Consider the following 335802-nt stretch of genomic DNA (forward strand, 5'->3'; position numbering starts at 1 on the left):
GGCAATATTCTCGGATTCCAGTTCCTCACCGAGGAACCGGACACCGATTCGGGCTCCGGCAGCACCGTACTCCGCTTCTTCCGCTGCACCGGAGTGGGCCGCTCACTGGTGACCGGGCTGCACGAAGTGACCTCGCTGGACGGCGGCCCGACGGCCCATGTCCTTCTGATGTCGGGCACCAGCTGGGCGGGTACCGCAGCGGGCGCACACGTACTGGCACCGGTCCGGGCGATCCTGAAGTCCTCCCCCAAAGAGCGCGCCGCACTGAGCAAGACCTCCTTCCGCAAGATTTTCGTTCCCGGCCCCGACGGAAAACCGCTTCATCTGTCCGGCATGCGGCCGGACCGGCGGCCGAAGGTTCTGGAGCTGATGCTCGACGGTCTCGCCAGACCACGGGACGGTCAGCTCCAGAGCGACTTCGAGCAGGAGCTGAACCTGATCGGCAACGCCGGGCGGAAACGTCTGCTGGTCCTCGTCGGTTCGTACGAGGAGGCCCGCCGGGCCTTTCAATTCCTCAATGCCATACCCCGCTGGAAGGGGAAAGCGTGCCGGCTGATCGCGGACGACGCGGAACTGGAGATCTCCTTCGGCGGTGCCACGCCGGGAGACCCGCTGGCGGCCGCCGAGTCCGGAACCCTGCGGCGCGGTGATGTGGCCGCTTTCGGGGTCATGGACGCCGAGATCCTCATCGCTCCGCTCATGTCGGTGGAACGCGGGCACAACATCCTGAACGACGCAGGCAAGGCGGCGATCGGCTCGGTCTTCTTCCTGGCCCGGCCCCACCCGCGTCCGCACGACATCGGCCTGGCGGTCCAGAGCATCAACAGCTGGGTGACACGGCTGATGGACGACGGAGGATTCGACGAACTGGTCTCCTCATCCCCCGACCTCAACTCAGCCGGCCGTGCCTTCCGGCAGGCCGCGCGCGCCCGATGGCGGCACCTGCTCACCCGGAGAATGGCCTGGCGGCATCTGAACGACGAGGACAAGGCGACCTTCACCTGGGACCGGCTGGTCGTGATGTGGCAGGTGATCGGGCGCCTGGTACGGGGCGGGGTCCCGGCCCGGGTGGTCTTCGTGGACTCCCGGTTCGCCGAACGCGAAGCCGCCGGCCGAGGGCCCGACACCTTCCGCACCGGCCTGCTCGCCAGCATGGTCCATGTCCTCGCTCCCTACTTCGACGACGACGGACCGATTCCCCCGGCCCAGCGGCAGCTGGTGCAGACCCTCTATGAGCCCCTCTATCTGGCGCTGAAGACCATTCCCCCGCACCGGCCGGACGCGCAGCGCCGCTCGGCCCGAGGAGTCGCGTGATCCGCTATGACGCCATCAGGCTCGCCGGCTACACACCCGCGCCGGACGCCGACTGGACTGTTTCCTACTACACGTTGGTCTTCCCGCAGCCCCATCGGGAACGCCTCCTCGACCTGTACCGCAGGGGACTGAAACGGCCGGACGACTGCCTCGGCGTTCCGGTCGGACGCCTCAACTCGCTCATCCAGGCTCTGGCTCCCGAGGTGGTCTCGGTGGCGAAATGGCTCGACGTCTCCCGTGACGAGCCGTGGCTGTACGCCCGCAGACCAGTGCCTGAGGATGTCTTCTCGACGCTGATCCACACATGGGTGCGCGATCTGCGCCCCGAGCCGGAACACCGGGAGGCCGTCCGCGAGGCGCTCCGGGAACTGCGCCTCGGTGAACTCCGCTGGGAGCAGCGCGACATCCCCATGCTGTCCCGGACATCGACACCGGGTGGTACGGCGGAACCGGACGGGCGGCTCTACCAGCTGCTCCCCGATGCTCTCGCCGACCTGGTGCTGGGGCTGGAACCATTCTCCTACGCCGGCGGGACTCTGAGGTTCCGCGGTGTAGCCCGTCGTCCCTCCGACCGGGGTGCCGAGCTGCTCTCCTGGCCGCCCGACCGCCACGAGGACCGAGACGGACGGACGTGGTGGTTCTCGGCGCTGCTGACAGTGACCCTCCAGTCCGTCCCGTTCTCCTCGGAGCCCCGGGTCCATCTGCGCTGCGGCGTCCGGCGGTGGGCCACCCGGACCGGACCGAGCGGCCTGTATCTCCCGCACCGCCGTGCCGCCTCCGTCTACCTGCTGGCGGACGCGCCATGGATCGCGGACTCCCCGGAGAGCTGGGCCTCCCCCCGCTTCTCCGTGGGGCGTCTCAGGTACGACCGCGAGCTCCGCGCCCGGCGCTGGGAGGCGGGCGGCCCCGACGGAATGCTCTCCCGGCTGCGGCTCCGCCAGTCTCTCCCCCTGCCGCACGACCTCATCAGCAGGCCGGCCGACTGGCTCACTGGTACGGGCGGGGTCACCGCCGCCGTGGTGCACAGCGCCCCGATGGGCTCACACGGTGTGAAGGCCGGGCTGATGCCCGGCGATCGGGTGCCGCTCACGGAGTGGTTCGAGGGCGCGCTGCCCGAAGGACTGACACGGGCCCCGGACCCGATACGCGCCGACCGCTACCTGAAGCGGCGGCCGGGCGGGCGACGCGAAAGCGGCGGGGAAACCCTCGCCCCGGAGTTGCGGAAAGCCATCGCGCAACGCCAGGAGATGGCTGAACTACTGGAAGGCGAAGCTTTACGGGTGGAGTTCCTCTGGCTCACCGAGCCCATCCGGGACGCGGGCATACAGGCGCTCGCCACCTTGCTCGGGCTCACCGGGGAGCCCGAGCGGAAACCGGCTGGAGAAGCCACCGCGCCGGGTGGGGAAACGCTCTCGTGGTGGACACCCGAGCTGGCGGTGGAACTGCGCCTGACACGGATCGGGGGCCTCGCCGACAGCCTCGCTCTCTCCACCGAGAACATCTGGAGAACGAGCGCCCTGCACACCGCCATCGCAGGCCGCCGTGAGCAGGTCGTAAAGCAGCTGCCCGACGCTGCGGCGAACGGGCGTGTCTCGCTCGCCCTGGTGGAGATCCACCACCAGGGCGCCTATGTCCCGCGCTCCGCCGACCCCAAGTTCTCCCTGCGGCTGGGTTTCCGGGACGCGGGCCGGGTGACCCAGTTCGTGGTGAAGCCCCGCAGGGTGACCGGTAAACCCTCGGACGTCGAAAAAGCCAGGGCCAGAAAACTCGAAGCGTGCTGGACGGACGGCTTCCGCCAGCTCGGCCACCGCCCCGTGCCCGACCACGGCCTCGGCCCGGCAATCCCCGCGGACATCCAGTACACCGGCCTGTGGCTGGTGAAACGGCGTCGGGACGGTCCGACCCGTCAGGCGGACCTCGTACCGATCGCCATTCGCGTCCGCCCCGGCGAGCCTGTTCCGGAGCGGATCACCGGTTGGGACATCAGGACCGGTGAGTGGGTTCCCTATCCGGCGCTCCTGATACGCCTGGCCGAATCGGCCGAGCTGCCCACGGCGGAAGACCTCGAGGGCGATTCCCTCGAAGAGGACACGGAGCACACGGAGGGCGCGGAGGGGACGGACGGTCCCGAACCGGGCCGGAGCTGGGACAGCCGTACCGAACAGCACAGGAGGGTCGTGGCGGACGCCGTCCAGGAGATCCTGTTCAACCTGCGTGACCGTCCGACCCTGCTGCTGGTCCACGCGCAAAACGCCCGCCGACTGTGGCCATGGCTACAGAACGGCCACATCCGGCCGGACATGATCCAGCTCCACGGCCGACAAGCCCAGCGGCTCGTCATTCAAGGCCCCGGGCTCCGACTGGTCCGAGTCCGCGACCACACCGGCACCGAAACCCCCCAGTGGTGGGGCCGTGCGGAGCGGCCCGCCGACGACAGCGGAGAGAAGGAGAGGTTCGGCATCGCCACCGGTCTGTGGAAACCTCCCGGCACCAATCAGCGGAACCGGGTGTTCAGCAGCACCAGTGAGAAGGCGGGGCCGGGCACGAGCCTGTCCGTCATGGCATCACGCTGGGCCTTCCGCCCCTACACCAAGGACGGGAAGACGGGCTTCACCATCGACACCGACAAGCCCGCGTGGAACCCCGGACTGCTGGAGATCACCGTCGCGGGGTGCCGTCCGGACGACGACCCCGAGCTGTGGGCCGCCCTCACCCACCGACTGCGGCAGTCCCCCGGCAGAGCGCCCCTGCTCGCCCTGCCGCTCCCGCTCCACCTGGCTCGCAAAGCCGCCGAGTACGTCCTGCCCACCACACAGGACCAGCTGGCAGAGCCGGATGAAGACGACGGAGCCGTACAGCTCTGCTTCGACCTAGGAGTAATCGATCCATGAGCAATCCCGACCCCCACGAGATGTGGGCCGACGCACATGTCTCCTACTCGTTGCCCGCAGGGCCGGGAAGCACCCGCCGCTCCGACCCGCTCTCCGAACAGACGGCGGCGTGGAACACCCGGCTGACCGAAACGGCCCCCCATGGGGGGCTGCTCGCGGACAACGCCATGTTCCAATCGCTGCGCGACGGGAACACCCTGCACCTGCTCCACGTCACCCAGTCCTTCGACCGCATCGCGCGGCACGGCTCCCTCCGGCCGTCGGGCGGCTGCCTGGTGGGGAGCCTCTACTGCGCACCGCTCACCCCCACCTCGGGCGGCCTGCGCATGCACAACCTCGCCGAGTACGTACTCACGAGAGAAGCGCCCGCGGCCGCGACCCGCTCCCCGCTTCCCGGCCGGGTCACGACCCCGCTGGTCCTGGAGGTGGCCATGCCGCGCCACGGCTACCGCGGTCTGACCGGCATCGACTACCTGAGGCTGGGATCGATCCATCTGCGGAACTACCGTGAGCGGGAGAACCTCCTGGGCCCCAAGGAGCGGTGCGAACTCCAAGAGACCGTGGTCAGCCGTGTGAGGAACTCCATGGACTTTCTCAGTCTGGCGGCCGCCATCGCCCACAGCCCGGAACCGGCGGAGCACAAAGCATTCCCCCGGCTGCTGTCCGAGACGATCCCCCGGCTCCCGATCCTGGGCTACGTCTATTTCGAGGCCCTCTCGGAGTACCTCATGCTGTACTCCCGCTCACGCCACACTCAGCGACTGGCGGACCTCGGTGAGTTCAACAACTGGCTCTACAAGAAATTCCTCTTCCAAGGCTTCTCTGACACCGCGGGCCATTTCGACCTGGCTGGGTTCCGACCCGGCTTCGCTCGTCTGGAACAGCTCCTCAACCAAGTGGACCCCAGTATCGAGGCGACGCACGCCCGAGCCCACCTGACGGCGCGCATCAGCTACCTGGCAACCGTGCGGTTCCTCGAACCGGAACAGATCACGGGTCAGTGGCATCACATCCGATGGGACTTCAACCATGTCGCGGAGTCCTTCGGCCCACTCCTGGGACATCTCATCCACCGCGAGCTGCGCCGCTTCCACCGGTACCCGGACTTCTACCACTTCTTCGACGCTCACAAGGCCGCCCAGGCATGGAACTACTGGAACCACATGGGCATCGCGCTGCCCTTCAACGGGACCATCCCCAAGGGGGAGATCGGCGTCAATCCCGCCTACTCCGAGCTGGAATACCGCGTCTGGAGGGCAGAACTCGGCGACGACGGCCTTCTTCACCCTGCGGAGGAGGTCGCCCTGCGGCTAACGCCCCGTCTGGTCGACACACGACACACGGTGATGCGCGACAGACAGGCGCGGGGCAGGAACGATACCCCGATGGGAGACCGGCGACTCGCCGACACTCTACTCTGACGACAGAGCACCATGGCAGGTCCCGGATCGGAGTGCCGTCTCAGGCGCGCTGGGCCCGGTCGTAGACCTTCTTGGCCGTGGTGCCCAGGATCTCGCCGTACATCTTGGTCGGGGGCAGGGTGTCGAGCGCGGAGTTGACCGAGATCAGGGTGCCTTTGCCGGTGGTGGTGTTGAGGCCGGCGAGCCAGGGGCCGCCGCTGGCGCCGCCGCTCAGGCTGCAGGGGATGACCTGGGTGCCGTGTTCTTTCTTGGCGGTGCCGGAGCAGAGGAGGAGTTCTTCGCCGCGTTGGGGGTTGGTGGCGGGGTAGCCGAGGGCGGTGACGGGGCCGCCGACGGGGCGGTTGAAGGCGATGTCCTGGGAGCCGACGACGTCGGTGAGTTCGCGGCTCTTCTTGTCGAGGTCGACGGTCAGGGCGGCGATGTCGTTGACGGAGTCGTTCTGCCAGGTGCGCGGGGTGGCGGCGGCGCGGACGGCGAAGGTGCCGTGGGGCTGCTTGCCCTTGTGGTAGCCGGGGACGAAGACCATGTCGGTGTTGGTGTTGTAAGGGGAGGAGCCGCGGCGCACGCAGTGGGCGGCGGTCATCACGGCGGATTTGTTGGCGCTCTTCACGGCGGTGGCGGAGCACCAGGTGTCGGCGCCGTTGGCGTTGACGAAGAAGAGACGTCCCACGGTCTTGAGGGGGGTGCCCCGGTACGGCTTGGCCTTCGGTCCGGTCGGGCCGAGGTCGACGGACTTGCCGACAGCCTTGATACGGGCGGGTGTCCAGTAGGCGAGGGCGGCCTTGCGCTCCTTGGCGGTGTACTTCAGGACGGAGACCGGATCGGGCGCGGCGTGAGCGGGCGTGGCCATGACCGGGGCGGCGAGGGCGAGGACCGTACCTGCGGCGAAGAGTCCCGCGGTCCGGCCACGGAGACGCCGGGTCAGGGAGGTTGAGGTCTCGGGCATGGCAGGTGGCTCCTCGGGCGGCGCGGGCATCGGACGGGCTGTCCGTGTCGTACCGCAGGAGCGGGGAAACCGCCTGTTCGGTTGTCGCTGTCGATGTCCTGTGACACGCGCGTGCGGATACGCGAACACGCGCCCGGTCGACTCGCTACAAGGCGAGAGGCTCGAAAATGCACCATATGATGATGAAATGACGCGATTGATCGTGGCAGCCGGCGGAGGTGGCGACGCTGTCGCCGCCGTGATGGTCGATGGGGCCCTGTACGGGGACGAGGGGCCGGGGGTGGTGCTGACGTATGCGTGGGATCGGCTGGTGGTTGATCCGGTGGCGGGGCCTCGGGGGGCGGGGGGTTTCAGGGGGCTGGGGGTGGTGACGCCGCATGTGTATGAGGTGGGGGCGGGGAGTGAGGTGGTGGGGGCGGGTGGGTCGGTTCTGCCGCGGTTGGCGGGGGAGGTGGGGCAGATGTTGGTGTTGATGGACCCTGGGCAGGGGGTGTTGGGGATGACGCGGCAGCTTGAGGAGTTGGTGGAGCGTCTGGGGCCCGAATCCGTGGATCTGCTGGATGTGGGGGGTGATGTGCTGGCGCGGGGGGACGAGCCGGGGCTTCGGAGTCCGTTGGGGGACGCGCTCGCGTTGGCCGCGTGTCGGCGGGTGAACGCGGAGGTGCGGCTTCTGGTCGCGGGGCCGGGGCTGGACGGGGAGTTGTCGGCGGGGGAGCTTCGGGGGGTGCTGGGGCGGAATGTGGTCACGTTGACGGAGGAGGATGTGGGGAGGGTCGGCGGGGTGCTGGAGTGGCATCCGTCGGAGGCGACGGGGATGCTGGCGGCCACGGCGCGGGGGATCCGGGGGCTCTGTGAGATCAGGGACGCCGGGTTGGCGGTGCCGCTCACGGATGAGGGGCCCACGGTGCACGAGGTGGATCTGGAGGAGGCGTTCGCGCGTAATCAGCTCGCGCGGGCGGTGGCGGAGACCGCGACGCTCGCCGAGGCGGAGGAGCGGAGCAGGGAGGTCTGCGGGTTCTCCGAGATCGACTACGAGCGGGCCAAGGCGGCGCGGCTCGGGGCCGAACCCCTGGTGGGTTTCGACCCCGAGGACGTGCTGCGGCGGGTCGCCCGCTTCGAGCGGCGGGCCCGGGAGCGCCGGATCAGCTACACCACCTTTCGGCATCTGGCCGAGGTGGTGGGTGTCCGTGGTGGACGGCGGGAAGAGTTCAGGGCGTTGTTGCTGGAGAGGCATCCGGAGCAGTACGCGGCACCGCTCTGGCGGATCCCCTTGTGACGGGGGCGATGTCCGCGGGGAGGGCTTCGGCGACGAGCGCGAACGCTTTCTCCAGGGTGCGGGTCTCGGCGATATGGCCTCCGCCCGGGGCGCCCATGGCGAGGAAGGTGCCGCCGCGCTGGCGGTAGACGGTGCCGCCGACGCGGGTGTGGGGCAGCTCGGTGGTGGTGCTGAAGAAGAGCGTGCCGTGGCTGACCGCGGGGAAGAGGGTCCTCAGGCGTTTCTGGGCGTGGGCGGCGCGGACCACATCGGGGTGGATCAGCGCGGTGCCGGTGTCGAGGCCGGTGTCGAGGCCGGTGCCGGTGCCCAGGCTGGTGTCGAGGAGATGATTCCACTGCGCCGTCACGATCTCCTCGACGGTGCGGTTGTCGTCGTCGGTCATGGTGATCACCTGTTTCTGCTCGCGGGCGGGTCGGGGAGGCAGTGGTGGGTCACAGGCGCTTCGCGCTGCGCAGCGTCTTGGCGTAATAGCCGTTGCCGTCGAGACGGGAGACGCCGCCGATGTCGCCGATGGTGGGGCCGTTGATCTCTTCGCGGCTGGAGATGAAGATGAGATGGCCCTCGGTGTCGTGGCCGAGGACGATGCCGACGTGGTCGAGGCGCTGATCGGTGCGCTGGTCGAGTTTGAAGAAGACGAGGTCGCCCGGCTGGAGCTGGTCGATGGCGGAGGGGCGGTCCTGGGCCGAGACGCCGGTCAGGGGCAGGATGTCGGCGCCCCGGGGGGAGCGGGCCATGCCGTTGGCGGTACGGGGGAGGCCGTCGCCGGACTTGTCGGAGGACATGAGGGGGTAGCGGGCGCGGTACCCCAGGACTATGCGGATGTAGCCGGAGCAGTCCAGGGAGCGGGCGCGCATGGATTCCGGGGTGCCGGTGGTGCCGTCCCGGAAGGGGTAGGGGGTGCCGAGGTAGTCGTAGAAGTCGGACTGTTCGAGGCGGAGATCGCCGTTCTTGTCACCGGCGGTGTTCAGGGGGCCGAAGTTCGCGTCGCCCGCGTAGGCGAGGCCGTTCGCGTCCTTGCGCTGGGGAGCGCCGGCCACGTACTCGAAGGCGAAGGCGAAGAGGTCGGCCTCTTTGCTGCCCGCGTGTTTCGCGTACCACTCCTTGAACCATTTCTTCTTCTCCGCGCCCTCCGTCCAGGGCTGCGGCATGATCCGTACCCAGTCCGTGGTGGAGACCTTGGAGGCCGTCGAGGCGGGTTCGGCGAAGGTGCGGGCGGGGCCGGTGAGTTTGGCGGTCTGCGCGCCGTCGGTGAGGACCGCCTCGACGCGGCCGTCGGAGCCGCGGAGGACGCTGCGGGCGGGGTTCTCCAGCCGGGACCACTTTCCCCCGGTCTTGTCCGAGGCGGGGTCGGCGGAGGCCCGGCCGCCGCTCAGTATGCCGACGTCGCGTATCTCGGTGACTCCCCGGTCCTCCCGCTCGCGCAGTTCCAGGGTCAGATAGCCGGACGTGGCGACGAGCCCGAGGACCACGAGGCCCGACAGGGCACGGCGGGACTTCTTCTTGGACGCCAAGGCTCTTCCTCGATTCTCGGAGATTTCAGACGGTGGGCATGACGCCGAGCAGCAGGCCCGCGGCGACGACGATGTAGGCCATGAGGGAGACGGAGGCCGTCGCCAGCAGGGTGGGGCCCTTGGGCTGGCGCACCAGCTGGTAGGCGATGAGGCCGGGGACGATGAATCCGAGGGTCTCGTTGCCGTACAGCAGGGGGAATTCGATGGAGAGGACGATCATCACGGTGGCCTGGAGCAGCACCCCCAGAAGGACGACGGCGGCGAAGAGCCGCTTGCCGTAAAGGATCATCAGCCGCTGCATGATCCTGGTGCCCGCGTAGGTCAGGGCGGTGACGCCGACGACCATGGCCGCCCGCTGGAGATCCTCGATGAGGGTCAGGGCGAGCCAGCCCGGCGTGATCATCCCGCCGGGGGAGAGATTGGTGGTGAGGTAGCACAGCAGGGAGAAGAACAGGCCTATGGCGATGCCCAGGGCTGCCATCTCGGGGGTCAGGGCGGCGGTCGTCAACGGGGGCTCTCCGGGCGGTAGTACGAGTGCGGAGGCGGCTGATCGCCCTCATGAACCTCGTGGACCTCATGAACCTCATGGACCTCGTAGGCCTGGTGAACCTCGTAGGCCTGGTGAACCTCGTAGGTCTCATGGGTCCGTCGGTGATCGGGCCCGGGCCACGGGTCCCCCGGCGGGAGCCGCACCACCCGGAGCTCCTGGGTCTGGGAGGCCTGGTAGCGCTCCTCGTACGCCTGGGGGTACGAGGCGTACGGGTCCAGCCGGACCGGCTGGGCGGGTACGGGAGGCATCTCCGGGCCAGGGCCCGGGCCCGGGCCCGGGGCGCTCTCGTCGGCGGGCAGTTCGGCGAGGTGTTCCAGCAGCTCCTCGCCCTGGCCGTGGATATTGCCGATGGCGACGAGCGAGGAGCCGTCGGGCATCCGGCCGAGCACCTCCGGCATGAAATCCTCGGCGGGACGCCGGTCGCCGCCCAGGTCCACGGCCCGGTCCCGCCACTCGGCGGGGATGGCGTCGATGGCGCTCCTGGCGGGGTGGCCGATGACGAAGACGTTGTCCGGCCGGAGATCGGGGACGATCTCGCCCATCTGGCCGTTCCGTTCGACGCGGTCCGGCCGGCAGTTGATCACCACGTTCAGCGGGCGGCTGATGGCTCCCAGGTCGAGGAGCTGGTTGACGTTCATCAGCGTCGACTCTGGGTCGTTCGCCGCGAAGACGTTGGCGAAGGCGAGGCGCTTGCCCTCGGGCGTCACATAGCGCTCCACGGAGAGGACGCCCGGGTCCGGCGGGGCGTCGTACATGCCGCGCAGGGCGACCTCCCGTTCGACGCCGAGCAGCTCGGCGACGGTGAGGGCGATCGCGACGTTCTCCTTGAAGGTGAACCAGCTGAAGCCGCGCAGCTCCGCGTCGGTGACGGTCTCGGGGTCGGCATAGACGAGCCGGCAGCCGCGGGCGTCCGCCTCCTCCTGGAGGATGTGGAAACGCTCCTGCTCGGCGGTGACGCAGACGCCGTTCTCCGGCATCGAGCGGCACAGCGACCGGGCCACGTCGTCCAGGGTGGGGCCCATCTCGGCGAGGTGGTCCTCGCGCACATTGCACAGGACTCCGATGGTGGAGCGGATCAGCTTGCTCTGGTTCACCTCCTGGAGGGCGGGCATGACGGCCATGCACTCGATGACCAGGGCGTGGGGGCGGTAGGCGGCGGCCCGGCGGACGATGCCGATCTGTTCCACCACATTGGCGATGCCGAACTTGCGGTAGACCGGCTCCTCGGTCGCGTCGGGGTGGATGAAGCGCGCGGCCGTCCCGGTCGTCTTGGCCACGGTGACGAGATCACCGCCGCGCAGGGCTCCCGCGCAGAGCCGGGTGATGGAGGACTTGCCCCGGATGCCGTTGACGAGCACCCGGGCGGGGATGGTGTGCAGGGCGGCGTAGTGCCTGCGCTGCTCCACGATGCCCGCGATCAGCAGGAACACCGATCCGGTCAGCAGGACGAGATAGAGGTAGAGCACGGCCTGTCACCTTCCGTCGGTGTCGGTGTCGGTGTTGATGTCGGTGTTGATGCCGAAGTCGAAGTCGCCGATGAACCCCGGATCCGGATCCGGATCCAGATCTGGTTCCGGATCCGAGATCCGGCGCGCACGGCCCTGTCTGTGGGCCTGCGCCTGCTGCCGCAGCAGTTCGAGGCTGCGTACGACAGCGCCCACCTCGTCCTGATAGCGCGGATAGAGCACGGACTTGAGGTCGCCGTCCACGAGCTTCTCGGCGCCGGCGGCCAGCGCCCTCAGGGGGCGTACGACCACCAGATGGATCCAGCCGAGGCAGAGGATGATCGCGGCCAGTCCCAGCATCCCGGCGAGGACGCTCCGGTCCTCACGCTCGTACGGGGTGATCTGGAAGCGCTCGGCGTTCTGCCGGCTGACGACGGTCCAGCCGATGTCGGCGGTGACGCCGCCGCCGGAGAAGGGGGCCGCGGCGGCGACGGTGACGCCGTCCCCCTTCCGGATGAGCAGGCCGTTGGCGACCGGGCCCGCGCCGGTGCGGACGGCGGCCGCGCGGGCGAGGTCGTTCAGGGCCTGGCCGGGCAGTTTCTCGAACGCCAGGTATCCGCCGTTGGCGGAGATGGTCAGACCGTCGGGGCCGACCACCCGGATCTCGCCGAGGCCGGGCCGGGCCAGGAGTGAGTTGAGGAACTCCACCCGGATCTCGCCGACGAGGGTGGCGCCCTCGCGGCCCGGTACGGGGGCTCCGGCCTGGATCACCGGCTTCCTGTCCCCCTTGCCGGAGACCCGGACCGGCGGCAGGGCCTTGTCGCGGTCCCAGGCGTGGGGGGAGCCGCCGGCCCGGGCGGCGGGGTCGCCGTCGCCGTCGCCGTCGACGAGGTACAGGGCCTGATAGCGCGGGTGCGTCCGCAGGGTCTCCTTGAGCAGACGGCCGGTGGCGTCCCCGCCGTCCGCGCCGCCCCCGCCCCGGCCGCCGTCCGCGCCGATCAGCCGGGCGGTGGAGACGAGGTCGGCGTGCGCCTCGTTGAGCGCTCTGCGGAGCCGGTCGGCGATCAGATCCGTACGGTCGCGCTGGTCGTTGACCATGGTCGTCGGCACGCTGACCGAGCCGTCCGTACGGTTCAGCAGCAGGCCGACGGGCAGGCACCACAGCAGGAGCAGGGCGGCCGTCAGCGCGAGCGATCCGCGTCCGCCGACCCGGCTTCTGCGGCGGGAGACGGGGCCGCGCCCCTCCCCGCCGAGCTGCTGGCGCAGCCGCTCCAGGGCGGAGCCGATCCGGGCGGCCTCTCCCCTGCGGGGCACCGAGACCGGCCGGGTCAGATTGCCCCGGGCGATTCTGCGGGACTCCAGGAACAGCCGCAGCAGGGGCCGCTGGACGGTCGCCCAGAGCACGGCCACCGCCAGCAGCCCGAGCAGGACGAGGACGCCGGAGACCGCCAGTCCGTACAGCCCCCGTCCACGGTCCTGCTCCCCGTCGCTCTGCTGGACCACGGGCAGCAGGGCCACGACCGTGAGCCCGAGACCGGCGGCGGCGCTCTTCTTCTCCTCGGGGTTCGCGGAGGCGAGCGAGGCGTATCCGGCGAGGGCCGTACGGCCGTTGTACTCGCCGCCGACGAGGGTGCCGCTGACGCCGGGGTAGCCCCGGGAACCGGGCTCCTTGGTACGGACGGGGTGGCGCTCGGCCCGCGCCGCCGCCTGGCCGGACAGCCGGCTCATCTGCTTCTGGAGGAAGGCGAGTTCCTTGCGCTCCTGGTCGGAGTTGAGCCCCTCGGCCCGCTCGAAACCGGCGGTGGCGAGGATCTCGCCGTCCTTGGCGGCGACCGCCATGGTGCGGAACGGGCCGAGGCTGATGGCGGGCACGGAGAGACCGCTGGAGGCGATCAGCAGCTGCTGCGGGCGGTCGTCCCAGTCCAGGACGGCCATGGTCATCAGGCGTACGTCGCCCGTCTCCAGCCGCACCATGCGGGGGGTCAGCGCCCGGTCGCCGGTGAGGACGCCCTTGTCCAGCCAGCCGAGAGGGATCGATTCGCCTCGTGCGGCGAGCACGTCCCCGCTCTTCAGGTCGACCACGGTGGTGCCGGTCCACTTCTGGTACGCCCGTCCCAGGTCCGCCAGGACGCGTTCGGGCTTCACCGGGGAGCCCTCGCTCAGCGCCCTGGCGGTGCGGTTCAGATCGGTGACCCGCTCGTCGATCGAGGCGCGCATGGCTATGGCGCCGTCCTCGGCGAAATACTGCTGCGAGGAGAGCACCGCCCGCGGGGCGGCCGTCTCCTTCCCGGGGCCGAGCACCTTCGCGGTCAGGGCGGCCAGGGCGAGGATCAGCACGCACAGCAGCGCGATCGGCGGTCGTATCCCGCCGAGGAGGGGCATGTCCGCGCGTCTGCGGCTCCGCCGCCGCCCCCCGCGTACGGCGTACGCGCCCTTGCTTGATTTCACTGGTGCTCTTTCCTGGTTCCCCCGGCCACGGCACCGCACGGGCAGGACCTCCCCGTACTCCCCGTGCTCCCCCGTACTCCCCGCGCTCCCCCGCGCGGGCCTCGCGCTCCTCCCGCGCTCCCCGCACTCCCCGTGTAGGACGCGCGGCGCCATCACTCAGTTCTTCAGGGCCAGTTCGGCCAGACCGTCGCCTCCCGGGGCCCCTCGGTTGTACAGAAAGCCATGGGTACGGTCGAGGGCGAGGCGGTAGCGGGCGAGGCGGGCCTCGGGCAGGTCGCCCGGGTTGTCGAGCACCTGCCGGACGTCGACGAGCCGGTGGTCGCCCACGGCGCCCTCGGGGGGCTTCTCCCCCACCTCCACCTCGGGCGGGATGTCCACCAGCGTGGTGCGGTGACGGGCGGCGACGTCCCACCCGGAGTCCGTCTCGCGGAACTCGAACCAGCCGATCACCCCCTCCTCGGTGAGCCCCGTGGGCGAGGAGTGCCGGGCCACCTGATTGCCGAGGCCGTAGGCGACCCAGGTGCCGTTCAGCTTCTGGATCGGCTGCACCACATGCGCGTGGTGGCCGACCACCAGATCGATCCCGGTCTCGCCGGTGATCCGCTCGGCCAGCTCCAGCTGGGGGACGCTCGGCTCGTTGTAGTGCTCCAGACCCCAGTGGAGCGAGAGGATCACGACCTCGGCACCCTGTTTCCGGGCCCGCTCCTCGGACTCCTTGATCTTCTCCGTGCTCATTCGGTTGAACGCCCAACGCTCCTTCTCAGGGGTCGGGTTGAGGAAGGATTCCCACGAGTAGGAGAGATGGGCGACCTTGACGCCCCTGACCTCGCGGATGTTGATCTTCTTCGCTTCCTCGCGGGTGCGCGCCGAGCCGCTGTGGCCGAGGCCGATCCCGTCCATGGTGTTCAGGGTGCGCCGGAGGGCCTTCAGACCGTGGTCGTACGTGTGGTTCGAGGCGGTCGAGCACGTGTCGTACCCCACCTCCTTCAGAGCCGTCAGGATCTGCGGCGGCACCAGGAACTCCGGGTACCCCTCGAAGGGGCCCGTGGGCTTTCCGACGGGGGTCTCCATGTGGCAGATGGCCAGATCGGCCTTGCTGATGACGGGCTTCACCCCGGCGAGCAGCGGGCCGAAGTCCAGCCCCGCCGCGCCTTCTCCGGACTTCTCGGCGTCCTTGGCCGCCTGCTCCACCAGCTCGGGATGGATGAGGACATCGCCCGCGGCGGCGACGGTGAACGCGCGCCCTCCCGGCTTGCTCCGCACCTCCGACGAGGACGAGGAAGACGACGAGGACGAGGAAGACGGCGACGCGCACCCGGCCGTGAGCACGGCGGCCGCCGCCGTCAGTGCCAGCGCGCGACCCGGGGGGAGACAATCCCAGAATGTCACCGGCCGATTTTCGCATGAGCCCAAAGATTCGACACTCGCGCGACATCACAAGGTCATCACTCTCCCTTCATGTTTTCATCACCTTTGGCCTGATAGTGGCGCTGCTCGGCTGCGGACCGGGCCCGCGCGGCGACGGAGAGTACGAGGCCACCCGGGCAAGGGAGTTGGTGAATCTCGGCGACCGGATCACCGAGTACGCGAAGCGGCCCGGAGCGCGGGAGCCCTACCGACCGCCCGGCGAAGCGCGGCGGGAACGTCTCGCCCGTGGCACGGGACTTCTCCTGGACGGCGACACGAAGGCGGCCGAACAGCTCCTGAAAAGCGCCGGGTTCAGGATCACCAGGCTCACCGACACCGCGTCCGGCAGGCGTTACGACGAGATCGCGGCGCTCGACCCCGGAAGAGGGGCGCGGTGGGGGCGGCTGTATCTCAGCGCCGGCTCCGGGATCCGCTGGAATGTGCAGGTGCCCCATCCGGTCTCCGACCGCGACACCGAATCCCTCGGCGCGCGGCTGCTGGAGAGCGCGCCCGGCGGGGCGCTCGTCCTCGCCGGGGCTCACCGCGACGCGGGCCGAAACGGTTCGGCGGATGTGGCGCACCGTACGGACAGCGTCTTTCACACAATCGTCGCCGAACTCCAGAAACGCGGTGTCCCCGGAGTGCAGTTGCACGGCTTCGCGGAGAGGTCGACCCGCCCCTACGAGGCCGTGATCTCCACCGGGGCGGTGCGGACGGCCCCCGAGGAGGCCGCCGCGCTCGCCGATCGCCTGGAGAGCCGGGGGCTCCGGGTCTGCCGGGGCTGGTCCGGCCGGTGCCCGCTGGAGGGCATCGCGAATGTGCAGGGGGAGGCCGCCGAGCGCCACCGGGCGACCTTCGTGCATGTCGAACTCGCCCCGGCGGCGCGGGGGGACGGCCGTGAGGCGGCCACTGCGCTGGCGGCGCTGACGCGGCTCCTCACGACCTGGTCCCGTCACCCGGTCAGCGGATGACCATGAACTCCAGCGTGGCCGCCTGCTCGCCCGTCCTCCCGTAGGCGTCGGCGGCGAACACGGTGGCCATGCAGGGGCCGTTGTAGGGCGGGGTCCACGAGATGACGGCGTCCTTCGTACGGACCACTCCGCTGGCGCCGCACGCCCCGGAGATGTCCCAGACGTAGCCGCTCAGCAGCCTTCCCTCGTCGCCCGCTCCGGGCTTCATCCCGATAGTGATGGGAGACCGGGTGGTCCCCGCCGAGACCAGCGTCAGCCTCGGCGGGAGCGGTCCGGTGGCGGTGGCCGGTGTGCGGCGGTCGACGGTCGACTGCGCCGAGGGGACCGACTCGGCTGCGTCGGGGGCGAGCGCCGCGACGTAGTAGTACGCCTTGCCCTTCGGGGCGGTGCGGTCCTCGTACGACGTCTCCGCCGCGCCGACGGCGCCCACCGGGGCCCAGGCGCCGGTGGGCGCGGTACGGCGGTAGACACGGAACCCGGTGGCCGCCGTTTCGGGGCCGTCCGCCCGGGTCCAGGTGAGACGGGTGAAGGCGTCGGCGGGCTCGCCCCGGAGCGCCGCCGGGGCGGGCGCGGTGGAGGCGGTGGGGCGGGTGACCGTGGTGGGCGAGGACACCGGGGAGATGTTCCCGGCGGTGTCGACCGCGTGCAGGGTGTACGCGTAGGGCCTGCCCGCGTCCGCGAAGGGGTCCGTGTACGAGGTGCCGAAGACGGTCGCGGGACCGTCCTGGTCCTTCCCGCCCACGGGCGCGGCCCACACCTCGTAGTGGTGGACGTCCTTCGAGGACGCCCGCCAGGTGAGGGCGTTGCCCGCCGTGGTGCCCAGCCCGGTCACCCCGGCGACCCGGTCCGGGGCCGTACGGTCGGCGGTGGTGACGCCCTTGTCGGCCGAGCCCGCCGACTTGTTGCCCGCCTTGTCGTGGGCGCGCACCTCGTAGTAGTAGACGTCCCCGGTCTTCGGGAGGGTGGCGTCCGTGTACGAGGTGGTGGCGGCGGCGGTCGTCGCGAGCGGCTTGGCCCCGAACTCCGCTCCCTTGAGGCGGCGGAAGACTCCGTACCCCGCGAGGTCCATCTCCTTGTTCTTCGCCCAGGTCAGCTTGGCCTTGCCGGTCGTGGCGGTGTACGAGAGCGCCACCCCCGCGGGTACGAGGGGTTTGACCTTGTCGACCGAGGCCGAGGTGCGGGGCTGGTAGGCGAACTTCACGTCCGCCTTCCCGGTCCAGTTGACGTAGTCGATCCGGAGGGTGTGCTTCCCGGAGGGGATGCTGATGTTGACGGTCTTCTTCCGGGTCGCGGAGACATTCTTCCAGAGGTCGACCTCGCGCTTTTTGTCCAGATAGACGCGGATACCGTCCTGCGCGGCGACGTCCAGGGCGAACTGTCCACCCGATCCGAAGTCGCGGGTGACGGTCCAGCGGACCCCGAAATCGTCCTTCGGCAGACCGGTGGCGGGAGCGCCCGCACCCCAGTTGTGGCTGATCCTGTCGGCGCAGTCCTTCTTCTTGGGCTTGCCCGAGAAGGATGTGTTCGCGAAGAACTGCCGCTCGAAGGAGGGGGACACACAGGGCTTGGCCGCGGCCGCGGCCCCGTGGGGGGAAACGGCGAGCAGGCCGCCCGCCGTGGCGAGGACCACGGTGGTGGCCAGCGCGGGCGGCGCGAAGCGCCGGACAGGTCTCATACGGTCCCCTTGGTGCCGATCGTGGACGCCTTGACAGCGGGCGTTGGAGATCAAGACACCTGACGGCGGGGGTTGGTTGTACGGAACGACCCGCCCCGAGCGCCGGGGCCCCGGAGCCGTCCCTACCGGCCGCCGCCGTCGTCGTCGTCCGGCTGCGGGAACTGCTCGTCGAGCGTCGCGTCCAGCAGTGCCTTCACATCCTCCCGCTCCAGGCCCGCCGCGCGCGCCCCGGTCATCCAGGTGACCAGTTCGGCCGTCAGCCGCTCGCTGTCCTGGGACGGCGGACGGTCGAAGGACCGGCTGACGAAGGTGCCGACGCCGGGGCGGGGCACGACCAGCCCCTCGCGTTCCAGCTCGCGATAGGCCTTGAGGGTGGTGTTGGGGTTCACCCGGGTGGAGGCCGCCACCTGGGCCGCGGTCGGCAGACGGTCGCCCTCGACCAGGATGCCGAGGCGCAGCGCCTGTTTGACCTGCTGCACGATCTGGAGGTACGTGGCCATACCGCTGCGCCGGTCGATCCGGAACTCGACCACGTTCTATCTCCCCGTCCTTACCGCTCCGCGGTGCCTCACAGCGACCTGCGGTGTGTCCACCACACCGTACTGACGATCGCGACGGCCGCCATCACCAGCAGGATCCCGGAGATCGTCCACTGAAGCCCGGGCATCTGGGCAAGCGTCACATAGTCGATGGCGTCGTTCACGATCCCCAGCTCCGCCCTGCACTCCTCGGACTTCTTCTCCGAGAACTTCACACAGGTCCCCCACCCGTGCACCTGGCCGTCGGCGGTGGCGACCCAGTTGTCGATCTGGACCTCGCCCGGCTTCAGCTCCGGAGAGTCGGCGCCCGCCGGATAGAGGAGCCGGTGCGGTTCGGCGAGCCAGGTGCGCAGGCGCTCCAGCGCCACCACGCCCGTCCCGGCCGGGCCGACGAAGGTGATCGCCATGGCGGCGACCGACCGGCGCAGGACCGCTCCCGCGAGGATGCCGGCGGAGACGGTGAAGACACTGAACGCCACCGGCAGCGGGCCGGTCGCGAAGAAGATCCCGCTGTCCCACCAGTTTCCGCGGTTGTAGACGCCCCGGGCCGGATGCCACAGCGAGGTGAGGGCCGCCGAGAGCACACTGGTGCAGAGCACCACCACGACCAGCGGCACGGCCACGGAGGTCATGACGACCCGCAGCCGGCCGACGGACTGGGTCGACGTGAGCCTGAGCGTGCGGTTCTCGTACTCGGAGGCCAGGAGCGGCGCGCCGATGAAGACCCCCAGGGCGGCCGGCAGGAACTGGACCACAGGGATCAGCTTGCTGATCGTCTCCTCGTCGGCGTGGCGCAGACCGCCCAGCTCGGCGAGTCTCGGGGAGTTCAGGAACTCCACCACCCCGAAGCGGTGGTAGACGCAGTACGCGGTGACCCCGGCGGTGAAGGCGATCAGCAGCAGCAGCGCGGTGCGGTTGCCGCGCCAGGCCACCCAGCTCATTCCGCGCAGGCTCAGGAAGGCGCGGGGTGCGGGGGTCTCGATCTTTTTGGTCGTGGCGGTGGCGGCGTTCACGCGGCCTTCCCTTCTGCGTGCGGGGCGGCGGCGGTAGCCTCGGCGGAGAGCCGCGAAGCGGGACTGATCAGCGGAGGCGCCTCGGCGGAGCGCAGATAGGCGAGCAGCACCTCTTCCAGGGACGGCTCCACGCTCTCGTACGCGCCACCGGGATCCCTGTCCGTACGGAGCAGAGCGGTGAACTGACGTCCGCTGAACCGGGACTCGATCACCGTGTGGTGCCCCGCGACCCCGGCCGGCAGCACTCCGGCCCCCTCCCCGGGCCCCGGGTCCGCGAGCCCGGTCACCAGCCGGTGCGCGGGGACCAGCTCATCGACCTGCCCGATCATGCGCAGCCGCGCCCCGGCCAGAACGACCAGGTGATCGCACATCTCCTCCAGCTCGGAGAGAAGGTGCGAGGACATGAGAACGGTCAGCCCCCGCTCGACCGCCTCGGAGAGCAGCAGCGAGGACAGCTCATGCCTGGCCAGCGGATCCAGATCGGCCATCGGCTCGTCCAGCAAGAGCAGTTCCGCCCGCTTGGCGAATGCCAGCGCCAGCGCCACCCGCGTCCGCTGCCCCGACGAGAGGCTCCCCACCCTCGCCCCGAACGGCACCTTCCCCGCCTCCACGATCCGCTCCGCGGCGGCCTGGTCCCACCTCGGGTTCAGCTCCCGGCCCATCCGCAGCGTCTCGGCGACCGTGAACCGCTTGTACAGCGGCCTCTCCTGATCCACGAACGCGACATGCCGCATCGCCTCCGGGTCGCCCACCTCCTTCCCGAACAGCCGGAGACTGCCGGTCGTCGGCCTCAGCAGCCGCGCGGCGATGCTCAACAGCGTCGACTTCCCCGCGCCGTTGGGCCCCACGAGCGCACTGACACAGCCGGTGGGCAGCCGGAAGGAGCACTCGCGCAGCGCCCAGCCGCGCAGATACTTCCGGCCGAGATCCTCCGCCTCGATGGCGTAGGGGTGGGAGGTGCCACTCATTCAGATCCCCCGATTCACTAGTTAGTTAGTGGAATGGTGTGGACGTGAGTATGCGCAACGGCCCGCGCGGAAGTCAAAGAACCCACCCACCGGGCGCGCCAGGGCAAGGGGCTGAATCCGGCCAGGGTTTATGGAGGTGGTGAGGGTGAAGCCGGTGTTAATGTCACCGGTCATACGCGCGTGGGGGCGCGGTCGGGGGCCAGGAGAGATGCCAGGGCGCTGGCGTGTGCCTGCCATGTCTTCTCTTGCCTTCAGGAGGAACGGTGGCCAGATCCGGCCGACGCCGACACATGCTCGCCCCTGCTTCGGGATCGTCGATTCCCAGCCTGAGGGCCGTGCGCACCACGGCCGTGCTGGTGGCGGCGGTGAGTCTGAGTCTCCCGCTGCTGGGCACGCCGGCCGTCGCGGTGCCGGGGTCGGCCGGGACGGCGGTGAGGGGCGGGGAGCTGGTGCTGCCGGCCGGGGCAAGGGCGGTACCGAGGGCGACGCAGATCCTGAACGCGGGGACGACGGGGTTTCTGTGGGCGCAGGAGGGGGATTTCCGGCTGCTGTGGACGGATTACGCCACCGGGACCGCGACCGCGCTGTCGGAGGAACTGCCCGGCCTGGTCGAGTACAACCCCGACGAGGGCTTCTTCCGCAACGCCGCCCATGACGAGCCGGGCTGGTACGGCGACGGCTCCGACACCGTCGCGCTCCACTCCAGCCCGTCCCACGTCACCCTTCTGAAGGGCTCGGGAGCGGACGGGACCAGCACCGTGGTGCCGCTGCCTGAGGCGCACTCGTACCGGGGCACCTTCGGCGACACCGTCATCACCCGCAGCGACAGATACGACCGCCCGACCGCGTACCACCTGTGGCGCGCCGGGACCGGAAGCGTCACCGAGACGCCGGTGACCGGGCTCCCGGAGCGGGCGTACGGCGTCGTGATCGAGGACGGCGACGCGCGGTCCGTCGTGCTCCGTTACCGGGTCGATTCCTCGGAGGAACCGGAACCCTCCTGGCACTGGAGCATCCTCGATCTCGCCACCGGCGCGGCCACTCCGCTGCCCGACCGGGTTCCCCAGGGGGGCAACCGGGAGGTGACCGGCTTCCGGCTCGGCGAGGGCTCGGTGCTGCGGCTGCGTTCCGAACGCGGCGAGGTGGATGTGTTCGACCGGGGCGACCTGGCGGCTCCGCACCGTACGCTCGACACGGGCGGGCTCGGCGGCGAGGCCGCGTACGGCATCGTCGGCTCCGCACTCCTCGGTGTCGATCCGGTGCGGGAGGGCGGCGGCGAGTACCGTGGCCGACCGCTGCTGGCGCTGGTGTCCAACGGCGGGAGAACGGCCCGGAGCACGGTCATGGAGCCGGCCGGACAGCAGATCGTCCAGGCCCCGGACGGCTCGGTGCTGGTGGCGGGCGCGGAGCGGTACATCGAGCGGGGTGACCTCGACTGGGGAGTCCACCGGATTACCCAGACCGACGACAAGTCGATCGTCCGCAGCCGGCTGACCACGGTTCAGCCGGTGCCCGCGCAGATCCACGGGCTCTCCCTCGGCAGCGGGGTGCTCACCGTGGCGGACAACAGCACGATGTACGAGACGGGCAGGGTCCTGGGCGCGTACCGCAGCCGCTGGCTCGGCACACCCGCCGCGGGCGGTGCCCCGAGCGTCACGAAGACCACCGTGGACGGGCCGCTCAGCGAATGGGACGGGTACTGCCACAGGAGCGCGCCCCGCTGCGTCCGGATGCTCGACGACGGCGCCGGCAGACACGGCCGGCGTGAAGACACCGAGTCCGGCCTGACCATGCTGCGCGTCAACGGCGTGACCGGCTGGGGTCCGGCCCTCGACACACGCGCCGGCACCACCCAGCTGGCCGGGCTCTCCGGACGGTACGCGATCATCGACATCCCCTACTCCCGCAGGCAGTTCATCGCCGAGTTCCCCGCCGAGGGCCCGGCGAAGGTGCTGCACAGGCGCGACCGGGTCGCCTCGGCGGTCTGGGGCTCCACCCTGTGGAGCGGCGCGGCCAAGGGCGGCAAGGTCACCGCCACCAGGCTCCCCGGCACCGGCGCGGTGGAGAGCTTCACCACGAGGAACGGCTGCACCCCGTCCGACCTCCAGGCCGTGGGCCGCTGGGTGTACTGGGACTGCGGGAGCCCTCAGGGCGGGTCGCTGGGCTCGGGCGTCTACGACCGCGCCACCAAGCGCACCGTCACCGCCCCGGCGGGCAGAAGCGTCCTTCTCGGCGACGGCTACCTCGCCCATCGGATCGCCGAAGCCCAAGGGGACGTCGAACTCAGCCTCATCGATCTGCACGGCGGACTGCCGTCCAGCGGCTTGTACACCGATCTGCCGAGCCGCGAGCTCGCCGACTGGACCGACAGCGACTTCGAGAACACCGACGCGGGCACGAGCTGGACCGTGGACCGCTTCGGCGGCGGTGTCGCGTACGCCGACGACGAGCAGCGGATCCGGATCGTGCCGACCGGGGTGCCGGCCTCCGCGCTGAGCGCGATCGACTCCACGGTGACCGCGGGGGCGGCGAGCTGGTCCGGGGCCTGGTGGCTGTCGAAGCCCGCAGCGGAGTGGAAGGTCACCGTCCGGCACAAGGCGTCCGGTGCCACGGTCCGTACGCTGTCCGGCTCCGCCGCCCGGGGTGTGCTGAAGGCCGCGTGGAACGGCAAGGACTCGGCGGGCCGTCCCGTCGTCAACGGCCAGTACACCTGGACGCTGAGCGCCCGGCCCGCCGACGGGAAGGGGGCCGCCCTGGCTCTCTCCGGCACGGTCGGGGTCACCGCCGGAACGGCCGCCCCGCGCGACCATGCGGGCGACGACGGCGTCGGCGACGTCCTCACCCTCGACTCCTCCGGCACCCTCGCCGTCCACCGGGGCACCGGCAAGGGCACGCTCGGCGGCAAGGTCTCCGGCTCCGGCTGGCCCGCCGGCTCGCTGGTCGTGCCCTTCGGCGACCTCGGCGACGGCAGGTGCAACGACGTGCTGGTGCGGACGAAGGCGGGCGCGCTCCGCGCCCACCACCCGGCCTGCGGCAAGGCGGCGACGCCCAAGACGCCGTACACCTCGCTCGGGACCTCCGGCTGGAACCAGTACGACATCCTGACCTCCCCGGGCGACGTCAACGGCGACCGCAGGCCCGATCTGGTGGGCCGCCACTCCCCCACCGGGGACGTCTACCTCTTCAAGGGCACGAGCGCCGGAAAGCTCTCGGCCCGTACGAAGATCGCCTCCCGCTGGACCGGCCACAAGAAGATCGTCGGGGCCGGTGACCTCAACGGCGACGGCCGGGGCGATCTCCTCGTCCAGGACAAGTCCGACAAGCTCTGGCGCCACGAGGCCGACGGCACGAGCACGGGCGGCCTCAAGCCCCGGGTCAAGGTCTTCGACGGCTGGGGGACCTCGTACAACGCGACGGTCGGCGTGGGCGACTTCACCGGCGACGGCCGCGCGGACCTCGTGTCCCGGGACACCTCCGGGAATGTGTGGCGCGAGAACGGGAACGGCAAGGGCTCCTTCGGCAAGCGCGTGAAGATCGCCTCGGGCTGGAAGAGCTACAAGTCCGTCTCGTAGCGGTATGGATCGGCGGGACCTGCGGGAGGGGCGCGGCATGGGCATCTCGGTGTACGACGCGATCGTGCTGAAGAGACGGAACAAGGAGCGGTACGAGCGGCTGCACGCCCGGGGGAAACGGCTCAACCGGCACAGCGGGTGGGAGGGCGCGGCCCAGGAGGAGCGCCGGCGGGCCGTCTACGACCGTGCGCTGGTGCCGTTCCGGGAGCACTTCGGGCGGCTCAGACACATCGATCTGGCGGCGCTGGCCCCGACCGGCCCGGCCCGCCGGCACGCCGTACCCGACATCGAGCTGCGGGAGCTGCGGGAGCTGGCGGTGGGCGGCGTCGGCTCGCTGCTCGGCGGGGCGGCGGCCGGGACGGCGGTCTCCACCGCCGCGTACATGGCCGTCGGCGCTTTCGCCACGGCGTCCACGGGAACGGCGATCTCCACCCTGTCCGGCGCGGCCGCGAGCAGCGCCACCCTCGCCTGGCTGGGCGGCGGTTCGCTCGCCGCCGGGGGCGGCGGGGTGGCCGCCGGGACGACCGTGCTGATGGCCGCGTTCGCGCTGCCCGCGCTGCTGGTCGCCGGAGGTCTCATCGAGTGGCGGGGCCGCGCGGCCAGGCGCGGCCAGCAGGAGCAGGCCGAGGAGCTGACCGCGAAGGAGGCGCACATGGACGAGGAGCGGCGCGCCTTCTCTGAGGTGCTCCGGCGCAGCCGCGAGATCCGGCTGGTGCTGCTGGATCTCGGTCTGGCCATGGAGAAGCGGCTGCCCGCCCTCGCCGCGCTCGTCGACGCGAACGACGACTACGCGGCCTGCACCGCGCCCCAGCGGGCCCTGGTCAAAGAGGTCTTCGACGTGGCCTGCACAATCGTCACCGTGATGGCCGCCCCGCCCGCCGACGGGAACGGCCGGGTCACCGAGGTCTCCGGCCGGGTCCTGGCGGACGCTCGGGCGCGGCTGCGCGAGTGGACGATCACCCCGTAATCCACCGGCGGAGGGAGTTCGGGCCCGTCGTTCGGGCAGTGGCGGACGGCCGGGCCCGTGATCTGTCCGGGCTGGCGCCCGCCCATATCGTCACCGCCGAGTACGACCCGCTGCGGGACGAGGGCATCGGCTACGGCCTGCGGCTGCTGCGGGCCGGGGTGCCCGCCGGGATCAACCAGTGGGCGGGCACGTTCCATGTCTTCGACTCCTTCGGCACCCCGCTGTGGGACCGCGTGATGGTGGACCTCGTCGAGGCGCTGCGCGACGCGATGGAATGGAGGTGACGGCCACGGCACTCGCGCGCCGCGCGCGACGGTTCCGTCCCTCCCCAGGAACAAAGCGGAATGTGCGTTCTCAGGGATGCCGACCCGGCGTACTGAGCACCCACAGAACGGACTTGACCTTCTCGGCCACTCCCCGGCACCGACCCCCGCCCGCGATTACCTGGGCTGCGGTAATCCGCGCGGCGGACGGCCCGCGCGGCCCCAAGGTCGAGGGGACCGGGAAACCGGGAACGGAATCGGCGCGATGAGGGAGAGAAACCGTGGTGGGTGGAGTGTGCTCGCTGGAGGAGCTGGTCGGGGCGGTCGCCGGGGTGCGGGGGCGGCTGGAGGAGGTGAGCCGGGCGATTCACGTCAGGCCGGAGCTGAAGTTCGCGGAGGTGTACGCGCGGGATGTGCTCACCGGGTGGCTGGTGGACGAGGGGTTCGCGGTGGGCAGGCGGGCCGGGGGGCTGGAGACGGCGTTCGTGGCGGTGCACCGGGGGCGGGAGCCGGGGCCGTGTGTGGCGGTGCTCGCGGAGTACGACGCGCTGCCGGGGATCGGGCACGGCTGCGGGCACAATCTGATCGCGGCGGGGGCGGTGGCGGCGGCGGTCGCCGCCGTGCGGGCGGTGCCGGGACACCCGGGGACGATCGCGGTGATCGGCACGCCCGGTGAGGAGATGGGCGGCGCGGGAAAGGTCCGACTGGCGGACGCGGGGGTCTTCGACGGGGTGGACGCGGCGGTGATGTTCCATCCGGCGGACCGCTCGGTGACCGCGCAGCACGGACTGGCGGCGGCCCATCTGCGGGCGCGTTTCACCGGGGTGAGCGCGCACGCCGCGAAGTCCCCGTGGGAGGGGCGCAGCGCGCTGGCGGCGGCGCAGCTCTTCCTCAACGCGCTGGATTCCATGCGGCAGTTCATGCCGCCGACGGCCCGGGTGCACGGCATCGTCTCCAACGGCGGCCAGGCCCCGAACGTGGTGCCGGCCGTCGCCGCCGTGGACTTCTATGTACGGGACCGTACGACGGCGTCGGTGCGGGAGCTGGTGGAGCGGGTGCGCAGGGCGGCGCTGGGCGCGGCGCTGGCCACGGAGACGGAGGCGGAGGTGTCGGAGACGGGGCCGCTGTACGCGGAGCGGCGCAACAACATGGTGCTGGCGGCCCGGTTCGGGGCGGTGGTGCGTGCGCTGGGGCTGGAGATCGGGCCCGGTGACGCGGATGAACCGGCGGGCTCGTCGGACATCGGCAATCTCTCGCAGCTGCTGCCGGTCATCCATCCGTACATCCAGACGGCCGCGCCGGGCACGCCGAGCCACTCGGACGCCATGCGGGAGGCGTCGGCGACCGCGTTCGCGCACGACCGGACCGAGATCGCGGCGACCGGGCTGGCCCGGGTGGTGCTGGATCTGGTGACCGATCCGGAGCTGATGGCGGCGGCGCGGGCGGAGTTCACGGCCGGGAGGGAGCCGGCGGGCACCGCTCGTACACTCCGGCCATGACGGTGGTGATAGTGCTGGAGGGGGCGCTGCCCAGCCACTTCACGGTGGCGGTGTCCCCGCTGGCGGAACTCGCCGCGAGTCTGCACGTACTGACCGAGTACGGGCATCACGCGGATCGCGCGCCGTGGGCGGAGGCGGTCGTCCGGGACGCGCCGGAGGCCTTCCGGGACGGGCTGCGGCGGTTCTCGCCGCTGTGGGCGGCGCTGCGGTGGCGGGGTTTCTACGCCGGGCTCGACCCGGCGGTCCCGGGCGGCGCCACGGCCGCGCCGGGGACGGCCGCCGCGCGGACGCCCGCCCCGGCACGGCTCTCGCTGGACGCGTTCGCCGAGCTGACCGCGTACTCCTGCGCCAGCGGCTATCTCGGCTTCGCCTTCGACCGGCTCCTCCACGAGCCCCGGCAGGCCGCCGCGCTCCGGCGCGCGGCCTCCGGGCTGCCGGAACCCCATCTGGCGCTGGCGGAGGATCTGTTACGGGACGCCCGGCGGCTGCGCTCGGAGGTGCTGGGCTTCCTCGATCTGTGCCGGCCGGTCTTCTTCGGCGCGCTGTGGGCCGAGACGGGTCCGCTGCTCGCGGGGGCCGCGCACCGCATCCGGCAGCGGCTCGCCGACGAGGGCCCGGCCCTCGCGCTGGGCGCGCTCAGCCCCTCGGGCCCGCCCGGCGGGGGCGGCCCGCCGCGCGTCGTCTTCGACAAGGTCCATCACGCGGTGATCACTCCGGTCCGGACGCCGGTGCTGCTCATCCCCACGCTGTACGGGGCTCCGCATCTGATCGTGAAGAACGAGCCGGGGCTGCCGCCGGTGGTGCACTTCCCGGTCGGCGCGCCGGTGGTGGGCGTCACCCTGGCGCGCCGCCGCATGCTGGCGCTCACCGATCCGCGCCGGGTGCGGCTGTGCCGGCTGATCGCCCGGCAGTCGATGACCACCGCCGACCTGGCGCACCGGCTGTCGATGACCCGTCCGCAGGTCTCCCGCCATCTGCGGGCGCTGCGCGATCTGGGGCTGGTGCGCACCGAGCGCCAGGGGCGCTATGTGCTCTACGGGCTCGATGTGCACGCCGTGGAGCGCATCGGCCAGGACGTGGCGACCGCGCTCCAGTTCTGATCAGGGCCCCTCCTCATGGGATACCGTCCTGCGGCATGGCGATACGGAAGACGAGAAACCCTCTGACGATTCTGCTGGTCCTGGCGGCGCTGGTGGTGGTGGCCGCACCGGCGGGGTATTTCGTCCTCGTCTACGGCTGCGGGGAGCGCGAGGACCGGCTCGCCGCCGCGCTGGCGGAGGATCCGGCGCTGAACGCCGCGCCGGACGGGGCGAGGAAGGGCGAGTCGTACCGGGAGTGCGACGACGACGATCTGTTCGTCTCCGTCGGTGCGGAGTTCTCGCACGAAGGCTCCTCGAAGGATCCGCTGGCCCGCCACCGGGAGGCCGCGCGCGCCGGGGGCTGGCGGCCGTCGGGCGGCGATCCCGACTGCTACACCAAGCGGCTGGACGGCACGACCGCCTATCTCAGCGTGGACGCCCCGAGCGCCGCCAAGGTCGAGCTGTCGATCACCGCTGACCGGCAGGGCAGTGAGTGGTGCTGACACACGGCACCAACCCCCTTTGAGACGTTGGCAGTTGACTCGTGGGCCGCCGTACGCTCGAAGGCATGATCAAGACCGACCGGCTGATCCTGCGCCCGCTGACGACCTCGTACCTCGATGCCTTCGTCGATCTCCACGCCGACCCCCGGGTGAACCGGTTCGTCGGCGCGTACTCCCGCGAGCGGGCAGCCGAGCGGCTGACCGCCGTGGAGCTCCAGTGGGAGACCCGGGGGCACGGGCTCTGCGCCGTGGAGCTGAGATCCACGGGTGAGTTCATCGGCCGGAGCGGGCTTCAGTACTGGGAGCGGTACGACGAGGTCGAGCTGGGCTGGACGCTGCGGGCCCGGGCATGGGGGCAGGGGTACGCGACCGAGGCCGGGCGGGCCTGTCTCGACTGGGGTTTCGCGAATCTGGACGCGGAGTACTTCACCGCCCTGATGCGCCCCGGCAACGACGCGTCGATCCGGGTCGCCGAACGCCTCGGATTCGCCCCGCGCCGGCAGGACACGCTGTCCGGCGATCCGGTCACGGTCTACGCGATCGACCGGCCGACGGGCTGACCGGGCCCCTCCCGCTCCTCCAGCCCCTCCGACCCGGAAGCCGGTGATCACGCCGTACCGGGGAACTTCTCCGTATCGCGCCGCGACCAACTCAGCACAACGCGGCTCGCGTTGTTCCACCGACGACGGAGGTCCCCGCCATGACATCGATCAATCGCAGAAGCGCCCTGGTGACGGCGGCCGGAGCCGGGGCGGCGGTCACCCTCGGCGCGGGCGCGGGCACGGCAGCCGCCGATCCGGCCGGCCGCCGCCACCGGAGCCGGTGGAGCAAGGAACGCCCCCTGCGGGTGGACATCGTGGTCTTCGACGGCGTGGAGGAACTCGACCTCTTCGGGCCGCTCGAAGTCTTCGGCCTGGCCGCCGCCCTCGGCCACCCCATCGCCGTGCGGCTGGTCACCAGCGGTCAGCCGGGCACCGCCAAGCTCTCCTTCGGCACGGAGGTGACGGTGCCCGGGGCCTGGGACGCGCGGTCGGCGGATGTGATCGTGGTGCCCGGCGGCGCTTTCCGCCGGAAGGACAAGCCCGGGATCTGGACCGAGATCGAGAAGGGCGTGCTCACCCGTGAGCTGCGCCGCGCGGTCCGGCCTTCGCTGACCCTGATGGGAGTCTGCACCGGAGTGGTGGTGCTGCACGCCGCCGGGGTGATCGGCAACCGGCCCTGCACCACCCATGAGGGCGCGAAGAAGTATCTGCGGGACGCGGGGGCGGACGTCCGCGACGCCCGGGTGGTCGACGACGGGAATCTGGTCTGCGCGGGCGGCATCAGCTCGGGCATCGACGGGGCGCTGTGGGTCGTGGAGCGGGAGCTGGGCTCGCAGGCGGCCGTGACCGTCGAGTCCGTGATGGAGTACGACCGCCGGGGCACGGTCCTGCGCACCTGAGAGCGGGCCGGGCCCGGACCCGGCAGAGGCAGGGTCAGACCCGCCGGGCCATGCCCACCGAGGCGGGCGCGGTCTCGGTGAAGCCGAACTTCGCGTAGAGGTGGCGGGCGTCGCCGTCGGCGATGAGGGAGACATACGCGCCGGCGGGGGCCCTGCGCTCCAGCTCGCCCACCAGCTCGGCCATGATCAGCTTCCCCAGGCCCTGCCCCTGGTGCTCGGGGAGCACACAGATGTCGACGATCTGGAAGAAGCAGCCGCCGTCGCCGACGATCCGGCCCATGCCGACGGTCTCCCCGCCGTGGTGGACGAGGACTCCGTGCCAGGTGTTCGGCAGTCCGGCCTCGGCGGCGGCGAGCGGCCACACGGTGAGGCCGGTGGCGCCCCGCAGTCGGCGGTAGGTCTCGACGGAGGGCACACCGGCCCGGACTTCGTAATGACCGCTGAGCGTATTCATGTGTTACACACTAGAACACTGTCCGGTCCGAGCAGCTCGGGGGCGCTCGGAGCGGATCGGGGCCTTACGGGTCCGGGTCGGGTGCGCCGGTGTGCCGGGTGTATCGGCGTGCCGGGTGTATCGGGTGGGCTCAGTGGCTGTCGCCCGCTGCGGCGAGCGCGCGGTCGACGCCCTGGCCGCGCAGGCGGTAACTGTCGCCCTTGAGCGTGATGATGTCGGCGTGGTGCGCGAGCCGGTCGATCATGGCGTAGGTGACCGGGCTGTCGCCGAACACATCGCTCCAGCGGGCGAAGGGCTTGTCGCTGGTGACGACGACGGAGGCCCGCTCGTAGCGGTGGGAGACGAGCCGGAAGAGCAGATTGGTCTCCTCCGGCCCGAAGGAGAGATAGCCGATCTCGTCCACGATGATCAGCGCGTACCGGTCGAGCGCGGCCAGCTCCTCGGTCAGCCGCCCGGCGGCCTGGGCGGCGGTGAGCCGGGAGACCCACTCGGAGCCGGTGGCGAAGAGCACCTCGTGACCGGCCCGGCAGGCCCGCATCCCGAGCGCGATGGCCAGATGCGTCTTACCGGTGCCGGGCGGGCCGAGGAAGACCGCGTTCTCGTGCGCGTCCACGAAGTCCAGCGTGCCGAGCCGGGTGATGGTCTCCCAGTCCAGGAAGCGCTGATGGTCGTCGTCGAACTCCTCCAGCAGCTTGCGCGCGGGGAACCCGGCGGCGCGGATCCTCGATTCGGCGCCGCCCGCGTCCTTGAGCTCCCGGGGGCCGCTCTTGCCCTGGGCGGGGATGTACTCCCGCAGGACGACGGGGGCGGCGGGGTCCCGTTCCGCCGAGACCGGGCGGCCCGTCTCGCGCTCGGCGCGCTGGGAGCGGTCCGAGCGGTCCGGCAGCTCCGGGAGTTCGCCCAGCTCCGGCAGGTTCAGATCCCCGGACGGCAGGGTGGCCCGCCGCCGGCCCGGGACCGGGTCGCCGGACATCGGCTGGCTGTGCCCCTCCATCGGTCCCGACATGTACGCGAGGATCGCGGCCGAGAGGATGAAGGCCATGTGGATGATGGTTCCCCACATCAGCGAGTGGTGCGAGGTGTGGTCGACGTCGACGAACATCTGGAGCAGATGCACCGAGGAGATGCCCACGATCGCCGTGGCCAGCTTCACCTTCAGCACATTGGAGTTGACGTGCGAGAGCCATTCGGGCTGATCGCGGTGGCCCTGGAGACCGATGCGCGAGACGAAGGTCTCGTACCCGCCGACGATGACCATGATCAGCAGATTCGCGATCATCACCACGTCGACGAGCTTGAGCACGGCGAGCATCACATGGGTCTCGTTCACCTGGCCGCTCAGAACATGCAGTACCAGGTGCCACAGTTCATTGAAGAATTTGTAGACATAGACGCCCTGCGCCGCCACCAGGCCGAAGTAGAGCGGGGCCTGGAGCCAGCGGGTGGCGAACAGCGCGTATCCGAGTGAGGGAGCCGCGTAACTCCTGAAGTCGGGTTTGGGTGCGGGGGTGGGGGCGGACATGGCGTGGCCGAGCAACGGCATCTCCAAGGTGCATGGCGAAGAACGGGCGCAGCGCCCGCTTACACGCCTCCAACGACCCAGCGCGGCCAGGCGTCACGGACGCCACGCCGATGACCGGGCCGGTAAACCGCCGCGCAAGAGAGATCATCAGGACTCGCGAAGCTCCGTTCCGGCCATTCTCCGGCTTGTATCGAGCAAGCGGCCGGAGATCATTTACGTTGTGTGGGCACCCGACTCCCCAGGGTGACTCCCTTCGGGGAGCCCTCCGGAGCCGAGCGCCGGAGCCCGGGAGCGAGCCGGATCCGCCGGGCGGGGGCCGCCGACGCGCCGCCGCGACCCGGCCCCTTCCCGTGACGGGCCCCGCTGGCGTACACCGGTTTCCTACGATCACTGAAGGGCGGTGACCGTGATGCTCATGGAAGCGTTGCGCGATCTCCCGCCGCATCTGCGGCTGCTGGCCTGGCCCGCGCTCAATCTCCGGGGTGAACTCCCCGGAGTGCGGGTGACGGTGCCCGTCGAACTGACGACGAGCCCGGCTTCCCTGCTCAGCTACAGCCGGGGCACGAGCGTCGAACTGTCCCCGGAGGCCGAGGCGGACCCGGGGGCGCTGCTCACGGCGGAGAAGCCGGCCCGGCTGCTGGCCGAGCCGCTGCGGCTGGTGACCACACTGGCGCTGTGGGACGAGGTGGTCCGCGAGAGCGGCGTCCACGCGGGCAGCATCTATCTCGCCTCGGAGGCGGCCGTCGCCCGGCTGCTGACCACCGCGCACGACTGCGCGCCGCCCTCGTCGGTGGAACTCCCCGAGCTGCTGGAGCAGTTGCACGCGCTGGAGCTGCTCTACCGCTTCCCGGTCCCCTGCAAGTTCCGGGGCGGGCACGGGCGGGAGCGGCAGTGCCGGATCAACGGCTGGGGACGGCTGCTCTTCCGGCTGCTGTGCGAGGCGGACACCGATCCGTACGGCATCGGCGCGGCCCGCGAGCGGCTGACCGAGCATCTCGCCACGCACCGGGAGGCCTATCTGCGCGGGGTACGGGCGGCGACCGCCGCCACGGACGGCGCGGGGGCCGGGGTGTGGGAGTCCATCCACGCCGAGCAGCCCATTCCGGTACTGATCTGAACGGCCGTACAGGGCAGGCAGATTGACGCCGCACGCCGGATTCCCACCCCCCGCGTCCACGGCTGCGGCCGAAGAAGCCGAAGACCGAAGACGCCGAAGACGAAGGAGACATACGTGATAAGCGCTGTACGCAACCCCGCCGGGCTCTCCGCGATCGGCTTCGGGGTCCGGGAGCCGGGCGGCTCCGGGGGCCGCCGTCCCTCGTCCGGCGAGCCCGCCGAGGCGATCCGGGCCGCGCTGGACGGCGGGGTCAACTGGATCGACACCGCGGAAGTCCGGGGCGGGGGCGGCTTGGAACGGATCGTGGGCGAGGTGATCGCCGGGCGGCCCGGTGTCGGGGTGTGTACGAGGGTCGATCCCGAGCGGGACGACCACCTCGGCGGCAAGGGCATCCGGGCCGCCCTGGAGGAGTCCCTCACCCGGCTGGGCCGGGACCGGGCCGAGGTCGCCCTGCTGCACCGGCCCGCCGACGACGTCCCGGCGGGGGAGGCCTGGGAGGCGCTGATCCGGCTCAAGGCGGAGGGGCTCGTCGGGGCGATCGGGCTCGCGGGCTTCCCCGCCGCCGAGGTGAAGGCGTGCGCCGCCACCGGTGAGCTGGACTATCTCCAGGTCCGGGCCTCACTGCTGCACCGGAGCGAGCTGACCCTGCTGGGGCCGCTGTGCGAGCGCTACGACGTCGGTCTGCTGGTCGCCGGTCCGCTCGCCCACGGTCTGCTCGCCGGAGGGCCGCCGCCGGGAGCCATGGATCCCGGGCCGGAGGACTTCCGCCGGGCCGGGGTCCACGCCCGCTACTTCGCGCCCGGCGTCCTCCCCGGCCACGAGCGCACGGTGGCCGCCCTGCGCGCGCACGCCGCCAACACCCGGCAGTCGCTCCCCCGGCTGGCCCTGCGCTGGCTGCTCGCCCGGGGCGAGGTGACCTGTGCCCTGGTGGGGGCCGGGACCGCCGGGCACGCGGCCGACAGCGCGGCCGCCGCCGGGCCCCTGCTCACGGCCGACGAGTTCGACGAGATCAACGCCGTACTCGCTCTCGCCGAGGATCACTGATCCGGGGCCCGGACGGCCGGTGCCGGGGCCGGGGCCGGGGTCTTGGCGGCCCGCAGACGCTCGACGGCTCGGGCGGTCTCCTCGTCCACCAGATCGTGGTGGAGCGCGATCGCGGCGGCCGAGCCCGCGCCGGCGGCGGTGATCAGCTGGGCGCGCCGGTCGGCGACATTGCCCACCGCCCACACGCCGGGCACACTCGTCCGGCCCGTGGGGTCGACGCGTACCCAGCCGGTCTCGTCCACGGCGCAGCCGAGGCCGGTGAGCAGGGTGTCGCCCGGCACCGGGCGCGGGAGGACGAAGACGGCCTCCCGGGGGGTCTCCCGGCCGTCGGCCAGCTCGACGCCGCGCAGTCGGCCGTCCGCCGTCGACAGCCGCTTGACTCGGCCCTCGACGGTACGGACGCCTCGCGCGTCCAGCCGTTCGCGCTCCTCGTCCGTCACCTCGGCGGTGTGCGCGAAGAGGGTCACATCGGGCGACCACTGGCGCAGCAGCAGGGCCTGCTCCACCGCGCCCGGCCGGCCGCCGAGTACGCCGAGGGGCCGGTCGCGGACCTCGTGGCCGTGGCAGTACGGGCAGTGCAGGACGTCCTTGCCCCACTGCTCGCGCACTCCGGGGAGGTCGGGGAGTTCGTCGCGCAGCCCGGTGGCCACCAGGACCCGGCGGGCGGTGAGGGCCGGGCCGCCCGCGAGCCGTACGGAGAAGCCGTCCGGAGCGGGGGCGATGTGGTCGGCGCGGGCGTCGACGAGGTGCGCGCCGTATCCGGCGACCTCGGCGCGTCCGGCGGCGAGCAGGGCGGCGGGGGCCATGCCGTCCCGGGAGAGAAAGCCCTGGAGGTGTGCGGCGGGGGCGTTGCGGGGCTCCCCGGCGTCGATGACGGCGACCCGGCAGCGGGCCCGGGTCAGCACCAGCGCGGCGCTCAGCCCGGCCGCTCCCGCGCCGACGACCACCACGTCGTACTGAGGATCTTCCGTGGTTCCGTTCCTCGTCTCGTTCATGGGGGCAGCGTGCGCCGGGCTTCCCGGTGGCGGCAACTGTTGTTGCTGTTTCCGGGACGGCCGGGGTCCAATGGGCGGCATGGACCACGCACCCGCCATCGCCCACGCGCTCGCCGGGGTCGGCCCCCGGCTCAAGCGCCTCCGTACCGAGCGCGGTGTCACGCTCACCGCGCTGGCGGAGGCCACCGGCATCTCCAAGAGCACCCTGTCCCGGCTGGAGTCCGGCGGCCGGCGGCCCAGCCTGGAGCTGCTGCTGCCGATCTCCCAGGCCCATCAGGTCCCGCTGGACGAGCTGGTGGGCGCCCCCGAGGTGGGCGACCCCCGGGTCCGGCTCACGCCCCGGAAGGGGAACAACGCCACCGTGCTGCCGCTGACCCGGCAGCCCGGACCGCTCCAGTCGTTCAAGATGATCCTCCCGGCGACCCGGAGCACCCCCGAGCTGTGCACACACGAGGGGTACGAGTGGATGTACGTCCTGGCCGGGCGGCTGCGGCTGGTGCTGGCCGACCACGATGTGGTGCTGGGGCCCGGCGAGGTCGCCGAGTTCGACACCCGGCTCCCGCACTGGTTCGGCTCCACCGGCGAGGCCCCGGTGGAGGTGCTGAGCATCTTCGGGCGACAGGGCGAGCGCATGCACGTCCGGGCCAAGCCCGCCGCCCGCCGGGAGAGCGCGGGGTGATGCCGTCTTCGATCCCCCTGTCGCCCGGGCGACCGGGGTCCGTCGCCCGGGCGGCCGTCCCCGGATGCCGTCCGCCCGGCGACCCGGCAGGGTGATCCCCAGCAGGGAGTTCCCGTACAGACAAGGACCGCCCATGTCCGTGACCCATCGCCGGTGTCTCGCCCCGGCCGCCGGGGCGGTGTTCCTGGCCCTCACCCTCGCGGGCTGCTCCGGCCTCGGCCGTACCGCGCCGGGGACCGTCTCCTACGACACCCCGGGCCATCGCCATGTGACCTTCTCGAATCCGCTGGTCACCGGGTGCCACAAGCTGGAGGACGCCGGGGCGCTGAAGCTGGAGAACAACACCCTCGTGGACATGCAGATGTATCCGACCGAGGACTGCTCCGGCGAATCCTCGGCGTACATCGCGACCACGACCTCCAATGTCGTCGCCCCCGGGGCGGTGCCCTGGCGGGCGTTCAGCCTGATCCACTGAACCCCGGCGGGGTCCGGATTCCGTACCTCCGAAATTGTTTCCCGTGAAACCGATGAGTTCCGCACGGCCCTCCGGTCCTACCTTTCGTACCTGCTGTATTCGCTTTGAACAGCACCACCACGAAAGGGCGCACCACCATGAGGAAGCTTGTCGAGACCACGTTCGTCACCCTGGACGGCGTGATCGGTTCCCCGGAGAAGTGGAGCGCGCCCTACTGGGACGAGGAGTACTCCGCGCACTCCCGCGATCTCCTCTTCGCGGCGGACTCGCTGCTGCTCGGGCGGGAGACCTATGAGGGATTCGCCGAGGTCTGGCCCAGGATGGAGGAGGTCGAAGGGGAGTACGCGGTGCGGATCAACAGCATGCCCAAGCATGTGGCGTCGCGGACCCTGACCGAGGCGAAGTGGAACGCGACGGTCATAGCGGGGGACGTGGCGGAGGAGGTGGCCGCGCTGAAGGCGCTGCCGGGTCGGGGGATTCTGAAGTTCGGCACCGGCGAGCTGGACCGGACCCTGTTGGAGCACCGGTTGGTGGACGAGTACCACTTCTGGATGTTCCCCGTCATCGCCGGAGGCGGCGACCGCCTTCTCGACGGCATCGACACCGCGCATCTGAAGCTCGTCGAGTCGAAGCCGCTCGCCTCCGGTGTGGTGCTGCTGACCTACACCCCCCGGTAGCCCCCGCGCGGCGTACTTGGCCGGATCCCGCCCGGCCCGGCGCGGGAGCGCCGGGTGCGGGCGGGAGGGGTGGGGGCGCGCGGTCAGGAGGCGAGGGAGGCGTCCGAGTGGACGGCTATCAGGGCGAGTTGGACGCGGTCGCGTGCGCCCAATTTGGCCATCAGGCGGCTGACGTACTTCTTGGCGGTGAGAGGGCTCAGACTGAGCCGCTCGGCGATCTCGTGATTGGTGCAGCCCTGCCCGATCAGCGCGGTCACCTCGCGCTCCCGGGCGCTCAGCAGGGCGGTGAGGGAGCGGACGCCGCGCGCCGCGAGGTGCGGGCGGGGGCCGGCGCGCAAGACGTACTCGGTGATGAGCCGGCGGGTGTGCCGGGGGCCCAGCCAGGAATCCCCCCTGGCCAGCACCCTGATCGCGGAGAGCACCACCTCGGGCTCGGTCTCCACGGCGAGGAAACCGCTCGCGCCCGAGGCGAGCGCGGGAAACAGGAACTCCTCCTCGTCCTCACGGTAGTTGCTGTAGGCGAGAACTCTGGTGTGGCCGGGGCCGGATCGCGCGGTGATACGGGAAATGGCCTCCAGGCCGCTCATTCCCGCGAGCCGGACCTCCAGCAGGGCGATGTCGGGGCGGGTCGCCGCGACCAGGGCCACCGTCTCGTCACCGCTGGCCGCGTCGCCGATGACCTCAATGCCCGGGTCCGACGCGAGAAGCAGCGAGAAGGCGGCGCGCACCGCGGCCCTCGGCTCGGCGATCACAACTCGGATGGGCACGTACGTTCCTCTCACAAAGATGAGTCAAATGACAGTGGCAGTACGGTCCAGCGGATCGTAAAGAGATCGCAACGGACTGCTCAACCACGTGTCAATGAAACGAGTCGGCAAACGTCAACGACGCATATGAATCGGCCAGATGTGCCGGTCTCCCCCGAGTGCGCCCACTCCACCCACATCGGCGGAGATCGCACCCCTGCTTGTCCTCCCCGGAGGACATGGCTGGTCACTGCGACGGCCGGTGAGTGAAGGAAGTGTCTCCCGTGGCGTCTGGTGACGGCCGCTCATTGCTGCCTAACGTGCACATGCCATGACGACCGGTGCCCCTGGACACCGCGCCCGGTCCACAGGTACCCCCGGCCTCGCCCGGGGCATCGGGAGGGGGATACGGACATGACCACGGCCTTGCCAGGACAGCTCTCGCCCTGTCCCCGCGCCCACGCTCCCGCCCGCCGGACCGCCGGCCGCTCCCCGGCCCGGGCGGTCCGTACGGGGCTGACCTGAGGGTCACCCGTACCCCTGGCACACATGGACGGGAGCGCGAGCGCGCCGGTGCGCGAATGCGCGCCCCGGTCCGGAGCACCGGGCCCCGAGGCCCGGCGAGCACCCCCAAGGCGTACCCGTCCCGTACCCGTCCCATGGCGAGCCCCGGACCCCGGCCACCGAAGCCCGGGCCCCGCCGGCCCCACCGCCCTCAGGCCCCCGCCGACTCCACCGGAGCCGGCCCGTTCGCAGGAGACCGTCGGTGCTCACCCTTCTCATTGACAACTACGACTCGTTCACCTACAACCTGGGCGATCTGATGCACCGTGTGTACGGGGTCGCGCCGCACGTCGTCACCCATGACACCCCCTGGCGGGAGATCGACCTCGACGCCTACGACGCCGTCGTGGTCTCCCCCGGCCCCGGCCGCCCACAGCGCGAGGCCGACCTCGGGATCTCGGCCCACGCGCTCCGCCAGGACCGGGTCCCGGTGCTGGGGATCTGCCTGGGCCACCAGGGCATCGCGCACTTCGCCGGGGCCAGGATCGGCCACGCCCCCGAGGCGACGCACGGCCGGACCTCGGAGGTCTTCCACCGGGAGGGGGACGGGCTCTTCGACGGCATCCCCTCGCCGTTCACCGTCGTCCGCTACCACTCGCTCGCGGTCACCGAACTGCCCGACCGGATAGCGCCCCTCGCCTGGACCGCCGACGGGGTCGTGATGGGCGTGCGCCATCTCGAAGCGCCGCAGTGGGGCGTGCAGTTCCACCCCGAGTCCGTACTCACCGAGTACGGCGCGGAGCTGCTGCGCAACTTCCGCCGCCTCGCCCTCGACACCACCCGCGAGGGCGCGCGCACCCACCCTCCGGATCCGGCCCCGGACCCCGCGCCGGACGGCGGCGGCGGAGGGCGGCGCGTCGAGAGCCGGGAGCTCGACTGCCACCCGGACGCGCCCGCGCTCTTCCACGAGCTGTACGGGAAGTCCGAGCACTCCTTCTGGCTGGACAGCTCCCGTCACTCCCTCCCCACCAGCCGCTTCAGCATCATGGGCGACGACTCGGGACCGCTCGCGGAGTCCCTGTCGTACTCGGTGCCCGAGCGCGCCTGGACCGTCGAGCACGACGGGCGCGTCACCACCGTCTCCGCCGGTTTCTTCGACTACCTCGGCGAGCGGCTCGCCGAGCGCCGCACCCCGCCGCCCGCGTCCGGGCCGCCGATCGACTTCAACCTCGGCTATGTGGGGGCGCTGGGGTACGAGCTGAAGGCCGAGACCGGCGGCAGCGCCGCCCATGTCTCACCGCGCCCGGACGGCCGGCTGATCTTCGCCGACCGGGCCGTGGTCATCGACCACCAGGAGCGCCGCACCCATCTCCTCGCCCTCACCGACCCGGCACTCCCGCACACCGTCCGGGCGAACTCCGAATGGTTCGCCCGTACCGCCGAGGCGATCCGGCGGCACCCGGACAGCGGCCCGAAGCGGCCGACGGAACCAACCCCCGGGGAGCCCGTACGCACCTTCCGCTTCGACCAGCCCAGGACCGCCTATCTGGGCAGCGTGAAGTCCTGCCTCGACGCGATCAACGACGGCGAGTCGTACGAGATCTGCCTCACCAACACCGCCGAGTCCGAGCCGCTCGACGCGCCCCTGGCGAGCTATCTGCGGCTGCGCGCCACCAGCCCCGTCCCGTTCGGGGCGTATCTGCGCTTCGGCGCCGACTCGGTCCTCAGCGCCTCCCCCGAACGCTTCCTCCAGGTGCGCGGCGACGGCCGGGTGCAGGCCAAACCCATCAAGGGCACCCGCCCGCGCGGCACCACCCCCGAGGCCGACGAGGAGATCCGCCGCGCACTGGCGGCCCACCCCAAGGACCGCGCCGAGAATCTGATGATCGTGGACCTGCTGCGCAACGACCTCAACCGGGTCTGCGCCACCGGCTCCGTCCATGTCCCCACACTCTTCGACGTCGAGACCTACTCCCATGTCCATCAGCTCGTCAGCACCGTCGAGGGCCGTCTCGCCCCCGGCCGCTCCGCCGTGGACTGCGTACGCTCCGCCTTCCCCGGCGGCTCGATGACCGGCGCGCCCAAGATCCGCACCATGGAGATCATCGACCAGTTGGAGCGACGGGCGCGCGGCTACTACTCGGGAGCCATCGGCTGGTTCTCCCTGAGCGGGGCCGCCGACCTCAGCATCGTGATCCGCACCGTCGTCAGCGGCGAGCGGTCCGCGACCTTCGGCGTCGGCGGGGCCGTCGTCTCCCTCTCCGACCCGGTGGAGGAGTACCAGGAGACGCTGGTCAAGGCCGAGGTCATGCTCTCCGCGCTCAACGCGACGGTCGACGAGCCCTGAGCGAGCCCTGAGCGGGGGTGGGCCAGGAGAGGGACGGGGGCAGGGGCGGGGCGGCCCCCGGTGCACCGCCGACCGGTCCGCGCATCCTCCGATCGGCCGACCCCCGTGTCGGCCGATCGACCCGGCCCGCCCTCCGGAAGGGGGAGCAACGGCTTCCGGTCCTTGGCGGAGGATGGAGGGGACCTTCTCCGCCTTCGTTGGGAGCCGCCCGTGACCACCGCTGACCGCATACTGCTGGAGGCCGCCGGACGCGGTGACGACGCCGGGGTGCGCGGCGCGCTCGCCGCGGGGGCCGGGATCGAGTCGCGGGACGCGAATCTGCGCACCCCGCTGCTGCTGGCCGCGCTCGGCGACCATGTGCCGGTCGCCCGGACGCTGATCGAGGCGGGTGCCGACCCCGACGCGCAGGACAGCAGACACGACAGCCCCTGGCTGGTCACCGGGGTGACCGGCAGCGTCGCGATGATGCGGGTCCTGCTGCGCGGCGACCCGGACGTACGGCTGCGGAATCGTTTCGGCGGGGTCTCGGTCATCCCGGCGAGCGAGCGCGGGCATGTCGCCTATGTCCGCGCCGTACTGGCGGAGACCGACATCGAGGTGAACCACGTCAACGACCTCGGATGGACCGCCCTGCTGGAGGCGGTGATCCTCGGCGACGGCGGCCCGGCCCACCAGGAGATCGTGGAAGCACTGCTCGCGGCGGGCGCGCGCCCGGAGCTCGCGGACGCCGACGGGGTCACCGCCCTGCTGCACGCCGAGCGCCGCGGGTACGAGGAGATCGCGACCCTGCTGCGAGCGGCCCGGTGAACCGCCGTTCGCGCGCGGCCCTGGTCCTCGCCCCCGTGGTGGCCGCGCTGCTCGCCGGATGCGCCGCGGCGGACCCGAACCCGGCCCCGGACCCCGCGCCCGACCGGCCCGCCGCGACCGCCACCGGGACCGCCACCCCGGCCCCGGCCCCGGTCCCGGCCCCGGTGCCCAAGGACGAGAGCCCCGGCCGCGCCACCCCGCCGGGCACCCTCCTCGTCGCCGACTTCGGCGGCGACACCGTCACCTTCCTCGACCCGGAGCGCGGCCCCTTCGCCTCCGTCCGGGTGGGCACCGCCCCCTACGGCCTCGCCGTCGGCGCGGACGGCCGCGCCTGGGTCGCCACCGCCGAGGGCGTCGCGATCGTGGACACCCGTACCCGTACCGGCCTGGGCCGGATTCCGTACCGTACGGACTCCGGCCCCGTCACCACCGGGGAGTACCGGGGCGGCGGCATGGGCATCGCCCTCTCCCCCGACGGCCGGCGGCTCTACGTCGGTGTGAATGTGCCGGACGGCCCGGGCGTACTGGAGGTCGTGGACACCGCGACCCGGAAGGTCACCGCGACCGTCCCCGTCGGCCGCCGCCCCTTCGACGTCGACGTCTCCCGGGACGGCCGCGAGGTGTACGCGACCAACCACGACTCCTTCGACGTGACCGCCGTCCGCACGGACGACCTGCGCCCCCGCCGCCACGAGGTCGCCCCCTACGGCACCGAGGGCGGCCTCGGCTCCTGGCTCAAGCCCCACTACGCCGCGGTCCGCGCCGACGGCCGGCTGCTGCTCCCCTTCGAGGGCGAGCGCCTCGCCGTACTCGACCCCCGTACCGGCCGGGTCACGATCGAGCGCATGACCGCCGACACCCACCAGCACGGCGCGGCCCTCACCCCGGACGGCACCCTGCTCGCCGTCGGCACCGGCCCGATCGGCTCCGGCGACCGCGACGCCTCGCTGACGGTCCGCACCGAGGACGGCACCGAGCGCGTGATCCCCCTCGACGGCCCCCACGAGGACGTCGCGGTCTCGGCGGACGGGCGCACCGCCTATGTGACCGGCGGTTTCACCCGCGACGGGTACTGGGACGGCATCACCGTGGTCGACCTCGAAGAGGAGACCACCCGCAGGCTGCCCGGCGGGGTGCGTCCGCTGGGGATCGCGGTGCTCGGCGGGTGATCCGCCCCGGGCGCGCAGCGCGCGGATCGACGCGCAGCACATCCGCGGGGACAACCGCGTGGACGTGGTGCATGTGCAGACCGTCAACGACTTCCCGTACTGGAAGGAGCGGGGCCTGCTCCGGCCGTTCCGGCCCGAGGGTCTGGACCGGGTCGACCCGGACTTCGTGGACCCGGACGGGACCTACTACGCGCTGTTCGTGTTCGCGTTCTCCAATGTCGTCGACACCACTGTCATCCCCGAGGCTGGCACTGAGACACCGCGATCTTCCGGTGTATGGCATTCCGCGCGTAACCCGTGCGGCCTCTGTTACACAGCAGCAGGAGAGCTGTGAGGACAGCCCCGTAGTTTTCGATGTGTGCCGCCAACCGGGGGGAACCGGGGGAAGCGGCGGCACACCAAAACGAGGGGAATCTTCACCATGCGTACGCGCAACATCGTCATCGCCGCCGTGACGTCCGTCTGCCTGACCATGGGCGTCGGCGTGGTGGGAGCCGTCACGACGGCCCAGGCCAACGCCAAGCCCGCGTCGGTGTCCGCCGAGGCCGCGCGCGCCACACACGCCGTGCACGCCGCGCCCACCGCGCCGCCCTCCAAGAGGAAGTCCAAGACCAAGAAGATCGTCGGACAGGTCGAGTACCTCGCCCCCGGCAAGATCATCGTTACCCCGAACGGCAAGACGGGGCAGGCGCTGTGGCTCGCCATCGACACCAAGATCAAGGACCGGATGGGCGACCTCTGCTTCAAGGACGAGCCCCTCCCGTACACCTGCACGCCCGACGAGTTCGAGGAGACGCTGAAGAAGCTCTCGTACGCCCCCTGGGTCACCGTCACCCACAAGGACGGCGTCGCCCTGACCATCACCAGCGTCGTCCCGGTCTGAGCGAACCGGCTCTCCCGGCCCGTGTGAACGGGTCCGCGCACAAAGGCCGTGCCACCGCCCCGACCAGGCGGCGGCACGGCCTTTCGGCGTTCCGGGCTTGTCACCGAGCCTGCCACCGGGCCTGTCACCGGGAGCCGTCGTTCTCCTCGAACAGTTCCCGGGCGCGGCACAGCAGCGTCTCCCGGACGGTGTCCGGGGACAGTACGCGCAGGGGGGTGCCCAGGCCGAGGAGGTACGCGGCGAGCTGGTCGGCGTCGTTGCCGCCGATCTCGACGACGGTGGCGTCGGGGCCGTCCGGGCGGTGGGCGCCGATCGTCGGCGGGACGATCCGCAGGGCCCGGTCCATGGGGTGCGGGAGCCGGACCGTGGCGTAGAGCGGGTAGACGACACCGGCGATGCCCTGGGCGACGAGAAGGGCCGGGTCGGGCGGGTCGCCCAGTTCGGCCGGTCGCCCGGTCGGCAGCGCCCGCAGCACCCGGTCGGCGCGGAAGGTCCGCCACTGGTCCCGCGCCACGTCCCGGGCGACGAAGTACCAGCGGTGGCCCGTGCGCACCAGCCGGTGGGGGTCGACCTCCCGGACGGTGGTCCTCCCCGCGTGGTCGCGGTACGACAGCCGGGTCCGCTCGCCCCGGCGGCAGACGGCGGCCAGTTCCAGCAGCTTGCCGGGCCCGATCTGCGGCTCCTCGGGCCTGGGGGTGTGCACGAAGGTCGCGTCCATCTCGCCCAGCCGGTCCGCGATCCGCGGCGGCAGGACCTGCCGCAGTTTCAGCAGCGCCGACAGCGCGGCCTGGTCACCGCCGAGTACGCCGCTGCGCGCGGCCTCCCGCAGCGCGACGGCCACGGCCAGCGCCTCCTCGTCGTCGAGGACCAGCGGCGGCACCCGGGTGCCGCCCCCGAGGCGGTAGCCGCCCCACGGCCCCGGGTCGGACTCGACGCCGTACCCCAGCTCCCGCAGCCGGGCGACGTCCCGCCGGACCGTGCGCTCGGTGACCGCCATCCGCCCGGCCAGCTCGCGACAGGTCCAGGCGGGCCGCGCGGACAGCAGCGAGACCAGGCGCAGCAGGCGGGCGGAGGTGCTGATCACGTCCCGCAGTGTGCCCCACGACCAGGACCGGATCTGTCCTGGTCCCGTCCTAACGTCCCTCCCATGAGCACCGATCCCGTCACCGAACCCGTACCCGTCACCGCACCGGCCACCGCACCGGCGATCCGCGTCCTGTCCGTCGATTTCGACTGCCCGGACCCCGCCGAGCTGGCCCGCTTCTACGGCGAGGCCCTCGGCCTGCCCGTCGCCCTCTCCAGCGACGATTTCGTCCTCCTCGGCCGGGAGGGCTCCCCCGGACTGGGCTTCATCCGCGTCGCCGACCACCGGCCCCCGACCTGGCCGGACCCTTCCCAGGGCAAGCAAGCCCACCTCGAACTCGGCGTCGACGCCGCCGAACTGGACGCCGCCCACGCCCGCATGCTCGCCCTGGGGGCCGTGGAGCCCGCCTTCCAGCCGCACCCCGAGCAGCGAAGGGTCCTGCTGGACCCCGCCGGCCACCCGTTCTGCCTCTCCACGCTGGGCTGAGCACCCCGACCGACAGGGGGCGGGGCCGTCGAGGGGCTCCCCGCCCCCCTTCCCATTCACTTGCCCAACCAGGTATCTTGCATCGCATGGAACCAGGCGATCCGACCAAGCAGGCCCGCGCGGCCACCCAGCTGCGCAAAGGGGTCCTGGAGTACTGCGTACTCGCCCTGATGCGGGACCGCCCCCGCTACGGCGTGGAACTCCTCCACGCCCTGGAGGACTCCGGCGCCCTGGCCACCAGCCAGGGCACGGTCTACCCCCTGCTCTCCCGGCTCCGCCGCGACGACCTGGTCACCACCACCTGGCAGGAGTCCGCCTCCGGCCCGCCCCGGCGCTACTACGCGCTCACCGAGAGCGGCCGGGCCGCGCTCGACGAGTTCACCCGCGTCTGGCCCGGCTTCCGCGACGCGGTCGACACCTTCCTGACCGCCCCGCCGTCCCCGTCCCCCTCCCCGTCCCCCTCCCCCTCCACCGGAGACCTCGCATGAAGACTTCCGCCGACCCCGTACGCGACTACCTCTCCGCCGTCGAACGCGAGGCCTCCGCACTCCCCGCCGACCGCCGCCAAGAACTCCTCGCCGACCTCGCCGAACACATAGAGGTGACGCGCGCCGAACGCCCGGGCGTCGCGACGGGCGAGATCCTCGCGGAGCTGGGAGACCCCCGTACGATCGCGGCGACCGCCCTGTCCGAGGCGGGCGGCGAGACCGCCATGACCGAAGGCGGTGCCGCCGCTCCCGCTCGTCGCGGCAAGGTGCACCCCCTGGTCCCGCTCCTGATGCTCACCCTCTCCCTCCCCTTCACGATGGTCTTCTCCATCGGCCCCGACGCGGCATTCGACCCCGGCCCCGTCTTCGGCGTCCTGTTCCGCCTCATCGGCGCGGTCCTCCTCTGCACCTCCGTCCACTGGACCGCCGTCCAGAAGACCACCGGCGTCCTGCTCACCGTCGTCGTCCCGACCGTCCTCTTCGTCACCTGGAACCTGATCAGCGGCTGGGCGGCACCCGAAACCCAGGCCCTCCTGGGCAGCCTGGGCGCACTCACCCTGATCACCGGCACATCGGTCTGGCTCTGGCGTACCCGCCGCGTCTGAGCCCCTCCGGCGACACCGGTAGGTTCTCCGCGGTGACTTCGATGACGACCCAAGGTCTCGTATCGACAACCGACGGAGCGCGGCTCCACTGGACCGCCCTGGGCGACACCACCCGACGCCCCGCCGTGATCCTGCTCCACGGCGGCCCCGGCCTGCCCGACTACCTCAGCCCCCTCGCCCCCATGACCGCCGACCTCGCCCCCACCTACCGATACGACCAACGCGGCACCGGCCAATCCCCCTGGCCTGGCCCCCACACCCTCACCCGCCACACCGACGACCTCGCCGAACTCCTCGACGCCCGGGACCTACCCAGCGCCATCCTCATCGGCCACTCCTACGGCACCGACCTCGCCGTCCGCTTCTGCCTGCGCCACCCCACCCGCGTCGCCGCGACCCTCCTGATGTGCGGCCCCTTCACCGGCGCCTGGCACACCGCATACCGCGCCGAACGCCTCCGCCGCATGTCCCCCGCACAGCGCGACCGCCTCCGCACCCTGAAAGACCTCCCCCACCGCACCGAGGACCAGGAAGTCGAACTCCTCACCCTCTCCTGGTTCACCGACCACGCCGACCCCGAACACGGCCTGCACCAAGCAGCCATTGCCGCCCGCGACCGCCGCCCCGTCAACTGGTCCATGAACCGCGAACTCAACGCGGAAGCCCTGACGGATCCCCTAGACGACCACCTGACCGACCTCCGCGCCCACCTGCCCGAACACACCGAACTCCTCGCCGGCACCGAAGACCCCCGGCCTCTCGCGGCACTCGAATCACTCTCACTCCGGCTCGGGCTTCCCTTGACCCGTATCGAGGGCGCGGGGCACGAGCCTTGGGTGGAGCGGCCTGAGGTGGTGCGTAGTCACCTTCGGCGCTTTGTGCGGGGGGTTGTGGGTAGGTAGGGCTTTGCCGGGGCGGGGGGAAGCTCTGGAGCAGATGAAGGAAAACAGCATGGTCATGTGAGAACGTCCCGGGTCGGGAAGTGTTGGCCCCGCGCGCGCGGGGGTGGCCCCTACCAGCTCCGAGTCCGCGCGGCCGCCACGCCGTTGGCCCCGCGCGCGGGGGTGGCCCCCCGGGCTTCGGCGCGCAGCTTGCTGATGACTGGTTGGCCCCGCGTGCGCGGGGGTAGCCCGACCGCGCTGGGCACCTCGTACCAGTGGGGTGGGTCGGCCCCGCACTGGCGCGCGGGGATCCCTCCCGTACGGGCCCAGCCGCCTACTTCCCAAAGAAGGCGTTGTAGACGGTCACCTGTGCGCGCTACCGCCCTACTTGTCCGTCACCTTCACCCACAAAGCCACCGCCTTCCCCGGCCGCAGGGCCGATCACGTCGATACCGTGGATTCGATCCTGGCCCTCGCAAGGAGCGGAAGCATGGACCGTCGCAGCTTCTTCACCGCCTCGGGCGGCGGAGCCCTCGCCTTCCTCGGTATCTCCGACGCCGAAGCCGTCACCCGGCGCGTTCACGCGGCGAACGGAGGTGTCAGGGTCGGCTACGGCGAGGTCGAGGCCGTCTGGCAGATGGCACAGGTCCTGGGTGCGAACTCCGCCGAGTACGGCGGCGGTCACATCCGCCATCTCGCGGTCAGCTATCTCACCCACAACGTCGGCCCCTGGCTCAGGGGCCGCTACACCGAAGCCACCGGCCGGGCTCTGTACGCGGCAAGCTCCAGGCTCGCTCACCTCATCGGCTGGATGAGCCAGGACGAGGATGACGAATCCGCCGCCCACGACTACTACGTCCACGCCTACCGGCTCGCCGACGAAGCCGGTGAGGAAGAACTCGCCGCCACCGCCCTGCGCGGGCTGACCGCACAGACCATGGAAGCCGGCCCACGCCACCGAGGGCGGGCCCTGGCACTGGCGGAGGGATGTGTCGCACGGGCAAAAGGGATCAACGACCTGCGGGCACGGGCCTACTACGAGGTCACCCTCGCCGAGGCAGCCGCTCTGGACGGCGACCACCGCCTCGCCACCCGCACCCTGGCCTTGTCCCAGACCCACATCGAGCACGACTGGGACGCCCCCTCGACCACCTCATGGGCGTCCCACTTCACCATCGGCCGCTGGTCCCACGTCTCCGGTCTGATCCTCGCCCAGATGGGCGACCTCACCGGTGCCCAGGCCCAGCTCCACCAGGCCCTGACCGTCCACGGCCTCGACAGCCGCCGCAGCCGCGCCAACGTCCTCGGCCAGCTCGGCGCCCTCCACCTCCGCCAGGGCGACCTGGACGGCGCCCTCAGCACCTGGACCCGGTTCCTGGACGCCGCCGAAGGCGTCCAGTCCGCCCGCGTACGCGACTCCGCCCAAGACCTGAGCACCCGCCTTGCCCGGTACCCCCACGACCCCGACGCCCGTAACCTCACCGACCGGGCAGCCGCTTACCTGACCGCGTAGCCCCGTCCGCAGGCCGTCCGTCTTCTCAGCAGACGAGTTCCAAGCCGGATCAACCATGAATGATCTTGACCGCTGTGACGACGAAGGCGGGCGGACCGGCGATAGTCGCCGACCGTCGGTCCGGCTCCCTCCCGGGGTCGGCCGGGGCAGAGCCGTGCCCGTAGGGGTCCTTCGCCAGGGTCGTCTGCATCGCGGCGTCGAACTGAGCCCTGAACCGGGGTTCCATCTGCCGGTAGACCTTCTCCCCCTCGCCCGCGTAGGTGATCCGGTAACAGCTCACCGTCCCTCCCCCTGCCCCTGGTAGGCCGCCCTCAGCTCGGCGACAAGGGCGTCCTCCTCCGCCAAATCCTCCGGCGGATATCCCCAGCGCAGTGCGGCATAGGTCAACTCATGCCCCGGAGTACGGGAGATCTCCGCCTCGAACTCCGCCCGCCGGTCCTCGTCAAGCGCCTGCCGAATGCCCTCGATCGTCGCCGGGAACGTCTTCGCACCCACAGGGAAGCCGGTGGACCACACCGTGGGCGCGGTCTCCCCCTCCACCTCGTCCAGCGGCGGATGCGTCGGAGCGACCGGTTTCCCGTCGCCGTCCCTCACCCCCGAGAAGTCCCCGCTGCGGAGCCGCCCCACCGTCGTCGCATCCGACTCCGCCGCGCCCGGTGGCAGGGTCCAGTCGAGGATCACGTAGACGAGATGCTTCGCCGGAGTCCGGGCGACCACGGCGTCGAACTCCGCCGCTTTCTCCGGCTCCAGCTCCGCGCGGACGCCCCCGATACTCGACGGCACCTCAACACGCGCCCCTGCCAGGGGGATGCTCCACACCGGCCCCATGCCCGGCCCTCACCTTCGTTCGCGAAGCCTTCGAAGCGGCCACGCTAGAGCCCGGCCGGGACAGAGAAACGGATACCAGGCGCTCTCAACACGATCGGGTGACCGACCCCACCGCGCCTCTGGGCGCAAGGTCAAGCACGTCGGCCCCGGGCCTGTGGTCCGGCTACTGGGTCCAGTTGAACTCGCCGTTGGCGTTGGTCTTCCGCCGCTGGGGCTTGCTCTGGGAGTAGGTGTCCCATGCGGTGCTGCGGGTGTCAGTCACTGCCTGTCCGTTTCGGCTGGAGTGTGCGAGGAACGGCAGCGCGGTAGCCGTGATGGCGGGTACGGTGCTGCAAGGTGGCCCTGTGGCGGTGGACAGCGCTTGGGGCTGCCTCCGGAGCAGGTAAAGAAAAACAGCATGGTCACGTGACAACACCGCAGGTCAGAAAGTGTCGGCCCCGCACGCGCGGGGGTAGCCCGTCGCGAGTGTCGGCGGCGAGGCGCTCGGCGACGTCGGCCCCGCACGCGCGGGGGGTAGCCCTCCGAGCGAGACGTATGCGCCGCCGCTCCGGGTGTCCGCCCCGCGCGTGCGGGGATACCTCCCGTGCGGGGCCCAGCCGCCCACTTCCCGAAGAAGGTGTTGTAGACGGTCACCTGCGCGCTACCACCCTGCTTGGCCGGGTTCTTCAAAGCCGCCCTGTCCTTCACGACCTTCAACCTGGCCCAAGTCTTGCCGCCGTCATAGAAAGCGTGCGCGGTCAGCGCCTTGACGTTGCCCTTGGCCGCCGCCGCGCCGTGAACCTGGAGCGGGGCGGCCTGGGTGGCACACGCCAGGGCGGTGCGTCCGGGCGGCCTGGGTGCTAGCGGCTGAGCCGCAGGTTCCAGCCCGCGCCGTCCGGTCCGCTGGTGGGGATGAGGGTGGGGGAGTAGTCGGCGCGGCCGGGCTGTCCGGCGGCGTTCCAGCCGGTGATCCAGTCTCGGACGACGGCGAGGGACGGGGAACCGGGGCTGTCCGCGACGATCTTGCCGTCCTGCGTGAGGGCGGCGGCGGAGGTGGGGGTGGAGTGTCCGAACAGCATTCCGTCGGGGAGGCGGACAAGTGTCAGGCCGGGGTCGGCCGTGGAGGCGGCCCAGTACTGGAGCGGCTTCCAGGGGGCGTCGGCGGCCGGGTCCTCGGCGTGGCCGGGGTTGCTCAGGCGTTCCAGGGTGGCGCGGGCACCGGAGCTGTGCCAGTCGTCGTTCTCGCGCCAGGCGATGGACACCCAGGAATGCTCGGGTGCCCGGGTCTCCCAGTCGATCCAGCGTCCGGGCAGGTCGAGATCGGGCTTCGGGGAAGGGGTGGCATCGATGTAGTTGCCGCCGGTGACGGTCTCGATCTCGGGTCGGCCGTGGTTGACGCGGATGACCGCGAGCACGGTCAGGTCCGGGATCGCCGCGACCGGCAGGGTGGAGACGATCCGGCCGCAGTCGGCGGTCTGATCCACCCACGCCTTCGGGAGCAGGGGCGGCGCGCACCAGGCCCCGATGCGGTCGTACGGGGCGGAGCCGGGATAGCCGGCGACTCCGTCGGCGGTGTGGCAGCGGATGTGGGTCAGCCCGCGCCGGTGGTGGATGAGATTGGCCCAGCGGATGAGATACCCGTTGATGTCCAGGCTGGTCACCGAGCCGGTGGGGCCGGTGAGGTGGGCGAGCAGCGCGCCCGAGTAGCCGGACCCGGTCCCGATCTCCAGCACCCTCGCGCCTTCGACCACGTCCAGGTAGGAGATGTCGCGGTGAACGAAGACCGCGTTGGTGCGGTGGACGGTGGGTCCGCGTCCGTCGTGATGGGTGTAGTGCCGCTCCGGTACTGACTCGGCGGACTTGGCGACTGCGGGGGACACCGGGGCGTCGACGGCGGGTGCGCTCAACGCTGTTCACTCCTCAGGAGGGTGGGGAACTCGCGTGCTCAACCGCCCCGATCGGGTGAAAGTCACGGCGTCGGGGCTGGTGGGATTCAGATGGACGGAGTGGTGTGGTACTCCGCCGGCGGGGGCGCGAACCGTACGCCGAAGCACCAGGTGACCTTCCGGCCCGTGATCGCGGCTGCCCCGGACGAACAGCGTGCCCGTGCGCCGACTCCCTGGGGGCGGGGAGATCACGGAGGCCGACACGTCCGCGTAGCCCTGCTCCTTGAGGATCAACTCCCAGGCGGCGGGCTCATAGTCCCACCGCTTGACGACGGCCGGGTCCTCGTCGGGCCCACGCGGGATGTACGAGGCCTGGCAGCCGTAGCACCCTTCGACCGGGGGCCGCTGGGAGAAGGCGAACACTCCCCCCGGCTTGAGGTTCGCGTGAACGGCCGGCAGCAGCAGTCCGGGGTCGGTGAACCAGGCCGCGCCGAACACGCTGTAGACCGCGTCGAAGACCGTGACCGCGTCTTTGAGATGGGCGAGGGCATCGGCCTGGTGGAGTTCCATCCCGTCCATGCCCGGCCATCGCTCACGCGCCTTGTCGAGCTGCCTGGCGGAGAGGTCGACCCCCACGGCCCGCATACCGATCGCCGCGAGGTGAGCAGCGTTCCCTCCGGACCCGCACCCGAGGTCCAGCACGCTGTCTCCAGGCGCGAGTCTGAGCACATCGACCCCGGGGCCGTGATCCGGGTACTGGGTCCAGTTGAACCATGTGGTCTCACCGTTGGCGTTGGTCTTCCGCCGCTGGGGCTTGCTCTGGGAGTAGGTGTCCCATGCGGTGCTGCGGGTGTCAGTCACTGCCTACTGTCCGTTTCGGCTGGAGTGGACGAGGAACGGCAGTGCGGTAGCCGTGATGGCGGGTACGGTGCTGCAAGGTGGCCCTGTGGCGGTGAACAGCGCCTGGGCGACCCTTGAAGCAGGTAAAGCAAAACAGCATGATCACGCGACAACGCCCCCGGTCAGAAAGTGTCGGCCCCGCACGCGCGGGGGTAGCCCGTCACCATCAACGTCCAAAGGGGAACCCACACCGTCGGCCCCGCACGCGCGGGGGTAGCCCCGATCTTCAAGAGGCCGTCCCGGTATCGTCCGGGTCGGCCTTCCCTGCTCAGCGGGGTACTCGCGATCGTCTCGTGGTGGCGGATGGCCTCGGCGATGATGAAGTTCACCGAAAATCACGGACATGATGACTGGCCCCGCCCTGTCTACGACGGGGGACAGGCCGGGGCGGTTCGGGTTCAGTCAGGGTGCCGGGCGGGTTGGGTGCGGAGGACGGCAAGCCTTCGCTGATAGATCTGGCCCGAGTAGTACGAGGTCTCGGCCGGGCTGTCCGCGCTGGTCTCGATCACATGCTGGGCGGCGGCCTTCAGGGCTGCCGCCCAGGCGAGGGTGTGGTGCCGACCGTCACGTCCACACTCCTGGGGCTCCCCGGCGAGGCAGAGAGGAAGAGTAGGGCCGACCTTGTTCGCAGCGTGCCTCACGTACATGGCGATCCGGTGCCACTGTTCCTCCGCACGCTCCACTGCCGGTCTGTGGCCCTCGATCCACGCGGTGAAGTCGTCGCCGTGATCGTCCATGGTGCCTGCCTCCGGCTCGATCGGTTGGGTGAGCGATGAGCGATCGTAGACAGCGTTCGGGAGTCGGGCGGGGCCTTTGGGGGCACGGTCCCCCTCACGGGATCACGGGAGGCAGGGCCCGCACGCGGGGAGGCAGACCGGCCCGGCCGCGCACGCCTGGTTGGTGGCCTGCTCAATCTGAGTCCTTGCCGTTGCCATCTCGGCGCCGTTCCAGATGGCCGTCAGGGACGCCTCACGGACGTTGCCGACATTGATGCCGCGTCTCCAGACGCCAGGCGGTGTGCTTGAACTCCCTGAACAGGTTGGCGATCGACGGGAACGGTTGCAGCTCCGGCGCGGGGAGGCGCGGCGCATAGCGGACGAGGAGATCTCGCGGCACTCGGACGAACGTCTCGGAGTCCTTAACGTCCCGCAGTTGGACGAGATGGCCCGGGTCGGTCTCTCGGTCGCCCTGGACGAGGATCTGATCGGTGCCCTCGATCTCGTAGAGGGTGGGGCAGTCGCCATCGCCGCTGGTCGTGCCGATGAACCTGAGTGTCATGTGGGCGTCCTCCGTTGAAGTGTGGCTCAGGAACAGGATGCTCGGAACAGCTCCCGCGCACCGCGAAGTTGCAGCAGATTGCTCAATGGGTCGACTGGCGAGTAGTTGCGCGCAACAGCGATGGGACGATCCTGAGACGACTGCCGAGGAGGAACGGCAGCGCGGCGGCCGTGATGGCGGGTACGGTGCTGCAAGGTGGCCCTGTGGCGGTGAACAGCGCTTGGGCAGCGAAGCAGGTAAAGAAAAACAGCATGATCACGCGACAACGCCCCAGGTCAGGAAGTGTCGGCCCCGCACGCGCGGGGGTAGCCCCTGGAGCCCCTGCCGGGCGGGCTGGGGCAGGACGTCGGCCCCGCACGCGCGGGGGTAGCCCACCGGTTGCCGGTGATGTCGACATCGGCCTGGGGTCCGCCCCGCACGCGCGGGGGTAGCCCTTTGATTGGGGAGGGCGCGCTTGTCGGGGTCGCGTCCGCCCCGCACGCGCGGGGGTAGCTCGGGTCGCCGGCTGGTCGCCGAGGGGTGCGGCAGTCGGCCCCGCACGTGCGGGGAACCTCTCGGGCGGGGCACGGTCGGCTACTTACCGAAGAACAACCCCTCCCACCACCCCCTCACCCCGAAGCCGAACCAGCACCCCGCCCACACCGAACATCCGGGCAGCGAATCGCCGTTACGGCCCCGGTCTCGGCGTCCCTGAGTACGTGAGTGTGTGAGGTCGCGTGCGCGTGCGTACGAACCCGGACGCCCCAGCGGGTGAGACGGGCGGCCAGCCACGGCGCGTGGACGTCGTACGTCCGGGCGATGGCTTTCAGGGAATCGCCATGGGTGTAGCGGTTGATGACGGTGGTGCGGTCGGAGATGAGGCGGTTGCGGGCGGCGGCTTTCTCCGCTGGGGTGCGGCGTGGCACTGGGGGCTCCTGTTCTGGGGTGGGTGGCCCCGGCCGTGGCGGGGGAATGGACGGCCGGGGCCGGGAGGGTGCGGGGCGCACTCTCCCCTCCCCTGGTGTGCGGCCAGGGGGGATTGGGGGGGGACGGGTCAGGGGTGGTCGGTGGGGGTGGCGGGGCGGACTTTGGTCTTGGGGGTGTCCCATTCGCGGCCGCCGCCGAGGGGGCGGAGGAAGTAGAGGGTGCCGTATTCGGCCATGAGGACGCCGAGGGATTTGGACTGGGTGTCGTAGGCGATGTCGCCGACCGCGAGAACGTTGTTTGGTACAGGGAATTCGGAAGCGTCAGGCATCGCCATTCCCCACTCCTCTCCGTAGCGCTTCCACTACTCTGGGCGGCCCAGCGTGGCGGGGAGTTGGGAACTCTTCAACAGGCCAGAGGCGAAGGAAGGATTGATTCCCATCGTAAATATCAAGGAACTCGACCCTGAAGAAGGGCCACTGGCGGCCTACGGAGCCCGTCTACGGGCGGCGAGGGAAGCGCGGGGGTGGACGCAGGAGCAGTTGGCCGACCGGATGAAATATTCCGGGCAGCATATTTCGGCGCTTGAAACTGCTCGGAAGCCGCCAACTCTGCGAAGCTCAGTGAGCGCCGACATGGCCTTCGGAATCGCAGGGAAGGTCGAATCCTTCAAACGGGCGTACTACGAGATCAAGCGTGGTTCGCTGATGGAGGGCTTCCCGGAGTACCTGATGCGCGAGTCCCAGGCGGCGGAGATCCGGCTGTTCGACGCAGGGCTGGTCCCAGGACTGCTCCAGACACACGCGTACGCACAGGAACTTGCCAATGGCGCGGTGCAGCGAGACGAGATCACGCCGGAGCAGGCCGCCGAGCGGGTGGAGTTCCTGATAGAGCGACAGGCCGCCCTCGTTCAGACGCCACCGCCACTGATCTTCGCGGTGCTGGACGAAAGCTGCATCCGCCGCCCCATCGGCGATCAGAGCGTCATGGACGAACAGCTCGCACGACTGATCGAGTTCTCACAACTGTCGAACACCTCGCTTCAGATCGCCCCGTACTCCATGGGGGCACTCAGGCCGTTCGACCGATTGGTGAACCTTCTGACGATGCACGACAGATCTCTGATGGCCTACACCGAATCGCAGAGCCAAGGGTATCTGGACCGCGAACTCACCTCTGTGGTACCGCTGATGAAGAGATATCATCAGCTCCAGACCCATGCGGCTTCCCAAGCTGAATCCGTCGCCATGATCGAACAGCTACGAAAGGGCACCCCGTGACGACCACGACCGACTCCCCCCTCCGTTGGGTCAAGTCGAGCTACAGCAACAACGGTGGTTCCTGCGTCGAATGGGCCCCGTCGCACGTGTCCGTCACCGGTACTGTCCCCATCCGGGACAGCAAGAACCCGGCCGGCCCGGTCCTTCTCCTGTCCAGCACCGCGTTCGCCGGACTGGTCACCCTCGCCCGCGCCGCCGCCTGAGTCGGCGCGCGCACCTAAGGACGTCCGTCGGTCCGGCGGGCGTCCTTCAGGTTCCGCCGAGTGTCGGCGGCTCACCATGTTCCAGATAGACGGTCGAGCCGTCCGCCCGAGCCCGAATACCGGCGGTGATCCGGCGTACGAGCCGGGGAATGGTCAGCTCCGGCAGCCGTTCGGCGGGGTGGAAGTCGTAGCCGCGAAGCTCGTCGGCCTGGATCCTGACCCGCCGACGCTGCTCCGCGCCGAGGAGGCCGCCGTCGAAGAGGTAGAGGACCTTGTCCCCCTCTCCCGGATTCGGTGCCCAGTCCACGACGAGCAGTCGGCCGATCCGAGGCGCAATGCCCAGCTCCTCCTGGACCTCTCGCGCGCAGGCCCGCAGGGGTGACTCGCCGCGCTCGACGTATCCACCCGGGATATCGCGGTAGTCCTTGTAGGACGGCTCGACGAGCAGGACGCGATCGACCTCGTCGAAGAAGAGAACACCAGCTGCCATGCGGGGGTGGGCCATCTTCGCCTCGTGCTCGTTCACAAGGTGGACTCTAACTGCTGTCGATGATGTGCAACCTGTGGGCCAGGCCAGCTACGGACTGGGACGGGCGGCCTCTCGTACCGCGAATCCAGCCGATGACCAGTTCCCGGCTCAGGTAGTGGTGACGTACCTGTTCAGGAGCGGCCTGTTCGGCGTCCAGCAGAATGGACAAAGCTTCGTCGGTCCGGTTCCAGGCACTGAGCGCTCGGGCGACCTCAAGGCTGTGTCGCACTCGCCGCTCCACCGGCATGGCACTGGTGTCGATTCGGGGTCCGAGGTCCGCTGCTACCTGTAAATCCCCGAGCTCTCTGGCTGTTGCCACGCGATGGATGGCCACGTTGGTTGGGCCGAAGGCTGTCCACAGATGGTTGGCGTCGGAGCCTAACCTGCGCGCGGATTCGTCCGCTTCCCTGAGGAAGCTCTGAACTGTCGCTCGGTCCTCTGCTCTTGCGGCTGCCATGGCCCCGGCGAGGAAGAGTGTGCCGTACACCGAAAGGTATTCGTCGTCTGCGTCGCCCAGTTCTGGCTGCATCACGGCTGCTGCGTCGTTCACCAGCTGGACCGCCGCAGTGAAGCGTCCAGTGGCCAGAAGGCAGTGCGCGACCGACCGGATGAGCGAGCCCGATACCGCGCTCTGACCGCTGAGCTGTGCGGCTCCCAGCCCTCGGTCGGCGGCGATCCAAGCCAGCTCCGGCTCCCCGACCTTGCCCAGTACCAATGCCGCACCCTGGTAGGTCAGGGCAAGCAGGGCATGAACCTCTTCCCGTTCGCGCCCTGAGTACGCACGGGATGCGGCGAGGGCATCGGCAAGAACGAAGGGAAGGCGTCGAGTGGCGAAGCTGTAGCGCGATGCCTGGTACGCATCGAGAATCTCCCTCACGTCAGCCTGGAGATCCTTCAAGGTGGGAGGTTCGCCATCGGAAGGAGGTCCCAGCAAGGGCGTGAGTTGTCTGTAATCCATGAGCGCTTCGTGCAACGCGGGGGCTGTCCGCTTGCCGCCATTACCTGGCCAATCCATGAGGGTTGGCTCTGCAAGCAACTCTCCAAGGGAAACATCGAGGGCCTTGGCGAGCGAGGTGATCACCGAGAGGCGATCGAGTTCGATCCGGTTGTTCTCCGCTTTACTCAACCAGTCTGCGGTGCGTCCGACAAGGCCGGCCAAGACCTCCTGCGAGAGGCCGCGTCGACGCCGGTACCAAGCGATGCGCTCGCCGGTGGTCAGATTCTCTGTCATCCCTCGCATGTCCTGACTGTCACCTCGTGGCTAAAAGAAACCCCCGGAAGGTTTTTCCGGGGCACTGCGGGGTGCTTTGCCTACTCTCGCAGCAGATCGAGAAGGTCGCCGGGAAACGCAGGCAACGCCCTGGGAGGCGCAGTGAGCACCACACGATCCGTAGCCGGTGCACCAGCGGTCGACTGGACTGCATTACACAACTTCGCCGCTCTGCGGGGGCAGCTAAGAGTGTCCTTGACGCCTCGCTGCAACATCGCGTGCTTCTTCTGCCACAACGAGGATGACATCCCACCGCCGCTGACCCGTGCGGACCGCAGCCGACAGCCTCGTGCGCGTGTCTACCAGGCGGGAGATTTCCTGACTGTCATCGCCTCGATGATGGCGGCAGGCCTCAAGCGCGTGTACTTCACGGGCGGGGAGCCCTTGAACTCGCCCGTGGCCCGCGACGTGCTGACGGCTCTGCCGCCTTCCGGCCTTGACAGCTCGTACACGCTGATCACGAACGGCACTCAGGTCCGGACCCATCAGGAGTGGCTCACCCAGACGCCTCTGGACAAGATCAAGGTGTCGCTTCACTACTTCTCCGACGAGTCTCTGCGTGCCATCGCGGGCACTCACATCGGCATCGGCACGGTGCTGGACGGTATTGCCGCATCGCAGGAGATGTTCGAGCGGGTCGAACTGAACTGCCTGCTGCTCAAGCAGAACACACATGAGGTGCAATCGATCCTTGAGTTCGCGCTGAATCGGCGGATGCCGGTTCAGTTCATCGAACTGGTTCCGACGGATTTCAACGATGGCCGCGCCGATACCGCTGTCTCCGCCGAGGGAATCATCGGGCATCTGAGGACCCTCACCCAGGACGAGCACATCGAGGTGACCGGGGTCGGTCAGGGGCGGCGGATCTTCCGCGTCGACGGGGTGGAGATCGATGTCATCCACCGCGATCTGGGCCGCCACCATGTCGGCCAGTGCGGTACCTGTCCTGTCCGGGCCAAGTGCGTCGAGGGGTTCTGGGCCCTGCGCGTCGACCACGCTGGTGGCATCCAGCCCTGCCTGCTCCGCGGTGACCTGCGCCTGGACGTCAAGGACCTGGTCAAGGAGTCCGGACGGCTCGCCTCTGCCGTTGCCGGACACATCTCGCAGTTCACCGAGGGGACCTTGTGATATTGCCCGCCGCCTATCGGCCCGTCCCGCGCACCGAGAGCCGCCAAGGCCCGTTCGTCGTTCTGGAAGGCGTATCCGGCATTGGCAAGTCCACTCTGACCGCTCTGCTGGCTCACCGCATGAACGCGACCAGCCTGCACACCTTGGCCGACCCGCACACCGGATGGAGTCCGGAAGCGAACGAACAGCTCCGGTCCCTGCCCCAGTTCGCGTTCTACCTTTCCGGCTTGCTGCACGCCTCCGATCTCGTTCGTCAGGCCGTGACCGTCGGCCCGGTAGTCGCCGATCGCTATGCCTCCTCGGTGGCGGCTTGCCATGCCGCCGTCCACGGCCTCGACCCTGCCGAAGTAGGCGTACTGATCGATCCCTTCCGTCCCTATCTGATCGTCCCCGATGCCACGTTTTACCTGACCTGCTCCGAGGCGACCCTGCGTAGCCGAATGACCGGCAAGCTCGACATCAAGCAGGACGACACCGACCTCTTCGACGTGGCCGACCGCTACAAGCAGCTCTTGGAGAACTTCGAGCAGGTCGCCACCAGTGACTCCACGGCCGTGATCCTTCCCACCGATGACCAGAGCCCCGACCAGCTCGCCGACACGATCGCGGCACACCTGGAGGAAGCCCGTGCTTAATCCCATCGACGCCGAGACCGTTGTCCGCGACGGCGGGGCACACGGCCGGTTCCCCGGCCAGATCCACGCCGGAGTCGCCTGGTGGATGGCGGCTTGCTTCGTCGTCACCGCACGGGCTTGCCGCCTGGTGGTCGCCCACGACGGCAAACCGTCCTCAAGCGAGTTCTTCGACCGACTCTGCCAGGGTGCCGTCAACGCTCAGCATTACGCCTGCCAGGTCCTGAACCGTGGCCAAGCCGACGAGGTCGCGCTACTGGCCGCCATGCGCCAGGCCGGAGACGCACCCGGCATCCTCGTCACCACCAAGGAGACCGGCGGCGACACCGTGCAGGTCACAATCACCCTGTACGGCCGCGACGGCAAACCACTCGATGAGACAGACGGGCTCGCCGCGATCCGGCGGATGATCGCCGAAGACCGGGTGCCGATCCCTGTCAACGAAGCCTCCAAGGGCAGAGTCCAGCCCTTCACAGCGGCGGCCGGTGAGGGCAAGAGCAAATGATCAATACAGCTGATGTCGTCCTCACCGGCACGGACATTCTGTTCGTCACCCTCGACTCGCTGCGCTACGACGTCGCCCGTACAGCCCTGGCCGAGGGCCGCGCTCCCCACCTCGCCCGGCTGCTGCCCGGCGGAGTATGGGAGCTCCGGCAGACTCCCGGCACATTCACTCTCCCCGCCCACATGGCCTTCTTCTCGGGATTCCTGCCCAAGCTTCCACAGCCCGAACAGCCCCCTCGCCTGTGGGAATGCCGCCCGCCGTCGTTCAAGACCGTGCCGTCCCAGACGTTTCTGTTCGAGGCCCCGAACCTCCTCGAAGGACTGAAACAGCACGGCTACCGCACGGTGTGTGTCGGCGGTGTCACCTACTTCTCCCGCGAGACCCCACTCGGCGGTGTACTGCCAGACATGTTCGACGAAGATCACTGGCGACCGGAGTTCTGCTCACCCGAACCGGACTCCACCCGTCACCAGGTCGACCAGGCCCTCGCTCTGGCCAACCAGCACTCCGGGCGCCCGCTGTTCCTGTTCGTCAACATCTCGGCCACCCATGTACCCCACGGCTTCTACATCGGGGACAGCACCGACAGCATCCGCTCCCAGATCGCTGCCCTCGCCTATGCCGACACACATCTCGGACGGCTGATCGACACACTGACCCACGACCGCCACTGGCTGATCATCATGTGCGCCGATCACGGCGATGCCTTCGGGGAGGGCGGATACCGGGGGCGGGGAATCGTACGCCCGGAAGTCACCAACGTCCCGTTCGCGGCCTGGCTGTCCTGACACACCGCTACTCTCGCGTCGCATGAGCGACGACAGCAACAGCGCCCCTGCCCGCGACGCATCCGTGGTCGTAGCCGTGGACGAGAAGGGACAGGCGGCGATCCTGTCCGCCCACTTCCCCGACCACGGCGGCGAATATCTGTTCCTGCCGGGCGGGCGCAGGGAGGACGGCGAGACCCCTGAGCAGTGCGCCCGGCGAGAACTCGCCGAGGAGGCGGGGATCACCGCCGAAGCGTGGAGCCCACTGGGCTCTTATGCCATCACCCTCGCTTCACCCGCCCGTGTCCACCTCTTCGAGGCGCGCCGGCTCTCTCTGGGCCCGCAGCAGCTAACCCCCAGCGAACTGGATTTCAAGCTGACGTGGTGGCCGATCGACGAAGCCGTACAAGCCGCCGTCGAGGGCCGCTTCCTCCTCCCAGCCGGCCCTCTCGCACTCATGCTGGCTGCTCGCTGGAATAACCACAGGTCAACATGTGTCGTCCCCGCGTAGCGGGGGTGGTCCCTCCGTGGCCCCGGGGACCGGGGCCACAAGGACTTCCGGCGTCCGGGTGAGCCCTGAGGGAACCCCCTGATCCCGTCTGCCGTTCTCCCGGTGTACCGCCGGGGCGGCACCCAGCCGCTCTTGGGCCACCCCACCGCAAGGACCGCGCATGTTCCTGTTCTCCCAGCCCATTGAGACCGCTCGGCTGACTCTTCGCCCGTTCAGCTTGGACGACGAGGCGGACATGCTGGAGTTCGAGTCGCGGCCGGATGTGGCGCGCTATCTCTACAACGAGCCGCGTACCCCTGAGAACAACGCCAAGGAGCTGGCGGCGCGGACGACGCAGACGGTTCTGCTGGCCGAGAAGGACGCGCTGACGCTGGCGGTCGATCTGGACGGCAAGGTCATCGGGTATGTGCTGCTGGTGTGGCTGAGTGAGGAGAACCGGCAGGGGGAGTTCGGGTTTGTCTTCAACCCGGAGTTCCAGGGCCGAGGGTATGCCACGGAGGCGGCGGCGGAGATGCTGCGGATCGGGTTCGAGAAGCTGGGGCTGCACCGGATCATCGGGCGGTGCGATGTGCGGAACACCGGGTCGGCGCGGGTGATGGAGCGGTTGGGGCTGCGCAAGGAGGCGCATTTCGTGGAGTCGGAGATCTTCAAGGGGGAGTGGGGCGGGGAGCTGCACTTCGCGATGCTGGCGTCGGAGTGGCGCGCCTCGCCGCTCAGCAAGGCCGAGGACGCGACGGCCTGACACGATCCCGCGAGCCCCGGCCGCCCCCATCGGGCCGGGGCTCGCGTGTGTCCGGGTGAATTCAATGAACTCGCCATTCGGCGAGTGGCATTGGCATCTGCGATGCGGAATCCGCTACGATCACGGCATGATTACGGAGCGGCCACCCTTCGGTGCGCTGCGGGCCCGGGAATACCGGGGCCCGCTGCGCATCCTGTGGCTCGCCCTGTTGGTGATCAGCCTGATGTACGCGCATGGGCTGTACGGCGAGAATCCCGCCCATCACCTCTCCAGCACCGCTTTCTCCACCGCGAATTCCGGCCATTCATCGGCCGAATCCCATGGGGGCCCGGGCGCCGGGACCGGGTCGTCGCCGGGCCACGCCCCCCATGGGAGCGATCTGGCGCACCCCGATGAGCAGTGCATGCCGGGGCAGCCCCAACTTACCGTCAGCCAGCAGGTTTCCGGCTCGGACGGGCTGGGGCAGAGCACGCTGCGCGACCGGACGGCTGAGCGGGCGCAGCCCGTCGAGGGCAGCGGTGTCGGATCCTCCCCCGCCTGCCCGCGCACCTCCGGCATTCTGCGCATTTAGGCCGCGACGGCTTTCCGACGGCCGATCGAAACACATTCACTCGCTTTCGACGGCACTTTCCGTGACCTCAATCTGTCTTTCAACCGGTGAATGCCGCACAGGGATTCGCGCTGCCTGAAAACAAAGCGCCATTCCCTTATTTCGTGCTGCCCGTAAACCGGTTCGAGGCATCATCACGAAACGAGAGCCCAGCGATGTCATCTTCCACGTCGTCTTCCGCGCCCGCGATCCGTACGAGTCTGTCCGGGCTGGTCGGCAATACCCCGCTGCTGCGGGTCGCCGAGCCCTTCACCCCGGACGACCGGGGGTTCTGGGCCAAGCTGGAGGGCTTCAACCCCGGCGGGATCAAGGACCGGCCCGCCCTGCACATGGTCGAGCGGGCACGCGCCCGGGGCGAACTGCTCCCCGGGGCCAGGATCATCGAGTCCACCAGCGGCACCCTGGGACTCGGTCTGGCGCTCGCCGGGATGGTCTACGGCCACCCCGTCACCCTGGTCACCGACCCGGGCCTGGAGGGGTCCATGACCCGGCTGCTCAGCGCGTACGGGGCACAGGTGAACGTGGTCTCCGAGCCGCACCCCACCGGCGGCTGGCAGGAGGCCAGGCGCGAGCGGGTGGCCCACCTCATGGCGCGGCACCCGGACTCCTGGTGCCCCGACCAGTACAACAACCCGGACAACACGACCGCGTACACCCCGCTCGCGCTCGAAATCGCCGCCGAGCTGGGGCATGTGGACGTCCTGGTGTGCAGCGTGGGCACCGGCGGCCACTCCGCCGGGGTGTCCAGGGTGCTGCGCGGGCTCTATCCACGGCTGCGGATGGTCGGCGTCGACACCATCGGCTCCACGATCTTCGGGCAGCCCGCCCGGCCCCGGCTGATGCGGGGCCTCGGCTCCAGCATCTATCCGCGCAATGTGGCGTACGACAGCTTCGACGAGGTCCACTGGGTCGCCCCCGCCGAGGCCGTGTGGGCCTGCCGCGCGCTCGCCGCCTCGCACTACGCCACCGGCGGCTGGAGCGTCGGATCGGTCGCCCTGGTCGCGGGCTGGCTCGCCCGCACCCTGGGCCCGGACGCCCGGATCGCGGCGATCTTCCCCGACGGGCCGCAGCGCTATCTCGGGACGGTGTACGACGACGACTACTGCGCCGCCCACGGGCTGCTGGACGGCCCGCCCGCCTCCGAGCCCGAAGTCGTCGGCCGGCCCGACGAGAAGGAGGTGACCCGCTGGACGCGGTGCACCGACGTCGCCGACCCGCTCACTCTCGCCCGTACGGCGGAGAACGACACCAGCGGCGAGGAGCGGTGACGGCGGGCACGCTCGCGCAGTTCCGCTCCCACCGGCCCAGTGTCCAACTGCTGATGATGAATCAGTTCACCATCAATCTGGGCTTCTACATGCTGATGCCGTATCTGGCCGCCCATCTCTCCGGCGGCCTCGGACTCGCGGGCTGGACCATCGGGCTCATCCTCGGCATGCGCAACTTCAGCCAGCAGGGCATGTTCCTGGTCGGCGGCACCCTCGCCGACCGGCTCGGCTACAAACCGCTGATCGTCGCGGGCTGTCTGCTGCGGACCGTCGGTTTCGCCGCCCTCGGGCTGGTGGACTCGCTGCCCGCGCTGCTGGCGGCCTCGGCGGCGACCGGGCTGGCCGGGGCGCTCTTCAACCCGGCGGTGCGCGCCTATCTGGCGGCGGACGCGGGTGAGCGGCGGGTGGAGGCGTTCGCGCTGTTCAACGTCTTCTATCAGGCGGGGATTCTGCTGGGGCCGCTGGTGGGTATGGTGCTGACCGGGGTCGACTTCCGGCTCACCTGTCTGGTGTCGGCGGCGGTCTTCGCCGTACTGAGCGCCGTCCAGATCCGCGCGCTGCCCGCGGCGCGCGGGTCCGGGAAGACGGCACAAGACGACGGCGGGAGCGGGGAGAGCGTCCTCGCGCAGTGGCGGAGCGTGGTCCGCAACCGGCCGTTCCTGCTGTTCTCCGCCGCCATGATCGGCTCGTACGTGCTGACCTTCCAGGTCTATCTGGCGCTGCCGCTGGAGATACGGCGGGCGGGCGGCGACGGCGGCTTCGGCACGGCGGCGGTGGCGCTGCTCTTCGCCGTCTCCGGGCTCTCCACCATCCTCTTCCAGACCCGGGTCACGGCCTGGTGCCGGGCGCGCCTCGCCCCGGGGCAGGCGGTGACCCGGGGCGTGCTGATCATGGGGCTGGCCTTCGTGCCGCTGCTCGCCGCGACGGCACTGCCGGTGCCGGACGGCGGTGGGTACGGCGGCGGCGCGGCGCGCTGGCTGCTCGCGGCCGGGCCGCCGGTGCTCGCCGCGCTGCTCCTCGCGCTGGGGACGATGATCGCGTACCCCTTCGAGATGGACACCATCGTCCGGCTCTCGGGCGACCGGCTGGTGGCCACGCACTACGGGCTCTACAACACCATCTGCGGAGTCGGCATCACCCTGGGCAATCTCCTCACCGGCGCGGCCCTGGACACCGCCCGCGCGGCGGGCCTCGCCGCACTGCCCTGGCTGGCGCTGCTCGCGCTCGGCCTGCTCTCGGCGGCGGCGCTCCGGGCGCTGCACCGGACAGGCCGGCTGGAAGCCGCGCCGGAACCGGGCTGATTCTCACTCGGGCTCACACCGGGATGTCGGCCGGAGGACGTGGGGAGAGGAGGAGGTCCTCGTAGGCGTGGTGACGGCGGGTGGTGGTGCGGTGGTGCAGCAGACCGGCCGCGCGGGCGGGCTCGCCCGCGTCGACGAGGGCGCGGGCGAGGGTGTCCTGGATGATCTCGCGCTCGACCCGTACCCCGCCGATCCGTTCCGCCTTGTCGCCCAGGCCGGTCAGCAGCTCCACCGCCGCGCGGGGGCGGCCCGCGGTGATCTCCGCCAGCGCCCGCACCACGGGGGCCAGGACATCGCGGTAGTCGGGGCGTTCGTCGGCGGCGGCCCGGCGGGCGAGGATGCGCAGGTCGTCGGTGGCGGCCTCCACGGCGAGGGCGAGGGCGAGATTGAAGGTGTGGAAGATCTCGGCCGTCCCGCCGGGCGCGGCGAGGAGTTCCCGGATGTGGTCCGGGTCGCTTCGCCCGGCCGGTGTCTGTCCGGCGAGGAGCAGACGCCAGTTGGTCGCGGCCCGCATGCCGACATCCGTACGCGCCAGTGCCGTGTCCGCGCGCCGGCGTGCGTCGGGGAAGTCGCCGCAGGCGATGGAGTGCAGTGCGGCATGCCAGTTCAGATGCCGTGACTGCACTGCCCGCGGGTCCGCCCGGAGCCACTCGTCCAGGAAGTCGATCGAGTCCCGCCCGGCTCCCAACTCGTGTTCGGCGTGCGCGAGGGCGTGCGCGGCCACGCCCGAGCGGGGATACAGGGCCAGGGCCCGCCCGGCCAGCGTGTGCGCCTCCCGGGCCCGGCCCTGTTCCGCCCGGGTCACGGCCAGCCAGCTCGTCCACGGCCAGCTCTCCGGGCCGGCCAGCGCCGCCTGACGCTCCGTCAGTGCTTCGCCGTGCGCGCGGTAGGCGGCGTCCCCGCACTCGGAGAACGCGCCCAGCATGAGTCCGGCCTGCTCGTCGGCGGGCCAGCGGTCGAAGTGGCCCATCAGATGGTCGGCCGTCAGCCGGTACTGCCGGTGGGTGTGGAGGAACACCCCGTACACGAGACTCGCCTCGCGCTCACCGGCGGCCAGTGCGTCCCGGTGGGCGATCACCAGTTGCTCCTTCAGCACGGTGTCGTCCCACCGGTCACCGGTCGCCAGCGCCAGCAGCGCCCGCGCCACACCGCAGCCCGGGTCCGAGCCGACCCACTGGCGCAGCAGCGGCAGCGCCCGCCCGCTCAGGGAGAGCAGCCCGGTCACGGCCCGCTCCCCCACCGGCGTACCCGCGGTCGTCAGGCCGGTCATACGCTGGACATGAAAAGGGCGGTGCAGACGATGCCGCTGTTGCCGCAGTGGTTGCGCGGCAGGTCCAGGGGCAGACCGGCCTGGTTGGCGCTGCCCAGCCCGCTCCCGGCCACCGTGGCGCCCTCGGCGCGGGCACTGCCCTGGTTGACGCAGGTGTTGCCGAAGACCGCGTTCCCGATGCCGATGATGCCCGCGTGAGCCGCGCCGGCCGGGAGCAGCGCCGCCCCGGCCACCGCGCCCAGTACCGCTGCCCGCACACCCACGCGTCCCGCGCTGCCGCCCGTACCCGTGCCGCCCGTACCCCGTGTCTCCACGCCCATCACGCTTCTCCCTCACCCGGGACCGCGTCCCGGCGTCCGCACGGATCACACGGCCGGAGGAGCCCGGACCGCACTCCCGTCAACGAGGGAGCGCCGCTTCCGACACGAACGCCGGTCAGTGGAAGGTGCGGAGGAAGATGTCCGTCTTGCCGTTGGTGTCGCCGGGCACGATGTCGTCGGCGGCGGACTGGAAGACGACATGGCGTCCACCGCTGCTGACGGCGTCGACCTCGGCCGATGCGGGCCGGTCGGTGACGGTCTCGTCGGTGCCGGTCACCAGGTCGCGCAGGGTGAGCGGGGCCGGGCCGGTCGTGCCGGAGGGGGTGTGGAGGAGGTAGCGGCCGGTGGGATCGATGGCCACGCCCTTGACGTTGGGCACGTGTTGGGCGGTGCCGGAGGCGGTGTCGTGGACGTAGGTGTCGGAGCCCGAGAGATAGACGGCCTTGCCGCCCTCGTCGCTGAGCTGGACCAGCTCCGCCGCCTTGCCGGGGCCCTCGATCGGGCCGGTGACGGCGTTGCCGGACCAGTCCCACAGGAAGACGTCCTTCTCGCCGCCGTCCTGGTAGGCGAGACGGGTGCCGTCCTTGCTGATGGACGGCCGGATCGGGGCCCGGTTGTGGACGACGTCGATGGTCTGCAAGCCGCCGGTGTCCGGTCTGCGGATCTCGACGCGCTGGTTGGTCTCCGGATGCCTGAAGCTGACGCTGAACGCCTGCTGGCCCTGGCCCTCGCCCATGGCCGCATCGCAGGTGTGGATCGAGCACGTGTAGGCCGTCCACCACCCCATGCTCCCCAGGCTGTACTGGTAGAGGGCCATGTGGTTGTACCTGTACCCCAGATGGGCGACGATCTCCCCGTCGCTGCTGAGCATCGGCGGCCCCACCGGGTACCCGCTGCCGAACTTCCTGTTCTGCCCCGTTGCCAGCTCGCGGACGAACGCTTCCTCGTTCCTCCCCGTGTCACCGGGGCTGAGGTTGTTCGCGTACGACGTGAAGACGACGCGATGGCCGGCGGGCGCGATCGACGCGCCGGAGGAATCGTCGTTGGCCTGAGTGCCGTCGGCCGCGACGCTGACCCTCTCGACAGCGGTCGGCCGGACGCTCCCCGCGTCCGCCGACGGCTCGGCCGAGGCGGCTCCGGGCAGGACCGCGGTGATCGCGCCGCAGATCATGGCCGCGCTCAGGGCGGCCCGTAGACGTCTGGTGGCGCTGGTGCTGGTGCTGGTACTCCGGTTCGCGTTCGTGTTCTCGTTCGCGTTCACCGTCATTTTTCTCCCAGGAAGAGACAGCACACGGTTTCTCCTCCGGTTCCCCACCGGAGGAACACATGCATGCAACCACGGCGGCGCGGTGGGGTCGAGACGCGGTTTCGGTCAGACGGAGTTCGGGCGGGCTCAGGCCGAGTCCCGCTCCGCCGCCTTCCAGCCCTGGCGGCGCAGCACCTCGGCGATGTCCGGGGCGCGGTAGTGGTCGCCCTTGAGGACCTTGCCGTCCGCGCGGAGTACGGGGGCGCCGTCCGGGCCGAGCTTCGACATATTGGCGCGGTGCACCTCGGCGAGGACCGCGTCGAGGTCGATGCCGTGGACCAGGGCCGTGCCGTAGGCGACATAGACGACGTCGGCCAGTTCGTGGGCGAGGCTGTCCAGCGGTCCGGCGACGGAGACCTCCTCGACCTCGGCGACCTCCTCCGCGAGCAGCTCGTGGCGGTGGGCGGCCAGCTCCGGCGGGATCTCGGACGGGGTGGTCCGGGCGTCGAGCCCGAAGGCGTGGTGGAACTCCTGGACCAGGACGGCGGGCGACTGCGCGGGCTGCTGCTTCATCCGGCCGACTCTACGTGCGGGGTCGCTCCCGCGTACCGGGTCGCTCCCGCGTACGGGGTCACCTCTGCGTACGGGGTCGCCCTCCGCCGCCACGCCCTGGGCCCGGCGGCAGAAGGTGACGCCGACGGCGACCAGGGCCACGGCCAGCAGCACCGCGCTGAGCGTGTGGCCGAGGCCGGTGTCGGAGAGTATGGGCTGTACGCCGCCGTCCGGGCCGCCGTACGAGGACCCGCCCGGGCCGACGGCCCGCGGCGAGGCCGGGGCCGCGACCGCCGGGGCCGTACCCCCGGCGATGACCGCCGCGAGGCAGGCCGCGCACAGCAGCAGCGCGCTGTGCCATCCGACGCCACCGCCTGTGCCACCGTCCCTGCCGCCGCCTCCGCGTACGAGAACCGTCCGGCCGATGTGTCCCACTCGCGAGGAATCCACGAGCACTGTCGCCGCCACCGCCCCACCCTTCACCGCGTCCGCCCCACTCTCGGCGCTCTCGCCATGTCCCAAGACGGCGAACACCATCGCCCTGGTTGTTCAGCTATCGCAGGAAATTTCGCGAACCGTTCCTCTGCTCGTCGGACAGGCGGCTGAGCAGCGGCGACGCATGGACCTCACTCGTACGGTCGGTGTTTTCACTCTCCCGCGCCGTGCGGCGCGCGCTCCGGGGCCGGGGCGCGAACGCTGATGAGCGACAGCCCTCCGTCAGAAAAGAGAGCGCCATGGCTGTGTCGTCGTCCCCCGGTCCGCTGAACCGCCGCCGGATATCCCTCATATCCCTTATACCCAGGACAACCGCCTTGTCCCGGACCGGTGCCCTCCCGCTGGCTCTCGCCATGACGGCGCTCTGTGCCGCGCCCGCCGTGGCCGCCGCGCCCATCGCCTCCGCCCCGGGCGCGGGCGACGGCGACCGGGTCCGGCCGACGGTGGTCCTGGTGCACGGCGCGTTCGCCGACGCCTCCGGCTGGAACGACGTGGTCGAGCGGCTCCAGCACCGCGGCTACAAGGTGGTGGCCCCGCCGAACCCGCTGCGGGGCGTCAGCAACGACTCAACCTACGTGGCCTCGGTCCTGAAGTCGATCGAGGGCCCGATCGTGCTCGCCGGGCACTCCTACGGCGGCGCGGTCATCAGCCAGGCCGCCGCCGGGAACCCCAACGTCAAGGCACTGGTGTACGTCTCCGCCTTCATGCCGGACGTGGGCGAGTCCCCCGAGGGGCTGTCGTCCAAGTTCGCGGGCAGCGAGCTGGGCCCCGCCCTGAACCCCGTCCCGTACACGGACGCGCACGGCGGCGGCACCGACCTCTACATCAAGAACGACAAGTTCCACTCGGTCTTCGCCGCCGATCTGTCCACCGCGCAGACGAAGGTGATGGCGGTCGAACAGCGGCCCGTCGCGGCGGCCGGATTCGCCGAGAAGGCGACGGCGGCGGCCTGGAAGACCATCCCGTCCTGGTTCGTCGTCGCGAAGAACGACAAGGCCATCGCCCCCGACCTGGAGCGCTTCGAGGCCGAGCGGGCCAAGTCGCGCACCATCGAGGTCAACTCCTCGCACGTGGCGATGATGTCCCACCCCGACGCCGTCACCAAGGTGCTCCGCGAGGCGGTCTCCGCCGCGGGCGGCGGGTCCGAGCGGCCCGTACTCGCCGCGACGGGCTCCAAGGCCAAGACCCTCGCGGGCATCGGCGGCCTGGCGGGCGCGGCCCTGCTCGCGGGCACGGCACTGGTGGTGAGAGCCCACAGGCGCGGCGGCGACGCCCGCGACTGAGCGGGGGCGCCCCGTACGGAGACACGTACGAAGGCGCGTACGGCGAAGGCGGTGGGCCCGGCACCCAAACATGCCGGGCCCACCGCCGCTCAGTGCCCCCCGATGAAGTCGAGCACCGCGCCGTTCAGCGCGGGAGCGTTCTCCTCGTGCATGAGGTGGGACGCGTGCAGGATCTCGATCCGCTCGCTGTCGGGGAGGAGCTCCTCCAGCCGGTCGACGAGCCGGTGGAACAGCGGCGCGCTGTGGATGCCGGTCACCAGCAGGGTGGGCACATGCAGCGCGCGGACCTCGCCGGGGTCGAGCGGGGGCGTCCCCGCGTCGAAGAGCCCGGCCTTGAGCGCGGAGAGGTTCTCGCGCATCTGCGGCAGCCGTTCGGGCACGAGATGCGCGTACGCGTGCTCGTCCAGCACCCCCCGCAGAAAGATCCGCATCGCCCGCTCGTCCTCACCGGCGCGGAAGGCCCGCCCGGCGGGGAGCACGGTCCCGAGCTGGAAGCCGAGAAGCGCGCGCAGCGCGCCGGGCCTGCGCAGCAGCAGCCTCAGCTCCGCCGCCCGGGGCCGGTCGCTCAGATAGAGCGGCACCACCGGCGGCTCCTCCAGCACCAGGCTGCGCACCGCCTCCGGCCGCCGGATCGCCGCGAGGAGGCAGATGAACGCGCCCCAGGAGTTGCCGACGAGATGCGCGGGGGCGGCCCCGGTCCGCTCCAGGAACGCGAGCAGATCGTCGACATGCGGGCCCATCGGGTTGGCGACCCCGGGCGGGATGTCGGGGTTCGGGCGCGCGTACCGCCTGCTGTAGGCGATGGCGCGGTACGAGGCGCCCACGGCCGGAAGCTGCGCCTCCCAGGTGCGGAGATCGCTCAGATCGCCGTGGACGAAGACGACGGGGGTGCCCTCGCCGGTCTCCTCGTAGGCGAGGGAGACGCCGTTGACGTCGGCGGTCCTCATGTCCTGGGACCTCTCTCGGGGCTTCCCGTCCGGCCCCGGGCACGCGCACCGGCTCCCATGAGAGCCACCTCCGTTCCGCTCCGCCCCCAGGGGGCTCTCCCCGCTCGGCCCGGCCGCGTAACGGTCCCTCGGGCCGGTGGCCCATCCGGCGTACACCGGCGTGCGCCCGGCGGCACGCGCTCCTTGACTGGAGCCCGGTACTGGAGTCCCAACGATGCAAGGAGGCGGACGGCTTGATCGCGCGCTGGCAGCGGGGAATGGCGGGAGCGGGGCTCGCGATGGCGGTGGCCTTCGCGGGGGCGGGGTGCGCCGAGGTGGGGAACACCGCCTCGGACATCGCGTCGAGGGCGGTGGCGTCGGCGACCGCCGCCGTCGACAGGAAGCTCGACGACATCAAGAACGGGGTCGACTCCAAGGACGAGGTCACCCTCGGCACCCCGGGCAAGGACAGCGACGGCCGGACCACCGTCAAGGTGACGGCGGCGAACACCGCCGACAGCGCCAAGTCCTTCGCCGTACAGGTCGACTTCCGCGACAGCGGCGGGAATCTGCTGGACACGACGCTGGTCACCGTCTCCGACGTGCCCGCCAAAGGTTCCAAGGACGGCACCGCGCGCAGCAACCGGAAGCTCTCGGGCAACGAGGTGAAGACCGAGGTGGGCAGGGCACTGCGGTACTGAGAGGCCCGGGCCCCCGGCGCGCCCGCTCGTCAGGAGCGGCCGGGCCGGGTCGCCCAGAGGCCCGCCGCCGAGCCGAGCAGCAGGACGCCGGCCCCGGCCCGGACCCCGATGGTCACCGCCGTGGAGTCGAAGTCGGCGACATTGCTCGTGTAGAGCGCGGCGACGAGGGCGAGTGCGAACAGCAGCCACAGGGCGGGCCTCATGGGTGGATCTCCTGGCGATCGGGGGAAGCGGTCGGGTGTCGCTCCCCATGATGGCGAGGGGGCGGTGTCCGGCGCGGCGGGGCGGACTCCCCGGTTCGAGGTGTAGTCCGCTCCACCAGGAAGAAACCCGTCGGTCACCTAATATGACCGATGTGCGTAAGACGGTCCGCCAGGCGTGGAAGGCATCGCTCCACCTGCTGACGGGGGCCGGGGTGAGTCTGCTCTGCCATCTGATGGTCGGGGTCGTCCTCTTCACCGCCGTGCTGACCGCCACCGTCATCGGCGCGGGCGTGCTCCCCGAGGCCGTCCTCACCCTGCGGAGACTGGCGGGCCTGGAGCGCCGCCGTACCGCCGCGTGGACGGGCGAGCCGGTGCCCGAGGCGTACGAACCGCTGACCGGGACGCTCACCGAGCGGGTCCGCGCGGCGGTGGGCGACCCCGGCACCCACCGTGATCTGATCTGGGGCGCGGCGCAGCTCCTCTACGGGATGGTGCTGCTCTACGCGGCGATGATCCTGTGGGCGCCCGCGCTGCTCGTCGACGGATTCTGGTACGGGATGGCGGGCCGCGAGCCCGTCGCGCTGCCGCTGATCACCCGGCTCGCCGACCTCCAGGCGCGCCTCTCGCGCACCCTGCTGCTGCCCTCGCCCAGGGCCCGGCTGGCGGAGCGGATCGAGCAGCTCACCGTGACCCGCGCCGACGCGGTCGCCGCGCAGGGGGCCGAGCTGCGCCGGATAGAGCGGGATCTCCACGACGGGGCGCAGGCGCATCTGGTGGCGCTCTCGATGCGGCTCGGGCTGGCCAGACGGGCGTACGACAAGGATCCGACGACCGCGCTGCGGCTGCTGGAGCAGGCCCAGGACCAGGCCGAGTCGGCGCTCACCGAACTCCGTCACGTGGTGCGGGGGATCCATCCGCCGATCCTCACCGACCGGGGTCTCGCGGGCGCGGTGCGGGCGCTCGCGGCCGGCAGCGGGCTCGATGTCACCGTCGACACCGGCGGGGCCGAGGACGGGCCGCGCGCACCCGCCGCCGTGGAGGCCGCCGCGTACTTCGTCGTCGCCGAGACCCTGACCAACGCGGCCAAGCACAGCGGCTCCGACCGGGCCGAGGTGCGGCTGCGCCGGGGTCCTGGGCGGCTGTGGATCTCCGTACGGGACGAGGGCCGGGGCGGCGCTACGGAGAGCGGCGCGGGTGCGAAAACCGGCTCGGCCGGCGGCGGGTCCGGGATGCTCGGGATGCGCCGCCGGGTGGCCGCGCTCGACGGAACAGTGCAAGTGACCAGCCCCTCCGGGGGCCCGACCGTGATCGAAGTGGAGCTGCCGTGCGCGTGGTGATGGCCGAGGACAACGCCCTGTTGCGGGAGGGGCTGATCCTGCTGATGACCTCGGCGGGCCACGAGGTGGCGGGGGTCGCCGCCACCGGCCCCGAGGTGCTGCCCCTCCTCCTGGAGCACCGCCCCGACATCGCGATACTCGACGTCCGGATGCCTCCCGGCTTCCGGGACGAGGGTCTGCGCGCCGCGCTGGAGGCGCGCAAGGAGCTGCCGGAGCTGCCGGTGCTGGTGCTCTCGCAGTACGTGGAGGAGACGTACGCCGCCGAGCTGCTGGCGGGCGGCGCGCGCGGGGTCGGCTATCTGCTGAAGGACCGCATCGGCCGGGTCGACGAGTTCCTCGACGCGCTGGAGCGGGTGGCCGCCGGGGGCACCGCGCTCGACCCGGAGGTCGTCACCGAGCTGATGGCCCGCCGCCGCGACGATCCGCTGGACGCGCTGACACCGCGCGAGCGGGAGGTGCTGGAGCTGATGGCGCAGGGGCTCGACAACGCGACCATCGCCACCTCGCTGGTGATCACCGAACGGTCCGTGCACAAGCACATCGGCAATGTCTTCGCGAAGCTCGGCCTCCCGCCGAGCGACAGCGGCCACCGCCGGGTCCTCGCGGTCCTGGCGTACCTCAACGCCTGAGGATCACCAGGGTCAGCGTTTGAGGGCGCGGCGGGCCGGGGCCAGGGATCCGGCGTACGCCACCGCCACCGTCGCCAGCGCGATCGCGCCCGCGTGGGCCGCCGGGAGATGCGGCAGGGTCCCCGCCGCCGTGGCGGCGAAGGCGAGCAGCGGCACGGCGGCCACCGCCGCGCCCACCGCCAGACCGGTGACGATCACGACGACGGCCTCCGCCCTGAGCATCCGGCGCAGCTGGGCGCGGCCCGCGCCCACCCGGCGCAGCAGGGCCAGTTCGGGGCGGCGGCCCGTGGTGATCAGCGCCAGGGTGGTCAGTACGGCGACGGCGGTCAGCGCGCCGATCGACGCGACCGCCGCGAGCGAGAGGGCCGCACCCGCCCGCTGCTCCTCCGAGACCGGCCGCTCGGGCGCGGGAGCGGTGTCCAGACGGGCCCCGGGGATCTCGCCGACGGCCGCCCGCAGTGCCGCCGGGTCCGCGCCGGGAGCGGGCGCGATCAGCACCCGGGCCGGGAGGGGCGAGGACAGGTGCCGGGACAGCTCGGCGGCGGAGAACAGGAAGTCGCCCAGGCCCAGCGAGTCGCGGTAGACCGCCGCGACCGTCAGCCGGCGCTCCGCCCCGTCCCCCATCCGTACCGTGACCTGCGAACCGGGGCGTACCTCCAGCGACTTCGCCCGGCGCTCGCCGACGGCGACCGTGCCCGCGCGGCCCAGCCCGGCCGGGTCACCGGCGGTCCACCCCGGGTCCAGGGTGCGGCTCAGCCCGGCGGGGGTGACGCCGAGCACCGGCAGCCGCTCCAGCCGGGGGCTGCCCGCCTCCGTACCGGCGAGCACGACCGTGCTCCGCAGCACCTCGGTCGCCGTGGCCACGCCCGGGAGCGCCCGCAGCCGCGCGGCGTCCGCGCCGGTCACCGCGTACTGCGCGCGCAGCGCCCGCTCCGCCTCCAGGTCGCCCGCGCGCTGCATCGTCGCGCCCGCCGAGAGCTGCACCGAGGCGAACGCGGCCATCAGCACCAGCGGGGTGATCGCCGCGCCGAGCCGGGCCGCTTCGGCGGTGCACGCGGCGGCGGCGAGCTTTCCGGCCGGGCCGCCGAGGCGGCGCAGCGGAGCGCCGAGGAGCCGCAGCGCGCCGCGCGCGATCCACGGTCCGAGCACGGCGCAGCCCGCGACCATCGTCACCACCGCCGTGCTCACCAGCGCGGCCGCCGTGCCCCCGCTCTGGAGTGTCGCGGTGACCGAGGTGCTCACCCCGGCGATGAGCAGCACCAGGCCGGTGATCCGCCGGGCGTCGCCCGGGGGCTTGTCCCGGGAGGGTGCGCCGGGGCGGGCGAAGAGGACGGCGAGCCGGGCCGCGCCGACGGTGAGTCCGGCGGTGAGCAGCACGGCGGGGCAGAGCCACCAGGGGGTGGGGAGTTCGAGTCCGGCGGGGAGCACGCCCCGGCCGCGCAGCCACTCCTGGAGCGCGAGGTGCGCGGGGATCGCGGCCAGGGCGCCGACGAGCGCGGCGGCGGTGGCGACCGCGCCCACCTCGCGGCCGACGGCGGCCCGGATCTGGGCGGCGCCCGCGCCGACCGAGCGGAGCAGGGCCAGTTCGGCGGAGCGCTGGCGCAGCGCCTGCGCGACCAGGGAGCCGAGCACCAGCACGACGACGAGCAGGACGGTGCCGCTGACGGCGGCGACCATCGCGATCAGCCCGTCCCGGGCGGGGGCCGCGTCCAGGTGCTCGGGCGCGCCCCTGCCGTCCCCGGTGAGGAGGCGGGGTTTCTTGCCCGCCGCCGTGTCCCGGGTCTCCGCGCGGTCCAGTGCGCCGCGTATCCGCGCGTGCAACTCTTCGACGGGTACGCCGGGTTCGGCGAGTACGCCGACCGCGTCCACGGTCGTGGGGTTCCCGGCGAGCAGCCGGGCGCGGGCGGGGGTGAAGTAGAGCGCGGCGGGTCCGTCGGCGACGCCGACGACCTGGTGCGTACGCGCGTGTCCCGCCGCGCGTACGACGATCCGCTCGCCCGTGCGTACGCCGAGTCCGGCTCCGGCGACGGTCTCCGCCGCGTGCCGGGGCGGCCTGCCCTCGCGGAGCGCGTACGGGGCGAGGCTCGCCGCCGCCCAGGGGCGGCCCTCGGCGGTGCGCGCGCGTCCGGGGCCGGGTCCGGTCTCCAGTGTCAGCGGGAAGAGGCGGTCGGCGATCGCGGCCCGTACGCCGTCGACCTCGTGGACCACTCCCACCGTGTGCTCCGGGAGGCGGACGCGTTCGGTGAGGGCGGCGCTGGTGTGCTGGCGCTCGCCGCCCCAGGGCTTGGCGCTGTGGCGGGTGGTCTGGTCGCCGGCGACGACCAGGTCGGCGGCGGCGTAGCGGTCCGCCCGGCCGTGGCCGAGGGCGGCGGAGCCGATGGTGAGGGCGCTCGCGCCGAGCAGCGCCGAGGCGAGGAGCACGGCGGCGAAGACGGCGGCCCAGGCCGCTCGGTGGGCGCGCAGCCCCCGGCGGGCCAGCAGTTTCACGGCGTTCACCGGGCCACCGCCGTGGGGGTGTCGGCGGTGCCGAGGACGCGCAGCGTCCGCCGGATCAGCTCGGCGTCCGGGCGGGCGAGCACGCCCGCGACCCCGCCCCGGTCCAGGAAGAGGACCTCGTCGGCCCATGCGGCCGCCGCCGGGTCGTGGGTGACCAGCACCACCGCGCGCCCGGAGTCGTCGGCGGCGCGGCGCAGCAGCGCGAGGACCGTCTCGGCGGTCTCCGGGTCGAGCGCGGCGGTCGGCTCGTCGGCGAAGACGACGTCGGGGCGGGTGATGAGGGCGCGGGCCACCGCGACCCGCTGGCGCTGTCCGCCGGAGAGTTCGGCGGGGCTGTCGTCGGCCCGGTCGGCCATCCCGACGGCCGCGAGGGCCGCGTCGGCCCGGCCGTCCTCGGGGACGCCTGCCAGCAGCAGCGGCAGGGCGGCGTTCTCCCGTACGGTCAGCGAGGGCACCAGGTTGAGCGACTGGAAGACGAAGCCGATCCGGTCGCGGCGCAGCCGGGTCAGCTCCCGCTCTCCGAGCCCCGCGAGCGCGGTGCCCCCGATCCGCACGGTCCCGGCGGTGGGCCGGTCGAGCCCGGCGGCGCACTTCAGCAGCGTCGACTTGCCCGATCCGGAGCGCCCCATCACCGCGAGGAAGCGTCCGCGCGGCACGGTGAGGCTCACCCCGTCGAGCGCGGTGCGCGCGGCCTGGCCCCTGCCGTACACCCGGCGCACGCCGTCGAGGGTCAGCGCGGGGAACGCCGGGACGGACCCGGCAGCAGGTCCCTGTGTCGCTCTGTCGCGCCGCTTCAACCTGAACATCCCGCTCGCTCCCCCTCGGTGGCCCGCGGCGTCGGCCGCTCGCCCCCCACGCTAGGAAGTTCCGGTTCCGGGCCACAGACAGCGCGCTACCGTCCCGGCGGTGTAGCGGGCTCCACCACCGCGGCTCTCCCGGCCCGGGGAAACCCGGTGGAGGCGGGCGGCGCGGGCGATCAGGATGGCGGCCATGGAGAGAGTCGACAGAGAAGCGTTCCTGCCGGAAGCCCTGCTCGTGGTGGACATCCAGAAGGCCTCCGTCGCCGGTCCCGGGGCCGTCCCGGGCGCGGCCGTGCTCCTGGAGCGGACGGCGGAGCTGATCGGGCGGGCCCGGCGGAGCGGAGCGCTCGTGATCCACGTACAGAACGACGGCGCGCCCGGCGCGGGCGACGAGCCGCACACACCCGGCTGGGAGCTGCACCACCCGGTCGTGGACGGCCCCTTGGAGTCCGTGGTCCGCAAGCGGCGGGCCGACGCCTTCGACGGGACGCCGCTGGGCGCCCTGTTGACCGGCTCGGGGGTCCGGGCGCTCGCCGTCTGCGGGGTGATGTCGGACATCTGCGTGCAGGCGACGGCGCGGACGGCGCTGGAGCGGGGGTACGGGGTCGTCCTGCCGTACGACGCCCACGCGACCCAGGACATCCCGGCGGCCCCGGGCATCAGCGACACGGTCCCGGCCGCCACGGCCTCCCGGGCCGCCGCCTGGGCCCTGGGTCAACGGGCCGACATCACCGCGCACTCCGCCGACGTGATCTTCGCCGCTCCTGGGGGACGGACGGGTCGGGACAAGGCCGGTCCATCTACACTTAGCCAAGCCTAACCAAACCTGCACCGGTCTCCCTCGCGTGAACCCGCGTGAACCCGCCTGACCTCGTACGAAAGCAGAACGTCCATGAACAGCAGCACCGCTTCGCGACGCCGCAACCTCGCTCTGGCCGCCGCTCTCGCGGGAGCGCTGACGCTCACCGCGTGCGGTTCCGGCTCGGACGCCGGCTCGGACGCCAAGGACAAGGGCGGGGAGAAGGCGGGCGCGCAGACCCGGGTGGTCAAGACGGCCATGGGCGACGTCAAGGTCCCCGCGGAGCCGAAGCGGGTCGTCGTGCTCGACACCGCCGAGTTGGACTCCGTGATCACCCTCGGGGTGAAGCCGGTGGGCGCGACCCGCACCGACACCGCCTCCGGCTTCCCGGCGCACCTGCCCGCCGGGACGGTGGAGGGCGTGAAGATCGTCGGCGAGATGCCCGAGCCCAACCTGGAGACCATCGCGGCGCTCAAGCCGGACCTGATCCTCACCAACAAGGTCCGCCACGCCGACAAGTACGAGCAGCTGAAGGCCATCGCCGCCACGGTGATGACGGAGTCCACCGGGCTCCCCTGGAAGGAGAACTTCCTTGTTCACGCGGACGCGCTGAACAAGAAGGACGAGGCCCAGAAGGCGATCGACGGCTACAAGAAGCAGACCGCCGCGGTCACCGAGGCGCTGGGCGGCAAGGAGAAGGCCGCCGCCACCAAGGTGAACCTGGTGCGCTTCGTCGAGGGTGCGGACATCCGCATCTACGGCAAGGAGAACTACCTCGGCACCCTGTTCTCCGATGTCGGCCTGGGCCGCCCGGCCATCACCGACAAGGCCGAGGACGGCTTCATGCTCAATGTGAGCCCCGAGAAGATCGACCTCGCCGACACCGACGTCATCTTCCACTCGACCATCGGCGACCCGAAGAAGGCCAAGGCCACCCAGGTCCTGGGCGGTCCGCTGTGGAAGAACATGGACGCCGTGAAGAAGGGCAGGGCCTTCCAGATCAAGGACGAGCTGTGGATCCAGGGCATCGGCTACACCGCCGCCGGCAAGATCCTCGTCGAGATGCAGAACGCGCTCACCAAGTGACCCGCTGACACACCCCAGTACCGCGCATCACCGCGTATCACCATCCCGAGCGGGACCTCGCGACCAACCGAGGTCCCGCTCAGGCGTTTCCGGACACCGGGCGGCCCCTTCTTACGTCGCCACCGTCGTACTCGGCACCCAACCGGGGTCCCAACTCTCGTCGTCGTCGGACCGGCTCCACGGCAGGGGCACGGCCACGGACATAATTTTGGTCACCTTCATAGCACTTACTCCATTCATCGCTTTCATTGCCTTCACCGGATTTATGCCTTTGATTCTTTCTGTCCCCGCGTTCGCGATCAAGCTATTTCGAGGAGGCACGCGAGCGCGGGATGCCCGAGTCCCGGCCGGACGACCGGTCGGGTGAGGTTCTGAGATCCGTCGGGCAGGGCGGACGAGCACGGCGGCGCACGGGTCGCCGCTCAGTCCACTGGGTCTACTGGTCCGTTCTCTCCGCCGTCCGGGATTCGGGGCGGTGCCACCGTCGGAGCGAGATGTCCGGACGGGGGAGGGGTACGCCCGGGAAGGGGCGTACGACGGTGTATCGGGTGTCTCTCACACGGCCCGGGCGAGCGTGTCACCGGGGTCACCGGGCGGGTGCGAGGTCCGCCTCTCCATCTGTCATACCGAGGATCGTGGCAGGCCGTACGGGCATCCGCAACGCGGTTTTTCCAGTGATCGACGGCGTCCGGCGGGGCTCCGGACCAGCACTTCGACTCCCTTGGCCGGTAGGAGAGTTGGAGGCTCTCCGTCCGCCACGGGGGCCGCTCCGGACGGATCCGGCGGGCCGTCGCGTAACACCGCGTGATCGGTGCGGGGGGCACGCGGACCCTTGTGAAACAACGGCAAGAAGCCGGCCCGGTCCCGCTGGTGCGGGAGCCGGGCCGGGCATATCGGCAGCGGGTGATGAGGGACGGATCAGCCCGCCCAGACGTCTTCCACATAACGGCCCTCGGCCATGAGGCCGGAGAGCCACGCCGAAGCCTCCTCGGGCGACGCGCCGGTGTGGGCGGCGCAGATCGCGCGGAAGGCGTCGCGGACCGCGGGGGCCATGGCGCGGCCGTCGCCGCAGACACGGATGTGCGCACCGGCGGCGAGCAGGGACCAGACCTCCTCGGACTCGGCGAGGAGGCGGTCCTGCACATATCGCGCACCGTTCTCCGGGGCCTTGGAGAAGACGGGCCGCAGGGCGGCGGCCCCGCTCGCGGCGGCCTCCTCCAGCTCGGCGCGGTGAAGGTAGTCGACCTCGGGGTGGTCGCAGCCGAAGTAGCAGAGCAGCGGGGCCCGGTCCCGGTCGGCGGTCCCGGGAGCCGCCGTGGGGTTGGCGACGGCGACACGGTCGGCGACTGCGGCGCGGAAGGGCGCGAGGCCCGTGCCCGCCGAGATCAGCAGGACCGGCACGGCGGGGTCGGCCGGGAGCCGGAAGTCGTCACGGCAGGGGGAGACCCGGCCGTGGACGGTGTCCCCCGGCTCCAGACCCGCCAGATACGCCGCGCCCGCGCCGAGGAAGACGCCCTCGCCGTCACGGTGCGGGACCGGGGACGCGGCGACCATCAGATCGGCGGTGTCCGGGGCGAGCGCGGGCGAGGAGGAGACGGAGTAGTGGCGGAGCCTCATCGGCGGCAGTACGTCGAGCAGTTCGGCGAGACCCGGCCGGCAGGAGGCGTACCGCTCCAGCAGCTCGGGCACGGTCGCGCCGTCTGGCTCCGCCGCCAGCCGCTCCAGGGCGACACGCTCCGGCGGGCAGGGGGTGTGCGCGGCGAGGGCGGCGGCCTGCCGGGCGGTGGCGGGACGGCCCAGCTCGGTGAAGCGCGTCAGAAGCGTGCGCACGGTCATCGGCCGGTCCACCGGAAGCCGTTCCGCGCCGGGCGCGGTCGCGCCCAGGACGACGACCCGGTCGGGGGCCAGGGCCAGGGCGCCGATCACCCGGTCGACCAGCGCCGCCGGGTTGGCGGGCCGGATCAGCAGATGGTCGGCGCTGCGATAGGTCGTCCCCTCGGGGAGCCGCAGCCGCAGAAAACGCTTGGAGCGGCCCAGCGGGCTCTCCATGTCCACGAGTTCGGCGGTCTCGGCGACCGTGAGCGGCAGCAGACCCTCATGGTCCGCCGCCGCGCCGTCGCGACCGGGAGCGCTCTCATCGGCCGGGGCGTCCATGACCGTGTGGCGGGGGCCCGCGGCCGTCTCCCCGGCGGTGTCGTCGGCGTCGGCGTCGGCGGGCACCCCGTACCGGTCGAGGAGCGCGGTCCACACGCCCGCGCTCCACCGCTCGACCTCCGCGCCCACGTCCATCGAGACGTCCACGGCGGCCCGCTCGGCCAGCGCGACACCCCCGGCGGCGGCCAGCTCCCGGTCGATGAGCGTGGGAACGCGCTGATAGGTGGCCGACCAGTTGCGATCACCGATGCCCAGCACGGCGTACGGCAGCGCGGCCGGGGCCCCGCCCGCCTCCAGCCACGCCACGAACCGGGCGGCGTCGTCGGTGGGCCGCCCGTTGTACGAGGAGGCCACGATCAGTACGGGGTGCTCCGGGTCGAGCGCGTCCACCGCCTCGTCCAGCGGGGCGAGGGACGTCGTGAAGCCGTACCGGGCGCCCTGGGCGGCGAGTTCGGCGGCGAGCCCCCGGGAGGTGCCGAGGTTGGAGCCGTGCAGCACGGTGAGGGTGGTGCCGGGGGCGCGCAGCCCGGCCCGGGGCTCGACGCCTTCCGTCTCGGCTTTCCCGGCGATCGCCGCCGCCACCGCCACCGCCGGGCGGCGCTCGTCGGCGGTCCGGCGCACCGGGGTGAGCGTGAAGCCGTCCGGCTTGAGGGTGAGGGTCTCCTTGATCCGCAGCCGGTAGTCCTCGTGGTCGAGCAGCCGGTAGCGGTGCACGATCAGCCCGAGCAGCAGCGTCGCCTCGTGCAGCGCGAACTGGCGGCCTATGCAGGAGCGCTCTCCGTTGCCGAAGGGCTTGTAGAGATGGCCGGGGCGGCGCTCCATGTTCTCGGGGGTGAATCGGTCGGGGTCGAACAGCTCGGTGTTGTCGCCCCAGCCCGGATCGCGGTGCAGCGCGGGCGTGATGATGGTGATCGCCTGGCCCTTGCGCACCGGGTGCCGGCCGCCGATGACGGTGTCCTCCAGCGGCTCGACGGCGAAGGCGGGCGCGGTGGGCCACAGCCGCATGCTCTCGTTGAGCACCCGCCGCAGCAGGGCGAGCCGCCCGACATCCTCGTACGAGGGGTCCGGATCCGGGTCGTCCCCCCACAGCGCGTCGGTCTCGGCCCGGGCCTCGGCGAGCACGGCGGGGTTCTTGAGCAGGTAGTAGAGGGCGAAGGAGAGCGAGCCGCTGGTGGTCTCGTGTCCGGCTATCAGGAAAGTGAGCAGCTGGTAGCGGATGTTGGTGTCGTCGAGAGGCTCGCCGGTCTCCTTGTCCACGGCGTTCAGCATCAGATCGAGGAGGTCGCCGCCCTCGGGGTCGGCTGCCCCGGGGCCCGCAGCCTTGGCGCCCGCCGCCTCGGAGCCCGCCGCCCGGCGGGCGCGCACGATGTCGTCGGCCAGCCGGTTCATGGCGAGGATATTGGCCTGCTGACGGCTCTCCGCCCTGGCGTAGAGGAAGTCCAGACCGGGGATGAATCCGGTCTTCCGCTGTGCGTGGTCCAGCGCGCGGACCATCGAGGCGATGAAGGGGTGCTGCTCCCCCCGGTCGAAGCTCCCGAAGTCGTGGCCGAAGCCGCAGAGCCCGATGGTGTCGAGCGTGAGCCGCGTCATGTCCTCGGCGACCTCCACCGGGGTCCCCGCCTGTGCGTCCCACTTGGCGAGCAGCCGGCGCGCGACCGTCATCATCGTCGGGTGGTAGGCCCGCAGCGCGTTGAAGGAGAACGCGGGCATCAGGATGTTGTGCGCCTTCCGCCAGTTCGGCTCGTCCCCGAAGGCGGTGAAGAGCCCGTCCCCCGCGAACTCCCTGACGGTGGCCAGCGGCTCGGCCGATTTACGGAAGCGGCTCTCGTCGCACAGCTCCGCGACCAGATCACCGCCCGAGACCATCAGCGCGTCCTCCCCGAAGAACCGCAGATTGAAGATCGGGCCCAGCGCCCGCGCCTCACGCAGCGCGTACTGGGTGAAGGCGTCGGTCGGCACGCTCAGCGCGTGCCCGAAGAAGGGCAGCGGGGTGCGCTCGGGAACCGTGCCGTTCGGACCTGTGCTGCTCGGGCCCGTACGCGGGCTCGTGCTCGGGCTCGCGTCTCGGCGGATGGTCGTCGTGGAGTCCATTGATCCTGCCCTCCGGTGCTCCGGTGGTCATCGGGTGGGGCGAGGCCGTCGTGCGCCCCGCTTCCCGATTCACTGTACAAGCGACATTGTCAGGTGACAATGTCGATCGACAGGGGCGCTTGACTATGTCGCTATAGTGGCCATATGGCCCATGTAACCGCCGCCGAGCGCCGCCCCCAGCTCATCGCAGCCGCCATCGAGCTGATGGCCCGCGAAGGCGTCACGGCCGGCTCCACCAGAGCGATCGCCGCCGAACTCGGAGTCGCCCAGGCGACCGTGCACTACACCTTCGGCACCAAGGCCGACCTCTACCGCGCCGTACTGGAATTCCTCACCGAGGAACTCCTCACCGGCGTCCAGCTGTCCGTGGCCCGCGCCACCAGCCTGGAAGAGGCGCTCCGGGCCACCGCCGACGCCTTCTGGGCCGATCTCGCCGAGCGGCCCGAACTCCATCTGCTCTGGTTCGAACTGATCACCTTCTCCCTCCGCAGCCCCGACCTCCGCGAAGTCGTCGAGCGCTACCACTCCGGCATCACCGACCTCGCCGTCACCGTCCTCACCGAGACCGAACGCCGCACCGCCCGCCCCTTCTCCCTCCCCCCCGCCGAACTCGCCGACTTCTTCCTCTCCGGCCTCGACGGCATCGGCATGCACCTCCTCATCACCGGCGGCGACCTCCCCGACGAGAGCACCCGGCGCGCGCTGGACCGGCTGGTGACGGCGGCGGTGGGGCTGGCGTACGCGGACTCCCCCGGCGCGGAGTAGGCCCGGCGGCCGGACCGACCCGCCCCAGCCGGAGCGGGTTGGTTCATTGAGTTCAGCAGTTGCTTGGAGGGTGTCTCACGTGGCAGTTTCGCGAGCTTCTGGTAGCAGGTCGGGGCAGCCTTCTAAGGCCTGGTCGATGCGGCCGCCCTGGCGGCCTGCTCGATCTTCGCGAAGTGGGCCGCACGGGCTTCCTCGTCGATCGGCTGCTCGTTTTCGGCGCGCACCCCGGTCCGGCCGTCGACGCCCTCACGCAGGATGTCGGCGTGCCCGGCATGCCGAACGGTCTCACCGAGGACATGGACCATGACGGCGAACAGGTTCGTGTTCGGACAAGGCTCCGACCACCAGGGCACATGGCCGGAGGCATCGAGGGCAAGCTCGTTGATCGTCGCGTCCGAGTGTTCCCACGTGCGCCGGTAGAACCCGATGATCTGGTCGCGCGTCTCGTCCCCGGCCACCCATTGATCGCTGCCGTCGGAGTCCTGCCACCGGTACAGAGCTTCCGGAGAAGGGCGGTCGAAGACCTCACCGAAGTACCTGGCCTCGACCGTGGCCACGTGTTTGACCAGGCCAAGGAGGTTGGTCCCGGTCACCGTCAGAGGCCGGCGCGCGTCATATTCGGATAAACCGTCGAGCTTCCAGAGCAGCGCCTCACGGTCCCGCCGCAGTCTCTTGTGCAGGCTGTCTTTCGCGAACTCGTCGATCATGCGGCACGAGCCTGCCACGGGCTGCTCATGGCCTCAAGATCCCGTACACGGTCCCCGGTCCGCGGTCCCCGGTCCGCGGTGACAGGACGGGCCGTGGTCAGCGATGGTCACCGCACCGGCCTGCTGCAAGGAGCTGCTGCGGCGCGTTCCGGGGGAGAACGGCGGACCGACTGGCCCTCTGGTCCGCCAAGGCGCGCTCGGAAGACTCACACTGATCGAAGCGGAGCACAGCGGGCGGCCCTGGGTGACCGGTACGCCGTCTCCCTCGCCGACCTTGAGGAGCAGGGGAGAGAGACGGCGCAGCGGCTCCGCAGCCGCCTGGGGCGGCTCGGGTACGGCTGAACTCACCCGGGAGGCCGGGTGGCCGGGCGGGTCACTTCACGGGCTGGGGCACCGCCGGGCGGCGCGGCGGGCGGACCGCTGTGACGGTGACGATCAGGCCGGCGGCGAAGAGGGCGGCGGCGACGGTGAAGGCCGTGGTGTAGCCGTGGGTGAGGGCTTCGGCGGCCTGGCCGAGGAGGGCGGGGTCGCTCTCGGCGGCGGCGCGGTAGAAGGTGCCGGCGGCGTCGCCGAGGCGGTCGTTGGCGGCGGTGGCGGAGACGGTGGTGAGGACGGCGAGGCCGAGGGCGCCGCCGACCTGCTGGGCGGTGTTCAGGAGGGCGGAGGCGATGCCGGTGTCCTGGGGGCGTACGCCGCTGACGGCGGCCAGGGTCATCGGGACGAAGCCGGAGCCGAGGCCGAGGCCGGTGAGGAACATCGCGGGGGCGAGCTGGGTCGCGTACGGCGAGCCCGTGTCCAGGGTGCTGAACCAGAGCATGCCCAGCGCGGCCAGCAGCAGCCCGGGGCCCGCGATACGGCGCGGTGAGAAGCGGGCGACGAGCTTGGATCCGGCGGCGGCCGCGAGGGCCATGCCGATGCTGAAGGCGAGGTAGGCGAAGCCCGTGCGCACCGGGCTGTAGCCCAGGATCTGCTGCATGTAGAGGGTCAGGAAGTAGAAGGTCGCGAACATTCCCGACCCCATGAACAGCATGGTCGCGTACGCGCCCGAGCGGCTGCGGTCCCGGAACAGACGCAGCGGCATCATCGGGTTGGCGGTCCTGGCCTGGAGGACGAGGAAGAGCGCGAGCAGGACGACGGCGGCGGCGAGCGAGCCGAGGGTGAGGGAGTCGGTCCAGCCGTGCTCGCCGCCCCGGGTGATCGCGTAGACGAGGGCGATCAGTCCGCCGGTGCCGGTGATCGCGCCGGGGACGTCGAGCCGGCCGGAGCGCCGGTCGGCCTCGGCCTCGGCGAGGACACGGGTGCCCGCCAGGATCGCCACTCCGATGGGGATGTTGACGAAGAAGACCCAGCGCCAGTCGAGGTAGTCGGTCAGCACCCCGCCGAGCAGCAGCCCGACGGTGGAGCCGAGACCGGCCATGGCCGCGTACACGCCCATCGCCTTGTTGCGCGGCGCGCCCTCGGGGAAGTTCGTGGCGATCAGCGAGAGCGCGGTGGGCGCGGCGATCGCGGCTCCGACGCCCTGGAGGACCCGGGAGGCGATCAGTACTTCCTCACCGCTCGCCAGGCCGCCGAGCAGCGAGGCGAGGGTGAAGACGACTATGCCGACCCGGAACATCCGGCGGCGGCCGAAGAGATCCCCGGCCCGGCCGCCGAGCAGCAGCAGACCGCCGAAGGCGAGGGCGTAGGAGTTGACGATCCAGGCCAGACCGGAGGCGGAGACGCCCAGGTCGGACTGGATGCTGGGGAGGGCGATGTTGGTGATGGTGCCGTCGAGGACGACCATCAGCTGCGCCGCCGCGATGACGAGCAGGGCGAGGCCGGCGTGGCGGCCCGGCGGGGTGGGGCTGGACATGTGGGGGTTCTCCCGGTGCGGTGCGGGCCGCGCGGTGGCGCGGGCCACCCACAAAAATATACAAGTGTTGAGTTTTATTTCTCACCGGGCGTTGAGAAATGCGTCACGCGGGCGGGCGCGCGATGCCCGCGCTCGCTCCCACCTGGAGGTTTAAACGACATCGTTCACCCGTTCGAGTGGATCAGGGTGCGGGGATTCCTCAAGATGATCTTGATGGGGAGATCATTTCTTCGACCACTTCATCAGCACTTCTGCCACGAAAGGCGGGCACAACCATGGCGGTTGACACCCCGGGGAACCCGTTCACACTCAGCACCGACGCACTCGCCCAGCTGGAAGCGATCCGCGAGGCGCTGCTGGATCCGTCGCCGCGCCGGATCGGCCGCCTGGACCAGTGGGGGCTGGCCGACACCTACGAGACGTACGCGGAGACCTCCACGTACTCGGAGGTCTCGATCGCCATGGACGACGGGACCGTGCTCGACGCGTCGCTGAGCGTCCCGCGCGATCTCGCACCCGGCCAGAGCCTCCCCACGGTCGTCATGCCCGCGCCGCTGATCGGGATCGGCCACCGGGCCTACCTCGGCATGATCCCGCGCCTGACCCTCGGCGGCTACGCCGTCCTCGCCTACAGCCAGCGCGGTCTGGCCGCCTCCAAGGGCGAGATCCACGTCGCCGGACCGCTGGACGTCACCGACGCCACCACCGTCATCAACTGGCTGTCCCAGCACGACGCCGTCGACTCGGAGCGGATCGGATTCTTCGGCTCTTCCTACGGCGCCGGAACGAGCCTGCTGGCGGCCGCGCGGGACCGCCGGATCAAGGCCGTGGTCGGCACCAGCGCGTGGGGGGACCTGTTCACCTCGCTGTACGAGAACGGCACCCGCCATCTGAAGGCCTTCGAGGCGCTCGTGGAGCTGTTCGGCGAGGACCGGTGCTCGGAGGAGTTCCGGGGCATCATCCAGAAGATCCGCGCCAACACCGTCGACGACGAGGTACGGGAGTTCGCCCGGGCCCGGTCGCCCAAGCACCAGCTGGCCGCGTACAACGAGAACCGGACGCCGATCCTGCTGACCACCGCCTGGCACGAGACGATCTTCTCGGTGCCCGGCGTCGTCGACCTGTTCACCGGCCTGACGGGCCCCAAGTCGCTGCTCGTCCAGGTCGGCGACCACGGCAACGGCGAGCTTCCCGGTCTGGCCGGTCTCCTCTCCAAGCCGACCGAGATGGCCTACCGCTGGCTGGACCACCACCTCGGCGGCCACGCCGGCGACGGGCGCGAGCCCCGCTTCGGCGTCCGCTCGGAGTACATGCACAACCTGCTGTCCGACCTCCACCACCCCGACTGGGAGAGCTACACCCTGCCCCAGGAGCGCTTCCACCTCGCCGACGCCGCCGCCGGAGAGCGCGACGCGCGGCTGGTCCGGAGCGAGCCGCAGGCGGACTGGACCCGCTCCGTCAAGGCCACCGGCCAGGGCACCGAGGTCGTCGTGGCCCCGAAGCTGGTCCAGACCGGTCTGGCCGAGCGCATGGGCCTGCCCCACGTCTACAAGACCGCCGAGGTCGACCGCGGCCTCGCCGCGATCTGGACCACCGATCCGCTGGAGCGCGCCATGCGCGTCCAGGGCGAACCGGCGGTGCGGGTGACCGTGAAGCCGGAGGAGAAGGACGCCACGATCGTGGCCTATCTGCTGGACTGCGACCCGGCCACCGGCAAGGCCGCCATCATCACCCACGCCCCCTACACCCTCACCGGAGAGCAGCCCGGCCAGGCGGCCACCGTGACCTTCTCCCTCCAGCCCGCCCACTACGTCCTGGCCGCCGGCCGCCAACTCCAGCTGGTCATCGACACCCACGACGATTTCTTCGCCGACGCCAACACCACACCGTCCGCCATCGAGATCAGCTCCCCGCAGGGCGCCGAGTCCTACCTCGACATCCCGCTCGACGCCCAGGACTGATCCCCGGCACCGGCACCGGCACGCGAAAGCCCGCGCGGACGGCGGTCCGCGCGGGCCTCTCGACAGCTTCCGGAGAGTGTCCGGCTCACTCCGCCGGGGCGATCAGGGAGCGCAGCAGCGGTACGGAGAGCCGCAGGATGTCCTCCAGATCCGCTTCGGCGAGATCCGGCATCCTCAGCAGATGGCGCTGGGTCGCGATCCCCATCATCATCGCGCCCACCAGCGCCGAGCGGAGCCGGGCGTCCGGCCCGTCGATGGCCGCCGCGATCGGGTCGACCGCCTGCTCGGTGATCCGCCTCCGCAGCAGCTCGGCGGCCTCCTCGCCGGTCATGCTCGCCCGTACCAGCGCGGTCATCGGGCTGTCCGGGTCCCTGGACCAGCCGCTCAGCATCGTGCGGAGATAGTTCTCCACCGACTCGCCCGGGTCGTCCGTCGTCAGCTCGGCGATCGGGATCTCCCACCGCACCGCCTCGCGGAACAGATCCTGCTTGGTCCCGAAGTACTGGATGACCGACGCCTTGTCGACCTCCGCCTCCGCCGCGATGGCCCTGATCGTGGCCCGCTCGAACCCCACCCGCGCGAACTGCCTCCGGGCGGCCTCCAGAATCCGCCGCCGAGTCCGCTCCCCCTTGCTCTCGGGGGCGTCCTCCCTGGTCACACCGGCCGCCGTGCGGGTGCGGGCCGTCTTCGCCTCGTGCTCGTCCACACGATGGACCCTAACCGCCCGCGCGAAACCGCTACAGCGAGTCGCCCTCGATCTCCGTGTACTCCTTGCGCAGCGCGTCGATGATCGCGTGGGATCCGGGCAGCTCCACCCCGTCGACACCGCTGATCGCCCGGACCCCGATCGCCGCATTGGTCGCGAAGGCCGCCCGCATCGCCGACAGCTCCCCGAGCCGGACCGGCCTCGTGTCATGGTCATGGACCCCCCTGAGGAGTTCCATCGTCACCCCGGGCAGACAGTCCCCCTCCGGCCAGATCACCCGCTCCCCGTCGAAGAAGCCGACGTTCCACGTCGCCCCCTCCGACACCACCCGGTCCCGGTCGACGAAGAGCGCGTCGTCGAATCCACCCAGCTGAGCCTGGCGACGCTGGTACAGCCCGCCGAAGAGACCAACACTCTTCACCCCCGGGACATCCCGCACATACACCGCCGACCGCACCCGCAACGGCGGCAGCGGCAGCACGCCCGCCGGCCGCGAGGTCACCAGCACCTGAGGGTCGTCCGCCGCGCTCGGACGCCCCAGATCCAGCCCGGGATCGAAAACCGTGACCCGAACCGTGGCGGAACCCGCCCCCGGCACGGCCCGCCGCGCCAGCTCACGAACGCGCGGCAGATCCAGCTCGACACCGAAGAGAGTCCGGCAGTCACGCCGCAGTCGGTCCAGATGCAGCGACAGCCCGCGCACCCGGCCGTCATCAACCCTCATCGTCGTGAAATGGCCGTAGTTCGTCAGCGCCAGGGCCTGGAGTCGCCCCGGCTCGACCGGCGCGCCGTTGAGTTCTGCCATACGGCTCAGGATGCCATCGGGCAGGCTCTCCGGGGCCGGTGTTACGGAAACATCGGCAGTCGTCTCGGGTCACCGCCGAAGACGCCGTCAGCATCGACGCCGACGCCGCGATTCCGCGCTACTGGCGGCTGGAGTTCGGCCCGCCTCCCCGACTGAATCATCAGCGAGCTGGACAACAGTCGCTGCACCGAGAGAGCGATCGCGCTCCCCGGAACCGTCACCCGGATCGACGCCCCCTTCCCCATGGGAATCGACCCCGCCGGGATCGCGCGCCGGTGAGAGGACACCCGTCCCGGCGGTCAGGTGGGCAGATCCCAGGTCGGCCCACCCTCAGTGTCGAGCTGAACCCGCTGTCCGTTGGGGGTGACAGTGAGGGTGAAGGCGGTCTGCGGTGGTGATCCGGCCGCTCGCCACGCATCGACAGCGGCCTCGATGTTGTCCCAGAGACGGACGGGGCCACCCTGACGGACGAGGAATCCGTCGCCGCTGTCGTCGGGGGTCAGGGTGGCGAAGGAGCCGTCGCGGACATCGATGGCATGAACCAGCTTGGGTCCCCCAGCGACCCTGGTGGTGAGGTCCTGGGCTCCGGGGGCGGCGAGTTGGGCGAGGAAGAGCGGGATCCAGTCCCGGAAGACCTCCGGGCCGTGGCGGGCGGAGCGTTCCTCGGCCGGCTGCCGCAGCAGGCCGGAGAAGTCGCCGAGACCGGGCGCTGCCTGAGGACGGGCGATCATGAAGGACACCGTGCCGGGCAGGAAGCGGCCCTCGGCGGTGCCGTCCTCTTTGACGGTGAGGCGGACGAGGCCGGAGCCGTAGAGCCAGCCGGACACCGTCGTGAGGATCGTGCCACCCGGTTTGACCTGGCGCAGCCAGGCCGACGGGATGGTCCGCACCGAGCAGGTGGCGATCAGATGGTCGTACGGTGCACCCTCGGGGTCCCCTTGGAGGCCGTCGCCCCGGATCAGCCGGGGCGTGTACCCGGCCGTAGTGATCGCGGTACGGGCGCGGGCGGCGGCGGCCGGGTCGTACTCGATCGAGGTGACGTTGTCGCTGCCGAGACGGTGACACATCAGCGCGGTGGAGTAGCCGGTGCCGGTGCCGATCTCCAGGACGCGGGCAGCGTCCTTCGGGTCCAGGTCCTCCAGCATTCGTACGACGAGGCCGGGGAGAGTGGAGGAGGACGTGGGCTCCCCGCCGACCGGGCCGTCGACGTCGTTGGGGTGCACATGGCCGTCGAGCTGGGTGACCAGGGTTTCGTCCGCGTACACCTCCTCCAGCCAGACGTCGGCGCTCCCGGTGCCGGGGGCCGCCGGAGTCCACATGGTGCCCTGCGGACCGTCGCTGCGGCGGAAGAACTCCGGGACGAAGACCTCCCGGGGGACCGTCGTGACGGCCGCCCGCCAGGCGGCCGAGCGCAGCCGTCCGGTGTCCTCCAGCTCATCGGCCAGTTGTGTGCGCAGCCGGGCCGCGAGCCCGTCGGGGTCGGGGTCGGTCATGCGGAGAGTCCCTTCTCCAGTACGTCGACGAGCGCGGTGACAACGGCAACCCTGACATCCGCCGTCTTGTCCACCGGCCTTCAGGACAGACCTCCGTCGTGGGCGGTGAGTGCGGCCGTGTCCCTGTGGGCGTCTGTTCGTTGCCAGGCCGTGGGATTCACGGGGAGGGGAAAGGCACGGTGGGTGCCGTGGGCTGCGCTGCTCACGGCGGCTGTGACCGTGCTGGGTATGAACGAGGCTGTCGCTCTGGCGGCGGCTCCGGCGTCCTGCGTCGGCGGGGATCGGGATTCGCGGGGGCGGTCATCGGTCGATGGCGGCGAAGTCTCATGGGAGGACGAGACCGTATATGACGACGCGCGGCGGCACGCGATGTCCGCGTGGAGCGGCCGGGGCCTGGAGAAGATCCGGTTCCCCGAGGACGACGCCTCCCGGGTCGCTGATCTGGAGTGGGCGGATGTCGATCGCACGGACGGCGAGTGGCGCAACGTGGGCGGCGCGTGGATCGGCCTGCCGGGTACGGACACTCTTGCTCTGAATCGTGCGTACGTGGGCCGGGGTAAGACGCACGGCAACAAGGCGGACCGTCGACAGATCGCCGCGCACGAGCTCGGGCACGCCTTGGGGTTCTGCCACAAGGACCCGGGGCGGGGCGGAGCGACGCTCATGGCACCGCGTCTGCGGGACGGTGCCGCAGACGGCCGGCCGACGGCCCGCGACCGTCGCGACTACCAGGCGCTGTGGGGCTGACATGAGGATTCGTCTGGTCGCGGTCGTGGCTGCCGCCGTTGTCGTCCTGGGGACGGTGGCCACGACCGTGTACGACCGGTTGACCGAGCCCACGGCGGCGTTCGACGCCGTCACACTCCACGACCCGGACGATGACCATCAGGTCGCTGCCGCCGCCGACGATGTCTGGCACGGTACCGTGCGGCGCCGACTGGGCATGCGCACGATCGCGGGAATCCCGTCCCAGCTGTACGAGGTGAAGGTCGGCCGCGTCTTCAAAGGCGGTTTGACCGGAGTGGTCACCGTTACCCAGACGGCGGACGATCCGCCGCTGGACGACGAGCACTCCTACGTCTTCGCAACAGTGCCTTGGCGGGAAGCCCGGGACGGACACGCCGTCCTCGCGGAAGCCCGACCCCGGTCCGCCGAAGATCTGGCCGCCCCTGCCCCGGACCGAGCCGCCGGAGAACCGGCCGACAGCACGGTGGGCGACCACTGGACATGGGTGAGCAGCCACCTGCCCTCCTCGCGCCCCTGACTTGTTCCGCGTCGGCGGAGACATTTACCTTCGACTGGCCCGTTCGAAATACCGTCGGCCCAAGTGTCGGTCGGGCTCAGGATTCTTCTCCAGCTGCCTTCTTGGGGCGTTGCCTGACGGGTACTGTCGGGCGGCCGAGCGGCCCGGCACACGGCAGCATGCAAGGGTGCCCGCCTGTCTTCACTACCGGCCGATCCCGGCCCATCGGGCCAGGGATGTGAGTGTCGGGTTGGACCGGTAGTGCAGGGACAGAAGGACCCGCATCGTCTCCCGCGACATCGGGTGGACACGGAGCAGTTCAGGGGCGACTTCCCTGCCGCGTTGCAGGGACTTGAGCGAGGCTTCGCGGTCGCCGGCCGCGAGGTGGGCGCGCGCGGAGTCGATGTGGAAGTGGCCGATGCGGGTCGGTGTGAGTCCTGGGAGTTCCGCGTCGCCGATTTCGGTGGCCATTTTGGCCGCCTTGCGGGGCTTGTCCAGCTCGACCCAGGCGGCCAACTCGTGAAGTGTGGTGTTCGCCGGACCGAAGGTCAGGTTGTGGACCAGTGTGTCCTGTCGCCCCAGGCGCTCGGCCAGGCGCTGGGCGTGGCGTGCGTGGTCCTCGGTGGCTCGCGCGTCTCTGGCACGGGAGGCCATCACCACTCCGCGAAGATGGAGGCTTCCCAGGGCCACGAGCGGTGCGGGGCTGTCGTCGGTCTGGGAGCCGCGTGACATTTTTCTGATCGCTTCCTCCACGACCGTCATGCCTCCGGAGTAGTCACCGGCGGATTGGTACGCACCGGCTTTGCCCCAGTCGGCGACTGCGGTTCCGACGGGTGACCAGGTCCGGGACGCCGCCCATTCCTGACGGGCGACGACCAGCTCGGCGAGGTCCGCGTGGCCGAGGCGTCCGGCCAGGGTGTAGGCGCAGCCGTAGACCTCAATGAGCCGCATCCATGCTGTTGGGTCCTGGGCATGATGGGCGTGCGCAGTCACGCGGTTGATCAGGTCCGGCAGCCTGTCCAGCAGAGCCCGGTACTTCGTATGCGCGCGGAGGTCGCACGCTTCTCTGATGTCGTGTTCGAGCTGGGGGACGCTGATCAGCATGTCCTCCGGTTGGTCGTACCGGCGGATTGCCGTGCGCAGTTCGGCGACCTGCTCGGCCGTATCCGTGTTCACGAGCGATGTGCCGTACAGCACGGACAGGGGCACGCCCATCGCGTGGGCGAGCGAGGCGGCCGTTGGCGGTGTGCAGGGGCGGTCGCCGATCTCGATCTTTGAGAGAAGGGACAGGGACACGCTCGCCCGATGGGCGAGCTTGGACTGAGTCCACCCGAGTGTCTTACGGAGCGTGGCGACATTGTCGCCGACGGCACCCTTCGCGTTGGCAGCGTGCATGGCACCAGTGTCGGGCACCAACGCTCGCATGCGGCTATCAAGTCCCCCTCCGCGCAAAGCCTTTGTGCAACACGCGTGATAGCCACCCCCACTTCCGCGTAGTTATCTGATTACACACTGTCGGCACCTGGTGAGCCCGATACGCGGGGCATGCACTGTGCCGACAGCCTCAGCGGAGTTCCCCCCTCCCGGTCATGATGGAGGCACCCTCATGCCGCTCAGCACGGTTTCGCCCTGTCCGTCTCAGCTCCCGGCTTTGGAGCGCGCGTTCGAGTGCTCTTACTCGCGTACGGCACTTCCTGGCCGTCCGCTCAGCGCGGACGACGCGCGCAGTCCGGGGCGGATACGGCGGATCGTGCGCGCATTGCTCCGGAAATGGGGCCTGGAGGAGCTGATCGACGCGGCGGAACTCGTGGTCACCGAGCTGATCACCAACGCGCTGGCACACGGCCGAGGCCCGGACGTCGTGGTGCGGGTCGAGGTCGGAAGCCGGCTGGTGATCGAGGTCATCGGCAGCGGGCCGGTCACCCTCGAAGGCGAATCGCCGCCCGGCGACCTGGCGGAGAGCGGCCGGGGCGTGTTCCTTGTGCGGGCGGTCGCGGCCGATGTCCGACTCACGGCCGGAGGTCGGGGTGTCCGGTGTGAACTGGATCTGGAGAAACCCGAGGACGCGCCGTGACCGCCTTATGCGCAGAGGCCTGCACCGATAGGTGCCGGCCTCTCTGCTGGACGGCGATGTCGTGGTCACGACGGCCGGCGAGGCCGCGTACGTCACCCTGGAACCCTTGGAACAGCTGCACCCCCAGCGTTCCTCGGGCCCGGTCTGGACGGACGGTGCCTGGCTGTACTGGCTGGTCCCGCCCGGGGCCCACACCTGCTTGGGCACCACACATCTACGGCCTCTGTGTCGAGGGGGCGAGGGTCCCGAGACCGCCGATCGGCCGTCGGCGGGCGGACCCCGCCTCTCCGGGCCGTGGTGGGTCCGCCTTCCGTGTACCGGGGGAACATCAAGGACGAGCCGTACCGGGTCCACCGCTCCTACGCCAGCCCGGACGGCAAGCGGCGGATGGACACCCGCCCGGACGTGACCCTGAGGGCGGCCGGGCTGGAGGAGACGCGCGCCACTGGGCCCTGACGCGGGGCGCCATGACCGTCGTCGCGCCGACCGTCGGCCAGTCGGAAACCCGCGGTCCGGATGCGCCGAGGCACGCGTCGGCAGCCCGAGATTCCCCGCCTCCCGTCCAGGACCGTCGGGGCGGGGAGAACCAGGCACCACCGGGTTCTTCACGTGGAGAGGAGGAGAGATGGATCAGTCGAAGTCCCAGATCGCCGCTCAGGCGGGATCGGTCAACACGGACTCCGAGGAGCTGATCGACCCGTCCGTGGTCGTGCGCTCCGAGGACGTCGAGGAGGAAGGCCCGTTCACGATCTAGCAGTTCACCGGGGGTGCCCCGCCCCGCGCGGGGCGGGGCACCCCCGGTGCTCCGACTTGAAGGACAGCCGTCGATGATCCACGTATTCACCGGACCCACCCTCGCGCGGGAAGACCCCGTGCTCGATGACCACCGGGTCGCCGTCCGGCCACCGGCCCGCCACGGCGACTTCTTCCGCACGCGGATCGCGGACACGGACACCGCCGTGATCATCGACGGTGCCTACCACCACGCTCCGGCGCTCCGGCACAAGGAGATCATCGCCGCGATGGCCCGCGGGGTACGCGTCATCGGGGCGTCCAGCATCGGCGCGCTGCGCGCCGCCGAGCTGGCCTCCTGCGGCATGGTGGGTGTCGGATCGGTGTTCATGGCCTACGCAGCAGGGGCGATCGACGGAGACGACGAGGTCGCCGTCGCGCAGTCCGCCGGCAGCGACCACCGCTCCTGCACCTGGCCCCTGGTCAACCTGCGGCACTGCGCACAGCTCGCCGTGGAGGCCGAGGTGATCGACAGCACGACCTCGGCGATGATGCTGGAGAAGCTCAGGAGCGTCTACTACGCGCACCGGTCGATGACAGCCGTGGAACTCGTCGGCCGCGTCAGCGGAGCCCACCGGTTCACCGACTGGCTCAGGGCCCGCCGGGAGGAAGACCCTCACTTCGGTGATCTGAAGAGGACAGACGCGCTCCTGGCTCTGAAAGCGGCTTTGCTGCTGGACGGTGTCCATTCCGCCCCGGTAAAGGGGCTGGTGTGGCGGACGCCCAACTACCGGCGGTGGGCGAACGCCTCTGTCACCAGCGTGGTGGATGGCGTCAGGATGCCGATCCGGGACCGGGTCGTCTACCAGCAGGTGTTCGACCCCGAGTTCAAGGGCGTGTGGTGGCGGCACCTCAACGCCGTCGGGATAGGAACACTGCCGTACACGCTGGCCAGTGCGGTCATCCGCCCTGCCGTCGACCTCACTGATGAGGCCACCGCGCGTCGACTGCTGGCCCACGAGACCCCGGCCGACCGGGCCGCCATTCGCCAGTACCTCGCTCTCAACGAGCAGCGAGCGCACGCCGAACGGTTCTTCCCCGAAGCGATCAGGAAGAGCGTTGCCCGTCAGGTCCTGGCTGCCGCCTGGGCCCTTTCCCCGGACGATCTCGACGTGGAGGCGTGGGCCCGGGGCTTCCACGGCGAACAGGGAGCCATCGAGGCGGTCAAGCCGTTCGTCCTGGGCTTCCTCGATGAACAGGAGGCGTCATGAGCGAACGGATCGTCCTTGACGGGACCGTGCGGACCAGGTCGCCGGAAACGACCTGGAAGGCGCTGGAGCCCGAGCTGCCGACACTGGGAATCACCCGCGTCGCCCGGCTGACGGACCTGGACTATTTGAGGATTCCAGTGTGGACGGCGATCCGCCCCCAGTCCCACAGCCTGGTCACCACCCAGGGCAAGGGCGCCGACGACACCCTGGCCAAGATCTCCGCCGTGCTCGAAGGCGCGGAACTGTGGCTGATCGAGCAGCCGCCGACGTACGTCGAGCACGGCACCCACCATGCCCTCGGCGTCCCGTACCCGATGAGCGCCCTGCCGGTGAAGCGCGACCACCCCGAACTCGCGCATGTTCCGCTCGACTGGACCGCTGGCACCGGGCTGGTCAGCGGCCGGTCTTTGCTCGTCCCGGCCGACCTCGTCCACCGACGCAGGGACCGGGCTGACTCACAGCCGGAACCCTTCGACATCACCAGCAACGGCCTCGCCGCCGGAAACTCGTACCACGAGGCCGCTCTCCACGGCCTGTTCGAAGTCGTCGAGCGGGACGCCCTCCAGCGCGACGACGCCCGCGGCGGCTCGAACCGGGCCCTGCTCGACCTGGCCACCGTGAAGGACCGGTACTGCCGGGACCTGATCAACCGCTTCCTGAACGTCGGAATGTTCCTGGAGATCGCCCTGGTGGACAGCCCGTGCGGTCTTCCCGTGTGCGCGGCCTACATCTGGTCGGAGGACTACCCGATCCTCTTCGGCGGATCCGGCTGCCACCGGGACCCGCACATCGCCCTGTCCCGGGCGCTCACCGAGGCCGCGCAGTCCCGTCTGACCTGCATCGCCGGGACACGGGACGACCTCGACTCCCACGAGGCCGTCTTCACGGCCGACCCGCCGCGCCCCGCCCCCGCAGGGCCGTACACCGGCGACTGGGCCACCCTGATCAGCCGCTACGACACCAGTGCCGACGACCTGGCCGCGGAGACCGTTGCGGTCGCCCGGTCGATCACCGCCGTCACCGGGCACGAGCCGGTCGCCGTCACCCTCTACGAGAGCCCGGCCTTCGCCGGGGTGAAGATCATCAGCCCCGGCATGGCGATGCGGACCACCCGTTCCATCCCCCGGCCCGGAGGGCACCCCCGTGGATGACACCTCTGAGTACGAGAACACGGACCATCTGTGGCAGCTCGCCCGCGTGTACGACGACTTCCACCGGGCCAGAGCCTCGTCACCGCTGGTCAGCCGGCTCTACGCACAGGCCATGGGCGATGCCTACCCCGAGGAGGTGGCCCCGTACAGCTCCTGCGACTGGCCCCTCCTCGGAACCCTCCTCGGCCGCCTCCGGCTCCGCCCCGACGAACACCTCATCGACCTCGGCTGCGGCACTGGCGGCGTCGGCCTCTGGCTCGCCCGCGCCCTGGCCGCCCGCCTCACCGGCATCGACATCTCTCAGCAAGCCCTCGGCCTGGCCAAGGAACGGACCACCTGCTTCGTCCCCCGGGGCCGAGCGGAGTTCCGGCACGCCAGCATGGAGTCCACCCGCCTCCCGAAGGAGAACGCTGATGGGATCATCTGCATCGACGCCCTGTTCAAAGCCCCCAGGCGGGTGGCCGCCCTGAACGAGATCCGGCGACTGCTGCGGCCCGGTGGCCGGGCCGTCGTCACCGCCGGCGGCAAATGGGACCGCGACGGACTGCCCTTCTGGCTGGCTCAAGCCGAGAGGGCCGGTCTGAAGGTGGAGGCGGTGGACGAACGACCGGACGAGCCCGCCATGTGGGAACGTCTCTACCGGCTCTGGCTCCGACACGAAGACGAACTGCGGCATCAGCTCGGCGAAACGCAAACGGACAGCATGATCGAGGAGGCCCGGCGGACCTACCCCCGACTTGCCGAACGCCGAGCCATCGGCGCCACGCTTCGACGGCCACCGGGTCCGGCCAACGCCTCGTACGCTACGCGGTGACGGACGCTACCGGGGAGCGGGAAAGGACGGTCGAGGGCGAAGTGGCGCGGGTCGCGGTCTATGGTGCGGGGTCCTGGGGAACGGCGACGGCGGTGGTGCTCGCCGACGCCGGGGGCGAGGTGGCTCTGTGGGGGCGGCGTCCCGAGCTCGTCCGGGCGATCAACGTGACCCGAACCAACCCCGACTACCTCCCCGGGGTGGTTCTGCCCGATGGGATCACAGCGACGGCAGACCCGGCCGAGGCGGCCGACGGCGCGGAGTTCGCCTTTCTCGGCGTCTCCGCCCAGCAGCTTCGCGGAGCCCTCACCGGCTGGGCTCCGGTCATTCGGGACGACACGGTGCTGGTGTCCCTGATGAAGGGCGTCGAGCTGGGCACCGATCTGCTGATGAGCCAGGTGATAGCCGAGGTGACCGGGGCGGGCCCGGACCGGATCGCCGTCGTCTCGGGCCCCAACCTCGCGAAGGAGATCACCGCCCGGCAGCCCGCCGCCAGTGTCGTCGCCTGCCGGGACATCACCGTCGCCGAACGGCTCCAGCAGGTCCTCCACACGCCCTGCTTCCGCCCGTACACCAACACTGATGTGATCGGGTGCGAGCTGGGCGGCGCGGTGAAGAACGTCATCGCTCTGGCGGTGGGCATGGCGGACGGCATGGAGTTCGGCGACAACACCAAGGCCGCCCTCATGACCCGGGGCCTCGCCGAGACCACCCGCCTCGCCGTGGCCATGGGCGCCGATCCGCAGACCCTCGCCGGGCTGGCCGGCATGGGCGACCTGATCGCCACCTGCGCCTCGCCCCTCTCGCGGAACCACACCTTCGGTGCGAATCTCGGCCGCGGGCTGTCCGTCACGCAGGCGTCAGCCGTGATGACACAGACCGCGGAGGGTGTGGCCTCCTGCGTATCCGTTCTGGACCTCGCCCGTCGGCACGCCGTCGAGATGCCCATCGCCGAGGCGGTCGTCGGCGTGGTCAAGGACGGGGTGCACCCCCGGACCGCGGTCAAGGGCCTGATGGAACGGGCCGCGAAGCCCGAGTGAGTACCCCGCCGGGATCGCCCGCCGGTGGCCCGCGGCCGGGACGGGCCTCAGTCGTGATTGTGGGTGGACGAGGTGTCCGCCGGGGGCTCGGCGCGGCCGCCGTCGCGGCCCGTGGCCAGGACGGCGAGGAGGATGGCGAGGGTGGCTCCGGCGAGGATGCGGCCGGTGAGGCGGAGGGTCCAGCCGGCTTGGGAGCCGGGGTGGGCGCTGGGGGCGGTCAGGCGTTGGGAGCGGCGGGCGGGGCGGAGGAGGCGGAGGAGGAAGAGGGCGGCGATGGGGAGTTGGAGGAGCCAGATGGAGGTGCGGAACCAGCCGTCGTACCAGACGTTGGTGCCGTAGAGCAGGGTGTGCCAGACGCTCAGGATGTAGACGGCGATGACGAAGCGGTGCAGCACTCGCCAGGTGGTGGGGCCGATGCGGTGGCGTATGTAGAAGAGCAGCCCGAGCGGGATCGCGAGATAGAGGGCGGCCTGGCCGATCGGGATGGCGATGCGGCCGGTGCCGGAGGCGTAGCCGCCGGGGACGAAGGACTCGACGAAGGCCGTCCAGGCGGCGGCGTACCAGGCGTCGGTGTCGTGGTTGATCAGCTCGGCGGCGAAGAGCAGCGCGTGGGCGGCGATCAGCGAGATGGTGTTGAGGCTGGTGGTGCGGTGGAGCCGTTCCAGCCGGGGGACGGACATCGGGAGCCAGGCCGGGCGGGGGCCGGAGAGCAGCAGACCGAGGACGACCGTGACCCAGGCCCAGAGCAGGGCGGACCAGCCGAAGGCCTGGCTGAGGAAGTACATCCAGAAGCCGCCGGGGTCGTCCGCCATGAAGGGCATGACGGTGGCGGTAGAGGAGGCGCGGGAACGGATCCGCGCGTAGAGGAGTACGAAGATCGCGGCGGTGATGACGAGCGCGACCGCTCCGTCGAGGACCCCGGCGCGCAGATCGGACCGCAGGGTGACCCGGGGGCGCGCGGACGCGGGCGCGGGCGCGGGCGCGGACGCCGGTGTGTCCCCGCCCGACTGCTGCGGCACTCGGGCGGCCGGGGTCTGGGCCTGAGCTTGGGCCTCGGCCTCGGCCGCGTCCCCGGCGGTCGGCTCCGGATCCGGCGCGGTCCGGTCCGTGTTCGGCTGCATCGGCTGCGCTCCTTCGCTCGGAACCCGCGCGGGCCCGGAGCGCGTGCGGGGCGTCTCGTCTCAGAAGTCGGGCGGGTCGCCCGGAAAGTTCCCCGCGCCGCGAAGTGACGCGCATCACATGATTTCCTGTCCGCTCATACCCCCCGATCGGGCGAACTGTCGGCATCAGCCGGTCTTTCCCAGTCCCTGGGTCCCACTGGCACCATGACCACCATGGGAGCCGGATCCGTACTCCGCCTCGCCCACACCGCGGTGCTCGCCGCGGTGGGCGTCGTGGTGTCCGGACTCGGCCACGATCTCTCCTCCGGGGCGTCCGTCTCGGTCTGGGGATATCTGTTAGCCCTGCCGCTGGCGGGTGCGGCGGCCTGGCGGCTCACCCGTACGGAGCGTTCCGCGCGGGTCGTGGTCGGCACGAGCGCCGTCGGGCAGCTCGCGCTGCATGTGCTGTTCGGGCTGGTGTCACCGCACGGCGCGCACGGCGGCCCACACAGCGGCGCGCACGGCGCGGGACACTCCGGCGCGCACGCCCTGTCCCATCCGCCCGACCCGCCCGTCGGGGCGCTCGACATCACCGCGCTCGCCTCCCCGGGGGCCGCCATGGCCGGGGCGCACCTGCTGGCCGGGGCCGTGTGCGGCTGGTGGCTCTGGCGCGGGGAACGCGCCCTGGTCCAGCTCGCGCGCGCCCTCGACCTCTTCGCCGGGGGCCGGCTGCGGCTCGCCCTCGCGGTCCTCGGCGGCGGATGCGCCGCACTGCCCGCAGGCCCCGCGCCCGCCCCCACCCGGGCGGCCCCGGCCGGGCCGCCGGCCTCCCTCGTACTCCTGCGCGCCCTCTCCCGGCGCGGGCCGCCGCTCCTTCCGTCCTGATCTCTCGTCACCTCGTCATCCCTCACCACCCTGACGGGTTTCACCCGGACATGAAGGACGTTTTGTGATGCTTTCTTCCACTGAGCGCGATACCGAGATCACCGGCTGGGCACTCGCCGCCGGGCTCGGGGACGAGCGGGCCGCCGAACTCTTCGTCGGCGCGACCTACGACGACGTACGGCGGTTCGTCGCGCATCTCACCGCCGACACGCGCGGCGCGGAGGACCTCACCCAGGAGACCTATCTGCGCGCGCTGCCCAGCCTGCGCCGGTTCGCCGGGCGCTCCTGCGCCCGGTCCTGGCTGCTGGCCATCGCCCGCCGGGTCGTCGTCGACCGCTACCGCCGGGCCTCCGCCAGACCTCGCATCGCCGACACCGCCGACTGGCTCGGCGCGGCGGACCGCGCCCAGCCGCGCCAGCTCCCCGGCTTCGAGGAGTCGGTCGCCCTCGCCGACGCGCTGCGCGCGCTGGAGCCGGGGCGGCGGCAGGCCTTCGTCCTCACCTGTGTGATGGGGGTGCCCTACGCGGAGGCCGCCGACATCCTCGGCTGCCCCGTCGGGACCATACGGTCCCGGGTGGCGCGGGCTCGGCGGGACCTGGCCGCGATCTGGGAAGGGGGGTCGGAGGGGGTGGACGGGCGGGAGCCCGTCGGTTCGCGGGCGACTGTCGCGGCCTGAGGGGTTGCCTCTTGGGGCGACGGTCCTGAATTGACGGCCATGCCCAGTGCAGGCCGCTGAGGTGCGGGGTCCGTCCTCAAACGCCGGACGGGCTTAATTTGACGCCCTTGTCCAGTACAGGCCCCGCACCTCGTCAGGTGGCTCAGGCCGGGTGGGCCGCCTGGCGTTCGACCTTGGCGGCGAATTCGGCCCAGATTTTGGCGTGGTCGCGGGCGAGTTGGGCGACGACTCTGCCCCAGTGCGGGGGAACGTTGTCAACCAGGTGGTCCCAGCCGGCGGCCTCCAGGGTGTGGACGTTGAGGAGGCGGAGCAGGGTGCGACCGCTTTCGCTGAGGCGGAGGGAGGGGTCCGCGCGGAGGCGGGCCACGAGGACGGCGCGGTCCTGGACGGCGGCGCGGGCGACACGGGCGGGCGGGGGTGGCGCGGCGCGGCCCCCGCGACCGCGCGCGCTCTGGCCGCGCCGCTCGGGAGCCGTTTGGCCTCGCTGCCCCGGAACCGGGTCCTCGCCGCGGCTGAGCCGGTTGCGGACATCGCGGGCCGTCTCCGGTGAGATCCCCGCGGCCTGCGCGATCTGGCGCAGGGAGAGCTGGGGGTTCCGGGTCATCAGATCACTCGCCAGCCGCCGGCCCACCGCGCGGTTGACCGGGCGGACCCGGCCGTCCTGGCCGATGCGGGCGCCGCCGAGAAGTCCCGCGCCGGGCAGCCGTTTTCGCATTCCGGCGACGGTCCTCGCGGCGATGCCGGTGACCGAGGCGACCATCCGGTCCGACCACTGCGGATGGGAGGTCATGATGCGTTCGGCCGCCTGTTTGCGGTCGGCCAGGGAGAGCGGCAGACCGTGGGCGATGTTCATGCTGACGGCGATCACGAAGGCGTCGGCCTCGTCGCCGTCGAAGAAGCGGACGCCGATCGTGGGCAGCCCGCGGAGTCTGGCGGCCTTGAGGCGGTGCATGCCGTCGATGACCCGAAGGGTGGGCCGGTGCACGATGATGGGAGGAAGTTCCTCGTGCGCGGTGGCGAGTATCTCGACATGGTCGGCGTTCTCTCCGAGGATTCGCGGCGAGTCCGCGGAGAGCAGTGAGCCGACATCGACTTGGACGACTGGTTCATGGACGAACTGAACGTGCTTGGTCCCCGATTCCACTGAGACTCCTCACGATGTGATCCCACCCGGGAGCGAACACCCCGTACCCGTTCGCGAAGCGACCCGCGCACGAACCGACCCGACCGGGACCGCGCAGCGCTGGGCGGTGTCGCGTCGATCAGGATTTGCCGGAGTGGTCGTGGTCTGCTGAAGAAGACGTAGTGGCGGAAAACTTCCCCCGTCGCGCACCCTCCCCGACGCACGATCTCCAAGGTGGAAGCCCCCGCTTCACCCCTTTGCCAGGAGTCCGGGTCCCCCTGACCCTCGCACCGGCTTTGCGCAAATGCGACTATAACAATCCGTGTTCTCGTGCGTACCCATACAGATCCCCTAAACCACAGGCCGCCATCCCCTACCGCTCTTTGACGCTCCCTCAGGCATTGCGGAAGGCAACGCGAAGGGGGGTACGGACCACCACCCCACGAGTGGTCCATACCCCCTCGGCCCCTGCGGACGGCCCCCAATGCCGTCCGCCTGAGGCGGTCACGCGGTCATACGGCATGCGGTCGTGCGGCATGCGGTCATACGGTCACGCGGTCACACGGTGCGCAGCGCCTCGGTCGGAGAGAGCCGCGCCGCCCGGATGGCGGGCAGCAGTCCGGCGAGCGCGCCGATCAGGATCGCGGAGGCGATGCCTCCGACCCAGGACTCGACCGGGATCACCACGGCCCAGCCCTGGGTCTTGGCGTAGACGGCGGTGGCGGCGACGCCTGCGGTGACGCCGACCGCGCCGCCGATCAGGGCCAGGGCGACGGCCTCCGCCAGGAACTGCGTTCTGATCTGCCGCCGGGTCGCGCCGAGCGCGCGCCGCAGACCGATCTCCGAGCGGCGCTCAAGCACCGAGATGATCATGATGTTGGCGACGCCGACCGCGCCGACGATCAGCGCGACCGCGCCCAGCCCCAGGAAGAGGCTGTTGAACGCGCCCTCGGCCGCGGCGCGGGCGGTCAGCGCGTCGGAGGGCTGGCTGACGTCGACCTCGCCGGCGGCCTTGGGGTTCGCGGTGCGTGCCAGTACCGACTGGACCGCGCCCACCCGCTCGGTGACGGCCCGGACATAGACCGTGCTGGGGTGGCCGTCGGCGGGTTTCCCGTTCGAGACACCGGTGTGGTTGAGGTACTGGCGGGCGGCCGGGTAGCCGATCAGCGCGCTGGTGTCGATCTCCGTGGTGAGCACGGCGGGCCGCAGGATGCCCGCGACATAGAACCACTGGCCGCCGAGCCAGACGCGCTGGCCCGGGTAGACGCGGTCGATGCCCATCCGCTGGGCGGCGGTCGCGCCGAGCACCGTGACGGGCTTGGTGGCAGAGGCCTCGTTCAGCCAGCGGCCGTGGGCGATTCCGGTGGCGATCACCGAGGGCAGATTGAGGCTGGCGGCCCTGATCTGGAGCCCGTTGGTGTGGGTGGCGGGGACCAGCGGGCTGCGGTACGCCTTGGCGTCGGCGACCGTCCCCACATGGGCCACCTGCTCGACCGGGTCCAGCATCGAGAGCCGGGCCGGGGCCTCGCGCGGAAGCTGTGCCTCCTTCCCGCTGAGCGTCTGGCCGTTGGTGGCCTTGAGCAGATTGGTGCCCAGCCGGTCGATCTCGGCGAGCAGCCCGGCCTGCGAGGACGAGGACAGTCCGAGTACGGCGACGATCGCGGCCACGCCGATGGCGATGCCGAGCGCCGACAGCGCGGCGCGCAGCGGCCTGGAGCGGATGCCGACGCTCGCGAGCCTGGCCTGGTCGCCGAGGCGCAGCCGGGCGGGGGCGGTGATGGCCTCGGTGTTCACCGGCGTCCCCCCACAGTGGCGTCCGCCGCGCTGTCGGAGACGATCCGGCCGTCCAGGACATGCACCTGGCGCGGCAGCCGGGCGGCCAGCTCGCTGTCATGGGTGATCACGAGGATCGTCGCGCCCTCCGCGTTGAGCCGGTGCAGCAGCGCGACGATGGACGCGCCGTTGGTGCTGTCGAGATTGCCGGTCGGCTCGTCGGCGAGGAGGATCGCCGGGCGTCCCACCAGCGCGCGGGCGATCGCGACCCGCTGGCGCTCGCCGCCGGACATCTTCCCGGGCCGAAACCGCCGCCGGTGCGCCAGGCCGACCTGTTCGAGGGCTTCGGCGGCCCGCCGCCTGCGCTCGCCGACCTCGACCCCCGCGTACAGCAGTCCGTCGGCGACGTTCTCCAGCGCGGTGGTGTGCGCCGCGAGGAAGAACTGCTGGAAGACGAAGCCGATGCTGCGGGCGCGCACGGCGGCGAGCTGCTGATCGTCCAGGTCGGCGATGTCGATGCCGTTGATCCGTACGACGCCGTCGGTGGGCCGCTCCAGGGTGCCCATCACATGCAGCAGGGTCGTCTTGCCCGAGCCGGACGGCCCGACGACGGCGACGAGTTCGCCCTGCCGGACGGTGAGGGAGACACCGCGCAGCGCGGACACGGGGGGCTGCTCGCCGTAGGTCTTGGTGACGGCGGCCAGTTCCAGCACCGGCCGGGCCGCGGGGAAGGGGAAGGCGGGCTGCTCGGTCATGTGGCGGGCACCGCCACCCGGTCGCCCGGGGCGAGCTTGCCCATGATCTGGACCTGGCCGCCCGCGTCGTCGAAGAGGCCGAGGGTGACGGGCACGGTGTGGCGCTTGCCGGCCGTGTCGACGCGTTCGACCGCGAATCCACCGCCCGCGAGACCGGCGAGCGCGGTCACCGGCACGGTCAGTGCCTTCTTCACCCCGTCGGTGGTGATCTGGACCTGGACGGGGGCCTGGTCCAGGGTTCCCGCGTCCTTCGGGTTCTTCAGCGTGATGTAGACGGGGAGGGTGGCGGTGGACGCGCCCGAGGCGGACGCCTCGTCCTTCCCCCCGGCGGAGCTGGCGATGGCGCCGATCCGGCTGACCTTCCCGAGGGCGGTGCGGTTGTCCGGCAGGGTGACCCGCGCCGGGTCGCCGACGTTCACCCCGGTCTGCTGGGAGGCGTTCAGCTCGACCCGCACCTGACGGGCGGTGGTCCCGGCCTCCAGCACCGGGGCCCCGGGCGCGGCCCGGGTGCCGGGGGCGGCGACCACCTTGGTGATCCGCAGCGGACCGGGCAGCAGCACCGCGTCCCCCAGCTTGAGACGGCCGGTCTCCTCCGCGCCGATGGCGTCCTGGAGGTTGATCAGCGCCTCCTCGGTCTCGGCGGTGAAGTCGTCGAAGTCGTCGGAGTCGGCGTCGAGTTCGGAGGAGGTGGCGTGCCCGAGGGCGAGCAGATTCCGGTTGAGTTCCTTGACGTCCCGGCCGGAGTCGCCCTGTTCGAGGTCGCGGTAGAAGGGCCGGGATCCGCAGAGCAGCGGTACGGGGTTGTCGGCCACGCCGTAGAGGGTCCGGCCGCACTTGATCACGTCGCCCACGCCCGGCAGCGAGGTGTAGATCCCCCTGGCCTGGTTGACCGCCGTGTACGCGCTGCCGTCGGGGCGGGCCGCGTACGACAGGGTGCCGACCTGGTTGATCTGCGCGGAGAGCGGGCCCTGCCGTACGGTCGCGACCGCGCCCACGCCGTCGCTCTCCCGGGCGGGGGTGGCGGGGCTCCCCCCGAAGGGGTCGGTCATCACGATCGCCGCCGCCGTCGCGGCCACCAGGGCCACGGCGGCGGCGACGAGCAGCGGACCGCGCCGCCGGGGCCCGGGCGGACGCGGGCGGTCCTTCTGCGGGCGTCTCGGCCAGGGGGAGCCGGCCGCCGCCACTTCCGCCGCCTCCTCCTCGAAAACCTCCGGCGCGGTCTCCGGCGCGGTCGCCTGCCTGGTCCCCTGCCTGGCCTCCGGCGCGGTCGCCTGCCTGGTCTCCGGTGCGGTCTCCGGTGTCCCGGAGTTCATCGCGGCCACCGCCGGGCTCAGTTGCCGCCGGGCGCGGCGCCGCCCGGCATGAGCTGGCGGCAGGCTTCCTCGGCCTTCTTGAACTCGGCCGACTCGGGGTCGAGCCCCGGTCCCCGGTTGAGCTGGATCCGGCCGTCGACCGGGTCGGGGAACTCCTTGACGCCGTTCTTCCGCATGCAGGAGACGAACTCCAGCAGCGCCTTCTCCCGGTCGCCGCCCTGGCCCGAACCGGCGGCGAGACCGGGCGGCTCCTGGTCCTTGCACGCGGCCAGCGCCGACTTGTAGGTGGCGTTCTCCGGGTCGAGCGGGCCGCCGCGCTGCACCTGGAGCCGGAGCCTGCCGTCGACCGGGTCGGGGAACTCGGCGACGCCGTTGTCCCGCATGCACTGGGAGTACTTCACCAGAGCGGCGGCCCGGTCGCCCCCGGCGGCGCTGTTCCCCTGCTGTTCCGTCTTCCCGCCGCCGTCGCCGCCCGACTTCGATTCCCCGCAGGCGACGGCGGTCAGACTCAGAACCGTGATCGCGGCGAACACCAGGCCCGCCCTTCGGCCGGCGCGGGCCCTCGTGCCCGGTCCATACATTCCGCTCATGTGCTGGTCCCTCCGTGTGCGTGTGCCGACGGCGCCGTGCCCGGCCCGACGGGCCGGTCCCCCCGGTGCCGCCGGGGCGTTCCGGTGTGACGCACTCCGTTCTACGAGGCGTCCGGTCACACGGCGGTCCGAACATCTGGAACCCGTCTGTGACCGCGCGGCGGCGGGTACGTTGAGGGCGAACGCGCTGTGACCGGTGTGCGACCGGCGGCCCGGCAAGATCCTGCGAGACACGACCGAGGGGCGGGCGATGAGGGTTCTGGTGGTGGAGGATCAGACCGAGCTGGCCGCGTCGGTGGCGCGGGTGCTGCGGCGGGCGGGGATGGCGGTCGATGTCGTCCACGACGGCTCGGAGGCGCTGGAGCGGTGCTCCCTCGTCGAGTACGACGTGGTGGTCCTGGACCGGGACATCCCCGGCGTCCACGGCGACGAGGTGTGCCGGACGCTGGTGGCCGACGCGACCTCGCGGGTGCTGATGCTCACCGCGTCCGGCACCATCGCCGACCGGGTGGAGGGGCTCAGCCTCGGCGCGGACGACTATCTGCCCAAGCCCTTCGCGTACGCCGAACTGATCGCGCGGATCCGGGCGATCGGACGGCGCTCGCAGCCCGCGCTGCCGCCGATCCTGGTCCACGGCGATCTCAGCCTGGACCCGGGCAAGCGGATCGCGACCCGGGGCGGCGAGGATCTCGCGCTCAGCCCCAAGGAGCTGGCGGTGCTGGAGTACCTCCTCACCGCCCGGGGCCGCGCGGTCTCCGCCGAGGAGCTGTTGGAGCGGGTGTGGGACGAGGCCGCCGACCCGTTCACCACCACCGTCAAGGCCACGGTCAGCAGGCTGCGCTCCAAGCTCGGCAGCCCCGCCCTGATCGACACCGTCCCCCGCGGCGGCTACCGCATCTGAGAGGCCGATGCCATGTTCCGAGCGCTGCCGAAGCCCCGATCGCTGCCGAACGCCCGGTTACGGCCCAGCCGGGTCCGCACCCGGCTGACGCTGCTCTACGGCGCGCTGTTCACGCTCTCCGGGATCGTGCTGCTGGGAATCCTCTTCCTGCTGGTCAGCCAGTCGCCCAAGAGCGTCTTCCACGAGATCAAACGGGGCCCGGGCCCGGCGGTGACCGTCGATCCCGGGCCGGGGCCCGCCTCCGGGCCGCTGACCGATCTGGGGAAGGAGATGCGGGAGCAGGCCGACCGGCAGCGCCACGCCGAGTTGCGGAACCTGCTGGTCCACTCGGGGATCGCGCTCGCCATCATGACGCTGATCTCCCTCGCACTGGGCTGGCTGCTCGCCAACCGGGTGCTGCGCCCGCTCTCCACGATGAACACCACCATCCAGCGGATCAGCGCCCGCAATCTCCATGAACGGCTGGCCGCCGAGGGCCCGCCGGACGAGATGAAGGCGCTCTCCGACACCGTCGACGGGCTGCTGGAGCGGCTGGAGACGGCACTCGCCGCGCACAAGCGCTTCGTCGCCAACGCGGCGCACGAGCTGCGCACCCCGCTCACCCTCGAACACGCGCTGATCGAGGAGATGCTGATCGACCGGGAAGCGGGCCGGGACGAGCTGCGGAAGACCTTCCAGCGCGTCCTGGAGATCTGCCAGCAGCAGGGCAGGCTGCTGGAGTCGCTGCTGACGCTCACCACCGGCGAACGCGGCCTCGACCGCAGGGAGCCGCTGGACCTCTCCGAGCTGACCGGACAGGTGCTCGACGCCGCCCGCGCCGAACTGGACGTACGGGGGCTGAGTCTGGCGACCCGGATCGGCCCCGCGCCCGCCGCCGTTCTCGGCGACCCGGCCCTGGTGGAGCGGCTCATCGCCAATCTCCTGGACAACGCCACCGACTACAACGTGCCCGGCGGCAGTGTGGAGATCGAGTGCGGGGTACGGGAGGGGCGGGCCGTGGTCTCGGTCGTCAACACCGGCAGAGAGGTCCCCGCCGAGCAACTGGAGCGGCTCTTCGAACCCTTCCACCGGCTCGACCGCACCGCCGGGCGCGACGGCCACCACGGCCTCGGCCTCTCCATCGTGCGGGCCATCGCCCTCGCCCACGACGCCTCCCTCGCCGTGAGCGCCCGCCCCGGCGGCGGTCTCTCGGTGCAGGTCTCCTTCCCCGTACCGGCGGACCCCGTACCGGCCGAGCCCGGCAGACAGCCCGAGCGCCCCGCCCTGAACCGGACCTGAACCGACCTGAACCGGCCTGAACCGCGCCTGAACCGCGCCTGCCCCACCCCGCCCGACCCACCGCGCCGACACGCCCGACCCCGCCCACCGGCGGGCCAATGCCGCCGTGCCGGGCCGGCCCTGTCATTGGATGGAACGTCAGCATCCCCCCATCCAGGGAGACCCCATGTCCTTCCGTTCCGCCGCCACGGCCGCCGTACTCGCCGCCGGCCTCCTCCTGGGCGGCTCGGGCGCCGCCTTCGCCAACAGCGACGCCGACGGCGTCGCGGCCGAGTCCCCCGGCGTCATCTCGGGCAATGTGATCCAGGTGCCCGTCCACATCCCGCTCAACGTCTGCGGCAACACCGTCGACGTCCTCATCGCCGCGCTCAACCCTGCCTTCGGCAACGTCTGCGCCAACACCGACACCCCGGCCTGAAACCGGCCGGAGCACACCTGAGGCCCGGGGGCCGCACTCCCCCGGGCCCCGGACCGCGGCACACTACGAGGCGGACACCTCCTCGCCCGCCGCGCGCGCCGCGAAGTTCGCCTCAAACTCCTCGATGTCGTCCTGGCCCAGCGAGATCAGGGAGAAGTCGGACGGCGTATGGCCGCCGCCGGTCCCCTCGGCGACATGGGCGACCAGCCCCTTCAGCACCTCGACCCAGCCGGTCAGCAGCTCTTCGAGCACCGCAGTGCCCAGCAGCCCCACCGGGCTCTCCAGCGTCACTGTCAGCTCCGGCCCGCCCGGCAGATCCCGGACCGCGCCGCCCGCCTCCAGAATGTGCCGGGCCGCCATCCCCGGATCGATGGTGCCGCCCATCGCCCGCTCCCCGGCCGGCCGCCAGCCGCCCTCGCCGGACGGCTCGCCGTCACCGGCCGCCGCGCCGAAGCGGCCCATGTAGTTGAACGCGACCTGCGGCACCGGGAGCGCGGCCAGCGTCGGCGCGGTCGCCGGGTTGAGATGGCGGAGCATCCCGTACCCCAGACCGTCCCCCGGCACGCTTCTCAGCTGCTCCTTGATCCGCTTGACCAGCCGGCCGGCCGCCGCGCCGCCGGAGCGGACCTCGGCGAAGTCGAGCACCCCGGGGTCGAGGCGTACCGGGTGGACGCCGGTGAACCAGCCGACCGTACGGGTGAGGTCCATCGCCCCGGTCAGCGGCTCGCGGCCGTGGCCCTCCAGCGCGACCAGCATCCCGCCGTCGAAGCCCTCGCCCCGGCCGCGCCGCCACGAGCCGACGGCGGCGACGAGAGAGGCCAGCAGAACATCGTCCACCCCGGCGTGGAAGGCGGCCGGAACGCTGGTCAGCAGCTCGGACGTGATCTCCGCCGGGAGGGTCAGCGGCACCCGCTCGAAGCCGAGCGCGAGCTTGTCCTCCGCCGGATTCAGCGGGCGATCGCCGAGGACCTGTTCGGAGCCCGCGAGCATCGCGGTCCACAACGGCAGCTCGCTCACCCGCGCCTGTCCGCGCGCCTGCTCGGCCAGCTCCCCGGACCAGCGCCGGAAGGAGGTGCCGACCGGTTCCAGGACCGGCTGAGCACCGGACTCCAGGGTCAGATACGCGAGTGCCAGATCGGGTACGAGGATCCGCCAGGACACCCCGTCCACGACGATGTGGTGCGCCGCGACCAGCAGCCGTCCGGGCGTGTCCGGGCCCAGATCGAACCAGACGGCCTGGACCATCACCCCCGTATACGGGTCGAGACGGTCGGCCGCCGCCCGCGACTCGGCGTTGACCAGGGCGGACAGCTCCTCGTCCGTGAGCCCCCGGGCGTCCGCGCGGCGTATGCACTCCGCCGCCCGGACCCCGTCGGCCGCCTCGGGCACGAAGAGCCGCTCAACGGCTTCCGGGCCCTCGTCGGGGGAGTCGGGGGCGATCAGCCGGGCCCGCAGCAGATCGTGGTGGTCCAGCACCGCCTGGAGCGCCGTCGCCAGCCGCCCGGTGTCCAGCCCGGCGGGGACGGCCAGCAGCATCGACTGCGTACCCGCGCGGGCCACCGAGCCGGACTGCTCGGCCAGTTCGCGCATCACCGGGGTGAGCGGCACCTCGCCGGTCGCCACGTCGTCGGCCTCGCCGGAGCGCTCACCGGCGGCCACCGTGCCCGCGACCCGCGCCAGTTCGGCCGGGGTCTTCAGCTCGAACACCTGCCGGGGAGTGATCACCACCCCGGCCCGGCGCGCCCTGGACACCACCAGCATCGACATGATCGAGTCGCCGCCGAGGCCGAAGAAGGAGTCCTCGGCCCCCACCTTCTCCAGGCTCAGCACCTCGGCGAAGAGCGTGCACAGCAGCTCCTCCACCGGGGTCGCGGCGGCCCGGCCGACGACCCGTCCGGCGAAGTCCGGCGCGGGCAGCGCCTCCCGGTGCAGCTTGCCGTTGACCGTCACCGGCAGCCCGTCCAGGGCGATCACGGCGACGGGCACCATGTACTCGGGCAGCCGCTCGGCGACGTACTCCCGCAGCGCCTCCTGGTCGAGCGGCTCCGCCGTCGCGGGTACGACATAGGCGACCAGGCGCTTGACGCCCGGCTGGTCCTCGCGGGCGATCACGGCGTTCTGTTTCACCGCCGGGTGCGCGGCGAGGACCGCCTCGATCTCCCCGGGCTCGATCCGATACCCCCGGATCTTCACCTGGTCGTCGGCGCGCCCGGCGAAGAGCAGCTCCCCGGCGGGGCTCCAGCGCGCCAGATCGCCGGTCCGGTACATCCGCCGGCCGGGGCGGCGGGAGCCGTCGGGGCCGGGGAAGGGGCAGGCCACGAAGCGTTCGGCGGTCATCGCCGGGCGGCCGACATAGCCGCGCGCGAGCCCGGCGCCCGCGATGTACAGCTCGCCGGTCACCCCCGGGGGCACCGGCCGGAACGCCTCGTCGAGGACATAGGCGAAGGAGTTGTCCATGGGGCGGCCGATGGGCACCAGGTCGGGCACCTCGTCGCCCGTGACGAAGGGGACCTGGGTGGTGAAGGCCGTGGTCTCGGTGGGTCCGTAGGTGGAGCGCACCACCATCCGGGGGTGGGCCTTGAGTAGGATCCGGATCGCGTTGGCGGAGACCACGTCACCGCCGGTCGACACCTCGCGCACCCCGGTGAAGATCTCCGGGTGCTGCTCGGCGAGGACGCCGAACAGCCCCGCCGTGGCATGCACATTGGTGACCTTGTGCTCGGCGATGAGCCGGCCGCGCGCCACCGCGTCGACCTCGCCGGGGGGCACGATCACCAGATGGCCGCCCCGGAGCAGGGGCGTCCACAGCTCGTAGGTGGAGGCGTCGAAGGCGTGGTTGGCCTGGACGAGGACCCTCTCCACGGTCTTGTCGTCCCAGCTGCCGTCCAGGCAGAAGCCGAGGACATTGCCGTGGGTCGCGCCGACGCCCTTGGGCTCGCCGGTGGAGCCGGAGGTGTAGAGGACGTACGCGAGGTTCTCGGCGGTCACGGGGACGCCGGGGTCGCCCGCGTCCGGACCGTCCGGACCGTCCGGTCCGTCCGGTCCGTCCGGCCCCTCGGCGAGGGCCTCGAAGTCGACCGGGAAAAGCTCGGCGGTGAAGACCCGTTCGCCCTCGAAGCGGTCGGCGGTGGCCCGGTCCAGCAGGACGAGGGAGACCTCCGCGTCGGCGGAGCGCCCGTGCAGCGGCACATACGCGCCGCCCGCCTTGACCACCGCGAGGAGGGCGGTCACCAGGGCGTCGGAGCGGTCCAGCACCACCCCGACGCGCGACTCGGGGCCCACCCCGGCGGCGATCAGCCGGTGTGCGAGGCGGTTGGCGCGGGCGTTCAGCTCCGCATACGTCAGGGTCCGCCCGCCGAAGGTGACGGCGGGGGCGTCGGGCGCGGCCCGGACCCGGCTCTCGAAGCGGGTGGCGAGGGAGCCCTCGGGCAGCGGGCGGTCGGTGTCGTTCCAGCGCTCCAGGATCAGCCGCCGCTCACTCTCCTCCAGCGTCTCGATCCGGCCGACGAGGGTGCCGGGGTCGTCGGCGATCTGTCCGAGCAGCCGGATCAGCCGGGCCATCAGGGCCTGGACGGCGCTCTCCTCGAAGACGTCGGGGCGGTAGTCGAAGCGGAGTTCCATCGCGTCGGCGGGGGTGACGACGAGGGTGAGCGGATAGTGGGCCGCCTCCTCGCCGCCCGCGCCGGTGATCCGTATCTCGCCGCGCCGGGGGGCCCGCTCGCCCGCGCCCTCGCCGGGGGGCGGGCCGCCGTGCAGCGGACCGGCCTCGCCGGGCGGGCGCGCTCCGTTCGGGCCGCCGCCGCCGAGCGGGGGGCCCTGCCGGGGGCCCTGCCGGGGGCCCTGCCGGGGACCTTGCCGCGGGCCCTGGGGCAGACCCTGGGGCGGACCCTGGGGCGGGCCGTCCCCGCGGGGGCCGCCGCCGGTGCGGGGCTGTTCCACGGGCCCGCGCGGATAGTTCTGGTAGACGACGAGCGCGTCGAAGGTCGCCCCGGGGCCCGCCGCCCGCTGGATCTCGGTCAGTCCGAGGTGCTGGTGCTCCAGCATCGCCGAGTGCTGGCCCTGGAGCCGCTCCAGGACCGCGCTGAACGGCAGCGAGGGATCGAGCACGACCCGTACCGGCACCGTGTTGATGAACAGCCCCAGCATCTTCTCCACGCCCGGCAGATCCGCCGGCCGCCCGGAGACCGTCGCGCCGAACACCACGTCGGAGCGCCCGGACACCATCCCCACCAGCACCGACCAGGCGCTCTGCACCACGGTGTTGAGGGTGACGCCCTGGCTCCGCGCGAGCCCGCGCAGCCGCTCGGCCAGCTCGGTCCCGGCCCGGGAGACCACGTGCCGGAGCATCACCGGGGGGCCGCCCCGGTCGGCCGGGCCGACCAGCGTCGGTTCGGCGAGGTCGCCGAGCAGCCCGCGCCAGGCCTCCCGGGCGACGTCCTTGTCCTGCCGGGACAGCCACTCCAGATAGGTGCGGTACGGGGTGACCGGCGGGAGCGACCGGGTGTCGCCGCCCGCGCGGTAGGCCTGCCACATCTCGCCGAAGAGGATCGGCAGCGACCAGCCGTCCATCAGGATGTGATGGATCGTCACCACGAGCCGGTGCCGCTCCGGGCCCAGCTTCACCAGCAGCACCCTCAGCAGCGGCGGCACCGCGAGATCGAACCGCGCCCGGTCCACCTCGGCCGCGCGGGCCTCCGCCTCCCGCGCCTCCGTCTCGCCCAGCCCGCTCAGATCCACCAGCCGCCACGGCAGCGGGGCCTTCTTCGCGATCACCTGGACCGCGTCGCCGCTGCCCCGGGCCTGGAATCCGGCGCGCAGACTGGCGTGCCGGTCGAGCAGCGCCTGCCAGGCGGCCCGCAGGGTCTCCGGCTCCACCTCCCCTTCCAGGGTCAGCACCCGCTGCCCGACATACACGTCGCGCGGCGCGTCCTCGTCGTAGGCGGCGTGGAACAGCAGCCCTTCCTGAAGTGGCGCGAGCGGCCACACATCCTCGACCTGCATCTGGCTCAACGTCTTCTCCTTCTCGCCGCCGGGAGTCACCGGCATGGGACGTGGTGCGGTACGGGAGGGGCACGGGAGGGGTACGGGAGGCTCAGCCGGGCGGCCGGCGACCGCCCGGGTGCCCCGGGCCGCCCGGGGGCGGGAGCAGATGGGGGCGTCCGCCACCGCCGCCGGGCGGCGGGAGCAGATGCGGCCGGCCTCCGCCGCCGCCGGGCGGGGGCAGCAGCCGCGGCGCTCCGGCGGGCTCCGGCACGGGAGCGGGCTCCGCGGGGCCGGGCGGGGCCGGGGGCCGGGAGAACTGGGTGCGGTACAGCTCCGCGTAGAGCCCCCCGGCGGCGAGGAGTTCGTCGTGGACCCCGCGTTCCACGATCCGTCCGCCGTCGACCACCAGGATCTGGTCGGCCTCCCGGACGGTGGAGAGCCGGTGGGCGATCACCAGCGAGGTGCGGCCCTTCAGGGCGGTCGACAGCGCGCGCTGCACCGCCGCCTCGGACTCGGAGTCCAGATGGGCGGTGGCCTCGTCGAGTACGACGACGGCGGGGGCCTTGAGCAGCAGCCGGGCGATCGCGATGCGCTGCTTCTCGCCGCCGGAGAAGCGGTGTCCCCGGTCGCCGACGACGGTGTCCAGACCGTCGGGGAGCGTCCGGATCAGCCCCCAGATCCGGGCCGCCTCACAGGCCTCGATCAGCTCGCGTTCCGTCGCCCCGGGCCGGGCGTACTCCAGATTGGCGCGGAGCGTCTCGTGGAAGAGGTGCGCGTCCTGGGTGACCACGCCGACCGTCTCCCGCAGTGAGTCCAGGGACAGTTCGCGCAGATCGTGCCCGCCGATCCGGACGGCGCCCTCGTCCGGGTCGTACAGCCGGGGCACGAGCTGGGTCAGGGTGGTCTTGCCCGCGCCGGACGGGCCGACCAGGGCGGTGAGCTTTCCGGCGGGCGCGTGGAAGGTGATCCCGTCGAGCACCCGGGAGTCGTCGGCGCGCTCCGGCGCGGGGGCCGTGAACGACTCCAGCGAGGCGAGCGAGACCTCGGCGGCGGCCGGATAGCGGAAGGAGACTCCGGCGAACTCGATCCCGGGGGCCGGGGCGGTGCCGGGCGCGGGCAGTGCGCGGGCCCCGGGGCGTTCGGTGATCAGCGGCTTCAGATCGAGGACTTCGAAGAGCCGGTCGAAGCTGACGAGCGCCGTCATCACCTGGGCCTGCGCGTTGGAGAGCTGGTTGATCGGCCCGAAGAGCCGGGTGAGCAGGGTGGCCAGGGCGACGAGGGTGCCTATCTGGAAGGCCCCGTCGATGACCAGGGAGCCGCCGAGACCGTAGGTGACCGCCGTGGCCAGCGAGGCGAGCAGGGTCACCGAGAGCAGCAGCAGCCGGGAGTACACCCCGGTGGTCACCCCGAGGTCGCGGACCCTGCCCGCGCGCCCGGAGAAGAGGCGGGTCTCGTCGGCGGGGCGGCCGTAGAGCTTGGTGAGCAGTGCCCCCGCGACATTGAACCGCTCATTGAGCATGCTGCCCATCTCGGCGTCCACCTGCATGGACTCCCGCAGCAGCCGCTGGAGTCTGCGTCCGACGACCCGGCCGGGGAGGATGAAGAAGGGCATGATCAGCAGGGCCAGCAGTCCGACGGCCCAGGAGAGATAGAAGATGGTGCCGAGGACGAGCACCAGCACCAGCGAGCTGGACATCACCATCGACAGCAGCGAGGTCATCGCCTGCTGCGCGGCGACCACGTCCGTATTGAGCCGGCTGACCAGCGATCCGGTCTGGGCCCGGGTGAAGAAGGCCAGCGGCTGCCGCTGGACATGGGCGAACACGGCGGTGCGCAGATCGTAGACGAGCCCCTCGCTGACCCGGCCCGACAGCCGGCTCTCAGCGAGCCCGGCGGCGGCCTGGAGGATCGCGAGCCCGCCGACGAGCAGGGCGACCTGGACGACGACGGCGGTGTCCCGGGGGAGGATGCCCTCGTCGATGAGGACTTTGAAGAGCAGCGGAGTGGTGACGATCATGAGCGCGTCGAGCGCGGTGATGACCATCAGGACGGCCACGGTCCCGCGATAGGCCCGCAGATACGGCAGGACGCGCTTGAGGGTGCCGGGGGTGATCCGCTGAGCGCCCTCCGGGGATTCGGGGCCCATTCCGCCCCGGATCTGGATGAGGGGTCCGCCTCCGCCGATCATGAGACGGGGACCTCCGCCGTGTTCTCCGTGCCGTTCTCCTCCATGGCGGCGACCAGGCTCAGCGGGCGCATGTCCGTCCAGTTCCGCTCGGTGAATTCCAGGCAGTCCGCCCGGGTTCCTGGGCCGTGCGCGACGATCCAGCCGTCGGGCACGTCCGCGAAGGCGGGCCACAGGGAGTGCTGGCCCTCGTCGTTGACGAGGGCCAGAAAGGTGCCGTCCTCGTTGTCGAAGGGGTTGGCCACCGCACATCCTTTCCTTGAGAAACCGGATTTCCCGGAGTTTTAATCCAAGGAATCCATGGTGAAGCCGGCCGGGTGTGAAAGGAATTGATTCCCGTGACCAAGCGTCACACGCTCCGCGCCGGCCGGACAAGGGATTTCGGGGCTGTCCGAGTGCGGATCCGAAAGGCGCTGAATTTCACCGTGTCCAAATGCTGTTCATCCGCACTTGGACGAGGAAAGGGATTACTTCTCCCCGGCGGGAGTGCCGACCTAGACTTGGTACCCCTCCAGGGGGAGCATGAGATGGAGCGGCAGATCATTTCTGCGTGACACATCGAGCTTGCGGTAGACGCGGGTCAGATGCTGTTCCACCGTGCTCATGGTGATGTGCAGCCGCTGGGCGATCTGCCGGTTGGTGTAGCCGCCGGCCGCGAGTCCGGCGACCCGCCGTTCGGCCTCGCTCAGGCCGGCCACCCGGCGCTCCGCCTCGCTGAGCCCGGCGAGCGGGTCGCTCTCCTCGTACGGGGCGGGCGGCAGCGGCTCGCGGGGCATCGGCAGCGGGGTGCGCAGGGGTACGAGGTCCTCGGCCCCGCACTCGGCGGCGAGCAGCCGGGCCCGCCGGCCCATGGCGCGGGCGGGCCCGTCGTGGCCCTGGGCCTGGTAGACCGCGCCGAGGTCGGTGAGGGCCCTGGCCAGCTCCAGCCGGTCGCCGGACTTCTCCAGCAGCCGCACGGCCGCGCCGAGCGCCTTGGCCCGGGCGTGGGGTTCGCAGGCGGCGGCGAGCACCCGCAGTGTCATGCCGCGCGTCCGGAACTGGCCGGGCTTCAGCCGCTTGAGCTGTTCGCCCGCGAGCCGTCCGGCGGTCGCGGCGTCGCCGAGGGCGAGATGGGCCTCGGCGAGATCGGTGCGCCAGGGAATGAATCCGGGTACGTCGATTTCCCATCGGGTCATCAGTTCGCCGCACGCCTGAAAATCGGCGACGGCCGCCTGCGGGCGGTCGATCACCAGATAGTAGCGACCGCGCGCCTGAAGATAGGGAAGGCAACTCGGGGTGTGGAACATGGCGTCCGGGACCGGGGTGGCGAAGTACTCCTCGAACTCCTCGTGCCGGCCCCGGGCGGTCAGCGTCGCCAGCATGACCGAGAGCGGAATGCCCAGGGCGACGCCCCACCCCTGCGGGGTGATCAGCCCGAGTGCCTCGTGGGCGAATTTCTCCGCCCTTTCCAGTTCGCCCCGGCGCAGATGGATCGCGGCGCGCAGGGACATGAAGAGGGCATTGCCGAGCGGCAGTCCATGGGCGACCGAGCGCGCGACGCGGTCGCAGGCGCGTTCCGCCCGGTCCAGTTCGTCGGTGTACATCAGCGCCGCGATCGCCGCCAGGGGCTTGAGGGTACGGGTGCTGTGGCCGGGCTGGCGGAGGATGTGCTCGGCGCGGTCGATCGTCTCCCCGGGGTCGCCCGGCGGGAGCACTCCGGCCAGCAGGGCGGCGGTCTCGCGGGAGCGGGCCAGCGGTGACGGGAGCGCCCCGGGAGCGGTCCCACCGGCCGTCGCGGCGGGGACGCCGGACGCGGCGGATGCGGCCGGTTCCCCGTCGGCGGCGGCGGGCGGCGCGGGGCGGGCCAGCCCGGGGTAGCCGTACCGCAGCCACCACAGCGGGCCGCCGGGACCGCAGGAGCGGGCGGCCGGATCCGGCGGGCCGTCCATCAGGCCGACCGCCTCGTCGACCCGGCCGAGCCAGAGCAGCCAGGAGACGGGCCGGATCGCGCTCGCCGCCGGGAGTCTGCCCTCGCCGATGGCCCGGATCAGTCCGGGGAGCCGGCGGGCGGCGATCGCGGGGTCGAGCTGCCACTCGGCGCGGGCCAGGTCCAGCAGCACGGCGGGCCGCTGCTCGTCCGCGCACTCCTGGAGGGCGAGCCGCAGACAGGCGATGGCGTGCGCGGGCTCTCCGTCGGACCAGGCCTGCCGGGCCGCGTCCCGCAGCACCTCGACGGCCCAGGGCTCGCCCGCCCGGTCGGCCGCGAGGAGTCTGCGCGCGACGACCCGCGCGGGCGCGCCGTGCTCGTGCAGCACCCGGGCCACCCGTATGTACAGCGCGGTACGGGCCTGGGGGCGCATTCCGCCGAGCACGGCGGCGGGGACGGCGGGGTGGGCGAAGCCCTCGTCCCCGAGGAGTCCGGTGGCCCGGAGCGCGCCCCGGGCCAGGGAGATCGACTCGGCGTCGTACTCAACGAGTTCGCCCAGGGCCGCGTCCGAGACGTCCTCGCCGAGGACCGCCGCCGCCCGGGCGAAGGCGCTGGCCTCGGAGTGGAAGAGGCAGGTGAGGACGGCCTGCCGGAACGCCTCACCGAAGACGAGCGAGGAGACGGGGGCGGGAGGCTCGGTCCCCGGGGGGCCGGTCTCCGGCAGTCCGGTCTCCGGGGGGCCGTCCTGGAGTCCGGCGGCGTCCGGTACGGATAGCGGTACGGATACGGGTACGGATACGGGCGGGGGTAAGAGCCCGGGGCGCGGGGCGAGGGTGTCCTCGATCAGGGCGTGCGCCAGCAGCGGGTTGCCTCCGGTGGCGGTGTGGCACTCGGCCGCGAGGCGTTCGGCGGCGGGCCGCGCGAGGTGTCCGGCGAGCAGGTCGGAGATCCCCCGGGGCGAGAGCGGCTCCAGCCGCAGCCTGCGCGCGCCGGGTCTGCGCAGCAGCTCGGCGTGGAGCAGCGGATGCGGGCGCGAGGTGCGCATGCACTGGGTGAGCACCAGCAGCAGCCGGGGGGCGGCGGCGCGGCGGACGAGATGGAGCAGGAGGTGCAGCGAGGCCGCGTCCGCGTGGTGGACGTCGTCGATGCCGACGACCAGCGGGGTGCGCGCGGCGGCGGCCAGCAGGACGGCCCCGAGCCCTTCGAGGATCCGGCCGGGCACCTGCACGGCCGCGTCGGGTTCGAGGCCCGGCCCGTGGGAGAGCGCGGCGAGCGCGCCGTCCCTCAGCAGCTGTTCGGCGCGCGCGGTCTCGACGGCGGTGAGCACGGGGCTCTGGAAGAGCCGGCCGACGGCGCTCAGCGGCAGCTCACGCTCCACCCGGGAGGCGGAGGCCGCGAGGAAGACCCGGCCGGCCTCGGGCACCCGGTCGGCGAAGGCGTGCAGCAGGCTGGTCTTCCCGACGGCCGCCGCGCCCTCGATCAGGACCACGCCGGCCGGGCCCCGCTCGTCGGCCAGCGCCCCGGCCAAGAAACGGAGTTGCTCCGTCCGCTCCACCAGACTCATGCCGGCCATGTCCCCTCCCCCAAGCACCCGCCCTCCTGCCCGCGCGCACCCGCACCCCGTCCCGGGTGAGCGGCGTCAGGGCCCGGGAGAGGCCGGCCGGCCACCGCTCGTGCTGACTCTCGCACCGTGAAGCCCCAAGGACAAACGTCTATTTGCGGACTGTTTCGATCCCGAACGCGGTGCCGAACACGGTGCCGGTCGCGCGCCCGGCCGGACCGGGAGCACCCCGCGCGTTCGCACCGCGCGCCGCGCGAACCCGGCGGCCCACAGCCGTCCCACAGTGAACCACCAGCCAGAACAGTGGAATTGCCCCCCGGTCGACCCGTACGGAACCCGGCATCGGCGGTGACCTTCCTGTGACGGCCCACGTGGTCTACTCCTCACGCAGGGCACCATCCTCGTCACCGTAAGTCCAGTCGACGTCAGGACCAGAGGAAATACGCCATCCGTTGGGGACACGTCTATGCAGCTGATCGAACGCGACCGAGAGCTGGCGACACTGCGAGCCCTGTTCTCCGGAAGTCTGGACGGCCGGGGCGCGGTGGTGCTCCTCAGCGGCGCGGTGGCCACGGGCAAGACCGCGCTGATGCGCTCCTTCGCCACCGGCGCGAGCGCGGCCGGGGCGCGCTTCCTCCAGGTCACCGCCGCGCCCGGCGACGCCGGAAACCGGCTCGGGGTGGTCCGCGGACTGCTGCGCTCGCTCGCCGCGGCCGACGGTGACCCCGACCCCGCCGGGACCGGAAGCCGGCCCGGGACAGGCCACAGGGCCAGGGCCGGGGCCGGGGCCGAGACCACGGCGGACGCCCTGCGCGGCTTCTGCGACACCCTGCTCACCCGATCCGCCCGCACCCCGCTGATCATCGGGGTCGACGACGCGCACCACGCCGACCCGGCCTCCCTGCGCTGTCTGCTGGCGCTCGCCCACCGATTACCGTCCGCCCGGATCCTGCTGATCCTCACCGAACGCCCCGGCGGCTGGCCGGACCACCCCCTGCTCCACGCCGAGCTGAGGGGCCGCCCGCACTGCGCCCGGCTCACCCTGCGGCTGCTCTCGCCCGCCGGGCAGGCCCGGCTGCTCGCCGACCGGCTCGGCACGGCCACCGCCATCCGTCTCTCCGCCGTCAGCCACCCGCTCACCGGCGGCAACCCCCTGCTGGTGCGCGCCCTGCTCACCGACCACCCGGTGCTCGGCCCCGGCAAGGTCGAGACCGTCGTGGGGCCCGCCTTCACCCAGGCGTGGACCGGCTGTCTGCACCGGGGGGAGCCAGGGCTCCACGAGGTCGCCCAGGCCCTGGCCGTCCTGCGCGAACCCGCGCCGCCCGGCGTCCTCGGCCGGCTCCTCGGCCTCGACACGGAGTACGTCACCCACCTCCTGGCCACGATGAACGCGGCGGGCCTGCTCGACGGCGGGCGCTTCCGCCACCCGGCGCTGCGCACCGCGCTGCTCGACGCCATGGGCCCCCGGCGGCGCGCCGCGCTCCACGCCCACGCCGCCCGCCTCCTGCACGACCAGGGCCACAGCGCCCCCGCCGTGGCCGGGCATCTCCTCGCCGCCTTCGACGCCGCGCCCGCCGAGGACCTCCCGGACGTCCTCCAGGAGCCGTGGGCCGCCACCGTGCTGCACGAGGCCGCGGGCCGGGCCGGGGCCGACGGCGAGCGGCGGTTCGCGCTGGACTGCTACCGCCGGGCGTACGAGATCTGCCCGGACGGACCCCGGCGGACCCTGGCCGCGAGCGCGCTCGCCGAGGCCCAGTGGCGTACCGAGCCCGCCGCCGTGCTCCCCCTCCTCCCGGCGCTCGCCGAGGCGGCCCTCGACGGCGCCCTGGACGAGCGGCCCACCCGCTCGCTCCTCGCCCGGCTGCTGTGGTTCGGCCGCACCGGGGAGGCCGCCGAACTGCTGCGGACCGGCGGGTCCCCGGGCGGCCCGGCCGCCGCCGAGTGGGAGGCCATGGGCCTGCTGATGGCCTGCGCCTGCCCCGGTCTGCTCGAAGCCGTCCCCCGCGCCCGCCCCGAAGCCGGACCCGACCCCGACCCCGCCGCGCCCTCCGCGCCCGCCGGACCGGCGGGCGGCGGAGCGCACCCGCCGTCGGCCGGGCCCCGGCTGCGCGCGGCGGACGCCCTGTCGGCCGCGCTGACCGGCGCGCCCGGCCCCACCGCCCGGGAGGGCGCGGAGCGGGTGCTGCGGGAGACCCGGCTGGGCGAGGCGTCCGCCGGTCATGTGCTCGCCGCCCTCGCCGCGCTGATCTACGACGACCGCCCGGCCGAGGCGGCCCGCTGGTGCGATCCGCTGCTCAAGGAGGCCGCGACCCGGGGCGACGCGGTGGGCCACGCCCTGCTGGAGTCCGCCCGCGCGGTGATCTCACTGCGCCAGGGCGAGCTGGCGGCGGCCGAGGCCCGCGCCACGGACGCGCTGGCGCGGATCTCCCCCGCGAGCTGGGGGGTCGCGGTCGGCATCCCGCTCTCGGTGGCCGTGCTCGCCGCCACCGCGACGGGCCGGCACGAGGAGGCCGCCGCCCATCTCGCCCGCCCGGTCCCCGACGCCCTCTTCGAGACCCCCTGCGGACCGCACTACCTCCAGGCCCGGGGGCGGCACCGGCTCGCGACCGGCCGCCCGCGCGAGGCCCTGCGCGACTTCACCGACTGCGGCGAGGCGATGGAGTCCTGGGGCTTCACCGCCCCCGCGCTCGTCCCCTGGCGCGGCGAGGCGGCCCAGGCCCTGCTGGAGCTGGGCGAGACCGCCCGCGCCGCCGAACTGATCGGCGAACAGCTCGCGCTGCTGCGCCCCGGCCCCTCCAGGACCCGGGGGATCTCGCTGCGCGTCCAGGCCCTGACGGCCCCGCTGGCGGAGCGGCTGAATCCGCTGCGGGAGTCGGCGGCCCTGCTGGAGCGCTGCGGCGACCGGTACGAACTGATGCTGGCGCTCACCGATCTCAGCCACACCCAGCACGCGCTGGGGGCCCACGACGAAGCCTTCGTCTCCGCCCGGGGCGCGCACCGCATCGCCCGGCGGTACGGCCTGGCGGGCCCCGGCCCCGCCCCCGGCGGCGAGCCCGAGAGGCGGCCCCCGGCGGCCGGGACGCCCGGCACGGCCCCGGAGCGCTCCCCGGCCACCGCCCGGGGCGAACTGACCGAGGCCGAGCGGAAGGTGGCCGCACTGGCGGCGCACGGCCACACCAACCGTCAGATCGCCGAAACGCTCCTGGTCACGGTCGGCACCGTCGAACAGCACCTGACCAGGGTCTACCGCAAACTCCAGGTGAACCGGCGCACCGAGCTGCGCCCCCGGCTGCGGATCTCCCCGGTGTAGCCCTCGCGGGACGGGCCACGAGGACGCCGTCGCCCGCCCCGCAGCCGGGAACCTCCCGAGCCGTCCGCCTGCGGCCGGGGGAGCCCGTCGCACCCGCCCGCCCGAAGGGCAGGGCTTTCGCGACTCCCCGGGCGCTCAGCAGCGCCCGCCGCCCCCGCCGCCCCCGACGCTCTCGTACGAGAGCTGCTCCGAGCGGGGCCCGGCGGCGGCCCGACGCCGGGCGAGCCACACCACGCCCGCCCAGAGCAGCACCGGGAGCAGCAGGCTCTGCGCCCCGACGGCGAGCCAGAAGCCGGAGGCGCTGCCCGCGTCCTCGGCCGCCGCGTACAGCGGGCCGCCGAGGAGGGCGGCGGCGAAGGCGCCGATCCCGGCCGCGAGCCGCTGTCTGCCGAAGACGGTCGCGGCGGGTTCGCGGGAGCGGTCCAGCGCCTCCAGGTCGTTGCGGAGGAAGAGGACGGTCTCCACCAGGCCCAGTGTCAGCACGCCCGCCGCGATCCCCACCGGGCCGCCGGTCGCGATGGCCAGCATCCCGATCGCCATCGCGCCGAACCCGAGCCGCAGGGCCCGGGCGTAGCGCAGCCCGGCGATCCACCCGGCGAGCAGCGGCTGAGCGGCGACGATGACCAGCGAGTACCCCGTGAGGAGGACGGCGTAGTACGCGGTGGAGGTGCGGCCGACCGCGAACAGGGCGATGTAGTGCTGGAAGAACATGAAGACGTAGACGGAGAGCAGGGTGTACGCGAAGGGCGGCAGCAGCCGCGCCCCTGCCGCCCCCCTGGTCTCCGGCTCGGCTTCCGCCTTCGGCTCGGCGGGCGCGACGGGCGCCGCCGGGGCGTCCGCCACCCCCGGCAGCGCCAGGTGCGCGATCCCCACCGCCGCGAACAGCGCCGCGACGGCGGTGAACAGGCCGGCGGTCGACCCGAGGACGAAGGGCGCGGCGGCCAGCGGCCCGAGCGCCATCCCCGCGTTGAACGCCGATCCGCTCGCCGCGAGCAGCCCCGGCCTGCGTTCGGCCGGGCACCCCGCCACCAGATATGCCTTGTTGGCGGGGAGGTAGAGCGCCGCCCCGGTCGAGACCAGGAAGAGCGCCGCCACGGCGAGCGCGGGCCGGTCCATCCCCGGGACGAAGCAGGCGAACCCGGCGGTCCGTATCCCGAGCGCCACCAGCATGGTGGCCCGCAGCCCGATCCTGGCGGCCAGCGCCGCCCCGACGACCCCGCCGCTGAACTGCACCAGCGAGGCCACCGCGAGCACCAGTCCGGTGAGGCCGAGGCCGAAGCCCCAGCGCTCGTGGAGCAGCACCGACATGAACGGAAGCACGGCGAAGCTGCCGAGGGTGATGAGGAAGGAGGCTCCCAGCAGCAGGAGCTGGGGCCAGGTGACCCGTCTCACGGCCCGGCGACCGCCTTCATGACCGGGCGTACGGAGGTGGCCGCGCTCCACGCCCGGTGCTGGGCGAGTTCGGCGGTGGCGGCCTCGGCGAGGACCATTCCGGTGCAGCCGCGCTGGTCGCCGAGGTCGGGCACCGCGTCGCCCGCCGCCCGTACCGGGTACCACTGGACGGAGCCGGGGTAGGCGTCGAGGCCGTCGAGACCGTCCCAGCCGTTCAGCGTCCCGGGCTGCTCCGGGTAGACCAGCACGAAGGCGACGGCCGGGCCGTCGGCGGCCGGGGCGGTGTCCGTGTCCGTGTCCAGGAGCGCGGGTCTGCGGCCGAGGGTGACGTCGATCAGCGCCTCGTACACATTGACCCGCAGTGAGCGGCAGAGCGCCTCGCCGATGAGCGCGCCGCCGATCCTGCGGTTGATCTCGACCAGTTCGGGGCCGTCGGCGGTGAGGACGAACTCGACGTGGGCGAAGCCCTGGTCGTGGCCCGCCGCCGCCAGGGCCGCGCCGACCCAGCGCGCGACGCCGTCCCGCTCGCCGTCGGGGAGCGCGACCGGGAAGGCCGCGCCCTCCTCCCGTACGGCGGGGGTACGGGAGGTCAGCCGGCTGGAGACGCCGAGGAGCCGGGTCTCGCCCGCCCAGCTCAGGGTCTCCGCGCTGTAGAGCGGCCCGGCGAGGAAGGGTTCGGCGAAGAGCCGGCCCTTGAGGACGGCTCCGGCGGCCTCGGTGAGCGCGGTGTGCAGGGCTTCGGCGTCCCGGACGATCCACACGCCCCGGGAGGAGGTTCCCGAGGAGTCCTTCAGCACGGCGGGCAGCCCGATCTCCTCGATCACCCGCTCGGCACTGTCGGGACCGGCCTCGACGGTGAGCGCGGTCCGGCCGCTCACTCCCGCCCGGTGCAGCGCCCGCCGTACCTCCGACTTGTCGCGCAGCAGCCGCACGGCGGCCGGGTCGGGCCCGGGGAGGCCGTACTCGGCGGCGAGTTCGGCGGCCGGGGTGGACCAGGTGTCGGTGGTGTTGATGAGTCCGGCGAGGTCGGGGACGCCGCTCAGCACCCGGCGTACGGCGTCCTGGTCGGTGGTGTCGACATCGGCGATGTCGAGCGCGTCGGCGGGGAGTTCGGCCAGTTCGTGGCGGTAGACGGACCGGTCGGACGTGAGCAGGAGGAGGCGGTGGCCGCGCGCGGCGGCGGCTTCGACGGTTCTGGCGATCCCGAAGGAGAGCGATTCGAGCGAGGCGATGGTCATCGGGTGCTCCCGGCGGTCGGAGTGGTCTCGGCTGCGGCGTCCGCCCGGGACGGTCCGCCCGCGTGAACGCCGACGGCGGCCCGGCCCGCCCCGGCGGACCCGGACCCGGTTCCGGCCGCGCCCGCCGGGGAGAGCCCCTGCGGTACGACGGCCTCGACCCGCACGGCGGGGTCGACCCGCGCACCGGGGGGCGCGGAGCGCCCCGCCCATTCCATCACCGCCCACGGCAGGCGCAGTTCGTCCAGCTCCGCGATGTGCTCCGGCTTCAGCCCCGCCGGGTCGAGCGCCTCCGCGTGCCGGGCGAACACCCGTTCCGCGTAGCGGTGTCCGGTGTCGGCCCCGAGGACCAGCAGATTGGCCCCGGGGTCGCGGCGCGCCTCCCAGTCCGCGACGAGGTGCGCGGCCCCGGTGGAGAGCCCGGCGAAGACCGCGTGGCGGCGCAGCAGTTCGACCGCTCCGGCCATGGCGTGCCGGAAGTCGAGCCAGTGGATGGTGTCGTACAGCTCGTGGCGGACATTGCCGAAGGGGATCGAGCTGCCGATCCCGGCGATGATCGCGTCCGGGTCGTTGAAGCCCTCGCTGCCGAAGGTGACGCTCCCGAAGGGCTGTACGCCCACCAGCCGCACCCGGCGTCCGGTGGCGCGCAGCGCCTCGGTGAGCCCTCCGGTGGAGGAGCCGGTGCCGACCGCGCCGACGACGGTGATCGGCCCGTCCGGCAGCGCGTCTGCGGCCAGCTCGGCGAATTCGCGGTACCCGGCGTAGTGCACCCCGTCGTGGTACTGCCGCATCCAGTGGAAGTCCGGCCGCTCCTTCAGCAGGGCGCGGACATGCCGTACGCGCCTCTCCTGGTCGAGCAGCAGACTGGTGGAGGGCGGCATCTGGTCCACGGTCACGCCGAGGACTTCGAGCTGGGCGCGCATGGTGGCGTCCACGGTGGTGGAGGCCACGATGTGGCACTTCAGGCCGTAGCGGTGGCAGGCCATGGAGAGCGCGAGCGCGTAGATCCCGCTGGAGCTGTCCACGAGCGTCTGACCCGGTAATACCTTCCCGGAGTCGAGCAGCGCGCGGACCGCCCCCAGCGCGGCGTACACCTTCATCGTCTCGAACCGGGCCAGGACGACGGAACCTGAGAGCCGGATGAAGGCGGGGTCCTTGAGGGCATCGGTGATGTGCTCGTGGACGGGTATGGAGGGCTGAGCCATGGTGTTACAGGTCTCCTAGAGTCTGCGGGGTTCCTCGGCCCGGCTCATGACGTACGTCCCTGGACGATGAGCCTGCGCGAGTGGTGGTCGTAGGGGCCCCCGTCGAAATCGCCGAAGATCTCCACGTCGGTGAAACCGGCCTCGACGAAGAGGTCGTGGAGTTCGGCGGCGCTGTAGAGAAAGGAGTGGATGGTGGAGGTGCGGGCGGTGTCGCCGCGCACCAGGGTCCAGTCGGTGCGCAGCCGCCGCCAGGAGTCGAGGACGGTGTCGCGCTGGACGACGTACGAGCCGTCCGGCAGGTCGACGGCCTGCGGGCGGCCGATCCAGCCCGCGAGGACCTCTTTGCCCATGACGTCGACCAGCAGCCGTCCGCCGGGGGCGAGGCTGCGGCGCGCGTTGCGCAGGACCTGGAGGTTGTCGGCCGGGTCGGTGAAGTAGCCGAAGGAGGTGAAGACGTTGAGGATCACGTCGTAGCCGCCGGGCTCGGTGTAGTCGAGCATGTCGGCGCGGACCAGCTCCACATCGGCTCCGGCGCGGTCGCAGGCCGCGCGGGCGCGCTCCAGCATGGCGGGGCTGAGATCCACTCCGGTGACCTGGTATCCGCGCTCGGCGAGCGGTACGAGGAAGAGGCCGGGTCCGCAGCAGAGGTCGAGCACCCGGGAGCCGGCCGGGAAGTCGAGGAGGGCGGCTTCGCGGACGAGCGCGGCGACGGTGTCGGCCCGGTCCCCGGAGAACATCGCGGGTGCGAAGTCGACCCATAACCCGTCGTCGGCGTACCACTCCTGCGGGGAATCCTCCCCCAGGCCCGTGCCCCCCGCGTCACTTACATCCCGTACTTCCCGTACTTCCCGCACGTTTTGCTCCTGCGCATCGCTTGTCACATGAACCTCCCTACCCCAGCCGTTATCCGAGTAGTCGGATGGTGACGGCTTGGAGTTCCCCAGACATTGCGTGCACGTGTCATCTGCTCTTGCAATCGCCCGTATCGGCGTGCCTCACGCCAAAGCAGGACATAAGTAGAGAATATCCACAGTGTCCTTTCCTGTGGCGCGATCGACCCGAGCGCCAACGTCGGTCGGGAGTCCAGATGCCGGAGCCGCACGCCCCCGACTCGCCGTCCGTGCGCCCCCCTGCGGGCGCTCTGCGCAGAACCGGCGAGTGGTGCGCCCGGCACGCGGTCGTCGTCATCGTGCTGTGGCTCGCCGCCCTCGCCGGGCTCCAGGTGCTGCACCACTCCTACGGCGGCGAGTACTCCGACGACTTCGCGCTCCCCGGCACCCAGTCGCAGAAAGGGCTGGACGTCCTCACCGAGCACGCGCCCGCCGCCGCCGGGCACAGCGCGCAGATCGTCCTGCACGACGGAGCCCATCCGCTGACCGACGCCGCCGGCCAGATCGCGGCCGTCACCGGGAATCTCCAGAAACTCCCCGACGTGCTCTCCGCGCAGAACCCGCTCTCCGTCCCCAGCGCCCCCGGCGTCGGCCCGCTCTCCGCCGACGGCAGGACCGCCTACATCACCGTCCGGTTCGACGTCTCGCCGTCCAGCCTCGGCGAGGGATACCTCCACGGCGTGGACGACGCCGTCCAACCACTGCGGGCGGCGGGCGTCGAGGTCGAGTACGGCGGCCAGCTCGGCGAACTCGCCCGCCCCATGGCCGACGACCGCACCAGCGAGGCCATCGGCTTCGCCGTCGCGATCGTCGTCCTGCTCATCGGCTTCGGCAGCGTCGCCGCCGCCGTACTGCCGCTGATCACCGCCGTCGTCTGCGTCGTCTGCGGACTGGCCCTGCTGGGGCTGCTCGCCGCCGCGTTCACCTTCGCCACCGTCTCGCCCACCCTGGCCACGATGATCGGCCTCGGCGTCGGCATCGACTACGCCCTCTTCCTCGTCACCCGGCACCGCCAGAACCTCATGAACGGCGACGACCCGGTGACCGCCGCCGGGAGGGCCACCGCCACCAGCGGACACGCCGTACTGCTCTCCGGCTGCACGGTGATCATCGCGCTCTCCGGGCTCTGGGTCTCCGGCATCGGCTTCATCGGCAAACTCGGCCTGGCCGCCGCCGTCACCGTCGTCACCGCCGTCATCGGGTCGATCACCCTCGTACCCGCCCTCCTCGGCCTGATCGGCCGCCACATCGACCGGCTGCGGGTCCGCGCCCCCATCGCCGAGACGGACGCCGAGCCCGGCGAGGCGGTACAGGGCGGCTGGCACCGGTACGCGATGCGGGTGCAGCGGCGGCCCTGGTGGTATCTGACCGGCGGGGTCGCCGTCCTCGCGCTGCTCGCCCTCCCCGTCTTCTTCATCCAGCTCGGCCACATCAGCGACGAGGCCGACCCCACGTCCTTCACCGACCGCCGCGCCTTCGACCTGATGTCCTCGGCCTTCGGCCCCGGCTCCAACGGCCCGCTGACCCTGGTGATCGACCAGTCGGCCGTCCCGCTCCAGGACCGGTCCGCGCTGGCGGCGAAGGCACAGCAGACCCTCTCCCACGTCCCGGACACGGCCACCGTCACCCCGCTGACCCCGAGCCCCGACGACGACGTCCTGATCGCCACCGCCTACTCGGTCGCCTCCCCCCAGGACGAGCGGACCACCGACCTCGTCAACCGCCTCATCGACGACACCCTCCCCCAGGCCGTCTCCGGCACCGCCGCCCACGCCTACGTCACCGGCGGCACCGCCGCCCAGGTCGACTTCCTCGACATCGTCTCCCACCGCCTCCCGGTGATCATCGCCGTCGTCGTCGGCCTCGCCTTCCTCGTCATCCTCACCGTCTTCCGGGGGCTGCTCGTCGCGGTCAAGGCCGCCGTCCTCAACGTCCTCTCGATCGCGGCCTCCTACGGGGTGGTCGTCGCCGTCTTCCAGTGGGGCTGGGGCGGGCCCGCGCTCGGGGTGGCTGGGAAGGTGCCCATCGAGAGCTACGTACCGATGATGATGTTCGCCATCGTCTTCGGCCTGAGCATGGACTACGAGATCTTCCTGCTCTCCCGCATCCACGAGGCCTGGCTGCGCACCGGCGACCCCCGCGCGAGCGTCGCCCACGCCCTGGAGATCACCGCCCGCGTCATCACCTGCGCCGCGCTCATCATGGTCAGCGTCTTCGCCGCCTTCGTCATCAGCGACAACATCGTCGTGAAGATGCTCGGCCTCGGCCTCGCCGCGAGCGTCCTCATCGACGCCACCGTCGTACGCCTGCTCCTGGTGCCCGCCGTGATGACCCTGCTGGACGAGCGCGCCTGGTGGACCCCGCGCCGGCTCGACCGGATCATGCCCCACTTGGAGGCGGAGGGCCACGCCGACGAGCCGGGGCCCGCCCGGGTCTGACCTTCTAGAGCTTGGCGTCGCGCCCGTGCGCGCACACCGAGTGCCGCGCGCCGCCCCCGCCCGTACGGGCCGCCGCCTCCATCCCCGCCCGTACCGCCTTCCCGGCCGCCGACTCCGCCTCGTACACCGGCACCCCGCCCACCAGCGTCAGCCGCACCCGCGCCCCGCTGATCTCCCGCACCGGCACCCGGGTCACATCCCGGTCCAGCACGATCAGATCCGCCTGCCGCCCCGGTGTCAGCTTCCCCGTCCGGCGCTCCATCCGGAGCTGGTACGCGGCCCCCGAGGTGTGCGCCCGCAGGCTGGCGGCCCGCGAGATGCCCTCCAGCTCCGGGTGGAGCGGGCCCTGCGTCGCCCCCTCGCCCTCCCTGTCGACCGCCGTACGGATCTGGTTCCACACCGCCAGCGGATCCACCGGCCAGTCCGAGCCCCCCGCCAGCACCGCCCCGGCGCGCTCCAGTCCGCGCGCCGGATACAGCCGCCGGTGCCGCTCCTCACCGATGTACGGAAGCAGCGCGTCCACCGTCCAGGTGTCCCGCATCGCCCACTGCAACTGCATGTTCGCCACCACTCCGAGCCGCCTGAACCGCCGCAGGTCGGCCGGGTGCACCAGCTGGAGATGGGTGATCGTGTGCCGGTTGCCCCGGCGGCCGTTCGCCCGCAGCGCGGCCTCGTAGCCGTCGAGCGCGGTGCGCACCGCCCGGTCGCCGATCGCGTGCGTGTGCACCTGCCAGCCGCGCCGGTCGAAGAGCACCGCCAGCCGCGCGAACTCGGCGGGCGTCGCCCACAGCTCGCCCCGGTTGGCGGTCGGCCTGCCCTCGCCGTCGAGATACGGCTCCAGCAGCGCGGCCGTCGGATCGGGGTGCTCGATCACCCCGTCCAGGAACACCTTCACCGCGCCGACGCTCAGCCCCGGCACCCCCCGGTACGCCGCACGCACCTCCCGCGCCCACTCCAGCGCCCCCGCCGGGTCCTTCACCGTCTCCGCGTCCAGCGCCACGGCCACGGCGACCCGCTGCGGCAGCCGCCCCGCGCGCGCCAGCGCCGCGTACGCCCCCAACTCCCCGTGCGCCACCGCCGCGTCGAAGACCGTGGTCACCCCCTGCGCGGCGGCCCGAGCGAGCACCGTCCCGCAGGCCTCCCGCACCAACGCCTCGGGAAAGTCCGGCACCAACCCGGTGACCAGCGCCTTCGCCTCGTCCTTCAACAGCCCGGTCGGCTCCCCGCCCGGCCCCCGGACAATCTCCCCGCCCGGCGGATCCGGCGTCGCGGCGGTGATCCCCGCGAGGTCCAGCGCCCGCCCGCTCGCGAGCGCGGTGTGCCCGTCCCCGCCGACCAGCACCACCGGCCTGCGCGTCGGCAGCGCGTCCAGAATGCTGTGGTGCGCGACCGTCCCGGCGGGCAGCAGCCCCACCGGATTCCAGTCCTCCACCACCAGCCACCCATCCGGCTCCCGCCCCGGCTCCGCCGCGAGGAACCCGCCCACCAGCTCCCGCAACTCCCCCACCGTCAGCTCCCGGTGCCCGAGCGAGGGGCTCAGCGACCGCACCGCCGCCATCACCGGATGCGCGTGCCCGTCCACGACCCCGCTCATCACCGTCCCCCCACCCGCGTCGACCACCTCCGTGTCCCTCCCCGCGAACCTCCTCCTGATCTCCCCCGACCCCCCGACCCCGACGATCCGCCCGTCCCTCCCCACCGCGACCGCCTCCGCCATCCCCCCGCGCTCCCCGGTCACCACCCGCGCGTTGTGCACCACGAGCGCGGCGGACCGCCTCGGCGCGGCGACGGCGGCCTCTCCGGGGGACGCGAGGACGGTGGCGGCGGTGAGGGCGGTGGCGGTCGTGAGGAGCCGGCGTCGGGGGAGTTCAGAAGTCATGACAGAGCATCCTTGGCGCTCAACTCGCCTCAGACCATTGATTTTCGAGGAGGTACGCCGACTCCCGGCAACGAACAGAGATCCGACGAGGCACAGGAATGGGCCCTGCCTCCTCATGGGAACGGCCGCCCCTCCCCGGGTGCGGGAGGAACGGCCGATGACGGTCCGAGAAGCGTCAGGTGCAGTTGATGATGAGCGCGGTGGTCGCCGTGCAGGTGCGGGACGCGCTGTCGTTCGCGGGGTTGGGGTCGGTGGGCGCACTGGCGGTACGGGTGGCGGTCACCGTGTAGGAGGTCCCGAGGCTGAGGGCGGACACGGGCACGGTGACCCGGTGGGTGACCTTGGCGCCGGGGGCGAGGCCGGTGGCGGTGCAGGTGGCCTTGCCGGTGGTGAGGGCGCAGTCGGGGCTGGTCGCCCCGGTGGCGCTGGGCAGACCCAGGGTGACGGCGGCGGAGGCGAGTGTGCGGGGCCCGTGGTTGGTGAGGGTCACGGCGTACTCGATACGGCCGTTCAGCAGACCGGGGCGGGGAGTGGCGGTCAGTTCCACGCCGAGGTCGGCGGTCGGGCGCTCGGCGATCGCGATGTCGACGGGGGTCGTGCCCACGGGGACGGTGCTGGTGGTCTGGGCGGCGGTGTCGATCACGGAGACCGTGGCCGAGTTGCCGTTGGCGGTGTAGACATGGCCGCCGTCCGGGGTGACGGCCACCCCCCTGGGGGTGTTTCCGGCGGCGGTGGTCGCGGTCACCGTGTTCGTCGCGGTGTCGATCGTGGCGACGGTCGCGCCCTGGCCCCGGGAGACGTAGGCGCGCGCACCGTCCGGGGACACGGCGACGTCGTACGGACCGTCGGTGAGGGGGACGTTCGCGGACACGGCGTTGGTGGCCGTGTTGATCACCGCGACGGAGTTGGAGTACGGACGGGTGACATAGGCGCGGCTGCCGTCCGGGGTGACGGCGACGCTCTGGGGGAATCCGCCGACGTTGATCGTGGCGGTCACGGCGTTCGTCGCCGTGTCGATCACCGATACCGAGCGGGCGTTGTAGTTGGTGACATAGGCCCGATTGCCGTCCGGGGAGACGGCCACCTCCTGCGGGGCGCTGCCGACGGCGATGGTCGCGGTCACGGCGTTCGTCGCGGTGTCGATCACCGTCAGCCGCTGGAGCGCGCTGTTGACGACATAGGCGCGGGTCCCGTCGGGCGAGACGGCGATCCCGCTCGGGCCGTTGCCGACGGGGACGGTCGCCGTGACCATCCCCGTCGTGGTGTCGGTCACGGAGACGGAGCCCGCGTCCCCGTTGCTCACATAGAGCCGGGCCCCGTCCGGGGACGCGGCCACGCCCTTGGGGCCGCCGCCGACCGCGAAGGTGGCCGTGACGGCGGTGGTGGCGGTGTCGATCACGGAGACGGTGTCGTCGCTGTAGTTCGTCACGTAGGCGAGCGGGGCTTCGGCCGTGGCCCGTGCCACGGGCGCGCCGGGCGCGGCAGTGGCGGAGTGCGCCGCCGGGGCCACGGCGGTCAGCGAGGCCACGGCCAGGCCGCAGGAACCGGCGATCGCGAGAAGCCGTCGGCCGCGCTGCTTCCAGGGCCGAACGGATGTGCTGGGCAGGCTCATACGGGATTCCTCTCCCATCGGACCCCGGCGCGGGAGCACATGGCCGTGCGGCCGGCCGGTGGCGCGTGCGGTGATGTCACGGAAGTGGGACAGCCGGTGATCACTGTGAGGCCTCCCACGCCGGTCCGATCACGGCCACCGGCACAACCATCCGAACGAATGATCATTCGGTCATACGTTCCGCCTGCTCATACTGGGCCGGAACGGGCTACGGCTGGGCGTCCACCCAGCTCAGCTTGTGCCCGTAGAGGACCCGTTGGCAGATCGCTGTGCATCCCGTCGCCGACGGTGCGTGCTCGGAGATGGACCACAGCCGGCCGGTTCCGCGCTCGATGTAGAGGTCTTCCGGCCCGACGGCGGTGGGGATCGGCGCGCCGATCGTTTCCAGCACGCCGTTGTTCCAGGCGGCCCGGTACAGCCGGCCGTTGTTCTTGTTGTTGCTGACGTTCACATACAGCTTGTTGTTCTGGGCGACGGCCCCCTGGGCTCCGCCGCGCGGGAGGGGGAGGTAGTTGCTCCAGCCCTGCGCGGGTACGTCGGCGGTCCGGCTCTCCAGGGCCGCGACCGGGTAGGAGGCGATACGGCCCGTGGACGGAGAGTCCGCGTTCGGATAGCAGTACTCGCCCATGATCAGCCGGTCGGGCACGGTGGAGCGGTCGAGCGAGAGGTAGGAGGCCTTCGGGGCCCCGGTGGAGACGCAGTGGGATTGCCCTGCGGGGTTGGACTGAGGTGCCTTGAACTTCCAGGCGGCCACCTGGGGCATGACATAGCGGTAGCCGAAGCTGTACCAGACGTTGTTGTGGCGTCCCGCCTTCGTCTTGTCCTGGGTGTTGGACGTGGTCGGCGTCCCGTCGAGGTCGGTCCCCATCGGGTCGCGGGTCGTGACGTCGTTGTCCGGGTCCAGGTCCATGATCATGCGCATGTCGAAGACCCGCATGCCGTTGCGGGTGTCCGCGACATAGAGGTAGTTGCCGTACCAGACCATGCCTCCGGCATGGATGCCGTTCTGGATGGTGGGGCCCTCACCGGAGTTCAGCCCGTCGAACGAGATGTTCTTCGCGGTGTTCACGTACGTCCAGGCCAGCAGCACATGGCGGTACTTGACCGACTCGACCCCGGTGACGGGGTCGACCTTCTTCTGGGAGAAGGTGACGCGTACGCCCTTCTGGTTGCAGGCGTCGTCCGCCTCCAGCTCCGCCGGGGTGCAGTCGCCGATCTGGTTGTCACCGCTGTTGTTTCGGCCCGGGTCGTAATCGTCGTACGCCGAGAAGAGGTGGATGTTCCTTCCGGCGTCGCTGCCCCACGCCTCGTTGTCCTTGGCGTCCGAGACGCCGGTCATCGACTGGGGTATCCACTCCTTCGTCACGGAGTCGTCGTTCTGGAGGCAGTACTTGACGTCCGGCTGCGGGGCGGCCGGTCCGAAGGGGTCACGGTTGGTGCAGCCGATCTCGGCGGTGCGGTTGAGGTTGCCGAGGAGATTGGTCAGGCTCTGCTTCGGCAGTACGGCGTCGAGGCGGGCGACCTTCTCGGCGGTGGCGGCGTTCTGCGCGCCCGGGGTGAGGGTGTGGTCGGCCGGATCGGCCTGACCTCCCGGCCCGGTCCACGCCTGCGGGCCCAGGGCCGGGGGCGCGGTGGCTTCCGTGGCCCGCGGGTCCTGCTGCTGGCTCAGGGGCGGGACCGGGTCCGGAGGGTGAGCCGGGTTCTCCTGTGCTTGTACGGGTACGGAGAGCGCGCCGAGCACCATCGCCGCCGCCAGACAGGCCGTGAGCCGCGCCCCGCGCGTACGGGTGCGCGAAGTGGCCTTTGTCCCCTTGGACCTCTTCTGTAACGGTAAGTGAGTCATGGAACAGAGGCTTGCAGCATCCTTTCCCCGTCACAAGGGAATCGATTCCGTGAACTCCGATACCTGCCGGGGATTTGCCGGGCGGGACTCATCCCCGGGTGATGGGCCTCCCGGTGGGCTCTACCGTGACGCGGTATGACTGAGGTGATCGTTCTCAACGGTGGTTCCAGCTCCGGGAAGTCCGGGATCGTTCGGTGTCTTCAGTCGGTCCTGCCGGATCCGTGGCTGGCCCTGGGGACCGACACACTGGTCGACGCGATGCCCGCGTCCATGCGGGCATCGGACGCCGGGATCGAGTTCGCTCCGGACGGAGAGGTGATCGTCGGGCCGGAGTTCCGGACGCTGGAGGCGGCATGGGTCGAGGGAGTCGCCGCGATGGCCCGCGCGGGCGCCCGGGTCATCGTCGACGAGGTCTTCCTCGACGGGGCGGACTCGCAGCGGCGGTGGCGGAAGGCTCTCCGTGACGTGCGGGTGCTGTGGGTCGGCGTCCGGTGTGACGGTGCGGTGGCCGCGGGCCGGGAGGTCGCGCGAGGCGATCGGATCATCGGGATGGCCGCGTCCCAGGCGGATGTGGTCCACCGGGGCGTGGTCTACGACCTGGAGGTAGACACCACGCACGCCGAGTCGATGGAGTGCGCACGGGCCATCGCCGCGCGTGTCGGGTGACCGAGGCCCCGGCTGCCTGCCGCTGTGACCACGGCACCGTGCCGATCAGGCCACTGCTGTCAGGGGGCGACCTCCCTCACGTTATGCCTCGGGTGTTCCTTCCGCCGAAATACGGCGGAAGCCGAGGTACGGGAAGAGAGATTCCGGAAGGACGAGGGAGCCGTCCTGCTGCTGGCACTGTTCGAGAAGCGCGGCCACCGTACGGCCGATCGGCAGACCGGACCCGTTGAGGGTGGCGACGAGCTTGGGCTTCCCGTCCTCTCCTCGGGTGCGGATGTTCGCGCGGCGGGCCTGGAAGGTGCCGAAGTTCGAGATCGACGAGATCTCGCGGTACGTGTTCTGGCTCGGGATCCAGACCTCGATGTCGTACGTGAGCTGTGCGGAGAAGCCCGTGTCACCGGCCGCGAGCTTGACGACGCGGTACGCGAGGCCAAGCTCCTTCAGGCATGCCTCGGCGTGACCGACCATCGTCTCCAGCGTGGCGTCCGCGTCCACCGGATCGACCATCTGAACGATCTCGACCTTGGCGAACTGGTGCTGGCGGATCAGACCCCGGGTGTCACGGCCGTACGAGCCCGCCTCGGACCGGAAGCACGGCGTGTGCGCGGTCAGGGCCAGCGGCAGTTCGGCCGGCGGAATGATCTCGTCGGCGTAGAGATTGGTCAGCGGCACCTCGGCAGTCGGGATGAGGAACAGCTCGCGATCGGCGACACCGGTCTTGAACAGGTCTTCCTCGAACTTCGGCAGCTGTCCGGTGCCGGTCATCGTCTTACGGCTGACCAGGTACGGAACCGCGTGCTCGACGTACCCGTGCCGACGGGTGTGGATGTCGAGGAAGAGCGTCGCCAAGGCACGCTCCAGTGCGGCGCCCGCCCCGCGGGAGACGACGAAACGGGGGCCCGCGAGCTTCGTCGCGCGGGCGAAGTCGAGGATGCCGGTGCTCTCGCCGAGGGCGACATGGTCCTTCGGCTCGAAGGAGAAAGCCGGCGGGGTGCCTACTCGTCGGATCTCGACGGCGAACTCCTCGGAGTCGCCGTCCGGGGCCGCGTCGTCCGGCAGGTTCGGGATGGTCAGGAGCAGCTCACGCAGTTCCTCCTGTACCTGTTCCTGCCCGGCGTCGATGTCCCGGATCTGCTCCTTCAGCTCGCGGGCACGCTCCTTCAGCTTCGAGATGTCGCCACCCTGTTTGGCCGTCTGCTGGACCTCACTCGCCACGCGCTTGGTCTCCGCCCGCAGCTCGTCGGCCGAGCGGATGCTCTGGTTGCGCCGGGACTGAAGATCTTCCAGCCGCGACAGGTCCAGGGAGTAACCGCGACGAGCGAGCCGATGAACTGCTTCGGCACCCATGTCAATCAGGGCGCGGGCATCGTGCATGAGGGAGATCCTTTTATCCGGCGAGCGGGGGATACCGCATCGACGGTAGCAACGGTCAGCCCCTCGTCGATCCGCAATAGCGCCGCGTCACCGGCGTCGGTGATCTGCCCGCACGTGCCCAAGCCCGGACTCACCATTCCGGGGCCCTGCGTTCGAAGCCGTCGGCACCGCTCCTGGGCGCGAGACCCTACCCGGCGGTGCGGAAGTCGGTCAGCGCCACCCTGACGTCAGAGATCAACACCCCCACAGCCGCCAGCCTTTCGACGGCCCACTCCACGGCTTCCCCGACTGTGGCGGCCCGCACCGTACAGGGGAACCACACGCCGCTCGGGTCCTCCTCCCACCCGATCTCACCGCCTGCGAGGGCATCCGAGTGGTCGAACGCATCGGACTCCTTCTCGGACGGGCGTCGCGTCGGGTACAGGATGAACGCCCAGTCACGCGCAGTCGCTGCGCGCTGGTGGGCGCGCTCCGCACGTCGCAGTGCGGCCTCCACGTCGGGCTTTGGATGCCGGTCACCCTTCATGCGCTCACCTCCATGCCCGGGAAACGAGCAGGGGCGCGACGAGGTACGGGAACAGGGCCCTGCCGGGCTCGTGGACGACCGAGCCCCACCGCTCCGGGAAATGGGAAGCGGCGGGGCTCGGGGTATGCGGTTTTACAGCTCGGCGGTCCGGGCGAGGGTGACGAGACCGGCGAAGGCCGGGGCGGACACCATCAGGACCGGGCCGGACGGACGCTTGCTGTCACGAACCGGAACCATCCCGGTGAGGGACGCGTGCGCCGGGACCCACTCGACGCATTCGCCGCCCTCAGGGCCGCTGTGCGTGCTCTTGGCCCATGCGGCGGTCTGCGGATCGAATTCGGACGTCATACGTACTCCTTCGAGATCGGCGGTGCTCGGGAGGGGGTTGCGCGGATCTACAGGTTGGCGGAGCGGGCGAGGGTGATCAGACCGGCGAAGGCCGGGGCGGACACCATCAGGACCGGGCCGGACGGACGCTTGCTGTCACGAACCGGAACGGTGCCGGTGAGGGACGCGTGCGCCGGAACCCACTCGATGCACGCGCCACCCTCAGGGCCGCTGTGAGTGCTCTTCACCCAGACAGCGGTCCGCGCGTCGAAATCGGACGTCATAGGTACTCCTTGCGGATCTCTTGAATGCGTGCGACAGAGGCATCATGCCCCAGCGCCTCGGCCCGCAGCCGGTCGAAGATCGACAGAGCCCTGGCCACGACCTTGGGCGTCTCCACCGGCCGCCCCCCGTGGGGGCCTTCGACATGCAGAACGGTCGGCTTCCGGTCGAACATCAGCAGAATGAAGGGAGCGCTGCTCGACGTTACCGTACCGAAGGGCATGAGCTGGATGGTCACATTCGGTGCCTCCGCCTCCGCCACCAGACGCTCAAGCTGCTCGGCCATCACCTGACGGGAGCCGACGAGCGTACGCAGGCAGGCTTCGTGCAACACCAGCCACACCTCGGGCGGGTTCTCCTGCTCCAGGACTTCATGGCGGCGCATCCGGGCGGCCAGCCGGGACTCGATGGCGACGGCCGAGAGCCGTGGCGCGCTCGCCCGATAGAGAGCGCGGGCGTACTCCGGGGTCTGGAAGAGCCCGGGTATGAAGAGGGTGGTGTAGTCGAGGATCTTCACCGCCTTCCGTTCCTGCTGGGTGTACGGCTCGAACCAGCTCGGGTGGTCGCCGTCCACCGCCGCCTGCCACTGTCGCAGCAGCATGGTTCCCGTGCCGAAGACCCGGTCGCACCCGGTCGCGAACTTCTCGCTCGGCACCTGCTTGCCGTTCTCCACCGTGGAGACGTACGCCCCCGAGTACCCGATGGCGGAGCCCAGGCCCCGGACGCTTATGTCCCGGGCCGTACGCATCTCCTTCACATGGACGCCGAACTGCTCAACAGGATTTAACGGTTCCTGGTTGGCTTCATGATCCATCGCACTGACCTGCTCTTTCTGTCTTCTTGGTGTGCTCGAACGCCGTTCGAGATGTTCAGCACCCCGGCTTAACTGCACCGCAACCAGGGCGAGTTGTGCTCATCTGGTCACCCACCGAAACCATCCGGGGGGAGAGCGAGGAGGCGGCCGGATGACCAACACCCCAGAGCCCGAAGAAGACACGGGTCGAGACATAGCGGTCGGCACACTCGCGTACGACATCCGCATCGAGCGGGTGGGGGTCGTGATGGAGGAGTGCGGTACGCGCTACGCACTCCGGCCCCCACACGGTGGACGCGAGTGGGAAGCGCCCGCCGATGAGGTCCGCCCGGCCACCGTCGCCGAACGGATCCGCTCGGAACTGGCCGAGCGCAACGCCAACAGCCGCAAGGGGAACGGGCGGCTGTGACCCAGACCCCGCTCCGGCGCGGCGGCATCCCCCGGTGCCGCGGGAAATCGCGCGGAGCGGCCCCCCTCGGCCGGACGGCGGACCCGTCGCCCCCGTCCGGCCGAGGAAGAGGGAACCGGGCCCCACGGCCCGGTTCCCTGCCCCGTACCCGTACCCGTACACCCCGAACAGAGCAGGAGGCAGCGGTGCCAGGCCGCACAAAAGAGGAGAAGGCGACCGCGCGGGAACGCGTCATCGTCGACCGCGACACCGTCATCACCCGCTACACCCAGGGCGACTCCCTCCGCGCCATCGCCCGCACCTACGACGTCCACGCCCCCTGGCTCGCCGCCCGCCTCACCCGCTGGGGCGTCCACGTCCGCCCCCACAACACACCCCCCACCTCCCACTCCCACGTCCTCCGCGACAACGAAACCGGCGCCGTCACCGCCCTCCGCTGCCCCGACCCCCACTGCGGCCGCCTCACCCACATCACCCGCAACCGCCTCGCCCCCCACACCACCACAACCACCGGCACCGGCTGCCCCCTCTCGAACGCCCCCGTCCAGGACCAGGCCCACACCCGGACCTCCGGCTGACCCCCTGCGACAATCCACCACATGGAAACCCGCCAACCACCGGACGGATGGACGCTCCAACAGATTCGAGACGTCTCCGGCGACACCCGGGCCGAGGTGCTCAGCCCGGACCGAAGGGTCGTGTTTCGCGACGACGACGACGTTCTCCACCCCACGCTTGTCCTTGGGTTCGGTCAACTCGTCATCGTGAAGGTCCTCGATGACGACGACTGGTACATGGGCAGCCTGAACGACGACGGCAGCGTCATCTGCTGGAGCGCCTACGACGATCTGTACGAGGCGCTGCGCGGTTTGTAGCCCCCGGAAACGGAGCTGCGGCAGTGCACCACCACGGATGCACCTGGACCGGAGAGAAGCGGGCCTTCGACGACGAGGCCCTCCGGCGGCCACTCCAGCCCCGAGCTGCGCTGCCCGCTCGGAGACAAGGAGGTCCGCCATGAGCGGGCCGAGGAACGCGGCCTGCGCTGGGAAACCGTGGAGGCCGTCACTCGGGCCGCCTTCGAGGAGACGCTCCGGAAGTCCTTCGGCTGAGCCGACCCCCGTCAGAGATGGACGATCTCGACCGTCGTGACGACCAGCACCGGCGCTCCCGCGATGTAGTACCGGACGAGCGCCCCCGCGACGGTGGCGTGCCGGCGGTCCTTCTCCCTCGGCGGACCGGCCGGGCCCGAGCCGTGGCCGTACGGGTCGCGGCCGAGGGTGCGGGCGATCTCGGCGTCGAAGCGGGCGCGGAAGGGGGAGGGCATCTGGGCGCGGACCTTCTCGGCCTCGCCCGCGTACTGGATGCGGTAGCCGGTCACACGTCCCCCGGTTCGGACTCGTCGCGGCGGGGGACGCCCGCGAAGAGTTCGGCCTTGAGCCGGTCGATCAGCGCGTCCTCCTCCGCGAGGCGCTCGGGCGGGTACCCCCAGCGCAGCGTGGCGTAGACCAGCTCCTGCGCGGGCACGCCGACGATGTCCCGCTCGAACTCCGCGAGCCGCTCGCCGCGCAGCTCCGCGCGGATCCCCTCGATCGTCGCGGGGAAGGTGACCGAGCCGACGGGGAAGCCCGTCTTGTACGTGGCGGAGGGGCGCTCGCCCGTGACGGGGTCGCGCGGCGGGTGGCTGGGGGCGACAGGCCTGCCGTCGCCGTCCAGGACGCCGGTGAAGTCACCCGCCCGCAGCCGGGCGACCGCGGCGGGGTCCTCGGCGGCGGCCCACCCGGGCAGCGCCCAGTCGAGCACGGTGTAGACCAGGCTCGCCCCCGGCGTACGCATCGCCTCGGCGTCGAACTCGGCGGCCCGCGCCTCTTCCAGCGCCGCCCGGACCCCCCTCAGGCTGGAGGGGATCTCGATCCGTCTCCCGGCCAGCGGAACACTCCACACCGGCTCTCTGTACGCGGTCATAGACCGGCCCCCGTCTCGCTCGTCTCCCGCACGGCTGCTCCGGCCCCACCGTACGGAAGCCCCGGGCCGTCCACCGGGACCACCCCGGGCTCACTCGAACCGGAGGAACTCCAGGAGGAGGAAGTCGACGGCGAAGTCCCCGGCCCGCCGGGAGACGCTGTGCCGGGTGACGGTGCGCAGCCCGCGTTCGGCGGCCAGCCGGTTGAGGCGGTCGAGGTTGCCGAGGCTGTTGAACCCGAGCAAGAGGCGTCCCTCCTCGGTCAGATGGCGTGGACCGTGCCGTAGATAGCGGGCGTGCGCGGCGTAGCCGGGGTCGAAGATCGCGGGCTGAATGTCGTCCTCGTAGGCGAACCGCTCAGGGGCTTCGACGACATTGGAGTTCCAGAAGATCATGTCGAAGCGGTCGTCACCGCCGAGTGCGTCGAACAGGTCGCCGCGCAGGACCCGCACCCGGTCGGCGACATGGTGGCGGGCGGTGTTGAGGCGGGTGTTGCGCACGGCGGGCTCGGTGATGTCGACGGCGGTCACCTGGGCGCAGCCGCTCAGGGCGGCCATGACGGCGGTCACGCCGGTGCCACTGCCGATCTCCAGGAAGCTGCCGCCCGGCGGGTAGGGCAGCCAGGCGCTGAACACCTCGGTGGATGTCGTCCAGACGGGGGCGAAGACACCGGGCAGCAGGTCCCAGCTTCTGCCCAGGAGTTCGAATTCCTTCGGGCGTTCCTCCAGGCTCCGGTGACGCGCCGCGAGCCGTCGGCCGATCTCGAACGCGTCGGGCGTGGCGCTCACGGCGGATCCTTCCCGGCGGAGGTCGGCGGGTCTCCCGCATGTCGCGGGTGAGCGGAGTGCGTGTGCGGGTGCGGTGCGGTGCGGTGAGCGGGCTGCGGGAGGCCGCGACGCGGGGCGAAGGCGTCCTCCGCGTCCATGGCCAGGGTACTTCGGCGGGCCAGGGCGGGCGCGGCCACGCGCGACAGCTATACACCGAGCGTATACATCGTGTGTATAGTCCTGGGGCATGGCTCCTGTGACCGCATCCCGCTACAACGCCCCTGTCGCCGTCCTGACCGCGACCGGCGTCTTCGGACTGCTGCTCGGCTGGGCGACGTACGGCCTGCACGGAACGACACCCCTGCTGGATCGGGTGACCAACTCGACGTCCACCTGGATCATCTGGACCGCCGCGGCCGGTGCGCTGATCCGTGACCGGCGGCTCGCCGTCTGGGGCGGGGCGTTGATGATGCTCGCCACCTGCGGCGGTTACTACACGGCGTCCGCTCTTGGAGACACTTTCGGGAGCGGAGGGCTCGGAACCGCCGCCGTGTGGTCGGTGGCGGGGCTGATCGGAGGGCCCCTGCTGGGGTGGGCGGGGTGGACCGTACGACGAGGGCGGGGCGACCTGCGGCCGGCAGCCGGGGCGGTGATCGCGATGGTGGTGCTGGGCGAGGGGGGCTGGCTGGGGCTGGGGCTCCGCTACTGGGGAGAAGCGGTCGCCTTCCTGACCGCCGGCGCGCTGCTCACCGCTCTCCTGACCGTCTACCTGGCACGCACCGGGGCGCACCGGTACTGGCTGTGCGCCGTGCTCGCTCCCGTGGGCGGTCTCGTCTTCTACCTCGCCGAGAAGACCATCCTCAACGGTCTGCTCGGATCGGCATGACCCTGTCCAGCTCCTCACTCGTACTCCAGCAGGATTTCGCTGTCTGAGCCGGGGTCTTCAGCGGGCGGCGGGAGTGCGGCGGGCTGGCGGGGAGCGGCGATGTCCAACGGGGAACCGCCCTCCGGCACCATGAGCCCGCCGCCCGCTCCAGCGACGTGTTCCACCTGGCCAGATGAGGATCACCGCTCGGCCGCCGGGGTGTCCTGGCCGCCGAACACCTCCTCGACGAGCTGTGCCACGGCCTTCTGGAACGCCTCGGCGAGGGACAGCGCGGCGTCGTCCACGTAGTTCAGCGCGGCGATCAGGGTCTTGCTGCCGTCGGCCGTGCTGTACATCAGCGCTCCGTGGCCCGCCACGCCGCCGTTGTGGGTGATGATGGTGCCGCCGTTCCCGCTCGCCTGCTGGACGAACAGGCCCAGGCCGTAACCGGTCTCGGGGTGCGGCTCGCACATCTCGGCCAGCAGCGGGGCGGGCAGCAGCTTGCCGCTCAGCAGCGAGGAGATGAACGTGTGGAGGTCCCGGGTGGTGGAGATCATGTCTCCGCCGGTCGAGATCCAGGAGGGGTCGTGCCGGGTGACGTCGACGGTCTCCGTCCGCCCGGCGTCCTCGTACCGGTAGTAGGCGCGGGCGTGCGGCTCGGGCAGCTCCGGGTCGCCGTCCGGCACCAGGGTGTCCGACAGTCCGAGCGGCTCCAGGACCAGTCGCCGCATCTCCCCGGCGAAGGAGCGGCCGGTGGCCTTCTCGACCAGCAGCCTGAGCAGGACGTAGTTGGTGTTGGAGTAGCTCCAGCCCGTTCCCGGCTCGAACCGCGCGGGCCGGGACAGGGCCAGTCGCACCAGTTCCTCCGGCTGGTAGGCCGTGAACCGCTTGTCCACCCACTCCTGGCCCGTGTTCGTGGCGGGGATCCCCGGGGTGAAGGTCCCGTCGGCGTGGTACTCGCCGGTGAAGTTGAACACCCCGCTGGTGTGCCGCAGCAGCATCCGCACCGTGATCCGCGGGTCCAGCCCGAGCCCGGGCAGGTGGTCGGCGGCCGGGGCGTCCAGCTCGATCGCGCCTTCGGCCACCAGCCGCAGCACCAGGGCCGCGGTGAAGGTCTTGGTGTTGCTGCCTATCCGGACGTACCCGTCCACCGGGGGCTTCTCGGTCCCGCCCAGCTCGCGCGCCCCGGCGCTGCCGACCCATTCGCCCTGTTCGTCGTGCAGGCGCATCGTCACACCGGTGAAGCCGGACTCGATCATCCCCTTGATGAGCTTCCGCAGCTCGGGACGGTCCTGGTCGCCAAGGGTGAGGGACATGGTGGGTGCTCCTTCAGGTCTGAGGGGGGAGTGCGGTGGGGGGAGTGCGGGTGAACGGGCCGGATCGGCGCGGGGTGTGTGTCCGCGTCAGAGGCTGCGCGCGCTGATGTCGCCGTAGGCGGTGGTGGCGTGGACGGTGAGGGCGGCGTCGGCGCCGTCGGCGTTCCGGAGCGTGTTGTGGATCCGGCCGTAGGAGGTGCCGGCGTCCAGGGAGGCGGAGACCCCACGGGCGGCGGCGACGGAGATCTCGCCGTGCTCGGTGCGCAGCGTGACCGTGCCGCGCACGGCCTCGTCGACGCGGAGGTCGCCCTTCTGGGTGCTGATGTCCGCGTCGCCGCCCAGACGGCCGACCGTGACGTCGCCCGACTGGAGGGTCAGCCGGACGCTCGCGGCCTCGTCGAGCTTGACCGTGCCCTGAGCGGTCTCGAAGGTGACGTCGCCGAGCCGTCCGACGCCCCGCAGCCCGGCGAGGGCCGCGTTCGCCTCGACGTGGGATCCCGCGGGCAGCCGGACCGTGACCTCGACGGATCCGGAGGGGCCGAAGACCTGGTTGTCCGCCTGCGGGGCGGTGATCCGCAGGACGTTGTCGCCGTAGACGACCTCCGTGCGCTCCGCGGCCTTCGCGTCGCGGCCCGTGGACGGGTTCTTGGGGAGGACCTCGACGGTGGTGTCGGCCCGGTCGGCGGCGATGAGACGGATGTCGCCGGCGGGGACGTCCAGGATGACGGTGACCGGGGTGGGGGTGTCGAACTTCTGCATCGTACTGCCCTTCCGTTGCTGTTTCCGATGAGGGAAAAGCTACGTTGCATTTCCAGACCTGGCAATCACATCGTTGCGATGAATCGACATAATCGCAGCTCAAAGCAGTTAATTCATTGCAATGGGGGAAGTTTTAACGCAACGATCAAGCCGTGGCACGTTGCAATGGATCGAAAGTGAACGCTACTGTGGGGGCCACGGACGATCACGGAGGAGAATGCGATGCCAGGAGGCCGACTCACCCAGCAGGAACGCCAGCGGATCGCGCTGGGACTGGCCGACGACCTCTCCTACGCGGAGATCGCCAGAGGGCTGGACCGCCCGACCTCGACCGTCACCCGCGAGGTCATGCGCAACGGCGGCCCCGCCGCCTACCGCGCGGACCTCGCCCACCGCGCCACCGAACGCCGCGCCCACCGCCGCAAGAAGACCACGACGGCCCCGGACCCCGGCACGCCCCCGCAGACCCACGGGCGCGACGCCGAAGCGGTGCGCGAGTACGAGGAGACGTTCGCCACCGTCTTCATGCAGTCGGGCCTGCCCAGGATGACGGCCCGGGTCCTGGCCAGCCTCTACACCACCGACGCGGGCAGCCTCACCGCCTCCGAACTCGCCGGACGCCTCCGGATCAGCCCCGGGTCCGTCTCCAAAGCGGTCACGTTCCTCGGCAGCCAGGGCCTGATCCGCCGCGAACGCGACGACCACCGCCGTGAGCGCTACGTCGTCGACGACGACGTCATGTACCAGTCCACGATGGCCAGCGCCCGGGCCACCGCCCACCTGGGCGACATCGCCCGGCAGGGCGTCGGCGTCCTCGGCCCCGACACCCCGGCCGCCACGCGCCTGGAGAACATCGCCCGCTACGTGGACTTCGTCTCCGAGAGCATCGCCCGCGCCGCCGACCAGGCCCGCGAGATCCTCCACACGACGCCCGGCGGGACCTCCGACGGCGCCCCCTAGTGGCAGTCGTAGCGGTGGGCGACGGGAAGCCCGGGGCAGCGGCGGCAGAGGAAGACGTACATGCCTCCCGCGTCGCCCATGTCCATGTCGACGTGCTCGTCCCCGGTGATGCTGAGGAGGTGCTCCATGCGCTCGCCGCAGTCGCAGACGGGCCAGTCCGGCGACTGGATCCAGGCGGGGTATCCGCCGGCCTTGGTCTCCAGCACACAGGCCAGTTCGGGGTAGCGGTCGAAGTCCTGGTCGAGCTCCAGGACGCGGGCTCTGAGGTGCTCGGGGAGATCCTGGCCGGGGTGGTCGAGGGCGACGGCGGGTGACACCGTGCAGGGCGGGGTGGGCAGGAACTCGTCCTCGTACTCGCCCTCGGCGGGTCGGGGGATGTCCGGCCGGACGCCACGGGCGAGGACGTCGGCCTCCTCGCGCCAGTGGAGGGCGGGCAGGGGGGCGTCCTGCTCCAGGGGGTGGAGCAGGGTGCACCAGAGCAGTTGCAGGAGGTCTTTGCCCTCGGGAAAGCGCAGCTCGGGCACATCGCGGGCGAAGAGCTGCACCACCGGGACCATGGGGACCCGCCCCGCCGGGCCGCCATGGCCCAGTGGCCGGGCTGCTCGCAGTGGGGCCAGGGCTCGTCGGCGGGCCAGAGCGGCGGGCCGCCGACGGAGCTGTCGCGGGCGGTGGGGGACCCCGGGCGCGGGCGCAGCGCGGTCGCGCGGAGGGCGAGGGGGGCCAGCTCGGGTATCCGCTCGGTCAGGCTCGGCAGAAAATGGTCAAGTCCCTTGCGCACAGCGCTGTTTCCCCCGGAGGAGCGTCGGTCGGGTACATGAGAAAGCTACCCCCCGGCACTGACAGTGGACGCGGTCGCAGCCGGCCGGCCGGCCGGGGGACGCCTCCCGGGGTCACCGGACCAGGACCCCACGCAAGCCCCGAAGTTCACCATATGCAGAATGTCGGTATGGCGATAACAAACGTGCCGAAGACGGCGACAATCGACGACGCCGAGCTGGTCAGCCGTGCCCTGGCCCTTGCCTTCGACGATGACCCGATGATGCGCTGGTTCTTCCCCGACGAGGCTTCGCGCAAGGCCTCGCTGGCCGCTTACTTCACCACGATCTTCACTCGTCAGTACGCCCACAGCGCGGTGTGCGAGGTCACCCCGGCCGCCGCCGCCTTCTGGGTGCCGCCGCAGGCGCAGGCCGTGCCCGACGCGGAGACCATTCAGGAGCTGATGGCCATCCTCGGCGACCGCGCCGGGCTGTTCGGAGAGGCCGTCGAGGCGTCCGCCAAGCACACCCCCTCGGAGCCGCACTGGTTCCTCGCGGTGGTCGGGGCCGACCCCGCCGCGCAGGGCCAGGGGCATGGGGCCGCGCTGCTGCGCTCGGGCCTGGCCAAGGCCGACGCGGAGGGCCTGCCCGCCTATCTGGAGTCCTCCAAGGAGGCCAATCTGCCCTTCTACGAGCACTTCGGCTTCACCGTGCGCGAGCGGATGACGCTCCCGGGCGGCGGCCCCGAGCTGTGGGGCATGTGGCGCGAGGCGCGCCCGGCCGAGGCGCGGGCCTGACCCTCTCCCGAAGCGCGGGCCGGGCCGCCGCCCGGCCCGCTCCCAAGCCCGCCGCCCGGCCCGCTGCCATGTCCTTAAGCCTTGGCGGCCGGCCGGTAGACGCTTACGTTCACACCCGCGTCGCTGGTGACGGAGGAGACCAGTTCGAGCGCCCGGAGCCCGCCGTCGTCCGGGAAGATCGACTTACCGCCGCCGAGCAGCACCGGCATGATGATCAGCCGGAGTTCGTCGACCAGGCCCTCGCTCAGCAGCGTACGCACCAGTGTGGGGCTGCCCATGACCACCAGATCGCCGCCGTCGCGCTCACGCAGCTCGCGGACGCCCGCCACCAGCTCGTCGCCGGGGATCAGCGTGGTGTTCCACGTCAGATCCGACTCCCCCAGCGTCCGGGAGACGACGTACTTCGGAAGCGCGTTCAACTTGTCGGCGAAGGGGTCCCCGGCCCGCTCGGGCCACGCCCCGGCCATCGTCCGCCAGGTGCGCCGCCCGAACAGCAGCGCACCGGCGTTGGCCGTCGCGTCGACGAAGGCACCGCCCACGACCTCCGCGTCGAAGAACGGGTGCGACCAGCCACCGTGCGCGAACCCGCCGTCGTCGTCCTCGCCCTGTCCGCCGGGGGCCTGCACGACGCCGTCCAGGCTGATGAACTCGCTGATGAGGATGCGCATGAGGGTCTCACTTCTTCTCGTTCACGATGGCTGTACGACAGGAAAGACCGCCGCAGGCGTCAAAGGTCATCGGAATACACCGATCGCGCCACCGTGATCCGCGCCACACACCCGTCCGGACGGCTTTCAGGATCCGCCGCGACGGCGGCATCCGCCAGTCCGCAGCGGCTCGCGAGCAGCCGTGACCGGATTCCGGGTGCGCCCGCGCCGTACCCCGTGATACCCCATCGGGGTGGACGACATCACGACCCCCAGGCTCATACTGCACCCCCTCACCCGCGCCGAGGCCGAGCGGCTGGCCGCCGGAGCGCCCGGTCCCGGCGAGGAGTGGACGGACGGGTATCCGGACGAGGGCGACCGGGCCGGGGCGCGGCGCTTCCTCAAGGTCTGGGCCGAGGAGGGCGACCCCCGGCCGTTCGGGGCGTACGAGATCCGGCGCCGGGCGGACGGGCGGGCGATCGGCGGGGTGGGCTTCCACCGGCCGCCGGACGGGCGGGGCTCGGTGACGATCGGTTACGGCCTGATCCCGTCGGCGCGGGGCGAGGGGTACGCGTCCGAGGCGGTGCGGGCGCTGCTGGAGCTGGCGCGGGGGCTGGGCGTCGTACGGGTGGAGGCGGACACCGATCTGGACAACATCGGCTCGCGGCGGGTGCTGGAGGCGGTGGGGATGCGGCAGGTGGCCGAGGACGGCGAGCTGCGGTTCTACCGGATCGAGCGGCTGTCCTGACCCCGGCCGCCGCCCGCTGCCGAAACGCCGAAGGGCCCCGCCGGGCGAAGTGCTCGCCGGACGGGGCCCAGAAGTCGGTGAGAGAGCGTCAGCGGGTGAAGGTGAAGTACTTCCAGGAGCCGTACGCGGTCGAGTTGACCGTGTCGCCGGAGCCGCCGTTGATGTACGCGGAACGCATCCGCAGCCGCTCGCCGACCGTGCGCTCGACGGTGTACCAGACCTTGGAGAGACCGGACGGGTCCAGGTCGAAGTACATGTCGCCCATGCTGTACCAGTCGCCCCGGTACTGGTACTCCACGGTCATCCGCTGCTTGCGGCCCTGGTAGCTGTTCATCCGGGTGTCGAAGCGCGGTTCCTTGGACTTCTTGAAGTGGTAGTACGTCTGGCTGCCGAGCCTGCCCGTCTTGTAGTGGCCGACCACCGTCGTGGACACCTTGGCGCGGGTGCCGACCCAGGTCTTCGCCGACGCGGACGAGGTGCGGGAGTCGCCGTCGTACACGGCCGTGACGGTCGTGTCGCGGGTGAGCTTCACCTTGACGGAGATCTTGCCGCTGCCGTTGACCTTGCCGGTCTTGACGAGCTTGCGGCCCTTGCCGTCCCCGGCCGGGTCCGCGTACAGCTTCACCGTGCGGTTCTTGTAGGTCTTGCCCAGCTTCGCGGTGAAGTTGACCGTGTTGTCGTAGTCGTAGATCTTGTTGTTCTTGTCCAGGGAGAGGGTCGCCCTGGAGCGCGAGACGTCGACCTTGTCCGAGGCGCTCGCCCCGGCGTGGTCCTTGCCGCCCGCGTAGCTCACCTTGTAGGTGACCCTGCCGCCGGAGTACGGGGTGTCGTTGAAGGAGTAGGACCCGTTCCCGGCGACCTTCTTCCTGCCGAGCGACTTGCCCTTGGGGGACTCCGCGTCGGTCCGTACGACGGAGACCTCGGTGCCCGCCGGGAACGCCAGGGTCGCGGTCAGCTTGCCGCTGACCTTGAGGGACTTGCCCCGGGTGGCCTTCGCGGGGGCGCTGACCGTGAGCTTCGGGAGCGCCTTGGCGGGGGCGTCCATGGTCCGCAGCGAGAAGGCGTCGCCGGAGTTGACGCTCACCGCGAAGAGCCGGCCACCGGACGTCTCCCAGGCGAGGCCGCCGGGGACGAGGGTGTCGCCGCCGCTGTGGCCGCCCGTGTTCGGGAAGTCGTACTGCCGTACCGACGTGGCGGAGCCGGACCGGTAGACGAAGACATCGGGGTCGTACCAGGCGAACGCGCCCACGGCGAGCGTGCCGCCGGGGGCGACGGCCACCGAGTTCGCACCGTACGAGCTGGTGTACTTGCCGGACTGGGTCAGATCCGAGGTCTTCCAGGCCAGCAGGGCATTGCCGCCGGTCGCGGTGACGAGCCTGCCGCCGTCCGGGGTGATCTCGGCGTCGGCGGTGCTGCTGCCGCTCTTGCCCAGGGCGGTCCGGGTCAGGGTGTCACCCGCGATGGAGTACGTCTCCAGGACGCCCGACGACGACCGTGTGTCGACGGCGACCAGCGTGTCCGGGGCCCCGGGCGCGCTCTTCAGCAGCGGCGCGCCGACCATGGTGGATTCGGCGTGCTGACGGCCGAGCGTGACGACGGGCTCCGCCCCGGCCCCGGCCCCGGAGATGTCCAGCAGGCCGATGTCCCCGCCGTAGCCGAACCAGATCTTGTCGCCCACGACCGCGAGGTGCTGGGGGTCGGTGCCCTCGCCGATCGGGTAGCGGGCGGTCTGGGTGACCGAGCGCGTCTCGACGGAGACGATCGAGTCGTCGCCGGGGACCGCCGCGTACAGCTGACGGGAGTCGCCGGAGAGGGCCAGACCCTGCACACCGGGCAGATGGGCGACGGTGGCGACGACCTTGCCCGCGTAGTCGGTGGCGACGATCTTGCCGGAGACCGGGTCGGAGACGAAGACGCGCCTGTGGACACTGTCCACGACGACATCGACCACGGACTTCACCGGCAGCACCTTGGCGGAGTCGGCCGCGGCCGTTCCCGCGGCGCCCGCGACGAGGGCGGCGGAGCTGAAAAGGACCGCGAGCGCCGTCGCGGTCGCCGTCGCGGTAGAGATGCTGCGCCTGCGCACAGTGACTGGTACCCCCACAAGGAATCGCGTGAGAACGCGAGGAAGTGCGCCGCGCGACACCCGTGATGAAGTGCCGATGACGGCTCCCGGGGCGCGGCCTGTGGGGGGAGCGTAAGGCATGTTCATGCCCCATCACACCGCAATAGCCTGCAACGATGTCATTACGGAGATCCAGGGCGGCAGTTCGGGGGCCCTCCGGGCGGATGTTCCGTCAGCGCGGTCCGGCCGCCGGGCGGTTGCCTTGGGTACGGGGTGGTACGAGGCTGTTCCGCCGGGGTGGGTTCCGCCGGGGGTGCGGTGACAGGGGAGCCGGTGGATCGTTGGACCGGGGGCGGGTGCGGGCAGCCCTGCGGCGCATCGCGAGAATTCATCCACACCCTGTGGACAACTTTCCCGCGCAACCGCCCCTCTTGAGCTAGAACGATCGCTCTATCCGGTGTGCTACGGTCTCTCTCCATCGCTAAATAGAGCGTTCGTTTTAGGAGGTCCATATGTCCGGTACCACCCCTCAGCCCGTCACCGTCGTCGGACTCGGCCCCATGGGCCGGGCGATGGTCACCGCCCTCCTCGACCGGGGACACGAGGTCACCGTCTGGAACCGCACCGCCTCCCGGGCGGACGGACTGGTCGAGCGCGGCGCGGTCCTCGCGAAGAGCGTGGTGGACGCGCTCGCCGCGAACGAGCTGGTGATCCTCAGCCTGACCGACTACGCGGCGATGCGTCAGCTCCTGGAGCCGGCCCCGGCCGCCGGGGCGCTCGCGGGCCGGGTGGTCGTCAATCTCAGCTCCGACACCCCGGAGGAGACCCGGGCGGGCGCGGAGTGGATAAGCCGGCAGGGCGCGGTGATGATCGCCGGAGGGGTCACCGTGCCGCCGTCCGGCATCGGCCGCCCGGAGTCCTCGTCCTTCTACAGCGGCCCGCGCGAACCCTTCGAACGCCACCGGGCGACGCTGGAATCCCTGACCGGCACCGACTACCGGGGCGAGGACCCGGGGCTCGCGGCCCTGATGTACCAGATCGGCATGGGCATGTTCTGGACCTCGATGCTGAGTTACTGGCAGGCGGTCGCCCTCGCCGACGCCAACGGGCTGAGCGCGAAGGACATCCTCCCGCACGCCGAGTCCACCATGAACGCGATGCCGGGCTTCCTCCGCTTCTACGCGGAGCGCGTCGACGCGGGCGACCACGGCGGGGACGTGGACCGGCTCGCCATGGGCGAGGCGAGCGTCGAACACGTCCTGCACACCATGTCCGACGCGGGCGTCGACACCGCCCTCCCGGCCGCGGTGGCCGCCCTCTTCCGGCGCGGCACGGCCGCCGGGCACGGGGCGGACAGCTTCTCCAGTCTGGTGGAGCTGCTGAAGAAGCCGTCGCCCTGAGACTCGGCCCAGGGACCCAGGGACCCAGGGCCCAACGGGTCACCTCTCGCAGCGGATGTCGCCCTCCGGACGCTCTCCCGTGGTCAGGAACCCGGTCACCGTCCGGTCGGCGCAGGCGTTGCCCACCCCCAGATAGACCCCGTGCCCGCCGGCGTCGACGGAGACCATCCGGGCCCGGCGGCCCAGCGCCTCGCGCAGCTTCACCGCGCCGAAGTGCGGGGTCGCCGGGTCGCGGAGGTTCTGGACCACCAGGATGTTGGACGGCCCCTCGGAGGTGATCCGGGTGGGCTTCTCGGCGGGGGCCCGCCAGAAGGAGCAGGGCAGGATGTTCGCGGGCATCCCCGCCGTGAGCGGGTAGCGGGCCCGGTCGGCGCTCACCGCGCGCTGATACGCCGGGACCGAGGCGGGCCAGCGGATGTCATTGCAGATGACGGCCGTCGCGACGGCCGCGTCCTCGTCCGACATGGGGTTGACCAGCGCCCCCGGCAGTACGGGAACACGCTCCGGATCCCGGGCGTCCCGCACCAGCCGGGCGAACGACTCGAAGGCCCCGTCGCTGTAGAGCGCCGAGTGCAGGGCCTGCCGCAGGGCGTTCCCGGTGAGCGGCGTATTCGGAGTCGTCGTCTCCTTCGGCCTGCGGTCCAGCTCCGCCGCCAGCCCGAGCACCAGCGGACGCACCTCCTCCGCCCGCTCCGCCAGCCGCAGCCCCGCCTCCCGCGCCGGGTCGGACGCCCACGCGGCGAAGTCGGGGAAACGGTCCTCCACCGCGCGCCCGGTGTTGGTCATCCACTTCTGCGCGACCTTCCGGTGGTCCGGGTCCCCACCGCTGTCGAGGACCCAGCGGTCGGTGCGGTCCGGGTACTTCTGCGCGTACAGCGCCCCCACGTACACACCGTAGGAGTGCGCCCACGCCGACAGCTTCTCCGCCCCGAGCGCCTGCCGGAACCGCTCGATGTCCCGCACCTGATTCGCGCTGCTGAAGCTGAACAGCTCGGCCCCGCCGTGCTCCTCGCACGCCTGCGCCGCCCGCCGCGAGCGGGCCACGGTCTCCTCGATGCCGCCGTCGGCGCCGGGCCACGGACGGAAGTTGGCCAGCATCCGATCGTCCGCCGGCAGCCGGCAGCTCGCCCTCGTACTCCGGCCCACCCCGCGCGGATCCAGCGACACCAGGTCGTACGCCCCGTCCGTCTCCGCCCGCAGCGCCGCCCCCTTCTGCCCCAGCCGCTGCACTCCCGAGCCCCCCGGGCCCCCGGCCAGCACCAACAGCACCCCGCGCCGCGCCTGTGGCCGCTCACTCCTCAGCCGCGACACCCCGATCGTCATCCGCCGCCCGTCCGGCTTCGCGTAGTCCACCGGCACCGACAGCGAGGCGCACTCCTGATCCCCCGGCCCGTCCTTCTGCGCACACGGCGTCCACCGCAGCGCCCCCGCCGCCGCCCCGGCCCGCACTTCGGATACCGCGGCCCCCGTACCCGTACCGGTACCTGTACCTGAGAGCACCGCCGCGACAGCGGAGGCGGAGAGAGCGAGAGCGACGCTGCTGGTCGGTAAATTCATCATGCCTCCAGGCTCGTCCACCCGGCCGCCCCGGCCCATCCGGCGGGCTGTACACCCTGAGTGGGGACAACCCCCGGGCGGGCCGGGCGGCCGGGCGGCCGGTGGCCGGCGGTCAGCGACCGGCGGACTGCCAGAGCGTCATGGTCAGGGCGGCGCAGGAGGTGAGCGCGGCCAGGGAGGGCAGCGGCCAGCGGGAGCGTTCCAGGGCGTCGAGACGGTCCTCGTGGTCGCCGAGGGTCTTGTCGGTCTGGTCGGCGCGCTGGAGGAGGAGCGCCAGATCGCCGCGGGTGGTGGCGAAGCCGACGTCCACGGCGCGGCGCAGCCGTTCGAGTTCGATGGCGACGCCTTCGGCCTCACTGGGATTCATGGGCGTCCTCCTCCTTCTCCTTCCGGCCTCGCAGCCAGGGCGGCAGCACCCGCTCCACCGCCGGTACGGACATCAGCCGGCTGACCGCCCCGGCGACCGCGATCAGCGCGGCGAGCGCCGGCAGATCGGCGACTCCGGGGTCGTCGGCGAGCAGGGGAAGGGCGGCGAACAGGGCGAAGAGGACCTGGACGGCGGTGCGCAGCGCTCTGCGCGTAGGTTCGTTCATGGTGGTGCCTCCGCGGTCAGGCGTGTGGGTGGTTCATCTGTTCAGTTCAGTGGGTTCAGGAGGTACGGGGGACTCTCAGCCGGTCCCAACTGGCGCGGCCGGGGACCCCGTCCGCGTCGGAGCCCGCGTAGCCCAGCTTGCGCTGCCAGGCCGCGTACGAGACCCGGTCGGCATCGCCCCACCGGGGGCCGGGACCGATCGTGTACCGGCCGCAGCCCTCGGCGACCAGCCGCCGCCCGACCTCCGTGATCAGCGGGCTGCGGCGGCCCGGGACGAAGAAGGCCGCCCCGGGGAACGGCTCGTACACCGGCTTCCGCACCGGGCGGTCGGCGCGCAGCCGGGTGGCGACCCGGCCGCGCATCTCCGTCATCGAGAAGGACGGGTCGATCTTGCGCCTGGTCCACTCCTTGTGGGCGACGACGCTCTCGGCGGACCAGCCGTGCGCCCGGCAGACGGCGGCCGAGACCCGTTCGGCGGCGTCGAGCTGGACGGCGGGGTAGGGGTCGCGGCCGTCTCCCAGGTTCTCTATCTCGAACCCGTAGAAGTGCGCGTTGCCGTCGACGGCGTCCGGCCCCGGCCGGGCCGGCGCCCTCGCGCCCGCGCGCACGGCCGCGAGCAGGGCCGCCGAGCCGTCCCCCGCGTGGTTGGTGCGCCCGTGCCCGAGCAGATGGACCGTACCGTCCTTGCTGATCAGGCCGATGCACAGTGGCCCGGGGAGGCTCTGGGTGCCGTTGCGGCACAGTGCGAGGCTGTCGCGCCCGGCGGTGTGGTGCAGCATCACTCCATGCACCGGGCCCCAACGGCCCTTGTGGTTGCGGTTGCGGGTCTTCCATTCGGGGTGTTCGCGAACGCGGACGCCTTCGTCGCGCAGGGCGCGGACGAAGGCGTCGGCGGTCAGGGGTGTGGCCATGGGTGACGGCCTCCTGAGTGGGTGTCGGGCGGGTGGCTCTACGGGATGGGGTCGATCCGGAGGTAGCGGGAGTCGAAGTAGGCGGTGTTGCCGGTGACGCTCGACCGGTAGGCGGCGGTGGCCGTGAGGACCGTGCCGACGGCCAGCCCGGTGACCAGGAACTGGGTGGCCACCGAGGTCCGGCCGGTGTGGGGGGACGCCGCGGCCTGGGCGTCGGCGGCGGCGTTCACCACCGTCCCGGCGGCGTTGCGGAGATTGACCCCCATGAAGGCGATGGCCGAGGCCGCCGAGCAGCGGGTGTAGCTGCCGACCCCGATGACGACCTGCCCCGAGGCGGGCACGGTGAAGCTCGCCGTGAGCGCACCGCCGGCGGAGTTCGCCAGGGTCTCGGTGTAGGTGAGGGAGGTGGTGTCCCCGTCGTCCAGGTTCGCCCGGAAGACCGGGACGGGCGCGACCGGCACCCACGCGGATCCGGTGTAGTACATCAGCCTGCCCGGATTCCCGATCCAGGCGATCATCCCGGCGGCCGGGGCAGTCACCTTGGCATCGCGGGCGGCGGCGTCGGCGAACCGCAGGACCGTCCGGCCGTCGGCGGCCTCCGCGAGGCTCTTGAGATGGGCGGGCAGATCGGCGGGGTCGGTCGGCTGGGGATAGGGCAGCGCGCTCAGGGGTGTGTACTGGATGGTCATACGGGTTCGCCCTCCTTGGGGATCTCGGTGCCGTACGGCGGGGTGACTGTCGAAGCGGTGGGTTCGGCGGCGCCGGGCTCGGGCTGAGCGGGCGTTACGGGCGGGGGCGGGGTTCCCGGCTCCACCACCACTGTCATCGGTGTGGAGTGGCCTCTGTCGGGGTACTCGGGTGCGGTGCTCCGCTGCTCAGACACCGGTGTTCTCCTTCACCTCGCGCCAGGTCCCCCTGGCCGCCAGCAGCGCCGCCAGCGTCGGATACGCCGTACTCACCGACGCGTAGCTCGCGAAGAGATCCGGCGGGGGCGGGGCCACCGGCCCGTCCGGGGTCAGACCGGCGTCGGTGGGCACACCGTTGGAGCGGGTGCCGCGCAGACTGAGCGTCTGCTGCACACCGCCGTCGCCGCCCGCCGTCGTGCTGATGCCGACGACCCAGGCGAGGGTGTCGAGAGCCGCCCCGCCGGAGTCCTGGATCCGCACCACATCGCCGAGCTGCACCCGGGGGTCGTAGAGCACCTGCACATCGCCCATGACCGGCACCGGATACTCGCCCGCCGCGCGCATCGCGTTGGCGAGCTGCTGCGCGGCACGGGAGTCCTGCACCCACTCGTCGGCCTCGGCGTAGAACTCCTGCCGCCCGTAGAAGCGCTCACTGGCGCTGCCCGGCCGATAGGAGACGGACTGCCGCTCCACCGGTTCACGGCTCGGCTTGAGGGAGACAATGCGGATGGAAGGCTTGCCGTCCCTGGTGATGGTGTAGAGCCGCCGTGAGGTGCGGTTGGTGAGCCGCAGGACGACGTACCCCTCCTCACGGCGGATCAGCGCGTCCACCGCTCCCTTGACGGCGAACGCCCCTCCCGCGAAGAAGGTCGCGACCCGGAACGACGATCCATAGGTGTGGACCGAGTCGTCGTCCGTGTCCGGCGGACCGATGTCCAGCTCTTCCTCCGCGAAGGTGTACGAGACGGTGAGCGAGCCGTACGGCGGGATCTCCCGGATCTCGGTGTCGTTGACCACGGCGCCTTCGACAATCCCCACCGTCGACCAGTCCTTGAAGGGCTGCACGCAGTAGTTGCGGCAGGCGTCGATCTCCTCGGTGAGCGTCAGCGAGGCGATGTCCCGCACGGTCGTCAGGGTCAGATCCGGCGAGGTCGGCACGGTCGCGAAGCGCGTGAAATTACGCCAGCGGAACATGCCGCGCTCGTCGATCTCGGCCGTCGACAGACTGGCCTTGGCTATCTGGGTGATCGCCTCCCACTGGGAACCCGACACCTTCGGAATCACCATCAGCGGCAGGATCGGATCGTCGAGCGTGGCCGTCTTGGTCCAGGCGCCGGTGTGCGCGAACTCCTCCGCGGTGGGAATCGCCGGCAGCCCCGCCGTGACCTGGAGGCCCTCGGCCGCCATGGAGGTCACCAGCCGGACCTTCCGCAGCTCGGACGAGACCTGCTGGCCGAAACCGGGGGTCATCGGGGTCGCCGTGCCGACGAAGTGGGTACCGTCGGGAGCGGTCAGCCGGGGATGGACTATTGGCTGCACGGTGCTGCCCGAGGCGGTCAGATCGAAGAACGCGCCGAAATGCCACACCCCCCGCTGAGCCTTCATCGCGGCGCCCCATTGGCTCCACACCCAGGTCCCCCCCGGAGTGGCGGAGTTCTCGGAGCCGACGGTGACCGTGCCCGCGACGAAATCCACCTCGACGAAGAGCGTGCCGGTGGCGGTCCCGGAACGGTTCAGCTCCAGCTCTATCCGTGCCGTGTCCCCCGTCCCGAGCGCGGTGTTCACCCACACCTCGGCGAACAGCCGGCTGCCGGGGCAGGTCACCCTGGAGCGCGGGAACCAGGACATCGTCACGCCCTTGCCCCCCGGCGGCGTACCCCTGGGCACCAGCGCCATCTCATGCGGCGCCCCGCTCCTCGTCCAGGTGTAGTGACTCGGATCGGGCAGATCCTCCGGCATCCCGTACGGGGTGGCGAAGCCGCCGTGCAGGGTGGCGTGCACCAGCGACAGCGGCTGATCCGGCTGGAACTCCGGGGCGCGCGGCGGCGGCGAACTGTAAATGCCCGCCTGGCGCAGCAGCTCGTCCACGCACCAGGTGGCGGTGGCCACCGGCCGCCGCCACCACAGCCCGGTGTACGGACGCGGAAGCTGCGCCGGACCGCGCAGCCGCTCCGCGCCGTCCAGCGCGGACAGTTCCACGGTGTCCGAGCCGGACGCCGCCGACCTGTTGCGCAGCGTGCCGCGGAAGGCGGGCAGCGCGCCGCCGCCCCCGACCCCCGCCTCATGGACCACCGACTGGCCGGGCCGCGCCGCATCGCCACTGGCGCGCTGCGCCCACGGCGAATACAGCTCGGGCGAGGACTTGCCGCCCGTACCCGACAGCTGAAGCTGGAACTGGGCGGCGGAGCTTCCCGCGAAGGCGCGCATCGCCTCCGGCAGATCGGTCGCGTAGGACCGCTCCACCTGCCAGGACTGCACCTGCGCGGAGACGTCCCGGCCGCCGAGCCGGGTGGTGTGGGTGGCCGTCCGCTCCCCGGCGGCGAGCGCGGCCTTGGTGGTGTCGTCAGCCGGTTGCACTGGACACCTCCACCAGATCGAGACTGATGGAACGGTAGGGCTGCGGGCGGGCCGGTGCGTCGCTGTAGCCGGTGATGCCCATCGGCGGCATCCCGTCACCGGGAACGTCCTGCTCGGCCGGGCCTCCGTACGTCAGACAGGCCCCGGCGAGCGAGTAGGTGCCGATCACCCCGGGGGCCGCGCAGGGGGTGGCGAACGCGGCCTCGGCCGGGACGGTGGCCGTGACCAGCGGGCCATCGGCGCTGACGGTCGACAGATAGGTGCCGTCCGCCTTCTTGAAGTCGACCTGCGCCGTGGCCGTGGGCAGCGCCGCGAAGGCCGCCGGGGCGTGGAAGGAGATGCGCATACCGGGCGCCACCGGGAAGTTCGACCAGGTACGGGCCCGCCAGGCGAGCTTGCCCGTGGCGTCGGTCGCGGTGAAGGAGAAGGTGCCGGGCACCGTCGCCGACTCCACCACCGTGCCGGTGACCGACACCTTGAACCACTGGTTCATCCCCGCCTGGCCCGGGTCTCCCTTCCCCGCCGCCTGCCGCGGATCCAGCACATTCCCCGCCGCCGGGTCCACCAGCACCAGCGGCCCCGACCCGTCGAGCCGCCGTGCCAGCCGGTCCAGCAGCCGCGCGTGGCGGGGGGCCAACAGCTCCCAGCCGAGTTTGACCCTCCGTACGGCCGAGGGGTTACGGGTCAGCGTGACCCGTCCGCCCAGCGCCTTGAACTCGTTGATTCCCAGCTCGGCGGAGCGGTCGAAGCTCTTGGCCGCCTGATCGATCTCGTGCAGGGCACCAGGTGTTCCGATCCAGAGGTTGCCCATGGGTTTCACCTCGTCTCATGTCTTTGTCAGCTCTTCGTCAGCTCATGACGAGAGCCGGCCGCGGGGGCATGCGGCCGGCTCTCAGGGATGTTCGGGTTCGGATGACTAGCGGCGGGCGAGCTGTCGCTGCCCCATGAAGACCGCCCGAGCGATCGTCTGACTGTCCACCTTCACCAGCACCGGCCGATCCGCGAGCTTCTCCACCGCGACGGCCAGCCTGCGCAGCTCAGGCCCCGAACCCATCATTCCGCCGAGCTTGCTCAGCGGGATCACTGCCTCCGCCTCGCCCGCCTCGGCGACGAGCGCGAGCGTGCCGCCGGAGCGCGGCTGGACGATGCCGCCCTCGGCGAGCTTGGGAACCGGGATGGTCGGGATGCTGAAGCCGAACTTCTTGCCACCGATGACCGGAACCCAGTCCGGCACCGAGAACTTGATCTTGTTCATCGCCCCGATGAGGATATTGAGCCCCGTCACCACCATCCGGGTCGGGAACAGCATCATGTTCCCGATGTCCTTGAGCAGCGGCCCGAGGAACCTGCCGGCTGCGGAGGCGGCGTCGCTGATGCCCTTGAAAGCGGATCTGAGGCCGCTCATCACAGCCTTGCCGATCTTCTCCAGATCGACGAACTTCAGGATCAGCGGCGCCAGCAGCGCCATGATCAGACCGAGCGGGTTGGCCGCCATCACAAGGTTGAGCCCTCGCTGAGCGACGGAGGCTCCCCGTGCGCCCCTGCTGAAGTTGCCCATCGCCTTGTCACCGCGATCGGCGTTCTTCCCCGCGTTCCCCACGGACTTCTCGACCGCGTCCGCCTGCGTCTTGACCCCCCGCAGTGCCGTCCTCGCGCGGTTCGCCGAGCTGCGCAGCCGGTCCAGCGAAGACCGGAACCGGTCGGATCCGGTCCGGGCCTGGCCCAGGGAGGTATTCGCGCCTCGCACACCGGTGTTGAGCCTGCCGACGGCACTCGCACTGTTGGTCGACGCGGTACGGATCCTGCCGATGGAGGTACCGGCGCTGTTGGAGGTGGTGCGGAGACGGCCTATGGAAGTGTTGGCCTGATTCGCGGATGTCCTGACCCGGTTGACGGCACCGGACGCGGTCCCGGAGTTGCGCTGGAGGCTGCCGAGGCCGGAGCCTGCGTTGTTCGCGGTGGTGCGGAGACGACCGACGGAGGTGTTGGCGTTGTTCGCGGAACTCTGGATCCGGCCGACCGCGCCGGCGGCAGAGCCAGCGTTGCGCTGAAGGGTACTGAGGCCGGAACCGGCGTTGTTCGCATTGGTACGGAGGCGGCCGAGATGGCCGACCACCGTGCCGAGTTTCTGGTTGAGAGACATGGATCACTCCTGAGGAGAGAAAAGGGTCCGGCCTGCTTCAGATGGCGATCCCCAAATCGCGCAGTCGGCGTGTAAGGAGGTCGATAGAGGTCGATGCCTCGTCCGCGGTTCTTCGGATACTCCGGATCTGAGGCGTCCGCTGGGCATCGGTGTTGCGCATTGCGGTCTTGTCGGCCTTCAGACCCAGCTTCCTGTTCATCTCCCTGGCCAGATCGGTGATGCGAGTATGCGCCCGATTGGTCACCCCACGATCACGAGTTATAGCATTTCGATTGCTAACGATGTCCGCCTGTGCTTTGTCGAGGTCCGAGCGGAGCCTCTCTGGATTCCGACGGGCCCTCCTGTCCTGAATTTCATTGATAATGTTGTAATCGAAGCTGTACAGCTTCACAGCAGCAGAGACGCCGGTCAATTCCGCAGTGCCGCCATTCAATGCCCCCGTGGCACCATAGGCGGTGCCGACATTCCCGACAGCCTCGTATTTCCCCTCACCGTGTTCCGCTTTATGCTCAAAGGCCTCAACGGGAAAATCCTCTTTCGGCTTATTCACCTCCTTGTCCAATTTGGTCACCTTGGAGCTCAGCGACTCAATCCCCATACTGGCTTTGAGGGAGCTGATGAAATCCTGGTTCTCCGATTTCTTATCAGCGTCCGAGTTCAGGAAGAGATCCGCCCTGACCTTGTCGAGGAACTCCTTGGAGCCGGTGTACTCGCGTATCTCTTTATTGATGTTCGACATGGATGTTCACCTCTGCTTCTTGCGGTGGGTGATCCCGGCGCGAAAGACTCCGGACGACTACCGGAGGAGGGGCTGATGGAGGTAACCGGATGGGGCGCACGAGAGGTACGGATCCCCCCGGGGCTGGCAGGCCGTGTTGTGGTCGAAGCCACCGGGGGGCTGATCAACCCGCACTTCTGGCTCGTCGCGGACATCGCGTCGAAACAGGGCACCCGAGAGGAGAAGCTCTTCATACTCGGTGGGTGGCCCTGGGAGAAGGGACGACCGCAGGCCCTGATCGACCCGTCGTCGCTCGGGAATATCCGCATAAAGGCACCCGAGGGAAGCTGGGTCAGCCGTTGGAAACTGACGTTCCGCAAACCCGAGGAAGTCGAGCTGGTGACGGCCGAGAGCCGAGGCACCGGAAGCCGGATCCTGCGGACCCCTGACCGGCCCGGTTCGGTCACCGTCAAGTTCGGCAAGGCCGGAGGCCGGCTGTACCAGGGCCTTGGCAGCCGGAAGAATACCGAGCCGCTGGCCGGGCACTACGGCCCGATGACCCATACGGTCGAGGTGGCCGCCAACAGTTTCCTGACCGTACGGGACGGCAGCGGTGACTGGGGCCCGATGATGCCCTGGACGCTCCACTGGACCGCGTCGGACTGACCCTGTGGTGCCGCGAGTCCGGTCAGGGGCTTGAGGGTTCCACTCGCTCGTACGGCGTCGGCGTCGGCAGCGGCGTCGCCCCGTCACCGATCGCCGCCTCCGGTGCTCCGACCGGCACCTGGGGCGGGTCGCGCAGCAGGAGGTAGCCGGGGAGGAGTTCGGCCAGGCGGCGGGCGAGGGTTTCGAGCTGTTCGTTGGTCATGGTGGTGCTCTCCTGGTGGGGGATGGGGTCAGGCGACGGAGCCGGAGACGGGCGGGTCCGGGGTGAGGCCGGTGTCGGTCGGGACGCCGTTGTAGGTGGCGCCGCGGAGGGTCAGGGTCTGTTTGACGGCCTGGCCCTCGGCCTCGGTCTTGATGCCGACGACCCAGGCGAGGGAGTCGAGGACCGCGCCGGTGGTGTCCTTGACCCGGACGACGTCGCCGAGCTGGATGCGGGGGTCGGCGAGGATCTCCACGTCCTGGAGGAGTGGGACGGGGTAGACCCCGGCGGCGCGCAGGGCTTCGGCGATCTCGCGCGCGGCGCGGCTGTCCTGGACCCAGCCCTCCGGGTCGTGCTCGTAGAGCTGGACGCCGTAGTGGCCCTGGCTGATCGTGTTCCAGGCGGAGTACCAGTGCTTGCCGGGGCCGCCGTCCCCGGACACGGTCGGTGCGAGCATGTCCATGGAGCGTGCGCCGCCGCGCAGCCAGACCGTGGAGCTGCTGCGGTTGCGCATGGTGACCGTGACGGCGCCGTCGGAGATGACCGTGCCGACCTCGACCGCTCCATGGACGTTGGCCGCCGTGTCGCTGTCGGCGTTCCTGAAGCTGATGCAGCCGGGGAGGGCGTCGACGTAGGTCTCGGGCGGCCAGCAGTCGTACTCGTCGTCGCCCCTGCCGAAGACGAGAGTGCCCGTGGTGCCGGCCGGGATGCTCAGCCTGGCCGTGCTGATCTTGGATTTGGCGATTTTGTTGACGGAGACGTTCTCCCAGTTGTCCCACGTCACCGAGCAGTAGTTGCGGCAGGCGTCGATCTCCTCCGTCACCGTGAGCGAGGCCAGTTCGCGGGCCGAGGTCACGGTGAGGTGTGAGGTCGTGGGCGCGTTGGCCCAGCGGCTGCGGTTGCGCCAGCGGAAGATGCCGTTGCCGTCGAACTCGGCGGTGGACAGGGTGGCACGGGCGATGGCGGTGATGGCTTCCCACGCGGTGCCGGAGACGGCCGGGATGACCCGCAGCCCGGTGTCGGGCGGATCGAGGGCCGCCGTCTTCGTCCAGCGTCCCTCCTGAAGGATGTCGGCCGGGGTGCTGGGCACGGTGGTCAGCGACGAGACCTGAAGGCCCTCCACCCGCAGATTGCCGAGCCGCAGGATGACATTGCCCAGATGCGAGGCCGCCACCGCCCCGGCCACCGTGCCCGGGGTGCAGTGGATTCCATTGCCGTCCGGGTAGCGCACCCGGGCCTCGAAGGTGGGCACCCCGGCGCTGGAGAACTTCAGCCAGAAGCCGATGTGCCAGCGGCCGGACTGGGTGGTCAGTGCGGGAACGGTCCAGACGATGCTGCCGTTGCCCGTGGGCACCTTGTCCTTGCCGCTGAAGGCCTGGAGCTCACCCTTGGTGAAGTCGACTCGGACGGTGGTGTAGTGCGGGGTGAGGTTGGCCGGCGTCCAGGACAGGGTCAGATCGAGCTGGCGGGTGCCACCGGCGGAACCGGTGTTGTCGAACCACGCCTCGGCCCACAGCCCGTCGCCGAGACGGTTCACGGGCCGTACCGAGGGGATGTACTCGGCGGAGGCGAGCCCCGAGGCGGGGCCCTGCACGGCCGCCTCCCAGGGCGCGTTGGTCTTGGTCCACTTGGTCCAGTCGCCGGACAGCGCGGTCAGATAGCCGATGTTGGCGGCGGCCCCGCCGTGCAGGGAGGCGTAGAGAATGCTGGTCGGGCGGGGCGGCGGGCAGGTGTGGATGCCCGCGTTGCGCAGCAGATGGTCGACGCACCAGGTGGGGCTGGCCGTCCAGTTGTTCGCCAGGCTCGGGCCGTACGGCGCGTCCGCGTCGATGCCGCCGGAGGGGCGGGGCAGCCGGGCGGGCATCCGCAGTCGTTCCGCGCCGTCGAGCGCGGTGAGGGAGACCGCCTCGCCGCCCGACTGGGCCGAGCGGGACCGTACCGTGCCCCGGAACTGCGGCAGGGCGGAGCCGGCCAGTCCCCAGTCCATGGTGACGGACTGGCGGGGCCGGATCACATCGCCGGTGGCGCGCGGCGCCCACGGTCCGTAGAGAGCGGGACCGGACACTCCGCCCCTGCCGCCGAGGGTGAGTTCCAGCTGGGCGCTGGAGGAGCCGGAGAAGGCGCGCATCGCGTCGGGGAGGTCGGTGGCATAGCTCTGGTCCAGGGACCACGAGCTGACCTGCGGGCCCAGCTCCCTGCCGCCCAGCCGGACCCGGTGGTCGGCGGAGCGTTCGCCGTCCTGGAGGGCTTTTGTGAGAGAGGGATCAGCCGGTTGCATGAGCCACCTCCACCAGCTCCAGGCTCACATCACGGGAGTTGAGCATTCCGGGGCGCACGGTCTGGCCGTAATCGGTGACGCTGTACAGGCCGGTGCCCTCGCCCGCCGGCAGCGACGGCGCGGCGTCCCACAGCACGAGGGAGCCCGCGCCGATCGGAGTGGGGGTGGTGACGGCCGAGGCGAAGACCCAGGGCCGCACGTAGACGGCGCCCGCCGGGGCGCGCATCGCCGAGAGGTTGGTGCCCGAGATCAGCGTGCCCGCCGCATCGAGGAAGTCCACCCCGGAGAACTCGATCTTGCTGAAGGAGGTGGTGAACACGGCTGTCTGACCGGGGGTGACGGGGAATCCCGGCTTGCCGTCACCGGGCACCCAGACGAAGGTTCCGCTGCCGGGGATGGTGACCTGGGCCGCGCCGCCCGCCTCGCTGAGGGTCGCGCCGGCCAGCGCCTGCCACTGGGCCAGGGGCGCGAGGCCCTGCTGCTGGGTCGTCGAGAACGCCTGCCGGTTCGCCAGCCGGAGCGAGGCGTCCTCGGGGGCGGCCGGCCGGAGTATCGATTCGCCGACGGGGATGTCCCGGCAGGACCGGTTGAACTTCACCGCCGGTCGGACATACGCGATGTCGGGCGGGACGGTGACGGTCATCGGGCGGTCCATGGTGCTTGTCCAGTTGAGCCCGGTCGAGGTGCCGCCGTCCGCCTTGATCCAGTAGAGCCTCTGCTGGTGCGCGGTGGTCGCGAGCGAGGGAGCCCACCAGGTGATCCGGGTGCCGGGGACGACCGGATAGCCGTAGCCCGCGTTGGGCCCGTAGTAGACGAAGGTGGTGATCTCGTCCGGCTGGTTGACGGTGACGGTGACGGGGTCGTACGCCCCGGTTCCCCCGCCGATGGTGACCGGGGGCGCCCCGAACCACAGCGAGGTGCCGTAGCCCCCGCGTACCCCCTTGGCCTGGCTCGGCAGCAGCCAGTTCGCCGAGGCCGGGTCGATCACCGCGACCGGCCCGGGGCCGTCCACCCGGCGGGCGAGCCGGTCGAGGTGGGCGAGGTCGTCGGGGAGCATGTTCTGCCAGGCGAGCTTGAGACGGCGGGGCCGGATCGGCGGGGTCCAGGTGGTGATGCCTCCGGCGAGGGAGCGGAATTCGGTGGTACCGGACTGGGGGGACCGGTCGAAGGTGGTGGCGGCTTCCTTGAACGCCCGGAGATGCCCCGGGCGTCCGATCCACATGGTCATGTGCGTATGTCCTCTGTCCTTTTCTGGCGCTGCCTGGCGTGGCGCGGGCGCGGGCTACGAGAAGAAGGCGGCGAGCTGGGCCGGGCTGGGGACGTCCGCCCCGGTGCCGGGATCGCCGGGATCGCCGGGATCACCGGTGCCGGGGGAGGTGCCCGGCGGAGTGTCCGGTTCCGGCACCGGTTCCGGTTCGGGAGCCGGTTCGGGAGCCGGCGAGGGCTTCTGTCCCGGCCTGGTCACCGGCTTCGGGAAGTCCAGTGGATCGCTGTCCTCGTCGCGGTTGACCGTCGCGAACATCCAGTTGGACTCGGCGAGCTGGTCGATCACCTGGGCCAGCAGATAGTCGGTCGGTGACCACTCGGCGGCCTCGCCGTTCAGCTCGCGCGCGATCGCACTGTCGCGCGGAAGGTGCCGGAGCAGCACCGCGAGCCGACGGGAGGAGAGCCGGCCCCGGTGCCAGTCGAGCAGGTCGAGGCCGTAGTGGCGGAGCAGATCAGCCTCAAGGGCCTCGGCGTGTTCATCAACGAACGCGCCGAGGCTCAGCCTTCCCCCAGGCCGAGCCCGGTCTCCTTGCCGTATGCCTCCAGGATGGCGGCGATGTCCTGCATGGTGACGTCGTGGCGCTCGAAGCGGGTGAACTGCCGTTCTCCAAGAAGGAGTCGGAGCAGTCCGTCGACGTCGTTGTCGTCGAGGTCGCGGAGCTTGCGCGCAGTGGTGCGGTTCAGCTCGGTCGGCAGTTCAAAGCTGTCCTCGTCGAGATCGAAGGACCAGGTGCGGCCGAGCGCTTCGAGGCGCTGGGCACGGGCGGCGTTGACGTTGAATCCGGCCATGGGTGTCTCCGTTCGAAAGATTGCGGAAGATGTCGGAAGAGGGCCGGGGCGGCCCCGGACAGGGAGAGTGTCCGGGGCCGCCCCGAGGGGGGACTGACGAGTGCCCGGTCAGTCATGACCGACCGGGCGGCCCGGTCAGGCGTACGCCGAGGCGTCGTCCTTGATCCGGAAGCTCGCCAGCGGCGCGGCGTCGTCCACGGCCAGGGCCGTGAAGGTGATGCCGAGCCGGACGGCGCCCGTACGGGTCAGGGAGATCTCCTCGGTCTCGGTGACCTGGCCGCGCGGGACCACGAAGCGGTAGCGCGAGGCGCCGTCCACGAACTCGACGCCGATCGCCCGCTCGTCCGGACCCGGGGTGTTGGCGAGGTCGTACTTGTACTCACCGGCGACCCCGCCGGCCGTGACCGCGCCACCGCCGAGGAAGAAGGGCAGGGTGTGCTTGTTCAGCTGGAGGAGCTGGAACTTCACGGTCAGATCGCGGTCGGAGTAGATGAACCGCGCCGGGCTCACCGACTGCCAGGTGTCGACCGGGTCGATCTTGTCCTTCTTGTTGAACTTGATGCCGTCGGTGGTGGTGTAGCCCAGCTCGGTCCACTTCGCCGCGTCCCAGGCGATGGTGGCATCGGCGGGGGCTGCGGTACCGGCGGCGGCGAAGAGGACCTTGCCCGATCCGGCGACGCGGATTTCCTTGCCGTTGTTGCTTCCAGCCATGTGAACTCCTCAGTTCATCCTGATCAGTTCGTACTGATCAGTGGTGCGGATATGGCAAAGGCCCCGCCGGAGAGGCGAGGCCCGTCTGTGGGGTGGTGTGTGCCGCTACGCGGGGGGTGCGGGGCGTACGGAGAGCCGGATCGTGGAGAGGTAGCGGTTTCCGGCGGGCCGGTTGTAGTCGGGCAGCCAGCGCGGCCCGTCCTCCTCGCTGACATCGCTGACGAACGCGGTGCCGTACGAGGTGCCGGTCAGCTCCAGTACGCAGGCCCGGGCGGCCAGCGCCAGGGTGTGGGCCGCGGTCTTGTCCGGCCCGTAGACCTCAAGGTCCAGCAGCGGCCGGTCGAGGTTGAGGTCGTCGACCCAGGCGCCACCGACGCGGGAGACGAGGACGGCTCGCTGGGTGCCGTCGAACACGGCCGGCGGGCGGTTGTCGACCGCCGCCCCGGTCAGTTCGGGGCGGGTCTTCAGGAAGTCGACGACGAGTCGTTCGGCGTCGGGGAAGGTCAGTGCTGCCACATGGACGCTCCCTTCTCGGGCTGCTCGGAAGGCAGCGGAGGCGGTTGGGAAGGCGCGAGGGTAAAGCGAGAGACAACGCGAAGGGGCAACGCGAAGGGGTAACGCGAAGCGGCAGGTCCGCCGCCCTTGCCTGGTGGCCTTCGGGCGCAGCTCTGCCGCTGCATCAAGTGTGACCCGGGGTGCCGGATCCCGCAACTGACCATGTGTCAGCGCATGCGAAGGGCCCCGCCGGATGCTCCGGCGGGGCCCTTTCACACACTTACGGCGGTCGGTCAGCCGGGGGCGGACCCCGGGGCGATGTCATGGGCGCTGCGTTCCGCCGCGAAGACGTCCTCCAGCCGGTACAGGCTGCGCCTGCCCTGCCGGCCCGCGGCGGCCAGATGGCCGCGCTGGACCCATTTGCGGATGGTCGCGGGGGAGACTCCGGCCTCGGAGGCGGCGAGGTCTCCGGTGATCAGCGGGGTTCTGAGGGCGGTGGCGGTCATCACGCGGCCTCCCGGGCGTCCGTGCGGGCGTCCGTTCCGGTGTCCGCGCCGGTGTCCGCGCCGGCGTCCTGGACGGGCGGGCGGTCGCACACGGGGTTCACACAGCGCACCTCGTCCCGCTCGGGGAAGGCCCGCAGTGAGACCGAGGAGCAGCCCCGGCAGCGGCCGGGCAGCCGGATCATCTGCTCGGGATCGCCGAGGGCGTGGGCGCAGCGCCTGGCCATCCGCCGGGCCTCGTCCTCGACATGGGCGGCGAGATCGGCGTCGGCGTCGATCCGGTCCAGCACTCCGGCGATCCGGCGCAGCCGTACGGGAACGGGCGCGGGGCGTACGGGGCGCAGGGCGAGGCGTTCGCGTACCGCCTCCTCCAGCTCCGCCACTCCGTCGGTGATATCACGCAGGGTGTCGGAGACGAAGAGCCTGACGGGCGAGGATCCGCCGCCGGTGGGCCGGGGGCCGCGCGGGCCCGCCGGGGCGCGGCCGGGGCTGGGGGCGAGTTCGTCGAGGAGTTCGGGGAAACGGCGGGCGAGGGCATCGAGCCAGAGTGCGGCGCTCATGCGGCGGTCTCCTCGGGGGCGAAGTCGAGGTCGAGGTCGGAGGCGGGGTCGAGGTCGAGGTCGGGGGCGGTCGCGACGGCCCGGCCGTTGCGCCAGAGCCGGCCGCCGCTCACCCCGTCGAACCAGGTGCGCTCGGGATCCACGATGGTTTGGCACTGCCGCTTAATGGGGCAGTAATTGCAGGCGCGCAACGCTGGCGCCGCTTCAACCGGATTGCGGGTGAAGACGGAACGCTGGGGAAGCTCGGAGCAGGCGGCTGCCCTGCGCCAGTCGAGCTCATCGGCATCAACATCAAAATACCTGGTCAGAGGAGTTTCAAGGGATTTCGATCGGGTACGCACGTGCAACCCCTCCCTGGGTGTGCGAACATTTGTTCGACAGTTGCGGACGCGAGATCAGAGTTACATGGTGCGAGCGCGTGCGCAAGTGACTACGCTCCGGAGGCAATGACCACGTAATGTCGTCAACGGGCTCCGCATTCGGGGCCGTTGATATCCGGCCACTGAGGCCAAGCTGTGATACGCGCGCGTGCGCACTGCTTTGGTTGCGCACGCGCTCGGTACGCTGTCCCCGCGACGAGGGGAGAGCGAGAACATGGGTTCCAGCTCGTGGGCCAGCGCCCACAACGACCAGGGATTTCGCGGGGAACAACCGCGCGGTCGCACCGAGGGGCTTGAGGAGTTCGCGGCATGGATCGAGGATCTGATGCGCGGGCGGGGCTATGACATCGACAATCCGCGCGGTGGCGGCAAGTCAAAGCTCGCCGATGACGCCGGAGTGCACCGCGCGGCCGTCAGCAGACTGCTCCAGCGGCAGAGCATGCCCGATCTGGAGACGATGCGCAGATTGTCCGCCGTACTGTCCGTCCCCTTGCGGGACATGCTGATCCGGTCGGGCAGGCTGTCCGAGGACGACCTCCCGGTGACCGTTCATCGCCACCATGAGGAGGTGAGCGGACCGCAGCGCCTCACGCCCGAGGAAGCGGCACGGAGAATGGGGGTACCCACCGAGCTGAGGGAGACATTCGTGAAAGTCGCGAAGCAGTTCCTGCCGGAGGGGACATAGCGGCTCCCAGGGGCGGGCCGACGGGGGTGTGAGGAGTGCGCAGTGGTCAGAGAGGCGGACGAGGAAAGTCACGAGGGGGAAAGGTCCGGGTCCAGGTCGGGGTCCGGTCGCGGTCACGCCGAATCAGAGCGTCTGTCCCGTCTGCTGGCCGAGTTGAGCGAGAAGGTCCGGCAGGCGGGAGTCGAAGGAGTCCGCATCCTGACCGAGGACGAGATGCAGCGTGACCAGCTGCTCTGGTTCAGATCCGGCTGGGAGGAACACGGCCGCGCCATGGAACCGGAGCGACCGGGCCCCGGCACACGCCCCGCGGACCGCCCCGGCGATCACCTGGGCGACGACGGACCCGACGGCGGCCCCGACAAGGACCCGCCGCCGGACAACGGCCCTGGCCGGCTGCTGCGTTTTCCCAGCGGCGCGGGCCAGCGGCCCACCCATCCACTGCCGATAGTGGGCGCGGGCGATGCCTCGGTCCGCGATCTGATGCCCCACCGGCCACGCACCCGCACCCGGGTCCGGACCCGCGACGTCCGCGCCCGTGACTCGGATCCCGTGACAGGGGGCGTGAAACGGATGCCCGACACGGATGACCAATTGGGCCCCTACTGACCGGCCCGTCCCGTCCTATTGCACGGTGATGACGCCGGCCCGGGCCGCCGGGACCACCCGCACCGGCGCCGTCCGACACACGGCTCAGCCGGACGGCGTGCCCGGGTTCCACATCCCGAACCACTGCTCGGCACCGTACGCCTCAAACCGCTCCACCTCGGTGAAGCCCAGCTTCGCCGCGAGCCGCATCGAGGGGCCATTGGCCGTCTGCGTCGCCAGCACCACTGGTTCGCCGGGAAGCTCCCCGGCGAACCAGTCGAGCACCGCCCCGCACGCCTCGGCCGCGTATCCCCGCCCCCACGCCTCCGGCAGAAACAGATAGCCGAGCTCGGCCTTCCCCTCGGCCTGCGGCAGATATCCCGTCTCCTTGGTGAGCAGAATGTGTCCGATCAACTCTCCATCCAGCTCCACCACAAAACGCCCGGACCGCGATTCAGGTATCTCGGGCACCTCCCGCTCCACCTCCTCACGCGGCCGAGCACCCCCCAGGTAGGCGTGCACCTCCGGCGAGGCGAGCAGCCCGATGTACGCCTCACGGTCCCGGGCCAACCGCTCGCGCAGCACGAGCCGTTCGGTCTTGATCGGGGCGGGCGGCCAGGTGACGGATCCGAGTTCGCTCATGGCGGGCAAACTATCCGACACCGCCGAACAGAACGCGATCAGCGACGGCGCTCCCTCACTCGGAAATCACTCAGGCGTCGCCCCCGTCCCGCGGGGCGAAGGCCGCGAGGGCATCGGCATCGGTCGCCCGAGCGTTCAGGAAATAGTCGGCCCACTCCGCGATCCCCGGATAGGACGAGTCCTGGCGGAGCCGGGCTGTCGCGGCCCCGACGTCGAATTCGGTGACGCGGAGTTCGACTCCCGGGCCCAGGAGGGCCCAGTGCGCTCCGGTACGTCCGTAGGGCATGCCGACGCTGCCGGGATTGACCACGAGCCGGCCGTGGGCGAGGCGGACGAACGGCATATGGGTGTGGCCGCAGACCACGGTGCGGATGTCTCTGTCGAGACCGCTGAAGACTTCCTCCCAGCGGTCGAGGCGGGAGTCGACGAGGACGACCTCCTCGTCGTCCCGGGGGGTGGCATGGCAGAACAGCACCTCCCCCAGGCCCCTCACGGGCAGGGAGAGCGATCGCGGCAACGAGCCCAGAAGATCGAGATGGTCCTCGCGGAGCTGCGCGGCAGCCCAGGGTGCGATCGGATCGGGGATCGTTTCGCGCTGCCCCCGGCGGTATTCGAGGAGTTCGCGATCGGCGTTGCCACTGATCCATCCGACGCGGTCGCCGAGAGTGGTCAACAGATCCAGCACCTGCGCCGGTTGTGGACCGGCGGCGATGTCGCCGGTGAGCACGATGCGATCGGCGGCCCTGACATCCGGTTCGGCGAGCACCGCCTCCAGGGCCGGCAGGACTCCGTGAATGTCGGACAGGACGGCTACTCGGTTCAACATGGTCTTCACTGTCGGGTGGGGACGGCCGGGCGGCGAGACCTTTCGCCTGACGCGTAGCTCCAGGGCGGGCCCGAATCGATTCGGCCCATTTGGCCGGCCGCGTCCTCCTCAGACCGGCAGCTCCCACCCCGGACCGTCCTCCGCACCGATCCACACACGCTGACCGGCACCGGCACCGGCACCGGAGACCGTGATGCCGAAGCCCTCCTGCTGCGGCTCCCCCGCCGCCCGCCAGCGCTCGACCGCCGCCTCGACCCGATCCCACAGACGCACCGGCCCACGCTGCACCACCGTCCAGCCCCCACCGGGGCCGGACGTCGTCCGCGCCTGCGAACCGGTGGACACGTCCCACAGGATCTGCTGGGAACCAGCGCCCATCCGCTCCGCCGACGGCGCGGCGAGCTGGGCCACCCAACTCCCGCTCCAGGTACCGATGATCGCCGGGTCGATCCGGCTCGGGCGCTCCTCACCGGGCAGCAGAGGCAGAGTCGGGCGCGGCGGACGGTCGTGGGGGCGGGCGATCATAAAGCTGGTGTGCCCGGGGAGAAAACGGCCGATGGCGGTGCCGGGACCGGTCACGGTGAGCAGTGCCAGACCGGATGCGTAGCTCCACCCCGAGAGCGTGACCAGGATCTTTCCACCCGGCTTCACCTGATGCAGCCACGGCAGAGGGATGTACCGGACCGAGCAGGTGGCGATCAGCCGGTCGTACGCTCCCCCCTCGGGGTCCCCCCGCAGACCATCCCCGACGATCAGCCGGGGCGCGTACCCGGCGGACATGAGGGCGGAGGCGGCGGCCTCGCCGACCACCGGGTCGTACTCGACGCTGGTGAGATTCCCGTCCCCGAGGCGGTGCACGCCAAGGGCGGTCGAGTACCCGGTTCCGGTGCCGATCTCCAACACCCGGTGCTCCGGCTCGGCTTCAAGCTGCTGCCACATGCGCAGCACCAGCGAGGGCAGGGTGGACGAGGACGACGGAGAGCCCTCCACGGTGGCGTCCGTGACATCGTCGGGCCTGATGCGGCCGTCGAGCTGGGTGATGAGCGTCCGATCGGTGTAGATCCCCTGGAGCCACCCGTCATCGCCCTGCCGGGCCGGCCGGTAGCGGGTCGGGACACTGCCCGGGACCTGCTCGAAATAGGACCCGGTGAACAGCTCCCGGGGCACGGCCTCGACGGCACGGAGCCAGTCGGGGTCGGTGAGCGTGCCCTCCTCGGCAAGTGCGTTCGCCAGCTCGGTGCGCAGTCGGACGGATGTGCTCACGCTTCGGAGCCTTTCTGTAACCGGTCGGCGATGGCGTGTGCGACCGCGTCCGTTATCTCCGCCGGCTGCCAGGCCCACTGTCCGTTGGGGTTGCACTCCAGGAAGTACCAGGCGTCATCGGCGGTCACCGCGAAGTCGAAGGCGCCGTACACCAGGCGGAAGTGATCCCGATAAGCGGCGACGGAGTGCGCGACCGCTTCGGGGACAGCGATCGGTGTACACCGCATGAGGTCCTGCCGGTGACGCCAGTCGAGATCAGGGCTGTCGATCCGGGCCCCGAACAGCCGATCGCCGACGGCTGTCACCCGTGCGTCGAATGCCTTGTTCACCTTGGCCTGGAACATGTGCGGGCACACCGCCACAGCGCTGGTGATCTCATGCCCGTGCACCTCCCGTACCCACACGCTGTGCGGTCGCCCGTCCACACGGCAGGGCGTCCTGTCCGTCCAGCTCGGGAGGCCCCTCGTAGGGCGAGGGCCTGCGGACCCAGACCGATCGCACCTGTGTGAGATCGAGTGTTCGGCTCGGGGTGCGCAGGGTGCCTCGCTGTTCGTCCGTGCCGTACACGGCGGACAGCGAGGCACCGGTGTACGGGTCGGTGCCGGGGTCGAGACGGGCCACGGGAACCCTTCGCGCGGCGAGTATCCGCAGCACCACGTCCGAGGTCACGTCGTAGCTGTTGGTCAGCACCAGCACCGACCCGCGTCGGTCGGACATCAGTCGGACTCGTCCTGGTCGTAGGACTCAACACTGTCGGAGTCGGTCGCTCCGTCCGGCCCGGAGCCGTCGCCCGGGGTGGTCGTGGTCGAAGTGAGGCCGCTGGTACTGGTGCCATGACCACCCAGCTCGATCGTGCGCCCCCGTTCGTCCACGATCACGGCGGCCTGTGTCTCGGGGTCGATCACGGGCGCGTACCGCAGGATCGTGGAGGTGGCCGCGTACGGCCCCATCCTGCCGATGCCCCAAGGTGTGAGCCTCCGCGTCATCTGTGCTGCGCCTCCTTCTCGTTCGGGTACCGGCCGCCGCTACCGCGCACCGCGACGCACTGGTGTCGATAGGGAGCGTAGGGAGGCGCTTTCCCCTTGGACAGGAAATTTCTCAGAGTTTCTGGCGACTCACTCGCAGGGGTTCGTGGCGCGCCATCAGGAGCCATCTTCCGAGGCCTCGGGAGCAAGGTCTTCGATCACTCGATTGATGATCGCTCGCGCTGCCCTGCCGTAGTCGGCGACGGCCGCGAGCCGCTCAAAAGCACTGCCGTACAGCCTGACTTCCTGTGGCTGGCGGAGGTCGAGTTCGGCCGAGAGTGTCTCAACGAGCACTCGTTCGTTGTCGTAGATCCAGAATCCATGCCAGGGCGAGATGACATATTGGGTCTCGAAACCGATGATGCCGAAACGCACATGGGGGAGCTGTGACAGTGAAACAAGCCGGTCGAGCTGCCCGAGCATGGCACCCGGAGCACAGAGACGAAACCTGAGCGCCGCTTCGGTGAGGACGAAGTGGAATCGCTTGTCCGACCGGTACAGGATCTCCTGGCGTCTCACTCGCTCCTTGACAGCTTCATCGATGTCATGGGGAAGGTTCAGCCGACGGGCACCTTCGGCGAAGCGAGCACGCGCGTACTCCGGCGTCTGAAGAAGGCCGGGAATTACGGTCGCTTCAAAAGCACGGAAGAGCCGGGTCCTCTGGTCCCACGAGATCAGCTCTCGCTGGTGGGGCTTCAACCCGGCACGAAGGACGCGCTGCCATTCGGCGTGCTGCACTTCGAGCGTGTGCAGCGAAGCGAGCAGAGCTTCGGTCTCGCCTTCGGCCCCCGTGGCCCTGGCCCACTTGCGGATGTCGTCATCGGCGGGTGTCTGCCGGCCGTTCTCCAGCTTGGACACCTTGGAAGGCGGCCATGACAATGACTCCGCGAGCTGCCTGCCGCTCATACCGGCGGCTTGGCGAAGCTCGCGGAGTCGTTTGCCCAGGGCGCTCCTGGCCTCGTGGACGTTAGACGAACCCGAGGTGTTGTTCGGTGGCAAAGTCATCCCGTCGGATGGCGTGATGCCAAGCAGTATCGCGCCAATAGTTGTGCTGTACGACCTCATTGACGTCTTCAACGACCTCGCCGCCGAGGAAAGCGTCGGAATCGTCGAAGTGCATACGTACCAGCTTGCGCGAGTCGAACAGCCAGTAGTCGTGGTCGGGGAGGTGCTCGGCGGCTGCCCGTTCGCGCGTCAAGTAGCGAATTTCCTCACCCGCCCCGTTGGTGAACTGGGCACACCACACACCGAACCTGCTGTAGTCGGTGAGCGGCAAGCTGACCACTCGTACACGCGTGAAGCGTCGCCCCTCGAACGCGGCATCACGGATCATCGCCAGCCAGTCCTGCATCCATGGCAGGTCGTCCTTCTCCCGCGCGAGAAACTTCCGCAGCGACTCGTTCTCGTAGTCCGCGTCGTAGCGGTCACGCACTTCAAGACGGAACGCCGTGTGCTCGAAAGAATGGAAGATCTTGCCGAACTCCTCTCCCGTCAAAAAGCTCAGCGCTCTCCCTCCTCCATGTAGCGGCGGGCGTACATTTTGAGCACGTCTTCCGGGATCTCGATCAGAGTCTCGTTGTCCGGGACCTCACCGACATCAGCCAGCACCTGAGGGTCGGTCACCTTCCAGCCCTGCGCGATGTAGGTGACACGGTCGATGCGGTCGGTGGCGAACAGCGTCGGGGAGTTGCCGATCTGGGACTCGGGGTCCTTGCCGAGGAACCGAGCACGCATGGGATATCCCTTGCTCGAAACTTGGCGAACTGTTCTCACACATGGTGAGACGGCCGCCTCGAACGGTCAAGGGTGCCGAGGGGCACAGATGAGGTCGCCGCGTATGTGCCCACCCACGATCGCGGGCATGGATCCCATGCAGCTCGACGGCCATGTCCGCAGAGGGCCGGTGGACACTCTCTCTGTGGCGGACGCGTCACGGCAACTGGATGCGGTCACCCGCTATGTGGCTCAGGCCCGGGAAGACCTCGACCGGCTTGAGGGGAGCCGGGTCGTATGGAAGCGGGCGGCCAAGGAGGCGCTGGCCCAATACGGCAAGGACGATCCCGCCGGCGTCGATCAGGTGCTCGACAGCATCAACCTGCTGTCGAGCAACCCCGCACAAAGCGAAGCGTGAAGGGGCCCGGGCCCGCAGGCCGGATGGGTGGTGGATGCGGGCTCGGGCCCCGGTTGGGGGGAAGGGGGGGTCAGATGAGGTCGCCGCGGCGGGCGTCGTCGGGGTGGTAGACCGCGAGTGCCCAGATGATGAACACGTCGATGGCGATCATGATGACTGCCCAGATCGGGAGATAGGGCAGGAACAGGAACTGCGCGATCAGGCTGATCGACGCGAAGAAGATGCCCGCGTACCGCGCCCAGGCGAGGTTCTTCAGGACCCCGTAGCCGACGATCACGAGACAGATCCCGAGGATCAGATGGATCCAGCCCCATCCGGTGAGGTTGATCCGGTAGACGTAGTCGCCCACCCGGCCGTAGACGTCGTCCTCGCCGATCGCCGCGATGCCCTGGAGGATCGCGAGGATCCCGTTGCAGAACATCAGGACGCCCGCGAAGACGACGCCTCCCACCGCCCAGCCGCTGTTGTGGGCGGGGTCGGAGCTTCGATGGGAGTGCGGCGGTGGCGGTGGCGGAGTCCCGGCCGGTCGCTGTGATGCGTCGTGGCTCATGGGACCTCCCTTCCTTGGCCCCGTACGCCCAACGCGGACGGGGATTCGAGCGTCAGCCCGGTCGGGTGCCACCGCCATTCGGATTCGGCCGTTCGGGTGAATTCCCCGGATGCTCACGGGGCCCGTCACGGCTCCCGTCCGATGCCAGGAAGTCCAGCAGGGCCATCGCGAAGAGGAGCGCGAGGGCGATGCCGACCACCACCCAGGCGGTCGGGTGGCTCCAGAGGAGGCAGGTCAGCACGGCCGCGGCGACCAGGACCCATACGACCCAGCGGCGATGGCCGCGGAGCCAGGGGCCGACCGGTCCGGTGCGCAGGCCGGCGTGGTCGGCGACGCCGCGGAGGGCGGTGATGCCGGAGTGCCAGAGGCGGCGGACGGCGAGGGCGTGGCGGCCGGGGCCGGTCAGCCAGGCGGCGAGGGCGATGACGACACCGAGGGTGACGACCATGCGCACGGTCGTGCGGAGGAAGCGGACGAGCGCGTCGTAGACGGCGGAGGCGGCGGGCTGGGAGACCCCGGCGGGCAGCCGGTCGAGATAGACGGCGCGGAAGGCGTCGAGCGCGATGCCGAGCAGGAGGAGGGCCGCCGCGACGCCGAGGGCGGCGGCGACGACGGCGCGGCGGCGGCGGACGGCGAGGAGGACTCCGGCGACCACGAGGACGAGGGCGGCGACCGGGAGCCAGATGCCGGCGAGCTGGAGCAGCCGGAAGCCGGTCTTGAGCTTGCCGATGTCGTCGGAGCGGGCGACCACGAAGGAGGTGTGGATCTCGGGGATCTTGGCGGCGACGGTCAGGCCGTCCGCCACCAGTCGCTGTTTGACCTGGTCGACGACGGGGGCGAGATCGATCTCCACCGCGTTGTCGGTGAGCTTGACCGCGCCGCCGCCGCTGCCGGTCAGCGCCTTGTCGAGGGAGTCGTGGACCTTGCGGTTGGCCTCCGTCCACAGGGTCTTGAAGGCGGAGGAGGAGACGATGGCGTCCGCCTTGTCGCGGACGAAGCTCCTGAGGGCGCCCTCCAGCGGGCCACTCAGCTTCCCGAGCGCCTGGGCCAGCTTCGGCCGGTCGGCCGGAGCGACCTCCTCCAGCAGGGAGTTGAGGTCGATGTGGCTCATCACGGCGTCGGCGACCCGGTTGGCCACCGCCGCCTGGACGTCCGGGTCGGAGGCGAGCGGCGCGACCGTGGCGACATAGCGGTCGGTGTCCCCGACCTCGTCGGCGGTCCAGGAGGCGACGGCCCCCAGCGGGGCCAGCACACAGCCGAGGACGATCAGCAGGGCGGCGAAGAACGACCGCACCCGGTGGTGGTGGGGGCGGGGCGGCGGCCCGGCCTGCTCCAGCGCGGCGATCCGCGCCCTGAGCCGCTCCAGCTCGCTGTCGTCCGGCAAGTCCGGCACCGCCGCCACCTCTCCCCGGGCCGCCCGTCGGCCGCGTCCAGACGTCCGTCCAGACGTCCAGGGAACGCGCCGCCCGGACCGGCGGCGACCCTTGGCGGGCATACGGGTGGGAGCGGGCGCGCCGTTCACCCGTACGGGCCCGCCCCCGCGCCGGGCCGATCGCTCTCGCCTTGCATGGAGTCATGCGTACCTCGCGTGCCCACGGACCGACCGCGCCCGGCGGGCCCGTATGAGCACGCCGCCGAAGGCCGCGGACCGGCCCGCCGCCCCCGCCGAATCCCTGCGCGGCATCCTCCTCAGCCGCGGCTACGGCAAACTCCTGCTGCTCTCCGTACTCCTCGGCGTCCCCATCGCCCTGGCCTGCTTCTTCTTCGTCAGCCTCCAGCACGAGATCCAGCACGCCGTCTGGGAGTCCCTCCCCCGGGCCGTCGGCCACGCCGAGCCGCCCTGGTGGTGGCCGCTGCCCTCGCTGCTGCTCGCGGGGCTGCTGCTGGCGCCCGTGGTGACCCGCCTCCCGGACGGCGGCGGCCATGTGCCGGTGCACGGGCTCGGCGGCCCGCCGCTGGGGCCGCGCGCGCTGCCCGGGGTGGTGTTCGCCGCGCTCGCCACCCTGCCGCTGGGGGTGGTCCTGGGCCCCGAGGCCCCGCTGATGGCGCTCGGCAGCGGGCTGGCGCTGCTCGCCGTACGGTCCGCGAAACGCACCGCGCACCCCGAGGCGGCGATGGTGCTGGGCACCGCCGGATCCACGACCGCGATCTCCACCATCCTCGGCGGGCCGCTGGTCGCCGCCGTGATGATGGTGGAGGCGGCCGGCCTCGCCGGACCCCGGCTGGTGGTCCTGCTGCTGCCCTGCCTGCTGGCCAGCGGCGTCGGCGCGCTGGTCTTCACCGGCTTCGGCGAGTGGACCGGGCTCTCGATCGGCGCGCTCCGGCTGCCCTCCGTACCGCCGAACACCGGCCCCGACGCGGGGGACTTCCTGTGGGGCGTCCCCGTCGCCGTGCTGATCGCGCTGATCGTCGGCTCCGCGCACCGGCTCGGATACGTCACCGAGGGGTGGACCGCGCGGCGCACCGCCGTCCGCACGGTCGCCGCCGCCGTCGCGGTGGGCGTCTGCATCTCCGCGTACGCGCTGGTCACCGGACGTTCCCCGGCCGAGGCCGCCCTCTCGGGGCAGGTGACGCTGGGCGCGCTCGCCGCCGATCCGCACGCCTGGCCGGTGGCCGCGCTGGTGATGCTCGTCCTCTGCAAGGGCGTCGCCTGGGGCATCTGTCTGGGCGCGCTGCGCGGCGGGCCGATCTTCCCGGCGGTACTGCTCGGCGCGGCGGCCGGGGTGGCGTGCTCGGGGCTGCCGGGGTTCGGTACGACAGCGGCGCTGGCGGTCGGCATCGTCACCTCGGCGTCGGTGGTGACCAGGCTGCCCGTCACCAGCGCCGTACTGGCCGTGCTGCTCATGGGCCCGGACGCGAACAATCAGATGCCGCTGATCGCCGTCTGCTCCGTCGTCGGATTCATCACCGCTCAACTACTGGAGCGAAAAAGCCCGCCCGGTCCATCATGAGGTACACAGCACGGAAAAAAGGCACGAAGAGGGGCGGGGATGGACGATCGCGAAGTAATGTCCGGCGGGGTCAACAGCGTCATACGCGAGGGTACGAGGGTGATCCGGCCGACCGGGCCGTGGTCACCGCTCGTCCATGGCCTCCTGCGGCACGTACGGGCCAGGGGCTTCACCGCCGCGCCCGCCGTGCACGAGGTGACGGACGACGGCTTCGAAGTCCTCGATTTCATACCGGGCGAGGTCAGCGACTACCCGGCCACCCCGGCCGCGGCCTCCCGTACCGCCCTGGAGAGCGCGGCCCGGATGCTGCGCGCCTTCCACGACAGCACGGCCGGCTACGCGCGCACCGGCGAGGCCGAGCCGTGGATGCTGCCCGCCAGAAACCCCGCCGAGGTCATCTGCCACGGTGACTACGGCCCCCACAACTGCGTCCTGGACGGCGGCCGGGTCATCGGGGTGATCGACTTCGACGCCGCGCACCCCGGCCCCCGGATCTGGGACATCGCCCTCGCGGTCTACCGCTGGGCCCCGCTCACCGCGCCCGCCAACGCCGACGGCTTCGGCACCACGGAGGAACAGGCGCTGAGGGCCCGGCTCTTCTGCGACCGGTACGGACTCGATCCGGCCGGGCGCGCGGAGCTTCTGGACACCGTCGTGGAACGGCTGCACTCCCTGGTCGCGTTCATGCGCGCCCGGGCGGTCGCCGGGGACGCCGCCTTCGCCTCCCATCTGGCCGACGGGCACCACGTCCAGTACCTCGCCGACGCGGAGTATGTGAAGGACCGGCGGGCCGAGTTCGAAGGTTTTATCCTCGACGACCGCTGAGACGACCGCTGAACGCGCGTACGAACACGGCACGGGGAGGACGGGGGGACGGAGGGGGACCACTCCCGGAACCCCGTCCTCCCGGCGGCGGTCGGTGTCACACTGACGCCCGGTACTCCGAAGGGGCCATACCGTGCCGATGATCCGCAAACTGCGCAGAGCGATGCGCGGCGCCTACCGCCGCACCGTCGACCTCAGCCACCCCGCCCGCTCCCCGCTCGGAAGCACCGTCGTCAACTGCGTGGTGTACGAGGGCGGGGTGCGGCAGCCCTGCGACGGCGACGCCCGGGAGGCGCTGCGCCAGGTGCGCAAGAACGGCAGCGGATTCGTCTGGATCGGGCTCCACCAGCCGACCGAGATCCAGCTCGCGGTCTTCGCCGAGCTGTTCGGGCTGCACCCGCTGGCCGTCGAGGACGCCGTACAGGCCCATCAGCGGCCCAAGGTGCAGCGGTACGGCCGGGACGGACAGGGCGGCACGCTGTTCGCCATCCTCAAGACCTGCCGTTACGTCGCTCATGAGCAGCTCACCACGGAGAGCGAGGTGGTGGACACCGGGGAGCTGATGGTCTTCGCCGGCGCCGACTTCGTGATCACCGTCCGGCACGGCCCGCACGGCTCCCTCGGCCCGCTGCGCGAGGCGCTGGAGGCCAGTCCCGAGCAGCTCGCCAAGGGGCCGGCCGCCGTTCTCCACGCCATCGCCGACCAGGTCGTGGACGACTATCTCGCCGTCGCCGACGCCGTACAGCACGATGTCGACGCCGTGGAGAGCGCCGTCTTCAGCGAGGACGCGCGGAGCGCCGACGCCGGGCAGATCTATCTGCTCAAGCGGGAGTTGCTGGAGCTGAAGCGCGCCGTCGCCCCGCTGGAGCGGCCGATGCGCTCGCTGGCCACCGCGCCGCTGCCGCCGGTCGGGCCGGACATGCAGCCGTACTTCCGCGATGTGGTCGACCATCTCGCCCGGGTGAACGAGCAGATCAGCGGGTACGACACCCTTCTCGACTCGATCCTCCAGGCCCATCTGGCACAGGTGACGGTCGCGCAGAACGAGGACATGCGGAAGATCACCGCATGGGCGGCGATCATCGCCGTGCCGACGATGGTCTGCGGGATGTACGGGATGAACTTCGACCATATGCCGGAGCTGCGCTGGACCTACGGCTATCCGCTGGTGCTCGGCGTCATGGCGACGGCCTGTGTGGTCATCCACCGGGCGTTCCGCCGCAACGGCTGGCTCTGAACGGCCCATGGGACCCGGCCCCGAGTCCTAGTCCTAGTCCCAGTCCCAGTCCCAGTCCTAGAGAAAGGTCACGAAGAGGCCGAGCGCCAGCAGGGCGACGAGACAGCCGTAGAGGGCGAGAGTGAGGGAACGCGCCTCGTCGGAGGGGTCGCTGCGGCCCGCGCTGGAGAGGCGGAGCGCCGAGGTGGCGATCAGGAGCAGCGCGGCGGCGGAGAAGGCGGCGATCAGGGGCAACGGGATGGCTGCGAGCAGGGATTCGATCACCCGGCGACCGTCTCACGCGCTGTCGGGGCCCGCACCCGGAAGTACTCCGTCCCGGTAAGGGCGTTGGCGGACGATCGGGTACGCGGTCCGAGCCACGCCGGTGTCGCCGTCTTACCGGCGGGCGGTGTGCGGGCTACCGTGGGGGCGGGACTTCGGGAGGTCGCCGCGATGGATGTCACGCTCGGGACGGGCATCGGCGGTGAACCGGTTTCACTCGCCGGGCCGGAGGCGGTGTGAACGGCTGCCGTGTTCAGTACGCGCCGCCCGCCGACCAGTCGCGCAGCGCGATGGGTTCGTGTCTCCGGGCCAGGTTCGACACGGCCATGCGGCGGCTCGCGGCCCATCCGTACGGCCATGGCTCGACACCCGTGAAGGGTGATCATGACCGCCGTGAGGCGACGGTCGCGGGAGCTGTCGTTCGCTATTACGTCAGTGCGACCGTGCTGACGGTCTCGGTGGTCCGGGTCGTTTACGTCTGAACCGCGCCGGACCTGCCCGGAGTTCGGGAGGGGCCCCTGGGTGCACAGTGCCGGTGCGATGGGTCCGACAAGCGTCTTATTCACCCTTTCGGGTGATTCCTACCCTCTCTGGGCCGCATGCGTCCTACCTTGCGAATGTGGCGGGAATTAAGCAGTTGAGCGCACTGGGAATCGCGGCGGTACTGGGTTCACAGGGGGTGGTGGCGGCCGCGGCTCCGAGCGGGCCGGTGGAGAGAGCCGTGGTACGGGCGGTGCCGTCGAAGGCGGTTCCGCCGGTTCCGGGCGGCGCGGGCGGTGTGACGAGTGGGCCGAACGGCCGAGTGCCGCCCCAGGTCTCGGCGCGGGTGTCGGTACGGATCCATCTGCCCGGACTTGTGTGCGCCCATGGGTCGGCGGCCGGCGGCGGGCCGAGGCCGGTGTGGGTGAAGGTCTCCGTGTCGGTGCGGGTGCTGCGGCCCTGTCCGGAGCCGCCGGAGCCGCCGGAGCCGTCACCGCCTCCCGGCCCGAGGCCCACCCCGACCCCGCCCCCGACGCCGCCGAAGCCGACCCATACGCCGCCGAAGCCGACCGGCCCGCCGGAGCCTTCACCAACCTCGACGGGATCGCCGACACCGACCCGGCCCCAGACCCCGACCCCGACCCCGACCCCGACTTCGCCGACGTCACCGACGGCGTCGCCGACGTCCGGGGCCGGGAACCCGGCCGCCCCCACCTCCTCGGCCACCACCGAACCCGTGTCCTCCCGGTCCACCGGGTCCACGGCCACGGCGGCGAGCGGGACACCGGAGGCGTCCGAGAGCCGCCGCGCGGACGCCGGACCGACCGCCGCCGGGCCGTCGTCCTCCACCCCGGGCGAGCTCTTCCCCGTACGCCGGCACCGCCCGGCCGCCGAGCGGCCCAGGATCCAGGGGTTTCCCCTGGTCACCCTGGTGCTGATCATCACCGTTCCGGCCGTTCTCGCCGCCGTCATGCTGCGGCCCCGGCGGTCGCGCGGCTGAGCCCGCACGGGCCCGGCCGGGGCCCCGCCCCCGTACCCCCACGCGTACATCCATACGTACATCCATACGTACATCCACATGCACAGAGCAGCACAGAACAGACAGGGAGGTCACCATGGCCGAATGGCTGGTCCTGACCATCGCGATGGCCGCCACCTGCGCGGTCCTTCTCGCGGTCATCCTGCTCAGTCAGAGCAGACACGGAGCCCTCACGGCCGGGGAGGAGCCCCGCGAGGTGCATACGCCCGACGTTCTCGAATACATGACGATGATGATCGGCGTCGTCTACGCCATCGTCCTCGGTCTCGCCATGGCCGGGGTCTGGGAGGCCCGGGGCGCGGCCCAGGACAACGTACGGCGGGAGGCACAGGCGCTCCATGAGATCACCCAGCGCGCGGAGGTGCTCCCGGCCGATGTGCGGACGAGGATCCGCGCCGACATCGGCGAGTACGTCTCCTATGTGGTGCACACGGAGTGGCCCCGGATGACCCACGGCAAGGAGCTGTCGCCCCGGGGCGGCGAGCTGCTCGAAGCCGTACGGAAGGACATCACCCGCCGGACGCCGGCGAACAGCCTGGAGGCACAGGTCTACCAGCCGATGGTGGAGCAGGCGGCGGTGGCGTTCGACGCCCGGATCACACGCGAGGAGAACGCGGGCGCCACGCTGCCGGTGGTGGTCTGGTACGGGCTGATCGGCGGGGCGGTGGCGACCATCGGGCTGATCTTCACCATGCGGATGGGCGGCAGCTCCCGTGAGCTGCTGATCGCCGGGCTGTTCAGCGCGCTGATCACTTTCCTGCTCTTCCTGGTGTGGGACTTCGACGCGCCGTTCGGCCGGGCGGGCTCGGAGACGGCGACAGCCGATGCGTTCCGTCGGCTTTTCCCCGGTTCGACCTGAGTCCCGACCCGGCCGACGGCCGGAAAAGGGTGCGGAACGGGGTACGGAATAGCCAGGAAGGGCCTCTCGTTGTAGAGTTTGGTTCAACATTCAACCATCCTCATTCTGGACATCGAGAGGTGAGCCTCATGCAGTTCGGCATCTTCACCGTCGGCGACGTCACCACCGACCCGACCAACGGGCGCACGCCGAGCGAGCACGAGCGGATCAAGGCCACGGTAGCCATCGCACGGAAGGCCGAGGAGGTCGGGCTGGACGTCTTCGCGACCGGCGAGCACCACAACCCGCCGTTCGTGCCCTCGTCCCCGACGACCCTTCTCGGCCATGTCGCGGCCCGCACCGAGAATCTGATCCTGTCCACCTCGACCACCCTGATCACCACCAACGACCCGGTGAAGATCGCCGAGGACTACGCCTACCTCCAGCATCTGGCGGACGGGCGGGTGGATCTGATGATGGGCCGGGGCAACACCGGGCCGGTGTACCCGTGGTTCGGCCAGGACATCCGTCAGGGCATACCGCTGGCGATCGAGAACTACGCGCTCCTGCGCAAGCTGTGGCAGGAGGACGTGGTCGACTGGGAGGGCAAATTCCGCTCGCCGCTCCAGTCCTTCACCTCGACCCCGCGCCCGCTGGACGGCGTCCCGCCGTTCGTCTGGCACGGCTCGATCCGCTCCCCGGAGATCGCGGAACAGGCCGCCTACTACGGTGACGGCTTCTTCCACAACAACATCTTCTGGCCCATGTCCCACACCAAGAAGATGGTGGAGCTCTACCGGAAGCGGTACGCCCACTACGGCCACGGCACCCCCGAGCAGGCCATCGTCGGTCTCGGCGGCCAGGTCTACATGCACAAGAACTCCCAGGACGCGGTCAGGGAGTTCCGTCCCTACTTCGACAACGCACCCGTCTACGGACACGGGCCCTCGCTGGAGGAGTTCAGCCGGCAGACCCCGCTGACCGTGGGCACCCCCGAGCAGGTCATCGAGCGCACCCTCGGCTTCCGTGAGGCCGTCGGCGACTACCAGCGACAGCTCTTCCTGGTGGACCACGCGGGGCTGCCGCTCAAGACGGTGCTCAAGCAGCTCGACATCCTCGGCGAAGAGGTCGTGCCGGTGCTGCGCAAGGAGTTCGCCAATCTGCGGCCGGCCGGAGTGCCGGAATCCGCTCCGCTCCACCCGGCGGTCATCGCCGCCCGTACCGCGATCGCCGAGGAGGCATGACGATGAGCAGCACGATGAGGGGCACACTGAAGCTGGTGGCGGTCTCCGCCGGTCTGAGTGTGCCCTCGTCGACACGACTGCTGGCCGACCGGCTCATCGAGTCGGCGCGCGAGACGCTCGCCGCCGAGCACGGGACGGACGTAGAGGTCCGGATCGTGGAGCTGCGCGAGCTGGCGGTCCCGATCGCCAACCATCTGGTGACCGGATTCCCCTCGCCGGAGCTGGCGGAGGCGATCGAGGCGGTGACCGAGGCGGACGGGCTGATCGCGGTCACCCCCGTCTTCACCGCGTCCTACAGCGGGCTCTTCAAGTCGTTCTTCGACCTGGTCGAGCCGGACGCGCTGACCGGGAAGCCGGTGCTCGTCGGCGCGACCGGCGGCACGGCCCGGCACTCGCTGGTGCTGGAGCACGCGCTGCGCCCGCTCTTCGCCTATCTGCGGGCCGTCGTCGCGCCGACGGCGGTGTACGCGGCCTCGGAGGACTGGGGCGGCACGGGCGATCCGCTCACCGACACCCTGCCGACGCGGATCGGCCGGGCGGGCAGGCAGCTCGCCGCGCTGATGGCGACGGCGGAACGCCGGACGATCGACGAGGTGCCGGTCCTGTCCTTCCCGTGACAGGCCCGGCTCCCGGACTTCCGGAGGCGCTTTCCGGGAGCGGAGGCGGCACTGGCGGGCGCACATTCTTCTGTGCGCGCTGTCAGTGCCGCCTTCTATCGTTTTGGGCATGGCCCCTGTACTCATCGGTCGCAACCGTCCCGCGAGCGTTCCGCGGACCCACACCGCCCGGGCGACGGAGAGGCCGGGACAGGAGCTGTGAGGCGCGCCGTTCAGTGGCCGCCGGGCCCCGGCCCCGGCCCCGGGCCCAGAGCCCTGGGCTCCGGTCGTGGCTCCCGTGTCACATCGGCCACGACACAGGCGATGTTGTCGGGGCTGCCCGCGGCATGGGCCAGGGCGATCAGCGCGTCGACCGTCTCCTCGGGCTCGGCGACGGTGGCCAGCGCGTGCTGGATCCGCTCGTCGGGCACGGCGGTGAAGAGCCCGTCCGAGCAGAGCAGATACCGGTCACCGGGCAGGGCCTCGTGCAGCCGCAGATCGGGGACGGCGGTCGTACCGCCGTCGAGGGCCCTCAGCAGCAGGGTCCGCCGAGGGTGCGAGGCGGCCTCCTCCTCCGTCAGCGAACCCGCGTCGATCATCGACTGGACCACGGTGTGGTCATGGGTGATCCGGGAGAGCGCGCCGTCGCGCAGCAGCAGGACCCGGGTGTCCCCGATATGGACCAGGCCCAGCCGGGAGCCGGATCGCACCAGCGCGGTGAGCGTCGTCCCGGACCCTCCGAACCCTCCGGAGCCCCCGGACCCTCCGGACCCTTCCAGCGCGCCGATGGCGGAGTTGGCGCGGTCGACCGCGTCCTCCAGGGCGTTGAGCAGATCGCCGGCGAGCGGCGGCACTTCGGGGCGGGCCGGCTCCCGGAGCGCTTCGACGGCCGCCGCGGCCGCGTCCCCTCCCCGGTCGCCGAAGCCGTCCGCGACGGCGAGGAGTCGGTGGTCGGCGTAGGCGATGTCGTGGTTGGCGGTGCGGACGGCCCCCCGGTCGGTGCGGGCGGCGTAGCGGATTCCCAGAGCTGTCATGGCGGTGGTGTCCTTCCCCGGTGACGCGTCGAGCTGATCGGCGAGGAAGAGCGCCAGATCCCGGCGGACGGCGGTCTCCGCCTCCACCCGCGCCCAGTGGGCCCGGACGGCCCGGGCGGCGGCTGCCGGGTCCGGTCCGTGGAGATCGCAGACCTCACGGACGAGCGGCAGCGGCATCCCGATCCGCCGCAGCCAGGCCACCAGCCGGGCCCGCTCAAGCTGCGACCGCTCGTAGTACCGGTATCCGGTGTACGGGTCGACGCTCGCCGGGGGCAGCAGCCCCAGCTCGTCGTAGCGGCGCAGCGCCTTCGCGGACAGTCTGGACGCCCGGGCGAACGCCCCTATCGTGAGCCGGTCCATGGGGTCCCCTCCTCGCGCCGGGCGGTCGGCCCGGCCCGGCCGATGCTGGTCCTTCCCCGGGGGAGAAGGTCAACCCCGGCGGCCGGGACACCCCCGGCCGGGGGCGTCCCGGGCGGCTCGCGGCCCGGTGCGCGGTGTCACTTGCGGTTGTAGAGCCGCATGGTCCAGGCGCCGAAGACGATCACGAAGAAGGCGGACCATCCCAGCGACCAGGCTATGTCCGCCGCCGGCCACTCACCCGCCATCAGCTCGCGCACCCCGGTGGCGACATGGGTGACCGGGCTGTTGTTGACGAAGGCCTGGAGCCAGCCGGGCATGGTCTTCGGGTCGACGAAGACATTGCTCAGGAAGGTCAGCGGGAAGATGACCATCATGCTGACGCCCATGACCGACTTCTCGGAGCGGAGCATCAGCCCGAACATCGTCCAGACCCAGGAGAAGGAGAACGCGAAGATCACCAGCAGTGCCACTCCGAGCAGCACGCCCAGCGGGCCGCCGTCCGGCCGATAGCCGATGATCATGCCGACCGTGAGCATCACGGCGGAGGCGAGGACATAGCGCAGGACGTCGCCGAGGAGGTAGCCGACCATCGGGGCGGGCCGCCAGATCGGCAGTGTCCGGAAGCGGTCGAAGACGCCCTTGCTGATGTCGGTGTTGATCGCGACGCCCGTGTACATCGTGACCATCACGACGCTCATGGTGAGGATGCCCGGCAGCAGGAACTGGATGTACTCCGAGGTCGACCCGGCCAGCGCCCCTCCAAAGAGGTACGTGTACATCAGCACCATCATGATCGGGAAGGCCGTCACATCGAAGAGCTGCTCGGGCACATGCTTGATCTTGAGTACGGTCCGCCAGCCGAAGGTGAGGGAGGCGGAGAGCGCGCTCGGCTTCGGCGGTCTCTCCTTGTTGATCAGCAGCGAGGCGAGGTCCTCGGCCTTCGGCGCGTCGAGGAAGTGGTCGTCGGCGGCGCGGTCGGACGTCGTGGTGGTGGTCGCGGTGGTCATGCCGCCTTCTTCCGGTCGGTCAGGGCGAGGAAGACCTCGTCCAGGCTGGGCTGTCCCAGCGCGAAGTCGTCCACGGTGATTCCTGTGCGGGCCAGCTCGGCGAGGGCTCTGGCGGCCTGCTCGGCCGCGCCGCGCTCGGTGCCGTGGCCGGCGACCCTGGCGGTCAGGGCGACCGGGTCGGAGTCGAGCTGCACATCGGAGCCCAGGGTCTCGGTGAGCACCCGGACCGCCTCGGGCCGCTGTGCGGCCTCCCGCAGCCGCACATGGACCGAGCCCGCGCCGACCGATGCCTTCAGCTCGCCCTTGGTGCCCTCGGCGATCACCCGGCCGTGGTCGATGACCGCGATCCGGGAGGCCAGCTGATCGGCCTCGTCCAGATACTGGGTGGTCAGCAGCACGGTGGTGCCCTGGGCGACCACCGCGCGCACGATGTCCCAGACCTGGTTCCGGCTGCGCGGGTCGAGCCCGGTGGTGGGCTCGTCCAGGAAGAGCAGGTCGGGGGTGTTGAGGATGGAGGCGGCGATGTCGATACGGCGCCGCATGCCGCCCGAGTAGTTCTTCACCTGCCGCCCCGCCGCCTCGGTGAGACCGAAGGCGTCGAGCAGCCGTGCGGAGCGGTCGGCGGACGCGGACCGGGAGTGACCCAGCAGCCGCGCCAGCAGGACGAGATTCTCGTGGCCGGTGAGGTCTTCGTCCACCGACGCGTACTGACCGGTGAGGCTGACCCTCGCGCGGACCGCCGCCGCGTCCTTCACCACGTCCCTGCCGAAGACGCGCGCCTCGCCGCCGTCGGGCCGGAGCAGGGTGGCGAGCATCTTCACGGTGGTGGTCTTGCCCGCGCCGTTCGGCCCGAGGACTCCGTAGACCGTGCCGGCGGGGACGGTGAGATCGACACCGTCGACGGCGCGGTTCTCGCCGAAGACTTTCACCAGGCCTCGGGTCTCGATTGCTGCTTCTGTACTCATTCGCCTCATTTTCCTTCGAACAAATCTTCGCCAAGTGCGACGGGGATGTCGACTCGGGGCGTCGGCGGGGACGGGAGCGGCGCGGGCACGGCGCGGGCACGGGTTCGCACGGGTGCGTACGGGTGCGCACGGGTCTCGGGAGAGGGCCGGGCCTTCAGAAGACATGGGGCCGCGCGGCGCGCGCCTCAGCCCCCACCGGCCGAGCATGGGCCGACAGGAGCGCTTCCGCTCTTCCCAGCCCTCTTCGAGCAGATTGACGCCGACGGTGTCGCGGACGGTCACGGCGTGCGGTTCGGTGAAGACCGAGCGCGACTGGTCGACCGCGTTCAGCCCGTGGGAGCCGAGTCCGTAGCCGGCGAAGGCGACCGGCTTGAAGTGCCACTCGCCGTAGGCGTAGTCGATGGCCTGCTTGAGGAGGCGGGGAAGGAACGATTGTACTCGGGGGTGACGACGACGAAGGCGTCCGCTTGATCGACTCGGCCCGCGAAGCCGGCCGTCCGCGCGGCCGGCCGGGCGGGGAGACGGGCCGGGAGACGGGCCGGGAAGTCGAAGTCGATCAGGCCGATGGCAGCCCGTTCCGCCCTCACTCGGAAGGCGCGAGACCGCGTCGCGCGGTCGCCGGATTCGATCTGGCGACCGCGCGAGGGGATCTGGCGACCGCTGGTCACTCCTCCCGGGTGTGGAAGACGTAGAACGAGACCACGAGCATGGCGGCGGCGAAGAAGAGGCCCATCCCCACCGAGCGCAGGATGCTGGTCCCGGTCAGGCTGTGCAGAAACCCGATCGCCACACCGCACAGCGCGGCGTACGCGGCGGCGCGCAGCTCCTGGGGCAGCGCGTGCTGGATCCGGCCGAGGCCGAAGGCCAGCGCGGTGAAGATGAGGCCGGCGACCACCCCGTAGAGGACGTCCCACCAGCTGACGGCCTCGCCGGTGCGGCGGAGGAAACCGGCGTAGAAGCCGAAGAGTGTGCCGAGGGCGACCGGTATCGCCCAGCCGAGTGATCCGTGGTGCCGTGCGGGCATCGTCGCGTGAACGGCCATGGCCGGGGCTCCTTCTCTCTCGTCCTTCCTCCCAGGGCACACCTCGGGGGGACGCCCGGCAACTCGGCGGCGGCGCACCCGGTCGGCGGCGCAGCGCTCGCGCCCGCGCCGGGGCGCGCGTTCCCTTGGAGGGGTGCGGAGACTCAGGTCGGCGGTGGCGGCGGTGCTGATCGCGCTCGTGGCCGTGCTGACGCCGCTGAGCGTGCTCGCCGTCTGGGCCGAGCGGGAGATCGGCGACACGGACGGCTATGTCACCGCCATGGCCCCGCTCGCCAAGGACCCGGCGGTGCGGAGCGCGGTCGCGGACCGCATCACCGACGAGGTGATGGGGCAGGCGGGCGGCGCCGGGGAGTCGGTGGGGCCGGGGGGTGTGGGGGGCGCGGAGGGGGTACGGGGGCTGGTGCGCGAGGCGGTGCTGTCGTTCGCCGGGACGGATTCGTACCAAACCGCCTGGAACACGGTGAACAGAGCCGCTCACACGGCCGTGGAACAGGCGCTGACCAGCGATGAGGGCGATATCGCGAGTATTGATCTGGCACCGGTGAGCGAGCAGGTGAAGCGGCAGCTGAGCCTGGACGGGGTGCCGTTCGCCGATCAGATCCCGGTGGTGGGCGCGCGGATCACGATCGTGGAGTCCGGGCGGCTCGGCGCGGTGCGCGAGATCTTCGACACCCTCCAGGTCGCCGGGGTGTGGCTGCCCGCGGGAACACTGCTGCTCGCCGCCTTCGGCGTACTGCTCGCGCCCCGCGGACGCGGGGCGCACGCCCTGGCCGGGCTGGGGCTGGCGCTCGCGGCGGGCGGGCTTCTTCTGCTGCTGGCGGTGGTGCTCGGGCGGGCGCCCACCCTCGGGGATCTGCCGCCCGACGTGGATCACCGGGCGGCCGGGGCGGCCTTCGACGCCCTCGCGGGCACCCTCCGCCGGAGCGCCTGGTGGCTCATCGCCCTCGGCCTCGTCCTCGCGGCCACCGCCGGCCGCAGGCTCCACCAGGAGGACTCCGGGACGGCCCCGGAGCGGGTCTGAGGCCGGGGTGCCCGGCAAGATACGGCCGGTGCTGTTCCGGTTGCGGCGAGTTGACGCCAGGGGTGGCGGGGACGGAACGATCCCGGTGGGGCCGGACGTCCTTCCTGTGTGACGCCCGGCCCGGACGTCACGCCCGATCCACCCGGCCCCGGTCCGCCCGGTCCGACCGGTGGGAAGCCACCCCATGCCCGGAGGCAGTCTTGGACAGCGCGATCCCGACCGCGGCCCCGGCCGCCGAGCCGGCCGCCGAGCCGGCCGCCGAGCCCGGCACCGGGCCGGATGACGCCGGGCCGGACGCCCCCGCGCGCCGCCCGGGCCGCCGCCGGGGGCTCATACGGCTCGCGGTCCTGCTGCTGCTCGTGCCCACCGCGGTCACGGTCTGCCGGGTGGCGGACACCGACGCGATCACCCCCGTTCCCCAGTTGCTCGCCTTCCTGCCGTGGCTGCTGCTGCCCGCCGGGGCCGCCCTGGCGGCGGCGGTCCTCGCCCGCTGGCGGTCCGGCGTCGTGTGGGCGGCGGCGGTGCTCGCGGTCACCGGCTGGTTCGTCCGGCCGTACGACATCGGTCTCGCCGACACTCCCCCCGGCCCGGCGGTGGCCCGGTTCGAGGTGCTCACCTCCAATGTCGAGTTCGGCAACGCGACGGAAGGGCTGCTGACGGCGATCCGGCGCGAGAAACCGGATCTGGTCTTCGTGCAGGAGTGCGCGGCCCGCTGCTCGGACGGGCTCGCCGCGCGGGTGCCCCTCGCGGACTACCCGCACCGCAATGTGGTCGAGGGCCCCATGGCCTCGGGCTCGGCGATCCTCAGCAAGTACCCGCTGCGGAACACCCCCGGGATCGAGAGCACCCTCGCGATGCCGGGCGCGGTCGCGCGAATAGCGGGCCAGGAGGTGCGCCTCCAGCTCGCGCACCCGCTGCCGCCCATACCCGGCGGGGTGGACGCGTGGCGGAGCGAGCTGGGCCGGATGAGCGCCCACGCCGCGAAGACGAGGAACGGCGGCCCGGCGATCGTCGCGGGCGACTTCAACGCGACACCGGACCACGCCGCCTTCCGCCGTCTGCTGGACGCGGGCGGCCTGCGCAACAGCGCCGACCTCGGCGGAGCCTCCCGTACCCCCTCCTGGCCCACGATGGTGGGCGGACCGCTGGGCGCGCAGATAGACCATGTGCTGATCAGCCGTGAGTTCTCGGTCCGCGAGGCCCGCTTCCTGGAGCTGGGCGACACCGACCACCGCTCCCTGCTGGTCGGCCTGGAGCTGCACGACACCGGCCGGTCCTGACCGCCAGGGCCTGACCCGACCGGATACCGGGCGGGCTCCCCGCGCGGGGGCGGCTTGCCCCCGGGCACCCCCATGAGGCATGTGTAAGGACCATGGAGACCCGAGCGGGACGACTGTCCCCACCCGAGTGGCTGCTCAACACCCTGCGGCCGCGCTCCGCCCCCGTCCCCTGGGCGGCCGTCGCCCGGGCCGGAATCGCGCTCTCCGCGCCGCTCGCGGTGGGCATCGCCGTGGACCGGCCCGACTACGGGGCACTGGTGTCCATGGGCGCGCTGAACGGAGTGATCGGCGACACCGCCGACGCGTACCGGATGCGGATCTTCAACATCGCGGTCCCGCAGCTCTTCGGAGCGATCGGAGTCACCCTCGGGACCCTGGTGTACGGGGAGGGCCGGCTCGCGGTCCTGGTGCTGACCCTGGTCGCGCTGGCCTCCGGGATGATCTCCTCGATCGGCGCGGTCGCCTCCGTCTCCGGGCTGCTGCTCCTGCTCAACGCCGTGGTGGGCGCGGGTCTCCCGATGCCTCAGCCGCTGTGGATGCCGGCGGTGCTGCTCTCCCTCGGCGGGCTCCTCGTCCTGTTCCTCACCCTGCTGGGGTGGCCGCTGCGCGGCCGGATGCCGGAGCGGACGGCGGTCGCCACCGCCTACCGCGATGTCGCCGATCTGCTGGCGGTCGCGGGCACTTCGCGGTATCCGGAGCGACGCCAGACCGTCACCGACTCCCTCAGCGACGCCTATGACCTGATCCTCGCCCTGCGCACCCGCGACCACGGCAGGCGCAGCCCGCTGGTGCGGCTGCTGGCCCAGCTGAATGTGCTCATCCCGCTGCTGGAGGCGGCAGCGGCGGCGCATCTGTACGGCAGGGCGTCCCGCCGCCCGCCCGTCGCCGCCGCCGTCCGGGCCATGGCGGACTCGGTGGCCGCCCCCGGCCAGGGCGGACCCGTCGATCTGTCGGGGCTGCCGGAGCCGGAGGGCCCCGCCGACCGCGCGGTGGACTCGGCGCTGCGGCACGCGGCGGCCGTGGTGCACCGGCCGGACCTCGATCCCTACCAGGGGGACGACGCCCTCGGGCGTCCGGCGGCGCTGAGCGTCCGGTTCCGGACCACCGCCCGTGCCGTGCTGCTCTCGGGGGCCTCCTGGCGGTACGGAACACGGCTGGCGCTCTGCATCGGCCTGGCGCAGGCGCTGGTCTCCCTGGTGGACGTGCCCCGCTCGTACTGGGTCGCGCTCACCGTCACCTTCGTCATGAAGCCCGACTTCGGCTCGGTCTTCTCCCGCGCGGTCCTGCGCGCCCTCGGCACGGCGGCCGGGCTGCTGGTCGCCGCTCCCGTGCTCGCGGCCCTGCCGCGCGGCTGGTGGGACATCCCGGTGATGGCGGTGCTCGCGGCGCTGATCCCCTGGTTCTCCGCCAAGGGATACGCGTTCCAGACGGCGGCGATCACCCCGGTGATCCTGCTGCTCTCCGACACCCTCAACCGCGAGGGCTTCGACCTGGTGCTGCCCCGGCTGCTGGACAGTCTGCTGGGCTGCGCCATCGCGCTGATCGCGGGGTATCTGCTCTGGCCGGAGAGCTGGCACACCCGGATCGGCGACCGGCTGGCCACGGCGGTGGAGGAGATCGCCGGGTATGTGGGATGCGCCTTCGACCCGGCGGCGGACCGGGGTGACCAGGTGCGCGGGCGCCGCCGGATCTACCGCGAACTCTCCTCGGTGCGGTCCGAGTTCCAGCGGGCGCTGACCGAGCCGCCGCCGACGGGAGCGCGGGCGGCGGCCTGGTGGCCGCTGGTCGTCGCGGTCGAGCGGATCGTGGACGCGACCACGGCGGCCCGGGTCAGGGTCACCCACGGCGCGAGCCCGCCCTCGCCCGGCGAGGTGGCCGGGGTGGAGCGGGAGCTGCGCGAGCTGGCGGGGAATCTGCGCGCCAGCGCGGTGCTGGTGGAGGTGCGTACGGCCCTGGAGGGCGACGAGGACGGCGTACTCGCCCCGCTCCGCCACGAGGTGACGGCGGCCAGGGCCATCGCCTCCCCCGCGCCCCGGCCCCGGCCCCGATAGGGCCGGGGCGGGGGAGTGCTCGCGGAGGGCTATCCGGCGAGGCTGAACTCACCGCCCGCGGCGATGATCGAGACGCTGCTGAGGCTGTTCACCGGGGTGAAGAGCGCGGTGCGGTTGGTGGCGGTGCCGTCGCCGATCTGGCCGTTGTTGTTGTAGCCGACGGCGCTGACTCTGCCGTCCCGGTCGAGTACGAGGGTGTGGTACGCGCCGGCCGAGACGGCGCGGATGTTGTTCGCGCCGTCGAGGGTGATGGGCGCGGGGCGGTTGGTGGTGGTGCCGTCGCCCTGCTGGCCCTGGGCGTTGTAGCCCCAGGTCTTCACGGTGCCGTCGGCGAGCCGGGCGACGCTGTGATAGACCCCGGCGCTGATCTCACGGGCGGTGGTGATGGCGTCCGTCTTCACCGGGGTGAGGCGCTGGGTGCTGGCGTTGTCCCCGAGCTGGCCCTCGGAGCCACGGCCCCAGGCCCAGACCGTGCCGTCCGCGAGCCGCGCGAGGCTGTGCGCGCTGCCGCCCGCCACGCTGCGGACATTGGCGAGCCCGCTCACCGTGACCGGTGTGGTCCGGTTGGCGACCGAGCCGTCCCCGAGCTGGCCGTTGGCGTTGTAGCCCCAGGACTTGACCGTGCCGTCCGCGAGCACCGCGATGCTGTGCAGGGCCCCGGCGGCGATGGCCTCGACATTGGTCAGCCCGGCGACCGCGACCGGGGTGTTCCGCTGGGCCGCGGTGTTGTCCCCGAGCTGGCCCTCGGAGTTGCGCCCCCAGGCCCGTACCGTGCCGTCGGCGAGCAACGCCAGGCTGTGGTAATTCCCGGCGGCCACGGCGACCACGCCCCGCAGACCGGTGACGGTGGAAGCCTGCTCCTGGGCGGCCGTGTTGCCGATGCCGAGCTGGCCCTCGGCATTGCGGCCCCAGCTCTCCACCGTGCCGTTCGTGAGCAGGGCCAGGCTGTGGTAGTAACCGCCCGCGAGGCTGTCGATGTCACCGCCGGTCAGCCCCGGCACGGTCACCGGCTTGTACTTGGCGGTGGTGAGAGTGCCGCCGAGCTGGTAATTGTCATTGGATCCCCAGCCCTTGAGCCGGCCTTCCTGAGCCGTGGCACTGCCGGCGGGCAGCGTCGACCAGGTCGCGAGGACCGCCAGCAGCGCCAGCAGCGCGGCCAGCGCACGGGCTCCGAGCCCCCGGCCGTTGTCGGGACGTACGTTCATATCAATCCTCAGCCATTACGGGGCGCGGACGGCCATCGGGGTCACGCCTGTCACCCACGGCGCAACAACTACCGTCCGGGGCGGACCGCGAGGGGAGTCGCTCCGCCGGATGCCGGTACGTTTTCACCGGTTCGGCTGTCCGGTCTCATGAGCACGCCAACTCTCCGCACCCGGCGCGGCCTTCACCGGAGCCGTACGCCCCGCGACTCCCCGCCACCCCGGCGGAACATCCCGGCAGACCCCAACAGGGCTCGCCGGAAGGCCAGTTGAGAACTCTCCCCAAGGGGTCGCGCGGTCATGGTGACACCGGTCGCGAAGTGTGAGGGTAGCCGGGAGACCTTCCACGCCTCCCTTACGTTCAGGTATAACGTGGACACGTTCCGTGAGGCATGGAGTTGCGGGGGTGACCACCGTGCGAGACAGCAGCAGCGGCATCGGCGACAGTGACCGGGGTGGCGACGAGGGGGACCGGGAGGATTCCGGCGGCGCGGCGGACGGGGGCGGGGACAGTGGCGGTGGCGGTGGCGGCCGGGCGAGGGCTTCGCGCTCATGGATCCGCAGGCACGGCCCGGAGTCGCTGATCGGGGCGCTGATCGTGGCGATCGTCGCGGCCCTGGTGCCGGTGATCCTCTCCGCCCTGCTCGCGGAGGAGAGCCCCGGCGCGTCCGACGGCGGCAACCCGGCGGACTCGCCGTCCGCCTCGGCCGATGTCGTCCCCGGCTGCAAGGGCGAGACCTGCGACGGGCTCGACCCCGAGAAGGCCCGCTGCACCCGGGGGACCGTGACCCTGCGGGACGAATGGGCCGGTCTGATGCGCCTGGAGATCCGCTACAACCCGCGCTGCGAGGCCGTGTGGGCCAAGCTGACCGGGGCACGGCCCGGCGACACGGTGACGATCACCACCTCGCCGACCCGCCGGCAGGCGGCAAAGGTGGACTGGGGGAAGACCCAGTACACGACGATGCTCCCGGTGCACCGGAAGGACTTCTCCGCGCAGGCGGTGGCGGTCGCGGTCAAGGGCAACGCGGAGCAGGAGATTCCCAAGGGGTACGAGCTGCGCGTCGGAGCGGACGGCACGCATCTGCCGTCCGCCCCGCCCACCCCCGGCTCCTCCTCGCCGAGCTGAGCCGGGAGGGTCCGGGGTGCGCCGGGCGTGGGACTACGGATTTGCACGCTGCTGGAGGCGCTCCAGCTCCCTGCGGTCGCGCTTCGTCGGACGCCCCGCGCCCCGGTCGCGCACCGCCGCCGGGGCGACGAACTCCTTCGGCGGGGGCGGCGGGCTGTTGTCGATGTAGCACTGGACGGCCACCGGCGCGCCCACCCGCTTACGGACGATCTTGACGACGACCACCACCCGCTCCCGGCCCGCGTGGAAGAGCCGCACCTGATCGCCCGCGCGCAGGGCGTGCGCGGGCTTGATCCGGGTGTCGTTGACCCGGACATGACCGGCCTTGCACGCCGCCGCGGCCTGTGAGCGGGTCTTGGTCAGCCGCACCGACCACAGCCAGGCGTCGACCCGTACGGACCCTTCTGCCCCTTCGGTATCCATGCGTCCGACTCTACGGCTCCGCCGCCGCCCGCACCGGCTTGCGAGACGGGGTCAGACGCCGATCTCCCGGCCGTCCCGGCGCCAGACCGCGACCACGGCGGGCCGCACCAGCTTGCCCGGCCCGTCCGGCCAGCTGCTCGCGGGCTTCTCGACCGATGCCCCGTCCACCTCGCCGGGGTGCTGGACGGCGACCAGCACCCGCCGCTCCTGGATGACCGGACCGCAGGTCTCGGCCCCCGTCGGCACGGTCAGGAACTGCTTCAGCTCACCGCGCCGCTCGCCGTGGACGGCCACTCCGAAGAGCCCGTCGTGCGAGCCCAGCTTGTTGCCGTCGGTCGAGATCCACAGATTCCCGTAGGGGTCGAACGCCACATTGTCCGGGCAGGAGATGGGGCTCACCTTCTCCTTGGGGAAGCCCGCGAAGTAGGTGGACGGATCCTTCGGATCGCCCGCCACCAGGAAGAGCCGCCAGGCGAAGCCGTCGCCCGCCGGGTCGTCCCAGTTCTCCGCCAGCTCCAGGATCTGGCCGTGCTTGTTGAGGTTGCGCGGATTGGCCTCGTCCGCGCCGGGCTTGCCGGGCTTGCCCCGGTCGGTGTTGTTGGTGAGCGCCACATAGACCCGGCCGGTGCGCGGCGAGGGCTCGACGTCCTCCGGGCGGTCCATCTTGGTCGCGCCGACCTTGTCGCCCGCGATCCGGGTGAAGACGTACACCTCGTCCGCCGTCATCCCCGGCACATGCGAGACATCGCCGGTGGCCAGCGGGATCCAGACGCCGGAGCCGTCGAACTCACCGTCGTCCGGGAGCCTGCCCGAGCCGTCGACGGCCTCCGGGCTGTCGCCGCTCAGCTTGGCGACGTACAGCGTGCCCTCGTCCAGCAGCGTGCGGTTGTGCTCGCGCGCCGCCCGTGACGTGCCCTTCTTCATACGCTTCGACGAGACGAACTTGTAGAAGTAGTCAAACCGTTCGTCGTCCCCCATATAGACCACGGGACGGCCGTCGTCGGTCAGCCGGGGCTGCGCGGCCTCGTGCTTGAAGCGGCCGAGCGCGGTGCGCTTGCGGGGGATGAAGTCGGGGTCGTACGGGTCGAGCTCGACCACCCAGCCGTGGCGGTGGGACTCGTTGGGCTCCAGCGCCGCGTCGAAGCGCCGGTCGAACCGCTCCCACTTGCGCTCGGAGGGACCGGCGGCGATGCCGTAGCGGCGGTCGGTCTCGCTCGCGCCGTTGGCGAAGTACTGGTTGAAGTTCTCCTCGCCGTGGAGCGTGGTGCCCCAGGGGGTGGTGCCGCCCGCGCAGTTGTTGAGCGTCCCGCGCACCCGTACGCCGGTCCTGTCGGCGGAGGTCCTCAGCAGCGGGCTGCCCGCCGCCGGGCCGGTGACCTCGAAGAGGCTGGTCGCGGTGAGCCTGCGGTTGAGGTGGTGGCGGTTGACCGGGGTGAGGCTGCCCGTCAGCCGGTCCTCCTGGACCACGACGACCGAGAGACCGTGGGCGGCCCAGGCGATCTCGACCTGTTCGCGGGTCGGATTCTCCGGGTCGTACTTCCGGAACATCAGCATCTCGTCGGTGTACTCGTGGTTGGCGACGAGCACTTGGCGGCGGCGCTCACCCGGGAGGGGGAGCAGCGAGAGGAAGTCGTTGTTGTAGCCGAACTGCCCCGCCTGGGCCTTCGCGGTCTGCTTCTCCGCGTTGAAGGCGGGCGCGCCGCGCAGGATGGGGTCGCCCCAGCGGATCACCACATTCTGGGCGTACCCGGCGGGGACGGTGACCCTGTCGTTCACATTGGGGGGTACGGGGGTGAACCGCAGGCCCCTCGCTCCGTCGGCGCGGCCCCTGCCCCTGGCGGCGGCAGCGGTGGCGGGCGCGGCGGCGGCCGGTGCGGCGTGGGCCCGGGAGCCGCCGTCCGGCCCGGCGAGCGCGGCGGTCCCGGCGGCCGTCGCGACGGTCACCACGGCGGCGGCGCGCACCATCGAGCGGCGGGAGAGGGCCCCGGCGATGATGTCGCCCGCGTACTCATTGCCGCTGGTGTTCGGCACCTCCTGGAAGCAGGCGTCACCGCAGCGGTAGCGGCAGGTCAGCGCCGAACGTCCGCCCGCGTGCGGCTTGGTGCTCAAGAGCGGCAGCAGTCTGCGCACTTTTCCTCCTCCGGCGCACACCGCGCCGACAGTCTGTCGGAATCTCTCCGGGCCAGACGTTAGGCGGCGAGCCGTGCGCGGCGGGGGACTCGGAGTGAACGGTGAGTGAATCCGGCGAGTGCGGCGGGGATCGCGGGCGGAGGGCCGTCGGGCGCGGGGGCCGCCCCCGCAGGGGTCGCCGACGGGTGGCGGCTAACCTTACGTGTCCGCCCTGGCCAGGACATATCACGGACAACCTGGCCCAAAAGCGGAGAATACTCCACCCAACTCATGCGAAAGGCCTCGCACATGGGCATTCGGAGCCTGCTGCGCAAGATGTTCGGCCGCGATCGTTCGGAGCCCAGCGAGTCGGCGGCCGCATCCTCCGTACCGCCCCAGTCCGAACACACGGAACCGGCCACCGCCCCCGCCATCGCCGCCACCGCCACCGCCACTCCCACCGCCACTCCCACCGTCCCGCCTCCGGCCGAGACTCCCGCCTCGCCGCCCGAGACACCGGCCGAGCGCGCGCCCGAGCCCGAGCCCGTGCCTTCCACGACGGCGACGGACCTGGTGTCGGCGGCGTTCGACAATCCGCAGGCCCGCCCGCAGACGGCCGCGGTGCCGCCGCAGTCCCGCACAGAACCGGAACCGGAACCGGAACCGGAGCTGAAGCCGGAACCGGAGCCGGAGCGCGAGCGCGAGCCCGAGCCCGAGCCCGCCCGGATCGTCACGGTGGAGAAGGCCCCCGAGCCGACCGAGCCGGAACCGGAACCGGAAGTGGTTGCCGTCGAGACCCCCGCCGCCCTTGAGGACCCGGTGGTGGCGACCGCCGAGGAGACCCCCGTACCGCCCGAGCCGGAGACCGCGTCCGAGCCCGAGCCCGAGCCCGAGCCGGAAGCTGCGCCCGAGAGCGTCCTCCCCCATCACGAGGCCGCGCGCGACGCGGTGCGGCGGGCCGGGATCAAGGTCAAGAGCGGGCGGTCGCGGACGCGGGTGTATCTGGTGCTGGACCGGTCCGGGTCGATGCGCCCGTACTACAAGGACGGCAGCGCCCAGCGCCTCGGCGAGCAGACGCTCGCGCTCGCCGCGCAGTTCCAGGACGATCCCTCGGTCAAGGTGGTGTTCTTCTCGACCGAGGTCGACGGGACCGGCGAGCTGACCGCCGAGGCGTACGAGGGCAGGATCGACGAACTGCACGGCTCGCTCGGCCGGATGGGGCGCACCAACTACCATCTCGCCGTCGACGCGGTCCTCGCCCTCCACGTCAAGGCCGCTCCCCGCGCGCCCGCGCTGGTCGTCTTCCAGACCGACGGCGCGCCCGAGTCGAAGACCGCCGCCACCGCCGCGCTGGCGGCGGCGGCCGCCACCGCCCCGAAGGTGTTCTGGCAGTTCGTCGCGTTCGGCGAACAAGACGCGAAGGGCTTTGACTACCTCCGCAGGCTCACCGCCGAGAACGCGGCCTTCTTCCACGCGGGCCCCACCCCCGGCGCGCTCACCGACGAGGCGATGTACGACGGGATCCTCCAGGCCTGGCGCCCCTGAGGCGGGTCCGCTCAGGGCGCGGACACGACAGGCAGCGACACGGTGACGGTCAGGCCCCCCTCGGGGCCGGGCCCGGCCGTCACCTCGCCGTCGTGGGCCCGGGCGATCGAGCGGACGATCGACAGCCCGAGGCCCGCCCCGGGCCCCATCCGGTCCCGTCCCTCACCCCGCCGGAACGGCTCGAAGAGCGCCGGGATCTCCTCCTCGGGGATCACCGGCCCGCTGTTCCCCACCGTCAGCGTCCCGCCCTCGACCCGCACCGACACCGTCCCGCCGGGCACGTTGTACGCCACCGCGTTGGCGACCAGATTGCCGACCATCCGGTCCAGCAGCACCCGGTTCCCGCGCACCACGGCCGAGCCGGCCGGACCGGTCGCCCCGGCCGTCACTCCCTGTCTGCGGGACTCCTCGACCGCGACCTCCCCGAGGTCGACGTCGTCCCGCTCGGACAGCCCCCGCTCCCCGCGCGCCAGCAGCAGCAGGCCGTCGATCAGCCGCTCGCTGCGGCGGTTGCTCTCCAGCAGGATCTCCCTGGTGGCGGCGGTCTCCTCGGGGTTGTCCGAGGCCAGCCCCACCTGGATCGCGGTGCGCTGGGTGGCCAGCGGGGTACGCAGCTCGTGCGAGGCGTTGGCGATGAACCGCCGCTGGCTGTCGAAGGCCGTCTCCAGCCGCGCGAGCAGCGCGTCCAGGGTGTCGCCCAGCTCTTTCAGCTCGTCGTCGGGGCCGCTCGCCCCGATCCGCTCGTGCAGCGTCCGCTCGGAGAGCTTCCGGGCCTTCGCCGTCATGGCGTGCACCGGCCGCAGCAGTCGCCCGGCCGTCCACCAGCCCACCACCACCGCGCAGAGCGCCGTGATCAGCAGCGCGGTGAAGGACCAGAAGAGGAGCTGCGCGGCGGCGGCATCGCTGACGGTCCCGGTGAGCCGAAGGGCGCTGATCCGCTCCAGGGACGCTCCCCCCTCCTCGGCCAGGAACGCCCGCCGGGCGATCTCCTCCGCCTCCGACTCCGTGCCCTCGGTGGAGAGCAGATAGACCACGGCGAGCAGCACCGCGCCCAGCACCAGGAAGACCGCCCCGAACACCAGGGCGATCCTGGTCCGGATCGTGGAGCCGGGCCCCAGCCGGCCGGGCCCCATGTGCGCCACCCGCGTCCCGGAAGGCGCGGCGGCGGCCGAGGCGGCGGCGGAGACTGCGGGCGGGGCGGCGGGCGCGGCGCTCACAGCGCGTACCCCACGCCCTGGACGGTACGGATCAGCCCGGGCTCCCCGAGTTTCCCGCGCAGCTTGCTCATGCAGACGCGTACCGCGCCCGTGAAGGGGTCGGTGTGCGCGTCCCAGGCCCGCTCCAGCAGCTCCTCGGCGGAGACGGTCGCGCCGTCCGACTCCAGCAGGATCTGGAGCACGGAGAACTCCTTGGGCGACAGATCGAGCTCCCGCCCGTCCCGCTCGGCGCGTCTGCGCACGCTGTCGAGCCGCACCCCGTGCCGCTCCAGCAGCGGCGGCACCGGGCGGGCGCTGCGCCGCCGCAGCGCCCGGACCCGGGAGACCAGCTCGGGGAAGTCGAAGGGCTTGCCCAGATAGTCGTCGGCCCCCAGGTCGAGCCCCGCGACCCGGTCCTCCGGGGCGGCGGAGGCGGTCAGCATCAGAATCCTGGTGCGGGCGGCGGCGGCGACCAGCGCGCGTGCCACCTCGTCGCCGTGGAGCCGGGGGAGATCGCGGTCGAGGACGACCACGTCGTAGTCGTACAGCCCCAGACGGGCGAGTGCCTCGTCCCCGCTGTAGACCGTGTCCACGGCGAAACCGGCCCGCCGCAGCCCGGTGGCGACCAGCTCGGCCAGAACCTGTTCGTCCTCGGCGACCAGTACCCGCATGTCGTTCTCTCCTTGTGCCCGATCCACCCGCAAGAGATACGCCACGGGGTGTTTCGCCGATGTCTCCGCCCCCCGGTGCCCGCCCGGGTTTATCGCGGTGAGAAGGGCATCTCCGGGCCAGTAGGATTTCGACATGGCGGCCACTGGATCCGAGAAGCAGGGGGCGGCGGCGTACTACGTCTCGACCCCCATTTACTACGTCAACGACGCTCCTCACCTGGGCCACGCCTACACGACCGTCGCAGGCGACGTGCTCACCCGCTGGCACCGTCAGCGCGGCGAGAAGGTGTGGTACCTCACCGGCACGGACGAGCACGGTCAGAAGATCATGCGCACTGCCGAGGCGAATGGGGTCACTCCTCAGGAGTGGTGCGACAAGCTCGTGGAAGAGGCGTGGAAGCCCCTCTGGGAGCATCTGAACATCGCGAACGACGATTTCATCCGCACCACCGAGAAGCGGCACACGGACCGGGTGAAGGAATTCGTCCAGGATCTCTACGACAAGGGCGAGATCTACAAGGGCGGATACGAGGGCCCGTACTGCGTGGGCTGTGAGGAGTACAAGCTCCCCGGCGATCTGATCGACGGCGAGGGCGAGTACGCGGGCGAGAAGCTCTGCCCCATTCACAAGAAGCCGGTGGAACTCCTCAAGGAGGAGAACTACTTCTTCAAGCTGAGCGAGTACGGCCCGAAGCTGCTGGAGCTGTACGAGGCCGACCCCGGCTTCATCCAGCCCGAGTCCGCCCGCAACGAGGTCGTGAACTTCGTCAAGCAGGGCCTTCAGGACCTGTCGATCTCCCGGTCCACCTTCGACTGGGGTGTGAAGGTCCCGTGGGACGAGAAGCACGTGATCTACGTGTGGATCGACGCCCTGCTGAATTACGCCACCGCGGTCGGCTACAACGAGAATCCGGCGAAGTTCGCCGAGACCTTCCCCGCCAATGTGCATCTGGTCGGCAAGGACATTCTCCGTTTCCACGCGATCATCTGGCCCGCGATGCTGATGGCGAACGGGCTTCCGGTGCCGGGGCGCGTGGCGGCCAACGGCTGGCTGATGGTCGGCGGCGAGAAGATGTCGAAGTCGAATCTGACCGGCATCAAGCCGCAGGATCTGACCTCGCACTTCGGCGTCGACGCCTACCGCTGGTACTTCCTGCGCGCCATCGCCTTCGGCCAGGACGGCTCCTTCTCGTGGGAGGACTTCACCGCCCGCTACACGAGCGAGCTGGCGAACGACTACGGCAACCTGGCGTCCCGGGTCGCCGCGATGGTCGGCAAGTACTTCGGCGGCGCGCTGCCGGCCGCGACCGCCGCCGGTGACGCCGAGACGGCGGTCCAGGAGGGGCTGGCGCGGGCCGCCGCCACGGCGGACGCGAAGATCGGCGACGAGCTGGACTTCCAGGGCGGCATCCTGGCGATCTTCGACTTCGTGAAGCAGGTCAACGGCTATCTGACCGAGCAGGAGCCGTGGAAGGTCGCCAAGGACGACTCTCCCGAGGGTCAGGCCCGGCTGGCGACGATCCTCTACACGGCCGCCGAGTCCCTGCGGGGCGTCGCGGTGCTGCTGAACTCGGTGATGCCCGAGACCTCGCAGGCGCTGTGGGACTCGCTGGGCGCGGAGGCCGCTCTCGGCGCGCTCGGTGAGCAGCGCGTCCAGGACGCCGGCGCCTGGGGTCTGCTGCCCGCGGGCTCGACGGTCACCAAGGGCGCGGTGCTCTTCCCGCGTCTGGAGGACCCGAAGAAGGACCAGTAGCCGTACGCGGTTCACTCACCGCACGCGGAGGACCGCCGTTCCCGGGAGGGGCGGCGGTCCTTTTCGCGTACACCGTCGTCAACGCGCGACGCGCGACGCGCGACGCGCGACGCGCTCTCAGCGGGCCAGCGACTTCTTGGGCCCCATCACCACCACCGGCCGCGCCTTCGGGTCCAGCAGTTTCAGCAGCTCCGCGACGCGGGGTCTGGCGAGGCCGACACAGCCCTGTGTCGCGCCGCCGTGGTCGACATGGATCCAGATGCCGCCGCCCTTCGCCTCACCGAGCGGACGCGTCCAGTCCAGCGGGGTGAGGCCGGGCTTCCGGTTGTAGTTGACCGCCACCACATGGTCGAACGCGCCGTCCAGGGACTTCCCGTCGAAGTTCGTCCCCCGGGCGGTGAACTCCGGCCGCCGGTCGTACGGCAGCTCGGTGCCCGGGTCGGGCAGCAGCCCGCCCGCGTCGGTGAGTCCGTACACCCCGATCGGTGTGCGCAGATCGCCCAGGCGGTGGTCCTCGGTCCAGCCCTTCAGCCCGTTGCGGGCGGGCCAGGGCCCGGCGGCCCGCCGCCAGCCGGCCTCCGGGCCGCTCTCGTAGAGGGCGGCCGTGCTGCGGTTGGCATCGGCTCCCCCGCCGCTCACCACGAGGACCTGCCGGGTCCGGCCGTCGATCCCGGCCAGGGTCCGGGGCCCGATCCCGGGTATCTCCCGGTGTGCCTCGCGCCGCGCCTCCTGCGTCCGCACCGAGGCCGAGACGGACGCGGAGGCAGAGACGGAGGGCTCCGCCGGGCGCTTCGCGTCGTCGGGCGGGGCGGTGGCGGCGGGTGCGCCGCAGCCGGTGAGCAGCGCCGCGAGGGCGAGCACGGCGGCCGGGAGCACGGCTGACCTGCGGATACGGGGGGTCATGGGGTGTCCTTCACTGCGGGGCGCTGGTGTCCCGCGTTTTGCCCACTGCCTCGGACAGGGGTGCGGTGGGGGCGGTGGGGGCGGTCATCTCCCGGAACCGGGTGCTGTTGACGATCCGCTGGACCGTCGACATCGTCTCCTCGGAGGCGTTCACATGAACGCAGATGTCGAAGTCGGTCCTCAGGTCGTAGTTCGTCCCCTCGTCCAGTGCCTCGGTCGTGTACGAGAGATCGCCGCCGACCCGCTCGCAGAAGCTGTCCGTCCGCCGGGGCAGATCCGGGCCGTTTCGGCTCTTCGCCCGGTCGGGGCTCCCGCTCGTGCTCGTGCTCGTGCCGTCGGTCAGCCGGATCAGCACGTCTTCGCGTCCCAGCTTCTCCAAGGACGCGCAGCCGGTGTCGGTCTCCGGCTCGCAGGAGTCCGCCGGGCCGGTCAGGGACACCGTCCCCACATACCCGACCGCCTCCGCGGGCCCACCGGCGGCGGTGACGGCGGGGACGGTCAGCGCCCGCCAGGACTCGGGAAGATCGACCGTCGCGCCCGCCAGCAGCGGGAAGCGCACGGAGCGCACTTTCTCCTCGCCCCAGGGGACGGGCGGCTCCGCCTGGGTGTACGAGGGTCCGGGGGCCGGTTCCGATTCCGAGGCGGCGGGCCGCACCGGCTGGAGACCGGCGTCGCGCAGCGCGGTCGGCAGCACCGTCCCGGCGACCGCCAGCGCGGACGCGACGAGCACCGCGGCCCCCGCCCTGCGGCGTCTGCGGCGGGCCACCCGCTCCCGCACCTGCCGCAGCCGTCCCTCCGGCGCGGCGAGTTTCGGCGTGGCCCGTTCCAGCAGTACGCGCAGTTCGTCCTCCGCGTGCCTTGTGTGCTCCCCGTGCTCAGCAGGCCCGCGCATGGAGATCACCCCCGTCTCTCGCGTGTTCCGGAAGCAGCTCCCGCAGGGTGCGCAGGGCCTTGGAGGACTGACTCTTGACGGTGCCGGGCGCGCAGCCGAGGGTGGCCGCGGTCTCCTCGACGCTCAGATCCTCGAAGAAGCGGAGCACCACCACCGCGCGCTGCCGGACCGGGAGGGCGCGGACGGCGGCGGCGAGCGACTGCTCCAGGTCGACGGAGGCGTACGCGTCCCAGGAGGCGACCGTGTCGGGAAGCTCGCCGTGCGGCAGTTCGCCGCGCCAGCGTCTGCGCCACCAGGAGGCGTGGGTGTGCACCAGCGCCTTGCGGATGTACGCGTCCGGATGGTCGCCGGAGATCTTGCGCCACTTGGGCCAGACCTTCGCCAGCACGGTCTGGAGCAGATCCTCCGCGAGGTGCGCGTCGCCGGTGAGCAGCCAGGCCACTCTCAGCAGCCGCGCCCCCCGTGCCGCGACATACGCTTCAAAATCGCTCGCGTCTCCCCCGGAGCTCATCACGCCGCCGTTCCCGTCCTCGATTTCCGTCGTCCACGTCTGTGGAACGCCCGAGGGGCCGGTTCCGGTTGCCTCGCCCACAACGGGCCGGGGCCCGGTACGCGAGGCGTACCGGGCCCTGGTCGGTGTGGGAGCCGGGAGTGCTACTCGGCGGCGGCCGGCTTGGCGACCGGCTTGCGGAGCTGGATGTTCAGCTCGCGCAGCCGCGATTCGTCCAGCTCGGACGGCGCGCCCATCATCAGGTCCTGCGCGTTGCCGTTGAGCGGGAAGGCGATGGTCTCGCGGATGTTGGGCTCGTCGGCGAGGAGCATCACGATGCGGTCGACGCCCGGGGCGATGCCGCCGTGCGGGGGGGCGCCGAGGCGGAAGGCGCGGAGCATGCCCGCGAACTCCTGCTCGACGGTCTCGCGGGTGTAGCCGGCGATCTCGAAGGCGCGGAGCATGATCTCGGGCTCGTGGTTCCGGATCGCGCCGGAGGACAGCTCGATGCCGTTGCAGACGATGTCGTACTGCCAGGCGAGGATGTCCAGCGGGTCCTTCTCCTCCAGGTCGTTCATGCCGCCCTGCGGCATGGAGAACGGGTTGTGGGAGAAGTCGATCTTCCCGGTCTCCTCGTCGCGCTCGTACATCGGGAAGTCGACGATCCAGCAGAAGCGGAACTCGCCCTCGACGAAGTGCCCGGCGCGCTTGGCGGCCTCGACCCGGACGCCGCCCATGATCTTGGAGACCTCTTCGTAGTCGCCCGCGCCGAAGAAGACGGCGTGACCGGCGGCGAGGCCCAGCCGCTCGGTGAGGACGGCGACATTGTCGGCGGTGAGGAACTTGGCGATCGGGCCGGAGAGAGTGCCGTCCTCGGCGACGCGCACCCAGGCCAGGCCCTTCGCGCCGAGGGAGACGGCGAAGTCGCCGAGACCGTCGAAGAACTTACGGGGCTGGGCGGCGACGTCCGGCACCGGCAGGGCGCGGACGTGCTTACCGGCGAAGGCCTTGAACTCGGAGCCCTCGAAGACATCGGTGATGTCGACCAGCTCCAGCTCGGCGCGGAGGTCCGGCTTGTCGCTGCCGTACTTCAGCATCGACTCGCGGAACGGGATGCGCGGGAAGGGCGAGGTGACCGGGCGGCCGCCGCCGAACTCCTCGAACAGCTCGGTCATGAGCTTCTCGATCGGCTGGAAGACATCCTCCTGCTCGACGAAGCTCATCTCGACGTCGAGCTGGTAGAACTCGCCGGGGGAGCGGTCGGCGCGGGCGTCCTCGTCGCGGAAGCAGGGCGCGATCTGGAAGTAGCGGTCGAAGCCGGAGATCATCAGCAGCTGCTTGAACTGCTGCGGGGCCTGCGGCAGCGCGTAGAACTTGCCCGGGTTGAGCCGCGAGGGGACCACGAAGTCGCGCGCGCCCTCGGGGGAGGTCGCGGCCAGGATCGGGGTCGCCATCTCGTTGAAGCCGAGGGCGGTCATCTTGTGCCGGATGGCGGAGATGACGGCGCTGCGCAGCATGATGTTGCGGTGCATGCGCTCACGGCGCAGGTCGAGGAAGCGGTACTCCAGGCGCCGCTCCTCGTTGACGCCGTCGTCGGCGTTGATCGTGAACGGGATCTGGGCGGCGGCGCCCAGCACCTCGACGGCGGAGACCTCGATCTCGATCTCGCCGGTGGACAGCTCGGGGTTGATGTTGTCCGCGCCCCGGCTGACGACCGTGCCGTCGATACGGACGACGGTCTCCTTGGTGAGGTGGCTCAGCGCCTCGTTGGCCGCGGTGCCCGGGCGGGCCACCAGCTGGGTGATGCCGTAGTGGTCCCGCAGATCGATGAAGAGGATGCCGCCCAGGTCTCGGCGATTGTGCAGCCAGCCGCTCAGCCGGACGTCGGTGGAGACGTCAGAGGCGCGGAGCTCGCCGCACGTGTGTGACCTGTACCGATGCATCGTCGTTCATCCAGTCTTGGTGATTGAGGGGATGGGGCGGGCCCATCAAGGTTACCGCCCGGACCCCCTAAACCTCATTGGCATAGACACGCCACCGTTTGTCCCCCGGTAGTGGTCCCTGGGCGTCCGGGGGACACGGATCGGAATAAAGTGAGGCAATGCGCACCGAGGAAGTCCTGTCCGCCATCGCGACCGGCCTGTGGAGATGGGACAACGCGGCAGGGGTCGTCACCCTCGACTCCGAGGCCGCCCGGCTGCTCGAACTGCCGCCCGAGGGACGCACCTTCCCCGAGTCCGTCGTCCGCGCGCGCTTCCACCCCGTCGACTGGAACGAGATCAACGGGGTCGTCTCGCTGGCGATCGCCGAGGGGACCCTCGCGGAGGGCCGGCTGCGGGTCGTCGACGACGAGGGCCGGGTGCTCCGTACCGTACGGAGCCGCTCGAAGCCGGTCCTCTTCAATGGGGCCTATCTGCTGGACGGGATGCTCCAGCAGGTCGCCGAGCCCACCGAGGGGACGGCGGCGCGCACCCCGATCACCGGTGACTGGCGTCGCTCGCGCGAGGCGTTCCTGCTGGACGCGGGGCGGGCGCTGGCCGAGGCCCGGTCCACCGCCGAGGTGCTGCGGGTGGCGGCCTCGCTCTCCATGCCCGGCTTCTCGCCGGACGGGCTCGCGGTCTTCGGCGCGGCGGGCGAACGGCTGACGATCATCGGCCACCACGGGCACCAGAGCGCGGGCGACGACCCCTTCAGCGATATGCGGCTGGACATCGACCATCCGGCGGCCGAGGTGGTGCGCGGCGGGCGGGCCGTGTATCTGCCGAGCCCCGAGGAGTACAACCGGCGCTATCCGACAAGCTGGCCGCTGGCCCAGCGGCTGGGCCGGCAGTCCTGGGCCTATCTCCCGCTGATCGTCGCCGGGCGCACGATGGGCGCGTGGATGGCGGCTTTCCGGCACCCGGTGGCCTTCACCCCCGACGAGCGTTCGGTGCTGACGACGGTCGCCCGGATGCTGGCGCAGGCCCTCACCCGGGCCGGCGTCGCCGAGTCGGAGCGCGAACTGTCCCTGGGGCTCCAGCGCTCGATGATGCCGGTCCTCGGACCCGCGATCCCGGGCATGACGGTCGCGGCGCGCTATGTGCCGACCGGCGGCGGGCTCCAGGTCGGCGGCGACTGGTACGACATGATCCCGCTGCCCTCCGGACGGATCGCCCTGGTCATCGGCGACGTCCAGGGCCATGACGTACGGGCCGCCGGACTGATGGGCCAGCTCCGCATCGCCCTGCGCGCCTACGCCTCCGAGGGCCACCGCCCCGACGCGGTCCTCTCCCGCGCCTCACGCTTCCTCCACGGCATCACCGACACCTACGAGCAGGCCGACCACTCCGGCTCCCGCTTCGCCACCTGCCTCTATCTGGAGGTCGACCCCGCGAACGGCGGCATCGAGATCGCCCGCGCCGGTCACCCCGAGCCCGCCGTGCGCACGGCCGACGGCACGGTCCTGATGCGCCCCACCGAGGGCGGGCTGCCGCTCGGCATCGACCCCGACTCGGACTATCCGACGACCCGGCTGACCCTGGAGCCCGGCGAGACGATGATGCTCTGCACCGACGGCCTCCTGGAGACCGGCGGCCACGACCTGGACACCGGCTGGGCCCGGCTGCGCGAGGTCCTGGAGGACCACGCCGAGCAGGGCTCACTCGAAGAGCTGGCCGACTCCCTCGTACAGGCCGTCCACGGGCCCGTCTCCCACTACACCATCGGGCCCCTGGCCGACCGGCGCGAGGACGACGTCGCCCTCGTCCTGCTCTGCCGCGACGACACCCCCACCCGCGAGACCCCCCGGCGCACAGCCATCACCGTCGCCCAGGCGGAGCCCGAGCGGATCTCCTCCGCCCGGAACCAGGTCCGGGAGCTGCTGCACGACTGGGCCGACCCCGAGCAGGTCGACTCCGCCGTCCTCATGGTCTCCGAAATGGTCACCAACGTCCTCGTCCACACCGACGGCCACGCCCTCCTCGCCGCCGAGGTCACCTGCCAGGGCGCCACCAGCCCCCGCCGCCTCCGCGTCGAGGTCACCGACTCCAGCGACGACCTCCCCCACAAGCGCCGCCCCGGCGAAATGGCCTCCTCCGGCCGCGGCCTCATGCTCATGGAAATGCTCGCCGACTCCTGGGGCGTCGACCCCCGCGGCGAAGGCAAATCCATCTGGTTCCTCCTCCACGAGTCCAACAAACCCACCTCCGACGCGGACGGCTGAGCAAATCAACCCGCTGGGGTCCCCAATTTCAGCCCTGCTGCCTGGGTATTCAGCGAACGGGTGCCTTAATTTCAGCCTCGCTGGGGGTCCCCCCCGGCGAAGCCTGAGGCAGGTGAAAATCAGCCTCGCCGGCGATTGAGGCGCGGGGGTTCGGGGGCAGCGCCCCCGACCAGGGCCCGCACTCACGGACCACCCGCACCCCGAGCACCACCCGCACCCCCCGAATACCTCCCCCTCAACTCCCCGATCACCCCAAACGCCGCCGCCACCACCGGCACCGCCAACAACATCCCCAGAATCCCCGCCACCCCCGCCCCCGCCGTGATCGCCAGCATCACCACCGCCGGATGCATCTGCACCGTCCGGCTCTGGATCATCGGTTGCAGCACATGCCCTTCCAGGACCTGCACCGCCAGCACCACCCCCAGCGCCCACAGCGCGATCACCCATCCCCGGTCGGCGAGCGCGACCAGTACCGCCACCGCGCCGGAGATGAAGGCCCCGAGATAGGGGATGTACGCCCCGACGAAGACCAGTGCGCCCAGGCCGACGGCCCCGGGGACGCGCAGGATCAGCAGGCCGACGGTGATGCAGAGGGCGTCGATGAGCGCGATGAAGGTGGTGCCGCGCATAAAGCCCTCGACGGCCTCGAAGGCGCGCCGTCCCATGGCCTCGACCGCCTCTCCGGTGGGGCCGGGGGCGATGGTGTGGGCGAGGTCGGAGGTGCGGTCGGAGTCGCGGAGGAAGAAGAAGATCAGCAGCAGCGCCAGTACGGCGGTGGCGATCGCCTCGCCCACCAGGCCGAGGCCGGTGAGCACCCCGGACGCGGCGGTCCCGCCGAACTTCTCCAGCAGTTTTCTGGCGTTGCCCGTGAGATCGCCGAGGGAGGTCCCGGACGCGCCGAGGTGCTTGGCGAGCCCTTCGGCGGCCTGCTTCAGGGAGGCGACGATCTGATCGCCGGTGTCGACGAGGGCGGCGACGACGATGTACATGGCCCCGCCGACGATCACAAGGACGGCGACGCAGGTCAGGGCGGCCGCGAGTGAGCGCTGTACGCCCATTTTCACGAGCCTGCGGTAGAGCGGCCCGAGCAGGGCGGTGCCGAGGATGGCGAGCAGCACCGGGGTGACGGCGATCCGGAAGGTGCCGAGGACCCAGATCGCGGCCGCGCCGACCCCGGCCACCAGCAGGATGACGACGCACCAGGACGCGAGACGCCGTACGGGGTCCGGGAGAAGGGTCAGCACTCCCCCAGCCGACCACGGCCGCGCCCCGGCGACCCGTCACGCGCGCCCGGCCGGGTGAGAGAGGGGCCCGGGGCCGGGTACGGAGGAGGGCCCGACGGCAGATGTCTGCCGCCGGGCCCTCCTCCGTACCGTCCGCGTGCCGTCACATGCCGTGGACCGCCGGGACCGTGCCGAGCCGGCCGGCCTGGAAGTCGTCGAACGCGGCCTTCAGCTCGGCCTGGGTGTTCATCACGAAGGGGCCGTAGTGCGCCATCGGCTCCCGGATGGGACGCCCGCCGAGGAGGACGACCTCCAGGTCGGGGCTGTTGGAGTCCTGCGTGTCGTCGGCGCGGACGGTCAGCGAGCCGCCGTCGCCGAAGACCGCCGTCTGGCCCTTGCGGACGGGCCGGCGGTCGGTGCCGACGGTGCCGTGTCCGGCGAGGACGTAGGCGAGGCCGTTGAACTCCTGCCGCCAGGGGAGGGTGATCTGCGCACCCGGCCGCAGGGTGGCGTGGATCATCGTGATGGGGGTGTGGGTGATGCCGGGGCCCTCGTGACCGTCCAGCTCGCCGGCGATGACACGGAGCAGCGCGCCGCCGTCGGGGGAGGTGAGCAGCTGGACCTGGCCGCCGCGGATGTCCTGGTAGCGCGGGTCCATCATCTTGTCGGCCGCGGGGAGGTTGACCCAGAGCTGGAGGCCGTGGAAGAGGCCGCCGGACATCACCAGCTCCTCCGGCGGGGCCTCGATGTGCAGCAGGCCGGAGCCCGCCGTCATCCACTGGGTGTCACCGTTCTGGATGGTTCCGCCGCCGCCGTTGCTGTCCTGGTGGACGAAGGTTCCGTCGAGCAGCCAGCACGGGCCGGGGCGTGGCCTCCGCGGGCGCGGAGACGCGCGGCAGGGTGAGCGGGTTCTCGACAGTCACAGCGGGCATGGGGAGTACCTCCTTGTGCGGCCAGTTTAGTTGAATCCTGAACTTTCCGCTACCCAGAACGAGGGACGCCCGGGAGATATTCCTCCCGGGCGTCGTCGAACCGTTCATTCCCGCCGCTCGGACCCGCTCCACGGGCCCCCGCAGGCCCTACCCGTACATGCGCCGCATCGCGAAGTCGACCATCTGCTCCACCGCCTTGGCGTCGAAGACCATCCGGTGCTCGCCCTCCATGTCCAGGACGAAGCCGTACCCGGTCGGCAGCAGGTCGATCACCTCCGCGCCCGTGATCACAAAGTACTTGGACTCCTTGCCCGCGTATCTGCGCAGCTCCTTGAGGGAGGTGAACATCGGGATCACCGGCTGCTGCGTGTTGTGCAGCGCCAGGAACCCGGGGTTGTCGCCGCGCGGGCAGTAGACCTTCGAGGTGGCGAAGATCTGCTGGAAGTCCTCGGCGGAGAGCGATCCGGTGGTGAAGGCGCGCACCGCGTCGGCGAGTGAAGGAGGCGACGGCTCCGGATACAGCGGCTGCCCTTGCGGCTGCCCCCCGTAGGGCTGCTGGGGTGCGTACTGCTGGTGAGCGCCCTGACTCTGGTCATAGCCGTACATGCCGCAAGGGTAACGAGTCACACTTCGGCGATTGGGGGTTGCAACTTATTACTGATGGGTAGCATCATCGTAGCTACTAGCTGGTAGATGGGTTAGCCAACAGACTCCCGAACTACGGAGCCGTCGCCATGGGGCACTACAAGTCGAATCTCCGCGACATCGAGTTCAACCTCTTCGAGGTCCTCGGACGCGACAAGCTGTACGGCTCCGGTCCGTTCGCGGAGATGGACGTCGACACGGCCAAGAGCATTCTGGAGGAGGTGGCCCGCCTCGCGGAGAACGACCTGGCGGCCTCCTACGAGGACGCGGACCGCAATCCGCCCGTCTTCGACCCGGAGACCAACACCGCGCCGATACCCGCGTCCTTCAAGAAGAGCTACCAGGCCTTCATGGAGTCCGGGTACTGGCGGCTCGGCCTCCCCGAGGAGATCGGCGGCACCACCGCCCCCCGCTCCCTGATCTGGGGCTACGCGGAGCTGCTGCTCGGCGCGAACCCCGCCATCTGGATGTACTCCTCGGGCCCGGCCTTCGCCGGAATCCTCTTCGAGGAGGGCAATGAGGCCCAGAAGAAGATCGCCTCGATCGCCGTGGAGAAGGAGTGGGGCTCCACCATGGTCCTCACCGAGCCGGACGCCGGCTCGGACGTGGGCGCCGGCCGCAGCCGCGCGGTCCCGCAGGACGACGGCTCCTGGCACATCGAGGGCGTGAAGCGGTTCATCACCTCCGGCGAGCACGACATGTCGGAGAACATCTTCCACTACGTGCTCGCCCGCCCCGAGGGCGCCGGACCGGGCACCAAGGGCCTCTCCCTCTTCCTCGTGCCGAAGTTCCTCTTCGACTGGGAGACCGGCGAGCTGGGCGAGCGCAACGGCGTCTACGCCACCAACGTCGAGCACAAGATGGGCCTCAAGGCCTCCAACACCTGCGAGATGACCTTCGGCGACCGCCACCCCGCCAAGGGCTGGCTGATCGGCGACAAGCACGACGGCATCCGCCAGATGTTCATGATCATCGAGTTCGCCCGGATGATGGTCGGCACCAAGGCCATCGCCACCCTCTCCACCGGCTACCTCACCGCCCTGGAGTACGCCAAGGAGCGCGTCCAGGGCCAGGACCTGGTGAACTTCGCGGACAAGACCGCGCCCAAGGTCACCATCACCCACCACCCGGACGTCCGCCGCTCCCTGATGACGCAGAAGGCGTACGCCGAGGGCATGCGCTCCCTCGTGCTGTACACCGCCTCCGTCCAGGACGACATCGCCGCGAAGGAGAGCGCGGGCGAGGACACCGCCGAGCTGACCGCGCTCAACGACCTGCTGCTCCCCATCGTCAAGGGCTACGGCTCGGAGACCTCGTACGAGCAGCTCGCCCAGTCCCTCCAGACCCTGGGCGGCTCCGGGTACCTCCAGGAGTACCCGGTCGAGCAGTACATCCGGGACGCCAAGATCGACACGCTCTACGAGGGCACCACCGCCATCCAGGGCCAGGACTACTTCTTCCGGAAGATCGTCCGTGATCAGGGCAAGGCGCTGAACGTCCTCTCCGAGGAGATCAAGAAGTTCCTGGCCGTCGGCAGCGGCGGCGAGGAGCTGGCCGGGGCCCGCTCCGCGCTGGCCGCGGCGGCGGTGGACCTGGAGGCGATCGTCGGGGCGATGACCAACGATCTGATCGCCACCGGCGAGGACGTCAAGAACATCTACAAGGTCGGGCTGAACACCACCCGGCTGCTGATGTCCTCCGGCGATGTCGTCGTCGGCTATCTGCTGCTGCGCGGCGCGGCGGTGGCGGCGGAGAAGCTGCCGACGGCCTCCGCCAAGGACGCGCCGTTCTACCAGGGCAAGATCGCCGCCGCGAAGTTCTTCGCCTCGACCGTGCTGCCGCGCGTCTCGGTCGAGCGCTCGATCGCCGAGACCGTGGACCTCTCGCTGATGGAGCTGGACGAGGCCGCGTTCTAGAAGACGGGGAAAGTCCCGTACGGGGGCCGGGCCGGGGAGTCTCCCGGCCCGGCCCCCGTCGTCAATCCCGCGTCCCCGTACACCCCGTTCGGGTGCGGGCGGCGGTGGCGGTGCGGTGTGCCCTGATCACCCCGTGCGAGGACCGGGGGCGTGAGCCGATTCCATGCGCCCCCAGTACGCGCCCCTCGTTAAGGTGGCCCCATGAGCAGCAGCGCACCCGTCCCGTTCGACCGCGGACACACCGACGACCTGATGGCCTTCCTGACCGCCGCCCCCTCGCCGTACCACGCGGTCGCCGTCGCCGCCGAGCGACTGGGGAAGGCCGGATTCCAGCAGGTGCGGGAGACCGATGTCTGGGACGGGACGGCCGGCGGTAAGTATGTGATCCGCGGCGGCGCGCTCATCGCCTGGTACGTGCCCGAGGGCGCCGAGGCGCACACCCCGTTCCGGATCGTCGGCGCGCACACCGACTCCCCCAATCTGCGGGTCAAGCCCCAGCCCGACGCCGGCTCGCACGGCTGGCGTCAGATCGCCGTCGAGGTCTACGGCGGGCCCCTGCTCAACAGCTGGCTGGACCGCGATCTCGGCATCGCCGGACGGCTCACCCTGCGCGACGGCTCGCACCGGCTGGTCAGCGTGGACCGGCCGCTGCTGCGGGTGCCGCAGCTCGCGATCCACCTCGACCGCACCGTCTCCTCCGAGGGGCTCAAGCTCGACAAGCAGCGCCATATGCAGCCGATCTGGGGGCTGGGCGACGCCCACGAGGGCGACCTCATCCAGTTCCTGGAGGAGGAGGCCGGCCTCGACGAGGGCGAGGTCGCCGGCTGGGACCTGATGACCCACGCCATCGAGCCGCCCGCCTACCTCGGCCGGGACAGCGAGCTGCTGGCCGGCCCGCGCCTGGACAATCTGCTCTCGGTGCACGCCGCCACCGCCGCCCTCGCGGCGGCCGCCGCCTCGCCGGGGCTCTCGTACATCCCCGTACTCGCCGCCTTCGACCACGAGGAGAACGGCTCCCAGGCCGACACCGGGGCGGACGGCCCGCTGCTCGGCACGGTGCTGGAGCGCTCGGTGTTCGCGCGCGGCGGCGGCTACGAGGACCGGGCGCGCGCCTTCGCCTCGACGGTCTGTCTCTCCTCCGACGTCGGCCACGCGGTGCACCCCAACTACCCGGAGCGCCACGACCCGACGCACCACCCGCGTCCCAACGGCGGCCCGATCCTCAAGGTCAACGTCAACCAGCGGTACGCCACCGACGGCAGCGGCCGGGCCGTCTTCGCGGCGGCCTGCGAGAAGGCGGGCTCGCCCTGGCAGTCCTTCGTCTCCAACAACGCGATGCCCTGCGGCACCACCATCGGCCCCATCACGGCGGCGCGGCACGGCATCCAGACCGTCGACATCGGGGTGGCGTGCCTGTCGATGCACAGCGTGCGCGAGCTGTGTGGGGCGGACGACCCGTATCTGCTGGCGAATGTGCTGACGGCGTTCCTGACGGACTGACGGGCCGACGGACTGACAGGCTGACGGGCCGACGGGCAGGGGCCTGTGGCGGAAACATCCGGGAAAGGCCCCGCCGGGCAGGGTGGACGTCATGGTTCTGCTCGATCAGACGTCCCTCACCGCCCACAGCGGCCCCTCCCGCCGCGCCCTCGCCATCACCGCCGCCATCGCCGCCGTCTTCCTGTTCGGCGGCGGCTGGCTGCTGCTGCGGCAGTACGGCGACCGGCCGCCGCTCGCCGAGGACGTGGCGTACGAGTCGGGCTTCGTCCACGGCTCCCGCGTCCGGCAGTACGACCGCGTCGGCGACCAGGTCACCGATCTGCGCTCCGGCGGCTGTGAGCGGCTGGCCCTGGCCGGGGCGGGCGGCCGCGAGATGTCCTACGACCCCGGACTCTGGGTCAAGGGCTGTATGGACGGGGTCTCGGGCCGCCCGGCGGCCGGTCAGGGCGTCATCGGCTAGACCTGCGGGCCGACAGGCTCCTCGTCCATCCCCGCGAGCACCAGCGGGAGCCTGCTGACTCCTCCGGCGCTCACCAGGACCGGGACCCCCCAGTCCTGCTGGTGCACATGGCAGGCCGGGTACTCTCCCCCAGTCTTCGACCGGGAGGTGCCCCCAACCGGATCGTCGTCGCAGGAGGCGGCCATCGCGGAGACATGCAGCACGCCCTCCCCGACCGACGGATCGATCTCCAGCTCACGGGAGAGGTCGCTGCCCGCGCCCTCGCCGCCGGCCAGCAGCTCGGGCGGGGTGGCGGAGACCAGCAGCCGGGTGGACGGCCCGTACCGGGTGTCCAGCTTCTGGCCCGCCGGGGCCTGGAAGACCACGTCCAGCCGCAGCCGCCCGGGGGCGACCTCGGTCGGGGCCCGCCGGGTGCGGTGGGCGACCGCCTCCACGCGCACCGCCTCCTCCGGCAGCCGCAGCCGGGTCAGCCGGTGCCGCGCGGACTCCACCACCACGATGTCCTCGCCGACGAGCACCGCGTCGGAGGGCTCCCGCAGATCGGTGGCGAGGGTCGTCACCTCGCCGCTCGCCGGGTCGTACCGGCGCAGGGCGTGGTTGTAGGTGTCGCTGACGGCCACCGATCCGTCCGGCAGCACGGTCACCCCCAGCGGGTGCTGCATCAGGGCCTGCCCGGCCTCCCCGTCCCGGTGCCCGAAGTCGAAGAGCCCGGTGCCCACCGCCGTGCGCACCACCCCGTCGAGACCGATCCAGCGCAGCGCCGAGTTCTCGGAGTCGGCGATCCACAGCCGCTCCCCGTCCGCCGCGAGCCCGGACGGCTGCGCGAACCACGCCTCGGCGGCGTCCCCGTCGACCAGGCCCTCATTGGTGGTGCCCGCCTCGACGCGGACGGTGTCGGCGACGGGGTCGTAGCTCCACAGCTGGTGCACCCCGGCCATGGCGATCCACAGCCTCCCGTCCCACCAGGCCACGTCCCACGGCGAGGACAGCGCGGTCTCCCGCGCGGGCCCGGCCGTCGGCGACCCCTGCCACCACTGCTTCCCGGTTCCGGCGAGCACCTCCACCGCCCCGGTCTCCGGGTCGTACGCCCTGATCGCGTGGTTCACCGTGTCCGCGACGGCCACCCGCCCGTCCGGCAGCGGCGCGAGCCCCTGCGGCTCGTTGAACTCCCCGTCGCCGATCCGCCGTACGACGCTCTCCCCGTCCGGCTCCAGCTCCACCAGCTGATTCCTGGTGGTGTCCGAGACCAGGAAGTTCCCCGACGGCAGCGCGATCGCCTTCCCCGGAAACCTCAGCCCGCCCGCGACCGGCTCCGGCGCCACATACGGCCCGTCCCCCCGCCTCAGCGTCCCCTTCGCCGCGTGCTCCGCCTCCAGCTCCGCCACCAGCGCGGCGATCGCGTGCGCGTGCCCCTCACCCGCGTGCTGCGCGACCACATACCCCTCGGGGTCGACGACCACCAGCGTGGGCCACGCCCGTACCGCGTACTGCTTCCACGTCACCAGCTCCGGATCGTCCAGCACCGGATGGCGCACCTGATACCGCTCGACGGCGTCGACCACCGCCTGATGATCGGCCTCGTGCACGAACTTCGGCGAGTGCACACCGATGATCACCACGGTGTCGCGGTGCTTCTCCTCCAGCTCGCGCAGCTCGTCCAGGACATGCAGACAGTTGATGCAGCAGAAGGTCCAGAAGTCGAGAACGACGATCTTCCCCCGGAGATCGCCGAGGGTGTACTGCTGGTCACCGGTGTTCAGCCAGCCGCCCCTGCCGATCAGCTCGGGGGCACGGACACGGGCACGGCGGGGCGCGGGCGCGGGGGTGGGCGCCGGGGCGGCATCGTTCATGCTTCAAGCTTGCCATCCGCGTATGAACACCGGATCACAACGACAGACCGGTGGTTTGTCAGTATCCGATGGTGTTTGCGGGGATCTTTTCCAGGCACACGTCCATGGCGGCGACGGTTCTGTAGGACAGCCCGGGGTACGGGCCTACGATCGTCATACGAAAGCACTGCCGGGGTACCGCCCGGCAGCGTAACTTGACTGCCGAACCTCCCACGCAGAGCAGCAGACCAGCCGTCGCCCGCCAGCCGCCAGCCCGCGTCCAGCAGAACCGCCGAGGGGTCCCGTGACCGTCCATCCCAGCCTCCAGAACTACGCCGATGCCTGGACACACTCCGTCGAAGCGATAGCGGAGCTGGTGCAGCCGCTCGTGGAGGGGGAGTGGAACCGGGCGACGCCGTGCCCCGCGTGGTCGGTGCGGGATGTGGTCTCGCATGTGATCGGCGTGGAGACGGAGATGCTGGGGGATCCCCGTCCGATCCATACGCTGCCGCGCGATCTCTACCATGTGACGAACGACTTCGCCCGGTACATGGAGATGCAGGTCGACGTACGCCGTCATCACACGGCCCCGGAGATGACCTCCGAGCTGGAGTACACGCTGATCCGGCGGGCACGGCAGCTCCGCAATGAGACCCGGTCGCCCGACACCATGGTCCGGGCGCCGCTGGGTGCGGAGCAGACGCTGGAGCTGGCCATGCGGATGCGCGCGTTCGATGTGTGGGTGCATGAGCAGGATCTGCGGACAGCGCTGAATCAGCCGGGCAATCTGGACTCGCCCGGTGCGCAGATCGTGCGGGACGTGCTGCTGGAGGCGCTGCCGAAGGTGGTCGCGAAGGACGCGGGGGCGCCGCCGAATTCGGCGGTGGTGATCGATGTGCACGGTCCGGTGGAGTTCCTCCGTACGGTACGGGTGAACGCGGACGGGCGTGGTTCGGTCGACGGCGCGCCCTCGCTGGGGCCGATCGTGACACTCGCGCTGGACTGGGAGACGTACTACCGGCTGGCCTGTGGGCGGGTCAGGCCGGCCGCCGTGGCGGACCGGGTGAAGGTGGACGGGGACCAGGAGCTGGCGGCGGCGATCCTGCGCGCGTTCGCCGTGACGCCGTAAGGCGCTGAGCTTCTGAGGCGCTGAGGCCGTGAGGCGCTGAGCCCCGGACCGGTCTCACGCCGGTACGTGCACCGCCTCCACCCTGCTCGCCACCAGCCGCTCGCGCTCCAGCCGCGCCGCGCGCCCCCGCAGCCGCAGGATCTGGACGATGCCGAGGGCCTGGAGGACAAAGACGCTGGAGAACGCGGCTCGGTAGTTCCCGCCGGTCGCGTCGAGCAGCAGGCCGATCGCCAGCAGGGTGGTCATCGAGGCGGTGAAGCCGCCGACGTTGACGATTCCCGAGGCCGTGCCCTGCCGCTGCGGCGGATTCGCCGGCCGGGCGAAGTCGAAGCCGATCATCGAGGCAGGTCCGCACGCCCCCAGCACCACGCAGAGGGTGACCAGCAGCCACATCGGGGCCCGCTCCCCCGGGTGGACCAGGGTCGCGGCCCACAGCAGGGCCGTCGCGCCGACCGTGCCGAGGACGAGCGGCACCCGGGCGGCGTGATGGCGGGCGATGACCTGCCCGTACACCAGCCCCACCACCATGCTCACCAGCACCACCAGGGTGAGCAGGGAGCCCGCCGTCCCCCGGGAGAGGCCCTGGTCCTCGATGAGGAAGGGCATGCCCCAGAGCAGCAGGAACACCATCGCCGGGAACTGGGTGGTGAAGTGCGTCCACATCCCCAGCCGGGTGCCCGGCTCCCGCCAGGAGCGGGTGATCTGCTCGCGTACGAACCCGGCCCCCGGCCGGCCCGCCGGGGGCGGCTCGTACCCCTCGGGGTGGTCCCGGAGGAAGAGCACCACCAGCACCACGACGACCGCGCCGGCCACCGCGCTGCCCGCGAAGGTGGCGGTCCAGCCGATGCCGTGCAGCAGCCGGGCGATGAGGATGGTCGAGACCAGATTGCCCGCCATCCCGAAGAGGGCGGCGATCTGGGCGATCAGCGGCCCGCGCCGGGCCGGGAACCAGCGGCTGCCCAGCCGCAGCACACTGATGAAGGTCATCGCGTCGCCGCAGCCGAGCAGCGCCCGGGCGGCCAGCGCCGTGCCGTACGAGGGGGCGAGCGCGAAGCCGAGCTGTCCGACGGTGAACAGCACCGCGCCGATGGCCAGCACCTTCTTGGTGCCGAGCCGGTCGACCAGCAGACCGACGGGGATCTGCATCCCCGCGTAGACCAGCAGTTGGAGGATGGAGAAGGTCGAGAGCGCGGAGGCGTTGACATCGAAACGGTCGGCGGCGTCGAGGCCCGCGACCCCGAGCGAGGTACGGAAGATGATGGCGACGAAGTAGACGCTGACGCCGATGGACCAGATCGCCACCGCCCGGCCGCCGCCCGGCGGGGAGCCGGAACCGGAACCGGGGCCGGCTATGCCGCCCGGGGCGCTCACCGGACCTCTCCGCGCGCCAGGGTGCTGAACCAGCCGACATGGCGGTGGACGAGGGCCGCGGCCCGCTCCGGGTCCCCGGCGCGCAGCGCTTCGAGGATCTCGCTGTGCTCGGTGACGTTCTTGGCGATCCGGTCGGGATGCGCGTGCATGATGGCGACCCCCATTCTCAGCTGCCGGTCACGGAGTTGGTCGTAGAGGCGGGAGAGGATCTCATTGCCCCCGCTGCGCACGATCTCGGCGTGGAAGAGCCGGTCGGTGACCGCCACCGCGGCCAGATCACCGGTCTCGCCCTGCCGCTTCTGCTGTTCGAGCAGTTCTTCGAGCCGGGCGAGCAGCCGGGGCGGTGCGGGTACGGCCTTGCGGGCCGCGTGCTCCTCCACCAGCAGCCGGGTCTCGACGACATCGGCGATCTCCTGCGCGGAGACCGCGATGACCAGGGCCCCCTTCTTGGGGTAGAGCTTGATCAGCCCCTCGACCTCCAGCTTGAGCAGCGCCTCGCGGACCGGGGTACGGGAGACGCCCACGGCATCGGCCAGCTCGCCCTCGGTCAGCAGCGTGCCGCCCTCGTAACGGCGGTCGAGAACCGCCTGCTTGACATGGGTGTAGACGCGTTCGGCCGCGGGGGCTGCGAGAGGCATGCGTACAGCTTAGATACAAGTGGGGTACATCCACAGCGGCCTGTCCACGATGCAGGACGGGCGGACGCGGGCGCGCGGCGGAGGCGTTCGGGGCGCGTGGTGGGGACGGGCGGAACGGAGGGAGATGTTCCGAAAGAGATGTACGCCGTTCCGTACATCCTTTCCGCCCCTTCGTCTGTCTCACCTGAGGGCACTTGTCTCACACAAGGCCGCCCGCACTCAGACATTGACAACGCACCTGCCTATTTCGGAGCGTTTCCCTTGATACTCAGCAACACGAACGTTCGCAGGGCCGCCACCGTGGTCCTCTCCGGCGGTTTGCTGCTCACCGCATCGCCGCTCGCCGCACCCGCGCAGGCGGCGCCCAAGCCCAAGCCGTCCGTCAGCGCCAAGGGCGCGTATCTGCTGGACCAGAAGACCGGCAAGGCCCTCTTCGCCAAGGGTGAGAACACCCGCCGAGAGATGGCCAGCACCACCAAGATCGCCACCGCGATCACCGTCCTGGACATCAAGGGCGTCGACCTCAACCGCAAGGTGACCGTCAAGCAGGAGTACCGCGACTACGTCACCAGGGAGGAAGGCAGTACCGCCGACCTCAAGACCGGCGACCGGGTCACCGTCCGCCAGCTCCTCTACGGCATGATGCTGAGGTCCGGCTGCGACGCGGCGTACGCCCTGGCCGACACCTTCGGCAAGGGCTCGACCACCTCCGCGCGCACCAAGTCGTTCATCGGGATGATGAACAAGAAGGCCTCGTCGCTGAAGCTGAAGAACACCAAGTTCGACTCCTTCGACGGCATCTCCCCGGGCGGGAAGAACTACACCACCGCGTCCGACCTGGCCAAGCTCTCCCGGCACGCCTTCAACAACAAGCATCTGCGCGAGGTGGTGAAGGCCGAGGTGCACAGGTCCACCGCCCCCACCAAGAACGGCGGCACGCGCAAGTACACCTGGTACAACACCAATAAGCTGCTGGGCTCCTACAAGGGCGCGGTCGGCATGAAGACCGGCACGGGCAGCAAGGCGGGCCCCTGCCTGGTCTTCGCGGCCACCCGGGGCTCCAAGACGTATGTCGGCGTCGTGCTCAACGGCAAGGACCGCTACAAGGACGCCGCCAAGATGCTGGACTACGGCTTCGGCTCGAAGAGCGCCAAGACCATGAAGCTGCGGACCCTGCCGTCCGGGGTCTACCAGGACTGATTCATCGGGACACCGAGGACGTACGGGGGCCCGTGACACTGTGCCGTGTCACGGGCCCCCGTATGTCACCTGCCGGTACCGGGCATCAGGCCCAGGTGATCAGCCGCCTCGGGTTCTCCAGTACGGCGGCGGTGTCCGCGAGCACCCGCGAACCCAGCTCGCCGTCGACCAGCCGGTGGTCGAAGGAGAGCGCGAGCGTGGTGACCTGACGCGGCTTCACCTTGCCCTTGTGCACCCAGGGCTGGAGCTTGATCGCGCCGACCGCCAGGATCGCGGCCTCCCCGGGGTTGAGGATCGGAGTGCCGGTGTCGACGCCGAAGACGCCGACATTGGTGATGGTCACCGTGCCGCCCGACATCGCCGCCGGGGTCGTCCTGCCCTCCCGGGCGGTGGCGACCAGCTCGCCCAGCTCACCGGCGAGTTCGGGCAGGGTCTTGGCGTGCGCGTCCTTGATGTTCGGCACGATCAGACCGCGCGGGGTGGCGGCGGCGATGCCCAGATTCACATAGTGCTTCTGGACGATCTCCTGGCGCTCCTCGTCCCAGGAGGCGTTGATCCCGGGGTTCCGCCGGATCGCGACGAGCAGCGCCTTCGCGATCAGCAGCAGCGGATTGACCCGCAGACCCGCGAGGTCCGGGTCTTCCTTCAACTCGGCGACCAGCTTCATCGTGCGGGTCACATCGAGGGTGATGAACTCGGTGACGTGCGGCGCGGTGAACGCGCTGCCGACCATCGCCGCGGCCGTGGCCTTCCGTACCCCCTTCACGGGGATCCGGGTCTCCCTGGCACCAGCACCGGCGGGCGCGGCCGTTTCCGGTGCCGTTTCCGGTGCTGGCGTCACGGCCGGGGCCGGGGCCGGAGTCGGTGCCGGGGGCTGGACCGCCGCGTGCACGTCCTCGCGGGTGACGACGCCGCCGGGGCCGGTGGGGGTGACGGACGCCAGATCGACGCCGAGGTCCTTGGCCAGCTTGCGTACGGGGGGTTTGGCCAGCGGGCGGGGGCCGGCGGGGCGGCCGTTCACCCCGGCGGTCGCCTGCTCCGGCAGCTTGCCCGGCGCGGCGACCGGGGCGACCGGGGCGGCAGGGGCGACCGGGGCAGGCGTGGCGACCGGGGCGGCCGACGCGGTCCCGGCGACGGCGGCGGCCTTGCGGGGGCGGCGCTTGCTGGAGGTCTCGGCCACTCCGTAACCGACCAGGACCGGCTGACGGCCCTGAGGAGCCTCCTCAGCGGCCTCCTCGGCTACCGCTGGGGTCTCTGTGGTCACTGGGGCCGCCGGGGCCTCAGCGGCCCCCTCAGACCCGGCCAGCCGCACCGAGATGATGACCTGGCCGACATCGACCGTCGTCCCCTCGGCGTAGTTCAGCTCCTGCACCACCCCGTCGTACGGAATCGGCAGCTCCACGGCCGCCTTGGCCGTCTCGACCTCGCAGACGACCTGCCCGTCCGTGACCGTGTCGCCGGGCTGTACGTACCACTTGAGGATCTCGGCCTCGGTCAGCCCCTCGCCGACGTCCGGCATCTTGAACTCGCGGATCACAGCAGACTCCTCAGTACGCGAGCGAGCGGTCGACGGCGTCGAGCACCCGGTCCAGACCCGGCAGGTACTCCTCCTCCACCCGGGCCGGCGGATAGGGCGCGTGGAAGCCGCCCACCCTCAGCACCGGAGCCTCCAGGTGGTAGAAGGATCGCTCGGTGATACGGGCGGCGATCTCCGCGCCGGAGCCGTAGAACACCGGGGCCTCGTGGACGACGACGAGCCGGCCCGTACGCTCCACCGATGCCTGCACGGCGTCGAAGTCGATCGGCGACATCGAGCGCAGATCGATCACCTCGACCGACTTGCCCTCCTCGGCCGCGGCGGCGGCCGCCTCCACGCAGACCTTCACCATCGGCCCGTACGCGGCCAGCGTCAGATCCGTGCCCTCGCGGACGGTCCGGGCGGCGTGCAGCGGCCCCGGGATGGCCTCGGTGTCGACCTCGCTCTTGTCCCAGTAACGGCGCTTGGGCTCGAAGAAGATGACCGGGTCATCGCTGTGGACGGCCTGCTGGAGCATCCAGTACGCGTCCGACGAATTGGAGGGCGAGACCACCTTGAGGCCCGCGACATGCGCGAACAGCGCCTCGGGCGACTCGCTGTGGTGCTCGACCGCGCCGATCCCGCCGCCGTAGGGGATACGGACGACGACCGGCAGCTTGATCTTGCCGAGCGAGCGGGCGTGCATCTTGGCGAGCTGGGTGACGATCTGGTCGTACGCCGGGAAGACGAATCCGTCGAACTGGATCTCCACCACCGGCCGGTAGCCGCGCAGCGCGAGACCGATCGCGGTGCCGACGATGCCGGACTCCGCGAGCGGGGTGTCGATGACCCGGTCCTCGCCGAAGTCCTTCTGGAGCCCGTCGGTGACCCGGAAGACGCCGCCGAGCTTTCCGACGTCCTCACCCATGATCAGGACCTTGGGGTCGTCCTCCAGGGCCTTGCGCAGCGACTCGTTGAGCGCCTTGGCGAGTGGGAGCTTGGTGACCGCCATGATTCAGTTGCCTCCCTCGGCGAAGGACGCCTGGTACGCGGTGAACTGCGCCCGCTCCTCGTCGACGAGGGAGTTCCCGTCGGCGTAGATGTTGTCGAAGATCGACACGGGGTCGGGATCGGGCATCGCGCGCACCGACTCACGCACCCGCTTGGCGAGCGCGTCGCTCTCCTCCTCCAGGGCGGCGAACCAGGCCTCGTCGGCGTGGCCCTCCCGCTGGAGCAGGGTGTGCAGCCGCTGGATCGGGTCCTTGGCCTCCCAGGCCGCCCGCTCGTCGTCGTGCCGGTACTTGGTCGGGTCGTCGGAGGTGGTGTGCGCGCCCATCCGGTAGGTGAACGCCTCGACCAGGGTCGGCCCCTCCCCCCGGCGGGCCCGCTCCAGCGCCCAGCGGGTCACGGCGAGACAGGCCAGTACGTCATTGCCGTCCACCCGGACGCCGGGGAAGCCGTAGCCCTGGGCGCGCTGGTAGAGCGGCACCCGGCTCTGGCGCTCGGTCGGCTCGCTGATCGCCCACTGGTTGTTCTGGCAGAAGAAGACCACGGGCGCGTTGTAGACGGCGGAGAAGGTGAAGGCCTCCGCCACATCGCCCTGACTGGAGGCCCCGTCGCCGAAGTAGGCGATGACGGCCGCGTCCGCGCCGTCCTTGGCCACGCCCATGGCGTAGCCGGTGGCGTGCAGGGTCTGCGAGCCGATGACGATGGTGTAGAGGTGGAAGTTGTTGGCGCTCGGGTCCCAGCCGCCGTGGTTCACACCCCGGAACATCCCCAGCAGATTGGTGGGATCGACGCCCCGGCACCAGGCGACGCCGTGCTCGCGGTAGGTCGGGAAGACATAGTCGTCGTCGCGCAGCGCCCGGGCGGAGCCGATCTGGGCGGCCTCCTGGCCGAGCAGCGAGGCCCACAGGCCCAGCTCGCCCTGGCGCTGGAGGGAGGTGGCCTCGGCGTCGAAGCGCCGGGTCAGGACCATGTCCCGGTAGAGCCCGAGCAGCTCTTCGGGGGTGAGTTCGATCCGGTGATCGGGGTGCTCGACCCGCTCGCCCTCGGGCGACAGCAACTGCACGAGCTGGGGCTCGGAACTCTGTGGCTTCGTCGCGGCGCTCACGCGCTTGCCGCTGCGTCGCGGCTTGCGCGCGGCAGTGCTCTCCACGGTCACGATGCGTGCTCCTCCGTCTGTCCGGTCCCCCGGGATTGCCGGGAGCCTGGGGTCGCCCCTGTCGATGACAGGGAGAGGCTCGCCCGTTCTCGGCCTCGCGCACGGGGTGGGTGCGGGAAAACGGGAACAGGCGTGACAGGCGCCCCCGACGAGACCCTGTCAAAAAGCACGTTACCCAGTGCGGAGCATTCCTGTGAAACCCCTATTGACCTGGGATTTTGCTTGGATTTCCAAGTAAATCGAGAAATAGGGGAACACTTACCGGTTACCGCGCTGGTCACGGCCTTGCGGGCTGTCGAGGACACCGGCACGTTATCCCGGGCACCCGGGGCACGGGAAGAGCCGGTGTGTGAGACTGCATTCGTGCGCGAAGAAGGAAAAATCACCGTATTCCTGCTGGATGACCACGAAGTCGTCCGCCGCGGCGTCCATGAGCTGCTCTCCGTCGAGGACGACATCGAAGTCGTCGGCGAGGCGGGCACCGCGGAGGACGCCATGGTCAGGATCCCCGCCACCCGCCCCGATGTCGCCGTGCTGGATGTGAGGCTGCCGGACGGCAGCGGTGTGGAGGTCTGCCGGGAGATCCGTTCCCAGGACGAGAGCATCAAGTGTCTGATGCTGACCTCGTTCGCCGACGACGAGGCGCTCTTCGACGCGATCATGGCCGGTGCCTCCGGTTATGTTCTGAAGGCGATCCGGGGCAATGAGCTGCTGTCGGCGGTGCGGGAGGTCGCGGCCGGGAAGTCGCTGCTCGATCCGGTGGCGACCGCGCGGGTGCTGGAGCGGCTGCGCGACGGGAACACCCCCAAGGGGGACGACAAACTGGCGGGTCTGACCGAGCAGGAGCGCAAAATCCTCAATCTGATCGGCGAGGGACTCACCAACCGGGTGATCGGCGAGCGGCTGCACCTCGCGGAGAAGACCATCAAGAACTATGTCTCCAGCCTGCTGTCGAAGCTGGGCATGGAGCGGCGGTCCCAGGCGGCCGCCTTTGTCGCACGGCGTCAGGCGGAGCGCCAGCACCACCGCTGACCGAGTCACCACCAGCACCAGCACCAGCACCAGCACCAGCAGCATCGCTGAGCACGGCACCATCGCTGAGCGCTCGGACCGGGACTTACGTCCCCGTCGAGCAGGGGCGGCGGCCCCTTCCGCGAGGGACTCCGGTCACCCAGAGTGGACCCATGCCCACCGAGGAACTCCACGCCGCAGCAGCAGCCGACGCCACAGCCGTCACCGGCTCCGGGGGAGCGCGCACCCCGGACGCCGACGAGCCGCTCGCCATGGAGCTGCTCGGCCGGGTCTCCTACGGCAGGCTGGCGACGAGCATGCGGGCGATGCCCTTCGTGGCCCCGGCCCGGCACATCGTCCTCGGGCGCGGTGTCGTGCTCCGTATCCACCGGGGCTTCGGCTACCACCGGGCGTGCAACGGCGCGGTGGTGGCGTACGGCGCGGACAACTTCAACTCCGGCGGACGGGCGATGTGGTCGGTCCAGTTCACCGGCACCGCCGAGATCGTCCAGCCGGCCGATGAGGAGCTGCGGCTCTTCGGCGACGAGCCCTTCCAGGCCGATGGCGAACGGTTTGAACCGGTATATATGCGTATCGAACCTCAGTTCGTTACCGTGCACACCCTGGACTATCTCTCAGAGCAGCCAAACCGACACGTTGCGTGATCTACCATTTGGTGAGTGCCGCGCTCATCTGTCATCACCGCGCCGCCGGTCGGCGCCCTGCTGAGCCGCTACGAGAACCCGGGCGAACCGCTCTCCTGTGAGCGGGTCACCGAGGGGCTTCTCAATCGCGGCTACCGCCTCGCCACCACCCGTGGCGCGTACTTCCTGAAACATCATCTCGACGGCGACCATCACGCCATCGCCCGCCAGCACCGCGCCACCCTGCGCCTCCAGGCGCTCGGAGTGCCCGTCGCCCCGCCCCTCGCGGACGCGCACGGCGAAACGGTCGCGGTGATCGGAGGCCGCTGCTACGCACTGCACCCGTGGATCGACGGCCGCCACCGCGACGGGGCGCAGCTCTCCACGTCCCAGTCCCGCCGTCTCGGCTCCCTCCTCGGGCTGGTGCACACCGCCCTGGAGCGGGTGATGCGCCACCCGGCGGACCACCCCGGGGCGCGTACGGCGGACCACCCCGGGGCCGGTACGGCGGATCATCCCGGGGCCGGTACGGCGGACCACCCCGGGGCCGGTACGGCGGACACCGGGCGCTTACCGGGGCACTCGCTCCAGTACGAGAGCGCCGACCCCGAGGAAACCTTCAAGCTCATCGACGAACTGCTCTCGCTGGCCCGCTCGTCCGGCCCCCGGGACCCCTTCGACACTCTCGCCGAGCACCGTCTTCAGGAGCGCCGGGCGCTGCTGGAGCGCCATGCCGGCCGCAGACCGCCCCCGGCCTCGGCGGGCGGCTGGGTGCACGGCGACTTCCATCCGCTGAATCTGCTCTACCGGGGCGGTGAGCCCGCCGCGATCGTGGACTGGGACCGGCTGGGCGTGCAGCCGCGCGCCGAGGAGGCCGTCCGGGCCGCGGTGATCTTCTTCGTACAGCCGGCCGGTGAGCTGGAGCTGACGAAGGTACGGGCGTACGCGCGGGCCTACCGCCGGGCGGTCGGGGCCGACCGGGCGGAGCTGGCGGCGGCGGTGCACCGGGTGTGGTGGGAGCGGCTCAACGACTTCTGGATACTGCGCTGGCGCTATCAGCTGCACGACCGAAGGGCCGACCCGCAGTTCGCAGCGGTGTCGGCCCTGGCGGTCTGGTGGACCCGGGAGTACGAGGCGGTACGGGAGGCGTTCACCGCGTAACCCCGCACGGCGGCCCGCGCGGAGGGCGCGGGGCCGCCGGGCCCCGCACCGTCCCCGGTCCCGGTCACGGGCCCGGTGTGGATCAGGTGGGTCAGGGGGTTCCGCCGCCCGCGTCCGCGCCCTCGGCGGCGCCGCCGCCCGCGTCCGCGCCCTCGCTGCCGCCCGCGTCCGCGCCCTCGACGTCCCCGCCGCCGCCCGGGTCGCCGCCGCCGTCGCCACCGCCCGGATCACCGGGGTTGTCCGTCGGCCCGGTCGTCGCCGGAGTCGACTCCTCCTCCGTCGGAGCGGTGGGGGGAGTCGTCGACGGGGCCGTCGAGACGTCGTTCGTGGGCGAGTGCTGTGTCACCGGTGGCTGGATCGACCTGGTCGCCGAGGTCGACTTCCAGGTCGGGGCCTGCCCCTGCCCCGGGTTGGTGCCGGTCGTCTGCTGCGGCCGCGAGGGAGAGTCCGACGGCGACGGGCTGGTCTTGGGCGGTTCCGAGGACTGGGTGGTCTTCGGCTTGTCCGTCGGCGGGGCCGTGGGCTCGTCCCGCCCGCTCACGGCGTAGGCGACTCCCGCCACCACGGCCACCAGCGCGAGCGCCGCCACCAGCCAGATCGCGTTCCGGCTGCGGCCGGAGCCGGGCCGTCCGCCGTCGTATCCCCCGTCGTCCGGGTTCATCGGCGGCAGTATCGGGCCCTGCGCGGTGTCCCCGTGGACCGGGTGCACGGCGGTCACGCCGGGGCCGCCCATGCCCATGGCGGTGGTGGCGCCCCCCTCGGGCCCGGGCACGAAGCCGGTGTTCCAGCTGCCGTTGTGGCTGCCCTGCTGCTGAAGCATCTGGAGCCCGAACTGCACCAGACCGCGCATCTCCTCGGCGCTCTGGAACCGGTCGTCCGGGTCCTTCGCGAGGGAGCGCATGACCAGTCCGTCCAGCTCCGGCGGCACCACGTCGGAGGCCTGCGAGGGCGGCAGCGGAATGTCCTGGACATGCTGGTAGACGACCGACAGCGGGGTCTCGCCGGTGAACGGCGGACGCAGCGACAGCAGTTCGTAGAGCAGACAGCCGGTGGCGTACAGATCGGAGCGGTGGTCGACGGCCTTGCCCAGCGCCTGCTCCGGGGAGAGGTACTGCGGGGTGCCCATGACCATGCCGGTCTGCGTCATCGTGGTGGACGCGCCGTGCAGGGCGCGCGCGATGCCGAAGTCCATCACCTTGACCGCGCCCGAGTGCGTGATGATCACGTTGGCGGGCTTGATGTCGCGGTGCACGATGCCGTGCTGGTGCGAGTAGGCCAGCGCCTCCAGCACCCCGGAGACGATGATCAGCGCCTGCTCCGGCGGCGGGGCGTCCGCGTTGATCAGCAGATCGCGGATGGTGCGGCCCTCGACCAGCTCCATGACGATGTACGGCACGGACTGGCCGCCCACCACATCCTCGCCGGAGTCGTAGACCGCCACGATCGCGTGGTGGTTGAGCCCGGCGACGGACTGCGCCTCACGGGTGAAGCGCGCCTTGGAGATCGGGTCCTCGGCGAGATCGGGGCGGAGCAGCTTCACCGCGACGGTACGGCCGAGCCGTACGTCCTCCGCCGCGAAGACCTCGGCCATGCCGCCGCGGCCGAGGCGGTGGGTCAGGCGGTACCGGCCGTCGCCGACCAGTCCGCCGGCGCCCCAGGCGTCCGCCGCATCCGGCACGCCGCCGCTGCCGGCCTCGGGTTCGGGTGCCATCAGTCCTCGCCGTCGTATCTGTGTGTCGGTGCCGTGTGGCCTCACGCTACAGCCTTCATACGTCGGGCCAGTCTGAGATGGACCGGCCGTTAAACCTCTGTGAGCACGGCCACGCGCATTTCGTGGCACTCCTGTGACGCTGACGGGACGGTAATTGTGCGTACGGTCACGGAACGGACGCCCGGCTTGACGTGCCGGACCCCTCGGGCACACTTGCCCCGTAACAGGGACAACGGATCACTCCGGGCCTTCGGCGTCCGGGCCGGACCGGACAGCGGTCGTCACGCCGAGGGGGATGCACAGTCATGAGCCAGGACGGCGGGCGTGGCCGGTATTCGGGCGGTTCCCTGGCCGGTGGCCGATATCAGCTGCGCGATCTGCTCGGCGAGGGCGGCATGGCGGCCGTCCATCTGGCGTACGACACCGCGCTGGACCGGCAGGTCGCCATCAAGACGCTCCACACCCAGCTCGCGCACGAGCAGTCGTTCCGCGAGCGGTTCCGGCGCGAGGCGCAGGCCGTTGCCAAACTGTCGCATCCCAATATCGTCTCGGTCTTCGACACCGGTGAGGACACCGTTGTCTTCGACGCCTCCGGGGCCGCCGCGACCGCCGACGGCGGTGCTCCGATGCCGTACATCGTCATGGAGTACGTGGAGGGCCTGCCGCTCGGCTCGGTGCTCCACGCGGATGTGCGGCGGTACGGGGCGATGCCCGCCGACAAGGCCCTGAAGGTGACGGCCGATGTGCTGGCCGCGCTGGACAGCAGCCACGAGGTGGGACTCGTCCACCGGGACATCAAGCCCGGCAATGTGATGATGACCGGGCGCGGGGTCGTCAAGGTGATGGACTTCGGCATCGCGCGGGCCATGCAGTCGGGCGTCACCTCGATGACCCAGACCGGCATGGTGGTCGGCACTCCGCAGTACCTCTCCCCGGAGCAGGCGCTGGGGCGGGGCGTGGACGCCCGGTCCGATCTGTACTCGGTGGGCGTGATGCTCTTCCAGCTGCTCACCGGGCGGCTGCCGTTCGACGCCGACGCTCCGCTGGCGATCGCGTACGCGCATGTGCAGGAGGAGCCGCCGGCGCCCTCCTCGATCAACCGCTCGGTCACCCCGGCGATGGACGCGCTGGTGGCGCGGGCGCTGCGGAAGAACCCGAACGAGCGCTTCCCGAGCGCCGCCGCGATGCGGGACGAGTGCGCCCGGGTCGCGAGCGCCGGGCAGTCGTCGGCACCGGTGATCGTCTCGGGCGGTCCGGTGGCGAGCGGGGCGGGGGTGGGCTCCGCGGTCTTCCCGCCGGTGGACCACGGCCGGCCGCCGGCCGCGCCGCAGCCGCCCCGGCCGCAGCCGATGGGTACGCCGTATCAGCAGTCGGGTCCTTACCGGGCTCCGACGCCCGGTCCGCAGTACGGATATCCGCAGGGGCCGGGGACGGTTCCGGTTGCGGGGCCCGTCCCGGGGCCAGTTCCGGGGCAGCACGGGGGCGGGTATCCGGGGCCCGCGTATCAGCAGCCGCAGGCCTCGTACACGATGTCTCCGCCGCCTCAGCCCTCCGGCAGCCCACCGCGCCGCAAGGGCTGGAACAAGAAGGCCGTGATCATCCTGGGCGGATTGGCCCTGGTGGCGGCGGCGATATATCAGGTGGCCGAGGGACTGAGGTTCGATCCCCCCGCCGACGAGCCCACCGCGGGCCCCACGTCGAGCGCCTCGGCCGGCCCGTCCGGCCGGGGCGGCTCCGGGAACGGTTCCGGGGGCGCGGCGCTGCCGCCGGAGCGCAATCGGACCATCAAGATCACCAAGTGCACGGACGCCACGGAGGACGGCACCGACCCGTCGAAGGTCCAGGCCCCCAATCTGCTCCACAAGGACGTGCTCTCGGTCAAGGAGTGTCTGCGGGCCGCGGGCTGGACCTGGAACGTCCGCGAGGTCGACAACCCGCAGTGGCCCAAGGACACCGTGATCAGCCAATTCCCCGCGCAGGGCGCGGCCGTCCCGCCGAAGAACCAGGAGTTCGAACTCCAGATCTCGACGGGCAAGTCGGGCTGACCCTCCCTCCCGCGCCCCACCCCTCTTCGAGATGCCGGATTCCTCCCGTCATGTGACGCTGAGTCCATTGCGCGGCTCGGCCGGTGACGGCCGCCGTCCGACGCAGGCGGTATGTCCGGTTTCTTTGTGTCCGGTACGGGAGGGGGTCACCCGGTGGCTCCAAGGCGGCGCACCCGGTGCGCCCTCGCGGTCGTCCCGGTGCTGCTGCTGGCCGCGCCCCAGGCCCAGGCCCGGGAGTCCGCGCCGCCCGGCCCGGAGCCCGGCCCCACCGCTTCGGAGTCCTTCGCGGGACGCCCGGCGGGCGAGGGACGGCCGCGCCCCGGGCGCTCCCCGGTGAGCGAGGCCCCGACCCCGCCGCAGGAGCCGTCGGCGAGCCGCTCCGGCCCGGCCGCTCCGTCGCCGACCGGGTCCGTGTCACATTCCCGTCCCGGCTCCCCGACCGCGACGACCACCCCGAAGCCCCATCGGACCGGCTCCGGCCGCACCTCCGACTCTGATTCCGGTTATGCCTCCGCCGACCGCCTTCCGGACGACTCGGAGGCGGGCCCGCTCGACCTCGGGCCCCGTTATGGGGACGAGGCGCGGGACGAGGACGACACCTCCGACGACCAGGCTCAGGCGGCCGTGTCACCCAGCGGTCCGCCGCACGATTCCGCACGTCAGCAGCGTACGCAGGCCGTTCCCGAGCCGGTCGCACGGCAGGTCTCACCGCTCTCGCTCGGGGTCGGCATGGCCCTCATGGGGCTGGGAATCGGCTTTCTGGGGATCCGGATGCGCCGCCGCTGAGGGACCGGAACCCACTGTCGTAGCCTGCTTCCGTTTCTTTGCGGATCCCCCTTGCGTCGGCCCTTGTCCCCCTCAGGGCGGACCTGGCGAGATCCGTCTCCCGGCGGTTGAACGACTCACGGCATACCCGGTATACATACTCGGTATGTCCATCCGTCACGGGCTCCTCGCCCTCCTTGAAGAAGGCCCGCGCTACGGCTCGCAGCTCCGCACGGAGTTCGAATCGCGCACGGGAGCGACCTGGCCGCTCAACGTCGGCCAGGTGTACACGACCCTCAACCGGCTCGAACGCGACGGCATGGTCGCGCAGGGCGGGGAGGACGAGGCGGGGCACGCGCTGTACGCGATCACCGAGGCCGGCCGCGCCGAACTGCGGAACTGGTTCAGGTCCCCCGTGGACCGGAGCAGTCCGCCGCGCGACGAGCTGGCCATCAAGCTCGCGATGGCGGTCGGCGCGCCCGGCGTGGACATCCGCTCCGTCATCCAGTCGCAGCGCCACCACACCGTGAAGGCGATGCAGGACTACACCCGGCTCAAGGCTCAGGCCCTGCTCTCGATCGAGAGCGGGGGCTCGGGGGAACGGGACGACGTGGCCTGGCTGCTCGTCCTGGAACAGCTGATCTTCCAGACCGAGGCCGAGGCGCGCTGGCTCGACCACTGTGAGGTACGGCTCCTCCGGCTGGCCGCCGTGACCGGGCGGAGAGCCGCGGAGCGGTCGACCGCCGCGCCGCCGGAGACCCGGCCGGACCCGCCCGGGGCCGACGAGTCTCCCTCAGCCTCCGCGCTGTCCTCAGGCGGATCCGGATCCGGATCCGGGTCCGCCGCCACCCGCCGCACCAGCTGAACCGCCCCCGCCCGGTGCGCTCTCCCCGAGCGCTTCGACCGGGCGGGGGAGTCCCGGCCCGACCGCTCAGGACCGGGGCCATGGGCCCGGGGACCGGATCGGCGATCCGGCCCCGGACCCGGCCCGGCCCGGCCCGCAGCTTCGGCTCACGGCTCCGGCTCACGGCTTCCGCTCCGGCCGGGCCGGCTCAGACTTCGGGACCGCCCGCCGACCGGGCGGCCCGGCCCCCGCCGCGCGGCGATCCCTGCCCCGGCCCGCGAACACGGCTCGCGAACACGGCCCGTGCCACACACCGCTCAGTCCATCAGTCCGAGGGGGACCCTCCCATGTCCGATTACACGGCTCAGCAGCCACTACAACCTCAGCAATCACAGCAGCCCGTACTGCAACTCCAGCAACTGGCCCGTGTGCACGGGAGCGGAGCCACCGAGGTGCACGCCCTGCGCGGCATCAATCTGGATGTCTTCCCGGGCGAACTCGTCGCCGTCATGGGCCCGTCGGGCTCCGGCAAGTCCACGCTGCTCACCATCGCGGGCGGTCTGGACTCCCCCACCTCCGGCAAGGTCATCGTCGAGAACACCGACATCACCAGCGCCGACCGGAAGACGCTCGCCGCGATGCGCCGCCGAAGCATCGGCTATGTCTTCCAGGACTACAACCTCATACCGGCGCTGACCGCCGCGGAGAATGTCTCCCTCCCCCGCGAACTGGACGGCGTCCCGGCCCGCAAGGCCCGGGTGGAGGCCCTCGCCGCCCTCGCCGAGATGGACCTCCAGCATCTCGCCGACCGCTTCCCGGACGAGATGTCGGGCGGCCAGCAGCAGCGCGTCGCCATCGCCCGCGCCCTGGTGGGCGACCGCCGGCTGGTCCTCGCGGACGAGCCGACCGGCGCGCTGGACTCCGAGACCGGCGAGTCCGTGCTCGCCCTGCTGCGCGCCCGCTGCGACGCGGGAGCCGCCGCCATCCTCGTCACCCACGAGCCGCGCTTCGCCGCCTGGGCCGACCGGGTGGTCTTCCTCCGCGACGGATCCGTGGTCGACCAGACGGTGCGCGGCAACGCGGACTCGCTGCTCTCCGGCCGGGCGGCCGAACTGTGAAGACCTGGTACCACTCCTGGCGGGCGGCGATCCGCATCGCCCGCCGCGACGCCTGGCGCGCCAAAGGACGCAGCTTCCTCGTCCTGGCGATGATCGCGCTGCCCATCATCGGTGTGAGCGCGGCGGATCTGACGATCCGCAGCCACGAACTCTCCGCCGGGCAGGAACTCGAACGGGAGATGGGACAGGCGGACGCCCGGGTCCGCGACGCCTCGACCGGCGGCGAGCCGGTCATGCAGGCCCCCGACTCCCAGACCCACTCCGCGGTGGGCGACTTCGACGACAAGCCCTACCCGCAGGGCCGGACCGATGTCACCAAGACGCTGCCCCCGGGGGCGGAGGTACTGACCGACACCGCCGGCCGGGCCAAACTGCGCACCGAACACGGTCTGCTGAACACCCAGATCCGAGAGGTCCGGGCGGCGGACCCGATGGTCAAGGGGATGCTGTCGCTGACCGGCGGACGCTTCCCGCGGAAGGCCGACGAGGTCGTCGCGACCGACTACTTCCTGAAGAACAGCGGTCTGAAGGTGGGCTCCAGGCTCACCGCCCACCATCTCGACCGCGAGTACACCGTGGTGGGCTCGTACGAGCTTCCCCAGGCGCTCAAGACCGACGAGGTCGTCGCGCTCCCCGGGGCCCTCGTCGCGCCGCTCGACAAGTCCTTGAAGAAGCACAAGCTGCCCACCACCGGGAGCGACACCACCTACCTGGTGAAGCTCTCCGGCGGTTTCACGTGGAACATGGTCAAGGAGACCAACGCCAAGGGCGTGGTGGTCGAGTCCCGTTCCGTCATTCTGAACCCGCCGCCGGACTCCGCCGTGCCGCTTTTCCAGAGCGACAACTGGGCGAGCGGTTCCGGGCAGGGGCAGGACGCCATCATCTTCGCCACGATCGGCACCGTGGTCGCGCTGGCCCTGCTGGAGATCTGTCTGCTGGCCGGACCGGCCTTCGCGGTCGGCGCCCGGCGTTCGCGCCGTCAGCTCGGTCTGGTCGGGGCCAACGGCGGCGACCGCAGGCACATCCGCGCCATCGTCCTCTCCGGCGGCCTGGTGATCGGCGCTGCCGCCGCGGTGATCGGCACCGTCCTGGGCATCGCGCTCACCCTGGCCCTGCGGCCGCTGCTGGAGGACTTCGTGGGGGCCCGCTTCGGCCACTTCGACATCCGGCCGCTGGAGCTTCTCGCCATCGCGCTGCTCGCCGTGGTCACCGGGGTGATGGCCGCCCTGGTGCCGGCCATCACCGCCTCACGGCAGCCCGTGCTGGTCTCCCTGACGGGCCGTCGCGGCGTCCGCAAGAGCAACCGGGTACTGCCGGTGATCGGTCTGATCGCCGTGGTCCTGGGCGTGGCGATCGCGCTCTACGGCGCGCTGATGTCGGAGCAGGCGCTGCTGGTCGGCGGCGGCAGCGTCATCGCCGAGCTGGGGATCGTCGCGCTCACCCCCACCCTGGTGGGGCTCTTCGGCCGGCTCGGCGGTCTGCTGCCGCTCTCGCCCCGGCTCGCGCTGCGGGACGCGGTGCGCAACCGGGGGCGCACGGCCCCGGCGGTGGCCGCCGTGCTCGCGGCGGTCGCCGGAACGGTCACGGTGGCGACCTACCAGGCGAGTGCGGAGGCCGAGGAGAGGGCCGCGTACCAGCCCTCGATGCCGCACAGCTCCGTCTCCCTGTTCGTCGGCGAGGCGGGTGGCGCCCGGGACGTCCCGGGGCTGCGCTCCACCGTGCAGAAGATGCTCCCGGTCGATGTGCGGGCCGATCTGGACCGGCTCTCGGTGGGCAGCCCCAACTGCTCGCTGTACGACGGCTGGGGCTATGAGAAGCCGGAGTGCGGGAGCTACACGGTGCTCACCCCGCGCGCCAATGAGTGCCCGCTCTGGTACACCGATCCGGCCCGGCCGGACGAGGACCCGTCCACCAAGTACAGCAAGGAACAGAAGCAGAAGCTCGCCAAGGACTGGCGGTGCCAGAACTCCGACAGCTACGGCAACGGACTCGATGTCACGGTCGCCGACGCCAGACTGCTGAAGGTCCTCGGCATCGAGGACCCGGCAGCCGAGAAGGCGCTGGCGGACGGGAAGGTCCTCGCCTTCAAGCGGAGCCATGTCAATGCCGAGGACGAGATCGACATCCGGCTGATCACCGACGTCAAGGCGGCCTCCGAGGCCCAGGCGAAGAGCGAGCCGGCTCCCGGCAGGGTCAAGTCCTTCGCCGCGTACAAGATGCCCGAGAGCGCGAACTCCTGGGGCATCCCGCTGATCATGCCGGCCGCCGCGGCGAAGGCCGCGGGCATCGACACGCTCCCGTACGGCGCGTACTACTCCACGGACCGGATGCCCAGCAGCGAGGAGCGCCAGCGACTCGACGGCGAGATCGCCAAGACCGGCTCCGACCCCAGCCTGATGATCGAGGACGGCTACACCGCCGAGAACGACCTCGTCCTGCTGGCGCTGGCCATCTTCGCCGGACTGATCACCATCGGTGCGGCGGGCATCGCCACAGGGCTCTCCCAGGCCGACGCCGAGGCCGATCTGAAGACGCTGGCGGCGGTCGGCGCGCCGCCCAGGGTGCGCAGAACTCTCAGCGGGTTCCAGTGCGGGGTGGTCGCCACGATGGGTGTGGTGCTCGGCTCGGCGGCGGGCATTCTGCCGGCGATCGGGCTGCGGCTCGCCAATCGGCGGGAGAAGATGAAGTGGTTCGAGGAATCCCTCGACCAGGGCTATGTCACCGCCGCGGACGCGCCGTTCGTCCCGATCGTCCTGCCCTGGACGACGCTGCTCGCGCTGCTGATCGCGGTCCCGGTCGGCGCGGCGCTGCTGGCGGCGCTGGTGACCCGCTCGCGCGGGGCGCTGGCCCGGCGCGAGGCGTCGTAATCCGGCGGTAGACCGCCTTTGCGGCACAGTCCGCGCTTTTGTGCCCCCGTACGAGGTGATCATTCTCGTTCGGGGGCACACCCCTGCGCGGCTCGGATGTGCGAGAGAATGACCGCATGGAGATGCCGAGGAATGAACGGTCGCAGGAGAGCCCCCACGTACTGGTAGTGGGTCAGGACGGAATGGCGCTCGGCGGCGGTGCCGGTGACAGTGAGCCGCGCGAGATCCCGGTGACGGAGATGGTCGAGCAGCCGGCGAAGGTCATGCGCATCGGCAGCATGATCAAGCAGCTGCTGGAGGAGGTCAGGGCGGCTCCTCTGGACGAGGCGAGCCGGGTCCGGCTGAAGGAGATCCACGCCAGCTCGGTCAAGGAGCTGGAGGACGGCCTCGCGCCGGAGCTGGTGGAGGAGCTGGAGCGTCTCTCCCTCCCCTTCACCGACGAGGCGGTGCCCTCGGAGGCCGAACTCCGGATCGCCCAGGCCCAGCTGGTGGGGTGGCTGGAAGGTCTCTTCCACGGCATTCAGACGGCTCTGTTCGCCCAGCAGATGGCGGCCCGCGCACAGCTGGAGCAGATGCGCCGCGCGCTGCCTCCGGGCAGCGGTCACGAGGACGACGACCACCCGCAGCACGGGGCGATCCGCTCGGGCCCGTATCTGTAGGCCCCGGCCGCGGGACCGATGACGACGGGCCGGGGGCCGGACGGGGCGAACGCCCGGTCCGGCCCCCGGCGCGTGACGCGGTCCGGCGCGTGACGGGCCCCTGTGCGTGACGGGGGCCGTCAGCCGGTCTTGAGGAGCACCTTCCCCACCGGCGCGCCGGACTCCAGCACCCGATGTGCCTCCGCCGCCTCCCTCAGCTCCAGCACCCGGTCCACCACCGGGCGTACCCGGCCGCCCTCGATCAGCGGCCACACATGCTCGCGCACCGCCGCCACGATCGAGGCCTTCTCTCCCAGCGGCCGGCCCCGCAGCGAGGTCGCGGTGATCGCCGCGCGCTTGCCCAGCAGCGCCGCCAGGTTCAGTTCGCCCTTGACGCCGCCCTGGAGACCGATCACCGCGAGCCGCCCGTTGACCGCGAGCGCCCGGACGTTGCGGTCCAGATACTTCGCGCCGACGATGTCGAGGACGACGTCCGCGCCCGCGCCGTCCGTGGCCTTCCGCAGCTCTTCCACGAAGTCCTGCCGCCGGTAGTCGATCAGGATGTCCGCGCCCAGCTCCGCGCAGCGCGCCAGCTTCTCGGGGCTGCCCGCCGTGACGGCGACCCTCGCTCCCACCGCCTTGGCGAGCTGGATCGCCATCGTGCCGATGCCGCTCGCTCCGCCGTGGATCAGGACCGTCTCGCCCGGCCGCAGATGCGCGATCATGAAAACGTTGGACCAGACGGTCGCGGTCACCTCGGGAAGCGCGGCGGCGGTGACCAGATCCACCCCCTGGGGCACCGGGAGCAGCTGTCCGGCCGGTACGACGGCCTTCTGCGCGTATCCGCCGCCCGACAGGAGTGCGCACACCTCGTCGCCGACGGCCCAGCCGAAGACCCCGGGGCCCAGTGCAGCGATCCGCCCCGAGCACTCCAGACCGGGATGGGGCGACGCCCCCGGCGGCGGGTCGTAGAAGCCCTGCCGCTGGAGCAGATCGGCGCGGTTGACGGCGCTCGCCGCGACCTCGACCAGGACCTCGCCCTGGCCGGGCACGGGATCGGGTACCTCGGCCCACACGAGCGCCTCGGGACCGCCGGGTTCGGGAATGGTGATGGCATGCATGGCGGCGAGGCTACTCCCGGCCGGGAAACCGTCCGCGCCCCGTGTCGCCCGAGCCGTCAGCCCCGCTCGGAGCGGGTGGAGCCGCTCGCGTGGACGATGGTGATCAGGCGGTCCGTCAGCTGGAGCGGGCTCGCGGCGGGGTCGTCGTAGCCGATCAGCCGGTGTCCGCGCAGCACGCTGACCACCAGGTCGTCCGTCTCCCGGACGCTCCGTCCCACCTCGGCCTTTATCACCGGCCGCTCGACCAGATCGAGCCCGCTGCCCTGCTGGATCAGATCCTCCATCACCGCGCCCGCGCTGGGGCTGAGCACGGAGAGTCCCAGCAGCCGGCCCGCCGCGCTGGCGCTGGTGATCACGGCGTCGGCGCCGGACTGCCTCAGCAGTGGCGCGTTCTCCTCCTCCCGCACCGCCGCGACGATCTTCGCCTCGCGGTTCAGCTGGCGGGCCGTGAGCGCGACCAGCACCGCGGTGTCGTCGCGCTGCGTCGCGATGATGATCTTTCCGGCCCGCTGGACCTCGGCCCTGATCAGCACATCGCTGCGGGTCGCGTCGCCGATCACGCCGGTGAAGCCCTCGGCCACGGCGGCGTCGATCACCTTGCTGCTGGGGTCGATGATGACGATCCGGTCTTTTTTCAGACCTGTCGCGGTCATCGTCTGAATGGCGGAACGGCCCTTTGTGCCGAATCCCACGACGACGGTGTGCTCGCGCAAGCGAAGCCTCCAGCGGTTCTGCGAAATCCCACCCGCGCGCGTGACGATCGCTCGCACGGAGAAATGAAGCTACCCCCAAAGCCTCCAACACGGCGGACGGGGGCCGCGTTCGGACGAAGGATCGGCGACCATGGTCACTCGTGCCGACCGACCGGCCCATGAACGAGACCGACCCACGACGCCAAAAGGGGACATCCGATGAAGGACGAGAGACGACCGCCGCCTAAGGCAGCAGGGAGGTTCTCGATCCTGCTCTCTCTGTGGAATCGGTCGAACGGCGAGGCCAGGGACGACGCGGAGGCCGGGCGCTCCATCACCATGCCCGCGCAGGCCGCCGTGCCGCCGCTCCAGCAGGTGCTGAGGCGGCTGGCCATGGCCCTGCTGGTGCTGACCGTGACCACGCTGCTGGTCTGGTTCGACCGGGCCGGATACAACGACAACGCCGATGGGAAAGTCGACTTCCTCGACGCCGCTTATTACACGACCGTCACCCTCTCCACCACGGGATACGGCGATATCGCACCGGTCAGCGACGGCGCCCGGCTGACGAATATCCTGATCATCACGCCCTTGCGGGTGGTGTTCCTGATCATTCTGGTCGGCACCACGCTCGAAGTGCTCACCGAACGCACCCGCCAGCAGGTCCGGGTCCACCGCTGGCGCTCCCGGATGCGCGATCACGTGATCGTCGTCGGATATGGGACCAAGGGGCGGCACTCGATCGAGACCCTTCTCGGTCAGGGCATTCCCAAAGAGAAGATCGTCGTGATCGATCCGCAGCAGAAGGCGGTCGAAGCGGCGAGCGCCGACGGACTGGTGTCGGTCCTCGGCGACGCCACCCGCTCCAAGACCCTCCTCAAGGCCGAGCTCCAGCGAGCCGCCAGGGTGATCATCGCCCCGCAGCGGGACGACACCGCCACCCTGGTCACGCTCACCGCCCGGCAGCTCAACCGGCGCGCCTCCATCGTGGTCGCCGTCCGTGAGGACGAGAACGTGCCGCTGCTGAAGCAGTCCGGCGCGGACACCGTGGTCACCAGCTCCAGCTCGGCGGGACGGCTGCTCGGGGTGTCGATGGCCAGCCCGCATGTCGCCGACACCCTTGAGGACCTGATGACCCGGGGCAGCGGGCTCAACCTCACGGAGCGCTCCGTGACCAAGACCGAGGTCGGCCGCTCCCCCCGTGAGTGCACGGATCTGGTGGTGGCCGTGGTGCGCCGGAAGAAGATGCTGGACTACGCCGATCCCGAGTGTTCCCGCCTCCAGTTCGGCGACCGGCTGATCACCATCAGCCGTGAGGAGACCGGTTACTGAGCCTGTTTCACGTGAAACACCTCACGACCGCGCCGGAGGGGGTCCCGGGCGGCCAGGGCAGCTCCAGCACCTCCAGTTCGCCGCCGGGGCCCGCGCCGCCGGGAGGCACCGCCGCGAGCCCGTCGGCGGCGGCGATGCCCCGCAGCATGGCAGGCCCTCCGTAGCGCAGCGGCAGCAGCCGTTCGTCACGGTGGACGAAGGGCACCAGCCGGGTGTCCCGGGGATGGCCGTGGACCTCGCCCTCGACCGGCACCCGGTACGGCTGCCGGTCCGGCAGCCCCAGCAGGCCCCGCAGCAGCGGCTCGGCCAGCGTGAGAAGGCCGGAAACGGCCGCCAGAGGGTTACCGGGCAGCCCGACCAGGAAACGGCTCGCAGAACGGCTCTCGCCGGTTCCGCCCCGGGGGGCGAGGGCGGCCAGCAGCATGGGGTGTCCCGGCCGCACCGCGACCGAGTCGATGAGCAGCTCGGCCCCCGCCCGGCTCAGCACGGGGTGGACGTGGTCGACGGGACCGGCGGCCGTGCCGCCGGTGGTGAGGACGAGATCCGCGGTCGAGGCGGTGACGGCCCGGTGGAGGGCCCGGGCGTCGTCCCCGAGCCGCCGGGTGGCGATGACCTCGGCCCCCAGCGCGGTCAGCCAGGGCCCGATCATCGGCCCCAGGGCGTCGCGGATGAGCCCTTCGTGCGGAAGCCCCTCGGTGAGCAGCTCGTCCCCGAGGATCAGCACCTCGACCCGGGGCCGGGGGACGATGTCCAGTTCGTCGTAGCCGGCGGCGGAGGCCAGTCCCAGTACGGCGGGCGTGACCACGGTCCCGGCGGGCAGGAGCCGGTCGCCCGAGCGGCACTCCTGGCCCCGGGGGCGGATGTCCTGCCCCTGGAGCACCGCCCGCCGCGCGTGCAGCAGCCGCTGCCCCTCGTCCGTACGGGCGTGCTCGCCCCGGACCACGGCGGTGGCCTCCGGCGGGATGCGCGCGCCGGTGGCGATCCGTACCGCCGTGCCGTCCTCCAGCGGCAGCGGGACGCCGCGCCCGGCGAGGATCGTGTCGCCGTCCCGTACGGCCCAGGGGCCCGGCCCGGCGACGGCCCAGCCGTCCATCGCGGAGGTGTCGAACGAGGGCAGGTCGCAGAGGGCGGTGAGAGGTTCGCCGAGGACCCGGCCGAGCGCCTGCTCCAGCGGTACCCGGACGGTGCGGATCCGGGCTTCGAGGCCGATCCGGGCGGCCAGCGCCCGCGCCTCGGGCCAGGCGGTCGCGCCGTGCCGTTCCGGCTTCTCGGGCTTCTCCGGCCCCTCCGGGGAGCGCGCGGGGCCGTTAGCGGTCCCGTTCCGCCGGTGGTCCCCGCTGACCAGCGCCAGCGCCTCCGCCACCCCGTCGGCGTCCCAGTCCTCCGCCGGTTCGCCGGAGCCGCCGGAGCCCTGTGCGCGGGTAGCGGCGGGATCGGGTCCCACGGCCTTCCGCGCCCGGCCGCCGGGGGGCTTGGCGGGCGGCCCGTCCGGTACGACGGGGTCCTGGCCGCCCGGCGGCGCGGCGGACGCCTTGGCCCGGGCCCGGGCCGGCTCCTTCGCGGCGGCGGTCTTGCGGGGGCTCCGGATCCGTGTCCCGTCCGGGCGGTCCGTGGCGGTCATCCGAGGTCCGTCCGTCCCGGGCCGGAGCCCTCCGGGCCGGCCGTGCCGGTCTCCGCCTCCCAGCGCCGGGCGAGCGCCGCGGCCTTGCGGGCGGCGTCGGCGACCGCTTCCGGGCCCTGTCCCGCGGCGGCGGCCGCCGCCGCGTACCCCACCAGGAAGGTGGTCAGCGGCGCGGCCGGGCGGGCCACACCGTGCGCCGCGTCCCGGGCGAGATCGAGCAGCAGATGGGTGTCGACGTCGAGCTCGATTCCGAGTTCGTCCTTGACCGCGGTGATCCATTCATCCAGCACGTTTCCATGCTCCCTGATCCGGGCCCTGGCGGCGGCGAGGTCGGCCCAGGTGTCGCAGTCGAAGGACGCGTCCGGCTCCGCGGCGACACGGGCGATGTCCAGCTCCTGCGGCAGCAGCCGGAGCGGCAGCCCCGCCAGCGTTCCGTACTCGGTCGCGAGCAGCGCCAGCTCACGGCGGAGCGGCTCGGTCCGATAGGCGGCCACCAGCGGCTGGTCGCGCCCCTCGGCGTCGGTGAGCAGCACCGCCTCGTGCTCACCGGCGGAGAGGGCGGCCAGCAGCCGCCGTACCGTCGGCTCCCCGAGGAAGGGCAGATCGGCGGAGAGGACGAGAACGGTCTCCGACTCCGCGCGGAGCCCGCGCACCCCGGCGTCCAGCGCGGCGAGCGGGCCGCCGCCCGGCGGGTTCTCCCAGGTCCAGACGACGGGCCGGGCGGTGGGCCGCCGTCCGCCGACGACCACGGTCTCGCCCGCGCCCCGGCAGGCCGCGAGCACCCGGTCGAGCAGGGACCGCCCGCCGACGGTCAGCCCCGGCTTGTCGGCCCCGCCCAGCCGTTTCGCCTCGCCCCCGGCGAGCACCACGGCGTCGTGGTCGGGGGTTTCCAGGGGGTCGGTGCGGTGTGTCGCGGTCATGTCCGCAGTATGGCCGTGCCCTTGAAGGAAACCGCGGGCCGCCCGGAGTGCGGGCGGCCCACGGGGAACCGGCCGGGCGGCGTGGGGTCCCGCCCGGACGGTCCGGCGGGGGGCCTTCAGAGACCGCGCAGCAGCACCGCGGGCTGTTCGACGCAGTCCGCGACATGGCGGAGGAATCCGCCGGCCGTGCCGCCGTCGCAGACCCGGTGGTCGAAGGTGAGCGAGAGCTGCACGACCTGACGCACGGCCAGCTCGCCCCGGTGCACCCAGGGCTTGGGCACGATCCGGCCGATCCCGAGCATGGCCGCCTCGGGGTGGTTGATGATCGGTGTGGAGCCGTCGACGCCGAACACCCCGTAGTTGTTCAGGGTGAAGGTGCCGCCGGTCAGATCCCCCGGGGTGAGGGCGGAGTGCCGGGCAGCCTCGGTGAGCCGGGCGAACTCCTCACTCAGCGATTCGACGGAGCGCCGGTGCGCGTCCTTCACCACCGGCACGACCAGACCGCGCTCGGTCTGCGCGGCGAACCCGAGATGCACCTCGGGGAGGCGCACGATCTCTCCGGCGGCCAGGTCCACCGTGGAGTTCAGCTCGGGGTGCCGGGCGAGCGCCGCCGTGCAGATGCGGGCGAACAGGGCGACGAGCGAGATCTTCGGCCCGCCCACCGCGTTCATCGCGGTGCGCGCGGCCATCAGTTCGGTCGCGTCGGCGTCGACCCAGCAGGTGGCGTCGGGTATCTCGGTGCGGCTGCGGGACAGCTTGGCCGCCATCGCGCCGCGCACCCCGCGCAACGGGATCCGTTCGCCTCCCGGGGAGGCGGGCACGGAACGCGGTGGGGCGCCCCGCCCGGCCGGGGCCTGGGGGGTGGCGACCGGAGCGGGCCGGGGCGGCGTCCGGGACGCGGGCGGGCCCGGGGGCCCCGGGCGGGCCGCCAGACCGGCCGCCCGCATGGCGTACTCGACGTCGGCGCGCAGGATCAGACCGTCCGGGCCCGAGCCGGCGAGCTGCCGCAGATCCAGGCCGTGTTCTCTCGCGAGCCGGCGCACGAGGGGCGAGATGACGGGCACGGGCCCGCACTGCCCATCGTCGTCGTCCTCCTGTGCCAGGGCCTCGGCGGCGTCGAGCGCCGCCGTGCCGGGCCGGATCCTGCGGCGTCTGGCCGCGGGCGCTCCCGTCCCATAGCCGACCAGCACATTCCCCGAGGTCTCACTCGCCGTCGAGCCGTTGACCGCCGCCCCCGAGGAGACGGAGCCGTCGGAGGCGGGGCCCGGGAGAGCCGCCCCGGCCTGCTCCGAGCCGCTCGCCGCGCCGCCGGGGGAATCCCCGGCTGTGCCGTCCGACGCCCCCACCGCCACGGTCAGCAGGGGTGCCCCGACCGGGAGTTCGCCGCCCTCCTCGCCGAAGCGGGCGGTGACCACCCCCGCGTACGGGCAGGGCACCTCCACCATCGCCTTCGCCGTCTCCACCTCGACGACGGGCTGGTCGACGGCGACGACATCGCCCACCGCCACCAGCCAGCGCACGATCTCCGCCTCGGTCAGTCCCTCACCGAGATCGGGCAGCCTGAACTCCAGCACCTGTGCCATTTCAGCTCTCCGCCTCCCACTGCAACCGCGCCACCGCGTCCAGCACCCGGTCCACTCCCGGGAGATGGTGCCGCTCCAGCATGGGCGGCGGATAGGGAATGTCGAAACCGGCGACTCTCAGCACCGGTGCCTCCAGGTGGTGGAAGCACCGCTCGGTGACCCTGGCGGCGATCTCTCCCCCGGGTCCGCCGAAGCCCGTGGACTCATGGACGACCACCGCGCGCCCGGTGCGCCGCACCGAGGCGCAGACCGTCTCGTCGTCGAAGGGGACGAGCGAGCGCAGATCGACCACTTCCAGGTCCCAGCCCTCGGCGGCGGCCGCCTCGGCCGCCTCCAGACAGACCGGCAGCGAGGGCCCGTAGGTGATCAGGGTGGCCCCCGTCCCGGGGCGGCGGACCACGGCCCGGCCCAGCGGCGGCACCTTCGCCGGGGCCGTCGGCGACCAGGACGACTTCGACCAGTAGAGCCGCTTGGGCTCCAGGAAGACCACTGGATCGTCCGCGGCGATGGCGGCCCTGAGCAGCCCGTAGGCGTCCTCGACCGTGGCGGGGGTGACGACCTGGAGCCCCGGGGTCGCCATGTAGTACGCCTCGGACGAGTCGCTGTGGTGCTCGACGCCGCCGATGCCCCCGCCGTACGGCACCCGGACCGTGATCGGCAGCGGCATCCGGCCCCGGGTGCGGTTCCGCATCCGGGCGACATGGCTGATCAGCTGCTCGAACGCCGGATAGGCGAAGGCGTCGAACTGCATCTCCACGACCGGCCGCAGCCCGTACATCGCCATGCCGACGGCGGCTCCGAGGATGCCCGCCTCCGCCAGCGGGGTGTCCGTGCAGCGGTCGTCGCCGAACTCGGCGGCGAGCCCGTCCGTGATCCGGAAGACTCCGCCGAGGGTGCCCACGTCCTCGCCGAGGACATGGACGGACGGGTCCTCGGCCATCGCGTCGCGCATCGCCCGCTTGAGCGCCTGGGCCATGGTCGCGGGCTTCGCGGCGGCCCGGGCCTCGGTCGTCGCCGGAGTCATCGCGTCTCTCCCTCCGCCGTCAGCTCGGCCCGCAGCAGCTCGCTCTGCTCCCGCAGCTGGCCGGTCTTCTCCGCGTACACATGCGCGAACAGATCCATGGGGTCGAGGACCGGATCGGCGTTCATCCGCTCGCGCAGCTCGGCGGCCATCGCCTCGGCGGCGTCGGCGGCGGACCGCCTGCGGTCCTCGTCCAGCAGCCCGCGCCCGGTCAGCTCCCGCTCCAGCAGAAGGATCGGGTCGTGCCGGCGCCACAGCTCGACCTCGGGCTCCTCCCGGTAGCGGGTGGCGTCGTCGGCGTTCGTATGGGCCTCGATGCGGTAGGTCACCGCCTCGATCAGCGTCGGGCCCCCGCCGCTCCTGGCACGGGCCAGAGCCTCGGAGACGACCTGGTGCACGGCCGGGGCGTCGTTTCCGTCGACCAGCCGGCCGGGCATCCCGTACCCCACGGCCTTGTGGGCGAGGGACGGGGCCGCGGTCTGCTTGGCGAGCGGCACGGAGATCGCGAAGCCGTTGTTCTGGACGAGGAAGACGACCGGGGCGCGCCAGACGGCGGCGAAATTCAGCGCCTCGTGGAAGTCGCCCTCGCTGGTGCCGCCGTCGCCGACCAGGGCGAGCGCGACGACGTCGTCCCCCTTGAGCCGGGCCGCGTGCGCCAGCCCCACCGCGTGGGGAAGCTGGGTGGCGAGCGGGGTGGACAGGGGCGCGACACGGTGCTCGTACGGGTCGTACCCGGTGTGCCAGTCGCCGCGCAGCAGGGTCAGCACACGCACCGGGTCCATGCCCCGGGTGACGGCGGCGAGGGTGTCGCGATAGCTGGGGAAGAGCCAGTCGCGCCGCTCCAGCGCGAGCGCGGCGGCGACCTGGCAGGCCTCCTGGCCGGTGCTCGACGGATAGACGGCGAGCCGGCCCTGCTTCGTCAGCGCGGTCGCCTGGGTGTTGAATCTGCGGCCGAGGACCAGTCGGTCGTAGAGCGAGAGCAGCAGCTCGGGGTCTGCGCCCGCCATCGCGTCCGTGCCGAGCAGCCGGTGGGGCTCGGCGTCGGGAAGCAGTGGCGCGGGGTCGGTGCGGGGCTGCCAGGCCGGGGGCGGGGTGGGCCGGTGGGCGACGGCTCTCAAAGCGAGCACCTCCTCGTGGGAGCGTGGAGTGGGCGGCCGGAAATGTGGCGCGCCTCACCTACCGATTGTTCGGTCGTGGACGCATTTTGGCTACAGGCGGCTTCAGCCTGTGGACAAACGGTTCTCCACAGCCTGTAGTGGGCACAGGTCGTCCATGCCAGGGAGGCGGGGGGATATGAGTCCTGAACAAATGGCCGAGAACGGATTTCTCGACGAGGGCTGCGCCGATCGGGCCGAGCCGCCCCCGGCCAGGGCGGATCCCGCCCTGAACAGAGCGGATCCCTTCCCGGTGCAGGCTCAGCAGCCCCGGGCCCTGGACGCCATCGACCGCGACATCCTGCGCATTCTCCAGTCGGAGGGGCGGGCCTCCGTACGGGCCGTCGCCGAGCGGGTCCATGTCTCGCGCGCCAATGCCTACGCCCGGATCAACCGGCTCATCGACGACGGCGTCATCCGAGGTTTCGGCGCCCGCGTCAACCATGAACGGGCCGGTCAGGGGGCCTCCGCCTACATCACGCTCAAGATCGTGCAGAACTCCTGGCGGACGGTCCGCGAGCAGTTGCAGGCGCTGCCGGGGGCCGCGCACATCGCGCTGGTCAGCGGCGATTTCGATGTCCTTCTGCTGGTGCACACCCCGGACAACCGCACCCTGAGGGAGCTGGTCCTGACCAGGATCCACTCCATCCCCGAGGTGCTGTCCACCCGTACCCTGCTGGTCTTCGAGGAGACCGACCTCCATCCGGCCCCCGCCGTCCCGGAGGCCGATCCGCAGTGATCGCGGGCCCGCGGCCCCCGTGAGCCTCCCGGCGCGTCCCGGCGCGGCCGGGGAGGCCCCTCGGGGGCTCATGGGCCCTGGGGAGCCGTGCGCAGCCCGTCGAAGGCCAGCCGGACCACCGTCTCGGCCAGCTGATCGTCGTCCTGGCCGCCGCCGGGGTGCGGCCGGTACCACTCCACCAGGGAGTTCACCATGCCGAAGAGCAGCCTGGTCGCCAGCCGGATGTCCACGTCCGCGCGGAGGTCGCCGTCGGCGGCCGCCGCCTTCAGCAGATCGGCGACGCGCTGGTCGAACTCCCGGCGGCGCTCCATCGCCCACCGCTCGGTCTCCGTGTTGCCCCGCACCCGCAGCAGCAGCGTCACATGCGGGAGTTCGGCCATCAGCACCTCCACGGTGCGCCGGGTGACGTACTCGATGCGCTCGACGGCCCGCCCCCGCACCGCCCCCGGCTCCTCCAGGACCGCGAAGAGCGCGTCCAGCGCCCGGCTCACGGCGCGCCGCAGCAGCTCCTCCTTGCCCGCGACATGGTGGTAGATGGACGACTTGGAGATACCGGCGGCCTGGGAGAGATGCTCCATGGAGGTGCCGTCGTAGCCGCGTTCGTTGAAGACGCGCACGGCGACGTTCAGCAGAGTGTCCGGCGTGTAGGCGTCCCGCTTTGCGGCAGTCATGAGTCCGGGTCCGATCCTTCTCCGTCAGGGGCCAAGCCGTGTGTGTGCAGGAAAAGCGCCAGGCCGGGGGCGTAACGGCCGCCCGGCACCCGCTCGTCGATCGATTCCAGCAGCTCGTGGGCGTACCCCAGGGGGAGCTTCCGGTTCCATTCGAGGGGGCCTACGGGGTAGTTGACGCCGAGTCGCATCGCGGTGTCGATGTCCTCCTCGGTGGCGACGCCCTTGGCGACGGCGTCGGTGGCGAGGTCGATCAGCATCGCGACCGTACGGGCCACGATCATGCCGGGGGCGTCCTTGATGACGCTGACCTTCTTGCCGAGGGCCTGGAAGAGGCCGACGGCCTCCTGAAGAGTGCGCTCGCCGGTGTGCGGCGCGGCGCTGAGCGCGATCCGGGTGGCGGCGCGGTAGTCGAGGGCCAGATCGAAGTAGACGACGTCGCGGTACTCGGTGGAGGTCTGGCCGTCGACGGGCACCAGCTGCCCGCCGCTCGGCAGGATCAGCCGGGTGCCCTCGTCCTCCGGCTCCCGGCGCAGGGTGACACCGGATTCGGCGATCAGCTCCAGCAGTCCGGGCGCGGGGTCGAGGTCGCCCTCGGCGACGACGTACGCGGGAGGGGCCGCGGGGGCCGCCGTGTGCGGCCGGGGGCGCTCGGCGCCGTCCGCGTAGTCGTACCAGCCCCGGCCCGACTTGCGGCCGAGCGAGCCGGCCTCGACCAGCCGCCGCTGGGGCAGTGAGGGGAGGAATTTCGGGCTCCGGAAGAAGGATTCCCACACCGAGCGGGTGACGGCCTCATTGACGTCCTGGCCGATCAGATCGGTCAGTTCGAAGGGGCCCATCCGGAAGCCGCCGCTCTCGCGCAGGACCGCGTCCAGGGTCGCGGGGTCGGCGACCTTGTCCTCCAGGAGCGCGAAGGCCTCCGCGTAGAAGGGCCTGGCTATCCGGTTGACGATGAATCCGGGCAGATCGGCGCAGCTCACCGGGGTCTTGCCCCAGGCCGTGACCGTCGCCAGGGCACAGCGCGCGGCATCGGCTCCGGTGGCGGCGGAGCTGACGACCTCCACCAGCGGGAGCAGCGGGGCCGGGTTGAAGAAGTGGAGTCCGAGGAAGCGGCCGGGGCGGCTCAGGACGCCGCCGACGGCCGTGACGGAGAGGGAGGAGGTGTTGGTGGCGAGGAGGCAGTCGTCGGAGACGACGCCCTCCAGTTCGCGGAACAACTCCTGCTTGACGGAGAGCTGTTCCACGACGGCCTCGATGACGAGGGCCGCGTCGGACAGCTCGGCGAGGCCCGCCGCGGGATGCAGCCGGGCGCGGGCCGCGTCCCGGGCGGCGGCGGTCATCCGGCCCTTGGTCACCAGCCGGTCCAGCCGCGCGCCGATCGCTTCGGCGGCCTCGCCGGCGCGGCCGGGCAGGGTGTCGTGGAGCCGTACGGGATGGCCCGCGACCAGGGCGACCTGGGCGATGCCCTGCCCCATGGCCCCGGCGCCGACGACCGCGACGACGCGGTCGGGGTCGATGGCCCTGCCCCGGAGGGCGTCGGTGTTCTGCTCCACGGCGCCGGTGTTCATGGGAGTGATCCTCCCGGATGAGTTTTCCACAGGTTTGACAGGCCCCCTTGTCCCGACCGATCGTTCGGTTACTCTAACTCTGTCCTTCCGTCCCTGCCCAGCTCGACGAGGAGTTGGTCCGCCATGCAGCTGACCGAGACCCGGCTGACCGAGAGCCACCGGCCGACACTCGACCAGGCTCTTGAAGCGATCCGCACCCGCGCCTACTGGTCCCCCCACCCCGAGCATCCCAAGGCGTACGGCGAGAGCGCGCCTGCCGACGGTCTCGCCGCCTTCGAGGCCCTGCGCTCCACCCGCTTCGAGCTGGACCAGCCCGGCACCGACGGCTGGACCGGCGGCGAGGTCTCGCCGTACGGCATCGAGCTGGGCATCGAGTATCCGCGCCCCGATCCGGACGTGCTCCTTCCCGCGATGCGCGCGGGGACGGCGGCCTGGCGCGAGGCGGGCCCGGAGTCGCGTGCCCTGGTCTGTCTGGAGATCCTCGCCCGGATCAGCGCCCGCACCCATGAGTTCGCGCAGGCCGTGATGCACACCAGCGGACAGGCGTTCATGATGGCGTTCCAGGCGGGCGGTCCGCACGCGCAGGACCGCGGCCTGGAGGCCGTGGCCTACGCCTACGCGGAGCAGACCCGCGTCCCGGAGGCAGCCGACTGGTCCAAGCCCCAGGGCAAGCGCGATCCGCTGAAGCTGCGGAAGTCCTTCACCACCGCCGGGCGGGGTGTCGCCCTGGTCATCGGCTGCAACACCTTCCCCACGTGGAACGGCTATCCCGGGCTCTTCGCCTCCCTGGCCACCGGCAATCCGGTGCTGGTCAAGCCGCACCCCCGCGCGGTGCTGCCGCTCGCGCTGACCGTCCGGACGGCCCGCGAGGTGCTCGCCGAGGCCGGCTTCGACCCGAATCTGGTGTGTCTGGCTGCCGAGCGCCCCGGCGAGGGCATCGCCAAGGAGCTGGCCGTCCGCCCCGAAATCAAGATCATCGACTACACGGGCTCCACCGCGTTCGGCGAGTGGCTGGAGGCCAACGCCCGTCAGGCGCAGGTCTACACCGAGAAGGCCGGCGTCAACACGGTCGTGATCGACTCCACCGACGACTACCGGGGGATGCTCTCCAATCTGGCCTTCTCGCTCTCCCTGTACAGCGGCCAGATGTGCACCACCCCGCAGAATCTGCTGATCCCCCGGGACGGCATCGCCACCGAGGCGGGTCCGGTGCCGTACGACCGGGTGGTGGCCGATCTCGCGGCCGCCGTCGGCGGTCTGCTCGGCGACGACGCCCGGGCCAATGCCCTGCTGGGCGCGCTGGTCAATCCGGAGGTGCGGAGCCGGCTGGAGGGCGCTTCGGAGCTGGGCGAGGTGGCGCTGCCCTCCCGGGAGATCGCCAACCCGGAGTTCCCCGACGCCGTGGTGCGCACCCCGGTGATCGTGAAGCTCGACGGCGGCAAGACCGATCCGGACGCGGTGTATCTGAGCGAGTGCTTCGGCCCGGTCTCCTTCGCGGTCGCCGTGGACTCGACGGCCGGGGCCCTGGAGCTGCTGCGGCGCACGATCCGCGACAAGGGGGCGATGACGGTGGGCGCGTACACCACCTCGCCCGAGGTGGAGCGGGCGGTCGAGGAGGTCTGTCTGGAGGAGTCGGCGCAGCTCTCGCTGAATCTGACCGGCGGGGTGTACGTCAACCAGACCGCCGCGTTCTCCGACTTCCACGGCTCCGGCGGCAATCCCGCGGCGAACGCGGCACTGTGCGACGGGGCCTTCGTCGCGGGCCGTTTCCGGGTGATCGAGGTCCGCCGCCAGGCCTGACGCGGCGGGTGGGCGATTCGGCGGGTGGGCGGTCAGGGACCGGGCTCGGGCTGGGGCTCGGGGCTTCCTCCCCAGTGGAAGAGGGCCATGGCGACGCTGGTGGCCAGGTTGTAGCTGGAGACCTGGGGCCGCATGGGGAGCGACAGCAGCCGGGTCGCCCGGCCGCGCAGCTCCGCCGAGACGCCGTGGCGCTCGGACCCGAACACGAGCAGCGCGTCATCGGGCAGGGGGACGGATCTGATGTCGTCCCCCTCCGGGTCCAGGACATACAGCGGCCCCGGCGGGAAGGCGTCGGCGGGCAGCCGCTCGACGGCGGTGGCGTAGTGGAGTCCCGCGCCCGCCCGGACGGCGTTGGGGTGCCAGGGGTCCAGCTCCCCGGTGGTGATCACGCCGGTCGCGCCGAATCCGGCGGCGAGCCGGACCACCGCGCCCACATTCCCGAGGTTGCGCGGATTGTCCAGGACGACGATCGGCGCCCGCCGGGGCAGCTTCGCCATGGTCTCCGTGTTCGCGTCGCGCCCGGGCCGGGCGGCCAGCGCGGCGACCTTCGTGGGGTGGACCCGGGGGAGCAGCTCCCGCAGTGTCTCCGGGGGGACCTCGGTGACAAGATCGCCGAGGCGGGCGGTGACGTCGGGGGCCAGCCCCTCGGCGAGTTCCAGCACGGCCGCCCTGTCGCTGGTGATCGCGCACCGTACCTCCGCACCGAAACGGAGGGCGTGCTTCAGCGCATGGAAGCCGTCGAGCAGCACCGCGCCGGGTGCGGCCTCGCGCCATCGCTCTGCCGCCTTGACGGCGTCGTCGTCGCTCATCGCCTCAGGCTACGACGCCGGCGCGCGCTCTCTCCCACCGGTCAGCGCCCACAGCCGGTCGCGCCCCCGGACCGTCAGCGCGCCGAGCCGGCGGAGGAAGGAGGTGGGCAGGAAGACCGCGTCGGCCGCGATCATCGCCAGCGAGAAGAACGGCAGCCCGAGCACCACGGCGATCGCCGCGTGCTCCAGGATCATGACCACCAGCAGGACGTTCTTCACCCGCCGGTTGAAGAGCGTGAACGGGAACGCGACCTGCACGATGACGGTGCCGTACGTCAGCGCCATCACCATCACCCCGTCGTGGGCGAGCAGATCGGAGAGGGCGGGCCAGGGCGTGAAGTAGTCGAGCTGGAGCGGGTAGTAGAGCGCGGTGCCGTCCTGCCAGCGCGAGCCCTGGACCTTGTACCAGCCCGCCGTGGCGTAGATCAGACAGACCTCCGCCATGATCACCACAAGGGTGGCGTTGTGGAGGACGTTGGCGAGGGAGTCCATCAGCAGATGCGGCTGGCCGCGCGGCGAATAACGGCTCACCGCCCACCACACTCCGAGCACCAGCCACACCGCCCACAGGAGCAGCAGGATCTGCCAGCCGGTCCTGTTCAGGAAGGTGCCGGTGAGGAGCAGGAATCCGAGCACACCCCACAGGACCGGACCGACCCGGTCCAACGGCGGTCCGGCCGGTGATCCGGTCGGGGGTCCGGCCGGTGATCCGGTCGGCGGGTTCCCGGCCGTCCGCGCCCGTCGGTGCTCCGCGAGCCACGCGTCCAGCGACCAGACCTGGGAGCAGCGGGTGAGGACCAGATAGATCGCCATCAGATGGATGACGTTGTCGCCGCCGTCGCCCATGAAGATCGAGCGGTTCTGGAGCGACAGCACCCCGACCATGAACAGCGCGGACATGGCGCGGGTCCGCCAGCCGAGCATCAGCAGGGCGGCGGCCAGCACCGCGAGGGCGTAGACGACCTCGAACCAGAGCCCGCTGTCGGTCCACATGAGCACGGTGAAGGCGTCGTTGCCGGAGATCAGATCCCGCCCCAGCTCCCAGCTCCACGGCCCCCGGGGCCCGTACAGCTCATGGCGGTGGGGCAGCTCGCGCAGGAGGAAGAGGAGCCAGACGCCGCCGAAGCCGATCCGGACTATGGCGGACTGGTACGGGCCGAGCGCCGTGGCGGTGATCCGCTGCACGGCGGCGGCGACCCGGCCCTCGCGGGGCGCGGTCGCGGTCATCGGCGTGCCTCCGGCCGCCGGGCGGGTTCTTCGTTCTCCTCGCCGGGCCGGTCGGCGGGGGTCACGGTCCACCAGGGCAGCAGCCGCTCTACGGGCCGGGTGTCGGTCTTCTCCTCGCTCCACGGCGGGGCCTTGACCGTGGTGGTCAGCGACCTCATCCTGATCCGCTCCACCGAGCCGCCGAGATCCTGCCGGTCGAGGCGGAGCATCGCGATCCGGCGCACATAGCTCTCGGAGAGCCGGCCGCGCGGCCCGGTCGCGCGGCCCTTGGCGTCGTGGGCGTTGGTGAAGAAGTCCCAGCCCCGGCGGAGTTCGTTCTGATGTATGTGGCTGGGCAGCGGATTGCCGCGTATCGCCTCGGCGTCCTGTGCGGTGAGATCGATCCAGCCGGTGGTCTCCCGGCCCCCCTCATGGGTTCGGATCTCGGCCTTCACCTGTACGGCGATGTTCTGCTGGAGCGGGTTGGGCGCGAAGAGCTTCCAGTTCTGCTCGAACTCGGGGTAGATCCACGCGCCGATCGTCTCGCCGTGGCGTTTGGTCACCGTGTTGGAGGGCGCGACATGGAGGAAGACCATGGCGATGTGGACGCAGGCCACACAGGCGATGAGGGCGAGCGAGACGCCCGCGACCGCCCGGTAGGCGGGTGAGAGCGCCATGATTCCGGTGGACGGGCCCGCCGCGCCGCCCGCACCCGCGCCGCCGCCGTCGCCGTCTGCGTTCTGGGGGGCGGGCGTCGCGAGTATGGCTTCGGGCCAGGGTTTCCGCTGCTCAGGAGGGTGCGGCAGGACCCCGGGCGGTCGGCCGTCCACTGATGGGGACCGCGGAGCGCCGGTGCCCTCGACGCTCTCGTTCTCGTACGAGCCCATCCCGCCCCGATCACCGTAGGACCACCTGGTTGTCCACAGGGTTGACACCTTAAGGGCCATCGACCGACCATTGAAGTCGACGAACCGAACGATCGGTCGGTAGGGGGCTTCGATGACGGCGATGACGGCGATGACGGCGATGACCGCGGACACGGCGGAGCGGTACGAGGCGGTGTTCGACGCCGCCGTCGCCGCCGACGAGCGCATCGAGCCGCGTGACTGGATGCCGGAGGCGTACCGGGCGACGCTGGTCCGCCAGATGGCCCAGCACGCCCACTCGGAGATCATCGGCATGCAGCCCGAGGCGAACTGGATCACCAGAGCCCCCTCGCTGCGCCGCAAGGCGATCCTCATGGCCAAGGTCCAGGACGAAGCAGGTCACGGGCTGTATCTGTACAGCGCGGCGGAGACCTTGGGCACCAGCCGCGAGGAGCTGCTCGACAAGCTCCACGCCGGCCGCCAGCGCTACTCGTCGATCTTCAACTACCCCACGCTGACCTGGGCCGACGTCGGCGCGATCGGCTGGCTGGTCGACGGCGCGGCGATCACCAATCAGGTGCCGCTCTGCCGCTGCTCCTACGGCCCCTACGCCCGCGCGATGGTCCGGATCTGCAAGGAGGAGTCCTTCCACCAGCGCCAGGGCTTCGAGCTGCTGCTCGCCCTCTCCCGGGGCACCCCCGCCCAGCACGAGATGGCCCAGGACGCGGTGGACCGCTGGTGGTGGCCCTCCCTGATGATGTTCGGCCCCCCGGACGACGAGTCGTCCCATTCCGCCCAGTCCATGGCCTGGAAGATCAAGCGCCACTCCAACGACGAGCTGCGCAGGCGCTTCGTGGACATCTGCGTCCCCCAGGCCCGGGCGCTGGGCCTGACCCTCCCCGACCCCGAGATCCGGTGGAACGAGGAGCGGGGCCACCACGACTTCGGCCCGATCGACTGGACCGAGTTCCAGGAGGTCCTGAAGGGAAACGGGCCGTGCAACGAGGAGCGGCTGACCCAGCGGCGCAGGGCCCACGAGGAGGGCGCCTGGGTACGGGAAGCCGCCGCGGCCCACGCGGAGAAGCACCGGACGACACCCCCCGCCCGGACCGGACACGGCGCACCCCAGGAGGCGACGGCATGAGCGGCTCGACCGACTGGCCCCTGTGGGAGGTCTTCGTCCGCTCGCGGCGCGGACTGTCCCACACCCACGCGGGCAGCCTGCACGCCCCGGACGCCGAGATGGCCCTGCGCAACGCGCGCGATCTCTACACCCGGCGCGGCGAGGGCGTGTCCCTCTGGGTCGTGCCCTCGTCCGCGGTCACCGCCTCCTCCCCGGACGAGAAGGACCCGTTCTTCGAGCCGTCCGCGGACAAGCCCTACCGCCATCCGACCTTCTACGAGATCCCGGACGGGGTGAAGCATCTGTGACCGCCACCGCCGCCGAAGCCACCGCCGCCGCGCTCGCCCTCGGCGACGACGCGCTGGTGCTCTCGCACCGGCTGGGGGAGTGGGCGGGCCACGCCCCCGTGCTGGAGGAGGAGGTCGCCCTCGCCAACATCGCGCTGGACCTGCTGGGGCAGGCACGGGTGCTGCTCTCCCTCGCCGGCGACGAGGACGAGCTGGCCTATCTCCGCGAGGAGCGCGCCTTCCGCAACCTCCAGCTGGTCGAGCAGCCCAACGGCGACTTCGCCCACACCATCGCCCGCCAGCTCTACTTCTCGGTGTACCAACGCCTGCTGTACGGCGAGCTGGCCACCGGATCCGGCGAGTTCGCCCCGCTCGCGGCCAAGGCCGTCAAGGAGGTCGCCTACCACCAGGACCACGCCGAGCAGTGGACCCTGCGCCTGGGCGACGGCACCGAGGAAAGCCATGGGCGGATGGGGCGGGCCTGCGAGGCGCTGTGGAAGTTCACCGGCGAGATGTTCCAGCCCGTCCCCGGCCTCGATCTGGACTGGCCCGCGCTGGAGGCGAGCTGGCTGGAGCTGGTCGCCGATGTGCTGGAGCGGGCCACGCTCACCGTCCCCTCCGGCCCCCGCACCGGCGCGTGGACGGCCGGCGCGGGCCGCCAGGGCGTGCACACCGAGCCCTTCGGCCGGATGCTCGCGGAGATGCAGCATCTCCACCGCAGCCACCCGGGGGCGTCATGGTGACCGGCACCCGGCCGGACGGCCGGCCGACGGACGACACCGCGCTGGAGGCACGGCTGCGGGAGATCGCCGGATCCGTTCCCGACCCCGAACTCCCGGTGCTGACACTGGCGGAGCTGGGCGTGCTGCGCGCGGTCCGTCTGCTGGGGCCCGGCAGGGTCGAGGTGGAGCTGACGCCGACCTACACCGGCTGCCCGGCGATCGAGGCCATGTCCGCCGACATCGAGCGTCTCCTCCACGAGGACGGAGTGCCGGGGGTCTCGGTGGTCACCGTCCTCTCCCCCGCCTGGTCGACGGATGACATCAGCGCCGAAGGACGGCGCAAGCTCGCCGAGTTCGGGATAGCACCGCCCCGGCCGCACGCCTCGGACGGCCCCGTACCGCTCGCCCTCTCGGTGCGCTGCCCGAACTGCGGATCCACCGAGACCGAGCTGCTGAGCAGGTTCTCCTCCACCGCCTGCAAGGCGCTGCGCCGCTGTATCGCCTGCCGTGAGCCCTTCGACCACTTCAAGGAGTTGTAGATGTTCCATCCGCTCCGGGTCAGCGCGGTCGAACGGCTCACGGACGACGCGGTGGCCGTCGCCCTCGCGGTGCCGCCCGAACTGCGCGAGACCTTCCGCCACACCCCCGGCCAGCATCTGACCCTGCGCCGCACGGCCGAGGGCCAGGAGATCCGGCGCACCTACTCGATCTGCTCCCCGGCCGCCCCGGCGGGCGCGGAGCCCGCACTGCGGATCGGCATCCGGCTGGTCGACGGCGGCGCGTTCTCGACCTACGCCCTCAAGGAACTGGCGGTCGGGGACACGGTCGAGGCGATGGCCCCGATGGGCCGCTTCCGGCTGGAGCCGAGGCCGGGCCGCTTCGCCGCGATCGTCGGCGGCAGCGGGATCACCCCCGTGCTGTCGATGGCCGCCACCCTGCTGGCCCGGGAGCCCGCCGCCCGGTTCTGTCTGATCCGGAGCGACCGGACCGCGGCGTCCACGATGTTCCTGGACGAGGTCGCCGACCTCAAGGACCGCCACCCCGAGCGCTTCCAGCTCGTCACCGCGCTCTCCCGGGAGGAGCGGCAGTCGGGACTGCCGTCCGGGCGGCTGGACGGCGAGCGGCTCACCCGGCTGCTGCCCCGGCTGCTCCCGGTCGCCGACATCGACGGCTGGTTCCTCTGCGGCCCCCTCGGCCTGGTCGGCCACGCGGACCGGGCCCTGCGCGGACTCGGCGTCGACCGGGCCCGGATCCACCAGGAGATCTTCCATGTGGACGACGGCTCCGCACCGCCGCCCGCACCCGCGACCGCACCCGCCCGTGCCATCCTGACGGCGACCCTCGACGGCCGCTCCGGCACCTGGCCCGTACGAGAGGGGGACTCCCTGCTGGAGACGGTGCTGCGCGCCCGCTCCGACGCGCCGTACGCCTGCAAGGGCGGCGTCTGCGGCACCTGCCGGGCCTTCCTGGTCTCGGGCGAGGTGCGGATGGACCGCAACTTCGCGCTGGAGCCCGAGGAGACCGAGGCCGGCTATGTGCTGGCCTGCCAGTCCCACCCGGCCACCCCCGAGGTGGCGTTGGACTTCGACCGCTGAAGCGAATTCATCACGGCTGTGTTCATCTCCGCTGATCTGCTCTACCTTGACCGCCCGTCAGCCGAACCCGCTCCGGTGCGGGTTCGGCGCGCACCGGCGGGCGTGTGGGAGGACAGATCATGGATTTCACCTTCACCGAGGAGCAGCGGGCGGCCGTCGAGGCGGCCAGATCGGTCTTCGCGGGGGTCGCGCCCGACGGGGTGCCGAGCCCGGCGCTCACACCGGGTGCGGTGGCCGAGGACTTCGACCGGCCGCTGTGGGCCCGGCTCGCGCGCGCCGATCTGCTGAGTCTGGTGGTGTCACCGGAGTACGGAGGAGCGGGGCTGGACGCCGTGGCGCTCTGTCTGGTGCTGCGCGAGTCGGCCGCGGTGCTGGCCCGGGTGCCGCTGCTGGAGAGCTGCGCGGTCGCCATGACGGTGGAGCGCTACGGCGGGGACGGACTCCGGGCCGCGCTGCTGCCCCGGATCGGCCGCGGCGAGCTGGTGGTCACCGTGGCGGCCGAGGGCCGCACCGGCCACGACCCGGCCGAGGACTCCGTCACGGCCCGCCCGGCCGCCGGGTCGGAGGACTGGCTGCTCGACGGGGTGCAGACGGGCGTGGTCTGGGCCCGGTCGGCGGATCTGATCGCCGTGCCCGCGCGGCTGGGCGACGGCCGCGCCGTGCTGGCCCTGGTCCCCGGGGACCGCGCCGGGCTCTCCTTCGCCGACCAGGTCTCCACCAACGGGGAGCGGTACGCGGAGGTACGCCTCGACTCCGTACGGGTCCGGGCCCATGAGCGCGTCGACGACGGGGGCGCGTGGGAGTGGCTGCGGCTGCTGCTGATCACCGGGACCTGCGCCAGGGCGCTGGGCCTGGGCGAGCGGGTGCTCGCGATGACCAGCGAGTACACCGCCGGGCGCGAGCAGTTCGGCCACCCGGTGGCGACCTTCCAGGCGGTCGCCGTGCAGACGGCCGACCGCTACATCGATCTGCGGGCGATGGCGGCGACCCTGTGGCAGGCCGCCTGGCGGCTGACCCCGGCCCGGGACGAGGCCGGGGTCGGCGGGCCGCTGCCGGTGGCCGCCGATGTGGCCGTGGCGAAGATCTGGGCGTCGAAGGGGGTGCGCCGGGTGGTGCGGACCGCCCAGCATCTGCACGGCGGGCTGGGAGCCGACACCGACTATCCGCTCCACCGCTACCACGCCTGGGCCAAGCAGCTGGAGCTCTCCCTCGGCCCGGCCGCCGCCCACGAGGAGGCCCTCGGAGAACTGCTGGCCGCCCAGCCGCTCGGCTAGGCCGTGTCTTCCCAGGCCCTGCCGTTCGGCTCAGGCGACAAAGGCCTGACCGCCGCCTTCGGCGACCATCGGGCGCTGGGCGGCCTCCCAGGCCAGCATCCCGCCCTCGATGTTCACCGCGTCGATCCCCTGCTGCACCAGATACTGCGTGACCTGCGCGGAGCGGCCGCCCACCCGGCACATCACATGGGCCCGGCGGCCGTCCGCCACCGCCTCGGTCACCTCGCCGAAACGGGCCACGAAATCGCTCATCGGGACATGCAGCGCGCCCTCGACATGCCCGGCGGCCCACTCGTCGTTCTCTCGGACGTCCAGCACCAGACCGTCGGACGGCACCGCCGCGGCGTCCACCGAGGGCAGCGGGGCGAAGTTCATGGGTCATGCCTTCTTTCGTGGGTACACGTCCGCGCGGTTCCGCGCGGCCATCTCGTCCGGCGGGCCGCCGCGTCACTCCGGCCGGGCAGCCCCGGAAAACCTACTCCACCAGTCCGGAGAGTTCCTTCTCCCGTTCGGCGACCTGGGCGAGCAGCTGCTCGGCGATCTCCTCCAGCAGCCGGTCCGGGTCGTCGGGGGCCAGCAGCATCATCGCCCCGATGGCGCTCTCCTCCAGCTCCTTGGCGACGGCGGCCAGCAGCTCCTTGCGCTGGGAGAGCCACTCCAGCCGGGCGTACAGCTCCTCGGCCTCGCTGAACCGGTGCTCGTCGGGCACCGGCCCGGCGTCCCACTCCTCGGCCAGCTCACGCAGTGTCTCGGCGTCGCCGAGGGCGTAGGCGGCGTTCACCCGGGTGATGAACTCCTCACGCCGCTGCCGCTCCGTATCGTCCTGCGCCAGATCCGGGTGCGCCTTGCGGACCAGCTCCCGGTAGCGCTTGCGGGCCTCCTCGCTGGGCCGCACCCGCTCGGGCGGGCGCACGGACTGGCCGCTCAGCATCGCGGCCGCCTCGGGCGGCAGCCCCTCGGAGTCCATCCAGCCGTGGAACAGCTCGTCGACCCCCGGCATGGGCAGCACGGCCGCCCGCGCCTCCTGGGCCCTGCGCCGGTCCTCCGGGTCACCGCTGCGCTCGGCGACGGCCTCGGCGATCCGGGCGTCCAGCTCGTCCAGCCGCGCGTACATCGGGCCGAGCTTCTGGTGATGCAGCCGGGAGAAGTTCTCGACCTCCACCCGGAACGTCTCCAGCGCGATCTCGAACTCGATCAGCGCCTGCTCCGCCGCACGCACCGCCGCTTCCAGCCGGGCCTCCGGCCGCTGGGCCGTGTGCTGTTCTTCGTCGTTCCGGGGCGTCGGCCCGCCGGGCGCATCCTGGGTCACCCGCTCAGCCTACGGGCGCGGCGCGACCCGCCGTCACACCCCCAGCTCGGCGGCGGTACGGCCGGTCTTGACCGCCCGCAGCAGATCGGCGTGATCCGCCTCCGTACGGTCCGCGTACACCACCGCGAAACGGGCCAGGGCCGCGTCCAGCTCCTCGCTCTTTCCGCAGTAGCCGGCGATGATCCTCGGGTCGGCGCTGTGGGAGTGGGCGCGGGCCAGCAGCGCACCGGTCATCCGGCCGTAGTCGTCGAGCTGTCCGGGCGTGAGCGCCGCCGGATCCACACTGCCCTTGCGGTTGCGGAACTGCCGCACCTGGAAGGGCCGGCCGCCGACCGTGGTCCAGCCGAGCAGAATGTCGCTGACCACCTGCATCCGCTTCTGCCCCAGCACCACCCGGCGGCCCTCGTGGGCCGCCTCCGGGGCCGGGAAGCCGGACGCCGCCAGATGCGGCAGCAGCGCCGAGGCGCGCGCCTCCTTCACTTGGAGCACCAGCGGATCGCCCCGGTGGTCGAGCAGCAGCACCACATAGGAGCGGTTGCCGACGCTTCCCGTGCCCACCAGCCGGAACGCCACATCGTGGATCTCGTAGCGGGCCAGCAGCGGCAGACGGTCCTCCGACACCGTGCCCAGATACTCCTCCAGCGAGGCGGCGACGGCGGCCGCCTCCCCGTCGGGCACCCGGCGCAGCACCGGGGGCGCGTCCACGAAGCGCCGCCGCTCGCCCAGGCCGTCGGAGAAGATCTCGGTGGCCTTGGCGGCGAAACGCGCGCTGGTGTTGTTGCGGGCCTTCTCCGAGACGCGTTCCAGGGTGCCGAGCAGATCGCGCGCGTCGGTGTGGGAGACCAGCTCCTCGTCCGCGATCGCGTTCCAGGCGTCCAGGGCGGGCAGTCGCGCCAGCAGCCGCATGGTGCGCCGGTAGGCCCCCATGGCGTCGAAGGCGGCGGCCCGGCAGACGTTCTCGTCCGCGCCCGCCGCCCGCCCCGCGAGCACCAGCGAGGCCGCGAGCCGCTTGACGTCCCACTCCCACGGGCCGACGGCGGTCTCGTCGAAGTCGTTGAGGTCGATGACCAGCCGGCCCCGGGCGTCGCCGTAGAGGCCGAAGTTGGCGGCATGGGCGTCACCGCAGATCTGGGCACGCACCCCGGTGACGGGGGTGCCCACCAGGTCGTGGGCCATCAGACCGGCCGAGCCGCGCAGAAAGGCGAACGGCGAGGCGGCCATCCTGCCCACCCGTATCGGCGTCAGCCCCGGCACCCGGCCGCGGCTGGACTCCTCGACGGCCTCGGCCGCTCCGGGGCGGTTCACCGAGCGCACCAGGGAGTCGTGCGAGGCCCGGGGGATCCGGCTCCGCAGCGCCTTGCCCCGTTCCTTCATCGCGGCCCCGGCGTCGCCGTCCCGACGGCGGGCGAAGCCCGGCACCACCGGAATGCGTTCCGTCCGCTGTTCCCGCTCCGTCTGGGCCTCGCTCATGATGTGCGGCCTCCCCCGTCGTCGTGTACCTGTTCACCGGTTCACCGGCTTTGGCCCAGACCGTACCCGCGCGACGGGCTCGGCAGCAGGGGCCTACCGCCCCGGCCGCCCCTGTTTCACGTGAAACAGGGGACGCTCAGCCGCCCAGGCCCGCGTCCCGCGCCAGCAGCGCGGCCTGCACCCGGTTCTCGCACTCCAGCTTCGCCAGGATCCGGCTGACGTAGGTCTTCACAGTGGCCTCGCTCATATGGAGCCGCCTGCCCGCGTCGGCGTTGGAGAGCCCCTCGCCCAGCAGTGAGAGCACATCCAGCTCCCGGGTGCTGAGCTGGGACACCAGGGTCCTCGCCTGCTCGTTGCGGGCCATGGACCGCCCGGAGGCCAGCTGGTCCACCACATGCCGGGTGGCGGCGGGCGAGAGATAGGCGTCGCCGACGGCGGCCGCCCGGACCGCGCCTATCAGCTCCGCGGGGGCGGTGTCCTTCAGCAGGAAACCCGCGCCGCCGGACTCCAGCGCCCGCAGCACATTGTCCCGCTCACCGAAGGTCGTGAGGATGACGACCCGCGCCGAGGGGACCGCCCTGCGCAGCTCCGCCATGGCCGTGAGCCCGTCCATCACGGGCATCTGGATGTCCAGCAGCACCACATCGGCGCCGTGCGCGCGCACCAGCTCGATCGCCTCGCGCCCGTTCGACGCCTCGGCGACCACCTCGATCTGCCGGTCCGAGGTGAGGATCATCCGGATCCCGGCCCTGATCAACGGCTCGTCGTCGGCGATGACGACCCGAATCGGCGCACCCGTCATGTCCACCCTCACACCCGCCCCTGTACACCGGCGGGCTCGTCCCGTCCGCGGTCCCGACGGCCGTGCGAGACCCGGCCGACCGTGCCCCAAGACTGCACCACCGGCCCCCGGGACCGCCCGGCGACCCGACAACCCGGCAACCCGGCGACCCGGCGACCCGGCGACCCGGTCCGGGCCTACCGGACGACGTCGTACGCCTTCTTCTCCACCAGCACCCCGTCCCGGAAGCAGAACCGGAACACCGGCTCCTCCTCATAGCTCTCCGAGCTCTCCGAGGACATCAGCACCAGACAGCTGGAGTCCGGCGGCCGCTTCGGGCCCTTGCCGGTCAGCCCGGTCGTCACGACGGTCTCCCCGCTCGGCAGCCGGCCGCGCACCGACTCCTCGCTCTCCCCGACCGTCACCTGGTCGTACTCGGCCCGGTCGATCATGCCCTCGTCCATCGAGTCCATCAGGAACACCACCCCGCCGACGGCAGCCGCGGCCAGCAGCGCCAACGCCACCATGGCGATGCCGCAGCCCAGCCCGAGACCGCTCAGCCTCGGACGCGGCCGGCCCGACGGCGGTGCGGGCAGCCCGGCCGGACCGCCCGGCGCCGCCCACCCCTGGACACTCCAGTCCATGGCCCGCGGCCCGCCCTCGTGCACGGCGTTCGGCGACGCCCCGGGAAAGGCCCCGGGAAGGTCCTCCTCCGCCACCAGCGGCGACGCCTCCACCACCCCGTACGGCAACACCCCGGCCACCCGGAACCCGCCGCCCGGGGTCGGCCCCGCGTGCACCATGCCGCCGACCAGCCGGGCCCGCTCGCGCAGCCCGGTCAGCCCCTGGCCACCGCTGACCGCGTCCCCGGCGGCGGCCGTCGCCGGACCGCTGACGATCTCGGCGACCAGGGAATCCGGCTCGTACCGCAGCTCCACCGCTATCGGGGCGCCGGGAGCGTGCTTATAGGCATTGGTCAGCGCCTCCTGCACAATCCTGTACGCGGCGTGATCGGCCGCCGCGGCCAGGGGCCGCACCTCACCGCTGCGCCGCAGCTCCACCGTGTTGCCGGCCGCCCGCGCGGCCTCCACCAGCTCCCCGACGCCCGCGGTGCCCCGCGCGGCCCGGCCCGTCTCCTCCACCGGGGCGGGCGTCCCCGCGACCCCGTCCCGCAGGATCCCGACGACTTCGCGCAGCTCGTGCATGGCGGTCACCGAGGCGTTCCGCAGCACCCCGACCGCCTCCCGCTGCCGGCCGGTCAGCTCGGGATCGACCTCCAGCGCCCCGGTGTGCACGGCGATCAGCGCCAGCTGATGCCCCAGGCTGTCGTGCATGTCCTGGGCGATCCGCTGCCGCTCCACGAGCCGTGCCTGCCCCGCGACCATCTGGCGCTCCCACAGCAGCTGGGCGTTGCGCTCCTGCAAGGCGTGCAGCAGGGTCTGCCGCTGGCTCCAGTGCCGGCTGGACAGCCCCGGTATGACGGTCGTCGCCAGAAAGGCGAGCGTGAGCAGCAGCGCCGTCTCGACGGCCTGCTGCACCTCGGACCAGTTGGTCAGCGCCACCGTGCCCATGAAGACGACATACGCGCCGGTGAACGCCGCCAGCGCCCGGCGCGCGCCCGCGATCCGGCGGCCCGCCGACCATCCGACCACCATCTCCAGCAGGATCAGCCCGACGACCTCCACGGAGAGCGCGGTGGTGACCAGCAGCACCGGCACGGGCAGCCGACGGCGCAGCAGCGAGAGCACCGCCGCGGCGGTGCCGACGCCGAGGAGCCGCAGCGTCCCGCCCTCGATCAGCTCCTCGACACCGACCACCAGCAGCGCCAGCACCAGCGCGAGCACCAGCTCCACGCCCATCCCGCGCCGGGGCATCGCGGGCGCCCCCTGATGCGGCGACCACGGCTCCGGCGCGCCCAGCCACGCCCAGCCCGCGCGTATCCCGGCCAGAACTCTCGATGAGACCTTCACGTCGGCACCCTAGGCGGCCGTCTGCGCGCCCGGCCGCCCACTTTCGTCCCCCGCCGCCACGACGAAGGTCGTGCGACCGCCCGGGCCGGAAGCAGCGCCACGGCTGCCCCGCAGAGCGAGGGACGCGGCGTCAGCGACTCGCCGCCGGACCCGGCACCGCCGTCAGGTGCGCGGCGACACGACTCACGATTTCCTCTTCCGCGGAGTGGAGAAAGAAATGGTCACCGGAAATCTCATGGGCCGAGAATGAGGACCCGGTATATGCACGCCACTGTTTCATGATGGTTTCGCCGGCATCGGGGTCGGCACTGCCGTGGAGGGCGAGAACAGGGCAGCCTATATCAGCTTTTCCATATGGACGATAATTGTCCAGTATGGAATAGTCGGCCCGGATCACTGGAATATAGATCTCCATCAGCTCATCGTTCGCCAGAAGCTCGGGCGGGGTTCCGCGCAACTCTCGCAGTCGATTACGGAACTCATGGTCGGGGCGGTCGAAAACCGGCGTCTCGGGCGTTGCCAGATGAGGCGGCCTACAGGCGGACACCACAAGAGAGCTGGGCCCCGGCAGACCGTCCGAGACCAGCCTCTTACCGAGTTCATAGGCCAGGATCGCGCCGAAGCTGTGGCCGAACAGGCCATAGGGGGAACCACTGGTGTCAATCGCCGCCGAGAGGTCGTCCAGCAGCTCGCGCAGGCCGGAGAGCGGCCTGTCCATGCAGCGGGAGCCCCGGCCCGGCAACTCGACCGGTATGACGTTGAGGAACTCCGGGGCGACGGATTTCCAGCCGTCGTAGACACGGGCGGAGCATCCGGCGTAAGGCAGACAGTAGAGATTGAATTTCTGTCGCCCACCCGGAACCGGCGCAGGAATAATTTCCTCGACCCGTGAGGCCAGCGCCGTCACAGTCGGATGATGAAATATATCCTGAAGTGGGACCTTGAATCCCAGCCGCTCTGTGAGCGCACGCTGAAGCTGAACAAGCAGCATCGAATTTCCGCCCGCGTCGAAGAAATTCTCTTCTTCTCGCACGGAATCCAGCTCCAGGGTCTGCGACCACGCTTCAAGGATGGCCTCCCGGCGCATTCCTTCCGGCAGCACGAGGCGAGTCATGGAAGAGTTCTCCCGGTTAGATCGGTTCACTTCCGGCCAGGGCGACACGGTCGACCTTTCCGGCAGTCGTTCGGGGGAGGGACGGAAGGACGGAGATACGGGCGGGAGAGTGGCTGTGCGGCAGCCGGTCCCGCATCCAGCTCTTGATCTCCGGCTCACTCGCCTGCTCCGCGACCACATACGCCGCGATGAAGGCCCGGCTCGGGCGATCGCCGTCGCGCAGAAGAGCCACCGCCTGGGAGACCTTGGGGTGTTCCTCCAGGACAGCCTCGATCTCTCCCAGCTCGATCCGGTGACCGCGCAGCTTGATCTGCCCATCCGTTCGGCCGAGGAACACCAGGGATCCGTCGGCCCGCCGGCGCGCCCTGTCGCCGGTGCGGTAGGCAAGCACTCGGCCGTGCGGTGTCTGGCGGTGGCAGAACCTTTCGCTCGTCAGCAGCGGGCTTCGGAAGTAACCCTTCGCGAGCCCGGCACCGTAGAGCAGGATCTCGCCTTCGCCGGAATCCTCCCGGCCCTCATTGCCCTCGTTGTCCAGGCAGACGAAGCTGCCCGGGAGCGGCGACCCCAGCGTGATCGTGTCATCGGTATCGATCTTGGCCGCAGTGGCCCAGATGGTGGCTTCGGTGGGGCCGTAGAGGTTCCACAGTTCCTTGCAGGCGGGCACGAGCTGGCGCGCCAGGGCCGGGCTCAGCGCCTCGCCGCCGCACCAGACCCGGCTTCCGCCCGCTCCGTTCCAGGTACCCGTGGTCACCAGCCGCCAGAAGCTCGGTGTCGCCTGCACCACATCCGGGGCGTGCGTGTCCAGGAAGTCGACGAACACATCCGGATCGAGCCGGGCGTCGCCGGGCGCCGCGATGAGCCGGGCGCCGACGGTGAGGGGCAGGAGCATCTCGGCCATGGAGATGTCGAAGGAGAGCGCCGTCATCGCGACCATGGATTCCCCGGAATTCAGTCCAGGGGTGTGTGCGAGGCCGGAGAGCCGGTCGAGCAGGGCCTCATGGCCGACCATGACGCCCTTGGGCGCACCGGTTGAGCCGGAGGTGTAGATCACATAGGCCACGTCGTGCAGCGCGTCCTCGGCGTCGTACCCCAGCTCCGCGACATCGAACTCGCACTCCGCACCCGCACCCGCACCCGCACCCGCACCGATCAGCAGCGAGGGCCGGGCGTCCGACAGGATCCTGTTCCGGTGCTCCGGGGGACTCTGCCGGTTCACCGGGAGCACCGCGCAACCGGCCCGCGCCGCGGCGAGCATCGCGACGGCGCCGCTGACCGGGCTGTCGGTGTCGAGTGCCACCAGCGAACCCCGGGGCGCCCCGCGGCCGATGATCACAGAGAGGTCGGCGGCGCGCTCCATCACTTCGCGGTACGAGTACGAGTGCGCGCCGACGGCAGCGATGGCCTCAGGGGCTTTCCGCGCCTGTTCGTGGACGACGTCCCAGATGGTCCGCATGAGGCTAGGCCCCTTCTCGCACCAAGTCGTCCACGCGGCTCGCGTAGTCGGTCAGAACCGGGTGGCTGAAGATCGCACCAAGGGGAATGGACACGTCGAACTGCTTACGGACTTCGGCAGTCACCCTGGCGGCCCTGATGGAATGGCCGCCGATGGCGAAGAAGTCGTCCTGGGCGCCGGGGTGATGTCCGAGGTACTGGGCCCAGATCTCCGCCATACGGTCCGCGGTCGTCCCCGGTGCTCCCTCGTCGGCGCACGAGGCGCCCCGGGAAGTCCGGACAGCCGAGGCAACCGGCGGAGCCGGGGACGCCGGGGAAGCCGGGGAAGCCGGGGAAGCCGGGAGGGGCAGCGCGCCGCGGTCGATCTTTCCGTTCGCGTTCAAGGGAATCCTTTCGACGTGGTGAATCTCGGTAGGCACCATGTAGGCCGGGAGCCGGTGGCCCAGGGCGGTGCGAACGCCGTCCTCTTCCGCTTCTCCGCAGTAGAAGAGCAGCAGGGACTGGTCGCCGTCGGGGCCGGGGACGACTGTCGCCGCCGACTGCTCGACACCGGCCGTGTCCAGCACCGCACGCTCGATCTCAGCGAGTTCGACCCGGTAGCCCCGCAGACTGATCTGGCTGTCGCGGCGCTCGATGAACTCAAGTTCGCCGGCGTCGTTCCACTGGCAGACATCACCGGTGCGATAGCGCATGGAGCCGTCCGCGTCGCGCACGAAACGCTGAGCGGTCATCCTCTGGTCGTGGCGGTATCCGAATGCGAGAACGTCGCCGCCCACACACAGTTCGCCCTTCTCGCCCGGCCTGCTGATGACCTGCCCGGCGGCATCGATCAGCCGCACAGCGGCGTTCGTGATCGGACTGCCGATGGCGGGAAGGCCGGTGCGGCGGGCATGTCGCAGGTCGCCTCCGGCGGTCGTGACCACCGTCGATTCAGTCGGTCCGTAGTGGTTGAAGACCGCGGCCGGAAAGTCGGCGGGCGGGTACAGACGCAGCCGGTCGCCGCCGGTCGTCAGGAGCTTCAACGAGGCCGGAATCCCGTCCAGGGCGAAGAACTGCTCCGCCAGGGGCGTGCTGAGGAAGCACTGTTCGATGGAGCCGGTGCTCAGATAGTCGGCGATCGCGACCACATCGGCCGTATCGAGGTCGCCGTCGGGAAGCACCAGGGTGGCCCCGTTCGCGAGGGTCGACCACACCTCCCACACCGAGGCGTCGAATCCCAGACCGGCGACAGCACCGACCCTGACCCCGGGCCCCGTGCCATAGCTCCGGCGGTGCCAGTCGAGCAGGTTCACCAGACTCCGGTGCCCGACTTCGACCCCCTTGGGCGTGCCGGTGGAACCGGAGGTGTAGATCACATAGGCGAGAGAGTCGTCCATGCCGCCGGATTCACCGGCCCCGGCGTTCAAGACGCCCGGAAGGGACATCTCCGTGCCGGCCCGATCCGGAACCCTCCAAGACAGATCGGGAGCCGAGAGAACACTCTGTGGCCCGGCATCGGAGAGGATCGAGTGGATCCGCCGGTCGGGCAGGGACGGGTCCAGCGGAAGGTAGGCGCAACCGGCCCGCCAGATTCCGAGTTGAGCCACCACTCCCGGTACCCCGCGGGGAAAGAGAGAGGCCACCAGCCCGCCGGGGACACAGAACGCCGTGCTCCTCACCCGTGCCGCCACGTCCGAGGAGGCGTCCCACAGCTCCCTGAAAGTCAGCTTCTCCTTTCCGCATTCAATGGCCGGCGCATCGGGGATGCTCCGGGCCAACCGCTCCATCAGACGCCATACAGTATTCTCCGCCGCAGGCTCTGCCAGGTGTTCTGCCGTGAGGTCGTCAACTCGATGGGTCATGACACTTCCAGTTCAAGGCGTTCCAGCACCGGAATTCCAAAATGCAGCCTGGTGGTGGGGGGTGCCACCAGCTTCACGTCCTGCCATCTGGCGGACATACGTTCAAGAAGGATCTGAACTTCCATTCGTGCCAGTCCGGCCCCCAGGCAGTAGTGCTGCCCGTAACCGAATGCCAGATGTTTCTTGATCTTTCGGTCCAGCCGAAGATGTTCGGGGTCGGCGAATGCCGAAGGGTCTCGATTCGCGGCCCCCAGCATGAGCAGCACAAGGTCGCCGGCTTCGATGCGCTGCCCGTCGACGGCGATGGGTTCTGTGGCGACCCGGGCTATCTGCCGCACCGATGTGTCAAACCTGAGCAGCTCTTCGACAGCCGTCACCGAGCCCCCGGTCCTCAGCTCCCGCCATGCGTCCGCGTGCAGGACCGAACGCACCGCCTTGCCGATGAATGTCGACGTGGTCTCGAAGCCCGCGTAGACGACGAGGCTCGCCACAGCCGTGATGTCGGCCTCGTCGACCCCGTCCTCCTCCTGGGCTCTCCTCAGCAGGGCCAGAGCGCTGTCGGGCGGGATGCCGGGATCGCCCAGAGCCGCGTCGACCGCGTCCTGGATCTCGCCCAGTGCCAGGTGGCCTCGACGGGAGACCTCGGGGAGGTAGTCGGAGACAAGCAGCGCGGCGATGTCGTGGGACCAGACCTCCAGCCGTGGGGCGATCTCGGCGGGAAGACCCAGTACCCGGCAGATCACCCTGCTGGACAGGGGGACCGCCAGATCGGCCATGACGTCGACGACGCCGGACCGGACGCCGAGCAGAGCATCGGCCTGCTCTTCGACGAACGGCCGCAGCCGGGCCAGCCGGCCTGCGGAGAAGAGCGGTGCGACCAGGCCTCGCAGGGCCTTGTGGCGCGCGCCGTCGTTGAACATGAACCAGCGGCGAACCGTGTCGGACGTCCGGCCGCCCGTCTCCCCGACGGCGGCCGAGTCATGCAGCACGGTACGGCCGCGTTCCGGCCAGGCGGATGAGAGAGAGGGGTGCCGGATCAGTTCGGCGACCTCTTCGGCACCGGTGATGAACCAAACCCCCAGGACTTCGTCCTTGTGAACAGCCGGAGCTTCCTTCAGGGCCAGATAATCCGCACAGGGATCGGGTTGGATGTCCGCTGCGTGCGCATACGGGCAACGGCTGAGCACGGCGCTGCTCCTGTCGTCGGAATTCACTCAGTTCTCGAAGGTCAACGAGACGGTTCGGTCGATGTCCGACACCAGTTGGAACAGCTCCCCATGCGTGCCGACTTCTCCGTAGCACACATAAATGTTTCCTTGTCTGCCCCGACGCCAGTCGAGGGTGTCACCCTCCTCGTACTCGGCGGACACTCGCGAGATCTCGGCCCTTTCCCGAAGCTGCTCCACTCCGTGCAGCGTCAGCAGGCGTTTCGCCTCGGGCGGCGGGGCTTTCGCATACAAGAAGGCGATACGGCTGGGATCCCAGCCGTCCACCGCGGCGGGTGTCTCCGTTTCGCAGAGGGCGAGTCGCGCCGCGATCCCGACCATGCTGGGACCGCCCGTCTGCCGGACCAGCTCGTTCACCCGTCCGCCCAGACGCCCGTTGACCTCGATGACCTGAGGTCCGTCGGGGGAGAGCTTCACTTCGGTGTGACAGACCCCCAGGCGGATGCCCAGTCCTCGAATGGCCCCGGACACCACTGATGCCACCTCGGCCGCGCTCCGTGCCGACAGATTCGCGGGAAAGAACGACCCCGTCTCCCGATACGGCTTGGCCATCGGGAACTTCCCGATGACCGCCAGGTGCTCGATCCGGTCGTGGAAGACGGCGGAGTCGACCGAGACATAGTCGGCCCAGGGGTTCTCCGAGTGCGACGAGGCGATCTCCGCCTCAAGGACGAACGGCTCGTGCGCGCCTGCTCCCGCACCGTCCGGAAAGACCTCTCCGGAGGCGCGTTCGGCGTCGTGCACGGTCTCGATCCGATAGGTGCTGCGGCTACCGGTTCCGATGTCCGGCTTCAGCACCGCCGGCCCTCCGGACCGGGCGAACGCGTCGAGCAACGACCGCCGGTCGGTGACGGGCTCGCCGGAGACGTCCGACGCTCCGCAGGCGTTGAGCAGCCGGCGTTGCACGGACTTGCGGGTCAGGGCTTGGACCACGGCCGGGGTGTGGAAGGGCAGACCGAGGTCCGCCGCCAGCCGGGACGTCAACTCCAGCTGATAGTCGCTGTACGTCACGATCCCTTCGGGGGCCAGCTCGCGTACGCGCTCGACGGAGTCGGAGAAATCCATCCCCCGGATGTCGCAGAGCACGCCGAAGTCCGCCATGAGATCGGTGGGGTACTCCTCGTGCCCGGAGTCGGGGCAGATGAAGATCGGCACCGCGAATTCCTCGAAGGCGGTCACGATGTCTATGACGCCGGCGGCACCCAGGTCGTAGACGACGGCCACTCTGCGCAGGCCCTTCACACCTGCCGCGGGCGAATCCGTTTCAGTCACTTGTGCCGCCTCCACGGAGGAAACCGAGGACGGCGGACCTGGTGTCGGGGTGCCGGAGAAGACCGGCCCGGTCGCAGTCGACGCGCACGGTCAGAACATCGCCGCCGTCGAGCCACTCCGGCCCACCGGTATGACCGCGGGAGACCACCTTCAGGGTGCGTCCCCCCCGGGCGGAGGGACGGGCGTCGCGGCACGCCAGCAGATATCTGATCCAGGAGATGTGTGTGCCGTCGACGGTCTGGGCGACGAGCTCGGCGACGGCGTCGTCGGTCACCCCGTCGGCGGCCAGCGTGCGGACCATACGGCGGACGAGGTCTTCCCGAACGGTCTCGATGAGCAGATCGGGCCGGTCCACGAGGGCGGTCGTGTCCACCGGGGACGGTGCCGCACCGGGGGCGTCCTCCTCGATCTGCCGATACGCGGTCAGATAGCAGTCCTGGATGTCGTCGACGGTGCACGGACTGGGGTCGAAGCAGATCAGGAGCGGTGGTTCCCCCGTCTCACCGGCGGCGATCTCCGCGTAATAAGCGGACAATCCGCTCGCCGCGCAGTAACCCAGGACGGCGGCCACGCCACCGTCCTGGTGCGGCCGGGCGGCGAACAGGCTCTCCGCGCGAGCCACCGCGGCGGCGCCGGTCCGAGCGCCCCGGGCCAGCGGATAGTGCGTGCCGAACCCCTCGGACTCCAGTTTCAGATCGGCGATGTGTGCCTCCGGACGGCGGCCCGGATAGTCGATGATGTCGAGAATCATCGACCGCTTCGACGGCTCGATCATGGCCTCGGCCAGCCCTTTCCATGAGATTCCGGCAGCGCTTCATCGGCATCGCGTCAGGCCGCCCCGCCGGTCCGCGAGATGCCGTGACCAGTTACCGCCCGTAGTGCCGTGACTCATGGTCCGCGCGGCCCTTCCCGTCCTGGTCCTGTCTCGCTACCGGCGGCGGGGCGAAACCGACCGGATGTCTGCCCGTCATCCCCCTGCGCGGAATGCTGTTGATCGTTTGACCGATGGCCTATGATCCCCACTGCCAAGCCCTCTACCTGGGGTTTTGCGCGTGGGGGGATAGAGGAGCCATGACAGCCGCAGACGCAGGGAAGGGTGGGAACCCGTCCGGCCGGGAGCTCCGGTTCCATGTTCTGGGGCCACTTGAGGTGTGGGCCGACGGGGTGCGCGTCCGTCTCGGCGGACTCATCCAGGACCGGGTGCTGACCACACTGCTTCTCGATCCCGGGCGGGTGGCCTCGGTCGCCAGACTGGTTGAGGCCGCCTGGGAGGAAGACCCTCCGGCGACCGCGGCGCACCAGGTGCGCAAAGCGATCGCCGATCTGCGACGGCGTCTGCCGTCCGGCGCGAAAGTGATCGTCACGGACGGTCCGGGCTACCGGGTGATCGCCCCTTCGGGCGGGCTGGATCTCCTCGATTTCGACGCACGGCTCCAGGCGGCGGCACAGGAGATGGCCGCCGGCCGCCCGGCCGAGGCCTGTGCGGAACTGCAGGGCGCTCTCGATCTGTGGCAGGGCCCCGTCCTCGCGGGCGCGGGCGGACCGGTGATCAACCGCGCGGCGGCGGCACTGGAGGAGCGTCGTCTGGCCGCCGCCGAGCGCCTGTACGAACTGCGCCTCGGACTCGGGGTCAGCGGTGAACTCGTCGCCGGTCTGCGGGAACTCGTCGGCTCCCACCCCCTGCGCGAGACCCTGCGAGTCCAGCTGATGCTCGCCCTCTACCGCTCGGGCCGGCAGGCCGAGGCCCTGGAAGAGTACGGAAAGATGCGCGAGCTGCTCGTCGACGAGCTGGGCGTCGATCCGGGACCTCAACTGGTCAAGCTGTACGAGGGGATCCTGCGGAAGAGTCCCGAGCTGGCCGCGCCCCGGGACGGGCGGCCCACCGGCGCCGAAGGCGCGCCCGCCGAACGTCAGGGGCCGGTCTGCACCCTGCCGTACGGCCTTCCGGATTTCACGGGACGGGACAAGGAACTGGCCGGCCTGCTCCGCCGGGTACGGGCCGAGGGATGGCCGGACGAGCAGTCCGCCCGGGTCGTGGCGATCGACGGGATGGGCGGCGCGGGAAAGACCTCGCTGGCGGTACGGGCCGCTCACCAACTGGCCGAGATTTTCCCGGACGGACAGCTGTACGTGGATCTGCGCGGGTTCACGCCCGGCGAGGAGTCTCCCGTATCGGCGTCGACAGCGCTGGACATCCTGCTGAGGGCGATCGGCACTCCGAGCGAGCGAATCCCCGAGGACCTGCCGGGGCGCACCGCCACATGGCGGTCCGCGCTGCTGGGACGCCGGATGCTGCTGCTGCTCGACAATGCCTCCGACGCCGCTCAGATCCTCCCGCTGCTGGCGGCTCCCCGTGACTGTCTGGTGCTGGTCACCAGCCGGATGAGGCTGCTCGACCTCGACGGCGTCGGGTGGATCTCCCTGGGGATGATGCCGCCGGAGGACAGCGCCACGCTGGTGGCCAGGACGCTCGGGCCGGCCCGGGTGGCCGCCGAGCCGGAGGCCGCCGCCGAACTCGCCGAGCTGTGCGGCCATCTCCCCCTGGCCCTGCGCATCGCCACCGCCCGGCTCCGCAACCGGCCGCGGTGGACCGTGCGGCATCTCGTCGAACGGCTGCGGGACGAGAGCCGCCGGATGGACGAGCTGAGCTCCGGCGAACGCAGCGTCGCGGTCACCCTCCAGCTCTCCTATCTGACGATGGACGACAGACATCGCGCCGCGTTCCGCGTCCTCGGGCTGCACCCGGGCGCCGGTATCGACGCGCACTCGGCGGCCGCGCTGCTGGGCACCGATGTCCGGGACGCGGAGGACGTCCTGGAGCTGCTGCTCGACGTCCATCTGCTCCAGCAGCCGGAACTGGGCCGGTACACCTTCCACGACCTGGTGCGCAGCTTCGCCCAGAGCCGGCGCGGACCGATGACGGAGCAGACCGACGCGACGGCCGTCGAACGGCTGCTCCGCTACTACCTGACGGCCACCGGCCTCGCCTGCGACGTGCTGTTCCCCGGCCGTACCGCCCGCTCCACCGGGATCCCCGGCTATCAGGGGGAGCTGCCGGAGCTGAAGGACGAGAAGTCCGCCCGGCTCTGGCTCGGCCGCGAGCACCGGGGCCTGCTGGCGGTCGTGGATCTCTCCGACCGGCTGGGCCACGACCGCCACACCGGCTGGCTGGTCCGCAACCTGGTCTTCCATCTGAACGCGGGCGGTTACTTCGAGGAGTTCAGGGCACTGGGCCACCTCGCGGTCCTCGCCGCGCGCCGACTCGACGATCCGGTCCTGCTCAGCATCAGCCTGTCCAGTCTGGGTGTCGCCTGCTGGAAGCTCGGCTGTTTCGGGGAGGGCATCAGCGTGGCCCGGGAGGGGCGCGACATAGCGGTTCGCCTCGGCGACCGGGGGGCCGAGGCACACAGTGAGTCCACACTCGGGCTGCTCATGTCGATGCTGGGCCGGTACGCCGAGGCTCTGCCCCTGCTGGAGCGCGCGGTCGCGCTGGCCAGAGAGCTGGGCACCACGCACGCGGAGGCGGAGACCCAGACGAACCTCAGCTCGCTGTACGCGCGGTGGGGCCGCTACGCGGAAGCGGCGGCCGCCGCCCGCCGGGCCCTTGAGCTGGAGCGCGACACCACCGACCCGGTCAACGAGACCATGGCCCTGACCGATCTGGCGTTCGCCCAGATCGGTCTGGGCCAGTACGCGGATGCCGAGGAGAGCCTCAAGCGGGCCCGGGAGATGTGCGACGAGCCGCTGCCGCGGGGCGATGTGGCCCTGGTGCTGGCACTCTCCGCGGAGGTGGCGCACCGCCTCGGCGACAGCGATGTGGTGCCCGGACTGGCGGAGCGCGCCCGGACGCTCGCCCGGTCCGGTGGTACGCCGATACGTCAGACGAAGACCGAGAACATTCTCGGCCGACTCCATACGGCACAGGGTCAGTACGCGTCGGCGGTGACGCTGCACGCCCATGCGCTCAAGGTCGCCTCGGCCATCAGCTTCCGCTCCGAGGAGGCATCCGCCCGTCTGGGCCTGGCCCGGGCGGCGGAGGGGCTCGGCGACGCGGCGGCGGCCCGGGAGCACCGGGCCGCGGCGGCGGAGCTGTTCGACCTCATGGAGCTGCCGGAGACCGGCCGCGCCCATTGAGGCGGCCGCGCGGACCCCTCGGCCCGCGCGGCGCGGACCTCAGAGCTTGATGGAGGCCGGGCTCTGGTTGTCCGCGAGAATCTGCTGCGCCGCAGGCGGTTCGGCCACGTTGCCCTGCACGGTCACACCGATACCGAGCGCCAGCGCGGCGGCCGCGAGGATTCCGGTCAGTCCGATCAGCTTGGTGCGCATGGTCCGTCCCCCTGTGATTCGTGGGTGGATACGCCGCCTTGTGGCGCGGTACCCGTGTTCGACATCCCTGAGGTTGCTGGATGCCGATCCCGGAACGTTCCCGTCCGAATACCAGAGGTGGGAATCTATGGATCAGACCCCTATTCGGACTATATGGCAGCCGTCCGTGGTGAGCACCGCTTCGGTCTGGGCACTCCCGTGCTCGAAACCCGCCAGATCGAGCAGCGCTCGTACCGTCGCCCGGATCCCGGCCCGCTCCGCCTCGGACGGCGGGGCGGCGGGCTTCAGCGCGGTGATGTCCACGACGAGGTGCATGCCGTCGACGGTCAGCGTCCGCACCCGGAACCTCGGACCCGCCGGCGGCTCATCGGCGAGATGCGGGCCCGCGTACCCTCCCTGCTGGAGGAGCCGGCGCAGCGTCACCGTGTCGGGGAGGACGCTCCAAGGTCTGCCCAGCCCCTGGGAAATCTCCCGGAGAACGGCTCCCGCCCGGGCGCCGGGCCCGGGCCCGAGCACGGCGCGTACCTCGCTCTCGGAGCAGACGACCTGATCGATCCCGTTCGCCCGTACGGTGTGCTCCAGCGTCGCTCGGAGGGTCGCGGGCTCCATGAGGTCGACCGGAAGCAGCCGTCGCGGCGGCGGTCCGGCCGGGTGCGAAGGGTCCGGCTCCAGCTCCGGGAGCCTCGTGTCCGCCGCCCAGACCTCCAGGCCCGCGGCGACCGCCGCGCGTACGAGCGCGGGAGAGGGCATCACCATCAGAACCCGCCGTGTGGCGCGACCCTCGTTCATCGTGCCCCCGCCCCGGACAGCTCACGAGGCCGCCCGGGCGCCACGATTCCGTGGTCCGCGTACCCGACCGCCCCGGTGGAGATCACCGCGACGGACGCCGAGTAGCCGGGTGGGGCCTCCAGGTCCGCGAGCCGGACGCGGTCCAGCAGCTCCGCCCGGTCCGGGAACCACATCACACCGGGTACGGCGGCCGCGGCCGTGACCGTCATCCGTGTCATCGGGATGCGCAGGCCGTCGCCCGTCGCCTTCAGGACGGCTTCCTTCCGGGTCCATGTACGGAAGAAGGCCCGGGGCGTGTGATCGGGGCACTCCGCCGACTCGGTCTCGGAGAGGACCTGTGAACGCAACTCCAGCAGGGGCATGGTCTCGTCGATCCGCTCCAGATCGACGCCCACGGGTCCGGCGGTGGACAGCGCCACGGCGACCAGCTGACCGGAATGGGAGATGGAGGCCTCCCACGCGGTCCCCGGCAGAGTGGGCTTCCCGTGCGGTCGGGGGCAGTCGGGGCAGGATGCTCCCACGACCACCCGGTCCGCGGTCGTCCCGAGCAGATCGGCCGCGAGGGTGCGCAGCAGCGCCCGGCCCGCGACGAACCGGTCCTGATCGGCGGTCTGCCGCAGAGCGCCGGCCCGTTCCCGTTCGGCGCGGGACAGCAGATGGCGCCGGCTGCGGGCGGCACCGCCGACGAAGGCCCACCAGATGTGGCACGTGCCGTCGTGTTCACGTGGTCTGTCGTGCACGCTCGTCCTCGATGAAGTCGGCCAGCCGGCTGATGCCGGTACGGATCTCCGCGGGGGTCAGATAGCTGAGGGAGAGCCGGAGTTCGCGCTCCCCGCCCGACTGCTGGAAATAACGCATGGGCGTCCATATGACCCGGTGATCGCGCGCGGAGCGCTCCAGCGCCGCGGCGTCCGTCTCGAAGGGAACGGAGACGACCATGAAGAAGCCGCTCCGGGGCCTGTTCCAGGACACTGTCCCGTTCGGCCCGCCGAACACACGGGTCAGCTCCCGGTGAGCGGTGGCCAGATTCTCCCGGTAGAAGAGGGCCGCCTCGGCGTTCGCCCGGCGAAGGCTGAAGCCGCGGCTGAGCAGCATCCCGCCGGCTATCGCCTGGGTGATGGGCGAGGTGTTCACCGTGACCATGCTCTTCACATCGGACAGGGCGTCCGCGAGCAGCCGCGCCGGGGCGCCGTCGCCGACACCGGCGAGAGTCTGGTCCGCGACGACGTAGCCCAGCCTCAGGCCGGGGAATCCGGACTTGGCGAAGGTGCCGATGTGGATGACCCGCGCCGCGTCGTCCAGCGCCTTGAGCGCGGGAGGGCTGCCCTCGGGAGCGAACACGGCGTACGCGTGATCCTCGATCAGCAGGAAGTCGTGCTCCCGGGCCAGCGCGATCAGCTCTTCGCGGGCGTCGAGGCCGAGCGAGGTGCCGCCTGGATTCGCCCCTTCCGGCACGACGTACAGGGCGCGCGGCCGGCGCCCCTCGCCGATCAGCCGCCGCACGGCGGTGAGCACCTGCGCGGGAGCCAGGCCGTGCGGGCCCTCCGGTACCTCCTCGACCCGGATGTCCAGCAGCAGAGCGGCTCCCGTGACTCCCGCGTAGCAGGGCGACGCGACGAGAAGAACGTCGTCAGGCCCGCCGAACAGGGCACGCAGGGTGATCAGCAGCGCCTCCTGGCAGCCCGTGGTCACCACCACGGACTCCGCGTCCACCGAGATCCGCTCGTCGGTGCGGAGCATGACGGCGATCAGCTCGCGGATGATCCCGGACGTCGCCCCGTACTGGAGCAGCTCCCTGGTGATCTCGCCCTCGCCGAGGCCGCGTTCGGTGCGCAGATGCTCCAGAAAGGCTTCCAGGAACACGCGCACCGAGCCCAGATCGAGGAACCGCTCGTGCGGGCGGCCGGACGCGAAGGACAGGGCGTCCGGGTAGCGCGCCGTGGCTTCGTTGAGGAAGCTCATGACGGTCAGCCCGGGGTCGCCGAGCGAGGAGTGCAGATCGGCCGCGGTCAGCATGTGCGTTCCCTTCGTCGCGGACTGAGCAGCCCGTCCAGGCCTGCCAGGGAGGACCGGCCGGCCAGCACCATGGCCTCCTGGAGCTCACCGCGCACTTGGGCGAACAGCTCCGCGACCGCGTCGGCCCCGCCGGCGGCGAGCGCCCAGAGCACGGGCCGCCCGGCGAACACGGCCCGGGCCCCGAGGGCGGCGGCCACCAGGATGTCCGTGCCGCGGCGTACACCGCCGTCGAGGTAGACCTCGCAGCGGTCGCCCACCGCCTCGGCCACCTCGGGCAGGGCGTGGAGGGAGGGCACGGCGCGGTCCAGCTGCCGGCCGCCGTGCGAGGAGACGATGATCCCGTCCGCGCCCGTGTCGGCCGCGCGGACAGCGTCCTCGGCGCAGAGCACTCCCTTGACGACGAGCGGCAGTTCGGTCTGTGCCCGCAGCCAGGCGAGATCGGACCAGCTGAAGGTCGCGTCGTGGGTGGCCGCGGCATGCTGCGCGATCGCCGAGGCGCCGGTGCCCGGCGCCCCGGGCACCCCGCCGATCCGGTGCGGCAGATTCACCGGCGTCACCCCTGGCGGCAGGGTGAACCCGTTACGCAGATCCCGCCGACGGCTGCCGAGGCGCGGGGCGTCCGCGGTCAGCACCAGCGCCCGGTAACCGGCCCGCTCCGCGCGGCGGGCCAGATCCGCGACGACCTCCCGGTCCCGCAGACAGTAGAGCTGGAACCACAGCGGCCCGGCGGCCGCGTCGGCCACCTCCTCCAGGCCCACACTCGACAGCATCGGCACCACGGTGAGCGCCCCTGCCCGCCCTGCGGCCTCGACCGCCTCAAGCTCACCCGCGGGGTGCACCAGCCGCTGGTAGGCCATGGGAGCCACGGCCATCGGCAGGGAGACCGCGCAGCCGAGCATGGACACGGACAGGTCCGGCCGGTCGACGCCGCTGAGCACGCGCGGCCGCAGGGCGTAGTCGGTGAACGCCTGCTGTTCCCAGGCCAGGGTCAGCTCCTCCCCCGCGCCTCCGCCGATGAAGTCCGCGACGGAGGACGGGAGGACGGCACGGGCCGCGCGCTCCAGCCCGTCGGCCGCGTCGGGGCGGAGCTGGGCCGTCGCCACTACTCGCTCCCGGTTCCGGCCGGGACCAGTCCGGACGTTCGAAGCCGCTCCGCCGCCTCGTACAGGGCCCGGATGTTCGCGGTGCCGAACGTCCGCGCGTCGCGCCGCTCGATGAGCTCGAAGAAGACGGCGCGGTTGGGGAAGGGCGAGCGGGTGAAGATCTGCAGCAGATCTCCCCAGTGGTCCCGGTCGCCGAGGATGCCCAGACCGGCGAGGACCGCCGCGTCCTCGGACGAGCAGCCCAGCCGGGTGGGGAGCTGGTCGTAGTAGGTGGCCGGGGTCGACAGGAAGTCCACCCCGTGTGCGCCGGTGGCCCGGACCGCGCCGACGATGTCGTCGGAGCGGAAGGCCACATGCTGTACGCCACCGCCGCCGCAGGCCCGGAGGAAATCGACGAGCTGGCCCTCCTCGCAGTCGGGCGCGACGAGGGTGAAGGTGACCGAGTCCCCCGCGCCTCCCTGAAGCACCAGCGATTCCATGGTCTGATCGCCGACCTCGATGGTCTCGACGAAGGTTCGCCGCAGCCCCAGGGTCCGCCGGTAGAAGTCCTCGGTCCGGGTCAGCGTGGAGCCGGGGAGACAGATGGCCACATGATCGATCTCCTCGATCAGGCCGGCGGCCGGCGGCACGTTCCGAAGCGGACTGAACCCGGGCAGCGGGCTGGTGTCCGCGCCGGTTCCCGAGAGAAAGGTGTGCCGGAGCGTCTCGGCCCCCGCTACGGTCGCGGTCGTCACGCCGTCCCGGGTCAGCGGGGCGGCCACCAGGACGGCGCCGCCCGCCGTCGCCCTGGCGCAGGCCGCCGGCACATCGTCCACGCGCAGCGCGATATTCCGTACGCAGTCCCCGTGCTCGGCCACGAACGCGGCCACTTCACTGTCCGGACGCGTCGCCGCGGTCACGACGACCCGGGCCGCGCCGTGGCGAAGCAGGACGGAGCGGTGGCCCGTGAGGCTGTCCTCCAGCGGTGTCGAGGCGGCCAGGGGCTGAAATCCGTAGCCGTCCCGGAAGATCTCCACGCTCCGGTCAAGATCGGTGACGTAGAACTCCAGATGGTCAATCCCGTTTATCTGCATGGTCTTTCCTCGATTATCGACTGATCAGCGGCCGGGAACGGCCTCGGGTCGGAGTTCGGGTCCGCCGGGGGAGGAGGGACCCGGGTCGGGGTCGGCGAAGGTGCGCACTCCGGGTACGAAGAGCGGCAGGACGGTGGTGACGACGAGCACCGCCAGCGCGACCACCAGGACGGTCCGCAGGCCGAGCAGATCGGCCGCCATCGGGGCGAGGGCGAGGCCCACGGGCTCCAGGGCGTAAGTGCCGAGCATCTCCACCGCGAAGACCCGGCCGAGCAGTTCGTCGGGGACGGCACGCTGGAGGGCACTGGCCCACAGCACGCCGAAGATCCCGTACCCCATCCCGGTGAGGAAGACGGAGAAGCCCAGCAGTGTGATCGAGACGCCCGTCATCATGAAGGCGAGCTGGACGACGCCCAGACCCAGTCCCAGCACCGCCACGGTGCCGGGCCGCCGGGGCGGGCGCGCGCCGACGGCGAGACCGCCCACGGCGGAGCCGGCGGCCTGGAGCGCGAGCAGCACGCCGTACTGGGGCATCTGGCCCCGCGCGGAGAGATACACGGGGAGCAGCACCAGCATCGGTGCCATGACCAGGATCAGCTGGACGGTGCCCTGGCCGATGATGACCGCGACCCACGGCCGGTCGAGCACCGCGCGGAATCCCGCCCGGGCCTCGCTCAGCACCCCTGTGCGCTGGTGCCGTTCGGGCCTGGAGTCGCGGATCCCCAGCAGCGCGAAAATGCTGACGCCGAACGTCGCCGCGTCGATCCAGAAGGCGGTGCGCGCGCTGCCCAGCACCAGGAGCAGTCCGCCGAGGCCGGGACCGACGATCATGGCGATCCGGGAGGTGGCCGACAGCAGCGCGTTGGCCTGCGGCAACAGACCGGGAGCGAGGGTCGGCAGCAGAGCCCGGTGGGCGGGCCGGAAGAGGCCGCTGCCGAAGCCCATGCCCGCCGCCAGCGCGGCGGCCAGCAGCAGCGGTCCCTCTGCCGCCCCGAGGGCGAACCCCACCACACAGAGCATCCGGAGCACATCGGAGGCGATCATCAGCCGGGAGCGCCGCAGCCGGTCGGCCAGCACGCCGCCGCCCAGCGCGACGATCACCAGAGCCAGACTCTCCGCGCCCAGCACCAGCCCCAGCGCGGATCCCGACCTGTTCTCCAGCATGGCCGCCGCCAGGGCGGCCACGAACATGCCGTCCCCGACGGTGCTCAAGGCCTGCCCCAGCCAGACCCGCCGGAACGCCGGCAGGCCCAGCGGGCGGAGTATCTCCGTCTTCATGTGGATTTCCGTTTCTTACGTGGTGGGTGGCGTTCGCCGGATCACGGGCCGTCGGTCGCGGAACCCGGCTCCGCACCGGCCCGCGCCGGGGACGTCCGGCGCTCCGGGCGCCGACGGGCCAGGGCGGCCCGGCGCCGGGACCCCCGCACACCCGCCGGGGCGTCTCCCCCGGTCCGTCCGGGCGAGGTCGTCACAGGGCCGAGGAGCAGCCCCTGCGCCGCGATGGTCGGATGCCGGAAGAGATCCGCGAGCGAGAGCGACGCCCCGAACTCCTCGCACAGCCGAGCGTGCAGACGGGTGACCGTCATCGAGTTCGCGCCGGCCTCGAAGAGATTCATCTCACGGCCCACCGTGTCCGTGCCCAGGGCCTCCCGCCAGACCGACGCGACACGGCGCTCGGTGTCTCCCTGCGGGGGCGTTCCCGTCACGGCCGCCGTCCGGGGCGTGTGGTGGCCGGCCTTGACCGGCCTCGGGGTGAAGACGGGTGCGGGCAGTTCCCCCAGGGTCCGGCCGGAGCCTTCGGCGAGCTCCGTCAGGATGTCGGTGTACTGGCCGAGAACCAGCCCGGCGCTCTCCGCGGCGAACACGCGCTCGTCCCAGATCACCCGCAGGCTCCCGGCGCCCGGAACGACCGCCAGGGTCAGCGGTGCTCCGGTGAGCAGTCGGCCGTGTCCGGACTCCACCCGCAGAACGTCCGCCTCCGCCGTCGCACCGGACGCACGGCCGCCGAAGTTCTGCACGACGAGCACGCTGTGGAACAGGGTGCGGCTCATGGGAATCCCGGCCGCTTCGTAGACATCGGCCAGCGATTCGCCCGCCGAGACCTCACCGAGCTGCCACGAGGTCTCGGCCACGGTGTCGAGCAGCCCGTCCAGGGACGCCCCCGGGGCGGTGTCGACGGAGAGCGGCAGCGTGGTGAGATACAGACCCGCCATCGCGGAGACGTCGCCCAGCTCCGCCGGACGCCCGTTCAGCGACACCCCGAAGGTCACCCGGTTCTCACCGGAGTTCCGGTGCAGCAGAGCGGCCCAGGCGGCGGCCAGTACGGTCCCGAGCGTGGTGCGCCGCCGGCGGGCGAGCGACTGGAGCGCGGCGAGAGTGGCACCGGGCAGGGTCGTCTCACACTCCGCGTAGTCGTCCGCGTGTGCCGACAGCGCGGGCGGCTGGGCGTCGAAGGGCAGCGGGGTGGGGCTGAGGAACCCTTCGAGCCGCTCTCGCCAGAAGTCACGGGCCCGGCCGGCGGGCCGCTCCCGGAGCCAGCGGACGAACGCGCCGTACGGAACAGGGGGCTTCTCGTCCGCGAAGGGCTCCCGCCCCCGCGCCAGCGCCGTGTACACGCGCATGAGTTCGGCCGTCAGCAGGGACGACGACCAGCCGTCCAGCAGGATGTGGTGGTCGGTCCACACCAGACGCCCCTCCTGCGGGCCGGTCTTGACCAGGATCAGCCGGTAGGGCGGGGTGCCGGAAAGCTGCGGGGGCTCGGCCCGGTTCTCCGCCAGCAGGGCGGCGAGGCGGCGCTTGACCTGCACGGGCGAAAGCGCCGTCCAGTCGAGGAAGGCCACGGCGTCGGACGGCTCCCGGTGCACCGTCTGAATCGGCTCGGGCAGCGCCTCCCACTCGACGGAGGTGCGCAGCACATCGAATCGCCGTGCCAGCGCCGCCCAGGCGTCCCGGAAGAGAGCGCCGTCCAGAGGGCCGCGCAGAGTGAGGACGCATTCGTTGTAGTTGGCGTCCTTGCTGCCGGCCAGCAGATGCCGGTTGAGCATCACCCGCTGCATCGGGGCGAGAGGAAAGGCGTCCTCGGCCGTCGCCGTCGCCGTCTCCATCAGCGCGGCATAGGCCGGCGATCGCAGCGTCCGCTCGGGCAGCAGGGAGAAGGGAGCGCCGAACGCCGAGTGCAGAGCCGCCACCAGCCGGTCGGCCAGCCGGTCGGCCTCGGCGGCGTCGAAGTACCGGTCGTCCAGCACCAGGCCGGCCGTCAGAGTGCCGTCCGGCGCCAGGGAGAAGTTGGCCTCGGCGGCGAACGGCATGGCCGCGGCCGCGTCCACGTCGTGGCCGACCGGGGCTCCCGGTGCCGCCACGGGGCGCAACCCGCCGTCGGCGGAGCCTTCACCGCCGCCGGAGAGGTAGTTCACGACCACGCCGCCGGGGCCGCCGGTCATCGGCTGCCCGGCCTCCTGCCGCAGCCTTCCGTAGCCGATTCCGCCGTCGGGCACCTGGGCCAGACGGGCGGCCGTCCGGCTCACCGGCTCCTCGCGCAGGGCGAAGGGGAACAGTGCGGTGAACCAGCCGACGGTGCGCGACACATCGGGGGCGTCCTCGCCGGTAGGCCTGCCGTGGAATTCGAGTGTGACGCTCGCGGGAGCCGTACCGGCCTCGTCCGTCAGCGCACGGCGCAGCGCGGACAGACAGCCGGCGAGCACCCGGTCCCCGGAGCGCCCGGCGCGGGCCCCGGTGAGGGTCGCCGCCCGGGTCGGACGGTGGGCGTCCCCGTACCGGCCCGATCCTTCCGCGTGGCGCGGCCGGAGGCCGGTCCCCGCCTCAAGAGCGGCGTCCCGCCAGTACTGCCGGTCCCGGTCCGGGACGGCGCCGGCGGTCTGCCGGCTCCACCGGCTGTAGCGGAGGTAGGAGGCCCCGTCGGCGGGGAGTTCCGGGGAGCGGCCCGCCCGGCGCGCCAGCAGGGCGGCGGCGAGGTCTTCCGTGAGGATCTGCCAGGAGACCGCGTCGACCACCAGGTGATGGATGCACCAGAAGAGCAGATCGTCCTCGCCCGGGGGGGTGCGGAACAGCACGGCGCGCAGCAGAGGGCCTTCTGTCACCGACAGCCCGTTCTGGACCCGCTCGGACGCCTCGCCCAGCAGACGGTCGCGCCCGGGGCCGGGCTCGGGAAGCCGGACCTCCTCGAAAGCCGTCTCCGAGTGGGCGGGGATGGGCGCTGCCACCTGCCGCCACCCTTCGGCGGACTCGGTGAAGCGCACACCGCCCAGCACCGTGTGACGGAGAATCACATCGTGTACGGCCCGGCGCAGCACGAGTCGCGGGCAGCCTTCGGCGACGGCGAACCACTGTGTCTGGGTCTGGCGTTCCCGGCCCTTGGGGAAGGCCTCGAAGAACCACTGCTGCACGGGCGTCAGCCCGGCCTCGGCGGGCTCGTCCCCGAGGTCGGCGGTGCTCCGCGGCCGCGGCCGGCCGTCGGTTCCCGACTGGCGCTCCGCCACGACGGCGGCCAGCTCACGGAGGGTCTGGTGCTGGAACACATCACGTGCCGTGAGGGAGATGCCCAGTGCCGAGCACCGTGAGATGATCCGCAGCCAGCTGATCGAGTCGCCGCCGATCTCGAAGAAGTTGTCGTCGACACCGAGCGCGTCCATGCTCAGCACCTCTTCCCACACCCGGGCCAGCGTGTGCTCCTGCGCCGTGCTGGGCGGCCGGCGGGCGGACCGCGAGACGGCGCGCGCCGGCGCCGGGAGCCGGGAGCGGTCCACCTTCCCGCTGACGGTCAGCGGGAAGTCCTCGACGAAGACCATCCGGCTGGGGACCATCGCCCGCGGCAGCCGCAGGGACATGTGCTCGCGGACCCGGCGCAGCAGATCGCGGCGGAGGGCGGACTCCAGCGGGCGGTTGGCGTGGCTGTCACAGTCCGGCCGGCGGTCCTGCGGCAGCCGCGCGGCCGGTGCGGCGAAGGGCGCCGGAGCGACGGCGACGTCGATGCGGCCGTCACCGGCCGCGGTGAGGGCGAGCGATGCCCCCGCCTCGCGCGCCGCCGCCGCCAGATCGGCCGGGTGCACCGCGGGAGGCTGTCGACGGGCTTCGCGCAGCCCGTCGCCGAGCGACGCGCACCGCGGCTCGCTCAGCGCCTCGTGCAGGGCGGTATGGGCCGCCACCCGGGCGTCGCGGACGCCCTGGATCAGCAGGCCGTCCGCCGTGAGCTCCTTGAGCAGCGCGCCGAAGTCCGACAGGGTCAGGCCGGTGCCGTCGACCGGGCGTGGCCGGGAGAGCACCGGTATGTCCCCGCCGGTCTTGTGCAGCACGGCATCGAAACGGAAACCGTTCATCTCGGTGTCGGCCCGGCCGGACTTCGCCCGGATGTCGGCGAAGCCGAACTCCGGCAGCCGGTCCGCCAGCGTGTGGAACCAGTCGGGGCCGAGGCACAGCTCGTTCTCGTTCTCCACCGCCTCCTCGACGCTGTCGAGCAGGCCGCGCAGATCGTCGCCCGCCGGGTTGCGGTGCCGCTGTACCGACAGGTGGAACGCGCGCAGCAGCGTCAGATCGCGCACATCGCCGACGACCAGCCGGCCGCCGGGCCCGAGCAGGCGCCATGCCTGGCACAGGACGTCGTCCAGATACTGGGCGGTCGGGAAGTACTGCACCACCGAGTTGAGCACGATCAGGTCGAACCGCTCGTCCTCGACGGCGGACAGATCGTGGGCCGGGGCCTCGATCAGCCGGACCCCGCCGTCGTCGAGTCCGGCGGCGGGCAGCTGGGCGGCGACGTACGCCAGGGCACGCGGGGAGATGTCCGTGCCGGTGTACGAATCGGTGTGCGGCGCCACGGTCAGCAGGATCATGCCGGTGCCGCAGCCGATCTCCAGAACTCTGCGCGCGGGTCGCTCCATGACCCGGGAGACGGCCTCGTCCCGCCACTCGGCCATGTCCTCGGCCGGGATGGGAGTCAGGTCGTAACTGCTCAGCCAGCCACTGGTGTTGAGGACGGCCTCCTGTCCCTCCTCGACCTCGTTGAAGACCTCGGCGTCGTGCACCTGCTTCCACTCGTCCACCCGGGACTCGCCGAGCGAGTCGGCGGACCCGTCCCGGGCCATCCGCAGATATCCGACGAGGCGGGGGGCGCCCTGTTCGTCCGTGCGCACATCGGCGGCGACGCCCGCGACGCCGGGGGTCTCTCCCGCGACCCTTTCCACCTCGGCGAGTTCGATCCGGGTGCCCCGGATCTTGACCTGGCTGTCGAGCCGGCCGCGGAACTCCAGCGCGCCCGATGGCAGGACCCGGACCCGGTCGCCCGTGCGGTACATGCACCGGCCCTCGTGGATCCGGTCGGGCACGAAGCGGGCGGCGGTCTCGTCCGGTGCGTCGAGATAGCCGAGGGCGACTCCGGAGCCGCCGATGTACAGCTCTCCCGGCATCCCGGGCGGCACGGGTTCCCCGTGCTCGTCCAGCACATGGACGATCGTGTTCGGCAGGGGTCTGCCGATGGGCACGTGTGGCGTGTGCCGCGCGTCCTCGGCGAGTTCCGCCGTGTCGTACCAGGTGGATGTGACCGTGGCCTCGGTGACGCCGTAGGCGTTCAGCAGCCTGACGCCGCCGCCGACGCCCTCGTGCCACTGCCGCACCCTCACCGGGTCGACTCGATCGCTTCCCGCGACGACCAGGCGCAGACCGGCCGGTATCCGCGTCTCCCCCGCGGCGGCCTGGCGGGTCCATTCGTGCCACAGGGCCGCGGGCAGATTCAGCACCGTGAGGTGTTCTTCCTCAACCAGCGCCGTCACATCACCGATGTCGGAACCGCGGACCAGCACCGCCGCACCCGCCTCCCACGAGGCGAAGAGCTCCTCGATGGAGACGTCCACGGCCGGTGACGCCATGTTCAGCACGGTGTCCGCGTCGGTCAGCCCGTAGACGGCCCCGGCGTCCCGCGCGAGGCTCACCGCCGACCGGTGCGGGACCACGACTCCTTTGGGCCTGCCGGTGCTTCCGGAAGTGAAGATGATGTAAGCCGGGTCGTCCGGCTCGTACGCCGCCGGGGCGGGCCGTGCGCCGGACACGGCGTGCACGGCCTCGAACGACAGCAGGGGAGGGGCGAGCGCCGCCACCGTGTCCGGTGCGATGTCGCCGTCGTGCAGCACCAGCCGGCATCCGGCGGCGGCCGTCATCGCCGCGAGGCGCTCCACGGGCAGCCGGGGGTCGAGCGGCACATACACCGCTCCCGACCGCATCACGCCCAGCATGGCCGCCGTCTGCCGGACCGAGGGGGAGGCCAGCACGGCCACCTTGTCGTGGCGTCCGACGCCCTGGGCGGACACGACCGCGGCGCAGTGCTCCGCCGCCGCGTGGAGTTCGCGGAAGGTCACGCTCTGCCGGGCGTCCCGCGCCGCCTCGTGCTCCGGCCTGCGAACGGCCTGGGCGGCGACGATGTCCGGCAGCCCCGTGTGGCCGGAATCGCCCGTGATCTCCGGCGACGGCGCCCCGGCCCGCGCCGGGGACCGGGAGGGCTGCGGCGCGGCCGACTCGCCCAGCTCGGCCACCAGTTCATGGACCAGGCCGGTGAATCCTTCGGCGTACCGGCCGATCGTCTCCTCGGTGAACAGCTCGCTGCTGTACTCGAAGTACACCCGCAGCCGCTCCCCCGCCTGCTGCACATCACAGCTCAGGTCGAACTGCGAGGAGGTCCGCCCGCTGCCGAGCGACTCCAGTGTCAGTCCTCCGAAGTCGACGCCCTGGTCCGGGGCGGGAAGGTACTGGAAGCACACATCGTAGTACGGGTTGCGGTTGGCCTCGCGTCTCGGCCGCAGTGCCTCCACCAGCCGGGCGAAGGGCACATGCTGCCGGTTCAGCAGCTCGTGATGGACCATCCGGTGCCGTTCCAGGGCCTCCCGGAAGGAGTCCGCTCCCGCCAGGTCGATCCGCAGGGGCAGCGTATTGGCGTAGAAGCCGACCGCTCCCAGCGTGTCGGCGTCCGTGCGCCCGGCGAGCGGTACACCGATCACCACGTCGTGATTGCCCGACAGCCCGGCCATGAGCCGGGTGAACGCCGTGCCGAGGACGGTGAAGGGGGTGGTGCCGAACCGCCGGGCGATGTCGTGGACGGCCCCCGCCGTCTCCGCCTCCAGATGGAAGGTGTGCACCGCGCCGGCGAAGGTGCGGTGGGCGGGGCGGGGGAAGTCGGCGGGAAGTTCGAGCCTGGGGGCCTGCTCCAGAGTCTCCCGCCAGTAGGCGAGTTCCTCGGGATCCACCCCGGCCCCGTCCTGGGCGGCGAGGCGTGCGGCGTGCTCGCCCGCACCGATGCCGTCGGCGCGCGGCGCCGGTGTCCGGCCCGCCGCCCGCGCCCGGTACGCCTCGCTGAGGTCGGCCAGCAGCACCTGGGTCGACCAGCCGTCGAAGACGATGTGGTGGACGACGAGCAGCAGTGCGTGCCGGTCCTCCGCGATCCGCACCAGCCGGGTGCGCAGCGGGGGCTGTGCGGTCAGGTCGAAGGGCGCGCGGGCCAGCTCGTCGAGGCACTCACGGGCCTCGGCGAGGGGATCCTCCGCGCCGGAGACGTCTGTGACGGTACGGTCGACGGGCTGGTCGTCGACGAACACCTGGTAGGGGCTGCCGCCCAGGGTGAGGAAGCGGGTGCGCAGCGCCTCGTGGCGGGTCACACAGTCCGACAGCGCGTCGAAGAGGGCCGTCTCGTCAAGGCGGCCGTTCAGCACCAGTCCCATGCTGATGACGTAGAAGGAGCTGTCGGGGTTGAAGTTGTCCAGAAACCACAGGGCGCGCTGAGGCGGGGTCAGCGGCCAGACCCGGGGCGTCGTCGCGGCGCCGGGCGCCTGCCGGGGTGCGGGCGCGTTCATGATCGAGAGCCTTCCATGGTGAGGGGGGCGCGGTGGCCCGGGGCGAGCCGCTGAAGCATGGCGAGTTCGTCCTCGCTGGCCAGGGCGAGGTCCGCGGCCACCGTCCGATGGACCGAGGGCCGGGTACGCGGCCGTCCGGCCGGGTCGGCGGAGAGCGGGCGGGTGGAGTCCAGCCATGCGGCGAGGGCGCGGACCGTGGGAAGGCGCAGCACTTCGGAGACCGGCACCCGGCGGCCGTATTCGCGCTCCAGCAGGCCTGCGATGCTCAGCGCGGCGAGGGAGTGGCCCCCGGCCTCGAAGAAGTCGGTGTGCACGGAGACTCTCTCCAGACGCAGGGCCGCACACCAGATGTCACGGACCGCGGCTTCGGTGGGCCCGAGCGGCGTCTCCCCGGCGTCCTCACCGGCGGCGGTGAGCGGCAGCCGTCCGAGGGCGGCGGCGTCCACCTTTCCCTGCGGTGTCAGGGGCAGTTCGTCGAGCAGGACGTATCCCGTGGGCACCAGGGCGGTGGGCAGCACACCGAGAAGGTGTTCGCGCAGGTCTCTCACCGAGGTGCCGCCGGGGGCCACGGCATAGGCGGTCAGCGAGAGATCGCCCGCGTCGCCCCGGGGCAGGACCAGGCACCGCTGGACCGCCGGGTGTCCCAGGAGGGCCGACTCCACCTCGGCGGGCTCCACCCGCACGCCGCGGATCTTCACCTGGTGATCTCTTCGGCCGAGGAACTGCCAGGTCCCGTCGGGCCGGCACCGGGCCAGGTCGCCCGTGCGATAGAGCGACTCACCGGGGCGGGCCGGGTGGGCGACGAATCGGTCGGCCGTGGTCGCGGAATCGCCGAGGTATCCGCGTGCGAGGCCCGCGCCGCCCACATGGATCTCGCCGATGGCTCCGGCGGGCACGGGGCGCAGCCACGGGTCCAGCAGATGGGCGCTGCGGCCGGCGAGCGGACGGCCCAGCGGCACATAGTCGGCGGGCGGCGAGTCCAGGACCTCCACCATGGAGAACGTGGTGTTCTCCGTGGGCCCGTAACAGGCCACGACGCGCAGATCCGGGTAGGCCGTCATCAGCCTGCGTACCGCCTGGACCGGCACCACGTCGCCGCCGGTGAGCAGGGTGCGCAGCCCGGCGAAGCACTGGTGGTGGCCGTCGGCCACCACCCGGAGCAGCCCGGCGGTCAGATGCAGGGTGGTGACGCCGTGCCCCTCGACCAGCTGGGCGATCTCCGGCCCGGTCAGCCGGGTCCGGTCCGCGATGACGAGGGCGGCGCCGTTGAGCAGGGCTCCCCAGATCTCGAAGGTGGACGCGTCGAAATGCACCGGGGCGGCCTGCAGTACGACGTCGCCGGGGCCCAGGGGAACGAACTCCGGGCGGTGGGCGAGCGACATCACCCCTCGATGGGTGATCTCCACGGCCTTGGGCTCGCCGGTCGTCCCGGACGTGCACATCACGTAACACAGATCGCCGGGGGAGACCTCGTCCCCGGCCCGCCCGCGGGGGGCGGTCCGCTCGGGGCGCCGGGCCGCCTCGTCCTCGGCCGGGACCATGACGAGGCGGTGGCCCAGGAGGCCGGCCGCTTCGGCCGTGCTGTCGTCGGTGAGCACGGCGGAGGGCCGGACCCGCTCCATGACGGCGCGGGTCCGCGCGGCCGGCTGGTCCGGGTCGATCGGCAGACAGGCGGCCCCCGCGCGCATGACGCCCAGCATCGCGGCGACGGTCATCCGGCCCCTCGGCAACGCCAGGGCGACGATCGTGCCCCGGGTCGCGCCCGCGGCCCGCAACCGATCCGCGATGAGATCCCCGGCGGCGTCGAGTTCGGCGTAGGACCAGGTGCGCGCGGAGTGGATGACGGCGGCGGCGTCCGGGTCCGCGGCGACGGCCCGCCGGAAGGCCTCGTCCACCGAGGCGGCGGGCAGCGGCCGCGCCGGCGCGCCCTCGCCCGGGGCCCAGGCCCCGGCCCTCTGCTCGGCGTCGTGCCAGGAGACCTGGTACAGGGGCACATCGGGCGCCGTCATCAGCGCCTCGACAAGGGCGAGGAACTCGTCGGCCATCCGTTCGACGGTCTCCGGGGAGAACAGCTCGGCCGCGTACGCGAGCACGAGCGACCCGCCGGCCTCGTCCAGACGGATGTCCCAGGTCAGGTCCGTGTCGATGACCGGAGGAGAGACCAGAAGGTCCTCCACGAGAAGGCCCTTCTCCCGGAACGTCTGCGGCACCTCCTCGGAGACCTGGAAGGAGACCGAGGTGACGGGCGGTTCGGACCGGGATCCGGTGCGTCCCGTCGTGGCCAGGATCTCGTCGTAACCGATGCCGGCATGCAGCATCGCGCCCGCGGACTGCTTGCGCGTCGTTGTCAGGAGTTCGCGGAACGTCCCGGTCCAGTTCACCGGGATCCGCAGCGGCACGCTGTTGAGCAGCGGCCCGACCACGTCCTGAAGCCATTCCTCGCGCCGCAGCGTCTGCGGGACGGACATCACCGGATCACTGCCCTCGGCGACGCCCGACCAGGTGGCCAGTGCCATCGCGTAGGCGGAGGCGAGCACCATGAACGGGGTGGCCCGCCGCTCCCGGCAGAATCGCTCCAGCCGGTCCGGGAATCCCTCCGGGAGCCGTCTGCGGAAGCCCGCGGCGGCACAGGAGCGATCCTGCGGCCGGTCGTGGTCCAGGGGCAGCCGGAAGTCCGGGACACCGGCGAGCTCCGACCGCCAGTAGGCACGGCTCGCCTCTCCCCCGGGGCCCTGGGCGTTCTCCCGAAGCCAGTCGGCCACCCGCCGGTACGGCACGGGCTCGCGGTCCGGTGCCGTACCGGAGGCCAGTTCGGCGACCAGGCCGCTCAGAAGCACCTCGACCGAGCGGGCGTCCAGATACGCGTGGTGCAGAAAGAGCGCCAGCATGTGGCGGCGGTCGCCGAGCGAGGCGAACACCGCCCGGTACCCCGCCCGGGCACTCAGATCCTGCGGGCGGCGCAGACAGTCCTGGAGGAGTGCCTCCCACTCGGCCTGCCCGTCCGGCCGGTCCCTCAGATCGAGGACCGTGACATCGGGACCGCCGTCCCCCGGGACCAGCACCGCCCCTTCGGGGTCGGCCGCGAAACGCAGTCCCAGCACATCGTGACGGTCCGGCAGCGCCCGGAGCGCGCTTCGCACCGCCTCGGTGTCCAGCTCACCGGTGAGCCGCAGAACCAGGGGGACGGTGTACAGCGGGACGTCCGGCCGTGTCTGGTTGATGAACCACAGGCCCGCCTGCGTACCGGAGGCGGGAATGGGCGCCGCGTCCGCCGGGGGGCGGCCCCCGGCGGGCGCGGGAGGCCGGGGGATCACCGGGACTCCGTCCACTGCGCGGTGAGAGTGGCGAGCGCCCGGGCGTTGGCGGCGGCCAGGAAAGCGGCCACGGACACATCGGTGTCGAAGCGCTTGTTGACCCTGGCGGTGACGTCCAGGGCGAGCAGTGAGTTGCCGCCCAGCTCGAAGAAGTCGTCGCGTGCGCCGACCTGTTCGATGCCCAGAAGCATCTGGAGCGTCTCGCAGATGAACCTCTCCCGGTCGTCCTCGGGCGCGATGTAGTCGGTGTCCAGCTCGGGCCGCTGGTACTTGGCCGAGCCCCGGTCGGCTCCCGCGAGCACCTCCAGCGCGGTGGCCACGTCGAGGCGCCGCCCCTGTTCGACCACGGCGTTCAGGTCCTGGGTGGAGATGTGGGTCTGCGGCACCCCGGCGGCCAGGGACAGCAGGAACACCGCATGGCCCTCACGCTCCGAGAGGAACGAGGCCATGCCGGCCTCCGACATGACCGCGAGCCTTTCTATCTCCCGCAGTTCATCATTGCCCTCGTCGGTCGCTCCGGCGTCGACGGCCATGCCCAGATCCCGCCAGCCGGTCCAGTCGACGGCGACGACCTCGGTGCGCCCCCGCTGCCGGCAGCTGTGTGCCAGCCCGCCCAGATAGGCGTTGGCCGAGGTGTAGTCGGCGATGCCGAACCGGCCGTCGATGACGTTCAGCGAGGAGAAGAGCATCAGGAAATCGAGGTCGCGGCCCTCGGTCGCCGCGAGCAGATGGCGGGAGCCGCGCACCTTCGGGGCGAGAACCTCGCGATACGCCCGGGGGTCCAGGGTCTGCACCAGTCCGCCGCCGGGCAGGCCCGCCGCGTGGATGACGCCGTCGAGCCGCCCGAAGCGCTCGTCCACCAGCCGGATCAGGGCGTTCACCTCGTCCGCGTCGGACACGTCGGACCTCAGGGCGAGCACCTCGCCGCCGTACTGCTCCAGCCGCTGGAGCTTGTCGATCCGGCGGCTGGTCCGGTCGTCCCAGCCGTGCTCGGTGGTCCACGCCTCCCAGGCGTCGCGCTCGGGGAACTCACCGCGCCCCGTCAGGACGAGATTGGCGCCGTACTCCCTGGCGAGGAACTCCGCCAGCGACAGACCGATGCCGCCGAGACCTCCGGTGACGAGATACGTGCCCCCGGCGCGCGGCGCGCGGAGGGCGCCGGACCGTTCCCGGTCCTCCTCGCGTACGTGCACCGGCTCGACGCCGCGTGCCCAGCGGCGGCCGGAGCGGTGGGCGACGGTCGCGTCCGGATCGTCCACCAGGAGCTCTTCGAGGACGGCCAGGGCTGCGGCCTCGGCTCCCTCGGCGGGATCCGTGTCGACGACCCTGCACGAGAGCCGCGGGATCTCCCTCGGCAGCACCCGGACGATGCCTTCGAGCAGACAGTCCTGCGGGGAGAGGCGTTCCGTGCCGACGACGTCGAAGGCGGCCCGGGTGACCACCAGCAGCTGTCCGGCGGCACCGCGCTTCTCGCCCAGGGCCTTGCCGAGCGCCAGCAGGGCCGGGGCGGAGTCCGGAACGCCGTCCGCGTCGGCTCCCCGGCCGGCCAGGAAGACCACCGCGGTCGAGTCGGCGGACGCCTCCTCCTCGTCGAGGGCGAGCGAAAGCTGCGCGGCGTCGTCGATGGCGAGTTCGACTCGGCTCTCACTCCGCCGCAGGTACTGCCCGGCGCCGGCGAACTCCACACAGGCGATGCCCCGGACGGACAGCCCCTCGGTGACGCGGGCGACGATCCCGTCGGTCTCGCCGGAGCCGTCGGTGATCAGCAGCACCGACTTCAGCGAGTCCAGCCGCCGGGCCCCCGTGAGCCGGCCGGCCGACGCCGTGCGCCGCCAGGACGGCATGTAGAACCACTTGCCCGGCTCCTTCTCCCGGTCCATCAGACGCCGGCTGAGCTCGACCTCCTCCTCGGACGACCTGTCGATCCAGAACCGCTCGCGCTGGAACGGATACGTGGGAAGCTCCGCCCTGCGCGGATCGCCCGGACCGCAGACGGACCAGTCCGGCTCGGTGCCCGCCTCCCACAGCCCGGCGACCGCGGCCAGAAGCATCCGTATGTCGCTGTCGGCGTCCTTGGGATGCCGCATCGTCGCGATGAGCGGCGGCAGATCCGAACCGCTCGCCGCGGCACGCACCAGGGACAGCATCCCCTTCCCGGGGCCGACCTCCAGCAGCGGACCGTCGACGGATTCCAGCAGCCGGGCGATGCCCTCGGTGAAGCGGACCGCGCCGCGCAGATGGCGTCCCCAGTACTCGGGATCCCGCGCGTCCTCCTTGCTCAGCCAGTCCCCGGTGACATTGGACAGGACGGGGACCGACGGCTCTCCCATGGGGATGTCCCTGAGGAACTCGACGAATTCCCGGGCCGGTCCGTCCATCAGCGGCGAGTGGCTGGCGCAGGAGACCCGCAGCCGCCGGGGCCGGACCCCCTCGGCCTCGACACGCGTCGCCAGCTCGGCGATGCCGTCCTCGGTGCCGGACGCCACGACGAGACGCCGCGCGTTGTACGCGCCGATGACCACGCCGTCCGGCAGCAGCCGCTCCACCTGCTCGGCCGGCAGCGGAATCGCGAGCATCGCTCCTCGCGGGGACGCGTCCATCAGGGCGGCCCTCTTGGCCACGACTCTGACGGCGTCCCGGAGCTCGAACACGCCCGCGACGGTGGCCGCGACGATCTCGCCGAGGCTGTGTCCGATCATCGCCTGCGGCCGGATCCCCAGTGCCTCAAGCGTGCGGACCAGGGCGTACTCGACGGCGAACAGAGCCGGCTGCGTCAACCAGGTCTCGTTCACCGGGTGCCGGCCCAGTTCGTCGTCCGGCCCGTGCAGCAGCGCCGCCAGATCCACTCCCAGCTCCGCGTGGAACAGCTCCGCGCAGCGGTCGAACTCCGCCCGGAAGACGGTGTGCTCCTCGTACAGCTCCCGTCCCATCCGGGCGTACTGGGAACCCTGCCCGGGGAACAGGAAGGAGGGCCCGCCGGACATGGCGCGGACCGCGGGGGTCTGTGCCCGGGAGCGCAGGGCCTCGACGGCCTCGTCCCGGCTCCGGGCCACCACCGCGGCCCGGTGGCCGAAGCGGGAGCGCCCTCGCTGGAGGGTCCGGGCGGAGGCGTGGAGCGGCCGGTCCGCGTGCTCCGGGTCGGCGATCCACTCCGCGAGGGAGCGCAGATAGTCGCCGACCGCCTCTCCGCCGCGGGCCGACACCGGCAGGATCTGCCAGCCGTCGTCCTCCGCGCTCTCCCGTGCCCGGTCGGCGGCCCCGTCGAGGGGGGCCGGGGGCTCTTCGACGACCACATGAGCGTTGGTGCCGCCGAACCCGAAGGCGCTCACACCGGCTCGCCGGGGCATCCCCTCCGGCAGGCCCCAGGGCCGGGCCTCGCCGGTGATGTAGAAGGGGCTCTCCGCCAGCCCGAGACCCGGATTGGGCTTCTCGAAGTTGATCTGCGGGGGGATGACTCCGTGCTTGGCCGCCATCACGGCCTTGATGAGGGCCGCCACCCCCGCGCCGGTGTCCATGTGGCCGATGTTGGCCTTGACCGACCCCAGCGCACAGTAGTTTCGCCGGTCGGTCGTCTCGCGGTAGGCCTGGGTCAGGGCCTGCACTTCGATCGGGTCGCCGATGAGCGTGCCGGTGCCGTGCGCCTCCTGGTACGTGATCGTGTCGGCCGAGACGCCCGCCACGGCATGGGCGTTCGCCGTCACCTCGGCCTGTCCGGGAATGCCCGGCGCGGTGAAGCCCGCCTTGTTGGAACCGTCGTTGTTGATCGCGGAGCCGAGGATGACGCCATGGATGACATCGCCGTCCAGCTGAGCGTCCTCCAGGCGCTTCAGGAGCACCACGCCGACGCCCGACCCGAGCACCGTTCCCGTCGACGAGGCGTCGAAGCTGCGGGTGAGCCCGTCGAAGGAGGAGATGGCTCCCTCCTGATAGAGGTAGCCGCTCTTGAGGGGCGGGGTGACGGCCACACCGCCGGCCAGCGCCATGTCGCACTCGAAGGTACGCAGCGCCTGAGCCGCCATGTGCACGGCGACCAGCGAGGTGGAGCAGGCCGTGCTGACATTGACGCTGGGGCCGGTGAGGTTGAGCTTGTAGGAGACCCGGGTGGTGAGGTAGTCGAGGTCGTTCTCCACGGATCCCACGTCGTGGAGGTTGCCGCTCTCCGCGTTGCGTGCCCGCACCTCCGCGTTGGCCCGGATCTGGTGGATGTAGGAGTTGACGCCCGCTCCGCCGTAGACACCGACCGGAACCTCGACCTGGTCGGGGGCGTAACCGCCGGCCTCCATGGCCCGCCAGCAGTGCTCCAGGAAGAGCCGCTGCTGGGGGTCCATCAGCTCGGCCTCACGAGGGCTCATGCCGAAGAACCCGGCGTCGAACAGATCGACATCCTCGATGCAGGCGGCGACCTTGACGTAGTTGGGGGCCTTCATCAGGGCCTCGTCCACGCCGGAGGCGAGTATCTCCTCGTCGGTCAGCCGGGTGAGGGAGTCGACCCCGTCCCGGATGTTCCGCCAGAACTCCTCGGGCCCGTCGGCGCCGGGGAACTTGCAGGAGATGCCGACGATGGCGATGTCGACGGACTGCTGTGCGTCACTCACGGGATCAGGCCTCTGTTCCGGTCGAAGTGGTGGCCAGTTCTGCTGTCTCTGTCCGCTGCGATGCCGCCTCGATCCGCTCGACCATGGAGCTGAAGAGTGAGTCGGTGAGAAGGTCCGCGGCCGGCACGTCGACGCTGAACTCCTTTGCCGCGAGCATGCTGACGCGAATCGCCAGAAGGGAATGACCACCCAGTCCGAAGAAGTCGGAATCGGCGTCGACCGAATCCACCTTCAATGTCCTGCACCAGATCTGTCCCAGCGCCTCCGGCACTGCTGAATGCTTCCGGTGAATGGCCACCAGACCAACCTTTCCCCTTGAGGACATGCCGCGCGTGATGCGTTGCCTCATGATTTCTCCGGAGCGGCTCACGGGCACGTCGCATAAACGGGTGACACCGGTTCGGGGGACATGACCCGACAGCGGGGACAGCCGACACTGAAGAGGTGACAGGCATGATGACTCAGAACGCCCCGGCCGTTCGGTCCGAACTCCGGTTGCGATCCTTCGGATCGGTCCGCGACCCCGAGATCCTGCTCTACTGCTTTCCGTACGCCGGCGGAAACGCGACCTTCTACCACCCGTGGACCGCTCTGCTGCCGCGGCACGTCGGGCTGCACGCGATACAGCTGCCCGCCAGGCAGGATCTGCTGGACGTCCCGCCGTTCCGCCGGATGGACGATCTCGCGTCCGCGGCGGCCCGCCTCGTGGCGGAGCACGCGCGGGGCCGTCGGCATCTCTTCCTGGGCCACAGCATGGGTGCCGTCCTCGCCTTCGAGACCGCCCGGCGGCTGCGGCGCGACGGCCGGGAGCTGCCCGAGCTGATCGCACTGTCCGGGGCCAGGGCGGCCCACCGCGAGCGGAGGCTCCCCCTGTTCGAGGGTCTGGACGACGACGAACTGCTCACCGCGGTCGAGCAGCTCGGCGGCATCCCTCCGCAGATCGCCGCGTCCGCGGAGCTGCGGCCGCTCATCGTTCCGGCCATCAGGGCGGATTTCGCGCTGCTCGCCGATCACCGGCACCGTGCCGAGCCTCCGCTGGAGTGCGCCGCAGCCGTGTTCGGCGGAACGGCCGACGATCTGGTCCCGGCCGAGGATCTGCACGCGTGGGGCGAGCACTTCACCGGGCCCGTGACGGTCGAGCAGTTCCCCGGAGGCCATTTCTATCTGTCCAAATGGGCGTCGCGGGTCCTGTCCTCCGTACTCGCGAGGGCATGACCCGGCGGGCCCGGGAGCGGGACGGGATCGGATCAGGAAGCGGGGACCCGATGCTTCCCCCATGCGAACAGCGATCTGCCACCGCCGCCCCCTGGTGCTTCTGGGGCTGAAGCACCTGCTGACGGCGGAGTCCTCGTGCGAAGTCGTCTTCACCTCGACCGACGGGCTTCCCGCCGAACAGGGGGAGATCGACCTCCTCATCGCGGAGGACGAGCTTCTGGCCCGCACGGCCGGCCCGGCGGCACGGTCCGCGGGGCACGACGCGCCGGATGTGATCCCGCTGAGCGCCGACACCCGTCCCGACGATGTGCTCAGCCGGGTGACCGCCCTGCGGGCCCTGCCGCCGTCCGCCGCACCCCTCACGGGCCACAACTGGGTGACCCCGCTGTCCCCGCGCGAGCAGGAAGTTCTCCAGTTCATCGCTTCGGGGATGACACACGACCAGGTGGCGTGCCGGGTCGGCATAAGCCGACACACGGTGGACACCTACGTCAAGCGAGTGCGTTCCAAGTTCGGTGTGGCGAACAAAGCCGAACTCACCCGCGTCGCACTCAGTTTGAAACTCATCTAGGGCCGAAAGGAGAATCTCCCCTCATGGCCAAGCTGATCATCAGCAACCAGCGGACCGAAGAAATGGTCGGAGACTTGCAGATACTCTCTCCGGAGTATCGCGAGTACCTGGGCAACCAGGCCCAGCGCATGGCCTGGTCCATGCAGGAGGGCGATGTCATCGTGCTGCCCGTACTGCCGAGTGAGGAATTTCTCGAATATGTCACCGGCCTGCTGTGCATAGATCGCGAAAAAATCACTGTAATCGCCCCGCCGGCCGGTAGGCACGGTGCCGGAGTTCTCTGCCGCGATCGCCTGCTGAATGAGGAACTGCTGCGGCGGCTGGAGCGCCTCGTCGCATCGCACGGCATACGTGAGATCTTTCCGTTCCACTTCGACAGCACCATTGCCGCGATGACCCGGCGGCTCGGACTGGACTCCATGACCCCCGGCTTCCGGTTCCTGGACCAGGGCGGCGGCAGGCTGCTCAACAGCAAGGCCGCCTTCCGCGCGCTGGCGGCTGGCGCCCAGGTCGCCGTCCCCGAGGGCAAGGTCTGTGCCACGCGGGCCGAGGCACAGGAGTTCATCTGGCGGGAGCTGCTGTCGCGGGGCCGTCCGGCCATCCTCAAGCAGGACTTCCACGTCGCCGGATTCGGCAACGAGATCGTCAGCCCGGTACCGGGGGTCGAACCGGTGGGAGCGCTCAGGACGGTGGTGACGGCCGGTCCCGAAGATCTCGCCGAATACCTCGCCGAGCGATGGGACTGGCTGACCGACGGCGACCGCAGCCCCGTCGTCGTCGAGCGGTACTTCGCCGATTCCCTGCCCCTGTGCGCCGAGTTCCATCTCACCGACCGGGGCGTCGGGCTCACGGGCCACGGCGCCATGCGCATGGAGCCGGTGCTGAACGGACATGTCTGGCCGGCCCCCGCCTCCGGGCTCCCCGGCTTCGACTCCTTCCTGCACGAGGCCCACAGGCTGTGCGCCTCGATCCACACGATGGGCTATCGAGGCATCGTCAGCGTCGACGCCATCGCGACACCGGCCCGAACAGTGCTGATCAACGAATTCAACTGCCGGGTCAGCGGCTCCACCCACGCCTATCACCTCGGTGAACGCGTCGTCGGCACGGACTTCCCCGACCGGCGCGTACTCGTGGAACAGCGGCGCCGCACCTTCCCGGACGCCGTCTTCGAGCGCCTGGCGGACAGCGGCCTGGCATACGACCCCGTGTCCCGCACCGGTGTCCTCGTCACAGTCGAGGACGGCAACGCGTCCGGCGGATACGGCGAGTACTGCGTCGTCGCCGAGAACACCGAGCAGGCGGACCGAATGGAACAGGACCTCGCCGGTCTCTTCGCGCGGTCCGGGAGTGCGTCATGAACGTGGTCAGTGCGCGGCAACCGGTTCGGCTCAGGGATTCGGAGATCTTCGCGGCGCACCTCGGCGGGAAGCTGTCGATGGGCTGCACACTTCCCATCGACACCCCCGAGAACCTCTCCGCGGTCTACACACCGGGCGTTGCCGAGGTCAGCCGGGCCATCGCGGCCGATCCCTCGCTCGCCGCCCGGTACACCTGGGCCAACCGCCTTGTCGTCATTGTGACTAATGGCTCCGCGGTGCTCGGCCTGGGTGATGTGGGCCCCGCCGCCGCACTGCCGGTCATGGAGGGGAAGGCGGCCCTCTTCAAACGTTTCGCCGGGCTGAACGCCATACCCCTGGTCCTCGACTCGTCGGACATCGACGAGATCGTCGAGGTGCTCGTCCGGCTCCGGCCGTCGTACGGGGCGGTCTGTCTGGAGGACATCGCCGCCCCCGACTGCTTCGAGCTGGAGGCCCGTGCCAGGGCCGTGCTCGACTGCCCCGTGCTCCATGACGACCAGCACGGCACCGCGGTGGCCGTCCTGGCCGGTCTGCGCGGCGCCGGCACGCTGCTGGGGCGACCGGTCGAGACGAGCCGAATAGTGGTGCTCGGTGCCGGAGCGGCCGGTTCCGCCACGGCGGAACTTCTGCTGGCCGCCGGCGTCGAGGATGTCACCGTGCTCGATTCACGCGGCATCCTGTTCGACGGCCGGGAAGGATTGAACCCGGTCAAGGCCTCGCTGGCCGCCCGCACCAACCCGCGCGGGCTGCGGGGCGGACCGGCGGAGGCGCTCCACAACGCCGATGCCGTCATCGGCCTCTGCTCGGCGAGAATCCCCGAGTCGCTGATCGCCACGATGGCGCCCGGGGCCGTCGTCTTCGCCCTCTCCAACCCGGTGCCCGAGATCGACCCCGTCATCGCCTCCCAATACGCTGTGGTCGTGGGCACCGGGGGCAGCGATTTTCCGAACCAGATCATCAACACCCTCGCGTCACCGGGCATCTTCCGCGGCGCCCTGGACGCCGGTGCCCGATTCATCACGACGGAGATGAAACTCGCCGCGGCGAACGCGATCGCCGAGATCGCCGAGGACACCCTCTCCGCGGACCGGATCGTGCCGCACTCCCTGGACCCCCGCGTGGCACCCGCGGTCGCCGACGCCGTCGTCCGGGCCGCCCGGCGGGTCTGAACCACGACAAACTCCCCCGGAGGCAGCCCTGTCCACATCCACCGCATCCATGGTCTGCGCCGATGTGTCCGTCGCCCTTCCCGACGGAACCCCGGTGCTGAAAGAACTGTCCTGGACGGCCGGTCCCGGCCACACCGGACTCATCGGAATCAACGGCAGCGGGAAATCCACGCTCCTGCGGACCGTCGCCGGGCTGCGGATCCCGGACGCCGGGACCGTCCGGGTGGACGGCGGAATCGGCTACCTTCCGCAGGACTTCTCGGTCGACCCGTCGCTCCGTGTCGAGGAGGTCCTGGGCATCACCCGTATCCGGACCGCGGTACGGGCCATCGAGTCCGGGGACGTCCGTGAGGAGCACTTCGCCGAGGTGGGCGACGACTGGGACGTGGACGAGCGGGCCCACGCCGCGCTCGCGCAGCTCGGTCTGGCGCACATCGGCCTGGACCGTACCGTGGCGGAGATGTCCGGCGGCGAGATGGTGCTGCTCCGGCTCGCCGCGCTGCTCCTGGACCGCCCCGGCCTTCTCCTGCTGGACGAGCCCACCAACAACCTGGACGGCCGAGCCCGTGACTATCTGTATCAGGCGCTCGCCCAGCACCGGGGGATCGTGGTCACGGTCAGCCACGACAGGGATCTGCTGTCGCGGGTGGACCACATCGCCGAGCTGAACGACGGCGGGCTGCGCGTCTTCGGCGGCAACCTCGAAGCGTACGAGGCATACGTCGACGCCGAGCAGGAGGCGGCGGCCCGCCTTCTGCGCAACGCCCAGGGCGAGGTCGCCCGGGAGCGGCGAGCACTGACCGACGCGCAGACCCGGCAGGCCCGCAGCGCCCGGTACGGAAAGACACAGGCCGCCCGGAACAAGTTCGACAAGGGAACCGCCCAGAACAAGAAACGGGCCGCACAGGTGTCCGCCGGCAAGCGCCAGGGCGCGCACGAGGAGCGGCTGGCCTCGGCACAAGAGCGGCTGACCGGCGTGCGGGACCGGCTGCGCGAGACCGCCGTGATGCGCACGGATCTGCCCGGCACCGTGGTCCCCGCCGACCGGGCCGTCCTGTCCCTGCACGGGGCGCGCCTGCGCACCGGAACATATCTGGGGGACATCCGGGTGAACGGGCCGGAGCGCATCGCCCTGACCGGAGACAACGGAGCGGGCAAGACGACTCTTCTGCGGACGCTCGCCGGGGAGGTGCCGCCGGACGAGGGGCACGGTGAGGTGCATGTGCCGATGCGCTATCTTCCACAGCGCCTCGGGCTGCTCCAGGAGGACCGCTCGATCATCGAGAATGTCGCCCGGTTCTCCCCGCACTCGACGGACAACGAGATACGCGCCCGGCTGGCCCGGCTGCTCTTCAAGGGCCGCACGCCCGACCGGCTGGTGGCCGGGCTGTCGGGCGGGGAACGCTTCCGGGCCACCCTGGCGGCGCTGCTGCTGGCCGAGCCCGCTCCACAACTGCTGATGCTGGACGAACCCACCAATAATCTGGATCTGGCCAGTATCGACGAGCTGATCCGCGCGCTGGCCGGCTACCGGGGGGCGCTCATAGTCGTCAGCCACGATCTGCCGTTCCTGCGCGGCATCGGTCTGACCCGCTGGTGGCACCTGGAAGCCGGCGGCGTTCGCTCCGGCGACCCCGCGTCCCTGTGACCCCGCTGCCCCCGCTGCCCCTGTGACCCGACCGGTCCGGCCCCAGGGGCCCGGCCGTGCCCCACGTCACCGCCGGGCCCCGGTGCATCTGGTGCATCTGGCGCATCTGGGTGATCAACGAGAAACGGGCTCTCACCTGGACTTTCGTCCTTGGCGAGAACCCGTTTCATCGGTTTTCTCTCTGTGCGCGAGGGGGGAGTTGAACCCCCACGCCCTTTCGGGCACTGGAACCTGAATCCAGCGCGTCTGCCTATTCCGCCACCCGCGCATTGGGTGTTGTCGTTGGGTTTACCCGCCGGTCCGGCGTGTTCTCCTGGCGACATCGAGAAGATTAGCACGCTGGACAGGGTGGAATCACATCCGTTTGTTTGCCCGTCCCGGCCGGCGAACAGACGGAGGAAACAGAGGCGGGAACAGAGGCGGGAACAGACCCGGGAGCAGGGCGGGCGCACCGGCGCGGGCGGCGGCGCGTCCGGTGGCCCGCACCCGCGCCTGCCGGGCTCCCGCCGGGTGCGGGACACTGTCATGAGGCCGCCTCTACGATCCGTGTGAGAGGTGACACTCATCGACGGGGCAGACAAGGGGAACCAGCCGATTTCCCGACGCGTGGATACGATCAGTAAGCAGTATCAGGACGGCAACAACGGAGGAGGTGCCCGATGGGAGTCCTGAAGCGTTTTGAGCAGCGTCTCGAAGGCCTGGTCAACGGCACCTTCGCCAAGGTGTTCAAGTCCGAGGTCCAGCCCGTCGAGATCGCCGGCGCCCTCCAGCGCGAGTGCGACAACAACGCGACGATCTGGAACCGCGAGCGGACCGTCGTCCCCAACGACTTCATCGTCGAGCTGAGCGCGCCCGACTTCGAGCGTCTGAGCCCCTACTCCGGACAGCTCGGCGACGAGCTGGCGGGCCTGGTGCGCGACTACGCCAAGCAGCAGCGCTACACCTTCATGGGCTCCATCAAGGTCCATCTGGAGAAGGCCGACGACCTCGACACCGGGCTCTACCGGGTGCGCAGCCGCACCCTCGCGTCGAGCACCTCGCAGACGCCCGGCGCGGGTCCCCAGGGCCCCGAGGCGGGCGGCCGCCCCGAGTCGAGCGGTCCGAGCGGTCAGGGAGCGCGCGGAGGCTACGGCTATCCGCCGCCCGCGGCCGCGCCCCCGATGCCGTCGGGCCCGCCGCCCGGCGGCCGGCCCGGTCTCTCCGCCGTGCCGGACCGAGGCCCGGCGACGGGCCCCGGCCCACTGCCGGGCGCCCAGGTGCGGCGCTGGATCGAGATCAACGGCACCCGCCATCAGATCTCCCGCCCGACGCTGGTGCTGGGCCGCAGCACCGACGCCGATGTGCGGATCGACGACCCCGGCGTATCGCGCCGGCACTGTGAGATCCGGACCGGAACGCCCTCCACGATCCAGGATCTCGGGTCCACCAACGGCATCGTGGTGGACGGGCAGCACACCACCCGCGCTACGCTCCGCGACGGCTCGCGGATCGTCGTGGGCAGCACCACCATCGTTTACCGGCAAGCCGAAGGGTGAAGCGGGGGCAATGTCAGAGCTGACCCTGACGGTCATGCGGCTGGGTTTCCTAGCCGTTCTGTGGCTGTTCGTCATCGTGGCCGTCCAGGTCATTCGCAGCGATCTGTTCGGTACGCGGGTCACGCAGCGCGGTTCACGCCGCAGCGCGGACCAGCGTCCCCAGCAGACTCGCCAACCCGCCGCGCCACCACCGCAGCGGCAGCAGTCCGGCAGCCGCCAGCGGCGCGGGGCACCCACCAAGCTGGTGGTGTCCGAGGGCACCCTCACCGGCACCACCGTGGCGCTCCAGGGCCAGACGATCACCCTGGGCCGCGCACACGACTCCACCATCGTGCTGGACGACGACTACGCGTCCAGCAGGCATGCCAGGATCTACCCGGACCGTGACGGCCAGTGGATCGTCGAGGATCTCGGGTCCACCAACGGCACATATCTCGACCGGACCCGGCTCACCGCCCCGACACCGATTCCGCTCGGCGCGCCGATCCGCATCGGCAAGACCGTCATCGAGCTGCGGAAGTAGTAAGACAATGAGCGAGCGGAGCGAGCGAGCCGCAGCGGTCCCGACAGCGGACCGGGACGGGCTCCCGACCGGAGGGTGGGCAGTGTGGCGCGAGACCGGCTGTACCCCGAGCCGACGGGCGAGGTGCGCATGAGTCTGTCCCTGCGCTTCGCCGCCGGATCGCACAAGGGCATGATCCGCGAGGGCAATGAGGACTCCGGCTACGCCGGGCCCCGGCTGCTCGCCATCGCCGACGGCATGGGCGGGCAGGCGGCGGGCGAGGTCGCCTCCTCGGAGGTCATCTCCACCCTCGTCCAGCTCGACGACGATGTGCCCGGCTCGGACATCCTCACCTCGCTCGGCACCGCCGTGCAGCGTGCCAACGACCAGCTCCGGCTGATGGTCGAGGAGGATCCGCAGCTCGAAGGCATGGGCACCACGCTCACCGCCCTGCTCTGGACCGGCCAGCGGCTCGGTCTGGTGCATGTCGGCGACTCCCGCGCCTATCTGCTGCGCGACGGGGTGCTCACCCAGATCACCCAGGACCACACCTGGGTGCAGCGGCTGGTGGACGAGGGCCGGATCACCGAGGAAGAGGCCACCACCCATCCGCAGCGCTCGCTGCTGATGCGCGCGCTGGGCAGCGGCGACCATGTCGAGCCCGATCTCTCGATCCGCGAGGTCCGCGCCGGGGACCGGTATCTGATCTGCTCGGACGGGCTCTCCGGAGTGGTCTCCCACCAGACGATGGAGGAGACCCTCGCCGGCTATCAGGGCCCGCAGGAGACGATCCAGGATCTGATCCAGCTCGCCCTGCGCGGCGGCGGACCCGACAACATCACCTGCATCGTCGCCGATGTGTTCGACACCGACGCCCATGACAATCTGGCCGGGCAGCTCAGCGACACCCCGGTCGTGGTCGGCGCGGTCGCCGAGAACCAGCTTCAGCTGAACGACGGCGGCGCGATGCAGACCCCGGCGGGCCGCGCGGCCGGCCTGGGCCGTCCCGTACCCCCGCAGAACGGCGGCTTCGGCCCGCCCGGAAGCGGCGACGGCTACGGCGGAATGCCCTCCGAGGGCGGCTTCGACTCCTACGACGACGAGGACTTCACCAAGCCCGGCGGCGGACGCAAGTGGCTGAAGAGATCCTTCTTCCTCGTGCTCGCCCTCGCGGTCGTCGGCGGCGGTCTGTACGGCGGCTACCGCTGGACGCAGACCCAGTACTACGTCGGCACCAAAGACGGGCATGTCGCCCTCTACCAGGGCATCAGCCAGGATCTGGCGTGGATCTCGCTCTCCAAGGTCGAGAAGAGCCACCCCGAGATCGAACTCAAGTACCTCCCGCCCTACCAGCGCAAGCAGGTGGAGGCCACGATCACGCAGAAGAGCCTCGTCAAGGCGCGGGCCAAGGTCGGCGAGCTGGCCGCCCAGGCATCCGCGTGCAAGAAGGACGAGCAGCGCCGCGACGCCGCCGACCGCGCGAGCGCCCCGCCGCCCGGCGAGGGCGAGGCCGGGGGAGTCGCCGGCGCCCCCGCCGCACCGAAAGACAAGAAGAAGCCGACCGCTGCCTCTCCCTCTCCTACTCCGGGCCCCACCCTCTCGGAGGACGAGCAGAAGCTGGCCTCGAACTGCGGTAAGCAGTAATCAGCCGTAGGGGGCCTTCTCCACCATGAGCGTTGTCACCAACACCACCACGATCGGCGCTATCGAGGCACCGAGCCGCCGCAACACCGAGCTGATGATGCTCGCCTTCGCGGTCGCCGTCCCGGTCTTCGCGTACATCAATGTGGGGCTCGCCCTCGACGGCAAGCTGCCGACCGGAGTCCTCGGCTACGGACTGGGGCTCGGGCTCCTGGCCGCCGTGGCGCATCTGGTGGTGCGGAAGTTCGCCAAGTACGCCGACCCGCTGCTGCTGCCCCTCGCGGTGCTGCTCAACGGGCTCGGGCTGGTCCTGATCTGGCGGCTGGACCAGTCGCAGCGGCTGATCCAGCGCGCCGAGTACAGATGGGGATCCTTCTCCCCCGACGCGCCCAAGCAGATGCTGTACTCGGCGATCGGCATCGCACTCTTCGTCGCCGTGCTGCTGGTCCTCAAGGACCACCGGATCCTTCAGCGGTACACCTACATCTCGATGGCCGCCTCGCTGATCCTGCTGGTGCTGCCGATGTTCTTCCCCGCCCGCAACGGCGCGAAGATCTGGATCAGCCTCGGCCCGATCAACCTCCAGCCCGGCGAGTTCGCGAAGATCATCATCGCGATCTTCTTCTCCGGCTATCTGATGGTGAAGCGGGACGCCCTGGCGCTCGCCAGCCGCCGGGTGATGGGCCTGTATCTGCCGCGCGGACGCGACCTCGGCCCGATCCTGGTGGTCTGGGCGATGTCGATCCTCATCCTCGTCTTCGAGACCGACCTCGGCACCTCGCTGCTGTTCTTCGGCCTCTTCGTGATCATGCTGTACGTCGCCACCGAGCGGACCAGCTGGATCATCTTCGGCCTGCTGATGTCGGCGGCCGGCGCGGTCGGGGTCGCCACCTTTGAACCGCACGTCCAGCAGCGGGTGCAGTTCTGGCTGAACCCCTTCGCCGAGGAGACCTGGCGGCAGAGCGACCAGATCGGCCAGGCGCTGATGTCCTTCGGCGCGGGCGGCACCCTGGGCACCGGTCTGGGCCAGGGCAACTCCGACCTGATCGGCTTCGCCGCCAACTCCGACTTCATCCTCTCCACCGTCGGCGAGGAGTTCGGCCTCGCCGGGATGATGGCGTTCCTGATGATCTACGGCCTGATCGTGGAGCGCGGTGTGCGCACCGCGCTCGCGGCCCGCGACCCCTTCGGCAAGCTGCTCGCGGTCGGTCTCTCCGGAGCCTTCGCGATCCAGGTCTTCGTGGTCGCGGGCGGTGTGATGGGCCTGATCCCGCTGACCGGCATGACGATGCCGTTCGTCGCGGCCGGCGGTTCATCGGTGATCGCCAACTGGGCGCTGATCGCCATTCTGATCCGTATCAGCGACACCGCGCGCAGGCCCGCGCCCGCGCCCGCCCCGTCCCCCGACGCCGAGATGACCCAGGTGGTCCGACCGTGAACAAGCCCCTGCGCCGGATCGCGATCTTCTGCGGAATCCTGATTCTCGCCCTGCTGGTGCGCACCAACTGGCTCCAGTACGTCGAGGCCGACAATCTCAACGAGAACGACCGCAACCGCCGGATCCAGATCGACCGGTACGCCAGCGAGCGCGGCAACATCATCGTGGACGGCAAGCCCATCACCGGCTCCGTCAAGACGGACGACACCGACTTTGTCTTCAAGCGGACCTATGTCGACGGCCCCATGTGGGCCCCGGTGACCGGATACGCCTCGCAGGCCTTCGACGCCAACCAGCTGGAGAAGCTCCAGGACGGCATCCTCTCGGGCAACTCCGACCAGCTCTTCTTCGACCGCACGATGGCGATGTTCACCGGCGACAAGAAGAAGGGCGGCAATGTCGTCACCACCCTGAACGGCGCCGCCCAGAAGGCCGCCTGGAAGGGCCTCGGCAAGAAGAAGGGCGCGGTCGCGGCCATCGAGCCGAAGACCGGGAAGATCCTGGCACTCGCCTCGACCCCCTCGTACGACCCCGCCTCCTTCGCCGGGTACGCGGCGAAGGACGAGAAGGCGTGGAACGCGCTGGACAAGGACAAGAACAAGCCGACGCTCAACCGGGCGCTGCGCGAGATCTATCCCCCCGGCTCCACCTTCAAGGTCCTCACCGCCGCCGCCGCCCTGGAGCACGGCGCGGTGAAGAACATCGACGAGCCGACCGACACGCCCGAGCCCTACATCCTGCCGAACACCCGCACCCCGATGACGAACCTGGTCACCGGGTGCGAGAACGTCAGCCTGAAGAAGGCCCTGGAGATCTCCTGCAACTCCGTCTTCGCCAAGCTCGCCGACGACGTCGGCCGGGAGAAGATGCTGGAGACGGCCGAGAAGTTCGGCTTCAACGACCCCGAGCTGTTCACCCCGGTCCGGGTCTCCGAGTCGGTCTACGACAAGGAGATGGAGCGCTCCGAGAACTCGCTCTCCGCGATCGGCCAGTTCAACACCGCCACCACTCCCCTCCAGATGGCCATGGTCACCTCGGCCATCGCCAATGACGGCAAGCTGATGAAGCCGTACATGGTCGACCAGCTGGAGTCGCCGGACCTCGATGTGATCGAGAAGACCGAGCCCGAGGAGATGAGCCGCCCGATCTCCCCGGAGACGGCCCAGCTCGTCCAGCAGATGATGGAGAACGTGGTCGAGAGCGGCAGCGGCAAGCGCGCCCAGATCGGCGGAGGCGTCAAGGTCGGCGGCAAGACCGGTACCGCGCAGCACGGCGCGAACAACAGCAAGCGGCCGTACGCCTGGTTCATCTCGTACGCCAAGACCGGCGACGGGTCCCAGGTCGCGGTAGCCGTGATCGTCGAGGACGCCGGCGGCACCGCCCGTGACGACATCTCCGGCGGCGGACTGGCCGCCCCGGTCGCCAAGGATGTGATGCAGGCGGTACTGGACGGCAAGGAGTGACTCGGCTCACCCCTGACCTCCATACCCGCACATTGCGATACCGGTCAGGTATCAGCTGACGGTCACGGACCGATCGGGTGGTGGGCGGCCGGTAGCGTAGTCGCGAACAGCACACCGCCGGACCACACTCAGGGTGCGGTGGGGACTGACGGAGAGGGCTGGAACAGCTATGGAAGAGCCGCGTCGCCTCGGCGGGCGGTACGAACTGGGATCGGTGCTCGGCCGCGGTGGCATGGCGGAGGTCTACCTCGCCCACGACACCCGGCTCGGCCGCACCGTCGCCGTGAAGACGCTGCGGGCCGACCTCGCCCGTGATCCGTCCTTCCAGGCCCGGTTCCGCCGTGAGGCCCAGTCGGCCGCCTCGCTCAACCATCCGGCGATCGTCGCGGTCTACGACACCGGCGAGGACTACGTCGACGGGGTCTCCATCCCGTACATCGTCATGGAGTACGTCGACGGCTCCACGCTCAGAGAGCTGCTGCACTCCGGACGGAAGCTGCTCCCCGAGCGCACGCTGGAGATGACGATCGGCATCCTCCAGGCGCTGGAGTACTCGCACCGCAACAACATCGTCCACCGTGACATCAAGCCGGCCAACGTCATGCTGACGCGCACCGGCCAGGTCAAGGTGATGGACTTCGGCATCGCGCGCGCCATGGGCGACGCCGGTATGACGATGACCCAGACCTCCGCGGTCATCGGCACCGCCCAGTACCTCTCCCCCGAGCAGGCCAAGGGCGAGCAGGTCGACGCGCGCTCCGACCTGTACTCCACCGGCTGTCTGCTCTACGAACTCCTCACCGTGCGCCCGCCGTTCATCGGCGACTCGCCGGTGGCGGTGGCGTATCAGCATGTCCGCGAGGAGCCGCAGACCCCGTCGAACTTCGATCCCGAGATCACCCCCGAGATGGACGCCATCGTCCTGAAGGCGCTGGTCAAGGACCCCGACTACCGCTACCAGTCGGCGGACGAGATGCGCGCGGACATCGAGGCCTGCCTCGACGGCCAGCCGGTCGCGGCCACCGCGGCGATGGCGATGGGCACCTCGGGCTACGGCTACCCGCCGGAGGAGCAGCCGGGCCACGCGCTGCGCCACCCCGACCCGGCCGCCGCGCAGACCTCGATGCTGCCGCCGATGAACCCCGACGACGGGGGCTTCGGCGGCTATGACGACGGCCGGGGCCGCCGCCGTCAGCGCAAGTCCAGCACTTCCACGGTCCTGCTGGTGGTCTCGGGCATCCTGGTGCTCGTCGGCGCGATCCTGATCGCCCGGTATGTCTTCGGCGACAAGCCCGATCCCGGCGAGATGGCGGTGCCGTCGATCGTGGGCCTGACCGTCAAGGAGGCCGAGGAGGACGCCGCCAACGCGGGCATCAAGCTGAGCGAGGCCGGCCGGGAGCGCTGCGACCAGCCCAAGGGCGATATCTGCAGCCAGACCCCGTCCGACGGCACGATCACGCAGGGCGACACGATCACCTATGTGGTCTCCGAGGGCGCGCCGCAGGTCGAGGTCCCGGACGTCACCGAGAAGTCCAGGGACAACGCCGAGGACGCGCTGGAGCGCAAGGGGTTCAAGGTCGAGGTCAAGGTGGTCGAGTCCTCCCAGGCCGACCCGGGCACGGTGATGAGCCAGAACCCGGCGCAGAACAGCATGGCCGACAAGGGGACCAAGGTCACCATCACGGTGGCGACGCAGTCGCTCCAGACCGTGCCCCCGGTCGTCGGCAACCAGCTCTCCTCGGCGCAGACCCAGGTGTCGGCGGCCGGCTTCCAGGTGAACACCGAGTATGTGGACTCCAACGAGCCCAAGGACAAGGTCCTCAGCCAGACCCCGGACGGGGACAGCAAGGCGGCCAAGAACAGCACGGTCACCCTCAGGGTCTCCAAGGGCCCGGAGCAGACCGCGCAGGTCCCCAGCCTGGTGGGCGCGACCCTCGGGGACGCCAAGCAGCTGCTGGCGCAGTCCGGTCTCCAGATCGGCGACATCACCGGCCCGACCGACGACGCCGCCCGGATCATCGCGCAGGACCCCGGGCCCGGCAGCCAGGTCGCCCCGAATCAGCGAATCAAGGTGACGACCGCCGACTTCGGCGGGGGCAACGGCGGCAATGGCAATGGCGACGGCAACAACGGCGGCGGCGAGAACCAGAACGGCGGCAGTGAGAACGGCGGCGGTGACGGCGAGGGCGACGGCGAGGAGGGCGGGTTCATCGGCGGCATAGGAGGCTGACGGACCCCATCGGTGAGACGGTCACCGCCTCACCCTTGATGGCGATACGCGAGAAGCCCCGGCGGCCCTGGAAGGGGCGGCCGGGGCTTCTCGCTGTGCGGCTGTGGATCAGCGCAGCTCCGCCGGCTTGGAGCGGTCCTTGTCGACCTTGACCTCGCGCACCAGCTCGCCCCAGACGATGTAGCGGTAGTCAGAGGTGAAGACGGGGGTACAGGTCGTCAGGGTGATGTACCGGCCCGCCTTGGTCCTCCCCGACTCCTTCGGGACCGGATCGATCACATCCACGTTGTACTTGGACGTCTCCGGCAGCGACTTGTAGACCTTGTAGACGTACCAGGTGTCCCGGGTCTCGAAGACGATCGGGTCGCCGTTCTTTATCTTGTGGATGTTGTGGAACTTCGCCCCGTGGCCGTCGCGGTGCGCCGCCAGGCTGAAGTTGCCCTTGGCGTCCCAGGGGAGCGCCGACTTGACCGGCTTGGTGTAGTAGCCCGCGGTCCCGTCGTTGAGCTCCTTGAGGTCGGTGCCCTTCTTCACCAGCACCTCGCCGTTCTTCATGGCGGGCACATGGAGGAAGCCGACGCCGTCCTGAGTGTCGAGCGCACCGGGCCCGGCGGCCCCGCCGCCCTTCCAGCCGTCGCGCATCAGATCGGCCTGCCGGGACGACTCACGGTCGGCGAGCACATTCGTCCACCACAGCGAGTAGACGACGAAGAGCCCCAGCACCACACCGACGGTGATCAGCAGCTCACCGAGGACACTCATGACGCCGGCGATCCGGCTGCGCACACGTGACACTGCTTCTCTTCCCGTCTCGATCTCAGGATCGAAAGAACCTAGCCTACGAGCGCATCCGGTTTGCCCTTGCTGCGCGGCCGTTCCTCGACCATCTTGCCCCAGACGATCATCCGGTACGTACTGGTGAACTCGGGCGTACAGGTGGTGAGGGTGATGTACCGGCCGGGCTCGGTGAAGCCGGAGTCCGGCGGTACGGGGCTGATCGCCTGGACATTGGACGGCGGGGTCTGCTCAAGGATGTTGGCCATCGTGTACGTGTAGTACGTGTCGTGGGTCTCGACCACGATCGGGTCACCCGGCTTGAGGCGGTTGATGTACCGGAAGGGCTCGCCGTGGGTGTTGCGGTGGCCCGCGACCGCGAAGTTGCCCGTCTTCTCGGAGGGGAGCGCGGTCTTGAGCCGGCCCTCGTTGTAGTGGCCCACCATGCCCCGGTCGAGCACCTTCTCGCTGTTGACGCTGGCGGCGACGGGGACGACGACATCCAGCTTGGGGATGTACATGATGGCGAAGCCCTGGCCCGGGGCGAAGGCGTCCGGCTTACGGCCGTCCGCCCAGGCTTCCTGGATCTTGTTCGTCTCCTTGTCGACCTCCTGCCCCGCGCGGATATTGGTCCACCAGAGCTGATAGGTGACGAAGAGCAGCATCAGCACGCCGAAGGTGATGAACAGCTCGCCCATGGCGCGGCTGGCGAGCACGGCCGGGCTCTCCTTGGCGGCCTTGGCCGCGCGACGGGCCTCGACCCGGGTCAGTGACCGTCCTGGGGGCCCGTGGCCCCCGGGGCCCTCGTGGGCCCCGAAGGCGGTCGGCGGGCCGTACGCCGAGGGCGGCGGCCCGACAGGGGGCCGGGGGGCGGCGGGGGGCGGCGGGCGCTTGCGGCCCCGGCCCTTGGCGGCTCTCCGGCGCTCGGCCCGCCCCTGCCCGGCGGGGGGCTCTCCGTACCCGGCCATGGGGTCGTGACTCTCCCCGGCCCGCCCGGCGGTCACACCAGAGCCTTGGCCACAGCCTTGCCCACCACTGGGGCGAGCCCCGCCGAGCGGGCCACCGCCCCGCTGTCGCCGCACTGCTCAAGCCAGTTGGCGAGCATCAGATGCCCGTACTCGGTGAGGACCGACTCGGGGTGGAACTGCACTCCCTCGACGGGCAGATCGCGGTGGCGCAGCCCCATGATGATGCCGTCCGCCGTCCACGCCGTGACCTCCAGCTCGGCCGGGAGCCGCGCGGGCTCGGCGGCGAGCGAGTGGTAGCGGGTGGCTCTGAACGGCGAGGGCAGCCGGGAGAAGACTCCCTTGCCCTCGTGGCTGACCGGGGAGGTCTTGCCGTGCAGCAGCTCGGGGGCGCGGTCCACCACACCGCCGTACGCCACCGCCATCGACTGCATGCCGAGACAGACACCGAAGACGGGCACCCCGGTGTCGGCGCAGTGGCGCACCATGTCGACGCAGATCCCGGCCTGCTCGGGAGCGCCGGGCCCGGGGGAGAGCAGGACGCCGTCGAAGCCGTCCTGGGCGTGGGAGAGGGCCACCTCGTCGTTGCGCACGACCTCGCACTCGGCGCCGAGCTGGTAGAGGTACTGGACGAGGTTGAAGACAAAGCTGTCGTAGTTGTCGACGACCAGAATGCGTGCGCTCATCGGGCGGCTCCTCGTTCCCCACCGGCGCCGGTGTCGGCGCTCGCTCCGTCGACCGTCACATCACCGAACGGAAGCAGTGGCTCCGCCCACGGGAAGACGTACTGGAACAGCACATAGACGACCCCGAGGACCAGCACGAGCGAGATGAACGCCCGCACCCACGCGTTGCCCGGCAGATGCCGCCAGATCCAGCCGTACATTGCCGTCCCTTTCCGTTCGGTACCGCTCCAGACTAAGGGTCGGGGCGGTCCGGCGGGTCGACTGTGGAAACTCGTCCCCCGGACGGGACCCGGCCGTCGGTCACCGGCCGGGTGGCGGCCAGCCGGGCCCAGACGATCAGACGGTGGCTGCTGCCCCACTCCGGCTCGCAGGTGGTCAGCGTCAGATAGCGCCCGGGACGGCCGAAGCCGGACTTCTCGGGTACGGGGTCGATCACCCCGATGTCGGCCGGAACCGTCCGCACGGCCCGCTTCGCCACCCGATAGGTGAACCAGGTCCTCCCGTCCGTGAGGACGATCGCGTCCCCGGCGCGGAGCCGGGGGAAGTCCTTGAAGGGGTCGCCGTGGGTACGCCGGTGCCCGGCGACCGCGAAGTTCCCCGGCGCACCGAGGGCGGCGGTGCCCGCGTAGTGGCCGAGACCTCTTCGGAGGGTGTCCGTCCGGGTGCCTTCGAGGACCGGCCACTCCCAGTCGCGGCCGAAGCGGGGGATGTGCATCACGGCGAAGGACCGTCCGTCGCGGTACGCGGGCGGCCGGGAGGGGGTACGGGGCGGGGGGCCGGATTTCCCGGTTCTCCCCGCCGTCGGCGTCCGGGAGGGCGCCACGGGCGCGGCCGGGGCAGCGGCGGCAGCAGTCGGAGTGTCCGGTTCCGCCGCGCTCGCGGGCTCTTCGGGGATCGGGGAAGCCGGGGCCGGGGAGCCGGTCCGCTCCTGGGACCAGTGCGCCCGCAGCCGGTCCAGCTCCCCCTCGGCGGCGTCCGCCGAGGTCACTCCGGTCCAGAACACCGCGTACCCGGCGAACAGCACGATCACGGTGCCGGCCGTGACGCACAACTCGCTGAAGACCCTGACGATCAGCCGCACCGACACCGAACCGCCCCCAGCCTGACTCAGGCGCTACTCCACGGGCTTCGCATAGTGCAGATCCACTGTGCCCGAGTAGCCGGGAAGAGTCACCGCGTCGCGCTCGTCGACTTTCCAGCCGAGCCCGTAGGCCTTCACATAGAGCTGATAGTTCTGGAGCGCGGTGGACTCGTCGAGGGCCTTCTCCAGCCGGGACTGGTCCCCGACCGCGGTGACCTTGTACGGGGGCGAGTAGACCCGGCCCTGGAGGATCAGCGTGTTGCCGACGCAGCGCACAGCGCTGGTGGAGATCAGCCGCTGGTCCATGACCTGGATCCCCTCGGCCCCGCCCTTCCACAGGGCGTTGACCACGGCTTGCAGATCCTGTTGATGGATGACCAGGTCATTGGCCTGGGGCTCGGGGTATCCGGGGGCGGCCCGGGCGTTCGGCGGAGCGTCGTCGAGGGTGACGGTGAGCGCGCGGCCCTTGACCTTCCGGGTCCCGGACGCCTTCTCCAGCGCGGCGAGGCGCTCGTCCTCCGACCGGGTGGAGCCGTCGTCGCGGTCGGCGAGCGTGTCCACCTCACCCCGGAGGGTGGCCGTCGACTCGTCCAGATGACCGTTTCTGGCACTGCGCTGCTGAATCAGGTCCGAGAGCTTCAGCAGGGAGTCGTCACTGCGGAGATTGGTGCCCCTCGCGGTGTTGAAACTGGTCACGAAGATCAGCCCGGCGAGGGCGAAGACGGCGGCCGTCAGCAGCCGGCCCGTTCTCCTTCTGAGGATTCGAACCGGCCCTGGCCTGGAGTTGGCGGAATTACTCAACGTACCCTTATCTCCTCAGGCGCCGCGGAAGCACTACGCTAACGGACGCCCGGGGGAGGCGGTGGGCCCCGTCGCCTCCAGCTCCGGACGCCAGCCACAGTTTCCCTGCGCGGTCACGCAGCGCATCGACAGGAGAGTCCCTCGTGCCGAAGTCACGTATCCGCAAGAAGGCCGATTTCACGCCGCCGCCCGCCAACAGGCAGGCGACCGCCATCAAGCTGACCAACCGCAGCTGGGTCGCCCCGGTGATGCTCGCGCTGTTCCTGGTCGGGCTGGCCTGGATCGTCCTCTTCTATGTGACCGAGGGCAAGCTGCCGCTCGACTCCATCGGCGACTGGAACATCGTCGTGGGCTTCGGCTTCATCGCCGCGGGCTTCGGCGTCTCCACCCAGTGGAAGTAGCGGCTTCACATCGTCCCCCGGCGCGTCAAGCCTTGCCCTGAGTTATCCACAGCGTTGTCCACAGTGGGGAAAAGGTCAGACGATCTGTGGATAACCTTCAGAACGTTGACGCCGGTGTGACTGCGGCGGCCATCTCGGTGACGGTCTCCCGCCCCTTGTCCCTGCTGGAAAATCCAGTTCAGCGACAAGGGGCACACATGTTCCGCACAGCCTGCACAGGATCCGCCACCCGTTGTGGACAACCATGGGGAAAGCTTTCGCCCCGGGCCCACACCGGTACGCCCGCCGGCTCGGCGGTCGGCGCAGCGGTCAGCTCAGCGCGACGGTTCTCGCCACCACCATCGCCAGGATCACCAGCAGCACCGCCCCGCAGACCCCGGCCTGAATCAGGGTGCGGTGTGCACGTGGCGCGTAGACCATGCCGAGGGCGATCAGCGCACCCACCACCAGCCCGCCGATATGCCCCTGCCAGGAGATTCCCGGCCGGGCGAAGGTGAGCACCAGGCTGATCGCGAGGATCACCGCGACCGGCCGCATGTCGAGATTCGAGCGCCGGGCCAGCACCGCGAAGGCCCCCATCAGACCGAAGATCGCGCCCGACGCGCCGAGCGAGGGCTGGTTCTCCGCGGCCAGCAGATAGGCGAGCGCGCTGCCGCCGAGCCCCGAGAGCAGATAGAGCGCGAGGAAGCGGCTCCGGCCGAGCGCGGGCTCCACGATCCGGCCCAGGAACCACAGGCCGAGCATGTTGAAGACGATGTGCGACAGATCCTGGTGCAGAAAGACCGAGGTGAGCAGCCGGTACCACTGGCCGTCGGCGACTCCGACGATCTCGCCCAGATGAGGATTGACGGCCAGCCCGATCAGCTCGGTCCGGGCCACGAACTCCTTGCCCAGCGTGAGCACCAGGGCGTACACCGCGACATTGATCCCCAGAAGGATCTTGGTCACCAGGAAGGGATCGGCGGCGATGGTCCCGCCCGCGATGGTGCGCGGCTGGACGGCGGACGCGCTGTGGCCCGTGCCCGAGCCGGTCTTCACACACTCGGGACACTGGAAGCCCACCGAGGCGCTGATCATGCACTGAGGGCAGATCGGGCGCTCGCAGCGGGTGCAGCTGATGCCCGTCTCACTGCCCGGATGCCGGTAGCAGCTCGGCAGCGAGGGGCCGCCCCGCGCTCCCTGCGGCTCCTGCGGACTGCCTGGCGCCTGATCCATGAGATCCCTCAATCCTCCTGAAGCAACACACCGCCCCGTCCATCCAGACGGACGGACGGGGCGCATTTGTTCCCTGCCGACCGGAGAACCGGCCCAAGGACCGGCCGACGGACCGGTCGGCGGGCCCGCCGGCGGACCGGCCGAGGGCTCAGCCCTGGCGGGTCTCGATCACCACGGACTCGATCACCACGTCCTGGACCGGGCGGTCGTTGCGCGGGTTGGTCTCGGTGATCGCGATCTCGTCCACGACCTTGGCGGAAGAAGCGCCGACGACCTCGCCGAAGATGGTGTGCTTCCCGGTCAGCCAGGTGGTGGGCGACACGGTGATGAAGAACTGGGAGCCGTTGGTGCCCGGGCCCGCGTTGGCCATGGCCAGCAGATACGGCTTGGTGAAGGCCAGCTCGGGGTGGAACTCGTCGGCGAACTTGTAGCCCGGACCGCCGGTGCCGTTCCCCAGCGGGTCGCCGCCCTGGAGCATGAAGCCCTCGATCACCCGGTGGAAGACCGTGCCGTCGTACAGCTTCGCCGTGGTCTTCTGGCCGGTCTCGGGGTTGACCCACTCGCGCTCGCCCTTGGCCAGCTCGACGAAGTTCTTCACCGTCTTGGGCGCGTGGTTCGGCAGCAGCCGAATCTCGATGTCGCCGCGGTTGGTCTTCAGAGTGGCGTAAAGCTCCTCGGCCACGGTCCTGCCTTCCGTAAAGACTTTTCAGAGTTCTGAACCGTCAGATCCTCGCACGGAAGACACGCGCACACGGAAAAACCTCCGCGTCTCAGCCGCGAAGGCGTATGGGGGCACGACGTCGTACCCGGGGTGCGATATGACCCGTCATGACCCGGATGCCCGTCCCGCATGCCGGGGCAGCGGTCAGCGGGCATGATGTGCCAGCAGGCGGAAAGGCGAAAGACACCGCTACTGGGGAGTTCCCCGGATCAGAGGAAACGCCACCGAGGAGGAGGATCCCTGTGACCCGCATCGACAGCGTGCGCGCCGCGACCGATTCGGCGAAGGACAGCGTCCTGCACGCCGCGGAAGTGGTGGCGCCTTACGCCGGTACAGCCCGGGACCAGGCCGTTCATTACGCGCATGAGGCGCGTGTGCACATCGCTCCGAAAGTCTCCAAAGCCGCTCGCCGGGCCCGCGCTCAGGCCCGTGTTCAGTACGCCGCCCATGTGGCGCCGCATGTGCCGCCCCAGGTGGACGACGCCGCGCACCGGGCGGCTCATCAGGCTCGCAAGGCCGCTCGTCAGGCGGCCGACTACACCAGGCCGCGCGTCGAACAGGCGGTCGCCGCCGCTCAGCCCGTACGGGAGGAGGCGGTGGCCCGCTCCGGGGCCGCGCTGGCCGCGCTGCGTGGTCAGGTGACGGCGAAGGAGATCGCCAAGCTGGTGCGCAAGCACGAGCGGCGCTCCAGGGCCGCCCGGTTCGGCAAGGGGCTCGTGATCGTCGGCGTGGTGGCCGGCGGCGCCTTCGCCGTCTGGAAGTGGTGGGACAAGCAGGCCAACCCCGACTGGCTGGTGGAGCCGCCCGCCGCGACCGAGCTGTCGGACCGCGATCGGCTCTCGTCCGTCGACGGCAGTCCTGAGGCGCTGACCCCCGAGGTCCGGGCGAAGCAGGCCGAGGCCGAGGCGGAGGCCGCCGAAGACCGGGACGAGCGCCGCTGACCGCGAGCGGGTCTCTCACCGCCGTACCGCTGGGGCACGTCCGGAGCACTGCCGTGGTGGGTCCGGCGCGTTCGGCCGTCGTCGTACCGCTGGGGCGCGTCCGCCGGGCCGGGGCGTTTCCGGCGCATCACGCGGCGGTGGTCAGCAGCGAGCGGTCGGCTCCCGAAGCGGAGCCGGAGCCCTTGGCCGCGCGCGAGCCGATCGAGACGGCTCCGGAATCGAGCGCCAACGGGTCCAGGGCCGGCAGCTTGCGCACGGACGGCGACGCGTTGTGGGCCTCGGCCCTGATGCGCTGCTTGATGGTCGGCGGCAGCGATCTCGTACGCGAACCAGGGCTCCAGCGCGTGGTCTGCGCGGGCACCGACGCCTTTCGCACCGCCGCCGCGGGCTCGCGGTCCACTGGGGTGGGACGAGCCGGGCGTCCCCCGCGGTCCTGCCTCCCGGCCCCGGAGTCCCGCCGGGCCCGTCGGCGGTCACGCCGATCGCGGCGATGATCCCGCTGGTCCGGAAGGCCCGGCCGGCCGGACCGACCGGGTCGGCCCTTGCGTCCCCGTGACCCCGCACCGCCGGAGGGATCCTCGCGATCCGCCCGTTCCGGGTGAGCCGTGTGAGCCGGGAGATCCGGGTGGTCCAGGCGCTCCGGGTGAGCCGTACGGCCCCCGAGGACCGCACCGGTCTCCGGCAGGTCCCGCCGGGCCGGGGCCGGGGCGGCGGAGCGCCGCACGGCGGCGGCCGCGCCGGTCAGTCCGATCGAGGTGAGCACTGCGACAAGAGCGGTGATGAAGGCGGTCCAGACACTTCTGACCGTGATGACTTTGACGGCGGCCATGACCCCTCGCTTTCTTCCATTTCGGGTGGGGCGATCTACATACCTTTCTCATGATGTGTATGCATTCTGAGTTGCGAAGGACCGACGCAGCAGGTACGCAGTTCTTCTGATGAACACCACCCGTACGGCCCTCTCCGGCGTGCGGAGTTCGCTCCGGTATGTCCTCCCGGTATGGAAGAGGGCGGTTCTCAGCCGTTTCCACACCCCCTCGGCCAAACTCCCGGCGCCTCCTCAACCCATCGGCTCCTCACCGCGCCTTTCAGGGCGAAGGGCTCCGAGCAGGGCAAGGCACCGAACGAGGAGGAACCCGTGGGCACCCAGGGGTGGAGAAGCGCCGCTCTGGCGACCGGCATGGCCGGGTTGATCATCGGTACGGTCGGCGCGACCGCGACCGCCGGTACGGCCGCCGCGACCGCGACCGCGAGCGCGCCGAAGGCCGATCTGCGGGCGGACGTCAACCGTGACGGCCGGGTCGATGTGAAGGGGAGTTCCGACACCCCGGGCGAGAACACCTGGACCCGGCTCAGGGGCGCGGTGGTGCTCCCGAACATCGACGACGACACCCGGCGCTGTCCGACCCGTACCGCCGACGGCAAACCGCTGGGGGACAAGGAGCTCGCCCGCTGCCACGACGCGGCGGACACCGTGGTGAACGGCGCGAGCGACGCGGCGGACCTGGCCCGGCTGCGTACCGTGCCGGCCCCGGAGGTCTCGTCGGACGCCTACGGCACGGTACGGATCGTGGGCCGCGCCGCCGGGCGGCTCTTCGTCCAGCGCGCCGGGAAGTGGAAGCACCTCAAGGCCGACGACCGGCTCACCGCCGCCGAGCTGCGCTCGGGTGTGGAGCTGGGCATCGAGGCCACCGATGTGGTCCGGGACGCCGCGCGCTGGGACGGCGAGATCCTGGTCCGCTTCGGCATCACGGACGGCGGGGCCTCCGCCAAGGACGACGTCCGGCTGAAGACCGCCCCGGTGCTGACCCACCATCACCGCCAGAAGGCCCAGGAAGTCCTGGTCACCCAGGTCGCCGAGGTACCCGGCAGGCCCGAGCTGGTGCCCGAGCAGGCCAAGTTCGTCAAGGACCTGGAGCGCGAGGTGCGGGCCGCCGGCATCAAGAAGCCGGTCAAGAAATTCATCTCGTACGACGATCCCTGGGCGCAGGACTTCGTGGAGCCCGGCTATGTGAGCATGACCGGCCCGAACGGCAAGGCGCACGCCATCCGGGTGATGATCCGCTCGGCCCAGGACCGCCCGGCCGGCCGTGAGCTGTTCGAGCGGCTGCGCGGCAAGGACGTCGGAGTGGTCCAGGTCGGCAAGGGGCTGCCGAGGGAGGAGTCCACGCTGAACTCCACCGGGAATCTGGAGACGATCCCGCCCTACCAGCACAAGGGAAAGGCGTACCCGGCGGGCCGGATCATCATGGGCGAGCGGGCGGACGCGAAGTCCCGGCCCGCGAAGTCGATGACGACCTTCCTCTCCTCGCAGGGCGAGCAGTCGCCGCTGCTGCTGGACACCGGCTGGCTGGGCGTCGGCCATGTGGATGAATTCGTGCAGTTTCTGCCCGCGAAGACGGAGCGCGGCTGGCGCATCGGCATCTCCGACCCGGACGCGGGCCTCGAAGTGCTCCGGAAGGCGCGAGCGGGCGGCCACGGCTCGGCGAAGATGTTCTCCGTCCCGGACAAGTTCGGCATGTCCGCGCCGAAGGAGACCATCGGCCAGATGCTGGAGAACAAGAACTTCCTCGCCGACAACAAGCTCGCGGCGGACCGGATCAAGGCCAACCTCCGGGTGCTGAAGGCCGAGACGGGGATCACCGAGGCCGAGGTGGTCCGGGTGCCGGGCCTGTACGCCCGCTTCGACATGGCCTCCGGCGCCAAGCTGGGCCGGCTCGGCGGCGACGCGTTCGCCCGGCTCGGCCAGGGGCCGAAGACCAAGCCGTACACCGGAGCCTCGGAGCGGAGCCGGGCGAAGGCGGCTCCGGCTCCGGTGGAGACCGGCGCGTACATCCCCGGCGCGATCAACGGCGTGGTGCTCAGCGACTCGCGCTATCTCTCGGCCCAGCAGTGGGGCCCGGTCATCGGCGGCCGGGACGTCTTCGGCGCGGCGGTGAGCGCCGCGTACGCCAAGGCCGGTTTCACGACCGCGTACATCGACGACTACTACACGTACCACCTGGGCGGCGGCGAGGTGCACTGCGCCACCAACACGCTGCGCGACACCTCCCAGCCGTGGTGGAAGCTCTCCTGATGAGCTCGTCAGGGCCGGTTGACCCCCCGCGCCCTTCGGGTACGGGGGGCCGGCGGCGCGCGTGCCCGCGGGTACGGGTCAGCTCTTCCTGTCCTCGCCGGGACGCTGGCCCTTGGCGTCCACGACATCGCGGTCCATCACGGCGGTGCGCGCGGTGACGGTGCCCGCCTTGATGCCGTAGGCGTCCTTGAGCTGGACGGTGCGCTCGCCGAGATGGGTGTAGGTCTTGCGGTCGAAGATCCACTCGGTGCGGCTGACGCCCTCGTGGTCCGTCAGCGCGACGGCGACGCCCTCACGGCCCGCCGCGTCCTCGGCCTTGTTCACCAGGACGACACCCGGGATCTTGGCCGCGGTCCGGTAGAGCGCGGCAGAGACCTCCGGCGACGCGAGCTGTCCGCGCAGCAGGTCGCCGATGGTGACGAAGGCCTGCTGATGCGGTCCGTTTCCCGCGCCCTTCGTCTCCTTGTAGATCTTCTTCAGCAGGACGTCCGGGTCGGTGGGCAGAGTCTTCAGATAGTCGTACGAAGGGGCGTTCAGCGTCGCCCTGTACTCCTCGCCCAGCTCGGGAGAGTTCTCCCCCTGGGAGACGCTGTCGGGGTCCTCGGCGTAGTAGTCGAGCGAGCTGCCCTTGGTGACGCCCTCCTCCACGTACCAGCCCTTCTCACCGTCGGGCGACACCCAGTCCTCCCTGCTGTGCGGAGGAGTCACCCTGGGCGCCTCGTTCCCCCCGGAGGACAGGTTCGAGACGGTGCTCTTGACGTAGATGTACTGGTCCTCCCCGGGCTCCTCGGCCTTCTGCTTGGCGGCGGCGGAGGAGATACGGGACATCACGGATGCCACATTCTCGGTGCTGCCGAGGTCGAGGGTGGCAGGGGCCCCGGCGATCCCGCCCGTGCCCTTGCCCCCGGCCGTGCCCGTACCCGTACCCGTGCCGTCGTTTGTCAGCACCCCGGTCAGCAGCACTCCGGCCAGGGCCATCGCGGTGAGCGGGACACCGATGTACAGCGCGCGGCGGACGGGCCGGACCCGGGCCCCGGACCTGGCACCATCGGCGTTCGGCTGGATCTCTTGCATCAGATGCTCCTCAAGGAGTCGTCGGCGGTCGTGCGACAGATCCGGGTCACCGGGCGCGGGCAGCAGCCGGGACAGCTCCGCACGGTCGAGCGGCTGCTGCTGCGGCCGCCGCCAAGGGGTGCGGTTCATCGGGTCTTCTCCTCGTTCGACCGGGCCGCTTCCGTGCGGCCACCCTGTACTTGTCCGCGGGCGGAACGGAGTTCCATCCCTTTCTCCACCGGTCTCTCCGGAGGGACCGGTCCCTCCGGCGGGTTGCGCAGCTCCTCGGCCGCGAGCGCGCGCAGCCGGACACGGGCCCTGGAGAGCCGGGAGCGGACCGTGCCGACGGGCACCTTGAGCGCCTCGGCCGCCTCCGCGTAGCCGAGGCCCGACCAGACGCAGAGCGTGAAGACCTCCCGGTCGCCGCGGCGCAGCCGCTTCAGCGCGCGCTGGGCGGCGGCGAGCTGGGCCGCGTCGGTGAGCCGTCCGACGAGTTCGTCGGCGAAGTCGGGCACGGTGTCACGGGCCGGCAGCCGGCCCAGGGCCGCGCGATGACGGCGGGACGCGCGGGTCGTGTTGCGCAGCACATTGACGGCGATCCCCATCAGCCAGGGGCGGGGGCTGTCCCCCTCGTCGCGCAGTTTGCGCCGCAGTCGCCAGGCCTCCAGAAAGGTGAGGGACACGACGTCCTCGGCGACCGCCCAGTCGCCGGTGGTCCGCACGGCGTGCCGGTAGACCAGGGAGGCGTGGGCGGCGAACAGTTCCCTGAACACCGCCGGATCGCCCTCGCGTATTCGGGCATGCATCGAATAGTCCACGTGCACTCTTGTCCGGCGGCGGCGGGGGAGTTCCCGTGATTCAGGTCACGCGGGGTACGGCTCCGGGCGGCGGGCCGCGGAAGCGGAAGCAGCGGCATGGGGCTGAAGGCACTCCTCCAGAAAGCCGAACGCCCGCAGATGGTAGGCGCGGGCCGCCCAGCCCAGGCTGATGTTGTGCCCCGCGCCCGGCTGACGGTCCACCAGCAGACGGGGTGCGGCGAGCAGTCCGGTGAGTTCGGAGATCGCCTCCGGATCGTGCCGCCACCACCCCTCGTGCTCGGCGAAGGTCAGCCGGACGGGGACCCGCACCCCGGCGGCCACCGCCGGGAAGCGCTCCTCCCACCGCGCCGCCTCGGCCCCTTCGCACACCGGGACATCGGCCACCGCGGTGGCGGCGAGCCGGAAGGTGTCCGGCGGATAGAGGCCCAGCGGCCCCCAGTTCAGCCCTCTGCCGCCGCCGAATCCGGTGGCCGTACCGGTACTCGCGGGCTTGGCGGCGTAACGGTGTCCGCAGCCCGAGATGTCCAGCCCGAGGAGCGCGGGGTGAAGGCCCCGCGCGGCGGCGGTCAGGGCGACCTTGCCGCCGTAGGAGTGGGCCAGTACGAAGAGGCCCGCGCCGAGGGGACGGCGGGCCGCGAAGTCGTCCAGCGCCGACCGCAGCGCGTCGGCCTGCCCGTCGAGGGTCAGCCCCTCGGGCAGCGCGGCGGCGGAGGCTCCGTAGCCGGGGCGGTCCACGGCGAGCACCGTGTATCCCAGCTCCGCCCCGAGCGTGAGCAGCGAGAGGGTGGGGTGCGCCCGCCCGTCGAAGTAATGGGCGTTCATCCCCCCGCCGTGCACGGCGAGGACGGTGGCGCGCGGCGGCCCCGGCGGCTCGGCGAGCAGGGCGGAGAGCGTCACTCCGCCCGCGTCCAGCGAGATGCGGGAGATTCCCGGGGCCAGGGCCAGGGCCAGGGCCGGGGCCGGGGATGGGGACTGGGCCGGGGATGGGGCCGGGGACGGTGAGCGCGGTGGACGGGACAGGACTCCTCCTCGGTGAGGATCTCGGTGAGGATCATCGTGTGCGGCCGGCCTCAGCGTACGGCGGCGGCGGCGATTACCGCTGAACCCGCACCGTTCGGCAGGATGGGCGGCATGACCGAGATCCGCACCCCCCGCCTCCTCCTTCGCCGCTGGCACGACGACGACCTCGTACCCATGGCGGAGATCAACGGGGACCACGAGGTCATGCGGTGGATCGACGACGGCTCGCCCCTCGACCTGGAAGCCACCGCCGAGGCGATCGAGCGGTGGGAGGAGGAGTGGGACGACGAGGGCTTCGGCCTCTTCGCCGTCGAGCTGCTGGCCTCGGGCGAGCTGATCGGCTTCACCGGCCTCTCCGTCCCCGAGTTCCTCCCCGAGGTACTGCCCGCCGTGGAGATCAGCTGGCGGCTCGGCCGGCAGTTCTGGGGCCAGGGCTACGCCTCCGAAGCCGCCCACGCCACCCTGGAGTTCGCCCTCCAGGACCGCGGCCTCGACCGGGTCGTCGCCATCAGCCGGCTGGGCGACGAGGCCTCCGAGAACGTCATGAACAAGCTCGGCATGTCACTCGACCACGAGACCAGGCACCCGGTCCACGGCCACTCCCTCACCGTCCACTCCATCGACCTCACCGAATTCGACGCCTGACCGGGCAAGGATCCTCGATGCGCCTCCACGAGCACGTCCCCGCCGACGATCCGTTCTTCGGCGGCGTCACCATCCGGCTCGACCACACGGCCGGGGAACTCTTCGTCGAGGGGGACGGCATACCGAGCGTCGTCGTACGCCGCGCCGCCGGCACACCCCTGGAGAGCAAGGTGCCGATCGGCACCCGCGACCCCGACCGCCTCACCATGACCATCGGCGATTCGGCCGTCCCCCTGCTTCCCGCCAAGGGATTCCTGACCCGCCACTCCTACCGCGTGGACGCCGGAAGCGAGGACGCCCGCTACCGGCTCGTCCCCGTCTCCCTCGGCAGCAGCCGCCTCTCCCTCGGCGACACCCCCGTCGGAGACCTGACCTCCTCCGGGGACGGCAAGGTCTCCGCCGACTGGGCGGAGCACCGCCCGCTCACCCCTTACGAGGCCGCCCTCGGCTACACCCTTGCCGCCGCCTTCGGCACCGGCGCGGAGCCGATGTGGCAGCTCGCCCTGGACGCGGGGCTCGAAGCCCTCAACTGACCGCAGCACGGAAAAGAGCCGAAAAATACCCCCTCCAACCGCGTTTCCGCAGGTCAGAGAGGGTATTCACAGTGGAGCCTAGGAGATTCGAACTCCTGACATCTGCCTTGCAAAGGCAGCGCTCTACCAACTGAGCTAAGGCCCCGCACACAGACACGGCCGAACACACCATGTGTTCGCCTCGTGCCGCAGACCAGAGTACCGGGTGACCCCGGGGATCCTGCAAAACGATAGGGACTCCCGGTGGGCGACCACTCTCCGTAAGATGCTCGTCGTGGTTCGCAGCAGCGAAGCCCGCTTGGGGAAGCGATGGGGAGACGCGCATGGACGCCGCTCAGCAGGAGACGACCGCCAGAGCCAGGGAGCTGCAGCGGAGCTGGTACGGGGAACCCCTGGGAGCGCTCTTCCGCCGGCTGATAGACGACCTGGGGCTGAACCAGGCGCGTCTCGCCGCGGTTCTCGGCCTCTCGGCCCCCATGCTCTCCCAGCTGATGAGCGGCCAGCGCGCGAAGATCGGCAATCCGGCCGTGGTCCAGCGCGTCCAGGCGCTCCAGGAGCTGGCCGGACAGGTCTCCGACGGCAGTGTGAGCGCCGTCGAGGCGACAGACCGGATGGAAGAGATCAAGAAGTCCCAGGGGGGATCCGTGCTGACCGCCAACAGCCAGACCACCAACAGCACCGGCGCGCCGACGGTGCGCCGGGTGGTGCGGGAGATCCAGTCGCTGCTGCGGTCCGTCGCGGCCGCGGGGGACATCATCGACGCCGCCGACTCCCTCGCCCCCACCCATCCGGAGCTGGCAGAGTTCCTCCGGGTGTACGGGGCCGGGCGGACCGCGGACGCCGTGGCGCACTACGAGTCCCACCAGAGCTGACAGACAACTGAGGCCGGAGACGGGCGGAGCGGGGCCTCACGAGGAACGAGGAACGGGGAGCGGACGCAGCACCATGGGTGAGGTCTTCGCCGGTCGGTACGAGCTGGTCGACCCGATCGGACGCGGAGGGGTGGGGGCCGTCTGGCGCGCCTGGGACCACCGGCGCCGCCGCTATGTGGCGGCGAAGGTGCTCCAGCAGAGCGACGCGCACACCCTGCTCCGCTTCGTCCGTGAGCAGGCGCTGCGCATCGACCACCCCCATGTCCTCGCCCCGGCGAGCTGGGCGGCGGACGACGACAAGGTGCTGTTCACCATGGATCTGGTGAGCGGCGGATCCCTCGCCCATGTGATCGGCGACTACGGGCCGTTGCCCGCCCGCTATGTCTGCACCCTGCTCGATCAGCTGCTGTCCGGCCTCGCCGCGGTGCACGCGGAGGGCGTCGTGCACCGGGACATCAAACCGGCGAACGTCCTGCTGGAGGCCACCGGAACGGGCCGGCCGCATCTGCGGCTCTCCGACTTCGGGATCTCCATGCGCAAGGGCGAGCCGCGCCTGACCGAGACCAACTATGTCGTGGGCACGCCCGGCTACTTCGCCCCGGAGCAGATGGACGGCGCGGAGCCCGACTTCACCGCCGATCTCTTCGCGATCGGGCTGGTGGCGCTCTATCTGCTCGAAGGGCAGAAACCCGACTCCCGTGCCCTGGTGGACCACTTCACCAGCCATGGCACCCCAGGAGCCCCGCAGGGCATCCCTGAGCCGCTGTGGCAGGTGCTGGCCGGTCTGCTCCAGCCGGACCCCGAAGCGCGCTTCCGGAGCGCCACCGGGGCGCGCAAGGCCCTCGCGACCGCCGTGGAGATGCTTCCCGAGTCCGGCCCCGACGACGAGCCGGTGGAGATCTTCGACCAACTGGGTCCGCTCCCGGCGGGCTTCGGCCCCGAGGGCCCGGAGCGCGACACCGCGCCCGAGGACCCCGTACCGCCGGAAGCCCCCGCACACCCGCCCACGGGCACCATCAGCACCACCGGAACCACCGGAACCACCGGAACCACCGGAACCGCGACACCGCTGCCGCCCCCGCCGCCCGACGGCACGCCGACGCCGCCCGCCCCGGACCGCTTCGTACCGCCGCCGCCGTCCCCTTCGGGCCGCTTCCCGGTCCCCCCGCCGCCCCGGCAGCCGCCCACCCCGCCCCCGCATCCGGCCCGGCCGGCCACTCCCCCGCCGCTGCCCGCCACCCTCACCGCGCTCACCGCGCCGGTGACCCCCGCTCCGGCGCACACCGCCGTCGTACACATCCCCGCGCCCGCCGCCGCCCGCGCCGCGCGCGCCTCCCGGGCCGCCCGCAGAAGGCGCGGCCCCAGCCGGAGAACCGCCCTCACGATGCTGGCACTGGCGCTGATCTGCTTCGCCGGGGGCATCTGGGCCCTCTCGGCGGCCTGAGCCCCGCACGGGAATCCCCGGATTCGCATCCGCGATCAAATGATTCGCCAACGCCAATAATCGAAACCCGATCGCCCCGGGACAGCACGAGGCCCCGGGCCCTCCCCGGCGGCGGGGGCCCCCCCCCGGCCGGCCCGTCCCCCCCCCCCCCACCCCCGGGCCGGGGGGGGGGGCGCCCCCCCCCCCC

The 335802-nt window shown here is 71.3% G+C and carries 303 protein-coding genes, 2 tRNA genes and 4 pseudogenes (1 of these 309 running past the window's edge); 132 read left to right on the forward strand and 177 right to left on the reverse strand.

The window, feature by feature from the left end:
• The 3 genes in view from IE247_RS01495 to IE247_RS01505 are tightly spaced (each overlapping or abutting the next) and all read left to right on the forward strand, a layout consistent with a single transcriptional unit that may run on beyond the window.
• A protein-coding gene (locus IE247_RS01495) for a pPIWI_RE_Z domain-containing protein (RefSeq protein WP_190120979.1) crosses the window boundary here: on the forward strand, positions 1–1314 show its 3' portion. The gene continues 2259 nt to the left of window position 1, outside the view; the window shows 1314 of its 3573 coding nt (coding positions 2260–3573); its start codon lies beyond the left edge, outside the window; the stop codon is at positions 1312–1314.
• Positions 1311–4205, forward strand: coding sequence for a pPIWI_RE module domain-containing protein (locus tag IE247_RS01500; protein ID WP_190120980.1), 2895 nt, complete (start codon positions 1311–1313; stop codon positions 4203–4205). The genes IE247_RS01495 and IE247_RS01500 overlap by 4 nt, the downstream gene beginning before the upstream one ends.
• Positions 4202–5626 (forward strand): hypothetical protein, encoded by a 1425-nt coding sequence (locus IE247_RS01505; protein ID WP_190120981.1) that lies wholly within the window; start codon positions 4202–4204, stop codon positions 5624–5626. The genes IE247_RS01500 and IE247_RS01505 overlap by 4 nt, the downstream gene beginning before the upstream one ends.
• 40 nt (positions 5627–5666) lie before the next feature.
• Here IE247_RS01505 and IE247_RS01510 read toward each other — a convergent pair whose 3' ends face one another.
• Entirely contained in the window at positions 5667–6572 is a 906-nt protein-coding gene (locus IE247_RS01510; protein WP_190120982.1) for a trypsin-like serine peptidase, read from the reverse strand.
• A 187-nt stretch (positions 6573–6759) separates the two neighbouring features.
• Here IE247_RS01510 and IE247_RS01515 point away from each other — a divergent pair, with 187 nt between their 5' ends.
• A complete protein-coding gene (locus IE247_RS01515; RefSeq protein ID WP_190120983.1) occupies positions 6760–7848 on the forward strand; it encodes a DUF1152 domain-containing protein in 1089 nt (362 codons plus the stop codon).
• On the opposite strand, the gene IE247_RS01520 is transcribed toward IE247_RS01515, so the two are convergent.
• From IE247_RS01520 to IE247_RS01545, 6 genes are all read right to left on the reverse strand, one after another.
• Entirely contained in the window at positions 7781–8230 is a 450-nt protein-coding gene (locus IE247_RS01520) for a DUF6193 family natural product biosynthesis protein (protein WP_190120984.1), read from the reverse strand. The two genes, IE247_RS01515 and IE247_RS01520, sit on opposite strands and share 68 nt — an antisense overlap.
• A gap of 49 nt (positions 8231–8279) precedes the next feature.
• Positions 8280–9359 (reverse strand): C40 family peptidase, encoded by a 1080-nt coding sequence (locus IE247_RS01525; protein ID WP_190120985.1) that lies wholly within the window; start codon positions 9357–9359, stop codon positions 8280–8282.
• Positions 9360–9384: 25 nt separating this feature from the next.
• A complete protein-coding gene (locus IE247_RS01530; protein WP_190120986.1) occupies positions 9385–9867 on the reverse strand; it encodes a poly-gamma-glutamate biosynthesis protein PgsC/CapC in 483 nt (160 codons plus the stop codon).
• Positions 9864–11375 carry a poly-gamma-glutamate synthase PgsB gene (gene pgsB, locus IE247_RS01535; protein WP_229868424.1) on the reverse strand — a complete coding sequence of 504 codons (1512 nt, stop codon included), beginning with the start codon at positions 11373–11375 and terminating at the stop codon, positions 9864–9866. The genes IE247_RS01530 and pgsB overlap by 4 nt, the downstream gene beginning before the upstream one ends.
• 6 nt (positions 11376–11381) lie before the next feature.
• Positions 11382–13736: a HAMP domain-containing protein gene (locus IE247_RS01540; RefSeq protein ID WP_190121383.1), complete on the reverse strand. Its 2355-nt coding sequence runs from the start codon at positions 13734–13736 to the stop codon at positions 11382–11384.
• A 222-nt stretch (positions 13737–13958) separates the two neighbouring features.
• Entirely contained in the window at positions 13959–15191 is a 1233-nt protein-coding gene (locus IE247_RS01545) for a CapA family protein (protein WP_190120987.1), read from the reverse strand.
• A gap of 89 nt (positions 15192–15280) precedes the next feature.
• Here IE247_RS01545 and IE247_RS01550 point away from each other — a divergent pair, with 89 nt between their 5' ends.
• The gene (locus IE247_RS01550; protein WP_373305494.1) at positions 15281–16180 is read left to right on the forward strand and encodes a hypothetical protein; all 900 of its coding nucleotides are present in this window, start codon (positions 15281–15283) and stop codon (positions 16178–16180) included.
• On the opposite strand, the gene IE247_RS01555 is transcribed toward IE247_RS01550, so the two are convergent.
• From IE247_RS01555 to IE247_RS01570, 4 genes are all read right to left on the reverse strand, one after another.
• Positions 16170–17855 (reverse strand): PA14 domain-containing protein, encoded by a 1686-nt coding sequence (locus tag IE247_RS01555; RefSeq protein WP_190120988.1) that lies wholly within the window; start codon positions 17853–17855, stop codon positions 16170–16172. The two genes, IE247_RS01550 and IE247_RS01555, sit on opposite strands and share 11 nt — an antisense overlap.
• 122 nt (positions 17856–17977) lie before the next feature.
• A complete protein-coding gene (locus IE247_RS01560; protein ID WP_190121385.1) occupies positions 17978–18355 on the reverse strand; it encodes a GntR family transcriptional regulator in 378 nt (125 codons plus the stop codon).
• A gap of 68 nt (positions 18356–18423) precedes the next feature.
• Positions 18424–19407 (reverse strand): ABC-2 membrane transporter-related protein, encoded by a 984-nt coding sequence (locus IE247_RS01565; RefSeq protein ID WP_190120989.1) that lies wholly within the window; start codon positions 19405–19407, stop codon positions 18424–18426.
• Complete coding sequence (locus IE247_RS01570) at positions 19404–20375, reverse strand: ABC transporter ATP-binding protein (protein WP_190120990.1); 972 nt, start codon at positions 20373–20375, stop codon at positions 19404–19406. The genes IE247_RS01565 and IE247_RS01570 overlap by 4 nt, the downstream gene beginning before the upstream one ends.
• A gap of 335 nt (positions 20376–20710) precedes the next feature.
• Between IE247_RS01570 and IE247_RS01575 the strand changes: the two genes are divergently transcribed.
• The 8 genes from IE247_RS01575 to IE247_RS01605 all read left to right on the forward strand — a co-directional run bounded on the left by IE247_RS01575 (position 20711) and on the right by IE247_RS01605 (position 29699).
• Positions 20711–23947 carry an FG-GAP-like repeat-containing protein gene (locus tag IE247_RS01575; RefSeq protein WP_229868430.1) on the forward strand — a complete coding sequence of 1079 codons (3237 nt, stop codon included), beginning with the start codon at positions 20711–20713 and terminating at the stop codon, positions 23945–23947.
• Positions 23948–23951: 4 nt separating this feature from the next.
• Entirely contained in the window at positions 23952–24914 is a 963-nt protein-coding gene (locus IE247_RS34070) for a hypothetical protein (RefSeq protein WP_229868441.1), read from the forward strand.
• 38 nt (positions 24915–24952) lie between these two features.
• Positions 24953–25198: an alpha/beta hydrolase fold domain-containing protein gene (locus IE247_RS34850; protein WP_308433177.1), complete on the forward strand. Its 246-nt coding sequence runs from the start codon at positions 24953–24955 to the stop codon at positions 25196–25198.
• A gap of 260 nt (positions 25199–25458) precedes the next feature.
• Positions 25459–26676 carry an amidohydrolase gene (locus tag IE247_RS01585; protein ID WP_229868451.1) on the forward strand — a complete coding sequence of 406 codons (1218 nt, stop codon included), beginning with the start codon at positions 25459–25461 and terminating at the stop codon, positions 26674–26676.
• Positions 26673–27776, forward strand: coding sequence for a DUF5937 family protein (locus tag IE247_RS01590; RefSeq protein WP_190120992.1), 1104 nt, complete (start codon positions 26673–26675; stop codon positions 27774–27776). Before IE247_RS01585 ends, IE247_RS01590 begins: the two co-directional genes overlap by 4 nt.
• Before the next feature lie 35 nt (positions 27777–27811).
• On the forward strand, positions 27812–28258 hold the full coding sequence (locus IE247_RS01595; protein ID WP_229868454.1) for a hypothetical protein: 447 nt from the start codon (positions 27812–27814) through the stop codon (positions 28256–28258).
• Between the two features lie 65 nt (positions 28259–28323).
• Positions 28324–28818 (forward strand): GNAT family N-acetyltransferase, encoded by a 495-nt coding sequence (locus IE247_RS01600; protein WP_190120993.1) that lies wholly within the window; start codon positions 28324–28326, stop codon positions 28816–28818.
• A gap of 140 nt (positions 28819–28958) precedes the next feature.
• Positions 28959–29699: a DJ-1/PfpI family protein gene (locus IE247_RS01605; protein ID WP_190120994.1), complete on the forward strand. Its 741-nt coding sequence runs from the start codon at positions 28959–28961 to the stop codon at positions 29697–29699.
• 34 nt (positions 29700–29733) lie between these two features.
• Here the strand turns inward: IE247_RS01605 and IE247_RS01610 are convergent, their stop codons facing one another.
• Positions 29734–30153 (reverse strand): GNAT family N-acetyltransferase, encoded by a 420-nt coding sequence (locus IE247_RS01610; RefSeq protein ID WP_190120995.1) that lies wholly within the window; start codon positions 30151–30153, stop codon positions 29734–29736.
• A 130-nt stretch (positions 30154–30283) separates the two neighbouring features.
• On the reverse strand, positions 30284–31696 hold the full coding sequence (istB, locus tag IE247_RS01615) for an IS21-like element helper ATPase IstB (protein ID WP_229868457.1): 1413 nt from the start codon (positions 31694–31696) through the stop codon (positions 30284–30286).
• A 394-nt stretch (positions 31697–32090) separates the two neighbouring features.
• On the opposite strand from istB, the gene IE247_RS01620 reads away from it, so the two are divergent.
• Together IE247_RS01620 and IE247_RS01625 are read left to right on the forward strand one after the other, a co-directional pair.
• Complete coding sequence (locus IE247_RS01620; protein WP_190120996.1) at positions 32091–32792, forward strand: hypothetical protein; 702 nt, start codon at positions 32091–32093, stop codon at positions 32790–32792.
• Between the two features lie 114 nt (positions 32793–32906).
• On the forward strand, positions 32907–33836 hold the full coding sequence (locus tag IE247_RS01625) for an aldo/keto reductase (protein WP_190120997.1): 930 nt from the start codon (positions 32907–32909) through the stop codon (positions 33834–33836).
• Here the strand turns inward: IE247_RS01625 and IE247_RS01630 are convergent.
• Entirely contained in the window at positions 33830–34831 is a 1002-nt protein-coding gene (locus IE247_RS01630) for an NAD(P)/FAD-dependent oxidoreductase (RefSeq protein ID WP_190120998.1), read from the reverse strand. The two genes, IE247_RS01625 and IE247_RS01630, sit on opposite strands and share 7 nt — an antisense overlap.
• Positions 34832–34910: 79 nt before the next feature.
• Here IE247_RS01630 and IE247_RS01635 point away from each other — a divergent pair, with 79 nt between their 5' ends.
• The 3 genes from IE247_RS01635 to IE247_RS01645 all read left to right on the forward strand — a co-directional run bounded on the left by IE247_RS01635 (position 34911) and on the right by IE247_RS01645 (position 36662).
• Positions 34911–35510, forward strand: a complete 600-nt coding sequence (locus IE247_RS01635; protein WP_190120999.1) for a helix-turn-helix domain-containing protein — start codon at positions 34911–34913, stop codon at positions 35508–35510.
• Between the two features lie 133 nt (positions 35511–35643).
• Entirely contained in the window at positions 35644–35985 is a 342-nt protein-coding gene (locus tag IE247_RS01640; RefSeq protein WP_190121000.1) for a hypothetical protein, read from the forward strand.
• A gap of 137 nt (positions 35986–36122) precedes the next feature.
• Positions 36123–36662 carry a dihydrofolate reductase family protein gene (locus tag IE247_RS01645; RefSeq protein WP_190121001.1) on the forward strand — a complete coding sequence of 180 codons (540 nt, stop codon included), beginning with the start codon at positions 36123–36125 and terminating at the stop codon, positions 36660–36662.
• A gap of 83 nt (positions 36663–36745) precedes the next feature.
• Here IE247_RS01645 and IE247_RS01650 read toward each other — a convergent pair whose 3' ends face one another.
• Positions 36746–37429 (reverse strand): LuxR C-terminal-related transcriptional regulator, encoded by a 684-nt coding sequence (locus IE247_RS01650; protein ID WP_190121002.1) that lies wholly within the window; start codon positions 37427–37429, stop codon positions 36746–36748.
• Between the two features lie 745 nt (positions 37430–38174).
• On the opposite strand from IE247_RS01650, the gene pabB reads away from it, so the two are divergent.
• From pabB to IE247_RS01675, 5 genes are all read left to right on the forward strand, one after another.
• Positions 38175–40259: an aminodeoxychorismate synthase component I gene (gene pabB / locus IE247_RS01655; protein ID WP_190121003.1), complete on the forward strand. Its 2085-nt coding sequence runs from the start codon at positions 38175–38177 to the stop codon at positions 40257–40259.
• Positions 40260–40469: 210 nt separating this feature from the next.
• A complete protein-coding gene (locus IE247_RS01660) occupies positions 40470–41066 on the forward strand; it encodes an ankyrin repeat domain-containing protein (RefSeq protein ID WP_190121004.1) in 597 nt (198 codons plus the stop codon).
• Positions 41063–42235: a YncE family protein gene (locus tag IE247_RS01665; RefSeq protein WP_190121005.1), complete on the forward strand. Its 1173-nt coding sequence runs from the start codon at positions 41063–41065 to the stop codon at positions 42233–42235. Before IE247_RS01660 ends, IE247_RS01665 begins: the two co-directional genes overlap by 4 nt.
• 58 nt (positions 42236–42293) lie before the next feature.
• On the forward strand, positions 42294–42569 hold the full coding sequence (locus IE247_RS01670; RefSeq protein ID WP_190121006.1) for a type 2 periplasmic-binding domain-containing protein: 276 nt from the start codon (positions 42294–42296) through the stop codon (positions 42567–42569).
• An 87-nt stretch (positions 42570–42656) separates the two neighbouring features.
• A complete protein-coding gene (locus IE247_RS01675; RefSeq protein WP_190121007.1) occupies positions 42657–43118 on the forward strand; it encodes a hypothetical protein in 462 nt (153 codons plus the stop codon).
• A gap of 124 nt (positions 43119–43242) precedes the next feature.
• Here IE247_RS01675 and IE247_RS01680 read toward each other — a convergent pair whose 3' ends face one another.
• Positions 43243–44202, reverse strand: a complete 960-nt coding sequence (locus IE247_RS01680; protein WP_190121008.1) for a helix-turn-helix transcriptional regulator — start codon at positions 44200–44202, stop codon at positions 43243–43245.
• 63 nt (positions 44203–44265) lie between these two features.
• Here IE247_RS01680 and IE247_RS01685 point away from each other — a divergent pair, with 63 nt between their 5' ends.
• The 5 genes from IE247_RS01685 (at position 44266) to IE247_RS01705 (ending at position 48175) form a co-directional block, all read left to right on the forward strand.
• On the forward strand, positions 44266–44688 hold the full coding sequence (locus tag IE247_RS01685; protein WP_190121009.1) for a VOC family protein: 423 nt from the start codon (positions 44266–44268) through the stop codon (positions 44686–44688).
• Between the two features lie 86 nt (positions 44689–44774).
• Complete coding sequence (locus tag IE247_RS01690) at positions 44775–45176, forward strand: PadR family transcriptional regulator (protein WP_190121010.1); 402 nt, start codon at positions 44775–44777, stop codon at positions 45174–45176.
• Entirely contained in the window at positions 45173–45781 is a 609-nt protein-coding gene (locus IE247_RS01695) for an HAAS signaling domain-containing protein (protein WP_190121011.1), read from the forward strand. Before IE247_RS01690 ends, IE247_RS01695 begins: the two co-directional genes overlap by 4 nt.
• A gap of 41 nt (positions 45782–45822) precedes the next feature.
• Entirely contained in the window at positions 45823–46683 is an 861-nt protein-coding gene (locus tag IE247_RS01700; protein ID WP_190121012.1) for an alpha/beta fold hydrolase, read from the forward strand.
• 259 nt (positions 46684–46942) lie between these two features.
• Positions 46943–48175: an NsdA family TPR-like regulatory protein gene (locus IE247_RS01705; RefSeq protein ID WP_506005030.1), complete on the forward strand. Its 1233-nt coding sequence runs from the start codon at positions 46943–46945 to the stop codon at positions 48173–48175.
• Between the two features lie 49 nt (positions 48176–48224).
• Here IE247_RS01705 and IE247_RS01710 read toward each other — a convergent pair whose 3' ends face one another.
• The 8 genes and pseudogenes from IE247_RS01710 to IE247_RS01745 all read right to left on the reverse strand — a co-directional run bounded on the left by IE247_RS01710 (position 48225) and on the right by IE247_RS01745 (position 54286).
• Positions 48225–48455 (reverse strand): hypothetical protein, encoded by a 231-nt coding sequence (locus tag IE247_RS01710; RefSeq protein WP_190121014.1) that lies wholly within the window; start codon positions 48453–48455, stop codon positions 48225–48227.
• Positions 48452–48958, reverse strand: a complete 507-nt coding sequence (locus IE247_RS01715; protein WP_190121433.1) for a hypothetical protein — start codon at positions 48956–48958, stop codon at positions 48452–48454. The genes IE247_RS01710 and IE247_RS01715 overlap by 4 nt, the downstream gene beginning before the upstream one ends.
• A gap of 884 nt (positions 48959–49842) precedes the next feature.
• The gene (locus IE247_RS01725; protein ID WP_190121015.1) at positions 49843–50889 is read right to left on the reverse strand and encodes a protein-L-isoaspartate(D-aspartate) O-methyltransferase; all 1047 of its coding nucleotides are present in this window, start codon (positions 50887–50889) and stop codon (positions 49843–49845) included.
• Between the two features lie 6 nt (positions 50890–50895).
• Positions 50896–51729, reverse strand: coding sequence for a class I SAM-dependent methyltransferase (locus IE247_RS01730; RefSeq protein WP_190121016.1), 834 nt, complete (start codon positions 51727–51729; stop codon positions 50896–50898).
• A gap of 437 nt (positions 51730–52166) precedes the next feature.
• On the reverse strand, positions 52167–52505 hold the full coding sequence (locus IE247_RS01735) for a hypothetical protein (RefSeq protein WP_190121017.1): 339 nt from the start codon (positions 52503–52505) through the stop codon (positions 52167–52169).
• 102 nt (positions 52506–52607) lie between these two features.
• On the reverse strand, positions 52608–52859 hold the full coding sequence (locus IE247_RS34940) for an SPASM domain-containing protein (RefSeq protein ID WP_190121018.1): 252 nt from the start codon (positions 52857–52859) through the stop codon (positions 52608–52610).
• Positions 52762–53046 (reverse strand): annotated as a pseudogene (locus tag IE247_RS34080) (DUF6879 family protein); the annotation flags it as partial. The pseudogene IE247_RS34080 and the gene IE247_RS34940, both read right to left, overlap by 98 nt.
• 1033 nt (positions 53047–54079) lie before the next feature.
• A complete protein-coding gene (locus IE247_RS01745; RefSeq protein WP_190121019.1) occupies positions 54080–54286 on the reverse strand; it encodes a hypothetical protein in 207 nt (68 codons plus the stop codon).
• A 103-nt stretch (positions 54287–54389) separates the two neighbouring features.
• On the opposite strand from IE247_RS01745, the gene IE247_RS01750 reads away from it, so the two are divergent.
• Together IE247_RS01750 and IE247_RS01755 are read left to right on the forward strand one after the other, a co-directional pair.
• A complete protein-coding gene (locus IE247_RS01750; protein WP_190121390.1) occupies positions 54390–55229 on the forward strand; it encodes a helix-turn-helix domain-containing protein in 840 nt (279 codons plus the stop codon).
• Complete coding sequence (locus tag IE247_RS01755) at positions 55226–55432, forward strand: DUF397 domain-containing protein (protein ID WP_190121020.1); 207 nt, start codon at positions 55226–55228, stop codon at positions 55430–55432. Before IE247_RS01750 ends, IE247_RS01755 begins: the two co-directional genes overlap by 4 nt.
• A 46-nt stretch (positions 55433–55478) precedes the next feature.
• Here the strand turns inward: IE247_RS01755 and IE247_RS01760 are convergent, their stop codons facing one another.
• Together IE247_RS01760 and IE247_RS01765 are read right to left on the reverse strand one after the other, a co-directional pair.
• Positions 55479–55937 carry an NUDIX domain-containing protein gene (locus tag IE247_RS01760; protein WP_190121391.1) on the reverse strand — a complete coding sequence of 153 codons (459 nt, stop codon included), beginning with the start codon at positions 55935–55937 and terminating at the stop codon, positions 55479–55481.
• A gap of 31 nt (positions 55938–55968) precedes the next feature.
• Positions 55969–57192 carry a helix-turn-helix domain-containing protein gene (locus IE247_RS01765; protein ID WP_190121021.1) on the reverse strand — a complete coding sequence of 408 codons (1224 nt, stop codon included), beginning with the start codon at positions 57190–57192 and terminating at the stop codon, positions 55969–55971.
• Positions 57193–57333: 141 nt separating this feature from the next.
• On the opposite strand from IE247_RS01765, the gene IE247_RS01770 reads away from it, so the two are divergent.
• The 9 genes from IE247_RS01770 (at position 57334) to IE247_RS01810 (ending at position 64695) form a co-directional block, all read left to right on the forward strand.
• Positions 57334–58359, forward strand: a complete 1026-nt coding sequence (locus tag IE247_RS01770) for a radical SAM protein (protein WP_190121022.1) — start codon at positions 57334–57336, stop codon at positions 58357–58359.
• Positions 58360–58361: 2 nt separating this feature from the next.
• On the forward strand, positions 58362–58994 hold the full coding sequence (locus IE247_RS01775) for a dTMP kinase (protein WP_229868463.1): 633 nt from the start codon (positions 58362–58364) through the stop codon (positions 58992–58994).
• Complete coding sequence (locus IE247_RS01780; protein WP_190121023.1) at positions 58987–59496, forward strand: hypothetical protein; 510 nt, start codon at positions 58987–58989, stop codon at positions 59494–59496. Before IE247_RS01775 ends, IE247_RS01780 begins: the two co-directional genes overlap by 8 nt.
• Positions 59493–60284, forward strand: a complete 792-nt coding sequence (locus IE247_RS01785; protein WP_190121024.1) for an STM4013/SEN3800 family hydrolase — start codon at positions 59493–59495, stop codon at positions 60282–60284. The genes IE247_RS01780 and IE247_RS01785 overlap by 4 nt, the downstream gene beginning before the upstream one ends.
• Before the next feature lie 22 nt (positions 60285–60306).
• Positions 60307–60774, forward strand: coding sequence for an NUDIX hydrolase (locus IE247_RS01790; RefSeq protein ID WP_190121025.1), 468 nt, complete (start codon positions 60307–60309; stop codon positions 60772–60774).
• Between the two features lie 160 nt (positions 60775–60934).
• Entirely contained in the window at positions 60935–61516 is a 582-nt protein-coding gene (locus tag IE247_RS01795) for a GNAT family N-acetyltransferase (protein ID WP_190121026.1), read from the forward strand.
• 64 nt (positions 61517–61580) lie between these two features.
• The gene (locus IE247_RS01800) at positions 61581–62087 is read left to right on the forward strand and encodes a hypothetical protein (protein WP_190121027.1); all 507 of its coding nucleotides are present in this window, start codon (positions 61581–61583) and stop codon (positions 62085–62087) included.
• A 194-nt stretch (positions 62088–62281) separates the two neighbouring features.
• A complete protein-coding gene (locus IE247_RS01805) occupies positions 62282–63394 on the forward strand; it encodes a PLP-dependent cysteine synthase family protein (RefSeq protein WP_190121028.1) in 1113 nt (370 codons plus the stop codon).
• Positions 63395–63447: 53 nt separating this feature from the next.
• Positions 63448–64695: an MFS transporter gene (locus tag IE247_RS01810; RefSeq protein ID WP_190121393.1), complete on the forward strand. Its 1248-nt coding sequence runs from the start codon at positions 63448–63450 to the stop codon at positions 64693–64695.
• A gap of 13 nt (positions 64696–64708) precedes the next feature.
• Here IE247_RS01810 and IE247_RS01815 read toward each other — a convergent pair whose 3' ends face one another.
• The 4 genes from IE247_RS01815 to IE247_RS01830 all read right to left on the reverse strand — a co-directional run bounded on the left by IE247_RS01815 (position 64709) and on the right by IE247_RS01830 (position 68104).
• Positions 64709–65965, reverse strand: coding sequence for a tetratricopeptide repeat protein (locus tag IE247_RS01815; protein WP_190121029.1), 1257 nt, complete (start codon positions 65963–65965; stop codon positions 64709–64711).
• A complete protein-coding gene (locus IE247_RS01820) occupies positions 65962–66285 on the reverse strand; it encodes a chaplin family protein (RefSeq protein WP_190121030.1) in 324 nt (107 codons plus the stop codon). The genes IE247_RS01815 and IE247_RS01820 overlap by 4 nt, the downstream gene beginning before the upstream one ends.
• Before the next feature lie 115 nt (positions 66286–66400).
• On the reverse strand, positions 66401–67552 hold the full coding sequence (locus IE247_RS01825; RefSeq protein WP_373305484.1) for a WD40 repeat domain-containing protein: 1152 nt from the start codon (positions 67550–67552) through the stop codon (positions 66401–66403).
• A 126-nt stretch (positions 67553–67678) separates the two neighbouring features.
• Positions 67679–68104, reverse strand: a complete 426-nt coding sequence (locus tag IE247_RS01830) for a pyrophosphohydrolase domain-containing protein (protein WP_190121395.1) — start codon at positions 68102–68104, stop codon at positions 67679–67681.
• A 713-nt stretch (positions 68105–68817) separates the two neighbouring features.
• On the opposite strand from IE247_RS01830, the gene IE247_RS01835 reads away from it, so the two are divergent.
• Positions 68818–69861: an alpha/beta fold hydrolase gene (locus IE247_RS01835; protein ID WP_190121031.1), complete on the forward strand. Its 1044-nt coding sequence runs from the start codon at positions 68818–68820 to the stop codon at positions 69859–69861.
• Between the two features lie 89 nt (positions 69862–69950).
• On the opposite strand, the gene IE247_RS01840 is transcribed toward IE247_RS01835, so the two are convergent.
• The gene (locus IE247_RS01840) at positions 69951–70808 is read right to left on the reverse strand and encodes an alpha/beta fold hydrolase (RefSeq protein WP_190121032.1); all 858 of its coding nucleotides are present in this window, start codon (positions 70806–70808) and stop codon (positions 69951–69953) included.
• Positions 70809–71041: 233 nt separating this feature from the next.
• On the opposite strand from IE247_RS01840, the gene IE247_RS01845 reads away from it, so the two are divergent.
• Positions 71042–71488, forward strand: coding sequence for a hypothetical protein (locus IE247_RS01845; RefSeq protein ID WP_190121033.1), 447 nt, complete (start codon positions 71042–71044; stop codon positions 71486–71488).
• Positions 71489–71517: 29 nt separating this feature from the next.
• Here the strand turns inward: IE247_RS01845 and IE247_RS01850 are convergent, their stop codons facing one another.
• Positions 71518–71691 (reverse strand): hypothetical protein, encoded by a 174-nt coding sequence (locus IE247_RS01850; RefSeq protein ID WP_190121034.1) that lies wholly within the window; start codon positions 71689–71691, stop codon positions 71518–71520.
• 152 nt (positions 71692–71843) lie between these two features.
• Between IE247_RS01850 and IE247_RS01855 the strand changes: the two genes are divergently transcribed.
• On the forward strand, positions 71844–73028 hold the full coding sequence (locus IE247_RS01855) for a sensor histidine kinase (protein WP_190121035.1): 1185 nt from the start codon (positions 71844–71846) through the stop codon (positions 73026–73028).
• Positions 73016–73657 (forward strand): LuxR C-terminal-related transcriptional regulator, encoded by a 642-nt coding sequence (locus tag IE247_RS01860; RefSeq protein ID WP_190121036.1) that lies wholly within the window; start codon positions 73016–73018, stop codon positions 73655–73657. Before IE247_RS01855 ends, IE247_RS01860 begins: the two co-directional genes overlap by 13 nt.
• Before the next feature lie 12 nt (positions 73658–73669).
• Here the strand turns inward: IE247_RS01860 and IE247_RS34705 are convergent, their stop codons facing one another.
• Together IE247_RS34705 and IE247_RS01870 are read right to left on the reverse strand one after the other, a co-directional pair.
• On the reverse strand, positions 73670–76153 hold the full coding sequence (locus IE247_RS34705) for an FtsX-like permease family protein (protein ID WP_190121037.1): 2484 nt from the start codon (positions 76151–76153) through the stop codon (positions 73670–73672).
• Positions 76150–76959 carry an ABC transporter ATP-binding protein gene (locus IE247_RS01870; protein ID WP_190121038.1) on the reverse strand — a complete coding sequence of 270 codons (810 nt, stop codon included), beginning with the start codon at positions 76957–76959 and terminating at the stop codon, positions 76150–76152. The genes IE247_RS34705 and IE247_RS01870 overlap by 4 nt, the downstream gene beginning before the upstream one ends.
• A 184-nt stretch (positions 76960–77143) precedes the next feature.
• Here IE247_RS01870 and IE247_RS01875 point away from each other — a divergent pair, with 184 nt between their 5' ends.
• Together IE247_RS01875 and IE247_RS01880 are read left to right on the forward strand one after the other, a co-directional pair.
• The gene (locus IE247_RS01875; protein WP_190121039.1) at positions 77144–77773 is read left to right on the forward strand and encodes an isochorismatase family protein; all 630 of its coding nucleotides are present in this window, start codon (positions 77144–77146) and stop codon (positions 77771–77773) included.
• 72 nt (positions 77774–77845) lie between these two features.
• The gene (locus IE247_RS01880) at positions 77846–78838 is read left to right on the forward strand and encodes an ABC transporter substrate-binding protein (protein ID WP_190121040.1); all 993 of its coding nucleotides are present in this window, start codon (positions 77846–77848) and stop codon (positions 78836–78838) included.
• A 918-nt stretch (positions 78839–79756) separates the two neighbouring features.
• Here the strand turns inward: IE247_RS01880 and IE247_RS01885 are convergent.
• Positions 79757–83083 carry a cytochrome P450 gene (locus tag IE247_RS01885; RefSeq protein ID WP_190121041.1) on the reverse strand — a complete coding sequence of 1109 codons (3327 nt, stop codon included), beginning with the start codon at positions 83081–83083 and terminating at the stop codon, positions 79757–79759.
• A gap of 144 nt (positions 83084–83227) precedes the next feature.
• Here IE247_RS01885 and IE247_RS01890 point away from each other — a divergent pair, with 144 nt between their 5' ends.
• Positions 83228–83848: a TetR/AcrR family transcriptional regulator gene (locus tag IE247_RS01890; protein WP_190121042.1), complete on the forward strand. Its 621-nt coding sequence runs from the start codon at positions 83228–83230 to the stop codon at positions 83846–83848.
• A gap of 122 nt (positions 83849–83970) precedes the next feature.
• Here IE247_RS01890 and IE247_RS01895 read toward each other — a convergent pair whose 3' ends face one another.
• Together IE247_RS01895 and IE247_RS01900 are read right to left on the reverse strand one after the other, a co-directional pair.
• Complete coding sequence (locus IE247_RS01895) at positions 83971–84555, reverse strand: DinB family protein (protein WP_190121043.1); 585 nt, start codon at positions 84553–84555, stop codon at positions 83971–83973.
• 373 nt (positions 84556–84928) lie between these two features.
• The gene (locus IE247_RS01900) at positions 84929–86407 is read right to left on the reverse strand and encodes an MFS transporter (RefSeq protein ID WP_190121396.1); all 1479 of its coding nucleotides are present in this window, start codon (positions 86405–86407) and stop codon (positions 84929–84931) included.
• A gap of 275 nt (positions 86408–86682) precedes the next feature.
• Between IE247_RS01900 and IE247_RS01905 the strand changes: the two genes are divergently transcribed.
• Positions 86683–88368: an alpha/beta fold hydrolase gene (locus IE247_RS01905; RefSeq protein WP_190121044.1), complete on the forward strand. Its 1686-nt coding sequence runs from the start codon at positions 86683–86685 to the stop codon at positions 88366–88368.
• A gap of 85 nt (positions 88369–88453) precedes the next feature.
• Here the strand turns inward: IE247_RS01905 and IE247_RS01910 are convergent, their stop codons facing one another.
• The 3 genes from IE247_RS01910 to tgmC (IE247_RS01920) all read right to left on the reverse strand — a co-directional run bounded on the left by IE247_RS01910 (position 88454) and on the right by tgmC (IE247_RS01920) (position 91372).
• Positions 88454–89074, reverse strand: a complete 621-nt coding sequence (locus IE247_RS01910; protein ID WP_229868470.1) for a TetR/AcrR family transcriptional regulator — start codon at positions 89072–89074, stop codon at positions 88454–88456.
• 31 nt (positions 89075–89105) lie between these two features.
• Entirely contained in the window at positions 89106–89879 is a 774-nt protein-coding gene (locus IE247_RS01915) for an aminotransferase class IV family protein (protein ID WP_190121046.1), read from the reverse strand.
• Between the two features lie 299 nt (positions 89880–90178).
• Entirely contained in the window at positions 90179–91372 is a 1194-nt protein-coding gene (gene tgmC, locus IE247_RS01920; protein WP_190121047.1) for an ATP-grasp peptide maturase system methyltransferase, read from the reverse strand.
• A gap of 228 nt (positions 91373–91600) precedes the next feature.
• On the opposite strand from tgmC (IE247_RS01920), the gene IE247_RS01925 reads away from it, so the two are divergent.
• Positions 91601–92119: a zinc metalloprotease gene (locus tag IE247_RS01925; protein ID WP_190121048.1), complete on the forward strand. Its 519-nt coding sequence runs from the start codon at positions 91601–91603 to the stop codon at positions 92117–92119.
• Position 92120: 1 nt separating this feature from the next.
• Positions 92121–92636 (forward strand): hypothetical protein, encoded by a 516-nt coding sequence (locus tag IE247_RS01930; protein WP_229868473.1) that lies wholly within the window; start codon positions 92121–92123, stop codon positions 92634–92636.
• A 183-nt stretch (positions 92637–92819) separates the two neighbouring features.
• Here IE247_RS01930 and IE247_RS01935 read toward each other — a convergent pair whose 3' ends face one another.
• Positions 92820–94010 (reverse strand): helix-turn-helix domain-containing protein, encoded by a 1191-nt coding sequence (locus IE247_RS01935; RefSeq protein WP_190121049.1) that lies wholly within the window; start codon positions 94008–94010, stop codon positions 92820–92822.
• Positions 94011–94221: 211 nt separating this feature from the next.
• Here IE247_RS01935 and IE247_RS01940 point away from each other — a divergent pair, with 211 nt between their 5' ends.
• The 7 genes from IE247_RS01940 (at position 94222) to IE247_RS01965 (ending at position 99694) form a co-directional block, all read left to right on the forward strand.
• Complete coding sequence (locus IE247_RS01940; protein WP_190121050.1) at positions 94222–94689, forward strand: ATP-binding protein; 468 nt, start codon at positions 94222–94224, stop codon at positions 94687–94689.
• 294 nt (positions 94690–94983) lie between these two features.
• Positions 94984–95145 carry a hypothetical protein gene (locus IE247_RS01945; RefSeq protein ID WP_190121051.1) on the forward strand — a complete coding sequence of 54 codons (162 nt, stop codon included), beginning with the start codon at positions 94984–94986 and terminating at the stop codon, positions 95143–95145.
• A 169-nt stretch (positions 95146–95314) separates the two neighbouring features.
• Positions 95315–95443 (forward strand): hypothetical protein, encoded by a 129-nt coding sequence (locus IE247_RS34710; protein ID WP_268247165.1) that lies wholly within the window; start codon positions 95315–95317, stop codon positions 95441–95443.
• Positions 95444–95516: 73 nt separating this feature from the next.
• On the forward strand, positions 95517–96692 hold the full coding sequence (locus tag IE247_RS01950) for a TfuA domain-containing protein (RefSeq protein ID WP_190121052.1): 1176 nt from the start codon (positions 95517–95519) through the stop codon (positions 96690–96692).
• The gene (locus IE247_RS01955; protein ID WP_190121053.1) at positions 96689–97843 is read left to right on the forward strand and encodes a YcaO-like family protein; all 1155 of its coding nucleotides are present in this window, start codon (positions 96689–96691) and stop codon (positions 97841–97843) included. Before IE247_RS01950 ends, IE247_RS01955 begins: the two co-directional genes overlap by 4 nt.
• Complete coding sequence (locus tag IE247_RS01960) at positions 97836–98657, forward strand: class I SAM-dependent methyltransferase (protein ID WP_229868477.1); 822 nt, start codon at positions 97836–97838, stop codon at positions 98655–98657. Before IE247_RS01955 ends, IE247_RS01960 begins: the two co-directional genes overlap by 8 nt.
• 41 nt (positions 98658–98698) lie before the next feature.
• Positions 98699–99694 (forward strand): NAD(P)H-dependent glycerol-3-phosphate dehydrogenase, encoded by a 996-nt coding sequence (locus tag IE247_RS01965; RefSeq protein ID WP_190121399.1) that lies wholly within the window; start codon positions 98699–98701, stop codon positions 99692–99694.
• Positions 99695–99741: 47 nt separating this feature from the next.
• Here IE247_RS01965 and IE247_RS01970 read toward each other — a convergent pair whose 3' ends face one another.
• On the reverse strand, positions 99742–100815 hold the full coding sequence (locus IE247_RS01970) for a ferric reductase-like transmembrane domain-containing protein (RefSeq protein WP_190121054.1): 1074 nt from the start codon (positions 100813–100815) through the stop codon (positions 99742–99744).
• Between the two features lie 204 nt (positions 100816–101019).
• Here IE247_RS01970 and IE247_RS01975 point away from each other — a divergent pair, with 204 nt between their 5' ends.
• Together IE247_RS01975 and IE247_RS01980 are read left to right on the forward strand one after the other, a co-directional pair.
• Entirely contained in the window at positions 101020–101679 is a 660-nt protein-coding gene (locus tag IE247_RS01975) for a hypothetical protein (protein WP_229868478.1), read from the forward strand.
• 67 nt (positions 101680–101746) lie between these two features.
• The gene (locus IE247_RS01980) at positions 101747–102355 is read left to right on the forward strand and encodes a sigma-70 family RNA polymerase sigma factor (RefSeq protein ID WP_190121055.1); all 609 of its coding nucleotides are present in this window, start codon (positions 101747–101749) and stop codon (positions 102353–102355) included.
• Between the two features lie 142 nt (positions 102356–102497).
• On the opposite strand, the gene IE247_RS01985 is transcribed toward IE247_RS01980, so the two are convergent.
• From IE247_RS01985 to IE247_RS02005, 5 genes are all read right to left on the reverse strand, one after another.
• On the reverse strand, positions 102498–103499 hold the full coding sequence (locus IE247_RS01985) for a ParB/RepB/Spo0J family partition protein (protein WP_190121056.1): 1002 nt from the start codon (positions 103497–103499) through the stop codon (positions 102498–102500).
• A gap of 537 nt (positions 103500–104036) precedes the next feature.
• Positions 104037–105272, reverse strand: a complete 1236-nt coding sequence (locus IE247_RS01990) for an ABC transporter permease (protein WP_190121057.1) — start codon at positions 105270–105272, stop codon at positions 104037–104039.
• Positions 105269–106006: an ABC transporter ATP-binding protein gene (locus IE247_RS01995; RefSeq protein ID WP_190121058.1), complete on the reverse strand. Its 738-nt coding sequence runs from the start codon at positions 106004–106006 to the stop codon at positions 105269–105271. Before IE247_RS01995 ends, IE247_RS01990 begins: the two co-directional genes overlap by 4 nt.
• On the reverse strand, positions 106003–107319 hold the full coding sequence (locus tag IE247_RS02000; RefSeq protein ID WP_190121059.1) for an efflux RND transporter periplasmic adaptor subunit: 1317 nt from the start codon (positions 107317–107319) through the stop codon (positions 106003–106005). The genes IE247_RS01995 and IE247_RS02000 overlap by 4 nt, the downstream gene beginning before the upstream one ends.
• Positions 107320–107336: 17 nt before the next feature.
• Positions 107337–107909 (reverse strand): hypothetical protein, encoded by a 573-nt coding sequence (locus tag IE247_RS02005; protein ID WP_190121060.1) that lies wholly within the window; start codon positions 107907–107909, stop codon positions 107337–107339.
• Between the two features lie 250 nt (positions 107910–108159).
• Between IE247_RS02005 and IE247_RS02010 the strand changes: the two genes are divergently transcribed.
• From IE247_RS02010 to IE247_RS02020, 3 genes are all read left to right on the forward strand, one after another.
• Positions 108160–108810: a response regulator transcription factor gene (locus IE247_RS02010; protein WP_190121061.1), complete on the forward strand. Its 651-nt coding sequence runs from the start codon at positions 108160–108162 to the stop codon at positions 108808–108810.
• Positions 108811–108822: 12 nt separating this feature from the next.
• Positions 108823–110088, forward strand: a complete 1266-nt coding sequence (locus IE247_RS02015) for a sensor histidine kinase (protein WP_190121062.1) — start codon at positions 108823–108825, stop codon at positions 110086–110088.
• 166 nt (positions 110089–110254) lie between these two features.
• Positions 110255–110506: a chaplin gene (locus IE247_RS02020; RefSeq protein WP_190121063.1), complete on the forward strand. Its 252-nt coding sequence runs from the start codon at positions 110255–110257 to the stop codon at positions 110504–110506.
• A 63-nt stretch (positions 110507–110569) separates the two neighbouring features.
• On the opposite strand, the gene IE247_RS02025 is transcribed toward IE247_RS02020, so the two are convergent.
• The 4 genes from IE247_RS02025 to IE247_RS02040 form a co-directional block, all read right to left on the reverse strand.
• Positions 110570–115507 carry a non-ribosomal peptide synthetase gene (locus IE247_RS02025; RefSeq protein ID WP_229868555.1) on the reverse strand — a complete coding sequence of 1646 codons (4938 nt, stop codon included), beginning with the start codon at positions 115505–115507 and terminating at the stop codon, positions 110570–110572.
• Positions 115508–115598: 91 nt separating this feature from the next.
• Entirely contained in the window at positions 115599–117677 is a 2079-nt protein-coding gene (locus IE247_RS02030) for an ABC transporter ATP-binding protein (protein WP_190121065.1), read from the reverse strand.
• Complete coding sequence (locus IE247_RS02035; RefSeq protein ID WP_190121066.1) at positions 117674–117919, reverse strand: MbtH family protein; 246 nt, start codon at positions 117917–117919, stop codon at positions 117674–117676. The genes IE247_RS02030 and IE247_RS02035 overlap by 4 nt, the downstream gene beginning before the upstream one ends.
• A 249-nt stretch (positions 117920–118168) precedes the next feature.
• Positions 118169–121153, reverse strand: coding sequence for a helix-turn-helix transcriptional regulator (locus IE247_RS02040; protein WP_190121067.1), 2985 nt, complete (start codon positions 121151–121153; stop codon positions 118169–118171).
• 454 nt (positions 121154–121607) lie between these two features.
• Between IE247_RS02040 and IE247_RS34715 the strand changes: the two genes are divergently transcribed.
• Positions 121608–124451: a helix-turn-helix transcriptional regulator gene (locus IE247_RS34715; protein WP_190121068.1), complete on the forward strand. Its 2844-nt coding sequence runs from the start codon at positions 121608–121610 to the stop codon at positions 124449–124451.
• A gap of 135 nt (positions 124452–124586) precedes the next feature.
• Here IE247_RS34715 and IE247_RS02050 read toward each other — a convergent pair whose 3' ends face one another.
• The 4 genes from IE247_RS02050 to IE247_RS02065 are packed head-to-tail and all read right to left on the reverse strand — an operon-like array spanning position 124587 to position 129086.
• The gene (locus IE247_RS02050; protein ID WP_229868483.1) at positions 124587–125843 is read right to left on the reverse strand and encodes an MFS transporter; all 1257 of its coding nucleotides are present in this window, start codon (positions 125841–125843) and stop codon (positions 124587–124589) included.
• Positions 125840–127081 carry an ATP-grasp domain-containing protein gene (locus tag IE247_RS02055; RefSeq protein ID WP_190121070.1) on the reverse strand — a complete coding sequence of 414 codons (1242 nt, stop codon included), beginning with the start codon at positions 127079–127081 and terminating at the stop codon, positions 125840–125842. The genes IE247_RS02050 and IE247_RS02055 overlap by 4 nt, the downstream gene beginning before the upstream one ends.
• Positions 127078–128283 carry a pyridoxal-phosphate dependent enzyme gene (locus tag IE247_RS02060; protein ID WP_190121071.1) on the reverse strand — a complete coding sequence of 402 codons (1206 nt, stop codon included), beginning with the start codon at positions 128281–128283 and terminating at the stop codon, positions 127078–127080. Before IE247_RS02060 ends, IE247_RS02055 begins: the two co-directional genes overlap by 4 nt.
• A gap of 44 nt (positions 128284–128327) precedes the next feature.
• Positions 128328–129086: a class I SAM-dependent methyltransferase gene (locus IE247_RS02065; RefSeq protein ID WP_373305495.1), complete on the reverse strand. Its 759-nt coding sequence runs from the start codon at positions 129084–129086 to the stop codon at positions 128328–128330.
• A gap of 284 nt (positions 129087–129370) precedes the next feature.
• On the opposite strand from IE247_RS02065, the gene IE247_RS02070 reads away from it, so the two are divergent.
• Entirely contained in the window at positions 129371–131611 is a 2241-nt protein-coding gene (locus IE247_RS02070; RefSeq protein ID WP_190121072.1) for an MMPL family transporter, read from the forward strand.
• Positions 131612–131615: 4 nt separating this feature from the next.
• Here IE247_RS02070 and IE247_RS02075 read toward each other — a convergent pair whose 3' ends face one another.
• The 3 genes from IE247_RS02075 to IE247_RS02085 all read right to left on the reverse strand — a co-directional run bounded on the left by IE247_RS02075 (position 131616) and on the right by IE247_RS02085 (position 136945).
• Positions 131616–133490, reverse strand: coding sequence for an amidohydrolase (locus IE247_RS02075; protein WP_190121073.1), 1875 nt, complete (start codon positions 133488–133490; stop codon positions 131616–131618).
• A gap of 175 nt (positions 133491–133665) precedes the next feature.
• On the reverse strand, positions 133666–135102 hold the full coding sequence (locus IE247_RS02080) for a YVTN family beta-propeller repeat protein (protein WP_190121074.1): 1437 nt from the start codon (positions 135100–135102) through the stop codon (positions 133666–133668).
• Positions 135103–135310: 208 nt separating this feature from the next.
• The gene (locus IE247_RS02085) at positions 135311–136945 is read right to left on the reverse strand and encodes a hypothetical protein (RefSeq protein ID WP_190121075.1); all 1635 of its coding nucleotides are present in this window, start codon (positions 136943–136945) and stop codon (positions 135311–135313) included.
• A gap of 135 nt (positions 136946–137080) precedes the next feature.
• Between IE247_RS02085 and cpt the strand changes: the two genes are divergently transcribed.
• Positions 137081–137611: a chloramphenicol phosphotransferase CPT gene (gene cpt, locus IE247_RS02090; RefSeq protein WP_190121076.1), complete on the forward strand. Its 531-nt coding sequence runs from the start codon at positions 137081–137083 to the stop codon at positions 137609–137611.
• 81 nt (positions 137612–137692) lie between these two features.
• Here cpt and serS read toward each other — a convergent pair whose 3' ends face one another.
• The 5 genes from serS to IE247_RS02115 form a co-directional block, all read right to left on the reverse strand.
• Positions 137693–138985, reverse strand: coding sequence for a serine--tRNA ligase (serS, locus tag IE247_RS02095; RefSeq protein ID WP_190121077.1), 1293 nt, complete (start codon positions 138983–138985; stop codon positions 137693–137695).
• A gap of 187 nt (positions 138986–139172) precedes the next feature.
• Positions 139173–139511, reverse strand: a complete 339-nt coding sequence (locus tag IE247_RS02100; RefSeq protein WP_190121078.1) for a hypothetical protein — start codon at positions 139509–139511, stop codon at positions 139173–139175.
• A 132-nt stretch (positions 139512–139643) separates the two neighbouring features.
• Positions 139644–139859, reverse strand: a complete 216-nt coding sequence (locus tag IE247_RS02105) for a DUF397 domain-containing protein (protein WP_190121079.1) — start codon at positions 139857–139859, stop codon at positions 139644–139646.
• Positions 139860–139906: 47 nt separating this feature from the next.
• On the reverse strand, positions 139907–140122 hold the full coding sequence (locus IE247_RS02110; protein ID WP_190121080.1) for a DUF397 domain-containing protein: 216 nt from the start codon (positions 140120–140122) through the stop codon (positions 139907–139909).
• Positions 140119–140934, reverse strand: a complete 816-nt coding sequence (locus tag IE247_RS02115) for a helix-turn-helix domain-containing protein (protein ID WP_190121081.1) — start codon at positions 140932–140934, stop codon at positions 140119–140121. The genes IE247_RS02110 and IE247_RS02115 overlap by 4 nt, the downstream gene beginning before the upstream one ends.
• 151 nt (positions 140935–141085) lie before the next feature.
• Here IE247_RS02115 and IE247_RS02120 point away from each other — a divergent pair, with 151 nt between their 5' ends.
• From IE247_RS02120 to IE247_RS02130, 3 genes are all read left to right on the forward strand, one after another.
• Positions 141086–141343: a hypothetical protein gene (locus tag IE247_RS02120; RefSeq protein WP_190121082.1), complete on the forward strand. Its 258-nt coding sequence runs from the start codon at positions 141086–141088 to the stop codon at positions 141341–141343.
• Positions 141344–141528: 185 nt separating this feature from the next.
• Positions 141529–141921 (forward strand): hypothetical protein, encoded by a 393-nt coding sequence (locus tag IE247_RS02125; RefSeq protein ID WP_190121083.1) that lies wholly within the window; start codon positions 141529–141531, stop codon positions 141919–141921.
• Between the two features lie 21 nt (positions 141922–141942).
• Entirely contained in the window at positions 141943–142218 is a 276-nt protein-coding gene (locus IE247_RS02130) for a hypothetical protein (protein WP_190121084.1), read from the forward strand.
• 245 nt (positions 142219–142463) lie between these two features.
• Here the strand turns inward: IE247_RS02130 and IE247_RS02135 are convergent, their stop codons facing one another.
• The 3 genes from IE247_RS02135 to IE247_RS02145 all read right to left on the reverse strand — a co-directional run bounded on the left by IE247_RS02135 (position 142464) and on the right by IE247_RS02145 (position 144091).
• Complete coding sequence (locus tag IE247_RS02135) at positions 142464–142721, reverse strand: hypothetical protein (protein ID WP_190121085.1); 258 nt, start codon at positions 142719–142721, stop codon at positions 142464–142466.
• Positions 142718–143305, reverse strand: a complete 588-nt coding sequence (locus IE247_RS02140; RefSeq protein WP_190121086.1) for a hypothetical protein — start codon at positions 143303–143305, stop codon at positions 142718–142720. The genes IE247_RS02135 and IE247_RS02140 overlap by 4 nt, the downstream gene beginning before the upstream one ends.
• A gap of 90 nt (positions 143306–143395) precedes the next feature.
• On the reverse strand, positions 143396–144091 hold the full coding sequence (locus IE247_RS02145) for a methyltransferase domain-containing protein (protein ID WP_229868486.1): 696 nt from the start codon (positions 144089–144091) through the stop codon (positions 143396–143398).
• 226 nt (positions 144092–144317) lie between these two features.
• On the opposite strand from IE247_RS02145, the gene IE247_RS02150 reads away from it, so the two are divergent.
• Entirely contained in the window at positions 144318–144956 is a 639-nt protein-coding gene (locus tag IE247_RS02150) for a DUF6518 family protein (protein WP_190121088.1), read from the forward strand.
• A gap of 14 nt (positions 144957–144970) precedes the next feature.
• Here the strand turns inward: IE247_RS02150 and IE247_RS02155 are convergent, their stop codons facing one another.
• From IE247_RS02155 to IE247_RS02165, 3 genes are all read right to left on the reverse strand, one after another.
• On the reverse strand, positions 144971–145120 hold the full coding sequence (locus tag IE247_RS02155; protein ID WP_190121089.1) for a hypothetical protein: 150 nt from the start codon (positions 145118–145120) through the stop codon (positions 144971–144973).
• 15 nt (positions 145121–145135) lie between these two features.
• Positions 145136–146251 (reverse strand): serine hydrolase domain-containing protein, encoded by a 1116-nt coding sequence (locus IE247_RS02160; RefSeq protein ID WP_190121090.1) that lies wholly within the window; start codon positions 146249–146251, stop codon positions 145136–145138.
• A gap of 87 nt (positions 146252–146338) precedes the next feature.
• Positions 146339–147010 (reverse strand): DUF4097 family beta strand repeat-containing protein, encoded by a 672-nt coding sequence (locus IE247_RS02165; RefSeq protein WP_190121091.1) that lies wholly within the window; start codon positions 147008–147010, stop codon positions 146339–146341.
• A 222-nt stretch (positions 147011–147232) separates the two neighbouring features.
• On the opposite strand from IE247_RS02165, the gene IE247_RS02170 reads away from it, so the two are divergent.
• Positions 147233–147970, forward strand: coding sequence for a GbsR/MarR family transcriptional regulator (locus IE247_RS02170; protein ID WP_190121092.1), 738 nt, complete (start codon positions 147233–147235; stop codon positions 147968–147970).
• Here the strand turns inward: IE247_RS02170 and IE247_RS34105 are convergent.
• Positions 147967–148515 (reverse strand): YwqG family protein, encoded by a 549-nt coding sequence (locus tag IE247_RS34105; RefSeq protein ID WP_373305485.1) that lies wholly within the window; start codon positions 148513–148515, stop codon positions 147967–147969. The genes IE247_RS02170 and IE247_RS34105 overlap by 4 nt on opposite strands.
• Before the next feature lie 401 nt (positions 148516–148916).
• Between IE247_RS34105 and IE247_RS02180 the strand changes: the two genes are divergently transcribed.
• Entirely contained in the window at positions 148917–149522 is a 606-nt protein-coding gene (locus IE247_RS02180; protein ID WP_190121093.1) for a GNAT family N-acetyltransferase, read from the forward strand.
• A 74-nt stretch (positions 149523–149596) separates the two neighbouring features.
• Here the strand turns inward: IE247_RS02180 and IE247_RS02185 are convergent, their stop codons facing one another.
• Positions 149597–150190 (reverse strand): dihydrofolate reductase family protein, encoded by a 594-nt coding sequence (locus IE247_RS02185; protein WP_190121094.1) that lies wholly within the window; start codon positions 150188–150190, stop codon positions 149597–149599.
• 232 nt (positions 150191–150422) lie between these two features.
• Here IE247_RS02185 and IE247_RS02190 point away from each other — a divergent pair, with 232 nt between their 5' ends.
• A complete protein-coding gene (locus tag IE247_RS02190) occupies positions 150423–150917 on the forward strand; it encodes a GNAT family N-acetyltransferase (protein ID WP_190121095.1) in 495 nt (164 codons plus the stop codon).
• An 88-nt stretch (positions 150918–151005) separates the two neighbouring features.
• Here the strand turns inward: IE247_RS02190 and IE247_RS02195 are convergent, their stop codons facing one another.
• Complete coding sequence (locus IE247_RS02195; RefSeq protein ID WP_190121096.1) at positions 151006–153003, reverse strand: YncE family protein; 1998 nt, start codon at positions 153001–153003, stop codon at positions 151006–151008.
• A 491-nt stretch (positions 153004–153494) separates the two neighbouring features.
• On the opposite strand from IE247_RS02195, the gene IE247_RS02200 reads away from it, so the two are divergent.
• Positions 153495–154382, forward strand: coding sequence for an NAD(P)-dependent oxidoreductase (locus IE247_RS02200; RefSeq protein ID WP_190121097.1), 888 nt, complete (start codon positions 153495–153497; stop codon positions 154380–154382).
• A 39-nt stretch (positions 154383–154421) separates the two neighbouring features.
• Here the strand turns inward: IE247_RS02200 and IE247_RS02205 are convergent, their stop codons facing one another.
• The 10 genes from IE247_RS02205 to IE247_RS02250 all read right to left on the reverse strand — a co-directional run bounded on the left by IE247_RS02205 (position 154422) and on the right by IE247_RS02250 (position 163587).
• Entirely contained in the window at positions 154422–155942 is a 1521-nt protein-coding gene (locus IE247_RS02205) for an alpha/beta hydrolase (protein WP_373305487.1), read from the reverse strand.
• 109 nt (positions 155943–156051) lie between these two features.
• Positions 156052–156306, reverse strand: coding sequence for a hypothetical protein (locus tag IE247_RS02210; protein ID WP_190121098.1), 255 nt, complete (start codon positions 156304–156306; stop codon positions 156052–156054).
• Positions 156293–156532: a hypothetical protein gene (locus IE247_RS02215; RefSeq protein WP_190121099.1), complete on the reverse strand. Its 240-nt coding sequence runs from the start codon at positions 156530–156532 to the stop codon at positions 156293–156295. Before IE247_RS02215 ends, IE247_RS02210 begins: the two co-directional genes overlap by 14 nt.
• Before the next feature lie 55 nt (positions 156533–156587).
• Positions 156588–157442, reverse strand: a complete 855-nt coding sequence (locus tag IE247_RS02220) for a peptidoglycan-binding protein (protein ID WP_190121100.1) — start codon at positions 157440–157442, stop codon at positions 156588–156590.
• A 38-nt stretch (positions 157443–157480) separates the two neighbouring features.
• Complete coding sequence (locus tag IE247_RS02225) at positions 157481–158131, reverse strand: hypothetical protein (RefSeq protein ID WP_190121101.1); 651 nt, start codon at positions 158129–158131, stop codon at positions 157481–157483.
• Positions 158128–158325, reverse strand: a complete 198-nt coding sequence (locus tag IE247_RS02230) for a hypothetical protein (protein WP_190121102.1) — start codon at positions 158323–158325, stop codon at positions 158128–158130. Before IE247_RS02230 ends, IE247_RS02225 begins: the two co-directional genes overlap by 4 nt.
• On the reverse strand, positions 158318–160705 hold the full coding sequence (locus IE247_RS02235) for a hypothetical protein (protein WP_190121103.1): 2388 nt from the start codon (positions 160703–160705) through the stop codon (positions 158318–158320). Before IE247_RS02235 ends, IE247_RS02230 begins: the two co-directional genes overlap by 8 nt.
• A complete protein-coding gene (locus tag IE247_RS02240; protein WP_190121104.1) occupies positions 160692–161516 on the reverse strand; it encodes a hypothetical protein in 825 nt (274 codons plus the stop codon). The genes IE247_RS02235 and IE247_RS02240 overlap by 14 nt, the downstream gene beginning before the upstream one ends.
• A 105-nt stretch (positions 161517–161621) precedes the next feature.
• Positions 161622–162848, reverse strand: a complete 1227-nt coding sequence (locus IE247_RS02245; protein WP_229868488.1) for a hypothetical protein — start codon at positions 162846–162848, stop codon at positions 161622–161624.
• 37 nt (positions 162849–162885) lie between these two features.
• Positions 162886–163587 (reverse strand): hypothetical protein, encoded by a 702-nt coding sequence (locus IE247_RS02250; RefSeq protein ID WP_190121105.1) that lies wholly within the window; start codon positions 163585–163587, stop codon positions 162886–162888.
• Between the two features lie 75 nt (positions 163588–163662).
• Between IE247_RS02250 and IE247_RS02255 the strand changes: the two genes are divergently transcribed.
• The gene (locus tag IE247_RS02255) at positions 163663–164232 is read left to right on the forward strand and encodes a hypothetical protein (RefSeq protein ID WP_190121106.1); all 570 of its coding nucleotides are present in this window, start codon (positions 163663–163665) and stop codon (positions 164230–164232) included.
• A 22-nt stretch (positions 164233–164254) separates the two neighbouring features.
• Here the strand turns inward: IE247_RS02255 and IE247_RS02260 are convergent, their stop codons facing one another.
• The 10 genes from IE247_RS02260 to IE247_RS02305 all read right to left on the reverse strand — a co-directional run bounded on the left by IE247_RS02260 (position 164255) and on the right by IE247_RS02305 (position 171176).
• Complete coding sequence (locus IE247_RS02260; protein ID WP_190121107.1) at positions 164255–164434, reverse strand: hypothetical protein; 180 nt, start codon at positions 164432–164434, stop codon at positions 164255–164257.
• A gap of 28 nt (positions 164435–164462) precedes the next feature.
• Complete coding sequence (locus tag IE247_RS02265; RefSeq protein WP_190121108.1) at positions 164463–166709, reverse strand: hypothetical protein; 2247 nt, start codon at positions 166707–166709, stop codon at positions 164463–164465.
• A complete protein-coding gene (locus tag IE247_RS02270) occupies positions 166696–167937 on the reverse strand; it encodes a hypothetical protein (RefSeq protein ID WP_190121109.1) in 1242 nt (413 codons plus the stop codon). The genes IE247_RS02265 and IE247_RS02270 overlap by 14 nt, the downstream gene beginning before the upstream one ends.
• Positions 167938–167991: 54 nt before the next feature.
• On the reverse strand, positions 167992–168357 hold the full coding sequence (locus tag IE247_RS34945; RefSeq protein ID WP_373305489.1) for a hypothetical protein: 366 nt from the start codon (positions 168355–168357) through the stop codon (positions 167992–167994).
• Positions 168358–168473: 116 nt separating this feature from the next.
• Complete coding sequence (locus tag IE247_RS02280) at positions 168474–168764, reverse strand: hypothetical protein (protein WP_190121110.1); 291 nt, start codon at positions 168762–168764, stop codon at positions 168474–168476.
• Between the two features lie 135 nt (positions 168765–168899).
• The gene (locus IE247_RS02285) at positions 168900–169475 is read right to left on the reverse strand and encodes a phage tail tube protein (protein ID WP_190121111.1); all 576 of its coding nucleotides are present in this window, start codon (positions 169473–169475) and stop codon (positions 168900–168902) included.
• Between the two features lie 105 nt (positions 169476–169580).
• Positions 169581–169991, reverse strand: coding sequence for a hypothetical protein (locus IE247_RS02290; RefSeq protein WP_190121112.1), 411 nt, complete (start codon positions 169989–169991; stop codon positions 169581–169583).
• 272 nt (positions 169992–170263) lie between these two features.
• Positions 170264–170476, reverse strand: coding sequence for a helix-turn-helix domain-containing protein (locus IE247_RS02295; protein WP_190121113.1), 213 nt, complete (start codon positions 170474–170476; stop codon positions 170264–170266).
• Entirely contained in the window at positions 170476–171033 is a 558-nt protein-coding gene (locus IE247_RS02300; RefSeq protein WP_190121114.1) for a hypothetical protein, read from the reverse strand. The genes IE247_RS02295 and IE247_RS02300 overlap by 1 nt, the downstream gene beginning before the upstream one ends.
• Positions 171030–171176: a hypothetical protein gene (locus IE247_RS02305; protein WP_190121115.1), complete on the reverse strand. Its 147-nt coding sequence runs from the start codon at positions 171174–171176 to the stop codon at positions 171030–171032. Before IE247_RS02305 ends, IE247_RS02300 begins: the two co-directional genes overlap by 4 nt.
• Before the next feature lie 562 nt (positions 171177–171738).
• Between IE247_RS02305 and IE247_RS02310 the strand changes: the two genes are divergently transcribed.
• Both IE247_RS02310 and IE247_RS02315 read left to right on the forward strand, forming a co-directional pair.
• Entirely contained in the window at positions 171739–172098 is a 360-nt protein-coding gene (locus IE247_RS02310) for a helix-turn-helix domain-containing protein (protein ID WP_229868562.1), read from the forward strand.
• A gap of 153 nt (positions 172099–172251) precedes the next feature.
• Complete coding sequence (locus IE247_RS02315) at positions 172252–172704, forward strand: hypothetical protein (RefSeq protein ID WP_190121117.1); 453 nt, start codon at positions 172252–172254, stop codon at positions 172702–172704.
• Between the two features lie 84 nt (positions 172705–172788).
• On the opposite strand, the gene IE247_RS02320 is transcribed toward IE247_RS02315, so the two are convergent.
• From IE247_RS02320 to IE247_RS02355, 9 genes are all read right to left on the reverse strand, one after another.
• Positions 172789–173325 carry a GNAT family N-acetyltransferase gene (locus IE247_RS02320; RefSeq protein ID WP_190121118.1) on the reverse strand — a complete coding sequence of 179 codons (537 nt, stop codon included), beginning with the start codon at positions 173323–173325 and terminating at the stop codon, positions 172789–172791.
• Positions 173326–173395: 70 nt separating this feature from the next.
• Positions 173396–174151: a metallophosphoesterase family protein gene (locus tag IE247_RS02325; protein WP_190121119.1), complete on the reverse strand. Its 756-nt coding sequence runs from the start codon at positions 174149–174151 to the stop codon at positions 173396–173398.
• A gap of 108 nt (positions 174152–174259) precedes the next feature.
• Positions 174260–175414 (reverse strand): ATP-grasp peptide maturase system methyltransferase, encoded by a 1155-nt coding sequence (gene tgmC / locus IE247_RS02330; protein ID WP_190121120.1) that lies wholly within the window; start codon positions 175412–175414, stop codon positions 174260–174262.
• A complete protein-coding gene (locus IE247_RS34120; RefSeq protein ID WP_229868491.1) occupies positions 175411–175758 on the reverse strand; it encodes an MvdC/MvdD family ATP grasp protein in 348 nt (115 codons plus the stop codon). Before IE247_RS34120 ends, tgmC (IE247_RS02330) begins: the two co-directional genes overlap by 4 nt.
• A 31-nt stretch (positions 175759–175789) precedes the next feature.
• Positions 175790–176131 carry an MvdC/MvdD family ATP grasp protein gene (locus IE247_RS34125; RefSeq protein WP_229868493.1) on the reverse strand — a complete coding sequence of 114 codons (342 nt, stop codon included), beginning with the start codon at positions 176129–176131 and terminating at the stop codon, positions 175790–175792.
• A complete protein-coding gene (tgmA, locus tag IE247_RS02340) occupies positions 176131–176400 on the reverse strand; it encodes a putative ATP-grasp-modified RiPP (RefSeq protein WP_190121121.1) in 270 nt (89 codons plus the stop codon). Before tgmA ends, IE247_RS34125 begins: the two co-directional genes overlap by 1 nt.
• Positions 176401–176556: 156 nt before the next feature.
• Positions 176557–177504, reverse strand: coding sequence for a helix-turn-helix domain-containing protein (locus IE247_RS02345; RefSeq protein WP_308433180.1), 948 nt, complete (start codon positions 177502–177504; stop codon positions 176557–176559).
• Complete coding sequence (locus tag IE247_RS02350) at positions 177407–177934, reverse strand: DUF6879 family protein (protein WP_229868498.1); 528 nt, start codon at positions 177932–177934, stop codon at positions 177407–177409. Before IE247_RS02350 ends, IE247_RS02345 begins: the two co-directional genes overlap by 98 nt.
• Positions 177935–177939: 5 nt before the next feature.
• Positions 177940–178173: a hypothetical protein gene (locus IE247_RS02355; protein ID WP_190121123.1), complete on the reverse strand. Its 234-nt coding sequence runs from the start codon at positions 178171–178173 to the stop codon at positions 177940–177942.
• Positions 178174–178300: 127 nt separating this feature from the next.
• On the opposite strand from IE247_RS02355, the gene IE247_RS02360 reads away from it, so the two are divergent.
• Complete coding sequence (locus IE247_RS02360; protein ID WP_190121434.1) at positions 178301–178570, forward strand: hypothetical protein; 270 nt, start codon at positions 178301–178303, stop codon at positions 178568–178570.
• A 70-nt stretch (positions 178571–178640) separates the two neighbouring features.
• Here the strand turns inward: IE247_RS02360 and IE247_RS02365 are convergent, their stop codons facing one another.
• Both IE247_RS02365 and IE247_RS02370 read right to left on the reverse strand, forming a co-directional pair.
• The gene (locus IE247_RS02365; protein ID WP_190121124.1) at positions 178641–179120 is read right to left on the reverse strand and encodes a DUF7144 family membrane protein; all 480 of its coding nucleotides are present in this window, start codon (positions 179118–179120) and stop codon (positions 178641–178643) included.
• Between the two features lie 52 nt (positions 179121–179172).
• Entirely contained in the window at positions 179173–180513 is a 1341-nt protein-coding gene (locus tag IE247_RS02370) for a hypothetical protein (RefSeq protein ID WP_229868501.1), read from the reverse strand.
• A gap of 229 nt (positions 180514–180742) precedes the next feature.
• On the opposite strand from IE247_RS02370, the gene IE247_RS02375 reads away from it, so the two are divergent.
• The 3 genes from IE247_RS02375 (at position 180743) to IE247_RS02385 (ending at position 184133) form a co-directional block, all read left to right on the forward strand.
• Positions 180743–182071: a chloride channel protein gene (locus tag IE247_RS02375; RefSeq protein WP_190121125.1), complete on the forward strand. Its 1329-nt coding sequence runs from the start codon at positions 180743–180745 to the stop codon at positions 182069–182071.
• Between the two features lie 39 nt (positions 182072–182110).
• Positions 182111–182896, forward strand: coding sequence for an aminoglycoside phosphotransferase family protein (locus IE247_RS02380; RefSeq protein ID WP_190121126.1), 786 nt, complete (start codon positions 182111–182113; stop codon positions 182894–182896).
• Between the two features lie 139 nt (positions 182897–183035).
• Entirely contained in the window at positions 183036–184133 is a 1098-nt protein-coding gene (locus IE247_RS02385; protein ID WP_190121127.1) for a magnesium and cobalt transport protein CorA, read from the forward strand.
• A gap of 57 nt (positions 184134–184190) precedes the next feature.
• On the opposite strand, the gene IE247_RS02390 is transcribed toward IE247_RS02385, so the two are convergent.
• Positions 184191–184397, reverse strand: coding sequence for a hypothetical protein (locus IE247_RS02390; protein ID WP_229868504.1), 207 nt, complete (start codon positions 184395–184397; stop codon positions 184191–184193).
• A 287-nt stretch (positions 184398–184684) separates the two neighbouring features.
• Here IE247_RS02390 and IE247_RS02395 point away from each other — a divergent pair, with 287 nt between their 5' ends.
• Positions 184685–184876: a hypothetical protein gene (locus IE247_RS02395; protein WP_190121408.1), complete on the forward strand. Its 192-nt coding sequence runs from the start codon at positions 184685–184687 to the stop codon at positions 184874–184876.
• A 124-nt stretch (positions 184877–185000) separates the two neighbouring features.
• Here the strand turns inward: IE247_RS02395 and IE247_RS02400 are convergent, their stop codons facing one another.
• Positions 185001–185954 carry a hypothetical protein gene (locus IE247_RS02400; protein WP_190121128.1) on the reverse strand — a complete coding sequence of 318 codons (954 nt, stop codon included), beginning with the start codon at positions 185952–185954 and terminating at the stop codon, positions 185001–185003.
• A gap of 35 nt (positions 185955–185989) precedes the next feature.
• On the opposite strand from IE247_RS02400, the gene IE247_RS02405 reads away from it, so the two are divergent.
• The 3 genes from IE247_RS02405 (at position 185990) to IE247_RS02415 (ending at position 188612) form a co-directional block, all read left to right on the forward strand.
• Positions 185990–186772, forward strand: a complete 783-nt coding sequence (locus tag IE247_RS02405) for a bestrophin-like domain (protein ID WP_190121129.1) — start codon at positions 185990–185992, stop codon at positions 186770–186772.
• A 128-nt stretch (positions 186773–186900) separates the two neighbouring features.
• Complete coding sequence (locus tag IE247_RS02410; RefSeq protein ID WP_190121130.1) at positions 186901–187995, forward strand: LLM class flavin-dependent oxidoreductase; 1095 nt, start codon at positions 186901–186903, stop codon at positions 187993–187995.
• A gap of 2 nt (positions 187996–187997) precedes the next feature.
• Complete coding sequence (locus IE247_RS02415; RefSeq protein WP_190121131.1) at positions 187998–188612, forward strand: FMN reductase; 615 nt, start codon at positions 187998–188000, stop codon at positions 188610–188612.
• A gap of 212 nt (positions 188613–188824) precedes the next feature.
• Here IE247_RS02415 and IE247_RS02420 read toward each other — a convergent pair whose 3' ends face one another.
• From IE247_RS02420 to IE247_RS02440, 5 genes and pseudogenes are all read right to left on the reverse strand, one after another.
• Positions 188825–189985, reverse strand: a complete 1161-nt coding sequence (locus IE247_RS02420) for a MerR family transcriptional regulator (RefSeq protein WP_190121132.1) — start codon at positions 189983–189985, stop codon at positions 188825–188827.
• 137 nt (positions 189986–190122) lie between these two features.
• Positions 190123–190992 carry an ABC transporter permease gene (locus IE247_RS02425; RefSeq protein ID WP_190121133.1) on the reverse strand — a complete coding sequence of 290 codons (870 nt, stop codon included), beginning with the start codon at positions 190990–190992 and terminating at the stop codon, positions 190123–190125.
• Positions 190989–191957: an ATP-binding cassette domain-containing protein gene (locus IE247_RS02430; RefSeq protein WP_190121134.1), complete on the reverse strand. Its 969-nt coding sequence runs from the start codon at positions 191955–191957 to the stop codon at positions 190989–190991. The genes IE247_RS02425 and IE247_RS02430 overlap by 4 nt, the downstream gene beginning before the upstream one ends.
• A 315-nt stretch (positions 191958–192272) precedes the next feature.
• Positions 192273–192581 (reverse strand): annotated as a pseudogene (locus IE247_RS34855) (hypothetical protein); the annotation flags it as partial.
• 40 nt (positions 192582–192621) lie between these two features.
• A complete protein-coding gene (locus IE247_RS02440; protein WP_190121135.1) occupies positions 192622–192999 on the reverse strand; it encodes a hypothetical protein in 378 nt (125 codons plus the stop codon).
• Between the two features lie 133 nt (positions 193000–193132).
• Between IE247_RS02440 and IE247_RS02445 the strand changes: the two genes are divergently transcribed.
• From IE247_RS02445 to IE247_RS02455, 3 genes are all read left to right on the forward strand, one after another.
• A complete protein-coding gene (locus tag IE247_RS02445) occupies positions 193133–194020 on the forward strand; it encodes a hypothetical protein (RefSeq protein ID WP_190121136.1) in 888 nt (295 codons plus the stop codon).
• Between the two features lie 200 nt (positions 194021–194220).
• Entirely contained in the window at positions 194221–195300 is a 1080-nt protein-coding gene (locus tag IE247_RS02450) for an endonuclease/exonuclease/phosphatase family protein (protein ID WP_308433181.1), read from the forward strand.
• 92 nt (positions 195301–195392) lie between these two features.
• Positions 195393–197351 (forward strand): FUSC family protein, encoded by a 1959-nt coding sequence (locus IE247_RS02455; protein WP_190121137.1) that lies wholly within the window; start codon positions 195393–195395, stop codon positions 197349–197351.
• A 29-nt stretch (positions 197352–197380) separates the two neighbouring features.
• Here the strand turns inward: IE247_RS02455 and IE247_RS02460 are convergent, their stop codons facing one another.
• Positions 197381–198556, reverse strand: a complete 1176-nt coding sequence (locus IE247_RS02460; RefSeq protein ID WP_190121138.1) for an RCC1 domain-containing protein — start codon at positions 198554–198556, stop codon at positions 197381–197383.
• Positions 198557–198959: 403 nt separating this feature from the next.
• Here IE247_RS02460 and IE247_RS02465 point away from each other — a divergent pair, with 403 nt between their 5' ends.
• A complete protein-coding gene (locus IE247_RS02465; RefSeq protein ID WP_190121139.1) occupies positions 198960–199682 on the forward strand; it encodes a DUF2690 domain-containing protein in 723 nt (240 codons plus the stop codon).
• A gap of 33 nt (positions 199683–199715) precedes the next feature.
• Here the strand turns inward: IE247_RS02465 and IE247_RS02470 are convergent, their stop codons facing one another.
• Both IE247_RS02470 and IE247_RS02475 read right to left on the reverse strand, forming a co-directional pair.
• On the reverse strand, positions 199716–200105 hold the full coding sequence (locus IE247_RS02470; RefSeq protein ID WP_190121140.1) for an RNA-binding S4 domain-containing protein: 390 nt from the start codon (positions 200103–200105) through the stop codon (positions 199716–199718).
• 51 nt (positions 200106–200156) lie between these two features.
• On the reverse strand, positions 200157–202235 hold the full coding sequence (locus IE247_RS02475; protein WP_190121141.1) for a PhoX family protein: 2079 nt from the start codon (positions 202233–202235) through the stop codon (positions 200157–200159).
• Between the two features lie 288 nt (positions 202236–202523).
• Here IE247_RS02475 and IE247_RS02480 point away from each other — a divergent pair, with 288 nt between their 5' ends.
• Positions 202524–203759, forward strand: a complete 1236-nt coding sequence (locus IE247_RS02480) for a VWA domain-containing protein (protein WP_190121142.1) — start codon at positions 202524–202526, stop codon at positions 203757–203759.
• A gap of 11 nt (positions 203760–203770) precedes the next feature.
• Here IE247_RS02480 and IE247_RS02485 read toward each other — a convergent pair whose 3' ends face one another.
• Positions 203771–204892, reverse strand: coding sequence for a sensor histidine kinase (locus tag IE247_RS02485; RefSeq protein WP_190121410.1), 1122 nt, complete (start codon positions 204890–204892; stop codon positions 203771–203773).
• Between the two features lie 80 nt (positions 204893–204972).
• The gene (locus IE247_RS02490) at positions 204973–205626 is read right to left on the reverse strand and encodes a response regulator transcription factor (RefSeq protein WP_190121143.1); all 654 of its coding nucleotides are present in this window, start codon (positions 205624–205626) and stop codon (positions 204973–204975) included.
• A 133-nt stretch (positions 205627–205759) separates the two neighbouring features.
• On the opposite strand from IE247_RS02490, the gene metG reads away from it, so the two are divergent.
• On the forward strand, positions 205760–207379 hold the full coding sequence (metG, locus tag IE247_RS02495) for a methionine--tRNA ligase (protein WP_190121144.1): 1620 nt from the start codon (positions 205760–205762) through the stop codon (positions 207377–207379).
• A gap of 117 nt (positions 207380–207496) precedes the next feature.
• Here the strand turns inward: metG and IE247_RS02500 are convergent, their stop codons facing one another.
• From IE247_RS02500 to aspS, 4 genes are all read right to left on the reverse strand, one after another.
• Entirely contained in the window at positions 207497–208282 is a 786-nt protein-coding gene (locus tag IE247_RS02500) for a L,D-transpeptidase family protein (RefSeq protein ID WP_190121145.1), read from the reverse strand.
• Positions 208283–208292: 10 nt separating this feature from the next.
• A complete protein-coding gene (locus IE247_RS02505; RefSeq protein ID WP_190121146.1) occupies positions 208293–209174 on the reverse strand; it encodes a hypothetical protein in 882 nt (293 codons plus the stop codon).
• A complete protein-coding gene (locus tag IE247_RS02510; RefSeq protein ID WP_190121147.1) occupies positions 209158–209685 on the reverse strand; it encodes a SigE family RNA polymerase sigma factor in 528 nt (175 codons plus the stop codon). Before IE247_RS02510 ends, IE247_RS02505 begins: the two co-directional genes overlap by 17 nt.
• A gap of 143 nt (positions 209686–209828) precedes the next feature.
• Positions 209829–211607, reverse strand: coding sequence for an aspartate--tRNA ligase (gene aspS / locus IE247_RS02515; protein WP_190121148.1), 1779 nt, complete (start codon positions 211605–211607; stop codon positions 209829–209831).
• Between the two features lie 158 nt (positions 211608–211765).
• Here aspS and IE247_RS02520 point away from each other — a divergent pair, with 158 nt between their 5' ends.
• Positions 211766–213865, forward strand: coding sequence for an ATP-binding SpoIIE family protein phosphatase (locus IE247_RS02520; protein WP_190121149.1), 2100 nt, complete (start codon positions 211766–211768; stop codon positions 213863–213865).
• A 182-nt stretch (positions 213866–214047) separates the two neighbouring features.
• On the opposite strand, the gene IE247_RS02525 is transcribed toward IE247_RS02520, so the two are convergent.
• The 3 genes and pseudogenes from IE247_RS02525 to IE247_RS02535 form a co-directional block, all read right to left on the reverse strand.
• Positions 214048–215112, reverse strand: a complete 1065-nt coding sequence (locus tag IE247_RS02525) for an AI-2E family transporter (protein ID WP_190121150.1) — start codon at positions 215110–215112, stop codon at positions 214048–214050.
• A 142-nt stretch (positions 215113–215254) separates the two neighbouring features.
• Positions 215255–216023 (reverse strand): annotated as a pseudogene (locus IE247_RS02530) (pirin family protein).
• 147 nt (positions 216024–216170) lie between these two features.
• The gene (locus IE247_RS02535; protein ID WP_190121151.1) at positions 216171–216629 is read right to left on the reverse strand and encodes an SseB family protein; all 459 of its coding nucleotides are present in this window, start codon (positions 216627–216629) and stop codon (positions 216171–216173) included.
• A 128-nt stretch (positions 216630–216757) separates the two neighbouring features.
• Between IE247_RS02535 and IE247_RS02540 the strand changes: the two genes are divergently transcribed.
• From IE247_RS02540 to IE247_RS02550, 3 genes are all read left to right on the forward strand, one after another.
• Positions 216758–218584: an acyl-CoA dehydrogenase gene (locus IE247_RS02540; protein WP_190121152.1), complete on the forward strand. Its 1827-nt coding sequence runs from the start codon at positions 216758–216760 to the stop codon at positions 218582–218584.
• A gap of 201 nt (positions 218585–218785) precedes the next feature.
• On the forward strand, positions 218786–220084 hold the full coding sequence (locus IE247_RS02545; RefSeq protein ID WP_190121153.1) for a M18 family aminopeptidase: 1299 nt from the start codon (positions 218786–218788) through the stop codon (positions 220082–220084).
• 91 nt (positions 220085–220175) lie between these two features.
• Positions 220176–220544, forward strand: a complete 369-nt coding sequence (locus IE247_RS02550; RefSeq protein ID WP_190121154.1) for a hypothetical protein — start codon at positions 220176–220178, stop codon at positions 220542–220544.
• Here the strand turns inward: IE247_RS02550 and IE247_RS02555 are convergent.
• A complete protein-coding gene (locus tag IE247_RS02555) occupies positions 220541–222394 on the reverse strand; it encodes an NHL domain-containing thioredoxin family protein (protein ID WP_190121155.1) in 1854 nt (617 codons plus the stop codon). The two genes, IE247_RS02550 and IE247_RS02555, sit on opposite strands and share 4 nt — an antisense overlap.
• A gap of 283 nt (positions 222395–222677) precedes the next feature.
• On the opposite strand from IE247_RS02555, the gene IE247_RS02560 reads away from it, so the two are divergent.
• Positions 222678–223502, forward strand: coding sequence for a maleylpyruvate isomerase family mycothiol-dependent enzyme (locus IE247_RS02560; protein WP_190121156.1), 825 nt, complete (start codon positions 222678–222680; stop codon positions 223500–223502).
• 54 nt (positions 223503–223556) lie between these two features.
• Here IE247_RS02560 and IE247_RS02565 read toward each other — a convergent pair whose 3' ends face one another.
• On the reverse strand, positions 223557–224873 hold the full coding sequence (locus tag IE247_RS02565) for an MFS transporter (RefSeq protein WP_373305490.1): 1317 nt from the start codon (positions 224871–224873) through the stop codon (positions 223557–223559).
• Positions 224870–225511: a GntR family transcriptional regulator gene (locus IE247_RS02570; RefSeq protein ID WP_190121157.1), complete on the reverse strand. Its 642-nt coding sequence runs from the start codon at positions 225509–225511 to the stop codon at positions 224870–224872. The genes IE247_RS02565 and IE247_RS02570 overlap by 4 nt, the downstream gene beginning before the upstream one ends.
• 264 nt (positions 225512–225775) lie before the next feature.
• Between IE247_RS02570 and IE247_RS02575 the strand changes: the two genes are divergently transcribed.
• Complete coding sequence (locus IE247_RS02575; protein WP_229868578.1) at positions 225776–226711, forward strand: D-alanyl-D-alanine carboxypeptidase family protein; 936 nt, start codon at positions 225776–225778, stop codon at positions 226709–226711.
• 85 nt (positions 226712–226796) lie between these two features.
• Here IE247_RS02575 and IE247_RS02580 read toward each other — a convergent pair whose 3' ends face one another.
• The 3 genes from IE247_RS02580 to pdhA (IE247_RS02590) are packed head-to-tail and all read right to left on the reverse strand — an operon-like array spanning position 226797 to position 230391.
• Positions 226797–228230: a dihydrolipoamide acetyltransferase family protein gene (locus tag IE247_RS02580; protein WP_190121412.1), complete on the reverse strand. Its 1434-nt coding sequence runs from the start codon at positions 228228–228230 to the stop codon at positions 226797–226799.
• Positions 228231–228258: 28 nt separating this feature from the next.
• Entirely contained in the window at positions 228259–229239 is a 981-nt protein-coding gene (locus tag IE247_RS02585) for an alpha-ketoacid dehydrogenase subunit beta (RefSeq protein WP_190121159.1), read from the reverse strand.
• Between the two features lie 3 nt (positions 229240–229242).
• A complete protein-coding gene (pdhA, locus tag IE247_RS02590; protein WP_190121160.1) occupies positions 229243–230391 on the reverse strand; it encodes a pyruvate dehydrogenase (acetyl-transferring) E1 component subunit alpha in 1149 nt (382 codons plus the stop codon).
• 363 nt (positions 230392–230754) lie between these two features.
• Between pdhA (IE247_RS02590) and IE247_RS02595 the strand changes: the two genes are divergently transcribed.
• From IE247_RS02595 to IE247_RS02605, 3 genes are all read left to right on the forward strand, one after another.
• Positions 230755–231423, forward strand: a complete 669-nt coding sequence (locus IE247_RS02595) for a response regulator (protein ID WP_190121161.1) — start codon at positions 230755–230757, stop codon at positions 231421–231423.
• A 251-nt stretch (positions 231424–231674) separates the two neighbouring features.
• Positions 231675–232067, forward strand: coding sequence for a pyridoxamine 5'-phosphate oxidase family protein (locus IE247_RS02600; protein ID WP_190121413.1), 393 nt, complete (start codon positions 231675–231677; stop codon positions 232065–232067).
• Positions 232068–232082: 15 nt separating this feature from the next.
• A complete protein-coding gene (locus IE247_RS02605) occupies positions 232083–233207 on the forward strand; it encodes a phosphotransferase (RefSeq protein WP_190121162.1) in 1125 nt (374 codons plus the stop codon).
• Between the two features lie 91 nt (positions 233208–233298).
• Here the strand turns inward: IE247_RS02605 and IE247_RS02610 are convergent, their stop codons facing one another.
• Positions 233299–234918, reverse strand: a complete 1620-nt coding sequence (locus tag IE247_RS02610) for a protein kinase domain-containing protein (RefSeq protein WP_190121163.1) — start codon at positions 234916–234918, stop codon at positions 233299–233301.
• A gap of 305 nt (positions 234919–235223) precedes the next feature.
• Between IE247_RS02610 and IE247_RS02615 the strand changes: the two genes are divergently transcribed.
• From IE247_RS02615 to IE247_RS02640, 6 genes are all read left to right on the forward strand, one after another.
• A complete protein-coding gene (locus IE247_RS02615; RefSeq protein ID WP_190121164.1) occupies positions 235224–236963 on the forward strand; it encodes a protein kinase domain-containing protein in 1740 nt (579 codons plus the stop codon).
• Between the two features lie 153 nt (positions 236964–237116).
• Positions 237117–237749 (forward strand): hypothetical protein, encoded by a 633-nt coding sequence (locus IE247_RS02620; RefSeq protein ID WP_190121165.1) that lies wholly within the window; start codon positions 237117–237119, stop codon positions 237747–237749.
• Between the two features lie 145 nt (positions 237750–237894).
• Positions 237895–238593 (forward strand): PadR family transcriptional regulator, encoded by a 699-nt coding sequence (locus IE247_RS02625; RefSeq protein WP_190121166.1) that lies wholly within the window; start codon positions 237895–237897, stop codon positions 238591–238593.
• Positions 238594–238919: 326 nt separating this feature from the next.
• Positions 238920–239690, forward strand: a complete 771-nt coding sequence (locus IE247_RS02630; RefSeq protein WP_190121167.1) for an ABC transporter ATP-binding protein — start codon at positions 238920–238922, stop codon at positions 239688–239690.
• Positions 239687–242557, forward strand: a complete 2871-nt coding sequence (locus IE247_RS02635; RefSeq protein WP_190121168.1) for an ABC transporter permease — start codon at positions 239687–239689, stop codon at positions 242555–242557. The genes IE247_RS02630 and IE247_RS02635 overlap by 4 nt, the downstream gene beginning before the upstream one ends.
• A gap of 116 nt (positions 242558–242673) precedes the next feature.
• Positions 242674–243216, forward strand: a complete 543-nt coding sequence (locus IE247_RS02640; RefSeq protein ID WP_190121169.1) for a bacterial proteasome activator family protein — start codon at positions 242674–242676, stop codon at positions 243214–243216.
• Between the two features lie 119 nt (positions 243217–243335).
• Here IE247_RS02640 and IE247_RS02645 read toward each other — a convergent pair whose 3' ends face one another.
• Complete coding sequence (locus IE247_RS02645; protein ID WP_190121170.1) at positions 243336–244316, reverse strand: NAD(P)H-quinone oxidoreductase; 981 nt, start codon at positions 244314–244316, stop codon at positions 243336–243338.
• A 56-nt stretch (positions 244317–244372) separates the two neighbouring features.
• Positions 244373–245044: pseudogene (locus IE247_RS02650) on the reverse strand (potassium channel family protein); the annotation flags it as partial.
• Positions 245045–245227: 183 nt separating this feature from the next.
• Between IE247_RS02650 and IE247_RS02655 the strand changes: the two are divergent.
• On the forward strand, positions 245228–246340 hold the full coding sequence (locus IE247_RS02655) for a potassium channel family protein (protein WP_190121171.1): 1113 nt from the start codon (positions 245228–245230) through the stop codon (positions 246338–246340).
• A gap of 7 nt (positions 246341–246347) precedes the next feature.
• On the opposite strand, the gene IE247_RS02660 is transcribed toward IE247_RS02655, so the two are convergent.
• The 5 genes from IE247_RS02660 to pdhA (IE247_RS02680) form a co-directional block, all read right to left on the reverse strand.
• Positions 246348–247961 (reverse strand): molybdopterin molybdotransferase MoeA, encoded by a 1614-nt coding sequence (locus IE247_RS02660; protein WP_190121172.1) that lies wholly within the window; start codon positions 247959–247961, stop codon positions 246348–246350.
• On the reverse strand, positions 247958–248881 hold the full coding sequence (locus IE247_RS02665; protein WP_190121173.1) for an NTP transferase domain-containing protein: 924 nt from the start codon (positions 248879–248881) through the stop codon (positions 247958–247960). The genes IE247_RS02660 and IE247_RS02665 overlap by 4 nt, the downstream gene beginning before the upstream one ends.
• A 116-nt stretch (positions 248882–248997) precedes the next feature.
• The gene (locus IE247_RS02670) at positions 248998–250464 is read right to left on the reverse strand and encodes a dihydrolipoamide acetyltransferase family protein (protein WP_190121174.1); all 1467 of its coding nucleotides are present in this window, start codon (positions 250462–250464) and stop codon (positions 248998–249000) included.
• 1 nt (position 250465) lies between these two features.
• A complete protein-coding gene (locus IE247_RS02675) occupies positions 250466–251488 on the reverse strand; it encodes an alpha-ketoacid dehydrogenase subunit beta (RefSeq protein WP_190121175.1) in 1023 nt (340 codons plus the stop codon).
• Positions 251485–252612: a pyruvate dehydrogenase (acetyl-transferring) E1 component subunit alpha gene (gene pdhA, locus IE247_RS02680; protein ID WP_190121176.1), complete on the reverse strand. Its 1128-nt coding sequence runs from the start codon at positions 252610–252612 to the stop codon at positions 251485–251487. Before pdhA (IE247_RS02680) ends, IE247_RS02675 begins: the two co-directional genes overlap by 4 nt.
• 166 nt (positions 252613–252778) lie before the next feature.
• Between pdhA (IE247_RS02680) and IE247_RS02685 the strand changes: the two genes are divergently transcribed.
• Positions 252779–253378, forward strand: a complete 600-nt coding sequence (locus tag IE247_RS02685) for an Lrp/AsnC family transcriptional regulator (protein ID WP_373305491.1) — start codon at positions 252779–252781, stop codon at positions 253376–253378.
• Positions 253379–253446: 68 nt separating this feature from the next.
• Here the strand turns inward: IE247_RS02685 and IE247_RS02690 are convergent, their stop codons facing one another.
• Entirely contained in the window at positions 253447–254049 is a 603-nt protein-coding gene (locus tag IE247_RS02690) for a TetR/AcrR family transcriptional regulator (protein WP_190121178.1), read from the reverse strand.
• Positions 254046–255614: a 3-hydroxyacyl-CoA dehydrogenase gene (locus IE247_RS02695; RefSeq protein WP_190121179.1), complete on the reverse strand. Its 1569-nt coding sequence runs from the start codon at positions 255612–255614 to the stop codon at positions 254046–254048. Before IE247_RS02695 ends, IE247_RS02690 begins: the two co-directional genes overlap by 4 nt.
• A gap of 123 nt (positions 255615–255737) precedes the next feature.
• Here IE247_RS02695 and paaN point away from each other — a divergent pair, with 123 nt between their 5' ends.
• Positions 255738–257414, forward strand: a complete 1677-nt coding sequence (gene paaN / locus IE247_RS02700) for a phenylacetic acid degradation protein PaaN (RefSeq protein WP_190121180.1) — start codon at positions 255738–255740, stop codon at positions 257412–257414.
• 32 nt (positions 257415–257446) lie between these two features.
• Here the strand turns inward: paaN and IE247_RS02705 are convergent, their stop codons facing one another.
• Genes IE247_RS02705 through IE247_RS02715 form a run of 3 tightly spaced genes read right to left on the reverse strand, consistent with a single transcriptional unit; the run spans position 257447 to position 260316 of the window.
• Positions 257447–258223, reverse strand: coding sequence for a TrmH family RNA methyltransferase (locus IE247_RS02705; protein WP_190121181.1), 777 nt, complete (start codon positions 258221–258223; stop codon positions 257447–257449).
• Between the two features lie 9 nt (positions 258224–258232).
• On the reverse strand, positions 258233–259450 hold the full coding sequence (locus IE247_RS02710) for an HTTM domain-containing protein (RefSeq protein WP_229868510.1): 1218 nt from the start codon (positions 259448–259450) through the stop codon (positions 258233–258235).
• Positions 259447–260316 carry a DUF5819 family protein gene (locus IE247_RS02715; RefSeq protein WP_229868512.1) on the reverse strand — a complete coding sequence of 290 codons (870 nt, stop codon included), beginning with the start codon at positions 260314–260316 and terminating at the stop codon, positions 259447–259449. Before IE247_RS02715 ends, IE247_RS02710 begins: the two co-directional genes overlap by 4 nt.
• A gap of 112 nt (positions 260317–260428) precedes the next feature.
• Here IE247_RS02715 and paaA point away from each other — a divergent pair, with 112 nt between their 5' ends.
• The 6 genes from paaA to IE247_RS02745 all read left to right on the forward strand — a co-directional run bounded on the left by paaA (position 260429) and on the right by IE247_RS02745 (position 265296).
• Positions 260429–261439 (forward strand): 1,2-phenylacetyl-CoA epoxidase subunit PaaA, encoded by a 1011-nt coding sequence (gene paaA, locus IE247_RS02720; protein ID WP_190121183.1) that lies wholly within the window; start codon positions 260429–260431, stop codon positions 261437–261439.
• Positions 261436–261726, forward strand: coding sequence for a 1,2-phenylacetyl-CoA epoxidase subunit PaaB (gene paaB / locus IE247_RS02725; protein ID WP_190121184.1), 291 nt, complete (start codon positions 261436–261438; stop codon positions 261724–261726). The genes paaA and paaB overlap by 4 nt, the downstream gene beginning before the upstream one ends.
• Positions 261723–262448, forward strand: coding sequence for a 1,2-phenylacetyl-CoA epoxidase subunit PaaC (gene paaC / locus IE247_RS02730; RefSeq protein WP_190121185.1), 726 nt, complete (start codon positions 261723–261725; stop codon positions 262446–262448). The genes paaB and paaC overlap by 4 nt, the downstream gene beginning before the upstream one ends.
• Positions 262442–262966: a 1,2-phenylacetyl-CoA epoxidase subunit PaaD gene (paaD, locus tag IE247_RS02735; protein WP_190121186.1), complete on the forward strand. Its 525-nt coding sequence runs from the start codon at positions 262442–262444 to the stop codon at positions 262964–262966. Before paaC ends, paaD begins: the two co-directional genes overlap by 7 nt.
• Positions 262967–264022, forward strand: a complete 1056-nt coding sequence (locus IE247_RS02740; protein WP_190121187.1) for a 2Fe-2S iron-sulfur cluster-binding protein — start codon at positions 262967–262969, stop codon at positions 264020–264022.
• 119 nt (positions 264023–264141) lie between these two features.
• Positions 264142–265296, forward strand: coding sequence for an acyl-CoA dehydrogenase family protein (locus IE247_RS02745; RefSeq protein ID WP_190121188.1), 1155 nt, complete (start codon positions 264142–264144; stop codon positions 265294–265296).
• 30 nt (positions 265297–265326) lie between these two features.
• Here the strand turns inward: IE247_RS02745 and IE247_RS02750 are convergent, their stop codons facing one another.
• From IE247_RS02750 to IE247_RS02800, 11 genes are all read right to left on the reverse strand, one after another.
• Entirely contained in the window at positions 265327–265671 is a 345-nt protein-coding gene (locus tag IE247_RS02750) for a rhodanese-like domain-containing protein (RefSeq protein WP_190121189.1), read from the reverse strand.
• 100 nt (positions 265672–265771) lie between these two features.
• The gene (locus IE247_RS02755; RefSeq protein WP_190121190.1) at positions 265772–266605 is read right to left on the reverse strand and encodes a J domain-containing protein; all 834 of its coding nucleotides are present in this window, start codon (positions 266603–266605) and stop codon (positions 265772–265774) included.
• Positions 266606–266638: 33 nt separating this feature from the next.
• A complete protein-coding gene (locus tag IE247_RS02760) occupies positions 266639–268075 on the reverse strand; it encodes a DUF2252 domain-containing protein (RefSeq protein WP_190121191.1) in 1437 nt (478 codons plus the stop codon).
• A 136-nt stretch (positions 268076–268211) separates the two neighbouring features.
• A complete protein-coding gene (locus IE247_RS02765) occupies positions 268212–268877 on the reverse strand; it encodes a response regulator (RefSeq protein ID WP_190121192.1) in 666 nt (221 codons plus the stop codon).
• A 176-nt stretch (positions 268878–269053) separates the two neighbouring features.
• Positions 269054–270730: a sensor histidine kinase gene (locus IE247_RS02770; RefSeq protein ID WP_373305496.1), complete on the reverse strand. Its 1677-nt coding sequence runs from the start codon at positions 270728–270730 to the stop codon at positions 269054–269056.
• Between the two features lie 226 nt (positions 270731–270956).
• Positions 270957–271940 (reverse strand): alpha/beta fold hydrolase, encoded by a 984-nt coding sequence (locus tag IE247_RS02775; protein ID WP_190121193.1) that lies wholly within the window; start codon positions 271938–271940, stop codon positions 270957–270959.
• Between the two features lie 16 nt (positions 271941–271956).
• Entirely contained in the window at positions 271957–273393 is a 1437-nt protein-coding gene (locus IE247_RS02780; RefSeq protein WP_190121194.1) for an AMP-binding protein, read from the reverse strand.
• Positions 273394–273397: 4 nt separating this feature from the next.
• Positions 273398–275233, reverse strand: a complete 1836-nt coding sequence (locus tag IE247_RS02785; protein WP_308433183.1) for a non-ribosomal peptide synthetase — start codon at positions 275231–275233, stop codon at positions 273398–273400.
• Entirely contained in the window at positions 275230–276447 is a 1218-nt protein-coding gene (locus IE247_RS02790) for a cytochrome P450 (RefSeq protein ID WP_229868515.1), read from the reverse strand. Before IE247_RS02790 ends, IE247_RS02785 begins: the two co-directional genes overlap by 4 nt.
• Complete coding sequence (locus IE247_RS02795) at positions 276448–277731, reverse strand: ATP-grasp domain-containing protein (protein ID WP_190121196.1); 1284 nt, start codon at positions 277729–277731, stop codon at positions 276448–276450.
• A complete protein-coding gene (locus IE247_RS02800) occupies positions 277724–278506 on the reverse strand; it encodes a hypothetical protein (protein WP_190121197.1) in 783 nt (260 codons plus the stop codon). Before IE247_RS02800 ends, IE247_RS02795 begins: the two co-directional genes overlap by 8 nt.
• Positions 278507–278802: 296 nt before the next feature.
• On the opposite strand from IE247_RS02800, the gene IE247_RS02805 reads away from it, so the two are divergent.
• Positions 278803–281865: an AfsR/SARP family transcriptional regulator gene (locus IE247_RS02805; RefSeq protein ID WP_190121198.1), complete on the forward strand. Its 3063-nt coding sequence runs from the start codon at positions 278803–278805 to the stop codon at positions 281863–281865.
• A gap of 39 nt (positions 281866–281904) precedes the next feature.
• On the opposite strand, the gene IE247_RS02810 is transcribed toward IE247_RS02805, so the two are convergent.
• From IE247_RS02810 to IE247_RS02860, 11 genes are all read right to left on the reverse strand, one after another.
• Entirely contained in the window at positions 281905–282057 is a 153-nt protein-coding gene (locus tag IE247_RS02810) for a hypothetical protein (RefSeq protein ID WP_190121199.1), read from the reverse strand.
• Between the two features lie 132 nt (positions 282058–282189).
• Complete coding sequence (locus IE247_RS02815; RefSeq protein ID WP_190121200.1) at positions 282190–282846, reverse strand: hypothetical protein; 657 nt, start codon at positions 282844–282846, stop codon at positions 282190–282192.
• The gene (locus tag IE247_RS02820) at positions 282843–283586 is read right to left on the reverse strand and encodes a 4'-phosphopantetheinyl transferase family protein (RefSeq protein ID WP_190121201.1); all 744 of its coding nucleotides are present in this window, start codon (positions 283584–283586) and stop codon (positions 282843–282845) included. The genes IE247_RS02815 and IE247_RS02820 overlap by 4 nt, the downstream gene beginning before the upstream one ends.
• Positions 283567–284862, reverse strand: a complete 1296-nt coding sequence (locus IE247_RS02825) for an aminotransferase-like domain-containing protein (RefSeq protein ID WP_190121202.1) — start codon at positions 284860–284862, stop codon at positions 283567–283569. Before IE247_RS02825 ends, IE247_RS02820 begins: the two co-directional genes overlap by 20 nt.
• A complete protein-coding gene (locus IE247_RS02830) occupies positions 284856–285965 on the reverse strand; it encodes an alpha-hydroxy acid oxidase (protein WP_190121203.1) in 1110 nt (369 codons plus the stop codon). Before IE247_RS02830 ends, IE247_RS02825 begins: the two co-directional genes overlap by 7 nt.
• A complete protein-coding gene (locus IE247_RS02835; RefSeq protein WP_190121204.1) occupies positions 285965–287038 on the reverse strand; it encodes a VOC family protein in 1074 nt (357 codons plus the stop codon). The genes IE247_RS02830 and IE247_RS02835 overlap by 1 nt, the downstream gene beginning before the upstream one ends.
• Before the next feature lie 24 nt (positions 287039–287062).
• Positions 287063–288316, reverse strand: a complete 1254-nt coding sequence (locus tag IE247_RS02840) for an MFS transporter (protein ID WP_190121205.1) — start codon at positions 288314–288316, stop codon at positions 287063–287065.
• A 41-nt stretch (positions 288317–288357) separates the two neighbouring features.
• Positions 288358–295887 carry a non-ribosomal peptide synthetase gene (locus IE247_RS02845; protein WP_190121206.1) on the reverse strand — a complete coding sequence of 2510 codons (7530 nt, stop codon included), beginning with the start codon at positions 295885–295887 and terminating at the stop codon, positions 288358–288360.
• Positions 295884–299201: a non-ribosomal peptide synthetase gene (locus tag IE247_RS02850; protein ID WP_190121207.1), complete on the reverse strand. Its 3318-nt coding sequence runs from the start codon at positions 299199–299201 to the stop codon at positions 295884–295886. Before IE247_RS02850 ends, IE247_RS02845 begins: the two co-directional genes overlap by 4 nt.
• Positions 299198–303796, reverse strand: coding sequence for a type I polyketide synthase (locus tag IE247_RS02855; RefSeq protein WP_190121208.1), 4599 nt, complete (start codon positions 303794–303796; stop codon positions 299198–299200). Before IE247_RS02855 ends, IE247_RS02850 begins: the two co-directional genes overlap by 4 nt.
• A gap of 4 nt (positions 303797–303800) precedes the next feature.
• A complete protein-coding gene (locus IE247_RS02860) occupies positions 303801–304145 on the reverse strand; it encodes an acyl carrier protein (protein WP_190121209.1) in 345 nt (114 codons plus the stop codon).
• A 104-nt stretch (positions 304146–304249) separates the two neighbouring features.
• Between IE247_RS02860 and IE247_RS02865 the strand changes: the two genes are divergently transcribed.
• The 5 genes from IE247_RS02865 (at position 304250) to IE247_RS02885 (ending at position 309760) form a co-directional block, all read left to right on the forward strand.
• Positions 304250–305011, forward strand: a complete 762-nt coding sequence (locus tag IE247_RS02865) for a thioesterase II family protein (RefSeq protein ID WP_190121210.1) — start codon at positions 304250–304252, stop codon at positions 305009–305011.
• A 61-nt stretch (positions 305012–305072) separates the two neighbouring features.
• Positions 305073–305582, forward strand: coding sequence for a response regulator transcription factor (locus IE247_RS02870; protein WP_190121211.1), 510 nt, complete (start codon positions 305073–305075; stop codon positions 305580–305582).
• Positions 305583–305605: 23 nt separating this feature from the next.
• Positions 305606–306943, forward strand: a complete 1338-nt coding sequence (locus tag IE247_RS02875) for a preATP grasp domain-containing protein (RefSeq protein ID WP_190121212.1) — start codon at positions 305606–305608, stop codon at positions 306941–306943.
• Positions 306940–308112 carry an NAD(P)-dependent malic enzyme gene (locus tag IE247_RS02880; RefSeq protein WP_190121213.1) on the forward strand — a complete coding sequence of 391 codons (1173 nt, stop codon included), beginning with the start codon at positions 306940–306942 and terminating at the stop codon, positions 308110–308112. Before IE247_RS02875 ends, IE247_RS02880 begins: the two co-directional genes overlap by 4 nt.
• Before the next feature lie 49 nt (positions 308113–308161).
• A complete protein-coding gene (locus IE247_RS02885) occupies positions 308162–309760 on the forward strand; it encodes an ATP-binding cassette domain-containing protein (RefSeq protein WP_229868517.1) in 1599 nt (532 codons plus the stop codon).
• Positions 309761–309944: 184 nt separating this feature from the next.
• Here IE247_RS02885 and IE247_RS02890 read toward each other — a convergent pair.
• A tRNA-Leu gene (locus tag IE247_RS02890) sits at positions 309945–310028 on the reverse strand.
• 391 nt (positions 310029–310419) lie between these two features.
• Here IE247_RS02890 and IE247_RS02895 point away from each other — a divergent pair.
• The 6 genes from IE247_RS02895 (at position 310420) to pknB (ending at position 318569) form a co-directional block, all read left to right on the forward strand.
• Positions 310420–311295, forward strand: coding sequence for an FHA domain-containing protein (locus tag IE247_RS02895; protein WP_190121214.1), 876 nt, complete (start codon positions 310420–310422; stop codon positions 311293–311295).
• A gap of 10 nt (positions 311296–311305) precedes the next feature.
• Positions 311306–311818: an FHA domain-containing protein FhaB/FipA gene (locus IE247_RS02900; protein ID WP_190121215.1), complete on the forward strand. Its 513-nt coding sequence runs from the start codon at positions 311306–311308 to the stop codon at positions 311816–311818.
• Between the two features lie 129 nt (positions 311819–311947).
• Complete coding sequence (locus IE247_RS02905) at positions 311948–313441, forward strand: PP2C family protein-serine/threonine phosphatase (protein WP_190121417.1); 1494 nt, start codon at positions 311948–311950, stop codon at positions 313439–313441.
• A 25-nt stretch (positions 313442–313466) separates the two neighbouring features.
• Positions 313467–314876 (forward strand): FtsW/RodA/SpoVE family cell cycle protein, encoded by a 1410-nt coding sequence (locus IE247_RS02910; protein WP_190121216.1) that lies wholly within the window; start codon positions 313467–313469, stop codon positions 314874–314876.
• Positions 314873–316339 carry a peptidoglycan D,D-transpeptidase FtsI family protein gene (locus IE247_RS02915; RefSeq protein WP_190121217.1) on the forward strand — a complete coding sequence of 489 codons (1467 nt, stop codon included), beginning with the start codon at positions 314873–314875 and terminating at the stop codon, positions 316337–316339. The genes IE247_RS02910 and IE247_RS02915 overlap by 4 nt, the downstream gene beginning before the upstream one ends.
• A 169-nt stretch (positions 316340–316508) precedes the next feature.
• Complete coding sequence (gene pknB / locus IE247_RS02920) at positions 316509–318569, forward strand: Stk1 family PASTA domain-containing Ser/Thr kinase (protein WP_190121218.1); 2061 nt, start codon at positions 316509–316511, stop codon at positions 318567–318569.
• 108 nt (positions 318570–318677) lie between these two features.
• Here the strand turns inward: pknB and IE247_RS02925 are convergent, their stop codons facing one another.
• From IE247_RS02925 to IE247_RS02950, 6 genes are all read right to left on the reverse strand, one after another.
• A complete protein-coding gene (locus tag IE247_RS02925; protein ID WP_190121219.1) occupies positions 318678–319331 on the reverse strand; it encodes a class E sortase in 654 nt (217 codons plus the stop codon).
• 71 nt (positions 319332–319402) lie between these two features.
• Complete coding sequence (locus tag IE247_RS02930) at positions 319403–320425, reverse strand: class E sortase (RefSeq protein WP_373305492.1); 1023 nt, start codon at positions 320423–320425, stop codon at positions 319403–319405.
• Entirely contained in the window at positions 320344–320994 is a 651-nt protein-coding gene (locus IE247_RS02935) for an aminodeoxychorismate/anthranilate synthase component II (RefSeq protein ID WP_190121221.1), read from the reverse strand. The genes IE247_RS02930 and IE247_RS02935 overlap by 82 nt, the downstream gene beginning before the upstream one ends.
• Positions 320991–321194, reverse strand: coding sequence for a hypothetical protein (locus IE247_RS02940; protein ID WP_190121222.1), 204 nt, complete (start codon positions 321192–321194; stop codon positions 320991–320993). Before IE247_RS02940 ends, IE247_RS02935 begins: the two co-directional genes overlap by 4 nt.
• A gap of 32 nt (positions 321195–321226) precedes the next feature.
• On the reverse strand, positions 321227–322081 hold the full coding sequence (locus IE247_RS02945) for a class E sortase (protein WP_190121223.1): 855 nt from the start codon (positions 322079–322081) through the stop codon (positions 321227–321229).
• A 27-nt stretch (positions 322082–322108) separates the two neighbouring features.
• Complete coding sequence (locus tag IE247_RS02950) at positions 322109–322876, reverse strand: DUF881 domain-containing protein (protein WP_190121224.1); 768 nt, start codon at positions 322874–322876, stop codon at positions 322109–322111.
• A 143-nt stretch (positions 322877–323019) separates the two neighbouring features.
• On the opposite strand from IE247_RS02950, the gene crgA reads away from it, so the two are divergent.
• On the forward strand, positions 323020–323277 hold the full coding sequence (crgA, locus tag IE247_RS02955) for a cell division protein CrgA (protein WP_190121225.1): 258 nt from the start codon (positions 323020–323022) through the stop codon (positions 323275–323277).
• A gap of 309 nt (positions 323278–323586) precedes the next feature.
• On the opposite strand, the gene IE247_RS02960 is transcribed toward crgA, so the two are convergent.
• Together IE247_RS02960 and IE247_RS02965 are read right to left on the reverse strand one after the other, a co-directional pair.
• Positions 323587–324492 carry a rhomboid family intramembrane serine protease gene (locus IE247_RS02960; protein ID WP_190121226.1) on the reverse strand — a complete coding sequence of 302 codons (906 nt, stop codon included), beginning with the start codon at positions 324490–324492 and terminating at the stop codon, positions 323587–323589.
• 148 nt (positions 324493–324640) lie between these two features.
• Positions 324641–325174 carry a peptidylprolyl isomerase gene (locus IE247_RS02965; protein WP_190121227.1) on the reverse strand — a complete coding sequence of 178 codons (534 nt, stop codon included), beginning with the start codon at positions 325172–325174 and terminating at the stop codon, positions 324641–324643.
• Between the two features lie 281 nt (positions 325175–325455).
• Here IE247_RS02965 and IE247_RS02970 point away from each other — a divergent pair, with 281 nt between their 5' ends.
• Positions 325456–326154 (forward strand): DUF5324 family protein, encoded by a 699-nt coding sequence (locus tag IE247_RS02970; protein WP_190121228.1) that lies wholly within the window; start codon positions 325456–325458, stop codon positions 326152–326154.
• A gap of 127 nt (positions 326155–326281) precedes the next feature.
• Here the strand turns inward: IE247_RS02970 and IE247_RS02975 are convergent, their stop codons facing one another.
• Complete coding sequence (locus IE247_RS02975; protein ID WP_190121435.1) at positions 326282–326515, reverse strand: DUF6344 domain-containing protein; 234 nt, start codon at positions 326513–326515, stop codon at positions 326282–326284.
• A gap of 819 nt (positions 326516–327334) precedes the next feature.
• Between IE247_RS02975 and IE247_RS02980 the strand changes: the two genes are divergently transcribed.
• Positions 327335–329230, forward strand: coding sequence for a protein-arginine deiminase domain-containing protein (locus IE247_RS02980; RefSeq protein WP_190121418.1), 1896 nt, complete (start codon positions 327335–327337; stop codon positions 329228–329230).
• A 78-nt stretch (positions 329231–329308) separates the two neighbouring features.
• On the opposite strand, the gene IE247_RS02985 is transcribed toward IE247_RS02980, so the two are convergent.
• From IE247_RS02985 to IE247_RS02995, 3 genes are read right to left on the reverse strand one after another with little or no spacing between them, the layout of a single operon-like run.
• The gene (locus IE247_RS02985; protein ID WP_190121229.1) at positions 329309–330433 is read right to left on the reverse strand and encodes a CU044_5270 family protein; all 1125 of its coding nucleotides are present in this window, start codon (positions 330431–330433) and stop codon (positions 329309–329311) included.
• Complete coding sequence (locus IE247_RS02990) at positions 330430–331089, reverse strand: RNA polymerase sigma factor (RefSeq protein ID WP_190121230.1); 660 nt, start codon at positions 331087–331089, stop codon at positions 330430–330432. The genes IE247_RS02985 and IE247_RS02990 overlap by 4 nt, the downstream gene beginning before the upstream one ends.
• Positions 331090–331146: 57 nt before the next feature.
• Entirely contained in the window at positions 331147–332028 is an 882-nt protein-coding gene (locus IE247_RS02995; protein ID WP_190121419.1) for an alpha/beta hydrolase, read from the reverse strand.
• A gap of 204 nt (positions 332029–332232) precedes the next feature.
• Here IE247_RS02995 and IE247_RS03000 point away from each other — a divergent pair, with 204 nt between their 5' ends.
• Both IE247_RS03000 and IE247_RS03005 read left to right on the forward strand, forming a co-directional pair.
• The gene (locus IE247_RS03000; RefSeq protein ID WP_190121231.1) at positions 332233–332766 is read left to right on the forward strand and encodes a GNAT family N-acetyltransferase; all 534 of its coding nucleotides are present in this window, start codon (positions 332233–332235) and stop codon (positions 332764–332766) included.
• A 17-nt stretch (positions 332767–332783) separates the two neighbouring features.
• Positions 332784–333299, forward strand: coding sequence for a hypothetical protein (locus tag IE247_RS03005; protein ID WP_190121232.1), 516 nt, complete (start codon positions 332784–332786; stop codon positions 333297–333299).
• Between the two features lie 72 nt (positions 333300–333371).
• Here the strand turns inward: IE247_RS03005 and IE247_RS03010 are convergent.
• Positions 333372–333444 (reverse strand) — tRNA-Ala (locus tag IE247_RS03010).
• Positions 333445–333622: 178 nt separating this feature from the next.
• Between IE247_RS03010 and IE247_RS03015 the strand changes: the two genes are divergently transcribed.
• Positions 333623–334171, forward strand: coding sequence for a helix-turn-helix domain-containing protein (locus IE247_RS03015; protein WP_190121233.1), 549 nt, complete (start codon positions 333623–333625; stop codon positions 334169–334171).
• A 73-nt stretch (positions 334172–334244) separates the two neighbouring features.
• Positions 334245–335615, forward strand: a complete 1371-nt coding sequence (locus IE247_RS03020) for a serine/threonine-protein kinase (RefSeq protein ID WP_190121234.1) — start codon at positions 334245–334247, stop codon at positions 335613–335615.
• Positions 335616–335802 lie beyond the last annotated feature (187 nt).

It is taken from the genome of Streptomyces inusitatus (genome assembly GCF_014651115.1).
Lineage (GTDB): Bacteria > Actinomycetota > Actinomycetes > Streptomycetales > Streptomycetaceae > Streptomyces > Streptomyces amakusaensis.

Excerpts from the sequence above, each read along its gene's own strand:
- IE247_RS01505 (WP_190120981.1), top strand. The coding sequence starts at position 4,202 with ATGAGCAATCCCGACCCCCACGAGATGTGGGCCGACGCACATGTCTCC.
- IE247_RS01510 (WP_190120982.1), bottom strand. The coding sequence starts at position 6,572 with ATGCCCGAGACCTCAACCTCCCTGACCCGGCGTCTCCGTGGCCGGACC.
- IE247_RS01515 (WP_190120983.1), top strand. The coding sequence starts at position 6,760 with ATGACGCGATTGATCGTGGCAGCCGGCGGAGGTGGCGACGCTGTCGCC.
- IE247_RS01520 (WP_190120984.1), bottom strand. The coding sequence starts at position 8,230 with ATGACCGACGACGACAACCGCACCGTCGAGGAGATCGTGACGGCGCAG.
- IE247_RS01540 (WP_190121383.1), bottom strand. The coding sequence starts at position 13,736 with ATGCCCCTCCTCGGCGGGATACGACCGCCGATCGCGCTGCTGTGCGTG.
- IE247_RS01555 (WP_190120988.1), bottom strand. The coding sequence starts at position 17,855 with ATGAGACCTGTCCGGCGCTTCGCGCCGCCCGCGCTGGCCACCACCGTG.
- IE247_RS01560 (WP_190121385.1), bottom strand. The coding sequence starts at position 18,355 with ATGGCCACGTACCTCCAGATCGTGCAGCAGGTCAAACAGGCGCTGCGC.
- IE247_RS01570 (WP_190120990.1), bottom strand. The coding sequence starts at position 20,375 with ATGAGTGGCACCTCCCACCCCTACGCCATCGAGGCGGAGGATCTCGGC.
- IE247_RS34070 (WP_229868441.1), top strand. The coding sequence starts at position 23,952 with ATGGATCGGCGGGACCTGCGGGAGGGGCGCGGCATGGGCATCTCGGTG.
- IE247_RS01590 (WP_190120992.1), top strand. The coding sequence starts at position 26,673 with ATGACGGTGGTGATAGTGCTGGAGGGGGCGCTGCCCAGCCACTTCACG.
- IE247_RS01595 (WP_229868454.1), top strand. The coding sequence starts at position 27,812 with ATGGCGATACGGAAGACGAGAAACCCTCTGACGATTCTGCTGGTCCTG.
- IE247_RS01600 (WP_190120993.1), top strand. The coding sequence starts at position 28,324 with ATGATCAAGACCGACCGGCTGATCCTGCGCCCGCTGACGACCTCGTAC.
- IE247_RS01605 (WP_190120994.1), top strand. The coding sequence starts at position 28,959 with ATGACATCGATCAATCGCAGAAGCGCCCTGGTGACGGCGGCCGGAGCC.
- IE247_RS01610 (WP_190120995.1), bottom strand. The coding sequence starts at position 30,153 with ATGAATACGCTCAGCGGTCATTACGAAGTCCGGGCCGGTGTGCCCTCC.
- istB (WP_229868457.1), bottom strand. The coding sequence starts at position 31,696 with ATGCCGTTGCTCGGCCACGCCATGTCCGCCCCCACCCCCGCACCCAAA.
- IE247_RS01620 (WP_190120996.1), top strand. The coding sequence starts at position 32,091 with ATGGAAGCGTTGCGCGATCTCCCGCCGCATCTGCGGCTGCTGGCCTGG.
- IE247_RS01630 (WP_190120998.1), bottom strand. The coding sequence starts at position 34,831 with ATGAACGAGACGAGGAACGGAACCACGGAAGATCCTCAGTACGACGTG.
- IE247_RS01635 (WP_190120999.1), top strand. The coding sequence starts at position 34,911 with ATGGACCACGCACCCGCCATCGCCCACGCGCTCGCCGGGGTCGGCCCC.
- IE247_RS01640 (WP_190121000.1), top strand. The coding sequence starts at position 35,644 with ATGTCCGTGACCCATCGCCGGTGTCTCGCCCCGGCCGCCGGGGCGGTG.
- IE247_RS01645 (WP_190121001.1), top strand. The coding sequence starts at position 36,123 with ATGAGGAAGCTTGTCGAGACCACGTTCGTCACCCTGGACGGCGTGATC.
- IE247_RS01675 (WP_190121007.1), top strand. The coding sequence starts at position 42,657 with ATGCGTACGCGCAACATCGTCATCGCCGCCGTGACGTCCGTCTGCCTG.
- IE247_RS01685 (WP_190121009.1), top strand. The coding sequence starts at position 44,266 with ATGAGCACCGATCCCGTCACCGAACCCGTACCCGTCACCGCACCGGCC.
- IE247_RS01690 (WP_190121010.1), top strand. The coding sequence starts at position 44,775 with ATGGAACCAGGCGATCCGACCAAGCAGGCCCGCGCGGCCACCCAGCTG.
- IE247_RS01695 (WP_190121011.1), top strand. The coding sequence starts at position 45,173 with ATGAAGACTTCCGCCGACCCCGTACGCGACTACCTCTCCGCCGTCGAA.
- IE247_RS01700 (WP_190121012.1), top strand. The coding sequence starts at position 45,823 with ATGACGACCCAAGGTCTCGTATCGACAACCGACGGAGCGCGGCTCCAC.
- IE247_RS01735 (WP_190121017.1), bottom strand. The coding sequence starts at position 52,505 with ATGGACGATCACGGCGACGACTTCACCGCGTGGATCGAGGGCCACAGA.
- IE247_RS34940 (WP_190121018.1), bottom strand. The coding sequence starts at position 52,859 with ATGCGCCGCGCCTCCCCGCGCCGGAGCTGCAACCGTTCCCGTCGATCG.
- IE247_RS01745 (WP_190121019.1), bottom strand. The coding sequence starts at position 54,286 with ATGGCGATGCCTGACGCTTCCGAATTCCCTGTACCAAACAACGTTCTC.
- IE247_RS01760 (WP_190121391.1), bottom strand. The coding sequence starts at position 55,937 with ATGGCCCACCCCCGCATGGCAGCTGGTGTTCTCTTCTTCGACGAGGTC.
- IE247_RS01765 (WP_190121021.1), bottom strand. The coding sequence starts at position 57,192 with ATGACAGAGAATCTGACCACCGGCGAGCGCATCGCTTGGTACCGGCGT.
- IE247_RS01785 (WP_190121024.1), top strand. The coding sequence starts at position 59,493 with ATGATCAATACAGCTGATGTCGTCCTCACCGGCACGGACATTCTGTTC.
- IE247_RS01790 (WP_190121025.1), top strand. The coding sequence starts at position 60,307 with ATGAGCGACGACAGCAACAGCGCCCCTGCCCGCGACGCATCCGTGGTC.
- IE247_RS01795 (WP_190121026.1), top strand. The coding sequence starts at position 60,935 with ATGTTCCTGTTCTCCCAGCCCATTGAGACCGCTCGGCTGACTCTTCGC.
- IE247_RS01800 (WP_190121027.1), top strand. The coding sequence starts at position 61,581 with ATGAACTCGCCATTCGGCGAGTGGCATTGGCATCTGCGATGCGGAATC.
- IE247_RS01805 (WP_190121028.1), top strand. The coding sequence starts at position 62,282 with ATGTCATCTTCCACGTCGTCTTCCGCGCCCGCGATCCGTACGAGTCTG.
- IE247_RS01810 (WP_190121393.1), top strand. The coding sequence starts at position 63,448 with ATGATGAATCAGTTCACCATCAATCTGGGCTTCTACATGCTGATGCCG.
- IE247_RS01815 (WP_190121029.1), bottom strand. The coding sequence starts at position 65,965 with ATGACCGGCCTGACGACCGCGGGTACGCCGGTGGGGGAGCGGGCCGTG.
- IE247_RS01820 (WP_190121030.1), bottom strand. The coding sequence starts at position 66,285 with ATGGGCGTGGAGACACGGGGTACGGGCGGCACGGGTACGGGCGGCAGC.
- IE247_RS01825 (WP_373305484.1), bottom strand. The coding sequence starts at position 67,552 with ATGACGGTGAACGCGAACGAGAACACGAACGCGAACCGGAGTACCAGC.
- IE247_RS01830 (WP_190121395.1), bottom strand. The coding sequence starts at position 68,104 with ATGAAGCAGCAGCCCGCGCAGTCGCCCGCCGTCCTGGTCCAGGAGTTC.
- IE247_RS01835 (WP_190121031.1), top strand. The coding sequence starts at position 68,818 with ATGGCTGTGTCGTCGTCCCCCGGTCCGCTGAACCGCCGCCGGATATCC.
- IE247_RS01840 (WP_190121032.1), bottom strand. The coding sequence starts at position 70,808 with ATGAGGACCGCCGACGTCAACGGCGTCTCCCTCGCCTACGAGGAGACC.
- IE247_RS01850 (WP_190121034.1), bottom strand. The coding sequence starts at position 71,691 with ATGAGGCCCGCCCTGTGGCTGCTGTTCGCACTCGCCCTCGTCGCCGCG.
- IE247_RS01870 (WP_190121038.1), bottom strand. The coding sequence starts at position 76,959 with ATGTTCAGGTTGAAGCGGCGCGACAGAGCGACACAGGGACCTGCTGCC.
- IE247_RS01875 (WP_190121039.1), top strand. The coding sequence starts at position 77,144 with ATGGAGAGAGTCGACAGAGAAGCGTTCCTGCCGGAAGCCCTGCTCGTG.
- IE247_RS01880 (WP_190121040.1), top strand. The coding sequence starts at position 77,846 with ATGAACAGCAGCACCGCTTCGCGACGCCGCAACCTCGCTCTGGCCGCC.
- IE247_RS01885 (WP_190121041.1), bottom strand. The coding sequence starts at position 83,083 with ATGGACTCCACGACGACCATCCGCCGAGACGCGAGCCCGAGCACGAGC.
- IE247_RS01890 (WP_190121042.1), top strand. The coding sequence starts at position 83,228 with ATGGCCCATGTAACCGCCGCCGAGCGCCGCCCCCAGCTCATCGCAGCC.
- IE247_RS01895 (WP_190121043.1), bottom strand. The coding sequence starts at position 84,555 with ATGATCGACGAGTTCGCGAAAGACAGCCTGCACAAGAGACTGCGGCGG.
- IE247_RS01900 (WP_190121396.1), bottom strand. The coding sequence starts at position 86,407 with ATGTCCAGCCCCACCCCGCCGGGCCGCCACGCCGGCCTCGCCCTGCTC.
- IE247_RS01905 (WP_190121044.1), top strand. The coding sequence starts at position 86,683 with ATGGCGGTTGACACCCCGGGGAACCCGTTCACACTCAGCACCGACGCA.
- IE247_RS01915 (WP_190121046.1), bottom strand. The coding sequence starts at position 89,879 with ATGGCAGAACTCAACGGCGCGCCGGTCGAGCCGGGGCGACTCCAGGCC.
- tgmC (WP_190121047.1), bottom strand. The coding sequence starts at position 91,372 with ATGACCGACCCCGACCCCGACGGGCTCGCGGCCCGGCTGCGCACACAA.
- IE247_RS01925 (WP_190121048.1), top strand. The coding sequence starts at position 91,601 with ATGAACGAGGCTGTCGCTCTGGCGGCGGCTCCGGCGTCCTGCGTCGGC.
- IE247_RS01930 (WP_229868473.1), top strand. The coding sequence starts at position 92,121 with ATGAGGATTCGTCTGGTCGCGGTCGTGGCTGCCGCCGTTGTCGTCCTG.
- IE247_RS01935 (WP_190121049.1), bottom strand. The coding sequence starts at position 94,010 with ATGCACGCTGCCAACGCGAAGGGTGCCGTCGGCGACAATGTCGCCACG.
- IE247_RS01940 (WP_190121050.1), top strand. The coding sequence starts at position 94,222 with ATGCCGCTCAGCACGGTTTCGCCCTGTCCGTCTCAGCTCCCGGCTTTG.
- IE247_RS34710 (WP_268247165.1), top strand. The coding sequence starts at position 95,315 with ATGGATCAGTCGAAGTCCCAGATCGCCGCTCAGGCGGGATCGGTCAAC.
- IE247_RS01950 (WP_190121052.1), top strand. The coding sequence starts at position 95,517 with ATGATCCACGTATTCACCGGACCCACCCTCGCGCGGGAAGACCCCGTG.
- IE247_RS01955 (WP_190121053.1), top strand. The coding sequence starts at position 96,689 with ATGAGCGAACGGATCGTCCTTGACGGGACCGTGCGGACCAGGTCGCCG.
- IE247_RS01970 (WP_190121054.1), bottom strand. The coding sequence starts at position 100,815 with ATGCAGCCGAACACGGACCGGACCGCGCCGGATCCGGAGCCGACCGCC.
- IE247_RS01975 (WP_229868478.1), top strand. The coding sequence starts at position 101,020 with ATGACCACCATGGGAGCCGGATCCGTACTCCGCCTCGCCCACACCGCG.
- IE247_RS01980 (WP_190121055.1), top strand. The coding sequence starts at position 101,747 with ATGCTTTCTTCCACTGAGCGCGATACCGAGATCACCGGCTGGGCACTC.
- IE247_RS01995 (WP_190121058.1), bottom strand. The coding sequence starts at position 106,006 with ATGACCGAGCAGCCCGCCTTCCCCTTCCCCGCGGCCCGGCCGGTGCTG.
- IE247_RS02000 (WP_190121059.1), bottom strand. The coding sequence starts at position 107,319 with ATGAACTCCGGGACACCGGAGACCGCACCGGAGACCAGGCAGGCGACC.
- IE247_RS02005 (WP_190121060.1), bottom strand. The coding sequence starts at position 107,909 with ATGAGCGGAATGTATGGACCGGGCACGAGGGCCCGCGCCGGCCGAAGG.
- IE247_RS02010 (WP_190121061.1), top strand. The coding sequence starts at position 108,160 with ATGAGGGTTCTGGTGGTGGAGGATCAGACCGAGCTGGCCGCGTCGGTG.
- IE247_RS02015 (WP_190121062.1), top strand. The coding sequence starts at position 108,823 with ATGTTCCGAGCGCTGCCGAAGCCCCGATCGCTGCCGAACGCCCGGTTA.
- IE247_RS02020 (WP_190121063.1), top strand. The coding sequence starts at position 110,255 with ATGTCCTTCCGTTCCGCCGCCACGGCCGCCGTACTCGCCGCCGGCCTC.
- IE247_RS02025 (WP_229868555.1), bottom strand. The coding sequence starts at position 115,507 with ATGCAGGTCGAGGATGTGTGGCCGCTCGCGCCACTTCAGGAAGGGCTG.
- IE247_RS02030 (WP_190121065.1), bottom strand. The coding sequence starts at position 117,677 with ATGATCGGCGGAGGCGGACCCCTCATCCAGATCCGGGGCGGAATGGGC.
- IE247_RS02040 (WP_190121067.1), bottom strand. The coding sequence starts at position 121,153 with ATGGCCGGCATGAGTCTGGTGGAGCGGACGGAGCAACTCCGTTTCTTG.
- IE247_RS34715 (WP_190121068.1), top strand. The coding sequence starts at position 121,608 with ATGCAGCTGATCGAACGCGACCGAGAGCTGGCGACACTGCGAGCCCTG.
- IE247_RS02055 (WP_190121070.1), bottom strand. The coding sequence starts at position 127,081 with ATGACCATCGCCTCGCTCGAATCGCTCTCCTTCGGGATCGCCAGAACC.
- IE247_RS02060 (WP_190121071.1), bottom strand. The coding sequence starts at position 128,283 with ATGGCTCAGCCCTCCATACCCGTCCACGAGCACATCACCGATGCCCTC.
- IE247_RS02070 (WP_190121072.1), top strand. The coding sequence starts at position 129,371 with ATGCCGGAGCCGCACGCCCCCGACTCGCCGTCCGTGCGCCCCCCTGCG.
- IE247_RS02075 (WP_190121073.1), bottom strand. The coding sequence starts at position 133,490 with ATGACTTCTGAACTCCCCCGACGCCGGCTCCTCACGACCGCCACCGCC.
- IE247_RS02080 (WP_190121074.1), bottom strand. The coding sequence starts at position 135,102 with ATGAGCCTGCCCAGCACATCCGTTCGGCCCTGGAAGCAGCGCGGCCGA.
- IE247_RS02085 (WP_190121075.1), bottom strand. The coding sequence starts at position 136,945 with ATGACTCACTTACCGTTACAGAAGAGGTCCAAGGGGACAAAGGCCACT.
- cpt (WP_190121076.1), top strand. The coding sequence starts at position 137,081 with ATGACTGAGGTGATCGTTCTCAACGGTGGTTCCAGCTCCGGGAAGTCC.
- serS (WP_190121077.1), bottom strand. The coding sequence starts at position 138,985 with ATGCACGATGCCCGCGCCCTGATTGACATGGGTGCCGAAGCAGTTCAT.
- IE247_RS02100 (WP_190121078.1), bottom strand. The coding sequence starts at position 139,511 with ATGAAGGGTGACCGGCATCCAAAGCCCGACGTGGAGGCCGCACTGCGA.
- IE247_RS02105 (WP_190121079.1), bottom strand. The coding sequence starts at position 139,859 with ATGACGTCCGAATTCGATCCGCAGACCGCCGCATGGGCCAAGAGCACG.
- IE247_RS02110 (WP_190121080.1), bottom strand. The coding sequence starts at position 140,122 with ATGACGTCCGATTTCGACGCGCGGACCGCTGTCTGGGTGAAGAGCACT.
- IE247_RS02115 (WP_190121081.1), bottom strand. The coding sequence starts at position 140,934 with ATGGATCATGAAGCCAACCAGGAACCGTTAAATCCTGTTGAGCAGTTC.
- IE247_RS02120 (WP_190121082.1), top strand. The coding sequence starts at position 141,086 with ATGACCAACACCCCAGAGCCCGAAGAAGACACGGGTCGAGACATAGCG.
- IE247_RS02130 (WP_190121084.1), top strand. The coding sequence starts at position 141,943 with ATGGAAACCCGCCAACCACCGGACGGATGGACGCTCCAACAGATTCGA.
- IE247_RS02140 (WP_190121086.1), bottom strand. The coding sequence starts at position 143,305 with ATGACCGCGTACAGAGAGCCGGTGTGGAGTGTTCCGCTGGCCGGGAGA.
- IE247_RS02150 (WP_190121088.1), top strand. The coding sequence starts at position 144,318 with ATGGCTCCTGTGACCGCATCCCGCTACAACGCCCCTGTCGCCGTCCTG.
- IE247_RS02160 (WP_190121090.1), bottom strand. The coding sequence starts at position 146,251 with ATGTCCCTCACCCTTGGCGACCAGGACCGTCCCGAGCTGCGGAAGCTC.
- IE247_RS02165 (WP_190121091.1), bottom strand. The coding sequence starts at position 147,010 with ATGCAGAAGTTCGACACCCCCACCCCGGTCACCGTCATCCTGGACGTC.
- IE247_RS02170 (WP_190121092.1), top strand. The coding sequence starts at position 147,233 with ATGCCAGGAGGCCGACTCACCCAGCAGGAACGCCAGCGGATCGCGCTG.
- IE247_RS02180 (WP_190121093.1), top strand. The coding sequence starts at position 148,917 with ATGGCGATAACAAACGTGCCGAAGACGGCGACAATCGACGACGCCGAG.
- IE247_RS02185 (WP_190121094.1), bottom strand. The coding sequence starts at position 150,190 with ATGCGCATCCTCATCAGCGAGTTCATCAGCCTGGACGGCGTCGTGCAG.
- IE247_RS02200 (WP_190121097.1), top strand. The coding sequence starts at position 153,495 with ATGTCCGGTACCACCCCTCAGCCCGTCACCGTCGTCGGACTCGGCCCC.
- IE247_RS02205 (WP_373305487.1), bottom strand. The coding sequence starts at position 155,942 with ATGATGAATTTACCGACCAGCAGCGTCGCTCTCGCTCTCTCCGCCTCC.
- IE247_RS02210 (WP_190121098.1), bottom strand. The coding sequence starts at position 156,306 with ATGAATCCCAGTGAGGCCGAAGGCGTCGCCATCGAACTCGAACGGCTG.
- IE247_RS02215 (WP_190121099.1), bottom strand. The coding sequence starts at position 156,532 with ATGAACGAACCTACGCGCAGAGCGCTGCGCACCGCCGTCCAGGTCCTC.
- IE247_RS02220 (WP_190121100.1), bottom strand. The coding sequence starts at position 157,442 with ATGGCCACACCCCTGACCGCCGACGCCTTCGTCCGCGCCCTGCGCGAC.
- IE247_RS02225 (WP_190121101.1), bottom strand. The coding sequence starts at position 158,131 with ATGACCATCCAGTACACACCCCTGAGCGCGCTGCCCTATCCCCAGCCG.
- IE247_RS02240 (WP_190121104.1), bottom strand. The coding sequence starts at position 161,516 with ATGGGCAACCTCTGGATCGGAACACCTGGTGCCCTGCACGAGATCGAT.
- IE247_RS02245 (WP_229868488.1), bottom strand. The coding sequence starts at position 162,848 with ATGTCTCTCAACCAGAAACTCGGCACGGTGGTCGGCCATCTCGGCCGC.
- IE247_RS02250 (WP_190121105.1), bottom strand. The coding sequence starts at position 163,587 with ATGTCGAACATCAATAAAGAGATACGCGAGTACACCGGCTCCAAGGAG.
- IE247_RS02255 (WP_190121106.1), top strand. The coding sequence starts at position 163,663 with ATGGAGGTAACCGGATGGGGCGCACGAGAGGTACGGATCCCCCCGGGG.
- IE247_RS02260 (WP_190121107.1), bottom strand. The coding sequence starts at position 164,434 with ATGACCAACGAACAGCTCGAAACCCTCGCCCGCCGCCTGGCCGAACTC.
- IE247_RS02265 (WP_190121108.1), bottom strand. The coding sequence starts at position 166,709 with ATGCAACCGGCTGATCCCTCTCTCACAAAAGCCCTCCAGGACGGCGAA.
- IE247_RS02270 (WP_190121109.1), bottom strand. The coding sequence starts at position 167,937 with ATGACCATGTGGATCGGACGCCCGGGGCATCTCCGGGCGTTCAAGGAA.
- IE247_RS02280 (WP_190121110.1), bottom strand. The coding sequence starts at position 168,764 with ATGGCCGGATTCAACGTCAACGCCGCCCGTGCCCAGCGCCTCGAAGCG.
- IE247_RS02285 (WP_190121111.1), bottom strand. The coding sequence starts at position 169,475 with ATGGCTGGAAGCAACAACGGCAAGGAAATCCGCGTCGCCGGATCGGGC.
- IE247_RS02295 (WP_190121113.1), bottom strand. The coding sequence starts at position 170,476 with ATGACCGCCACCGCCCTCAGAACCCCGCTGATCACCGGAGACCTCGCC.
- IE247_RS02300 (WP_190121114.1), bottom strand. The coding sequence starts at position 171,033 with ATGAGCGCCGCACTCTGGCTCGATGCCCTCGCCCGCCGTTTCCCCGAA.
- IE247_RS02310 (WP_229868562.1), top strand. The coding sequence starts at position 171,739 with ATGCGCGGGCGGGGCTATGACATCGACAATCCGCGCGGTGGCGGCAAG.
- IE247_RS02320 (WP_190121118.1), bottom strand. The coding sequence starts at position 173,325 with ATGAGCGAACTCGGATCCGTCACCTGGCCGCCCGCCCCGATCAAGACC.
- IE247_RS02325 (WP_190121119.1), bottom strand. The coding sequence starts at position 174,151 with ATGTTGAACCGAGTAGCCGTCCTGTCCGACATTCACGGAGTCCTGCCG.
- IE247_RS34120 (WP_229868491.1), bottom strand. The coding sequence starts at position 175,758 with ATGTTCCAGGCCAAGGTGAACAAGGCATTCGACGCACGGGTGACAGCC.
- IE247_RS34125 (WP_229868493.1), bottom strand. The coding sequence starts at position 176,131 with ATGTCCGACCGACGCGGGTCGGTGCTGGTGCTGACCAACAGCTACGAC.
- tgmA (WP_190121121.1), bottom strand. The coding sequence starts at position 176,400 with ATGACGCGGAGGCTCACACCTTGGGGCATCGGCAGGATGGGGCCGTAC.
- IE247_RS02345 (WP_308433180.1), bottom strand. The coding sequence starts at position 177,504 with ATGAGGTCGTACAGCACAACTATTGGCGCGATACTGCTTGGCATCACG.
- IE247_RS02355 (WP_190121123.1), bottom strand. The coding sequence starts at position 178,173 with ATGCGTGCTCGGTTCCTCGGCAAGGACCCCGAGTCCCAGATCGGCAAC.
- IE247_RS02360 (WP_190121434.1), top strand. The coding sequence starts at position 178,301 with ATGGATCCCATGCAGCTCGACGGCCATGTCCGCAGAGGGCCGGTGGAC.
- IE247_RS02365 (WP_190121124.1), bottom strand. The coding sequence starts at position 179,120 with ATGAGCCACGACGCATCACAGCGACCGGCCGGGACTCCGCCACCGCCA.
- IE247_RS02375 (WP_190121125.1), top strand. The coding sequence starts at position 180,743 with ATGAGCACGCCGCCGAAGGCCGCGGACCGGCCCGCCGCCCCCGCCGAA.
- IE247_RS02380 (WP_190121126.1), top strand. The coding sequence starts at position 182,111 with ATGGACGATCGCGAAGTAATGTCCGGCGGGGTCAACAGCGTCATACGC.
- IE247_RS02385 (WP_190121127.1), top strand. The coding sequence starts at position 183,036 with ATGATCCGCAAACTGCGCAGAGCGATGCGCGGCGCCTACCGCCGCACC.
- IE247_RS02395 (WP_190121408.1), top strand. The coding sequence starts at position 184,685 with ATGGGTTCGTGTCTCCGGGCCAGGTTCGACACGGCCATGCGGCGGCTC.
- IE247_RS02400 (WP_190121128.1), bottom strand. The coding sequence starts at position 185,954 with ATGTGGATGTACGTATGGATGTACGTATGGATGTACGCGTGGGGGTAC.
- IE247_RS02405 (WP_190121129.1), top strand. The coding sequence starts at position 185,990 with ATGGCCGAATGGCTGGTCCTGACCATCGCGATGGCCGCCACCTGCGCG.
- IE247_RS02410 (WP_190121130.1), top strand. The coding sequence starts at position 186,901 with ATGCAGTTCGGCATCTTCACCGTCGGCGACGTCACCACCGACCCGACC.
- IE247_RS02415 (WP_190121131.1), top strand. The coding sequence starts at position 187,998 with ATGAGCAGCACGATGAGGGGCACACTGAAGCTGGTGGCGGTCTCCGCC.
- IE247_RS02420 (WP_190121132.1), bottom strand. The coding sequence starts at position 189,985 with ATGGACCGGCTCACGATAGGGGCGTTCGCCCGGGCGTCCAGACTGTCC.
- IE247_RS02425 (WP_190121133.1), bottom strand. The coding sequence starts at position 190,992 with ATGACCACCGCGACCACCACCACGACGTCCGACCGCGCCGCCGACGAC.
- IE247_RS02430 (WP_190121134.1), bottom strand. The coding sequence starts at position 191,957 with ATGAGTACAGAAGCAGCAATCGAGACCCGAGGCCTGGTGAAAGTCTTC.
- IE247_RS02440 (WP_190121135.1), bottom strand. The coding sequence starts at position 192,999 with ATGGCCGTTCACGCGACGATGCCCGCACGGCACCACGGATCACTCGGC.
- IE247_RS02455 (WP_190121137.1), top strand. The coding sequence starts at position 195,393 with ATGGAGACCCGAGCGGGACGACTGTCCCCACCCGAGTGGCTGCTCAAC.
- IE247_RS02460 (WP_190121138.1), bottom strand. The coding sequence starts at position 198,556 with ATGAACGTACGTCCCGACAACGGCCGGGGGCTCGGAGCCCGTGCGCTG.
- IE247_RS02470 (WP_190121140.1), bottom strand. The coding sequence starts at position 200,105 with ATGGATACCGAAGGGGCAGAAGGGTCCGTACGGGTCGACGCCTGGCTG.
- IE247_RS02480 (WP_190121142.1), top strand. The coding sequence starts at position 202,524 with ATGGGCATTCGGAGCCTGCTGCGCAAGATGTTCGGCCGCGATCGTTCG.
- IE247_RS02485 (WP_190121410.1), bottom strand. The coding sequence starts at position 204,892 with ATGGGGCCCGGCCGGCTGGGGCCCGGCTCCACGATCCGGACCAGGATC.
- IE247_RS02490 (WP_190121143.1), bottom strand. The coding sequence starts at position 205,626 with ATGCGGGTACTGGTCGCCGAGGACGAACAGGTTCTGGCCGAGCTGGTC.
- metG (WP_190121144.1), top strand. The coding sequence starts at position 205,760 with ATGGCGGCCACTGGATCCGAGAAGCAGGGGGCGGCGGCGTACTACGTC.
- IE247_RS02500 (WP_190121145.1), bottom strand. The coding sequence starts at position 208,282 with ATGACCCCCCGTATCCGCAGGTCAGCCGTGCTCCCGGCCGCCGTGCTC.
- IE247_RS02505 (WP_190121146.1), bottom strand. The coding sequence starts at position 209,174 with ATGCGCGGGCCTGCTGAGCACGGGGAGCACACAAGGCACGCGGAGGAC.
- IE247_RS02510 (WP_190121147.1), bottom strand. The coding sequence starts at position 209,685 with ATGAGCTCCGGGGGAGACGCGAGCGATTTTGAAGCGTATGTCGCGGCA.
- aspS (WP_190121148.1), bottom strand. The coding sequence starts at position 211,607 with ATGCATCGGTACAGGTCACACACGTGCGGCGAGCTCCGCGCCTCTGAC.
- IE247_RS02520 (WP_190121149.1), top strand. The coding sequence starts at position 211,766 with ATGCGCACCGAGGAAGTCCTGTCCGCCATCGCGACCGGCCTGTGGAGA.
- IE247_RS02535 (WP_190121151.1), bottom strand. The coding sequence starts at position 216,629 with ATGTACGGCTATGACCAGAGTCAGGGCGCTCACCAGCAGTACGCACCC.
- IE247_RS02540 (WP_190121152.1), top strand. The coding sequence starts at position 216,758 with ATGGGGCACTACAAGTCGAATCTCCGCGACATCGAGTTCAACCTCTTC.
- IE247_RS02545 (WP_190121153.1), top strand. The coding sequence starts at position 218,786 with ATGAGCAGCAGCGCACCCGTCCCGTTCGACCGCGGACACACCGACGAC.
- IE247_RS02550 (WP_190121154.1), top strand. The coding sequence starts at position 220,176 with ATGGTTCTGCTCGATCAGACGTCCCTCACCGCCCACAGCGGCCCCTCC.
- IE247_RS02555 (WP_190121155.1), bottom strand. The coding sequence starts at position 222,394 with ATGAACGATGCCGCCCCGGCGCCCACCCCCGCGCCCGCGCCCCGCCGT.
- IE247_RS02570 (WP_190121157.1), bottom strand. The coding sequence starts at position 225,511 with ATGCCTCTCGCAGCCCCCGCGGCCGAACGCGTCTACACCCATGTCAAG.
- IE247_RS02580 (WP_190121412.1), bottom strand. The coding sequence starts at position 228,230 with ATGCCGGACGTCGGCGAGGGGCTGACCGAGGCCGAGATCCTCAAGTGG.
- IE247_RS02585 (WP_190121159.1), bottom strand. The coding sequence starts at position 229,239 with ATGGCGGTCACCAAGCTCCCACTCGCCAAGGCGCTCAACGAGTCGCTG.
- IE247_RS02600 (WP_190121413.1), top strand. The coding sequence starts at position 231,675 with ATGGAGCTGCTCGGCCGGGTCTCCTACGGCAGGCTGGCGACGAGCATG.
- IE247_RS02610 (WP_190121163.1), bottom strand. The coding sequence starts at position 234,918 with ATGGCACCCGAACCCGAGGCCGGCAGCGGCGGCGTGCCGGATGCGGCG.
- IE247_RS02615 (WP_190121164.1), top strand. The coding sequence starts at position 235,224 with ATGAGCCAGGACGGCGGGCGTGGCCGGTATTCGGGCGGTTCCCTGGCC.
- IE247_RS02625 (WP_190121166.1), top strand. The coding sequence starts at position 237,895 with ATGTCCATCCGTCACGGGCTCCTCGCCCTCCTTGAAGAAGGCCCGCGC.
- IE247_RS02630 (WP_190121167.1), top strand. The coding sequence starts at position 238,920 with ATGTCCGATTACACGGCTCAGCAGCCACTACAACCTCAGCAATCACAG.
- IE247_RS02640 (WP_190121169.1), top strand. The coding sequence starts at position 242,674 with ATGGAGATGCCGAGGAATGAACGGTCGCAGGAGAGCCCCCACGTACTG.
- IE247_RS02645 (WP_190121170.1), bottom strand. The coding sequence starts at position 244,316 with ATGCATGCCATCACCATTCCCGAACCCGGCGGTCCCGAGGCGCTCGTG.
- IE247_RS02655 (WP_190121171.1), top strand. The coding sequence starts at position 245,228 with ATGAAGGACGAGAGACGACCGCCGCCTAAGGCAGCAGGGAGGTTCTCG.
- IE247_RS02660 (WP_190121172.1), bottom strand. The coding sequence starts at position 247,961 with ATGACCGCCACGGACCGCCCGGACGGGACACGGATCCGGAGCCCCCGC.
- IE247_RS02665 (WP_190121173.1), bottom strand. The coding sequence starts at position 248,881 with ATGACCGCGACACACCGCACCGACCCCCTGGAAACCCCCGACCACGAC.
- IE247_RS02670 (WP_190121174.1), bottom strand. The coding sequence starts at position 250,464 with ATGGCACAGGTGCTGGAGTTCAGGCTGCCCGATCTCGGTGAGGGACTG.
- IE247_RS02675 (WP_190121175.1), bottom strand. The coding sequence starts at position 251,488 with ATGACTCCGGCGACGACCGAGGCCCGGGCCGCCGCGAAGCCCGCGACC.
- IE247_RS02685 (WP_373305491.1), top strand. The coding sequence starts at position 252,779 with ATGAGTCCTGAACAAATGGCCGAGAACGGATTTCTCGACGAGGGCTGC.
- IE247_RS02690 (WP_190121178.1), bottom strand. The coding sequence starts at position 254,049 with ATGACTGCCGCAAAGCGGGACGCCTACACGCCGGACACTCTGCTGAAC.
- IE247_RS02695 (WP_190121179.1), bottom strand. The coding sequence starts at position 255,614 with ATGAACACCGGCGCCGTGGAGCAGAACACCGACGCCCTCCGGGGCAGG.
- paaN (WP_190121180.1), top strand. The coding sequence starts at position 255,738 with ATGCAGCTGACCGAGACCCGGCTGACCGAGAGCCACCGGCCGACACTC.
- IE247_RS02705 (WP_190121181.1), bottom strand. The coding sequence starts at position 258,223 with ATGAGCGACGACGACGCCGTCAAGGCGGCAGAGCGATGGCGCGAGGCC.
- IE247_RS02710 (WP_229868510.1), bottom strand. The coding sequence starts at position 259,450 with ATGACCGCGACCGCGCCCCGCGAGGGCCGGGTCGCCGCCGCCGTGCAG.
- IE247_RS02715 (WP_229868512.1), bottom strand. The coding sequence starts at position 260,316 with ATGGGCTCGTACGAGAACGAGAGCGTCGAGGGCACCGGCGCTCCGCGG.
- paaA (WP_190121183.1), top strand. The coding sequence starts at position 260,429 with ATGACGGCGATGACGGCGATGACGGCGATGACCGCGGACACGGCGGAG.
- paaB (WP_190121184.1), top strand. The coding sequence starts at position 261,436 with ATGAGCGGCTCGACCGACTGGCCCCTGTGGGAGGTCTTCGTCCGCTCG.
- paaD (WP_190121186.1), top strand. The coding sequence starts at position 262,442 with ATGGTGACCGGCACCCGGCCGGACGGCCGGCCGACGGACGACACCGCG.
- IE247_RS02740 (WP_190121187.1), top strand. The coding sequence starts at position 262,967 with ATGTTCCATCCGCTCCGGGTCAGCGCGGTCGAACGGCTCACGGACGAC.
- IE247_RS02745 (WP_190121188.1), top strand. The coding sequence starts at position 264,142 with ATGGATTTCACCTTCACCGAGGAGCAGCGGGCGGCCGTCGAGGCGGCC.
- IE247_RS02750 (WP_190121189.1), bottom strand. The coding sequence starts at position 265,671 with ATGAACTTCGCCCCGCTGCCCTCGGTGGACGCCGCGGCGGTGCCGTCC.
- IE247_RS02760 (WP_190121191.1), bottom strand. The coding sequence starts at position 268,075 with ATGAGCGAGGCCCAGACGGAGCGGGAACAGCGGACGGAACGCATTCCG.
- IE247_RS02765 (WP_190121192.1), bottom strand. The coding sequence starts at position 268,877 with ATGACGGGTGCGCCGATTCGGGTCGTCATCGCCGACGACGAGCCGTTG.
- IE247_RS02770 (WP_373305496.1), bottom strand. The coding sequence starts at position 270,730 with ATGCCCCGGCGCGGGATGGGCGTGGAGCTGGTGCTCGCGCTGGTGCTG.
- IE247_RS02775 (WP_190121193.1), bottom strand. The coding sequence starts at position 271,940 with ATGACTCGCCTCGTGCTGCCGGAAGGAATGCGCCGGGAGGCCATCCTT.
- IE247_RS02780 (WP_190121194.1), bottom strand. The coding sequence starts at position 273,393 with ATGCGGACCATCTGGGACGTCGTCCACGAACAGGCGCGGAAAGCCCCT.
- IE247_RS02785 (WP_308433183.1), bottom strand. The coding sequence starts at position 275,233 with ATGACCCATCGAGTTGACGACCTCACGGCAGAACACCTGGCAGAGCCT.
- IE247_RS02800 (WP_190121197.1), bottom strand. The coding sequence starts at position 278,506 with ATGATCGAGCCGTCGAAGCGGTCGATGATTCTCGACATCATCGACTAT.
- IE247_RS02805 (WP_190121198.1), top strand. The coding sequence starts at position 278,803 with ATGACAGCCGCAGACGCAGGGAAGGGTGGGAACCCGTCCGGCCGGGAG.
- IE247_RS02810 (WP_190121199.1), bottom strand. The coding sequence starts at position 282,057 with ATGCGCACCAAGCTGATCGGACTGACCGGAATCCTCGCGGCCGCCGCG.
- IE247_RS02815 (WP_190121200.1), bottom strand. The coding sequence starts at position 282,846 with ATGAACGAGGGTCGCGCCACACGGCGGGTTCTGATGGTGATGCCCTCT.
- IE247_RS02825 (WP_190121202.1), bottom strand. The coding sequence starts at position 284,862 with ATGCTGACCGCGGCCGATCTGCACTCCTCGCTCGGCGACCCCGGGCTG.
- IE247_RS02835 (WP_190121204.1), bottom strand. The coding sequence starts at position 287,038 with ATGCAGATAAACGGGATTGACCATCTGGAGTTCTACGTCACCGATCTT.
- IE247_RS02840 (WP_190121205.1), bottom strand. The coding sequence starts at position 288,316 with ATGAAGACGGAGATACTCCGCCCGCTGGGCCTGCCGGCGTTCCGGCGG.
- IE247_RS02845 (WP_190121206.1), bottom strand. The coding sequence starts at position 295,887 with ATGAACGCGCCCGCACCCCGGCAGGCGCCCGGCGCCGCGACGACGCCC.
- IE247_RS02860 (WP_190121209.1), bottom strand. The coding sequence starts at position 304,145 with ATGAGGCAACGCATCACGCGCGGCATGTCCTCAAGGGGAAAGGTTGGT.
- IE247_RS02865 (WP_190121210.1), top strand. The coding sequence starts at position 304,250 with ATGATGACTCAGAACGCCCCGGCCGTTCGGTCCGAACTCCGGTTGCGA.
- IE247_RS02870 (WP_190121211.1), top strand. The coding sequence starts at position 305,073 with ATGCGAACAGCGATCTGCCACCGCCGCCCCCTGGTGCTTCTGGGGCTG.
- IE247_RS02875 (WP_190121212.1), top strand. The coding sequence starts at position 305,606 with ATGGCCAAGCTGATCATCAGCAACCAGCGGACCGAAGAAATGGTCGGA.
- IE247_RS02880 (WP_190121213.1), top strand. The coding sequence starts at position 306,940 with ATGAACGTGGTCAGTGCGCGGCAACCGGTTCGGCTCAGGGATTCGGAG.
- IE247_RS02885 (WP_229868517.1), top strand. The coding sequence starts at position 308,162 with ATGGTCTGCGCCGATGTGTCCGTCGCCCTTCCCGACGGAACCCCGGTG.
- IE247_RS02895 (WP_190121214.1), top strand. The coding sequence starts at position 310,420 with ATGGGAGTCCTGAAGCGTTTTGAGCAGCGTCTCGAAGGCCTGGTCAAC.
- IE247_RS02900 (WP_190121215.1), top strand. The coding sequence starts at position 311,306 with ATGTCAGAGCTGACCCTGACGGTCATGCGGCTGGGTTTCCTAGCCGTT.
- IE247_RS02905 (WP_190121417.1), top strand. The coding sequence starts at position 311,948 with ATGAGTCTGTCCCTGCGCTTCGCCGCCGGATCGCACAAGGGCATGATC.
- IE247_RS02910 (WP_190121216.1), top strand. The coding sequence starts at position 313,467 with ATGAGCGTTGTCACCAACACCACCACGATCGGCGCTATCGAGGCACCG.
- pknB (WP_190121218.1), top strand. The coding sequence starts at position 316,509 with ATGGAAGAGCCGCGTCGCCTCGGCGGGCGGTACGAACTGGGATCGGTG.
- IE247_RS02925 (WP_190121219.1), bottom strand. The coding sequence starts at position 319,331 with ATGAGTGTCCTCGGTGAGCTGCTGATCACCGTCGGTGTGGTGCTGGGG.
- IE247_RS02935 (WP_190121221.1), bottom strand. The coding sequence starts at position 320,994 with ATGAGCGCACGCATTCTGGTCGTCGACAACTACGACAGCTTTGTCTTC.
- IE247_RS02940 (WP_190121222.1), bottom strand. The coding sequence starts at position 321,194 with ATGTACGGCTGGATCTGGCGGCATCTGCCGGGCAACGCGTGGGTGCGG.
- IE247_RS02960 (WP_190121226.1), bottom strand. The coding sequence starts at position 324,492 with ATGGATCAGGCGCCAGGCAGTCCGCAGGAGCCGCAGGGAGCGCGGGGC.
- IE247_RS02980 (WP_190121418.1), top strand. The coding sequence starts at position 327,335 with ATGGCCGGGTTGATCATCGGTACGGTCGGCGCGACCGCGACCGCCGGT.
- IE247_RS02985 (WP_190121229.1), bottom strand. The coding sequence starts at position 330,433 with ATGAACCGCACCCCTTGGCGGCGGCCGCAGCAGCAGCCGCTCGACCGT.
- IE247_RS02990 (WP_190121230.1), bottom strand. The coding sequence starts at position 331,089 with ATGCATGCCCGAATACGCGAGGGCGATCCGGCGGTGTTCAGGGAACTG.
- IE247_RS03000 (WP_190121231.1), top strand. The coding sequence starts at position 332,233 with ATGACCGAGATCCGCACCCCCCGCCTCCTCCTTCGCCGCTGGCACGAC.
- IE247_RS03005 (WP_190121232.1), top strand. The coding sequence starts at position 332,784 with ATGCGCCTCCACGAGCACGTCCCCGCCGACGATCCGTTCTTCGGCGGC.
- IE247_RS03015 (WP_190121233.1), top strand. The coding sequence starts at position 333,623 with ATGGACGCCGCTCAGCAGGAGACGACCGCCAGAGCCAGGGAGCTGCAG.
- IE247_RS03020 (WP_190121234.1), top strand. The coding sequence starts at position 334,245 with ATGGGTGAGGTCTTCGCCGGTCGGTACGAGCTGGTCGACCCGATCGGA.